This is a genomic window from Rhodococcus sp. MS13 (genome assembly GCF_013277835.1).
GTDB lineage: Bacteria > Actinomycetota > Actinomycetes > Mycobacteriales > Mycobacteriaceae > Rhodococcus_F > Rhodococcus_F erythropolis.
Genome location: NZ_VBTL01000001.1, coordinates 57,672 through 519,044, shown reverse-complemented (window position 1 = coordinate 519,044; position 461,373 = coordinate 57,672). Strand labels below are relative to the sequence as shown.

The 461,373-nt window shown below is 62.8% G+C and carries 423 protein-coding genes, 9 tRNA genes, 1 other RNA gene, 1 pseudogene and 2 riboswitches (2 of these 436 running past the window's edge); of the genes and pseudogenes, 249 read left to right on the top strand and 185 right to left on the bottom strand.

Translation table 11 applies throughout. From position 1 onward, the window contains the following. Nucleotides 1-1,034 carry the 3' portion of a dipeptidase gene (locus tag FEZ59_RS02340; RefSeq protein WP_172932172.1) on the top strand. The gene continues 316 nt to the left of window position 1, outside the view, so the window shows 1,034 of its 1,350 coding nt (coding positions 317-1,350); its start codon lies beyond the left edge, outside the window; it ends in the stop codon at nt 1,032-1,034. On the opposite strand, the gene bcp is transcribed toward FEZ59_RS02340, so the two are convergent. Beyond that, the gene (gene bcp, locus FEZ59_RS02335; protein ID WP_019749140.1) at nt 1,031-1,504 is read right to left on the bottom strand and encodes a thioredoxin-dependent thiol peroxidase; all 474 of its coding nucleotides are present in this window, start codon (nt 1,502-1,504) and stop codon (nt 1,031-1,033) included. The genes FEZ59_RS02340 and bcp overlap by 4 nt on opposite strands. A 145-nt stretch (nt 1,505-1,649) precedes the next feature. On the opposite strand from bcp, the gene FEZ59_RS02330 reads away from it, so the two are divergent. After that, complete coding sequence (locus FEZ59_RS02330) at nt 1,650-1,871, top strand: DUF3618 domain-containing protein (protein ID WP_003945299.1); 222 nt, start codon at nt 1,650-1,652, stop codon at nt 1,869-1,871. Nucleotides 1,872-1,937: 66 nt separating this feature from the next. Here the strand turns inward: FEZ59_RS02330 and FEZ59_RS02325 are convergent. The 3 genes from FEZ59_RS02325 to FEZ59_RS02315 all read right to left on the bottom strand — a co-directional run bounded on the left by FEZ59_RS02325 (nt 1,938) and on the right by FEZ59_RS02315 (nt 3,718). Further along, nucleotides 1,938-2,010, bottom strand: a tRNA-Lys gene (locus FEZ59_RS02325). A gap of 93 nt (nt 2,011-2,103) precedes the next feature. Beyond that, nucleotides 2,104-3,534, bottom strand: coding sequence for an amidase (locus tag FEZ59_RS02320; RefSeq protein ID WP_172932171.1), 1,431 nt, complete (start codon nt 3,532-3,534; stop codon nt 2,104-2,106). Between the two features lie 111 nt (nt 3,535-3,645). Next, nucleotides 3,646-3,718: transfer RNA gene (locus FEZ59_RS02315), tRNA-Lys, on the bottom strand. A gap of 329 nt (nt 3,719-4,047) precedes the next feature. Between FEZ59_RS02315 and FEZ59_RS02310 the strand changes: the two genes are divergently transcribed. Continuing rightward, nucleotides 4,048-5,256: an Ig-like domain-containing protein gene (locus FEZ59_RS02310; protein WP_080945687.1), complete on the top strand. Its 1,209-nt coding sequence runs from the start codon at nt 4,048-4,050 to the stop codon at nt 5,254-5,256. A gap of 134 nt (nt 5,257-5,390) precedes the next feature. On the opposite strand, the gene FEZ59_RS02305 is transcribed toward FEZ59_RS02310, so the two are convergent. Then, nucleotides 5,391-6,353 (bottom strand): oxidoreductase, encoded by a 963-nt coding sequence (locus FEZ59_RS02305; RefSeq protein ID WP_172932170.1) that lies wholly within the window; start codon nt 6,351-6,353, stop codon nt 5,391-5,393. Between the two features lie 55 nt (nt 6,354-6,408). Here FEZ59_RS02305 and FEZ59_RS02300 point away from each other — a divergent pair, with 55 nt between their 5' ends. Continuing rightward, the gene (locus tag FEZ59_RS02300; RefSeq protein WP_113684223.1) at nt 6,409-6,819 is read left to right on the top strand and encodes a MerR family transcriptional regulator; all 411 of its coding nucleotides are present in this window, start codon (nt 6,409-6,411) and stop codon (nt 6,817-6,819) included. Between the two features lie 221 nt (nt 6,820-7,040). On the opposite strand, the gene FEZ59_RS02295 is transcribed toward FEZ59_RS02300, so the two are convergent. Beyond that, a tRNA-His gene (locus FEZ59_RS02295) sits at nt 7,041-7,113 on the bottom strand. Between the two features lie 84 nt (nt 7,114-7,197). Then, nucleotides 7,198-7,797 (bottom strand): oligoribonuclease, encoded by a 600-nt coding sequence (gene orn / locus FEZ59_RS02290; protein ID WP_134999804.1) that lies wholly within the window; start codon nt 7,795-7,797, stop codon nt 7,198-7,200. Between the two features lie 120 nt (nt 7,798-7,917). Between orn and FEZ59_RS02285 the strand changes: the two genes are divergently transcribed. Then, nucleotides 7,918-9,657 carry a helicase HerA-like domain-containing protein gene (locus tag FEZ59_RS02285; protein WP_134999803.1) on the top strand — a complete coding sequence of 580 codons (1,740 nt, stop codon included), beginning with the start codon at nt 7,918-7,920 and terminating at the stop codon, nt 9,655-9,657. A 19-nt stretch (nt 9,658-9,676) separates the two neighbouring features. Here the strand turns inward: FEZ59_RS02285 and lysA are convergent, their stop codons facing one another. From lysA to FEZ59_RS02260, 5 genes are all read right to left on the bottom strand, one after another. Then, nucleotides 9,677-11,020 (bottom strand): diaminopimelate decarboxylase, encoded by a 1,344-nt coding sequence (gene lysA, locus FEZ59_RS02280; RefSeq protein WP_020908262.1) that lies wholly within the window; start codon nt 11,018-11,020, stop codon nt 9,677-9,679. A 135-nt stretch (nt 11,021-11,155) separates the two neighbouring features. Next, nucleotides 11,156-11,593 (bottom strand): hypothetical protein, encoded by a 438-nt coding sequence (locus FEZ59_RS02275; RefSeq protein WP_019749134.1) that lies wholly within the window; start codon nt 11,591-11,593, stop codon nt 11,156-11,158. A gap of 172 nt (nt 11,594-11,765) precedes the next feature. Beyond that, entirely contained in the window at nt 11,766-12,569 is an 804-nt protein-coding gene (cmrA, locus tag FEZ59_RS02270) for a mycolate reductase (RefSeq protein WP_019749133.1), read from the bottom strand. Between the two features lie 19 nt (nt 12,570-12,588). Then, nucleotides 12,589-14,619 carry an NADPH-dependent 2,4-dienoyl-CoA reductase gene (locus FEZ59_RS02265; protein ID WP_172932169.1) on the bottom strand — a complete coding sequence of 677 codons (2,031 nt, stop codon included), beginning with the start codon at nt 14,617-14,619 and terminating at the stop codon, nt 12,589-12,591. Then, nucleotides 14,616-15,230: a PadR family transcriptional regulator gene (locus tag FEZ59_RS02260; protein ID WP_019749131.1), complete on the bottom strand. Its 615-nt coding sequence runs from the start codon at nt 15,228-15,230 to the stop codon at nt 14,616-14,618. The genes FEZ59_RS02265 and FEZ59_RS02260 overlap by 4 nt, the downstream gene beginning before the upstream one ends. 128 nt (nt 15,231-15,358) lie before the next feature. Here FEZ59_RS02260 and FEZ59_RS02255 point away from each other — a divergent pair, with 128 nt between their 5' ends. Continuing rightward, nucleotides 15,359-16,720 carry an MFS transporter gene (locus FEZ59_RS02255; protein WP_172932168.1) on the top strand — a complete coding sequence of 454 codons (1,362 nt, stop codon included), beginning with the start codon at nt 15,359-15,361 and terminating at the stop codon, nt 16,718-16,720. Here FEZ59_RS02255 and FEZ59_RS02250 read toward each other — a convergent pair. The 3 genes from FEZ59_RS02250 to FEZ59_RS02240 form a co-directional block, all read right to left on the bottom strand. Next, the gene (locus tag FEZ59_RS02250; RefSeq protein ID WP_020908258.1) at nt 16,710-17,531 is read right to left on the bottom strand and encodes a thioesterase family protein; all 822 of its coding nucleotides are present in this window, start codon (nt 17,529-17,531) and stop codon (nt 16,710-16,712) included. The genes FEZ59_RS02255 and FEZ59_RS02250 overlap by 11 nt on opposite strands. Before the next feature lie 75 nt (nt 17,532-17,606). Next, nucleotides 17,607-18,446, bottom strand: a complete 840-nt coding sequence (locus FEZ59_RS02245; protein WP_172932167.1) for an alpha/beta hydrolase — start codon at nt 18,444-18,446, stop codon at nt 17,607-17,609. A 35-nt stretch (nt 18,447-18,481) separates the two neighbouring features. Beyond that, entirely contained in the window at nt 18,482-19,177 is a 696-nt protein-coding gene (locus FEZ59_RS02240) for a TetR family transcriptional regulator (protein WP_003945327.1), read from the bottom strand. A 168-nt stretch (nt 19,178-19,345) separates the two neighbouring features. On the opposite strand from FEZ59_RS02240, the gene FEZ59_RS02235 reads away from it, so the two are divergent. From FEZ59_RS02235 to FEZ59_RS02225, 3 genes are read left to right on the top strand one after another with little or no spacing between them, the layout of a single operon-like run. Next, a complete protein-coding gene (locus FEZ59_RS02235; protein ID WP_021344756.1) occupies nt 19,346-20,479 on the top strand; it encodes a ferredoxin reductase in 1,134 nt (377 codons plus the stop codon). 35 nt (nt 20,480-20,514) lie between these two features. Further along, nucleotides 20,515-21,687: an acyl-CoA desaturase gene (locus FEZ59_RS02230; RefSeq protein ID WP_172932166.1), complete on the top strand. Its 1,173-nt coding sequence runs from the start codon at nt 20,515-20,517 to the stop codon at nt 21,685-21,687. 13 nt (nt 21,688-21,700) lie between these two features. Continuing rightward, on the top strand, nt 21,701-21,946 hold the full coding sequence (locus tag FEZ59_RS02225; RefSeq protein ID WP_019749125.1) for a hypothetical protein: 246 nt from the start codon (nt 21,701-21,703) through the stop codon (nt 21,944-21,946). 175 nt (nt 21,947-22,121) lie between these two features. Here FEZ59_RS02225 and FEZ59_RS02220 read toward each other — a convergent pair whose 3' ends face one another. From FEZ59_RS02220 to gdhA, 4 genes are all read right to left on the bottom strand, one after another. Beyond that, nucleotides 22,122-22,289 carry a hypothetical protein gene (locus tag FEZ59_RS02220; protein WP_003945367.1) on the bottom strand — a complete coding sequence of 56 codons (168 nt, stop codon included), beginning with the start codon at nt 22,287-22,289 and terminating at the stop codon, nt 22,122-22,124. A 244-nt stretch (nt 22,290-22,533) separates the two neighbouring features. Beyond that, the gene (locus FEZ59_RS02215; protein ID WP_167333749.1) at nt 22,534-22,680 is read right to left on the bottom strand and encodes a hypothetical protein; all 147 of its coding nucleotides are present in this window, start codon (nt 22,678-22,680) and stop codon (nt 22,534-22,536) included. 363 nt (nt 22,681-23,043) lie between these two features. Continuing rightward, the gene (locus tag FEZ59_RS02210) at nt 23,044-24,303 is read right to left on the bottom strand and encodes a helix-turn-helix domain-containing protein (RefSeq protein ID WP_019749122.1); all 1,260 of its coding nucleotides are present in this window, start codon (nt 24,301-24,303) and stop codon (nt 23,044-23,046) included. Nucleotides 24,304-24,789: 486 nt separating this feature from the next. Next, nucleotides 24,790-26,133, bottom strand: a complete 1,344-nt coding sequence (gene gdhA, locus FEZ59_RS02205) for an NADP-specific glutamate dehydrogenase (RefSeq protein WP_003945368.1) — start codon at nt 26,131-26,133, stop codon at nt 24,790-24,792. Between the two features lie 270 nt (nt 26,134-26,403). Here gdhA and FEZ59_RS02200 point away from each other — a divergent pair, with 270 nt between their 5' ends. Beyond that, entirely contained in the window at nt 26,404-27,738 is a 1,335-nt protein-coding gene (locus FEZ59_RS02200; protein WP_029255687.1) for a DUF4185 domain-containing protein, read from the top strand. Nucleotides 27,739-27,820: 82 nt separating this feature from the next. On the opposite strand, the gene FEZ59_RS02195 is transcribed toward FEZ59_RS02200, so the two are convergent. Continuing rightward, nucleotides 27,821-29,998 carry a glutamine synthetase III gene (locus tag FEZ59_RS02195; protein WP_019749120.1) on the bottom strand — a complete coding sequence of 726 codons (2,178 nt, stop codon included), beginning with the start codon at nt 29,996-29,998 and terminating at the stop codon, nt 27,821-27,823. A gap of 225 nt (nt 29,999-30,223) precedes the next feature. Between FEZ59_RS02195 and FEZ59_RS02190 the strand changes: the two genes are divergently transcribed. Next, on the top strand, nt 30,224-30,493 hold the full coding sequence (locus FEZ59_RS02190; protein WP_223257903.1) for a putative quinol monooxygenase: 270 nt from the start codon (nt 30,224-30,226) through the stop codon (nt 30,491-30,493). A gap of 26 nt (nt 30,494-30,519) precedes the next feature. On the opposite strand, the gene FEZ59_RS02185 is transcribed toward FEZ59_RS02190, so the two are convergent. The 4 genes from FEZ59_RS02185 to FEZ59_RS02170 all read right to left on the bottom strand — a co-directional run bounded on the left by FEZ59_RS02185 (nt 30,520) and on the right by FEZ59_RS02170 (nt 31,983). Further along, complete coding sequence (locus FEZ59_RS02185; protein WP_021344743.1) at nt 30,520-31,251, bottom strand: DUF6226 family protein; 732 nt, start codon at nt 31,249-31,251, stop codon at nt 30,520-30,522. Nucleotides 31,252-31,280: 29 nt separating this feature from the next. Further along, nucleotides 31,281-31,604 (bottom strand): hypothetical protein, encoded by a 324-nt coding sequence (locus FEZ59_RS02180; RefSeq protein ID WP_021344742.1) that lies wholly within the window; start codon nt 31,602-31,604, stop codon nt 31,281-31,283. 26 nt (nt 31,605-31,630) lie between these two features. Beyond that, entirely contained in the window at nt 31,631-31,789 is a 159-nt protein-coding gene (locus tag FEZ59_RS02175; RefSeq protein WP_172932165.1) for a hypothetical protein, read from the bottom strand. A 118-nt stretch (nt 31,790-31,907) separates the two neighbouring features. After that, a tRNA-Arg gene (locus FEZ59_RS02170) sits at nt 31,908-31,983 on the bottom strand. Nucleotides 31,984-32,080: 97 nt separating this feature from the next. Between FEZ59_RS02170 and FEZ59_RS02165 the strand changes: the two genes are divergently transcribed. Continuing rightward, on the top strand, nt 32,081-34,216 hold the full coding sequence (locus FEZ59_RS02165) for a cytochrome c oxidase assembly protein (RefSeq protein WP_042446115.1): 2,136 nt from the start codon (nt 32,081-32,083) through the stop codon (nt 34,214-34,216). Nucleotides 34,217-34,397: 181 nt separating this feature from the next. Continuing rightward, nucleotides 34,398-34,811 carry a single-stranded DNA-binding protein gene (ssb, locus tag FEZ59_RS02160; RefSeq protein WP_007733347.1) on the top strand — a complete coding sequence of 138 codons (414 nt, stop codon included), beginning with the start codon at nt 34,398-34,400 and terminating at the stop codon, nt 34,809-34,811. A gap of 4 nt (nt 34,812-34,815) precedes the next feature. Here the strand turns inward: ssb and FEZ59_RS02155 are convergent, their stop codons facing one another. Next, on the bottom strand, nt 34,816-35,274 hold the full coding sequence (locus FEZ59_RS02155) for a MarR family transcriptional regulator (RefSeq protein ID WP_003945320.1): 459 nt from the start codon (nt 35,272-35,274) through the stop codon (nt 34,816-34,818). Nucleotides 35,275-35,380: 106 nt separating this feature from the next. On the opposite strand from FEZ59_RS02155, the gene FEZ59_RS02150 reads away from it, so the two are divergent. The 7 genes from FEZ59_RS02150 (at nt 35,381) to FEZ59_RS02120 (ending at nt 46,784) form a co-directional block, all read left to right on the top strand. After that, the gene (locus tag FEZ59_RS02150; protein ID WP_049940979.1) at nt 35,381-37,198 is read left to right on the top strand and encodes an ABC transporter ATP-binding protein; all 1,818 of its coding nucleotides are present in this window, start codon (nt 35,381-35,383) and stop codon (nt 37,196-37,198) included. A gap of 95 nt (nt 37,199-37,293) precedes the next feature. After that, nucleotides 37,294-38,472 carry an acyl-CoA dehydrogenase family protein gene (locus FEZ59_RS02145; protein WP_020908243.1) on the top strand — a complete coding sequence of 393 codons (1,179 nt, stop codon included), beginning with the start codon at nt 37,294-37,296 and terminating at the stop codon, nt 38,470-38,472. 166 nt (nt 38,473-38,638) lie between these two features. Continuing rightward, nucleotides 38,639-40,318 (top strand): energy-dependent translational throttle protein EttA, encoded by a 1,680-nt coding sequence (gene ettA / locus FEZ59_RS02140; protein ID WP_007730925.1) that lies wholly within the window; start codon nt 38,639-38,641, stop codon nt 40,316-40,318. 4 nt (nt 40,319-40,322) lie between these two features. Beyond that, the gene (locus FEZ59_RS02135) at nt 40,323-40,742 is read left to right on the top strand and encodes a thioesterase family protein (protein WP_172932164.1); all 420 of its coding nucleotides are present in this window, start codon (nt 40,323-40,325) and stop codon (nt 40,740-40,742) included. A 99-nt stretch (nt 40,743-40,841) separates the two neighbouring features. After that, nucleotides 40,842-45,689: an NAD-glutamate dehydrogenase gene (locus FEZ59_RS02130; protein WP_172932163.1), complete on the top strand. Its 4,848-nt coding sequence runs from the start codon at nt 40,842-40,844 to the stop codon at nt 45,687-45,689. Next, nucleotides 45,686-46,105: a thioesterase family protein gene (locus FEZ59_RS02125; RefSeq protein WP_003944573.1), complete on the top strand. Its 420-nt coding sequence runs from the start codon at nt 45,686-45,688 to the stop codon at nt 46,103-46,105. Before FEZ59_RS02130 ends, FEZ59_RS02125 begins: the two co-directional genes overlap by 4 nt. After that, the gene (locus tag FEZ59_RS02120; protein WP_019749097.1) at nt 46,098-46,784 is read left to right on the top strand and encodes a hypothetical protein; all 687 of its coding nucleotides are present in this window, start codon (nt 46,098-46,100) and stop codon (nt 46,782-46,784) included. Before FEZ59_RS02125 ends, FEZ59_RS02120 begins: the two co-directional genes overlap by 8 nt. A gap of 66 nt (nt 46,785-46,850) precedes the next feature. Here FEZ59_RS02120 and FEZ59_RS02115 read toward each other — a convergent pair whose 3' ends face one another. Continuing rightward, a complete protein-coding gene (locus tag FEZ59_RS02115) occupies nt 46,851-48,449 on the bottom strand; it encodes a glycoside hydrolase family 13 protein (RefSeq protein ID WP_020970005.1) in 1,599 nt (532 codons plus the stop codon). A gap of 163 nt (nt 48,450-48,612) precedes the next feature. Here FEZ59_RS02115 and FEZ59_RS02110 point away from each other — a divergent pair, with 163 nt between their 5' ends. Continuing rightward, nucleotides 48,613-49,047 (top strand): cupin domain-containing protein, encoded by a 435-nt coding sequence (locus FEZ59_RS02110; RefSeq protein WP_021344735.1) that lies wholly within the window; start codon nt 48,613-48,615, stop codon nt 49,045-49,047. Nucleotides 49,048-49,051: 4 nt separating this feature from the next. Here the strand turns inward: FEZ59_RS02110 and FEZ59_RS02105 are convergent, their stop codons facing one another. Then, on the bottom strand, nt 49,052-49,459 hold the full coding sequence (locus FEZ59_RS02105; protein WP_003944464.1) for a globin: 408 nt from the start codon (nt 49,457-49,459) through the stop codon (nt 49,052-49,054). A 335-nt stretch (nt 49,460-49,794) separates the two neighbouring features. On the opposite strand from FEZ59_RS02105, the gene FEZ59_RS02100 reads away from it, so the two are divergent. The 3 genes from FEZ59_RS02100 to FEZ59_RS02090 all read left to right on the top strand — a co-directional run bounded on the left by FEZ59_RS02100 (nt 49,795) and on the right by FEZ59_RS02090 (nt 51,188). Then, nucleotides 49,795-50,340 carry an HNH endonuclease gene (locus FEZ59_RS02100; RefSeq protein WP_019749093.1) on the top strand — a complete coding sequence of 182 codons (546 nt, stop codon included), beginning with the start codon at nt 49,795-49,797 and terminating at the stop codon, nt 50,338-50,340. 118 nt (nt 50,341-50,458) lie between these two features. After that, on the top strand, nt 50,459-50,722 hold the full coding sequence (locus FEZ59_RS02095) for a hypothetical protein (RefSeq protein ID WP_172932162.1): 264 nt from the start codon (nt 50,459-50,461) through the stop codon (nt 50,720-50,722). Further along, on the top strand, nt 50,709-51,188 hold the full coding sequence (locus FEZ59_RS02090; protein ID WP_019749092.1) for a DUF5130 domain-containing protein: 480 nt from the start codon (nt 50,709-50,711) through the stop codon (nt 51,186-51,188). Before FEZ59_RS02095 ends, FEZ59_RS02090 begins: the two co-directional genes overlap by 14 nt. A 71-nt stretch (nt 51,189-51,259) precedes the next feature. Here FEZ59_RS02090 and pepN read toward each other — a convergent pair whose 3' ends face one another. Both pepN and FEZ59_RS02080 read right to left on the bottom strand, forming a co-directional pair. Then, on the bottom strand, nt 51,260-53,839 hold the full coding sequence (gene pepN / locus FEZ59_RS02085) for an aminopeptidase N (protein ID WP_046378777.1): 2,580 nt from the start codon (nt 53,837-53,839) through the stop codon (nt 51,260-51,262). Nucleotides 53,840-53,904: 65 nt separating this feature from the next. Next, nucleotides 53,905-55,140, bottom strand: coding sequence for an FAD-dependent oxidoreductase (locus FEZ59_RS02080; protein WP_020908238.1), 1,236 nt, complete (start codon nt 55,138-55,140; stop codon nt 53,905-53,907). 166 nt (nt 55,141-55,306) lie between these two features. Between FEZ59_RS02080 and FEZ59_RS02075 the strand changes: the two genes are divergently transcribed. After that, nucleotides 55,307-55,930: a DsbA family protein gene (locus FEZ59_RS02075; protein ID WP_003944541.1), complete on the top strand. Its 624-nt coding sequence runs from the start codon at nt 55,307-55,309 to the stop codon at nt 55,928-55,930. Here the strand turns inward: FEZ59_RS02075 and FEZ59_RS02070 are convergent. Further along, on the bottom strand, nt 55,918-56,796 hold the full coding sequence (locus FEZ59_RS02070; protein WP_172932161.1) for a M48 family metallopeptidase: 879 nt from the start codon (nt 56,794-56,796) through the stop codon (nt 55,918-55,920). The two genes, FEZ59_RS02075 and FEZ59_RS02070, sit on opposite strands and share 13 nt — an antisense overlap. 100 nt (nt 56,797-56,896) lie before the next feature. On the opposite strand from FEZ59_RS02070, the gene FEZ59_RS02065 reads away from it, so the two are divergent. Both FEZ59_RS02065 and FEZ59_RS02060 read left to right on the top strand, forming a co-directional pair. Next, nucleotides 56,897-57,370, top strand: a complete 474-nt coding sequence (locus tag FEZ59_RS02065) for a ribose-5-phosphate isomerase (protein WP_003944571.1) — start codon at nt 56,897-56,899, stop codon at nt 57,368-57,370. 15 nt (nt 57,371-57,385) lie between these two features. Continuing rightward, on the top strand, nt 57,386-58,183 hold the full coding sequence (locus FEZ59_RS02060; protein WP_172932160.1) for an Fpg/Nei family DNA glycosylase: 798 nt from the start codon (nt 57,386-57,388) through the stop codon (nt 58,181-58,183). Here the strand turns inward: FEZ59_RS02060 and FEZ59_RS02055 are convergent. Both FEZ59_RS02055 and FEZ59_RS02050 read right to left on the bottom strand, forming a co-directional pair. Beyond that, nucleotides 58,180-58,974, bottom strand: coding sequence for a DUF1542 domain-containing protein (locus FEZ59_RS02055; RefSeq protein ID WP_172932187.1), 795 nt, complete (start codon nt 58,972-58,974; stop codon nt 58,180-58,182). The genes FEZ59_RS02060 and FEZ59_RS02055 overlap by 4 nt on opposite strands. 193 nt (nt 58,975-59,167) lie before the next feature. Then, nucleotides 59,168-59,241: transfer RNA gene (locus FEZ59_RS02050), tRNA-Gly, on the bottom strand. Nucleotides 59,242-59,640: 399 nt separating this feature from the next. Here FEZ59_RS02050 and FEZ59_RS02045 point away from each other — a divergent pair. The 5 genes from FEZ59_RS02045 to clpX all read left to right on the top strand — a co-directional run bounded on the left by FEZ59_RS02045 (nt 59,641) and on the right by clpX (nt 64,368). Next, nucleotides 59,641-59,714, top strand: a tRNA-Pro gene (locus tag FEZ59_RS02045). Nucleotides 59,715-59,829: 115 nt separating this feature from the next. Then, nucleotides 59,830-61,203 (top strand): trigger factor, encoded by a 1,374-nt coding sequence (gene tig, locus FEZ59_RS02040; RefSeq protein WP_019749086.1) that lies wholly within the window; start codon nt 59,830-59,832, stop codon nt 61,201-61,203. A gap of 216 nt (nt 61,204-61,419) precedes the next feature. After that, the gene (locus tag FEZ59_RS02035; protein WP_007730960.1) at nt 61,420-62,007 is read left to right on the top strand and encodes an ATP-dependent Clp protease proteolytic subunit; all 588 of its coding nucleotides are present in this window, start codon (nt 61,420-61,422) and stop codon (nt 62,005-62,007) included. 48 nt (nt 62,008-62,055) lie between these two features. Then, entirely contained in the window at nt 62,056-62,718 is a 663-nt protein-coding gene (locus FEZ59_RS02030; protein WP_003944539.1) for an ATP-dependent Clp protease proteolytic subunit, read from the top strand. A 369-nt stretch (nt 62,719-63,087) separates the two neighbouring features. Then, nucleotides 63,088-64,368 carry an ATP-dependent Clp protease ATP-binding subunit ClpX gene (gene clpX / locus FEZ59_RS02025; RefSeq protein ID WP_003944582.1) on the top strand — a complete coding sequence of 427 codons (1,281 nt, stop codon included), beginning with the start codon at nt 63,088-63,090 and terminating at the stop codon, nt 64,366-64,368. Between the two features lie 84 nt (nt 64,369-64,452). On the opposite strand, the gene FEZ59_RS02020 is transcribed toward clpX, so the two are convergent. The 3 genes from FEZ59_RS02020 to FEZ59_RS02010 all read right to left on the bottom strand — a co-directional run bounded on the left by FEZ59_RS02020 (nt 64,453) and on the right by FEZ59_RS02010 (nt 68,962). Beyond that, nucleotides 64,453-65,790: an MFS transporter gene (locus tag FEZ59_RS02020; protein WP_020970000.1), complete on the bottom strand. Its 1,338-nt coding sequence runs from the start codon at nt 65,788-65,790 to the stop codon at nt 64,453-64,455. 203 nt (nt 65,791-65,993) lie between these two features. Next, entirely contained in the window at nt 65,994-68,216 is a 2,223-nt protein-coding gene (locus tag FEZ59_RS02015) for a glycoside hydrolase family 3 C-terminal domain-containing protein (protein WP_172932159.1), read from the bottom strand. Between the two features lie 71 nt (nt 68,217-68,287). After that, nucleotides 68,288-68,962 carry a TetR family transcriptional regulator gene (locus tag FEZ59_RS02010; RefSeq protein WP_019749082.1) on the bottom strand — a complete coding sequence of 225 codons (675 nt, stop codon included), beginning with the start codon at nt 68,960-68,962 and terminating at the stop codon, nt 68,288-68,290. Nucleotides 68,963-69,089: 127 nt separating this feature from the next. Here FEZ59_RS02010 and aroQ point away from each other — a divergent pair, with 127 nt between their 5' ends. From aroQ to FEZ59_RS01995, 3 genes are read left to right on the top strand one after another with little or no spacing between them, the layout of a single operon-like run. Next, nucleotides 69,090-69,539 (top strand): type II 3-dehydroquinate dehydratase, encoded by a 450-nt coding sequence (gene aroQ, locus FEZ59_RS02005; protein ID WP_029538345.1) that lies wholly within the window; start codon nt 69,090-69,092, stop codon nt 69,537-69,539. Next, the gene (locus tag FEZ59_RS02000) at nt 69,539-70,417 is read left to right on the top strand and encodes a shikimate dehydrogenase (protein ID WP_021333420.1); all 879 of its coding nucleotides are present in this window, start codon (nt 69,539-69,541) and stop codon (nt 70,415-70,417) included. Before aroQ ends, FEZ59_RS02000 begins: the two co-directional genes overlap by 1 nt. Then, nucleotides 70,414-72,327, top strand: a complete 1,914-nt coding sequence (locus FEZ59_RS01995) for a TIM barrel protein (RefSeq protein WP_172932158.1) — start codon at nt 70,414-70,416, stop codon at nt 72,325-72,327. The genes FEZ59_RS02000 and FEZ59_RS01995 overlap by 4 nt, the downstream gene beginning before the upstream one ends. Here FEZ59_RS01995 and fdhD read toward each other — a convergent pair. Together fdhD and FEZ59_RS01985 are read right to left on the bottom strand one after the other, a co-directional pair. Continuing rightward, a complete protein-coding gene (gene fdhD / locus FEZ59_RS01990) occupies nt 72,278-73,147 on the bottom strand; it encodes a formate dehydrogenase accessory sulfurtransferase FdhD (protein ID WP_020908229.1) in 870 nt (289 codons plus the stop codon). The two genes, FEZ59_RS01995 and fdhD, sit on opposite strands and share 50 nt — an antisense overlap. A 1-nt stretch (nt 73,148) precedes the next feature. Continuing rightward, nucleotides 73,149-75,458, bottom strand: a complete 2,310-nt coding sequence (locus FEZ59_RS01985; RefSeq protein ID WP_172932157.1) for an FdhF/YdeP family oxidoreductase — start codon at nt 75,456-75,458, stop codon at nt 73,149-73,151. 120 nt (nt 75,459-75,578) lie between these two features. On the opposite strand from FEZ59_RS01985, the gene FEZ59_RS01980 reads away from it, so the two are divergent. The 3 genes from FEZ59_RS01980 (at nt 75,579) to FEZ59_RS01970 (ending at nt 79,310) form a co-directional block, all read left to right on the top strand. After that, nucleotides 75,579-76,586 carry an iron-siderophore ABC transporter substrate-binding protein gene (locus tag FEZ59_RS01980; protein ID WP_019749076.1) on the top strand — a complete coding sequence of 336 codons (1,008 nt, stop codon included), beginning with the start codon at nt 75,579-75,581 and terminating at the stop codon, nt 76,584-76,586. A 63-nt stretch (nt 76,587-76,649) separates the two neighbouring features. Then, a complete protein-coding gene (locus tag FEZ59_RS01975) occupies nt 76,650-77,264 on the top strand; it encodes a GNAT family N-acetyltransferase (protein WP_003944518.1) in 615 nt (204 codons plus the stop codon). Nucleotides 77,265-77,276: 12 nt separating this feature from the next. Beyond that, on the top strand, nt 77,277-79,310 hold the full coding sequence (locus FEZ59_RS01970) for a S9 family peptidase (protein WP_069146890.1): 2,034 nt from the start codon (nt 77,277-77,279) through the stop codon (nt 79,308-79,310). 72 nt (nt 79,311-79,382) lie between these two features. On the opposite strand, the gene FEZ59_RS01965 is transcribed toward FEZ59_RS01970, so the two are convergent. Continuing rightward, nucleotides 79,383-80,084, bottom strand: a complete 702-nt coding sequence (locus FEZ59_RS01965; RefSeq protein WP_172932156.1) for a hypothetical protein — start codon at nt 80,082-80,084, stop codon at nt 79,383-79,385. Nucleotides 80,085-80,256: 172 nt separating this feature from the next. Between FEZ59_RS01965 and FEZ59_RS01960 the strand changes: the two genes are divergently transcribed. From FEZ59_RS01960 to proB, 9 genes are all read left to right on the top strand, one after another. Then, nucleotides 80,257-82,938: a valine--tRNA ligase gene (locus FEZ59_RS01960; RefSeq protein ID WP_172932155.1), complete on the top strand. Its 2,682-nt coding sequence runs from the start codon at nt 80,257-80,259 to the stop codon at nt 82,936-82,938. Continuing rightward, nucleotides 82,935-84,374, top strand: a complete 1,440-nt coding sequence (locus FEZ59_RS01955) for a folylpolyglutamate synthase/dihydrofolate synthase family protein (protein WP_019749072.1) — start codon at nt 82,935-82,937, stop codon at nt 84,372-84,374. Before FEZ59_RS01960 ends, FEZ59_RS01955 begins: the two co-directional genes overlap by 4 nt. Continuing rightward, nucleotides 84,371-84,826, top strand: coding sequence for a DUF4233 domain-containing protein (locus FEZ59_RS01950; RefSeq protein ID WP_019749071.1), 456 nt, complete (start codon nt 84,371-84,373; stop codon nt 84,824-84,826). The genes FEZ59_RS01955 and FEZ59_RS01950 overlap by 4 nt, the downstream gene beginning before the upstream one ends. Nucleotides 84,827-84,844: 18 nt before the next feature. Further along, on the top strand, nt 84,845-85,264 hold the full coding sequence (ndk, locus tag FEZ59_RS01945) for a nucleoside-diphosphate kinase (RefSeq protein ID WP_019749070.1): 420 nt from the start codon (nt 84,845-84,847) through the stop codon (nt 85,262-85,264). 471 nt (nt 85,265-85,735) lie between these two features. Continuing rightward, nucleotides 85,736-88,984 (top strand): translation initiation factor IF-2 N-terminal domain-containing protein, encoded by a 3,249-nt coding sequence (locus tag FEZ59_RS01940; protein WP_172932154.1) that lies wholly within the window; start codon nt 85,736-85,738, stop codon nt 88,982-88,984. A 319-nt stretch (nt 88,985-89,303) separates the two neighbouring features. Then, entirely contained in the window at nt 89,304-89,615 is a 312-nt protein-coding gene (rplU, locus tag FEZ59_RS01935; protein WP_003944533.1) for a 50S ribosomal protein L21, read from the top strand. A gap of 42 nt (nt 89,616-89,657) precedes the next feature. After that, complete coding sequence (gene rpmA / locus FEZ59_RS01930; protein WP_003944532.1) at nt 89,658-89,927, top strand: 50S ribosomal protein L27; 270 nt, start codon at nt 89,658-89,660, stop codon at nt 89,925-89,927. A 212-nt stretch (nt 89,928-90,139) separates the two neighbouring features. Continuing rightward, a complete protein-coding gene (gene obgE / locus FEZ59_RS01925) occupies nt 90,140-91,591 on the top strand; it encodes a GTPase ObgE (protein WP_019749068.1) in 1,452 nt (483 codons plus the stop codon). Between the two features lie 44 nt (nt 91,592-91,635). Further along, the gene (gene proB, locus FEZ59_RS01920; RefSeq protein ID WP_019749067.1) at nt 91,636-92,739 is read left to right on the top strand and encodes a glutamate 5-kinase; all 1,104 of its coding nucleotides are present in this window, start codon (nt 91,636-91,638) and stop codon (nt 92,737-92,739) included. On the opposite strand, the gene FEZ59_RS01915 is transcribed toward proB, so the two are convergent. Beyond that, nucleotides 92,712-93,569 carry an NAD-dependent protein deacetylase gene (locus FEZ59_RS01915; RefSeq protein ID WP_070386546.1) on the bottom strand — a complete coding sequence of 286 codons (858 nt, stop codon included), beginning with the start codon at nt 93,567-93,569 and terminating at the stop codon, nt 92,712-92,714. The genes proB and FEZ59_RS01915 overlap by 28 nt on opposite strands. Before the next feature lie 50 nt (nt 93,570-93,619). Between FEZ59_RS01915 and FEZ59_RS01910 the strand changes: the two genes are divergently transcribed. After that, nucleotides 93,620-94,141, top strand: a complete 522-nt coding sequence (locus tag FEZ59_RS01910) for a VOC family protein (RefSeq protein WP_020969987.1) — start codon at nt 93,620-93,622, stop codon at nt 94,139-94,141. A 44-nt stretch (nt 94,142-94,185) separates the two neighbouring features. Here the strand turns inward: FEZ59_RS01910 and FEZ59_RS01905 are convergent, their stop codons facing one another. The 9 genes from FEZ59_RS01905 to FEZ59_RS01865 form a co-directional block, all read right to left on the bottom strand. Beyond that, nucleotides 94,186-95,118 (bottom strand): D-isomer specific 2-hydroxyacid dehydrogenase family protein, encoded by a 933-nt coding sequence (locus FEZ59_RS01905; protein ID WP_007731007.1) that lies wholly within the window; start codon nt 95,116-95,118, stop codon nt 94,186-94,188. Nucleotides 95,119-95,127: 9 nt separating this feature from the next. Beyond that, nucleotides 95,128-95,526, bottom strand: a complete 399-nt coding sequence (locus tag FEZ59_RS01900) for an ectoine synthase (RefSeq protein ID WP_003944463.1) — start codon at nt 95,524-95,526, stop codon at nt 95,128-95,130. Nucleotides 95,527-95,541: 15 nt separating this feature from the next. After that, complete coding sequence (ectB, locus tag FEZ59_RS01895; protein WP_020969986.1) at nt 95,542-96,804, bottom strand: diaminobutyrate--2-oxoglutarate transaminase; 1,263 nt, start codon at nt 96,802-96,804, stop codon at nt 95,542-95,544. Nucleotides 96,805-96,852: 48 nt separating this feature from the next. Beyond that, nucleotides 96,853-97,368, bottom strand: a complete 516-nt coding sequence (gene ectA / locus FEZ59_RS01890; protein WP_019749063.1) for a diaminobutyrate acetyltransferase — start codon at nt 97,366-97,368, stop codon at nt 96,853-96,855. Nucleotides 97,369-97,528: 160 nt separating this feature from the next. After that, nucleotides 97,529-99,628 carry a DEAD/DEAH box helicase gene (locus FEZ59_RS01885; RefSeq protein WP_046378764.1) on the bottom strand — a complete coding sequence of 700 codons (2,100 nt, stop codon included), beginning with the start codon at nt 99,626-99,628 and terminating at the stop codon, nt 97,529-97,531. Between the two features lie 39 nt (nt 99,629-99,667). After that, nucleotides 99,668-100,489, bottom strand: coding sequence for a MerR family transcriptional regulator (locus FEZ59_RS01880; protein WP_134999566.1), 822 nt, complete (start codon nt 100,487-100,489; stop codon nt 99,668-99,670). 53 nt (nt 100,490-100,542) lie between these two features. Further along, nucleotides 100,543-101,424, bottom strand: a complete 882-nt coding sequence (locus FEZ59_RS01875; RefSeq protein ID WP_172932153.1) for a ribokinase — start codon at nt 101,422-101,424, stop codon at nt 100,543-100,545. Next, entirely contained in the window at nt 101,421-102,863 is a 1,443-nt protein-coding gene (locus tag FEZ59_RS01870; protein WP_019749059.1) for an MFS transporter, read from the bottom strand. Before FEZ59_RS01870 ends, FEZ59_RS01875 begins: the two co-directional genes overlap by 4 nt. A 243-nt stretch (nt 102,864-103,106) precedes the next feature. Continuing rightward, the gene (locus FEZ59_RS01865; RefSeq protein WP_080910050.1) at nt 103,107-104,210 is read right to left on the bottom strand and encodes an NADH:flavin oxidoreductase/NADH oxidase; all 1,104 of its coding nucleotides are present in this window, start codon (nt 104,208-104,210) and stop codon (nt 103,107-103,109) included. 172 nt (nt 104,211-104,382) lie between these two features. On the opposite strand from FEZ59_RS01865, the gene FEZ59_RS01860 reads away from it, so the two are divergent. The 11 genes from FEZ59_RS01860 (at nt 104,383) to holA (ending at nt 115,954) form a co-directional block, all read left to right on the top strand. Then, entirely contained in the window at nt 104,383-105,669 is a 1,287-nt protein-coding gene (locus tag FEZ59_RS01860; RefSeq protein WP_019749057.1) for a glutamate-5-semialdehyde dehydrogenase, read from the top strand. Nucleotides 105,670-105,710: 41 nt separating this feature from the next. Next, the gene (locus FEZ59_RS01855; RefSeq protein WP_019749056.1) at nt 105,711-106,622 is read left to right on the top strand and encodes a MoxR family ATPase; all 912 of its coding nucleotides are present in this window, start codon (nt 105,711-105,713) and stop codon (nt 106,620-106,622) included. 8 nt (nt 106,623-106,630) lie between these two features. Next, entirely contained in the window at nt 106,631-108,094 is a 1,464-nt protein-coding gene (locus FEZ59_RS01850; protein WP_020908216.1) for a VWA domain-containing protein, read from the top strand. 18 nt (nt 108,095-108,112) lie between these two features. Next, entirely contained in the window at nt 108,113-108,829 is a 717-nt protein-coding gene (gene nadD, locus FEZ59_RS01845) for a nicotinate-nucleotide adenylyltransferase (RefSeq protein ID WP_080657183.1), read from the top strand. Between the two features lie 46 nt (nt 108,830-108,875). Further along, nucleotides 108,876-109,322, top strand: coding sequence for a ribosome silencing factor (gene rsfS / locus FEZ59_RS01840; RefSeq protein WP_003944502.1), 447 nt, complete (start codon nt 108,876-108,878; stop codon nt 109,320-109,322). Then, the gene (locus tag FEZ59_RS01835; RefSeq protein WP_019749053.1) at nt 109,319-109,993 is read left to right on the top strand and encodes a histidine phosphatase family protein; all 675 of its coding nucleotides are present in this window, start codon (nt 109,319-109,321) and stop codon (nt 109,991-109,993) included. The genes rsfS and FEZ59_RS01835 overlap by 4 nt, the downstream gene beginning before the upstream one ends. After that, complete coding sequence (gene octT / locus FEZ59_RS01830) at nt 109,980-110,762, top strand: diglucosylglycerate octanoyltransferase (protein WP_019749052.1); 783 nt, start codon at nt 109,980-109,982, stop codon at nt 110,760-110,762. Before FEZ59_RS01835 ends, octT begins: the two co-directional genes overlap by 14 nt. Nucleotides 110,763-110,766: 4 nt before the next feature. Next, nucleotides 110,767-111,621 (top strand): DegV family protein, encoded by an 855-nt coding sequence (locus tag FEZ59_RS01825; RefSeq protein ID WP_019749051.1) that lies wholly within the window; start codon nt 110,767-110,769, stop codon nt 111,619-111,621. Nucleotides 111,622-111,702: 81 nt separating this feature from the next. Further along, the gene (locus FEZ59_RS01820) at nt 111,703-112,623 is read left to right on the top strand and encodes a ComEA family DNA-binding protein (RefSeq protein WP_172932152.1); all 921 of its coding nucleotides are present in this window, start codon (nt 111,703-111,705) and stop codon (nt 112,621-112,623) included. Further along, nucleotides 112,620-114,980 carry a ComEC/Rec2 family competence protein gene (locus FEZ59_RS01815; RefSeq protein WP_172932151.1) on the top strand — a complete coding sequence of 787 codons (2,361 nt, stop codon included), beginning with the start codon at nt 112,620-112,622 and terminating at the stop codon, nt 114,978-114,980. The genes FEZ59_RS01820 and FEZ59_RS01815 overlap by 4 nt, the downstream gene beginning before the upstream one ends. After that, entirely contained in the window at nt 114,977-115,954 is a 978-nt protein-coding gene (gene holA, locus FEZ59_RS01810; RefSeq protein ID WP_003944476.1) for a DNA polymerase III subunit delta, read from the top strand. Before FEZ59_RS01815 ends, holA begins: the two co-directional genes overlap by 4 nt. A 666-nt stretch (nt 115,955-116,620) precedes the next feature. On the opposite strand, the gene rpsT is transcribed toward holA, so the two are convergent. Then, on the bottom strand, nt 116,621-116,881 hold the full coding sequence (rpsT, locus tag FEZ59_RS01805; protein ID WP_003944567.1) for a 30S ribosomal protein S20: 261 nt from the start codon (nt 116,879-116,881) through the stop codon (nt 116,621-116,623). A gap of 197 nt (nt 116,882-117,078) precedes the next feature. Here rpsT and FEZ59_RS01800 point away from each other — a divergent pair, with 197 nt between their 5' ends. Genes FEZ59_RS01800 through FEZ59_RS01785 form a run of 4 tightly spaced genes read left to right on the top strand, consistent with a single transcriptional unit; the run spans nt 117,079 to nt 121,398 of the window. Next, nucleotides 117,079-118,698 (top strand): circularly permuted type 2 ATP-grasp protein, encoded by a 1,620-nt coding sequence (locus FEZ59_RS01800; protein ID WP_134999562.1) that lies wholly within the window; start codon nt 117,079-117,081, stop codon nt 118,696-118,698. Between the two features lie 56 nt (nt 118,699-118,754). After that, nucleotides 118,755-119,726: an alpha-E domain-containing protein gene (locus tag FEZ59_RS01795; RefSeq protein WP_019749046.1), complete on the top strand. Its 972-nt coding sequence runs from the start codon at nt 118,755-118,757 to the stop codon at nt 119,724-119,726. A gap of 8 nt (nt 119,727-119,734) precedes the next feature. Next, on the top strand, nt 119,735-120,565 hold the full coding sequence (locus tag FEZ59_RS01790) for a transglutaminase family protein (RefSeq protein WP_007731033.1): 831 nt from the start codon (nt 119,735-119,737) through the stop codon (nt 120,563-120,565). A gap of 59 nt (nt 120,566-120,624) precedes the next feature. After that, nucleotides 120,625-121,398 carry an aquaporin gene (locus tag FEZ59_RS01785; protein WP_019749045.1) on the top strand — a complete coding sequence of 258 codons (774 nt, stop codon included), beginning with the start codon at nt 120,625-120,627 and terminating at the stop codon, nt 121,396-121,398. A gap of 30 nt (nt 121,399-121,428) precedes the next feature. Here FEZ59_RS01785 and FEZ59_RS01780 read toward each other — a convergent pair whose 3' ends face one another. After that, nucleotides 121,429-121,962 (bottom strand): type II toxin-antitoxin system PemK/MazF family toxin, encoded by a 534-nt coding sequence (locus FEZ59_RS01780; protein ID WP_020969977.1) that lies wholly within the window; start codon nt 121,960-121,962, stop codon nt 121,429-121,431. Nucleotides 121,963-122,034: 72 nt separating this feature from the next. Here FEZ59_RS01780 and lepA point away from each other — a divergent pair, with 72 nt between their 5' ends. From lepA to FEZ59_RS01765, 3 genes are all read left to right on the top strand, one after another. Continuing rightward, nucleotides 122,035-123,927, top strand: coding sequence for a translation elongation factor 4 (gene lepA / locus FEZ59_RS01775; RefSeq protein ID WP_047888431.1), 1,893 nt, complete (start codon nt 122,035-122,037; stop codon nt 123,925-123,927). A 6-nt stretch (nt 123,928-123,933) separates the two neighbouring features. Next, nucleotides 123,934-124,863, top strand: coding sequence for a nitronate monooxygenase (locus FEZ59_RS01770; RefSeq protein WP_134999561.1), 930 nt, complete (start codon nt 123,934-123,936; stop codon nt 124,861-124,863). 80 nt (nt 124,864-124,943) lie between these two features. Further along, the gene (locus FEZ59_RS01765; protein ID WP_202022385.1) at nt 124,944-125,924 is read left to right on the top strand and encodes an ABC transporter substrate-binding protein; all 981 of its coding nucleotides are present in this window, start codon (nt 124,944-124,946) and stop codon (nt 125,922-125,924) included. 57 nt (nt 125,925-125,981) lie between these two features. Here the strand turns inward: FEZ59_RS01765 and FEZ59_RS01760 are convergent, their stop codons facing one another. After that, nucleotides 125,982-127,940 (bottom strand): glycoside hydrolase family 15 protein, encoded by a 1,959-nt coding sequence (locus FEZ59_RS01760; protein WP_003944557.1) that lies wholly within the window; start codon nt 127,938-127,940, stop codon nt 125,982-125,984. Between the two features lie 82 nt (nt 127,941-128,022). Between FEZ59_RS01760 and FEZ59_RS01755 the strand changes: the two genes are divergently transcribed. From FEZ59_RS01755 to FEZ59_RS01735, 6 genes are all read left to right on the top strand, one after another. Then, entirely contained in the window at nt 128,023-128,229 is a 207-nt protein-coding gene (locus FEZ59_RS01755; protein WP_003944489.1) for a hypothetical protein, read from the top strand. Between the two features lie 123 nt (nt 128,230-128,352). After that, nucleotides 128,353-128,442, top strand: coding sequence for an Ms4533A family Cys-rich leader peptide (locus FEZ59_RS30360; RefSeq protein ID WP_309599318.1), 90 nt, complete (start codon nt 128,353-128,355; stop codon nt 128,440-128,442). 196 nt (nt 128,443-128,638) lie between these two features. Then, on the top strand, nt 128,639-129,670 hold the full coding sequence (locus FEZ59_RS01750; protein ID WP_003944569.1) for a sulfate ABC transporter substrate-binding protein: 1,032 nt from the start codon (nt 128,639-128,641) through the stop codon (nt 129,668-129,670). Between the two features lie 7 nt (nt 129,671-129,677). After that, nucleotides 129,678-130,526 (top strand): sulfate ABC transporter permease subunit CysT, encoded by an 849-nt coding sequence (gene cysT / locus FEZ59_RS01745; RefSeq protein ID WP_003944556.1) that lies wholly within the window; start codon nt 129,678-129,680, stop codon nt 130,524-130,526. Then, the gene (gene cysW, locus FEZ59_RS01740; RefSeq protein WP_003944503.1) at nt 130,523-131,329 is read left to right on the top strand and encodes a sulfate ABC transporter permease subunit CysW; all 807 of its coding nucleotides are present in this window, start codon (nt 130,523-130,525) and stop codon (nt 131,327-131,329) included. The genes cysT and cysW overlap by 4 nt, the downstream gene beginning before the upstream one ends. Further along, entirely contained in the window at nt 131,326-132,375 is a 1,050-nt protein-coding gene (locus FEZ59_RS01735; protein WP_020908203.1) for a sulfate ABC transporter ATP-binding protein, read from the top strand. The genes cysW and FEZ59_RS01735 overlap by 4 nt, the downstream gene beginning before the upstream one ends. Before the next feature lie 125 nt (nt 132,376-132,500). Here FEZ59_RS01735 and FEZ59_RS01730 read toward each other — a convergent pair whose 3' ends face one another. The 7 genes from FEZ59_RS01730 to FEZ59_RS01700 all read right to left on the bottom strand — a co-directional run bounded on the left by FEZ59_RS01730 (nt 132,501) and on the right by FEZ59_RS01700 (nt 139,742). Continuing rightward, nucleotides 132,501-133,397 carry a universal stress protein gene (locus FEZ59_RS01730; RefSeq protein ID WP_019749037.1) on the bottom strand — a complete coding sequence of 299 codons (897 nt, stop codon included), beginning with the start codon at nt 133,395-133,397 and terminating at the stop codon, nt 132,501-132,503. Nucleotides 133,398-133,452: 55 nt separating this feature from the next. Further along, nucleotides 133,453-134,229 carry a DUF998 domain-containing protein gene (locus FEZ59_RS01725; protein WP_020908202.1) on the bottom strand — a complete coding sequence of 259 codons (777 nt, stop codon included), beginning with the start codon at nt 134,227-134,229 and terminating at the stop codon, nt 133,453-133,455. A gap of 94 nt (nt 134,230-134,323) precedes the next feature. Then, complete coding sequence (locus FEZ59_RS01720; RefSeq protein ID WP_021333399.1) at nt 134,324-135,079, bottom strand: sirohydrochlorin chelatase; 756 nt, start codon at nt 135,077-135,079, stop codon at nt 134,324-134,326. Nucleotides 135,080-135,083: 4 nt separating this feature from the next. Beyond that, nucleotides 135,084-136,370 carry a GTP-binding protein gene (locus FEZ59_RS01715; protein ID WP_020969973.1) on the bottom strand — a complete coding sequence of 429 codons (1,287 nt, stop codon included), beginning with the start codon at nt 136,368-136,370 and terminating at the stop codon, nt 135,084-135,086. Continuing rightward, a complete protein-coding gene (gene cysD / locus FEZ59_RS01710) occupies nt 136,370-137,305 on the bottom strand; it encodes a sulfate adenylyltransferase subunit CysD (RefSeq protein ID WP_020908199.1) in 936 nt (311 codons plus the stop codon). The genes FEZ59_RS01715 and cysD overlap by 1 nt, the downstream gene beginning before the upstream one ends. After that, nucleotides 137,302-138,015 carry a phosphoadenylyl-sulfate reductase gene (locus FEZ59_RS01705; RefSeq protein WP_042924073.1) on the bottom strand — a complete coding sequence of 238 codons (714 nt, stop codon included), beginning with the start codon at nt 138,013-138,015 and terminating at the stop codon, nt 137,302-137,304. The genes cysD and FEZ59_RS01705 overlap by 4 nt, the downstream gene beginning before the upstream one ends. Then, nucleotides 138,012-139,742 carry a nitrite/sulfite reductase gene (locus tag FEZ59_RS01700; protein ID WP_020908197.1) on the bottom strand — a complete coding sequence of 577 codons (1,731 nt, stop codon included), beginning with the start codon at nt 139,740-139,742 and terminating at the stop codon, nt 138,012-138,014. Before FEZ59_RS01700 ends, FEZ59_RS01705 begins: the two co-directional genes overlap by 4 nt. Before the next feature lie 503 nt (nt 139,743-140,245). On the opposite strand from FEZ59_RS01700, the gene hemW reads away from it, so the two are divergent. Next, nucleotides 140,246-141,472: a radical SAM family heme chaperone HemW gene (gene hemW / locus FEZ59_RS01695; protein ID WP_060939178.1), complete on the top strand. Its 1,227-nt coding sequence runs from the start codon at nt 140,246-140,248 to the stop codon at nt 141,470-141,472. Nucleotides 141,473-141,507: 35 nt separating this feature from the next. Next, on the top strand, nt 141,508-142,128 hold the full coding sequence (locus FEZ59_RS01690) for a hypothetical protein (RefSeq protein WP_172932149.1): 621 nt from the start codon (nt 141,508-141,510) through the stop codon (nt 142,126-142,128). A gap of 26 nt (nt 142,129-142,154) precedes the next feature. Here the strand turns inward: FEZ59_RS01690 and FEZ59_RS01685 are convergent, their stop codons facing one another. Then, nucleotides 142,155-142,478 carry a type II toxin-antitoxin system VapB family antitoxin gene (locus FEZ59_RS01685; RefSeq protein ID WP_003944521.1) on the bottom strand — a complete coding sequence of 108 codons (324 nt, stop codon included), beginning with the start codon at nt 142,476-142,478 and terminating at the stop codon, nt 142,155-142,157. Nucleotides 142,479-142,635: 157 nt separating this feature from the next. Between FEZ59_RS01685 and hrcA the strand changes: the two genes are divergently transcribed. The 5 genes from hrcA (at nt 142,636) to FEZ59_RS01660 (ending at nt 147,869) form a co-directional block, all read left to right on the top strand. Continuing rightward, entirely contained in the window at nt 142,636-143,679 is a 1,044-nt protein-coding gene (gene hrcA / locus FEZ59_RS01680) for a heat-inducible transcriptional repressor HrcA (RefSeq protein WP_019749027.1), read from the top strand. 81 nt (nt 143,680-143,760) lie between these two features. Further along, entirely contained in the window at nt 143,761-144,912 is a 1,152-nt protein-coding gene (gene dnaJ, locus FEZ59_RS01675) for a molecular chaperone DnaJ (protein WP_019749026.1), read from the top strand. A gap of 2 nt (nt 144,913-144,914) precedes the next feature. Then, complete coding sequence (locus tag FEZ59_RS01670; RefSeq protein ID WP_021333396.1) at nt 144,915-145,676, top strand: 16S rRNA (uracil(1498)-N(3))-methyltransferase; 762 nt, start codon at nt 144,915-144,917, stop codon at nt 145,674-145,676. A 163-nt stretch (nt 145,677-145,839) separates the two neighbouring features. Continuing rightward, complete coding sequence (locus FEZ59_RS01665; RefSeq protein ID WP_020908192.1) at nt 145,840-147,078, top strand: Ig-like domain-containing protein; 1,239 nt, start codon at nt 145,840-145,842, stop codon at nt 147,076-147,078. A gap of 14 nt (nt 147,079-147,092) precedes the next feature. Next, complete coding sequence (locus FEZ59_RS01660) at nt 147,093-147,869, top strand: alpha/beta hydrolase (protein ID WP_042952231.1); 777 nt, start codon at nt 147,093-147,095, stop codon at nt 147,867-147,869. Here FEZ59_RS01660 and FEZ59_RS01655 read toward each other — a convergent pair. Beyond that, nucleotides 147,861-149,465 (bottom strand): MFS transporter, encoded by a 1,605-nt coding sequence (locus FEZ59_RS01655; protein ID WP_172932148.1) that lies wholly within the window; start codon nt 149,463-149,465, stop codon nt 147,861-147,863. The genes FEZ59_RS01660 and FEZ59_RS01655 overlap by 9 nt on opposite strands. 128 nt (nt 149,466-149,593) lie before the next feature. Here FEZ59_RS01655 and FEZ59_RS01650 point away from each other — a divergent pair, with 128 nt between their 5' ends. From FEZ59_RS01650 to era, 5 genes are all read left to right on the top strand, one after another. Next, nucleotides 149,594-150,289, top strand: coding sequence for a TetR/AcrR family transcriptional regulator (locus FEZ59_RS01650; protein WP_113683714.1), 696 nt, complete (start codon nt 149,594-149,596; stop codon nt 150,287-150,289). A gap of 199 nt (nt 150,290-150,488) precedes the next feature. Beyond that, complete coding sequence (locus FEZ59_RS01645) at nt 150,489-151,490, top strand: PhoH family protein (protein WP_223257794.1); 1,002 nt, start codon at nt 150,489-150,491, stop codon at nt 151,488-151,490. Nucleotides 151,491-151,538: 48 nt separating this feature from the next. Then, entirely contained in the window at nt 151,539-152,081 is a 543-nt protein-coding gene (gene ybeY, locus FEZ59_RS01640) for an rRNA maturation RNase YbeY (protein WP_003944525.1), read from the top strand. A gap of 21 nt (nt 152,082-152,102) precedes the next feature. Next, nucleotides 152,103-153,407 (top strand): hemolysin family protein, encoded by a 1,305-nt coding sequence (locus FEZ59_RS01635; RefSeq protein ID WP_019749019.1) that lies wholly within the window; start codon nt 152,103-152,105, stop codon nt 153,405-153,407. Nucleotides 153,408-153,431: 24 nt separating this feature from the next. After that, nucleotides 153,432-154,349, top strand: coding sequence for a GTPase Era (era, locus tag FEZ59_RS01630; protein WP_019749018.1), 918 nt, complete (start codon nt 153,432-153,434; stop codon nt 154,347-154,349). 49 nt (nt 154,350-154,398) lie between these two features. On the opposite strand, the gene FEZ59_RS01625 is transcribed toward era, so the two are convergent. After that, on the bottom strand, nt 154,399-154,953 hold the full coding sequence (locus FEZ59_RS01625; RefSeq protein WP_021344684.1) for a TetR/AcrR family transcriptional regulator: 555 nt from the start codon (nt 154,951-154,953) through the stop codon (nt 154,399-154,401). Between the two features lie 4 nt (nt 154,954-154,957). Beyond that, nucleotides 154,958-156,376 (bottom strand): amidase, encoded by a 1,419-nt coding sequence (locus FEZ59_RS01620; RefSeq protein WP_172932147.1) that lies wholly within the window; start codon nt 156,374-156,376, stop codon nt 154,958-154,960. Between the two features lie 329 nt (nt 156,377-156,705). Between FEZ59_RS01620 and kdpF the strand changes: the two genes are divergently transcribed. From kdpF to FEZ59_RS01590, 6 genes are read left to right on the top strand one after another with little or no spacing between them, the layout of a single operon-like run. After that, the gene (gene kdpF, locus FEZ59_RS01615; protein WP_007731078.1) at nt 156,706-156,804 is read left to right on the top strand and encodes a K(+)-transporting ATPase subunit F; all 99 of its coding nucleotides are present in this window, start codon (nt 156,706-156,708) and stop codon (nt 156,802-156,804) included. Then, on the top strand, nt 156,804-158,489 hold the full coding sequence (gene kdpA, locus FEZ59_RS01610) for a potassium-transporting ATPase subunit KdpA (protein WP_021344681.1): 1,686 nt from the start codon (nt 156,804-156,806) through the stop codon (nt 158,487-158,489). Before kdpF ends, kdpA begins: the two co-directional genes overlap by 1 nt. Continuing rightward, nucleotides 158,486-160,591, top strand: a complete 2,106-nt coding sequence (gene kdpB, locus FEZ59_RS01605) for a potassium-transporting ATPase subunit KdpB (protein ID WP_020908185.1) — start codon at nt 158,486-158,488, stop codon at nt 160,589-160,591. Before kdpA ends, kdpB begins: the two co-directional genes overlap by 4 nt. A 6-nt stretch (nt 160,592-160,597) precedes the next feature. Then, a complete protein-coding gene (locus FEZ59_RS01600) occupies nt 160,598-161,248 on the top strand; it encodes a potassium-transporting ATPase subunit C (RefSeq protein WP_019749013.1) in 651 nt (216 codons plus the stop codon). A gap of 7 nt (nt 161,249-161,255) precedes the next feature. Next, nucleotides 161,256-163,796, top strand: a complete 2,541-nt coding sequence (locus FEZ59_RS01595; RefSeq protein WP_020908184.1) for a sensor histidine kinase KdpD — start codon at nt 161,256-161,258, stop codon at nt 163,794-163,796. Continuing rightward, the gene (locus FEZ59_RS01590) at nt 163,793-164,473 is read left to right on the top strand and encodes a response regulator (protein ID WP_019749011.1); all 681 of its coding nucleotides are present in this window, start codon (nt 163,793-163,795) and stop codon (nt 164,471-164,473) included. Before FEZ59_RS01595 ends, FEZ59_RS01590 begins: the two co-directional genes overlap by 4 nt. 23 nt (nt 164,474-164,496) lie before the next feature. On the opposite strand, the gene FEZ59_RS01585 is transcribed toward FEZ59_RS01590, so the two are convergent. Both FEZ59_RS01585 and FEZ59_RS01580 read right to left on the bottom strand, forming a co-directional pair. Then, a complete protein-coding gene (locus FEZ59_RS01585) occupies nt 164,497-165,477 on the bottom strand; it encodes a zinc-binding alcohol dehydrogenase family protein (RefSeq protein ID WP_127159995.1) in 981 nt (326 codons plus the stop codon). Continuing rightward, nucleotides 165,474-165,935 (bottom strand): MarR family transcriptional regulator, encoded by a 462-nt coding sequence (locus FEZ59_RS01580; RefSeq protein ID WP_046378750.1) that lies wholly within the window; start codon nt 165,933-165,935, stop codon nt 165,474-165,476. The genes FEZ59_RS01585 and FEZ59_RS01580 overlap by 4 nt, the downstream gene beginning before the upstream one ends. 121 nt (nt 165,936-166,056) lie before the next feature. Between FEZ59_RS01580 and dinB the strand changes: the two genes are divergently transcribed. Beyond that, on the top strand, nt 166,057-167,355 hold the full coding sequence (gene dinB / locus FEZ59_RS01575; protein ID WP_080910068.1) for a DNA polymerase IV: 1,299 nt from the start codon (nt 166,057-166,059) through the stop codon (nt 167,353-167,355). Here dinB and FEZ59_RS01570 read toward each other — a convergent pair. Both FEZ59_RS01570 and FEZ59_RS01565 read right to left on the bottom strand, forming a co-directional pair. Next, entirely contained in the window at nt 167,352-168,632 is a 1,281-nt protein-coding gene (locus tag FEZ59_RS01570; RefSeq protein WP_019749007.1) for an LLM class flavin-dependent oxidoreductase, read from the bottom strand. The genes dinB and FEZ59_RS01570 overlap by 4 nt on opposite strands. After that, on the bottom strand, nt 168,632-169,396 hold the full coding sequence (locus FEZ59_RS01565) for a 3-oxoacyl-ACP reductase (RefSeq protein WP_172932186.1): 765 nt from the start codon (nt 169,394-169,396) through the stop codon (nt 168,632-168,634). Before FEZ59_RS01565 ends, FEZ59_RS01570 begins: the two co-directional genes overlap by 1 nt. A 17-nt stretch (nt 169,397-169,413) precedes the next feature. Next, a riboswitch (TPP riboswitch) is annotated at nt 169,414-169,507 on the bottom strand. A gap of 138 nt (nt 169,508-169,645) precedes the next feature. On the opposite strand from FEZ59_RS01565, the gene FEZ59_RS01560 reads away from it, so the two are divergent. Next, nucleotides 169,646-170,086, top strand: coding sequence for a DoxX family protein (locus tag FEZ59_RS01560; RefSeq protein WP_060939209.1), 441 nt, complete (start codon nt 169,646-169,648; stop codon nt 170,084-170,086). Nucleotides 170,087-170,190: 104 nt separating this feature from the next. Then, complete coding sequence (locus tag FEZ59_RS01555) at nt 170,191-171,180, top strand: diiron oxygenase (protein ID WP_019749004.1); 990 nt, start codon at nt 170,191-170,193, stop codon at nt 171,178-171,180. Here FEZ59_RS01555 and FEZ59_RS01550 read toward each other — a convergent pair. Continuing rightward, on the bottom strand, nt 171,177-171,926 hold the full coding sequence (locus FEZ59_RS01550; protein WP_019749003.1) for a TetR/AcrR family transcriptional regulator: 750 nt from the start codon (nt 171,924-171,926) through the stop codon (nt 171,177-171,179). The two genes, FEZ59_RS01555 and FEZ59_RS01550, sit on opposite strands and share 4 nt — an antisense overlap. A gap of 96 nt (nt 171,927-172,022) precedes the next feature. Here FEZ59_RS01550 and recO point away from each other — a divergent pair, with 96 nt between their 5' ends. Genes recO through FEZ59_RS01535 form a run of 3 tightly spaced genes read left to right on the top strand, consistent with a single transcriptional unit; the run spans nt 172,023 to nt 174,032 of the window. Beyond that, on the top strand, nt 172,023-172,838 hold the full coding sequence (recO, locus tag FEZ59_RS01545) for a DNA repair protein RecO (RefSeq protein WP_029255636.1): 816 nt from the start codon (nt 172,023-172,025) through the stop codon (nt 172,836-172,838). Then, nucleotides 172,804-173,613 (top strand): isoprenyl transferase, encoded by an 810-nt coding sequence (locus FEZ59_RS01540; RefSeq protein WP_029538323.1) that lies wholly within the window; start codon nt 172,804-172,806, stop codon nt 173,611-173,613. Before recO ends, FEZ59_RS01540 begins: the two co-directional genes overlap by 35 nt. Beyond that, nucleotides 173,610-174,032, top strand: coding sequence for a YbjN domain-containing protein (locus tag FEZ59_RS01535; RefSeq protein WP_003944449.1), 423 nt, complete (start codon nt 173,610-173,612; stop codon nt 174,030-174,032). The genes FEZ59_RS01540 and FEZ59_RS01535 overlap by 4 nt, the downstream gene beginning before the upstream one ends. A 5-nt stretch (nt 174,033-174,037) precedes the next feature. Here the strand turns inward: FEZ59_RS01535 and FEZ59_RS01530 are convergent, their stop codons facing one another. Both FEZ59_RS01530 and FEZ59_RS01525 read right to left on the bottom strand, forming a co-directional pair. After that, nucleotides 174,038-174,469 carry a Fur family transcriptional regulator gene (locus FEZ59_RS01530; RefSeq protein WP_020908177.1) on the bottom strand — a complete coding sequence of 144 codons (432 nt, stop codon included), beginning with the start codon at nt 174,467-174,469 and terminating at the stop codon, nt 174,038-174,040. An 11-nt stretch (nt 174,470-174,480) separates the two neighbouring features. Beyond that, nucleotides 174,481-174,768, bottom strand: a complete 288-nt coding sequence (locus FEZ59_RS01525) for a metalloregulator ArsR/SmtB family transcription factor (RefSeq protein ID WP_223257795.1) — start codon at nt 174,766-174,768, stop codon at nt 174,481-174,483. A 294-nt stretch (nt 174,769-175,062) separates the two neighbouring features. On the opposite strand from FEZ59_RS01525, the gene FEZ59_RS01520 reads away from it, so the two are divergent. Beyond that, the gene (locus tag FEZ59_RS01520) at nt 175,063-176,454 is read left to right on the top strand and encodes a glycine--tRNA ligase (RefSeq protein ID WP_003944491.1); all 1,392 of its coding nucleotides are present in this window, start codon (nt 175,063-175,065) and stop codon (nt 176,452-176,454) included. Between the two features lie 92 nt (nt 176,455-176,546). Further along, nucleotides 176,547-177,128: a dihydrofolate reductase family protein gene (locus FEZ59_RS01515; RefSeq protein WP_172932146.1), complete on the top strand. Its 582-nt coding sequence runs from the start codon at nt 176,547-176,549 to the stop codon at nt 177,126-177,128. Here the strand turns inward: FEZ59_RS01515 and FEZ59_RS01510 are convergent. Together FEZ59_RS01510 and FEZ59_RS01505 are read right to left on the bottom strand one after the other, a co-directional pair. Then, complete coding sequence (locus FEZ59_RS01510) at nt 177,103-177,564, bottom strand: MepB family protein (protein ID WP_020969952.1); 462 nt, start codon at nt 177,562-177,564, stop codon at nt 177,103-177,105. The genes FEZ59_RS01515 and FEZ59_RS01510 overlap by 26 nt on opposite strands. Before the next feature lie 48 nt (nt 177,565-177,612). Continuing rightward, nucleotides 177,613-177,978 (bottom strand): nuclear transport factor 2 family protein, encoded by a 366-nt coding sequence (locus tag FEZ59_RS01505; RefSeq protein ID WP_024487641.1) that lies wholly within the window; start codon nt 177,976-177,978, stop codon nt 177,613-177,615. Nucleotides 177,979-178,115: 137 nt separating this feature from the next. Here FEZ59_RS01505 and FEZ59_RS01500 point away from each other — a divergent pair, with 137 nt between their 5' ends. Continuing rightward, the gene (locus FEZ59_RS01500) at nt 178,116-178,922 is read left to right on the top strand and encodes a helix-turn-helix transcriptional regulator (RefSeq protein WP_019748994.1); all 807 of its coding nucleotides are present in this window, start codon (nt 178,116-178,118) and stop codon (nt 178,920-178,922) included. Here the strand turns inward: FEZ59_RS01500 and FEZ59_RS01495 are convergent. Both FEZ59_RS01495 and FEZ59_RS01490 read right to left on the bottom strand, forming a co-directional pair. Continuing rightward, nucleotides 178,897-179,634 (bottom strand): polyprenol monophosphomannose synthase, encoded by a 738-nt coding sequence (locus tag FEZ59_RS01495; protein ID WP_003944487.1) that lies wholly within the window; start codon nt 179,632-179,634, stop codon nt 178,897-178,899. The genes FEZ59_RS01500 and FEZ59_RS01495 overlap by 26 nt on opposite strands. Nucleotides 179,635-179,733: 99 nt before the next feature. Next, a complete protein-coding gene (locus FEZ59_RS01490; protein WP_172932145.1) occupies nt 179,734-181,800 on the bottom strand; it encodes a TPM domain-containing protein in 2,067 nt (688 codons plus the stop codon). A gap of 180 nt (nt 181,801-181,980) precedes the next feature. Between FEZ59_RS01490 and FEZ59_RS01485 the strand changes: the two genes are divergently transcribed. Together FEZ59_RS01485 and FEZ59_RS01480 are read left to right on the top strand one after the other, a co-directional pair. After that, nucleotides 181,981-182,559 carry a YdcF family protein gene (locus FEZ59_RS01485; protein WP_128638009.1) on the top strand — a complete coding sequence of 193 codons (579 nt, stop codon included), beginning with the start codon at nt 181,981-181,983 and terminating at the stop codon, nt 182,557-182,559. 5 nt (nt 182,560-182,564) lie between these two features. Beyond that, complete coding sequence (locus FEZ59_RS01480; protein ID WP_019748992.1) at nt 182,565-183,863, top strand: deoxyguanosinetriphosphate triphosphohydrolase; 1,299 nt, start codon at nt 182,565-182,567, stop codon at nt 183,861-183,863. A gap of 13 nt (nt 183,864-183,876) precedes the next feature. Here FEZ59_RS01480 and FEZ59_RS01475 read toward each other — a convergent pair whose 3' ends face one another. Next, a complete protein-coding gene (locus tag FEZ59_RS01475; protein WP_172932144.1) occupies nt 183,877-185,427 on the bottom strand; it encodes a serine/threonine-protein kinase in 1,551 nt (516 codons plus the stop codon). A 72-nt stretch (nt 185,428-185,499) separates the two neighbouring features. On the opposite strand from FEZ59_RS01475, the gene dnaG reads away from it, so the two are divergent. Beyond that, a complete protein-coding gene (gene dnaG / locus FEZ59_RS01470; RefSeq protein WP_003941578.1) occupies nt 185,500-187,419 on the top strand; it encodes a DNA primase in 1,920 nt (639 codons plus the stop codon). Nucleotide 187,420: 1 nt separating this feature from the next. On the opposite strand, the gene FEZ59_RS01465 is transcribed toward dnaG, so the two are convergent. Further along, nucleotides 187,421-187,672, bottom strand: coding sequence for a hypothetical protein (locus tag FEZ59_RS01465; protein ID WP_003941570.1), 252 nt, complete (start codon nt 187,670-187,672; stop codon nt 187,421-187,423). A 136-nt stretch (nt 187,673-187,808) separates the two neighbouring features. On the opposite strand from FEZ59_RS01465, the gene FEZ59_RS01460 reads away from it, so the two are divergent. Then, nucleotides 187,809-187,881, top strand: a tRNA-Asn gene (locus FEZ59_RS01460). A 56-nt stretch (nt 187,882-187,937) separates the two neighbouring features. On the opposite strand, the gene FEZ59_RS01455 is transcribed toward FEZ59_RS01460, so the two are convergent. Then, entirely contained in the window at nt 187,938-188,561 is a 624-nt protein-coding gene (locus FEZ59_RS01455) for an HAD family phosphatase (protein ID WP_223257790.1), read from the bottom strand. Between the two features lie 131 nt (nt 188,562-188,692). Then, on the bottom strand, nt 188,693-188,890 hold the full coding sequence (locus FEZ59_RS29900) for a hypothetical protein (RefSeq protein WP_003941659.1): 198 nt from the start codon (nt 188,888-188,890) through the stop codon (nt 188,693-188,695). A gap of 177 nt (nt 188,891-189,067) precedes the next feature. On the opposite strand from FEZ59_RS29900, the gene FEZ59_RS01445 reads away from it, so the two are divergent. Then, a tRNA-Ile gene (locus FEZ59_RS01445) sits at nt 189,068-189,144 on the top strand. Nucleotides 189,145-189,254: 110 nt separating this feature from the next. Here FEZ59_RS01445 and FEZ59_RS01440 read toward each other — a convergent pair. After that, the gene (locus FEZ59_RS01440) at nt 189,255-190,532 is read right to left on the bottom strand and encodes a site-specific integrase (RefSeq protein ID WP_172932143.1); all 1,278 of its coding nucleotides are present in this window, start codon (nt 190,530-190,532) and stop codon (nt 189,255-189,257) included. Nucleotides 190,533-190,920: 388 nt separating this feature from the next. Here FEZ59_RS01440 and FEZ59_RS01435 point away from each other — a divergent pair, with 388 nt between their 5' ends. From FEZ59_RS01435 to FEZ59_RS01400, 8 genes are all read left to right on the top strand, one after another. Beyond that, nucleotides 190,921-191,166 (top strand): helix-turn-helix domain-containing protein, encoded by a 246-nt coding sequence (locus FEZ59_RS01435; RefSeq protein ID WP_172932142.1) that lies wholly within the window; start codon nt 190,921-190,923, stop codon nt 191,164-191,166. 430 nt (nt 191,167-191,596) lie between these two features. Continuing rightward, on the top strand, nt 191,597-192,859 hold the full coding sequence (locus FEZ59_RS01430; protein WP_172932141.1) for an AAA family ATPase: 1,263 nt from the start codon (nt 191,597-191,599) through the stop codon (nt 192,857-192,859). Nucleotides 192,860-193,144: 285 nt separating this feature from the next. Next, nucleotides 193,145-193,381, top strand: a complete 237-nt coding sequence (locus FEZ59_RS01425; RefSeq protein WP_134999547.1) for a hypothetical protein — start codon at nt 193,145-193,147, stop codon at nt 193,379-193,381. Between the two features lie 141 nt (nt 193,382-193,522). After that, nucleotides 193,523-194,341: a hypothetical protein gene (locus tag FEZ59_RS01420; RefSeq protein ID WP_172932140.1), complete on the top strand. Its 819-nt coding sequence runs from the start codon at nt 193,523-193,525 to the stop codon at nt 194,339-194,341. After that, nucleotides 194,338-194,646 (top strand): hypothetical protein, encoded by a 309-nt coding sequence (locus FEZ59_RS01415; RefSeq protein WP_134999544.1) that lies wholly within the window; start codon nt 194,338-194,340, stop codon nt 194,644-194,646. The genes FEZ59_RS01420 and FEZ59_RS01415 overlap by 4 nt, the downstream gene beginning before the upstream one ends. Before the next feature lie 406 nt (nt 194,647-195,052). Next, nucleotides 195,053-195,514 carry a hypothetical protein gene (locus FEZ59_RS01410; protein WP_172932139.1) on the top strand — a complete coding sequence of 154 codons (462 nt, stop codon included), beginning with the start codon at nt 195,053-195,055 and terminating at the stop codon, nt 195,512-195,514. Beyond that, entirely contained in the window at nt 195,511-195,807 is a 297-nt protein-coding gene (locus tag FEZ59_RS01405) for a hypothetical protein (protein WP_141137673.1), read from the top strand. Before FEZ59_RS01410 ends, FEZ59_RS01405 begins: the two co-directional genes overlap by 4 nt. Then, a complete protein-coding gene (locus tag FEZ59_RS01400; protein WP_134999541.1) occupies nt 195,804-196,244 on the top strand; it encodes a hypothetical protein in 441 nt (146 codons plus the stop codon). Before FEZ59_RS01405 ends, FEZ59_RS01400 begins: the two co-directional genes overlap by 4 nt. A gap of 1,297 nt (nt 196,245-197,541) precedes the next feature. On the opposite strand, the gene FEZ59_RS01395 is transcribed toward FEZ59_RS01400, so the two are convergent. After that, nucleotides 197,542-198,504 carry an HTTM domain-containing protein gene (locus tag FEZ59_RS01395; RefSeq protein WP_134999540.1) on the bottom strand — a complete coding sequence of 321 codons (963 nt, stop codon included), beginning with the start codon at nt 198,502-198,504 and terminating at the stop codon, nt 197,542-197,544. Then, the gene (locus FEZ59_RS01390; protein ID WP_020969946.1) at nt 198,501-198,992 is read right to left on the bottom strand and encodes a hypothetical protein; all 492 of its coding nucleotides are present in this window, start codon (nt 198,990-198,992) and stop codon (nt 198,501-198,503) included. The genes FEZ59_RS01395 and FEZ59_RS01390 overlap by 4 nt, the downstream gene beginning before the upstream one ends. 366 nt (nt 198,993-199,358) lie before the next feature. Here FEZ59_RS01390 and FEZ59_RS01385 point away from each other — a divergent pair, with 366 nt between their 5' ends. Then, complete coding sequence (locus FEZ59_RS01385) at nt 199,359-200,075, top strand: SGNH/GDSL hydrolase family protein (RefSeq protein WP_024487644.1); 717 nt, start codon at nt 199,359-199,361, stop codon at nt 200,073-200,075. 1,165 nt (nt 200,076-201,240) lie between these two features. Here FEZ59_RS01385 and FEZ59_RS29895 read toward each other — a convergent pair. After that, a complete protein-coding gene (locus FEZ59_RS29895; protein ID WP_242459669.1) occupies nt 201,241-201,582 on the bottom strand; it encodes a hypothetical protein in 342 nt (113 codons plus the stop codon). Between the two features lie 243 nt (nt 201,583-201,825). Here FEZ59_RS29895 and FEZ59_RS01370 point away from each other — a divergent pair, with 243 nt between their 5' ends. Further along, the gene (locus tag FEZ59_RS01370; protein ID WP_172932138.1) at nt 201,826-202,344 is read left to right on the top strand and encodes a DinB family protein; all 519 of its coding nucleotides are present in this window, start codon (nt 201,826-201,828) and stop codon (nt 202,342-202,344) included. On the opposite strand, the gene FEZ59_RS01365 is transcribed toward FEZ59_RS01370, so the two are convergent. Both FEZ59_RS01365 and FEZ59_RS01360 read right to left on the bottom strand, forming a co-directional pair. Then, complete coding sequence (locus FEZ59_RS01365) at nt 202,345-203,817, bottom strand: mannitol dehydrogenase family protein (RefSeq protein ID WP_172932137.1); 1,473 nt, start codon at nt 203,815-203,817, stop codon at nt 202,345-202,347. It abuts the gene before it with no gap. 7 nt (nt 203,818-203,824) lie between these two features. Then, nucleotides 203,825-204,835, bottom strand: coding sequence for an alcohol dehydrogenase catalytic domain-containing protein (locus FEZ59_RS01360; RefSeq protein WP_172932185.1), 1,011 nt, complete (start codon nt 204,833-204,835; stop codon nt 203,825-203,827). 139 nt (nt 204,836-204,974) lie between these two features. Between FEZ59_RS01360 and FEZ59_RS01355 the strand changes: the two genes are divergently transcribed. The 13 genes from FEZ59_RS01355 to FEZ59_RS01295 all read left to right on the top strand — a co-directional run bounded on the left by FEZ59_RS01355 (nt 204,975) and on the right by FEZ59_RS01295 (nt 219,862). Beyond that, entirely contained in the window at nt 204,975-205,973 is a 999-nt protein-coding gene (locus FEZ59_RS01355) for a sugar-binding transcriptional regulator (protein WP_046378740.1), read from the top strand. 63 nt (nt 205,974-206,036) lie between these two features. Further along, nucleotides 206,037-207,389 (top strand): sugar ABC transporter substrate-binding protein, encoded by a 1,353-nt coding sequence (locus FEZ59_RS01350; protein ID WP_019748979.1) that lies wholly within the window; start codon nt 206,037-206,039, stop codon nt 207,387-207,389. Beyond that, complete coding sequence (locus FEZ59_RS01345) at nt 207,386-208,336, top strand: sugar ABC transporter permease (protein ID WP_019748978.1); 951 nt, start codon at nt 207,386-207,388, stop codon at nt 208,334-208,336. The genes FEZ59_RS01350 and FEZ59_RS01345 overlap by 4 nt, the downstream gene beginning before the upstream one ends. Continuing rightward, on the top strand, nt 208,336-209,202 hold the full coding sequence (locus tag FEZ59_RS01340) for a carbohydrate ABC transporter permease (RefSeq protein WP_007731137.1): 867 nt from the start codon (nt 208,336-208,338) through the stop codon (nt 209,200-209,202). Before FEZ59_RS01345 ends, FEZ59_RS01340 begins: the two co-directional genes overlap by 1 nt. Nucleotides 209,203-209,229: 27 nt before the next feature. Beyond that, nucleotides 209,230-210,324 (top strand): sn-glycerol-3-phosphate ABC transporter ATP-binding protein UgpC, encoded by a 1,095-nt coding sequence (ugpC, locus tag FEZ59_RS01335; RefSeq protein ID WP_019748976.1) that lies wholly within the window; start codon nt 209,230-209,232, stop codon nt 210,322-210,324. A 95-nt stretch (nt 210,325-210,419) separates the two neighbouring features. After that, nucleotides 210,420-211,337, top strand: coding sequence for a carbohydrate kinase (locus tag FEZ59_RS01330; RefSeq protein WP_172932136.1), 918 nt, complete (start codon nt 210,420-210,422; stop codon nt 211,335-211,337). 95 nt (nt 211,338-211,432) lie between these two features. Next, a complete protein-coding gene (locus tag FEZ59_RS01325; RefSeq protein ID WP_172932135.1) occupies nt 211,433-213,649 on the top strand; it encodes an MMPL family transporter in 2,217 nt (738 codons plus the stop codon). Nucleotides 213,650-213,667: 18 nt separating this feature from the next. Then, entirely contained in the window at nt 213,668-214,870 is a 1,203-nt protein-coding gene (locus FEZ59_RS01320; protein WP_172932134.1) for a sensor histidine kinase, read from the top strand. After that, on the top strand, nt 214,867-215,541 hold the full coding sequence (locus FEZ59_RS01315) for a response regulator transcription factor (protein WP_141488786.1): 675 nt from the start codon (nt 214,867-214,869) through the stop codon (nt 215,539-215,541). Before FEZ59_RS01320 ends, FEZ59_RS01315 begins: the two co-directional genes overlap by 4 nt. 64 nt (nt 215,542-215,605) lie before the next feature. Further along, nucleotides 215,606-216,910, top strand: coding sequence for an HNH endonuclease signature motif containing protein (locus FEZ59_RS01310; RefSeq protein ID WP_172932133.1), 1,305 nt, complete (start codon nt 215,606-215,608; stop codon nt 216,908-216,910). Between the two features lie 310 nt (nt 216,911-217,220). Then, nucleotides 217,221-218,348 (top strand): NDMA-dependent alcohol dehydrogenase, encoded by a 1,128-nt coding sequence (locus tag FEZ59_RS01305; RefSeq protein WP_019748970.1) that lies wholly within the window; start codon nt 217,221-217,223, stop codon nt 218,346-218,348. A gap of 36 nt (nt 218,349-218,384) precedes the next feature. Further along, nucleotides 218,385-219,224: a serine hydrolase gene (locus FEZ59_RS01300; RefSeq protein WP_172932132.1), complete on the top strand. Its 840-nt coding sequence runs from the start codon at nt 218,385-218,387 to the stop codon at nt 219,222-219,224. A gap of 128 nt (nt 219,225-219,352) precedes the next feature. Further along, on the top strand, nt 219,353-219,862 hold the full coding sequence (locus tag FEZ59_RS01295; protein ID WP_003941617.1) for a DUF3145 domain-containing protein: 510 nt from the start codon (nt 219,353-219,355) through the stop codon (nt 219,860-219,862). A 126-nt stretch (nt 219,863-219,988) separates the two neighbouring features. Here FEZ59_RS01295 and FEZ59_RS01290 read toward each other — a convergent pair whose 3' ends face one another. The 6 genes from FEZ59_RS01290 to aceE form a co-directional block, all read right to left on the bottom strand. Next, nucleotides 219,989-221,422 (bottom strand): carboxyl transferase domain-containing protein, encoded by a 1,434-nt coding sequence (locus tag FEZ59_RS01290; protein ID WP_003941597.1) that lies wholly within the window; start codon nt 221,420-221,422, stop codon nt 219,989-219,991. 108 nt (nt 221,423-221,530) lie between these two features. Beyond that, entirely contained in the window at nt 221,531-222,781 is a 1,251-nt protein-coding gene (locus FEZ59_RS01285; protein WP_003941591.1) for a KasA/KasB family beta-ketoacyl-ACP synthase, read from the bottom strand. A 7-nt stretch (nt 222,782-222,788) separates the two neighbouring features. After that, nucleotides 222,789-223,064, bottom strand: a complete 276-nt coding sequence (acpM, locus tag FEZ59_RS01280; RefSeq protein ID WP_003941649.1) for a meromycolate extension acyl carrier protein AcpM — start codon at nt 223,062-223,064, stop codon at nt 222,789-222,791. A gap of 84 nt (nt 223,065-223,148) precedes the next feature. After that, entirely contained in the window at nt 223,149-224,057 is a 909-nt protein-coding gene (locus FEZ59_RS01275; RefSeq protein WP_020908154.1) for an acyltransferase domain-containing protein, read from the bottom strand. A 127-nt stretch (nt 224,058-224,184) separates the two neighbouring features. Then, nucleotides 224,185-225,513 carry a helix-turn-helix domain-containing protein gene (locus FEZ59_RS01270; protein ID WP_172932131.1) on the bottom strand — a complete coding sequence of 443 codons (1,329 nt, stop codon included), beginning with the start codon at nt 225,511-225,513 and terminating at the stop codon, nt 224,185-224,187. Nucleotides 225,514-225,612: 99 nt separating this feature from the next. Continuing rightward, nucleotides 225,613-228,468, bottom strand: a complete 2,856-nt coding sequence (gene aceE / locus FEZ59_RS01265; protein WP_007735476.1) for a pyruvate dehydrogenase (acetyl-transferring), homodimeric type — start codon at nt 228,466-228,468, stop codon at nt 225,613-225,615. Nucleotides 228,469-228,701: 233 nt separating this feature from the next. Between aceE and FEZ59_RS29890 the strand changes: the two genes are divergently transcribed. The 6 genes from FEZ59_RS29890 to FEZ59_RS01235 all read left to right on the top strand — a co-directional run bounded on the left by FEZ59_RS29890 (nt 228,702) and on the right by FEZ59_RS01235 (nt 231,871). Next, entirely contained in the window at nt 228,702-229,262 is a 561-nt protein-coding gene (locus tag FEZ59_RS29890; protein ID WP_020969928.1) for a hypothetical protein, read from the top strand. Nucleotides 229,263-229,439: 177 nt separating this feature from the next. After that, nucleotides 229,440-229,865: a DUF3052 domain-containing protein gene (locus tag FEZ59_RS01255; protein WP_003941575.1), complete on the top strand. Its 426-nt coding sequence runs from the start codon at nt 229,440-229,442 to the stop codon at nt 229,863-229,865. A gap of 35 nt (nt 229,866-229,900) precedes the next feature. Next, on the top strand, nt 229,901-230,365 hold the full coding sequence (locus tag FEZ59_RS01250; protein ID WP_020969927.1) for a peroxiredoxin: 465 nt from the start codon (nt 229,901-229,903) through the stop codon (nt 230,363-230,365). A 32-nt stretch (nt 230,366-230,397) separates the two neighbouring features. Continuing rightward, a tRNA-Val gene (locus FEZ59_RS01245) sits at nt 230,398-230,469 on the top strand. A gap of 92 nt (nt 230,470-230,561) precedes the next feature. After that, on the top strand, nt 230,562-230,786 hold the full coding sequence (locus FEZ59_RS01240; protein ID WP_003941648.1) for a hypothetical protein: 225 nt from the start codon (nt 230,562-230,564) through the stop codon (nt 230,784-230,786). A gap of 65 nt (nt 230,787-230,851) precedes the next feature. Then, nucleotides 230,852-231,871, top strand: coding sequence for a cobalamin biosynthesis protein (locus tag FEZ59_RS01235; protein WP_134999402.1), 1,020 nt, complete (start codon nt 230,852-230,854; stop codon nt 231,869-231,871). Here FEZ59_RS01235 and FEZ59_RS01230 read toward each other — a convergent pair. The 3 genes from FEZ59_RS01230 to FEZ59_RS01220 are packed head-to-tail and all read right to left on the bottom strand — an operon-like array spanning nt 231,812 to nt 233,972. Next, on the bottom strand, nt 231,812-232,750 hold the full coding sequence (locus tag FEZ59_RS01230; protein ID WP_092763379.1) for an SURF1 family protein: 939 nt from the start codon (nt 232,748-232,750) through the stop codon (nt 231,812-231,814). The two genes, FEZ59_RS01235 and FEZ59_RS01230, sit on opposite strands and share 60 nt — an antisense overlap. A gap of 48 nt (nt 232,751-232,798) precedes the next feature. Further along, complete coding sequence (locus FEZ59_RS01225) at nt 232,799-233,290, bottom strand: low molecular weight protein-tyrosine-phosphatase (protein ID WP_042952191.1); 492 nt, start codon at nt 233,288-233,290, stop codon at nt 232,799-232,801. Continuing rightward, complete coding sequence (locus tag FEZ59_RS01220) at nt 233,277-233,972, bottom strand: HAD hydrolase-like protein (protein ID WP_021334192.1); 696 nt, start codon at nt 233,970-233,972, stop codon at nt 233,277-233,279. Before FEZ59_RS01220 ends, FEZ59_RS01225 begins: the two co-directional genes overlap by 14 nt. Before the next feature lie 56 nt (nt 233,973-234,028). Between FEZ59_RS01220 and cobC the strand changes: the two genes are divergently transcribed. The 4 genes from cobC to FEZ59_RS01200 all read left to right on the top strand — a co-directional run bounded on the left by cobC (nt 234,029) and on the right by FEZ59_RS01200 (nt 238,160). Further along, a complete protein-coding gene (cobC, locus tag FEZ59_RS01215; RefSeq protein ID WP_172932129.1) occupies nt 234,029-235,063 on the top strand; it encodes an Rv2231c family pyridoxal phosphate-dependent protein CobC in 1,035 nt (344 codons plus the stop codon). Beyond that, a complete protein-coding gene (locus FEZ59_RS01210) occupies nt 235,060-236,193 on the top strand; it encodes a Nif3-like dinuclear metal center hexameric protein (RefSeq protein ID WP_019748956.1) in 1,134 nt (377 codons plus the stop codon). Before cobC ends, FEZ59_RS01210 begins: the two co-directional genes overlap by 4 nt. A 108-nt stretch (nt 236,194-236,301) precedes the next feature. Next, entirely contained in the window at nt 236,302-237,039 is a 738-nt protein-coding gene (locus FEZ59_RS01205) for a C4-type zinc ribbon domain-containing protein (RefSeq protein ID WP_019748955.1), read from the top strand. Next, nucleotides 237,036-238,160 carry a bifunctional RNase H/acid phosphatase gene (locus tag FEZ59_RS01200; protein ID WP_172932128.1) on the top strand — a complete coding sequence of 375 codons (1,125 nt, stop codon included), beginning with the start codon at nt 237,036-237,038 and terminating at the stop codon, nt 238,158-238,160. The genes FEZ59_RS01205 and FEZ59_RS01200 overlap by 4 nt, the downstream gene beginning before the upstream one ends. Nucleotides 238,161-238,189: 29 nt before the next feature. On the opposite strand, the gene FEZ59_RS01195 is transcribed toward FEZ59_RS01200, so the two are convergent. Both FEZ59_RS01195 and FEZ59_RS01190 read right to left on the bottom strand, forming a co-directional pair. Beyond that, nucleotides 238,190-239,425, bottom strand: a complete 1,236-nt coding sequence (locus FEZ59_RS01195) for an SLC13 family permease (protein WP_172932126.1) — start codon at nt 239,423-239,425, stop codon at nt 238,190-238,192. Nucleotides 239,426-239,453: 28 nt separating this feature from the next. Beyond that, nucleotides 239,454-239,981 (bottom strand): DUF1697 domain-containing protein, encoded by a 528-nt coding sequence (locus tag FEZ59_RS01190; protein ID WP_019748952.1) that lies wholly within the window; start codon nt 239,979-239,981, stop codon nt 239,454-239,456. A gap of 54 nt (nt 239,982-240,035) precedes the next feature. On the opposite strand from FEZ59_RS01190, the gene rnpB reads away from it, so the two are divergent. The 3 genes from rnpB (at nt 240,036) to FEZ59_RS01175 (ending at nt 242,489) form a co-directional block, all read left to right on the top strand. Continuing rightward, an RNA gene (rnpB, locus tag FEZ59_RS01185) (RNase P RNA component class A) lies at nt 240,036-240,450 on the top strand. Nucleotides 240,451-240,770: 320 nt separating this feature from the next. Beyond that, nucleotides 240,771-240,956: a hypothetical protein gene (locus tag FEZ59_RS01180; RefSeq protein WP_172932124.1), complete on the top strand. Its 186-nt coding sequence runs from the start codon at nt 240,771-240,773 to the stop codon at nt 240,954-240,956. A 123-nt stretch (nt 240,957-241,079) separates the two neighbouring features. After that, on the top strand, nt 241,080-242,489 hold the full coding sequence (locus FEZ59_RS01175; RefSeq protein WP_172932184.1) for an RNB domain-containing ribonuclease: 1,410 nt from the start codon (nt 241,080-241,082) through the stop codon (nt 242,487-242,489). A 4-nt stretch (nt 242,490-242,493) separates the two neighbouring features. Here FEZ59_RS01175 and pip read toward each other — a convergent pair whose 3' ends face one another. Genes pip through panB form a run of 3 tightly spaced genes read right to left on the bottom strand, consistent with a single transcriptional unit; the run spans nt 242,494 to nt 244,820 of the window. Then, the gene (gene pip / locus FEZ59_RS01170; RefSeq protein ID WP_019748949.1) at nt 242,494-243,477 is read right to left on the bottom strand and encodes a prolyl aminopeptidase; all 984 of its coding nucleotides are present in this window, start codon (nt 243,475-243,477) and stop codon (nt 242,494-242,496) included. Then, the gene (locus FEZ59_RS01165) at nt 243,477-243,917 is read right to left on the bottom strand and encodes a hypothetical protein (protein ID WP_020969914.1); all 441 of its coding nucleotides are present in this window, start codon (nt 243,915-243,917) and stop codon (nt 243,477-243,479) included. The genes pip and FEZ59_RS01165 overlap by 1 nt, the downstream gene beginning before the upstream one ends. Before the next feature lie 51 nt (nt 243,918-243,968). Then, nucleotides 243,969-244,820 (bottom strand): 3-methyl-2-oxobutanoate hydroxymethyltransferase, encoded by an 852-nt coding sequence (panB, locus tag FEZ59_RS01160; protein WP_003941624.1) that lies wholly within the window; start codon nt 244,818-244,820, stop codon nt 243,969-243,971. A 207-nt stretch (nt 244,821-245,027) separates the two neighbouring features. On the opposite strand from panB, the gene FEZ59_RS01155 reads away from it, so the two are divergent. From FEZ59_RS01155 to FEZ59_RS01145, 3 genes are all read left to right on the top strand, one after another. Next, nucleotides 245,028-246,599: an alpha/beta hydrolase gene (locus FEZ59_RS01155; RefSeq protein WP_020908139.1), complete on the top strand. Its 1,572-nt coding sequence runs from the start codon at nt 245,028-245,030 to the stop codon at nt 246,597-246,599. A gap of 107 nt (nt 246,600-246,706) precedes the next feature. After that, nucleotides 246,707-248,047, top strand: coding sequence for a glutamine synthetase family protein (locus FEZ59_RS01150; protein ID WP_003941637.1), 1,341 nt, complete (start codon nt 246,707-246,709; stop codon nt 248,045-248,047). Continuing rightward, nucleotides 248,044-251,058, top strand: coding sequence for a bifunctional [glutamine synthetase] adenylyltransferase/[glutamine synthetase]-adenylyl-L-tyrosine phosphorylase (locus FEZ59_RS01145; RefSeq protein WP_019748946.1), 3,015 nt, complete (start codon nt 248,044-248,046; stop codon nt 251,056-251,058). The genes FEZ59_RS01150 and FEZ59_RS01145 overlap by 4 nt, the downstream gene beginning before the upstream one ends. 9 nt (nt 251,059-251,067) lie before the next feature. On the opposite strand, the gene FEZ59_RS01140 is transcribed toward FEZ59_RS01145, so the two are convergent. Further along, nucleotides 251,068-251,919: a fused MFS/spermidine synthase gene (locus FEZ59_RS01140; RefSeq protein ID WP_172932122.1), complete on the bottom strand. Its 852-nt coding sequence runs from the start codon at nt 251,917-251,919 to the stop codon at nt 251,068-251,070. Nucleotides 251,920-252,094: 175 nt separating this feature from the next. Between FEZ59_RS01140 and FEZ59_RS01135 the strand changes: the two genes are divergently transcribed. From FEZ59_RS01135 to FEZ59_RS01120, 4 genes are all read left to right on the top strand, one after another. Further along, on the top strand, nt 252,095-253,222 hold the full coding sequence (locus FEZ59_RS01135) for an NDMA-dependent alcohol dehydrogenase (protein ID WP_020908136.1): 1,128 nt from the start codon (nt 252,095-252,097) through the stop codon (nt 253,220-253,222). A 189-nt stretch (nt 253,223-253,411) separates the two neighbouring features. After that, the gene (locus FEZ59_RS01130) at nt 253,412-254,233 is read left to right on the top strand and encodes an alpha/beta hydrolase (RefSeq protein ID WP_070386519.1); all 822 of its coding nucleotides are present in this window, start codon (nt 253,412-253,414) and stop codon (nt 254,231-254,233) included. Nucleotides 254,234-254,276: 43 nt separating this feature from the next. Next, nucleotides 254,277-255,308, top strand: coding sequence for a cupin domain-containing protein (locus FEZ59_RS01125; RefSeq protein ID WP_172932120.1), 1,032 nt, complete (start codon nt 254,277-254,279; stop codon nt 255,306-255,308). An 18-nt stretch (nt 255,309-255,326) separates the two neighbouring features. Next, a complete protein-coding gene (locus FEZ59_RS01120; protein WP_029255607.1) occupies nt 255,327-255,848 on the top strand; it encodes a hypothetical protein in 522 nt (173 codons plus the stop codon). 48 nt (nt 255,849-255,896) lie between these two features. On the opposite strand, the gene FEZ59_RS01115 is transcribed toward FEZ59_RS01120, so the two are convergent. Then, on the bottom strand, nt 255,897-256,583 hold the full coding sequence (locus FEZ59_RS01115; RefSeq protein WP_029255606.1) for a GntR family transcriptional regulator: 687 nt from the start codon (nt 256,581-256,583) through the stop codon (nt 255,897-255,899). 128 nt (nt 256,584-256,711) lie between these two features. On the opposite strand from FEZ59_RS01115, the gene FEZ59_RS01110 reads away from it, so the two are divergent. The 3 genes from FEZ59_RS01110 to FEZ59_RS01100 are packed head-to-tail and all read left to right on the top strand — an operon-like array spanning nt 256,712 to nt 259,630. Further along, nucleotides 256,712-257,632, top strand: a complete 921-nt coding sequence (locus FEZ59_RS01110) for a rhodanese-like domain-containing protein (RefSeq protein ID WP_172932118.1) — start codon at nt 256,712-256,714, stop codon at nt 257,630-257,632. A 43-nt stretch (nt 257,633-257,675) separates the two neighbouring features. Further along, nucleotides 257,676-258,521 carry a hydroxyethylthiazole kinase gene (gene thiM, locus FEZ59_RS01105; RefSeq protein WP_003941658.1) on the top strand — a complete coding sequence of 282 codons (846 nt, stop codon included), beginning with the start codon at nt 257,676-257,678 and terminating at the stop codon, nt 258,519-258,521. Further along, on the top strand, nt 258,521-259,630 hold the full coding sequence (locus FEZ59_RS01100; protein WP_172932116.1) for an LLM class flavin-dependent oxidoreductase: 1,110 nt from the start codon (nt 258,521-258,523) through the stop codon (nt 259,628-259,630). Before thiM ends, FEZ59_RS01100 begins: the two co-directional genes overlap by 1 nt. On the opposite strand, the gene FEZ59_RS01095 is transcribed toward FEZ59_RS01100, so the two are convergent. Together FEZ59_RS01095 and FEZ59_RS01090 are read right to left on the bottom strand one after the other, a co-directional pair. Then, entirely contained in the window at nt 259,623-259,973 is a 351-nt protein-coding gene (locus FEZ59_RS01095) for an inorganic pyrophosphatase (RefSeq protein WP_172932114.1), read from the bottom strand. The genes FEZ59_RS01100 and FEZ59_RS01095 overlap by 8 nt on opposite strands. Nucleotides 259,974-259,975: 2 nt before the next feature. After that, nucleotides 259,976-260,755: a helix-turn-helix domain-containing protein gene (locus tag FEZ59_RS01090; RefSeq protein ID WP_202022306.1), complete on the bottom strand. Its 780-nt coding sequence runs from the start codon at nt 260,753-260,755 to the stop codon at nt 259,976-259,978. Nucleotides 260,756-260,811: 56 nt separating this feature from the next. On the opposite strand from FEZ59_RS01090, the gene FEZ59_RS01085 reads away from it, so the two are divergent. Continuing rightward, nucleotides 260,812-261,204 (top strand): VOC family protein, encoded by a 393-nt coding sequence (locus FEZ59_RS01085; protein WP_172932112.1) that lies wholly within the window; start codon nt 260,812-260,814, stop codon nt 261,202-261,204. 72 nt (nt 261,205-261,276) lie between these two features. Here FEZ59_RS01085 and FEZ59_RS01080 read toward each other — a convergent pair whose 3' ends face one another. The 5 genes from FEZ59_RS01080 to FEZ59_RS01060 form a co-directional block, all read right to left on the bottom strand. Further along, nucleotides 261,277-262,320, bottom strand: a complete 1,044-nt coding sequence (locus tag FEZ59_RS01080) for an alpha/beta hydrolase family protein (protein WP_019748933.1) — start codon at nt 262,318-262,320, stop codon at nt 261,277-261,279. 150 nt (nt 262,321-262,470) lie between these two features. Beyond that, nucleotides 262,471-262,809, bottom strand: a complete 339-nt coding sequence (locus FEZ59_RS01075) for a DUF3349 domain-containing protein (protein WP_070797519.1) — start codon at nt 262,807-262,809, stop codon at nt 262,471-262,473. Between the two features lie 11 nt (nt 262,810-262,820). After that, a complete protein-coding gene (locus tag FEZ59_RS01070) occupies nt 262,821-263,147 on the bottom strand; it encodes a DUF3349 domain-containing protein (RefSeq protein ID WP_020908123.1) in 327 nt (108 codons plus the stop codon). Nucleotides 263,148-263,181: 34 nt separating this feature from the next. Next, a complete protein-coding gene (locus tag FEZ59_RS01065; protein ID WP_021344617.1) occupies nt 263,182-263,463 on the bottom strand; it encodes a hypothetical protein in 282 nt (93 codons plus the stop codon). Nucleotides 263,464-263,477: 14 nt separating this feature from the next. After that, complete coding sequence (locus tag FEZ59_RS01060; protein WP_003941590.1) at nt 263,478-264,665, bottom strand: inorganic phosphate transporter; 1,188 nt, start codon at nt 264,663-264,665, stop codon at nt 263,478-263,480. Nucleotides 264,666-264,848: 183 nt separating this feature from the next. Between FEZ59_RS01060 and FEZ59_RS01055 the strand changes: the two genes are divergently transcribed. From FEZ59_RS01055 to FEZ59_RS29880, 4 genes are all read left to right on the top strand, one after another. Continuing rightward, the gene (locus FEZ59_RS01055) at nt 264,849-265,157 is read left to right on the top strand and encodes a pyridoxamine 5'-phosphate oxidase family protein (protein WP_172932111.1); all 309 of its coding nucleotides are present in this window, start codon (nt 264,849-264,851) and stop codon (nt 265,155-265,157) included. A gap of 96 nt (nt 265,158-265,253) precedes the next feature. Next, nucleotides 265,254-265,712 (top strand): DUF5994 family protein, encoded by a 459-nt coding sequence (locus FEZ59_RS01050; RefSeq protein WP_172932109.1) that lies wholly within the window; start codon nt 265,254-265,256, stop codon nt 265,710-265,712. A 500-nt stretch (nt 265,713-266,212) separates the two neighbouring features. Continuing rightward, complete coding sequence (locus FEZ59_RS30355; RefSeq protein ID WP_346343211.1) at nt 266,213-266,353, top strand: MspA family porin; 141 nt, start codon at nt 266,213-266,215, stop codon at nt 266,351-266,353. A 7-nt stretch (nt 266,354-266,360) separates the two neighbouring features. After that, complete coding sequence (locus FEZ59_RS29880) at nt 266,361-266,459, top strand: MspA family porin (RefSeq protein ID WP_242459668.1); 99 nt, start codon at nt 266,361-266,363, stop codon at nt 266,457-266,459. Between the two features lie 571 nt (nt 266,460-267,030). On the opposite strand, the gene FEZ59_RS01040 is transcribed toward FEZ59_RS29880, so the two are convergent. Beyond that, entirely contained in the window at nt 267,031-267,171 is a 141-nt protein-coding gene (locus FEZ59_RS01040) for a hypothetical protein (protein ID WP_172932108.1), read from the bottom strand. A 158-nt stretch (nt 267,172-267,329) separates the two neighbouring features. Here FEZ59_RS01040 and FEZ59_RS01035 point away from each other — a divergent pair, with 158 nt between their 5' ends. Then, nucleotides 267,330-268,403 (top strand): beta-ketoacyl-ACP synthase III, encoded by a 1,074-nt coding sequence (locus tag FEZ59_RS01035; protein ID WP_172932106.1) that lies wholly within the window; start codon nt 267,330-267,332, stop codon nt 268,401-268,403. A 513-nt stretch (nt 268,404-268,916) separates the two neighbouring features. Here FEZ59_RS01035 and FEZ59_RS01030 read toward each other — a convergent pair. Then, nucleotides 268,917-269,147, bottom strand: a complete 231-nt coding sequence (locus FEZ59_RS01030; protein WP_172932104.1) for a hypothetical protein — start codon at nt 269,145-269,147, stop codon at nt 268,917-268,919. A gap of 459 nt (nt 269,148-269,606) precedes the next feature. Between FEZ59_RS01030 and FEZ59_RS01025 the strand changes: the two genes are divergently transcribed. Beyond that, on the top strand, nt 269,607-269,888 hold the full coding sequence (locus tag FEZ59_RS01025; RefSeq protein WP_172932103.1) for a hypothetical protein: 282 nt from the start codon (nt 269,607-269,609) through the stop codon (nt 269,886-269,888). Nucleotides 269,889-270,166: 278 nt separating this feature from the next. Here FEZ59_RS01025 and arr read toward each other — a convergent pair. The 7 genes and pseudogenes from arr to FEZ59_RS00990 form a co-directional block, all read right to left on the bottom strand. Then, nucleotides 270,167-270,588 (bottom strand): annotated as a pseudogene (gene arr / locus FEZ59_RS01020) (NAD(+)--rifampin ADP-ribosyltransferase). 431 nt (nt 270,589-271,019) lie between these two features. Beyond that, nucleotides 271,020-271,922: an ATP-binding cassette domain-containing protein gene (locus tag FEZ59_RS01015; protein ID WP_172932102.1), complete on the bottom strand. Its 903-nt coding sequence runs from the start codon at nt 271,920-271,922 to the stop codon at nt 271,020-271,022. Then, nucleotides 271,919-272,719 carry an ABC transporter ATP-binding protein gene (locus FEZ59_RS01010; protein ID WP_172932100.1) on the bottom strand — a complete coding sequence of 267 codons (801 nt, stop codon included), beginning with the start codon at nt 272,717-272,719 and terminating at the stop codon, nt 271,919-271,921. The genes FEZ59_RS01015 and FEZ59_RS01010 overlap by 4 nt, the downstream gene beginning before the upstream one ends. Nucleotides 272,720-272,723: 4 nt before the next feature. Next, entirely contained in the window at nt 272,724-273,581 is an 858-nt protein-coding gene (locus FEZ59_RS01005) for an ABC transporter permease (RefSeq protein WP_172932099.1), read from the bottom strand. Beyond that, a complete protein-coding gene (locus FEZ59_RS01000; protein WP_172932098.1) occupies nt 273,578-274,528 on the bottom strand; it encodes an ABC transporter permease in 951 nt (316 codons plus the stop codon). Before FEZ59_RS01000 ends, FEZ59_RS01005 begins: the two co-directional genes overlap by 4 nt. Next, on the bottom strand, nt 274,528-276,171 hold the full coding sequence (locus tag FEZ59_RS00995) for an ABC transporter substrate-binding protein (RefSeq protein ID WP_172932096.1): 1,644 nt from the start codon (nt 276,169-276,171) through the stop codon (nt 274,528-274,530). Before FEZ59_RS00995 ends, FEZ59_RS01000 begins: the two co-directional genes overlap by 1 nt. After that, nucleotides 276,168-277,361, bottom strand: coding sequence for a C45 family peptidase (locus tag FEZ59_RS00990; RefSeq protein ID WP_172932094.1), 1,194 nt, complete (start codon nt 277,359-277,361; stop codon nt 276,168-276,170). The genes FEZ59_RS00995 and FEZ59_RS00990 overlap by 4 nt, the downstream gene beginning before the upstream one ends. A 159-nt stretch (nt 277,362-277,520) precedes the next feature. Here FEZ59_RS00990 and FEZ59_RS00985 point away from each other — a divergent pair, with 159 nt between their 5' ends. Continuing rightward, nucleotides 277,521-278,369: a MurR/RpiR family transcriptional regulator gene (locus tag FEZ59_RS00985; RefSeq protein WP_202022305.1), complete on the top strand. Its 849-nt coding sequence runs from the start codon at nt 277,521-277,523 to the stop codon at nt 278,367-278,369. Nucleotides 278,370-278,954: 585 nt separating this feature from the next. On the opposite strand, the gene FEZ59_RS00980 is transcribed toward FEZ59_RS00985, so the two are convergent. The 6 genes from FEZ59_RS00980 to FEZ59_RS00955 all read right to left on the bottom strand — a co-directional run bounded on the left by FEZ59_RS00980 (nt 278,955) and on the right by FEZ59_RS00955 (nt 288,554). Beyond that, on the bottom strand, nt 278,955-279,878 hold the full coding sequence (locus FEZ59_RS00980; protein ID WP_172932091.1) for an IS3 family transposase: 924 nt from the start codon (nt 279,876-279,878) through the stop codon (nt 278,955-278,957). Further along, entirely contained in the window at nt 279,812-280,123 is a 312-nt protein-coding gene (locus FEZ59_RS00975; RefSeq protein ID WP_172932090.1) for a transposase, read from the bottom strand. Before FEZ59_RS00975 ends, FEZ59_RS00980 begins: the two co-directional genes overlap by 67 nt. A 534-nt stretch (nt 280,124-280,657) precedes the next feature. After that, nucleotides 280,658-283,861, bottom strand: coding sequence for a type I restriction endonuclease subunit R (locus FEZ59_RS00970; protein WP_172932089.1), 3,204 nt, complete (start codon nt 283,859-283,861; stop codon nt 280,658-280,660). A gap of 93 nt (nt 283,862-283,954) precedes the next feature. Beyond that, entirely contained in the window at nt 283,955-285,046 is a 1,092-nt protein-coding gene (locus tag FEZ59_RS00965) for a restriction endonuclease subunit S (protein WP_172932088.1), read from the bottom strand. Beyond that, nucleotides 285,039-286,664 (bottom strand): class I SAM-dependent DNA methyltransferase, encoded by a 1,626-nt coding sequence (locus FEZ59_RS00960; protein ID WP_172932087.1) that lies wholly within the window; start codon nt 286,662-286,664, stop codon nt 285,039-285,041. Before FEZ59_RS00960 ends, FEZ59_RS00965 begins: the two co-directional genes overlap by 8 nt. Nucleotides 286,665-286,676: 12 nt before the next feature. Then, nucleotides 286,677-288,554, bottom strand: a complete 1,878-nt coding sequence (locus FEZ59_RS00955; RefSeq protein ID WP_172932086.1) for a hypothetical protein — start codon at nt 288,552-288,554, stop codon at nt 286,677-286,679. A gap of 185 nt (nt 288,555-288,739) precedes the next feature. On the opposite strand from FEZ59_RS00955, the gene FEZ59_RS00950 reads away from it, so the two are divergent. Next, nucleotides 288,740-290,164 (top strand): Fis family transcriptional regulator, encoded by a 1,425-nt coding sequence (locus tag FEZ59_RS00950; protein WP_172932085.1) that lies wholly within the window; start codon nt 288,740-288,742, stop codon nt 290,162-290,164. Nucleotides 290,165-291,044: 880 nt separating this feature from the next. On the opposite strand, the gene glnA is transcribed toward FEZ59_RS00950, so the two are convergent. Further along, nucleotides 291,045-292,481: a type I glutamate--ammonia ligase gene (gene glnA, locus FEZ59_RS00945; RefSeq protein ID WP_003941609.1), complete on the bottom strand. Its 1,437-nt coding sequence runs from the start codon at nt 292,479-292,481 to the stop codon at nt 291,045-291,047. Between the two features lie 213 nt (nt 292,482-292,694). Between glnA and FEZ59_RS00940 the strand changes: the two genes are divergently transcribed. Next, a complete protein-coding gene (locus FEZ59_RS00940; RefSeq protein ID WP_172932084.1) occupies nt 292,695-293,168 on the top strand; it encodes an RDD family protein in 474 nt (157 codons plus the stop codon). A 72-nt stretch (nt 293,169-293,240) separates the two neighbouring features. On the opposite strand, the gene FEZ59_RS00935 is transcribed toward FEZ59_RS00940, so the two are convergent. From FEZ59_RS00935 to sucB, 5 genes are all read right to left on the bottom strand, one after another. Then, the gene (locus tag FEZ59_RS00935) at nt 293,241-293,996 is read right to left on the bottom strand and encodes a DUF4191 domain-containing protein (protein WP_003941625.1); all 756 of its coding nucleotides are present in this window, start codon (nt 293,994-293,996) and stop codon (nt 293,241-293,243) included. Between the two features lie 76 nt (nt 293,997-294,072). Next, entirely contained in the window at nt 294,073-295,083 is a 1,011-nt protein-coding gene (gene lipA, locus FEZ59_RS00930; protein WP_003941610.1) for a lipoyl synthase, read from the bottom strand. Between the two features lie 51 nt (nt 295,084-295,134). Further along, nucleotides 295,135-295,896 (bottom strand): lipoyl(octanoyl) transferase LipB, encoded by a 762-nt coding sequence (lipB, locus tag FEZ59_RS00925; protein WP_029538295.1) that lies wholly within the window; start codon nt 295,894-295,896, stop codon nt 295,135-295,137. Between the two features lie 29 nt (nt 295,897-295,925). Next, nucleotides 295,926-296,813, bottom strand: coding sequence for a TIGR01777 family oxidoreductase (locus tag FEZ59_RS00920; protein ID WP_019748921.1), 888 nt, complete (start codon nt 296,811-296,813; stop codon nt 295,926-295,928). Between the two features lie 120 nt (nt 296,814-296,933). Next, on the bottom strand, nt 296,934-298,667 hold the full coding sequence (gene sucB / locus FEZ59_RS00915) for a 2-oxoglutarate dehydrogenase, E2 component, dihydrolipoamide succinyltransferase (RefSeq protein ID WP_172932083.1): 1,734 nt from the start codon (nt 298,665-298,667) through the stop codon (nt 296,934-296,936). 364 nt (nt 298,668-299,031) lie between these two features. Between sucB and FEZ59_RS00910 the strand changes: the two genes are divergently transcribed. Next, nucleotides 299,032-299,382: a hypothetical protein gene (locus tag FEZ59_RS00910; RefSeq protein ID WP_003941713.1), complete on the top strand. Its 351-nt coding sequence runs from the start codon at nt 299,032-299,034 to the stop codon at nt 299,380-299,382. 55 nt (nt 299,383-299,437) lie between these two features. Here the strand turns inward: FEZ59_RS00910 and FEZ59_RS00905 are convergent, their stop codons facing one another. Then, nucleotides 299,438-300,955, bottom strand: coding sequence for a leucyl aminopeptidase (locus tag FEZ59_RS00905; RefSeq protein ID WP_020908114.1), 1,518 nt, complete (start codon nt 300,953-300,955; stop codon nt 299,438-299,440). 159 nt (nt 300,956-301,114) lie between these two features. On the opposite strand from FEZ59_RS00905, the gene gcvT reads away from it, so the two are divergent. Then, nucleotides 301,115-302,215: a glycine cleavage system aminomethyltransferase GcvT gene (gene gcvT / locus FEZ59_RS00900; RefSeq protein WP_003941726.1), complete on the top strand. Its 1,101-nt coding sequence runs from the start codon at nt 301,115-301,117 to the stop codon at nt 302,213-302,215. A 32-nt stretch (nt 302,216-302,247) separates the two neighbouring features. Next, nucleotides 302,248-303,351 (top strand): branched-chain amino acid aminotransferase, encoded by a 1,104-nt coding sequence (locus tag FEZ59_RS00895; protein WP_003941766.1) that lies wholly within the window; start codon nt 302,248-302,250, stop codon nt 303,349-303,351. On the opposite strand, the gene FEZ59_RS00890 is transcribed toward FEZ59_RS00895, so the two are convergent. The 6 genes from FEZ59_RS00890 to FEZ59_RS00865 all read right to left on the bottom strand — a co-directional run bounded on the left by FEZ59_RS00890 (nt 303,345) and on the right by FEZ59_RS00865 (nt 308,461). Beyond that, complete coding sequence (locus FEZ59_RS00890; RefSeq protein ID WP_030244849.1) at nt 303,345-304,166, bottom strand: dienelactone hydrolase family protein; 822 nt, start codon at nt 304,164-304,166, stop codon at nt 303,345-303,347. The two genes, FEZ59_RS00895 and FEZ59_RS00890, sit on opposite strands and share 7 nt — an antisense overlap. A 125-nt stretch (nt 304,167-304,291) precedes the next feature. Beyond that, nucleotides 304,292-305,266: a helix-turn-helix domain-containing protein gene (locus FEZ59_RS00885; RefSeq protein WP_172932081.1), complete on the bottom strand. Its 975-nt coding sequence runs from the start codon at nt 305,264-305,266 to the stop codon at nt 304,292-304,294. A gap of 9 nt (nt 305,267-305,275) precedes the next feature. Then, complete coding sequence (locus tag FEZ59_RS00880) at nt 305,276-306,043, bottom strand: adenosylcobinamide-GDP ribazoletransferase (RefSeq protein WP_153210976.1); 768 nt, start codon at nt 306,041-306,043, stop codon at nt 305,276-305,278. A 2-nt stretch (nt 306,044-306,045) separates the two neighbouring features. Beyond that, complete coding sequence (gene cobT, locus FEZ59_RS00875; protein ID WP_050793993.1) at nt 306,046-307,191, bottom strand: nicotinate-nucleotide--dimethylbenzimidazole phosphoribosyltransferase; 1,146 nt, start codon at nt 307,189-307,191, stop codon at nt 306,046-306,048. Nucleotides 307,192-307,214: 23 nt separating this feature from the next. Beyond that, nucleotides 307,215-307,802: a bifunctional adenosylcobinamide kinase/adenosylcobinamide-phosphate guanylyltransferase gene (cobU, locus tag FEZ59_RS00870; protein WP_060938899.1), complete on the bottom strand. Its 588-nt coding sequence runs from the start codon at nt 307,800-307,802 to the stop codon at nt 307,215-307,217. A gap of 2 nt (nt 307,803-307,804) precedes the next feature. Beyond that, nucleotides 307,805-308,461: a DUF3043 domain-containing protein gene (locus FEZ59_RS00865; protein ID WP_007730051.1), complete on the bottom strand. Its 657-nt coding sequence runs from the start codon at nt 308,459-308,461 to the stop codon at nt 307,805-307,807. Between the two features lie 134 nt (nt 308,462-308,595). Here FEZ59_RS00865 and FEZ59_RS00860 point away from each other — a divergent pair, with 134 nt between their 5' ends. The 3 genes from FEZ59_RS00860 to FEZ59_RS00850 all read left to right on the top strand — a co-directional run bounded on the left by FEZ59_RS00860 (nt 308,596) and on the right by FEZ59_RS00850 (nt 311,337). After that, entirely contained in the window at nt 308,596-309,663 is a 1,068-nt protein-coding gene (locus tag FEZ59_RS00860) for a glycerate kinase (RefSeq protein WP_172932079.1), read from the top strand. A 149-nt stretch (nt 309,664-309,812) separates the two neighbouring features. Next, nucleotides 309,813-310,163, top strand: a complete 351-nt coding sequence (locus FEZ59_RS00855) for an iron-sulfur cluster assembly accessory protein (protein ID WP_007730053.1) — start codon at nt 309,813-309,815, stop codon at nt 310,161-310,163. Between the two features lie 196 nt (nt 310,164-310,359). Next, nucleotides 310,360-311,337, top strand: coding sequence for a carbohydrate kinase family protein (locus FEZ59_RS00850; protein ID WP_003941700.1), 978 nt, complete (start codon nt 310,360-310,362; stop codon nt 311,335-311,337). 63 nt (nt 311,338-311,400) lie between these two features. Here FEZ59_RS00850 and asnB read toward each other — a convergent pair whose 3' ends face one another. Next, a complete protein-coding gene (gene asnB, locus FEZ59_RS00845) occupies nt 311,401-313,326 on the bottom strand; it encodes an asparagine synthase (glutamine-hydrolyzing) (protein WP_019748911.1) in 1,926 nt (641 codons plus the stop codon). A 319-nt stretch (nt 313,327-313,645) separates the two neighbouring features. Between asnB and FEZ59_RS00840 the strand changes: the two genes are divergently transcribed. Together FEZ59_RS00840 and FEZ59_RS00835 are read left to right on the top strand one after the other, a co-directional pair. After that, nucleotides 313,646-314,710 carry a cytochrome c oxidase subunit II gene (locus FEZ59_RS00840; protein WP_019748910.1) on the top strand — a complete coding sequence of 355 codons (1,065 nt, stop codon included), beginning with the start codon at nt 313,646-313,648 and terminating at the stop codon, nt 314,708-314,710. Nucleotides 314,711-314,749: 39 nt separating this feature from the next. Beyond that, on the top strand, nt 314,750-315,166 hold the full coding sequence (locus FEZ59_RS00835; RefSeq protein ID WP_003941723.1) for a cytochrome c oxidase subunit 4: 417 nt from the start codon (nt 314,750-314,752) through the stop codon (nt 315,164-315,166). 107 nt (nt 315,167-315,273) lie between these two features. Here FEZ59_RS00835 and FEZ59_RS00830 read toward each other — a convergent pair whose 3' ends face one another. Next, nucleotides 315,274-315,663, bottom strand: a complete 390-nt coding sequence (locus tag FEZ59_RS00830; protein ID WP_020908106.1) for a DUF3224 domain-containing protein — start codon at nt 315,661-315,663, stop codon at nt 315,274-315,276. 66 nt (nt 315,664-315,729) lie between these two features. Between FEZ59_RS00830 and FEZ59_RS00825 the strand changes: the two genes are divergently transcribed. Next, the gene (locus FEZ59_RS00825; RefSeq protein ID WP_172932078.1) at nt 315,730-316,026 is read left to right on the top strand and encodes an antibiotic biosynthesis monooxygenase; all 297 of its coding nucleotides are present in this window, start codon (nt 315,730-315,732) and stop codon (nt 316,024-316,026) included. 148 nt (nt 316,027-316,174) lie between these two features. On the opposite strand, the gene FEZ59_RS00820 is transcribed toward FEZ59_RS00825, so the two are convergent. The 4 genes from FEZ59_RS00820 to FEZ59_RS00805 form a co-directional block, all read right to left on the bottom strand. After that, nucleotides 316,175-317,779, bottom strand: coding sequence for a cytochrome bc complex cytochrome b subunit (locus FEZ59_RS00820; protein WP_044480654.1), 1,605 nt, complete (start codon nt 317,777-317,779; stop codon nt 316,175-316,177). Nucleotides 317,780-317,838: 59 nt separating this feature from the next. Beyond that, nucleotides 317,839-318,981, bottom strand: a complete 1,143-nt coding sequence (locus FEZ59_RS00815; RefSeq protein ID WP_020908103.1) for a ubiquinol-cytochrome c reductase iron-sulfur subunit — start codon at nt 318,979-318,981, stop codon at nt 317,839-317,841. After that, a complete protein-coding gene (locus FEZ59_RS00810; RefSeq protein WP_020908102.1) occupies nt 318,978-319,829 on the bottom strand; it encodes a cytochrome c in 852 nt (283 codons plus the stop codon). The genes FEZ59_RS00815 and FEZ59_RS00810 overlap by 4 nt, the downstream gene beginning before the upstream one ends. A 64-nt stretch (nt 319,830-319,893) precedes the next feature. Continuing rightward, nucleotides 319,894-320,505 carry a heme-copper oxidase subunit III gene (locus FEZ59_RS00805; RefSeq protein ID WP_020908101.1) on the bottom strand — a complete coding sequence of 204 codons (612 nt, stop codon included), beginning with the start codon at nt 320,503-320,505 and terminating at the stop codon, nt 319,894-319,896. 127 nt (nt 320,506-320,632) lie between these two features. On the opposite strand from FEZ59_RS00805, the gene FEZ59_RS00800 reads away from it, so the two are divergent. Together FEZ59_RS00800 and trpD are read left to right on the top strand one after the other, a co-directional pair. Beyond that, nucleotides 320,633-321,121, top strand: coding sequence for a hypothetical protein (locus FEZ59_RS00800; RefSeq protein WP_172932077.1), 489 nt, complete (start codon nt 320,633-320,635; stop codon nt 321,119-321,121). A gap of 140 nt (nt 321,122-321,261) precedes the next feature. Next, entirely contained in the window at nt 321,262-322,353 is a 1,092-nt protein-coding gene (gene trpD / locus FEZ59_RS00795) for an anthranilate phosphoribosyltransferase (protein WP_172932075.1), read from the top strand. 8 nt (nt 322,354-322,361) lie between these two features. Here the strand turns inward: trpD and FEZ59_RS00790 are convergent, their stop codons facing one another. Next, a complete protein-coding gene (locus tag FEZ59_RS00790; protein WP_003941677.1) occupies nt 322,362-322,637 on the bottom strand; it encodes an Lrp/AsnC ligand binding domain-containing protein in 276 nt (91 codons plus the stop codon). Between the two features lie 78 nt (nt 322,638-322,715). Then, a complete protein-coding gene (locus FEZ59_RS00785; RefSeq protein WP_172932074.1) occupies nt 322,716-324,476 on the bottom strand; it encodes a DEDD exonuclease domain-containing protein in 1,761 nt (586 codons plus the stop codon). Nucleotides 324,477-324,997: 521 nt separating this feature from the next. After that, nucleotides 324,998-325,176: riboswitch (cyclic di-AMP (ydaO/yuaA leader) on the top strand. Between the two features lie 14 nt (nt 325,177-325,190). Here FEZ59_RS00785 and FEZ59_RS00780 point away from each other — a divergent pair. From FEZ59_RS00780 to FEZ59_RS00765, 4 genes are all read left to right on the top strand, one after another. Continuing rightward, nucleotides 325,191-325,748 (top strand): C40 family peptidase, encoded by a 558-nt coding sequence (locus tag FEZ59_RS00780; RefSeq protein WP_019748904.1) that lies wholly within the window; start codon nt 325,191-325,193, stop codon nt 325,746-325,748. Between the two features lie 324 nt (nt 325,749-326,072). Next, on the top strand, nt 326,073-327,125 hold the full coding sequence (locus tag FEZ59_RS00775) for a C40 family peptidase (protein WP_020969878.1): 1,053 nt from the start codon (nt 326,073-326,075) through the stop codon (nt 327,123-327,125). Between the two features lie 74 nt (nt 327,126-327,199). Next, a complete protein-coding gene (locus FEZ59_RS00770; RefSeq protein ID WP_346343210.1) occupies nt 327,200-328,558 on the top strand; it encodes a hypothetical protein in 1,359 nt (452 codons plus the stop codon). A 106-nt stretch (nt 328,559-328,664) separates the two neighbouring features. Beyond that, nucleotides 328,665-329,792 carry a glycosyltransferase family 4 protein gene (locus FEZ59_RS00765; protein ID WP_031333520.1) on the top strand — a complete coding sequence of 376 codons (1,128 nt, stop codon included), beginning with the start codon at nt 328,665-328,667 and terminating at the stop codon, nt 329,790-329,792. A gap of 82 nt (nt 329,793-329,874) precedes the next feature. On the opposite strand, the gene FEZ59_RS00760 is transcribed toward FEZ59_RS00765, so the two are convergent. Next, the gene (locus FEZ59_RS00760) at nt 329,875-331,686 is read right to left on the bottom strand and encodes a long-chain fatty acid--CoA ligase (RefSeq protein ID WP_019748900.1); all 1,812 of its coding nucleotides are present in this window, start codon (nt 331,684-331,686) and stop codon (nt 329,875-329,877) included. A 159-nt stretch (nt 331,687-331,845) separates the two neighbouring features. Between FEZ59_RS00760 and FEZ59_RS00755 the strand changes: the two genes are divergently transcribed. From FEZ59_RS00755 to FEZ59_RS00720, 8 genes are all read left to right on the top strand, one after another. Further along, nucleotides 331,846-332,232, top strand: coding sequence for a hypothetical protein (locus FEZ59_RS00755; RefSeq protein ID WP_021344585.1), 387 nt, complete (start codon nt 331,846-331,848; stop codon nt 332,230-332,232). 63 nt (nt 332,233-332,295) lie between these two features. Then, a complete protein-coding gene (locus FEZ59_RS00750) occupies nt 332,296-332,733 on the top strand; it encodes an SRPBCC family protein (RefSeq protein ID WP_019748898.1) in 438 nt (145 codons plus the stop codon). Continuing rightward, the gene (locus FEZ59_RS00745; RefSeq protein ID WP_021344584.1) at nt 332,734-334,002 is read left to right on the top strand and encodes an ArsA-related P-loop ATPase; all 1,269 of its coding nucleotides are present in this window, start codon (nt 332,734-332,736) and stop codon (nt 334,000-334,002) included. Next, on the top strand, nt 333,999-334,394 hold the full coding sequence (locus tag FEZ59_RS00740; RefSeq protein ID WP_021344583.1) for a hypothetical protein: 396 nt from the start codon (nt 333,999-334,001) through the stop codon (nt 334,392-334,394). The genes FEZ59_RS00745 and FEZ59_RS00740 overlap by 4 nt, the downstream gene beginning before the upstream one ends. A 124-nt stretch (nt 334,395-334,518) precedes the next feature. Then, the gene (locus FEZ59_RS00735; protein WP_020969875.1) at nt 334,519-335,559 is read left to right on the top strand and encodes an ROK family protein; all 1,041 of its coding nucleotides are present in this window, start codon (nt 334,519-334,521) and stop codon (nt 335,557-335,559) included. A 94-nt stretch (nt 335,560-335,653) separates the two neighbouring features. Further along, nucleotides 335,654-336,460, top strand: coding sequence for a lysophospholipid acyltransferase family protein (locus tag FEZ59_RS00730; RefSeq protein ID WP_020969874.1), 807 nt, complete (start codon nt 335,654-335,656; stop codon nt 336,458-336,460). Between the two features lie 66 nt (nt 336,461-336,526). Continuing rightward, on the top strand, nt 336,527-337,018 hold the full coding sequence (locus FEZ59_RS00725; RefSeq protein WP_003941683.1) for a polyadenylate-specific 3'-exoribonuclease AS: 492 nt from the start codon (nt 336,527-336,529) through the stop codon (nt 337,016-337,018). Nucleotides 337,019-337,108: 90 nt separating this feature from the next. Further along, on the top strand, nt 337,109-338,494 hold the full coding sequence (locus FEZ59_RS00720; RefSeq protein WP_007730070.1) for a 3-deoxy-7-phosphoheptulonate synthase class II: 1,386 nt from the start codon (nt 337,109-337,111) through the stop codon (nt 338,492-338,494). An 83-nt stretch (nt 338,495-338,577) separates the two neighbouring features. Here the strand turns inward: FEZ59_RS00720 and FEZ59_RS00715 are convergent, their stop codons facing one another. Continuing rightward, a complete protein-coding gene (locus FEZ59_RS00715) occupies nt 338,578-339,006 on the bottom strand; it encodes a protein phosphatase (RefSeq protein ID WP_021344580.1) in 429 nt (142 codons plus the stop codon). Nucleotides 339,007-339,033: 27 nt separating this feature from the next. Next, complete coding sequence (gene pknB, locus FEZ59_RS00710) at nt 339,034-341,097, bottom strand: Stk1 family PASTA domain-containing Ser/Thr kinase (protein ID WP_021344579.1); 2,064 nt, start codon at nt 341,095-341,097, stop codon at nt 339,034-339,036. A gap of 333 nt (nt 341,098-341,430) precedes the next feature. On the opposite strand from pknB, the gene FEZ59_RS00705 reads away from it, so the two are divergent. Further along, entirely contained in the window at nt 341,431-341,799 is a 369-nt protein-coding gene (locus tag FEZ59_RS00705; RefSeq protein ID WP_003941747.1) for an Rv2175c family DNA-binding protein, read from the top strand. Nucleotides 341,800-341,819: 20 nt separating this feature from the next. Here FEZ59_RS00705 and FEZ59_RS00700 read toward each other — a convergent pair whose 3' ends face one another. The 4 genes from FEZ59_RS00700 to FEZ59_RS00685 form a co-directional block, all read right to left on the bottom strand. Continuing rightward, a complete protein-coding gene (locus FEZ59_RS00700) occupies nt 341,820-342,764 on the bottom strand; it encodes a phytoene/squalene synthase family protein (RefSeq protein WP_021344576.1) in 945 nt (314 codons plus the stop codon). A 10-nt stretch (nt 342,765-342,774) separates the two neighbouring features. Beyond that, nucleotides 342,775-344,352 carry an alpha-(1->6)-mannopyranosyltransferase A gene (locus FEZ59_RS00695; RefSeq protein ID WP_021344575.1) on the bottom strand — a complete coding sequence of 526 codons (1,578 nt, stop codon included), beginning with the start codon at nt 344,350-344,352 and terminating at the stop codon, nt 342,775-342,777. Nucleotides 344,353-344,450: 98 nt separating this feature from the next. Then, nucleotides 344,451-346,043, bottom strand: coding sequence for a phytoene desaturase family protein (crtI, locus tag FEZ59_RS00690; protein ID WP_172932073.1), 1,593 nt, complete (start codon nt 346,041-346,043; stop codon nt 344,451-344,453). Nucleotides 346,044-346,045: 2 nt separating this feature from the next. Further along, nucleotides 346,046-347,185: a polyprenyl synthetase family protein gene (locus FEZ59_RS00685; protein WP_021344573.1), complete on the bottom strand. Its 1,140-nt coding sequence runs from the start codon at nt 347,183-347,185 to the stop codon at nt 346,046-346,048. A gap of 170 nt (nt 347,186-347,355) precedes the next feature. Between FEZ59_RS00685 and FEZ59_RS00680 the strand changes: the two genes are divergently transcribed. Further along, the gene (locus FEZ59_RS00680) at nt 347,356-348,345 is read left to right on the top strand and encodes a methylenetetrahydrofolate reductase (protein ID WP_003941803.1); all 990 of its coding nucleotides are present in this window, start codon (nt 347,356-347,358) and stop codon (nt 348,343-348,345) included. Between the two features lie 47 nt (nt 348,346-348,392). Here FEZ59_RS00680 and FEZ59_RS00675 read toward each other — a convergent pair whose 3' ends face one another. The 3 genes from FEZ59_RS00675 to FEZ59_RS00665 form a co-directional block, all read right to left on the bottom strand. Beyond that, a complete protein-coding gene (locus FEZ59_RS00675; protein WP_202022304.1) occupies nt 348,393-349,187 on the bottom strand; it encodes a DUF3153 domain-containing protein in 795 nt (264 codons plus the stop codon). Nucleotides 349,188-349,257: 70 nt separating this feature from the next. Next, entirely contained in the window at nt 349,258-350,856 is a 1,599-nt protein-coding gene (locus tag FEZ59_RS00670) for an NAD(P)/FAD-dependent oxidoreductase (protein ID WP_021344572.1), read from the bottom strand. Continuing rightward, nucleotides 350,853-351,458, bottom strand: coding sequence for a GNAT family N-acetyltransferase (locus tag FEZ59_RS00665; protein WP_019748882.1), 606 nt, complete (start codon nt 351,456-351,458; stop codon nt 350,853-350,855). The genes FEZ59_RS00670 and FEZ59_RS00665 overlap by 4 nt, the downstream gene beginning before the upstream one ends. 147 nt (nt 351,459-351,605) lie before the next feature. Here FEZ59_RS00665 and FEZ59_RS00660 point away from each other — a divergent pair, with 147 nt between their 5' ends. From FEZ59_RS00660 to FEZ59_RS00540, 25 genes are all read left to right on the top strand, one after another. Beyond that, nucleotides 351,606-352,157, top strand: a complete 552-nt coding sequence (locus FEZ59_RS00660; RefSeq protein WP_242459667.1) for an SAV_6107 family HEPN domain-containing protein — start codon at nt 351,606-351,608, stop codon at nt 352,155-352,157. A gap of 237 nt (nt 352,158-352,394) precedes the next feature. Next, complete coding sequence (locus FEZ59_RS00655) at nt 352,395-352,841, top strand: DUF3040 domain-containing protein (protein ID WP_019748880.1); 447 nt, start codon at nt 352,395-352,397, stop codon at nt 352,839-352,841. 596 nt (nt 352,842-353,437) lie between these two features. Continuing rightward, nucleotides 353,438-353,869, top strand: a complete 432-nt coding sequence (gene mraZ / locus FEZ59_RS00650; protein ID WP_003941779.1) for a division/cell wall cluster transcriptional repressor MraZ — start codon at nt 353,438-353,440, stop codon at nt 353,867-353,869. Between the two features lie 190 nt (nt 353,870-354,059). Beyond that, nucleotides 354,060-355,073 (top strand): 16S rRNA (cytosine(1402)-N(4))-methyltransferase RsmH, encoded by a 1,014-nt coding sequence (rsmH, locus tag FEZ59_RS00645; RefSeq protein WP_029255554.1) that lies wholly within the window; start codon nt 354,060-354,062, stop codon nt 355,071-355,073. Then, nucleotides 355,070-355,714, top strand: coding sequence for a hypothetical protein (locus FEZ59_RS00640; RefSeq protein WP_021344565.1), 645 nt, complete (start codon nt 355,070-355,072; stop codon nt 355,712-355,714). Before rsmH ends, FEZ59_RS00640 begins: the two co-directional genes overlap by 4 nt. Next, a complete protein-coding gene (locus FEZ59_RS00635; RefSeq protein WP_020908076.1) occupies nt 355,711-357,585 on the top strand; it encodes a penicillin-binding protein 2 in 1,875 nt (624 codons plus the stop codon). The genes FEZ59_RS00640 and FEZ59_RS00635 overlap by 4 nt, the downstream gene beginning before the upstream one ends. 151 nt (nt 357,586-357,736) lie before the next feature. Continuing rightward, nucleotides 357,737-359,371, top strand: a complete 1,635-nt coding sequence (locus FEZ59_RS00630) for a UDP-N-acetylmuramoyl-L-alanyl-D-glutamate--2,6-diaminopimelate ligase (RefSeq protein ID WP_172932182.1) — start codon at nt 357,737-357,739, stop codon at nt 359,369-359,371. Continuing rightward, nucleotides 359,368-360,927 (top strand): UDP-N-acetylmuramoyl-tripeptide--D-alanyl-D-alanine ligase, encoded by a 1,560-nt coding sequence (gene murF / locus FEZ59_RS00625; RefSeq protein WP_021344562.1) that lies wholly within the window; start codon nt 359,368-359,370, stop codon nt 360,925-360,927. Before FEZ59_RS00630 ends, murF begins: the two co-directional genes overlap by 4 nt. Then, nucleotides 360,924-362,006: a phospho-N-acetylmuramoyl-pentapeptide-transferase gene (mraY, locus tag FEZ59_RS00620; RefSeq protein ID WP_003941699.1), complete on the top strand. Its 1,083-nt coding sequence runs from the start codon at nt 360,924-360,926 to the stop codon at nt 362,004-362,006. The genes murF and mraY overlap by 4 nt, the downstream gene beginning before the upstream one ends. A 5-nt stretch (nt 362,007-362,011) precedes the next feature. Further along, nucleotides 362,012-363,535: a UDP-N-acetylmuramoyl-L-alanine--D-glutamate ligase gene (gene murD, locus FEZ59_RS00615; RefSeq protein ID WP_021344561.1), complete on the top strand. Its 1,524-nt coding sequence runs from the start codon at nt 362,012-362,014 to the stop codon at nt 363,533-363,535. Beyond that, nucleotides 363,532-365,010 carry a putative lipid II flippase FtsW gene (gene ftsW, locus FEZ59_RS00610; protein ID WP_020908072.1) on the top strand — a complete coding sequence of 493 codons (1,479 nt, stop codon included), beginning with the start codon at nt 363,532-363,534 and terminating at the stop codon, nt 365,008-365,010. The genes murD and ftsW overlap by 4 nt, the downstream gene beginning before the upstream one ends. Then, the gene (murG, locus tag FEZ59_RS00605; protein ID WP_021334090.1) at nt 365,007-366,176 is read left to right on the top strand and encodes an undecaprenyldiphospho-muramoylpentapeptide beta-N-acetylglucosaminyltransferase; all 1,170 of its coding nucleotides are present in this window, start codon (nt 365,007-365,009) and stop codon (nt 366,174-366,176) included. Before ftsW ends, murG begins: the two co-directional genes overlap by 4 nt. Continuing rightward, nucleotides 366,173-367,681, top strand: coding sequence for a UDP-N-acetylmuramate--L-alanine ligase (murC, locus tag FEZ59_RS00600; RefSeq protein WP_019748871.1), 1,509 nt, complete (start codon nt 366,173-366,175; stop codon nt 367,679-367,681). Before murG ends, murC begins: the two co-directional genes overlap by 4 nt. Beyond that, nucleotides 367,678-368,484 carry an FtsQ-type POTRA domain-containing protein gene (locus FEZ59_RS00595; protein ID WP_019748870.1) on the top strand — a complete coding sequence of 269 codons (807 nt, stop codon included), beginning with the start codon at nt 367,678-367,680 and terminating at the stop codon, nt 368,482-368,484. Before murC ends, FEZ59_RS00595 begins: the two co-directional genes overlap by 4 nt. A 258-nt stretch (nt 368,485-368,742) precedes the next feature. Then, nucleotides 368,743-369,930 (top strand): cell division protein FtsZ, encoded by a 1,188-nt coding sequence (ftsZ, locus tag FEZ59_RS00590; RefSeq protein WP_003941788.1) that lies wholly within the window; start codon nt 368,743-368,745, stop codon nt 369,928-369,930. Nucleotides 369,931-370,038: 108 nt separating this feature from the next. Beyond that, nucleotides 370,039-370,806, top strand: a complete 768-nt coding sequence (pgeF, locus tag FEZ59_RS00585; protein WP_134999719.1) for a peptidoglycan editing factor PgeF — start codon at nt 370,039-370,041, stop codon at nt 370,804-370,806. A gap of 6 nt (nt 370,807-370,812) precedes the next feature. Next, nucleotides 370,813-371,562, top strand: a complete 750-nt coding sequence (locus FEZ59_RS00580) for a YggS family pyridoxal phosphate-dependent enzyme (protein ID WP_019748868.1) — start codon at nt 370,813-370,815, stop codon at nt 371,560-371,562. An 85-nt stretch (nt 371,563-371,647) separates the two neighbouring features. Next, nucleotides 371,648-372,298, top strand: a complete 651-nt coding sequence (locus tag FEZ59_RS00575; protein ID WP_172932072.1) for a cell division protein SepF — start codon at nt 371,648-371,650, stop codon at nt 372,296-372,298. 189 nt (nt 372,299-372,487) lie between these two features. Next, entirely contained in the window at nt 372,488-372,766 is a 279-nt protein-coding gene (locus FEZ59_RS00570) for a YggT family protein (RefSeq protein WP_003941780.1), read from the top strand. 126 nt (nt 372,767-372,892) lie between these two features. Beyond that, on the top strand, nt 372,893-373,720 hold the full coding sequence (locus tag FEZ59_RS00565) for a DivIVA domain-containing protein (RefSeq protein WP_003941722.1): 828 nt from the start codon (nt 372,893-372,895) through the stop codon (nt 373,718-373,720). A gap of 49 nt (nt 373,721-373,769) precedes the next feature. After that, nucleotides 373,770-374,084: a hypothetical protein gene (locus FEZ59_RS00560; protein ID WP_021334087.1), complete on the top strand. Its 315-nt coding sequence runs from the start codon at nt 373,770-373,772 to the stop codon at nt 374,082-374,084. 291 nt (nt 374,085-374,375) lie between these two features. Next, nucleotides 374,376-377,489, top strand: a complete 3,114-nt coding sequence (gene ileS / locus FEZ59_RS00555; protein ID WP_172932071.1) for an isoleucine--tRNA ligase — start codon at nt 374,376-374,378, stop codon at nt 377,487-377,489. A gap of 68 nt (nt 377,490-377,557) precedes the next feature. Next, nucleotides 377,558-377,896 (top strand): TfoX/Sxy family protein, encoded by a 339-nt coding sequence (locus FEZ59_RS00550; protein ID WP_019748864.1) that lies wholly within the window; start codon nt 377,558-377,560, stop codon nt 377,894-377,896. A gap of 36 nt (nt 377,897-377,932) precedes the next feature. Then, on the top strand, nt 377,933-379,297 hold the full coding sequence (locus FEZ59_RS00545) for a DNA polymerase IV (protein WP_019748863.1): 1,365 nt from the start codon (nt 377,933-377,935) through the stop codon (nt 379,295-379,297). 131 nt (nt 379,298-379,428) lie between these two features. After that, the gene (locus tag FEZ59_RS00540) at nt 379,429-379,920 is read left to right on the top strand and encodes a hypothetical protein (RefSeq protein WP_228117853.1); all 492 of its coding nucleotides are present in this window, start codon (nt 379,429-379,431) and stop codon (nt 379,918-379,920) included. Between the two features lie 83 nt (nt 379,921-380,003). Here FEZ59_RS00540 and FEZ59_RS00535 read toward each other — a convergent pair whose 3' ends face one another. From FEZ59_RS00535 to FEZ59_RS00525, 3 genes are all read right to left on the bottom strand, one after another. Continuing rightward, complete coding sequence (locus tag FEZ59_RS00535) at nt 380,004-381,395, bottom strand: glutamate decarboxylase (RefSeq protein WP_060938912.1); 1,392 nt, start codon at nt 381,393-381,395, stop codon at nt 380,004-380,006. Nucleotides 381,396-381,537: 142 nt separating this feature from the next. Further along, entirely contained in the window at nt 381,538-382,302 is a 765-nt protein-coding gene (locus FEZ59_RS00530) for a sensor domain-containing protein (protein ID WP_346343209.1), read from the bottom strand. Beyond that, nucleotides 382,299-383,225 (bottom strand): hypothetical protein, encoded by a 927-nt coding sequence (locus FEZ59_RS00525; protein ID WP_019748859.1) that lies wholly within the window; start codon nt 383,223-383,225, stop codon nt 382,299-382,301. The genes FEZ59_RS00530 and FEZ59_RS00525 overlap by 4 nt, the downstream gene beginning before the upstream one ends. A gap of 167 nt (nt 383,226-383,392) precedes the next feature. Here FEZ59_RS00525 and lspA point away from each other — a divergent pair, with 167 nt between their 5' ends. From lspA to dnaE, 5 genes are all read left to right on the top strand, one after another. Then, entirely contained in the window at nt 383,393-383,980 is a 588-nt protein-coding gene (lspA, locus tag FEZ59_RS00520) for a signal peptidase II (RefSeq protein WP_230091214.1), read from the top strand. After that, nucleotides 383,977-384,903: an RluA family pseudouridine synthase gene (locus tag FEZ59_RS00515; RefSeq protein ID WP_007733161.1), complete on the top strand. Its 927-nt coding sequence runs from the start codon at nt 383,977-383,979 to the stop codon at nt 384,901-384,903. Before lspA ends, FEZ59_RS00515 begins: the two co-directional genes overlap by 4 nt. Next, nucleotides 384,900-385,583: a hypothetical protein gene (locus FEZ59_RS00510; protein WP_172932069.1), complete on the top strand. Its 684-nt coding sequence runs from the start codon at nt 384,900-384,902 to the stop codon at nt 385,581-385,583. Before FEZ59_RS00515 ends, FEZ59_RS00510 begins: the two co-directional genes overlap by 4 nt. A 26-nt stretch (nt 385,584-385,609) precedes the next feature. After that, on the top strand, nt 385,610-386,548 hold the full coding sequence (rarD, locus tag FEZ59_RS00505; protein WP_047890087.1) for an EamA family transporter RarD: 939 nt from the start codon (nt 385,610-385,612) through the stop codon (nt 386,546-386,548). Nucleotides 386,549-386,647: 99 nt separating this feature from the next. Then, the gene (dnaE, locus tag FEZ59_RS00500) at nt 386,648-390,184 is read left to right on the top strand and encodes a DNA polymerase III subunit alpha (protein ID WP_007733155.1); all 3,537 of its coding nucleotides are present in this window, start codon (nt 386,648-386,650) and stop codon (nt 390,182-390,184) included. 94 nt (nt 390,185-390,278) lie between these two features. On the opposite strand, the gene FEZ59_RS00495 is transcribed toward dnaE, so the two are convergent. After that, nucleotides 390,279-390,512, bottom strand: coding sequence for a hypothetical protein (locus FEZ59_RS00495; RefSeq protein ID WP_020908060.1), 234 nt, complete (start codon nt 390,510-390,512; stop codon nt 390,279-390,281). Between the two features lie 220 nt (nt 390,513-390,732). Here FEZ59_RS00495 and FEZ59_RS00490 point away from each other — a divergent pair, with 220 nt between their 5' ends. From FEZ59_RS00490 to ilvA, 3 genes are all read left to right on the top strand, one after another. After that, nucleotides 390,733-391,167, top strand: coding sequence for a nitroreductase family deazaflavin-dependent oxidoreductase (locus tag FEZ59_RS00490; RefSeq protein ID WP_172932068.1), 435 nt, complete (start codon nt 390,733-390,735; stop codon nt 391,165-391,167). A 116-nt stretch (nt 391,168-391,283) separates the two neighbouring features. Continuing rightward, nucleotides 391,284-393,059 carry a pyruvate dehydrogenase gene (locus tag FEZ59_RS00485; protein ID WP_020969844.1) on the top strand — a complete coding sequence of 592 codons (1,776 nt, stop codon included), beginning with the start codon at nt 391,284-391,286 and terminating at the stop codon, nt 393,057-393,059. 79 nt (nt 393,060-393,138) lie between these two features. Further along, nucleotides 393,139-394,494: a threonine ammonia-lyase IlvA gene (gene ilvA / locus FEZ59_RS00480; RefSeq protein WP_019748851.1), complete on the top strand. Its 1,356-nt coding sequence runs from the start codon at nt 393,139-393,141 to the stop codon at nt 394,492-394,494. A 13-nt stretch (nt 394,495-394,507) separates the two neighbouring features. Here ilvA and FEZ59_RS00475 read toward each other — a convergent pair whose 3' ends face one another. Beyond that, nucleotides 394,508-395,029 carry a TetR/AcrR family transcriptional regulator gene (locus FEZ59_RS00475; RefSeq protein ID WP_019748850.1) on the bottom strand — a complete coding sequence of 174 codons (522 nt, stop codon included), beginning with the start codon at nt 395,027-395,029 and terminating at the stop codon, nt 394,508-394,510. 128 nt (nt 395,030-395,157) lie between these two features. Here FEZ59_RS00475 and FEZ59_RS00470 point away from each other — a divergent pair, with 128 nt between their 5' ends. Continuing rightward, nucleotides 395,158-396,702 (top strand): MFS transporter, encoded by a 1,545-nt coding sequence (locus FEZ59_RS00470; protein ID WP_172932067.1) that lies wholly within the window; start codon nt 395,158-395,160, stop codon nt 396,700-396,702. Between the two features lie 50 nt (nt 396,703-396,752). Here the strand turns inward: FEZ59_RS00470 and treZ are convergent, their stop codons facing one another. Together treZ and FEZ59_RS00460 are read right to left on the bottom strand one after the other, a co-directional pair. Continuing rightward, a complete protein-coding gene (gene treZ, locus FEZ59_RS00465; RefSeq protein WP_172932066.1) occupies nt 396,753-398,474 on the bottom strand; it encodes a malto-oligosyltrehalose trehalohydrolase in 1,722 nt (573 codons plus the stop codon). 69 nt (nt 398,475-398,543) lie between these two features. After that, the gene (locus FEZ59_RS00460) at nt 398,544-399,905 is read right to left on the bottom strand and encodes an NAD(P)-binding domain-containing protein (RefSeq protein ID WP_021344542.1); all 1,362 of its coding nucleotides are present in this window, start codon (nt 399,903-399,905) and stop codon (nt 398,544-398,546) included. Nucleotides 399,906-400,000: 95 nt separating this feature from the next. Here FEZ59_RS00460 and FEZ59_RS00455 point away from each other — a divergent pair, with 95 nt between their 5' ends. The 4 genes from FEZ59_RS00455 (at nt 400,001) to FEZ59_RS00440 (ending at nt 402,846) form a co-directional block, all read left to right on the top strand. Next, the gene (locus tag FEZ59_RS00455; protein WP_069146869.1) at nt 400,001-400,885 is read left to right on the top strand and encodes a metalloregulator ArsR/SmtB family transcription factor; all 885 of its coding nucleotides are present in this window, start codon (nt 400,001-400,003) and stop codon (nt 400,883-400,885) included. A 64-nt stretch (nt 400,886-400,949) separates the two neighbouring features. Then, a complete protein-coding gene (locus FEZ59_RS00450) occupies nt 400,950-401,336 on the top strand; it encodes a metalloregulator ArsR/SmtB family transcription factor (protein ID WP_042952095.1) in 387 nt (128 codons plus the stop codon). Beyond that, nucleotides 401,333-402,436 (top strand): ACR3 family arsenite efflux transporter, encoded by a 1,104-nt coding sequence (gene arsB / locus FEZ59_RS00445; RefSeq protein WP_069146870.1) that lies wholly within the window; start codon nt 401,333-401,335, stop codon nt 402,434-402,436. The genes FEZ59_RS00450 and arsB overlap by 4 nt, the downstream gene beginning before the upstream one ends. Continuing rightward, entirely contained in the window at nt 402,433-402,846 is a 414-nt protein-coding gene (locus tag FEZ59_RS00440; protein ID WP_021333708.1) for an arsenate reductase ArsC, read from the top strand. Before arsB ends, FEZ59_RS00440 begins: the two co-directional genes overlap by 4 nt. Before the next feature lie 21 nt (nt 402,847-402,867). On the opposite strand, the gene FEZ59_RS30225 is transcribed toward FEZ59_RS00440, so the two are convergent. Genes FEZ59_RS30225 through FEZ59_RS00430 form a run of 3 tightly spaced genes read right to left on the bottom strand, consistent with a single transcriptional unit; the run spans nt 402,868 to nt 405,639 of the window. Further along, on the bottom strand, nt 402,868-402,999 hold the full coding sequence (locus FEZ59_RS30225; RefSeq protein WP_256922339.1) for a hypothetical protein: 132 nt from the start codon (nt 402,997-402,999) through the stop codon (nt 402,868-402,870). Continuing rightward, complete coding sequence (locus FEZ59_RS00435) at nt 402,996-403,586, bottom strand: TetR/AcrR family transcriptional regulator (protein WP_134999732.1); 591 nt, start codon at nt 403,584-403,586, stop codon at nt 402,996-402,998. Before FEZ59_RS00435 ends, FEZ59_RS30225 begins: the two co-directional genes overlap by 4 nt. Nucleotides 403,587-403,626: 40 nt before the next feature. After that, on the bottom strand, nt 403,627-405,639 hold the full coding sequence (locus tag FEZ59_RS00430; RefSeq protein WP_172932065.1) for an MFS transporter: 2,013 nt from the start codon (nt 405,637-405,639) through the stop codon (nt 403,627-403,629). A gap of 178 nt (nt 405,640-405,817) precedes the next feature. Between FEZ59_RS00430 and FEZ59_RS00425 the strand changes: the two genes are divergently transcribed. Genes FEZ59_RS00425 through FEZ59_RS00415 form a run of 3 tightly spaced genes read left to right on the top strand, consistent with a single transcriptional unit; the run spans nt 405,818 to nt 407,107 of the window. Continuing rightward, nucleotides 405,818-406,012: a DUF1918 domain-containing protein gene (locus tag FEZ59_RS00425; RefSeq protein WP_003941743.1), complete on the top strand. Its 195-nt coding sequence runs from the start codon at nt 405,818-405,820 to the stop codon at nt 406,010-406,012. 57 nt (nt 406,013-406,069) lie between these two features. Beyond that, the gene (locus FEZ59_RS00420) at nt 406,070-406,693 is read left to right on the top strand and encodes a TetR/AcrR family transcriptional regulator (protein WP_019748839.1); all 624 of its coding nucleotides are present in this window, start codon (nt 406,070-406,072) and stop codon (nt 406,691-406,693) included. A 57-nt stretch (nt 406,694-406,750) separates the two neighbouring features. Next, nucleotides 406,751-407,107, top strand: coding sequence for a PLD nuclease N-terminal domain-containing protein (locus FEZ59_RS00415; RefSeq protein ID WP_070386481.1), 357 nt, complete (start codon nt 406,751-406,753; stop codon nt 407,105-407,107). A 1-nt stretch (nt 407,108) separates the two neighbouring features. On the opposite strand, the gene FEZ59_RS00410 is transcribed toward FEZ59_RS00415, so the two are convergent. Continuing rightward, complete coding sequence (locus FEZ59_RS00410; protein ID WP_070386480.1) at nt 407,109-407,999, bottom strand: LysR family transcriptional regulator; 891 nt, start codon at nt 407,997-407,999, stop codon at nt 407,109-407,111. Nucleotides 408,000-408,082: 83 nt separating this feature from the next. On the opposite strand from FEZ59_RS00410, the gene FEZ59_RS00405 reads away from it, so the two are divergent. Beyond that, nucleotides 408,083-408,979, top strand: a complete 897-nt coding sequence (locus FEZ59_RS00405) for an EamA family transporter (RefSeq protein ID WP_070386479.1) — start codon at nt 408,083-408,085, stop codon at nt 408,977-408,979. Between the two features lie 34 nt (nt 408,980-409,013). On the opposite strand, the gene FEZ59_RS00400 is transcribed toward FEZ59_RS00405, so the two are convergent. Then, the gene (locus FEZ59_RS00400) at nt 409,014-409,607 is read right to left on the bottom strand and encodes a TetR/AcrR family transcriptional regulator (RefSeq protein ID WP_019748835.1); all 594 of its coding nucleotides are present in this window, start codon (nt 409,605-409,607) and stop codon (nt 409,014-409,016) included. Between the two features lie 55 nt (nt 409,608-409,662). Here FEZ59_RS00400 and FEZ59_RS00395 point away from each other — a divergent pair, with 55 nt between their 5' ends. Further along, nucleotides 409,663-410,082: a PaaI family thioesterase gene (locus FEZ59_RS00395; protein ID WP_020908051.1), complete on the top strand. Its 420-nt coding sequence runs from the start codon at nt 409,663-409,665 to the stop codon at nt 410,080-410,082. A 6-nt stretch (nt 410,083-410,088) separates the two neighbouring features. Here the strand turns inward: FEZ59_RS00395 and FEZ59_RS00390 are convergent, their stop codons facing one another. From FEZ59_RS00390 to FEZ59_RS00370, 5 genes are all read right to left on the bottom strand, one after another. Next, a complete protein-coding gene (locus tag FEZ59_RS00390) occupies nt 410,089-411,018 on the bottom strand; it encodes an NADP-dependent oxidoreductase (protein WP_047890062.1) in 930 nt (309 codons plus the stop codon). A gap of 66 nt (nt 411,019-411,084) precedes the next feature. Next, nucleotides 411,085-411,897, bottom strand: a complete 813-nt coding sequence (locus tag FEZ59_RS00385) for a mycofactocin-coupled SDR family oxidoreductase (protein ID WP_019748832.1) — start codon at nt 411,895-411,897, stop codon at nt 411,085-411,087. A gap of 94 nt (nt 411,898-411,991) precedes the next feature. Then, the gene (gene treY, locus FEZ59_RS00380; protein ID WP_172932064.1) at nt 411,992-414,349 is read right to left on the bottom strand and encodes a malto-oligosyltrehalose synthase; all 2,358 of its coding nucleotides are present in this window, start codon (nt 414,347-414,349) and stop codon (nt 411,992-411,994) included. A gap of 13 nt (nt 414,350-414,362) precedes the next feature. Then, nucleotides 414,363-416,702: a glycogen debranching protein GlgX gene (gene glgX / locus FEZ59_RS00375; protein WP_021344539.1), complete on the bottom strand. Its 2,340-nt coding sequence runs from the start codon at nt 416,700-416,702 to the stop codon at nt 414,363-414,365. A 57-nt stretch (nt 416,703-416,759) separates the two neighbouring features. Continuing rightward, entirely contained in the window at nt 416,760-418,052 is a 1,293-nt protein-coding gene (locus FEZ59_RS00370) for an adenosylmethionine--8-amino-7-oxononanoate transaminase (protein WP_020908047.1), read from the bottom strand. 38 nt (nt 418,053-418,090) lie between these two features. Between FEZ59_RS00370 and FEZ59_RS00365 the strand changes: the two genes are divergently transcribed. From FEZ59_RS00365 to FEZ59_RS00355, 3 genes are all read left to right on the top strand, one after another. Beyond that, on the top strand, nt 418,091-419,236 hold the full coding sequence (locus FEZ59_RS00365; protein WP_019748828.1) for an 8-amino-7-oxononanoate synthase: 1,146 nt from the start codon (nt 418,091-418,093) through the stop codon (nt 419,234-419,236). Further along, the gene (gene bioD / locus FEZ59_RS00360; RefSeq protein ID WP_021344538.1) at nt 419,233-419,916 is read left to right on the top strand and encodes a dethiobiotin synthase; all 684 of its coding nucleotides are present in this window, start codon (nt 419,233-419,235) and stop codon (nt 419,914-419,916) included. Before FEZ59_RS00365 ends, bioD begins: the two co-directional genes overlap by 4 nt. A gap of 80 nt (nt 419,917-419,996) precedes the next feature. After that, nucleotides 419,997-421,409, top strand: coding sequence for a diguanylate cyclase (locus FEZ59_RS00355; RefSeq protein WP_346343208.1), 1,413 nt, complete (start codon nt 419,997-419,999; stop codon nt 421,407-421,409). Between the two features lie 59 nt (nt 421,410-421,468). On the opposite strand, the gene FEZ59_RS00350 is transcribed toward FEZ59_RS00355, so the two are convergent. The 7 genes from FEZ59_RS00350 to FEZ59_RS30220 form a co-directional block, all read right to left on the bottom strand. After that, nucleotides 421,469-422,851, bottom strand: coding sequence for a tripartite tricarboxylate transporter permease (locus tag FEZ59_RS00350; RefSeq protein ID WP_003941745.1), 1,383 nt, complete (start codon nt 422,849-422,851; stop codon nt 421,469-421,471). Beyond that, nucleotides 422,848-423,354 (bottom strand): hypothetical protein, encoded by a 507-nt coding sequence (locus tag FEZ59_RS00345; RefSeq protein WP_019748825.1) that lies wholly within the window; start codon nt 423,352-423,354, stop codon nt 422,848-422,850. Before FEZ59_RS00345 ends, FEZ59_RS00350 begins: the two co-directional genes overlap by 4 nt. 61 nt (nt 423,355-423,415) lie before the next feature. After that, nucleotides 423,416-424,384, bottom strand: coding sequence for a hydroxymethylglutaryl-CoA lyase (locus FEZ59_RS00340; RefSeq protein WP_081671559.1), 969 nt, complete (start codon nt 424,382-424,384; stop codon nt 423,416-423,418). A gap of 5 nt (nt 424,385-424,389) precedes the next feature. Next, nucleotides 424,390-425,679, bottom strand: coding sequence for a hydroxymethylglutaryl-CoA reductase, degradative (locus FEZ59_RS00335; RefSeq protein ID WP_020908041.1), 1,290 nt, complete (start codon nt 425,677-425,679; stop codon nt 424,390-424,392). A 106-nt stretch (nt 425,680-425,785) separates the two neighbouring features. Then, on the bottom strand, nt 425,786-427,759 hold the full coding sequence (locus tag FEZ59_RS00330; RefSeq protein WP_172932063.1) for a helix-turn-helix domain-containing protein: 1,974 nt from the start codon (nt 427,757-427,759) through the stop codon (nt 425,786-425,788). A gap of 10 nt (nt 427,760-427,769) precedes the next feature. Beyond that, nucleotides 427,770-428,285 (bottom strand): tail fiber domain-containing protein, encoded by a 516-nt coding sequence (locus FEZ59_RS00325; RefSeq protein WP_108912743.1) that lies wholly within the window; start codon nt 428,283-428,285, stop codon nt 427,770-427,772. Further along, complete coding sequence (locus tag FEZ59_RS30220; RefSeq protein ID WP_021333694.1) at nt 428,269-428,397, bottom strand: hypothetical protein; 129 nt, start codon at nt 428,395-428,397, stop codon at nt 428,269-428,271. Before FEZ59_RS30220 ends, FEZ59_RS00325 begins: the two co-directional genes overlap by 17 nt. A 288-nt stretch (nt 428,398-428,685) precedes the next feature. Between FEZ59_RS30220 and FEZ59_RS00320 the strand changes: the two genes are divergently transcribed. Next, nucleotides 428,686-428,850: a hypothetical protein gene (locus FEZ59_RS00320; protein WP_019748819.1), complete on the top strand. Its 165-nt coding sequence runs from the start codon at nt 428,686-428,688 to the stop codon at nt 428,848-428,850. A gap of 5 nt (nt 428,851-428,855) precedes the next feature. Here FEZ59_RS00320 and FEZ59_RS00315 read toward each other — a convergent pair whose 3' ends face one another. From FEZ59_RS00315 to FEZ59_RS00305, 3 genes are all read right to left on the bottom strand, one after another. Beyond that, on the bottom strand, nt 428,856-429,230 hold the full coding sequence (locus FEZ59_RS00315) for a VOC family protein (RefSeq protein ID WP_172932062.1): 375 nt from the start codon (nt 429,228-429,230) through the stop codon (nt 428,856-428,858). 29 nt (nt 429,231-429,259) lie between these two features. Next, entirely contained in the window at nt 429,260-429,673 is a 414-nt protein-coding gene (locus tag FEZ59_RS00310; RefSeq protein ID WP_172932061.1) for a VOC family protein, read from the bottom strand. 101 nt (nt 429,674-429,774) lie between these two features. Then, nucleotides 429,775-430,347: an XRE family transcriptional regulator gene (locus FEZ59_RS00305; RefSeq protein WP_021344529.1), complete on the bottom strand. Its 573-nt coding sequence runs from the start codon at nt 430,345-430,347 to the stop codon at nt 429,775-429,777. A gap of 64 nt (nt 430,348-430,411) precedes the next feature. Here FEZ59_RS00305 and FEZ59_RS00300 point away from each other — a divergent pair, with 64 nt between their 5' ends. Both FEZ59_RS00300 and FEZ59_RS00295 read left to right on the top strand, forming a co-directional pair. Further along, entirely contained in the window at nt 430,412-431,107 is a 696-nt protein-coding gene (locus tag FEZ59_RS00300; protein ID WP_037249420.1) for an AzlC family ABC transporter permease, read from the top strand. Next, the gene (locus FEZ59_RS00295) at nt 431,104-431,412 is read left to right on the top strand and encodes an AzlD domain-containing protein (RefSeq protein WP_021344527.1); all 309 of its coding nucleotides are present in this window, start codon (nt 431,104-431,106) and stop codon (nt 431,410-431,412) included. The genes FEZ59_RS00300 and FEZ59_RS00295 overlap by 4 nt, the downstream gene beginning before the upstream one ends. On the opposite strand, the gene FEZ59_RS00290 is transcribed toward FEZ59_RS00295, so the two are convergent. Then, nucleotides 431,401-432,066: a TetR/AcrR family transcriptional regulator C-terminal domain-containing protein gene (locus FEZ59_RS00290; RefSeq protein ID WP_021344526.1), complete on the bottom strand. Its 666-nt coding sequence runs from the start codon at nt 432,064-432,066 to the stop codon at nt 431,401-431,403. The genes FEZ59_RS00295 and FEZ59_RS00290 overlap by 12 nt on opposite strands. A 164-nt stretch (nt 432,067-432,230) precedes the next feature. Here FEZ59_RS00290 and bioB point away from each other — a divergent pair, with 164 nt between their 5' ends. The 3 genes from bioB to FEZ59_RS00275 are packed head-to-tail and all read left to right on the top strand — an operon-like array spanning nt 432,231 to nt 434,067. Beyond that, nucleotides 432,231-433,244 (top strand): biotin synthase BioB, encoded by a 1,014-nt coding sequence (bioB, locus tag FEZ59_RS00285; RefSeq protein ID WP_024487821.1) that lies wholly within the window; start codon nt 432,231-432,233, stop codon nt 433,242-433,244. Then, a complete protein-coding gene (locus FEZ59_RS00280) occupies nt 433,241-433,465 on the top strand; it encodes a hypothetical protein (RefSeq protein ID WP_019748812.1) in 225 nt (74 codons plus the stop codon). Before bioB ends, FEZ59_RS00280 begins: the two co-directional genes overlap by 4 nt. An 11-nt stretch (nt 433,466-433,476) precedes the next feature. Then, nucleotides 433,477-434,067 carry a DUF2567 domain-containing protein gene (locus tag FEZ59_RS00275; RefSeq protein WP_172932059.1) on the top strand — a complete coding sequence of 197 codons (591 nt, stop codon included), beginning with the start codon at nt 433,477-433,479 and terminating at the stop codon, nt 434,065-434,067. 45 nt (nt 434,068-434,112) lie between these two features. On the opposite strand, the gene FEZ59_RS00270 is transcribed toward FEZ59_RS00275, so the two are convergent. Beyond that, nucleotides 434,113-434,943, bottom strand: a complete 831-nt coding sequence (locus FEZ59_RS00270) for an SDR family oxidoreductase (protein WP_020908030.1) — start codon at nt 434,941-434,943, stop codon at nt 434,113-434,115. Nucleotides 434,944-435,026: 83 nt separating this feature from the next. Between FEZ59_RS00270 and FEZ59_RS00265 the strand changes: the two genes are divergently transcribed. After that, nucleotides 435,027-435,629, top strand: a complete 603-nt coding sequence (locus FEZ59_RS00265) for a TetR/AcrR family transcriptional regulator (protein ID WP_019748809.1) — start codon at nt 435,027-435,029, stop codon at nt 435,627-435,629. Nucleotides 435,630-435,742: 113 nt separating this feature from the next. Further along, a complete protein-coding gene (locus FEZ59_RS00260; protein ID WP_029255524.1) occupies nt 435,743-436,075 on the top strand; it encodes an SDR family NAD(P)-dependent oxidoreductase in 333 nt (110 codons plus the stop codon). A 14-nt stretch (nt 436,076-436,089) separates the two neighbouring features. On the opposite strand, the gene FEZ59_RS00255 is transcribed toward FEZ59_RS00260, so the two are convergent. Beyond that, nucleotides 436,090-436,818, bottom strand: a complete 729-nt coding sequence (locus tag FEZ59_RS00255; protein WP_007733069.1) for an NUDIX domain-containing protein — start codon at nt 436,816-436,818, stop codon at nt 436,090-436,092. A 102-nt stretch (nt 436,819-436,920) separates the two neighbouring features. Here FEZ59_RS00255 and nadA point away from each other — a divergent pair, with 102 nt between their 5' ends. From nadA to nadC, 3 genes are read left to right on the top strand one after another with little or no spacing between them, the layout of a single operon-like run. Continuing rightward, nucleotides 436,921-437,958 carry a quinolinate synthase NadA gene (nadA, locus tag FEZ59_RS00250; RefSeq protein WP_020908027.1) on the top strand — a complete coding sequence of 346 codons (1,038 nt, stop codon included), beginning with the start codon at nt 436,921-436,923 and terminating at the stop codon, nt 437,956-437,958. Further along, nucleotides 437,955-439,526 (top strand): L-aspartate oxidase, encoded by a 1,572-nt coding sequence (locus FEZ59_RS00245; protein ID WP_021344518.1) that lies wholly within the window; start codon nt 437,955-437,957, stop codon nt 439,524-439,526. The genes nadA and FEZ59_RS00245 overlap by 4 nt, the downstream gene beginning before the upstream one ends. Next, the gene (gene nadC, locus FEZ59_RS00240) at nt 439,526-440,398 is read left to right on the top strand and encodes a carboxylating nicotinate-nucleotide diphosphorylase (RefSeq protein WP_003941805.1); all 873 of its coding nucleotides are present in this window, start codon (nt 439,526-439,528) and stop codon (nt 440,396-440,398) included. The genes FEZ59_RS00245 and nadC overlap by 1 nt, the downstream gene beginning before the upstream one ends. A gap of 6 nt (nt 440,399-440,404) precedes the next feature. Here the strand turns inward: nadC and FEZ59_RS00235 are convergent, their stop codons facing one another. Further along, nucleotides 440,405-441,313: a LysR family transcriptional regulator gene (locus tag FEZ59_RS00235; RefSeq protein WP_172932058.1), complete on the bottom strand. Its 909-nt coding sequence runs from the start codon at nt 441,311-441,313 to the stop codon at nt 440,405-440,407. A gap of 71 nt (nt 441,314-441,384) precedes the next feature. Between FEZ59_RS00235 and dapA the strand changes: the two genes are divergently transcribed. The 6 genes from dapA to FEZ59_RS00205 all read left to right on the top strand — a co-directional run bounded on the left by dapA (nt 441,385) and on the right by FEZ59_RS00205 (nt 448,751). After that, complete coding sequence (gene dapA / locus FEZ59_RS00230) at nt 441,385-442,278, top strand: 4-hydroxy-tetrahydrodipicolinate synthase (protein ID WP_134999915.1); 894 nt, start codon at nt 441,385-441,387, stop codon at nt 442,276-442,278. Between the two features lie 48 nt (nt 442,279-442,326). Beyond that, the gene (locus tag FEZ59_RS00225) at nt 442,327-443,631 is read left to right on the top strand and encodes an HNH endonuclease signature motif containing protein (RefSeq protein WP_172932057.1); all 1,305 of its coding nucleotides are present in this window, start codon (nt 442,327-442,329) and stop codon (nt 443,629-443,631) included. A gap of 123 nt (nt 443,632-443,754) precedes the next feature. Further along, nucleotides 443,755-444,267: a GNAT family N-acetyltransferase gene (locus FEZ59_RS00220; protein ID WP_172932056.1), complete on the top strand. Its 513-nt coding sequence runs from the start codon at nt 443,755-443,757 to the stop codon at nt 444,265-444,267. 93 nt (nt 444,268-444,360) lie between these two features. Next, entirely contained in the window at nt 444,361-446,385 is a 2,025-nt protein-coding gene (locus FEZ59_RS00215; RefSeq protein WP_172932055.1) for a glycosyltransferase family 39 protein, read from the top strand. A 34-nt stretch (nt 446,386-446,419) separates the two neighbouring features. After that, a complete protein-coding gene (locus FEZ59_RS00210; protein WP_172932054.1) occupies nt 446,420-447,673 on the top strand; it encodes a hypothetical protein in 1,254 nt (417 codons plus the stop codon). Nucleotides 447,674-448,247: 574 nt separating this feature from the next. Further along, the gene (locus FEZ59_RS00205) at nt 448,248-448,751 is read left to right on the top strand and encodes a MarR family transcriptional regulator (RefSeq protein WP_020908019.1); all 504 of its coding nucleotides are present in this window, start codon (nt 448,248-448,250) and stop codon (nt 448,749-448,751) included. A gap of 36 nt (nt 448,752-448,787) precedes the next feature. Here the strand turns inward: FEZ59_RS00205 and FEZ59_RS00200 are convergent, their stop codons facing one another. Together FEZ59_RS00200 and FEZ59_RS00195 are read right to left on the bottom strand one after the other, a co-directional pair. Beyond that, on the bottom strand, nt 448,788-449,819 hold the full coding sequence (locus FEZ59_RS00200) for an iron-siderophore ABC transporter substrate-binding protein (RefSeq protein ID WP_172932053.1): 1,032 nt from the start codon (nt 449,817-449,819) through the stop codon (nt 448,788-448,790). Between the two features lie 182 nt (nt 449,820-450,001). Continuing rightward, a complete protein-coding gene (locus tag FEZ59_RS00195) occupies nt 450,002-451,861 on the bottom strand; it encodes a DUF4012 domain-containing protein (RefSeq protein WP_172932052.1) in 1,860 nt (619 codons plus the stop codon). A 192-nt stretch (nt 451,862-452,053) separates the two neighbouring features. On the opposite strand from FEZ59_RS00195, the gene FEZ59_RS00190 reads away from it, so the two are divergent. Beyond that, on the top strand, nt 452,054-461,373 hold the 5' portion of the coding sequence (locus FEZ59_RS00190; protein ID WP_172932051.1) for a non-ribosomal peptide synthetase. 6,874 nt of this gene lie beyond the right edge of the window; only the first 9,320 of its 16,194 coding nucleotides appear in the window; the start codon lies at nt 452,054-452,056; its stop codon lies off the right edge, out of view.

Below are 461,373 nucleotides of genomic sequence, written 5' to 3'. Positions count from 1 at the left end.
TCACACTCACCGAGCGGGGTGGACGGTGGTACGGACGCGGCGCTTCCGACTGCAAGGGCAACGTCGTCATGCATCTGACAGCTCTGCGAGCGCTCGCCGCTGCCGGTGTGGATCCGAGCGCCCATCTGACGATCGTCGCCGAAGGATCCGAGGAGATGGGCACTGGCGGTCTCGAGGATCTGGTGCGAGAGCGGCCCGAACTTTTTGCGGCCGACATGATCCTGATCGCCGATACCGGCAACACCGAGGTCGGGGAGCCGACGATCACGACATCACTGCGCGGGATCGCCAACGTGGTGGTCCACGTGTCGACGCTCGAGGGTGAGATTCACTCCGGTGTCTTCGGTGGACCGGCACCCGATGCGATCACCGCGCTGGTGCACATTCTCTCGACGCTGCACGACGGCGCCGCAAACACCACTGTCGAAGGCTTGACCAACGACCAGGAGTGGGAGGGAGTCAGTTACGACGGCGATCAGTTCCGCTCCGACGCCGGGGTACTCGAAGGGGTACAGCTGACTGGTTCCGGTTCGGTCGCCGAGCAGGTGTGGGCTCGTCCGGCGCTGACCATCCTGGGTATCGACTGCCCGCCGGTCGTGGGTTCTGCGGCGGCAATCACGCCCCGTGCATCCGCACGCCTGAATCTTCGTGTCCCGCCTGGCACGGATCCGGCGCAGGCACAGAAGTTGTTGACTGACCACCTCCGCGCAGCGGCGCCGTGGGGCGTCCACATCGAGGTCGTACCGGAATCGACGGGATCACCGTTCTCGTCCTCGACGGAAGGAACGGGATTCGCGCAGCTGAAGTCTGCGCTGACCGATGCCTACGGCCGCGAAGTGGGGTTTGCCGGCCAAGGGGGATCGATTCCGCTGTGCAGTGCGTTGGCCGAGCAGTTCCCCGACGCGGAGATCGCGTTGATCGGCGTCGAGGAACCGCAGTGCCGCATTCATGCACCTGACGAAAGCGTCGACCCGTCGGAGATCGAGAATCTCGCTTTCGCGGAGGCGCTGTTCTTGAGCAGGTACGGGAGTTAGACCGACAGATCGCGTCGTAGCTTGGCGACGTGGCCGGTGGCCCGGACGTTGTACTGGGCCACCTCGATCTTGCCTTCCTCGTCAACGAGGAACGTCGAGCGGATGACGCCCTGGACCGTCTTGCCGTACATCTTCTTCTCTCCGAATGCGCCCCAGGCTTCGAGCGTCGCCTTCTCGGGGTCGGAGAGCAGCGGGAAGGTCAGCTCTTCGGTATCGCGGAACTTCGCGAGTTTTGCTGGCTTGTCCGGCGAGATTCCGACGACCTCCAGCCCGGCGCCGTTCAATTCGGCGAGGCTGTCGCGGAAGTCGCAGGCCTGCTTGGTGCACCCCGGGGTGCTGGCCGCGGGGTAGAAGTACACGATGACCTTGCGGCCGCGGTAATCGTGAAGCGAAACCTCGTTGCCGTCGGCGTCTGGGAGCGTGAAATCCGGCGCTACGTCGCCGGCGGACAATCTACTGTTCTCGGTCACGGGAATCGAGGTTAGTCGAGAAATTGCGCGGCAGGTGGGCGCGAGGGCATTCTGCTCCTCTACGGTAGAGCGAAGTGTCGGCGCGCTGCGTCCGCACAGCAGACCCGCACACAGAGCAGCAGAACACAGACAAGTTGGAGGACACGTGCCCAGGGACACCGAGAGCATCGAACGCGAGATCGAGAAGGCGCGTAACCAGCTCGCGAGCACACTCGACGAACTGACGGTCCGCACCAACCCGAAGCGGCTGGTCGAGAACACCAAGAAGACGGTGCTCGCCAAGCTCAACGAGCCGGCAGTGAAGTACGCGCTTATCGCAGTTGGTTCAGTGGTGGGACTACTCGTGGTCCGGAAGATCATTCGCTGACCCGAGTTTTCGAAGGCAGAACATGAAGAAGGCCCCCACCTGGTGAGGTGGGGGCCTTCTTGCAAGTGCGCCCACAGGGACTCGAACCCCGGACCCAGTGATTAAGAGTCACTTGCTCTACCAACTGAGCTATAGGCGCTCGCTCTTGCGAGACAGAACATTAGCCGACAGGCTCAGGAGTTTGCAAAACGCGTGTTCATCGTGGTGACGATGGTTACATCGCTTCCGAAATTCACGAGTGTGACGGGCGTGAATCCGGCCAGCGGACGGTGCTTTCCAACTGCTGTGCGACGGCGAGAATCGCCGATTCGCCACCGCTGCGCGCAACCAGTTGGACGCTCAGGGGGAGTCCGTGTTCGGAGAAGCCGGCGGGTACCGCGGCCGCCGGGTTGCCGCAGACATTCCAGATAGAACAGTAGGCGGCGATCGGCAACGCCTTGCGGACTGCGGACAGAAGGCCGGTTCCTTCGAGTTGTCCGATCGGGCGTGGCAGCGCGGGCGTCGTCGGCATCAGGACAAGGTCGAAGGTGTCGAAGACCTGGTTGACCGTCGCTGCAATTCGCTCACCTTTGCGGTAGGCGAATTTACCGACGCGCGCGGGTGCAGCTATCCGGCCGATCGAGGCGAGCGTTCGCGTGCGCTTCTCGAGAAGCGCTGGATGATCGACACGAAGCGCTTCGTCGCGGACACCGCCGAGCACCTGCGGGAGAAAAGCGGCAGTGGCATCCGGGTACTCGGGATCGTGTTCTTCGACGTGATGTCCCAACACGCTCAACATCTCTGCGATCGAGAGCACCGCGGCAACGATCTCCGCTGACGGACGGACGCCCCGGACCGGACTCCGGGTGGACACCGCGATGCGAAGCGGCCCGGGTGCCGACACGGCCGCGTCGGCAAAGCTGGTTCGGAGCGTTTCGGCCGTGTAGTCGTCGATCTCGGTGGTACCGGTGATTGCGTCGTATACGAGCGCGCTGTCCTCGACCGAACGAGTGAGAGGCCCGAGTGTGCCGAGTCCGCGCCAGAGGTTTCGGTTCGGCGCGGTGCTCACCCGACCGCGTTGCGGCTTGAGTCCGAACAACCCGCAGAACGCCGAAGGCAATCGTATGGAACCGCCGCCGTCGCCGCCTATTGCCGCCGCGACCATTCCCGACGCGACGGCCGACGCAGATCCTCCGCTCGATCCGCCGGTGGATATGCCGGTGTCCCAAGGGTTTCTCGTGTATCCGTTCGCGGCAGTCTCGGTGAAGGGCCAGATGCCGAACTCGGGCATGGTCGTCTTGCCGACGATCACCGCACCCGCTTCGCGCAACCGACGGACAACCTCTGAATCGGCCGATGCGATGCGCGTTGCTGCCGCACCGCCGTACGTCGTCGGCGTTCCGGCGACGTCGTTCTCGTCCTTGATTGCAATCGGGACTCCGTGCAGTGGGCCCAGGGTTTTGCCGTCGGCCTGACGTTGATCGAGCCGTGTCGCCTCGTCGAGTGCTTCGTCCGCGAGAACTCGTACAAATGCGTTGAGCGTCGAATCGAGGCGCTCGATACGGCGAAGTGTGGTCTCGGTGAGTTCGCGGGCGGACAAAGCTCCGGACCGGATCAGAGCTGCCTGACCTGCCACCCCGGCAAATGCCAGTTCGCCGCCGGGCGTGAATTCGCGCTCAGTCATCAGACCTCCAGGCCGTGGTTCCGGTAACTGTGAAGTCTATTCACCACGACCTGTCCACCAAGCCACAAAGAAAAATCCCCACCTTCCGAAGAAGGTGGGGACCTTTGCAAGTGCGCCCACAGGGACTCGAACCCCGGACCCAGTGATTAAGAGTCACTTGCTCTACCAACTGAGCTATAGGCGCTCGCTCTTGCGAGACAGAACATTAGCCGAATCGCCGGTTCGGGAGCAAATCGCCAGGTGGCGGCCTCGCTGCCGTAGTCCAATCGGAGGAAATCCGCTGAAAGCGGTAACAAAACGGACGGTTCGGAGCGATTGATACTTGAACGTTACTGACGGCGTGGCCCTTCATGACCGTTGGTAACGAGCGCGCCTGGCATCATTGGTGCAGCGCAGTCATACCGCAAGTCCCACTTGCCTTCCGGTAAGTGGGATTCGCATGTGATGCGGAAGTTAGTCGGAGAAATTGTGAAGCGGAGTCGAACGATGAGTCGTCAAAGGTGGGGTCTGTCCGTGCGCGGGGGGAACGGTCGAGTGTCGAAGAGTGCGGCGATGATCGCGGTGTCTCTCGGTGCGCTCGTTCTGGTCACCGCGTGCACGTCGGGTGGCAAGGACGTCAGCACCGAGGGATCGGCGCCGATCGATTCCAATCCGCTCACCGAACTCATCAAGCCGAAGCTCACCTCGACCGCCGCCGACGGCGCTGTCGGCTTCTCGCCGGGCGACCCGGTCAAGATCAACGTCGCTGACGGCGCCCTGTCCGACGTGACGATGGTCAATCAGGACGGCAAGGCGGTTGCCGGCGCGATTGCTGCCGACGGTGCGTCGTGGACGACCACCGAACCGCTCGGCTACAACCGCAAGTACAAAATCGAGGCCCGCGCATTCGGATTGGGCGGCGCCAGTACGACGGTCACGTCCTTCACCACCAGCGCGCCCGGCAACGTCACGAAGCCGTATGTCTTGCCGAACGAGGGCGACGTGGTCGGCATCGGTCAGCCCATCGCGGTGCAGTTCGACGAGAACATCCCCGATCGCAAGGCTGCCGAAGCTGCGATCACCGTCACTACGACTCCGGCCGTCGAAGGTGCGTTCTACTGGGTCAACAATCGTGAGGTCCGTTGGCGTCCGGAGAACTACTGGGCACCGGGCACCAAGGTCGACGTGAGCGTCAACGTGTACGGGCGCAATCTCGGCAAGGGAGTCTTCGGGCAGGAAGACGCGAAGAGTTCCTTCACCATCGGTGATGCCGTCATCGCCACGGCGGACGACAACACCAAGCAGGTCACTTTCCAGGTCAACGGTGAGACCGTCATGACCATGCCCACCTCCATGGGCAAGGACAGCACTCCCACCGACAACGGGGTCTACATCATCGGTGACCGCTTCGCGAACATGATCATGGACTCGTCCACGTACGGCGTCCCGGTCACCTCGGCGCAGGGTTACAAGACCCCCGTCGACTGGGCGACCCGAATGTCCTACAGCGGCATCTTCTTCCACTCGGCGCCGTGGTCGGTCGGGCAGCAGGGCTACTCCAACACCAGTCACGGCTGCCTCAACCTGAGCCCGTCCAACGCCAAGTGGGTCTACGACAACACCAAGCGTGGGGACATCGTCGTCGTCAAGAACACCGTCGGCGGAACGCTCTCCGGCACCGACGGCCTCGGTGACTGGAACATTCCCTGGAGCGTCTGGAAGACCGGCAACGCGGACGTCTGAGTGCGTCCCTGAAGCACTGAACGTCAGAATGCCCCCGACCGTCCGGTTGGGGGCATTTCTGCATCTGTATTCCTTTTGTGAGCGAAAGTGCCTCTCGGTCTATCTGAGGCGACGGGAGGTACGTTCGCTCGGTGTCAGCGTCGACCGAAGGCGTCCACTCCGGTCATTTCAGCGGACAGTGCCCACAATCTGCGTGCGTCGTCGCGATCGGTAGCCCAAGGCTTCACGCCGCCGACGCTCATGTCATCAGTCTGTGCGACGTCCGCGATGTTGCAGTCCTGGAGGTACGCGCCGGAGTGATCGGCGAGTATCGGTGCCGTCGCTGCCCACACCGTTGTAGCGGCGCCCTGGGAGGGAGTCTTGAATCCCGGCACGGCGTCGCCATTCGACGTCGTCCATCCGAGATCGTGTTTCTCCGATGCAGAGAAGTGACGTTGAAGGGGAGTGAGGATGCTCCCGGGATGGACGGAGAACGCAGTGATGCCGCGTGAAGCACCGGAGCTCGCCAGCTGTACAGCGAATAGAGCATTTGCAGTCTTGGCTTGACCGTACGAAAGCCAGCGGTCGTAACCGTTGCGGAAATGTATGTCATCCCAACGCACTCCCGACAGAAAATGTCCCGCCGACGAGACAGCGACTACGCGAGAACCGTTTGCGGGCATGGCTGGCACAAGCAGGTTCACCAGTACAAAGTGCCCGAGGTGATTGATCGCGAATTGCGATTCCCAGCCCGAGCCGACACGGAGTTCCGGGCAGGCCATGACCCCCGCATTGCAGATGATGATGTCCGGGGTGATCCGGGATTCGAGAATTTCTCGCGCACACGATCTGACACTGCTCGGGTCCGACAGGTCGCACGCTCGCACTTCGATGCCCGGAAGGTCGGCCACCGCGCTCCGTGCCTGTTCTGGTCGGCGGGCAAGAACTACAACTCGCGCGCCGACCGAAGAAAGTGACCGCGAAATCTCGTATCCGAGTCCGGAGTACCCGCCAGTGACCAATGCAGTTGTGCCGGTTAAATCTTGTCCGGCAAGTACGTCGTCGGCAGTGGAGATTCGGGAGAATTCGGTGTTGATTTTGCGCTGAATGGAATTCATGGCCGCGACCGTAAAATCTGGAGTGCACTCCAGGTCAAGGAAAGGTAGACGGGCAATGCGTGAACTATCAATCGGTGACGTAGCTGTCGAGACCGGAATCAGCATCGATTCCCTTCGATACTTCGAACGTGAGGAATTGCTCGTTCACGAGGTTGCGCGCTCGGCAGGTGGGCGTCGGGTCTACGCCGAAAACGATGTCGCTTGGTTGAAGCTGTGCAATCGATTCCGAGACTCGGGTATGCCGATCGCAACGATCCGCGAATTCGCCGCACTCGTCAGGTCAGGGCCGGGAAACGAGAAGGAACGGCTTTCACTTCTACAAAAGCATGAGGTGTTGATTCGATCCAGGATCTCTGCGCTGCAGGACAACCTGACCGTCATCCACGACAAGGTTTCGGCATACGAGCGACACGTTCGCGAGGGGACCGTCGCAGGTGTCTGGGAGCCGCAACTGTCGCCCGAGTGATCGACGGCTGGGCCATGTGCGGCGATTTCCAGCTACCCCCATGTGAGCGAAAGTGGCTTTCGGTCTATCTGAGGCGACGAGAGGTACGTTCGCTCGGCCCGGGCACAGGTTGCTCGGGAGCGCGCGATTTGTCGCGGTCGCCATCCCACCCACTTCGGGCTGGCGCACAAACCAAAAGAACCCCCGAAAATGTCTTTCGACATCTTCGGGGGTTCCGCTTGGGTGAGCGACGGGACTCGAACCCGCGACAGCCAGGATCACAACCTGGTGCTCTACCAACTGAACTACGCCCACCATTGCCTCGGCCACCGGTTTGACCCGGCTGCTTTGACGAAAGAGATACTAGCGCGAAAGTCGGTCAGGAAGCCAATCGGCAGGTCAGGCGGGACCCAAGCCCTCTACGACGGCTGCGATCTCCGCGCTCGACGGTCCGGGTGCCGCGACGAATGCAGTGCCGCGGTAGTACTTGAGTTCGCGGATGGATTCCTTGATGTCGGCGAGTGCCCGGTGGGCGAGACCTTTTTCGGGCTGGCCGAAGTAGATTCGCGGGTACCAGCGGCGGGAGAGTTCCTTGATGGAGCTGACATCGATCATCCGGTAGTGCAGGTATGTGTCCAGCGCCGTCATGTCACGCGAGATGAATCCGCGGTCGGTGGCGATGGAATTACCTGCCAGGGGAGCCGTACCGGCGACGGGAACGTGCTTGCGGATGTACGCGAGCACCTCTTTCTCCGCCTCGGCGAGGGTGACCGTCGACTTACGAACCTCTTCGGTCAGTCCCGACTTCGCATGCATCTTCTTCACGACGTCGGGCATTGCAGCCAATGCGTCGTCGTCGGCGTGGATGACGATGTCCACACCTTCGCCCAAGACGTTCAAGTCGCTGTCGGTCACCAGAGCCGCAATCTCGATGAGTTTGTCCGACTCGAGTCGCAGCCCGGTCATTTCACAATCGATCCATACCAATTTGTCCTGCACCAGGAACACAGTAGTGCGCGCGGGCGCGGGATAAGGTCTGCGGTGGAAACTCGACGTGTGTAAGACGGCGTTCGGGTGATGACAAGAACTTCGCCGCATTGCAACGAGGAGGGCTTTTCGATGACCGTGGATCCGAAGGACGGAGCCGCGCCGCTGACGCCGGCGGAGAAGGCGAAAGCTGCCAAGGCTGCCGCTGCCGAAGCCGCTCGGATTGCAGCTGAAGCCGCTGCGGCAGCTGAGGAAGCCGAGAAGGAAGCGGCTGCCGCTGAAGCCGAAGCATCGGCCGGAGCCACCCCCGCTGCTCAGGCGCCGTCGGGTGCTGCAGCTGAAATCGCGGCGGGCTATTCATCCGAGGGGCGGGCACTCGAGCTCGGCTCGGTGGTGATCGACGGAGTGGCAGATCCCACCGCGCGGGTGCGGATTCCGTTGGCGACGATCAACCGTCACGGTCTGATTGCCGGTGCGACGGGTACCGGCAAGACCAAGACGTTGCAGGGCATCGCCGAGCAGCTGTCCGCCGCGGGTGTGCCGGTAGTGATGGCCGACGTCAAGGGCGATCTCTCGGGTCTGTCGAAGGCGGGGGATCCGAGCGAGAAGATGAAGGCTCGCGCAGTCGAGACGGGCGACGATTCGTGGACTCCCGCTGGGATGCCAGTCGAGTTCTTGTCGTTGGGTACTGACGGAATCGGTATCCCGGTGCGCGCGACCATCACCAGTTTCGGGCCGATCCTGCTCAGCAAAGTGTTGGGCCTCAACGAGACCCAGGAATCGACTCTCGGACTGATCTTCCATTGGGCCGACACTCAGGGCCTGGCCCTGCTGGACCTCAAGGATCTGCGTTCGGTCATCGCCCACCTGACTAGCGCTGAGGGCAAAGCGGATCTGAAGGGTATCGGCGGAGTTTCCTCCGCGACGGCGGGAGTGATTCTGCGCGCGTTGGTCAACCTCGAAGCCGACGGCGGTGACACCTTCTTCGGCGAACCGGAACTCGAAACCGAGGACCTGCTGCGTGTCGTCGGCGGTGCCGGTGTGATCACGCTGTTCGAACTCGGTGCCCAGGCCGCGCGTCCGGCAATGTTCTCCACCTTCCTGATGTGGGTGCTCGCGGACCTGTTCCAGACGCTGCCCGAAGAGGGAGATCTTGACAAGCCGAAGCTGGTGTTCATCCTCGACGAGGCGCACCTTCTGTTCGCGGACGCGTCGAAGGCTTTCCTGCAGCAGGTCGAACAGACGGTCAAGCTGATTCGCTCCAAGGGCGTCGGCGTGTTCTTCTGCACGCAGCTTCCGACCGACATTCCCAATTCGGTGCTGTCACAGTTGGGCGCGCGCGTCCAGCACGCCCTACGCGCATTCACGCCCGACGATCAGAAGGCGCTCAACAAGACCGTCCGCACGTACCCGAAGACCGAGCACTACGACCTGGAAAAGGCACTGACTTCACTCGGCATCGGTGAAGCCATCGTGACTGTGCTCTCGGAAAAGGGTGCGCCGACGCCGGTGGCCTGGACCAAGATTCGTCCTCCGAGGTCGCTGATGGACACCATCGGCAACGACGCGATCAAGGCGGCAGCGTCGTCGAGTCCGCTGAATCAGAAGTACGGCCAGACCATCGACCGCGAGTCGGCGTACGAAAAGTTGACGGCGAAGGTGGCCGGTGCTCCGACGGCGGATCAGTCCCTGGATCTTCCGTCGCTGCCCGATCTGCCGCCACCGCCGCCGGCCGAACCTGAGGGCCCCAACATCGCCGAGCAGATCCTGGGTAACTCGGCTGTGAAGAGCTTCCTGCGTTCGGCGGCTTCGGCTGCGGGACGCGAGATTTCGCGAAATATCTTCGGTACCGGTAGCCGTCGCAAGCGCTGAGGCTTAGGCGCCCGCGAGGTCAGATGCCGACCTCGCGGGCCAGCAGGTCGTTGATCGATTCGCGCCTGATCAACGGCCGCGCAATCCCGCCCAGCACAGCGACGACCGGTGGCCGGCCGACGCTGTTGTAAGTGGAGGCCATGCTGTGGTGGTATGCGCCCGTACAGGGCACTGCCAACAGGTCACCTTCATGTAGGTCGGCGGGAAGCCTTGCTCCGACGGCGATTTCGTCGCCCGATTCGCAGTGCCGCCCGGCGACGGTGACTTCCTGGAGCGGTGCGCTCGAATGCCGGTTCACCAATTCGACGTCGTAGTGGCTGTCGTACAACGACACCCGAGGGTTGTCGCTCATCCCACCGTCGACGGAAACGAAGGTTCGACCGCCGCTGATCGACTTGATGTTCTGTACGCGATATAGCGTGACTCCGGCGCGCGCGGCGATCGCTCGGCCAGGCTCGAGCACGATTTCGGGGCGAGGGAAGCGGTTTCGGGTGCACGCGTCGTCGAGAGTTTCGTCGATGACGTGAGCGAGGCGGGTCAGATCCAGTTGGGCGTCTCCCGGCATGTATGCGATCCCATGGCCACCGCCGAGATCGAGTTCGGTGAGGATGATTCGATGCGTGCGTCGTATGTCGTCCATCTGTGCGATCATCGTCTCGATCGCGGGGCGGAAGAGTTCGGGATCGGTGATCTGGGAGCCGAGATGGCAATGCAGGCCGATGAGTTGCAGGTGCGCCGCGTTGGCGACGACGGATACCGTACGTTCCAGTTCTTCGGAAAACGCTGGTAGGCCGAACTTTTGGTCCAAGATGCCTGTGGACACTGCCTTGTGTCCGTGTATGTCGATGCCGGGTGTGACTCTGATCAACACCTTCTGTCGGTGGGTACACACCGACGCGAGCCGTACCGCTTCGCTGGGGGAGTCGAGGACGATCCGGCCCACACCCGCGTTGACCGCCGCCCTCAGTTCGGAAACCGATTTGGCATTGCCGTGCAGGATGATTCGGTGGGGGTCCACGCCCGCGGCGAGCGCGACGGCGAGTTCACCGGCGGAACAGACATCCACCCCGAGTCCCTCGTCGGAGACCCAGGTAGCCATCGCTCGAATCATCAGTGCCTTGCCGGCGTACACGATCTCCGAGTCGGGGAAGATCTCTCGATACGTGCGGCAGCGGTGCCGCACGTCCGCCTCGTCGACGACGTACGTCGGTGTGCCGTACTGGTCCGCGATCTCTTCGAGGGAGACGTCGCCGATGCAGACACGCCCGCTGTGGTCGTGGCGAGTACTGATGGGCCACAACGCAGGATCCATACGCGGTGTCATTGCGCCGCGTAGGGAGGGGAAGATTTCGAGTAGCGTCACGTCGATCTCCTGAAGGTGACCCGCCGTGTTGCGGGCTACCTTCAGATCTACTCCCGAAGATCACCGGTGGGGCGGATCTTGACGCTTACTTGACGCGCCGCCGAACGAGGTTGACGCGGCCCTGACGGGCTTGACTCACTGTGCTCGCCGGCGCTTCCATCCGAACCAACCGAGCACCGCGAGCAATGCCACCGCGGCGCCTCCGCCGATGACCGTCGATCTGTCGGCGGACACGCCAACGGACGGAGTTCCGCCGGCACTCGGGGCGTAACCGGCGCCGTACACGGACTCGACCGCCGCTTGGATGTCGAACCCGGTTTCGGTAGCCGGCCCGCAGCTGTGCCCCTCGTGCTCGGCGTCGACGTCGTACGGCGCAGAAACGAACATCAGCTGCTCGGTGCCGAGCACGTAGCTTGTGCCACAACCGTTCCCGTTCGCGAGTGTCCCCACCGACGTCACCGATGCCAGATCGCCTTTGTAGACCCGGCTGACGTCGAACAGGTAGGTGTCCTCGAACCCGTCCGAAGTTTTCTCCGTCGGAGTCCCGAGGAAAACGGTGCTGGAGACGCTCACGGCTTCTTCCGGGGTAGCCGATGATGCGCACGAACATGCATTCGCTGCCGTGGGCAGCAGTAAGGGCAACCCTCCGGTCAAAAGAAGGATTGCCCCGACTGCCAGTGTTCTTCGCATCGCCATTAACCGACTATATGGTCTGCTATGGCCTGCTCTGAGAAGTTTGCGTGAATCAGCCGCCGAGCTTCTTGTAGAACGTGCCCACGATGGGCGCAACGACGGCACGCGGGCTGTAACCGCCCGCGACGGACATCGCCTTGCTCAAGATGCCCGGTACGACGCGCATCTTGTTCTCGGCCAGGCCGTCGAGCGAGACCTTGGCGGTGTACTCGCTCGAGATCCAGAAGAAGTCCGGGACGAGCTTGTCGACGATCGACGCTTCGGCCGGGTCCGGGGTTTCGGTGCGTACTGGGCCTGGGGCGAGCAGGGTGACGTTCACTCCGGTGCCCTTGAGTTCACCTCGCAACGATTCCGCGAAGGTGTTCACGAACGCCTTCGTGGCGGCGTACGTCGCGTTGTTGGGGATCGGCATGTTTCCGGCCGCGGACCCGACCATCAGGATGGCTCCGGACTTGCGTGCGAGCATGCCGGGCAGCACGGCCAGCGTGAGATCGTGCACTGCAACGGCGTTGAGCTCGACCTGGTCGCGCTCGTATGCCGGGTCCAGCTCGGCGATCGGCCCGAAGGTGGCGATACCGGCGTTGTTGCACAGGATGCTGATGTCGCGGCCACCGAGTTCCTCGACCAGAACGGCACGCGCCGCGCTGTCGGAGAGGTCCGATGCACGGACCTCCACCTCGACGCCGTGCGCGGCGCGAAGCTTCTCGGCGAGGACCTCCATGACCTCGCCACGACGGGCAACGAGGATCAGGGAATGTCCGCGTGATGCCAGATCAGCGGCCAGTGCCTCTCCGATGCCGGAGGAGGCGCCGGTCACTACGGCGCGGGCTGTGGTTGTGGGTGTCGGCAGGCTCACGATCAGTCAGCGTAGCCGGTCAGATCTTCGCGGCCAGTCGTGTGCCCTGTTCGATGGCACGCTTGGCGTCGAGTTCTCCTGCCACGTCGGCGCCGCCGATGATGTGGGTCACCACGCCCGCGACGGTCAGTTCGTCCACGAGATCGCGAACCGACTCCTGCCCGGCGCAGATGACGATGGTGTCGACCTCGAGAAGTCGGGGCTTCTCGTGCTTCTCACCGAAGGTGATGTGCAGACCGGCGTCGTCGATGCGCTCGTAGTTGACGCCCGAGAGCTCGTGGACGCCCTTGTTCTTGAGGGCCGCCCGATGGACCCAGCCGGTGGTCTTCGCGAGGCCGGCGCCGATGCGTCCTGGCTTGCGTTGGAGGAGGTAGACCTCCCGCTCGGAGAGCTCCGGTACCGGAGTGGTGAGAGCGCCCGGGGCCATTTCGGGTTCGGTGACGCCCCATTCCTGCTTCCACTCCTTGAGATGAAGAGTGGGGGAAGTGGGGTGCGTGAGGAATTCGCTCACGTCGACGCCGATGCCGCCGGCGCCGATGACGGCGACGGACTTGCCGACGGGCTTGCCCTCTCGGACGACCTCGGCGTAGGTCAGCACCTTCGAGTTCTCGATGCCGGGGATCTTGGGAACGCGCGGCGTCACGCCGGTGGCAACCACCACTTCGTCGAAGGATCCGATGAGATCTGCCGGTGCGACGCGGGTTTCGAGCTTGACCGTCACTCCGGCCACGTCCAGCATGCGGGTGTAGTAGCGAATGGTTTCGGCGAACTCTTCCTTACCCGGAATGAGCTGTGCGATCCCGAACTGTCCGCCGATCTTGTCCGAAGCCTCGAACAACGTGACCGAATGACCACGCTGAGCAAGATTGAGTGCTGCGGAAAGTCCGGCAGGACCGGCACCGACGACGGCGAGGTTCTTGGTCCGCCGAGTGGGGGAGAGGATCAGTGTGGTTTCGCGGCCCGCGCGCGGGTTGAGCAGGCAGGAGACCTGCTTGTGAACGAAGGCGTGGTCGAGGCAGGCCTGGTTGCAGGCAATGCACGTGTTGATCTCGTCGGACGCTCCGCGCTCGGCCTTGTTCACCCAGTCGGGATCGGCGAGCATCGGCCTGGCCATCGAAATCAATTGTGCGTCACCGTGGTTGAGGATCTCTTCGGCAGTCTCGGGCATGTTGATCCGATTCGAGGCGGCTACCGGAATGTCGACGTGCTTCTCGAGTTTGCCTGTTATGTCGACGAAGGCTGCTCGGGGAACCGAGGTGACGATGGTAGGCACCCGTGACTCGTGCCACCCGATGTCGGTGTTGATGATCGTGGCGCCGGCGGCTTCGACTTCCTTTGCCAGTGAGACGATTTCATCCCAGGTCTGACCGCCCTCGACCAGGTCTGCCATCGACAGCCGGAACACGATGATGAAGTTCGGGCCGACAGCCTTGCGTGTGCGTCGCACGATTTCGACTGCCATGCGTCGACGGTTCTCGGAACTGCCGCCCCACTGGTCGGTGCGCTTGTTCGTGCGCTCGCAGAGGAACTGGTTGATGAAGTAGCCCTCACCGCCCATGATTTCGACGCCGTCGTAACCCGCGGACTTGGCCAGGCGCGCGCAGCGAACGTAGTTGCGGATCTGCCAACGCACCCCACGGCCGGTCAGCTTGCGCGGACGGAACGGGTTGATGGGCGCCTTGATCGACGACGCGGAGACACTGAAAGGCTGGTAGCTGTAGCGGCCGGCGTGCAGGATCTGCATGGCGATCTTTCCGCCCGCGTCGTGAACCGCCTTGGTGATCCGGCGGTGACGGCGCGCTTCGATGCGGTTGGTCAGCTTGGCACCGAAGGGCAAGAGCCAACCGGTGCGGTTGGGCGCGTAGCCGCCGGTGATGATCAAGCCGACACCGCCACGAGCACGTTCGGCGAAGTACTCGGCCAAGCGGTCGGTGTCCTTCGCGCGATCTTCGAGGCCGGTGTGGATCGATCCCATGACGACGCGGTTCTTCAGCGTCGTGAATCCGAGGTCGAGCGGTTCGAGCAGGCGGGGGAACTGTGTATCCGTCATGACTGAAGATGTCCTTCCGTGGCGTACTCGCCGGTGTCTTCGATGGCGTACTCGCCAGTGTCTTCGATGGCGTACTCGCCAGTGGGCAATGCGTCCAGAACTTCCTGGCACCAGTCGGTGAATCCTTCCTCGACGCGGATACCGCCGCGAAGTACCAGGTACTGGTGCAGTGAAGAGCCGGAAAGTGCTGCTGGATTGGGGAAGTCACGCTTTTCGATGAGTCGGTAGACGTCGAGGCGGGCGGCGTGGCCGTCGCGGTGGCGAGCGACTTCGCGTCGTAGAGCGGGGAGATCGGCGTGCGCTGCGGCCCTGATCTTGATGGCCAACTCGTTGCGCAGGTGGTTCGGTTCGGACGGCTCGGCGATCCATCGGGTCAGTTCGGCGCGGCCGGCATCGCTGACGCGGTACATCTTCTTGTCCGGGCGGCCGTCCTGCGCGATGGCCTCCACCTCCACCCAGCCTGCCTCGTCCATTCGCTTGAGGACTCGGTAGATCTGCTGGTGCGTCGCGCTGTGGAAGAAGCCGATCGACTTGTCGAACCGGCGTGTGAGGTCGTATCCCGACGCATCCTGTTCGGACAGGGAGACGAGCAACGCATGTTCGAGTGCCATGGAAAAAGTATCTATGCACTCAGGTGCGTATGCAACTAAGTGCGTACTAACTTGGGTGCATAGGACGTCTTGTATGTCGACTTCGGAGAGAGGCGCCGAGTCGCCCGCGCGCAGTTAGGCTTCGCCGTATGAGCGCCGAGTCCACGAGCATGCAGGCCGAGCCACCCGCAGGCATCGGTGGTGCGGCCACGAAGAGTCAAGTGTTCGCGTGGGGGCTGTGGGATTGGGGATCGGCAGCATTCAACGCCGTGATCCTCACGTTCGTCTTCTCGGTCTATCTCACCGACGCGGTCGGCGACGACCTGCCCGGCACGATTTCGGCAACTACGTGGCTCAGTTGGGCTCTCGGAATCGCCGGCTTCTTCATCGCGATACTCGCCCCGATCACCGGACAGCGTTTCGATGCGTCGGGTAAACGCAAACTCTCACTCGCGATACTCACCGGCATCACCGTGCTCTCGATGGCGGGTCTCTATTTCGTCGAGGACAACTACCGCTACCTGTGGCTCGGATTGGTTCTGCTCGCAATCGGTTCGGTGATTTTCGAACTGGCCGGCGTGCCGTACAACGCCATGATGCGGCAGGTGTCGACACCGGAGAATCTGGGACGAGTCTCCGGCTTCGGCTGGGCCATGGGATATTTCGGCGGAATCGTGCTGCTGTTGCTGTGTTACTTCGGGTTCATCGTCGGCGACGGCGACACTCGGGGATTCCTGGGATTGACCACCGACGGCGGCATGAACATCCGGATGGTGGCACTGCTGGCTGCAGTGTGGTTCGCGGTCTTCGCGATTCCGGTGTTCTTCAAGGTTCCCGAGTTGCCCAGCCCCGCGGTCGATTCGGGAGCGTCCAAGGCCGGGTTCCTCGACTCCTATCGGGTGTTGTGGCGCGATCTGCGCGAACTCTGGAACGTCGACAGGCGCACGATCTGGTACCTGATCGCGAGCGCACTCTTTCGTGACGGTCTGGCGGGTGTGTTCACCTTCGGAGCCGTGTTGGCTGTCAACGTCTACGGAATCAGTGCGGCCGACGTCCTGCTGTTCGGTGTTGCCGCCAACGTGATTTCCGCAATCGGTGCATTGGTGGCCGGACGCTTCGACGATCGGATCGGACCCAAACAGGTCATCACCGTCTCGCTGGCGTCGATGATCGTGGTCGGCGCGATATTGATCGCGGTGTCCGGGCCGGTGATGTTCTGGATCTTCGGTCTCGCGCTCTGCCTGTTCGTCGGGCCCGCTCAGTCTTCGGCACGAACCTTCTTGGCACGCATCACCCCGCCTGGGCGTGAAGGTCAGATGTTCGGCCTGTATGCGACCACAGGCCGAGCAGTGTCGTTCTTGGCGCCGACACTGTTCGGCCTGTTCGCTTGGCTCTTCGGTGCAGACCGTGCCGGCATCATCGGACTGCTGGTGGTTCTCGGCGTCGGCCTTGCCGCATTGTCGATGGTGAAGGCGCCGGAAGGGGACAGTGCGATCCCCGTCAATCCTTGAAGTAGACCAACTGGTGTGTCGTAGCGAGCAATGCGCCGTCACTGCCCCAAATTTCGGCCGACTGATCGAAGTATCCGTTTCCGAACCGTTGGGTCCGCGCCGTTCCCAGCACGGAATTGTCTGCCTGTGCGGTCAGCGTCTGAGCGTCGGCGTGGAAGTAGATGGTCATCGAGACCGTTCCGGCCGGAGCCATCTTGCCTCGGCGTAAGAAGACTCGTGGGAAGAAGACATCACACAGTGCGGTCAGCGACGTGAAGTCGAGAGCGCGTGCCGGCTGATCGCGCACCCAGAGCGTCGTGGTCGAGTCGGGATGCTCGCCCGACTCCAGATCGGGGATCGCACCTTCGACAAAGCGCATCTCGTAGTTCTGTGCCCAGGCGATGAACTCGGGGAACGGCAGCAGCGCAACGTTTTCGGCCGACGGAACTTCCGGCATCGTGATCTCGGTAGACGACCAGGTTTCACGCCTGGTACCGAACACTGCCGTCGCGGTAGTGGCGACGGTTCCGTCCTGAGACAGTTCGATGGACCAGTGCTGCGTCGAGCGGTTGGTACGCACCGGCCGGGCGGAGATCTCGAAGGCGCCCTCGGTGATCGGACCGGCAAAGTTGACGGTCAACGACAGCGGATCGCCGAGGCGTTCGGGGTGCTTCAGTACAGATTCGAGCAACGTGGCAGCGGTGACGCCGCCGAACGGCCCGACCATGTTGTTGTATGCCGGATTGGTTTCGCCGGTCGACAAGCCGGCGGTGAGTGGCGTCAATCCGACAGCGGTGTCGAACGGATGGGGTGGTGCAACGGTCTCGGTCATCGCAGAACTCCTGGTGGTGGAATCAATTCGGCTCTATGTATGACAACATACATAGAGCCGAATTCGTCGCGACGATCAGGATCCTGCACGTGCGAGGATTGCTTCGGCCAACTCTTCGGCTCGCTCTTCCGGAATCCAGTGACTTCCGCCGTCGAGCACGACGAACTCGTAGGGAGCGTCCACGAATTCACCACAGCGTTCTGCGCCTGCGCGGCCGAGCGCTGTGTCGCCGGTGCTCCAGACATACGTGGTCGGCACGGTGGTGCGATCGATGTCGCCGAAGTCGCGAGTCATCGCGCGGTACCAGTTCAAGGCGCCGGTGAGCGCGCCCTCCCCGCTCAGGACACGAATGTGCTCGTCGACGAATTCAGGATCGATCTGGCCGTCGAACATGGCGCGCAGCCGGCGGAAGTTGTCCTCCGACAACACTTCCTCGGCTTTGCCCTCCTGTCGGAGAAGTCCGATGTACGACGAGCGTTGCTTCTGGTCCTCGTCCTCGCGGAGTGCCCAACCGAAGGCGGTGGGGTGGGGGACCGAGATCGCCGTCAGGCTGCGGATCCGGTTCGGATGGCGACCGGCGACCTGCCAGGCGACCGCCGAACCCCAGTCGTGGCCGACCAGATGCGCGTCGGACAGGCCGAGTGCGTCGAGCAATCCGACGACGTCGGCTACCAGATGCTCGATCTTGTAGGCATCCACCCCTTCGGGGCGCGCGCCGGCGGAGTATCCGCGCTGATTCGGTGCGATCACACGGTATCCCGCCGCGGTGAGCAGTGGTGTGACCTTGCCCCAGGATGCGGCGCTCTCCGGGAAGCCGTGCAGCGCTACCAGCGGAATGCCGTCGTCCGGGCCCGAGATCAGTACGTCGAAGGTGAGGTCGCCAACGGGGATTTCGTATGTACTCGTGGAAGACATGACTCTCACCGTACGTCGAAAAGGTGAACCCGAGGTCAGTTTCGAGGTGGATTCCAGGTGGCCATTCCGAGCATGATGACTCGCAGTTGCTTCTCGGCTCGTGTGATGACGGCGGCTTCGTCGCGATACCCGGCCGTCCCGGCGTCCAGCAGTTCGACGACAGCGCTGAACATCGTCGAGACGATCAGGTCGGCAGCCATTTCCAGATCGTCCGACGACCAGCTTTCCAGTCCGGCAATTCTGGAGAGGTCGATGGTCAGTTCGCTGACGAACAACCGCATTTCAGTGGCTATCGCACGTCGTACCTCACTGACGCCGCTGTAGCGTTCGCGGCAGAGGAACCGAAACTGTCGCTCGTGTGTATGCACTTGTCGCACAAGGATGCCCAGTGACGTAGCGGCGTCCTTGGTGCTGGGATTACGCCTTGCGTCGCGCAGCATCTGGCGCAACATGCGCATGCTCTCTTCGACGAGGACGACACCGACGTCCTCCAGTGAAGCGAAGTGGCGGTAGAACGCCGTCGGAACGATCCCGGCTTCCCTGGCTACCTCTCGCAAGCTGATTCCGGCGAAGCCGCGATCGGCCGAGAGGTCCATGGCAGTGTCCAGGAGCGCTTGGCGTGTGCGTTCCTTCTTTGCGGCACGACTTTCCGGCTCCCTGTTGTCGGGTTCCCTGCGCTCTGGGTTCACCGGTCCGGCCTTCGTCACGACGTCGAGTGTAGGTACAGGCATTCCGGCTCCTTTCGGCAACTCGTGTAACTCGGATCACATTCTTGTTGACATGTACTTGTGTGCACCTGTCACACTATCTTCGGTGAACATTTGTACACTGAATTCACGCAGTCGGGGGAAGCTAGCCCAGCAATCGGTACACCCGGCAACCGAAGTACGAGGAGGGTCATGACAATCGCATCTGCTCCTGAGAACACGACACCGAAGTCCACACCTCGGCGCGGACTGTCCTTGGTGGGACTGATCGAAGCCATGGCTGCTCCACATCAGATCGATCGGTACCTCGAGTTGGTCAACCCGATGGCGACCGTTCGTGACATCCGCGCGCAGGTTGTCGCCGTCGACCATCCGACCGCTGACTCCGTCACTCTGACGCTGCGCCCGACTCGCCAGTGGCGCGGTTTTCAGGCGGGCCAGTTCGTGCAGTTGGGCGTGGTGATCGACGGTGTTCGTCACACTCGCTGCTACTCGCCGGCCGGCGGCGCGTCTACGCGCAACGGGCTGATCGAGCTCACCGTGAAAGCGCATCCCGGTGGCCTGGTGTCGCAGTATCTGTACGCCAACGCGGCGCCCGGACTCGTTGTCAGCCTCTCGCAGGCAGACGGTGTGTTCTCCCTTCCCGTCGACCGCCCGCGTCGGGTGTTGTTGATCAGTGGCGGCAGTGGAATCACCCCGGTCATGTCGATGCTTCGGACGCTGGTGGAGGAGGAGCACTCGGGCGAGATCGTGTTCGTGCACTACGCGAACACCGATGCCGACGTGGCATACACGCGCGCGCTGAAGACAATCGCCGAGCAGAACCCGAACGTGAAACTGGTACTCGTGTACACCGAAAGCGGTGGAGGTGACCTCGAAGGTTTCTTCGATCGCGGGCACCTCGACGCCGTGGCTCCGTGGATCGCCGATCCGGACACGATCGACGCCCAGGCTTATCTCTGCGGGCCTCCCGGTCTGATGCGGGGAGTGCGTGAGGTGTTCCGTGAGGTCGACGTCGAGCACTTGCTCAATACCGAGGAGTTCGCGCCGGCGGTGGCCGAGCCGGGTGAGGCCGGCGGCGAGGTGTCATTCACCAAAAGTGGGGTGGCGGCCGAGAACTCCGGCGAAACACTTCTCGAACAAGCAGAAGCTGCGGGCCTCAATCCCGAATACGGATGCAGGATGGGAATCTGCTTCTCCTGCACCTCCGTCAAGAAGGCGGGTCGTACCCGAAACGTGCGCACCGGTGAGACAGACGACGAGCCGGACAAGAAGATCCAGCTGTGCGTCAGCGCTCCCGTCGGCGACGTCACCGTCGACATCTGAAGTCCCATTTTTCACACGACTGTCTGGAGACCGACATGTTTGGACTTTCACTTCCCACCCTCCCGTTCCTCGGCAACGGTTCCGATGCGAAGGACGACGCTCCCGTCGTCCTGACGTACGAGCAGGTCGAGGAGATCGGCCGCGAGTTGGACGCATTGCGTGATCGCACCGTCGCTTCGCTTGGGGCCGAAGACCGGGAGTACATCTACAAGATCATCAAGGCTCAGCGCGGGTTCGAGGTCGCAGGTCGCGGCTTGATGTACCTCGGATTCCTACCGCCGGTGTGGCTCGCGGCAGTCGGTGCGCTGAGTGTGTCGAAGATTCTCGACAACATGGAGATCGGCCACAACGTCATGCACGGTCAATATGACTGGATGCGGGAACCCGGGCTCAATTCCGAAGTCTTCGAATGGGATACGGTGTGCCCGGCCGACCAGTGGCGACACTCGCACAACTACATGCATCACACGTACACCAATATTCTCGGCAAAGACCGTGACATCGGATACGGCATCCTGCGTATCGACGACGCGCAGAAGTGGAACCCCTATTACCTCGGTAATCCGGTCTGGGCCTTTGCCTTGATGATGCTCTTCGAGTGGGGTGTGATGATGCACGATCTCGAGATCGAGAACGTCATCCAGGGCAAACGCAGGTGGCACGACGTCAAGCCGCTTCTGAAGGGCTGGTGGAACAAGGCGGGCAAGCAGGTCCTCAAGGACTACGTCATCTTCCCGGTTCTGACGGGGCCGCTGTTCGTGACCACTCTCGCGGGGAACGTCACCGCCAACCTGGTCCGAAACGTGTGGACGTACTCGATCATCTTCTGTGGCCATTTCCCCACCGGCGTACAGAGCTTCACCGAGGACGAGACGGCCGACGAGACTCGTGGTCAGTGGTACGTGCGTCAGATGCTCGGCAGCGCCAACATCGAGGGAAGCCCGCTCTTCCACATCATGTCCGGCAACCTCTCGCACCAGATCGAGCACCATCTGTTCCCGGACCTGCCTGCGCATCGTTATCCGGAACTCGCTCCCCAGGTGAAAGAATTGTGTGGGAAGTACGGTTTGCCGTACAACACCGGTGGGTTCTTCAAGCAGATCGGTTCGGTATGGGGCAAGATCTTCAAGCTCGCTCTTCCGCCCGGTTTGGTCAAGTCGAAGACCCCTCCCGGTGTTATCGTCGAGCGCCAGCGAACTGCAGCCTGAGAGGCACACACTGATGGTCGGGAAATTCGAACGCCGCAAGGACACGGTCCAGGAACTGACCGAAAGTGCAGCCAACCACGTGGGCTCCATCGCGATGATCATCGCCGGGGCTGTTCGAGACGTGACGCGCGAGATCGGTGACTGGGTGTCCGACGGAATCGAGATGCGTGAAGCAGCGAAAAAGGCTGCGGCTGACGATCGTTCGGAGTCCGTGACCATCGAGCACGACGAGACCGATCCACCGGAAGATTGGCGTTGATTCCAACTCTTCGATCGCCGAGACAGTAAGGCCGACGGCCGGATCGCCCAACCGCGAGCCGTTTCGCCTGAACGACCACGTTGCCCTCCGTCACAGATGACGGAGGGCAACGTGGGTTTCGTGGACTGTTTCGGCGGCCGAAGACGCGGATCGAACACCGATCACGAGTGAGGTCCTAAGCAGCGCTTCCGAGGCTCGCCGAGTCGAAGCTGCCGAGCCCGGTGCTACCGAGACCGCTGCTACCGACCCCGCCCAATGCGAGCGCATTGCTGCTACCCGCGCTCAGTAGCTGGACGATGATGTTGATGACGATGGGGTCGCCGGTGAGCGGAATTGTAGGCACAGGGGGACCTGCTTTCTGTTTCGAGATGTGGTGAGCAAGGTGAGCGGCGACGGGATCGTCGACGTGGTCAGGCGGGCTGTTTCAGCCACTTCCGGTGCTGCCGAGCGACACGATAGAGCCGTTGCCGAAGCCGAGTGCTCGGGAGAGTGAGCCGAAGTCGATGACCAGGCTGCCCAGGGTGTGCTGGTTTATCACGGTGGTTCCTGTCTGTGCCGCGACTTTGTGATGCGAGCGGGTAAGTCGATCAGGGAGCAGGCGTCGTGGGAGTTTCGCCGCCGCCGCCGCCAATCGGAGAGTTGTTGGTGTAGAGGAAACTGCTGCCGGCGTTGAACATCTGTAGGACGGTGTTCATGACGACGGCCAAAGCGCCTGTGGTTGGTGCGGCGATCATGTGCTTGCTCCTGGTTTCAGCGGTGGCGACGTGGTGGTCACCGTGGTCACCGCCATCACAGTGTCAGGCGGCTTGGAGCGGGCCCTGCGCGAGAGATTCTCTCGCACAGGGCCCGAGATTCGTCCTAGGAGACGCCGCCGCCATCCGTCGAGCCCGTGCCGGTGCTGCCCGCGTTGAAGAGCTGCAGGATGGTGTCGAAGAAGGCACCGAGGAGAGCGTTATCCTGGCCGTTGATCATGTGTTTCCCCTTAATTGTTACTGGTTTGCGCGGTGATTCGCACCACACTTTTATAGCCCGGTTCGGAGCGGAAAAGTGGGGTCCAGGCGCCACACGTGGACAGCTAATAGCGAGGATGTGAGTGTTCACATTTTCGCTGGACGATTGTCCACATCAGTGCTTGCGAAAGTCAGAGAGATCATGGCAGCGCGCAGTTTGAGCAGTTCAGAGGGCAGGGCCGGATCCAATCCGGTCAGGGTTGCGATGCGCTTGATTCGATTGTCGACGGTGTTGGTGTGCAGGCCGAGCGCCGACGCGGTGCGCTGACGATGCTGGCCGTTGGCGAGATGTATGGACAATGTCTGCAGCAGTTCCGGATTGCCGTCGAGTGGCCTTAGAAGATTGATCAAGCTGTCGCGGCCTGCGCCACCCCGAGTGAGTTGATACTCGAGCGCGAGGTCTTCCATTCGGTACGACCGCGCCGGCAGTCGCAGGCGCCGCACGAGTTGCGCCAATTCGTGAGTGGTTGCTTGAGCGGCGGCGATATCTCGTACCGCGGCGTTCTCGGCGATTGCTGTGATCTCCACCCCGACCGTTGCGCGTGCACGTTGGATGACCTCGCACACTGTTCCCCAGTCGGGTGTGCCCTCGATCAGGACCAGGCCACGTTGCGGTGCAGGAGCTTCGAGCAGCGCCGACCCGAAGTGGGCCGCGATTTTCGATTGAGCGACGGAGAGGTCACGGTAGGCCTGTATGCGCTGGTGGTTGCCGTTGCGTGCTCCCGGGCGGATGGGCGGCAGGTTCACCAGGAGCCGCAGGACGAGATAGCGGGGTGCGAGTTCAACGCCCATCTGCAACGCAAGCTGGGTGGGATCGTCGCCGTCCAGCATGGCTTTCACGAGAGCGCCGGCGGAGTATTCCCCGAGTTGGGAACCGGCTGGAAGAGCCGAGAGATAGCTGATCGAGATGAACGAGTGAAGCCGCTGCGCGAGTGCGAACAAGAACTCGTTGAGATCCCCGAGATTGGCGGAGTCCTCGGCGTCGGCCCGGCTGAGGATGAGGGTGCGAAAAGTGCTGATGCCCTCGTTGGTCAAGTTGAGGATCGCGCTGAGTGGCACGCCTTTCAATGCTTGTTGGACGGTCATCGTGTGAATGCCGTCCAACTCTTGGTCGGTGGGAAGTTTGCGGTGATCCAGCAGCTGGATCCCCACTTGGAGCCCCTGCACGATCACCGCAATCAGTTCCCGACGAACTGCCTCCGTTTGGAGGGAAGTCAACGTCGGGTTGGCACGGGACAGGTGATCTACGAGATCGCTTGCCAGTGGGATGACGTCGTTGACCGCTGTGGAGGCGGGCTTGCCTCCCAACATGAGCGGTCCCGGGTTGTTCAGCAGCGCTGGGGACATGGGTGGCCTCCTCTAGACAGGTGCGTCGCCTGGCACAGGCACCCGGAGGCTCGGCGCGTTACGAAGCGGGGTACACGCTGAGGCCTTGTTCGGGGACATACTCGCCGCTGAAATTTGCGGATCGAATTGCGCCAGGCGTTGTGATTTCTACCACATGAACGATCGTCCAACTGTGAAATGGACAAATGTGAAGATAAGTCCATATGCCCCACGCGCTGCGGACCTAAACAATCGTCCACTTACGGTGTTTTTCGACGTCAGAGCGGAAAACGGATTCGGAGGACACCACGAGTTCCGTCTGGGATCATTGCCGGCGCCCACGGTGCTCGTCGCGGGCGATTTGCTCAGATCAAGCTCGAGGGCCCTGGGTCCTCGCGGACCCAGGGCCCTCGAGGCCTAGGTATTGATTCGACCAGTCCGATGTACGGGAACCGGTTCAGGGTGAAATCACCCCTTTTTGTACTGCTGTCTGTATTGCGGAAATCTCTAGATGACGCCCAGCGAAATCATGGCGTCGGCCACCTTCACGAAGCCGGCAATGTTCGCGCCGTGCACGTAGTCGCCCGGCTTTCCGTACTCGGCAGCGGTGTTGATGGTGCGCTTGTGAATGCCGCGCATGATTCCGGCGAGACGCTCGTCGGTGTACTCGAAGCTCCAGGAATCACGCGAAGCATTCTGCTGCATTTCGAGGGCGGAGGTTGCGACGCCACCGGCGTTGGCCGCCTTGCCGGGCGCGAAGGCTACGTTCGCGTCACGGAAGAGCTGGATGCCGCCGGGGGTGGTGGGCATGTTCGCGCCTTCGGCAACGGCCTGAACGCCGTTGGCGATCAAGGTCTTTGCGGCATCTTCGTCGAGCTCGTTCTGAGTCGCGCAGGGGAGTGCGACGTCGCACGGCACGTCCCAGATGGAACCATCGGCGATGAACTCGGCATGCGGAACTGCGTCGGCGTACTCGCTGATGCGGCCGCGGCGAACTTCCTTGATCTCCTTGAGGAGGTCGAGATCGATGCCCTTCTTGTCCACGATGTATCCCGAGGAATCCGAGCAGGCGATCGCGACGCCGCCGAGCTGGTGGATCTTCTGGATTGCGTAGATGGCGACATTGCCGGATCCGGAGATCACGACGTTCTTGCCTTCGAGGCCTTCACCCTTTGCCTTGAGCATTTCGGCGACGAAGTACGCGACGCCGTAGCCGGTGGCCTCGGTGCGAACCTGCGATCCGCCCCAGGTGATGCCCTTGCCGGTGAGGACGCCCGACTCGTACGTGTTGGTCAGCCGCTTGTACTGACCGAACAGGTAGCCGATCTCGCGACCGCCGACGCCGATGTCGCCGGCCGGAACGTCGGTGTATTCACCGATGTGACGCTGCAGTTCGGTCATGAAGGACTGACAGAAGCGCATGACCTCTGCGTCGGAGCGGCCCTTGGGATCGAAGTCCGAGCCACCCTTGCCGCCGCCGATGGGCAGGCCGGTGAGTGAGTTCTTGAAGATCTGCTCGAAGCCGAGGAACTTCACGATGCCCAGGTTGACGCTGGGGTGGAAGCGCAGGCCGCCCTTGTAGGGGCCGAGTGCACTGTTGTACTGCACGCGGAAGCCACGGTTGACGTGAACGTTGCCCTGGTCGTCGGTCCACGGCACGCGGAAGATGATCTGGCGTTCCGGCTCGCAAAGCCGCTCGATGAGTCCGGCGTCGGCGTAGCGGGGGTGGCGTTCGAGCACTACGTGAAGAGACTCGAAGACCTCTGCGGCGGCCTGATGGAACTCGGGCTCTCCTGCATTGCGAACCAAAACCTGATCGTAAATCTGCGCTACGCGGTCACGTACGGACACCGCTCACCTACCTCGTTGTGAGAACTCTTTTACATTTCCGTTACATACTAGGCGCCTTTATTGCTGTATCGGACAACTGTCCTGTGAAGGTGAAATCGGACACAGCTGTCACTTGTGTCAGTTGAACGGGCGATTTATAACAATTTGCTCAGCTTTCACTCTCTTAACACAGTCCAAATGGTTTGCTTCTGCGGTCGGGGATCACTGTGCCTGTGGTCCGAACGGGAGTCGAAATGATCAGAGGGGCTGCACGTGCGTAATAAACACTCCATGTCGGCGATGTTGTCGATAGGCGTCGTCACGATTGCCGCGACGATTGCCGCAGCACCGTCTGCGTCGGCGATCGGCGGACCGTGTGGGTCGGGAGGAAGTGGTTCCGCCGGATCGATGACGGGTTCGCTCGGTTCGCTGACCGGATCACTTGGCAGTGGTTCCGCCGGTACCGGCTCCCTCGCCAACGCGTTGCCCTGGATCACCGGCGCGCCCAACGGTGCTCTGCCGGTGCTGACCGGCCGCACCAAAGCGATCGAAATGGTCACTGGCCCAGGCAGTCCCAACAACACGATCGAGCGGTTCAACGTGTCGGGAACCGACCTCGGAATCATGTGGGACAACGGTCTTTCGGGGCCGGATCACGACGTTCTGATGGCATTCGGCGATACGGTTGGCGACTGCGACACCCCGGGTGACGACTGGCGCAGCAACGTGTTGTTCCGCAGCAACGACACCGCCATCGCCGACGGCATGAAGATCGACAGTTCTCCTTTGGACGGCCCCAATCATTCCAAGGAGATCATTCCGGGATTCGGCATTCCGGGCGAGTTCACCACCATCCCGACCGCTGGAATCTCTTACGGTGGTGTGCAGTACATCAGATTCATGTCCGTTCGGTCGTGGGACGAACCCGGAGCCTGGACCACCAACTACTCGGCTCTGGCTTTCTCCACGGACAACGGCGAGAACTGGGAGCTCGATCCGGCGACGGTTCGCGCGAACACAGAAGGACTCGGTATCCCGGGGATTCCGGCGGTATCACCGATCAATTCCAACTTCCAGCAGAGCGCCTTCCTCGACGGACGCGATGGTTACCTGTACGAATACGGAACTCCCTCAGGTCGTTTCGGTAAGGCGGTCCTGGCGCGAGTGGCCGGCGCCGACATCAGAAACCTCGGCGCCTACGAATACTGGGACGGCTCCGGTTGGAGTCCGCGAGATACCGATGCCGTTCAGGTCATCAAGGCACCGGTCAGTGAACTTGCCGTGCAGTGGAACGACTACCTGAACAAGTACGTTGCCATGTACACCAGTGCCGAGGGCAACCTGGTGATCCGTCAGGCCGACCAACCGCAAGGCCCGTGGAGTGGTACGCAGACCCTGTTGAGTGGAATCACGTTGCCCGCGTTGTACGGCGGATTCATGCACCCGTGGGCGAGCGGACAGTTCCTCGAATTCGTCGCCACCACGTGGGACCGTTACAACGTCATCTACATGCGGACCGATTTGAACGGACTCCAGATGGCGTCATCGGATTCGCGCGATCGTCCTGACCCCGCGACCACCGGTGAGGCTCGCGTCCTCGAAGTCACGATGCCGGAAGACCGCTAGCCCGAGCAAGATTCGACAACTGTGGCCTGCAACTCGATCGAGTTGCAGGCCACAGTTTTGTGAGCGTTGATTTCGGTGATGCTCAGAGAATGAAGAGCATTTCCTGATACGTCGGGAGTGGCCAGTGATCGTCGGCGACGATGGTTTCGAGGAAGTCGGCCGCTGCACGTACCTCTGCCATGGCGGGCAGGAGTGCGTCCTGTGCGTGCTTGGCCTGATCGAATGGCGACTCGCCGGCGTCGGTGTCGATTGCTGCGCGCAGGGCCGCGAGCGCTGTGCGCAGAGCCGCAACGGGCGCCGACACTTCTTCGAGCGGAGCTGAATCCGGTTCGAGGCCGGCGGACTTCAGTGCGACGAAGTTCTGCGCAACTTCCGTCTGGTGGCGCACTGCAGCCGGAAGGATCAGCGTCGTACCGATTTCGGCGGCCAGGCGTGCCTCGACGCCGATGCTCAGTGCGTACTGTTCGAGTCCGACCTCGTAGCGACTGTGCATCTCTCGGTGGTTGAAGACCTTGTACTTCTCGAAGAGTTCCATCGAGGACTCGGTGATCAGTTCAGGAAGGGCGTCCAACGTCGTGCGAAGGTTCGGCAGGCCGCGAGACTCGGCCTCGATCTGCCAGTTCTCCGAGTAGCCGTCGCCGTTGAAGACAACCGCACCGTGGTTGGTGATGATCTCGGTGAGCAGATTCTGGACGGCGGTGTCGAAATCGGCGCCGTCGGCGACCGCGGCCTCCAGTTCGGTGGCCATGTAGTCCAAGGCCTCGGCCATGATCGTGTTGATGGTGACCATCGGGCCGTTGACTGTTTGCAGCGATCCTGGTGCGCGGAACTCGAAACGGTTGCCGGTGAAGGCAAATGGGCTCGTGCGGTTGCGGTCGCCCGGATCGGTCGGCAGGACGGGAAGGGTGTCGGCTCCGATCATCATGGTGCCCTTGTCCTTCGACGATGTTGCCGCGCCCTTGGCGATCTGCTCGAAGACGTCGGCCAGTTGATCGCCGAGGAAGATCGAGATGATTGCCGGGGGAGCCTCGTTGGCACCGAGACGGTGATCGTTGGTTGCCGATGCGACCGACGCGCGCAGGAGGCCGGCGTATTTGTGGACGGCCCGGATGACTGCGGCGCAGAATACGAGGAACTGGGCGTTGTCATGCGGATTGTCGCCGGGGACAAGCAAACTGCCGAGTTCGGAGTTGCCCAGCGAGAAGTTGACGTGCTTGCCGGAGCCGTTGACACCGTCGAACGGCTTCTCGTGGAACAGACATTCCATGCCGTGCTTCTTGGCGATGGTTTTGAAGGTGGTCATCAGCAACTGCTGGTGGTCAGCGGCGATGTTGCCTCGCTCGAACATCGGGGCGATTTCGAACTGGCCGGGCGCAACCTCGTTGTGCCGTGTCTTGGCGGGGATGCCGAGTTTGAACAGTTCCCGCTCGGTGTCCATCATGAATCCGAGCACACGTTCCGGGATCGCCCCGAAGTAGTGGTCGTCGAACTCCTGGCCCTTGGGCGGCTTTGCGCCGAAGAGTGTTCGGCCGGCGTTGAGGAGGTCGGGGCGGGCGAGGAAGAAGTGTCGATCGATCAGGAAGTACTCCTGCTCGGGACCGCAGAACGACACGATGTGCTCGGGGTCGTCGTGGCCGAACAACTTCAGGATTCTTTCGGCGTGGAAACCCATTGCCTGTTGTGAACGCAGCAGGGGAGTCTTGTGGTCGAGCGCTTCGCCGGTCATCGAAACGAACACGGTCGGGATACACAGTGTGTTGCCGTTGGGGTTTTCGAGAACGTAGGCCGGGCTCGTGACATCCCAGCCGGTGTATCCGCGAGCCTCGAATGTGTTGCGCAGCCCGCCGTTCGGGAAACTCGAAGCGTCGGGTTCACCTTGGATCAAGGTCTTGCCGGCGAACTCCGCCAGTGCACTGCCGTCGCCGACCGGCTCGAGGAAGCTGTCGTGCTTCTCGGCCGTCAACCCGGTCAGTGGATAGAAGACGTGGGCGTAGTGGGTTGCGCCTTTCTCCAACGCCCAGTCCTTCATCGCCGACGCGACCGCATCGGCGACCATGGGATCAAGCGGTTTGCCTTGCTCGATCGTCGCCATCACCGACTTGTAGACGAGCTTGGGCAGTCGCTTCTGCATGACCACCTTGTTGAAGACGTTGGCACCGAACACCTCGCCGGGTGTCTCGTCGGTGGTGAAACTGACCACCGGAGGTGTGTAGGCCTCGACGTCCTTGATCGCTTGCAAGCGAACTGCATTTCCACTCATGTGCTTACCCCTCGCCCGGGCCCAGGGCTGCGCTGCTGATTGCGAGCCCGACTTCGGCAAACCCTACGAACCTCCGGTATCGGGGGTGTTTCGTAGATATTGCGCCTGTCCGCAAACTTCGAGTCACAACGGAAATGTCGATCTGTCGGAGGTCTACGGCAGACTTCGAGCCGACGGGCTATTGCAGGACAGTCGAATCGGAGAGTCTTTGTGATCAGGGTGTTGGTGCCAACAACGGTGGAGCAGGGCGATCTCGCGGAAGTGCTTCGGTTGTATGACGAACTTGTCACCGAGACCCGAAAAGAGGTCGGCTGCATCAATTACGAGTTACTGCAGCGCACCGACAATCCCTGCGAGCTCGTGTTGGCGGAGGAATGGGAATCGCAGGAGCACCTCGACGCCCACACTCATACCGAGCACTTCGTCAGGTTGGTTGAGGCGCTGGACAAGCTCGAGACGGCAGCGCCGGCGCAGATCTTCACGAAGGTTCTGTAGCGGCGGGATCAGGGCTCAGCGCCTGCTCATCTTGTAGACGCGAACGAGCGTGCCGTCCAATTCGGGGGCCACGGTGCCGCAGTGAAAGCTGTGGGTTCGTCGAGGTACTGGACCCCGTGCCTTCCGCCGTGAAAAGAAGTTTGAATCGAATAACAGGCGGCTGTGACGTCGACTTCGAGGGAACCGTCGACCACTGACAACACCCAGGTGTCGAATTCTTCGAGCAGTACAGCGGCCCCCCTGTCGCATCCGTCGCAGGCACAGTCAGGAATGGACGCCATCGCCACAGCCGGGTTGCCCGCGGCGATCGTGACATTGAACGGGTGGGCGCTGTCGACCGGAGTGTGCGTGGTCAGCACGAGCGGAACCGCACCGTCACTCGAAGGCTCCAAAACGGTGTCAGCCCCGCCGGACTCCAAGGGACGGAGCGCCCATCGCACAGGCGGTACTTCTCGTGCCCAGCCGCGATCGACGAGGACCTTTGTCCACGCTCGAGCTCTTGCCACCACGATCAGGAACTTCTCCGGATCGGTACAACGCTCGTACGAGTCCTTGCGGGGTTGGACGTCGCCGCTGTATGGGCTCAGCCACCCTGGTGTCTGCGCGCCCGTGATGGCGAACGCGGCAGCGACGTCATCGAGTAGGTCGCATAGTTCGCGAGAGAGCCTGGAATCGTCTTCGCTCCAGCCATTTTCGCGGGCGGAGAGGACGTTGTTGTTGTAAGTCTCCCACCACGGCCTCGTCGGGTCCGTAATCATGACGGCAACGCTACTGGCAACTCTGACGGTCAGTCTCCGATATATCCGGTCTCCGGGTTGACCTTGCTGAGGAAGTCGCGGATCGACGCACGGTGTTCATCGATAGTTTCGGGCTGAATTTCGTTCGATGGACTGTTCGCTCGGTCGAGGACACTGTAGTAGGAAACACGGTGAAAACTGGAAAACCCGTACCCCTCGTTCGGCCCCGATTTCCAGTCGTAGTCGGACGCGCCCGGCTCCCCGGGGCGGACCGTCACCGTGAAGATTTCTCCATCGACTTCCAGCGTGAATGGCCCATCATCTGCGATCGGACGGCTTTCACATGTCGACTCGTCCTGTTCCTCGAACGTCATGTGTCGACCCTGTCACAAGGGAAGGGCTACAACGATTGGTCGGGTCCGGTCAACGAGGCGGGACCGGTAGTCGGTTGGTGTGCGCCGGTGAACCGCTCGACGACGGATACAACGACGATCGCGAGTGCCAGGATTCCAACGGTCTGGGCGAGTGACTTCAGGGTCTTCGGAAGTGCCTTCTTCATGCGAGGCAGATTACTGCGGACGGCACGTAATTTGTGGGCTAGGTTTCGGTCCGTATCGGACTGCTCTGCCCAGCGGCCGCTCGTCCACGCAGTGTGACTATCCGTGAATCAAATCTTGTGGTGCCCCCGGCAGGATTCGAACCTGCGACCAAGAGATTAGAAGGCTCTTGCTCTATCCCCTGAGCTACGGAGGCGCGTGGAACATCATACTCGAGGGTTCGGGATGTGACGCGCGCCGCCCAACTCCGACGCGTTGTCGTAGTCGGTTCGCGAAGGTCCTACCCTTGAGGTATGGCTACACCCGACCTCGCGCCGACAGATTCCCCACCGGAGTCCACACAGCACAGCGGTGCACCCGCTTCTTCGACCGCGATATTCGTGGTCAGTGGACTCATCGCAGGGCTCACCGCAGCCATCGTGGTGGGATTCTCCGCGTCGCAGGCACTGACTCTTCTGGGTATCCCGGATCCAGGTCCGATCACCACATACGGCCTCCCCGCGATGCGCGCACTGGGGGAGATCGCCGCGGTCATCGCGATCGGGTCACTGCTGCTGGCCGCGTTCTTCGTACCGCCGCAGAAGTCGGGCGTCCTCGACGTCGACGGCTATCGAGCAGTCCGAACTGCATCGCACGCCGCGATCGTGTGGGCGATCTGTTCGTTCATGATGGTGCCCCTGACGCTCTCCGACACGTCGGGTCAGCCGTTCGCCGAAGCGATCAAACCGGCAAACCTCTGGTCGGGACTCGATCAGGTCGAGATCGCCGGCGCCTGGCGCTGGACGGCGATCATCGCGGTTGTTCTGGCGATCCTGGCCCGACTGACACTGCGCTGGTGGTGGACTCCGCTCCTGCTGCTGGTCGGTCTTCTCGGACTGATGCCGCTCGCTCTCACCGGTCACTCGTCTTCGGGCGGCTCGCATGACATCGCTACCAACAGCCTGATCCTGCACCTCGTGGCGGCTTCGCTCTGGGCCGGCGGCTTGTTCGCGCTACTGGCACACGCGCGGCGCGGCGGCGATTACACCGACGTAGCGGCTCGACGCTTTTCGACGGTCGCATCCATCTGCTTCGTCGTCATGGGATTCAGCGGCGTCATCAATGCGATTGTCCGTCTGCCTCTCGACGACGTGTTCACCACGACGTACGGACGATTGATCGTCGCCAAAACAGTTGCACTGATCATCCTCGGGTTCTTCGGTTGGGCTCAGCGGAGTCGGGCGCTGCCGGCACTGGCGGAGAACCCGAAGAGTCGCTCTGCTCTGATTCGATTTGCCGGCGCCGAGGGCATCGTGATGGCGGCGACCATCGGTCTCGCGATCGGCCTCGGTCGTACCCCGCCGCCTCCGCCGCTGTCGATTCCCTCGATCCCCGAGGTCGAACTCGGTTACAACCTTCCGGACCCGCCGTCGTTCATGGCGTTCGTGACGGACTGGCGATTCGACCTCATGTTCGGCACCGCCGCAATTGCTGCGGCGATTCTGTACGGCATCGGCCTGCGCAAGCTGGCCAAGCGTGGAGACTCCTGGCCCGTCGGCCGAACCATCGCCTGGATGAGCGGTTGCGCGGTGCTCCTGATCGCCACGTCGTCCGGTGTCGGCAAGTACGCGCCGGCAGTCTTCAGCGTTCACATGGGCGCACATATGGCGCTGTCGATGTTGGGCCCAGTCCTGCTGGTTCTGGGTGCGCCGATCACTTTGGCTCTGCGGGCGCTCGATCCGGCGGGCAAGGACGGCGTGCCAGGCATTCGCGAGTGGATTCTGACCGCGCTGCACAGCCCGTTCTCACGATTCATCACCCACCCGATCGTGGCGGCAGTTCTCTTCGTCGGCGGTTTCTACGCGCTGTATCTCGGCGGAATCTACGGCGCGACCGTCGACTCGCACAGCGCTCACCTGCTGATGAACCTGCACTTCATCCTCAGCGGCTATCTCTTCTACTGGGTGGCGATCGGAATAGACCCGTCACCACGCCAATTGCAGCCGGTGACCAAGCTGGCGATGGTCTTCGGCTCACTTCCGTTCCACGCGTTTTTCGGCGTGGCATTGATGAGCACTACCGCCGTCATGGGCGGCGCGTACTTCCGCTCGCTCGGACTCGGTTGGAACAACGACCTGATCGGCGATCAGCAGCTGGGCGGCAGCATCGCGTGGGCGACCGGCGAGATCCCACTCATGGTGGTCATGCTCGCGCTGCTGGTTCAGTGGTCGCGCAGTGACGGAAGGACCGCGCGCCGAACGGACCGTGCGGCCGAGCGTGACCACGACGCCGACCTCGCTGCTCACAACGCCATGTTCGCCGAATTGGCCAGGCGGGACCGCGAGGGGTGGAAACCGCGTGAGGCTGCTGACGCGGAGACTGCAAGCGAGGACTCTGCGGACGAGACACCCAGCGAGAAGAAATCCGACGAATCCTCCACTAGCACTTAGCTCCGACACTGCCCGGGCCGTTTGGCTCGGGCAGTGCTGTTTCTCCACAGCTGTCCCGCCGATGCACAGGTGGAAATCGAAATCCCGAGCGAGGCGTTTGCCGTTCCACAATCGAAACTGCCGACGCAGTGATCGGCCCCGCGGCAGTTGGCGGGTTCTGGAGTTCGAAGGGGGATCGGACATGTACGAAACGCATGCAACGGTTGTCGGAACCGTCATCACCAATCCGGTGAAGCGGCAGACAACCAATGGCGAAGAGGTGCTGAGCTTTCGGATGGCGAGCAACACGCGTCGCAAAGACGCGGTGACCGGAGAGTGGACGGACGGAGCGACCCTCTATCTCACGGTCAGCTGCTGGCGGCGGTTGGTCACCGGCGTCGGCGCATCCATCATGAAGGGTGATCCGGTCATGGTGGCGGGGGAGTTGCGCACCAACGAGTACACGACCAAAGAGGGTGTGCCTCGTTCCGATCTCGAGCTACGGGCGACTGCGGTAGGCGCGGACCTTGCTCGTTGCATCTCGAAGATCGAGCGTCAGAGCAAGCCGACGTCGGCGGAGAATGTCGAGGACGCAGTCGACACCGTCGCTGCGTGAGGACTCACACCGAAGGTTTCGGGCAGTCGCGGGGCCGAGAGTCGTGCCCCGCGTCCACTCGCTCGAGAAGTTCGGTGAGAGTTGCTCGCTCCGACTCGTCGAGGTCGTCGAACACATCCGAGGATTCGCGTCGTTGAGCTTTCGCGACGTCGGCAGCGAGGGTAGCGCCGGCGTCGGTGAGCTCGAGTAATACAGCTCGCCGATCGTTCGGATCGGGAGTGCGGCGCACCCATCCGGCCTCTTCGAGGGAATCCACGACGTCGGTCGCCGACCGCGGAACGATGCGCAATCGCTCGGCAAGAAACCCGAGTCGAACCGGCTCGCCCACTCGGGTCAGTACTCGCAGCGCTCGGCTTTGCGACGGCGAGAGACCGAATGGTTCCAGCGCTGCCACTTGGCGTCGGCGGATGAGCCGTGCCACGGACATCACTACGTCGGTGAGTTCGCGCTCTCGGGAATGCATGGCGTCAGTCTAGCGTTGTTGGTGTCAGCCTCATAGTGAGGTAACCTCATCAATATGAAACTAGGGTGAGAAAGCCTCCAGGAGGTAGAACGTGAAACCAGATCACATGCGAAACATCGAACGATCCGCTGTCGAGATCACTCCGGCGGACTCCGTACCGGCAAAGCGCGTACTCGGACTGTTCGCGCCGTATCGAACTCAGATCGCCATCGTCACCGCGGTCATCACACTCAGCGCGATCGTGGCGTTGGGCAGTCCGCTGCTCCTACGCGAAATGCTCGACAAGGCGATCCCGGACAAGAACCTCGGACTCGTCAGCGTTCTGGCCATCGGCATGATCGCCATTGCCGTGATCACGAGCTGTCTCGGCGTGGCGCAGACTTGGATGTCCAACAGCATCGGCCAGAAACTGATGCACCAACTGCGTGTGCGGGTCTACTCGCATCTGCAGAATCAGTCGCTCGGATTCTTCGCTCGAACCCGAACCGGAGAAGTTCAGTCGCGCATTGCCAACGACATCGGCGGTATGCAGTCGGTGGTCACCAACACGGCAACGTCCATCGCGCAGAATGCAACGACCGTGGCAGCCACCATTGTTGCTCTGTTCCTTCTGGATTGGCGACTCGCCATCTTCTCGCTGGCGATCTTGCCGGTGTTCATCCGTATCGCACGCAAGATCGGTGACGAGCGCCGCAAGATCTCGGGTAAGCGGCAGAAGCTACTCAGTGATCTGTCGGTCCAGGTGGAGGAATCTCTCTCCGTCAGTGGCATTCTCCTCGGCAAGACGACCGGCGCGAAGTCGGCTCTGACGGATCGATTCACCGAGCGCTCAGCGGAAGTCGCGGACGTCGAACTCCGGGCCATGATGGCCGGCAAGTGGCGCATGGCGACCATGTCGATCACCTTCGCAGCCATGCCCGCACTGGTCTACTGGTTCGCCGGTTTCACTCTCGATCACGGCAACACCATCACCGTCGGCACCCTCGTCGCATTCACCACACTGCAGACCCAATTGTTCCGCCCCACCATGATGCTGCTCAACACGGGCGTCGAGGTGCAGAGTTCGATGGCACTGTTCAGTCGCGTGTTCGAGTACCTGGATCTGCCGATCGACATTGCGGATCCGGAAGAGTCGAAGAGCTTCGACCGCACCAAGATGTCCGGCGAACTTCGGTTCGACCACGTCGACTTCTCGTATCCAGGAACCGACAGCAAGACTCTCGACAACATCGACCTCACGGTCCCGGCCGGCGGAACCTTGGCGTTGGTCGGCTCCACAGGTTCGGGCAAGACCACCCTCGGATACTTGGCGGCACGTCTGTACGACCCGACTGCGGGATCGGTGAGAATCGACGACATCGATCTGCGGGACCTCGATCTGGCGACGGTCTCCGATCTGGTGGGCGTGGTGTCGCAGGAGACGTACCTCTTCCATACGACGATTCGTGAGAACCTTCGGTTCGCGAAACCCGATGCCACCGACGCCGAGATCGAGCAAGCAGCGCGCATCGCGCAAATCCACGAGTTCATCTCCGGTCTCGACGACGGGTACGACACGATGGTCGGCGAGCGCGGCTACCGATTCTCCGGTGGTGAGAAACAGCGCATCGCGATCGCGCGCACAGTTCTGCGGAATCCGCCGATCCTGGTCCTCGACGAGGCGACGAGCGCCTTGGACAATCGCACTGAACGTGCGCTGCAGGACGCGCTCGACGAGCTGATGGTCGGACGCACCACTCTTGTTGTAGCGCACCGACTCTCCACGGTTCGAGATGCGGATCTCATCGCGGTCCTCGACCAGGGCGTGGTTGTGGAAAAGGGCACCCACGACGAACTTGTGCAACAAGGTGGGCGATACGCACAGTTGCTTGCGGCCTCGGGTAGCGACGCCGTCGAACTCCCGTCGGAACTGCAGACCGTGTGAGTGTAAGAAATGTCGGCCATTTCACTTCCGCAAGTTTCTAGAACGTGTTCTACTTTAGTGGTCGTTGATCGACTATCAGTGGAGGCGGAAAGATCATGGGTCAGGTTCTGGACAACATCTCACAGTTCGCCGACGAGATCCGCGCCGACGGAGTCGAGGGCGACAAGCTGATGCGCTTGACGGACGGCAGCGCGAAGCGTTTGCGCGACGCCGGCGTCATCCGGATGTTGCAGCCGAAGGAATTCGGAGGCCTCGAGGCGCATCCGCGTGAATTCGCCGAGACGGCAATGGCTATCGGCGCGATGGATGGTGCCACGGGCTGGGTCAGCGGCATCGTCGGTGTTCATCCGTGGGAGCTTGCGTTCTTCGACCGCAAGGCTCAGGAAGAGGTGTGGGGAACCGATCCCGATACGTGGATGGCGTCGCCGTATGCGCCGATGGGCGTGGCGAGGCCGGTCGAGGGTGGGTACATCCTCAACGGTCGCTGGTCGTTCTCCTCCGGTACCGATCACTGTGACTGGATCATGATCGGCGCGATGGTCGGTGACGAGTCCGGTAAGCCGTTGATGCCGCCGAAGATTCTGCACGTGTTGTTGCCGCGCTCCGATTACGACATCGACCAGGACAGCTGGAATGTCGTGGGCCTGCGCGGTACGGGGTCGAAGGATCTGATCGTCAAGGATGCGTTCCTGCCGACGTATCGGACTCTTGATGCGGGAAAGGTTTTCGACGGGACGGCGTGGAAGGAAGCGGGCCGTACGGAGACGTTGTACAAGTTCCCGTTCTCCTGCATTTTCCCGTTGGGGATCACTTCGTCGTTGATCGGTATCGCGGAGGGTGCGTTGGCGTGCAACATGGCGGCGCAGCGTGAGCGTGTGACGGTCAGTGGTGTTCCGATCAAGGAAGATCCGTACGTGTTGTTCGCGATCGGTGAGGCGGCGGCCGAGATTGCTGCTTCTCGGGCTGCGATCTTGGAGACGGTGGATCGTTTCTGGGACATGACCGAGAAGGGGCAGGAAGTTTCGTTCGAGCTTCGTGCGATCGGTCGGCGTACGCAGACTGCGGCGGCGTGGCGGGCGGTGCGGGCGGTGGACGAGATCTTTGCTCGTTCCGGTGGTGGCGCGTTGCAGTTGAACACGCCGATGCAGCGGTTCTGGCGTGATGCTCATGCCGGTCTCGCGCACGCGATCCATGTGCCTGGTTCCATTTTCCATTCGTCGACGCTCTCGCAGCTCGGTGGCGAGCCGAAGGGCATCCACCGGGCAATGATCTGAGCCGTCCTGGGGACACCTGGAGGTGTCCCCATCGCGGTTTTCGTGGGGGTCGATGAGCGTGTCGGCGAATCTGGTCGGTGACCTCGGACTGTCCGCAGAACCCGCATCGGTGTGAGCGTCAACGCGCAATGTGGGTTATAGGACAAACACCGATAGGCTGGCGGTCATGGCTGAGTTCATTTACACGATGAAGAAGGTGCGCAAGGCGCACGGTGACAAGGTCATCCTCGATGACGTCACGATGAGCTTTTACCCCGGCGCGAAGATCGGTGTCGTCGGACCGAACGGCGCTGGTAAATCCAGCATCCTCAAGATCATGGCCGGACTGGACCAGCCGGGCAACGGCGAGGCATTCCTGGCTCCGGGCGCGACCGTCGGCATCCTCATGCAGGAGCCGGAGCTCGACGAGACCAAGACGGTTCGCGAGAACGTCGAGGACGGTCTCGGAGAGACGATGGTCCAGCTCAAGCGGTACAACGAGATCGCCGAGCTGATGGCCACGGATTACTCCGACGAGCTCATGGAAGAGATGGGCGAACTGCAGGAGAAGCTCGATCACGCAGACGCGTGGGAGATCGACTCGCAGCTCGAGCAGGCTATGGACGCCCTGCGCTGCCCCCCGCCGGAAGAGATGGTCACCCACCTCTCCGGTGGTGAGAAGCGACGCGTTGCGCTCTGCAAGCTGCTGCTGAGCAAGCCCGACCTCCTGCTCCTCGATGAGCCCACCAACCACCTCGACGCCGAATCTGTCCTGTGGCTCGAGCAGCACCTCGCTGCTTACCCCGGCGCAATCCTCGCCGTGACCCACGATCGTTACTTCCTCGATCACGTCGCGCAGTGGATCTGTGAAGTCGACCGCGGACGCCTGTACCCGTACGAGGGCAACTACTCCACCTACCTGGAGCAGAAGGCTGCACGCCTCGAAGTTGCCGGCAAGAAGGATCAGAAGCTGCAGAAGCGCCTCAAGGACGAGCTCGCATGGGTTCGTTCCGGCGCCAAGGCCCGCCAGGCCAAGAACAAGGCTCGTCTCGATCGCTACGAGGAAATGGCGAACGAAGCCGAGAAGACCCGCAAACTCGACTTCGACGAGATCCAGATCCCGGCACCGCCGCGCCTGGGTGACGTGGTCGTGGAGGTCTCGAACCTCGACAAGGGATTCGACGGCCGCGTGCTGATCAAGGATCTTTCGTTCACGTTGCCGCGCAACGGAATTGTCGGCGTCATCGGCCCCAATGGCGTCGGTAAGACGACGCTGTTCAAGACCATCGTCGGTCTCGAGGAGCCTGACGCCGGTGAGGTCAAGATCGGTCAGACGGTCAAGCTGAGCTACGTCGACCAGAACCGTTCCGGAATCGACCCCAAGAAGACGGTCTGGGAGACCGTGTCCGACGGACTCGATTTCATCGTCGTCGGCCAGACCGAGTTCCCCTCGCGCGCGTACATCAGCTCGTTCGGTTTCAAGGGCCACGATCAGCAGAAGCCGGCCGGCGTCCTCTCCGGTGGTGAGCGCAACCGCCTGAACCTGGCGATGACGCTCAAGCAGGGCGGCAACCTGATCCTGCTCGATGAGCCCACCAACGACCTCGACGTCGAAACCCTCGGCTCGCTGGAGAACGCTCTCGAAGAGTTCCCCGGCTGCGCCGTCGTGATCTCGCACGATCGCTGGTTCCTGGACCGGACCTGTACCCACATCCTCGCGTGGGAAGGTGGCTTCGGCGACAACGAGGCAGCTTGGTACTGGTACGAGGGCAACTTCGAGGGCTACGAGGCGAACAAGGTCGAGCGACTCGGCCCCGACGCCGCACGCCCGCACCGCGTGACTCACCGCAAGCTCACCAGGGACTGATCCGGTGTCCGACGTATACACAGCGCAGATCCAGGTCCGGTGGGGCGATTCCGACCGGTTGGGTCACGTCAACAACACGCGTTACGTCGAGTACATGCAGGAAGCTCGCATCCAGTTCCTGGAAGCGAAACTGGCGCCGCTCGGCGGCCGGCCGGGATACCTCGTGGTTCGAAAGATGACCATCGAGTTCCTCAAGCCGGTCACCGATCGGTCCGGTCCGTTGAACGTGGAGATCTTCACGACTCACGTCGGGACTTCCTCGTTCACGGTTCGGCACGTCATCCGTGACAACGCGGGTGCCGAATGCGCCTTCGGCGACGCGTTGATGGTCGGATTCGACACCGTGTCCGAAAAGTCCAGACCGCTGGCGGACAGCGAACGTGCGGTGCTCGAAGCATCGCTTGTTCAGATGACGACATCGTAGATTTCGTTTCTCAGTTCACCCTAGGTACTGGTTGCCGCGGCTAGTCTCGAGTCAGAGATTGGTCGCGGCGATCAGAACCCACAAGGATGTGAGCCAGGAATGACAGACCGTGTACGGCAGCAGGGCACAGGCCTCGACGAAGCGACGTTGTTGACGCGTCTTCGCGAGGCCTTTTTCACGCACATCGACGAGGGTGACAGCGACGATGTCATCAACGGTCGATCGGATCGAGTCCTGCTCGCGCATCTCGCGCTCGGGAGGCAGCGGACGCCAGGCACGGCCGTATGGCGTGTGTACCGCCCGTCAGGATCCGAGGGTCTCGGCGCTGCCGTCCAGATCGTCACCGACGACATGTCGTTGCTCGTCGAGTCCGTTACCGCGATGCTCAACCGACAAGGCGTGGGAATCAGTCAATTCGCCCATCCGATCCTGACGGTTGAACGCGACAACGCGGGCAATCTGATTTCCTTGGGCGACAGCGGTATCCAAGAATCCTGGATGCACGTCCAGTTGGACTCCGAAGTCGAGGATTCCGATCTCGACGCGATCGAAGCCCACCTCGGCAAAGTGCTCGCGGACGTCCGCCAGGTGGTTGGTGACACCCCGGACATGAAGGCACTGCAACTGCGCGTTGCCGACGAGTTGGAGAGTGCTGCAGAAACTGCCTCCGGGAGGATCACCCCCGAAGAATTCTCCGATACCGCTCGGCTGCTCCGGTGGATGGCGGACGGAAACTACGCCGTACTCGGATACCGGCGATTCGAGGGCACGAAGGACGGCTCGCGCACGGTCGCCGGCAGCGGGCTCGGCGTGCTGCGCTCCGACGCGGTCACCGAAGGCCCGATGAGTTTGCCTCCCGTCGCAGATCTCCCGGATCGACCGCTTCTGGTGCTGACACAGGGATCGTTCCCCGCCACGGTGCACCGCGCTGTCTACCCGTACTTCGTGGGTGTCTCGATCCTCGACGACAGCGGAAACATCGTGGGGGAGCACAGATTCCTGGGTGTGTTCACCGTGGTCGCACTCCACGAGAACGTTCTCGCGATTCCCCTGATCGAGCGCCGCGTCCGCGAAGTCATCGCGCGTGCCGGTGTCGACCTGCATTCGTACTCCGGGCAGGCGATGCTCGAGGTCATCCAGTCCTTCCCGCGCACCGAGTTGTTCTCGAGCGATGCCGAGACCTTGTTCGAGACCGTCCACGCCGTGCACAGCATCGGGCTGCGTCGACAGGTGCGACTCTTCGTCCGCGAGGACACGTTCGGACGGTTCGTATCCTGCTTGGTGTATCTGCCTCGCGACCGGTATACGACGCGGGTGCGACTGGCGATGCAAAACCTGTTGTGGCGCGAATTCGGACCAGGCACAGTCGATTACACCGCCCGGGTTACCGAGAACGATCTTGCGCTGTTGCACGTGACGATCCGGCGCGATCCGGACAGTGAGCCGGTTCATCTGGATGTCTCCGAGGCCAACCGCGAGCGAGTTCAGGCCCTGCTGACCGAAGTCAGTCGTAGCTGGGACGACCGCATCAACGACCTTGTTCGCGACATTCCGGGTGTGGATCCGGAACTGGTGCAACGGTATTCGCGGTTACTTCCCGATGGATACAAGGAGGACTTCGAGCCGTCACGCGCGCTGGCCGACATCGCCAGGCTCGAGGCGTTGGCGCCAGGCGCGATCGACGTACTGCTCTATCGCGCTGTGGACTCCGCGCCCGGTGCCTGGCGCTTCACGCTCTTCGTCGGCGGCGACGGTATCTCGCTGAGTCAGGTGCTACCGGTGCTGCAGTCACTCGGCGTCGAAGTTCTCGACGAGCGGCCGCACGTCGTGCAGCGACTCGACGGCGTTCAGTGCTGGATCTACGATTTCGGATTGTCGGTACCGGCGGATCTTCGGGCGTCGGTCGAGATCGACCTCGATGCGCAGGTGCCACTCGAGACCAGCACCGCCCCGCTGACCGAGGTCCAGAAGCGATTCACGGCTGCATTCGGTGCAGTCTGGTTCGGCCGGGCAGAAGCTGACCGATTCAACGAGTTGGTGCTGCGGGCCGGAATGTCCTGGCGGCAAGCCGTGGTGCTGCGTGCTTACGCAAAGTATCTGCGCCAGGCCACATTTCCGTACAGTCAGTTCCACATCGAAGGAATCGCGCTTACGCACCCGCAGACCGCGTTTGCATTGGTGCAGTTGTTCGAGGCGATGTTCGACCCCGAGAAGCAGGACGACATCCGCGTCGCCGAATTGGACGAGCAGTTGCGTGCGTCCATCGACGAGGTACTCAGCTTGGATGCCGATCGCATTCTGCGTGGAATGTTCTCCTTGGTGAAGGCGACCTTGCGTACCAATTTCTACGTCGTCGACGCCGATGGCCGCTCTCGCGACTACCTGTCGGTCAAGCTCGATCCCTCGCGGATCAGCGAGTTGCCCAAGCCGCGGCCGGCTTTCGAGATCTACGTGTACTCACCCGAGGTCGAAGGCGTCCACCTGCGATTCGGCGCAGTAGCGCGCGGCGGACTCCGCTGGTCCGACCGGCGCGAGGATTTCCGCACCGAGGTGCTCGGCTTGGTGAAGGCTCAGGCCGTCAAGAACGCGGTGATCGTGCCGGTCGGCGCCAAGGGCGGCTTCGTCGTGAAGAATCCGCCTCTGCCGACGGGTGATCCGGCGGCTGATCGAACGGCGACGCTGGAAACGGGCAAGGCCTGCTACACCACGTTCATCTCCGGATTGCTCGACATCACGGACAACGTGCACGCGGCTACCGGCGAAGTTGTGACGCCGGATCGAGTGGTGCGCAAGGACGATCAGGATCGCTACCTGGTGGTCGCCGCGGACAAGGGCACGGCGACGTTCTCGGATCTCGCGAATTCGGTTGCCGCCAAGTACGACTTCTGGCTCGGCGATGCGTTTGCCTCCGGTGGCTCCGTGGGATACGACCACAAGGGCATGGGAATCACCGCTCGCGGCGCCTGGGAAAGCGTCAAGCGGCACTTCCGCGAACTCGGAGTCGACACGCAGACGCAGGATTTCACGACGGTAGGCGTCGGCGACATGAGCGGAGACGTGTTCGGCAACGGAATGCTCCTCAGTCGGCACATCCGTCTGGTGGGCGCGTTCGACCATCGACACATCTTCCTCGATCCGAACCCGGATGCAGCGAGCTCGTTCGTCGAACGTCAACGACTTTTCGAGTTGCCACGGTCGTCGTGGGCCGACTACGACAAGAGCCTGATCAGTGAAGGTGGCGGCGTCTGGGACCGCACGGTCAAGTCGGTTCCGATCGCCGAAAGCGTCAGAATCGCACTGGGTCTGGCCGAGGGGGTCACGAAGCTGTCGCCGCCGGAATTGATGCAGGCGATTCTGTCGGCACCGGTGGATCTGCTGTGGAACGGCGGAATCGGTACATACGTCAAGGCTTCGACCGAGACGAACGCGCAGGTCGGAGACAAGAGCAACGACGCGGTGCGAGTCGACGGTCAAGACCTACGAGTCAAGGTGATCGGTGAGGGCGGCAACCTCGGCGTGACTGCTCTGGGACGAATCGAGTTCAGCGCCAACGGCGGTCACATCAACACCGACGCCATCGACAACTCGGCCGGCGTCGACTGCTCCGATCACGAAGTGAACATCAAGATCCTTCTCGATTCGCTCGTGCGTTCGCAGTTACTGCCGACTCAGGAACGGAATCCGTTGCTGGCGTCGATGACCGACGACGTGGCGGCGCTGGTGTTGGCGGACAACATCGCCCAGAACGCGCTGCTCGGAATCTCCCGCGTGACCGCGCCGCAGATGCTCGGTGTTCACCGCCGTCAGTTGACGGATCTGACCAAGGCACGTGGCCTTGACCGCAAGCTCGAGGCGTTGCCGACCGACAAGGAGATCGAGCGTCGACTCGAGGCCGGTGTGGGTCTGACGTCGCCGGAATTGGCGACGCTGACGGCGCACGTGAAGCTTTCACTCAAGGACGATCTGCTCGCAACCGAGTTGCCGGACAACGATTTCTTCGCCCAGCAGATCCCGCAGTACTTCCCGACCGCTGTTCGCGATCGGTTCGAAACGGAGATCAAGGCACACCCGTTGCGGCGGCAGATCGTCGCGACGATGCTCGTGAACGAAGTGATCGACAACGGCGGAATCACGTACGCCTACCGCTTGGCCGAGGAGACCGGAGCGAGCAGTACCGACTCGATCCGTGCCTACGCCGCTGTGCGAGAGGTCTTTGCGCTCGACGAGGTGTGGTCGCGAATCCGCTCGGCCGGCGTCAGTGCAGAGATCGAAAACGAGCTGATCGTGGAGTCATGCCGCTTGCTCGACCGCGCGTCGCGGTGGTTCCTGGCCAATCGGCCCCAGCCGATCGCGGTCGGCGCCGAAGTTGCGCGCTACTCGGCAGCGTATCGGGCGACGGCGCCGCTGGTTCCGGGGCTGCTCGCCGGCCACCAGCTCGACGATCTGCTCGTGCGCGCTCAATCCGTGATCGATCGCGGGGCTCCGGAAGCGTTGGCGCTGGACGTGTTCCGACTGCTCGACGTCTACTGCCTGCTCGACATCGCGGATATCGCCGACATCGCCGATCACGACATCACCGAAGTCGCGGAGCTGTACTACGCCTTGGACGCGCATCTGGGAATCGACTGGCTGCTGAGCGCGGTCTCGGGACTCGAGCGCGGCGATCGCTGGCACTCGCTTGCTCGGCTCGCGTTGCGAGACGACCTCTACAGTTCGCTGCGGCAGCTGACGATGGAGGTTCTGGCCGGCGGCGAGCCGGGGGAGTCGCCGCAGGAGAAGATCGACGAATGGGAATCGACCAACGCCTCGCGGCTGAGTCGGGCGAGGGCAGCTCTCGTCGAGATCTTCGAGTCTGGGACGCTTGACCTCGCGACGCTCTCGGTGGCGGCGCGTCAGGTTCGTAGCATGGTGCGCAGCATGGGCACCCGATCGGAGGTAGGACGTTGAGCGAAGGATTCCACGCCGAAGTTGTGGTTCGGTGGTCCGACATGGATGCCTTCCAGCACATCAACCACGCACGGATGGTGACGTTGCTCGAAGAGGCGAGGATTCCTTGGTTGTTCGAAGACTCGCGCCCGACGGTCACCCTGCGTGACGGGGCTGTGATTGCCGATCTCCATGTGCGGTACCGCGGGCAACTGCGGCACGACGATTCACCGCTCGATGTCTTCATGTGGGTGGAAAAGGTTCGCGCGGTGGACTTCACCATCGCGTACGAGGTTCGCCCCCGCGGCGCCGATCTCAGCGTTCCGCCGTCCATCGTGGCATCGACTCAGATCGCGGCTTTCGATATCGACACTCAACGTCTGCGCCGCCTCAGCGGGCCCGAGCGGGAGTACTTGGAGAGCTGGCAACGTGCATGAACGTGTCCTGACCGTGCCCGAGGAGGCCGAGCGAAAGAACTTGGCCGGCTTCATCGGTCACGCCTTGCGTTTGGACGAGTCCGCGGTCATCCGAATGCGTCGACGCGGCGATGCGCACCTGAGCGTCTGGGCGTCAACGGGTTTCGACGCTCTGGCGACGCGAACCGTGGCGGGCACCATCAACCCTGACGACACGTCGGCTGCCGGCGATCAGTTGCTCTCGGCGGTGGAGCAGGCAACAGGTGAGCTGATCGATCCGGGGTTCGCCATGGATTCGGCGTGGCGTGGGGCGTTGCCGCCGATGGACGGCTTCGAGCACCTGGACGACGTACCCGCCCGGGTGTTGATCGAACTGGCGCAACGGGGCAACGCCTTGGCGCTCGAGCATGGAAGTAGTCACGGGCCGCCGGCGTCGTTGCTCGATCAGGACGTGCTCGAGGTCAGTGGTCCGTCAGGCACGGTCGGGATCTCGATGCGAGTTATTTTTGCCTTGACCGCAATGGGATTCGTTCCGCACGCCGGATCCGAAGCGATGACTGCGGACATCGATCTCGAACAGATCGACGCGTCGGAACTGGTTCGGGTGCGGGCGAGTCGATCGTGGGTGCGCCTCGATGCACGGTTTGGTTCGATCTACCGTCACCGCGGTGGTTCGATACCGCTGATGGTTGCGCGGTAGGAGTTCAGGCGACGGCCACCACCAGCGCGATGGGGCCGCCGCCTGACGACGTGCGAGAGTGTTCGGTCAGATCAGCCACGCCGCAGCGTTGACGGGCAACTGACCGTCGACGAGTGGTGCGCTGCTCAACAGCAGCTGCCCGCTCGGCAGTGCGATCGGCACCTCCGTGGTGTTGAGAGCACAGATCAGACCGCCGCGTCGACGGAAAGCGAGGCAGCCGGGGGGACTGCCGTACCAATCGATGTCGGTGCCGGAAAACTCCGGCCTGGCGCTACGAAGTTCGAGGGCGGCGCGATACAGCGAGAGCATCGAGTCGACGTCCTCGATCTGAGCCTCCACGGTGAGCGTCGACCACTCGGCCGGCATCGGCAGCCAGGTACTCGCACCGGTGGTGAATCCGAAAGGCGGCTCGGTTCCTTCCCAGGGAAGGGGCACTCGACAGCCGTCGCGTCCTCGCTCGGCATGTCCGGATCGTTCCCAGACCGGGTCCTGTAGTGCATCGTCGGGCAGGTCGACGTTCGGCAGGCCGAGTTCGGCTCCGTTGTAGATGAAGCTCGCGCCCGGAAGCGCCAACTCGACGAGGATCATCGCCCGTGCGCGTTGCGTTCCGATCTCGCCCCCGCCGTAGCGCGTGACTTCACGTTCGACGTCGTGATTCGACAGTGTCCACGTGGGCACACCCCCGACCTCGGCGACGGCCGCGAGGGAGTTCTCCACGGCCTCTCGGACGGACTCGGCGGAGAATTCGGTTTCTGCAAGCCGGAAGTTGAATCCGAGATGCAGTTCGTCTGGCCGGATGTATTCGCCGAACTTCTGGTTGTCCTTCACCCAGATCTCGCCGACGGTCATCGCCTCCGGGAACTCGTCCATGACCTTGCGGATGCCGCGGTGGATTTCGTGAACTGCCGGATTGTTGAACCGCGGGTCGTCGTCGGAATTGCGCATGAGCTCGTTGAGCTCCCAGTCGTGGTCCGGCAAACCGTCGGGCTTGGCCATTCCGTGGGCCACGTCGATGCGGAATCCGTCGATTCCGCGCTCGAGCCAGAAGCGCAGAGTCTTGGCGAGGTCGTCGAAGACCTCGGGGTTGTCCCAGTTCAGGTCCGGCTGTTCCTTGGCGAAGATGTGCAGGTACCACTGGCCGGGTGTTCCGTCGGCTTCGGTGACGCGGGTCCATGCCGGGCCGCCGAAGATGCTCGGCCAGTTGTTCGGCGGTTCGTTGCCTTTTTCACCTTTGCCGTCTCGGAAGATGTAGCGGGATCGCTCCGCAGAACCGGGCGCCGACGCCAGGGCTGCCTTGAACCACTCGTGCTGATCACTCGTGTGGTTCGGGACCAAGTCCATGGTGACCTTGATTCCGCGCTCGTGGGCCGACGTGATCAGCGAATCCATCGTCGCCAGATCACCGAACAGGGGATCGATGTCGCGAGGATCCGAGACGTCGTAGCCGTGGTCTGCCATCGGTGACTTCATCACCGGGCTCAACCAGATCGCGTCGATGCCGAGCAGCTCGAGGTAGCCGAGTTTCTCCTCGACTCCGCCGAGGTCGCCGATACCGTCACTGCCCGAATCGGCAAAGGAACGCGGATAGATCTGATAGAAGACCGCCTCGTTCCACCACGGGGCTTCGGGCCGGCTTACAGAGGACGAATCCGCGGGGGTGCTCACAGCAGTTCATAGTGCCAAACGTCTGGCACTCTCACGACTTGGACACGGCAAAAGCGTGACTCTTTACCTAGCCTTGGTGTACTTTGCATTCACGCGGTGACTCCATGTGGCAACTTTGGTGTTACTGCCGGGGGAGAAGTATCGAGAATTCAACCAAGGGGGCTTGGCCTTGACTTTGTCGGCAATCGAAGCGGTCAGTTTGGATCACGTACTGCTCGACGATGATCCGATCAACCGTGACTGGATAATCTTCGGCACACCGGTTGCACGGTCGGCGCAATGGTCGGCGAGTAAAGACGGGACCACGACTACGCACGTCTGGGATTGCACGAAGGGGCGCTTCCGCTGGTACTTCCATGCGGACGAAATCGTGCACATCATCGAAGGGTCGGTCACCGTTCAGGGCGACGGAATCGCGAAACGAACCCTGGGCGTCGGCGATGCCGCACTCTTCCGGGCGGGCAGCTGGTCGGAGTGGGAGGTCGAAGAGTACGTGCGCAAGCACGCAATCTTGAGTTCTCCGCTACATCCCACGGTGTCGTTCGGGGTACGAGCGGCCCGCCGGATCGCGCGTGTGTTCAGGCCGAAGGCGAAGTAAACGGTCAGATGGCGGAGTTCACCATGGACGCAGCAGCCATCTCCATGTAGTCGATCAACTGCTTGCGGTGCACCGGGCTTAGGGTCTTCTCGTCGATGGACGCGATGGCGACGTGCATGCACCGAAGCCACGCATCACGCTCGATCGGGCCGATCACGAAAGGATTGTGGCGCATCCGCAGACGCGGATGCCCACGCTCCTCCGAGTACGTGTGCGGCCCGCCCCAGTACTGCTCGAGGAACATCCGCATCCGCCGCTCTGCCGGGCCGAGATCGGCCTCGGGGTAGAGCGGGCGCACAACCTCGTCCTTCGCGACTTCTTCGTAGAATCGCGCGGTGAGCTTGTGAAACGTCTCGGCTCCGCCGACGGCGTCGTAGAAGGTCTGCTGCACGTCGTGCTGTACGTCATTCATGGCAAGTTCCATTGTGCCTGACGGCCGTAGTGGTCGGTTTCCGGGTCGACGACGGTTGCATCGGGTCGGAATGCGTACCCATTCACCGGAAATTCACCGGCCGTCCTGGCAATTTTGTTCGAAATGGGAGTGCGTAACGCGATCATCCGTGGTCAACTTGGGGGCAGTCTCCCGGAGGTCGTATGAAGAACCGACATGCTGCACGCAATCACCGACAACTCCAGCCCACTAGCGCGCGGAACGACCACGCGTTAGGGGCTGTTCTGGAAGTTGTTCCTGACGGGTTCGCGCACACTGCTGACCCACTCTTTTCCGAAGAGCATTCTCACCTCGAGATGTTCCCTCCCGATCGCGTTGTGCCCGAGTGGGTAAAACGTCGGGTGCTACTGCTCAACGTCACGTACGAACCGCTGACCGCCCTTCCTGCCAGGCGCGCGGTCGTACTGATGGCCTGCGGCAAGGCCGATACCGTCCACGAGGACGAACAGGGCCCGGTAGTCCATTCTGCGGACTGGTCGGTGCAGGTTCCCTCGGTCATTCGATTGCGCACCTACGTGCGCGTTCCGTATCGCGCCCGCATCCCCATGACTCGTGCCGCACTGATGCATCGTGACCACTTCCGATGTGCGTACTGCGGAGCCAAAGCCGAAACCATCGACCACGTCGTTCCTCGCAGCCGAGGGGGCGGGCATTCGTGGGAGAACTGCGTCGCGTGCTGTGCCCCCTGCAATCACCGCAAGGCCGACAAGATGCTCAGCGAACTCGGATGGACTCTCCGTGCGGAATTGGTTCCCCCGTCCGGTCCGCATTGGCGTCTGCTCGCGGCGACCAAGGAATTGCATCCGGCGTGGATGCCGTATCTCGGCGTGGGCGCAGCCTGAGCTATGTGTCGGCGTGGGCGCAGCCTGAGCGGCGTTCTGTCGTCACCGAAACGAAATTGCCCGAGAATTTGTGGCCCTGACGCTTTCCTTCCTGGCGTTCTGGGCTACGTTATCTGGTGTGAGCATTCTCGAGGTAGTACTGATATACGTTGGGATTCCGGCCTTGATCACCGCGTTCTTCGCGGCTGCGTCCTTCCTCGGGAAGAAGACGCCGGGACCGGTTCCGCCGGCGTTCCATCTCGGTGAGTCGTGGGATCACGCTCCCGTGCTGTGGAGTGCTGTCGACGAAGTCACCGTTCGCGGTGGCCATCACGGCAGTGCACACGCAATCGAAGTCGGTTCGGCTGATCTGATCGGAGGGTCCGCAAGTGGCAAGTGGTGATCATTCGACCGCGCTCGCAGTAGCGCCCGAGGACCTGCCCGTCGGCAGCGTCGTCACGTCCAGCGGACGCGTTTCCGGTGTGCACCGCATCGGCGAGCCGTTCACCGACGATCTTCCGTTCGAGACCATGGATCTGGTCGCGCTCGACGTCGCGATGACCGAAGCGACGCGGGCCACCAAGGTGCGATTCAACGCCTACATCGGTGATCTCGGTTCTGATCCGGCAGCGGGCGCCGACGCACTGTTCCCGACCACGCCGGAAGCCGAGCGTTCCGTGCTGATCGCCGTCTCGCCCAACCAGCGCACCGTCGAGGTACGCAGCGGGCGGGCAATCGCCGATCGGGTCACTGATCGCGTTACCCAGCTCGGAGCAACGGCAGCTGTTGCATCCTTCAGTGAAGGCAACCTGATCGACGGACTGATCAGTGCCATCCGCGTTATGGCAGCCGCAATTTCAGCGCCGTAACTGTTTGTCAGACACAGGCCGGTGCCCGCGTCGATTCGTGAGAATCGACGCGGGCACCGGCCTTTCGCATGTCAGCTCGCGTCGAACTTTCGTGCTGCGAGTGAACGAACCACACCGGCCTGGCCTTCGACGACCAGACGACGTAACGCGGGAGGGATGTCGCCTTCGAGGAATCGGTCTGCCGCCGCGACGGATTCTGCGGAGATCGACCACGCCGGGTACAGCCCGATGACGACGGTCTGTGCCACTTCGCTCGAGCGTCGTTCCCACACCGCCGCGATGTCGGCGAAGTAACGGGAGACGAAGGGTTCGAGCAATTCGTCCTGGCCTTCGCGAGCGAACCCGCCGATGATCGATCGTGCGGTGATGTTGGGCACCGAGTCGTCGCCGACGACCTTCGCCCAGACCTCTTCCTTGACAGCGGCCTGCGGACGTCCGGCCGCGGCCGCCGCGGCCTGACGAGCGCCCGCAGCGGTCGGGTCACGCTGGGCTTCGGCGTCGATGAACGGAGTTGCGGTTCCTTCGGCGTCGATCTCACCGGCAGCTGCCAGTGCCCCGACGATGCGCCAGCGCAGGTCCGTGTCGACGATCAGGCCGTCGAGCCCAACGGTGGAGGGATCGGCGTCGAGCAATTCGCGCAGTACCTCGGTGTGCCACGGGGAGAGTGCTGCACCGGTGAGTGCGTTGACGAATGCCAGCTGGTGGTCGGACCCGGCCTCTGCCTCACGTGCGAGTTCGAGCAACCGATTGGCGAAGCTCGCCGCACCTTCGGCCTCGGCCCAGGCCGGATCTGCGTAGGAGCCGATGGCGGTTTGGGCTTGGAGCAAGAGACGTTGCACCACACCGACTTCGGTCTCCGAACTGATGCCGCGCTCGACCAGTGCGACGAAGTCGCGTGCCTTCAGTTCGGCCTGACGGGTCATTTCCCACGCCGCCGACCAGACCAGGGTGCGGGGGAGTGAGTCGGTGATGTCGCCGACCCGCTCGATCGCCGTCGCCAACGATTCGGGATCGAGTCGCACGGAGCCGTAGGTGAGATCGTCGTCGTTGACCAACACGAGTGCACCGCGGGCGACGCCGACAAGTTCGGGGACATCAGTGCTTTCCACAGCATCGAGGTCGAGTTCGACGCGATGGCTTCGCACCAACTTGCCGTCGACGTCGTCGTAGATGCCGATGGCGATCCGGTGGATTCGCCGCTCGCCGGCGCCTGGTGCCGCACCGTCCTGCAGAACGGCGAAGCGGGTGAACTTTCCGTCTGCGTCGACATCGAAGTCGGGGCGCAGGATGTTCAAACCGGTGGTCTTGAGCCACTGCCGACCCCAGTCGGAAAGGTCACGGCCCGAGGACTTTTCGAGTGAGCCCAGCAGATCGTCGAATGTTGCGTTTCCGAATGCGTGCTCACGGAAGTACTCACGCAGTCCGGCGAGGAACGGCTCGAGTCCGACGTATGCGACCAACTGCTTGAGGACGCTGGCGCCCTTCGCGTAGGTGATGCCGTCGAAGTTGACCTCGACGGCAGCCAAGTCCGGAATGTCCGCGGCAATCGGGTGCGTCGACGGCAACTGATCCTGGCGGTATGCCCACGACTTCTCGACGTTGGCGAACGTCGTCCAGGCGTTCGTGTACTCCGTGGCCTCGGTCTGGCACAGGACCGAAGCGAAGGTCGCGAACGACTCGTTGAGCCACAGGTCGTCCCACCACGCCATCGTGACGAGGTCGCCGAACCACATGTGCGCCATTTCGTGCAGCACCGTCTCGGCACGACGCTCGTACGAGTAGCGGGTCACCTTGGAGCGGAAGACGTAGTCCTCGAGGAAGGTCACGGCGCCGGCATTCTCCATCGCGCCCGCATTGAATTCGGGGACGAAGAGCTGGTCGTACTTGCCGAAGGCATAAGGAACACCGAAGTTGCGGTGGTAGAAGTCGAATCCCTGCTTGGTCTCGGTGAAAAGCCGCTCCTCGTCCATGAACTCGGCCAGCGAAGCGCGGCAGAAGATTCCGAGCGGGATGTCGCCGTGCTCGTCGGAGTAGTTGTCGGTCCACTGCGCGTAGGGACCGGCGATGAGCGCCACCAGGTACGTGCTCATCTTCGGGGTGGTCCGGAAAACGTGCTTGCCGGGATCGGCGGCGAGGGTCTCGACGACCGCGGAGTTGGAGATGACCTTCCACGACGTGGGAGCGGTGACGCGGACGTCGAACGTGGCCTTCAGATCGGGCTGATCGAAGCACGCGAACATGCGCTTGGCGTCAGCCGTCTCGAACTGTGAGTAGAGGTAGACGGCGTCATCGGTCGGGTCGACGAATCGGTGCAGTCCCTCGCCGGTGTGGGAGTAGATGCAATCGGCCTCGATGACCAACTCGTTGTCGGCAGCGAGGTCGGGAAGGCTGATGCCCGTCGACTCGTCGTAGTCGGAGACGTCGAGTGCGGTGCCGTTGAGGACCGCGGAATGGACTCGGGCCGCGACGATGTCGATGAAGCTGCTTGCTCCGGCCGTAGCCGTGAACGTGACGGTGGTCTTCGAAGAGAACGTCTCCTCGCCGGGTGCGTCGTTGCCGTCCGTGAGATCGAGTTCGATCAGGTAGTTCTCGACGGTCAGGATTGCTGACCGTTTCGCTGCGGTTTCGCGTGTCAGGTTCGGTGCGACCACAAAGATCTCCTCGTAGATGGTGCGGATCTATTACGTCCATCCCATCACGAAGAGAACGGCTCTACTCAAGCGGACACTTCTGCCAGCGGAATCTCCGGATCGGCCAGCCGTTCCGGATCGACGGGACGCGAAGAGGCGACCAATTCCTTGATGGCGTCACCGGCATCCCAGATGTTCACGTTCATGCCGGCGAGCACCTTGTTCGCGGAATCGAGCCAGAAGGCCAGGAACTCGCGCTTGTCGACATCGCCGCGAGTGACGACACGGGAGTAGCCGCCGTGCGGCGCGTGACCCACGTATTCCATTCCGAGGTCGTACTGATCGGTGAAGAAATACGGCATGCGCACGTACTCGGCGGGCCGACCCAACATGGTGTCTGCGGCCGTCTCGGGTTGGTTGAGTGCGTTTGCCCAGTGCTCCACCCGAATTCGTGCATTCAGAATCGGATGCTGTGCGGCCGCGATGTCGCCTACTGCAACGACGTCGGGGTCGCTGCTCTGCAGACCGGCGTCGACGAGAACTCCGTTGTCGACGTCGATACCCGCCTCCGACGCCAACTCGGTGTTCGGCAACGCGCCGACAGCAATCAACACGGCGTCGGCCGGAATCACGGTGCCGTCGCTCAAAGTGACGCCGGCGGCGTGATCGCCGTCGACAGAGATTGCGCTGACGTCCGTGCCAGTGCGCAAGTCGACGCCGTTCTGGCGGTGCAGAGCGGCGAAGACCTCACCCATTTCCGGGCCCAGGGTCGATTCGAGCGGAAGGCCGGCATGCTCGAGCACGGTGACATCGACGTCGAAACCGCGAGCCGACGCGGCAATTTCGAGACCGATCCAGCCGGCACCGATCACGACGAGCTTCTTGTCGGCGGCCAGGGTGCGCAGTAGCGCAGCGGCTTGATCGACTGTTCGCACGTAGTGAACGCCCTCGGCGTCGGACCCCGGGATGTCGAGGCGCCGCGAACGTGAGCCGGTGGCCAAGGCGAGCTTGTCGTAGCTGATCGTGGAACCGTCCGGAAGTGACACGGTGTGCGCAGCGGGGTCGATGGCCGTTGCCGTCGTTCCCGGACGAAGATCGATGTGATGGTCGCGGAACCACTCGCCGTCGTGGACGGTGAATTCGGGGAGTGTCTTCTTGCCTGCGAAGAACTCTTTCGACAGCGGCGGCCGCTCGTACGGAAGGTGGTCTTCTTCGCTCAATACGGTGATCTCACCGTCGAAATCTCTGTCACGCAGGGCTTCTGCGATCTTTGCGCCCGCGAGCCCGCCGCCGACGATCACGAATCTCCGGTTGGTGCTCATTACTGAACCACTCCTTCGTACTCGTTTCTTTTCGACACTACTGCGAACGGAAGGTGGTTCGGGGGAAAGCGCGGGAAGGATTACGGGTTCATGATTGTTGGCAGAACGGGAGTATGTCCCCGAACTGACAGAACCTGACCGACAAGAACTGATAGGGAGTTTCTTCGTGAGCGCAACCTCGAGTAAGACCACGGACACTGCTGACTTCTGGTTCGACCCGCTCTGCCCGTGGTGCTGGATCACCTCGCGCTGGATTCTCGAGGCCCAGCAGGTACGCGACATCGAGGCCAAGTTCCACGTGATGAGCCTTGCGGTTCTCAACGAGGGCCGCGACCTCCCCGACGAGTACCGCGAGATGATGACCAAGGCCTGGGGCCCGGTCCGCGTCGCTATCGCTGCAGCGCAGCTGAAGGGTGACGAGATCCTGCTGCCGCTGTACACGGCCATGGGTACGAAGATTCACAACGAGGGCAACAAGGACTTCGCCGACGTCATCAAGTCGTCGCTCGCCGAGGTCGGACTGCCGCCCGAGCTGGCCGAGGCTGCCGACACCGACAAGTACGACGAGGCACTGCGTGAGAGCCACCACAAGGGCATGGACGCCGTCGGACCCGACGTCGGAACCCCGACGATCCATGTCAACGGCGTGGCGTTCTTCGGTCCCGTGCTGTCACGTATCCCGCGCGGCGAGGATGCAGGCAAGGTGTGGGACGGCGCCGTCGCGCTGGCCGGCTACCCGCACTTCTTCGAGCTCAAGCGGACCCGCAACGAGGATCCTCAGTTCGACTGAGCGGTAGTGGGCGCCTGATTTCGGTAGAGCTGACCGGGCCGGAAGAACAGATGCCCTGAGTGCGTGCGGTTGCGAAGCGCGGCCGCACGCCAGGTCAGCACCGGATGCGACGACAAGATGTTGACGAACCACGGGAAGAAACCGGATTCGAGTGTCGCGCGATCGGCGAGTTCGTCGAACCCGACCAGACCCACGAGATACTTTCCGGCGCCGAGGACACCCATGGCGCCCGGTGCGCCCTGTGGGCGCATGTGAAAACCGAAGTTGTCTGCCGTGTACTCCATGGAACGCGACAGCGAAGATCCGATCACCGGAATGTAGTTCGACGCGAACTGTCCCCACTGGCGCCAGTACGACGCATGCCCAGCAGCGATGTGGCCGACCTCGTGACCGATGATGAATGCGAGCGCATCGGGCTCGCGGGCCTGCCCACCGACCTCGAACAGGTCGCTGTAGACGACGACGAAACGCCGAAATCCGTGCCCTGACGCAAATGCATTGATCCGTCCGTTCCCCAGCACGACGTAGGCATCCGGCGGAGTTTTCATGCCGAATCGTGCCGCAGCCTCGGCGACCAGCCGATACCCCTCGGGAAATTGCGAAGGCGTCATCTTGATTCCGTTGACCTGCTGCGATCCGTACAGCTGACCTCGCGCGAGGAACAGCAGGATCGGAGCCGCGAGCACCACGAGGATCCACGTCGACAGATCACCCGCAGCGATCAGAACGATCGCCACCACATAGGTGACGACTGTCGTCAGAACGGCGAGCACGAGTAGCGGGATTTCCCACGGGTGGCGAACTGCGTCACTGCCTGGTGACACACGAACGGCGGGTGCAGCGGCCTGGCCGTTGACGGGGTACATGGGCACCACGATAGGTGCGCTCGCGCGGCGATGCGTGTTCCTGAAAGTGTGACGTCGACCCGGGTGCGCCCGGCTGGTCGGGCCTGAGAGAATTGTCGCCATGCGCGTATACCTGGGTGCCGACCATGCCGGATTCGAACGTAAGAACGAGATCATCGAACACCTCAAAGCGAACGGCCACGAGGCCATCGACTGTGGTGCTCACGAGTACGACGCCGTGGACGACTACCCGGCATTCTGCATCGAAGCCGCAAAGCGCGTCGTTGCCGACGAGGGCAGCCTGGGAATCGTCCTGGGTGGCAGTGGCAACGGTGAGCAGATCGCCGCGAACAAGGTTCCCGGCGCACGGTGCGCTCTCGCTTGGAGCGTCGAAACGGCGAAGCTGGCCCGCGAGCACAACAACGCTCAGCTGATCGGCATCGGTGGACGTATGCATTCCCTCGAGGAATCACTCGCCATCGTCGACGCTTTCCTCGCCACCGCATGGTCGGGTGAAGAGCGTCATCAGCGTCGTATCGACATCTTGTCCGAGTACGAGAAGACCGGCGTCGCACCGGCTCTGCCGCAAGCCTGATCCGAAAGTTGTTCCGTGCCTGAAGGTCATACCCTGCATCGACTGGCACGGTTGCATGCCCGCAAGTTCGTCGGTTCACCGGTCCGCGTCCTCAGCCCGCAAGGCAGATTCGCCGAGGACGCGCGTCTGGTGGACGGACACGTACTCACGTCCTCGGATGCCTGGGGGAAGCACCTCTGGCACACCTATGACAACGGATTGACAGTTCACGTACACCTCGGGCTGTACGGAAAGTTCACCGACTCCGCCCTGCCGATGGAAGAACCGGTAGGCCAGGTCCGGATGCGAATGGTCGGTGCCGATTTCGGCACCGACCTTCGTGGTCCCACCGCCTGCGAAGTCCTACTGCCGCCTCAGGTCGCCGCGATCGAGGCCAGACTCGGGCCGGACCCACTGCGCCGCGGCGCGGATCCACACCAGGCATGGGTGCGAATCTCCAAGTCCAAGAAGGCGATCGGCGCGCTGCTCATGGATCAAGCGGTCCTGGCGGGTGTCGGCAACGTCTATCGCGCCGAACTTCTCTTTCGTCACGGAATCAGCCCTGAACGACCGGGGAATCTCATCTCTCACGACGAATGGACTGCCATGTGGGCAGATCTTGTCGAATTGATGAAGGTTGGTGTCAGGCGCGGGAAGATGCACGTCGTTCGCGCCGAGCACGACAACGGTGATCCGGCGTACGCGAAGGATCGTCCGCGGACTTACGTTTACCGAAGAGCAGGATCGCCGTGCCGCGTGTGCGGCACACCGATCCTGCATTCCGTCATGGAGGCGCGAAACCTGTTCTGGTGCCAGGTGTGCCAGTCGGTTTAGAAGTCGAAGCCGCCGAAGTCTCCGCCGCCGAAATCGCCGCCTCCGAAGTCCCCGTAGTCGCTGCCTCCACCGTCTGCGGTGAAATCGGTGTTGTCGACACTTCCTTGTTCCGCGCCGGAGTCACCGGCGTCCATACCCTGATCTCCCGAGTCGCCCTGATCTCCCGATTCACCCTGGTCTCCCGAGTCGCCGGCTCCCGTATCGCCACCCTGCGCGAAAGCTTCTGCGCCGTAAGGAACCCCGGCCATGCCGGAGAACATGGTCGAGAACAGCATCATCGAACCCAGACCCCAGGCGCCGGCGACGAGGGCAGGCTTCCACCAGGGTTCGGAGTACCAGCCGGCCGGGACCGGGCGTCCGGCGACTCGGCCACCGGGGTAGTAGTTGGGTGTGTGCGACGACGGATTGGGTGATGCCGCGACCTTGCGGCCCTCGAATTCGACCTCACGGTCTTCGGTGACCGAACCCGCAGCCTTCTGTCCGTCGATGGAAGGAACTTCCGGTCCCGGATCCATGCCCATTGCCACCCGCGCCGCGCGGATGTAGTAAAGCCCTTCCAGCGCAGTCTGTTTCGCGAGACGTGCCTGCACCGGCGTTGCGGCCTGATCGATCTGCGAGCCTGCGGCGTTGTACCGTTCGGCCGCGTCGGCGAGGGCTTGGCGCGACGCGTCGTCACTGCCGGTCAGGTTGTAGACCTGACCGCCGAGGCGTTCGATCGCCTGCCTGGCATCGGCTTTCGCGTCGTCGAGTTGTGTTGCGCTGTGGCCGGAACCGCGTTGCTGGCTTTTCATGACCAGAAATACGACTACGGCCAGAACGACGAGTATGAGAAGAATCGTGGTCACGAGTGGCCTCCCGAGCAGAATCGATCCGGACAACTCCAGGATACGGACCACAGGGGAGTGGCCTGAGTGCACAAAGTCTGAACACAAAAAATCCGCACCGGCCAGGCCGATGCGGATTTTTGTGGAGTTTCCCTCCTCATGGAGGGGATGACGGGAATCGAACCCGCGTGATCAGTTTGGAAGACTGAGGCTCTACCATTGAGCTACATCCCCGTGCATACGACAACTCGGGATCGCCGTGTTCGTCGTCTGCGATACGAAACTGTACCCAATGCCCCACCGGATTTCATAATCGGGGGGTTGGAGAAGTTCGATACCGTCGTTCACCTGGGGAATTGCCGAAATGCCCGGCGAGTCGGGGTGTCTTGCCTTGCGGCCCGGCTTCTGATTCCGGCTGTCATCACGTTTCGTTCAGCCAAGGCTGTATGTGGCGGCGGTCGGATGACATACTGACGGGGTCGGACAGGCGGGCCGTGTACAAACGACGGTCGGGTTCGTGAGAGAGTAGTGAGCGCGATAGGGTTGTGCGCGGTCACCGATGGTGGCTGCCTTTGTGGCCCGCTGTCTTTGTGGCCTCGGATGGCCGTATCGTGTGTTTCATGTGATCGGAAACGGGATGTAGCGCAGCTTGGTAGCGCATCCGCTTTGGGAGCGGAGGGTCGCAGGTTCAAATCCTGTCATCCCGACAAGTACGTACATGGCACTTCACCTCCAGTAAGTCCGGGAGTGAAGTGCCGCGCCAGACAGCAGTACCGATTCAACACAAGTTGTGAGCAAGACCAGACGAAGGAGCGAAGTTTCGTGAAGAGCACCGTCGAGCAGCTCAGCCCGACGCGAGTCCGTATCAACGTTGAGGTGCCCTTCGCGGAACTCAAGTCTGATTTCGACAAGGCCTACAAGGCCCTCGCGCAGCAGATTCGTCTCCCCGGCTTCCGTCCCGGCAAGGCTCCGGCTCGCCTCCTCGAAGCACGTGTCGGTCGCGGCGCTGTGCTCGAGCAGGTCGTCAACGACGCTCTGCCGTCGCGTTACTCCGAGGCTGTCACCAGCGCCGGCGTGAAGGCCATCGGCCAGCCCGAGATCGAGGTCACCAAGATCGAAGACGGCGAGCTCCTCGAGTTCACCGCCGAGGTCGACGTGCGCCCCGAGATCGAGCTCCCTGACTTCAGCTCCATCAACGTCGAGGTCGATCCGATCGAGATCACCGACGAAGCCATCGAAGAGCAGTTGCTTTCGCTGCGTCAGCGTTTCGGCACCCTCACCGGCGTCGACCGCGCAGTCGAGGACGGCGACTTCGTCTCCATCGACCTGTCGGCCACCGTCGACGGCGAGAACGTTGCCGAGGCAACCGCTAGCGGACTGTCGCACGAGGTCGGATCGGGCCAGCTCATCGAGGGCCTCGACGAAGCCATCATCGGCCTCAAGGCGGGGGAGTCCAAGGACTTCACGTCGACGCTGGTCGCCGGCGAGTACGCGGGCAAGGAAGCTGTTGTCACCGTGACCGTGCAGACGGTCAAGGAGCGCGAGCTTCCGGCTGAGGACGACGAGTTCGCTCAGCTCGCCAGCGAGTTCGACACCCTGGAAGAACTGAAGGCTGACCTCCGCGAGCGCGTCGCACGCGTCCGCAAGGTCGAGCAGGCCGGTCAGATCCGCGACAAGGTTCTCGAGCAGCTGCTCGAGACGGTCGAGGTTCCGTTGCCGGAAGCCGTCGTCAAGGCTGAGGTCGATGCTGCACTGCATGACGCCGTTCACGGTCTCGATCACGACGAAGAGGCACTGAACAAGCTCCTCGAAGAGCAGGGCAGCAGCCGCGAAGAGTTCGACAAGGATGCCCAGGAAGCCGCTGAGCGCTCCGTCAAGACGCAGCTCTTGCTCGACTCGATCGCCGATGCGGGCAACGTCACCGTCGGTCAGGACGAGCTCACCGAGCGCATCCTGTTCCAGGCGCAGCGTTACGGCATGGCTCCTGAGCAGTTCATCCAGCAGATCCAGCAGGCCAACCAGCTCGGCGCCGTCTTCGCAGACGTCCGTCGTGGCAAGGCTCTCGCGTCCGTCGTCGAGTCGGCCGGTGTCAAGGACACCTCCGGCGCCGTTGTCGACACCGCTGAACTGTTCGGCAGCAGCGAGGACGAAACCGAAGCGGATGCGTCTGATTCCGCCGAGAGCGAAGACAAGTAAAAACGCAGGCGGACGGGTGTTTTCACCACGATCGACTGCACTGAGTTTTCCGCTTTGAGCGAAGTAGGGCGGCACCGGGACTCCGGTGCCGCCCTACTTCGTTACTGTCTGTGTCAGTAGAAGTGTTTCGCATAGACGATCCACCGCACAAGTAGATCCACATAGAAGGCAGGTACCGTGACTTCCAATCACCTGGAGACTTTGCAGAGTCCCGCCATGACTTCAGCGACCGCTGGGTTGAACCTCAGCGACTCGGTGTACGAGCGCTTGCTGCGAGAGCGCATCATTTTCCTCGGTACCCAGGTCGACGACGACATCGCCAACAAGCTGTGCGCGCAGATCCTGCTGCTCTCGGCCGAGGACCCGACGCGAGACATCTCGCTCTACATCAACTCGCCCGGTGGATCTGTCACCGCAGGTATGGCGATCTTCGACACGATGCAGTTCGCCGAGTGCGACATCGCCACCTTCGGTATGGGCCTTGCGGCGTCGATGGGTCAGTTCCTGCTCTCGGCAGGCACCAAGGGCAAGCGTTACGCACTGCCTCACGCCCGCATCATGATGCACCAGCCGTCCGCCGGTATCGGTGGTTCCGCCAGTGACATCGCGATCATGGCCGAGCAGTTCAAGCACACCAAGCGCGAAATGGCCGAGCTGATCGCTCAGCACACCGGCCAGACGGTCGAGCAGATCACCGCGGACTCCGACCGTGACCGTTGGTTCACGGCGAAGGAAGCACTCGAGTACGGCTTCGTCGACCACGTCGTCTCCCGTGCGAATCAGGCCGGCGGCACCGGCAACTGAGCCGGTTCGTCCATCCTTTCGCTGCCCAATTCATACTTTGGAGAACTGATGACCAATCTTTTCGGAGCTAACTCGCTGGGCGGCCAGGCGCCGTCGGGCCCCCAATCGCGTTACATCCTGCCCCAGTTCACGGAGCAGACCAGCTACGGCGTCAAGACGTCCGACCCGTACAACAAGCTGTTCGAGGAGCGCATCATCTTCCTCGGCTCGCAGGTCGACGACGTCTCCGCCAACGACCTCATGGCACAGTTGCTGGTTCTCGAATCGCAGGATCCGGACCGCGACATCACCATGTACATCAACTCGCCCGGTGGTTCGTTCACCGCGCTGATGGCGATCTACGACACGATGCAGTACGTCCGTGCCGACATCTCCACCGTCTGCCTCGGTCAGGCTGCTTCGGCAGCTGCTGTCCTTCTCGCCGGTGGTACGCCGGGCAAGCGCTTCGCGCTCCCCAACTCGCGCATTCTGATTCACCAGCCGGCCACGGGCGGCATCCAGGGTCAGGTTTCCGATCTGGAGATCCAGGCTGCGGAAATCGAGCGTATGCGTCGACTCATGGAGAGCACGCTGTCGCTGCACACGGGCAAGGATCCGGAGACCATCCGCGTCGACACCGATCGCGACAAGATCCTCACGGCCGAGCAGGCCAAGGAGTACGGCATCATCGACGACGTGCTGGCTTACCGGAAGCTCAGCGCACAGAAGTAGTCGATTTCCGCCTCGTGTCGAGGATCTGTATTCCGATTCCCGACACGAGGCGGACACGTCGAGAAGTGCCTGGTGGAGTGCTCGCCAGGCTGAAATCTCGACTCTTTTCTTTTTTATCCGCAGGCGAAACGCCGAGAACAGGTCGACCCCGTTCGGGATCTGCGGGTACCGTCACTTCACGGGCTGGTTCTCGACCGGCGTTCTGCGATTGTTCGACCAGATTTGTTCGATCAGTTTGTTGATCAGTTTGTCTGATCCGACAACTTCTGATCTGACAACTTCTGATCTGATACCGAGTACTGCGGAGCGTCTCGACCGATCGAGTGGCGGCGAGTGCACGTACATGATGGAAAGTAGGGACCTCACGAGATGGCACGCATCGGCGACGGCGGGGATCTGCTCAAGTGCTCTTTCTGCGGCAAGAGTCAGAAGCAGGTCAAAAAGCTCATTGCAGGACCCGGGGTGTACATCTGCGACGAGTGCATCGACCTCTGCAACGAGATCATCGAAGAGGAATTGGCCGAATCGAGCGAGGTCAAGCTCGACGAGCTTCCCAAGCCTGCGGAGATCCGAGAATTCCTCGAGAACTACGTCATCGGTCAGGATTCCGCCAAGCGGACGCTGGCCGTGGCCGTCTACAACCACTACAAGCGCATTCAGGCCGGAGACAAGGGCCGTGATGCGCGGGGTGAGACGGTTGAGCTCGCAAAATCCAACATCTTGATGCTCGGCCCCACCGGCTGTGGCAAGACGTACCTCGCTCAGACTCTCGCGAAGATGCTCAACGTCCCGTTCGCCATCGCCGATGCGACGGCGTTGACCGAGGCCGGCTACGTCGGTGAGGACGTCGAGAACATTCTGCTCAAGCTGATTCAGGCTGCCGACTACGATGTCAAGCGCGCCGAGACCGGAATCATCTACATCGACGAGGTCGACAAGATCGCTCGCAAGAGCGAGAACCCGTCGATCACGCGTGACGTCTCCGGCGAAGGTGTTCAGCAGGCGTTGCTGAAGATCCTCGAAGGTACGCAGGCGAGCGTCCCGCCGCAGGGTGGTCGCAAGCATCCGCACCAGGAATTCATTCAGATCGACACCACGAACGTGCTGTTCATCGTCGCGGGCGCTTTCGCTGGTCTCGAGCGGATCGTCTCCGATCGTGTCGGCAAGCGCGGTATCGGTTTCGGCGCCGAGGTTCGGTCGAAGGCCGAACTGGATACGGTCGATCGTTTCGCCGAGGTCATGCCGGAGGATTTGATCAAGTTCGGTCTGATTCCCGAGTTCATCGGCCGTTTGCCGATGATCGCGTCGGTGACCAACCTCGACAAGGAATCGCTCGTTCAGATCTTGTCGGAGCCCAAGAACGCTCTCGTCAAGCAGTACCGTCGTCTCTTCGACATGGACGGCGTCGAACTCGAGTTCACCGAAGAAGCGCTCGACGCTATTGCCGATCAGGCGATCTTGCGTGGAACCGGCGCTCGTGGCCTGCGCGCCATCATGGAAGAGGTTCTTCTTCCGGTGATGTACGACATCCCCAGCCGTGACGACGTCGAAAAGGTGGTCGTCACCGCGGAGACCGTCAACGACAACGTACTTCCGACCATCGTTCCGCGTAAGCCGGAGCGTGGCGAGCGTCGCGACAAGACGGCGTAGAAACTTCAAAACGACTGTGGCCCGGTATCTCTCGCGAGATGCCGGGCCACAGTCGTTCGTGCAGGGTGTCTGGGGGGTGTTCGGCTAGATCGGGTTGCCGAGTTCCTTGAGGGGAGTGCGGAACGTCTCCTTGGCGGTGAACGCGGAGATCGCGCAGATGACGCAGGCCACCGATGTCAGAATGGCAACGGGCATCCAGTGTGTCTTGTCCCCGCCCATGAGGGCGTTGCCGATGGCGGGCGCAAAGCCTGCGAGGGCGAAGCCGACCTGGGTGCCGATCGCGATGCCGGAGTAGCGGACCTTGGTGTTGAACATTTCGGAGTAGAACGACGGCCAGATGGCATTCGGGGCAGCGTAGAAGACGGACATCAATCCGATTGCGGCCAGGAAGATCAGCGGGACGTTGCCGCTGGCGATTGCGCCGAAGTACACGTAGATGAACACCGCGCTACCGAGGGCGCCACCGATGAACAGCGGCCTGCGACCGATCCGGTCGGAGAGAATCGCCCAGGCGGGCTGGCTGAGCAAGGCCACGGCGTTGGCTGCGATAGCCACCCAGAGCATGGTCGACTTCGGAATCCCCACTTCCTCGGTGGTCGCGAAGGCGAGTCCGAAGACGGAGAAGATGGTCGAGACGACGGCGATGAAAGCGCAGCAGATCACGCGAATCAGATTTGCGCTGTGGGTGCGAAGGAGATCGGCAACAGGCAATTTGGCGACGGCCTTCGACTCCTGCTGCTCGGTGAACTCTTCCGGCTCTTCGAGCTTGAGACGCATGATGTATGCAGCCACGAGAACGATCAGGCTGCCCCAGAACGGGATTCGCCAGCCCCACGTGTAGAGGATGTCGTCGGGGAGTGCGGCGATGGGCAGGAAGACGAGGCTGGCGAGGATGAAGCCGGCCTGGGTGCCGTTGAGGGTCCAGCTGCAGAAGAATGCCCGTCGACCTTCGGGAGCATGTTCGAGAGTCAGTGAGCTGGCGCCACTCTGTTCGCCAGCGGCGGAGATGCCCTGAGCGATTCTCATCAGGACCAGCAGTATCGGTGCAAGAACTCCGATCGAATCCGCGCTGGGAATACATCCGATGAGGAATGTTGCTGCGCCCATCATGATGAGCGTGAGCAGCATGATCTTCTTGCGGCCGACGCGGTCACCGAAATGGCCGAGGACTACAGCGCCGAGGGGACGCGCGACGTACGCGACACCGAAGGTGGCCAGCGAAAGCAGTGCCGCATGTCCGCTGTCCGGGAAGAACACGGTGGGGAAGATGAGTGCAGCGGCGGATGCGTAGATGTAGAAGTCGTAGTACTCGAGCATGCTGCCGAGAAACGACGACGTTGCGGCGCGCTTGACCTTGGTCGTGTCCGGCCTGGCCAAGGATCCCGCCTCGGGGCCGGACGGTGTAACCGTGCTAGCTGACATGCTCATCTCCTGGGTGGAAGCGTCGTGGAGGCTCTACATCCGCCGATGGTGTTCGTCGATGGTGTTCGTATCGAGAACGTCTGTGCGGAGAGCGATACAAGGAATGTAACCGACGCCACAGCGACTACACAAGATTATTAACCAAATAGTTCATAAAAATCTACCGGCGGACTCTTCGCACGTCGAAACCGCAGTTCAGGCGGTCAGGAGCCTGGCTGCGCGGCGGCCGCCACCAACTGCGCCACCTGTTCCTCGGTGATGCCGAGGCCGAAGGTGGCGAGTTTTCCGAGCGGCATCGAGCCTGCGAGTGCCATCATCTCGGGGCTGACCGCCTGTGCACCGTCGCCCGCTGCGGCAGCCATGGCGGCGCCGAGAACTGCGCTGCCGACGGGATGGGCGAGCCATTCGCCGATGGTCGACATGGCGTCGAGCGTGCCGACGCCGACGTTCCCGGCCAGGGTGATCGTGTCGGTGGTTGCGATGTCCCGAGACGAGAAGCCGACGCGGATCTCGTAGTCGCCAGGTTCGATCGCCCAGTCCTGCGCCGCGACGGACCAATAGGCGAATGCCCTGGTGTCGAGCGTGATGGTCACAGTCGCGGATTCGTCGGGGTCGAGGTGGACCTTGGCAAAGCCCTTCAATTCCTGCGCGGGTCGATCGATGCTTGCCGAGGCGTTGTGGACGTAGACCTGAACGACGGTGCTGCCCGATCGGTCGCCGCTGTTGCGCACGGTGACGGTCACTTCGGCGGAGTTCTCACCGGCTTCGACGGAGGTATCGGTGATGTCGAAGGTGGTGTAGCTCAGCCCGAACCCGAACGGGTACGCCACTTCGCGCAGCGCGGAGTCGTAGTAGCGGTATCCCACGTACAGGCCTTCGCCGTAGCGGACGTGCTGCTGTGACCCCGGGAAATGCAGATACGACGGATTGTCTTGGAGGCGAAGCGGAATGGTCTCCGTCAGGCGGCCGGACGGATTCGTGATGCCGAACAGAAGATCGGCAATCGCCGAGCCGCCCGCCTGGCCGAGTAGCCAGCCCTCGAGGATTGCGGCGGCATGATCCTTCCAAGGCTCGATCGAAACCACACCGCCGTTGGCGAGCACGACGACCGTGTTCGGGTTCGCGCCGTGGACCGCTTCCAGCAGGGCGATCTGGTCAGCCGGCAGTTCGATGTCGGTTCGGTCGAATCCTTCGGATTCTGTGGCGGACGGTAGTCCGAGGAACAGCACCGCGACGTCAGCGCGGCGTGCGGCGTCGACTGCCTCGGTGACCATGTGGTCGTCCGGAGTGCCGTCGAAGGTGAAGCCCGGTGCGAAAGTGACGCGGTCGGAGCCTTCGAGGTCGAGGATCGCGTCCAAGGCATTGTCGAGCTTGGTTGGAACCACCTGTGAACTGCCGGCCCCCTGGTACCGCGGGCTGCACGCGAATTCGCCGATCACCGCGACAGTTTGCCCGCCGGGGGTCAGCGGCAGTAGTTCTCCGTCGTTGGCCAGCAAGACAGCGGACTCCGCTGCAGCGGTCCGTGCCAGTTCGTGGTGACGCTCGACGTCGTACGTGTGGCCTTCGGTGCGCGCGGCGGCGGTGCGTTTCACGAGCGTCGACAGTCGTTCGGCTGCAGTGGTGAGCACGGATTCGTCCAGGTCGCCACCGCGCACGGCGTCGACGATCTGGGTATCGGTTCCGGTCGGCGGCATTTCCAGGTCGAGGCCCGCGGCGAGTGCCGCCACGCGGTCGTTGACCGCTCCCCAGTCCGAAACGACGAGGCCGTCGAAGCCCCACTGTTCGCGGAGTACCTCGGTGAGCAGCCAATGGTTCTGGCTCGAGTACACACCGTTGATCTTGTTGTACGAGCACATGACCGTCGTCGGGGCCGCGGTCTTGACGGCGTATTCGAAGCCGGCCAGATAGATCTCGCGCAGCGTCCGTTCGTCGACGTCGGCACTGACTCTCATCCGGTCGTGTTCTTGGTTGTTGGCAGCGAAGTGCTTGAGCGAGGTTCCGACGCCGCGAGACTGGATACCGGTGATCAGCGCTGCCGCGACGCGGCCGGAGAGGAATGGGTCCTCGGAGACGTATTCGAAATTCCTGCCACACAAGGGTGATCGTTTGATGTTGATGCCTGGGCCGAGGAGGACCGAGACCTGTTCGGCTTTGGCTTCGTCGCCCAGAGCCTCACCGACCTGGCGGATGAGGTCGAGGTTCCACGACGAGCCCAACCCGACCGCCGGTGGGAAACACGTCGCTGGAATGCTGTGGCCGAGTCCGAGTGCGTCGCCGCCCTCGGGTTGTTTCCGGACTCCGTGCGGACCGTCGGTCAGGAGTATCGATTCGATTCCGGCAACGGACTGGCTGTGCCAGAAATCCGAGCCGGACGTCAACGACGCCTTCTCCTCGAGTGAAAGCCCGTCTACGTAATTCTCGGTCACGTCATTCCTCCCGGTGGCAGCTGTGAGTTCCACTCACCACCGTAGGGGGATTTTTCGGACTTCGGGGTAGGTCAGGACGGCGCCTTCGAGGTCAGGAACGCAACAACCATGTCGCCGAGCATTGTTCGAAGATGCTCACGATGCGTCGAGTCGGTCAGATCGCGGTCGAAGAGCGCTTTGAAGGTGTACCGATTGGCGATACGAAAGACGCAGTAACTGCTGATCAACATGTGAATATCGAGAGCATCGACGTCGGAGCGGAATGCCCCAGACTGCTGCCCGTCGTGCAGGATCTGCGAGACCAGGTCGGCGGCAGGGGCGCCGAGGCCGCTGAGTAACTCGGATTTCTCGATGTGCTCGCCGCGGAGCATGTTCTCGTTGGCCACGAGGCGAATGAAATTCGGGTGCTGTTCGTGGTGGTCGAAGGTGAGTTCGGCCAAAGCGCGGACTGCTGCCGTGGGGTTCAATCCCTCGAGGTCGAGTTCACGTTCCTGCGCACGAATGACGCTGTACGCATGCTCGAGTACCGACTTGTACAGCCCTTCCTTGTCGGTGAAGTAGTAGTAGATCATGCGCTTGGTGGTATGCGTCTTGGTTGCGATCTCGTCGACCCGGGCGCCGGCGAAGCCTTTGTCGGCAAACTCCTCGGTCGCGACGGCGATGATGTTCACCCTGGTCAGATCGCTGTTTCGGCGTCGTTTCTCCGGCTTCGACACCACAGAGTTCACTGACTGCTCGGAAACCATGTGCTCACTCTATCTGCCAGCAGTTTGTCGACTTTGCTTGTCGAGTTCACGTCGGGGGAGTAACGTCCAGTGAACTAACTCACTAGTTCGTACATTAGTTTCGAGCGTCAACCCCGAGGTGCCCCTGATGACTCCATCTCTACCGGTTCTGGTCCTCAACGGACCCAACTTGAATTTGTTGGGCCAGCGCCAACCGGAGTTCTACGGGAGAGACACCCTGGACGACGTCGTTTCCCGCTGTGAAGCGGCGGCCGAGAAGTTCGGAGTGGTGGTCGAGGCAAAGCAGTCGAACCACGAGGGCCAACTGATCGATTGGGTCCACGAGGCCAGGGGAAATGTCGCGGGCATCGTCATCAATCCCGGTGGGTACTCGCACACCTCCGTTGCGTTGCGCGACGCTCTGGTCACACTCGATGCCCCCGTCGTGGAGGTGCACATCAGCAACATCCACAGTCGCGAAGAATTCCGTCACCACTCGTATGTCTCCGGCATCGCCGACGCCGTCATCTGTGGATTGGGAATCGACGGATACAGCGCCGCAGTCGAATTCGTCTGCATCCGAGAAGGGAAGAACTGATGAGTGATTCGATCCTCTGCGGTCTGATCGGCACCGGAATCGGAGCCTCCTTGACTCCGATCATGCACGAGGAAGAAGGGCGCAGACAGGGCCTGCCTTACGTCTACCGCATCCTCGATCTCGACGTGATGGGAATGGCGCCGTCGGACATCGGTGAACTTCTCACCTATGCAAGACGTTTCGGCTTCCGCGGCCTCAACATCACTCACCCGTGCAAGCAGTTGGTGATCGAACACCTCGACGAGCTCTCGCCGGATGCGAGCCGGCTCGGAGCGGTGAACACGGTCCTCTTCGACTCCGGCAAGGCGATCGGACACAACACTGATTGGTCGGGCTTCGGCCGCAACTTCGACGACGGACTTCCCGGAGCACAGCTCGATCGCGTCGTGCAGCTCGGTGCCGGCGGAGCCGGTGCGGCGGTTGCCTATGCAGCGCTCACCCGCGGTGTCGGGACACTGACGTTGGTCGATTCGAGCCTGCCTCGCGCGGAGGAACTTGCACAAACCTTCGCGCAGCAGTTTCCGGCGCAGGTTGTCGAGGCGCGGCACACGAGCGACCTCGCCGAAGTGCTCGGCAACGCAAACGGATTGATCCACGCGACTCCGATGGGAATGGCGGCTCATCCCGGAATGGCATTCTCGCCAGATCTGCTCCGTCCAGATCTGTGGGTAGCGGAAATCGTCTACCGCCCGCTCGAGACCGAGCTGCTACGTCAGGCGAGGTTGATCGGAGCCCCGACGCTCAGCGGAGGCGGAATGACTGTCTTTCAGGCCGTCGACGCGTTCCGGATCTTCACGGGCATCGAGCCCGACAGTAAGCGGATGCTCGCGCACATGACGGAACTCGTGCACGGCGAACAGACTGCGGCAGCGCTGTGAGTGCCCCGGTCCGGACGTCGATCGCGACGGTATCGCTCAGTGGCACTCTCGAGGAGAAGCTCGACGCCATCGCTGCTGCCGGCTTCGACGGCTTCGAGGTGTTCGAGCCGGATTTTGTCGCTTCGCCGTGGTCCCCGAAGGAATTACGAACGCGGGCTGCGGATCTGGGCTTGACCCTCGATCTGTATCAGCCGTTCCGTGACTTCGACACGGTGGACGAGGCCCAATTTGCTCGGAATCTTGTTCGAGTGCAACGCAAATTCGAGCTCATGGATCAACTGGGGTGCGAGACGCTCCTGGTGTGCTCCTCGCCCCTGCCGACCGCAAGTCACGATGACGGTCAGTTGACAGAGCAATTCGGAGCTCTCGCCGAACTGGCGTCCGAGCACGGCAAGAAGGTTGCCTACGAGGCGCTCGCATGGGGTGCCCACGTCAACACGTACGGTCATGCTTGGAGGATCGTCGAGGGAGTCGATCACGCGGCGCTCGGAACCTGTTTGGACAGCTTTCACATCCTCTCGCGCGGTGACGATCCCGCCGGAATTCGCGAGATTCCCGGCGAGAAGATCTTCTTCCTCCAGTTGGCGGACGCTCCGTTCTTGGCGATGGACATCCTCCAGTGGAGCCGGCATCACCGAAACTTCCCGGGGCAGGGCAGCTTCGATCTCAGTGCGTTCGCTCAGCATGTCTACGCCACCGGTTACGACGGACCGTGGTCGCTCGAGATCTTCAACGACGTATTCCGACGCGCGGACACCCAGCGGACGGCAATCGACGCTCATCGCTCGCTCCTCCATCTGGAAGAACAGGTCGCCGCCGCGAACCCTTCCGCCGGTGGACCCACGCTGTTCACCGCCCCGGAGCGCACCCCGCTCGAAGGGATCGTGTCTCTGCGAATCGCTGCGGGTCCGGCTAAACAGGACCAGGTGCACTCGATGCTCTCCCGCGTCGGTTTTCATCTGGTCGGACGGCACCACGATCACGACTTGCAGTTGTGGCGGCACGGACCGCTCACCGTTGCCGTCGACGCGACAGCGGGCACGGTGTGGACGGCGCCCGGGCTGCCCGCGGATCTGCCGGTTCTCACTCAGATCGGCATCAGGGCAACCGAACCCGAAGTGTGGGGAGAGCGCGCTCTGGCTCTCGAAGTACCGGCGACGCGCGTGCAGTTGCCCGGTTCGAGCGACGAGAACTCCGAGGTACCGGACGTCGTACGCTTGAAGGTCACCGATGCGACATCGATCGACCTTCGTGGCCCCGGCAGCGCTGCAGCGTGGGAATCGGCATTCGAGATCTACCCGCTGCCCGCCGAGCGCAATCGTGAACAGGGCGCAGTGTTCACCGGGATCGACCACGTGGCACTGGCAGTTCCGGCGGAGAGTTGGGACGGCATCATGCTGCTCCTGCGGTCCGTGTTCGAGATGCAACCGCACGAGGGGCAGGATGTCACCGATTCGGTCGGACTCATGCGGAGCCAGGCACTCACGCTCGTTCATGACGGTGACGGACGTACCCTGCGGATCTCACTGAACATGGTGGAGGGCAGTCGAAGCGGGCTGCCGACGGTCCGTCGCGGCGGCGTCAGCCACGTCGCTTTCGCGTGTGAGAACATCTTCGGTGCCGCTGCGTCCATGCAGGACTGCGGCTTTGCTCCGCTACCCATTTCCCCGAACTACTACGACGATCTGGACGCACGTTTCGGTCTGAATTCAGAACTGCTCGACCGGATGCGCAGCGCCGGAATCCTTTACGACGCTGACGCCCGCGGTGAGTTCTTCCACCTGTTCACCCCGACGGTCGGGGGAGACCTGTTCTTCGAGGTCGTGCAGCGAGTGGGTGGATACGAGGGCTACGGGGAGGTCAACTCCGCTGTGCGACTGTCGGCTCAGTTGCGCGCGAATCAGACGTGACCTCGACTCGGTGCGGGTGCGAGTAGATATTCATCGAATCGCCGCGGATGAAACCGGCGAGGGTCAACCCCGATTCCTGTGCCAGCTCCACGGCCAATGACGACGGCGCGGAGACTGCGCCCAGAATCGGAATGCCCGCCATGACGGCCTTCTGGACGAGTTCGAACGACGCCCGCCCACTGACGATCAGGATCGTGTCGTAGAGCGGCACTCGGCCGTCGGTGATTGCCCACCCGATCACCTTGTCGACTGCGTTGTGCCGGCCGACGTCCTCGCGCAGCGCCAGGAGTTCGCCGGTGGCGGTGAACAATCCGGCTGCGTGCAGGCCTCCGGTGCGCTCGAAGATCCGTTGGCTCTCCCGAAGCGTGACCGGCATGGCAGACAGGACGGTGGAGGTGACGGAAGTCGTGTCACCGACCAGGGGATGCCGCGTGGTGGTTCGGACGGCATCGAGTGACGTCTTGCCGCACACGCCGCACGCGGAACTGACGACGGTGTTGCGATCGGTGGTGTGATCGGGCAACGGCACTCCGGGAGCGAGCGCGATGTCGAGGACGTTGTAGGTGTTCGCGCCGGTTTCGTCGACGCCGTCGCAGTACCGGACGACGCTCACGTCGTCGCGGGTACCGATGACGCCTTCGCTGAGAAGGAATCCGTGGACGAGGTCGACGTCGTTGCCTGGTGTTCGCATCGTCACGGCCAGCACCTGACCGCCAACCCTCATTTCGAGTGGTTCTTCGACGGCCAGCGTGTCGGGGCGCGTGACGACCCGATCACCCGAGATTCGAACGACCGGTGTTCGTGCGGTGACCCGTCCCATCTCAGGCGCCTGATGCTTCGAGTCGAACAGTGACGGCCTTCGAGACCGGCGTGTTCGACTTGGCTGCAACGTGTTCGAGGGGAACGAGCGGATTTGTCTCGGGGTAGTACGCCGCCGCATTGCCGCGGGGGGTGTCGTAGGAGACGATGCGGAATTCCGTGACCCGACGCTCTTCGAGTGTTCCGTCTGGTGTTGTCCACTCGGACACGATGTCGACGAGATCGCCGTCGCGGAATCCGAGTGCAGTGATGTCTTCGGCATTGACGAGGATGACCTTGCGTCCGCCCTTGATACCGCGGTATCTGTCGTCGAGGCCGTAGATCGTGGTGTTGTACTGGTCGTGGCTGCGCATGGTCTGCAGAATCAGGCGCCCGCTCGGAGTGGGTATCCAGTGCAGTTCGTTCACGCCGAAGTTGGCTTTGCCGGTGTGCGTGCGGAACTCACGCGAGTCACGCGGTGGGTGTGGGAGCTGGAATCCATCCGGCTGGCGAACCCGGGTGTTGTAGTTTTCGCATCCGGGCACCACTCGTGAGATGGAGTCGCGAATCAGGTCGTAGTTGCCCTCGAAGGCCGACCAGCGGACGGAGTGATCGCTGCCGAGTAGTTCGCGGGCGAGTTGGCAGATGATGGCGACTTCGCTACGTAGGTAGGGGCTGACCGGCGTGAGGCGTCCGCGCGACAGGTGCACCATGGACATCGAATCTTCCACGGAGACAAGCTGCTTTCCGCCGGCCTGGACGTCGAGGTCGGTGCGTCCGAGGGTGGGGAGGATGATTGCGGTCTGCCCGTGAACGACGTGGCTTCGGTTCAGTTTGGTGGAAACCTGAACGGTGAGTTCGCATTGGCGCAGCGCGGTTTCGGTGGCTGCGGTGTCCGGGCTGGCCTGGATGAAGTTGCCGCCCATCGCCATGAAGAAGCTTGCCTTGCCGGCATTCATCGCGCGGATCGCGTCCACGGTGTCCCACCCGTGCTTGCGAGGGCTCGAGATCGAGAACTCGGTGTCGAGCGCGGACAGGAACTCTTCCGGCATCTTCTCCCAGATGCCCATCGTGCGGTCACCCTGGACATTGGAGTGTCCTCGCACCGGACAGACCCCGGCACCGGGTTTGCCCATCATTCCACGCATGAGCAGCAGGTTGACCGCTTCTTCGATGGTGGCGACTCCGTGTGTGTGCTGAGTGATGCCCATGGCCCAGCAGGTGACGGTTCGCTCGGATCGGGCAAGCGCGGCAGCCGTTTCCTCGAGCTGCGCCATCGACAGGCCCGTCGCCTCGAGTACCGTGTCGAGATCGACCGCGCGGATGTGCTTCTCGTATTCGTCCCAACTGGCGCAGTAGCGGTCGACGAATGCGCGATCGACCACCGTGCCGGGAGCGCGATCTTCCTGCTCGAGCAGCAGCTTCCCCAAGCCTTGGAACAGCGCCATGTCGCCGCCCAGCCGGATCTGCAGGAACTCGTCCGCGATGTCGACTCCGTGCCCGATCACGCCGGAGACTTTCTGCGGATCCTTGAACCGCCGCAATCCCGCCTCGGGGAGGGGATTGATGGCAATGATCTTGGCGCCGTTGCCCTTTGCCTTCTCGAGTGTCGAGAGCATTCGTGGGTGGTTGGTGCCGGGATTCTGTCCGGCGATGAGGATGAGATCGGCGTTCTCGAGGTCGGGAACCGTCACCGAGCCTTTGCCGATGCCGATGGATTCGGTCAGTGCGCTTCCGGACGACTCGTGACACATGTTGGAACAGTCGGGCATGTTGTTGGTGCCGTAGCTACGAATCATCAACTGGTAGAGAAACGCTGCTTCGTTGGACGTGCGACCGGAGGTGTAGAACACTGCTTCGTCCGGCGACGCGAGGCCGTTCAGATGTTCGGCGATCAGTGCGTACGCGCCATCCCAGTCGATCGGCTGGTAATGGGTTGCTCCCGGGGTCAGGACCATCGGGTGCGTCAGTCGGCCCTGTTGGCCGAGCCAGTAATCGGTCTTGCCTTCGAGGTCGGCGATCGAGTGCTCCGCGAAGAATTCAGGCGTGACCGTGCGAAGCGTTGCTTCCTCGGCAACGGCCTTCGCTCCGTTCTCGCAGAACTCGGCGGGCTTGCGATGTCCGGGAGTCTCCGGCCACGCACACCCCGGGCAGTCGAAGCCGTGACGCTGGTTGAGCCTGGTGAGCGTTCGGGCGGTCCGCAAGGCTCCCATCTGCTCGATTCCTCGTTGCAGCGACACCAGAACGGCCGGCACTCCGGCGGCGTAGTCCTTGGGGTGCGTGACTTCGAGATCCGATTCGTCGATGTCTTTCGAGGGGCCCTGGCGCGTCATGTCTCCATACTGGCCCGAACGGCGCGGTACTGCCATCGAATGGGACGGTCGAACTCACCGGAATGCGACATTCATCGGCTAGCCTTACCTACCGAACGGGCGGACTTAAGGGGTAAGAGCATGGATCGAACGGACGCAGGTCGGCTGACCCGGCGCGGATTTCTGATCGGCACGTCGGGAGCGTTGCTGGCATTCGCCGCAGCCTGCTCCAGTTCGAACGACGAGGACACGCCCCCCAGCGGTGACTCTGCGGGATCGATCACCCACAAATTTGGGGCTACCGAGCTGCCCGAGGATCCGCAGCGGATCGTCAGTGTCGGATACAACGATCAAGATGCGATCCTCGCCCTCGGTGGGACTTTGGTCGGAACCTTCGACTGGTACGGCGATTACCCCTACGGTGTGTGGCCATGGGCGCAGCCGCTGCTGAACGGGGCGACTCCCGAGATCATCGGAACCGCGGGCACCACCATTCAGATGGAGAAGGTCGCTGCCACGACACCCGACCTGATTGTCGGCACCTACTCCGGGCTCACTCAGGCGCAGTACGACAAACTCAGTGCCATTGCGCCGACGGTGGCGCAGCCGAAGGAGTTCGCGGATTACGGAATCCCCTGGCAGAACCAGACGACCATCATCGGCGAAGCGCTGGGGCAGCAAGGAAAGGCCACCGAGCTGATCGCCGGCGTCGACAAGAAGTTCGCCGACGTGAAGACGGCCAATCCGGCGTTTGCCGGCAAGACCGTTCTGGTCGGCGCGTTGAAGGGGCCGGGGCAATTCGGGGTCTACGGACCGGAAGACCCCAAGGTGAGGTTCTTCACTGAACTCGGATTCGTGAATCCGCCTGTCACCGATCAGATCACGGGTAACTTCGCCGAGATCAGCACCGAGCAACTCTCGCTTGCGGACGTCGACGTACTCGTCTGGTACGCCGGTGGTGGCTACGGCGACAAGCTTCGGGCGGAATTGGACAAGACCCCGATCTACCAGGAACTCGACGTCGTGAAGGACGGCCGCGCGATCATTCTGGAAGACGCTGCTGCCGAAGCCATGACGTGGAGCACCGTACTGAGCTTGCCGTATGCGCTCGAACAGATTCCGCCGCGGATTGCGGGCTTGCTCGTCTGATCGGTTCAAGGACAGCGCTGTTCAAAGTCCAGGGATTCGGACAGTCGGCGGTACTCTCGCCTCATGGGTGTACACGTGCGGCCGGCTGTCCGATCCGATATTCCGGCGCTGTCGGCGGTGTTGGCCGAGGCGTTCGAAGATGATCCCTTGATGGCCTGGATGTTGCCGGACGAGGACTCCAGGGCTGAGCGCCTGACGAAACTGTTTGCCGCAGAAGCTCGTTACCACCACTTCGCCGGTGGCGGTGTCGAGGTGGCCACCGATGACAACGGCGTGATCGGCGGGGCAACTCTGTGGGATCCGCCGGGGCGGTGGAAGCAGTCGTGGATTTCCGGGCTCGTGAGCCTGCCCGCAATGGTGCGTGTCTTCGGCAGGGGGCTACGACACGCGGCCGAGGTCAGCTCCGTTCTCGAAGGAGCACATCCGAATTCGCCGCACTGGTATCTCGCGACGGTCGGGACCGGCAGCGCGGCGCGCGGTGGGGGATACGGCAAAGCCCTACTGAACTCCCGGTTGGAGCGTTGCGATCGTGAACACGTCGACGCTTACCTCGAGAGCAGCAAGGAATCGAACATCCCGTACTACAACCGCTTCGGTTTCGAAGTGACCCGTGACATCGTCATGCCAGGCGGCGGGCCGACGATCTACGCAATGATGCGTCAACCGCGGGGCGCGTGATACCAACTAGTGGTGACCCAGATTCCCGAGCTCCACGCAGGCACACCGTTCGACGAACTCGACGACTACATCGCCTTGGCCAGGTTGTCCGGCCTGGTGTTGTCACCCGACGGCTCGCTGCTGATCTGCGCGCGCGCCGTTCTCGACGACAAGAGCGCCGAATACGTGTCCTCGTTGTGGGAGATCGACCCGGAAGGTCGGCGTCCGGCGCGTCGGTTGACCTGGGGCTCGACCAGCGAGTCGGGTGCTGCCTTCGCGTTCGACGGCGACGTGCTCTTCACCGCCACGCGAGCCGTGCCGGGCGAGAGTGATCCGCAACCCGCACTCTGGCGCTTGCCCGCGGCGGGCGGAGAAGCTCAGCTGTTGATCTCACGTCCCGGTGGTGTCTCGTCGGTATCAGCGGCCAAGGCGGCGCCGACGTTCGTGGCCCAGACGTCGGTCATGGCTTCGGCGATCAGCCTCGACCAGGACGATCAGGTGCGATCGGCGCGCAAGGACAAGAAGGTCACGGCGATGCTGCACACCGGATATCCGGTGCGCCACTGGGACCACGACCTGGGCCCCGATCATCCGCATCTGGTTGTCGCCGAGACGGATTCGAAGGAATCCGTCGAGTTGCGGGACATCACACCAACTGCAGGCGCGGCGCTGCGAGAGACGTCGACCACGATTTCCGACGACGGTCTCTTCGTCGTGACCACGTGGACTGTCGGCGATGCGAGTGCCGCCCGCCGATCGACGTTGGTTCGGATCGACACGGTGACCGGCGACCGAACCACCCTTGTCGACGAGGCCGACGCGGACGTCTACAACCCGGTGCTCTCGCCGGACGGAACCAAGCTCGCGTTCATCCGGGAGACTCTCACCACGCCGGAGTCCGCACCGCGAATGACTCTGCAGCTCTACGACTTCGGATCCGGTGCCGTGACCGGCGTGGCTGACGGCTGGGATCGCTGGCCTACCTCACTTGCCTGGCTACCCGACGGATCCGGGCTGGTGGTCACCGCTGACGACGGCGGCCGAGGGCCGATCTTCACCATCGACCTGTGGGGTCAGCCGGTGCGCCTGACAGCCGACGACGCGGCGTACACCGATGTTCGAGTGGCGCCGGACGGCGAGTCGATCTACGCGTTGCGAGCCTCGTACGAAGCGCCCCCGCACGTGGTGCGGGTGGATCTGGGATCCGGTGAGATCACCGCACTTCGTGGACCCGACGCATTGCCGGAGCTGCCGGGAACACTGACCGAGATCACCGCTCGCGCCGAGGACGGTTCGACAGTCCGGAGTTGGTTGGCACTGCCGACCGGCGCCGCACCGCACGCACCGGTGCCATTGCTCCTCTGGGTCCACGGCGGCCCACTCGGTTCGTGGAACACCTGGTCCTGGCGGTGGAACCCGTGGCTGCTCGTCGCCAAGGGCTATGCCGTACTGCTGCCCGATCCCGCACTCTCGACCGGATACGGGCAGGATTTCGTCCAGCGCGGGTGGGGTCAGTGGGGCAAGGCGCCCTTCACCGACCTGATGGCGATCACCGATGCTGCCGTCGCGCAGCCCGAGATCGACCCCAAGCGAACCGGCGCGATGGGTGGTTCGTTCGGCGGTTACATGGCCAACTGGATCGCCGGCCATACCAACCGTTTCGACGCGATCGTCACCCACGCAAGCCTCTGGGCACTCGATCAATTCGGCCCGACGACGGACGCGGCCTGGTACTGGCAACGCGAGATGTCGCCGGAGATGGCCGTCGAGAACTCGCCACACCTGTACGTCGCGGACATCACGACTCCGATGCTGGTCATCCATGGCGACAAGGACTACCGGGTTCCGATCGGTGAGGGCTTGCGACTCTGGTACGAACTGCTCGCCGAGTCAGGTCTGCCCGCCGACGACGACGGGAAAACGGACCATCGCTTCCTGTACTTCCCCGACGAGAATCACTGGGTGCTCAAGCCACAGCACACCAAGATCTGGTACGAGGTGGTCACCGCGTTCCTCTCCGAGCACGTTCTCGGCGAAGATGTCGCGCTGCCCGAGATTCTGGGCTGAACGCGCGCGTGCCTCGTTCGGCTGAAACAGCCGAACGAGGCACGATCGTCTTCGCGTGGATCCGGACCGGACTCAGGCGCCGGGGCAGCGAACCGTGTACGCCCACTCGGTGTGGTCAGGGCCCGTGACGCGAACCAGAACGGACGACGCCCCACCGGCGGGCACGTTGACGACAGCTGAACCAGTTCCCTCGTTGATGTTGTCGCCGATGTATCCGGTGCTGTGGATCAACCGACCTTCGTAGTACACCTCGATCAGGTCCGGGACGTTTTCGGTCTCGTAGCCGAGCACGAACGAGGTCGGGCCACCGCGGCCGAGTTCGTGCTTGGTGCTGGTGATTCCTGCGCCGCCCGAGACGGTCGAGGCGTCGCAGCGCTGCATGGGTGCAAACGATCCGCCGCCGCCGCTGCCGCTGGCCAGGCCACTGAGAATGTCCCTGACGTTGCCACTGGCCAGGCCGTTGACGATGTCCGTCGCGCTGGTCGAGCCGGCGTTCAGGCCGCCGAGAACGTCGTTGAGGTTCCCAGTGGCGATCCCGCCGACGATGTCGCCCACGCTGCCGCTGGCGATGCCGTTTGCGATGTCGTTCCCGATATCGCCGACGCTTCCGTTGATCGTGGCGCTGCCACTGTCGATGCTTCCTTGCACGCTTTCTTCTATGCCGGGGGCAGCGGACGCAGTCGCCGGAAGCACGAGGGCAACCGCCGCTCCGATCGTCGCGGCCGCCGCCAAGGTTCGAACGCCGGGACGGCGAGAACTCCAGTTGTTCAACATATTTGCTCCACAGGTAGTTGGTCGGTCGTCCTTCAGAGCGATCCTGTCAGCGGAGCGGATCGGTGAATATCGTTTGTTCGGCTGACCCCGGACTGCGGGGCAGTCGTTCGTGTGCGCCGCGGCGGCCGACGGGCGAATTCGTTCACGACGGGGGAGTCATTAGGATCAAGTGGTGACCAGTGCAGCTCCAGAGAACCCCCAGACCCCCGCCGACGCCCTACCCAAGAGCTGGGACCCCAGCGCTGTAGAGGCCGATCTGTATCAAGGCTGGGTAGACGCCGGGTACTTCCAGGCCGACGCGACCAGCGACAAGCCCGGCTACTCCATCGTGCTGCCGCCCCCGAACGTCACGGGCAGCTTGCACATGGGCCATGCCCTGGATCACACCCTCATGGACGTGCTCAGCCGTCGCAAGCGGATGCAGGGCTACGAGGTGCTGTGGCTACCTGGCATGGACCACGCCGGTATCGCCACGCAGTCCGTCGTCGAGAAGCAGCTCGCTGCCGACGGCAAGACAAAGGAAGATTTCGGCCGCGAGCTCTTCATCGACAAGGTCTGGGACTGGAAGCGCGAATCCGGTGGAACTATCGGGGGCCAGATGCGGCGCATCGGTGACGGTGTCGACTGGAGTCGCGATCGTTTCACCATGGACGAAGGCCTCTCGCGCGCCGTCCAGACCGTCTTCAAGCGCATGTTCGACGAGGGTCTGATCTACCGCGCCGAGCGTCTCGTGAACTGGTCGCCGGTGCTGCAGACCGCGATCTCCGACATCGAGGTGAAGTTCGAGGACGTCGAGGGTGAGCTGGTTTCCCTGCGCTACGGCTCGCTCGACGACAACGAGCCGCACGTCATCGTCGCGACCACTCGCGTCGAGACGATGCTCGGTGATACCGCAGTGGCGGTCCATCCCGAAGACGAGCGCTACAAGCACCTCATCGGAACCACTCTCGATCATCCGTTCACCGGGCGTCAGATTCCGATCATCGCGGACGACTACGTCGACCCCGAGTTCGGAACCGGCGCAGTGAAGATCACGCCGGCTCACGACCCCAACGACTTCGAGATGGGCCTGCGGCACAACCTGCCGATGCCCACCATCATGGACAAGACCGGCAAGATTGCCGACACGGGAACCGAATTCGACGGTATGGACCGCTTCGAGGCTCGCGTCAAGGTTCGCGAAGCTCTCGCCGAGCAGGGCCGCGTCGTCGCCGAGAAGCGCCCGTACCTGCACAGCGTCGGGCACTCCGAGCGCAGTGGCGAGGCCATCGAGCCTCGTCTCTCGTTGCAGTGGTGGGTCAAGGTCGAGACGCTCGCCAAGGCTGCGGGTGACGCGGTTCGCAACGGGGACACCGTCATTCACCCGGCGAGCCAGGAACCGCGATGGTTCGACTGGGTCGACAACATGCATGACTGGTGCATTTCCCGCCAGCTCTGGTGGGGCCACCGCATTCCGGTCTGGTACGGCCCCGAGGGTGAAGTTGCGTGCTTCGGTCCCGACGAAACGGCACCGGAAGGCTGGGTCCAGGATCCCGACGTCCTCGACACCTGGTTCTCCTCGGGACTGTGGCCCTTCTCGACGATGGGCTGGCCCGACAACACGCCCGAACTCGAAAAATTCTATCCCACCAGCGTTCTCGTCACCGGCTACGACATCCTGTTCTTCTGGGTCGCCCGCATGATGATGTTCGGCACCTACGTGTCCGAGGACGAGTCGATCACCGCCGGTCCGGGTAAGTCCGGCGCGCAGATGCCGTTCAAGGACGTGTTCCTGCACGGACTGGTCCGCGATCAGTACGGCAAGAAGATGTCGAAGTCTCGCGGCAACGGTATCGACCCACTCGACTGGGTCGATCGTTTCGGCGCCGACGCCCTGCGATTCACACTCGCACGCGGCGCCAACCCGGGCAGTGACCTGTCCGTCGGTGAGGATTCCGCGCAGTCCTCGCGCAACTTCGCGACCAAGTTGTTCAACGCGACCAAGTTCGCTCTGATGAACGGCGCTGCTCCCGCGCCGCTGCCCGCTCGAAGCGAACTGACCGACGCCGATCGTTGGATCCTCGACCGTCTCGACACGGTCCAGGCCGAGGCGGACGCCGCATTCGATCGCTACGAGTTCAGCAAGGCGTGCGAAGGCTTGTTCCACTTCGCGTGGGACGAGGTCTGTGACTGGTACCTCGAACTCGCCAAGGTGCAGTTCGCCGCCGACGAGGCTGTCGCCGCGAACACCCGCGCCGTGCTCGGCAACGTTCTCGATGCACTGCTCCGCCTCCTGCACCCGGTCATTCCGTTCGTGACCGAAACCCTGTGGAAGGTGCTCACCGGCGGCGAATCCGTCGTCGTCGCCGACTGGCCGACGTTGTCCGGTGTGGCGGTCGACGCCCAGGCCACCACCAGGATCGAAGACACGCAGAAGCTGATCACCGAGGTGCGACGTTTCCGAAACGATCAGGGGCTCAAGCCTTCCCAGAAGGTTCCGGCTCGTGCGTCCGGGCTCTCGGAGGCAGGCATGGACGGCCAGTTCGCCTACGTGGCGGCGCTTGCCAAGCTGACCGAACCCGAAGAGGGATTCACCGCGTCGATCTCCGTCGAGGTGCGTCTGAGCCAGGGCACCGTCACGGTCGACATCGACACCTCGGGCACCATCGACCTCGGCGCGGAGAAGAAGCGGCTCGAAAAGGACCTCGCGGCAGCTCAGAAGGAGCTCGTCACCGCTGACAACAAGCTGGCGAACGAGGCCTTCCTGGCGAAGGCGCCCGACGCCGTCGTCGACAAGATCAAGACACGTCGCCAGATCGCCGTCGAAGAGATCGAGCGCATCACAGGACGTCTGAAGGAGTTGGCCGACAAGTGAGTTCGTACGAGCCGTCCCAATTCGACGCTCAGAGTTCGGTTCCGACTCCGGTCGACATCGCCGAACTGGCGCTGGTGGAAGCAGAACTCGACAAGCGTTGGCCTGAGACCAAGATCGAGCCGTCACTGACTCGTATCGAGGCGCTCATGGATGTCCTGGGCTCACCGCAGCACAACTATCCGTCGGTGCACGTCACGGGAACCAACGGCAAGACGTCGGTGACGCGCATGATCGACTCCTTGATGAGCGCTCTGCATCGTCGTACCGGCCGAACCACCAGCCCTCATCTGCAGATCGCGACCGAGCGGATCAGCATCGACGGTCATCCGATCTCCCCGCGGCTCTACGTGGACACGTTCCGCGAGATCGAGCCGTACGTGCAGATGATCGACGCACAGTCGCAGGAAGCCGGGGGACCGGCGATGAGCAAGTTCGAAGTGCTCACTGCGATGGCCTATGCGGCATTCGCGGAGGCTCCGGTGGACGTCGCCGTGGTCGAGGTCGGCCTCGGCGGACGCTGGGACGCCACGAACGTAATCGACGGACAGGTCGCGGTGATCACGCCGATCAGCCTCGATCACGCCGAGTACCTGGGCACCGACCTGGCCGGAATCGCGGAGGAGAAGGCCGGGATCATCAAGAAGGGCCGCGAGGACCTGGTTCCGGTGGACACCGTCGCGATCATCGCCGAGCAGACTCCAGAAGTGATGGAGGTATTGCTGCGCCGTGCTGTCGAGGTCGAGGCCGCGGTCGCGCGTGAAGGCTCGGAGTTCAAGGTGCTTGCTCGCCAGATCGCGGTAGGCGGACAGCAGCTCGAACTTCAAGGCTTGAGTGGCGTGTACACCGACATCTTCCTCCCCCTTCACGGTGAGCATCAGGCGCGCAACGCCGCGCTCGCGCTCGCTGCCGTCGAAGCGTTCTTCGGCGCCGGTCCGGATCGACAACTGGATCAGGACGCAATCCGCAACGGGTTCGCCTCGATCGTCAATCCCGGTCGCCTCGAACGTGTTCGGAGTGCGCCGACGGTCTTTCTCGACGCCGCACACAATCCCGACGGTGCGCGTGCTCTCGCCGCCGCACTGGCCGCGGAGTTCGACTTCCGCAAGCTCGTGGGAGTTGTCAGCGTCATGGCGGACAAGGACGTCGACGCCATCTTGACTGCATTCGAATCCGTCTTCGACGAGATCGTCGTCACCCACAACGGGTCACCCCGGGCGATGGATGTCGAGGAGCTGGCGAACATTGCCGTCGCGAAGTTCGGCGACGAGCGCGTCGTCGTGGCGCCGGTGCTTGCCGACGCGTTGGAAGTCGCGATCGAAATCGCCGAGCAGGTCGCCGAACCCGGCGAAGCCGTATCAGGGGCAGGTGTGGTGGTGACGGGATCCGTCGTGACCGCAGGCGCCGCCCGCACGCTGTTCGGAAAGGACCCCGCGTGAGTACCCCGTCAGATGCCAATCCCGAGTCCGGAGGCCACGAGCCCGGAGACCCCGAGTCCGGAGACACTGCCGGCGAGTTCGGGCCTCCGACCAAGGACCCCTGGAAAAGTTTCCGCGGAGTGATGGCCGGAACCCTGATCCTCGAGGCGATCGTCGTGCTGCTGGCTTTGCCGGTTGTCGCGGTCGTCGGCGGTGGCCTCACCGCGGCCTCCGCGGGATTCATCATCGGGTTGGCGGTACTGATGATTCTGGGAGCCGGCGTCCAGGGCAAGCCGTGGGCGATGGGGTTCAACGTCGCACTGCAGGTGATTCTTCTATTCGGTTTCTTCGTCCACCCGTCGATTGCCGGTGTGGCGATCACCTTCGGGATCGTCTGGGGATACCTCGTCTACCTGCAGAGAGACATCAAGCGCCGGATGGACAAGGGCCTGCTTCCCGGCCAGCGGGACTGACCATTTAGGCTGTCCGCTGTGACTGAGCGCACCCTCGTACTGATCAAGCCCGACGCCGTTGCCCGTGGATACGTAGGAGAAATCCTCAGCCGTATCGAGCGCAAAGGCCTGACAATTGCAGCACTCGAACTCCGTGTAGCTTCCGAAGAGGTGGCTGGTAGCCACTACGCAGAACACGCCGAGCGCCCGTTCTACCCGAGCTTGTTGGAGTTCATCACCTCCGGTCCGCTGGTGGCCGCAGTGCTCGAAGGCCCCCGCGCCATCGCTGCTTTCCGTCAGTTGGCCGGCGGAACCGACCCGGTCGACAAAGCTCTTCCGGGCACCATCCGTGGCGACTTCGGACTCGAAGCGCAGCAGAACCTCGTTCACGGCAGTGACTCCGTGGAGTCGGCAGAGCGCGAAATCGCTCTGTGGTTCCCCGCGCTGTCGTCCATCTGAATCTTCGATCGGGGCCTCTGGCCCACATGTAACGGGCCTCTGGCCCACATGAACGGGCCTTCGGCCCACATCTCCACAGCGAATTCTCGGCACGTATCCCACATCGGTGCGCCCTTTGCAGTTGCAGGCGCGTTGGTGTGGGATACTGCTTTCAGTTGAACCGCAATTTGTTTTACGCACGTTCAACCGGATGGCACCTAGGTTCGATGCCCTTTCATCGCTGCTCCAGGTCAACAGGAAATCCCTGGACCTCTGCACGCTGGATGATCAGGCGCTCGCGCACAGGACAACGGCCATCCAGCCAGGCACTTCATGTGCTCGCAGTGAATAACGGGCATTGCGGACCATGCGGAGCGAGACCTTACAATCTCGCACTCACTTCTGAGTGCGAGTACACACAGCACGCTCCCGCGTGGCCGCGTGACAACTCGACATCTGGGTTGGACGCGCCCGGGGGCTGAGGAGACTTACGTGGCCGATCAATCCCCAACCGAATCAGATTCCAGCACCACCCCGGAATTTCCCGACAAGATGCGCGTACACGCGCTGGCGAAGCTGCTCGGTGTCACCAGCAAGCAGGTCCTTGCCGAAGCCGCAGCGCTCGGTACCGAATTGCGCAGTGCGCAGTCGAGTCTCCAACGTGACGTTGCCCAGCGGATTCACGCCTCGCTGACTTCCGCGGCCGAGGCCATCGAGCCGGTCGTCGCCGAGCTCGATAGCCTCATAGACCCGGTTGTCGAGGCCCCGGTTGTCGAGGCCCCTGTTGCGGAAGAGCCTGCTGCAGAGGCTCCGGCCGAGAAGCCTGTCAGGGCTCGTCGCACCCGCAAAAAGGTCGTTGTCGAAGAACCGGCCGCCGAAGAACCTGCCGCCGACGAAACAGTGGATCCGGCTGTCGCCGAGATCAGCGCTGGACTCGACGCCGCTGCTGCGCTGCAGAGCAAGGAAGCCGAGCAGTCCGATCTGTTCACTTCCTTCGAGGCGCCGCAGACCCATCAGCCCGAGGTGGCTCCCGCCGCGCCGCAGGTCCCGCTGTTCCTGCAGCCGGATCTCGAAGCCGCCGAGGTAGCTCCGCGTCGCCGTCGCGCACGCCGCGAGCCCGCTGCACCGGCGGTCGTCGAAGAGAAGCAGACAACTGCGGAAGCCGAAACCGTCGTTCCCGAGGCAGCACCGGTTGCAGTTCCTGCCGTCGAAGAGCCGGCTGTGACCGCACCGCAAACCGAGGGCGAGAGCGCCGAGTCCGAGGACGAGGACGACGATCAGCCGCGTCGCCGTCGTCGTGGACGCCGTGGACGTGGACGTGGTCGCGGTGAACAGGGTGGCGAGCAGGGCTCGGACGAAGAGTCGGATACCGCTACCGAATCGGAGCAGGAATCTGCCCCTGCGGCAGTCGAGAAGCAAACCGACGACGCTGCCGGCGAAGAATCCGGTGATAAGTCCGAGTCCACCGCTGATGCGGATTCCGAGAATGCCGACGATTCCGATCTCGATGCCGACGGATCGAGCCGCCGTCGCCGCCGTCGTCGTCGTCGCAAGACCGGCACCGACGGCGCCACCGACGCGACTGCGACGTCCGAGGACGATCCGCCGAACACCGTCGTTCACGAGCGCGAACCTCGCAACAAGACCCGCGTCAAGGACGAGGTCCAGGGCATCAGTGGTTCGACACGTCTGGAAGCGAAGCGTCAGCGTCGCCGCGACGGTCGTGACGCCGGCCGTCGTCGCCCGCCGATTCTGACCGAGTCGGAGTTCCTCGCGCGTCGTGAGGCCGTCGATCGCGTCATGGTTGTGCGTGATCGAGCAGACAGCGGTCAGCCGCATGCGACTACACAGGTAGCAGTCCTCGAAGACGGAGTGTTGGTCGAGCACTTCGTCACCAACTCGGCGTCCGCGTCGATGGTCGGCAACGTGTACCTCGGACGTGTCCAGAACGTGCTCCCCAGCATGGAAGCGGCGTTCATCGACATCGGACGTGGCCGCAACGGCGTTCTCTACGCCGGTGAGGTCAACTGGGAGGCTGCCGGTCTCGGTGGCAACTCGCGCAAGATCGAGCAGGCCCTCAAGCCGGGCGATCAGGTGCTCGTTCAGGTCAGCAAGGATCCGGTCGGCCACAAAGGTGCTCGACTGACCACACAGATTTCGCTTGCCGGTCGTTTCCTCGTCTACGTGCCCGGTGGTACGTCCACGGGTATCAGCCGCAAGCTTCCGGACACCGAGCGCAAGCGTCTCAAGGAAATCTTGCGCGACATCGTTCCCGCCGACGCCGGCGTGATCATTCGCACGGCGTCCGAGGGCGTCAGCGAAGAAGAGTTGGCGCGCGACGTGACTCGTCTGCAGGCTCAGTGGGCCGGCATCGAGGAGCAGGCCGCGGCTGCGGACACCGGTAAGTCCGGCAACCCGCAGGCGCTGTACGAAGAGCCTGACATGCTGGTCAAGGTCATTCGCGATCTGTTCAACGAGGACTTCTCCAAGCTGGTCATCGAGGGCGAGAAGGCGCATACGACGGTCGAGAACTACATCAACTCCGTTGCGCCCGACCTGCTTCCGCGACTCGAGAAGTACACGCCGAACAACGGTATCGACGTCTTCGCTGCTCGCCGTATCGACGAGCAGTTGGCCAAGGCACTCGATCGCAAGGTGTGGCTGCCGTCCGGCGGCACCTTGGTGATCGATCGCACCGAGGCCATGACCGTCGTCGACGTCAACACCGGAAAGTTCACCGGAGCCGGCGGAAACCTCGAAGAGACCGTTACCCGCAACAACCTCGAAGCAGCCGAGGAGATCGTTCGCCAGATGCGCCTGCGGGACATCGGCGGAATGATCGTCGTCGACTTCATCGACATGGTCCTCGAATCGAACCGGGACCTGGTCCTGCGTCGGCTCACCGAATGCCTGGGTCGCGATCGCACGCGCCATCAGGTGTCGGAGGTCACGTCACTCGGGCTCGTGCAGATGACGCGCAAGAAGTTGGGCACCGGATTGGTCGAGGCCTTCTCGACCACCTGTGAGCACTGCCACGGCCGCGGCATCATCGTCCACTCCGAGCCGGTCGAGGTGAAGTCCTCGGACGACGGCGGATCGCGTTCGGGCTCGCAGCGAAGCGAATCCAGCACCTCGCGCAAGAACAAGCGAGGCCGCGGAGACAAGTCGCCTTCTACCGAGTCCAACGGACAGGAAGCTCCGGCGCCGGAGGTTCCGGCTGTCGACGCGACCGTCAAGCGGGCTCATCCGGTGGCATTGGCGATGGCCTCGCACCACCACGACGACGACGAGACCGTCGCGGCCGACTCGATCGAGTCTGATTCCACCGGTACGTCTTCGGGGGATGATGCATCCAAAAGTGCCGATCGGCAACAGGATCGGCCGATCGATACTCCTGCTGCTACTGAGCGCCATGACGTTCCTGTTGTGGACTCTGCTGCGGAAGAAGTATCCGCAGTGGACAACGAGTCGGCGGCAGCTTCGACCGAAGCAGCTCCGCGCGGTCGTCGGCGTAGTCGCCGGGCGTCGCGGGCAGCGTCGGCACCGGTTGCCGAGGCAGCTCCCGAGGTGGGTACGGTCTTCGTGATTCCGACTCCGGAACCCGTGGCAGAAGCGGTCGTGGAAAACGTTCCGGCTCCGGCCACCGAAGTTCCGGCTGAGGAAGAAGTTGTCGTCGTCAAGCGACCCCGTCGCAGGCGTGCAGCAGCACGTCCCGCAGGTCCTCCGGTAGACGGAGAGTAAGAACTACTGGCTTTCGGTCGGTTGGATGACTTCGCGATGAGCGAGGACATCCAACCGTTATCCGAAGTTTCAGCTGGTAGAAGCAGTACAGAGTAGTGAGCACCACCCCTCGGCGGGGCGGTTTGACCCTGACGGTTGCTTTCCCGTAACCTTGGAGGGTCGCCACCCGGCGGTAGAGATTCCGTGTGCCTAGAGTGCGCGTGAATGTCCCGGTACGTCAGTGCCGAGCCGAGGTGACATAAACCAGACCAGTCGCGATGCATTTGAAGCCTCAGGCAGCAGCGCGAGCAAGTTCGAAGAAGCAAGGGGTAGCCCTCCGATGGCAACGTACGCGATCGTCAAGACCGGCGGAAAGCAGTACAAGGTCGCTGTTGGTGACCTCGTCAAGGTCGAGAAGATCGAGGGTGAGCCCGGCACTGCTGTCTCGCTTGCTCCCGTTCTCGTGGTCGACGGATCTGACCTGACCACCGACGCGGCCAAGCTGGCCAAGGTCGCAGTCACCAGTGAGATCGTCGAGCACACCAAGGGCCCGAAGATCCGCATCCACAAGTTCAAGAACAAGACCGGTTACCACAAGCGTCAGGGCCACAGGCAGCCGATCACGGTGCTCAAGGTCACGGGCATCAAGTAACCAGTTCTTTCTAGCTAATTTCACCCGAGGAGGGTCAATAGCATGGCACATAAGAAGGGTGCATCCAGCTCCCGTAACGGTCGCGATTCAAACGCCCAGCGCCTCGGCGTGAAGCGCTTCGGCGGCCAGTCGGTCAGCGCAGGCGAAATCCTGGTTCGCCAGCGCGGCACGCACTTCCACCCCGGCGTCAACGTCGGCCGTGGCGGCGACGACACCCTGTTCGCTCTCGCTGCCGGTGCAGTCGAGTTCGGCCAGAAGCGTGGACGCAAGACCGTGAACATCGTTCCGGCCGTCGTTGCGGCTGAGGTCTAGTCTTTCTCGCTAGTTGTGCGTCACCGGTTCTACTTTCGGTAAGAGAGTGACGCGTTCCAAGCTCCCGATAGGGGCGGACCAGGGTTGAAATAACCCGGTCCGCCCCTATCGTTTGTTTAAGCAGTGCCAGTTTTACCCCGAGCAACCCTGCTCACCAGAAGTTCAGCTCATCGCGTGAGACCCGCAATTGACTGAGGAAGGATCCGGCAGTCATGTCCCGATTCATTGACCGTGTTGTGCTGCACGTCAGCGCTGGAAAAGGCGGCAATGGTTGCGCCTCCGTACACCGCGAGAAGTTCAAACCGCTCGGCGGTCCGGACGGTGCCAACGGAGGTCGCGGTGGCGACGTCATCCTCGTGGTCGACGAGAACATCCACACCCTCCTCGACTTTCACTTCCATCCCAACGCGAAGGCGACCAACGGCAAGCAGGGCGCCGGCAGTAACCGCGAGGGTGCAAACGGTGAAGACCTCATCCTCAAGGTCCCGGATGGAACTGTGGTTCTCGATACCGACGGCAACGTGCTTGCCGACCTCGTCGGTGTCGGCTCGCGCTACGACGCCGCTCAGGGCGGCCGCGGCGGACTCGGCAACGCAGCACTGGCCTCGAAGGCTCGCAAGGCCCCAGGTTTCGCACTCCTCGGTGAAGACGGTGTCGAGCGTGACCTGGTTCTCGAACTCAAGTCGGTAGCCGACGTCGGTCTGCTCGGATTTCCCTCTGCCGGTAAGTCTTCGCTGGTGTCCGTTCTCTCGGCGGCCAAGCCGAAGATCGCCGACTACCCCTTCACCACTCTGGTCCCCAACCTCGGCGTCGTCTCGAGCGGTGACACCACCTTCACCGTCGCCGACGTGCCCGGGCTGATCCCCGGTGCCAGCGAAGGCCGCGGTTTGGGCCTGGACTTCCTGCGCCACATCGAACGCTGCGCCGTATTGGCGCACGTGATCGACTGCGCCACCCTCGATCCGGGGCGTGACCCGATATCCGACATCGACGCCCTGGAAGCAGAGCTGGCCGCGTACACGCCCGCGCTCTCCGGCGACTCGGGACTCGGTGACCTCGACAAGCGCCCGCGCGTCGTCATCCTGAACAAGACCGACGTTCCGGAGGCAGCCGAGCTGGCCGAAATGGTCACACCCGAGATCGAAGCTCGCGGATGGCCGGTCTTCACCATCTCGGCGGTGAGCCGAGAAGGTCTGCGACCGTTGACATTCGCGCTGGCGAAGATGGTCCGCGACTACCGCGAAGCTCATCCGAAGCCCGAGCCGAAGCGCCAGGTCATTCGCCCGGTCAAGGTCAAGGATTCCAGCTTCACCATCGAGAAGGATCCCGATATCCCTGGTGGGTTCGTCGTCCGAGGCACCCGCCCGGAGCGGTGGATTCGTCAGACCGCCTTCGACAACGACGAAGCCGTTGGTTACCTCGCCGACCGTCTTGCACGCTTGGGTGTCGAGGACGCATTGGTCAAGAAGGGCGCTCAGCCAGGGGCTTCCGTCACCATCGGCGACGTCAGCTTCGAGTGGGAGCCGATGACGCCGGCCGGTATCGATCTGACCCGTACGGGCCGCGGAACCGACCCGCGTCTCGATCAGGTGGAGCGTATCGGCGCCGACGAGCGCAAGCATGCTCGTCGCGTCCGCCGCGGGCTGCTCGACGAAGACGCCTGACTCACGCGATTTCAGGACGAAAACCGAAGAGAGGGAACGGGACTGTGCTCGGGTCCACCAGGGAGTCGATAGCGTCGGCTCACAGTATCGTCGTGAAGATCGGGTCGTCTGCGCTCACCAGTCTGGTGGCGGGACTCGACACTCACCGACTTGATCTGTTGGCCGATGCCATCGAGGCCCGCATGCGCGCGGGCTCCGATGTAGTCGTCGTCTCGTCCGGTGCCGTCGGCGCCGGACTGGCGCCGCTGGGACTGACCAAGCGACCGCGGGATCTCGCGACCAAGCAGGCTGCGGCCAGCGTCGGTCAGTTGGCGCTGGCTCACGCCTGGGGTACGTCGTTCGCCCGTTACGGGCGTACCGTCGGGCAGGTTCTACTCACGGCGGACGACATCGCTCGACGGACGCAGCACCGCAACGCCCAACGGACACTCGATCGTCTACGGGCATTGCACGCGGTGGCGATCGTGAACGAGAACGACACCGTTGCCACCACCGAACTTCGATTCGGTGACAACGATCGGCTGGCTGCTCTGGTTGCTCATCTCGTCGGCGCCGACGCGTTGATCCTGTTGTCGGATGTGGACGGCCTGTACGACGGGGATCCCCGAAAGGGCGATGCCACACTGATTCCCGAGGTCAACAGTCCCGAGGATCTCGACGGTGTGGTTGCCGGTTCGGGTGGCGCTCTCGGTACCGGAGGCATGGCGTCAAAGCTCTCAGCAGCACGCCTGGCCGCTGATTCCGGAGTGCCGGTGCTGCTCGCGGCAGCATCGGACGCTGCGCAGGCACTCAGTGGTGCCGATGTCGGAACGGCATTTGCGCCCCGGCCGACGCGATTGTCGGCTCGCCGATTCTGGGTACGTCACGCCGCTGACACATCGGGTGACCTTCACCTCGACGAAGGCGCCGTTCGCGCGGTGGTGTCCAAGCGTCGAAGCCTGCTGTCCGCCGGCATCGTCGGTGTGTCCGGCGATTTTCACGCCGGCGATGTCGTGTCGCTGATGGGACCGGGGGAGAAGCCCGTCGCTCGGGGTGTCGTTGCGTTCGACGCTACGGAGATCGAGGAGATCCTGGGGCGCTCCACCGCCGATCTACCGGCCGACATGCAGCGTCCCGTGGTTCACGCGGACGACTTGGTGGCGCTGTAGCTGTCGTACTCGACCAGGGCGGAAAGTGCTTCAGCACAACCGACTTCGAGCTTGAGGTCGGCGTATTCGTCACCTCGGGTCGTTCCGCGATTGACGATGGCGATCGGCTTCCCGGTCTTGGCGGCATGCCGCACGAAACGCAGACCGGACATCACCGTCAACGACGACCCGGCTACCAAAAGTGCATCGGCTTGGTCGACGAGGCTGTACGCCCGGGCCACACGTTCCTTGGGGACGGATTCACCGAAGTAGACGATGTCCGGCTTGAGTAGCCCACCGCACACGGCGCAATCCACGACGCGAAAGTGTGCGGTGGATTCGATCACGGCATCCGCATCGGGCGCGATCTCGACTCCCGTTGCAGCAGCCACAGTTTCGGCAAATCCGGGGTTGGCTTCCTCCAGTCTCTCGGCGAGAGTGGTGCGGGAGATCAGCCGCTGGCAGCTCAAGCATCGAACCTGCGCGTAGGTGCCGTGGAGGTCGATGACGTTTCGCGCGCCGGCCTTGGTGTGCAGCAGGTCGACGTTCTGGGTGATCACACCGACGGCTCGCCCTGTTCGCTCGAGTGCCGCGACGGCCCGGTGGCCCTGGTTGGGCCGCGAGCTGTCCATGTAACGCCAGCCGATGTGGTTACGCGCCCAGTAGTGACGTCGAAACGCCGGATCCCCGATGAACTGCTGGAACGTCATCGGATTGCGCGGGGGTGAATCGGGGCCACGGTAGTCCGGGATTCCGGAGTCGGTGGAGATGCCTGCACCCGTCAGAACTGCCAGGCGACGGCCGGTCAGGAGCTCGGGAAGGGCGTCGAGGCGGCTGTTGTCGGTAGGCACCGTTCCAGGATAGGCGCGTGTGCGAGACGGCGGCGCGGAGGAAGTCCGAAATGTTCAATAGAACACGTGTACGACTGTCGATACTCGTAGACATGAACACAGTGAACCCAATTCCCGCTGGTTACCGCACGATCACTCCCTACCTTGCGGTGCCGGACGGGCATGCCGCACTCGACTACTACAAACGAGCACTCGGAGCTGAGATCGTCGATGCGATGAATGCACCTGACGGCACTCTCATGCATGCCGAGATTCGGATCGGTGATTCGATGCTGCAGCTTTCGCAGGAGATGCCGGACTTCGGTCTCAGGTCGCCGCAGGACGGCTGGGTGCATTCGTCCATCGTCGTTTACACCGAGGACACGGACGAGTTCGTCGCTCGGGCCGTCGCCGAGGGAGCCACGCTGGTCACGGCGGTCGCCGATACGTTCTCGGGTGACCGGCACGGAGTGTTTCTCGACCCATTCGGCCATCGGTGGGCCGTATGCACGAAGGTCGAGGACGTACCTGCGGAGGAGGTGGCTCGCCGGGCGCGGGCGCTCTTCTTCCCGGATACGGATTCGCCACAGTAACTTTCGGCAGCTTTCGCCGGATCATTCAGGCTTCGGCGGCGTGCTCAGTATCCGGCGACCGGGTCGACGAGGGCAGCCAGTGCCTCGCCCTTCGCGAAGCGGGTCACGTTCTTGGAGACGTGATCCGCAAACGCGGCGGGGCGAACTCCCGGCGGATTGGAATCGTGGGGTGTGATGATCGCATTCGTCAGATCCCACAGCGGGTGACCGTCCGGGAGGGGCTCGGGGTCGGTGACGTCGAGACCGGCGCCGCCGATCTGCTCCGACTCGATTGCCTCGACCAGCGCGTCGGTATCGACCAGTGATCCGCGCGCGACATTGATCACCCAGGAATGGGGTTGCATCGCCGCCAACTGCGCGCGGCCAACGAGGTGACGGGTGGCCGGGGTGGCGGGCGCAGCGATCACGAAGTGATCTGCGCGAGAATAGATTTCATCCATCCTGGATGCGGGGTACGTCGAGATGGCCCCGGGAACCGGGCTACCGGAACGATTGACTGCGATGCTGTCCGCCCCCTGCGCGGCCAGCATCGGAATCAGCGCGCGGCCGATACCGCCTGCGCCGATGATCGCAACCGTCGAGCCACGAAGGGTGCCGATCTTGGGAAAGAACTCGAACTGACGCCACGTTCGAGCTTCGATGTGTGCGGGCAGGTGACGAACTCCGGCCAACAGCAGCATGAGCGCGTGCTCGGCCACCGAGGCCGAAAACGCGCCGGCCGCCGAGGTCCACGTGATTTCGGTGTCCTTCGGAATCACACCGGAGTCGAACCAATCCTCGATTCCCGCCGACGGCAGCTGCACCCACCTGACCGACGCCGGTAACTCCGACGGAAAAGTTTCGGGTGAGCCCGCCCAGATCAGGGCGTCGGCAGTGTCGATCGGACTGATCAGACCTCCGCCCCGAAGCACCGCGCTGTCGAGCAGTGCATCGGGGACGGGGCCGATCGCTACGCGTGGAGAGGTGTCAGTCGCCATGACTAGACGCTACGCGGGGACCTCCACCAGTGGGTAGACACCGTTCTCGTCGTGTACCTCACGCCCGGTGACCGGCGGATTGAAAACGCAGAGCATGCGCATCTGCGTATCGGGCTCGACGCGGTGACGCTCGTGACCGTTGAGCAGGTACATCGACCCCGGTGCGAGATCGTATTCCTTGTTGTTGTCCAGGTCGATCAGCTTGCCGGTGCCCTCGACGAGCCAGACCGCTTCGACGTGGTTGGCGTAGTGGAACTCGTTGACCGAACCTGCCTTGATGGTGGTTTCGTGGAACGAGAACCCGACGCGGTCGCCGCCGAGGACGATGCGCTTACTGCGCCAGTTGCCGTCCTCGCTCGTGATGTCGCGGTCGGTGTCGGTGATCTCGGTGGTGGTGCGAACGATCATGGGAGAGTCCTTCCTCTAGCTGCAGACCTTGAGTGTCGCCTCGGCCAGAATGGAGAGGCCGTGCTCGAGCTCGTCATCGGTAATCGTCAGTGCCGGAAGCAGTTTCACAACCTGGTCGGAGGGTCCGGAGGTCTCCGCGAGCAATCCCTCGTCGAATGCCAGCTGGCAGACCTTGCCGGCGCGCTCGGGTTGATCGAAAACGAGGCCCTGAACCAGGCCGCGTCCGCGGTGCGAGACCTCGCCGGGGAACTGATCGGAGAGATTGGCGAAGCATTCGCTGATGCGTGCGCCCTTCTTCAAGGTTGTCTTCGTCAGTGCGTCGTCGGACCAGTAGTGGTCGAGTGCAACCTTGGAGGTGACGAACGCCGGGTTGTTGCCACGGAAGGTGCCGTTGTGTTCGCCCGGTCCCCAGACGTCGAGTTCACGCTTGAACAGCGTGAGCGCCATCGGCATTCCGTAACCGCTGATCGACTTGGACAGCGTGACGATGTCGGGAACGATTCCGGCCTCTTCGAAGGAGAAGAACGGCCCGGTGCGGCCGCAGCCCATCTGGACGTCGTCGACGATCAGCAGGATGCCACGATCCGAGCACAGTGTTGCCAGCGCCCGAAGCCATTCGGGGCGAGCGACATTGACGCCGCCTTCACCCTGAACGGTCTCGACGATCACTGCCGCGGGACGGTTGATGCCGCTACCGGAATCATCGAGAACGCGGGAGAACCACTGGAAGTCCTCGGTGACGCCGTCGAAGTAGTTGTCGAAGGGCATCGGTGTCGTGTGCACGAGCGGAACACCGGCGCCCGCGCGCTTCATCGAGTTGCCGGTCACGGAGAGTGCACCAAGTGTCATTCCGTGAAATGCGTTGGTGAAGTTGATGACTGCCGAACGTCCGGTCACCTTGCGGGCCAGCTTCAGTGCAGCCTCGACGGTGTTCGATCCGGTCGGGCCGGGGAACTGGACCTTGTAGTCCAGGCCGCGCGGCTCGAGGATGTTGCGCTGAAAGGTCTCGAGGAACTCGCGCTTGGCGACTGTCGACATGTCGAGGCCGTGCGTGATGCCGTCGCTCATGATGTAGTCGACCAGCGCCGATTTGAGCACCGGGTTGTTGTGGCCGTAGTTGAGGGCGCCGGCACCGGCGAAGAAATCGAGATATTCGCGTCCGTTTTCGTCACGAATCCAGGATCCGGATGCGCTGGTGAACACTGCAGGCCAGTCACGGCAGTAGCTGCGGACCTCGGACTCGAGGGTTTCGAAAATGCTTGCTTCGTTGATATTCATATCTTCTTTGTTCCTCCGGGGCATGCTGTATGCCGAGCGCGAAATGCGCTAGGCGCCGATCGTGTAAAGATCTTCGGCTTCGTGTCCATCGGGAAAATCTTTGGGCGAGAACAAGTTCTGCCTGGTTATCGGTACTTCGCGTCGACGTGCGAGCGCAGTGAAGAGTGCGATCGAAGCCTCGTTGTCGGGGCTGATCGTCGTCTCCAGATGTGTAACACCCAGTGGGGCAGTGCGATCCATCAAGTCGGACAGCATGCGAGCAGCAATTGCCTTGCCGCGCTGGTCCTCGTCGACCGCGACTTGCCACACGAACAGGGTTTCCTGCGCGCTGGGACGGGTATAACCGGAAACGAATCCGACTACGCGGCCGTCTACCTCTGCGACGATAGACGTCGCGCTGAAATCCCTGCACCACAACAGGTATGCATAACTCGAATTGAGGTCGAGCACCTTCGAATCACGTGCGATCTCCCAGAGCCGGACTCCGTCATCGATCTGTGGGCTTCTGAACAACACCGCGTCCGGCGCGGTGGTCGGGATAGCTCTCGTATCAACAGGCTTCATCGGTCATCTGAACGTAACAATCATTGCTGTCGAAGTCATGCAGATGTCCGTTTCGGGCCGTGCGGAACCCGTTGCGCCCCAGGTGAGGACATGAATGTGATCGTGCTCACATTATGTAACTTTTGGTGTTGTCCGAGCGACTATTTCGGGCCAAAACTCGCTATTTGGGGCTCGCGAGCGCCAATGGGAGGACCGAATGCGCACCCGCCTGCCGAAGTGCGCGTGCGGCCATCGTGAAAGTCCAACCGGTGTCGGCGATTGCGTCGACAAGAAGTATCGGTCCCTGATGGATACTCATGTCCGGAACTTCCCAAACATCGACCAGTCCGGACACGCGATAGGCGGAGTTCGCTGCCGACACCGGAGGGTGGTCGGGTCGCAAGCGAAGGGTGCCCAGGTCGGTCAATCGCCCGACCTCGGCCAGCTTGGCAGCCAGGCTCGACACCAGCAACGGATGCGTCGTGGATTCGAGGGCCATGACACCGGTGGGGCGCTCGGCCCAATTCCAGGCGGCCAGAACGCTGATACACGCGCTGACCACCGCATCGGGTACCTCGGCGTCGGGACCGTCGAAAAGCGCGCGGAGACGTTGGCCCCAGCCCAGGTCCGACATCCGTCCGAGAATGCGCCCGGTTTCCGGTCCCTCGGTGATCTTCCCGGACAGCTTGACGCCCAGCTTGCTCAGGCCGGTCGGCCACATCTTGCGCGGCTCCAGGTCGAATCCGGGGCGCTGCAAGCGCGCCCGAGTCTCGTCGAGGGCGGTGGTGTCGACAGTGGTGTCGTAGCGATTGCCGGTGCAGTTGTCACAGCGTCCACACTGTGAGTTCTCCGATGTCAGACCAGGATCGTCGAGTTGTTCACGCAGGAAGGTCATTCGGCACGTGGTGATGCTCTGGTACTCGACCATTGCAGCTTGCTCGGCCTGGCGAGCGTCGTCGAGTCGACCGTAACGCTCGGCGTCGTACACCCAAGGTTCTCCGGTGCTGATCCAACCGCCCTTGACTCGTTTGACCGCGCCGTCGACGTCGAGAACTTTGAGGACCATTTCGAGACGGGTGCGATTGAGCTCCACCAGCGGTTCGAGTGCCGGTGTCGACGTGGCCTTTTCGGTGTCGAGGTGCTCGATGACGCTGCGGACCAGATGCTCGCGGGGGAAGGCGACCGAGGCGAAGTAGCTCCAGATCTGCTTGTCCTCGGCGCCCGGCAGCAGGATCACGTCTGCCCTGTCGGTGGAACGCCCGGCGCGGCCCACCTGCTGGTAGTACGAGATAGGCGACGACGGTGCGCCGAGGTGGACGACGAACCCGAGATCAGGCTTGTCGAAGCCCATCCCGAGGGCCGAGGTGGCCACCAGAGCCTTGACGCGATTGCCCAACAGGTCCTGCTCGAGGGATTCACGTTCGGTGGGATCGGTCTGGCCCGTGTAGGCGGCGACGGTATGACCGCGCTCGGAGAGCAGGCTTGCGAGGTCGCGAGCGGCCGAAACCGTCAGCGTGTAGATGATGCCCGATCCCGGCAGCGTCTCGAGCATGTCGGCGAGCCAGGCAGCGCGCGCCGTCGCCTCGGGAATGTGAACCACGGAAAGGTGAAGTGACTCGCGCTCGAGCCCGCCACGAAGTACGAGCGTTTCCTCGCCGCCGACGCCGAGTTGGGCGGACACGTCCTCGACGACGCGGTTGTTGGCCGTAGCCGTGGTCGCGAGGACGGGAATGCCCTCGCCGAGTTCGGCGATCAACGTCCTGATGCGCCGGTAGTCGGGACGGAAGTCGTGTCCCCAGTCGGAAACGCAATGAGCCTCGTCGACCACGACCAGGCCGGCGTCAGCTGCCAGGGACGGGAGCACCTGATCGCGGAAGTCGGGGTTGTTCAGGCGCTCTGGGCTGACCAGAAGTACGTCGAGATCATTGGCTGCAACGCGGGCGTGGATGTCGTCCCACTCCGTGACATTGCCCGAGTTGATGGTCGCGGCTCGCACCCCGGCACGCTCGGCAGAACTGACCTGGTTTCTCATCAGGGCCAACAACGGAGAGACGATGACCGTGGGGCCATGACCTGTTGCCCGGAGCAGCTTCGCCGAGATGAAGTAGACCGCAGACTTGCCCCAGCCGGTCCGCTGGACGACGAGGGCACGCTTGCGTTGCACCACCAGCGCCTCGATGGCCGTCCACTGGTCCTCGCGTAGGCGGGCATCCGGCCCCGCGAGTTCACGGAGCAGTCGCTCGGCTTCGTCGCGCATGGCTGGGGCAGTGGCGGTGGTCATGGACCCCATGGTGCACGACCCTGCCGACACGTGCGGGCTTCAGGCCTTGGCAACAGGTTCCTGCAGCTCGGTGACCCAGCCGTCGACGTCCTCCGGGCACGCCAGCGTGACCTCCCGGCTGGGGCCGGCATTGCGGTATCCCGCTGCGTCGATCCACTGAGCCAAGGCTTGATAGGCGGGTAGGCAGTTGTCCATCGACCCTTTGTGCAGCAGCGAGGCCACCTGAGCTTCGGCCTGCAGTTCGACGACCGCGAACTCGTAGTCGCCCTCGGGATCCGCATCGACCGGTAGCGCGGCATGCACGACGACGTTCTCGTCGTCACCGGCATCCTCGTAGTACGCGAGCGCAGGTCCGATCGTGGCGATACCGGCACGATCCAAACCGGTGCACAGGCGCTCGTACAGCCCGCGAACCACCGGACCGATCGACGACGGATCCATCGTCTTGGCGATACCGGTCAACTCTGCGACCCGCAGCGCCGGAACGGACTTGATCACAACCTCGTATGCGGACATCTGTCCCTCACTTTCGATGATGCGTAGGCGCGCCTGTACATGCGCCAGTCGCGCGGTGTCTTCCTGGATTCGGGTTTCGAGTTCTGCTCGGCGAAGCGTGAGCATCCCGCGGATTTCGTCGACGGTGACCGCCGACTCCACCACCTGCTGGACCTGGGCCAGGGTCAGGCCCAACTCCTTGAGTGCGACGATGCGGTTGAGCAGCGCCAACTGGCCCGCGGTGTACGAGCGGTACCCGGTGGATGCGTCGACCCTCGCGGGCGCGAGCAGGCCGATGGCGTCGTAGTGGCGGAGCATGCGCACGGACACACGACCTGCTCTCGCGAAGTCTCCGATGCTCAACATTGTTGCTCGCCCCGTTTCTCTCTCACAAACCCGATACCTACAGGTTTAGAACCTCACACGGTGCCAGAGTCAAGCTGTCGGTTCAGGACTTTTTCGATCGCAGCGCGAGTGGGTGACGACACCGAAGCGCCGCGGGCCGTCGTCGCCAGACTTCCCGCCGTGGCAGCGAACTGCAGGGCGCGGTCCTGGTCCTGCACCCACTCCACGGCGAAGGCGCCGGTGAAAGCATCGCCTGCGCCAGTTGTATCCACGGGTGTCACGGCCGGGGAGTCGGCGTGGATTGTCTCCTCGCCCGACCGGAGATCCGCGCCGCCGGCCCCGAGCGTCGTGACGAGGTATCGGACGCGACCGGTGACCGCGGCCAACTGCTCCGACTCGGTCTGGTTGACGATCAAGATGTCGACTGCATCGATCAGTGAATCCGGAAGTTCTTGCACAGGAGACGGATTGAGGATGACCGTCGTCCCGTTAGCATGTGCGTGCTCGGCTGCTGCTGTAACTGTCTCGACCGGGATCTCGAGTTGGCACAGGAGGATGTCGGCGCGGGAGATCGCGTCGAGGTCTGCTTCGGTCAACGAAGTGATCGAGGAATTGGCGCCCGGGACGACGATGATGTTGTTCTCCGCGTCTTCGCTCACGGTGATGGCCGCGACGCCACTCGGGCCGTCGACACTACGTAGCAGTGCGGTGTCGACCCCGGCGTCTTGTAGGGTCTCGCGCAACTGGGTGCCGAAACCGTCGTCGCCGACCGCGCCGACGAAGGACACGTCCCCACCGGCCTTCGCGGCGGCGATGGCCTGGTTACTGCCCTTACCTCCGGCCGCGGTGGCAAAGGCAGTGCCGAGCAGCGTTTCTCCCGGAGCGGGGAATCTGGACACTGACGTGGTCAGATCCATGTTGATACTGCCGACGACGACGATTCGAGGCGTGCTCATACCTCGAGGTTATCGGCCTTCATTCTCTTGCGGCGAACCTTGCGGATGATCCGGCGTGCTTCCTCGTCGGTGGCCACGGCGGGCGGAGAACCGTCCAGTGGCTTCCGTGCGGTCTCGGGGATCATCAGGACTGCGATACCACCGATCACCGCGGCGATCATCATGTACATCGGTGCGACCAGATTGCTGCCCGTTGCACTTTCGAGAGCTGTCAGCACCAGGGGAGTGGTTCCACCGAAGATCGACACCGCGAGGTTGTATCCGATTGCCAAGCCGCCGTACCTGATTCCGGTCGGAAAGAGTGCGGGAAGCACAGACGGGAACACCCCGACGAACAGCAGGAGCAAGCCGCCGAGAATGGCGAGTCCCAGGAAGACCGTCACGTAGTTGCCGATGCCGATCAACAGGTAGGCAGGCAGGGACAGGACGAAGAATCCGATGAAACCGCTGAGCAGCAAGGGTTTACGCCCGACGCGGTCCGAGAACTTTCCGACGTAGCTGATTCCCATCATCATCACGATCATGACGATGATCATCAGAACGAGTCCGTGGGATTCGTCGTAACCCAACGTGTTGGTCAGATACGTCGGCATGTAGCTGAGCAGGCCGTAGTGAGCGATGTTGTACGTGGCCACCAGGACGATGCACAGAACAAGCGGACGCCAGTTGTCGACGAGAGTTTCGCGTAGTTTCTTGCCTGTGGATTCATCTGCGAGGGAGCGCTCTTCGGCCTGCTCCATCATCTGGAATGCGGGAGTTTCCTCCAAACGCAGACGGAGGTACAGGCCGATGAGACCCAGAGGTCCGGCAATGAGGAAGGGGATGCGCCAGCCCCACTGGAGGAGGTCCTCGGCGCTGACGACGGTCTGGATGATCGTCACGATGCCCGCTGCCGCCACATATCCTGCCAGAGTCCCGAATTCGAGGAAGCTGGCGAAGAAGCCGCGGCGCTTGTCCGGTGCGTATTCGGCGACGAACGTACTGGCCCCGCCGTATTCGCCGCCCGTGGAAAAGCCCTGCAACAGGCGTAGGAGTACCAGCAGGATCGGGGCGGCGATACCGATGGACTCGTAGCTCGGGATGAGGCCGATGGCGAAGGTGCTGCCGGCCATCAGAATGATGGTGGTGGCAAGGACTTTCTTGCGTCCGATGCGGTCACCGAGTGGACCGAAGAACAATCCGCCGAGAGGGCGGACGATGAAGGCTGCTGCAAAAATTGCAAACGTCGAGAGGAGTTGAGCGCTGCCGCTCGCGTCCGGGAAGAACACTTTTCCGATAGTGGTAGCTAGATATGCGTAAACGCCGAAATCGAACCACTCCATGGCATTTCCGAGCATCGTTGCCTTGACAGCGCGCTTGACGGACGCATTGTCGGTGACGCAGACATCGGGTGATTCGGCCACTTCGAGAGCGCTGATCGAGTTCTCTGGTGTAGTCATGACATGCGCTCCCCAGCGCAATCATCGAACCGAGCGGGGCACGTACCTGATGCACGCATCTTTTCGTTGCCCACTCGCCGATGAGCCGGTCGGGAAATCGAGCGTCCGCGTGCCCTGTGGCTCGTTGCGACCCCCGTCGCACGGCTCTGGCCCGCGGCAGTGTCCGGAGCCCACAGGGCTCCGGACTACCGGCAAGTAAGACGCTTACGCTATCAAAGTTGGGCGCGGGAGCCGATTTTCGGGCTAGAAGGCGCGGGCGTACTGCGACGGGATATGTGGTCCGACCTCGGCGTTCAGTTCCCGCGCCGCCCGGCGCGCCCAGTACGGATCACGCAACAGTTCGCGGCCGAGGAGCACCGCCACTGCGCTTCCGTCCTCGACGATCTTCTCGGCCTGTTCGGGTTCGGTGATGAGGCCGACGGCGGCGGCCGGTAACAGGCTCTCGTTCTGCAGGCGACGGGCGAACGGAACCTGGTATCCCGGTTCCACCGGAATCTGTGCCGCCGGTGAATTACCGCCAGTGGAGACGTCGACGAGATCGACCCCGTAATCGGAGAGGATGTTGGCCAGGGCAACGGTCTGATCCGCGGTCCAGCTGTCGACCTCGAGCCCACGCTCTTCCGTCAGCCAATCGGTCGCCGAGACCCGGACGAAGAGCGGTAGCTCGGCCGGCCACACCTCGCGGACTGCTGTCAGGATTTCGAGGAGCAATCGAATGCGGTTCTCGAAGCTGCCTCCGTAGCGGTCCGTTCGCTTGTTGCTCTCGGGGGAGAGGAACTGATGGATCAGGTATCCGTGGGCCGCGTGAATTTCCACGACCTTGAATTCGGCCTTCAATGCGCGGGTAGCCGCCGCTGCGAAGTCCGCGACGACCTTCTCGATGCCCTCCGTGGTGAGCTCGATCGGATCGGCAAGGTGACCGAACGGAACCGCGCTCGGGGCAACCGTCTGCCACGAGAGTCGGTCGTCGGCGGGCAGACTCTTGCCGCCGCGCCACGGAACCTGCGTCGACGCTTTGCGTCCGGCGTGGGCCAGCTGAATTCCGGGCACTGCGCCGAAGTACGCGAGTTGCGCGTTGATCTCGGCGAAGGCTTGCGCCTGCGTGTCGTTCCAGATCCCCAGATCAGCTGCCGATATCCGGCCTTCGGGACTGACGGCCGTCGCCTCGGTGAGAATCAGGCCGGTGCCGCCGATTGCACGGCTCACCAGATGCGTGCGATGCCACTCGTTGGGCACTCCGACCTGGTCGCCGATGACGTCGGCCGAGTACTGGCACATCGGTGCCATCCAGACGCGGTTCGGGATGGTGACGCCACGCAGGGTCAAAGGCTCGAACAACACACTCACGGATGGCTCCTGACTCGAAGAAGAAGGTCGGTGGGTGCAACAGCGCCGCGCGTCGGAATTGTTCCCCGGCGGTCCGCCGAAATGTTCGCAGGCGGTCCGCCGGAATGGTCCCGGGTGGTCACAGCCTCGTTCCGCCGAGCAGGCCGCGGAGGTGGGTGGTTAATGTGTATTCATGACCGCTGTGACTTCCAACGCAGAAACCGTCGACTCGAACGCGTCCGACACCAAGTCCGTCGTGCACGACGCCGCACGCCGAGCCCGTAAGGCTTCGCGCGTCCTGGCTCTGCTGACCACGGCGCAGAAGGATGCTGCTCTCCACGCCGCAGCCGACGCAGTTCTCGCGGCAAGTGATCGGATTCTCGCGGCCAACGCTCTCGATATCGACACCGCGAAGGCGGGTGGCACCGAGGAATCGCTGCTCGACCGTCTTCGTCTGACCGCTGACCGCATCGAGGGCATCGCGTCAGGTCTGCGCCAGGTTGCCGGACTACCTGATCCGATCGGCGAAGTTCTTCGCGGCTCCACTCTGCCGAACGGTTTGGAACTACGGCAGCAGCGCGTTCCGCTCGGTGTCGTCGGCATGGTGTACGAGGCTCGTCCCAACGTGACCGTCGATGCCTTCGGGCTCACCCTCAAATCGGGAAATGCTGCGCTGCTTCGTGGTTCGTCCTCGGCGGTCAAGTCCAACGAAGCGTTGGTAGCGGCCCTGCGTGCGTCGCTGGTTGCTCAGGGACTGCCCGAGGACTCCGTCCAACTTCTGCCGAGTGCGGATCGCTCCACGGTCACTCATTTGATTCAGGCCCGTGGCCTCGTCGACGTCGTCATCCCACGAGGCGGCGCCGGCCTGATCAGCGCCGTAGTTCGCGATGCCACCGTTCCCACCATCGAGACCGGTGTCGGTAACTGCCACGTCTACGTTCACTCGGCCGCCGATCTGCTCATGGCCGAGAAGATTCTTCTCAACTCCAAGACCCGTCGGCCCAGCGTGTGCAACACCGCGGAGACTGTGTTGGTCGACGCCGCCATCGCCGAGACGGCCGTGCCGAAGTTGCTTCAAGCGCTTCAGATGCACGACGTCGTCGTGCACGGCGATCTGCCTGGACTCGTCCCGGCCACCGAGGACGACTGGTCGAAGGAGTACCTCACGCTCGACGTCGCGCTCAAGGTCGTCGAGAACCTGGACGCTGCAGTCGAGCACATCGACCAGTACGGGACCGGCCACACCGAAGCCATCGTGACTTCCGATCTCTCGGCTGCCCGTGAGTTCACCGCTCGCGTCGACGCCGCGGCAGTGATGGTCAATGCGTCGACTGCCTTCACCGACGGTGAGCAGTTCGGATTCGGCGCCGAGATCGGCATCTCCACCCAGAAACTGCACGCGCGTGGCCCCATGGGGCTACCGGAACTGACGTCCACCAAGTGGATCGTCTGGGGCGACGGGCACACCCGACCCGCCTGAAAAGTTCACCAGACTTGCCCCACCCTTTTTAGGAGTTAACCGTGGACCGAGCTCTTCCCGATACAACACCGTTCTTCTCGAGCGTCGACGACGTGATCGAGCGTTTGGCCGAGACGGGTTACCTGTCCGACAAGGGCACTGCAACGGCAGTGTTCCTGGCCGACCGACTGGGCAAGCCCCTGCTCATCGAGGGCCCGGCCGGTGTCGGTAAGACGGAACTCGCCCGCGCAGTCGCCCAGACCACGGGCGCAGAACTGGTGCGTCTGCAGTGCTACGAGGGCGTCGACGAGGCTCGTGCACTCTACGAGTGGAACCACGCGAAGCAGATTCTTCGGATTCAGTCGGGCGGGGCGAGCGGAGCGAGGGGTGATGTCGCGGTCGACCACAGCTGGGACTCGACGAAGGCGGATGTCTTCTCGGAGGAGTTCCTGCTCGCACGTCCACTGCTCAAGGCCATTCGCCGCGAGGACCCGACGGTGCTGTTGATCGACGAGACGGACAAGGCAGACGTCGAGATCGAAGGTCTGCTCCTCGAAGTGCTCAGCGACTTCGCGGTCACGATCCCCGAGCTCGGAACGATCACCGCCACCCGCAAGCCGTTCACGGTGCTGACGTCCAACGCCACGCGCGAACTCTCGGAGGCTCTTAAGCGTCGTTGCCTCTTCCTGCATCTCGATTTCCCGGACGCCGACCTCGAGCGTCGCATCCTCGCAAGCCGGGTGCCGGAGCTTCCTGAAGCGATTGCCGAGCAGCTGGTCAACACCATTCGTGTTCTTCGCGGAATGCAGCTCAAGAAGGTTCCGTCGGTGTCCGAAACCATCGACTGGGGACGCACCCTTCTCGCTCTGGGCATGGACACGCTCGACGACGACGCCGTACGCGCCACGCTCGGTGTCATCCTCAAGCACCAGTCCGATCAGGTGCGCGCCGCCGCTGAACTTCGGCTGAACTGAGGTCTGTCATGGCTCCCGCAGGATCGACGTCGCCGCTCTCACCCGGCGGCCTGGCAGCGCCGCACGGGATTCCCGGTCACCTCGTCGATTTTGTCGAGGCTCTGCGACGACGCGGAATCATGGTCGGCCCGTCCGAGACCGTCGACGCCGGTCAGGTCATGTCGGTTCTCGACCTGCTCGATCGTGAAGCGCTTCGTGAAGGGCTGGCATGCTCGCTCCTGCGTCGACCTACCCACCGGGCGACGTTCGACGCCGTCTTCGACCTGTGGTTCCCCAAGGCGATCGGTGACCGTGCGGTCGGCGACGTCGACGTCACACTGCCGCGCAAGCCAGACGGCTCGATCGACCTACAGGCATTGCGTGAGCTGATCGCCGAACTGCTGACAGACGGCAGCGACGAGGCGATGGAGATGACCGAACTCCTGACCGCCGCGATGGTCGAGGAACTCGGGCAGTACCAGTCGAGTAACGGCCCGTCGTTCTCCGCCTATCAGGCGCTGCGTGACGTCGCCCCGGAGACGTTGCTCAACAAGATCCTGCAAGGTCTACTCGGCAACCAGGAAGGCGCCGGGTCCGAGGGCAAGGACAATTCCGACTATCAGTCCGAGGTCGCCAAGCGCACGGCAGCGCAGCGCATCGCGGACTTCCGCAAGATGGTCGAGAAGGAAACGCGTCGACGCACCGCCGAGAATCTGGGTAAGGAACGCGTCGCCACGTACGGCGTTCCGAAACTCGCCGAGGAAGTCGACTTCCTGCGGGCCTCCGACGCCGAACTCACCACACTGAAGAAGAACGTCGCACCACTCGCGCGTCTGTTGGCCAGCCGTCTCGCGGTGCGTCGTAGCCGCTCTCGCTCGGGTTCGATCGACCTGCGTCGCACGTTGCGCAAGTCCATGTCGACGGGCGGAGTGCCGATCGATCTGGTGCAGCGCAAGCCGAAGCGAGCGCGGCCGGAACTTGTGGTGATGTGTGACGTGTCGGGTTCGGTAGCGGGGTTCAGCCATTTCACCCTGCTCCTCGTCAACGCGTTGCGCGAGCAGTTCTCACGAGTGAGGGTGTTCGCGTTCATCGACACGACCGACGAGGTCACGCGGTTCTTCGACTCGAACGCAGACCTCGGGTCCGCGATGTCACGGATGGTGCGTGAAGCCGAACTGATCACCTACGACGGCCACTCCGACTACGGGCACGCCTTCGGGGTCTTCCAGGAGAAGTTCGCGCAGTCGATCACCAGTCGCACGTCGCTGCTGGTACTCGGCGACGGTCGCAACAACTACCGCGATCCCAACCTCCAGTCGCTGTCGCAGATGGTTGCGGTTGCCAAGCACGCACACTGGCTCAACCCTGAGCCGAAGGGGCAATGGGGAACGGGTGACTCCGCGGCGAAGGTGTACAACGAGGTCATCAGCATGCACGAGTGCCGCTCGGCCCAGCAGCTTGCCGACGTCGTGTCCCGTCTGCTGCCGGTCTGACCCGTAAGCTCGACACTCGTGCAGAAGGGACTATCGGTGGAACGTGCTCGACGCCTCGGAGTGATGGGTGGCACCTTCGACCCCATTCACCATGGCCACCTCGTTGCGGCCAGTGAGGTCGCCGACCGGTTCGGACTCGACGAAGTGATCTTCGTCCCCACCGGGCGGCCCTGGCAGAAGCAGGGGAGGGGCGTCAGTCCTGCCGAGGACCGGTACCTCATGACGGTCATCGCCACCGCCTCCAACCCGCGGTTTTCCGTCTCTCGGGTCGACGTCGACCGTGAAAAAGTGACGTACACCGTGGACACACTGCGAGACCTCCGGGCCTACCATCCCGACGCCGAACTCTTCTTCATCACCGGTGCCGATGCGCTGGCCAGCATCCTTTCCTGGCAAGATTGGGAAGAGTTGTTCGCATTGGCGAAGTTCGTCGGGGTATCGCGACCGGGTTTCGATCTCAATGCAGAGCATCTGGCCGGTCACCTCGACACCATGCCCGCCGACGCGGTCACGTTGATAGAGATTCCGGCACTTGCCATTTCGTCGACCGAATGTCGGCGTCGTGCAAGTGAAGACCGCCCCGTCTGGTACCTGGTGCCGGACGGAGTGGTGCAGTACATCTCGAAGCGGAACCTGTATCGACCTGTCGACGCGGAGCGCCGCGACGGAGCTACAACGATGTCGGAGCCCGCACCGGGGAAGTCGGAAGCCGTCCCGGGCGCCGAATCGAGCTAGCCGAGAACAACAAGTACTTTCTGAAGACGAAACTGGAGAACATCGAGTGAGTGCAAACACCGAAGCCATCGACATGGCACGCATCGCGGCCTTGGCAGCCGACGAGAAGCTGGCCACCGAAGTGGTGGTGCTCGATGTGTCCGAACAGTTGGTCATCACGGACTGCTTCGTGATCGCATCTGCGACCAACGAGCGTCAGGTCAACTCGATTGTCGAGAACATCGAAGACCGCCTCCGCGAAGCGGGACACAAGCCGGTCCGCCGTGAAGGCACCCGCGAGGGCCGCTGGGCACTGCTCGACTACGCCGACATCGTCGTCCACGTCCAGCATGACGAGGAGCGCAACTTCTACGCTCTCGATCGTCTGTGGAAGGACTGCCCGACGGTCGAGGTCGAAGGCCTCGGACAGAACCGTCCCGGCCCCGCCGATGCCAACACGGTGTTCGAGACCGACACGGTTTCCGAGCCGGACGCGCAGGACCCCTCGCTGTGACTTCGTCGGCGCCCAGTGCGGCGTCGAACCCTGTCCGCCGGCTCATCCTGCTGCGTCACGGACAGACCGAATACAACGCCGACTCTCGGATGCAGGGGCAACTCGACACCGACCTGTCGGAGCTGGGACGCACGCAGGCCAAGAGTGCAGGTCCGGTGATCGCCGATCGCAGACCGTTGACGATCGTGTCCTCGGATCTGCGGCGCGCGTATTTCACGGCAGTCGCTGTCGGTGACGCCGCCGGACTTCCGGTCCTCACCGACACGCGTCTGCGTGAGACACACCTGGGTGAATGGCAAGGCCTGACTCATCATGACGTCGACGAGCGCACTCCCGGTGTGCGATCTGCCTGGCGAGCGGATGCCACGTTGGCGCCGCCCGGCGGCGAAAGCCGAATCGACGTCGCGAATCGTAGCCTCCCCGTAGTTCACGAATTGCTCGACACGCACCCGGACTGGGCCGAGCGGCCCGTAGTTCTGGTGGCGCACGGAGGCTTGATCGCGGCACTGACAGCGGCATTGCTCGACCTACCCGTCGATCGCTGGGCCGTCCTCGGCGGATTGGGAAACACCAGTTGGGTGCAACTCAGCGGACACGGCGACGTCAAGTCGATCGAGTGGCGACTCGACGTATGGAATGCTTCTGCGAGTGTCGCAAATGACGTCCTCTGAAAGTGCCGACGGGCAGCGCCCCGTCCTCCTCGTGCTCGCGGATTCGCTGTCGTATTTCGGCCCCAAGGGCGGCCTCGCGGCAGATCATCCACGCATCTGGCCCAACATCGTGGCCGACGAACTCGGCTGGGACGTCGAGTTGGTCGCCCGTATCGGCTGGACGTGCCGCGACGCGTGGTGGGCACTGACTCAGGATCCTCGTGTGTGGGCGGCGGTGCCGCGGGCCGGCGCCGTCGTGTTCGCGGTCGGCGGTATGGACTCGCTACCGTCCCCATTGCCTACCGCGCTCCGCGAGACCATCCGCTACGTTCGTCCTCCGGCGCTTCGACGCGTGGTGCGCGAGGGTTATCAGTGGCTGCAGCCGCGGCTTGCACCTCTGGGCCGCCCGGTCGCACTTCCGCCCAAGCTGAGCGTCGAGTATTTGGAAAGCTCGCGAAATGCGTTGGAGTACATGCGGCCGGAACTGCCGATGATCGCGACCCTGCCGTCGGTGCACCGCAGCGATGCCTACGCGAGCGTGCACGCCGGACGACCTGCCGCGGTGTCCGCGATCACCGAGTGGGCTACGGAGAAAGACGTTCCCGTAGTCGATCTCGCGGATGCAGTGCGTGACAACGTCTTTTCCGAGAACGGCAACCCCGACGGTATTCACTGGGGTTGGGACGGTCATGTCGGTGTAGCCCGCGCGATGATCGCTGCGATTCGCGGGGTGGAGTCGAAGAAAGTGGTTTCGCCGCAACTGGTATCACCGCCGAGCGAAGTCGGGTAGCAGAATGCCGGTCGTCGTCGTCACGGATTCCTCCGCCTGCATCCCGCAGGAGTCGGCCGACGCATGTGGGATTCAGGTGGTTCCGCTCCATGTGCTCCGTGACGGCTGCGACTTGCGTGAGGGTGTCGACGCAATGCCGAGCGACCTGTCAGGAGTGACAACGGCCGGAGCGTCGCCCGCCGAGTTGTCCGAAGCGTATGCACGCGCCCTGGACATGAGCGACGGTGACGGCGTTCTCGCCGTGCACATTTCACGGCAACTCTCGGGAACGTGGGAAGCCGGACGAGTCGCAGCCCAGGAGTTCGGAGGAGCCGTCCGGATCGTCGATTCGCAGTCGGCCGGAATGGGTTTGGGCTATCCCGCTCTCGAAGCTGCGCGCTTGGCCGAGAAGGGCGCGTCACTCGAAGAGGCGTACGGCCGGGCGGTCGACGTCGCGAGTCGTGGGCGCTGCTACATCGTCGTCGACAAACTTGATCAATTGCGTCGGGGCGGACGAATCGGAACCGCAGCCGCGTTGTTGGGTACTGCATTGGCGATGAAGCCGATCCTGCATCTGGTGGATGGCAAGCTCGTGCTCGGTGAAAAAACACGTACGACCACCAAAGCGCTTGCACGCTTGGTGGATTCGGCAGTCGAGCGCGCCGGTCTCGGCCGCGTGGCGATAGCCGTGCATCACATGCGAGCGCGAGAGCGTGCCGACGCGATAGCGGAACAGTTGGCCGAGCGCATTCCCGATGTGGCGGAATCCGTGGTCACCGACTTCAGTGCGGTTATCGGAGCGCACGTCGGTGTCGGCGCGATCGGTGTTGTCGTGTGTCCGCTGCCGGAGATCGACAGCGCGGTGGACGCGAACACCTGATCGTTTCTCCACAATCCGCGAGTTCTCCACAGATTGAAATTGCTCGTCTTCGGCGGCATGGTCTCTCGTTAGCGTCCAGTCATGAGGATCAGCGAGGAGCGCGAGCGGGCGCGTGATCGCCTCGCGGCGATGGACGGGAACTACCGGCAGCGACAGGCCGTCGACGACTTCGAGGATTCAGCGTCTTTCGAGAGGTCCCCGCAGCCATTCGAGAGGTCCCCCGAGTGGCTTCAGGACTTCGACGAAGACGAATACGAGGCTCAACCCGACTCGTCACGGTTCGATCGGCTGCCCGAGCGCTGGCGCGGTACACGTTGGCGCCCGAGCCGATCGGCGACCTGGGTGTTGGCGATCGTTGCAGTTCTGGCCACGGCAATCGGCTTGTTCACGGTGTGGTGGGATTCTCCGAGTTTGCAGGCGGTCCCACCGTTGCCCTCGCCCCAGAATGTCACGGAGCAGAATGTCACGGCGCAGAATGTCACTGCCGACGATGGTGAATCAGCCAGTCCCGTACCGACCGGCGTCGTAGCGGAGCAGCCGCCTGAGGCTTTGGTGGTCAGTGTCGTCGGACTCGTGCGCACGCCTGGGCTCGTCAACCTACATTCGGGCTCGCGCATCGCCGACGCGCTCGCTGCGGCAGGTGGAGTGCTCGAGGGCGCAGAGACGGTGGGCCTGAATCTGGCACAGAAGCTTGCCGATGGTGATCAGATCGTGGTGGGGGCCGCCGATCAGTCCGGTGGTGTTTCAGCGAGTTCGAGTACCACTGCGGGAGGGACCGGCCCCGCCGCCGCGGGGGAATCCGGCGGGGCTGGTCTGGTGAACCTCAACACCGCTACCGAGGCCGAACTGGATGACCTTCCCGGGGTAGGGCCGGTAACGGCTGCGGCGATCATCTCCTGGCGAACTTCCAACGGAAAATTCACGGACATAGAACAATTGGGGGAAGTCGACGGGATCGGCCCGGCAAGGGTGGCCAAACTGCGAGTGCTGGTATCGGTGTGAACGAACCGGAAGTCTCGCCGGTCCTCGACGCTCGACTGCTACCGTCGGCCGTCGCAGTGTGGGGGAGCAGTGCGGTGGGGATCCTGTTCGGCGCGGTCGCCGCGTGGGTACTGGCGGTGGCATGCGCTATTCCAGCGGCAATCCTCACTTACGCGGTTGTGCGCCGGACATCAGCGGTGTGGGTACGAATCATGTTGGTTGCATTGCTGTTCGGTGCCGGATGCAGTGTCGTCAGCGGGTGGCGGGCGTCCGAGGTCGAGGGGCACCCACTGACCCGGGCTGCCTTCGAAGGAGCGTGGGTGAGTGTCGAAGTGGAACCCGCGGAGGATCCGCACGCAGTCTCTGGCGCGGCGGGTCAAGGTCAGATTTTCTTCAGGGCAACCGTCAATTCGGTGACTACCCAGAATCACAGGTACTCCGGAGGCGGCCTGGTCACCATCCGGGCACCCAGTTCGTCGTGGCTCGAAGTTGTTCCAGGGCAGAGCCTCACGGTTCGCGGCCGGGCGAGTCAGCCATGGCGTAGCGATTCCACACTCGCGGTGATCACGTCCGAAGGGCCTCCCGTCGCGGTGGGAGAAGTGCCCTGGTATCAGCGATGGGCGAGTGTAGTGCGTACTCGTTTCGCCGCTGCGTGCTCGGCTGCGCTCCCGCCGGATCAGGCAGGTCTGCTGCCTGGCCTCGTCGTCGGAGACACATCGGCGTTGTCGCCGGTGGTGAAGGACAACTTCACCGTTGCCGGGCTTTCCCATCTGACCGCGGTGTCCGGCGCCAATATCAGCATTCTGCTCGGGGCGGTTCTGCTGCTGGTCAGAGCCGCGGCGCTCAGTCCGCGCGTCGGTGCTGCTTTGGCGCTGGTAGCCCTCGTTGCGTTTGTTGTCGTCGCGAGGCCGTCGCCGAGTGTTCTGCGCGCCTCGGTGATGGGCCTGATCGGCCTGCTCAGTCTGGTGACCGGTCGACGCAAACAGGCACTGCCTGCTCTTGCCGCAGCCGTCATCGTTCTGGTTGTCGTGATGCCCGAACTTGCCGTCGACTGGGGGTTTGCGCTGTCGACCACGGCCACGGGCGCGTTGGTAATCATTGCTCCGGTGTGGGTGGAGGTGCTTCGTCGACGAGGTTGGCCCCGTTGGTTTTCGGAGATGACAGCCGTCTCGAGTGCTGCGTTTGTCGTGTCTGCGCCACTGGTGGGCGCCATGGCGGGAACCTTCAGTGTGGTTACGATTGCCGCGAACATGGCCGTGGCGCCTGTGATCGGAATCATCACGGTGTTCGGTGCGGTGATTGCCTTGTGTGCGCTGATCTGTCCACCGATCGCGGTGTTCATCACGCCGCTGGTCCGGCCGCCGATGGGGTGGCTGCTGTACGTGTCCGAGCGGGCGGCGGCGCTTCCCGGAGCGTCGGTGGTGGTGCCGTCAGGGCTCATCGGTGCTCTGATCGTCGTGGGCGTCTTACTGGCCGCGGCCCTGACGCTGTGGAATCGGATCTCGAGATGGGTCGTCGGCGTCCTCGTTCTGGGAGTTGTTCTAGCCCTCGTCTTTCAGCACGTGTTCGGCGGTGGTCGTATTGCTCCGGGGTGGGTACTGGTGATGTGCGACGTCGGTCAAGGGGACGGTCTTGTGCTCTCGACTGGAGACGGCAGGGTGATCGTCATCGATGTCGGTCCTGATCCCACGTCGATGGATCGTTGCCTGAACATGTTGGACGTCAACGACATCGCGTTGCTGATGATCAGTCATTTTCACGCCGATCACATCGGTGGATTGGAAGCAGTCCTGAGTGGGCGTTCGGTCGCTGCGGTCGGAGTCGGGTCGATGTTGTTGCCGGAGTCAGGTTTTCGGGCGGTGAAGGATGCGGCCGAATCGCACGGCGTTCCGGTTGTCTCGTTGCGTGCAGGTATGGAGTTGACGTTGGGATCGGTGAACATGGAGGTTCTCGGACCGTTGCTTCCGGCTCCCCGCGATACGGGGGACGGCGCGGACGCCGCCAACGATCAGTCGCTGGTGGTGATGGCACACACGGACGCGGGTCGAATTCTGTTGACGGGCGACGCCGAAGTTGCGGGGGAGAAGGCCATCCTCCGATCGGGTACGGACGTGAAGGCCGATGTGTTGAAGCTGCCCCATCACGGTTCTCGGACCACATCGTCGGCTTTTCTGGAAGCGGTGCGTCCGAGGTTGACGATGATCAGCGTCGGCGACGGCAACAGTTTCGGGCACCCGAATGAGGAGGTTCTCGACGAACTGGTTTCGTTGGGCGGGGCGGTGGTTCGGACCGACGCCGACGGCACCGTCGCTGTGTACGGTGGGGGCGGCGGGTCTGTGTCGATCGTGTCGGTTCCTCGTGGGACCATCTTCGGGTGAGTAATCCGTCTGGAGTCGATCCGCTGCATCTTGTTCTCGGGGACGACGAGTTCCTGATCGACCGCACGGTATCGCAGCTCATCAGAGCCGTCCGCGGTGACCGCGGCCAGGGTATTTCGGATCTCCCGGTGACCAAGATGCGTGCCGGAGACACCAATGCTCCCGAGTTGGCTGAGCTGCTCAGCCCCTCTCTTTTTGCCGAAGACCGTGTGATCGTCCTGGAATCGGCCGCAGAAGCAGGCAAAGATGCCGTAGCTCTTGTTCTCGAGGCGGCGCGTGAGCCGGCAGAAGGCGTCGTTCTGATCGTCGTGCACTCGGGCGGCGGTCGCGCGAAGGCGTTGGCGCCGGCCCTCGAGAAGCTCGGCGCGACGGTTCACAACTGCGGAAAACTGAACAAGAGTCAGCTTGTCGACTTCGTCCGGGGTGAGTTTCGGACCGCAGACGTGAGGGTTGCTCCCGATGCGATCGCCGCGATGATCGAAAGCGTCGGCTCCAACCTTCGCGAACTTGCGTCGGCCTGCTCGCAATTGGCGGCAGATACCGGCGGCAAGATCGACGTGGATGCAGTCCACAAGTACTACTCGGGCAAGGCCGAGGTTTCCGGATTCGATGTGGCCGACAAAGTTATCGTCGGCGATACCCGGGGTGCGCTCGAGGCTCTGCGATGGGCTGACCAGATCGGAACGGCGCACGTACTGCTCGCTGACGCCCTCGCCGATGCAGTCCACACCATCGCGAAGGTCGGCCCGTTTGCACGGGGCGGTGACCCGTTCCGGTTGGCGTCGGATCTCGGGATGCCGCCGTGGAAGGTCAAGAAGGCGATCAAGGAAGTCGGCGGTTGGGATCCCACGTCGATCGGCGCTGCGATGCAGATCGTCGCCGCTCTCAATGCCGACGTGAAGGGCGCCGCAGTCGACTCGTCCTTCGCTCTGGAGATGGCAGTGCGGAAAGTGTGCGCGTTGCGGAAGAACTGAGGACAACATGGCCGATCGCGCGGCCGGCCAGAAGTAGTCCGACGACAGTGGCGGCCGTGGCCTCGGCCACCCGGTAGTCGAGGCGTTTCACGCAGGCTTGCTCCAACTGGGTGTGCGGAATGGCCTGAGGCCGTGTCGTTGGTTCACCAGTCCTGATGTCGGTCACTCGTAGGGAGTCGTTCGGCGCCGGATTCATCACACTGCCGCAGACAATTGTTTCTTGGCCGATGCTGTCTACCGGCACCTTCACGGTGGTGAGAAGCGCTCGTCCAGTGGCGAGAAACGCCAGAATCGCAACGAGTGAACACATCACGCCGAAGAAGATCCAGAATTCGCTCCGTTGCCTGCGCCTCCACCATCCGTAGCTTGCTGCGACTCCGACGACTGCAACCGTCAATGATTCCCACCAACGAGGGATCCCCAGGGCTGCCAATACGCCGAAAGCGACGACCGCCCAGAAGACAGTCGTGAACAACCAGCTACGAGGGCGTTTCCCGTTGACCGCCATCATCAGATGGTCGCAGCCCGATCCACATATTCCGTGCAAGACATGGATGGCGGGTTTTTGCTCTGATCCGATTGAGTACGCAAAATAGCCGCCTGGTCTTTCGACCTGGCGGCTATCGAGACGAACCAGTATGACGGCGAACCGTCACAGTGGAAACGTCAGAGCTTGTTGGCAGCCTGCGAGAGTGCAGACTTCTTGTTGGCAGCCTGGTTGGCGTGAATGACGCCCTTGCTGGCTGCCTTGTCGAGCTTGCGGCTGGTGGAGACGAGGAGCTCGTTGGCCTTGTCCTTGTCACCGGCTGCCGCAGCCTCGCGGAATGAACGGATCGCGGTACGCAGCGAGGACTTCACCGACTGGTTACGGAGTCGGGCCGCCTCGTTGGTACGGATTCGCTTCACCTGGGACTTGATGTTGGCCACGCGTAAAATCCTTGTCGTCTTTAGCTGGTTACGGTCGAGAAAGCTGTGGGCGCACTGATGCACCGACTGGCAAGATTACCAGCCGAGGGCCCAAGAACCCAAACCGTCGCACGTTGCGTCTGTCGAGAAGGGTACACCGAGCGCCCGATTTCTCGCCGCGCTGCCGAATAGCCCCACTTGTAGCAGCATGTTGCCCTATGACGCCGCCGCCTTCGAAAAGTTCGAGTAAAACAGGTTCGACCACCACCCGAGCGCGTCCAGCCGCAGTGTTCGACGGATATTCAGACATCGGTCGCTACGAGTTGGCTTTCGACGAGATGTTCGAGCCCGACGGCTCGGTGCGTGCCCCGTACAAGGGTGTGTACAAAGCGCTGGCGCCGACGAGCAGCGCCGACCTTGCCGCGCGTGCCGACGCACTCGGACGCGCATTCATCGACCAGGGCGTGACGTTCTCGCTGTCCGGGCAGGAGCGACCGTTTCCGTTGGATCTGGTGCCGCGCGTCATCGCCGCGCAGGAGTGGTCGCGGCTGGAAAAGGGCATCAAGCAGCGGGTGAAGGCGCTCGAGCTGTTCCTTGCGGACATTTACGGCGAGCAACGAATCCTGCGCGATCACGTATTGCCGCGCCGCCTGGTGACCTCGTGCGAGCACTTCCACCGTGAAGCAGCCGGCATCGTGCCGCCCAACGGTGTGCGAATCCATGTCGCGGGTATCGACCTGGTCCGAGACGAGGCGGGAGAGTTCCGAGTTCTCGAGGACAATCTGCGATCTCCGTCCGGTGTCTCCTATGTGATGGAAAACCGTCGCACCATGACTCGGGTGTTCCCGGATCTGTTCATGTCCCACAAGGTGCGGGCGGTCGGTGATTACGCAACACACCTACTGAGGGCGCTGCGTGCGGGTGCTGCACTCAACGAAGCGGACCCGACAGTGGTTGTTCTCACACCGGGTATCGCCAATTCCGCCTATTTCGAGCATTCATTGCTCGCTCGTCAGATGGGTGTGGAACTCGTCGAAGGTCGCGACCTGTTCTGCCGCGACAACATGGTGTATATGCGCACGACGGAAGGCGAGCGTCAGGTCGACGTCATCTATCGCCGCATCGACGACGAGTATCTCGACCCGATGCACTTCCGTCCGGATTCGATTCTCGGCGTCGCAGGCCTACTGAATGCTGCGCGAGCAGGCAACGTGGTGATCTCGAGTGCCGTCGGCAACGGAGTCGGTGACGACAAACTCGTCTATACCTATGTTCCGCAGATCATCGACTACTACCTCGGTGAGAAGCCGCTCTTGCAGAACGTCGACACGTTCCGCTGTTGGTTGGACGAGGAGTGCGAGCAAGTCCTCGACCGCGTCGCCGAACTCGTCATCAAGCCGGTGGAAGGGTCCGGCGGCTACGGAATCGTCTTCGGACCGGACGCGAGTCCCAAGGAACTGGCCGCGATCACCCGCAAGATCAAGGCAGACCCGCGCGGGTGGATCGCGCAGCCTCTCGTGCAGCTGTCCACGGTGCCGACCAAGATCGACGACGTTCTCTCGCCGCGCCACGTGGACTTGCGACCCTTTGCCGTCAACGACGGTGAGGACGTGTGGGTGTTGCCCGGCGGCCTGACCAGGGTGGCACTTCCGGAAGGTTCGCTGGTGGTCAACTCGAGCCAGGGCGGCGGAAGCAAGGACACATGGGTGCTCGCCAGCCGCAGCTCGGACGAGGACCCAGAGCTGTCCGGTGAGGAACTGGTGTCCGAGCCCCCGGAATCCGCGGAGCCGGTGCAGGGACCCGAACTGAGCACCTCTCAGCAGCAGCAACAACAGTGAACACCTCAGAAGTGCCCAGCTACCAAGAACTATCAGCGAACGGAGCGTGGTGACCGATGCTTGCTCGCAACGCAGAGTCCCTCTACTGGATCGGCCGCTACGTCGAGCGCGCCGACGACACCGCTCGGATCCTCGACGTCGCCGTCCACCAACTGCTCGACGACGCAACCGTCGACCCGGACCGCACGTCGCGTCTGCTCCTGCGTGTCCTCGGCATCGAAGCGCCGGAGGAGAAGCTCGACGTACGCTCGCTCACCGACCTGGTTGCGTTCAGCCGCAATCAGGTTGGATCGATCGTGGACTCGCTGGCAAGTGCCCGTGAGAATGCTCGCGGAGCACGTGAGGTCACGTCGAGTGAGATGTGGGAGTGCCTGAACACCACGTACAACGGACTGGCGGAGCGTGAACGCGCGTCACGCAGGCTGGGGCCACACGAGTTCTTCCGTTATGTGGAGGAACGCGCAGCGATGTTCGCGGGGCTGGCGGATTCCACGCTCAGCCGCGACGACGGTTACCGGTTCCTTCTGCTGGGCAGGTCGATCGAACGTGTCGACATGATTGTGCGGATGCTCCTGGCGCGCGCCGGTGACCGCCCGTCGTCGCCGGCGTGGGTCAGTGTTCTTCGCTCGGCAGGCGCACATGACACGTATCTGCGTACGTATCGCGGAGCGCTCGACGCCAACCGCGTCGTCGAGTTCATCTTGTTGGACAGACTCTTTCCGCGCTCGGTGTTCCACTCGATCAGGCAGGCCGAGAAGTGCCTGCAGGAACTCGACCCGCAGCCGGGCAGTCGCGTCGGAATCCGGGCGGAGGCGCCGCGGCTTCTCGGCCGCGCACGCAGCGAACTGGAGTTTCTGCCGCAGGGCGTGTTGCTCGAAGATCTGCAAGGACGGTTGCTCGGTTGGCAGGAGACCTGTCGCGAACTGGGTGAGGCGATTGCATTGCAGTACTTCCACGCTGCGCCGTGGGTCGCGTGGACGGATGCCGGCGCCGCGTATGCGGAGTCGACGGTGGAGGGAGAGCTGTGAGCTGGCGAATGAGGGTCGTGCACACCACGGGATATGCGTACGACGCCCCGGTGACGTCGTCGTACAACGAAGCGCGATTGACACCCCGCGGCGACACCAGGCAGACGGTGATCCTCACGCGCGTCGAAACCCAGCCGGCAACGCGTTCCTATCGGTACACCGATTACTGGGGCACCGCGGTGACCGCCTTCGACTTGCACGCCCCGCATACGGAGCTGGAAGTGACCGGACTGTCGGTGGTGGAGACGGAACCGTTTGTTCAACCCGAGGAAACCGTCGACTGGGATGAATTGTCGGGAAACGCGATTAAAGATCGATTCAACGAACAACTGAGTTTCACGAGATATGTTCCGCGTGATCGTAAGCTGGCGACAATTGCCAAGGAATTGCGCAAAGATAAATCACCTGAAGATGCAGTAGTGGCTGCGTCGCAATGGGTTTACGGTGAAATGTCATATGTTCCGGGTACGACCGGAGTGCATACGTCGGCGGTCGAGGCCTGGTCGGCCAGGAAAGGCGTCTGCCAGGATTATGCGCATCTGACCTTGGTGTTGCTTCGAACGATGGGCATTCCCTGTCGGTACGTTTCCGGCTATCTCCACCCCAAACGTGATGCGGCAGTCGGGGACACGGTGGTCGGGGAATCGCACGCGTGGATCGAAGCGTGGACCGGCGCGTGGTGGGGATATGACCCGACCAATGCGATAGCTGTGAATGAACAGCATGTCTCGGTCGGAATAGGAAGGGACTATTCGGATGTGCCGCCTTTGAAGGGAATCTTTTCCGGTGGACGCTCCACAGATCTCGAAGTTGTTGTGGAGATCACCAGGCTTGCGTAAAGTCCGGCAAATCTAGGCGCGTGAGCATTACTACCGTTCGATGAGAAGAAGGTGGGAATATGTCTCCAACTGCACAGGAATTGACTGAGATCGAACCGATCTCGGATGTGAAGAAGTATGCGGCCGAAGCGGTGGGGACATTTGTGCTCGTGTTCTCCGCGGTCGGAACTGCCGTCTTCGCAGGTGCGAAAGTCGGCAATCTCGGAGTTGCCTTCGCATTCGGCTTGACCCTGCTGTTCCTCGTATATGCGATCGGACCGATTTCCGGTTGCCACGTCAACCCAGCCGTGACTCTCGGCCAATTCGTGATCGGGCGCATCTCGGCCGTCAATGCGGCGATTTACGTTGTCGCGCAAGTGATCGGCGGCTTGGTCGCCGGCGTCGTGATCTACACGGTGGCCAACAGTCTCCCGGCGTACAACCGGGCCGCAGACGGCCTCGGCGCAAACGGTTGGGGCGCACACAGTCCGTCGGCCGAGAAGAATCTTCTCGGACAGGTGGTTTCCGACGGTTACGGCATCGGTGCCGCGATGATCATCGAGATTCTCCTGACCGCTCTGCTCGTGTTCGTGGTTCTCGCGTCGACCGACCAGATCTCCGACGTGCCGCTCGCCGGGGTGTCCATCGGCTTCACCCTGGCCGTCATTCACCTGATCTCGATCCCGATCGACAACACCTCCGTCAACCCCGCTCGAAGCCTCGCTGTCGCGCCGTTCCAGGACGGTGCACTCGGTCAGGTGTGGTTGTTCATCGTGTTCCCGCTGATCGGCGGTGCACTCGGTGCACTCATCTATCGAGCACTCTTCGGACGGTTCAACCGTCTGGACAGCTGATCGATACTGTTTCCATCGTTCGGGTCGGCTTCAGCTCCAGCTGAAGTCGGCCCGAAGTTTTGCCGCGACCGCGTCGAACTTCTTGTGATCCATGACGGCGCCCTCGCGCCGAATCCCGCTCTCGGGAACGTCGAGCACCCGGTCGAGCCGGACCCAGCTGGGCCTTCCCTCGCCGTCCCACGGGCCCGAACCGATTGCGAGCCAATCACGCTCGCCTTCGCGTTTGCTCTGCGAGGACAGCATCAAACCGAGCAGCGTGTTGCCGTCACGGCCGACAACCAGCACCGGGCGGTCTTTGCCCTGGGTCGGATCCTCCTCGTAGGCAACCCAGGTCCAGACGATCTCGCCCGGATCGGCCTTGCCGTCGAGGTCGGGGGAGTACTCGACCTTGCGGGCGCGATGTGCGGTCGGAGACGTCCGCGCGGCGATCGGCCGGCCGGACGGACCCGGCTTCGAGGCAGACGACTGAGACGTGGACGACTGCAACTGGCGCAGCAACGCAGGGCCCTTCTCCACCGCGAGGGCGCCGAGGGTTCTGCCGATCTGCTTCCACATGCTTGCCATAGCGTTCGAGCATAATCACCCACCCGTGGGAACCCCTGGTACGGCGGCGCCGAGACTTGGATATCCTGAGGGTTGACAGTGGCCCGGATCCGGGCCGGTGCCGGTCCGACTAAGGGGTCTCCCATCAGCAGCTTCGCCGACAAGACGTTCACGGATCCTGCGCAGATCCGGAACTTCTGCATCATCGCGCACATCGACCACGGTAAGTCGACGCTGGCAGATCGCATGCTTCAGCTCACCGGCGTGGTCGAAGAGCGGGCGATGCGTGCGCAGTACCTGGACCGCATGGACATCGAGCGTGAACGCGGCATCACCATCAAGGCCCAGAACGTTCGTCTGCCCTGGATCGTCGACGGCGAAGAGTTCGTCCTCCACCTCATCGACACACCCGGCCACGTCGACTTCACGTACGAGGTCTCCCGCGCGCTCGAAGCATGTGAGGGCGCAATTCTGCTGGTCGACGCAGCTCAGGGCATCGAAGCTCAGACGCTGGCCAATCTGTACCTGGCGATGGAGAAAGATCTCAAGATCATTCCCGTCCTCAACAAGATCGACCTCCCGGCCGCGGATCCCGACCGCTATGCCGAAGAGATTGCGCACATCACCGGCTGCGAGCCAGGCGATGTCCTGCGCGTCTCGGGCAAGACCGGCATGGGCGTCAAGGAACTGCTCGACGAGGTGATCAAGCAGGTACCTGCACCCGTCGGCGATGCAGACGGCCCCGCCCGCGCGATGATCTTCGACTCCGTTTACGACGCGTACCGCGGCGTGGTCACCTACGTGCGTGTGGTCGACGGTCGGATCCGTCCCCGCGAGAAGATCACGATGATGTCCACGGGCACCACACACGAACTGCTCGAGGTCGGCATCATCTCGCCCGAGCCGAAGGCCAGTATCGGTCTGGGCGTCGGCGAGGTGGGCTACCTCATCACGGGTGTGAAGGACGTCCGCCAGTCGCGCGTCGGTGACACCGTCACCACAACCCGCAACGGCGCGACCGAACCGCTGGTCGGCTATCGCGATCCGAAGCCGATGGTCTATTCCGGTCTCTACCCGATGGACGGCTCGGACTACCCGGTGCTGCGCGACGCTCTCGACAAGCTCCGTCTCAACGACGCCGCCCTGGCGTACGAACCGGAGACGTCGGTTGCCCTCGGATTCGGCTTCCGCTGCGGCTTCCTCGGCCTGCTGCACATGGAGATCACCCGCGACCGTCTCGAACGTGAGTTCGGCCTCGAACTGATTTCCACTGCGCCCAACGTCGTCTACCGCGTCGTGATGGAGGACGGGGCCGAGGTCATCGTCACCAACCCGTCGTACTGGCCGGAAGGCAAGGTTCGCGAGGTCTACGAGCCGGTCGCCAAGTGCACCGTCATCGCCCCGAGCGAGTACGTCGGCGCCATCATGGAGTTGTGCCAGTCCCGACGCGGTGAGCTCGGCGGCATGGACTACCTCTCCGAGACTCGCGTCGAACTGCGCTACGAACTGCCCATGGGCGAGATCATGTTCGACTTCTTCGACGCCCTCAAGTCCCGCACCAAGGGATACGCCAGCCTCGATTACGAGGAGGCCGGCGAGCAGCAGGCCGACCTGGTGAAGGTCGACATCCTTCTGCAGGGTGAGGCCGTCGACGCGTTCTCGTCAATCGTGCACCGCTCCAACGCCGGGGCTTACGGCGGACGCATGACGTCGAAGCTTCGTGAGCTGATTCCTCGCCAGCAGTTCGAGGTTCCGATTCAGGCCGCGATCGGCGCGAAGATCATCTCGCGCGAGAACATTCGCGCAATCCGCAAGGACGTTCTTGCCAAGTGCTACGGCGGCGACATCAGCCGTAAGCGCAAGCTGCTCGAGAAGCAGAAGGAAGGCAAGAAGCGCATGAAGACCATCGGTCGCGTCGAGGTGCCGCAGGAAGCATTCGTGGCGGCCCTGACGTCGGAATCGGTCGGCGAGAAGCCCAAGAAGTAGGAGCGCATGGTCACCACCTGGTTGTCCCGAGAGTTCGGAGTCGAAATCCCGGTTCTCGGGGCGCCCATGGGTGGTCGCGCGGGCGGCGCGCTCGCCGGAGCTGTATCGGCGGCCGGTGGGTTGGGTCTGCTTGGCGCGGCCCGGTACAACACACCGGAGTGGATCGAGGCCGAAGCCGAAGTGGCCCGCTCGATCGGCGGAAAATTCGGCGTCGGCCTGATGACGTGGTCGCTGCCCGAGAACGAGTTGATGCTCGACGCTGCGATTGCCGTCGAGCCGACCATGATCACCTTGTCGTTCGGTGATCCCGCCGCGTATGTCGGACGAATCCACGATGCGGGCATTCCCGTTGTGTCACAGATCAATACGCTCGAGGACCTTCGTATTGTCGAGGCCGCAGGTGTCGACGCTGTGATCGCGCAAGGCGGTGAGGCAGGCGGCCATACGGGCCGAATCGGAACCTTGCCGCTGCTGCAGGAGATCCTCGAAGCGACGTCACTTCCGGTGCTGGCAGCCGGCGGAATCGGAACCGGACGCGGTTTGGCCGCCGTCCTGGCAGCCGGTGGCGAAGGCGTGATGATCGGAACGGCGCTGCTCGCCAGCCCGGAGACGGTCGGGCCGGACTATGCCCGCGACCGCGTCGTCGAAGCCGGAAGTGCGGACACGATTTACACCTCGGTATTCGACCGAGCGCGCAGTCAACCGTGGCCGCAGCGGTGGGGTGGCCGCGCGGTGGCCAACGAGTTCACTGCCGCGTGGCACGGAGTCGACGCCGACGAGAAAACGCTGGCACAGGCGTACGACCCGTCGGATCCGCACAGCGGAGTCGTCTATGCCGGAGAAGCTGTCGGACTCGTGCACGGAACCCATCCGGCCGGCGATGTGGTTCGACGCATCGGCGCGGATGCGGAGCGTCTGCTCTCTCGTTTCGCCTGAAAGCAAGGTCGGACACAGCCGGGTCCCATATGAGAAGGTAAGCCTCTACTAACTAGTGGAGGAGTATTTTCGTGCGTGCGATGAAGTTCTCGGCGGTGGCTCTCTTGGGAGCACTGGTCGTAGGTATCAGTGGATGTTCGTCCTCGGACGCCGACGAGATCGCGGACGGTCGGGTCACCACGATCGACCACAAGTTCGGCGCCACCACGATCAACGGGACGCCGACGCGTATCGTCGCGGCCGACACCCAGTGGCTCGACGCTCTGCTCGAACTCGGAATCCAGCCGGTGGGGTACCTGGCTGCCGGCCCGATGGGCGACGAGCGTGGCCTGTTCCCGTGGGAGAGCGGCGTGGACGCGTCGGCGAAGGAACTTGATCGCTCGGCGATCCAGCAGTTCGGTGTCCCGCTCAAAGCTGAAGAAATTGCAGCATTGGATCCCGATCTGATTCTCGGCGGGTTCTCCGTCGCCGATCAAGACGATTTCGACCAGTTGAGCAAGATCGCTCCGACAATTGCCGGTCTGTCCGACGTCCAGGTCGATCCGTGGCAGGACCAGGTCGAGATTCTCGGTCGAGTTCTCGACAAGGAGTCGCGCGCCGACGAGATCGTCGAGGCGACAAGCGGGCAGATCGATGCGCTCGCGCAGCGGCTGCCAGGCCTGAAGGGCAAGACGGCGCTTCTGTCGCAGTACGTCTTCCCGACGTCGCAGTTGGTGATCGTCGCCGATCCCAAGGACGGCGCATCGGGATTGTTCACTAGCCTGGGAATGTCGTTGCCGCCCAAGCTCGTCGAAGAGGCGGGCGTTACCGGTGGCCGGCTGATGCTCAGCCCTGAACGGGTCGACGCTCTGAGCGCCGACGTCGTGGTGTTACTGCCGAACGGCGGAACGCTGGAAGACATGATGAAGCTGCCGGGGTTCGCCGACCTACCCGCAGTCAAGAGTGGCGGTCTGGCGATCGTCGACTATCCGACAGTTGCCGGGTTGAACACTCCGTCGTCGCTGTCGCTGAAGTACTCGCTCGAATCGATCACGCCGCAGCTCGAAGCGGTGGCCGGCTAGCATTGCTGTGCGCCTTTATTAACCGCGGGCGGTTAATAAAGGCGCACAGCAGGGGGTCTAGGTCGCGTTGTGCGCGGGCTGGAAAGCTCCGGCTTCGGCAGCTTCCTCGGCGCGGATCACGTGGACCACCGCGTTGATCAGCGCCAGGTGTGTGAACGCCTGCGGGAAGTTGCCCAGATGGCGACCGGTGTGGGCGTCGATCTCTTCGGCGTACAGCTTGAGCGGGCTCGCGAACCCGAGCAGACGCTCGCAGAGATGCTTTGCCCGATCCAGTTCGCCGATCTCGACGAGGGCGGAGACGAGCCAGAAGGAACAGATGGTGAACGTGCCCTCCTCTCCGCTCAATCCGTCGTCGGTGGTGTCGACGCGATAGCGCAGGACCAACCCCTCCTCGGTGAGCTCGTCGGCGATCGCCAGTACCGTTGCCCGGATGCGCGGATCGTCGGCCGGCAGGAAGCGCAGCAGCGGTGCCAACAAGAGCGACGCGTCGAGTGAATCGTGGCCGTACCGCTGCGTCAGAACTCCACGCGAGTCGACTCCGTGCGCGAGGATGTCGGCCTTGATCTCGTCCGCGATGGCCGTCCATTGCTGCGCAAAGCTCTTCTCGCCCTGCATCTCCGCCAGCTTGGCGCCGCGATCGAGTGCGACCCAGCACATGATCTTCGACGACGTGAAGTGCTGTGGTTCACCGCGCACCTCCCAGATCCCACGGTCGGGTTGGCGCCAGTGCTTGATCGCTTCTTCGACCTGCTTCTTGAGTAGCGGCCACAGCGCTTCGGGGACACGCTCGCGGGTGCGGATGTGGAGATACACCGAGTCGAGCATGGTGCCCCAGATGTCGTGCTGCTGTTGATCGAATGCGCCGTTGCCGATGCGCACCGGACGGGCACCGTCGTATCCGGAGAGATGGTTGAGTTCGGATTCCTCGAGTGTGCGCTCGCCGCCGATGCCGTACATCACCTGCAAGGGATGCGGCTGACCGTTGTCCGAACTCGACACGTCGTAGATGAAGTTGAAGAAGTCGTTGGCCTCACGGTCCAACCCGAGCGTGTAGAGGCCCCACAGTGCAAAAGTAGAGTCGCGAACCCATGCGTAGCGGTAGTCCCAGTTACGTTCTCCGCCTGGTGTTTCCGGTAGCGATGTTGTCGAAGCCGCGAGCAAGGCTCCGGTCGGTGCGTAGGTGAGCCCCTTGAGTGTGAGCGCACTGCGCTGCAGGTATCCGCGCCACGGGTGATCGGGGAACTTGCCGATCGTCACCCACTCGCGCCACGACTTGGACGTCTGCCACATCTTGTCGGCGGCCTCGTCGAACGTCTGCGGCGCGGGAAGATCCGACCACGAGAGCGCGACGTACACGTTGTCGCCTTCGACCAGTCGCGTCCGGGCCCGTGCCTCACGACCTTCCAGGCCCAGTCGTAGGTCGGTGGTCAAGCGCAGAGTTGGGTGGTCTCCGGGCTTGGCGGAGCGACACGTTGCCGTTGCTTCCTCGTAGACCTTTCCGGTGTACTCCCAATTCGCCGTGCCGCGGTGATAGTCGAACGCGGGCTCGCAGCTCATCTCGAGTTCAACGGTGCCGCTGACGCATTTGACCGTACGGAGAAGGGTGTGTTCGGCATCCCAGTCTGTGGGTGTGCGCTTGTGGGTGTTCGATCGCTTGTCGACGTTGTGCCAAGGACCGAGGACCAAGGCGTCGCGTACGACGAGCCAGCCGGTCTCGGTCTGCCAGGTGGTCTCGAGAATGAGTCCACCCGGCAGATAGCGTCGGGCGGCCGGGACGTTCTGGCCGTACGGGCCGATGCGGAAATGGCCTGCGCTGCGGTCGAGGATGGCACCGAACACGCTGGGGGAGTCCGGGCGGGGAACGCACATCCACTCGACAGATCCGTTACGGGCAATCAGGCACGAGGTTTCGCAATCGGAAAGAAACGCGTAGTCGTCGATAGGGGGAAAGTTGCTTCGATGGTGACCCGTGGAGGCGGGAGGAATCGTCTGCACCACTTCGTCGTCAGCACTCATTCGGCCATCATCCGGCCAGAATCGACACACGTCCAATCCACACGCTGTCGGGACCGTATCGTCCGAAGGATAGGGTGTTGGCGTGGATCGGATAGCGGATTGGTGGGACAGCTTCGAGCTGTGGATGGCGGGGCTCCCGTTCATCCCGCAGGTCGCGTTGGTCCTGATCGTCGTCGTTCCGCTGTGCCGCCTGGTGGCCATCGGTCTAGATCGCGCGTTGGCCGCCGTTCTCGCTCTGCCGCTCTTCGGCTGGTTGCGTAGGAATTCTCGAGAAGTAGAGGAAAGCTGATGCCCCGCTCACGGGTCACTCTCGCCCTGATAGCCCTGATTCTCCTCGTGATCGTCGCGTGGCTTCTCACCCGTTAGTTCTCCCGATTAGAGCGGGCGCCGGTGCTCTGCTAAAGTCCACCGCGTGTCCGAAGCAACAGCTCCCGTAATCCGCCACCAGTTGGCGTTGATTGCTGTCGGCATGCTCGACGTCGCTGACGTCGCCTGTTGTTGATTTCCTGAGTTCGACCTCTCCGGTGGTGCTGCGCACCCCACTCGAACTTCTCTGCGCGTAACTCGCGCCCCCGATTCAGGGCTCATTGCCCGTCGGCTCTCCATGTCTGAACATCCCGATGGAATCAGCCCCAGAGGTCTCGGACTTGTCGTTTGACCAACCCTCGTTTGTCAGTCCTTTCAGGAAGGTATCTGCAATGAAACGCCGTTCCCGCACACTTCTCACTGCTATCGCGACCATGGGGGCCGTGGTACTCACAGCGTGCAGTGGTGGCTCGAGCGACACCGTGGGTGGTGACAGCGCCGCCAGCGACGGTAGCGCCGGCACGATCAACCTGTTCGCCTACGCCGTGCCGAAGCCCGGCTTCGACAAGCTCACCGCAGCCTTCCAGGCGACAGACGAGGGCAAGAACGTCAACTTCAATCCTTCGTACGGCGCCTCGGGCGACCAGTCGCGCAAGGTGAAGGACGGCGCCGAGGCAGACTTCGTCAACTTCTCCGTCGAGCCCGACATCACCCGCCTGGTCGATGCCGGTCTGGTAGATCAGAACTGGAACCAGGACGCCTACAACGGAATTCCGTTCGGATCGGTAGTCACCATCGTGACGCGTCCGGGGAACCCGAAGGGCATCAAGGACTGGGACGACCTGCTTCAGCCCGGCCTCGAGGTCGTCACGCCGAACCCGTTCAGCTCCGGCTCGGCCAAGTGGAACCTCTTGGCGCCGTACGCCGCCAAGAGCGACGGTGGCAAGAACCCGCAGGCGGGTCTCGACTACGTCACCGCCTTGGTCAACGATCACGTCAAGATCCAGCCCAAGTCGGGACGCGAGGCTTCGGAAGCCTTCCTGCAGGGCAGCGGTGACGTTCTGATCAGCTACGAGAACGAGGCACTGTTCATCGAAGGCAACGGCGACCCGGTCGAGCACGTCACCCCGCCCACGACCTTCAAGATCGAGAACCCGGTTGCCGTGATCTCGAACAGCAAGGTCCTCGACAAGGCGACCGCGTTCAAGGACTACCTGTACACGACCGAGGGTCAGACGCTCTGGGCCGAAGCAGGATTCCGTCCCGTTGATCCCGCCGTCGCTGCCAAGTTCACCGACAAGTTCCCCGAGCCGACCAAGCTGTGGACCATCGCAGACCTCGGCGGCTGGAAGGCCGTGGACAGCGCTCTGTTCACCAAGGACACCGGTTCGATCGCAGTGATCTACGACAACGCGACCAAGTAAGACTGACGTGACTGACACTATTGACCCCACCCCCGTGGCTCGTCGGCGAAAACTCGCGCGGGTCACGGGGAGTGTGGGGCCGCTCGGAATCGGAGTGGCCACCCTGTGGCTCTCCGTGATCGTTCTGCTTCCGCTCGCCGCGTTGACCGCCACCGCGTTCGACGAGGGGATCTCCGGATTCTGGGACGCCATCACCGCACCCGTCGCCTTGGCGTCGTTGCGCGTGACGTTGTTGGTCTCGGTGATCGTGGCATTGATCAACGTCGTGATGGGCACGATCATCGCGTGGGTGCTGGTCCGGGACGACTTCCCGGGCAAGCGCATCGTCAACTCGATGATCGATCTGCCGTTCGCGCTACCCACCATCGTGGCGTCGATCGTGCTGCTGTCTCTCTACGGCCCGCAGTCACCGATCGACATCCACCTCAATGCAACCCAGCCCGGACTGATCGTGGCATTGGCCTTCGTGACCTTGCCGTTCGTGGTTCGCTCGGTGCAGCCGGTGCTGATGGAGGTCGACCGCGAAGTCGAGGAAGCCGCTGCATCGTTGGGGGCTTCCAACTGGACGATCTTTCGTTCCGTCGTTCTTCCGACGCTGGCGCCTGCCGTCATCTCCGGCGCGGGGCTCGCATTCGCCCGAGCGATCGGTGAATACGGCTCGGTCGTTCTGATCGGCGGCAATATCCCACGCGTGACACAGATGACGTCGCAGTACATTCAGCAGCAGATCGAGATCGATCGTCCGACCAACGCCGCTGCCGTCTCGGTAGCGTTGCTGGCCATCGCATTCGTGACGCTGTTCGTCCTGCGAATCTTCGCCTCGCGGGGACAGCGACGTGAGGAGAGTTCCCGATGAACGTGTCCAGAGGATCGAAGATCGGTCTGCGGACCATCGCTCTCGTCTACCTGTTCGTGTTGTTGGTCGTGCCGATCGGTGTGATCCTGACGCGAACGTTCGAGAACGGAATCGGCCCGTTCCTCGAATCGATCACGACACCGGCAGCGATCTCCGCGCTGAATCTTTCGCTGATCATCGTGGCGATCGTGGTCCCGATCAACGTCGTGTTCGGTGTTGTCACGGCTCTGGCACTCGTGCGTGGGCGTTTCCCGGGGCGGGGCGTACTGCAGTCGGTGGTCGACCTGCCCTTCGCAGTCTCGCCCGTCGTCGTCGGCGTGTCGTTGATTCTTCTGTGGGGTGCCAACGGTTGGTTCGGCGGCATCGAATCGTTGGGGTTCAAGGTCATCTTCGGGTTGCCAGGCATGGTGATCGCGACGATTTTCGTGACGCTGCCCTTCGTCGTCCGGGAAGTCGAACCCGTACTTCACGAGATCGGCGACGAGCAGGAACAAGCGGCCGCGACGCTCGGTGCCTCGGGTTGGCAGACGTTCTGGCGGATCACCTTGCCCGCGATCCGTTGGGGCTTGACGTACGGAATCGTGTTGACGGTGGCGCGTTCGCTCGGTGAATTCGGCGCAGTCATCATGGTCTCTTCCGGTTTCCCTGGGGTATCCCAGACACTGACATTGCTGGTGCATTCGCGATACATCGACGACCACAACACTTTTGGTGCGTATTCGGCGGCAACGCTGCTGATGGGCATCGCCATCATTGTCCTGTTGCTGATGACGCTGCTGGACCGTAAGAGGAGCACCACATGATCACAGTGACCGGGGCCCGCAAGAACTACGGTGACTTCGCGGCGCTCGACGACGTGACGGTCAACATTCCCTCGGGTTCGTTGACGGCATTGCTCGGGCCAAGTGGCTCGGGAAAGTCGACGTTGCTGCGTTCGATCGCAGGGCTCGAAGAGCTCGATTCGGGAACCATCACCATCGCAGGCAAGGACGTCACCGGCGTCTCGCCGCAGAAGCGTGACATCGGTTTCGTGTTCCAGCACTACGCAGCGTTCAAGCACATGACGGTGCGAGACAACGTGGCGTTCGGGCTCAAGATCCGCAAGCGCCCGAAGCCGGAGATCGAGAAGAAGGTCAACGAACTTCTCGAGATCGTCGGCCTCGACGGCTTTCAGCATCGGTACCCCGCGCAGCTGTCCGGCGGTCAACGTCAGCGCATGGCGTTGGCGCGCGCTCTGGCGGTGGATCCGCAGGTGCTCCTGCTCGACGAGCCCTTCGGCGCCCTCGACGCGAAGGTCCGTGCCGACCTGCGCACGTGGTTGCGCCGCCTGCATGACGAGGTGCACGTCACCACCGTCCTGGTCACACACGACCAGGAAGAGGCTCTCGACGTCGCCGACCGCATCGCGGTGCTGAACAAGGGGCGGATCGAGCAGATCGGTGAACCTGCCGACCTGTACGACCGCCCGTCCAACGACTTCGTGATGTCCTTCCTCGGATCCGTCGCGAAGCTCAACGGGCAGTTGGTCCGTCCGCATGACATCCGTCTCGGCCGCGATCCGAGCATGGCTCTCGCTCAGGAGTCCGGAACGGCCGAGTCCCTCGGCGTCACACGCGCAACCGTCGAGCGCGTCGTGTATCTCGGCTTCGAGGTTCGAGTCGACCTGCGCAACGAGGCAACCGGTGAGTTGTTCTCGGCTCAGGTCACCCGCGGTGACAGTGCAGCTCTGCACCTCGAGGCGGGGGAGACGGTCTACGCCCGGGCTACCCGGGTGCCGGATCTGCCGGAGACTCCGGTGGTGACGCCGGAGCAGGAGCCGGTGACGGTGAGCGTCGTCGGCCAGGTATGACCCGCTAGCCCTGTTTGACCTGTTTCACCCCCACTCCTGTTTGAGCGAACGGCACTTTCGGCCTCCTGATAGCGCCGAAAGTGCCGTTCGCTCAGAGGTGGGGGTCGGGCAACAGCGAGACGAGTTCAGCCCTCTCGGCAGACGAGGACCGGGCATTGGGCGTGGTGGATGAGGCTCTGACTGGTCGATCCGACTATCGACGCCATGAACGGGCTGCGGCCGTGGCTACCGACGACTACGAGTTGCGCTTCCGCCGAGTGCTCGAGCAGTGCCTTCATCGGTCCGCTGCGCTGGACACTCCGGGTGACTTCGACATCGGGGTACTTCTCCGTCCAGCCGGCGAGGCACTCGGACAGCAGAGCGTGCTCATGCTGTTCGTACGGTCCCCAGTCGACGAAGCGCCTGGCTTCGGAGTACCCGCCGAGCGAGGCGTGCTCGTTCCAGGTGTGAACCGCAACCAAGGGCGCGCCGAGGAACGCGGCAAACTCGAAAGCATGCGCGACGGCGAGTTCGCTGAGCTTGCTTCCGTCGACGCCGACGACGATGGGCCTGGTGTCGGCTACCGCGTGCTCGCCGGTACCGCGGAACACCGCCACGGGACAGTGCGCCCGGTTGACCACCCGAATGGTGTCGGAACCGAGAAACACCGATTGCATTTCGCTGGTACCGGCCTGACCGAGTGCAACGATGCGAGCGGATTTCGAAAGTTCGACGAGTGTGGTTGCGGGAGTGCCGGTCACGAGGCCGCGTTCGACGGTGACGTCGGTGTGATCGTCGCGAATGGCGTCCTCGGCCTCGTCGAGTAACTTTGCACCCTCGACGCGAAGGTGATGGTCGAACATCTCTTCGTCAGTGACGTTGGTACCGCCACCTGACTCGGGTTGTCCCGGCAGAACGTGGGTCAGTCGCAATGGTTCGTCGAATCTCTTTGCAGCCGATGCTGCCCACCTCGCGGCGTTGACCGCGCTTGCCGAGCCGTCGATGCCGGCCACGATTCCGTGTCGAACAGATGCACTGGTCATGGAAGTCTCCTCGCGTCGCCTCCCTACCAGTGTGTCCCTGGTCACCCCGGGTTCGCTACAAACTCGTCAGCTCCCGCGGTGCGAGAACGTCGGTAGGCACTGCTGCGCGAGTTCGACGCGGGCGCAACGACAACAGAGCGGTGATGAATCCGTTACCGGGCAGTGTCAATTCCACGTTCTTCAACACGGTTCGGCGCATCAACGCGAGCAGGGCTGCGACGCCGGTGACTGCCATCCACATCGGCAGCGGGTACAGCGTCAAGCGTTCACCCAAGCCGAAAGTGAGGGTTCGTCCGAGAAGCAGTACGGCGCCGACGATTCCGGTGGCCGCGCACAGTCCCGACCATACTGCGATCCATTTGCTGTGCTTCCAGAATTGAATTGCCATGAGTACGAGAACGGCATGACGGGCGACGAAGCCGGGAAGTACTGCGGTCCAGTGAACGAAGGTCCCGTCGTTGGCCGGGAAGAGGCCGGTAGCCGCGGTGCTCAGTGCAACGACGACGGCAAGGCCGAGAATCCACTTTTTCGCACGACCGTCCGGAATGTACTTGTGCAGCAAGGCTGCACCGAGGATGGTGAGCGCACCGAGGATCATGAAAGCCGCGTTCATGACGTCGTGCATCGGCGAACACGAATCCACGCTGCATGTCGTCACGCCCAGCGAACTGATGGAGTCGCGCGCGAAGCTGTACGGCGTCTTCCAGGCTCCGGCCGTGAAGATCTCGACAAGCAGGTAGAGCACCGACAGGACCCAGGCGGTGCCGGCTGTGCCGAGGCGAAGATTGTGAGTGATGGTGTTCCCTCTCGCGGCGCTCTGAGGGGATTGCACCCAAAGATCTGTTTCGCAGGCGAAGGATGAACCTTCGCTGGCTGGACAGATCCAACACTACGGTAACAATCTGATAACGGCCTGTGAAACCGGATCAGGCGGAGCGGACCAGACGGTCGGGTAGTGCATCAGCGACTTGTCGGTAACGGTCGATCATCGTTTCGATCAGTAGAGAGTGCCCACCGATCGTTTCGGCGAAACGCGCGCGCGGACATACCGTTGCTGCTGCAGCGCTGAGTCGGTCGGTCAGTAGGCCGGGAGCCAAGAACCAGGGTGCGACGACAACGCGTTCAGCGCCGTTCTGCTCGAGAGCGGAGATCGCCTGGGCAACTGTTGGTTCCGCGGATGTCGCGAAACAGATTCGAACGCCCGACCAGTTGGTTCCGCTCAGGAGAGTGGACGCCAGTTCTGCGGTCGCGGCGTTGGCACGCGCGTCGGACGAGCCGACTGCCGCAAGAGCGACACCGACCGACGGATCGTCCGGCCGGGCGCCCGCTTCGAGGATTCGCTCGCGCACTGCCTCGATAAGCCGAGCATCGAGACCTAGTACGTCTGCTTGGAACACGGTCAGTTGGGGGTGGCGTGTCGCGGCAGCGGCCAAGAGCCCGGGCAGATCTACGCGAGCGTGGAAGGCGTTGCCCAGCAGCATCGGAACAACAACGGCGTGAGTGTGGCCGTCGTGTGCAACTCCGTCCAGGACCTGATCGATGGACGGTGCATTGAGATCGAGAAACGCCAGCCGGACATCGAGGTCTGGCCGGGCCTCACGAAGAGCCGCCACGGCAGCCGCGATCACCCGAGCAGAACGGGGATCACGGCTGCCGTGCGCAACAGCAATGAGCGGAACCATCGACTTAAACGCGCTCGCCCAATTCGACAGCGGAAATGACGTCGCCGACCAGGCCGGCTGCGAGAGTGTTTCCACCAGCGGGATCGATCAACAGGAAGCTGCCGGTGTGGCGGTTCACTGCGTAGTCGTCGGCCACGATCGGCTCGGCCACGCGGATCGAGATCTTGCCGATCTCGTTGAGCTCGAGAGTGTCCGGGCCCTGATCCGTGGTGAGATCCTGCTCGTTGAAGCGCTCCACCAAGCTGCCGACGATGGCCTGCGTCGTGCGCGTGCCGTGCTTGAGCAGCAGACGTGCGCCGGGGCGCAGCGACTTCTCGGCCAACCAGCAGACAGTGGCGTCGAATTCGCCGATCGGCTCGGGTGCGTCAGACGGCGAGGCGATGGTGTCGCCGCGAGAGACGTCGACGTCGTCGGCCAGGATCAGCGTGACGCTGCGCCCCGCGTGGGCGACGTCGAGTTCACCGTCGGCCGTGTCGATACGAGTGACGGTGGTGCGCGTACCCGAGGGCAGGATCACCACTTCGTCGCCGGGTACGACGGAACCGGCGGCAACCTGGCCGGCGTATCCGCGGTAGTCGAGGAACTCGGCGGTGCGCGGACGGATCACGTACTGCACCGGGAAACGCAGGCCGACGCGATGCGGCTCGGCGTCGACCGGAATCGACTCGAGGTGCTCGATCAGCGTGGGGCCGGTGTAGTACGGGGTCTTGTCGGAGCGGATGGCGACGTTGTCACCGTGCAGTGCCGATACCGGGATCTCGACGACGTCTTCGCTTGCCCAGCCCAGTGAGCTGGTGAGTTCGTTGAACTCGGCGGAGATCGAGGTGAAGACCTCTTCGGGGTTCTCGACGAGGTCGATCTTGTTCACGGCGAGAACGAGCTTCGGGACACCGAGCAACGCGAGAACCGCTGCGTGCCTACGAGTCTGCGCGATGACGCCCTTGCGAGCATCGACCAGCAGGATCACGAGCTGAGCCGTCGACGCTCCGGAGACCGTGTTGCGGGTGTACTGCACGTGGCCCGGTGTATCGGCAAGCACGAAGGTGCGCTTGGGGGTCGCGAAGTAGCGGTACGCCACGTCGATGGTGATGCCCTGCTCACGCTCGGCGCGCAGTCCGTCCACCAGGAGCGACAGGTCAGGGGTGTCGAGACCGCGGTCCACCGACGCACGGGTAACGGCGTCGATCTGGTCGGCGAGAACGGATTTCGTGTCGTACAACAGACGGCCCACGAGGGTGGACTTTCCGTCGTCGACGCTGCCGGCAGTTGCCAGTCTGAGCAGATCGCTCATCAGAAGTAGCCCTCTCGCTTGCGGTCTTCCATGGCCGCTTCGGAAACTCGGTCGTCGCCACGGGTCGCGCCGCGCTCGGTCAAACGTGATGCCGCAACCTCGGCGAGAATCGCTTCGTTGTCAGCCGCATCGGAGAGAACAGCACCGGTGGTCGAACCGTCGCCGACGGTGCGGTAACGCACCGAAAGGGTCTGCAGCTCTTCGCCGTCAGCCGGACCACCCCAGACTCCGGGGGTCATCCACATGCCGTCGCGCTGGTACACCGGACGCTGGTGGGCGTAGTAGATGCTGGCGAGTTCGACGTTGTCGCGGGCGATGTAACGCCAGATGTCCAGCTCGGTGAAGTTGCTGAGCGGGAAGACGCGCACCTGCTCGCCGGGGGAGTGGCGACCGTTGTAGAGGTTCCACAGTTCCGGGCGCTGCTTCTTGGGATCCCACTGGCCGAAAGCGTTGCGCAGCGAGAAGATCCGCTCCTTGGCGCGGGCGCGCTCCTCGTCGCGGCGAGCGCCACCGAAGACGGCGTCGAAGCGGTTCTCGGAGATCGCGTCCAGCAACGGAACGGTCTGCAGCGGGTTGCGGATACCGTCGGGGCGCTCGGTGAGGCGACCGTCCGCGATGTACTCCTCGACGCTGGCCACGTGCAGGCGCAGGTTGTACTTGGCGACGACGTGATCGCGGAAGTCGAGAACTTCCTGCAGGTTGTGGCCGGTGTCGACGTGCAGCAGGGTGAACGGCAGCGGCGCAGGCCAGAAGGCCTTGATCGCCAGATGCAGCAGCACGGTGGAGTCCTTACCTCCCGAGAAGAGAATGACCGGGCGTTCGAACTCGCCGGCTACCTCTCGGAAGATGTGGATCGCTTCGGACTCGAGGGCGTCGAGAGTATCGAACTGTGTGCCGTCGAGCTGAGGACGTGAAAGTGTCAAGTCAACTGTCATGATGCGTGCAACCCGCATTCTGTCTTGGAGGCACCGGCCCAACGACCGCTACGCGGATCGCTGCCGGGGGCTGGCTTGCTGGTGCAGGGTGCGCAGCCGATGGACGGATAGCCCTCGTCGACAAGAGGATTGACGAGGATGGAATTGGTGTCGATGTAGTTCTGCATCTCCTCGTCCGACCACGGAGCGATCGGGTTGATCTTCACGAGGCCGAAGGCCTCGTCGAAGGAGATCAGGGGGGCGTTGGCGCGGGTGGGCGCTTCGACGCGGCGGATGCCGGTCACCCACGCGCTGTAGCCGGACAGTGTCTGCTTGAGGGGTGCGACCTTGCGCAATGCGCAGCAGCGGTTGGGATCACGGGCGAACAGATCCTTGCCCTCGGCGACATCCTGCTCGGCGACGCTTGCCAGCGCGCGTGCATTGATGACGTTGACGCCGTAGACCTGCTCGACCGCGTCACGCGTGCCGATGGTCTCGGGGAAGTGGTAGCCGGTGTCGAGGAAGAGTACGTCGACGCCCGGATGAACTTGTGCGGCAAGGTGAACCAGCACTCCATCCTGCATGTTCGACGCAACAATGTAAGAGTCACCGAACGTGTCCTCGGTCCACTGCAACAGTTCCTGTGCGCTGGCTCCGTCGAGTTCTACGGCACCGCGCTCGGCGATGGACCGAAGCTCGTCGGCGGTTGCTCGCGAAATGTCCACTGTCATCGCAAATCTCCTTCGTCTGCGCGCACTGCCCATTCGGCGAACCGTTCACCTTCGTTGCGGTTCTTGACGAACTGACGTACGACGCGGTCGATGTAGTCACCCATCTCGACGCTGGTGACCTTGTGCTGGCGCAGCTTGCGTCCGAAGGCGCTGTCGAATCCGAGGCTGCCTCCCAGGTGAACCTGGAAACCCTCGACTTGATTCCCCTCACCGTCGTCGACGAGCTGGCCCTTGAAGCCGATGTCGGCGATCTGCGAGCGAGCGCAGGAGTTGGGGCAACCGTTGATGTTGATGGTGATCGGCACGTCGAGCTGGCTGTTGATGTCGGCGAGACGCTGTTCGAGTTCGGGCACGAGCACCTGCGAACGCTTGCGTGTCTCGGCGAACGAGAGCTTGCAGAACTCGATGCCGGAGCAGGCCATCAGGTTCTTGCGCCAGTGCGACGGTCGGGCGGGAAGGCCCAGCGCGTCGAGATCGGCGATGAGCGGCTCGAGGGTCTCGTCGGCGACGTCGAGGATGATCAGCTTCTGGTACGGCGTGAAGCGGATCCGGTCGCTGCCGGCTTTCTCCGCGGCGTCGGCGACCTGAGCCAGGATGTCTCCCGAGACGCGGCCGGCGATCGGAGCGAAGCCGACTGCGTTGTGGCCGTTGCGGGTCTTCTGGATGCCGACGTGGTCGATCGGGCGCTTGGGCTTCTCCGGCGCGGGGCCGTCGATGAGCGGGCGCTCGAGGTACTCCGTCTCGAGAACCTCGCGGAACTTTTCGATGCCCCAGTCCTTGATGAGGAACTTGAGCCTTGCCTTCGCGCGCAGACGGCGGTAGCCGTAGTCACGGAAGATCGAGACGACACCCTCCCAGACATCGGGGACCTCGTCGAGCGGAATCCAGGCGCCGACGCGCTGCGCCAGCATCGGGTTGGTGGACAGTCCGCCGCCGACCCAGAGGTCGAGGCCCGGGCCGTGTTCGGGGTGGTTCACGCCGATGAAGGCGATGTCGTTGATCTCGTGAACGACGTCCTGCTGACCGGAGATGGCGGTCTTGAACTTGCGCGGCAGGTTGGAGTACTTGGGGTCGCCGATGTAGCGGCGCACGATCTCGTCGATCGCCGGGGTGGGATCGAGGACCTCGTCGAGCGATTCGCCGGCCAGGGGAGAACCGAGGACGACGCGGGGGCAGTCACCGCACGCTTCGGTGGTCTTGAGTCCGACGGCTTCGAGCCGCTTCCAGATCTCCGGAACGTTCTCGACCTCGATCCAGTGGAACTGGACGTTTTCGCGGTCGGACAGGTCGGCGGTGTTCCGGCCGAATTCCTTCGAGATGCCGGCGATGGTGCGCAGCTGCTCGACGTTGAGAGCGCCGGCGTCGCAACGCACGCGCATCATGAAGTATTTGGCCTCGAGCAGGTCGATGTTCTCGTCGCCGGTGAAGGTGCCGTCGTAGCCTTCTTCGCGCTGGGTGTAGAGACCCCACCAGCGGAAGCGGCCGCGAAGGTCGCCCTTGTCGATGCTGTCGAAGCCCTGCTTGGAGTAGATGTTCTCGATGCGGGCCCGAACGTTGAGCGGGTTGTCGTCCTTCTTGGCCTGCTCGTTGGCGTTGAGCGGCTCGCGGTAACCGAGGGCCCACTGACCTTCGGCGCGACGCTTGGCGGGACGTGCAGCGCGTGCGGGCCGGGCTTCGGCAGGTGCTGCCGAATCGGCGGGTGTGGCGGCGTCGGTGGTCGACGTCATCGATGAACTCCTGGATCTGGGCGGTTGATCGGCACGCGGCACGCACTATCGACGAACTGTGGCGGTGTCTGATCGGGACGCACCGGTCCGTGTCGGAAATCGAGGGGGCTGTCCTCGGTCTCGGAAAGCTCGCGGCCGGCAGGTGTGCTCACGAAAACGAACAGCTGGAGAAGCTGTATCTCTGAAACGACGTGTCTCTGCAGAGAGTTGTTTCGGTGAAGCAGATGGAGATGAGCGGGAAAGGCTGGAAGATCAGTGAAAGATCAACAGCTACACAGGTGCAGACACGACGAGCTGCACACACGCTTGAAGTCGACATGGCGACGCGCCACAAGTCGCACTCCGAGTCCGGTCATGCGGACCATTGTGCCACGTCAACTCGATAATTCCGACTCGGGCGCATATTTCCACGAAAAACGGGGGAAATATCGAGTTCAGGCCACGCGCCGACCTGCATCGCAGGCTGAATAGGTGTGCGTTCCGGATGCTGGGACACTGGAGGCGTGAATGCCACCAGCACGACTCCCACTCGACAGAGCGAGGCGACGCCCTTCGCCTTGCCCGCGCGATCGCTCGAGGGTGTCGGGAAACGGCCGTTCGGGATCTACATCCACGTCCCGTTCTGTGCCACCAGGTGTGGGTACTGCGATTTCAACACCTACACGGCCGGTGAGCTCGGAACCTCGGCGTCGCCGCAGTCGTGGCTGGAGGGTTTGCGACGCGAACTCGATCTCGCGGCCGAGATGACGGGCGCCCCGGCGGCAGAGACGGTGTTCGTGGGCGGTGGAACGCCGTCGCTGCTCGGTGGCGACGGGCTGTCCGACGTGTTGTCGGCGGTTCGCAGCAGCTTCGGCTTGGCGTCCGGCGCCGAAGTGACCACGGAATCGAACCCCGAATCGACGTCGCCGGAATTCTTCGACGCTCTCCGCAGTGCGGGATTCACCCGCATTTCCCTCGGCATGCAGTCCGCGGCTCAGCACGTCCTGAAGATCCTCGACCGCACCCACACTCCCGGCCGCGCCGTCGCTGCCGCGAAAGAGGCTCGCGCAGCTGGTTTTTCGCACGTGAACTTGGATTTGATCTATGGAACGCCAGGGGAGCGAGACCAAGATCTGGACGCCTCACTCGATGCGGTTCTCTCCGCCGATGTCGACCACGTCTCGGCCTACGCGTTGATCGTCGAGGACGGCACCGCCATGGCTCGCAAGGTCAGGCGCGGCGAGCTGCCCGCGCCGGACGACGACGTGCTGGCCTCACGATACGAACGAATCGATTCACGCCTGTCCGAGGCCGGCTTGCACTGGTACGAGGTCTCCAACTGGGCAAAGGCGGAAACCGCGGACTCCGGTGACACCCGCTGCCGTCACAACCTCGGCTACTGGGACGGCGGTGACTGGTGGGGCGCCGGACCGGGCGCGCACAGTCACGTCGGCGGAGTGCGGTGGTGGAACGTCAAGCACCCGGCACGGTACGCGGAACAGTTGGCCCTCGGTGAACTTCCCGTCGGCGGCAGCGAAGAACTGACCGCCGAGGACGAACACATGGAGCGCGTCATGTTGACCGCGCGGTTGCGTACGGGACTTCCGTTGTCGGAACTGTCTGCATCCGAACGCCTTTCGGCCGAACGGGTGGTAGTCGACGGGTTGGCCGTGATCGAGAACGATCACGTGGTTCTCACCGACCGTGGTCGCCTGCTCGCTGATGCGGTGATTCGCACGATCCTGACCTGACGCGGCACCATCCTTCGCCGCGTAATGTGGCCGTGGTGGCCATCATTCATCGTGCGCAGCTGAATCCGTCCAAGAACGACCTGCTCCGAGCGTGGGTGCCCAAGCAGCCATGGATCGGGTCGGTCGACTGTTCGACGCTCGAACGCGTCGACGCCTATCGTTTCGACGACCCGGACGGCGAGGTCGGAGTCGAGACGCATCTGCTCCGCTCTGCCGACGGTCGAATTCTTCAGGTCCCGCTCACTTATCGTGGTGCTCCGCTGGACGGGGCGGAGACTGCGCTGATCGCAACCATGGATCATTCGGTACTGGGCGAGCGGTGGGTGTACGACGCTTGCTGCGATCCGGTCTACGTGAGCGTGGTGGCGACCGCGATTCTGACCGGTGGGGCCGGAGTCGATCTGGTTTTCGCGGACTCCGCCGATCACATCCCGGTGACGGCTCACGTAGTAGGCAGCGGTACGGCCGGCGCTTCCGTACCGGAAGTCGAATCGGTGACCTGCTCGACAGTCGGCACCGACACGATCATCAGCGCGGGAGAACTGGAATTGACCGTGGTGAGAGTGATCGACGCAGATCGAGTGTCAGGCTCGGCGACGCTCACCGGAACCTGGCCGGGGCAGCCGAATCCCGCACTGCTCGCGTTCGTCGGTTGAGTCTCGGCGCCTGAGTCGCGTGAGCGTCAGCGGACGCCCTCGATGACACCGGGCATCGCGTCGAAGTCGAAGACACGCGCGTGCAGCACGACGCGGTTTCGCAGGGCCGAACGAACCGCTCGGTGCAGGCCGTCCTCGAGGTAGAGAGTGCCGCGCCACTGCACTGCGTGAGGGAACAGATCGCCGTAGAAGGTCGAGTCCTCCGACAGCAGGCGATCGAGTTCGAGGACCTTCGTGGTGGTCACGATCTCGTCGAGTCGAACCTGACGTGGAGGGAACTTCGACCAGTCGCGTAGAGACAGTCCGTGATCGGGATACGGTTTGCCGTCCATCACGCCTTTGAAGATCATGTGCCGCCTTGTCCATGGTTGTGCGATCGACCCTTCGCCGATCTCACTCCACAGTAAGGGCAACAGCCGTCTCTGGCGCTCGGGCGATTAGACTGCCAGTGGGAACCGATGTGTAAATGTCGGTGTTCGTTCTGTTCAGGAAACGGAGGTGGCAACGATGTCGAGTACCGACGACAGGCGTTTCGAGGTCTTACGTGCAATCGTGGCCGATTACGTCTCCACCCAGGACCCGGTGGGATCCAAGGCCCTGGTCGAGCGTCACAACCTCGGAGTGTCGAGCGCCACTGTGCGCAACGACATGGCATTCCTCGAGGCCGAGGGCTACATCGCCCAACCGCACACCAGTTCCGGCCGCGTCCCCACCGACAAGGGATACCGCGAATTCGTCGATCGCATCGCCGACGTCAAGCCCATGTCCGGGCCCGAGCGACGAGCGATCCTGGAGTTCTTGGAGTCGGGTGTCGACCTCGACGACGTTCTGCGTCGTGGGGTGCGACTGCTCGCGCAACTGACCCGTCAGGTCGCGGTTGTCCAATATCCGTCGCTGTCCGCATCGTCGGTTCGCCACCTCGAGGTGGTCGCATTGACGCCGGCGCGCCTGCTCCTCGTTCTCATCACCGATTCCGGCCGCGTCGATCAGCGAATCGTCGAACTCGGGGACGTCCTCGAAGACGAAGACCTTTCCCGGTTGCGCGCGCTTCTCGGCGGGGCCCTGGAAGGCAAGCGCCTGGCCGCCGCGTCGATTGCCGTGGCGGAACTGGCCGACGAGTCTCCGGCCGACCTGCGCGACGCCGTGATCCGGTCGGCAACGGTTCTGGTCGAGACCCTGGTCGAACATCCGGAAGATCGCCTCGTCCTGGGCGGAACCTCCAACCTCACGCGCAACGCCGCCGATTTCTCCGGTCTGGCCGGCTTCCCCGGTTCGCTGCGCGCAGTGCTCGAAGCACTGGAAGAGCAGGTAGTGGTCCTCAAACTGCTCGCTGCGACGCAGAATTCCGGCACGGTCACCGTCCAGATCGGTGAAGAGACGCAGGTCGAACAGATGCGCGGAACCTCCGTGATTTCGACTGGCTACGGCGCGGCCGGTACCGTTTTCGGTGGTGTCGGTGTGCTCGGACCCACTCGGATGGACTATCCGGGAACAATTGCATCGGTTGCCGCCGTTGCCAGATACATCGGCGAAGTTCTCTCCGAGCGATGACGGACGTCGACATTTGGTCGGCACACCTCCTCGCGAGGACTGAGGAAAACCTAGAAGTAAGAGAAGGACGAGAGACTCAACGTGGCACGGGATTACTACGGATTGCTCGGCGTCGGCAAGAACGCGACAGACCAGGAGCTCAAGCGCGCTTACCGCAAGCTGGCACGCGAACTGCACCCGGACGTCAACCCTGACGAGGCGGCGCAGGCCAAGTTCAAGGAGATCTCGACGGCCTACGAGGTCCTGACCGACCCGGAGAAGCGTCGCATCGTCGATCTCGGCGGAGACCCGCTCGAGTCCGGTGGCGGCGGAGGTGGTGGCTTCGGCGGCGGATTCGGTGGCGGTGGCCTCGGCGACGTCTTCGAAGCCTTCTTCGGCGGCGGTGGCGGCGCAGGTCGTGGGCCGCGCGGTCGCGTTCAGCCCGGAGCCGACTCGTTGCTTCGCACCAAGCTGACCCTCGCAGAATGTGCGACGGGCGTCAGCAAGCACGTGACCGTCGAGACGGCCATTCTGTGCGACAGCTGCACCGGAGCCGGAACCAACGGCGACTCCAAGCCTGTCCGCTGTGAGACCTGCAACGGTGCCGGCGAAGTTCAGTCCATCCAGCGCTCGTTCCTCGGTCAGGTCATGACCTCGCGTCCCTGCCCGACGTGCCGCGGTGCCGGTGAGACCATCCCGGATCCCTGCCACAAGTGTGGCGGCGACGGCCGAGTGCGGGCCAAGCGCGACATCACGGTGAAGGTTCCGGCGGGCGTTGCCGGTGGCATGCGCATCCGTTTGACTGCGCAGGGTGAAGTCGGCCCAGGCGGCGGACACCCCGGCGACCTCTACGTCGAGATCGTCGAGCAGCAGCACGACGTCTTCGTTCGGGACGGTGAAGACCTGCACTGCACCATCCGTGTTCCCATGGTCGACGCAGCACTGGGTACCAGCGTCACCGTCGACACCATCATCGACGGCCCCAAGGAAATCACCATCGAGCCAGGCACCCAGCCCGGGCACGTTGCTGTTCTTCGCGGTCACGGTATGCCGAAACTGCGGTCGGGAGTGCGCGGCGACGTCCACGCTCACCTCGAGGTGGTCATCCCGAGCCGCCTCGATCACAAGCAGTCCAAGCTGCTCAAGGAATTCAAGCTGCTCCGCGATCGTGACGAGGCCGAGGTCGTTTCGACGACGTCGCAGAACAGCGGTGGTCTGTTCTCGCGTCTTCGCGAAGCATTCAGCGGCCGCTGACGGTGGCCGCAACGGTCTTCTTTCTCGACCCGGTTCCCGGCGTCGGTGAAATCGCAGTTCTGGACGGGCAGGAGGGTCGCCACGCGGCCACTGTCCGCCGGATCGGTGTCGGCGAGCGTTTGGTGTTGGCCGACGGCCGTGGCCGGGTAGCCGACGCCGAGGTGACGAGCGTCGGCAAGGATCGCCTCGAACTGTTGGTCAGCGACGTTCAGGTTCTCGAGCAGCCCAAGCCGTTGGTGACCCTGATTCAGGCACTGCCCAAGGCCGAGCGCTCCGAGTTGGCCGTCGAACTGGCCACCGAGGCTGGTATCGACGCCGTGATTCCGTGGCAGTCCCTGCGTTGTGTCGCCAAATGGGAAGGCCCGAAGCTCGCCAAGGGCGTCGCACGCTGGCGAAGTGCCGCAGTGTCTGCGGCGAAGCAGTCCAGACGCGCGTTCGTCCCGGAGATTTCGGATCTGCACAAGACGGCGGCGGTGATCGCGTTGGTTCGCGACGCCGTTGCCCGCGGCGCTGTGGTTGCGGTGCTTCACGAATCGGCGACGACGCCGTTGGCCGGCTTGCCGTTGGCGAGCGCGGACGAGGTATTTCTCGTTGTCGGTCCCGAAGGTGGGCTCGACGATTCGGAGATCAGTGCGTTGTCGGAGGCAGGGGCCACTCCGGTGCTTCTCGGGCCGACGGTCCTGCGCACGTCGACCGCCGGGGCTGTTGCTCTGGGCGCCATCGGAGTGCTGACCGATCGCTGGGGACCACGGCCACTGCACTGATCTTGTTGTGACTGCACTGATCTTGTTGTGACTGCACTGACGTTGGTGTGATCCCGAGCTGAATCGGATCCGGCGCTCAGCGAAGTGTCAGATTTGCGCACTATCGTAAGGACGTCGGGGGTCGCCTTCGGCGTGAGTTGGTTCGGGGATTTCAGGAGGCCAGATGTTGTCACGTGCGCATATGCGAATTGCCGGAGCGGTGTGTGCCGCGGCGGCGATGATGCTGGTTGCGGGGTGCACCGTCTCCACCGGAGACAACCCGGGCTCTTCCGGTAATGCCGTCACCACCACACCGACCAGCGAGGCGCTCGTCACCGTCACTCCCGCCGACGGCGGAACCCCCGTGAGCCCCCTCGATCCCATCGAGGTCCAGGTCGCGAAGGGAACACTGACGACCGTCGCGCTGACCAATCCCGAAGGTAAGGAAGTCGCCGGTATCACGACGCCTGACAAGACGTCCTGGAAGCCGAGCGAACCACTCGGATACGGCAAGACCTACAAGCTTGTCGTCGATGCCGTCGACGCGAATGGTGTTGCCACGACCAAGAACACAACGCTGACCACCGTCGCGCCGAGTAATCAGACTCGCGCGTACATCAACACCACCGGTGGCGCCTCGATTTCGGACGGTGGCACGTACGGCGTCGGCACGGTCGTCGCCGTTCATTTCGACGAGTTGATCGGTGACAAAGCCGCGGCCGAGAAGTCTCTGGTGGTCACCACCAATCCGCCCGTACAAGGATCGTGGTACTGGGTCGACGGTCAGAACGTTCACTGGCGTCCGCAGAATTACTACGCACCAGGCACGACGGTCTCGGTGAACGCGAACATCTACGGCAAGCAGTTGGGCAACGGACTGTACGGCCAACAGGACGACACCGTGTCCTTCAAGATCGGCGACTCCCACGTCTCGGTCGCCGACGACAACACCAAGATGGTGACCGTCTACGAAAACGGTCAGGTGATCAAGGAAATGCCGACCTCGATGGGAATGGGCGGCACCGAAACGATCGGCGGCACGACGCTCTCGTTCTGGACCCAGCCCGGCACGTACACCGTGATGGACAAGGCCAATCCCGTCATCATGGATTCGTCGACCTACGGTCTGCCGATCAACTCGCGCCTGGGCTACAAGGAATCCATCAACTGGGCCACCCGCATCAGCACGGACGGTATCTATCTTCACGAGTTGGAGAGCACCGTCTGGGCGCAGGGAAACACCGACACCTCGCACGGTTGCCTCAATCTCAGTGCGGCCAATGCCAAATGGTTCTTCGATTTCTCGCAGCCAGGAGATGTCGTCGAGATCAAGAACACCGGCGGGGCTCCGCTGGAGGTGTGGCAGAACGGCGACTGGACCCTCTCGTGGGCAGACTGGGCCGCAGGCAGCGCCCTCGCCTGAGATAGATTTCCTCGGTGCCTCGATTCAAGATTCCGTACGGCCGACACGAGCAACAGTTCGGGCATCTCTACGTTCCCGACGAGGCGGTTGACGGCCCGATCCCGATCGTCATGCAGATCCACGGCGGCTTCTGGAGCGGGCAGTACGGATTGAATCTGGGCACCGCATTTGCCGTCGAACTCGCGCGGCACGGCGTCGCAGTGTGGAACATCGAATACCGCCGCCTCGGGGCGGGCGGTGGTTGGCCGGAAATGTCCGCCGACGTGAAAACGGCGTACGACGAAATCCCCGCACTGGTTGCCGCGAAGTCCTCGGCCGAATTCGATCTGAATCAGATTCGCCTGCTCGGGCATTCGGCCGGCGGACATCTTGCAGTGTGGCTGGCGGGAGAGAAGGACACGTTCACCCGGCCTGAACGGGTCATCGCGCAGGCCGCCGCACTCGATCTGGCGTCGGCAGGCGAGCGCGGACGACGGATCAGTTTCATCGAGGATCTGTTCGGCGTTCCGTTCGAAGCGGACCCGGATCTGTATCGCAATGCGTCGCCACAGCATCGACTGCCGATCGGCGTTCCCGTTGTGTGCGTCACGGGTGCGGAGGATCTGCAGGTGCCGGCCAAGGTGAGCTCCTGGTATGCGAAGGCTGCCGAAGCGGCTGGTGATCCCGTGGCACTGCGTGTGATCGAGGGCGAAGGGCACGACGCATTTCTCTCACCCTCGACCGAGTCCTGGCGGGTCTCCCGCGAGTTGGTTCTCGCCGAAGACCCGCTGGCTCCGAGCACGTCAGACTGACACGGGGTCTTCTTGCACAGGGGCCTTCTTGCCCGGCAGGATGAACGCCACGACAACTGCCCCCACGAACAGTGCAAGACCGCCCGCCCAACTGGCCGCCGAAATCGCGTCGGCGTAGGCACTGCCGGCGGCGTCGAGCAACGGCCCTGCCTGAGCTGCAGCCAAGGGGTTGCCTGCCATCTCTTCGGCGACCAACGAAGCGCCGCCGACGGATTCTCCCGACACCTCCATTGCGTACGCGGCCTGTTGCGCCAGCTCACCCGTCAACTGCGGAACCTGCATACCGCTGATGAATCCTGCGATCGAATCCTTGTAGCTCGCAGCGAGGATCGAGCCCAGGATCGCGATTCCCAGAGAGCCGCCGAGTTCGATGGCGGTGTCGTTGAGGCCACCAGCAGCGCCGAGATCGTCCTCGGAGAAGTTGTCCATGATGGCGTCGGTGGCCGGCGGTTCACTCAAGCCGATGCCCAAGCCGAGCAGGATCAGTGGGACAGCGAACATCCAGTAGCCCGAATCGCCGTCTACCTGCGTGAGAATCAGAACACCGACTGCGGCGACGACCATGCCGCCGACGATGGATGCCCGGACGCCGATCAGCGGAGTGATCCGGCCACTGACCACGGCGCCGATCGAAACGGCAATTGCCAAGGGCAGCAGACGAACACCGGTTTCGAGTGCGCCGTAGCCGAGGATGAACTGGAACTGCTGTGAGATGAAGTAGATGGCACCGAAGGCGGCCAGGAAGAGCAGAAGTACGGCGAGTGTCGCGCCGCCGACCATGCGCTGGCCGAGTTTGCGGACGTCGAGCAGTGGCTGCGGGTGACCCAGTTCCCAGACGACGAACGAGACGAGGCCGATCGCAGCGAGCACGGCGGCGCCGATGGGTCCGCCGGTCCACCCGAAGTGGAATCCGTTGATGATCGAGTACACGAGCGAGCCGATGGTGACCACCGAGAGTGCTCCGCCGATCCAGTCGATCCGGCCCAGGTGCTCGGCCTTGCTCGGCGGCACCAGGATTACGGCGGCGACGGCAGCGACTGCGGCGATCGGGACGTTGATCAGGAAAGTGACGCTCCAGGAATGGCTGTCGAGAATCCATCCGGCCAACAGCGGGCCGAGGGCAATCGCCAGACCCGACGTCGCCGCCCACGCCGCGATGGCGCGTGATCGCTCCGCCTTGGGAAAGGTCGCGACCAGAAGCGAAAGCGTCGCGGGCATGATGATCGCGGCGCCGACGCCCATGATCATTCGTGCCGCGATGACGGCGTTGGTGGTGTCCGCGATACTGCCGAAGACGGCGCCGCCGGCGAACACGGCGAGTCCGGCCAGAAGCGCTCCGCGGCGACTGTACTTGTCACCGATCACGCCGAACAGCAACATCAGCGCGGCGTAGGGGACTGTGTAGCCGTCGATGACCCATTGCAGTTGCGTGCTGGTGAGCCCGAGGTCTCTGGTCATGTCCGGCGCCGCGACGATCAGCGCGGTATTCGCCATCACGACGATCAGCAGACTCAGGCACAACACCCCGAGCGCGGCCCATCGCCGTGAGTACGGCTGGTCCATCTCCGAGACAGGTTTGCTCATGAGTGTCGTCATGACGCGACTCCGTTCCTGATGATCGAAGAGACTCCTCGATCTATTTGCACACTGATGTGTAAGTTAATAACTTGCACACCGATGTGCAACTATGATTGACCTAGATCACAGTTGGGCAGTCGAAAGAGGTGGAACGCGCGTTGACGCATTCGGGCACAGTCGTTTCGGGAACTGCCGAATCGGGCGGAAGGCAGCGTCGTAGTCAGGCCGCGGCGAATCGCAATCGCATCATCGAGGCGGCGATCACGGCGTTCGCTGCTGATCCGGATGCGAGCATGGACGACGTCGCAAAGGCTGCCGGTGTGGTCAGACGAACCGTGTACGCGCATTTCGACAGCCGTGAGGCGCTGATCAACGGCATCGTGGACGAGGCGTCGACCGATCTCGTTGCTGCGCTGAGCCAAGCCGGTGAGCCGCCCGAGCGCCCGGATCTGGCGACTGCCGTACTGGCATTGCTGTCATGGCCGGTCGGAGATCGATTCCGGATGTTGCTCAGTTTTGCCCGCAAAGAGTTGGGGGAGCAGCGGATTCTCGATTTGATGGAGCCCGCGCGCGCCGTGAGTGTCAGCGTCGTCGAGCGAGGTCAGCGTGACGGCACCTTCTCGACATACCTGCCGGCTGAGACTCTGGTAGCGATGACCGAGGCGATCACGATCACGTTGTTCGATCAGGCCAACAGTGGGCTCATCACCGACTCTGGCGAATCCTTTGCCGCCGTATGCCTGGTCATCGCGGGTATCAGTCCGGACAGAAGCGCCGAGATCGTCGCCGAAGCGTCGGAATGGATCCGAGAATCGCTGCCGTCCGGTCGCCGCGAGGATTAGGCCGGGACGATTAACAAGTGGGCCGTGTCCGACTCTGGCGCTAGACTTCGAAGTATCGAGGCTCACGAGTCGAGTGGGCTGATCGGACCAGAAAGCAGGCCATATTCACCACGTGAGTGAACACAGTGAACTCGACGGCAACCGTGTAACCACCATCACCGATCGCGCTCTGCCCGCAGAGCGCACCGTCCGTTCGAGTATGGATCTGGCGCCGGAGACCGTGCGCCAAATCCTGGGGGCGACGGACGAGAATCTCACCGCGATCGAACGTGAGCTTCGTGCCGACATTCACGTACGTGGCGGAACTGTCTCATTGTCGGGGACGGCTGCAGACGTTGCGCTGGCAGAACGTGTGTTCAGTGAATTGGCGTCGCTGGCCGGTCGGGGGCAACCCATCGCACCGGATGCTGTTCGACGAACCATCGGCATGCTCACCAACGAGGTCGGCGAGTCTCCGGCCGAGGTGCTCTCCCTCGACATTCTTTCGCGTCGGGGCAAGACGATTCGGCCCAAGACCCTCAACCAGAAACGCTACGTCGACGCCATCGACGAGAACACCATCGTGTTCGGAGTCGGCCCGGCCGGCACCGGCAAGACCTACCTCGCCATGGCCAAGGCCGTTCAGGCGTTGCAGGCCAAGCAGGTCTCTCGGATCATCTTGACCAGGCCGGCAGTCGAGGCAGGCGAGCGACTGGGCTTTCTGCCCGGCACGCTGCACGAGAAGATCGATCCGTATCTGCGCCCGCTGCACGACGCATTGCACGACATGATGGATCCCGAGGCGATTCCGAAGTTGATGCAGGCCGGAGTCATCGAGGTCGCTCCGCTCGCTTACATGCGCGGCCGGACGCTCAACGACGCCTTCATCATCTTGGACGAAGCGCAGAACACCACGGCCGAGCAGATGAAGATGTTCCTGACCCGTCTCGGGTTCGGTTCCAAGATCGTGGTCACCGGAGACGTGACCCAGGTCGATCTACCTGGTGGGGCCCGTTCGGGTCTGCGTGCGGCATCCGAAATCCTCACCGGGATCGACGATATTCATTTCGCCACCCTCGACAGCAGTGACGTCGTACGTCATCGGCTGGTCTCCCACATCGTCGACGCTTACGAGCGTCACGAATCGGATCGGTCCGGCGAGTTGGCCGTCGGAAACCGGGCGCAGCGCCGCGCTGCACATGCTCATTCACCGCGACGGTAGGCTGATCGACGCATCAACCCCTACTTTTCCCAGGAAAGAGCGTCGCACATGAGCATCGAGGTCTCGAACGAATCGGGCATGGACATCTCCGAACCGGAGTTGATCAGCGTTGCCCGTTTCGTGATCGCTCGGATGGATGTCCATCCGGCGGCCGAGCTGTCGATGGTTCTCGTCGACTCCGCGACGATGGCGGATCTGCACGTTCGCTGGATGGACCTGCCGGGCCCGACCGACGTCATGTCGTTCCCGATGGACGAACTCGAGCCGGGTGGCCGTCCTGATTCCCCGGAGCCTGGACCGTCGATGCTCGGCGACATCGTGTTGTGTCCGTCTTTTGCCGCGGATCAGGCTGACAAGGCCGGGCATTCACTGGCCCACGAACTTGCCCTCCTGACCGTCCACGGTGTGTTGCACCTCCTCGGCTACGACCATGCGGAGCCGGAAGAGGAGAAGGAGATGTTCGGCTTGCAGAACAGCCTCCTCGAAGAGTGGTACGAAGACCTTCGCCGTATCGACCGCGAAGCAGCACTGGCCGAACGCGATCAGAAGCTGCTCGGCAAGACCGGTTTCGTCGACGGAGTGGACCGATAACAGTTATCCGGGGGTTCTGTAGTGAGTAGCGCCATAGCGCTCTTTGTTCTGGCGATTGCTCTTGTCCCGGTCGGTGGTGTCTTCGCGGCCGTCGACTCGGCGCTCAATACCATTTCGTCGGCGCGCATCGACGAGATGGCAAAGGAAGAGCGAGCCGGCGCCGCGCGCGTGCAGCGCATTCTGACCGATCGTCCGCGATACGTGAATCTGATGGTCCTGCTTCGCATTTTGTGCGAGATCACGGCCACCGTCGTACTAGTTGGCGGTCTGATCGACATCCTCTCGTTGGGCTGGGCGCTGACCGTCACCGCGGTGATCATGGTTCTCGTCTCGTACGTGGTCATCGGCGTCGGACCGAGAACGCTTGGGCGCCAACATGCGTACTCCATCGCGATGGCCGCGTCGTTGCCACTGCTGTGGATCGGTGTTCTGCTCGGGCCGATCAGTCGCGTCCTGATCCTCGTGGGTAACGCCTTGACTCCGGGTAAGGGCTTCCGCAACGGTCCGTTCGCTTCGGAAATCGAGTTGCGTGAACTCGTGGACATGGCGCAGGAACGCGGTGTCGTCGCCGACGAAGAACGCCGAATGATCCAGTCCGTCTTCGAACTCGGAGACACGTCGGCACGCGAGGTGATGGTGCCTCGCACCGACATGGTGTGGATCGAAAATGACAAGAATGCCGGACAGGCAACGTCGTTGGCCGTGCGCAGTGGTCACTCGCGCTTGCCGGTCATCGGGGAGAACGTCGACGACGTGCTCGGTGTCGTCTACCTCAAGGATCTGGTCAAGCAGACCTACCACCTGCCCGACGGCGGCCGGAACGTCAACGTCTGCGACGTCATGCGGCCGGCGGTCTTCGTTCCCGACTCGAAGCCACTCGACAGCTTGCTGGCCGAGATGCAGCGCGACCGCAATCACATGGCGATCCTTGTCGACGAGTACGGCGGAATCGCCGGGCTGGTCACGATCGAGGACGTCATCGAAGAGATCGTCGGTGAGATCGCTGACGAGTACGACGAGGACGAGACGCCGCCCATCGAGGATCTCGGCGATGGAATGTTCCGCGTATCCGCGAGGCTTCCCATCGAAGACCTCGGCGAATTGTTCGATCTCGAACTCGAACTCGACGAGGTGGAGACCGTCGGCGGGCTGATCGGATACGTGCTCGGCCGAGTTCCGCTTCCCGGTTCCGAAGTGGAGTACGACGGTTTGATCCTGCGCGGTGAGGGAACCAACACGGGCCGAGGTCGGGTACGCATCAGCACGGTGTTCGTGCAGCGTATCCCGCGGTCCGAAGACGAAGAGACAGAAGACACCGATGACTGAGCGAGTGTTCAGCGAGGAGCAGTTATGAGCAAGAACGAATTCCGGTCAGGCTTCGTGTGTTTCGTGGGTCGACCCAATACGGGTAAGTCCACGCTGACCAATGCGTTGGTCGGCAGCAAGATCGCGATCACGTCCTCGCGCCCGCAGACGACGCGCCATACGATTCGTGGCATCGTTCACCGCGAGCATGCGCAGCTGATCCTGGTGGACACCCCTGGACTGCACAAGCCGCGCACATTGCTCGGGCAGCGCCTCAACGATCTGGTTCGTGACACGTACTCCGAGGTCGACGTCATCTGCCTGTGCATCCCGGCCGACGAGGCCATCGGGCCCGGAGACCGCTGGATCGTGCAGCAGATCCGTCAGATGGCGCCCAAGACCAAGCTGGTCGGCATCGTCACCAAGATCGACAAGGTCAGCCGCGACGCCGTCGGAAAGCAGTTGCTCGCGCTGTCCACCTTGCTCGGTCCCGAATCCGAGGTCGTTCCGGTGTCCGCGAAGTCGGGCGAACAGGTCGAGATCCTGGTCGACGTCCTCGCCGGTCTGATGGACGAGGGCCCGGCCTTCTACCCGGACGGTGAATTGACGGACGAGCCCGAAGAGGTGCTCATGGCCGAACTCATCCGTGAGGCTGCGCTCGAGGGTCTCGGTGAGGAATTGCCGCACTCCCTGGCCGTGGTGATCGAGGAGGTCATCCCGCGCGAAGGACGCACGGAGAAGCAGGGCGAGATGCTGGACGTCCACGCGTTGCTCTACGTCGAGCGGCCCAGCCAGAAGGGCATCGTCATCGGTAAGGGCGGAGCGCGTCTGCGGGAAGTCGGTACCAGTGCGCGCCTGCAGATCGAGAAGCTGCTCGGTGTGCGGATCTTCCTGGAGTTGCACGTCAAGGTCGCCAAGGACTGGCAGCGCGACCCGAAGCAGCTCGGCCGGTTGGGCTTCTAGGGCCTCCGGCCCCGTGAGCGGTTAAGGAGTCCAGGGACTGCCTAACCACTCACAGGGGCCGGAGGACCCTGAGGATCGCCGCGCCGATGTCCTGCTCGTCGACGCCGGTGGCCAGGCGTCGGAGTTGGAGTCCAGTGATGACGGCGACGAGCGTCGATGCAATCGATTCGGGATCCGGTACGCCGAGTGCCGTCAGAATCGTGACGGTCAAATCGTCGTAGGCGGCAAAGCATTCGACCGCCACTTCATGGAGTTCGTGGTCGCGGCCGGCGGCGATGTACATCTCGAACGGCGCGATCCGCTCGGCCGAGAACGAAAGATCTCGCGTCACCTTCTCAGCTATTGCCGCGGCATCCTCGACGCTGAGACCTTTGTGGCGGTACTCCTCGGCCAAGGCGCGCAGGCGCGTCGTCTCGTCTGTCACGAAACGAGACAGAGCAGCGCGGAGCATGTCCGACTGGCTCGCGAAGTGATACGTGATCGATCCGAGTGAGACGCCGGCCTGCGCGGCGATGCGCCGGTTGCTCACACCCGGGATGCCGTCGGTACCGACGACGTGCAGAACGGCGTCGAGTATTCGCTCGCGAACGTCCCGGTTACTCATCGGGTCACCACCACGGCTCGGGGCGGATCTGATCCCAACGCAGGACCGATTCCAATTGTGAAGCGAGGGAGACCAACAGAGGTTCGGTGTTCTCGTTGCCCATCAACTGCGCACCGATGGGCAGGCCGGCCTTGCTGAATCCGGCCGGCACGTTGACCGAGGGCCAGCCGAGGACGTTCCACGGCCACGCGTACGGGCAGGCGCCGGTCATGACCTTGTCGGTGTCCCAGCCACCGATGCCGTCGATCGCCGTCGCCATGATCGGTGGAGTTGCCGTCGTGGGTGCCAGGACGACGTCGTAGGTGTCGAAGATCGCTCCGATCCGCTTTCGCATCCGCGGTTCGGCCGCGCGGGCCGCGCGCAGTGGCGCACCACGAAGTAGCTTGCCGTTCTGTGCATTTCCGCGTGTTCGGGCATCGACCAGTGTCGGGTCGGGAACGCGTCCGAGCCAGTCGTGGACCCCGACGAGTGAGCGGGGCAGAAAGTTCAGGCCGAAGATCAGGCCGTATGCGGGATCGTCGACGACGACGTGGTGTCCGAGTTCCCGCAGCGTGTCGGCGATCGAATGAACCGCCAGGCGCACTTCCGGGTCCAGCTTCACAGGAGTGGCGGTGAACGGATTACGAAGGGAAAGAGCGATTTTCAGTTTTCCGGGGTCGCGTCCCACCGCGTCGCTGACGGTGACCGGTGTCGGCTTGTGGAGATCGCCGTCATGGTTGCCGGCAGCGACGTCGAGCAACAGTGCCGCGTCGGCGACGGTGCGAGCGAGCGGGCCGTTGACCGTCAGGCCGTAGAAGGCTTCGGCGTCGGGCCAGGTGGAGATGCGCCCGCGCTGCGGCTTGATTCCGACGAGGTTGGTCCAGGCCGCGGGGATTCGGATGGAACCGGCTCCATCGGAACCGATTCCGGCGCTGACCAATCCGGCAGCGACGGCCGCCGCGGTGCCGCCCGACGATCCGCCTGGAGTGTGGTGACGCGACCACGGATTGCGCGTGTAACCGAAGGCTGAACCGCTCGTGAGCGGCCACTGGCCCAGTTCCGGGCTGTTGGTCTTGCCCACGATCACTGCGCCGGCGTCGCGGAGGCGTCGAACCATCTCCGAGTCCTCGGTCTTGGCCGGGAAATCGCCAGGGCAACCGAAGGCGGTGGGTTCGCCGGTGATGTCGACGTCGTCCTTCACTGCGATCGGCACGCCGAGAAGAGGTAGGCGCTCGCCGAGTGCGAGACGCCTGTCGGCCTCGGCAGCTTCTTCGAGTGCCTTCTCGCGCCGCACGATCTTGAACGCATTGAGGTGAGGCTGAGCGGCCTCGATCCGGCTCAGCGTTGCCTCCGTGGCCGCGACGGACGAGGTAGCACCCGAAGCCAGACTCGCAACCTGGTCGACAAGGCCGGGGGCGAGATCGTGGTCGGTTCGAGAAGTCATCAGGTTCCCTTCGCAAAACTGTTCGTTCGAACGAACAGTAACTTGTTTCAGTATTAGCGAACTTGGGTTCCGCGTCAAGATCGCGTCAAGACGCCAGGTCAGTGCGTAAGTGGATCGTCAGAGACACGGAATCGGCCTCTCTGGAGGTCGAAGCTGAGAGAGCGCATCCGGTCGAGGGCGACCGAGCGTCATGGCTGCGATGCACAGCAGCACGGCAAAAGATTTCGAAGAGGGAAGCTCATGGCCGATCTGGCCTACGTTGCTCTGATTCTCGGTGGTTTTCTCGTGTGCGCGCTGGTGCTGCGCGCCCTACAGGCGAGCGCTCCCAAATGACGGTTGCCGGTGTGGTCAGCGTGGTTCTGATCGCCGTCGCCGCGGCATTGGTCATTTATCTGCTCGTTGCACTCGTAGATCCTGAGAGGTTCTGATGTCGCCCGCTCTTGCAGCCGGCCTGCAGATCGCTTTTGTCCTCGCCGTTCTGGCAATTGCCTACGTTCCGGTGGGCGACTACATGGCACGCGTTTACACGTCGACGCGAGATCTGCGGGTCGAGAGTGTGATCTACCGCGTCGGCCGGATCGACTCGCGGGCCGAGCAGACGTGGTACGGCTACGCCGCAAGCGTTCTCGGATTCTCGTTGGCGAGCGCATTGTTCTTGTACTTTCTCCAACGGATTCAGGGTGTACTACCGCTGAGTGACGGACTGTCCGGCGTCAGCCCTGCCGTTGCCTTCAACACCGCGATTTCCTTTGTGGCGAACACGAACTGGCAGTCGTACACACCGGAAACGACGATGAGCAACTTCGTTCAGCCCGTCGGCCTGGCGGTGCAGAACTTCGTCTCTGCCGCAGTCGGGATGGCGGTGGCCATCGCATTGGTTCGTGGCTTCATTCGGGTTGCCCGGGGCGGCGAGATCGGCAACTTCTGGGTCGATCTGACGCGTGGTTCTCTGCGCATCCTCCTCCCGTTCTCCTTCGTGATCGCCCTGATCCTGTTGAGCCAGGGAGTGATTCAGTCGTTCCACAACGGTTTCGCCTCCACCGGCCTCGACGGCAATGCGGTGACCAATGCACTAGCTCCCGTCGCGTCCCAGGAAGCGATCAAGGAACTCGGCACGAACGGCGGCGGGATCTTGGCTGCCAACTCGGCGCACCCGTTCGAGAACCCCACCCCGCTGAGCAATATCGTCGAGATTCTGGCGATCCTGTTGATTCCGGTCTGCCTCACACGAACATTCGGAACTCTCGTCGGTGATCGTAGGCAAGGCCTCACCCTGCTCGCAGTGATGGGAATCCTGTGGAGCGGACTGCTCGCGGTGACGCTCGCTGCCGAATCCGGCGCACGCGGTGTTGCCGCCACAGCAGCTGGTTCGATGATGGAGGGCAAGGAAGTTCGCTTCGGAATCCCCGGATCGGCATTGTTCGCGGTGGCGACCACGGGAACGTCGACGGGTGCGGTGAACTCGGCCCACGACAGCATGTCGCCCCTCGGCGGCGGCGCGGTCCTGCTCAACATGTTGCTCGGCGAAATCGCGCCGGGCGGAGTCGGAACCGGCCTCTACGGGATTCTTGTGCTGGCGCTGATCGCAGTGTTCGTCGGCGGACTGTTGGTCGGTCGCACGCCCGAATACCTCGGCAAGAAGCTGGGTCGACGCGAGATAACCCTTGCGGCGCTGTCGATCCTGGTCATGCCCGCACTGGTCCTGATCGGTACCGCCATCACCGTGATCCTCGGTTCGACCACCGGTTATCAAGGCAACGGGGGAGATCCGGGCACGCCGGGATCGATCCACGGGTTCAGCGAGGTGCTCTATGCCTTCGCTTCCGCCTCGAACAACAACGGCAGCGCGTTCGGCGGTCTGACCGTCACCAGCGACTGGTTCCAGTCGTCCCTCGGAACCTGCATGCTCCTAGGCCGATTCCTGCCGATCATCTTCGTTCTCGCTCTGGCCGGTGCGCTGGCCTCTCAGAAGAAGGTGGCGCCGACGGCCGGCACCCTCCCCACATCCGGTCCGATGTTCACCGGCCTGTTGACCGGAACCGTCGTTCTTGTTGCTGCACTTACATTCTTCCCGGCCCTCGCGCTGGGCCCGCTAGCGGAGGCTCTTCAATGACCGTGCGTATCAGTGAGAAACCCGTGGTAGCGCAAGACGCTGCCGACAAGGTTGATCCAGGGCAGTCCCGTCAAGTACACGCAGGCGTATTCAACCCGCGGCAGATGATCACCGCGTTGCCGGGGGCCGTACGCAAACTCGACCCACGCCACTTGGCGCGTAACCCGGTCATGTTCGTGGTGTTCGTCGGCTCCGTCATCACCACCGTCATGGCGATCGCCGATCCCTCGGTGTTCTCCTGGGTGATCACCCTGTGGCTCTGGTTCACGGTGATCTTCGCGAACCTCGCCGAATCCGTGGCCGAAGGGCGAGGCAAGGCTCAGGCGGCCAGCCTGCGCAAGGTCAAGCAGGACACCACAGCGCATCGGATCACGATGAGCGGTGCGATCGAATCGGTTTCCGGCACCGAACTGGTGGTCGGCGACCGGGTGATCGTGGTTGCCGGCGAGGTCATCCCCGGCGACGGCGACGTGGTCGAAGGTATTGCCTCCGTGGACGAATCGGCGATCACCGGTGAATCCGCCCCGGTAGTCCGTGAATCCGGTGGCGACCGCTGCGCCGTCACCGGTGGTACGACGGTTCTCTCCGACCGGATCGTCGTGGAAATCACCGCAGCACCGGGCAGTTCGTTCGTGGACCGGATGATCGCGCTCGTCGAAGGCGCCTCGCGTCAGAAGACACCCAACGAGATTGCGCTCAACATCCTGCTCGCGTCGTTGACGGTCATCTTCCTCCTCGCCGTCGTAGCCATCGGCCCGATGGGCTTGTACGCGGGGCACGAGCAGGATCCGATCAAGCTGATCGCACTCCTCGTCTGCCTGATCCCGACGACCATCGGAGCGCTGCTCTCGGCAATCGGTATCGCGGGCATGGACCGCCTCGTCCAGCGCAACGTTCTCGCGATGTCGGGGCGTGCCGTGGAAGCTGCGGGCGACATCGACACCCTGTTGATGGACAAGACCGGAACCATCACCTTCGGCAACCGCCGGGCGACCGCGCTCCACCCGGCACCCGGCGTATCCGCCGACGATCTTGCTGCGGCAGCGCGCTTGTCGAGCCTGGCTGACGGAACTCCCGAGGGACGGAGCATCGTCGAGTTGTGCGCAGCAGAGTTCTCTCTCGCGGCCGAACCGACGCTCGACGAGGAACGCGCCGAGTTCGTTCCCTTCACGGCACAAACGCGGATGAGCGGACTCGACCACTCCGGACGCCAAATCCGAAAGGGTGCAGCAGACGCGGTGATGCACTGGGTCGTCAGTGGCGGTGGACATGCAGAGACCGCGGTGACTGATACCGTGAACGACATCGCCCAAGCCGGCGGAACACCACTGGTAGTTGCCGTCAAGCACGGTGAGAGCACCTCGATCCTCGGCGTGATCGCGTTGTCCGACGTCGTCAAGCCGGGAATGGCTGACAGGTTCGCCGAACTCCGGGCGATGGGTATTCGCACGATCATGATCACCGGCGACAATCCGTTGACCGCGAAGGCGATTGCCGATGAGGCGGGCGTCGACGACTTCATGGCGGAGGCCACCCCGGAAGACAAACTGGCCCTGATCCGGAAGGAGCAGGAAGGCGGACGTCTCGTCGCGATGACCGGTGACGGGACCAATGATGCGCCCGCCCTTGCCCAGGCGGATGTCGGGGTCGCGATGAACACGGGAACCTCGGCAGCCAAAGAGGCCGGGAACATGGTCGATCTCGATTCCGATCCCACCAAGCTGATCGAGGTAGTGGAAATCGGCAAGCAATTGCTGATCACCCGCGGCGCCTTGACCACATTCTCGTTGGCGAACGACCTGGCGAAGTACTTCGCAATCCTGCCGGCATTGTTCAGCGGCATCTACCCGCAGCTGGACGCGTTGAACATCATGCGGCTCGCCACCCCCGAATCGGCGATCGTCTCAGCCGTGATCTTCAACGCCTTGGTGATCATCGGGTTGATTCCGTTGGCGCTCAAGGGTGTTCGATACCGCCCGTCGACAGCATCGCAGTTGCTCGGACGTAACCTGCTCGTCTACGGTCTCGGCGGTGTGATCACACCGTTCGTCGGTATTTGGTTGATCGATCTCGTCGTGCGTTTGATTCCTGGAATTGGGTGACCTGACATGCGTTTCACTATCGGTTTTGCCAAACAGGTGTGGGCGGGTTTGCTCGTATTACTTGCACTCACGGTCGTTCTCGGTGTGATCTATCCCGCCGCGGTGTGGGGGGTCAGCCGGATCAGCTCCGGATCTGCCGAAGGCTCACCGGTCACTGATGCCGCCGGTTGCGTGGTCGGCAGTGCCTGGGTGGGTGTTGATCCGCAGGTTGCCGAAGGGCAGCAGGACCCGTTCTTCCACAACCGCGTTGTCGGATCCGTTTCGGACGAGGATCCTTTTGCCACCGGTGATCCCGCTGCGGCACTGCCGTCCAACCAGGGGCCGAGCAGCGAGATTCTGGCCGGATTCATCATCGAGCGCCGGGCGGCCATCGCGGCACGTGAGGGCGTCGACCCGGCATCGGTTCCCGTCGACGCAGTCACCGGTTCGGGCTCGGGTATCGATCCCCACATCAGTCCGGCGTACGCCGAACTGCAGGTCGCGAGGGTGGCGGCGAACAACGGCATCTCGGAAGACCAGGTGCGGGACTTGGTGGCTGAGCACACCGACGGTCGGCAACTCGGATTTCTCGGAGCCGAGCGAGTCAACGTCCTGGAATTGAACCTGGCACTCGGATTGACGGCACCTACGTGTGCTGCGCCGACGACTGGTGGATGATTGTCACGTGAGTTCTTCGGAGAAGGTCGGTCAATCTTTCGGTAGGGCACGCAAACGTGGTGAATTGCGTATCTACCTCGGCGCTGCCCCCGGCGTCGGAAAGACCTTCGCGATGCTCGGTGAGGCTCATCGACGTCGAGATCGTGGCTGTGACGTGGTCGCGGCCGTTGTGGAGACACACGGCCGCGCCCGCACGGCGGCGCAGATCGGTGACCTCGAGATCATTCCGCCGAAGCTGGTGGACTATCGCGGAACACGGATGCCGGAACTGGACGTCGAGGCCGTGTTGGCTCGGCGGCCGGCCCTTGTCCTCGTGGACGAGTTGGCACACACCAACACTCCGGGGAGTAAGAATCACAAGCGCTGGCAGGACGTGCAGGAACTGCTCGAAGCCGGGATCGACGTCCTGTCCACGGTCAACGTGCAACACCTCGAAAGCCTCAACGACGTTGTCGCGCACATCACCGGCGTGGTTCAGCAGGAGACGGTTCCGGACGCGATAGTGCGTAGTGCGGCGCAGGTCGAGCTGGTCGACATCACTCCGGAGGCGCTGCGCCGCAGACTTTCTCACGGCAACGTGTATTCGCCGGAGCGTGTCGATGCGGCATTGGGTAACTACTTCAGACGCGGAAACCTCACGGCGCTACGCGAACTGGCTCTGCTGTGGGTGGCCGATCAGGTGGACGCCGCCCTGGCGAAGTACCGGGCCGAGAACAAGATCACCGATACCTGGGAGGCGCGCGAGCGTGTCGTCGTTGCCGTGACCGGGGGACCGGAGTCGGAAACGCTGGTACGACGCGCATCCCGTATCGCGTCGAAATCGAGTGCCGAGCTGATGGTGGTCCACGTCGTGCGCGGTGACGGACTCACCGGCGTCTCGGCTCCGGAGATGGGCAAGGTGCGCGCGTTGGCCGTCGGGGTCGGCGCCACGCTTCACACCGTTGTCGGTGACGACGTACCGTCGACGCTTCTCGAATTCGCCCGCGAGGAGAACGCCACACAGTTGGTTCTGGGAACGTCTCGACGTTCTCGGCTGGCGCGCATCCTCGACGAGGGGATCGGCGCCGCGGTGGTTCAGCAGTCCGGCGGCATCGACGTTCACATGGTCACCCATGAGGAAACGACCGTCCGTCGGCGGATCTCGTTGTTCGGCCGATCCGAGTACCGCTTGCTGTCGTGGATTGCGGCAGTGGTGGTTCCGACGGCCGCAGCCGGACTCATGGGTCTGATCGACCGGATCTCCGGCGTGCAGGGCGAAAATGCGTTGTTCTTCGTGGTGGTGGTTCTGGTCGCGCTGCTCGGTGGTGTCGGGCCGGCAATGCTGTCTGCTCTGTTATCGGGACTGCTGCTCAATTACTTCTTCACCGACCCGAGGTACAGCTTCACGATCGCCGAACCCGACAACTTCATCACGACGGTGGTGCTGCTGATAGTGGCTGTGGCAGTGGCCGTTCTGGTGGACGCTGCCGCCAAAAAAGCTCGGGAAGCGAAGCGCGCTTCGGAGGAAGCGGAACTTCTGACACTGTTTGCGGGGTCGGTTCTCCGCGGTGCTGACCTGTCCACGCTGCTCGAGAAAGCTCGTGAAATCTACCGTCAACGTGGGGTTTCGGTGGTGCATCATGAGGATGGCGTAGTCGCGGCCGTGGGTGCAGAACCGCCGGCACGTGAAGCTGACGCGGATTCCGTATGCGAGGTAAACGACGGCGAATACGCACTGATGCTGTCGGGGCCGGAGTTGAGTGCGCGTGATCGTCGGGTGTTGACCGTTGTCGCGCACCAGGCGGTCGGCATGATCCGTCAGGACAAGCTCACGGTCGAAGCGAGCAAGGCGGCTGCATTGACCGAGGCTGATCAACTGCGCCGAGCATTGCTTTCGGCTGTGAGCCATGACCTTCGGACACCGCTTGCCGGCGTGAAGGCTGCTGTGTCGAGCTTGCGCAGCGACGACATCGAGTTCTCACCTGAGGACACGGCAGAACTACTGGCCACCATCGAGGAGTCTGCGGATCAGTTGACCGCGCTGGTCGGCAACCTTCTTGATTCGTCCAGACTGGCTGCGGGAGTGGTCAAGCCGACGTTGCGGGCGGTGTACCTCGACGAAGTTGTTCACCGGGCGTTGCTTGGATTAGGCATCGGCGGCCGGTCGGACTCCCGGTCCCACAGTGTGATCGTCGACGTGGGTACTGTTGCCGTGCAGGCCGATCAGGGTTTGCTCGAGAGAGTGATCGCCAACCTCGTCGACAACGCATTGCGGTACGGCGGCACAACACCGGTGCGAGTGGGAGCAGCACGCGTCGGAGACCGCACCGTCATCACCGTCGCAGATACCGGCCCCGGTGTACCCCGTGGTGAAGCCGAATCGATGTTCGAGCCGTTTCAGCGAATGGGGGATCGCGACAACACGGGCGGAGTGGGCCTCGGGCTGTCCGTGGTGCGCGGATTTGTCGACGCGATGGGCGGAACGGTCAGTGCCACCGACACTCCGGGCGGTGGGTTGACGATGATGGTCGAACTGGCCGGTGCAGGAACGAATGGAAGCGAGTCATGAGCCGGATACTGGTTGTCGACGACGAACCGCAGATCTTGCGGGCACTACGCATCAACCTCACTGTGCGTGGATATGACGTGGTGACGGCGTCCACCGGAGCAGGGGCCTTGCGCGCTGCAGCGGAACGGCCGCCGGACGTGGTGATTCTCGATCTCGGACTGCCGGACATGGACGGCACCGAAGTACTTGCAGGCCTGCGTGGCTGGTGCACGGCGCCGGTCATCGTGCTGTCGGCGCGCACGGACTCCGCGGACAAGGTCGAGGCCCTCGATGCCGGTGCCGACGATTACGTCACCAAGCCCTTCGGGATGGACGAGTTTCTGGCCCGCGTGCGCGCAGCGGCGAGGCGTGGAACCTCGGCGGCCGACACCTCGGAACCGTCGGTCGAGACCGCGTCGTTCACGGTGGACTTGGCTGCCAAAACGGTGAGTCGGCGCGGTGAACAGGTGCACCTGACTCCGACCGAGTGGGGCATGCTCGAGATGCTTGTGCGCAACCGCGGAAAGCTGGTCGGGCAGAAGGAATTGCTTCGGGAGGTGTGGGGACCGGCTTACGACACCGAGACTCACTATCTGCGTGTCTACCTGGCTCAACTTCGTCGCAAGCTCGAGGACGACCCGGCCAACCCCAAGCATCTGATCACCGAGGCGGGGATGGGTTATCGATTCGTGGTGTGAGAAACCAGGTGTGAGAAACCAGGTCAGATCATCACCACCAATTTGCCACGAGCCGTACCGGCTTCCATCTTGGCATGCGCTTGCGCGATGTCCTCGAATGCGAACACCTCGTCGATCGGTACCACCGCCTCGCCTGACGCCACAGCGGAGAGGAAGTCTTGCAGTACGTCGGCAGGCAGGTCGGACGCGTCCCCGCCGTACGAGGTCAATCGCACTCCGCGTGGAATGTAGTCGATCGGATAGAAGTCCTTGACTGTCCACTCGTTGGACAACATGCCCGTGAAACACACGGTCCCGTGAACGCGAGTGGCGCGCAACGTGTCGGGAAGTGTTGGTGTTCCGACTAATTCGAGAGCCAGATCAACACCGTCCGGGAAAATGTCTCGCACCTGGCCTGCCACGGCACCGTCGTCGAGGACAACGTGGTCGACCCCTATCGCGGTCAACGATGACGTCTTGCTCGCATCGCGGGTGGTCGCAAGGACCGTGAGCCCCCACTGCTTCGCCAGGACTGCGGTTGCCATGCCGACCGAGGAGGTTCCGCCTCGAATCAGTAGGGATTGACCGGATTTCGCATCCAGTCCCACCGTCAGCGAGCCGTACGACGTCTGCAGCATCTCGGGAACAGCTCCCACTGTCGACCAGTCCAGTTTGCTGGAGAAGGGAACGACCTGGCTGACGGGAACGCACGTGTACTCGGCATATCCGCCGTCGAAGACCCGACCCATCCCGCCCATCATGGCGGCGACCTGCTGCCCTTCGGTCAACTCCCCGCCGGGGCAGTTCACCACTTCGCCGACGGCCTCGATGCCCAGCACCCGCGGGAACGTCACGCCTTCGGCGAGGCCGAGGCGGGTGTGAAGTTCGGATCGATTGAGGCCGAAGGCCTTCACGCGGACCAGTACCCAGCCGGTGGTAGGCGCCGGTATGGGAATCTCCTTGATCGTCAATGCTTCTGGCGGGCCGGGGGCGTCGAGCACGATTGCGCGCATTGTGTCGGTCATGCTTTCTCCTTGGTGATGAGTGTCAGTCGACGGTTGGCTTCGCGCAGCGTGGCCAGTGTGGCGCCGAACCGATCGAGAGCCTCGGGCGTCAGCACGGAACCGAGACGGCGTGCCAGTTCGTCGTCGAACGTGGACTTCGCCCGCTGCAAGAGGCCAATGCCGTCGGGGGTCAACGCGATGAGTGAGGATCGTTTGTCGGCGGGATTGGATTGTCGACGGCAGTGCCCCGAGGACTCGATCCGATCTACCAATTTGCTCGTGCCACCGACGGTGATCGCGAGGGCTTCGGCAATGTCGAAGACCCGACAGGAACCTAGCCTGTCGATGATCTGCATCGGCTCGAATCGACTCAGTGGCAGGTCGTGCTCGATTCGTAGTCGCTGGTCGACGGCCGTCCACAGTTCGGTTTCGAAGCGGACGAGGTTGTCGAAGTGACCGCTCAGGTCCGACCCCGTCATGAGCAGACCCCGAACCGATATGCATTCCGTGGAATCATTCTTTCACCGTACGCCCGATTCGTGATCAATTCCATGGAATCTATTTGCGGCCTTTCGTTGTGTCGGTGGCGCATGGGAACATATGTTCGTGTCGCATGAACCGCTGGATCGAGAAACGCCAGGTAATCACCCTGGCGGTGCTCGTTCTGGCGGTAATCATTCTGGGGGTAGTCGACCTACGGGTGACGCAACGATCCTCCATGCAGACCTCGATTCGTTCTACGCATCGGTCGAGCAACGTGACGACCCGACTCTGGCGGGCAGGCCGGTCATCGTCGGTGGTGGCGTGGTCCTGGCGGCAAGCTACGAGGCCAAGGCGTTCGGGGTTCGAACTGCGATGAGTGGTGGTCAGGCTCGATCACTGTGTCCCCAGGCGATCGTCGTTCCCCCGCGAATGTCGGCGTACTCGCAGGCGAGCAAAGACGTGTTCGACGTCTTTCACGACACGTCGCCGCTGGTCGAAGGAATCTCCATAGACGAGGCCTTTCTCGAGGTCGGCGGGCTCGCCAAAATCGTGGGAAACCCGCTGCAGATCGGGGCCAACCTCAGGCGCGACGTGGCCGAGCAGGTCGGACTCCCGATCACGGTCGGGATCGCACGCACCAAGTTCCTGGCCAAGGTCGCGAGTGCATTCGCGAAACCCGACGGATTGCTGCGAGTGCCGCCGGAGGGCGAGACCGAATTCCTGCATCCGTTGCCGGTCGAGAAGCTGTGGGGCGTCGGCAAGATCACGGCCCAGAAGTTGCGAAACTTCGACATCGTGACGGTGGGTGACATCGCTCGGCACGACGAATCCTCGATCGTCTCGATTCTCGGGGGCGGCGCCGGTCGCCATCTCTACGCGCTCTCGCACAATCGAGATCCGCGCCCCGTCCGCGCCTATCGTGGCCGCAGTTCGATGGGTGCTCAGCATGCGCTTGGTCGCGGATCCCATTCCCGCGCAGAACTCGATGCGTCGTTGATGTCCCTTGTCGATCGTGTCAGTCGACGCATGCGTTCGGCGCAGCGGACGGGGCGCACGGTCACGCTCCGGCTTCGCTTCGCGGATTTCACGCGGGCAACTCGATCTCACACGCTGCGCCGGTCCACCGCCGACACAGCGGAATTGCTGAACGCCTCGATGGTGCTGCTGGACGAAGCGATACCGATGATCGCGGACAAGGGCATCACGTTGATCGGTGTCGCTGTCTCCAACCTGGATCGGGACGGCGCCGAACAACTCGAATTGCCCTTCGACGGTCCAGGATTCGCGGGTCCGGACACTGCCGCCCTCGACTCGGCGATGGACAGCGTCCGGAAGAAGTTCGGCTCGGCGGCTCTCACGAGGGGAGTGCTCCTGGGACGCGATCCGGACCTGTCGGTGCCGCTACTGCCGGACTAGGTGAGGTTTTCTCTCAGAGTCGCTCCCTCGTATTCGCGTCGGAACAACCCACGCGCCTGCAACACTGGAATCACGTGATCGACAAAATCTTCCAGGCCCTGCGGATAGGTCGGCGGCATCAGATTGAAACCGTCGGCACCGCGGCCGTTCAACCAGGATTCCATCTCGTCGGCAATCGACTCCGGTGTGCCGATCATCGTTGCGTGGCCACCACCCGCAGCGAGCGTCCCGAGGAGTTCCCGCACAGTCGGTGCGTCCTTCTCGACGATCCGCAGAATAGTTGCGTAGCGTCCTTGCGGCCCGCTGAATGCTTCGAGTGGAGGCAACGGGGGTACGGGCCCGTCGAGATCCCAGTCCTCGCAATCCTGTCCGGTGAACAACGAGAGTTGGCGTATCGACTGTTCGGTGGGCAGCAGGCGATCAAGTTCGGCCTTCTTGGCCCGTGCCTCGGCGACAGTACTTCCGACGTAGGTGACCAGCCCCGGCATGACGGCGACCGAGTTCGAATCCCGGCCGGCGCGCTCGATTCTCGACTTCACGTCCGCGTAGTAGCTCTGCGCGCTGGGTAGGTCGTAGGCAACCGAATAGATCGCCTCGGCGCGCTGCGCAGCCAGATCGCGACCCTGCTCGGACGCCCCGGCCTGAAACAAAACCGGTCTGCCCTGCGGGGATCGAGGAACCGTCAACGGGCCGTCGACACGAAAATGCTTGCCGTCGTGATCGATGCGAGAAATCTTGCCTGCGTCGGCAAAACGTCCCGCCCGGTCAAGGATCAGCGCGTCTTCCGACCACGAATCCCACAATGCGAGGGCCACTTCGACAAATTCGTCGGCTCGTTCATATCGGGATGCGTGATCGGGCATCGCCTCGAGTCCGTGGTTGCGCGCTTCCTGGTCGAACATCGAGGTCACGACGTTCCATCCGGCTCGTCCGCCGCTGATGTGGTCGAGCGATGCCAAAAGTCGTGCCGCGTGGAATGGCGTGTAAAAGGTCGTGGAGATGGTGGTGACCAGGCCGACGTTCGCCGTCGCTCGTGCCATGGCTGTCAACGCGGTGATCGGTTCGAGAAACCACGACGCACCAGACTCGGGTTCTCGAACACTGTGACCGTCAGCGAAGAAAACGGCGTCCAGCTTGCCGCGTTCGGCGATCTGGGCGAGCGACTCGTAATACGTGATGTCACCGAGACTTTCGACCGGTGAGTCGCGGTGTCGCCACGCCGCACTGTGATGCCCGCAACCGAGCAGGAACGCACCTATCCGTAGCTGTGCGCCCATCAGTTCTTGACGAGTCCGCCGTCGACAACCAGGTTCTGGCCGGTCACGGCCCGCGACCATGGGGAGGCGAAAAAGAGTGCAGCGTCGGCAAATTCGTCCGGCGTCGTGACTCGGCGCAGGGGAGTGCTTGCCGCGATCATGTCGAACACGGCTTCCGGTGTCGCGGCACTCGCATCGGTGGTGCGGAGCAAGCCGCCGGAGACCATGTTGACTGTGATCCCGTCCGGACCGAGGTCGGCGGACAGCGTCCGTGTCAGTGCCAACAGTGCGGCCTTGGCAGCGGTGTAGTCGTGGTAAGGAACTACCGGATTCTGGACCAGATTGGTTCCGACAGTGATGATTCGGCCGAAGTCGAGTTCGCGCATGCCTGGTAGCGCTGCCTGGGTGGTATTGAGTGTTCCGGCAACAGCTCCGCGTAGTTGAGAGTCGAAGTCGGCCCAGGTGATCGTGTCCGCGTTCGGCCGGGCATCGCCGTTGAACGAGAAGTCGACCAGTGCATTGTCGACCACGGTCGAGATCGGTGTGTCGAATCTCTCGCGTGCAGCGGAGAACAACTGGTCGACGGAACTGCTGTCCGTCACGTCCGCCTGGACTGCGAAGGTGCGATCCTCACCCAGTTCGGCGACCAGGGCCTCGGCGGCATCGCGGCTCTTGTTGTAGTTCACGATTACGCGGGCGCCCGAGTGGGAGAATGCTCGGCTCAGTGCGGCGCCGAGCCCGCGGGCGCCACCGGTGATCAGAACGATCTGCTCGTCGAGGTTCAATGCGCGCTGAAATTGCTGTTCGGTCACGTCGACATCCCTCCGCCAGTGCTAACTGGTCAGGTTCATCGGGTCTGATCTCAGCCGACTTTTTCGGCACCCCGTGTCACCGTCCATCAGACCACGTGAGGTGAATCGTCCTGAACGCCGGGTGCGTAGTAACGGCCGGCGCGATGAGTTTTCGATCGCTCGGGAGTCGTAATTGCAAGCGAAGTGGCAACCGGCCGCTCGCCTTCGCCCCAGGAGATTCCGATGACCACCCAGCCCGTCCACAACGAAACTGTTTCCGGTAACGCCACGACGACGACACCTTCGGCCACGGCTCGCAAGGTCGGATTTGTCCTGAGTGGGCTGTTCGTCGTTTTCATGCTCTTCGACGGCATCATCCACATTCTCAACCTTCAGACCGTCAAGGATGCCTCCGCCGAACTTGGGTTGCCGGACTCGCTGGCATTGACGGCTGGGGTGGTGCAACTGATCTGCCTTGCGCTGTACGTGATTCCGCGAACGTCGATACTCGGCGCGATTCTGCTCACCGGTTACCTGGGCGGAGCCGTGTTGACCAACCTTCGAGCGGAACAGCCTCTGCTGAGCACGACACTGTTTGCCGTCTATACCGGAATCGTCATGTGGGCGGGTCTGTATCTCCGAGACGAGAAGGTTCGCGAGATCATCCCGGTGCGGCGGGCCTGAAATCAGGCCCCAGAAGGGGTTGCGTGGGACGCGGTGTCCCATTATGTTTGACCTCATTCAAGTCCGTCGACTCCAATCGACGGACTGGCCGTGAGGAGACACCGATGGCTCGGTCAGCGTCGATCGAAGTGGAAAAGCCGTACCGCCAGGTACTGCAGACTTTGTCCGAGGGCTCAGTTGCCCGCAGTTTCGATCCCTATCTCGACATCGACTGGGATTCACCAGAGTTCGCGATCGATCCGCATGATCCGAGGTGGGTGCTCTCATCCGTGTCGGATCCGCTCGGAGCGACGCAGTGGTACCAGGACCAGTCGTTGGAGCGTCGAATCGCCATGGGAATGTGGCGTCAGGCGAATGTGACCAAGGTGGGTTCGGCATTCGAGAGCATCTTGATCCGGGGAATGCTGCAATACATCATGGCGCTACCCAACCAGTCGCCTGAGTTCCGGTACTGCCTGCATGAGATGACCGAAGAGTGCAATCACATCCAGATGTTCCAAGAACTCGTCAATCGTATGGACATCGACGTACCGGGTATGCGTCCGATGTTCCGGCGGCTGTCGCCGATCATCGGAGTGCTGGGAGCAAAGTTCCCGGTCATCTTCTTCATCGGCATTCTGGCTGGTGAAGAACCGATCGACCACTTCCAGAAGGATCTCATCCGCGAGGGTAAGGACACGCCGCCGGCGATGCTCCGCACCATGGAGATTCACATCGCCGAAGAAGCGAGACACATCTCGTTTGCTCACGAGTTCCTGCGCAATCACGTCCCCAGACTCAGTCGTACGAGTCGCGCCATCACATCGGTCGCCTTCCCCGGCACGATGCGTTGGCTTGCGGGCGAAATAATGTCACCGCCAAAGGAATTCGCCGAAGAATTCGGAATCCCGGACGAGGTGATGAAGAGCGCCTTCTGGGGGAGCCCACATTCACGCCGCATCCTGGGTAACTACTTCGGTGAAATGCGAGCCCTGGCAGACGAACTCGGATTGATGAATCCGGTGTCGAAGCGTGCGTGGCGAAAGCTGCGCATCGACGGCGACTACGCCCGCTACCGCGGCGAGCCGAAGCGTTCCGACAAGACCCGGATCTAGTCCGGCCGCGAAGTTCCTCCGTCGGAGGACACCAGCTCGGCTATGAGCGTGGACAATTCGACATGGGGATCGATCTGTAGCCCGCTCGAGCGGGCTACGCCGTCGAACATGTACCAGGTGTATTTCGCGAGGTCGGCGACGATCTCTTCGCGGCTCGGTTTCGGATCGGTGCTTCGGACCCAGTGGGTGAGCGTGCCCTCGACCATTGTCACCACTGCGAACGGTAGTGAATCGAAGGGTGAGGAGTCGATCCCCACGGATCGACCGACTTCGGTGATAGTGGTGAGGGCCGAGTCGGCGATTGTCGCCTTCAGGCTGCTGATCGCGTCGATGCTCTCGTCGTCGTAGTCGGTGGGGCCGGTACCCATGAACTCGTGAATCCGTGGATGCTCGGTGATCCACTCGGCGACGGCGCTGATGGTTCGGGTCAGGATCTGGTCGAGAGTGCCTACCGAAATGCTCATCGACGCATCCAGGGCCGCCGCAAATTGGCCGAGCACAAACGCTCGGACTCGTCGATCGAGGTCGTCTCGGCCGCTGAATTGTCGGTACACCACCGACTTGGCGAGGCCTGCACGGTCGGCGATCTGCTGGACGGACACCTCGGCACCTGCCGCGCGCTCTTCGATCAGTTCGACAGCCGAGGTGAGTATCCGTTTCTGACGCTCGGAGTTGTGTCGCTCCCACCGCGCTTCGCGACCGGTCAACTCTGCAGTGACAGGTTGCGCAATTGCGTCGCTCGGCATCGGGCCAGTCTATCCGGACGGACCCGCCGTATTTCCGACTTGTCATCGGGCGCGGCATCGGGATCGGTCGTCGGTACAACGTGGGACACTGGTCGAGTGAGGTTGTATCGAGACACGGCGGTGGTGCTGCGCCTGCACAAACTGGGCGAAGCCGACCACATCGTCACGTTGCTCACCCGTCAGTTCGGGTTGGTACGTGCCGTGGCCAAAGGTGTCCGCCGGACCACCTCCAAATTCGGTGCCAGACTCGAACCGTTTGCTCACATCGACGTGCAACTACTTCCGGGCAAGAATCTCGACATCATCACTCAGGTGCAGACGGTCGATGCCTTCGCCACTGACATCGTCGACGACTACAGCCGGTACACCACGGCCTGCGCCGTACTCGAAACTGCCGAGCGGTTGGCCGGCGAGGAACGCGCGCCGGCCCCGCAGCTCCAGCGATTGACGGTGGGAGCACTGCGTGCGATCGCCGAGCAGGCGCGGCCGGTCGAGTTCGTGCTCGACGCGTTCTTGTTGCGAGCCATGGGGTACGCGGGTTGGGCGCCTGCCCTCGAAGAGTGCGCCCGCTGCAGCGCTCCGGGACCGCACCGTGCATTTCATGTCGCCGCAGGCGGAGCCGTCTGTACCTACTGCCGCCCGGCGGGTGCTGCGACGCCGTCGCCCGGAGTGCTCGACTTGATGGAAGCCCTGCTCCGAGGGGAGTGGGAGGGCACCGATTCGGCGCCCGCGACGCTGCGGACGCAAGCCAGCGGACTGGTCGCGGCACACCTGCAGTGGCATCTCGAGCGTCAATTGCGGACGTTGCCGCTGATCGAGCGTTCGAGGCCGCATGCAGCCGTCGAGGTCGACTTGCCCGTGAGGCAGGATGGAACCCGTGATTCGACGACGCGAACCGCGAACTCCGCTTGATCCTGCTGCTGAACGGGTGATCCGGCCACCGGACCCACATCCGTCCGGGGCGACCCCGCCGATCCTGCAAACCGAACTCATCCCGCGCCACGTCGCGTTGGTGATGGACGGCAACGGACGGTGGGCGCAGGAGCGCGGTCTGCCGCGAACCGCCGGGCACGAACGCGGTGAAGCTGTCCTGATGGATACCGTCTGCGGTTGCATCGAGATGGGTGTCGAGTGGCTCTCCGCCTACGCCTTCTCCACCGAGAACTGGAAGCGCAGTCCCGACGAGGTTCGATTCCTGATGGGCTTCAACCGTGACGTCATCCGCCGCCGACGCGACGAGATGAACGAAATGGGTGTGCGTGTTCGCTGGGCCGGTCGTAAGCCGCGCCTGTGGGCCAGTGTGATCAAGGAACTCGAGATCGCCGAAGAACTGACCAAGAACAACACAGTCATGAACTTGACCATGTGTGTGAATTACGGCGGGCGGGCCGAAATTGCCGATGCGGTAAAGGAAATCGCGAAGCGTGTCGCGGCCGGTGAGATCAATCCGGACAAGATCACCGAGGCGACGGTTGCCAAGTACCTCGACGAACCCGACATGCCCGACGTCGATCTCTTCCTGCGTCCGTCGGGGGAACAGCGGACGTCCAATTTCTTGATCTGGCAATCCGCCTACGCCGAAATGGTGTACCAGGAGAAGCTGTTTCCCGATTTCGACCGCCGCGATCTCTGGGCCGCCTGCGTCGAATACGCCTCACGCGACCGTAGATTCGGTGGCGTCAAATGACAGGGGAGAACATGACCGACACCACCGACGAAGCATCCCGCCTACAAGAACGCGCGGCCGCCTCGCTGGCGCATTTCGTGACGGTCGATGTGGCTGCGGACGGCTCGCTTGGTTTCCAGTACTCCGGCGCGCTGTGCTCGATCCAGGCGATGAATTTGTCCGAGGGTCTGGACGTGCTGTCCATGACGTGTGTCCTCGCGTGGGACCGACCGGTCAGCGCGGCACTGCATCGCAAGGTGGCCGAGCGGAACCGGACCATTCAATTCGGTTCGATCGCGGTATTCGGCCACGGCAGTCTGGCGGACGTGATCCTGCGATACACGTTCCCGGCGGCCGGACTGGACGACGAAGCACTGACCACGATGTTGCTACTCGCGCTGACCGGCGCCGATACCGCGCGTCAGGGTTTGATTCCCTGACGCTGTCAGCTGGCGGCGCAGTCGCGGCAGGTGCCGAAGATCTCGACGGTGTGACTCACTTCGGTGAAACCGTTGTCCTCGGCGATGGTCTGTGACCACTGCTCGACCGTCGGGCCCTCGACCTCGACGGTGAATCCGCAGTTGCGGCACACCAGGTGATGGTGGTGTCCGGAGGAGCAGCGTCGGTAGACGGACTCACCTGTGTCGGTGCGCAGGACGTCGATGGTTCCGGCGTCGGACAGTGCCTGCAGCGTGCGGTAGACGGTGGTCAGGCCGATCCCTTCACCGCGCTTGCGCAGTTCGTCGTGCAGTTCCTGTGCCGACTTGAATTCGTCGATGTCGTCGAGCAGGGCGGAGATGGCGCTGCGCTGTTTCGTGGAACGAACGCCGACGGTGGCCGGTCCACGTTTCGAGGTCGTACTGCCCGGGGTGTTCATGCGGTGGAATCTCATCCTTCTTCGGCGTGGGCGACAGCGTCGACGACGATGTGTGCGAGGTGATCGTCGACGAGTCGATAGAGAACTTCTCGTCCGTTGCGTTCGCCGCGGACGACGCCCGCTGCTTTGAGAACGCGCAAATGCTGGCTGATGAGTGGCTGAGTGACGCCGAGAGCGCCGACGAGTTCGTGAACGCAACGCTCCGACTCGTGGAGCTGAAGCACGATCGCGATGCGAACGGGTGCAGCCAGCGCCCGCAGAATTTCGCCGGCGGCCGCCAAAGTTTCCTTGGGCGGCACGGGCGCGGGGGGTGCGGCTTCGAACGGGTCGTGCGTGTGTCCGAGGTCGGAATGATCATGGCTTTTGTGGAGATCGCCGGTATCCGCAATGCTCACAGCGAGGCTCCTTCGAGGGGTAGATCATGATGTCCGGGCATAGCCATCTCACCACATTATTGCAAATCACTTTCATTTTGATATGCACAAGTATGCATGTCAACCTTGGACGGAAGTGCGTGGCAGCCGCCAGATAGGCTGATGGTGCGAAAAGCGCACGAAAATCATGCATCTATTACCCAGATGGAGAGCAATCGAGTGGCACCCAAGTCCAAGATCGAAGCCGTTGTCAATCTCGCCAAGCGGCGAGGCCTGGTCTACCCGTGCGGTGAGATCTACGGCGGTACCAAGTCCGCATGGGACTACGGCCCATTGGGTGTCGAGCTCAAGGAGAACATCAAGCGTCAGTGGTGGCGCAACATGGTCACCAGCCGCGAGGACGTCGTCGGCCTCGACTCCTCGGTGATCCTGCCCCGCGAGGTGTGGGTCGCATCCGGTCACGTCGGTGTCTTCAACGACCCGCTCGTCGAGTGCCTCAACTGTCACAAGCGTCACCGTCAGGATCACCTGCAGGAGGCGTACGCGGAGAAGAAGAAGCTCGACAACCCGGACGACGTCTCGATGGATGTCATCGGTTGCCCCGATTGCGGCACCGTCGGCCAGTGGACCGAGCCGCGCGACTTCAACATGATGCTCAAGACGTACCTCGGCCCTGTCGAGAGCGAAGAGGGCATGCACTACCTGCGCCCCGAGACCGCACAGGGCATCTTCGTGAACTTCGCCAACGTGCTGACCACCTCGCGTAAGAAGCCGCCGTTCGGCATCGGTCAGATCGGCAAGAGCTTCCGTAACGAGATCACCCCGGGCAACTTCATCTTCCGCACCCGCGAGTTCGAGCAGATGGAGATGGAATTCTTCGTCAAGCCGGGCGAGGACGAGCAGTGGCATCAGTACTGGATCGACTACCGCCTGGACTGGTACACCGGCCTCGGCATCAACAAGGACAACCTGCGGCTGTACGAGCATGCGCCGGAAAAGCTTTCGCACTACTCGAAGGGCACGACCGACATCGAGTACCGCTTCCACTTCCAGGGCAGCGAATGGGGCGAGCTCGAAGGTATCGCGAACCGTACCGACTTCGATCTCTCGACGCACTCCAAGCACTCGGGCACCGAGCTGAACTACTACGACCAGACGACGGGTGAGCGGTACACCCCGTACGTCATCGAGCCGGCGGCAGGTCTCACGCGTTCGCTGATGGCCTTCCTGGTCGACGCGTACACCGAGGACGAGGCACCCAACTCCAAGGGCGGCGTCGACAAGCGCACGGTGCTGCGACTGGATCGTCGACTCGCTCCCGTCAAGGCCGCAGTGCTGCCGCTCTCGCGCAATGCGGATCTGACGCCGAAGGCAAAAGATCTTGCGGCGCAGTTGCGTCAGAACTGGAACGTCGAGTTCGACGACGCCGGTGCCATCGGTCGTCGTTACCGTCGCCAGGACGAGATCGGCACACCGTTCTGCATCACGGTCGACTTCGACACTCTCGAAGATCAGGCTGTGACGGTGCGTGAGCGTGACTCCATGGCGCAGGAACGCGTCGCCCTCGATCAGGTGGAAAGCTACCTGGCTGCGCGGCTGATCGGTTCCTGATTCGTTCGAAGCTGACGGGCGGTTCTTCTCATTCGAGAAGGACCGCCCGTTTTCTCTTTCCATGGTGGATCTTCAGGCGCAGGATCGAAGTTATGAGAAAACTCAGCGTGACCAACAGCGTGACTCTCGACGGTGTCATGCAGGCACCTGGCGGGCCGGACGAAGATCGTCGTGGCGGATTCGAGCACGGTGGATGGGCGGCACCCTTCAACGATTCCGTCATGGCACAGAAAATGGGGGAGGGGATTGCGAAGAAATCAGAGTTGCTCTTCGGACGCCGAACCTATGAGAACTTCGCCTCGTACTGGCCGTTTCAGACGGACAATCCGTTTACCGAGGTGCTCGACAACACGCAGAAGTACGTAGCGTCAAGGACTTTGGGTGAACCGCCGCCGTGGAAGAACTCGACTGTGTTGAAAGGCGATGCCGCCGACGCGGTCGCCGCGCTGAAGGAAAGCGATGGCCCGGATCTGGTGATTCTGGGCAGTGGCGACCTGATCACGTCATTGGCCGAACGGCGTCTCGTCGACACCTACACTCTGCTGATTCATCCGCTGGTTCTCGGAACCGGGCGCAGATTGTTCCCCGACGGTGCTGCGCTCGCTCAGTTCACCCTCACCGAAAGTGTTGCTACGACAACAGGCGTCATCATCGCGACGTATCAGGTGAGTTGAATACATCAGGGAACTCGCCGAAATGCTGCTTCTGCCAGCGCTGGGTTCTGACGGCTTGCACACTGGTCGGCGTGACCCAGGGCGGATAGACCCGGATAGCGCGCTTGCCGCCCGAGAAGTTCGTCGACACGATGTCGTGTTCGACGAGGGTTTCGGTGGGAAAGACGAAGTGACCCAGATGTTCTTCGTCGTAGACCTTCACCACAAACAGCGCGACGCCGTCGCTGGTGTCGAATGGGCGGATGGGCCCGGCCTCGGAACGGCGCCACAGCGTGACGAACTGACCGAGCTTGGTCGGCGTCGTCTTGGCGGATCGATAGACGGAGGGAAGGCCGTTGACGGTCAGCGTGTGAGCGCCGTACTCAGCACCCTCGGACTCGGGAATCGGTGTGGACCAGGTAAATCCGTCGGCGTTCATCGGCAACGATGATGCCACGGACCACCGACAGCCTTCGTGGCGAAGGCTGTCGGTGGTAGACGCACTTCAGGCCGTAGGTACCTTGTCGAGAAACCCGAGGACAAGCGTCACCCGGCCGTCGTCGTCGCGTTCGAGTACGTCGAACCCGTCGATCAGTGACTCGGCCCCCGCCGGGCCGAGAGCCCAACCGAATCGAGCCTGTCGGTGGTGCGCGTCCACGGGTCCGATGAGGGTGAAGTGCATGCCCGGAAACTGTTGCTGCACAGCGTTGATCATCGCGTCGATCTGATCGTGTCCGGTGACGTCCGCGAGCGGATCGGTGTAGCGGCCGCCGGGTGCGAACAATTGCTCGATCCGTGCTCTACGGGCGGTGGTATCTGTTTCGTTCCACATGTCGATATAGGCGTCGGCGATTGCGTCGAAGTCGCTCATGGTCGCTCCCTTGATCAGTTCCGGTGGTGAACATCCGGCGGTCTCGCCGGCTGAGACCACTGTTCCTCCGAAACTGCTTCGGGTCGATTACCTCCGAGGTCATGGTCTCGGCTACCTCGGGTCGCTAACTTGAAAGAATGACCTTCGAGACGATGGACGTTGGCACCGAACTCAAGCGGTGGCGGGAGCGGCGAAGGCTCACTCAGTTGGGTCTCTCGGCAGCGGCAGGAGTGTCGACCAGGCACCTGAGCTTCATCGAAACCGGCCGCTCCAAACCCAGCCGGGACATGATCCTTCACCTGTCCGAATGCCTGGATGTTCCTCTACGACAACAGAACACGCTTCTGCTGGCAAGTGGCCACTCGCCGGAGTACTCGCAAAAATCGTTGGCGGAAGCGCCGATGTCAGCGGTGAGCGAGGCCATCGATCGCATCATCGACGCGCATGACCCTTATCCGGCCGTGGTGGTCGATCAGCAATGGGAGATGATCGCCGGGAACCAGGCCGTGAGAATTCTGACCGAGGGCGCCGCTGAATTCCTCCTGGAACCACCGGTGAACGTATTGCGTTTGAGCTTGCATCCCGAGGGCATGGCGCCGCGGATCGTGAACCTCGCGCAGTGGCGGACCCACCTGCTCGCCAGGTTGGCGCGGGAAGTGGAGGTCAGTGCGGATGCGCAGTTGGCGTCCTTGCTCGACGAGTTGCGCACTTATCCGAGCGGCGGAGACTGGCACGACGACCGCGCGAATTCCCTGCTGGTTCCGTTGCGCGTACGCGCGGGCGATACCGAATTGGCGATGTTCAGCACCACCACCGTGTTCGGTACGCCGCGCGACGTCACGCTTGCAGAGATCGCGATTGAGTCGTTCTACCCGTCGGACACGCAGACCGCCGATTATTTTCGATCAGCCGCGCAGGTCAGAGAGACTTCTTGCCGAACTTGAGCTTCCACGGCACCAGAGCGGACTCCAACTGAACCGAGAGGCTCATCTTGGAGACACCTTCGGTGCGTTCCTCGAAGCGGATTGGCGTTTCGGCGATCTTCATGCCGCGCTGAACAACTCGGTAGTTCATCTCGACCTGGAACGCGTAGCCGTTGCTCTGCACCGATTCGACGTCGATGTCGCGCAAGGTCTTTGCATGCCACGCCTTGAAGCCTGCAGTTGCATCCTTGACGTGCAGTCGCAGAATGGCGTTGACGTAAAAGTTCGCCCAGGCGGACAAAGCCTTGCGATGCCACGGCCAGTCGCCGGCAACTGCGCCACCTTCGACGTAACGGGAGCCGAGAACGACTGCCGCATCGGTAGTGGTGAGGATCTCGATCATGGCGGGGATCGCTTCGGACGGATGGGAGAGATCCGCGTCCATCTGAATGACGATGTCGGCGTTCTCCGCCAGAGCCCGGCTCATACCCGCGACGTAAGCACGGCCGAGTCCGTCCTTGACCGTGCGGTGAAGTACTCCGACCGGGATGGGTCCATCGATACCCAACTTGTCCGCAACCTCGCCCGTGCCGTCGGGGGAGTTGTCATCCACCACGAGGACGTGCAGGTTCGGGATCTTCAACGCGGCGAGGCGATCGACGAGCTTTGGCAGGTTCTCACGCTCGTTGTATGTAGGTACAACGACGGTTATCTGCGGGGCGACGCTTTCCATAACACCTTCGTATGATCTGTGATCCCGACTTGCCGGATGAAGCGTACGACGAGTGCGGTCGTGAACAAAGTAGGGATTTTACTACCTCGACGGGATCCGTCAGAACCGGCCGCCGCCGCCTCGACTGGTTCGGCCGCCGCCGCCACCGCCGAAACCACCGCCGCCGCCACCGCGACCTGAGCGTCCGCTGCTGCTCGGTCCGCCGTACGAGCGGGGCCCGCCGCCACCTCGCAGAATGCTGTTGATCAGGATGCCGCCGAGGATCGCTCCCGTCGCATCGCCGCCGCCACCGCGGGGTCGTTGGTTTGCTTCCCAGGTGTTGACGTCGTTCTGCGCGGCGCGAAGTGAGTGCGTCGCCAAGATTGTCGCGGCCTGGGCGTGTTGCAGTGCCTTCGACGGATCCGAAGCCTGCAATTGCTGGGCCGCCTGCAGGTGCCGCTGAGCCTCCGCGTAGCGAGTGCGCGCCTCCGCCCCGATCGCGCCGCGCCTGGTTCCGAGGAAGTCGCCTGCAGCGGTCACCTGAGCCTGTGCGGCCAGAATGTCCTGGGCGAGGCGCTGCTGTGCACGTTCGAGCTGCTGCTTCTGCTCCTGAGCGTCGGCAAGCAGTGCGTCGAGTTGGGCGTCGGCCGCGACGATCTGGTTGAAGGCTGTCAGCGGATCGCTGTCCTTCGACGTCTGAGCATTCGCCAACGCTGCCTGGGCTGCGGCCTTCGCGTCCGCCAACTTCTGCCCGCCCTGCGCCAGGTAAGCGTCCGCAGCAGTGATGCCCTGCTGGACGTCGTCCATCGCGGACGGAAGAGTCGCGATGGCGTTTCGGATGTCGTCGGCGGCGTGATCGACGCCGTCGAGCAGTTTGCGTGCCTGATCGAGAGCCGCTTCGGCAGTGCGAATCGCGGTGACGGCAGCGCCTTGCTTACCGGCCGGCAGCGCGGTGGCATCGCGGCCTTCCTCGATCGACTTCTCGGCGAGCGTCAGGCGTTCGCTGGCCATCGTGACGTTGTTCACGACAGATGCCAGCGTCGGCGCGGGGAACTGATCCTTCAATTTGGTCAGAATCGCCTCGGATTCGGGCAAGCGCACGCTGAGAGAAACAACACTCTGCGTCAACGCATCGAGACGTGCGGGGGCGTTGATGAGAAGGTCGCGAAGCCCGTCGAACTCCTCGACGCGAGCTTCGAGTTCTTGGTCGGCTCGACCGCACGAGGAAATGATGTCGATCAGCATCTGGCGGCGTTGATCGGGAGTTTCCGGGATGGCGTCGTCGAGTCGCTGCCTGATCGCGAAGGCTTCGGCGAGGGTGGCCTTGGCCTTGTCGAATGCTGCCGAGAAGGGTGCGACGGCGGAATCTCCGAACTCGCTGCGGGCCAGATCGAGCTCCTCCTGGCTGCCGGCGATCGCGTTGTCCGTCTCGACGAGGATCTCCTTCGCGCGTTCGTCGAGCGTCGGCAGCGGGAGTGCGTTGAGGCTGGCGATGTCGTCGGGGGAGATGTTCTTCGCGGCTTCGACGCTTGCCTTGTTCTTGTCGTTCTTGCGCTTACGTGAGTACAGGACCACACCGCCCGTCCCGACCACCACAGCGCCGCCCGCGATGAGGAGTGTTCCGACTCCCATTCCGCCGCTCGTGTTGTTCGCGTCGCCGAGTGCTCCAGCCGCGGCAATTGCCGCGCCGGTCCAATCATCCTCGGCGAGAGCTGGTTCCACCGCGTCGGAATTGATCGATTCGATGTCGGAATCGGTGATGTTGCTCAGCTCAGCGGGGACGTCGAGGTAGTAAGCACGCTCCGCCGTGGCAACTGCAAGCAGGACGGACTTGGTACTCAGCGTCGACTTCGTGGCTGTCTGCTGTGCCCACGCCTGGCCACCCAGGTTGTTGAAATCGGGGACGAACGCGACCCACAGATCGATCTGGTGGTCCTCGCTGAGTTGATCGATCGCGGCTTGTATGTCGCTGCGTTGCCCGGCGTCGAGAACCCCGGAGGTGTCGGTGATGTGATTCGGCAACACCATCGGGGCGTCTGCCGAGGCGAGCGCAGGACTGAAGACGAGCGCCAGCAAAGCGAAAATCGCAGCGACGGCGGCGGCGCTTCCCCGACGGCGAACGGGTCGGGTGATTGTCCGACTCTGCTCTACCGAGGACAACTGCGAGAAGTGTGGTGCGAGGGCCATGACGCAAATCTATCCGTTGTGGCGCGTCGGCATCGGAGGTGATCGCCGCGAACTGGCAGAATTGCGGGAGTGAAACCTGCTTTCGGTAACCGCCCCCACGACCCATCACCCTCACGGGCGGGCGGCTTCGGGGCAGGATTGGCTCGCTGGACGCGCCGACTGATCGCCGGTGCCGTGTTGATGGCCGTGGTTCTGGTCGGGGGTACTGCGTTCCGGGTGTGGCAGGTGGCGCGCATCGACGACACGCGGCCGGCCGACGCGATAGTCGTTCTGGGCGCGGCTCAGTATTCCGGCACTCCGTCGTCCGTCTTCGAGGCCCGACTCGAGCAGGCGTACAAGCTGTACAAGCGCGGAGTGGCGCCGCAGATCATCACCGTCGGCGGTAAACAAGAAGGTGACGAGTACACCGAAGCGGCGTCGGGAAAGATGTATCTGACCGATCGCGGAATTCCGTCGAGTGCGATCACTGCTGTGGAGACCGGTTCGGACACACTTCTCAGTATCGACGCGGTGAGCGCCGAGATGTCCTCGCAGGGAATCAATTCCGCTGTCCTGGTCAGTGACCCGTGGCACTCCTTGCGAACGCGGACGATGGCCCGCGACACAGGACTCCAGGCGTGGACCGCACCTACTCGTCAGGGCCCGGCTGTCTTCACCCGCGAATCCCAGTTGCACGGAATCGCTCGCGAAACCGGCGCGCTGCTCTGGTATCAGCTCACGCACTTCTCGGCAGACTTCCCCTACACGGCAGGGCAATAGAGACCATGACAGCTCACACCACCTACGGAGGCGGCACCTACTCCGAACACGACCTCGAACGTCGTGTCGTCGAGGCGCCGAAGCGTGCGGGGTTGCCGGGTTCGCAGATCGCAGCGGCGCAGCATCGTTCGGACTTCTCGCGAGATCGGGCGCGTGTCCAACACTCCGCGGCTTTGCGGCGCTTGGCCGACAAGACCCAGGTTGTCGGCCCGCGCGACGGTGACACACCTCGCACGCGGTTGACGCACTCGATGGAGGTCGCACAGATCGGGCGAGGGATCGCCGACGGACTCGGTTGCGATCCGGACCTGGTGGACCTCGCCGGTCTCGCGCACGACATCGGGCACCCGCCGTACGGTCACAACGGCGAGAAGGCCCTGGACGAAGTCGCCAAGGACTGCGGAGGTTTCGAGGGCAACGCGCAGAATCTGCGGATATTGACCAGCCTCGAACCCAAGATCCTGCGCCCCGACGGTCTGAGTGCCGGCCTCAATCTCACCAGGGCATCACTCGACGCAGCCATCAAGTACCCCTGGACCCGGCCGCAGCCCGGCGCGAAGTTCGGGGCATACGACGACGACGCAGAGGTGCTCGCCTGGGTTCGAGAGGGGGCGCCCGAGCGTCGGCAATGCCTGGAAGCTCAGGTCATGGACTGGGCCGACGACATCGCGTATTCCGTGCACGACGTGGAGGACGGGGTGATCGCAGGCCGTATCGACCTTCGCTCGCTTGCCGATCCGTCCGAGCAGCGCGCACTGGCAGAACTGGGGGCCTCCGAGTTTCGGGGATTGGTAGTCGACGATCTGATCGACGCCGCTCAACGGTTGTCCGAACTCCCCGTCGTACGCGGGGTCGGAAGTTTCGACGGCACACTCGGAAGTTCCGTCGCGTTGAAGAATCTCACGAGTGAATTGGTGGGTCGCTTCGCCACCGCGGCGATCGCCAGCACCCGGCTGACACACGGTGACCGACCCCTCTCGCGGTATCAAGCCGACCTCGACATACCCGAGGCCGTCGCATCCGAGGTGGCGTTGCTCAAGACCGTGGCGTTGTACTACGTGATGTCCGACGCCGGACACAAGGCGCGTCAGGATCGGCAGCGTGATCGTGTTCATCGCGTCGCGGAATGGCTGCTGGCGACTGCGCCGGCCGGGCTCGATCCGATCCTGCTGCCCGCGTGGGAACGCGCCGCGGACGACGGTGCTCGGGTCCGGGTAGTGGTGGATCAGATCGCGTCGTACACGGAGAGTCGGCTGGAACGGGTGGACAAAGCGAGCCTGGGCGCGCAGGCCAGCTGGGGCTGAGCCGCTTACGCCTTCAGCAGGTCATCCGCGTCGACGGGTCGGTAGTGGTATCGAGCCACTTGCCGTAAGCGTCGCCGCCTGATGCGCGAACGTCCTTGCAGATCTTCGACTCGGTGTTCCCGGATTCGCGATACACCGTGTAGATCGCCGTCCCCGAATCGGAGACTTGACGCAGTGACGGGCAGGACTGGTCTGTGCGTAGGTATTTCGAGCCGGGGAACGCGTCGAGGTAGTTCTGGATCTCGCTGGCGTACGTTGCCGGATCGGTGGCATTGGCCAACACCACGATTCCGGTTCCTTTGCACGAGGGGACGGTGATCGGCTTGCTGACCCCGAGGTCGCCATTTCTCGCGGACGGGTTCGACGCCCGGGTGGTCGTGGTCGCCTGCAGTCCGGCGGTGGGTAGCGGCTCGAGCTTCGGCGTTCTGGCCGGCTCCTGAGTGGGTGCCGGTGCCGACATGGCGATGGAAGCTGCTGCAGTGGTGGGTGATTCGGGTCCCGAGTCCCCCCGCATCACCCAGGCCGCCGTGCCTCCTGCGGCCAGAACGAGTGCAACTCCAGCCGCACCGATCGCGATCGGGGCTCGGTTTCGCTTGGTCTTTGTCGCGATGTGCGTGTAGTTCCCGTGAGCGGGATTCGCCGTGGTGTAGATGGGCGGCGCGACGATCGTGGGGTGCAATTTGCCGGCGGCACCGGGGGTGTCGGTCGTCGAGAGGGCCTGCCGCGCTTGGAGTGCGAGCGCTCCCGTAGTCGGATAGCGGTGTGCGGGATCCTTTGCCATGCCGCGAGCCACGATGGCGTCAAAACCTTGCGGGAGCGATGGAACCGTCAGCGTGGGGCGTGGCGGCGGAGCGTTCAGGTGCGAATTGACCAGATGCTCGATGCTTGTGGTGTTGAAAGGTATTGTTCCGGTGAGTGATTGGTAGAGGACACAAGCCAGGGAATAGACATCCGCTGCGGCCGTCGGCGTTTCGATTCCGAACCGCTCCGGCGCCATGTACGCATAGGAACCGACTGCGCTTCCCTCGGTGGTGATCTTCGTGTCCGTCTGTGAGTATGCGATTCCGAAGTCGACGAGGTAGGCGAAGCCGTTGTTCGTGAGAATGATGTTGTCTGGTTTGACGTCGCGATGGATGAGCCCGCGGGCATGTGCGGCGTCCAATGCCGAGGCGATTTGCGAGACGATGTCGACGGCTCGTATAGGCGTGAGTCGGCCGAATTCGGCCAACTCGGCGCGCAACGTATGACCTTCGACCAAACGCATGTCGATGAAGAGGACTCCGTCGATCTCGCCCCAGTCGTGTACCGGGATCACGTGCGGTTCGTTCAATGCGGCGGTGGTGCGAGATTCTCGGCGGAAACGAGCTTGGAATGACGGGTCGGCCGCAAGTTCGCGATGGAGCAACTTGAGTGCGACCAGGCGATCCTTCGAGGTGTCGTACGCCTCGTACACTTCACCCATTCCGCCTCGGCCGAGGAGGCGACGCAACTCGTACACGCCGAATCGGGTTCCTGGTCGCCCTTCGTGCGAGCTCGAGGCGTTTTCAGTCATCGTCGGTCCCATCGCTGCGGTGCAGAGTCGGCCATCAACATATCGTTGTCAGGAGGTGCCGGGGGACCGCCTAGACTGATGTACGTGGCGGGCCGAATTTCTGACAGAGACATCGCGGCCATTCGCGAACGCACTCGCATCGAGGACATCGTCGGTGAATACGTTTCACTCAAGCGTGCCGGTGGCGATTCGATCAAAGGTCTGTGTCCCTTTCACGACGAGAAGTCGCCGTCGTTCCACGTGCGACCCAACCACGGCCTCTACCACTGCTTTGGCTGCGGTGAGGGCGGGGACGTGTACTCGTTCCTGCAGAAGATGGATCACATCAGCTTTGTCGAGGCTGTCGAGCAGTTGGCGGATCGGCTCAGCTACACGATTTCGTACGAGGGTGGTGGGCCTTCCGTTCAGCGCGATCGCGGCACTCGTGCACGCTTGATCGCAGCAAACGCGGCGGCTCAGGAGTTCTACGCCGCTCGTCTGCGCGAACCCGATGCCCAGGCGGCTCGCGACTACCTCACCGAGAGAAACTTCGACGGTGCAGCGGCCTTGCAGTTCGGGTGTGGATACGCGCCCGAAGGTTGGGACACTCTCACAAAACACTTGATGTCCAAGGGCTTCGAGTTCAAGGAACTCGAAGCAGCCGGGCTGTCCAAAGAAGGCCGACGAGGTCCGATCGACCGGTTCCATCGCCGTCTACTGTGGCCGATCCGCAGCGTCGCCGGTGACGTCATCGGCTTCGGTGCCCGCAAGCTCTTCGACGACGACACCATGCCAGGCAAGTACGTCAACACGCCGGAAACGATCCTCTACAAGAAGTCTCAGGTCCTGTTCGGCTTGGACCTCGCCAAGCGCGACATCGCCAAGGGGCACCAGGCGGTAGTCGTCGAGGGCTACACCGACGTCATGGCGATGCACTTGGCCGGCGTCAAGACCGCCGTCGCTTCGTGTGGAACCGCCTTCGGTGAGGAGCACCTTGCGATGCTCCGCCGACTCCTGATGGACGACAGCTACTTTCGCGGTGAGATCATCTACACCTTCGACGGTGATGCCGCGGGGCAGGCCGCTGCGATGAAGGCGTTCGAGGGTGATCAGAAGATGGCCGGGCAGACGTTCGTCGCCGTCGCGCCCGACGGAATGGACCCGTGCGATCTGCGTCTGAAGTCTGGTGACGCCGCCGTTCGCGACCTCGTGGCACGGCGCACTCCGATGTTCGAGTTCGTGGTGAAGTCCATCCTCACCGAACACGATCTGGAGACCGCTGAAGGTCGCGTCGAGGCACTGCGTCGTACCGTCCCCGTCGTTGCGCAGATCAAGGAATCAACTCTGCGCGACAGCTACGCGAATCTGTTGTGCGGATGGGTCGGTTGGGACGATCTTCCGTCGGTTCGACGACGCGTGCGTGACGAAGCTCGCAAACGGGCGTCGACGCGCGGATCTTCGCCGGCGCCCAAGCGTCGTCAGGTTGTCGAGGCACCTGCTGCCGATGCGCTCGCGCTGCCGATCGGAATTTCCAGGCCCCGGCCCAACGATCCGGCGCTCTCGACGCAGCGAGCTGTCCTCAAGGCCGCATTGCAGCACCCTGGCATCGCCGGCAGTGTCTTCGACTCGTTGCCTCCCGAGACATTCACCCACCCCGCCTACGTTGTCATCAGACAGGCAATGGCTGACGCCGGTGGAACGAGCAAGGGGCTCGGTGGCGCCGAGTGGATCGAAGTCGTCACCAAGGGCGTCGAGGACATGACGGTGGCCTCGGTTGTATCTGAGCTGGCCGTCGAACCGATGCCGTGCGACGAAGACACGGTTCCGCGCTACATCAACGGAGTGCTCGCACGACTGCAGGAAGCGTGGGTGGGCGAGCAGGTTGCCGACCTCAAATCCAAGCTTCAGCGCGTTTCACCTGCTGCGGCCCCCGAGGAGTACAACTCACTGTTCGGAGACCTCGTGGCCCTGGAGCAGTATCGCCGACAGCTGCGTGAGCAGGCTGTCGGCGACCAAAGCGTCTGACCTAGCGGTTTTTCTTCAACTGGTCGTGGGGGACCAGAATCGTGGTCTCCTCGTTGATCGGCTTCATCGGCTCGAGCTTGGGCTGAGTACTCAGTGAGTCGGCCAGCTTCTGCCGTGACGCGTCCAACACCTTCTTGGTGGCCGGACTAGTGGCCACCGCCTTCGCGGCCCGGCTGATCTGCTCGTATCGTGCGCGGCCCGCTTTGGTTCCCAGGACGTACCCAGCTGCAACACCGATCAACAAACGCATCATTCCTGCTTCCCTCCAGCACCGATCGTCCTGACTCCATCCTGCCTGATGACTCGCTGGGCAGGCGATTTGGTACTTCGGTGGAGGATTCGCTACAGTTTCTCAGGCAACGCCGGAACGGGCGAAGCGAGCAAGACAATCCCCTGTAGCTCAATTGGCAGAGCTTCCGACTGTTAATCGGACGGTTGCTGGTTCGAGTCCAGCCGGGGGAGCAGCAAAGCCCCTCACCTGAGCAATCAGGTGAGGGGCTTTCTTGTATTCGTCTGACCTAGTGCGCTCGCAGCAGGTCCACCGATCGAAGTGCCGATTCGACGTCTGCCGCCTTGTTTGCTTGTTCTGCGCGAATTCCCAGCCGTCGAGCGCTGAGGACGTTCACCGGGTTGTCGTCGACGAAGAAGGTCTGCTGTGGACGCGCATCGAGAAACTCCAGCGCAGCCAGGAAGGCCGCAGGGTCGGGTTTGGTAGCTCCGAGCATGCAGGAGAAAACATGCTCGTCGATTGCCACTGGAGTTACAACACTTTCGATGGCGGCCAACAGGACAGGTCCATTGTCGGAGAGTGTGGCGACCGCGACGCCCTCGCTTCGAAGCGCGATTGCGAGATCGATGACTGCGCGGTCCGGGATGAAGGCCTTGGCCCAGGCTCGGCGAAGGTCGTCGCGGTCACCGGGAAACCCGAGCCGTCGAAAGCGTTCCAGGATCGCGGTTTCGGAGTGAAGGCCGAGGTCGCATTCCTGGTCGAACCCGGACGCGAACACGAGGGCGTGAATCTCTTCTTCAGTGACGCCGATGGCCGCTGCCAGTTCTGCGGCGCGAAGTTCAGGCTCGAATCGACACAGCACGCCGCCCAGGTCGAACAACACGAGTTCAGGTGGTCCGCTGTCGTTCGCCATGTCGCAGAGGATAGGCGTCATCAGCACCCGTGAACGCGACGCGTAGATATTGGCGACAGATACACCAAAGCCCGACGCAAGTGTCTGCGTCGGGCTTTCGGTGGAACCGTCGAACTGTTTGACGGGTGCGCTTACTTCGCTGCGCGATCCGACGGCTCGAACAGCCGGATGATGTGGCTGGGGTTGATGTAATAGACACCATTCGGAGAATTGAGGACGAGAGTGTCTTCGGTGAAATCGGTGACGGTGCCGTTCAGCTTCGCGCCGTCGGACATGATGATCCGGATCGTGGCCTTCGAGTTCTTGAATTCGGTCAGTGCAAGCTTCATGTGGTGATCCTGTTCCGTGGGGTGTGCACTCCCACGGTATCGGCTCATCGCTCCTGCGCCGACCAACCTTGGAAGACTCGACTCGAAAGAGTGCAACGCGTCACCGCCTGCCCGATTGTGATCCGCGTCGGATGTGCCGGTAACATTCGGATTCGCCGCGATGCATCGCATCCGGATGGGGCGGTAGCTCAGTCGGTTAGAGCCGTGGACTCATAATCCATTGGTCGCGGGTTCGAGCCCCGCCCGCCCCACCATTGTTATCGCAGGTCAGAGGGTTTCTCTCGCAAGTGGGCCGGTTAGCGAAGTGGTCAGGGATAGCACTCGGATAGCACTATCCCCGCTCGTCTCTTGTTTCCCCTGGTCGCTAAGCGTCGTCGAGCGCGTCGGCCACTGCGTCGAGTCCATCCTCGAAAAGCCCCGCGTACACGTCGAGTGTCATCGCTGCCGAGCTGTGTCCTAGCTGCCGTTGCACGTCTTTGACCTGCGCGCCAGCTCGGATTGCCAGGCTTGCGTACGTATCTCGTAGGTCGTGAGGGGTGAGCGGCGCCAACTGTGCAAGTTGGACAGCGGGTTTGAACACGCGCTTGGACCACGCGGGGTTGCGGATCGGCTCACCGGAGCGGGACGGGAACACGAGCGAGTCCGGGGACTTCCCGTCGAGCTGTGCGCGCAACGGCTTGACGAGCGATTTTGGGAAGGCGACCGAGCGGGCTGTGTGGTTTTTGGTGTCAGACCATTCGAGTTTGCCGCCGACCTCACTCACGGACGCGGAGATTCGGAGCCGTCGCTTGTCGAGATCCACGCACTCGACGCGCAAGCCCGCCAACTCGCCCCATCGAATGCCAGTCATGGCCAGCGTTCGCATCATCAGGCCATCAACTGATGGTTCCGCAGCGGGAATTACGTTCCGGCCGTCGTCGTCTTGTTTGATCTCGACCGAATCGACGCGCTTACCCGCCCGCTGTGCCCGGTCCCGTTCGGTTGCCAGGTGATTGGCAGCGGAGACGAGTCGAGCGATCTCGTCTCTTGCGAGAAACCGCTGTGTAGCTCGACGAGCGCGCGGGAGTTGGACGCCATCACAGAGATTGCGCGGCATCCGGCCGTCTCGCACGGCCAAGTCGAGAATCATCCGTGTGACGACGTGACAGTGCCTCACAGTGGAGGGCGCTAGTTTCTTCTCAGAGGTCAGGCCCGCTATCCACGTCACGATCTGCGAGTGCTCGATGTCGGAGAGTCGCGTATCCCGCCAGCGGGGGAGGACGTGAGTGTCGAGAACGCTCTCGTACGATCGCCGCGTGCTCGCTGTCCGGGAAGTCAGGCCCGCTTTCCAGGTGTCGGCCAGCGTGCCGAACGTCATTGCCGCGCGGTCTGGTGCGACATGATCACCCCTGACGACGGACGCCATCTGCTCGGAAAGCCAATCCTCCGCAGCCCCCTTGGTATCGAACCCTTTCGAGATCGGAGCGCCGCCGAACGTCGAGACGTAGCGCGCTGTGTACCGCTTGCCGACCCCATGCCGGGTAGAAGCCTGGAATTTATTCGACCGGCACTTGCACGCTGGGCCGCTGGCCGGCAGTGGCTTTCGAGTGTGCCAACGGTCGAAAATATTTGAACGGGGCTTGCGCGCAGAGGATTTCGTCACGACCTCACTATAGCGCCGGAAAGTGTCCATTGGTCGTAGGTAAGGGAGATGATCAAAAGAAAACGGGGAAGGACTGCGGGAGTGGCTCGGATCACTGAGTTGCTGTGACCTCGAGCACTGAATTGGTGCCGAACTGGCGATTCGGAGGCGACGAGGCTGCGCAGGGTAGCTGACGGAAAGCGCTTTCCGTCGAAACGCCGCGACCTGCTATCGGCTCGCTCGGAACGTCGTTGGGAGTGCGGTCGCGGTGGTTTCTCGACGGGCGAGTGTAGACCATGTGCGCAGTGCTGCAACGGATTTCGAATCGGTTGACGCGATGAAAAAGTCGAGGCTACGGTCGCTTCAACAACAAAGACAGGCACCGACCAAACAACACAAGGGATCGAAAATGAATGCACTAACGGACAACCCCGATACGGCCGAACGCACAGGCGTCGAGTCCACGTGCCGAATGGGTATCAAAGCCGCTTCGCAATACCTGCAGGGAGTTTCGACGCAAACCCTGTATCGATACCGCCATCAGAACATCGGGCCGCGTAGCTACACCATCGGCACCCGAGTGTTTTACGACGTCGAGGACTTGGACGCGTGGGTTGCCGAGCAGAAGGCGACGTCTTCTCGCGGCGGTGCCTGACACCGACTTCTCGATCTGCCACCGACGGGACGCCACCAGACAAGTTCGCCAAACCGGCGCTTCGACAGAAGGAAAATTGAATATGGCTGCCAACGCAATTGCGCTATGCGAACACGAAAAACCCCCGCACCGGGAGGTAACGGGGGCTTTCGCAGTCGGTGCCAACAGTCCGACGACACACCATCCACCAGAAGGAATGCCCAACCGTAACATGCGGGGGCCTGGAATCCTAGAGAGGCGCACAGAGTTTGAGTCTGACACCCGTAGCCCTGTAACGGTTTACGAGATTGTCCGTTCGGTCCTCGTCATTTCGGCTACCTCCGAGTCTGACATAGATCACGCCGTGCGTGATGAGGATTGGAATACAGCGACTGAGCGCGGTCGGCACTTCGCAGACGATGACTGCGAGTCATGCGTCATCATCGTGCCATTGGCCGCTGCGACAGTTGACTACCTCTCTCCCGAATTCGGAGAGGCTCACCCCCGCGTTGTGGTGACAGTGGTTGCCGGGGAGCTCGGAAACAACCCGTGGGAGTGCTTTCGCGCAGCGGGCTTAGACATCGATTGCTATTCCCCGCTTTCCGCATGGGTGGATGACGCCGACACCTGCGCCGAATTCACCGAAGACCACGCGGACGAGTTGTCCGAGGTGCCTGACTTCTCGACTGACAGCGCATCACCGACGGACGCGGCAATCGACACGGATTCGACTGCCGAGGATGGCGATGCCTTCGCGAGCGACCTGTCTGTGCTCGATTGGCGTAAGCGCAGCGAACCACGGCCGGAGCGGGAGTGGTTGGAAGATCGATTGATCGCGGTCGGTCAGGTCACCAAGATCACCGCGGCAAGTGGTGTTGGAAAGACGTTGCTACTGGCGCACTTGGCTCTGAACTGGTCGCTAGGCCGCTCTGGTCTCGACGTGGAGGACGGCAAGCCGAGGTTGCTGGCTCGACCGCTTCGCACGCTCTACATCGACGGGGAAGTCGGGGAGGACTGGTGGTTCGAGTACCTCGACAAGATGGCCGCGCCGCTGGAGTTGCCGAATCTGTTGGTGAAGTCGTTCCCGGATTGGGCTCCGCTGACAGGCGCTTTGGGGGCCGCGCAGTTCTGGGAATTGGTCGAACATCTCGAACCGGATGTCGTGGTGCTCGATACCCTCTCGAGTTTCATCGACGGGGACGAGAACGACAGCACCACGTGGATCAAATTCGACAATCGAATCACGCTGCCACTCAAAGCTCGAGGCGTGTCGGTGATCTTTGCCGACCACACCGGCAAGAACGCCGAACTAGGTGCACGTGGCAGCTCTGCGAAGAAATCGAAAATCGATGTGGAGTGGTCAGCGGAATCCAGCCCCAAGGGTTCCAACGGTCTGCTACTTCGCAACTTGAAAGCGCGTACGGGTCGACTGCCTGAGACAGTTCGGTTACTTCGCAAGGATGGCCCGCTGACTCATGTGAGGTCGGGCTCCGACGCGGTTGCGAGGGGGCCGCTTCGACTCGCAACCGAGGACGGTACGCCGGCAGACGAAAAGGTGCTTGAGATCGTTCGGGTGCTCGACGAGCTGAACATCGACCCGAAGTCAGGTCGGCCGACAATTGCGAAGCGACTGCGCTCGGAGGGGCTGACGGCGTCCGATGAAGCAATCCGCGTGGCCATCGAGCACCGACGCAGCCGCGCGGGTGAAAGCTGACAACTCGCTCGCAAAACCTGTGCGTGGACCTGTGCGGAATCGAGTTGACGCGCGCAGCTTTCCGCACAGCTTTCCGCACAGGTCGCACAGGTCGCGCACAGGTCTAGAGACCGAACGAAACACGCAGGTCAGACCCTACAAATCTGTGCGCCGCACAGGTGCGCACACCTGTACCTCTCGTGCGCCTCCGCACAGTTCCCCAAACCGTAGGTAGGGGAACTGGGCACACCCCCGACGCACAGGACCAAAAACAAGATATCCATCAACTAGGAAAGTGAGATTCAAATGTCCGACATCGAACCGAAGAGCGTCGAGCCCGTCGTCGGAATCGCTCCGGCGAATATTCGAGGGGTTCTCCTCTCCGACGGATGGCACCCGGTCGAACCCGGAACGTTCCGCGCGGGACGACTCGACGGAGTGGACGCCGGTCAGGTTTCACCGATCTGGTTTTCGTTCAAGTGCGACAGCGCGGAGCGGATTGCAGGTCCGGTGTCTTCCATCGTCGCCGTGCGTGAGTTCTGACTCGCGTCGCGCTCACACCGCGCAGGCGAATTGGTCCCTAGCCGCGTCTGCCCAATCTGCCTCTGCAATCCGTCGGAGCAGATCCACAAACCCCGCGTGCAATCCGCATGCGGTCGAAACACACAACAGAGAGTAGGAAACATGAGCACCACCACCACGACACAGACAGGAACGATGTCGGGCCAGGGCCTCGACACGCTGGGCGGCGCAAACGGGTTGCGGCCCAGAGTGGTCCTGACGCCGGCATTGGCGGGACGGGCCGGGACGGCGTTCGAGACTGTCGTCGACTTCGACGCCATCGCGGGAAAGTACCGCAGTGTGCTCGACGCACTAACCGCTCAGAGCGCGCAGCGTCGTCGTGTTACCGAGGTCGGTCTGTTCGCATCGGCTCTGGACGCGGTGTCCAACGGCGAACAGGTCCCCGACGACCTACTTTCCAGCCTTGTAGACGCGCGAAGCCTCGAGTATGACGAGGCCGTCGCGTCGGCACGGTTCACGTTCGAGCGCGATGCAGCGGCGGAGTACACCGCGCGAGTGCAGGAATTGCAAGGAACACTCGAACAAGTCCTCCTCGATGAATTGCTAGCAATACTCGACGCCGCTGCAACCTCGATCGGGGTGTTGGCCGAACACGGCGTCACCGACGCGGACCGCGCAATAGAGACGGGGCTTACCGAGCAGTGGACGACGAGCAAAGCATTGGGCGAGAGGTGGCTCGACGCGCAGCGAACGCGGTTGTGGCTCTCGGTTGCGCTGGAATCGGGTTTCTCGACGCTGCCGTCCTCGTCACCGAAGCTCGAGAGGTCGCGCCGCGCGAATGCCGGGAATGATTGCTGGTCGGAGCAGTTCGAGGACGTTCTCGACGTAGCCCCCGGAGACCAGCCCGCTGAAGTGCTGGCACGTTGGGTTGCATTGCCCGCCGAGCAGCGCCCCGCGCCGATGGTGGAGGTTATCGGATGACGATGACACCGGAGCAGCGCGCTAGTCGTGCTGGGCAGGCCGCTTTGACCGCATCGATCAGAGAGGCCCCAGGTTTCGCGAGATACCTCTCGACGGTAGCCGCGGGTCGCGAGGTCGAACGGACACCGGCACCGACGTGTGTATCGGCGCACGGCGCCGAGCTGACCAGAAAGGCAAGGGACCGCGACGGTATCCGGGCCGCTGAACAGGCCAGGCGAGACGAGCGGGCAGCGAAGCGCGCTGTAGAGCCGGAGCGGGATCGCGGATTCGGTCGCTACCTCCGAGGTCGCGAGAACGGCAGCTAGTCCGTGAGCGTCGAACACAGTCGCGGTTTTCGAACCGGGGAGGACTGTGTTCGGCGCTGGTGGACTGGAAGATCGTTCGTTCGCGAGGTCGCACGTTCGAACCACCGGCAATCTGGACGCTGAGATCGATCCTGAGTGTTCCGGGATGGACGAACCTCTATCAGGCGAGTTTGCGCCGTAGAGGCGAATTGGCGGCTTTCTAGCCCTGATAACGCTCCAGAGCTGTCCGGAGGGCATCCGTTTCGCACCGTGCTCGCTGGAATTCGCAGCACGTGGTGGCCCCTGTCGCAGACCCCGGAGGGGAGCTCCCCCCACCCCCCATCGATACGGGCTGCACCATCCGCGCTTGACCAGGGGATGCATCCCGAACTTTGACAGCGCGCCGCAGAGGGTTTGTCATTAAGTCATGACAACTGAATATCGTATCGACCACGCTGATATCCCTGAAGGCCTCGCGGCGGCGCCAATGGCCGCTGCCACTTGCCGAGCGATCTACCTCGACAAGGCACGGGAGGCGGGCCTTGTGCTCGACCCTGACGACCTCGCGGTGCTCGACCTCACAGCCGCGACCGCTGCGAATATCGCGGACCTGGACGCCTCGATTGGCGCGTTGGGGGTGGTAGTCGGTACCGAGGCGAACCCCAAGACGAATCCCGCGCTGACCGAGGTAAGGCAGCAGCGTCTCGCGCTCGCGCGCCTAATGGCCGTGATGGATCAGAGGATCAGCGCCGCAAGCGGAGCGAACACGGCAGCAGCAGGCGGGCAGCACGGCGTGCGAGGTGTTTACACCGGCAACGGCGAACAGAATCAGCAGCGCGGTAGGCAGCGGGCGCAGCGTCGAGTCCGTGGACAAGGAGCTGGTGCGTGATGGCACGCGTAGCGACACCGACCGAGTTGGCAGCCAGCGGAGAGCGACCCCTCGAATTGTCTGATGTACCCGCGCAGTTTCTCCCGTCGAATTGGCGGCACTGGCTCGACGGCGTGCATGCGACAGGCCACGACACCGACGGGCTGAAGGGCAGGCGACGACTATTCGAAGCTCAGCGAGCGCGGTCCGAGAATTACCGTCGTTGGCTTGCGGCCCGCGGGCTCGTCAACGACATCGGGCAACCCGTCGAGGGCTGGACTAGTGGCGACCTCGCTGCCTGGGAGGGCAAGTGACACACGAGACCAGGCAGACCCTGACAGTGCCGGCCGTGTGCGAGAACGGGCACGGCCTCGTCGCCCGAACAACGCACGTCCTCTCCAACGCGGGAGACCCCTCCGGGTGGCGCTGTGTCCGGTGTACTCGTATCGCGGTGTACCGCGCGCACTATGGGGCTGACGCGCAGATCCCGTCGGAGCTTCTCGCTGAGACCAATTACGACAGACAAGCCCGCATCGGCAGCAACGCTGGGCAGCGGTTCGCCACGCGCGTGCACTTCGAGTCCGGGTGGGGCTTCCAGGAGGACGATCCGACACCGGAGTTACGTCACGAGCTCCGCGAGCAGGACCGGCTCGACAGGGAACGACTAGCGGCCGAACGGCAGCGGTCGGCCAAGCGTGCGAGCAACGCCGAAGCGCTCGAGGTTCTATCGCGGTTGCGCGGTGCCGCGTGAGTTGGTCGGTTCGATTGTTCGGCCGCGAAGTGTTCGCCATCGAGTGGGGCGATCGATCGGAGGACTCTGGCGACCGAATGGACGACTTGGCCAGTTCACCCGACCGAGAGGTCGTTCACAGCGTGCAGTCGGACATTGCGGAGGACCGTCGAGACCCCGACGCCGAGGTCTATCTCCGCTCGAGGCGAGTCCGACCGCGAGTGGTAGCAGTCGGCTCACGACATCAGTCCGGACAGCGTGCGGGGTTCGGCTTTTTGGTGAACCCCGCAAGGAGCGGTCTGGATAGCACTGGGATAGCAATAACTGAGGCAAGCGAAGGCAAGCCGAGAGGCGCAACGCCGAAAATTCGATAGTATTCGCTGGTAGATGGCAAAACTATGCAAAATCGATACAACGGATGACGACCTGAGATTAACGCGAACGGATAACTCATAATCCATTGGTCGCGGGTTCGAGCCCCGCCCGCCCCACGTTCAGGTGCCGTGAGCCCGCGGGTCAGCCCCAATGACTTTTGTCGAAGATCATGCTGCAGACGATCGCCAAGGCGACTAGTGCGCAAAGTGCAATCACCAGGACAGTTGCCCACACGTTGTTGGGATTGAATCGCCTGGCAATGCGCCTGCGGTTGCGTCTGAGTCGAGCGTTCGTGGTCACACAACGAATCGTCGCATCATGATCGTCGATCGCAGATGAGGTGAAAGTCTCGGATCCAGATGACCAATTTCCCGACAGTGTCGGATGTGCAACGCTTCTGGACGTGACCGAGATGGCGACCACTCGGAAGACGAAGGAAAAGTAGGTACCTATCCAGGTATTTCAGCGTATGTGCTCAACCAGCCGAAGTGTCACGCTCTAGATGTACCTACGCACGGCGATCGGAGGTGATTTCGACGATCGAACTCAGGGGTCACTGAACAATTGTCTGTACCTGCCGGCGCGAGCCCGGCCCACAGGTGACGACGATGCGTTCCAGTGACCCCCTGAGCGTCGACGCACGCTGGTTTAGCAGATAGCTGGCAAGAAACCATCTTCGCCTGGTGTAAGTGCAGGCAGTCGAGCCGACCCCCCGCGGCTCGACTGCCCCCAACACGCGATGTGGGGTCCGAATGGCGGTGCCGAATTGGCGATTGGGGCGCCCGTCTGCGAACCGAATGTCAGTGAATGTAGAAGTTCTCGGAATTTCATTGGGAGACAGTAGGTTTGTTTGATCCCCAGGTTGAGGGAGTCTGGGGATCGCCTACCTGTGATTGGGGCACTCACGAACTGTGACGGAAAGGTCCGCTCCCGGATATTAGATTTACGGTGCGTCCGAACTGGCCGGAGATACTTGACGTGGAGTTTCCGGCGCCGACGTTCTACCGATATCGGGCCTTCTGCCCAGGACTCGCTTGGTGACCCATACAGCAGGCGCCGACAGGAACGGCAGATACACGAAGATATAGCTGTCGAACTCGATGCCCAACGCGAGATAAACCCCAAGGTGAAACCCGAGTAAGACGACGATCCCGATTCTGAACAAGACAGGGAAGAGCACGGCAACGATCAACCAGCCTTCAGCGAAGACAGTGGCGTAGTCGAGTGCCTTCCATAGCCACTCCGAATGGATGTCGAATAGTTCGTGGGTCAGCGGACCGAGCTTGGTGGGGTCAGCGACGTCTCGTGCAACGTAGCCCCGGGTTGCCTGCAATTCGGGGTTCAGCCAGCCGGACGCAGCTTTGGGTAGTGCCGCTGTAAACAGGGCGTAGGCGACCGTCACTGCCCAGATGAGCATGGGCAGTCCGCGGGTTTGAAGTGCTTTGCGTTGTGTGCGTGAACGTCGTGCGTCGAGGGACCATGCGGCGCCCCATCCAGCGGCTGCCATGGCCACCGGCAAGATTTCGAAAAGAATGAAGTGGTCGACCTTGCCGAAGGAATTGACCAACCCGCTGCCGGTCATGAGCGTGAGGGTCATTGCGATGGACGCGGCCGTCGTTCGATATCCGACCAAGATGGCGATCGCCAGGATGAATCGGGCGACTTCGAGTCCGACGAGGAAGTTCTCGGAGGGTGGTGACGACAGCAGGAAGAACGGACCGGATTGCGGATGAAACAGAATCGAGGGAACCTCGCCCGCCCACGTGTAGTCGATGGGAAACGCGATCACATATAGCGCGAAGAGAATTCGAATGACAGCGAGGAACCTCGCATCCCCGCGGTACGCCTCGCACAACTGATCGATGTGGTCGCGCAGGAACAACAGAGTTCCCGCACGGGCACTCATAGATCAACCCTTGTCGTTTCGCACGGGTCAGTTGACGCATCGGTTCCGTCGGTGATGTCGATAATTGTTTTGCGCCAGCAGAACTCGATACTGTCCGGGATGGCACCACTTCCGACTTCGACGCTGCGGTTTCGGAGCCATTCGACCAATTCAGGGTCCGCGGTTCGGGTGTTTCGGTCGCCTGCCCCGCTGGGGCGGAACGCATAATCGAGTGATGCTCTCGCGGATGAGTAGCGAATATCGCCGGCGAGATCCACTGGGTTGGGACTGATCGTGGATCCGTCGGTGTAATGGAGAGTGATATCCAAGCCACTTCCACTGAACTCGCCGTCTGCATTGGGCACGCCACCGAAGCTGGGCATGCGAATTGTCGGGTACGGCTCAGGGCGGACACCGAACGAGTAGGCGCCTTGCACGAGGAGTACGACTGCGAGTGCTGCGATCGCGATCAGTCGCCGATTGCTGCGCTTTGCTTCTGTTTCCGGCATGTCGACGTTCTTCCTGGCACCTGGTGCCGGTTTCTTCGAATGAGAAAAATAGAGGGGATTGCCGAGCGAGGGGACTGGGTGTTGTCGCGCGTCCGTGCAGATGTGCCGAAAGTAGTTGAAGTGTCGACGAAATATAGCTGCGCGATTGCCGCTTGTCGCAGTGTTGATTTGAAAATGGACTTTGGTCCGTCGAATGGGGGACAGTGTGCCCTGAATGCTTTGCCGCGCCTTAACTTCCAGCAAGCTTGGCCCCAGTCTGCTGTGAGAGCGGGATTTCACTCCTTCGTCGATGGCCGATTCAAGCGGAACGACAGATGCTTGACACTCGCTCAGAGGCAACATGATTCGACCCCGTATGTTTACGGGGTGACCAAACCCAACAAGCGAACTGTCGCCGTCATCGGTGCCATGGTTTTCACCGTCGTAGCGGTGATCGTAGGATTTGCGTACGAGCAATCCCGAGACAGTCGGGCAACTGCCTCTGTATCGCAGCCTGACAGTTCGGCGCCGGCGCTGAATGCCCCTACCGACGACTTCGACACGGTCGCAATTTTGGGGGACTCGTACTCGATTCCGAACACGACGGGAGATCATTGGCCGGCGCTGCTCGCCTTCGATCGTCGCTGGTACCTGGCAGATTTTGCGAGCGGTGGCACCGGCTACGTCCAGGGAAACGAGGAAAAAGGCAAGCTACCGTTCGGTGCGAAAATTGATCAGGTCGTTGCGGTGAATCCCGAGGTCGTCATCATCGCCGGCGGTCGGAACGATGTTTCGTACCCGCTCGAGGTGCGAGATGCGACTCGGGAGTTGTATGCACAGCTACGAGATCGGCTTCCTCACGCCAAGGTTGTCGTCATCGGCCCCATCATGGACAACCGGCCTCCATCCGAGACCGCTGTCAATGTCAACGATCGAATCCGTTCCGCCGCTGAGCAGTACAAGCTGCCTTTCATTGATGCGCTCGCCGAGAACTGGCTGTCGGACCCGACGTTACTCAAGGAAGACGGCATGCATCCCACGCCGGCAGGTCAAAGGCTCATGTTCGAGAAGATCAGCGAGCACCTTCACTCGCTCGGTCTCTAGCTCTGAAGGAAAGCGAAGAGGACCCCGCAGGCGCGGGGTCCTCTTTTTCGTGAAAAGTATTGTCGGACTTAGGTCATCAGTAGCGAGGACTTTGGGTGCAGTCTTGGCTGGCCGGCTGCCTCACACGATGATGGAAAAGTTCGGGTAAGAAAGCTCTCGCGGGCTGTGTCGCCGCCCCTATCCGCGTTGCGGCTTGTGTGCATCGCAGTTCACCGCAGGTGATGCACGCGCGGCGATATCTACGCTGGGAGCTCGTCGGCGGAATGTCGTTCTTGTGCCTTGCCGGTGGCTCGACCATCACTGCAGCCTGAACGGAGATGGCAGGGATGGCGTAGATCATGTCGACAAGTTGGCCACCCTTGATGTTCTGCGCCACCCGTGATCAAACCGGGCAATCGGAACAAAGTGCTTGTCGAAGAGTTACAGTTGATGTTAATATGTAACGATAAGTCGCAAATGAACAGCGGCTTCGAAGTCGCGCTACCGGAAGCCGATGGGCGCCGGGGGAGATTGGTCTGCTGTCGATGCGCGACGCCGTTGGGTGGCACAGATCAAGGCTCTGCGAGTTGCTCCCGGTCGCACCCCTGATCAACCTGACAGACCAACGTAACGGAGAACGTACTGTGACAATCAAGAACTCGATCGCGCCTGGTGTCATAGCCGATCATGGAAACAGGCTGTTCGGCAACACTATTCGATCAGCTGAAGGTGAGGAACTCGTCCAGCGGTTGAATGCCATGTTCGAGCGAGCGAACAGCACAGGTCAGGTGGTGAATCAACGAGAACTCTCGACCGTGCTTTCTGTGCGGAGATCCGAGGGTTCCCCGGGCGACCGGTCGATTCCGGCGCCTGACAGGCTGATGCGTGCGACCGAGGGACTCTCGTACGAATCCCTCTCCTTGTTGATTTGTGCGGCCAAGCATTTGCTGCGTTCGGAAGGCGTACATGTCGACTGGGCGCCCTTCACCTGAGGGACGACGAGACTCGTCGAAGCCTCGGCCACGAACGCGTCACAGAATCTTCGAAAAACGAATCGAAAACCCTGGAAAATCGAAGTGGCCGGTCCTTCGCTGACGAACGAATATTTGTCACGAACGGAATGACGTTCATACGTCGTTGTTTGTAATTCCGTTGTGCGATAGGCGAATCGGACGCCCCGCGTTGCTCAACCGCAAGATCCCGATTCCGCAGCTTCGAAGGCTTCCTGGATGCGCTGACGCCCCTCATCGTCGAATCCCCTCCAGTCGCGGTATGGTCCGCTCATGTATTCGCGGACTCGATCGATCGGTGACGCGGAATCGCTAGGAGTACGTCCCAATTCTTCGGCCAATCCGAGTATCGACTGGCAGATCTTTTCGACGGAGTCTGGTACTTCGAGCCTTCGGACCCACGTTCCGCCCGTTTCGGTTGTTGTCGTTGCGGTGTCGGGTTGCTGCACTGTCTGCGACCCGCAGCCCGCAATCAACAAGCCGGCAGCGAGAGTGGACAAGGCGAGCGAAGAGCGCATGTTACGAATCAAACCAGATGCCGCAAACGATGATGGAAATACGGATCAACATTCGCCCCGGGCACTCGAATGAAGTGAATTGACGACCACCGCCTGCTCTTGCTGTTGCGCGGCTCGGGTGCGCCCACTTCCGCGCCACACGCGGAGAGCGTCAGCACGAAGGTAACCGAAATACCGAGCACGATTCGCTTCATCGGCCGATCGAAGCAGACTGACCCCGCCCTGGCGGACTATTCTCGATCCATGCCGATCACCCCGGATACAAAGAACTGGACCTGGGTCCTCGAACGCCGATGCGGCGAGTGCGGGTTTGATTCGTCCGCTGTTGCGTTCGCGGATGTTCCAGATCTTGTGCGTAGCAATGCCGTCTCGTGGGCCGAGGTACTGGAGCGCGAGAATGTGACGGAGCGACCGGACAGCGAAACATGGTCAGCGCTGGAGTATTCCGCCCACGTACGCGACGTGTTCAGGATCTTCAAGGTGAGGTTGGAACAGATGCTCGAATTCGACGATCCGCAATTCGAGAACTGGGATCAAGACGCAACAGCTGAGGCCGAGCGGTACAACGACCAAGATCCGGCAACGGTGGCATCGGAATTGTCCGACGCCGCGGCGGAAGTCGCGAACGCCTTCGAAACCGTGCCAGAGGGTAGCCGCCAACGACGGGGTCTCCGCAGTGACGGATCGGCGTTCACCGTCGAATCGTTGGCGGCCTACTTCATTCACGATCCGATCCATCACCTGCACGACGTCTCGGCGTAGTCAGAGCCCGCGCACCTCTTCGAGGGTTCTTCTGGCTCCGACGGAGTGCAACGAGTCGAGGGTCTTTCGGAAGCTTGCGACAAATCGGCGATCGTCCACGAGATCGCCGAACACTTGGCGGTACCCGATGAAGGCCAACGGGTCGCTCGATTGTTTCTGGGCGAGCGGCACCAGAGTGTCCGACAGCTGATCGACGACGGTGATGGGATCTCCGTTCTCGTCTGTGCCCTCGGCGTAGCGGGCCCAGCTGGCGACAATTGCGGTGGACAGGTTGATCGACCCACCGGTGTCGAGTTGGGTTCGGATGACGGGCAACAGCCACTTGGGAATTCGATCGGACGACTCGGCGCACAGACGTGCAATCGTGTCGCGGACCTGGGGGTTCGAGAATCGTTCGATGAGGGTCTTCTTGTACTGATCGAGGTCGACGCCGGGTACCGGATCAAGGGTCGGCGTCGCTTCCAGATTCATGTAGTCGAGCAGGAACCCTGACAAGAGTTCGTCCTGGCATGCCTCGTGGACCAGGCGGTATCCGGCAAGGTAGCCGAAGTACGCGATGCCTTGATGGCTGGCATTGAGAAGGCGCAGTTTCATCAGTTCGTACGGGCGAACATCCGGCACGAGATTGACGCCGGCATTCTCCAGAGGTGGCCTGCCTGAGGTGAACTCGTCCTCGAGGAACCACGCGGTGAACGGCTCAGCTGCGACCGGCCACTGATCGTCCACGCCAAACGTCTCGGCGATCTCGGTGGTCACCTCGGCTGTCGTGACGGGTGTGATCCGGTCGACCATGGAGTTGGGGAAGGCGCCGTTCGCGTCGATCCACTCCGCAAATTCGGGATCCTTCAGAGCGGCGAACGCTCCGACAGCCGTCCTGGCGACCGATCCGTTGCCTTCGATGTTGTCGCAACTCATGATCGTGAACGGGGTGAGGCCCCGGTCGCGACGGAGTGCGAGTGCCGCACAAATCAGACCGAAGGTGGTGCGGGGGAGTGTTCCCGGCTCGAGATCGTGCATCACATCGGGATGGGACGCGTCGAACTCGCCCGTGGTGTGCGAGATGTTGTATCCGCCCTCGGTGATGGTGAGAGATACGATTTTCGTCGATTCGGATGCCATCTTTTCGATCACCGCCTCCGGATCGTCGGGCGCGAACAAGTACTCGACGATCGACCCGATGACCCGGCCCTGGAGGGTTCCGTCAGCATGCTTGAGCGCCAGCGTGTAGAGGCCGTCCTGCGCGCGGAGTGCGTCTTTCATTCGCTTGTCCGACGGCATCACTCCCACTCCGCAGATTCCCCAGTCGAAGGCTTCACCTCGTCGCAGGAGGGTATCGATGTACATGGCCTGGTGTGCACGGTGAAAGCCTCCGACACCGAAATGCACTATGCCGGTAGTGACTTTGCTCCGGTCGTAGTTCGGCACTTCGAGTTCAGCATCGAAGTCGAGCAAGGTCTTCGTATTGAGTTCCATGAAAGTTCTAGTCTCCTTCGGCGACGATGACTACGGCTTTGATGCTGCCAGGGATGCGATCGGCCACGAGGGCATCTTGCGATTGTTCGAGTGAAAAGCGTGCTGTGACCATCGAATCCAGGTCGACGCGCCCGGCAGCGACCAGTGCGGCGGCGATCGGCCACGTGTTGGCGTACCGGAACACTCCGGTGAGCATCAGTTCGCGATTCTGAATGATCGGGACCGGCAACGGTATCTCGTCGGCACCCATTCCGACCAGAACGACGGTTCCAGCGGGCCGAACTGCGTGAATCCCGTCGATCACTGCGGCCGTGGCGCCCGAGGCGTCGATGAACGCATCGACGGCCAGCGAGCGTACGTCGCTTTCACGGGGATCAACGACGGTTGTTGCGCCGAATTTCAGTGCCACATCACGCCGGGCCGCATTGATGTCCGAGACGATGACTTCCGTCGCGCCGAATGCCTTGGCCACCTGCGTCGTCACGATTCCTACCGGGCCGGCGCCGGCGATCAACACACGAGAGCCGGCAGTGATTCCCGCTTTCTGGGCGGAGGCGATCCCTACGGAGAGTGGCTCGAACAGCGCAGCTGCCTCGTAGGACACGGAATCTGCGATGGGATGGGCGAAGTCGGCACCGATCGTGACGTAGTCGGTCAGCGCGCCGTCGATCGGCGGCGTCGCGAAGAACTCCATATGAGGGCAGAGGTTGTATCTGCCTGCCTTGGATTCGGGACTTGTCGGATCGGGCTTTTGAGGCTCGATGGAGACACGTTGCCCGATACGTCCGGGGTCGACGCCGTCACCGACTGCGGCGATGCGTCCCGATGCTTCGTGTCCGAGAACGAGCGGTGAGTTGACTACGTAAGGGCCGATGCGACCTTCGTGAAAGTAGTGCGCGTCCGACCCGCACACGCCCACGGCATGGATGCGAACGAGGACTTCACCCGCCTTCGGGGACGGTCGTGGTCTCTCGACCATCTGCATCTTTCCGGTCTCAACGAGGACATTTGCCCGAATTGTCGCAGGTAGATCGACGGATTCTCCGGAAACTGTTGTGTGGGTCACAACGTAGATGTTAGCTTAATGAGCATAAGAACATCTAGTGAGCATTTGCTCACGATCGAGAGACTTTGAACCTGATGCACAAGGAGACCGTGTGAACCAGTCGGCTCAGCCCGCAGGACTCAAGTCGTCGAAGTTGCCGGCTTCCGAGGATGTGCGGCTCGCCTTGCGGGCAGCGACCATGTATCACCTCGAAGGCGCTACTCAGGCGGAGATTGCAGCGAAGTTGGGCGTCTCGCGGCCTACGGCCGGGCGGCTGTTGGCCAGGGCGCGGACGCAAGGTTTGGTCAGGGTCGAGATTATGGTGCCGCCGGAGCTCGAAGGTTCGGTGAACACGGAGTTGGAATCGAAACTGGAGAAGCACTTCGGGTTGGCCGAAGTTTTGATTGTGCCCGAAGCAAATTCGGACTCGGACGATCCGGACTTCGACGCGCTCGGCCGACGAGCAGCGGAAGTTCTGGTTCGTCGTCTGCAGCCGTTGAGCGTTCTCGGCTTCACCTGGGGTCCGGAAACCGTTGCGGTAGCAGGATCTTTGCCAGACAAGGCGGCGAAGTGCTCGGCTGTGGTACAACTTGACGGCTCCATGACGGTGACCGACTACCAAACCGGTGTCGACTTCACCATCGGCCGATGTGCACAACAGTTGCAGGCCAATCCTATTCGCCTCAATGCTCCGCTATATGCCGACCCGGCGACTGTGGAGTCGATGCGAAACGACTCGGTCATCTCGAAGGCGCTGCAAGCCGGAACTGATTCCGACATAATGGTTTTCGGAGTCGGTGCCGTCTCGACTGCCACGACCTTGTTTGCCGGTAGCTTCGTCGACTCGACCATGCTGGACGAGTTGGAAAGTCGAGGCGCTGTCGGTGAAATCGGCGGCCGTTTCTACACGATCGACGGCAATCCAGTGGAGGGGCCACTGCCTGAGCGAACGGTCTCCGTATCGCTCGATGCAGTGAAATCCTGCGATCAGACGATTCTGATTTCGGGGGGAACACACAAACGCCAGGCCGTTCTGGGCGCATTGCGCGGAGGTTTGGCAAACGTACTCGTCACCGACGTCGAGTGCGCCCAGTGGCTGCTCGAAGGCTAGCGATCTCACGAGTTTCGCTGTCCGAGCGCGCGACTGACACGCAAGTGTGAAGGAAGGTAATCCGTGAAAACAGGAAGACGAGTGTGGGGCGCTGCCGCGGCGGCGCTCTGCCTCCTGGTGTCGGGATGTGCGGGCGCTGGCGCGCTCGGTGGTTCCGGCGAACGAACAGTCACCATCGCGATGGTGTCGAACTCGCAGATGCAGGACGCCATCAAACTGGCGCCGGCTTTCGAAGCCGAGAACCCTGGCATCGACCTCAAATTCGTCAGCCTTTCCGAGAATCAGGCGCGCGCCAAGATCACAGCGTCGACGGCAACCGGCGGCGGTGAGTTCGACGTCGTGATGATCAGCAACTACGAGACACCTCAGTGGGCCGCCAACGGTTGGCTCACGAACCTGTCCGAGTATGCAGACAAGACGCCCGGTTATGACGAGGACGACTTCATACCGTCGATCAAGACTTCTCTGTCATACGAGGACAGTATGTACGCGGTCCCGTTCTACGGGGAGTCGTCGTTCCTGATGTACCGCAAGGATCTGTTCGATCAGGCGGGGATAACAGTTCCCGAAGACCCGACGTGGCAAGAAGTTGCAGGTTGGGCAGCGCAGTTCGACAACCCGGATGCCAAGATGGCGGGAATCTGCTTGCGCGGGAAGCCTGGCTGGGGTGAGGTACTCGCACCGCTGAACACAGTGATCAACACCTTCGGTGGACGCTGGTACGACGAGAATTGGAATGCGCAGTTGACCAGTCCGCAGGTCGAGGATGCGGTTCAGTTCTACGTGGACACGGTCAAGGAGCACGGTCAGCCGGGTCCTGCCACAAGCGGATTCGGTGAATGTGCAACACAATTCGCGCAAGGCAACACGGCGATGTGGTACGACGCGACGTCGGCTGTGTCAGTTCTCGAGGACCCTGCGTCGTCGAAGGTAGTCGGCAACATCGGATATGCGAAGGCCCCGAAGGTCGAGAAGTCCGATCCTGGTTGGCTCTACACCTGGGCGCTCGGAATCCCGGAGTCGGCAAAGAACAAAGATGACGCCTGGAAGTTCATTTCCTGGATGACGAACAAGGACTACATCCAGAAGGTCGGAACCGAACTCGGCTGGTCGAGAGTTCCTCCGGGAAGTCGCCTTTCGACCTACGAGATTCCGGAATATCAAGAGGCCGCACAGGCATTCGGTCCGATCACCCTCGAATCGATCAACAATGCAGATCCGAAAAACCCGACAGTGCAACCGGTTCCGTACACCGGCGTCCAGTTCCTCACCATCCCTGAGTTTCAGGACCTGGGCACTCGCGTCAGCCAGCAGATCAGTGCGGCCATCGCGGGTCAGAAGAGCGTGAAAGAAGCACTCGAACAATCCCAGCAGTATGCCGAGGTGGTCGGCAAGACCTATCAGGAGAACCGATGACTACGGTTGCCGAGCCCAGAACTACGGTGGACGACGCGCCACCGGTCCGTGTCGAAAAGAAGATCTCCCGCGCCGAGGGTTGGCGTCGTAGAGGTCCCCTGTTGCCGGCGTTGATCTTCTCGATCGTCGTCACCCAGATTCCGTTTCTGTTCACCCTCTACTACTCGACGCAGTCGTGGAACCTTGTCCGGCCGGGATCGCGGCACTTCAACGGGTTCGACAACTACATCGAGGTTTTCAAGGACAGTCAGTTTCGGGAAGTCGCGGTCAACACGGTCATCATGATCGTGGGTACGGTCATCGTTTCGGTGATCCTCGGACTCGCGTTGGCACTCCTACTCGACAGAGCCTTCCTCGGTCGCGGGATCGTGCGGACACTGCTGATCACGCCATTTCTCATCACCCCCGTCGCTGGCGCATTGCTCTGGAAGACAACAATGTTCGACCCGGTATTCGGTATCGTGAACTTTGTCCTCCAGCCTTTCGGTGTCGGCCAGGTCGACTGGGTCAGCAAGTTTCCGCTCGCCGCCGTCATGATCAATCTGATCTGGCAATGGACGCCTTTCATGATGCTGCTCATTCTGGCCGGCTTGCAGTCCATGCCCCGAGACATCCTCGAAGCCGCACGGGTGGACGGAGCCAAGCCGTTTGCGATGTTCCGCGAACTGACACTGCCGCACCTGCGCCGCTTCATCGAACTCGGTGCAGTTCTGGGTGCGATCTACCTCGTGAACACCTTTGACGCGGTGTACATGATGACGTCGGGCGGGCCCGGCGTGGCCAGTTCGAATCTGCCGTTCTACATCTACCAGCGCGCGTTCCTCGGCTTCGACGTAGGTCAAGCTGCGGCGATGGGTGTCGTGACAGTGATCGCGACCATCATCGTGTCGACACTTGCGCTCCGATTGATCTTCAAGAGCTTCACCGGCAACGAGGAGGCGGCGTGATGACTGCCGTAGAGACGACAAGCGTGACGACCGACAAACCCGTCGTCAAGAAAAAGAAGAGCAGTAAGTTCAGTCCGTGGTCGGTCGTGGCGTGGATCGCCGCTCTCGGGTTCTTCTTCCCGGTCTTCTGGATGGTCCTGACGGCGTTCAAGACCGAGGCAGACGCCTACACAGACCCGCCGAAGTTGTTCTTCACCCCGACACTCGAGCAGTTTCGTGCCGTTCTCGATTCCGGTCTGGGTACCACGCTGGCGAACTCGGCATTTGCCACAGGAATGTCCACCATTCTTGTTCTGCTACTGGGTGTTCCGGCGGCATTTGCGCTCTCGCTTCGCCCGGTGAAGAAGACGCAGGATGTGCTGTTCTTCTTCATCAGTACCAAGATGCTCCCAGTCGTCGCTGCAATCGTGCCGCTGTACGTGATCGTCAACGACATCGGATTGCTCGACAACATCTGGGCGCTGGTCATCTTGTACACATCGATGAATCTGCCGATCGCAGTGTGGATGATGCGTTCGTTCTTTCTCGAAGTCCCCGGCGAGCTTCTCGAAGCCGCCAGCATGGACGGCGCGAGTTTGTGGACCTCGGTTCGAGAGGTGATCCTCCCGCTGATCTCGCCCGGAATTGCTGCGACTGCGCTGATCTGCGTGATCTTCTCGTGGAACGAATTCTTCTTCGCAGTCAACCTGACAGCTGTTCAAGCGCAGACGATTCCGGTCTTCCTGGTCGGGTTCATCACCGGCGAGGGCCTGTACTGGGCTCGGCTCTCCGCGGCAGCGACCATGGCGGCATTGCCCGTCATCCTGGCCGGTTGGTTCGCCCAGAACAAACTGGTGCGCGGCCTGTCCTTCGGTGCAATCAAATAATTCTCCTCACCCTCTCAGGAGTTCGTCATGGCTGAAATCTCGTACCAGAAAGCGTCTTGCATCTACGAAGGTGCCGGGACCCTCGCTGTAGATTCACTCGATCTTGACATCAAGGACGGGGAGTTCATCGTGCTCGTCGGTCCGTCAGGTTCCGGAAAGTCCACGGCCCTGCGCATGTTGGCTGGGCTCGAGGACATCGATTCCGGTGCGATCACCATCAACGGCAAGGACATGACCGATGTCCCGTCGAAGGATCGCGACATCGCAATGGTCTTCCAGAATTACGCGCTGTACCCCAATAAAACCGTCGGCGAAAACATGGGGTTCGCGTTGAAGATGCGCGGTGTGCCCGTCGAGGAGCGTAAGAAGAAAGTTGCCGAAGCGGCCAAACTGCTTGACCTGACGGAATACCTCGACCGCAAACCGGCCAAGCTTTCCGGTGGTCAACGGCAGCGAGTTGCCATGGGCCGAGCAATCGTTCGTGAACCGCAAGTGTTCTGCATGGACGAGCCGCTCTCCAACCTCGACGCAAAGCTACGCGTCCAGACCCGCACGCAGATCGCGGCGTTGCAGCGTCGTCTCGGAACCACCACCGTCTACGTCACGCACGATCAGGTGGAAGCGATGACGATGGGTGATCGCGTGGCAGTGCTCAAGGGCGGCAAGTTGCAACAATTCGCTTCTCCGACCGAACTTTACGATCGGCCGGCCAATGCGTTTGTTGCCGGCTTCATCGGATCTCCAGGTATGAACTTGGTAACGGCGCCGGTCAGTTCGGGTGGGGTGCGTTTCGGCGACGTCGAGGTTCCGCTGGACCGCGAGCAGATGGCGGCAATCGCCGCGGCCGGTCTGGCTTCGGTCACAGTAGGAATTCGGCCCGAGCAATTCCAGGTGGTTGCTGCCGGAGACGGAATCGCAGCTCAGATCGACCTGGTAGAGGAACTGGGCAACGAGTCGTACATCTACGCACACGTGCCTGGTACCGAAGCCGACCCGATCTCGCTCGTTGCACGCACCGGCGGGCGATCGAAGCTGCAGTATGGCCAGACGCTGGGCTTCGAGCGGGTGGACGGTCCTGTTCACCTCTTCGACCCGACTACGGGTGAGCGCGTGGGTAGCTGAATCCCCCCACAATCGTGACCTGCTCGGCACCCGAACTCGTTCGTGCCGAGCAGGTCACATCCATCTTCGACTGGTGAGAAGGTTAGGGTCTACCGATGAGTGATACACGCGAACGATCCGTCGTGGTGTGTGGTGAGGGACTGGTTGATCTGGTTCCGGTGGGGGAGAACTTTTCACCCAAGTTGGGCGGTGGACCCTTCAATGTTGCGATCGCATTGGGTCGACTCGGATCCGACGTAGGATTCGTCTCTCGCTTGTCCACCGACGCCTTCGGAGATCGGATGATCGACTCGCTGGCCGCGTCGAATGTCGACACGACCGGAGTCGAACGTGGGCCCGAGCGGACAACTCTGGCCGTCGTGAACCTTGCAGCGGACGGAGGTGCGCGGTATTCCTTCTACCTCGAGGGAACGGCGGATCGACAGTTCGCGCTGCCGAAGCTTCCCTCTGCCCGGGCATTCTCGTTCGGAACGCTGTCGCTGGTGCTCGAGCCCGGGGCCTCCGCTTACGAAGCCATGCTGCACGAAGCACACGCCCGCGGTCGACTCACCATGGTAGACCCCAACATTCGGCCGGCGGTGATCTCGGACCCGGAAGCATATCGACGACGATTTCGTTCGTGGTTGCCCGCCATCGATATTCTCAAAGTGAGCGACGACGATGCCAAGTGGTTGGGTTCGGTCGACGGCGCCGAGTGGCTCGACGAAGGCGTCGGCGCCGTACTGCTCACCCGTGGTGGTGACGGGTTGCGGTTGATCACCAAGGAACTCGATGTTTCGGTGCCCGCGCCCGCAGTCGACGTCGCGGACACGATCGGTGCGGGCGATACCGTTCACGGAGCCCTGCTGGCCTACCTTGATCGTCACGATGCACTCGACGTCGCCGTTGTGCGCGGGTTCTCCGAGGCAGACTGGTCGGCCGCGTTGACCTTTGCCGCACGCGCGGCAGCCGTCACCGTGTCACGACCAGGGGCGGATCCGCCGTGGTCAAGGGAGTTGGGCCTGCCCGTCTAGCACTGGGGACCACCGCCCTACTGCGAGCGCAGTACGTCGAACTGCCTACCTGTGCACGATGTGCGACGGGGTCGTGTATCGGCACAGTGATACGCATGTCGATATTCCTGTACAAACTCTCACGACTCGCGTTTCGCCGCCGCTGGGCAATGGTGGGCTTCTGGGTCGTCCTGCTGGTGGCGGGCGGAGTAGGCGCAGCAACGCTGTCCGGTCCGACCGTCAATACATTGTCGATCCCGGGCACAGAATCGCAAGCGGCACAGGACCTTCTGGCTGAACGGTTCCCGGAATCGTCCACCGGCGGAGCCAGTGCTCGCATAGTCTTCGAATCTCCGGCGGGCACGACGCTCGCCGATCCGGCCATTCGACAATCCGTCAGTGAATTGGTCTCTGCGCTCGGGAAGGACCCCGAGGTTGCAGCGGTATCGGATCCGTATGCCTCCGGCGGAGTGTCTCCGACTGGGACGATCGGATACATGCAGGTCTCCTATACCGCCGACTCGATGGACTTGCCGGACAGTTCGAAAGAACTGCTCGAGTCCGCCGTCCACGACGCCGCGGATTCAGGGCTCGCAGTCGATGTTGCCGGCAACGTGCTGATGGAAAGCAGCGCCGAATCGATGGGAGAGGTGATCGGAGTCGCGATCGCCGCGGTGGTGCTGACCGTCACCTTCGGTTCCTTGGTGGCGGCGGGGCTTCCTTTGATCAGCGCGTTGATCGGCATCGGCATTGCGATCTGCACGATCACCATCGCAACTGGTTTCATCGAACTGGGTTCGAGCACAACCGTCCTGGCAATGATGCTGGGGCTCGCCGTGGCGATCGACTATTCGCTGTTCATCGTCTCGCGCTACCGCTCCGAACTACGTGACGGACATGATCCGGAAATTGCTGCGGGCCGCGCAGCGGGGACTGCGGGTTCGGCCGTAGTGTTCGCGGGGTTGACCGTCCTCATCGCACTGGCCGGACTGTTCGTCGTGAACATCCCGTTCCTGACAAGCATGGGTCTGGCTGCAGCATTCGCAGTTGCTGTTGCAGTGGTGATTTCACTGACGCTGCTGCCCGCCACACTCGGATTTGCAGGGTCGCGCGTCCTGAGTCGGTCTGATCGTCGACTGCTGGCGTCCGGCGGTGAACTGACACACCGGAAACAGTCGGAGGGGGCGGGCTCGCGATGGGCCAAGTTCGTGATCCGGCGTCGAGTTCCGGTTTTGCTCGCGTCAGTCCTCGGGCTGGGATTGCTGGCGATCCCCACCTTCGGAATCAACCTGAGTTTGGCGAGCCCACCAGTGCCCGACACAACTGCCGCCAGGGCTACCGACCGACTATCCGAGGGGTTCGGTGCCGGGTTCAGCGGTCCGCTCATGGTGGTTGTCGACGTTGCCGACGCCACCGATCCGGCAGTGGCATTGAGCGGCGCCCAGGAAAAGCTCGGTGCTCTGCCTGACATAGCGGCAGTGACGCCGCCAGCACTCAATCAGGCCGGCGATACAGCAGTCATCACGGTGGTTCCCTCGAGTGGCCCGGAAACCGAGGCAACAAAGGCGCTCGTCGCAGATATACGTGAGGTCGCCGGATCACTGACCGACGAGACCGGGGCCACGATGTCGGTCACCGGTCAGACAGCGTTGACGATCGACGTCTCGGATCGCCTGGCTGATGCCCTCGTTCCCTACCTCGCATTGGTCGTCGGCCTCGCCTTCATTCTTTTGATGCTGGTGTTCCGCTCGATCTTGGTACCGCTCAAGGCAACTCTCGGATTTCTGCTCTCGATCGGTGCGACGTTCGGTGTGCTGGTCGCGATCTTCCAGTGGGGTTGGTTCGCCGGCATTCTCGGAATCGAAGGCCAAACCGGATCAGTTGTGGCGATGTTGCCCATCTTCATGATCGGCATCGTCTTCGGGTTGGCGATGGACTACCAGGTGTTCCTCGTGACCAGAATGCGTGAAGCGTTCGTCCACGGTGACGGACCGGACGAAGCAGTCGTGAAGGGCTTCGACCAGGGCGCCCGAGTCGTCACGGCCGCGGCGCTGATCATGATCGCCGTTTTCGCGGGCTTCATCTTCGGCGGCGACGCCTTCATCATGCAGATCGGACTCGGACTCTCGTTCGCGGTTCTGTTCGACGCCTTCGTGATTCGTATGACCGTCGTACCGGCCGTCATGTCCCTGTTGGGCTCGAAGGCATGGTGGTTCCCCTCATGGCTGGACCGGTTGGTCCCGAACGTCGATGTCGAGGGGGAGCAGTTGACTGCGCTGCTCGCAGATTCGAAGGAATCCAGTGAACCCACGAGCGACAAGTTGTCGGTATGACCCGGATACGGTAGATCGATGACTTCGACATCGACGTGGGGTCGATGGTGTGCGGAACACCCGCGCACCATCGACCTGGCACTGACGATCCTCGTGCTCCTTGCCACGTGGACGGCGCACCGCATCGCGCTCGATGGCAATGACACCCGCGAAGTAACAGTTGTGGGAGTCCTTGTAACAGCGATCGCAGCGGCAACCATCGTATTCCGGAGGCGCTACCCGTTCTCGGCGCTGGCGGTGGCAGTACTTCTCGGCGTATTGATGATTGCACTGTCAGCGCCGCCGAATGCCGGCACAGGTTCCGCGGCGATGGTGTGCCTCTACTACGTTGCCAGCACGAGTGACCGCCGGAGGACCTTCTTCGCAGCGGCGAGCACAGTCAGCTCGCTGATGCTCGTCACAATCTTCCTGGGAGTGGGGAACAATCTCCTGCAGGAGGCACTGGGGTTGTTGGCCTGGTTGCTGATGGCAAGTTTCGCCGGCGCCGAGGTCCGTTCTCGCCGAGCCTATCTGGAGTCCGTCGAGGCGCGCGCGGTGCAAGCGGAAAGAATGCGCGAGGACGAGGCCCGACACCGCGTCGTCGAAGAAAGGATGCGGATTGCGCGAGACCTGCACGACGTTGTCGCGCACCACATTGCCTTGGTCAACCTGCAAGTCGGGGTCGCGTCGCACTTGATCGGGAAAGACCCCGAGAAGGCGACGACTGCACTACGCGGAGTGGAGGAAACGTCCAAGGCGGCACTCGATGAAATTCGGGCCACGGTCGGAGTTCTCCGTGACGCTCAGGACGGTGATCGCTCGATGAAACCGGCTCCGGGGCTTTCGGATCTACCGGCACTGGTGGATCAATTCGTCAGTGCGGGAATGGAAATCGAAGTGCGCGCAGTGGGTTCGCTGCACCCTCTCGGGCCAGCAGTAGACCTCACGGCGTACCGAATTATCCAGGAAGCACTCGTGAATGCGAGCAAGCATGCGTTGCCAGGGGCCGTCACCGTGTCGTTGTCGTACGAAGCCGAGGTTCTGGTGCTGTCGGTCGAAAACTCCGGAACGGCAGTGCCTTCGACGTCACCGCCCGGGTACGGACTGCTGGGAATGAAGGAGAGGGCACAGGCAATGGGAGGCGAGGTCTCAGCAGGATTCCGCGCGGACGGGGGATTTCGTGTGGACGCCCAACTGCCGCTGGTCTCGGTCTCCAGCGGTTCGGAGCGTGAGGAGTCGTGAGTATTCGGGTGGTAGTGGCAGACGATCAGGCGCTCTTCCGTCAAACGCTTGCGCTGCTGATCGGTTCGGAAGACGACATGGAGGTGGTCGCCGAGGCGGCAGACGGAGAGCAGGCATTCCAGGCGGCGCTCGAGCACCGACCCGACGTTGTACTGATGGACATTCGCATGCCGGGCACCAGCGGAGTCGAAGCGACCGCCATGATCGCCGATCATCCGGATTTGTCCGACGTACACGTACTGATCCTGACGACCTTCGAAGTGGATGAACATGTGGCACAGGCGATCCGGGCGGGAGCGAGCGGCTTCATCGGCAAAGGAATCCGAGCGGAGGATCTACTTGATGCTGTTCGGACGGTCGCAGGTGGGAACTCTTTGTTGTCGCCGATTGCGACCAGCGCGTTGATTTCTCGATTCCTTTCCACTCCTACGCGGGCCGACTCGACTTCCGGGATTTTCGGTCAATTGACACCACGCGAACTCGAAGTGGTCACCCTCGTTGCCCTCGGGATGTCCAACGACGAAATCGCCGCGGAATTGGTGATCAGCGCGGTCACGGCAAAAACCCATGTGAACCGGGCGATGACGAAACTGGATGTCCGCGACCGCGCGCAACTGGTGGTTCTCGCCTATCAATGCGGTGTGGTGATTCCGGGACGCTCGGTGGATTGACTCGAGAAACTCTTGACTCGAACGGGTGTTCGAGTATTGTTTGGGGAGGGGATCGGGGGATTCAATGAGTGTTCTGTTGTCGGATGTGGTGTCTGGTTCTGCGGTGGGGTTGCGCGGACGACTGTGGCGGTTGTCTGCTGCGGAGTTACGTACCGCTGCTATCGAGGCGAGTGCGGAGATTCTTCGTCTCGAGGCTGTTCGTGTGGCGGTGGTGGACGAGTTGTCGTTGCGGCCGGATGATCAGGTGATCGCCAGCCGCGGGGTGGGGTGCTGGTTGGCGGCAAACACGATGCTGCAGGTCCGGGACGGGAAGAAGATCGCCGCGTTGGGTGCTGCGCTGCGACCGTTTCCCGCGGTGGCGGCCCGGTTCGATGGCGGGGATTGCTCGTTCGAGCACGCTGTGTTGATCGTGGCGTTCTGCGAGTCACCACCGAAGGGGATGCCGGAGGAGGCGCTCCCTCGCTGTATCGACTTGTTGCTGGCTGCCGCTTCCGGTGTCGAGGCCACGACCACGAAGGTCCGGAACGTCATCGCAACCTTGGAGCGAGTGTTCGAGTCCGATGAGATTCCGCCCGCCGAAGACATCGACCGCAACGAGCTCCGGATCGCGTCGACGTTGAATGGTCGGGTGGTGGTGCGCGGGGATTTCGATGCTCTCACCGGGGAAATGTTGCTGTCGGCGTTGTCGAATCTGACGATGCCGACCCCGGCACCGGATGGAACTCCGGATTCTCGGTCGGCGGCGAAGCGGACGGCGGACGGGTTCACCGAACTGATCCGCCGGTATCTGGACTGCGCGAAAACCGGTGTCGATGGTGGTCAACGTCCGCACGTGAACGTGCACATCAACGCCCGCGATCTTGCGGAGCATCGGGACTGCGCCGCCGCACCCTCGCCCGATGGTGGTGGAGTGGCTGTGTCGGATCTTGATGTCGGGCACATGCCCTGGCTCGGACCACTGTCGGTCTCGCAGACCAGGCTTCTCGGCTGTGACTGTTTCCTGTCGACCGTGCTGCTCGACGATCACGGCGCGCCGCTCGATGCGAAACCCGGAAAGCGATTAGTGTCCGCGGAGCAGCGAGTGGCGTTGATCGCCCGAGACAAAGGTTGCGCGTTCCCCGGCTGCACGTGCGTGCCCGCGTGGACGGATGCGCACCATATCCGGCACTGGGCCAACGGCGGCCCGACGGTGATGAACAACCTTGTCCTGCTGTGCCGTTCACATCACCGGTTGATGCACCGGAAATCCGGGTTCGTCGGGAAGTGGGTGATCCGGATCGGGGTCGACAACAAACCGTGGTTCATCCCGCCACCCTCGATCGACCCGCAGCAGCACCCGCGGCCGGCGAACACCACCTTCAAAACCTGAGGGGTCAAACCTCACACGCACCAGAACATGGCCAGGCCTGTTTCAGACCCGCTGCTCTGTTCCCGACCGATTGGTGGGAGGTGGAGTCGAATGGGTGCGTGCCTTCGGGGCGGCTCTACTTTCGGGTGCCCGTGTGGCCTGTCCCACTCAGTGGGTCATTCCTTCGTCGTCGCCAAGCCGGTTGTGCCAGGTCATTTGGACGTCTGACCTGCAGTGCAAAATCTTTCGTTAGAACACGTTCCAATTTCGCGGATTTGTGGCTATGGTCACAGAGATAGATGCGGGTGTGCGAATGAAAGGGTGAAGTGACGTGAAGACCAAGGGTGCAATCCTGTGGGGCCTCAATGAGAAGTGGTCCGTCGAGGAGATCGAGATCGGCGAGCCGGTGGCCGGCGAAGTTCAAATTCGCATGGAAGCGGCCGGAATGTGCCACTCCGATCACCACATCGTCACCGGCGCGACCCCGATGCCGTCGTTCCCGGTCATGGGCGGGCACGAGGGTTCGGGCGTCATCACCAAGCTCGGCCCGGAGGTCAAGGGACTGGAGGTCGGCGACCACGTCGTTCTGTCCTTCATTCCGGCTTGTGGAACCTGTCCGGCGTGTTCGGCCGGACATCAGAATCTTTGTGACCTCGGGATGGGTCTCCTCAGCGGCCAAGCCATCAGCGACGGCACGTACCGGATCCAGGCTCGCGGCGAAAACGTGATCCCGATGTGCCTGCTAGGGACGTTCTCGCCCTACATGGTCGTGAACCAGTCGTCAGTGGTGAAGATCGACAAGGACATTCCGTTCGAGGTTGCCGCACTCGTCGGTTGCGGCGTCCCGACCGGTTGGGGATCGGCAACCCACATCGCCGATGTGAAGCCCGGCGAAGACGTTGTGATCATGGGCGTCGGCGGCGTCGGTATCAGTGCGCTACAGGGTGCGGTTGCATCGGGCGCTCGGTACATCTTTGCCATCGACCCCGTGCCGTGGAAGCGTGAGCAGGCTCTGAAGTTCGGCGCAACGCACGCTTTCGAAAGCGCTGCCGCTGCCATTCAGCCGATCATCGACGCCACGTACGGACGCATGGCGCAGAAGACGATCATCACCGTCGGCGAAATGAAGGGTGAGTACGTCGAAGAAGCCATGATTCTGACGGCAAAGGCTGGTCGTTGTGTTGTCACTGCAATGGGGCACCTGACGGACATGGATGTGAAGCTGAACCTGTTCCTGATGTCGATGCTTCAGAAGGACCTTCAGGGCAATATTTTCGGCGGTGGCAACGCTCGCCAGGACGTGCCTAACCTCCTCGCGATGTACAAGGCAGGCAAGCTGAACCTTGACGACATGGTCACTCGGACCTACACGCTCGAAGGCGTGAACGACGGGTACCAGGACATGTTGGATGGCAAGAACATCCGCGGCGTCATCCGCTACACCGAAGCTGACTGGTGATCGAAAGCGCAACTCTTGTGCCAGTAGTCTGATCGGGTGCCCAGTACTCACAGTCTCGACGTAATCCAGCAGTGGCCGGTCGACAATGCGGCAGCGGTCGTCCTCTCCGGGAATAATCCGGGTGAGGGCGACCGCATTCGTGGTTTCAGCGGCGACCAGTCGCATGTTTTCCCCCTGGCTTCGGTGACAAAACTGTTGTGCGCCTACGCGATTCTGGTGGCGGTGGAGGAAGGGGCGGTCGAGTTGGATGGGCCGGCCGGGCCTGAGGGGTCGACCGTTCGTCATCTCCTCGCACATGCTTCCGGGTTGGCATTCGCCGAACGTGTTGTTCAGGCGCCGGTGGCGTCGAAGCGGATCTACTCGAGTGCGGGATTCGAGGTGCTTGCCGAGTTGGTTTCCAGGGAGACCGAGATCGAGTTTGCCGACTATCTTGCCGAGGCGGTGTTCGCGCCGTTGGAGATGACCAGCGCGGCTCTTGTCGGTCCTGCCGGTCACGGTGCACAGGCATCGGCAGACGACTTGGCCAAGTTCGCGGCTGAACTGCTCTCGCCGACCCTGATCTCGACGCAGACGTTTGCAGAGGCGACAACCGTGCAGTTCCCGGGGCTCAACGGAATTCTTCCGGGTTACGGCTCTCAGCGCCCCAACGACTGGGGACTCGGATTCGAAATTCGCGGCGACAAGCGTCCGCATTGGACAGGTCTCGAGAACTCGGCCGCAACCTTCGGTCATTTCGGCCAGTCCGGGACGTTCCTGTGGGTCGATCCCACGATCGATACTGCGTGCGTCGTGCTTACCGATCGCGACTTCGGTGATTGGGCCAAGCCTTTGTGGACTGAATTGTCAGATGGCGTGGTCGGTGAAGTTTCGCGATAGAGCACAAATTTCTCTCCTTCCACTGGCGCAACACGGGTACCACAAGGCACACTGTTCAATCGAGCGTGCTGCACGAACTCGACAGAGGTCGTTGGGGAAGACGTCCCTCGTCGAAGCAGGAGGCTCGAGTGCGCGAAATGAATCAATTCGCGGACGTGACGACTGGTGTGGTTTACATCCACTCGTCGCCCGCGGCGCTGTGCCCGCACGTGGATTGGGCTTTGTCCGCCACGTTGGACAGCCCTGCCAAGCTCAGATGGACCTCACAGCCTGCCTACGACGGGCTTCTGCGTGCGACGACGGACTGGACAGGTCCCGTCGGAACCTGTGCCCGCCTGGTCGATTCGTTACGGGCGTGGCCGATGTTGCGGTTCGAGGTCACCGAGGACCCGAGCCACGGCGTCGACGGCGAACGGTACAGCCATGTGCCCGGTCTGGGCTTGTGGCGCGGATCCACCAGTGCGAACGGTGATGTCGTCGTTGGGGAGATGAAACTGCGGTCCATCATGAATTCCGGTGGAGACATCGCCGCGGAGATCGATCGGGCGATAGGCGCACCGTGGGACGAGGAACTCGAACCCTTCCGGAGTTCAGGCGAAGGTGCCGAAGTGACATGGCTGCGAAGGCGTGTCAGCTGATTCGGGTCCATTCTGAAACTCGGGGCGACCCTTTAACTTGAATGACTCAGACTTGAACGACAAAGACTTGAATGACAAAGGTGGGCCCCGCCGTATCGGCGAGGCCCACCTTGCTGTCCGGGGTTGTCAGAGCGGAATGTTCTTGTGGCGCGCACGGACAGATGGCGCAGACGCGAGCGCAGCGGTGACGATGCTGCGAGTCTTCGCCGGGTCGATTTCCTCGTCGACGACGCCGATTTCGACAGCGCGGTCGACGCCGCCTGCGATCGCCTCGTGTTCGGCAGCGAGACGGTCGTGCAATGCTTCACGCTCGTCGTCCGGTGCCGCAGCGAGAGCCCGCTTGTGCAGGATGCCGACAGCAGCCTTCGCCCCCATCACGGCGACTTCGGAGTTGGGCCAGGCGAAAACGGCCGTGGCTCCGAGTGCTCGCGAGTTCATTGCAATGTATGCGCCGCCGTAGATCTTTCGAGTGACGACGGTGACGCGGGGGACAGTCGCCTCGGCGAAGGCGTGAAGTAACTTCGCGCCGCGCCGGACAACGCCCTCCCACTCCATCGACACCCCAGGCAGATACCCGGGAACATCGACGACGACTACGAGCGGCACGCCGAATGCGTTGCACAGTCGCACGAATCGAGCGGCCTTCTCTGCACTTTCGGAGTTCAGGCACCCCCCGAGTCGCAGTGGGTTGTTCGCGATGACGCCAACCGTGCGTCCGGCCATCCGGCCGAAACCGGTGACGATGCTCCGCGCGTAATTGCCTTGCAGTTCTTCGAAGCTCGACTCGCCTTCGACGTTGTCGAGCATTTCGTGAACGATGGGACGAACGTCGTATGCACGTTTTGCGGACGCAGGCATCATGGCGCGCAGATCGCTGTCGCCGAGTTCCGCTGCCCGCTGATCGAATTCGCCCTGCTCGCACATCATCGAGACCAGGCGGCGTGCGCGGTGCAATGCGTCGGCCTCGTCGTGTGCGGCGATGTGCGCGACACCCGACTTCTTGGTGTGTGTGTCCGGACCGCCGAGTGACACCATGTCGACCTGTTCACCGGTGACACTGCGAACTACGTCTGGGCCGGTGACGAACACTCGGCCTTCCGGCGCCATGATCACGACATCGGTGAGGGCTGGACCGTACGCGGCTCCACCAGCGGCAAAGCCGAGCACGACGGAAATTTGAGGTATGAGACCCGACGCACGGACCATGGCCTCGAAGACCAGTCCGACTGCGTGGAGTGCTTCGACGCCTTCAGCCAGACGCGCGCCACCGGAGTGCCAGAGACCCACGATGGGGGACTCTTCCTCGATGGCGGTATCGATGGCTTTGACGAGGTGTTTGCAACCGTCGACGCCCATTGCGCCGCCCATGACGGTGGCATCGGAGCAGTATGCGATGGTGCGGACGCCGTCGATGTTTCCGGACGCAGCGAGCACGCCGGACTTGTCACGGGCGTGGAGCGGCACTGTTGTGCCGGGGTCGAACAGATTTTCCAGGCGCGCAAGAGGATCGCGCGGGTCTGTCGATGATTCGGACTTTGTCACGGGGGCCAGGATGGTCATCGCGTCCTCCTTCAGTACGAGCCTTGGGTGGAACGAAAGGTCGGTGTTGTCCGCGGGTGACGTTGTGTTGCAACGACACCCGCGGACAGGTGCAAACCGCGGTTCGGGCTAGGCCCGACCGAAGGCGAGCGCGACATTGTGCCCACCGAAACCGAACGAGTTGTTCAGTGCGAAATCGAAAGAGCCGGTTCGGGGTTCACCCTTGACGACATCGAGATCGATTTCTGGATCCTGGCTGTCAACATTGAGCGTGGGCGGGATGATCCCGTCACGCACTGCCAGAACCGTGAGGACTGATTCGAGGGCGCCGACAGCGCCGATCGAGTGTCCCAGCGCGGATTTCGGGCCGTACACCGCAGCGTGATTGCCGACCGCTGCGTTGATTGCCTTTGCCTCTGCGATGTCACCGATCGGCGTCGCAGTGGCGTGGGCGTTGATGTGCTTGATGTCGGACTTCGTCAGTCCGGCCATCTCGATTGCTCGGGTCATGGCTCGCGCCGCGCCCAGGCCTTCCGGATGCGGTGCCACGATGTGGTACCCGTCCGAAGTGATTCCGGAACCGAGCAGGCGGGCATGAATGGTGGCCCCGCGTGCCTTTGCGTGTTCCTCGGTTTCGAGGATCATCAGTGCGCCGGCTTCGCCGAAGACGAATCCGTCGCGGTCCTTGTCGAAAGGACGTGAAGCTGCGGCCGGATTGTCGTTGTTGGTGCTCATTGCACGCATCATGGCGAAGCTCGCGATCGGAACCGCGTCGATGAAGCTCTCGACTCCACCAGCCACAACCATGTCCGCGTCACCCATGACAAGCATGCGGTGGGCGTGAGCAATTGCCTCGGAACCTGACGAACATGCCGACACCGGGGTGATGACGCCGCCGCGGGCCCCGAGTTCGAGCCCGACCGTTGCGGCCGGTCCGTTGGGCATGACCATCTGCACCGAGAACGGGGACACCTTGCGGTATCCGCCGCCACGGAGTTTGTCGACGGCGTCGATGAGCGTGTCGCCGCCGCCGAGTCCGGTGCCGATGACAACCGCGAGGCGGTCCTGATCGACTTCGGGGCTGCCGGCGTTGCTCCAGACCGTGCGACTCAACGTGAGGGCAAGGCGTTCCACCCAGCTCATCCGTCGAATTTCGACGCGGGACAAGCCCTCGTCTGGTGAAACCTTCAGGTGCCCGCCGATGCGAATGGGAAGGTCGAACTCGTCGATGAACGGGTCATCGAGGATTCCGATGCCGCTTTCGCCGGCGAGTAGCGCCTTCCACGTGCCATCCACATCACCAGCCACCGAGGTCGACGTCGCGAGGCTCGTGACGACGATGTCGGGGAATTTCCCTTTGCGGGTAGAAGCGGAAGTCACGGTCGGCTCACTCTGCGTTCTTGGCTTCGGCGCCTTCGGCTTCGAGCTTCTGGATGTACGCGACGATGTCGCCGACGGTGCGCAGGCCTGCGAGATCCTCGTCGGGGACCTTCACGCCGTACTTGTCTTCGGTCTGAACAGCGATCTCGACCATGGACAGGGAGTCGATATCGAGGTCGTCCACGAAGGACTTGTCAACGGTGACCTCGGAAGGCTCGATACCGGTGACCTCCTCCACGATCTGGCCGAGTTCCGCGATGATTTCTTCCTGAGTGTGGGCCACTGGTGTGGCTCCCTTCTTGATCGATTGAGGTGGGGTGAAACGTCCGGCCGCCGTTCGGGCTGATCGGCCGGGTGGGCGTCCGAGCTAGGTCAGCTCGGACAGTGCGGAGATATCCTCCGGGTTCTTGAGGGCCACCGTCGGTGTGCCACGCATTTCGCGCTTGGCAATTCCGACGAGGGTTCCGGCCGGCGGGAGTTCCACGATCGCGCTGACTTCTGCTGTCCGCAACGACGCGGAGCAGAGGTCCCAACGAACGGGGCGGGTTACCTGCGCGGCAAGTTTGGTGAGGGCGTCGGCGCCCGAGGAGACTGGGGCGCCATCCGAGTTGGAAAGCAGCGTGCGCGTCGGATCGGACGGGGTGATCTTGGCGGCAGCAGCTGCGACGGCATCCTGTGCAGGTGCCATGAATCGGGTGTGGAAAGCGCCGGCGACGGGCAGTGCGCGGACTCGGGCCTTTTCGGGTGCGTTTGCTGCGAGTTCTTCGAGCGCGGTGAGCAGTCCGGCAGCCACGATCTGGCCGGCCGCATTGCGGTTGGCCGCTTCCAACCCGAGTTCTTCGAGTCGTGCGAGCACTTCGGCTTCGTCGCCACCGAGAACGGCTGACATGCCGGTGGGCTCGAGCGCACAAGCCTTGGCCATCTCGGCGCCGCGGAGGGCGGCAAGCGCGACCGCGTCGTCAGCGGAAATAACACCGGCGACCGCAGCAGCGGCAAGTTCACCCACTGAATGGCCGGCAGCGATGACGTCGGCGCCGAGGAGCCCACGTGATTCGATTTCCTCGTACGCCAGCAGAGCAGCGGCAACGACGAGGGGCTGGGTTACCGAGGTGTCGGTGATTTCTTCTGCAGTCGCGGTCGTGCCGAGTCGGACGAGGTCAAGGCCGGCTGCCTTCGACCACACTTCGAGGCGGTCTTGCGCTCCGGGCAGCGCCAGCCATGGGCTGAGCATGCCGGGTGTCTGAGAGCCCTGTCCCGGGGCGAGCAACGAAATCACTTATTAAGAGAACACCGCCGCGAGTGACCTGCGAGATGTCGGTCGCGATGAACTCTGGCGAAGTGTTTTGTAGGGTTCCCACAAAATCCCACGTCGCGCTCGGCCATCGAAATTGGACGCTCGGGGGTTACAGGTTTGTTTGTCCGGATGTTAAAGATGTGACTGAAGTAACCGAATTGTTCGATTTGAGATCGATTTGTGTCAATCGGCCCACGGTAGCGGCGATCCGTAGTACGTATGCGTCGCGTGGATTCGTAGGATCCCGGCCGGTAACATCCGCGATTCGCTTCAAGCGGTACCGAACGGTATTTGGATGAACAAACAGAAGACGTGCACAAGTCTCAACCGCACCTCCACAGTCGAGATAACTGTCTAAAGTATCGGTCAAGACTGTGCCGGATTCCGCTAAAGGTGCGACCAGGAAATCGCGAAGAGCCTTTACGGCAGCGTCGTCTCCCAGTAGTGCCCGTTCCGGGAGCAGTTCAGTCGCGAAAACGGGACGAGGTGCGCCGCGCCACCCGGCGACGGCCTTGATTCCCGCGAGAGCTTCGGACGCACTGAAGTGTGCTGCGCTCAACGAGGGCGTTGTCGGGCCGATCACCACCGGCTCGTCGGCGAAACTCATGAGCAGGTCTTGAAGGAATTGGCTGCCTTCCGTCTTACTGCTCAGCTCGCCGCTGACGATCATCACCAGTCGCGGACCCTGTACCACGGCGAGAACAGCGCGCCCGTGCGCGGCGGCAGTGGCGTGGACGGTGCCGGCAACCGAGACCCGCTCGTCCGGCGGGGGAGACCCGACGATGACAGTGGCCGGAGCGGTGGCGTCCCAGTTCAAGGTGGCTGCGCGGGAGAGCATGTCCGAGCCGGTGTCTCCCTGCACGACGGCGTCGACGACGAGCGCTTCCAGTCGCGTGTCCAGGGCACCCCGCGACTCGGCGGCGCTTGCGTACACCGTCGCTGCTGCGAAACCGAGTTCACGCCCGTAGCGCAGGACGGCTTCTGTCAGCGCGATCAGCTGCTGATCGTTGCGGGCGAGAGCGGGCAGCCATTTCTCGAAGAACTCCATCGCCACCCGGACCATGTCGACGGTCTGGCGCAGCGTGAGCTGTCGAGCAAGATCCTGAGGGATGACCGGAAACGACTCGTATCCGAAGCTGATCTCCGAGTCGAGTTGCCGCAGCCATTCCAGGAAATTCACCACCGACGTCTGCACCAAGAGTTGAACGTCGGCACGTTGCGACGCGTCGAGACTGTCGAAGAACGGAAGCTGCTCCTCCATCACGGTCACGGCCTCGGTGGAGAGCCGACCGGAGAACTGTTTGACGCGGCGGAGCAAGGCTTCTGGAAGTGGATCGCGAACCTGACGACGGCGGGCGAGTACAGCCTGCAACCCGGACGACTGTGGTCGAGTGCGGCGTACGCCCTCTTCGGGTTTCTCGGGATCAGGTTCGGGCATGAGAAAAACCTACGCCCATCGCCGCAGCGGATGTCGAGATGACACCCGCGGCGGTGGGCGTAGGTCTGTTTTCGATCGCTGGGACTGTTGCCCTACGACTTAGGCGCTACCGGTGTCCCCGGTCTGCTCGGGAGCAGCATTCACGTCGTCGATGCGGTATCGGCTCGCTGCTTCGACGGCCTTCGACCGCTCGATCGATCCTTCCTTCGCCAAACCGATCAGCACGGCAACGACGATGGACTCGGCATCGACGTTGAAGTAGCGACGCGCTGCAGTGCGTGTGTCGGAGAACCCGAACCCGTCCGTGCCGAGCGTGGTGTAGTCGCCGGGAACCCACTGACGGATCTGATCCGAGACCGCCCGCATCCAGTCCGAAGCCGCGACGACAGGGCCTTGGGCCGAGGACAACGCCGTGGTGACGAAAGGAACCGGAGCATCCTCGGACGGATTGAGCAGCGCCTGACGTTCGCATTCGACGCCTTCGCGGCGCAGCTCACCCCAGGACGTGACCGACCAGACGTCGGCCGAGACGCCCCACTCGTCGGCGAGCAGCTTCTGCGCACGCAGACCCTCGGGCATCGCGACACCGGATACGAGGATCTGTGCCTTCGGGCCGGCTGCTTCGGACGTCTTGTAGAGGTAGATGCCCTTGAGCAAGCCCTCGACGTCGAGACCTTCGGGCTCGGCCGGCTGAACGTACGGCTCGTTGTAGATGGTCAGGTAGTAGAAGATGTTCTCGCCACCGAAACCGTCGACGCCCTCGGTGCCGCCGTACATGCGGCGCAAGCCGTCCTTGACGATGTGCGCCAACTCGTACGAGAACGCGGCGTCGTAGGTGACAGCGGCGGGGTTGGTGGATGCCAGGAGCAGCGAGTGTCCGTCGGCGTGCTGGAGACCTTCACCGGTCAGAGTGGTACGACCGGCGGTGGCGCCGAGAACAAATCCCCGAGCCATCTGGTCGGCAGCCGCCCACAGGCCGTCGCCGGTGCGCTGGAAACCGAACATCGAGTAGAAGATGTACAGCGGAATCATCGGTTCACCGTGGGTGGCGTAGGACGTGCCGACTGCGGTGAACGATGCCGTCGAACCGGCCTCGTTGATGCCCTCGTGCAGGATCTGGCCGATCGGGCTCTCCTTGTAGGCGAGCATGAGTTCGGCGTCGACGGAGGTGTAGAGCTGTCCGTTGCGGTTGTAGATCTTCAGCGACGGGAACCACGAGTCCATACCGAACGTACGGGCCTCGTCCGGAATGATCGGCACGATCCGCTTGCCGATCTCCTTGTCGCGCAACAGTTCCTTGAGGATGCGCACGATCGCCATGGTGGTGGCGACTTCCTGCTTGCCCGAGCCCTTGCGGATGACGTCGTACGTCTTGTCCTCGGGGAGCTTGAGCGGAGCAGCGTCGGTGTTGCGGGAAGGCAGGAACCCGCCGAGTGCTTTACGACGGTCGAGCATGTACTTGATCTCGGGAGCGTCCGCGCCCGGGTGGTAGTACGGAGGCAGGTACGGATCCTTCTCGAGCTCGGCATCCGAGATCGGGATGTGCTGCATGTCGCGGAACGCCTTGAGATCGTCCAGCGTCAGCTTCTTCATCTGGTGTGTGGCGTTGCGGCCCTCGAAGTGCTTACCGAGGGTGTAGCCCTTGATGGTGTGCGCCAGGATGACCGTCGGCTGGCCCTTGTGTGCCATGGCCGCTGCGTAGGCGGCGTGGACCTTGCGGTAGTCGTGGCCACCGCGCTTGAGGTTCCAGATTTCCTGGTCTGTGAGGTCCTTGACCAGTTCCTTGGTGCGGGGGTCACGTCCGAAGAAGTGATCGCGTACGAACGCGCCGTCGTTGGCCTTGTACGTCTGGTAGTCACCGTCCGGCGTCACGTTCATCAGGTTGACGAGTGCGCCGTCGCGATCGGCGTGCAGCAGCGCATCCCACTCGCGACCCCAGACGACCTTGATGACGTTCCAGCCGGCACCGCGGAAGAACGATTCCAGTTCCTGGATGATCTTTCCGTTGCCGCGGACCGGGCCGTCGAGGCGTTGGAGGTTGCAGTTCACGACGAACGTGAGGTTGTCGAGGCCTTCGGTTGCCGCGACGTGAGCGAGGCCGCGTGATTCGGGCTCGTCCATTTCGCCGTCGCCGAGGAATGCCCACACGTGCTGATCGGTGGTGTCCTTGATGCCGCGGTCGTTGAGGTAGTGGTTGAACCGGGCCTGGTAGATGGCGTTCATCGGGCCGAGGCCCATCGAGACCGTCGGGAACTCCCAGAAGTCGGGAAGCAGCCGCGGGTGCGGGTAGGACGGCAGTGCTCCGCCGAAGTCGGCGTGGGACTTCTCCTGGCGGAATCCGTCGAGCTGTTCCGCGGGGATGCGGCCCTCGAGGAAGGCGCGTGCGTAGATGCCGGGGGAGGCGTGACCCTGGATGAAGATGTGGTCGCCACCGCCCGGGTGGTCCTTGCCGCGGAAGAAGTGGTTGAAGCCGACTTCGTACAACGCTGCCGAGGATGCGTAGGTGGAGATGTGACCGCCGACGCCGACGCCCGGTCGCTGCGCGCGGTGGACCATGATCGCGGCGTTCCAACGGATCCAGGCGCGATAGCGGCGCTCGACCTCTTCGTCGCCGGGGAACCACGGCTCGTTTTCGGTCGGAATCGTGTTGACGTAGTCGGTCGAGGTGAGCGCGGGGAGTGCGACGTGCTTCTCACCGGCGCGTTCGAGCATGCGGAGCATGAGGTAGCGGGCACGCGTGGGTCCGGATCGATCCAGAAGTCCGTCGAATGATTCGAGCCATTCGGTGGTCTCGTCCGGATCGATGTCCGGCAGGTACGACGCAACACCTTCGCGAATGACGCGAACGCGACCGTCGGTTCCCCCCGGCGTGTTCGACGCGGGCGAACCCGACTCGCCGGCGGCGCCGGAATCGGCGTTCTGCCCGGACGCGGGACCCTGGATCAGGTCAGACAACGTGTGCTCCTCATTGGTTTGGGGACGCGTGGTGGGGCGTCCTTACATAGGTGATCGAGGCCTTGTTAGGTCCGACGCACTTCCATCGTGAATATGGCGCGTACCTCATCTTTCACCATCCCGGTCGGTCCGGCACACCTCGCCTCTGGTTACTCTCGGGTAGCGTTTTTCGGCGTGGCGCAGGGGTGTGATGGTTCCCCGTAGTCACAGGCTTGGGGGATCGATCGGAACGTATGAAGGGGTGGGAAAAAATAAACAAAGAAATCAATTACGGCAGGGTCGGGGCGTGGGTCTCGGTCGGATCGATCGCAGTGGGACTGTCGGTGATCGTGGGATGTTCGGCGGCGGTGACCGGATCGGCAGTACCCAATGAAGCGCACGTGGCTGCATACCAATCCGAGGTGAGTATTTCGATGGCCGCCGCGTCCTCGTCGAAAGCGGCGGCAGATGCGGCAGAGGCAGCTTTCGCGATCTGTGAGGAAGCGGTCTCTCGATCGAAAAACGACGTGGTCGCGTTCAATGCCTACGTCGACGCCGGAAATCATGGTGAGACCGACCTGAGAGCCGAAGCAAGCGCTGCTGCTTCGTCGGCCAGGGACACCGCCTCGTGGTTCGACTCGGTCGCGAGTGAACTTCCGGCGCAACTTTCCGGACTGTTCGACGAATTGGCCGCGAACCTACGTTCATCTGCAGTCGTGATCGAGAGTGATCATTCGGCGGATGAAATCAATTCGATCAGCGATACGAGCAATTCGATTCGCAAGTCGATCTTCGATGAATGTGGATCCCTGTGACCTGCGGTAATCCGCAGGCGTAAGGTTCGCCGTGTGTCAGAAGACGATCTTTGGTGAAAGTTTTCGGCGTGGTCGGCTTGCGCTAACGCCTCAGACCATGTTCGCTTTCCCTAATTGATCGTCAAACGGTAGGTGTGCGGGGTCGCCACACACCATCAACAAAAGGAGGACCCCACCGTGGTCGCCGCGGCGGATGCCCAGAACTACGCTCAGAAACTCGGGATTACCACTGACATGGTGGTGCAGGAACTGGGCTGGGATGAGGATACCGACGACGGCATTCGTGCCGCGGTTGAGGAAACCATCGGCGGGGAAATGCTCGACGAGGATTCCGACGAGGTCATCGACGTTGTGCTGCTGTGGTGGCGCGACGAGGACGGTGACCTGGTGGATGCCTTGATGGATGCCATCGGGCCCCTCGCCGACGAAGGCTTCGTGTGGGTTCTCACTCCCAAGACCGGTCTCGACGGACATGTCGAGCCCAGCGAGATCGCCGAATCGGCGCCGACTGCCGGCTTGACGCAGACATCGGCAGCCAACCTCGGTGACTGGTCGGGAAGTCGACTGGTTCAGCCGAAGGCTCGTCCGGCCAACAAGCGCTGACCCGGCCCTTTCCGCACTTTCCCAAGGAATTGCACATGCCTCTCGAAGTTGGTGCCCAGGCACCGGATTTCACCTTGAAGGACCAGAACAACCAGGAAGTCTCGCTCGCAGATTTCCGCGGTAAGAAGAACGTTCTGCTGGTCTTCTATCCGTTGGCCTTCACCGGGACTTGTCAGGGGGAACTCTGCAAGGTCCGTGACGAGCTTCCGAAGTTCGAGAACGACGACACTGCCATTCTCGCGATTTCTGTCGGGGCTTCGCCGACTCACAAGATCTGGTCAGCTGAGCAGGGATACACATTTCCCTTGCTGTCGGACTTCTGGCCGCACGGTGAAGTCGCTCAGAAGTACGAGGTGTTCAACGACAAGTTGGGCTTCGCGAATCGTGGCACCTTTGTCATCGACAAAGACGGAGAAATTCGTTTTGCCGAGATGAACGGCCCCGGAGAAGCCCGTGACCACGGACTTTGGGCAAACGCGCTTGCCGCGCTAGAGTCTTAGAGCACTCCCGGTGAGGGTCTCACCGGGAGTTCGGGCGTGTAGCTCAGTGGTAGAGCTCTGGTTTTACACACCAGCGGTCGGGGGTTCGAAACCCTCCGCGCCCACCGAAGAATTCAAACCCCGATCTGCATGTCGACGCAGATCGGGGTTTTTCATTTTCGGCAACGAAATGTCCGCAATACGCCATTCTGGACGTATGTCCAGTTCTGTGATCGAAGTAGCCGTCGACCCGACGCGCGTGCATCCCACCCGTCCGCACATACACATCGCCGAGATGCCCAGTCTGAGTGTTGCGTTGTTCCCGGGGCAGACGATCCGGGTTCGTTCCCAAAGCGACGCACTGGCGACCGGGATTGCCCGAGTCTGGGAAATCAACCGAATGCACCGCTTGATCTACCTGACGATCGACTGGGACGGGTAGAGATCGGCTCGGGCAGACACGTGACGGTTGGCCAGAGAACGAGCGTCGCTGCTACAACTACGCTCGTGCAGATTTCGGTTCGTTCGTCCCAATCTCGATTCAATGCGCGAGCTGCCGGGCTTCTCCTCGGCTTCGTTGCGGATCGGGCTTTCGCCGATCCGGGGCGGTTCCATCCGGTTGCCGGCTTCGGAACCGCGGCTATCGCGCTGCAGAAGATGTCCTACCGGGACTCGCGCGCGGCCGGAACACTTCATGTTGCCGTGCTCTTGGCCGGCACCGCAGGACTTGGCCTCACAGCCGAAGCAGCGTCGCGCCGGGCCGGTTGGGCGGCCGTGACGGGTACGACGGCGATAGCTACCTGGGCCGTGCTCGGCGGGACGTCGCTTGCACGCACCGGCATCGACATGGCCGCTCGATTGGAGGCGTCACAGGTCGACGGCGACCTGACGAAAGCGCGTGAGCTACTTCCTTCACTGTGCGGACGCGATCCCTCGGTGCTGGGCGAGGAGGGCCTCACGCGTGCAGCGCTGGAGTCGGTTGCCGAGAACACCTCGGATGCAACCGTCGGCGCAGTGTTCTGGGGTGCAATTGGGGGCGTGCCAGGTCTGTTCGTCTACCGCGCTGCCAACACACTCGACGCGATGATCGGGTACCGCTCCGAGAAGTACCTCAGATTCGGGTGGGCTGCGGCGAGGTTCGACGACTTGGTCAACATCGTCCCGGCTCGGCTGACAGGTGCGCTGACGGCTGCGTGTGCACCGGTGGTGGGCGGCTCGGTTCAGGAATCACTGGCAGCGTGGAAACGCGACGCAGCGGCTCATCCAAGCCCCAATGCGGGCGTCGCGGAAGCGTCGGCGGCAGGGGCGTTGGGCATTTCGTTGGGTGGTCGGACCGAGTACGCGCACGGGGTGGAGATGCGTCCCGTCCTCGGCCGCGGGCCTGTGCCGACGCCGAACGATCTGCGCCGCGCGGCGAGGCTTTCGTCGGCGGTGCAGATCAGTGCAGCTGTGGTGTCAGCGGGTATTTCAGCGGGTATTGCCGTATCGATCGGCAAGTTTGGCTTCCTGCGCCGTGAGCGGCACTGATTCCGGCTCGGGCTTCTTGCGACGGCTGAAGGTACGAGCCGGTTCGCCGGGGGGTGCGGCAGGCGCGGACACTGCCGCTTCCGGGGTCGTCTCGGCAGCGGCGTCGTCGGCTGCGAAACCGTCCACAGCTGCTTGAGCTGCCTTTTCCTTGCGACGTTCGCGCCACTCGGCGCGAATGAAGTAAGCCAGTCCGAGCGGCGCCATGATGCCGAACGCCAGCCATTGGAACCCGTAAGAGAGGTAGGGGCCCGCGTCGAGTTGGGGGAGCGGGATCGTGCCGAGACCGCCGGGCTGGTCGGGTTCGAGTTGGATGTACGCGTCGATCAGGTCCGTTCCGATGAACTCGCCGATCGGCTGTGCGTCGATGGAGTAGACCTGCTTCGCACCGTCCTCGAACATCGGTACTCGGCCGGGTGCAGTGCCTTCCGACAGGCGCACACGGCCGTTGAGAGTGACCGGATCGGTCGGCGGCGCAGCGATGGGCGGTGCCTCGGCGCCGTTGATCGGCCGAACGTATCCGCGATTGACGAGGATCGTGCGGCCGTCGTCCAGGCGGAAAGGCGTCAGGATCTCATACGACGGCGCGCCCTCGATGGACTGCAGGCGGACGAGGATATCGGCGTCGGGCAGATAGGTACCTGCCGCGGTGATGTTTCGCCATTCGTCGTCCGGTGCGATCGTCGAATCGGCGATGACATCACCGATCGGCACGGTCTCCGCGTTGATCGAGTTCGAGATCAGATCATTGCGGTGCTCGGTCTTCGTGTTCTTGCCGAGCTGCCACGGAGCGAGCACGGTGAAGCACAGGTAGGCGAAGAGCCCGACCACAGCTGCCAGTACCAACCAACCGGGCCGCAACAGGAATTTCAGTCTTCGCACACGTCCACGGTATCCGTTGCCCGAACGGGAGTGAATTTTGCTCCGGGTTCAGGCTCGCTCGCGGATCCAGTCGAGTATGTCGGGAATGGCCGCTTCGATCTGGTCTCGAACCAGTTCGAAGTCCTCCTGATCCCCGTAGTACGGGTCCGGAACCGATTCTCCGTCCGCCTCGGGGTCGAACGATCGCAGTAGGCGCCGACGCTCGGTGGGCACGCCGAGATGAGCAAGCTCACGTTCGTGCCCGGTGTCGAGGGCGACGACAAGATCGGCGGCGAGATGATCTGCATTGACCTGCGCGGCGCTGTGGCCCGTCGGATATCCGGCCGCTCGGAGCACGACGTTGGTCCGCTCGTCGGCCTCGCTACCGGTGTGAAACCCCTCGGTACCGGCGCTGCTGACACGCACCCGGTCGGCGAGGCCTTCACGGCCCAGATGCGCGAGCAAGATCTTTTCGGCCATTGGTGACCGGCAGATATTGCCGGTGCACACAAACGTCACGTGGAGTGGTTCAGTCACACGGAGTGGTTCAGAGGCGGCCATCGAGAAGTCCTCCCAGTTCGGATGCCGACGATACGGAGCGAAACGCTTGCCGCGCTTCCTCGGCGGAACCGTAGCCCCATTCGACGACGACGGTGGGGATGCCGTACTTCGCGGCGCCGAGCACGTCGTGATCACGATCGCCGATCATGAGTACGTCGGGGGTTCCGCCGTCGGCGGCGAGGACGGGAGTGATCCCGAGTGAAGTCAGCGAGTGCGCGATCACATCGGGTTTCGCCCGACGAGTTCCGTCGTCACTTGCGCCGCCGATGAACTCGAAGTGCTCGGCCAGGCCGAAATGCTCGAGGATGCGAATGGCGAATCGCTCCGACTTCGAGGTGGCGACGGCCAGTCGGGTGCCGCTCGCGCGAGCCTTACCAAGGACGACGTCCATACCCTCGTACACCGAGTTCTCCTGCCACCCGGTCGCGTCGTAACGCTCGATGTACGCGGCGATCGCCCGATCCACGTCCGCCGGGGCCATACCGAGTGACCTGAAGGTATCGACCATCGGCGGGCCGATCACCGATGCCAACATCGCTTCCGTCGGCTCCGGATGGCCGACAGTTGCCAACGCATGTCGGAAGCCGCCGTGAATGCCGGGAGCGGAATCGGTGATGGTTCCGTCCAGATCGAACAGAACTACAGGAAAACGGTCGAGGGGTGGTGTCGTCACGGCATTCATTGTCCCGGACGGCAGGGGTGATGTCCGCGCACGGTGCTCGACCGTAGGCTGACCGGGTGAGTACCGGAACGGTTGACCTGGAGAGCTTGCGACATCACGGAGATGTCGAAGCGGAGCCCGGGTTACTCGATTTTGCCGTCAACGTTCAAGGCTCCGGCCCACCGGAGTGGTTGCGGGATCGGCTGGCCGCAGGGCTGTCGACGCTCGGTTCGTACCCGTCCGCTGCATCGGAACTGAAAGCCCGCGAAACCGTCGCGCAGCGGCACGGGCGCCGGCCCGAAGAGGTGTTGTTGCTCTCGGGCGGTGCCGAGGGATTCGCGATGCTGCCGCGCCTGGGACCTCGTTCGGCCGCGCTGATCCATCCGTCGTTCACCGAGCCGGAACTGGCGCTGCGAGAGGCCGGTGTACCGGTGACGCAGGTGATTCTGGAGCCGCCTTTCGAGCTTCGGGCCGCGAAGGTACCAGAATCCGCGGACCTCGTCGTTCTGGGCAATCCGACCAATCCGACGTCCGTGCTTCACCCCAAGGCCGATGTGTTGGAGTTGCGTCGGCCGGGCCGGATCCTGGTGGTGGACGAGGCATTCGGCGACGCGATCCCCGGCGAAGCGGAGAGCATCGCAGGTGTCGAGTCGGCGGATGTACTGGTGCTTCGGAGCCTGACCAAGACGTGGGCACTCGCCGGATTGCGGTGTGGGTACGCGATCGGCTCTCCGGATCTTCTCGCTCGACTGGTTCAGGGCCGAGCCCACTGGCCATTGGGCAGTCTGCAGATCGAGGCCATCACGGCGTGCTGCGAACCGTTCGCGGTCGAGCAGTCGAGGATCAAAGCCGAAGCGATTGCCGCAGACCGCCAAGACATGTCCCGGCGACTGACCGAGATCGGGATTGCCGTGCACGAACCCGCTGCGGGGCCGTTCGTGCTCATCGACGTCCGCGACGGCGCCTCGATGCGAGAGCACCTGCGTGCCTGCGGTATCGCCGTGCGCCGGTGCGACACCTTTCCCGGACTCGGGCCCGATCAGTTGCGCGTTGCCGTCCGTCCAGCCGAGCAGGTCTCGGTACTGATCGAAGCGATGAAGGAGATCTTGTGAGCGGCCCAATTCTTGCGGACGTCATAGCCGTGCTGGAATCTGCTTATCCGCCCGCCCTGGCGGAATCGTGGGATTCGGTCGGTCTGGTCTGCGGCGATCCTGCGGACGCGGTGACGAGAGTGGTTTTCGCGGTGGATCCGACCGAGGCAGTGGTCGACGACGCCATCGCCTCCGGTGCCGACCTTCTGGTCGTTCACCATCCACTTCTGCTGCGTGGGGTGGACACCGTCGGTGCTCACACACCCAAAGGTGCGTTGGTCCACAAGCTCATCAAGGCGGGGTGCGCACTGTTCTCGGCGCACACCAATGCGGACTCCGCCGACCCTGGAGTGTCCGACGCGTTGGCGCAGGCTCTGGGCCTGACCGTGCTGCGCCCGATCGAACCCAAGCCGACGCAGCCGCTCGACAAGTGGGTCGTCATGGTTCCGGTGGAGAATGCATCGGCCGTGCAGGATGCACTTTTCGAGGCCGGGGCTGGGCGGATCGGCGACTACAGCCAGTGCAGTTGGACGGTCACCGGTACGGGTCAGTTCTTGCCAGCCGACGGTGCGAATCCGACGATCGGGACTGTCGGCGCTGTGGAGCAGGTTCGCGAGGATCGTGTGGAAGTGATTGCCCCACGCGGAAAGCGAAGTGCGGTGCTGGGCGCATTGCGTGCCGCCCACCCGTACGAGGAACCAGCCTTCGATGTCTTCGAACTCGCAGCGTTCCCCAGTTCGCTCGGTCTGGGGCGGGTGGGTGAGCTCGAGCACCCCGAAACATTGCGAGAGTTCACGGCGCGAGTGGCACGCTCACTGCCCTCGACCGAGTGGGGTGTTCGCGCTGCCGGAGATCCGGACGCGACCGTTCGTACCGTGGCGGTGTGCGGCGGTTCCGGCGACTCGTATCTGGACGTGGTGGCGGCGCTGGGCGCCGACGTCTACGTCACTGCGGACCTGCGGCATCATCCCGCGGACGAGCATCTTCGTGCCGGTGGCCCGGCACTGGTCGACGTCGCCCATTGGGCTAGTGAATACCCGTGGTGTGCGCAGGCGAAATCGGTGCTCGACGCCGCGTTTGCCGACAATCCGGGGTGGGAAAGCCGGGTTTCGACAATTCGCACCGATCCGTGGTGTTTGAGTGCGCATTAGTGCAGCGCTCTGCAAGGTACGGTTGCACGAACAATTCAAGAGCAGTTCTTCGAGAGCCGTCCTTCGCGAGCACTGCCGACATCGGACTTACAGCAGGAGTTATACAGCGTGAACGTCGAACCACAGGTGCAATCCAAGCTTCTCGACCTCGCCGGGGTGGATGCTGAGCTCACTCGGATCACCCACCGACGCGGAGCGCTTCCCGAGCAGCAGGAAGTCGAACGTCTCGAGGCCGAGCGAATCAGCCGTAAAGATGCGTCCGTAGCCGTCGAAATCCAGATCGACGACATTGATCGCGACATTCGCAAGCTCGAAGGCGAGGTCGACGCGGTTCGTCAGCGCGAGGATCGTGACCGCACTCTGTTGCAGAGTGGGTCGGTCGGGGCGAAGCAGCTCACCGAACTCGAACACGAACTCGGCAGCCTGGTCAGGCGTCAGGGGCTCCTCGAGGACGAGTTGCTCGAAGTGATGGAGCAGCGTGAGGCGTTGCAGGCCGATCACGATCATGCCGGTGCCCAGCTGTCCCAGGCCGAAGAAGAGCTGATCGACGCCAAGCGTCGCCGCGACGACGCCGTCGCCGATCTGGACAAGGCGCAAGAGCGTTGCGCCGCCGATCGTGAACGACTTGTCGGTGAATTCCCCGCCGATTTCCTTGCTGTCTACGAGAAGCAGCGCACCCTGGGCGGACCGGGCGCGGCGCTTCTGCAGGCACGCCGATGTGGCGCTTGCCGGATCGAGATCGACCGCGGCGAGATCTCCCGAATCGCCGCGACACCGGCCGACGTCGTCGTTCGTTGCCCAGAGTGCAATGCAATCATGGTGCGTACCAAGGAGTCCGGTCTGTGACTCCCACGCAGGTCATCGTCGAGGCAGACGGTGGATCACGCGGCAACCCCGGCCCGGCCGGCTACGGCGCCGTGGTCTTCGACTCCACCCGCTCGGTGTTGGCCGAACGCAAGGAAAGCATCGGAATAGCGACCAACAACGTCGCCGAGTACCGCGGGCTGATCGCAGGGTTGGCCGCTGCCGGTGAACTCGGAGCGTCGACGGTCGACGTCCGTATGGACTCCAAGCTGGTCGTCGAGCAGATGTCCGGGCGCTGGAAGGTCAAGCACCCGGACATGATTCCGCTGCAGCGACGCGCAGCCGAATTGGCGACGCAGTTCTCGCGAGTGACCTACACGTGGATTCCGCGCGGCGAGAATTCTCATGCCGATCGTCTTGCCAACGAGGCGATGGACGCTGCTGCCGGCATCGAAACCGCGGCCCCCGCACCAGCTGCACCCGCCGCGCCGTCAGAAGAGACGTCGGAACCGCAGATCGCCGGCTCTCCGGGATGGATCGCCACCACCGGCAAGCCGACACGAATGTTGTTGCTACGTCACGGACAGACAGCGATGTCGGTCGATCGCCGCTACTCCGGACGCGGCAATCCTGAGCTCACGGAATTGGGCCGCGCGCAGGCCGGCGGCGCGGCTGCACGCTTCGGGAACCGCGGCGGTATCGACGCCATCGTCTGCTCACCCCTCGGCAGAACCCGTGAGACGGCAGAAGCATCGGCCCGCGTGCTCGGTCTTCCCGTCGTCGAGCACAAAGGTTTGATCGAAACCGATTTCGGCGACTGGGACGGACTCACGTTCCGCGAGGCAGCCGAGCGCGATCCGGACCTGCATCGCGAATGGCTCTCGGACACTTCGGTGCGCCCACCCGGCGGCGAGAGTTTCGACGAGGTACGAGAACGAGTCGTCGCCGCGCGTGACGACCTGATCTCGACCTACGGCGGCGCGACGCTGTTGGTCGTTTCTCACGTCACCCCGATCAAGACGTTGGTGCAGCTGGCCCTCGATGCCGGGCCGTCCTTGCTGTACCGGTTGCATCTGGATCTGGCGTCGCTGAGTATCACCGAGTTCTATCCAGACGGGGGAGCCTCGGTCCGGTTGGTCAACGACACGTCACATCTTCGCTGAAAATGCCCCGACTGCTGATCAGCCGTTGATCAGATCACCAACCACAGGGCACTCACGGCGGCGAGCAGCGTCAGTGGCGTCGTGATGACCCCGAGCAGAGTGAACGTCGCCAGCGTGGGCGGTGCACCCGCGCTGGTGGCAACTCGTCGCCAGAGCATTGTCGCGAGAGAGCCCACGTAGGTGAGGTTGGGCCCGAGGTTGACGCCGATCAACATCGCGAGCACCAGGCCTGGAGGTGCTCCCGTCCCGAGCGCCGCGATCATCAGCAAGGTTGCCGGCAGGTTATTGACGAGGTTGGACGCGAGCGCAGCGACCACGGCGACGAATAGCAGTGATCCGTAGCTGGTGTCGCCTGGCAGGATCTGCGCAATCCATTCTCCCACCGGCCCGTTCGCGACTCCGGCGACGATGATCCCGAGAACCAGGACGAACGCGCAGAACCAGAGGTCGGCAGCGTAGAGCATCTTGGCGGCGGTCGTACGGTGCCGAGCCAGAGCGATCGCTCCCAGAACACTTGCACCCACCACAGCGATCCAGGCGGGTTCGATCCCGAAGAAACCCGAAACCGCGAAACCGACCAGGGTCAGTCCGATCACCGCCAGCGGCAGACTCGGCGCAGGCGAGGAAGTTTGACTTGCCGGTGGCTCTGTGTTTTCCGAGCGGACGAGTTCGGATCGGAAGAACAGTCGGAAGATCAGATATTCGACAGCGATCGTCACGACCCACGGCAGCGCCATCAACGCGGTGAAGTGCAAGAACGTCAAACCCGTTGCAGCAAAAGCGATGAGGTTGGTCAGGTTCGACACAGGCAGGAGCGTCGACGCCGAGTTCGACAGGTGCGCACTGGCATACGAATGGGGCCGCGGACTTGCTCCGATGGATCGTGCGGCGGCGATCACTGCGGGTGTCAGAAGTACGACGGTGGCGTCGAGGCTCAGGACCGCCGTGGTCAGGGCAGCCGCGCCGAATACGTAAATCAGCAACCGGTGCGGATCGGCGAGGGATTTTTGCTGCAGGATCTGGCTGACCCAGCGAAAGACGCCGAGAGCGTCCGCGGCATGAGCGAGAACCAGCACGGCAACCAGGAAGACGACGGTGGGTGCCATGCTCGTCAGTTCTTCGCGGGCTTCGTCGAGAGTGACGACACCGGTCAGGAGAACGACGACAGCTGCCGGCCCGGCGATGACGATCTCGGGAAGCCCACGTGGACGCACTATCGCGAAGACGAGGACGACGGCGACGAGCAGGATCGGTAGAAGAGTCACGCGCTGGTGCTCCGTGTCGGGGCAAGCGTCATTTGAGCAGTTTGTAGAGCGTGTTCAGGTTTCGGGTTGTGGTGAACGCCTTGAACTTCGGTTTTCCGGTGTTCCTGCCGAACGCGCTCTTGACGGTCTGCCCCTTCTCGACCTCCCAGTACAGGACTCCGTCGCCGGCCACCACGCGTTCGACCGAGGCATCGAGTTGCGCTGCCGCAGCACTCAATTCCTCGAGGATTTCCGGCTCGGAGGCAACCATCGCGTAAGCATGCCAACCCTCGCGTTCTCGGTCGAACGGGTAGTTGTCCACGATCGCTTGCAGTGTCGGAATGTCGAGGACGAATACCCAAGCCTCGTAGCCGAACTCGCGGGCGAGGGCGGATTCGATCTGTTTCTTCAGCGACGAGATGTCGGTGCTCGGACTGTCGAACAGAACGTTGCCCGAGGCCAGGACGGTTTTCACGCCTTGGAATCCGAGGTCGCCGAAGACTCTCGCGAGGTCCGCCATCTTGATGTTGATGCCGCCCACGTTGATACCGCGTAGCAGGGCCACGTACCGAGTCATAAGGTGACCATAGTGCCGGCCACCGACAGGCGCCCGGTAGCATACGGGGGCGGACGAGTTGGCCGGGCGGCCGCGGCTTCTGGAACCAGCGTGTACCACGCACAGGCCTGGGGCCGAGGAAAGTCCGGACTCCACAGAGCAGGGCGGTTGTTAACGGCAACCCGAGGCAACTCGCGGGACAGTGCCACAGAAAACAGACCGCCTGCCTTTCGAGGCAGGTAAGGGTGAAACGGTGCGGTAAGAGCGCACCAGCACCTCGGGTGACCGGGGTGGCTAGGTAAACCCCGCCCGGAGCAAGGTTGAAGGTCGCATCGCTCGCGGTGCGGCTGCGCAGGTGTTCGAGGGCTGCTCGCCCGAGCCTGCGGGTGAACCGCTCGAGGCACCCGGCGACGGTGTGCCCAGATGGATGGTCGCCACTCGGCACTTCGGTGCCGCAGGACAGGATCCGGCTTACACGCCGACTCGTCCGCCCGTGATCTGCACAGTGAGAAAAAGAAGACCCCCACCGGATCGGTGGGGGTCTTCTTTTGTTCGAAAAGCTGTCAGACAGGCTTGATGACCAGCAGCGTAGCCCAGTACGTTGCCGCGTCATGGCCCATGAGCGGGAGGAGGTAATCGTAAAGAATTGCGGACATGCGCACTCCATTTTCTGTTCGTAGCTTGTGTTGGGCATTCAAGCAGAACTCACCGTTCGAATGTCCGGTTCTCACCTGCCAGGCCAAGTAGAAAGAATATCAGTCTCACAGCGATCTACAAGCTTCTATCTCACTCTGATGTCACACTGTGGATATGACTGATGAAGATCGACTCTGGTACTTCGACGTGTCCGACGGTTCCGTCACGCAGGGAAAGGGCGCGTCCTCGTTGACGAGGATGGGGCCGTACACTGATCGGGACTCTGCCGAGCATGCATTGAAGATCGCTGCCGAACGCAACAAAGCCGCCGATCGGGCAGACGAAGACTGGAACAACTGAGACTTGAAATAACTGAGCCTTGAAACAACTGGGACTCGAACAACTGGGACTCGAACAACTGGGACCGGTACAGCTGCTATACCGGCCCGAACCGATCATGGAGGATGCGTGCCCGCAAGTCGAATGATGGTGCAGGGAATCGACTTCGGAGTGGTTCGGGCGGAGTTCGACTTGCCGGGAGCATTCTCGGCCGCGGCGCAGGCCGAGGCCGAGAATGCCGTGGATCGTTTCGGTGCCGGGCGCGTCGACGAAACGGGTATCGCCTTCGTGACCATCGACCCTCCCGGATCGATGGACCTCGACCAGGCAGTGCACATCGAGAAGACCTCGACCGGGTTTGTCGTGCACTACGCGATCGCCGACGTCGCGGCGGTGGTGACGCCGGGCGGTGCGCTCGACGTCGAAACCCGCAAGCGTGGCCAAACCTTCTATCTCCCGGACGGTTCCGTTCCGCTGCATCCTCGGGCGTTGTCGGAGGGATCGGCGAGTCTGCTGCCGGACGTGGTTCGCCCCGCCGCACTGTGGCGTATCGAGTTGGACGCCCAGGCCGAGCCCACGTCATGGCAGGTGAGACGCGCTCTGGTGAAATCGGTGGCGCGTCTGGATTATTCGACCGTGCAACGTGACGCCGACGCGGGCACCTTGCATCCGTCGATCGCCGCACTACCGGAATTCGGGCGATTGCGCAGTGCCTCGGCGGTTGCCAGGGGCGCCATCGAGCTGAAACTGCCCGAGCAGTCAGTGGTTCGGGATCAGCCAGAGGACGAGTCCTCGGCTCGCTGGCGGATCGAGCTCGAGCCACGCACCGAAGCGGACGACTGGAACGCAGAAGTGTCGCTGCTGACCGGGATGTGTGCCGGCCGCATGATGATCGACGCAGGTATCGGGCTGCTTCGCACGCTGCCGCCGGCCGAGGAGTCCGCGGTTCGCACCCTGCGGAGAACTGCAGTGGCGCTGGGTATCACGTGGCCGGAGGGTCGAAGCGTCGGGCAGATTCTTGCCGGACTCGATTCCAACGAGCCGTCGACGATGGCGCTGATGTCAGTTGCGCCGTCGTTGCTGCGCGGCGCAGACTACGCGGCCTTCGACGGCCAGCTACCGGAGTTGACGGTGCATTCGGGGATCGGAGCGCCCTACGCTCATGTGACGGCTCCACTGCGCCGGCTGTCCGATCGCTTCAGCACCGAGGTGTGTCTGGCGATCACAGCTGGTACGCCGGTACCGGAATGGGTGCGCACCGCCCTTCCCGAGTTGCCCGACATCATGAGTGGGTCCGACTCACTGGCGAACAAGGTCGACCGCGCGTGCATCGATCTCACCGAGTCCACGCTGCTCGACGGTCGGGTCGGCGAGGTCTTCGACGCGGTGGTGATGCGCGCCAAGGACGGAAAGCGCTCGGCGGAAGTGTTTGTCCCGTCGGTCGCAGTGATTGCGAAATGTGTCGGAACGCCCGATGACGGTGAGCGCGCAAAGGTGCGACTCACCGCCGTCGACACGGTCAAACGGACGGTGGAATTCACGTTCCCGGCGTAGGGCGCTACCGGTACGAATCGGTGGCTTCCACCAAGTGATGTGCGATGCCGGGCTCCATCGCGGAGTGTCCCGCGTCGTCGACGATCACGAGCTTGGATTCGGGCCACGCCTTGTGCAGCGCCCAGGCGCTGGTGGCGGGGCAGACGACGTCGTAGCGGCCCTGGACGATCGTCCCCGGAATGCCGTGCAGGGCGGAGCTTTTGCGTAGGAGCTGGCCCTCGTCGAAGAATCCGCCGTTGACGAAGTAGTGGTTCTCGATACGAGCGAAGGCCAAGGCGAACCTGGTCTCGGAGTTCTGTTCGATCTTGTCCGCCTGTGGGTACAGGTAGCTCGTCGATCCTTCCCAGGCCGACCAGGCGATCGCTGCCCGGGCCGCGACGTCGGGGTCTTCGGAATGGAGCAGTTGGTGATAGACCGCGACGAGGTCTTCGCCGCGCTGCGCCTCGGGTACCGGTTCGAGGAATTTGTCCCAGCGCTCCGGGAAGATGTTTCCCGCGCCGCCGTTGTAGTACCAGTCGATCTCGCTACGACGCAGGAGAAAGATCCCGCGCAGAACCAGTTCCGTGACGCGCGTGGGAAACGTTTCGGCGTAGGCGATGGAAAGCGTGGAACCCCAGGACCCCCCGAATACCATCCACTTGTCGATCGAGAGATGTTCGCGCAGGGCTTCGATGTCGGCCAGCAGCTTGTCCGTGGTGTTCACCGACAGGTCGGCGCCGTCGGCAACGTGCGGGGTGGATCGCCCGCAGCCGCGCTGGTCGAGTAGAACGATGCGATATGCGGCGGGATCGAAGAACTGGCGTACCGCCGGTTGTGCACCGCCACCGGGGCCACCGTGCAGGAACACCACCGGCTTGCCGTCCGGATTTCCGCTGACTTCCCAGTACATGCTCTGGCCGTCACCGACGTCGAGGAAGCCGGTGACAAAGGGTTCGATCGGGGGATAGAGACTCCGCAGAGCCGACGGCGGTGCTGACGTTTCGCTCATCAGAAGCCCACCAGCCCGGAGGCGAGATCGGGGATCTCGAGTGCGGAAATCGCACCGCCCCGGACGTCCGGGCACGCGGCCGAGGTTGCCGCGTCGATGCTTTCGCGGTTCTGGGCGAGATCGAGCAGGTTGATGCCGTTCTGCGTCGCCCACGTGATGACGATCGTGTTCAGTCCGCCCTTGCCGAGCGTCGGGGTGACGGTCCGCCAGTTCTGCAGCTGCCCTTCCATATCCGAACACAACTGCTGGACCTGAGCGTCGGTGAACGTAGAACCGGACGCGGAGGTTGTTGCCGGCGCCGTCTTGGTGGAACTCGCGGGCGTAGTGCTGCTGGGCGCGGGAGAGTTGGTGGACCCTCCCGCGCATCCGCTCAGCACCGTGACGAGAGCTGCCGCGCCGACTACAGCTGCGGCAGTAGAACTTCGACGGTTACCGATCATTGAACGCACCCCTGGCTGGTTGAGAGACAGGCGGCGTTCGCCGGTCTCGGATCAGAAACTGTGTTCTGCGGCCGGGAAAGCGCCAGTGCGAACTTCTGATGCATAGGCGGCGGCTGCGGAACGCAGTTCGTCACCGACGTTACCGAAACGCTTGACGAACTTGGCTGTCTTACCGCTCGTGTAACCCGCCATGTCCTGCCAGACGAGTACCTGAGCGTCGCATTCGGAACCGGCCCCGATGCCGACGGTGGGGATGGTGAGTTTGCGGCTGACCTGGCCCGCAATCTCGGCCGGAACCATTTCCATGACGACGGAGAACGCCCCGGCTTCCTGGACTGCAATGGCGTCCGCCACAAGCTGCTCGGCCGCGTCGCCGCGACCCTGGACGCGGAATCCGCCGAGTGAGTTCACGCTCTGCGGGGTGAATCCGACGTGAGCCATGACGGGGATGCCGGCCGAGGTGATAGCCGCGATCTGCTTGCTCATCCGCTCGCCGCCCTCGAGTTTGACGGCGTGCGCGAGGCCTTCCTTCATGAACCGTGTCGCAGTCGCAAGGGCCTGCTCGGCGGAACCCTCGTAGGTGCCGAAGGGGAGGTCGGCGACGACGAGTGCGTGCGGGGCGCCGCGAACCACGCCACGCACGAGCGGGAGCAGTTCGTCGACGGTGATCGGCACGGTGGTGTCGTAGCCGTAGACGACGTTGGCGGCAGAGTCGCCGACGAGCAGCACCGGGATGCCTGCGTCTTCGAAGATGCGTGCCGTGGAGTAGTCGTAAGCGGTGAGCATCGACCAGCGTTCGCCGTTCTGCTTCATCTCGGCGAGGTGGTGAATGCGCGTCTTACGCTTCGGTGCATCGGTAGAGCTTGCAGTGGGTACAGAACCATAGAGAGGTGTTTCGGACATCGTTGTCCCTTTCTGGCCTCGAGGCCCTGAGCGTTGATCGCCTTCGGGTCCCCGGGTGTGGGTGATGACGTGTTCAGTCTGCCACCGGACATCGCCGACACGAATAGTTGACGGGGTGCAATGGGTCACATCACCGCGTGCCTGTCAGTTAGGCGCCGAACCGAGGCGAACCGCTGGCTACCGAGGTTTCCTGGCACCATCAATGGCATGTCGAAGTTCGTTCGCCTCTCCGGTGCCCTCGCCGGAAGCGCAGCAGTGCTCGTGTTGGTTGTCGGTTGCACCAGTTCGCAAGGCACGCCCGAATCAGTGGAACCTGCTGGTTCTGCCGCGTCCGCGGTGCCGTCCGGCCTCGAGAAATTCTACGAGCAGTCGCTCGACTGGGGTTCGTGCGACCAATTTGTCGAAGAAGGAACTGCGCCGCTGGGGCGTGGGGTCGACTGCGCCGAGGTGAGCGTTCCCGTCGACTACGCGAATCCGAACGGCGACACCGCGAAGGTGGTGATCTCGCGTTCGAAGGCAACCGGCGACCGCATCGGCTCACTGTTGCTGAACCCCGGCGGGCCGGGTGGGTCCGGGCTGTCGATGGCGACATCGGGTTCGGGCACCGAACTGCAGGAACGTTTCGACATGATCGGCTTCGATCCGCGGGGGATCGGGGCATCGACCCCGCAGGTTCGGTGTTTGACGCCGGAGGAGACCGACGCGGAGCGTGCGGAGGTCAACGTCGACATGACGCCGGAGGGCATCGCTCTCGCCGAGGCGGACAGCAAGGACTACGCCGCCAAGTGCGCTGAGCGGACCGGTACGGAGTTCCTCGCTCATGTCGGTACCTACGAGGTGGTGCGAGATATGGACGTCATTCGGGGCGTTCTCGGCGATCCGAAGATGAACTACCTCGGGTTCTCGTACGGGACCCGGCTCGGATCCACGTACGCGGAAACCTTTCCGCAGAACGTCCGAGCGATGGTCCTCGACGGCGCGCTCGACCCCGAGCAGGATCCGGTCGACGAAGTGGTCTTGCAGGGGCAGGGCTTCCAAGGCGCGTTCGACGCCTTTGTCGCCGACTGTGTCTCGCGAACGGATTGCCCGCTGGGTGATGATCCGGCGCAGGCGCAGGCACGCTTTCAGGCACTCGTCGATCCGTTGATCGAGAAGCCGGCACAGACCACCGATCCGCGCGGGCTGAGTTATTCCGACGCGATCACGGGCGTGCAGCAGGCTCTGTATTCGCCACAGTTGTGGACGCCGCTGCGTGGGGGTCTGTCGAGTCTGGCCGACGGACGCGGCGACTCGCTGCTCAATCTCGCCGACATGTACGAAGGCCGTGAGGATGACGGCAGCTACTCCAACATCAACGACGCGTTCAACGCCATTCGCTGCGTGGACGATCCGGCAACCACCGACCGCGCCGAGGCCGGCGAATCCGACACTCGGTACCGCGAGGCGGCGCCGTTCCTCGACGACGGCCGCGGGACGGGTCAAGCGCCGCTCGACCTGTGCGCGTTCTGGCCCGTTCCGGCTACCGGCAGCCCTCACGCGCTCGACCCCCAGGCGCTCGCCGATGCCGGCCTGCCTCAGTTGGTCGTCGTTTCCACGACGCAGGATCCGGCAACGCCGTATCAGGCCGGAGTGGATCTCGCCAAGCAGTTGGGCGCTGCCCTGATCACGTTCGACGGAACCCAACACACGGTGGTTCTGGACGGAAACTCCTGCGTCGACGATGCCGTCGTCGACTACTTCGTTTACTTGAAGGCGCCGGAAGAGGGTCTGACATGTTAACCGGCGCGACGCCGTACGCTGCGCCTATTCGATGGTGACCAATCACTCTGTTAACCGGGACCACTGATGTAACACAGATTTAACGTGGCTTGCTTAGTCTCGCGTGCATGGATCGCCAAAAAGAATTCGTGCTTCGTACCCTGGAAGAGCGCGACATTCGGTTTGTCCGCTTGTGGTTCACCGATGTTCTCGGGTACCTCAAATCGGTGGCGATCGCCCCCGCCGAACTCGAAGGCGCCTTCGAGGAGGGAATCGGATTCGACGGTTCCGCCATCGAGGGATTCTCACGAGTCTCCGAAGCCGACACCGTCGCTCGGCCCGACGCCTCGACATTCCAGATCCTGCCGTGGGCCCACAAGGACGGTGCGCAACATTCCGCGCGCATGTTCTGCGACATCACGATGCCCGACGGTTCGCCGTCGTGGGCCGATCCGCGCCACGTACTGCGTCGCCAGTTGAGCAAGGCCAGCGACTTGGGCTTCAGCTGCTACGTCCACCCGGAAATCGAGTTCTTCCTTCTGGAGAACGGCCCGATCGACGGCACTCCGCCGATCCCGGCCGACTCGGGCGGATACTTCGACCAGGCCGTGCACGATTCGGCTCCGAATTTCCGCCGCCACGCCATCGACGCACTCGAGTCGATGGGCATCTCGGTCGAGTTCAGCCACCACGAGGCCGCGCCGGGTCAGCAGGAGATCGATCTGCGCTACGCCGACGCACTCTCGATGGCCGACAACGTCATGACGTTCCGATACGTCGTGAAGGAGGTCGCGATCGGTGAAGGCGTCCGGGCGAGCTTCATGCCCAAGCCGTTCAGTGATCAGGCCGGCTCCGCGATGCACACCCACATGAGCCTGTTCGAGGGCGACACGAACGCCTTCCACAATCCTGACGATCCGATGCAGCTCTCCGAGACAGGCAAGGCGTTCATCGCCGGCATCCTCGAGCACGCCAACGAGATCAGTGCGGTCACGAACCAGTGGGTCAACTCGTACAAGCGACTCGTCCACGGGGGAGAGGCACCCACTGCTGCGTCGTGGGGCCCGTCCAACCGATCGGCTCTCATTCGCGTCCCGATGTACACGCCCAACAAGGCGTCCTCGCGCCGCGTCGAGATCCGAAGCCCAGACTCGGCCTGCAACCCGTACCTGACTTTCGCGGTCCTGCTTGCTGCCGGTCTTCGCGGCATCGAGAAGGGCTACACCTTGCCGCCCGAGGCAGAAGACGACGTGTGGTCGTTGACCTCCGCCGAGCGCCGCGCCATGGGTTACAAGGAACTGCCGAGCAACTTGGACAGCGCTCTGCGCGAGATGGAGAAGTCGGAACTGGTGGCCGAAGCACTCGGCGAACACGTCTTCGATTTCTTCCTGCGCAACAAGCGTCGTGAGTGGGAGGAATACCGCAGCCACGTGACGCCGTTCGAGCTCAAGACCTACCTCGGTCTGTGACGGTGAAACCGCCCGCTGCGAGATCAGCAGTTCCAGGACCGGGTCGACTCGGGCTGGTCGAGCCCACCGCTGCCGACGAGTTGCGTCAGCTCGGTTGGGTCGACGCCGAGAGCATCGAACTCTTGTGGTCGCTTTCGCGTGCCGCGAATGCCGACCTCGCTCTGCGCACCCTTGTGCGGATCAAGGACGGGCTCGACGACGGGTGGCGCGAACTCGATCAGGCATTGCGCAAGGACAAAAGCCTGCGAGGCCGCTTGTTCGCACTCGTGGGTGCGTCGTCGGCCTTCGGCGATCACCTGGCCGCGGATCCGATCGGCTGGAAACTGCTCGACGGAACCGCTCTGCCGACCAAGGACGAGGCCACCGCAGCGTTGCTCGAGGCCGTGGGCGCCACCCTCGACGAGGGCGCTACCGAAGGCTCACTGACCTACCGCGCAACCCTGACCGGCCCGGAAGCTGTTGTTGCTCTGCGCAAGAGCTACAAGGACCAGCTGATGCTGCTGGCTGCGGCTGATCTTGCGGCGACCGTCGAGAACGAACCAGTAGTGCCCTATCAGACTGTGGGTCACCAGCTTTCCGATCTCGCGGACGCTGCCCTGACCGCCGCACTGGCGGTGGCTATCGCAACGGTGTGCCCCGAGGGCAGTTGTCCGATCCGGCTCGCCGTGATCGCCATGGGCAAATGTGGTGCGCGCGAGCTGAACTACGTCTCCGACGTGGACGTCGTGTTCGTCGCCGAACCGGCCGATGCGACGGCCAGCCGCGTTGCCGGCGAGATGATGCGTATCGGTACTTCCGCATTCTTCGAGGTCGATGCTGCGCTGCGCCCCGAAGGCAAGCGCGGAGAACTGGTTCGCTCCCTCGAATCCCACATCACGTACTACAAGCGCTGGGCCAAGACCTGGGAGTTCCAGGCACTGCTCAAGGCTCGTCCGATGACCGGCGACATGGAGCTCGGTCGCCAGTACTCCGAGGCGATGAGCCCGATGGTGTGGATCGCCTCCGAGCGCGAGGACTTCGTCCCCGAAGTCCAGGCCATGCGTCGACGCGTCGAGGAAATGGTTCCCCCCGAACTGCGTGAGCGTGAACTCAAACTCGGCCGCGGAAGTTTGCGCGACGTCGAATTTGCCGTCCAACTCCTGCAATTGGTGCACGGGCGCGCCGACAGTTCGTTGCATGTCCAGAGCACGGTCGATGCACTGACCGCATTGGCGGCGGGTGGATACGTCGGCCGCGACGACGCCGCCAACCTGACTGCGTCGTACGAATTCCTGCGCCTGCTCGAGCACCGTCTGCAGTTGCAGAAGCTCAAGCGCACACACACCCTGCCGCCGCCGGACGACGAGGAAGCGCTGCGTTGGCTGGCCCGCGCCGCGCACATGCGGCCAGACGGTCGGCTGGATTCCCTGGGAGTCCTGCGCGCCGAGATCAAGCGGAATTCGCATCGGATTCGCCGCCTGCACGCCAAGTTGTTCTACCGCCCGCTTCTCGAATCGGTGGCGCGGATGGACAAGGAAGCGCTGGTCCTGGGACCAGAAGCCGCGGTTCGGCAGTTGGCCGCTCTGGGTTACACGGCACCCGAGCATGCTCTCGGGCATCTGACTGCACTGACGAGTGGCGCTTCACGCAAGGGTCGCATTCAAGCGCTCCTGTTGCCGACTCTGCTCGAATCACTCGCGGACACACCGGATCCCGATGCAGGTCTGCTCGCTTACCGCAGGCTCTCGGACGCGCTCGTCGACCAGACGTGGTTCCTGCGCCTGCTCCGCGACGAGGCTGCGGTGGCCGAGCGTCTGATGACCGTGCTGGGCTCGTCGGCGTACCTACCCGACCTGCTCATCAAGGCTCCCGACGTGATTCGCTTGTTCGCGGATTCGCCGAGTGGACCGCGCCTTGTCGAGCCGAAGCCCGAGGACGTCGCTCGCGGAATCCTCACCGCCTCCGGCCGACACAGTGATCCCAATCGTGCTGTTGCCGCGGCCCGCTCGCTGCGGCGACACGAACTTGCGCGCATCGCTTCGGCCGACATCCTCGGCATGCTCGATGTTCCCGCCGTCTGCAAGGCGCTGTCCTCGGTGTGGGCCGCGGTGCTCAATGCATCGCTCTCCGCGGTGATCAAGGCCAGCGTCACTGAACTCGGGACCGAGGCGCCGGCCAGTTTCTCCGTCATCGGCATGGGCCGACTCGGCGGCGGCGAACTCGGCTATGGATCCGATGCGGACGTGCTGTTCGTGTGCGAACCCCGCGAGGGCGTCGACGAGACCGTTGCGGTCAAGTGGGCCAACAGCATTGCCGACAAGGTGCGCAAGCTTCTCGGGGCACCGAGCACGGATCCTCCGCTCGAAGTCGACACCGGATTGCGTCCGGAAGGCCGCAACGGACCGATGGTTCGCACGCTCGAGTCGTACGACGCGTACTACGCGAAGTGGGCTCAGGCGTGGGAGATTCAAGCGCTGCTTCGTGCGCACCCGGTTGCCGGTGATCCTGAACTGGGACTGCGGTTCCTGCACATGATCGACAAGACGCGCTACCCCGAAGGCGGCGTCAGTGACGCGGCGGTGCGCGAGATCCGGCGCATCAAGGCGCGCGTCGATTCCGAAAGGCTTCCTCGCGGAGCCGATCCGGCGACGCACACCAAACTGGGTCGCGGTGGCTTGGCCGACATCGAGTGGACTGTGCAATTGCTGCAGCTGCGCCACGCGGACAAGATCGAGTCGCTGCACAACACATCGACGCTCGAGACTCTCGACGCCATCGGCGCCGCGGAACTGCTCAGCGAAGGTGACGTCGAACTGCTGCGTGACGCCTGGATCACCGCGACGAAGGCACGCAACTGCCTCGTTTTGGTGCGAGGCAAGCCGACCGATCAGCTTCCCGGCCCGGGCCGTGTTCTCGCGGCGGTGGCGCAGGTCGCTGGATACGGCGACGACGCAGGGGAGTTCCTCGACAACTACCTGCGCATCACACGACGGGCAAAAGCTGTGGTGGAGAGGGTCTTCGGCGGGGAGTAGCGTTTTCGCTCAGTCCTGCCGAACCGGCGCGTTCGCGGCGAACTTGCGGACTTCGGCGTCCTGCCACACGTGGGCGGGCACGCCGCCGCCGAGTAGCTCGCGCGCGAGCGCGGGTTGCCCGCCGATCGGTACGTCGCTGCCCGCGATGATCATGTTGCCGTAGCGACGGCCCTTGAGCATCGCGGGATCGGCGATGATCGCCATGTGTTCGAACTGCGCACCGATCGTTGCGGCTTCACTGCGCGCGCCCTGAAGATCCGGGGTGTCGCCGCAGTTGACGATGTAGATACCGCCCGGTGCCAGCACGCGTCGTACGTGGGTGGTGAATTGCGTTGTTGTCAGCGGAGTCGGAGTTGTGTTGCCGGCAAAGACATCTCGAATCACGACGTCTCGGGTGGACTCGGTGAGAGTTTCGGTGACGGCGCGGGCTTCACCGACACGAATGCGCAGCAGCGGTGCGCGCGGTAGGTCGAACCAATCGCGCACCAGTTCGGCCAGGGCGCCGTCGATTTCGACAACCACCTGACGCGCGTCGGGGTAAGTGGCGGCGAAGTACCTGGCCATGGAGCAGGCTCCGCCGCCGAGATGCAGAACCCGCAGACGCTCGGTCTTGTCACGTTCGGAATCGACCAGATGCGCGATCCACCGCATGTACTCGAAATCGAGCACCGTCGGATCTGCGACGTTCACGTGGGAACTGGGCACTCCGTTGATCTGGATGATCCAGCTGTCGTCGGAGTACTGGTCGCGGACAAGTTCGCACGTCCCGGTATCGATCGGAAAAGTACCGGCGACGGGACCGGACTCGCCTCGCTCGGGAGTACCGCTGCGAGTTCTTGTCTTGCGAGTTCCCTTGGCCACTGTGTTGATACTAGCCGTGCGCGTTTCCGGTAACGCCGAGTACCAAAAAGGCTCACGGACCGGCGGTATTCTCGAGTAGTTTCAGGCACACTCGTAGGTGGAGTGTGATCGGCGACACAAATGCCGGCGCGTTCTTACGTCGTCCGTGCATCACGAAGAATTTCGAGGAGTGCAGGTGAAGGTCAAGGCAGCGGTAGTCAAGGCGCCAGGTCAGGCATGGGAGATCGAAGAGGTCGAGCTGGGGGACCCGGTCTCGGGTGAGGTACAGGTCCGACTCGCCGCATCGGGGCTGTGCCATTCGGACGAACATTTGCGTACGGGCGCCAGCCCGCTGCCCTTCTACCCGGCCTTGGGCGGGCACGAAGGCGCCGGAGTGGTGACGAAGGTCGGCCCGGGTGTCGCGAGCGTCGAAGAAGGCGACCACGTGGTTCTCGCCTTCATCCCGGCGTGCGGACGTTGTCCGTCTTGCGCGAAGGGTCTGCAGAACATCTGCGACGAGGGAGCCGGCCTGTTGACCGGGCAGGCGATCTCCGACAAGACGTACCGCGTCACCCTCAACGACGAGCCGGTCATCCAGATGTGCCTGCTCGGAACATTTTCGCCGTACGTGACCGTCAACGAGGCGTCGGTGATCAAGATCGAGAAGGACATCCCGCTCGACAAGGCGGCCTTGCTCGGCTGCGGTGTTGCCACCGGTTGGGGATCGGCCACCGCGATCGGTGGAGCCAAGGTCGGTGACACGGTGGTGGTCGTCGGCGTCGGCGGCGTCGGAATCAACTCGGTGCAGGGTGCGGCGTCAGCCGGAGCACGATTTGTGATCGCGATCGATCCCGTCGAGTTCAAGCGCGACAAGGCAAAGGAATTCGGCGCCACACACACGTTTGCCTCCCTCGAGGAAGCGCTACCGGTGATCGGCGAGATCACCTGGGGCAAGATGGCCGACGTCACCGTGATCACCGTGGGCGAGATTCACGGCGACATCATTCAGCCCGCGCTCAGCGCGACGGGCAAGGGCGGGCAGGTCGTGGTCGTCGGAATGGGGCACTACGCGGATTCGCAGGTGACGCTCAGCCTCTTCGAGCTGACCCTTCTACAGAAACGTTTGCAGGGAGCCATCTTCGGCGGGGTAGGACCACGGTCCCAGATTCCCAAGTTGCTCGATCACTACCGAAGCGGCGCACTCAAACTCGACGAGTTGGTGACCAAGACCTACAAGCTCGAGGAGATCAACGAGGGTTACGCCGACATGCTCGAGGGAAAGAACCTGCGCGGAATGATCGTCTACACGGAGGACGATTACTGATCGTTCCCCCTCTGACTGAAGGGTCCGGCCCGACACCACACTTCGTGGTGTCGGGCCGGAGTCTTCTGCCCCCATGCAGATTTCTGTCGATCGATGAGTCGACTGCCCCCGTAGTGGGCACTCGCAGAGTGAGGAAACCGGGCGCCGCGTCCAGACCTCAGTCCACGACTCGACAGAGAAGAGCAGAACATGCCCTACATCACCACTTCCGACGGAACCGAGATCTACTACACCGAGCACGGCGTCGGCCGGCCGATCGTCCTCAGCCACGGGTGGCCGCTGAGTTCTGACGCGTGGCAGGTCGAGATGAAGCTGTTCGCCGACGCCGGATACCGGACCATCGCGCACGATCGTCGAGGGCACGGTCGCTCGTCGAAGACGTACACCGGCAACGACATGGATACATATGCCAAGGACCTGGCTGAGCTGATCGACACGCTCGACCTGAAAGACCTGATCGTGGTGGGCCATTCGACCGGCGGCGGGGAAGTGGTCCGCTACGCGGCGCAGCACGGCAAGGGGCGCGTGGACAAGGTGATCACCGCCGGCGCCGTTCCGCCGATCATGGTCAAGTCGGACGGCAACCCCGAAGGCACACCGATCGAGGTGTTCGACGGCATTCGTGAGGGAGTTCTGCGAGATCGATCGCAGTTCTACAAGGATCTCAGCGAGAGCTTCTACGGCGCGAACCGCGAAGGGGCCGACGTATCGCAAGGGGCGAAGGACGACTTCTGGCGACAGGGGATGTTGGTCAACCTCGCCGCGGCCTACGACTGCGTCAAGGCATTCTCGGAGACGGATCAGACCTCCGATCTCGAAGCCATCGACGTTCCGTTCCTCATCGCTCAGGGCGACGACGATCAGATCGTGCCGATCGGCGCAGCGGCGGAGAAGGCGATCAAGCTGGTGAAGAAGGGCACGCTGAAGGTGTATCCGGGCGCACCGCACGGAATTTACGGCTCGTATCAGGAGACCCTGGACCGGGACATTCTTGCCTTCATCGAGGACTGACGTCAGCGATTCGGAAGGATAAGAGTCGAACGGATCAAAGGCCATGTCCACACACGTTGCCTCGCTACGCGATGGTCCCAGTGTCTTCGAGAACGAACTCGGATCGATCTCGCAACTCGACACGAGTTCGTTGCCGATCCTGTCCGGTCTGTCGATCAAACGAATTGTTCTCGGCCCCGGTGCGATCCGCGAACCACAATGGAACGTCAACGCGAACCAGATCGCCTACGTCGCCAGCGGAACCGTGCTCGTCTCGATGTTGGGCAATGCCGACGAGTTCGCCAGTTTCGTGGTGCGAACGGGGCAGATGTATCACGTCGAATCCGGCGCGATTTATCACATCGAGAATGTCGGAGAGGAGGAGGCGGAGATCATCGCTGCCCTGCGTACTTCAATCCCGCAGCACTTTTCGTTGCAGAGTAGCGTCAGCGCAATGTCGAACGCGGTGCTCGGCAATACCTACGACCTCGCCGCGTCAGCCTTCGACGTCTTCGGTAGGGCCGATGCGTCCCAGATAGTTCGGCGGGACGGCGCCGCCGTCGTTCCCGATACCGCCGGCTTTCCCAACGCGCATCTCTTCGATCTCGACGGCCAGATCGCGCCTCTCGCATACCCGTACGGACAGGCGAAAGTGGCACGCAAGCAGTATTGGGCGGCGCTGGAGGATCTTTCGATGTACTCGTTGACTATTCGCGAGAGTGGAATGCGTGAGCCACACTGGCATCCCGTCACTGCCGAAATGGGATACGTGCATCGTGGTCACGGGCGGATGACGGTCCTCGATCCGGACGGTTCGCTCGACACCTACCTACTGGAGCCCGGTCAGGTGTATTTCGTTCCGCGTGCCTACCCCCATCACATCGAGGTTCTAGGTGACGAGGACATCAACTTCCTCATCTTCTTCGACCAGCCGACGCCGGGCGACATAGGCTACCGTGCAACGGCTTCCGCGTTCTCGCGCGGCGTTCTCTCGGCCTCGTTCGGTGTTCCGGAACGCGATCTGCGGCAATTTCCTTTCACGCCGGTCGATCCGCTCATCGTCTCGCGTAACAATCCGATCGACCGCCAGCACTGACCGGCAAGGACGCCCATCATGACCGACTCGCTGATCGTGACCGATCACGGTACGACGCTCGACTTCACGTACGACGATGCTCTGCGCTATCACGGGCCGCAGGCGCCGGGAGGGGTGGCGCATGCCTACAAAGTCCTCGAGCGCGCACTCGGTGTGCTCGGCGGGGAAGGCTCTGTCGAGCGTCGCGAGTTGGTCGTCACCACTGCACACGGCGGACCAGGAGTGCGCGACGCGTTCGAGTTGGTCACGCGCGCAGTGACCGAAGGGCGGTACACCGTCGACAGTTCCCTGGCCCGGCCTGAACGAGGAAATACGCTCGCACTGTATGTCTTTCGGGTCGGCTATCGCGGCGCGAGCGCCACGCTGACTGTTCGGGAGGGATTTGTCGTCGACGAGTTGATCACTCTCTCCCGCAAGACTGACCGGACAGCCGAAGACGAGTCACGGCTGACAGTGCTCAAACAGGAGATGGCGGACCGAGTGATGTCGAGCCCGGCCGAGAGCGTGTACGACGTCGAGATCGGCACGCTCCCCGCCTGACTGACGGCGGCGTAGGCGTCAGTGTGCAGAACTCGGGGCTGTCTGAAGTCAGCGGCTGGCGAACATCCTTATCCGCTGGTCGCGACTGCGCTCGAGATGGTTGCGCATGTGGCCACGCGCGGACGATTCGTCCCTGGCGCGGATGGCGTTCAGGATCTCTTGATGTTCCGAATTGAGCAGGTCCGGTTCGCCGTAGTTCGACGGCGGGCCGCTGTCGTAGATTCGCAATTGGGTGGTGAGGCGGATCAGCAGTGCCGTGATCGTGGAATTGTGGGCGGCCTGCCAGAGGGCCTCGTGAAACTTGAAGTTCCCGGAACGCACCTCGGTGCCTTCGGTTGCAGTGCAGCAGAACTCGTGTAATCCGTCCAGGCGAGCAAGGTCGAGATCGCTGTGGCGTAGTGCCGCGGCGCCTGCCGCTTCCGATTCGAGGGCTACCCGCGCCGCGTAGATCTCGATGACGTCCTCGGGTGTGCCGGAACGGACACGAAAACCGCGAGCGGCTCGTTCGAGTAGTCCGTCGTGTGCGAGCCAGTTGAGTGCTTCCCGGATCGGGGTGCGGGATGCGCCGTACGATTCGCATAATTGAGTCTCGTGCAGCGGAGCGCCCTGGGGGAACTTGCCGGCCAGGATGTCGGCTCGCAGGCGCAGGTACTGCCGCGAGGTCTGATCGGACCGGCCGAGCGCAGCCTCCGGCACCAGCAGATCGGTGGTGCTCGTATCGGCGTCGAGATCCATGTGTCCCCATTCCTGTGCATGCAAGTAGAGCGCGTTCGATTATGCCATCGACGACGAGTGAGTACTTGCGTATACGCTAGTACTCATTTAGGTTCGTGCTTGTTCGTTTCCGAGGGAGAGGGTCCGAAGTGGCTGGAGAGACCGCGTCGCCGCTGGTGAGTGCCGCTGAACTCGACGCGATGCTGCGTGAGGGAGGCGTCGCCGTGCTCGACGCGACGGTTCATTTTCCTCCCGCGCGATTTGACGGCGACTACCGCCCGGAATCCGGGTACGGCGGCTGGGTCTCCTCGCACATCCCGGGTTCGCGACATGTCGACCTCATGGACGTCTTCTCCGAAAGGGAAGCGGCGCTGCATTTCACACGCCCGCCAACGGAGCAGTTGGTTTCCGATCTCCAATCCAGTGGTATCGAGCCGGGCGCGACAATCGTGATCTACGACCAGGGATCGACCACCTGGGCATCACGGCTCTGGTGGGTGTTTCGCAACGCCGGCATCGAAGCAAGAGTTCTCGACGGTGGCCTAGCCGAATGGACTCGACGCGGCTTCGCGCTCGCGAGCGGCGACGACGAAACCCACACGTCGGCGTCGACGCGTTGGAGCGTGACGGATCTGGGTCTGTGGGTCGATTTACCTCGCGTTGCGTCGCTGTCCAGCGGAGGCGAAGCCGGAACGCTGGTGTGCGCTCTCGCGCCTGAGCAGTACGAGGGAACCGAGAAGACGCGATACTCGCGACGCGGACACATTCCGTCAAGCGTGAATCTGTCCGCGAAGAGTCTTCTCGACTCCGACTCCCGGATGCTTCCGGTCGAGAAAGTCTTGTCGAAATCGGCCGACGTTCTACCAACCGCCACCGGCCCTGTTGTGATCTATTGCGGTGGAGGAGTTTCGGCGTGTTTGACCGCACTTGCGCTGATCCGCAGCGGCCACGCGGAGGTCAAAGTCTACGACGGTTCGTTAGAGGAATGGACTGCAGATCCGGTTTTGCCGATGGTTGTCGGCAGTGAGCCCGGTGGCGCGAATCCGGATGTGCGATGTCCGCGGTCCTGAATCGCCGCAGTCCCCAAATACCTCCCGTCCTGAAGGAATTCTCATGTCTGACACTGTCTCTGTCGAAACCGTCGCGTCGGCGATCGACGCACTCCGCGATCAGGTACCGCTCGTCCAGTCGCTGACCAACATCGTTTCGGCGAACTTCTTGACCAATGTTCTGCTCGCTGCCGGCGCAAGCAACGCTCACATCGACAACGTTCATGAAGCGGGTGGGTTCGCTGCCATCGCCGGGGGAGTGCTCGTCAACCTCGGAACGCCGGACGACGGGACAGCCGAAGCCTTCCTGATTGCCGCAGAAGCGGCCCGAACTGCCGGTACGCCATGGGTTTTGGATCCAGTCGGTGTCGGCGGACTACCCTGGCGGAGCGGTATCGCTGTGGATCTGCTGCGCTTTCACCCCAGCGCCATCCGCGGGAACGCATCGGAGATCATCGCTCTGGCCGGACTCGGCGGTGACACCCGCGGCGTCGACAGTGCCTCCGACTCCGCCGACGCAGTGCCCGCCGCTCTGTCACTTCTGAAGCATGCGGATGCCGTGTCGGCATCAGGCCCGGTCGACTACATCGTCGGCCGCGATGGTGGCGGCGACGTTCGGGGCATCCGAGTCTCCGGTGGCAGCGCTCTGTTGCCGCGCGTGACCAGTACCGGTTGCTCTCTGGGAGGCCTGGTCGCTGCCTACCTCGCCGTTACGCCGACCGCGCTGGACGGATTGGTTGCCGCGCATACGCACGTTGCCGTGGCATCGGAGATCGCCGAGGAAAATGCCTCAGGTCCTGGTTCTTTCGCGGTCGCGTACCTCGACGCGCTCTACACCGTGAATGCGGACACCATCCGCTCACGTGCCCGAATCGAATCGTTCGACCTGCCGGCTGGAGTGCAGAACTGATGGGCGTCAAGACATTCTGGTATCTCACCCAGGCCGACGGGGACTACCCGTGGAGCCCCGGTGGGCTGTTCCCCGTGGACGGGGCCAGGCAGATCGAGCTCGCGAAGACCATCGACGACGGCGGATTCGAAGGTGCGCTTGTTGCCACCTGGCCGAACGATCCGTTCATTTCGGCGACGTGGGCGGCAGCGCACACCACGCGCATGAAGTTCCTTGTCGCCGTCTACGCGAACATGACGCCGGCGCGACTGCTGGCGGAGAAGGCATTGACTTTCGACGCCTTCAGCGGTGGCCGACTGTTGATCAACTCGGTCAACGGACGCGAAAACATCCTGACCAAGTACGACATGAACGTGCCCCACGACGAGCGTTACGAGTTGGGGGAGCAGTACTGGGCGGACTTCCGCCGCATCTACGCCGAAGGCACGGAGTCGAACTTTCCCAACACACCACTGCGTATCGATGCGCCCGCTGGGCATCAGGTTCCGCTGTGGGGTACCGGTGATTCGCCTGCAGGCCTGGCGAATTCAGGCAAGGTGCTCGACACCTATCTGGCGATGTTGCGCGAGACTTCGTTCATCGAAGACAAATTCTCTGCCGCACGGGCGGCGGCGGAGGCAGCCGGGCGCGAGTTCACCGACTTCGGTGCGCTGACCGGTGTGATCGTTCGCCCCACCAAGGCGCAGGCGCACGACCGGTTCCGTTCGTTGTTCGAGAAGACGGGCGTCGAGCAGATCGCTCATGTCTTGGACAACGCAGTGCGTCGTCGTACTCAGGGGAAGCAAGACCTCAAGACTTTCACCGCTCGCGACGCACAGCGGCAGGGCTGGGCGGACAAGATTGCTTCCGGCCGACTTCCGGAACCGGAGGAGTTGTACGTCGGTGACGGGCTGTACGCGGGTATCACAGCGTGGTCGCCTCTCGACATCTTCGGCACCGGGTCATCGGCGGTGTACTACGTCGGCGATCCGGATTCGATCACGGACTCGGTACGCACGCTTCGCGTCCGAACCGGTTTGACTGCACTGATCCTGGCAGGTTGGCCGCTGATCGAGGAAGCGAAGTGGGTTGCGGAGCATCTTGTTCCGCGATTCGACGAACTCAGCTGACTTCGCGTCGCCAGACAGTGGTACCGAGACCCAAAGTGTCGCGGAGAAATGCTGCGGCAGTGCCGATTTCATCGGCAGTGCAGTCGAGAAGGATCTTGACTTCCACGTCCTTCTTGTCGATGTCGGCAATAACGGCCATGGCAACAACGCCGTTGCCGACGGCAGAGCCTCGGAACAGATCGATCCCGTCGCCGTCCGCGCTGACGGTCCCGTCGAGATAGCCGTAATCGAGCGGATAAATCGCAGCGGGGTAACGCGGGTGTGCCGACCCTCGGGGGCGATCGATCACGACAGTTGACGTGGCAGCCAGGTGATCGAGGGCGGAGAACAGGTCTTCGCTCATCGTTATCGGTGCTCGCGCAGTAGCTGAGTCGGTGTCAGGCCTGTCAGCGCTCGCGTATCGCGCGCGAGGTGGGCTTGGTCGGCGTAGCCGGCGCGACCGGCCAGCGACGACAGCGTGAGATTTGCATCGCGGCTGAGAGTCAACACGTCCTGGATACGTTGCACTTTCTGAATCATTTTGGGGGACAGCCCGATCGACGACGTGATCGAGCGTCGAAAATGACGTTCGGAAACACCGAGGTCTGCGGCGATCTCTCGTATCGGAGTCGAAGGGGAGGAGATGAGCGCGGAGTAACCACGCTCGATTCCGTGGTCGGGTTCCAGTCCGCGCCACAACTGGCCCAGTAGGTGAGCGTCGACTGCCTCGTGGCTAAGGGCGTCGGCAAGTACCCGCGCTTGTCTGGAAGTGAGGATGTCGTCGAAGGCGATCTTCGAATCCTGCACCGCGTCGGCCGCTGTGCCGAGCAGGCTCCGCAGAGCCGGCGGATTGATCCGGATGCCCCACATGGTTGTACCGGCGGCGACCGAAACCAGATCGGCACCGGTTGCGGGTCCGACGAGCCACGACTTTCCGGTGCTGTCGACGATGAAGTCTGCGCAGAGATCGGGAAGAATCCGCTTTGCTTCTGTGGGCGCATGGGGGTCAGTAGTGCTTTTCCACGCGCAACTGAAGAGGCCGGCCGAACCGGTGATCCGAGTCTCGACATAGGTGTGGCCGTTTTGTTCAAGACTCGAAGCTACCGTCCGACTACCGTCAAGAGCGAGGGTGTCAGTGCCGGTCATCAGATCATCGTCACACACTCGCCGATCACTTCTCGACCCGAAACAGGAGAAATACCGTGTCCGTCTCTCCGAGACTCGATCTCGTCGGAATCGTCACCAACGATCTCGCGCGTTCCCTCGCGTTCTACCGAACCCTCGGGCTCGACATTCCGGAAACACTCGCTGACGCTCCACACGTGGAGTTCACTTTCGACAGTGGGCTTCGGCTGGCCTGGGACGCGCTGTCCACCATCGCGAGCTTCGATCCTGACTTCGTTGTCGGGGAAGGTCGACACCCCGTCGCTTTGGCCTTCGATTTCGGGACACCCGCTGCAGTCGACGAGGCGTATCAGCGCATCACAGCCGACTTCCCCGGACACAAAGAGCCATTTGATGCCGTGTGGGGCCAGCGCTACGCCGTTCTTCTCGATCCCGATGGCAATACCGTGGATCTCTTTGCCGCGCTCTGATTTCGAACGACGCAGGCCCCGACCGAAATTCGGTCGGGGCCTGCGATTGTCGGTGATCGAGTCGTTGTCAGTTCACCAAGCGTTGAGGGTGTCGAGGATCTGGCCTCGGGCCTTCCACAGTTCCGCGCCCCAGTACGGCCACGAGTGAGTGCCGTTGGCCGGGAAGCTGTACGTTGCCGGAATTCCCAGGGAGTTCATGCGCAGCTGGAATGCCCGTGAGTTCATCAGGGCAAGGGCTTCGAGGCCGATGGCGCTACCGGTATTCACGAAGTCGACGGGACGACGCGGTTGATCGAACTGCCCGGGTAGGCCGCTCGCGGCGGAGATGTACAGAGAGAGCCCAGCCAGCTCGGGTGCAAACACGAAGGGGTCGTTGCGGAGCCAAGCGGGGTTCCATGGCGGTCCCCACATGGCATCGACATTGAAGGACCCTGCGCTGACCATGGCCACGCGGATTGCTTCACGCATGCCGGGAGCTGAGATGTTGAGGTATCCCGAGAGCGATCCGGCGAACTTGAACTGATCGCGGTGATAGGCGGCGAGCGTCAGTGCCGCGCTGCCACCCATGGACAATCCGAGCACACCGTTGTTGGTTCGGGAGACGCCGCGCGATTCCAGATAGGCGGGAAGTTCCTGGGTGAGGAAGGTTTCCCATTTGTACGTGACCGGCTGGCGATTCAAATTGCTGTTCGCATACCAGTCCGAGTAAAAGCTGGACTGCCCGCCGACCGGCATGACCAGGGTGACGTTGTCGCCGCGATACTGCTCGAGAGCGTTGGTCTCGAAACTCCATGCGTTTCGGTCGTCGCGTGCTCGTAGACCGTCGAGAAGATAGAGCGCCGCGTTGCCGCCGCGCGAAGCCCACTGGATCTGAACCTTGATCGGCCCCATCGAGGAGTCGACGAACACTTCCTCGTATCCACCGGCCGGGGCGGTGCGCGCGGGCGCTGCGGTCGCTACTGATCCGCTGATCAGGCCTGCGGTCAGGGGGAGTGCGAGTGCTGTCGCGGCGAGGCCGAGGATCCGACGCTTGATTCGTTTCGAAATGCGGTTTCTCGAAATATCCGGGTTCGAAATATCTGGGTTCTTCGCCAAATCTGTGTGAGCCTCGTGCATGTATTACTCCCGCCCCAAAGGTGCTTGCACACCGAAATCCGACCGAGCCCCCCGAGGCACGGAATTCCTGATGACACTAAGTGGTCTGTATTGACGTCGTCGGCTCCGTTACCGTTTCGTTATCAAACTGGTCTGATTTAGGTAGTGCCGTCATGCGTCGTCGACCGGAGGTTGCGCGTCGATTTGCCACCCTCCACGAATTAGGTGTTCACGTACCCGGGCGACGTCCGATTCGTGCGGAATATCGTCGGTGACCTTGGTGATGAGGACGCCGATGTCGATCGGATCGACCGGAACCGGAAAGTCGATCGGATCGACCGGAACCGGAAAGTCGGCGACGAGATCGTCGGCAAGAACGGCGATCTCGTCGTCGGACAGCTGTCGCCGGAGCAGGGCCATCAAAGGGACGTAGTCCTGCTCCGGCACGCCGTTCGGATACCCGGCACGGAGCCAGCCGAGTATCGAAGCCAGAAGTGGTGGAAGACTCAACGAATCGAGCTTCAGTCGTTGTCGAGATCAGCGAGGGGCCACCCGGCGGCGGCCAGGACGGAGGCAACGCGCGCGATGTCCTCGTCCGAGGGAGTCTGGCTCGTGAGATCGGCGATCTGAGCGCTGATCTCGTCGCTCGAGATCACCTGGTCGCTGTTGACGTCGCTCAGTTCTGCGAGTGCAGCGCCGATGGCAATGTCTCGAATTTGCGCGTCCGAGAGCTTGCGTCGTAGCAATGCGACCAGCGGAATGCGGTCCTTGGGCGGTATGCCTTCGGGGTAGCCGGCGCGAAGCCATTCCAGAATGGACTGAGGAAGGGATGGAGTCGGTGCAGTCACGGTGATGTCTTTCCGCTCGTGAGGGCGCAAGGGATCAGAAGATCTCGATGCCGAATGTGTGGCTGAGGAAGCCCTGCATGATGAAGAGGATTCCGGTGACGATTGCGATGAGCACTACCGCGAAGCACACCACTGCGCCTGCCACGGCCAACGGACTGCGAGCCGCGACGGCAGTGCTCCCGCCGCCACTGCCACGTTGCCCGGCGTCGAGGGACTTCAGGCCGATTGCGAAGATCGCCGGAAGTCCGGCGCCAAGCAGGAGGCCGACAAGCACGACCTGCCAGAGCGAGTCGACGGTGTTTTCCAAGATATCCATGTCGATTCCCTCTTTCAGGCTTTGACGTCGGTGGTGACGCGGGCGTCCGGACCGGGGACCTCTGCAGGCACCAGGCCGCCGTCCCACTCGGCGTTGACGTTGCTCGGATCGATGGGCTCCTTGCGGGAGCGCAGGTACATCCAACCGGCCAGGGCGATGAGCACAGCGAAGACGACCAGGACACCGGGCAGGCCGCCGACGATGTTGGCCAGTCCCCAGCACAGAGCGCCGACGATCGCAGCGGACGGGAGAGTGATCAACCAGGCGACCGCCATACGTCCGGCGACGCCCCAACGAACCTCGGCGCCCTTGCGTCCCAGACCGGTTCCCATGATGGAACCCGTCGCCACATGGGTGGTCGAGAGTGGAAGACCGAGGTGGCTGGAGGTGAGAATGATGGCAGCAGAAGATGCTTCGGCCGCCATGCCCTGCGGCGCTGCGATCTCGACCAGGCCCTTGCCGAGCGTGCGGATGACTCGCCACCCGCCGAGGTAGGTTCCGGCAGCGATCGCGAGTGCGCAGGTGAGCTTGACCCAGAACGGCATGTCCGCGTCGGCGGAGATGGTTCCATGGGCGACCAAGGCGAGGAAGATGACGCCCATTGTCTTCTGAGCGTCGTTGGTGCCGTGGGCGAGGGAAACGAGTGAAGCCGAACCGATCTGGCCGAGTCGGAAACCCTTGTCCTTAGTTTCCTCACCGACGTTGGAGGTGATGCGGTAGATGAGCCAGGTTCCGGCCGCTGCAACCAAGCCGGCTACGACGGGAGCGAGAACTGCGGGGATGACAACCTTGCTGAGGACGCCGCTCCAGGCGACACCGCTCATTCCGAGGGACGCGATGGCGGCGCCGATCAGGCCGCCGAACAGTGCGTGTGAGGAACTCGAGGGGATGCCGAGCAACCACGTTGCCAGGTTCCAGATGATGCCGCCGACAAGGCCGGCGAAGACGATGGTGAGCAGCGCTTGGCCACCCACATTTCCGAGGTTCACCACGCCCTTGGCCACGGTAGCAGCAACCTCTACCGAGAGGAAAGCTCCGACCAGGTTCAAGGAAGCAGACAGAGCGACTGCCACCTTGGGCTTGAGGGCGCCGGTTGCAATCGACGTGGCCATAGCGTTGCCAGTGTCATGAAAACCGTTGGTGAAGTCGAACCCCAGAGCGGTTACGACGACGACGAGGAGAACGATGAGTTCCGCATTCACGAGAAGTCATGTTCCAACACCTGCGGGCCACAAATCGACCTGAGACGTGGTCGTTCCGCGACATTTCCATCACTCGGCACCTGTTGTTCATCTTCGTCCGGATAATTGTCCGTTTCGAAACGCGCGAGGCAGAGAAAATTCATTCGTGTGCATGGTCGTGGAGTTTGTGGAGGCATACGCCAATTGCCGGACGGACGTATCGGGTTCTGGACTTCCTCGAAATCGGGTAAGGCCAGGCGGCTGCGGAACAACCCACGCGTCACCGTCGTGCCGTGCAACAACAGCGGAAAGGTTGCCGACGGCTCTTTGCTGGTTGCCGGGACCGCTCGCTTGGTGAGCGGCGGACCTGAATTCGACGAGATCCGCAGCAAAGTGAACGCGAAATACGGTGTGATGGTGCCTATTTCGAAATTCTTCAACACCCTCGGTCACATCGGTAATGGTCCGTTCCCGTACGGCGACACCGGCGTGGTCATTTCCGTCGATGCGTAGTCGGGATTGCGCAGCGGAGTAGCCTGAAAGTATGGAACCCACGACCGGGCGCCTCTGCCTGACGGTTCCACGAATCCTCCGTTAAGGAGCCTCGTCATGGCGCACATCAGCACTCTCGACTATGCAATGGAAGCGCCGCAGCGCCATGTCGGGCAACCTTTCCCGTCGCCGACGCGGACTCCGCGGTTCCTGCTTCGTGGTCAAGGCGCCGTCAAGGCATCGGTAGACGGCGCGTGGTTCCCATGGACCACCAACGTCACGGCGGAGCTTCACGATCTGATATCCGCACTTTCGCTGAGGTTGGGGCCGATCGCGCGGGTTGCGTTCGACTGGAACACGATCAGCAGCGCGCAGCGTCGTATCGACGAGGTCGACGGACTGGAAGTGCGGGGTCCATACCCTGGCCAGCCTCACGATTTGATGTATCTCGACGACATGTACGGCCGTCAACTCGTTCTGATGATGATTCCGCCGTACACGGATCCGGACCGTGCGTACGAGATCATGCGCCGGTTGGTGGATCCTGGCCGCAGCGAAACCTATCGGGTGCAGTGAGATCTTTCTGGCGGGCGGGGTCAAATCTTTCGATTCCTGAACATACGTCCAGTTTGTCTGGTTTGATGGTTCTCGTAACCACAATCTCAGGCGCATTCCTTCAGGTCAGCGCTTGGGCGCGGCAGCTTGACTCCCTGCTGTGTCGTCGGTCGGGCATGCCCACCACCCTCCCACTGTGCGTGAGCGCCGGATCGAAGGAAGCCCTACCCTCCCCACGGGGGTGGGGCTTCTACCTTGTTCGGGCTGACCGGAGTTCGCATCGCCGAGTCCGCCGGCTTGTCCGGCAGTTCGGGACGCCCTGGTCCGTAGCATCGCCACTGTGAACATCTCCCTACTCGGTGCGGCGGGGCTTCAGGACTGCGTCGACAGTGGAATGGACTGTATGGACGGATTCGGGGCGTTCGTTCTTCTGTCCGGCGGCGGATTCATTCTCGCCTTGATATGGATTTCCCTGTGCCTTGTCGGAACGGTCGATGTAGTCGGGTGTCCCGTCGGCGAACGTGGGTGTGAATGCGTCGGTGAATCCGAGTATTCAGTCGACGATTGCGCCGGGCACGATCACGACGATTCCGTTGGGGAAGAAGGATCTCGAGTCGTCGAAGGCGTCGATCACGGGCAGAGAACGTGCACGTGAAGGTTGATGCGTGCATGGGGCCGGTGACGATCCGCTCGTACGCGCAACTCTCGGTGTCGACGTCGACGTCGGACAACACGTTGTTCGTGTACTCCGATCCCACCTGGATTTAGCCTTTGCAGTCAAAAGCCGCCCTGCTGGCGAGTCTGATAACTTTGTCCGACAGAATAATTGAGTGTTTGGAGTTTCAATCCTGCCCGTCCGTAGTGCCGAACAGCTCCCACCCGGACCCGCATTGCAACCCGCTTCTGCCGGTGACCGTCGCCACGATGGAGGCGTCAATGACGACTGGGGTCCGAACAGTGAACTGAGCGAAACATCGAAGGAACGCAGGAATCCTGATCAACGCCGCGTTCGGAGACGGCTGGACGGTCGACTTGCCGGACGACTCGATCGGGAACACCGGAGGTTGGTCCCCGGTCACCGGTGATCAGGTTCGTCGACGAAGCAGTGTCGCATCCCAGTGGTCGTGTCGGGCTCTATCTCGTCGACCCCGCGATCAATCAGGGGAAACATCTTCTATGGTGTGAGTGCCTGGTAGAGACTTCCGAGCCAGGTCCGCCACAGTGACACCGGACCAGTGTCTCGCGACCGGGGGGTTACTCATCGTGGCCATCGCGGCAGCATTACGGTTCGCGGTCCTCGTGATCGACGATCCCGACGATCGCCGGCTGGTCGTGGGTGTCATCCACGACTTATCGCCCCCTGATCGTCGACGAGCACGAATCGTTCAACGGTGGTGGTAGCCGGCAGCTCACCCTGGCCCACGCCGGTGACGCCCGTTGAAATGTTCCACATCCATGTCGTCGAGCTGTTCTCGATCATGCGCGGATTTCCTTGACGGGCAATTCGAATAATATAGCGGCGCTTCATGTCCCGGCGCCGACACACTAGGTCGGATCGCCTATCAGCGCGATGTTGTGCCCCAGGGAAGGGGGCATTGGCGGAGCGTGCGTTTGTGTGGGCTGTGTCGTTCATGTTAGATGCAGGGGGCGTGGACTGACAGGTCCCCCGGAGAGGATTCCGTGCTCATATCCACAGCACAGCCCGTTACGCACACGGCCCTCCTCGGGTTGGGCGTGTACCGGCCCCGACGTAGTGTCCCCAATTCCGAAATCGTCGATCGTATCGATTCTTCCGATGAATGGATCCGCACCCGTTCGGGCATTACGTCCAGAGGTTGGGCGGAACCGGACGAAACCATCGTGGCGATGAGCGTCAGTGCCGCTCGCAGTGCACTCGCCGCGGCCGGTATCGCAGCCGAACAGATCGATGCAGTCGTACTCGCGACATCGTCGCAAATGGTGCTGGGCCCTTCCGCGGGCGCGGTCGTGGCGACAGAACTAGGATTGCACGACACCGCAGCTTTCGACGTCTCAGCTGGGTGCGCGGGTTTTTGCTACGCGCTCGGCAACGCCGCAGCCCTCGTCCGCGCGGGTCAAGCACGTCATGTGCTGGTAATCGGAGTGGAACGGCTTTCCGATCTACTCGATCCAACCGACCGTACCTGCGCTTTCATTTTCGCGGACGCGGCTGGAGCAGTCGTTGTAGGTCCGTCCGAGTCCGAAGGTATCGGTCCGGTCGCATGGGGTTCGGATGGAAGCCAGACGTCTGCAATCAAGCAGGACAAGGACTTCACTCAGTACTTCGCCGAGGTCGCTGCGGCCGAGGATTCCGGCGAACGCAGTGAACGGCCGTACATCCGAATGAACGGACAGGCCGTATTTCGTTGGGCGATAACCTTTTTGGAGAAGGCTTGCCGTGATGCTCTGGACAGAGCTGGAATCACGGCCAACGATCTCGATGCGTTCGTTCCGCACCAAGCCAACAGTCGCATCACCGACGCGCTCGTGCGAACGCTGGGCCTACCCGACACCGTCGCGGTGGCCCGCGACATCGCCGAGAGCGGTAATACCAGCGCGGCGTCGATTCCGATGGCCATGGAACAACTTCTCCGTTCCGGCGAGGCCCGACATGGAGACATGGCGCTGCTGCTGGGATTCGGTGCCGGCCTGGCTTATGCGGGACAAGTCGTCCGTCTCCCACCTTTGGCATAATCCACCCGTTCGATGACAGGCGAGACCCGCGTGGCGCACGCGCCGTTGTGACGTTGCTTCTGACTTACTTCAATGGGGCCTCGAGTATCACTTACTCGAGATGGGGAGACAGCGATGTCCGTTCGGACGTACGAGCAGGCTGCGTCCGACGAGATCGTTGAGAGGGCCGAAAAGTACACCGAGACGTTGCGTGAGAATCTCCGATCGAATGACAGCGAAGGCCTGCGAACCTTCGCATACGATTCGACATGCTGCGAGCGTGCCGATCTCGCTGGCGGGTGAGCTTGCGGTCGGTGAGGTAGCGCAAGCGCGAGCCGCTGACGCTGGCTGAATGGCCGTGATCCTCGAGTACGCATGTCAGAGTAGGGCTTCGGGTGGAGCGGGGAGTTGCCCGGTTTCCAGGAAGATGATGCGGCGTCCGATTTCGACGGTGTGATCGCAGAACCGTTCGTAGAACTGGCCGAGCAGGGTGACGTCGACAGCAGCTTGTATTCCGTACGGTCACTGCGGGACTTAGGTGACGGTGAACAGGCGCCGGTGCATTTCGTCCATGACCGTGTCGGCGGCGACAAGCTCTTCCGCGCGTTCAGCGTCGACGTGCCGAAGTGCCAACTGCGTTTCGGTGGCACGGACCGGTGCGGTTCTTCCCATGTCCTCTATGACTGGCCGCGCTTCGGGTGGGACTGCCGGTGTGGGGTGACGCAGGCGGGCGATCTTGGCTACATGGGTAGCCAGTCCGCCCATACGCTGCAGACTTGCGGCGATGTAAAGCCCGCCTACGCTGAATCGCAGGTCATGCGCGACGGGGGCCGAATCCGGTGGCCTCAACGCGGGCAGTGCCGATTTCGAAACCTTCGAAGGGACTGGATAATTCCGGGGAAGTGCTCCATGCGGTAGCCGAAGGGTGTCCTGTTGGATTCGACGTGTTGGTAGATGGATTGCAGTGGAACGGTATTCGGCTCACACGCTCAGGTGGAGCCGAATACCGATCCGGCGGTTACGGCCGGCGGTTAGGGTCTGATCCATGGGTGGGGGCACGGGCGGTGTGGCGACCATGGGCGGCACCGGCTTGTCAGAACTCGGGGACTCGTCTCGAATGAGACAAACAGAGAGGGGTTCGCTGGATTTTCGCCGCAGTCGAAGCTTGGAGAGTTCGGTCCCGATGAAGGAGCAGGTACCGCGCCGACCTAAACTGGGGCCACGATGCCCACACCGCCGCCGTTCCCCTTCCGCCGAACCGGCAGAGTCATCTACAGCTCGCGAGGCCTCTACGGCTGGGGAATAGTAATCCTGCTCGTCGTCACGCTGATCGGAGCAGTGGTCTGCGCCTACGCGGGGAACAACACCCTCACGGCCGTCGTCGTAGCGTGCAGCTTCCTCGGTGTGCTGCTGGTTATGGCTGGGTGGTGCATGTACTGCGGACGGCGCGTGCAACTGTGGGAACGCGAATACGAGCGAATCATGGGTCACCGCTTCGGCGCATAATCCGGAGTTTGCGCTGTATCTGTCTATGCGTGGGCGATGGCGTCGGAGGTGAGCCCAAGCCGCAGCTCGAGGCCCGTTTTGACGTCGCCGGTCATCGCGTGAATTTTTTGCGCACTTGGGCTTGTGCGTTCGGCCTTGTGTATCCGGTCATCGATCATGGCAAGTGTTGGGTGTGTCCGTGGAGGGCTACAGGACGGTGCAAGATGCTCCTATGCACTCTTCGTTTCAGGGAGCGTCGCTCATGGGACGATGCGCCTGCTGACAGTCCTGTACGCATCTCAGTTGAGGATTTCGCCGCGTTCGGCCGAGAGGAGTGCCGTCAGTCGTTCTCGCCAAGTCTGGAGCTGTTGGGGTGTCAGTCGTGTCCATTCGGTGATTTCGCTGGCGATGCGTAGGGGGCGCTGCTGCGGTACGACCGGGTGGGGTTGCCGGGGAACTTTTTGTCGGTCACGTTCGGGTCGTTCTCGAATGCCCCGGTTGGGGTTACTGCAAATACCCGCGGAATCGCGTCGCTCTTTGAGAGTTCTGCGGCGATTTCGGCAGCGACGCCGGCTCCGTCGACAAGGCTGGTGAAGTAGATGTGGTTCATCACTGTCTCCGGGCGATAGTTCGATGGGCGACCTGCGGTGAGGATCTCACCTACGCGAAGGTCGGCGATCGTGCCATGGAAGAACGGTCCCTCATCGAGTAGTTCAGACATCTGTATTCCTCTCGTCCATCTGGTGGGGAGGAGCAAGTCTGACGGACCACCCGTGCACACTGCTTGGCCCGCGGATGGTGTTCGCCGCAGCATTTCCTGGTGGTTCGAGAACAAACGCGATCGTCGTCTCCCGAGGTGTCCAAGTCTGCACTGCCGCAAGATTATTCGAGTCACTGCTAACCTCAATTCGCCAGCAGTTTGACATGCGCCTCATCTACCGCGCGATGGGCTTCCCGCCGCGGCAGTGGTGGTGAGTTGGATGTGCGTCCCACCGCGAAAGGAATATGGGAATGCGACGGACGGAAGCTTCCCCGGACGTGTGCGGTGGAGTATGGAGGAGCCCACACTGGACAGGATGGATGTCGGCCAGAGAGACGACTGTGGTTGCGCGGCGGTTGTTACTCGTGCGGACTACTTTCCGTGGGGGGATGTCAGGTGAGGGTGACTGCGCGCGTTGAGGGTTCACTCGAGCCGGTGGTGGCGTTGTGTCGTTCGGCGTTGAAGCGGCGGCGCTGTTCGACGACGGCGGCAGGGTCCCAGCCCTCACCGGGGGTCGAGGACACCAGCAGTCGGGTGTACGGATGCTGGGGGGCTTGCAGCACTTCCGCTGTCGCCCCTTCCTCGACGATTGCGCCCTTGTAGAGAACGAGGACGCGTTGGGTGACTTCGGCGACCACGGCGAGGTCGTGGCTGACGAACAGTAGCCCGACTCCGGACTGCTGCCGGATCTCGTCGAGCAGGGCGAGGATCTGGTCCTGGACGGAGACGTCGAGGGCGGAGACGGCTTCGTCGAGGATGACCACGCTCGGCAGGACTGCCAGTGCCCGCGCAATAGCCACGCGTTGGCGTTGCCCGCCACTGAGCTGATGGGGCTTCGATGCAGCGTGTGTGCCGGCGAGCCGCACCTGGTCGAGTAGTTCCGCTACGCGGGAGCGCTTTTCGGTACCGGAGATACTGCCGCTGTGCAGTGTTATTGCGTGTTCGAGGCATTGCTGCACAGTCAATCGGCGGTCGAGGGAGCCGTAGGGGTCTTGGAAGACCATTTGTACTTCCCGTGCCCTGCGCAACCGGCGGGTCTTGCCGGGGGCTGTGGACAGGCGGTCGTGACCGTCGACGGACAGGGTGCCCGAGTCCGGGCGCTCGAGTCCGGCGACGATGCGGGCGATGGTGGACTTGCCCGAACCGGACTCGCCGACCAACCCCAGGGATTCCCCGTGGCCGATGGTGAAGGAGACGTCGTCCACGGCGGTGATCGCCGGCTGGCGCCTGCCGATGTGGAAGGACTTGCGGAGGTTGGTAGCGATCAGGGTGGAGGCGGTGGGCGGATTGCTCATCGTGTCGGTTCCTTCGGTCGCGGAAGGGTGGGCGCAGCGTCGAGAAGTGTTCGGGTGTAGTCGTGTTCAGCTCCGGCGAACAGGTCTTCCCCTCGCCGCTCCTCGAGCACCCGGCCGCGGTACATGACGTACACGCGGTCGCAGAACGCCGCGGCGAGATGCAGATCGTGGGTGATGAACAGCAGTCCGAGGCGGCGCTCCTCCTGGACTGCGCGCAGGATGGCGAGCACTTCCGCCTGGGTGGTGACATCGAGTGCGCTGGTGGCTTCGTCGGCGATGAGTAGCCGCGGTCGGGCGCTGAGGGCAGCGGCGATCACCACCCGCTGGAGCATGCCGCCCGACAGCTCGTGTGGGAATTGCTTGATGCGCTGTTCGGGTCGGTCGATGCCGACGGCGTCGAGCAGTTCCAATCCGGTGCTGCGGGCCTGTTGCCTGCTCACGCCGTGGACGTGGACGAGACGTTCGGTCAGCGAGTCGCCGATGCGGCGGACCGGGTTGAGGGAGGCACGGGGGTCTTGGTGGATGAGTCCGACTTGGTGTGAGCGGGCTGCGCGCAGTGTTTTCGTGTCAGTGGCGGTGATGTCGGTGCCTTCGATGCGAACGGTTCCCGTGACGTGAGCATTGGCGTCGAGCAGGCGCAGTGCGGCGCGGGCGGTGCTGGACTTGCCAGAGCCGGATTCGCCGACCAGACCCACGGTTTCGCCCTGATCCACGTGCAAGCTGACCTCGGAGAGGATCCGTGTCGGGCCGGTGGGGGTTTCGTAGTCCAGACTCAGATTGTCGATATCGAGCAGCATCGTCTTACCTCCGGGAGTCGAGTCGGTCGGCGATGCGGACGCCGATGATGTTGACGGCGACGACGACAGCCGCGATCGCGAGGCCGGGTACGGCGGTGGGCCACAGGAAGCCGAGCAAAATGCCGTCCTGACCTTCTTGGACCATAAGGCCCCATTCGGAGCTCGGCGGTTGAGAGCCGAAGCCGAGGTAGCTGAGTGTGGCCAGTCCCATCAGCCCCTCACCGAAGAGCACCACCAGATATCCGAGGAGTGCCGGCGCGAGGTTGGGGATGACGTAGCGCATGCACACGGCGACCGCTCCGACGCCCTGGACGCGGTAGGCGTCGATGTAGGGGCGGGACAATTCCGAGAGGGCGATGCTACGGGTGAACTTGGCGATCACCGGAGCGAAAGCCAGGCCGAGCGCAATGACAGCCGTGAGGGGGCCCTTGCCGAAGACTGCGATCATCAACACGACGAACAGCAGTCCGGGGAACGCGAACATCACGTCCGTGATGCGGGCGAGCAGAGTGTCGACCCAGCCGCCCTTCCACGCCGCGACGGTGCCGATCGCCACACCCATCGCGGTGGCGATGATCAACAGTACGAGCGGGCCGAGCAGACTTGCTCGAGCTCCGAAGATAGTACGCGAGAGCAGATCTCGTCCGAGTTGGTCGGTGCCGAGCAGGTGCGCGGCGCTGGGGCCCTCCCAGATGGCATCGAAATCGATACTGTTCGGGGGGTAGGGCGCGATCCAGGGTGCCGCGAGGGCGACGAGTACCACCAGCGCCAGGAAAGTGATCGCAGCCCAGTAGCCGAGGTGCAGCTTACGGGCGGGTTTGGTGCCCGATGTGACGACTGCCGGGGCGAGTGTGGTGCTCATGACGAACTCACCTTGCTGTTGATTCGTGGGTCGAGGAGGGGAAGAAGGAAGTCGACGAGGGTGGTGACGAGCATGTAGCCGATCGCCATGTACAGCAGCACCGCCTGCACGACTGCGAAGTCGTGGGCATTGATCGCGTCGACGAGGAGCGCACCGACGCCGCTGATCCCGAAGACGCTTTCGATGACGACGGTGCCGGCGAGGAGGCTGGCAACCACCAGCGCGACCATCGTGATGATCGGCCCCCATGAGTTGCGAAGCACGTGTCGGGTGACGATTTTGCGTTCGGCCAGACCGAAGCTGCGTGCCGCGCTCACATGGTCGGCGTCCAGTTGTTCGACCATGGTTTGCCGGGTCACCCGGCTGACGATCGCGAGGGCGCCGATCGCCAGCGCCAGTGCTGGCAGGCTCAGATGGTGGATTTTGTCCAGCACGCCTTCTCCTGCTCCCATGACTGGGAACCAGCCCAGGCGTACCGAGAACTGGGAGATCAGAAAGATCCCGATGACGAAGGTGGGTACCGAGGCGGCGAGGGTAGTTGCCGCAACGACGATCGAGTCGGCGGCCCGGCCGCGGCGCAGAGCCGCGAGCACACCGAGCCCGATACCGAACACCGCGAACAGCACCGTGGCATAGGCGACCAGCGCCAGCGAGTTGGGGATGCGGCTGGCCATCAGGTCTGCCACCGGCTGACGGTACTGTGCCGATTCTCCGAGGTTGCCGGTGAGAGCGTTGGTAGCCCAGTGCCAGTACTGGGTGAGCATCGAGTCGTCGAGGTGGTACTGAGCGCGCACCGCGGCGACCCGTTCGGGGGTCATGTTCTCCGGGTTGCCGATCAACACGGTGACCGGATCACCGGGAGCGGCGTACATCGCGGCGAAGATGACGAACGAGCTCACGACGAGGGTGACGAGCATGCCGGCGGTCCGGCGCAATGGAGTAAGCATCAGTTTTTCTCCGAGCTTCCGAGGGCGGCGGCCCACGGGTAATACAGGTACGCCCCGGATACCGGTGCGCCGGTCATGTGGGTGGACAAGGCGAGTGTGGATGGGGCCTGAACGGCGGGAATCCACACCGCGGACGCCGCCCATAACTGCTGCAGGGTGTTCACCAGGGTCGCGCGCTCGGCCTCGTCGAGGGTGCGTTGGGCGGACTTGACGGTGATGTCGTAGTCCGGGTTCGTGTATCCCGCAAAGTTCACCCGGGCGGTGGAGGCGCCGTTCTTGTAGAAGCCGATCGGATCGTTCTTGGAGATGTAGTACTCGTCGATCCAAAAGTCGGCCTGGTTGCGCAATGCCTCGTCGGTGTAGAAGTCGCCGTACTGCTGGTTCGGGACGGTGACGATCTTGGCGTCGAGCCCGATCTTGTGTGCGGCGTCGACGAGGGCGCTGGCAATCACTCCTCGGGTGGACTGCCCGTCGCTGGCCACAACGATCGGAGATTTCGAAGTACCAGCCTCGGCAACCAGTGTTTTCGCGGCGGACAGGTCGGCGTCGGAGGGTGAAGCGGATGCGCCGGGCAGCTGGTCGTAGGCTGCTTCGAACGCTTCTCGCTGGTAACCCCACGCGCCGGGGCCGACCGGGGTCTTCGACGCCTTCGCCAGCCCACCGAAGGCGGCTTTCGAGACGCCGGTGCGGTTCAGGGCAAGGGACAGTGCTTTGCGGATCCGCTCGTCGGTGGCGCCGCCGCGCTTCGTGGGAAGTAATGACCAGGCATTCGTGGTGGGGCCCTGGGTGAGGGCAACGTTGTCGGCTCCGCGTAACGCCACTGCGGCCGCCGGGCCGTCCAGGTAGGCGCCGTCGATCTCGGAGCTGGTCAGCGAGTTCACCATCGCTGACTGGTCTGCCCAGGTAAAGCGCACTTTCTCAGCGAGCACTGGGCGGTTCCTGTCCCAGTACGTCGGAGATTTGGTGATGGTGACACTGCTCCCTGGCGACCAGTCGGTGAGTTGGTAGGGGCCCGAGCAGGCGTCGGGGCTGGACGGTGTGCCGAAGTTCTCGCCCTGGGCCTGCACGACGCGTGGATTCCAGATCACTCCGCCGTTTCCGGCCATCGCTTGGATGAACGTCGCATCCGGCTGCTTCATCGTCGCGGTGATCTCGGCGGGACCCGTCTTGGCGATCGATTCCACGTTCACGTACTCGTCGGATTCGTCCGCGTCCTTGCGTGCGTGCCGCTGCATGCTCCACAGCACGTCGTCGGCGGTGACCGGGCTGCCGTCGTGGAAGAACGCGTCGGTACGCAGGGCGAACACGACATGGGTGTCGTCTACCCAGCGAGCGGTCTCGGCGAGGCGGGGAGTGGTGGTCAGATCGGGCTGGACCTCCATCAGCCGCTCACACACGTTCGCCAAGATCGTATTCTCTGAGGCGCCGCTGTCGATGTCTGAGTCGAAGGTGGCCGGCTCGTCCGGCAGCATCCACGACACGGTCGACGTAGGCCCGGCCGCCGCCGCCGTGTTGGCAGCGAACGGTAATGCGGCTGCCGTGGTGCTCGACGGTGTGGCGGTGCATCCGCTGAGCAGAAGTGCCGCGACCGGAAATGTCAGAAAATGTCCAATTCTGTTGTGGGACAAACCGTGTCGAGTCATTGGATGGCCGTCACAGGTGAAAGGTGGGGGTGACGCGAAGCGGGACCGTCGAATGCGTTCCACGGCAGCTGCTGGTACTCGTGATTACAGGGGGTTCCATTGGTCACGAAGTAGTCGCCGGTGGTGAGATCGACGCAGCTCGAAAGCACTGTCGCCCACTGGCGTACCTTCGGGCGCCGCTCGTCGGGGTGCGTGCACACCGATTCGGGGTAGCCGAGATGATCCGACATGGCGGCCCGCACCAGCGCGAGCGCTTTTGGGCGGTCTTCGGCGTGCCGCACGGCGGCCAGGCCTTTGGTTGCCTGTGGTACGCGGAACAAGGAATCCACCGAGACCGGCCGGTATCGACCTGCCAGTTGAGGCGGGATCCGCCCTTGGAAATGGTTGCCGTGTACCAGAAGTCCGTCATCGGGGTAGATCCAGTCGATGCCGTGGGGGGTGATCTCGAGGTCCACGGAAAAGCCTGAACTGTGTGAGAGGACGGCGTTGCCGGCAATGTGTGGGGTGGTGCGGGCGAGCACGTTGAGCGCGTCGGGAAGTTCGCTCTGATTGAGCACCATGCGACGGATGAAGGTCTGAGGCAGTCCGATCGTGGAATCGAACCGTCCTCCTAGACCGTTTGCGTTGAGGGCGATTCCGGCCGAGTTGACTCCGTGTCGGCCGATCTGCCCGGCCTCGACCTGCATGATGACGGTGGGTAGCGGGTCCTGGACGACGCGGAGGGCGACAAGGGTCTTCTGGGTTGCGGCGCGCCAGTCCCAGTTCTGGCCGACGTACATGTGGCCGTCGCCGGACGCGCCATCGGTGAGGACGAACGACGTGCATCCGTCCGCGCTCTCTCGCTCGTCCTCCTCGGTCGCGGGGTAGGGGGATGCCAGCCTGCTGCCGGCGTCGTAGATGATCTCACCTCGGGCGTTGAGGGCCATCAGTTCAAGCACGTCACGGGAGGCGCCGTCGGCCACTCCGCGCAGTTCTGTGACCAGGTCCGGGGCGCGCTGTTCGCACAACCGCAGCCAACTCGCGGCCTGATCTTTGACCTCGTTCCAGCTCATCCCGGTTTGGACGTGGAAGGCGTCCTGGTAATAGGCGATGGCGTCGCCGATCAGATCACCGGTCGCGGAGCCGTAGGCGTGTCCCCGTTCGTAGGCGTTTCCGGTGACTTCGACGGTTCGGATGGATACATCGTTCATTGTTTGTCGGATTCCTTCGATCGCGGATCGTCCCGTTCAGGCGGTGGCACTGAAGTTCGGGCGTCCGGGTTGGTTCGATCTGTGATGCACACTACAATCGCTGAAATGGACGATACACATAACAGGTCAGCCGTAACAAGTGTTACCGATAATCCGGGAGTGACCGAGTTACGGGCTCGGGTGCGAGGCCAGTGGGATGCCATGTCCCGCGCGGAGCGGGCAGTCTCGGACTTCCTGGCGAACTGCAGTGCGGAGCGGTTGCTGTACGCCAGCGCCGCCGACCTCGGCGCCGATAGCCGCACCAGCAACGCGACCGTCGTCCGCACGGTGCAAAAGCTGGGATACACCGGCCTGTCCGAGCTCAAACAGCAGGTGGCAGCTCCGTTCAGCTCCACGGTGGCCCCCGAGGTGCGGCTGCAGCAACGCATCGCGCACCTCGGATCCGGATATGAGGGGGTCAGTCGAAGTGTGTGGGCGGAAGCGCGAGAACGCATCGAGCTCGCTGAGGACGTCCTCAGTGCCGACGCCGTGTCCGAGGCCGTCGAGCTGATCCTGCATGCCGGGCGGACCCACACGTACGGGGTGGGGGCCTCGGGTATCGCGGCCGCCCACCTTGCCCTTCGGCTCAACCGTGTGGGGTGCCCGACCCGGCGCATCGACAGTGACGGTTTCGCCCTCGCCGACGAGTTGCTCCTCATCCGGCACTCGGACGTCGTCGTCGTCTTCGCCCCCGGCCGCGTCATCACCGAGGTCGACGTCATCTTGAGCCGAGCTCGGGATGTCGGTGCCAACGTGATACTCGTCAGTGACGAACTGACCGAATCCCTGTCCGATCGGGTGGCCGTCGCGCTCATGGCGCCGCATACGCCGACCGGTCTCAGCGCGGAGGCGCTTACGTCCATCCTCGTCGGCGACGTTCTGGTGCAATCGATCGCGGCGATCCATCCGGACCTTGCCGTGGAGACCTCGCATTCGCTGACTTCTTTGCGCGCCAAACTCGGCTACTGAGCAGGGCGTCGTCGTAGAAGGTGTTTTCGGACCGGCTCAGTCACAGAGGCAGTTGAGCAGCAGGAGTGATCTTGGTCGGTCTTCTGCTCGCGGTGCGAGCAATTGGACATCTCGCGGTTTCCGCTGCAGGCGCTCTGTCCGCGCATCGGTCCTGAAAAGGTGCATGCGAATAAAGTTGCGGCTCAAAAGGGTACGGTCGATGTTGGTTACTTCACTGATTCTCGTGATACCCCGATTGTTTAGTTCGTAATTGCTTCCGCAGTCACGGATCGCCTCCAGGTAACTTCACTAGCACCTCGGACGGCCGAAATAGCCCCGGGCAAGGGATACGCCTGCTCGTCGAGGCATCTGCGGGCGCGATATCGGATGCTGTGTACCCGGAGATGCGAGTGCCGCGAAAATCCTTCCCCCTGGGGGAGCGGTCCGCGCACGATGGCGCCAGACCCGAGCCAGAGTGTTCACCGAGGTGTCGTCCGATTGCCACTATGTCGAGAGGGTTATGTCACCGTCCGCGTGCACAGTTGTTCCATGAACGGTAGATTCTCTCTCCCCGAGATGATCCGTGCCCCCAATAGTGCACCAGCGTTATGAGAGCTGAGGATACGGTTGGATGTCTGCCCAGAGCTTCTCATACTCCATCGGGCTGAGGTTGCCGAGATAGCTGTGGCGCCGTTCGGCATTATGAAAATTGTCGATATGATCGGCCATGGCTGCCGTCAACTCCAGCGTGGTCGACCACTTCTTCGTGTTCAGCAATTCCGTCTGCAAACGTCCCCAGAATGCCTCCATGACAGCATTATCGAAGCAATCACCGACCGTCCCGAAAGACTCGAGCAACCCCCACCTCCGCAGATTCTCACCGAACCCCCACGACCTGAACTGGGGACCATGATCGGCATGCAAGATCGTTGCCTCCCAACGGATCCGTTCCTGCGCGGCCATGTTCACCGCATTGTTGACCAGTGCCGTATCAGCAGTCGTGGAGAAAGAACGACCTACGATCATCTTGCTGAAACAGTCCAAAATCGCACAGCAGTAAACCTTTCCGTCACGAGCGGGATGCTCCGTAATATCCGTGAACCACAATTCGTTCGGCCGGCTTGCCGTGAAACCGCGATTGACCCGGTCAGAGAGGGTTTCGACGCCCAGCAGGTTCGGTTTCCGCTTGCCCGGACGAGGCAACCCAGCGATACCGAGTTCGGTCATGATCGCCGACACCAGCTTGTGATTGACATTCATTTCGTATGTATCGAGCAGTTCGGCTCGGATACGTCGCTTCCCGTAGGTTCCGCGTGATCGTTGGTAGATTTTTTCGATCGTGTCGGCCGCGATGATGCGCCGTACTCGCTGATTGGAGACCGGTCGGCGATGGTGCGCATGAAATGTTGATCTGCTCAAAACCGTTATGCGACATGCCGATCTACCGGAATGTCCTCGTGTGATCAGTCCTTCGACGATCGCGATCTTCCTTTTGGGGGCACCACCGACTGATCGTCGAACAAGGCGCACGCATCGCGAGTCAATGCGAGTTCAGCTTCGAGTGCAGCGATGCGGGCGCGGGCCGATGCGAGCTCGTCGGACTCGATACTCGGTACTCCGTCCCGCACCCCCGCATCGATCAGGGCTTGGTCTTTCCACCGGAACAACGTCGCCGGCGATATGCCGGTTTCCGTAGCGATATCGGCGACTGTGTCACCACTTCGCAGACGGTGCGAGATCTGTCGCCGGACTGAGTTTGTATACGACTTGGGCACTGTGACCTCCTATGGATCACTCTGCCTCATCTCTCATATAGATGGTTTACTTTGAGGGGCACGGATCAAGTGGCTCACCAAATGGGGTCCTACCAAATCCTTTTGGGGCCGGGCGGTTCTCCCCGAACAGCGTCGCAGCGGTGCGGAGGATTTCGACCTCGGCTTCGAGTTGCCGGATGCGCTTGTTCGCCTTCGACAACTGCGCCGATTCTGTTGTCGTGAGACCGGGCCGTTCGCCCCGGTCGACTTGATCTTGGCGCACTCACTGATGGAGCGCGGCGGCGCTGATGCCGAGCTCGATAGCGGCGGTGGTGATCGGTTTGCCGGTACGGACGAGGCTACGGCCCGGAATCGGAACTCCGGCGGATACGGTCGTGGCATGGAACGAAGCCTTTCAGCGTGGCTCGATCTTCACACCGAAGTGGGTAAGAAATCCTGGGGCAGGTCAGGATGTCAACTAAACCGGGTGCAGTCCCTCTCACTGGCTACGGTTAGCGCGTTTTAGGCTCTTAGGCCGGTCGGTTGTCTGAGTTGTCATGGCTCCCTTCTTTGCGCCTGTCCAGCCAGTGCGTAGCGAGGTGCCATCATCTCCATCTGTTCCATGACTGTCTTGATCGCGCCGAGCTGCTTATCTGGCGGATACTTGTACTTCACCAGGAGGCGCTTGATCGATGATCGGAGCTTGGCCCGCACATCGTCACGAACAGTCCAGTCGTACTTGGTGTCTCGTTGCATCACAGCGACCAACTCGCGTGCGATCTGAGCGAGGACGTCCTCGCCCTGCAGGTCGACCGCAGACTCGTTCTCGGCAACAGCGTCGTAGAAGGCAAGCTCGTCCTCCGACAGCGGCGGACTGAACGCGTCGCCACGGTTCTGCTCGGCGGCAACATCTTTGGCCATATCGATCAACTCGGCGATCACCTCGGCCGAGGTGATCTGCTGGTTGGTGTACTTGCGCATCAGCTCGATGATTCGCTCAGAGAACGCGCGCTGCCGGACCACATTGTTGCGCGTTGCCCTGTTCGACTCCTCGGTCAGCGTTGCACGCAACGCCTCGATCGCGAGGTGCGGGTTGGTGGCACTACGCGCGGCGGTCTCAAAACTCGGACCCAAGTCCGACAGCGACGGCCGCGGTAACCCCGCTGCGGCGTAGATGTCTACGACCTCGTTTGACGCTGCCGCATCAGCAACCGCCGAGGCCAGCATTCGCTTGATCTCATCGGGAACCGGTCGGCCGTCGGCCTGACGCTCCTGCGCGTCGAACTTGGCCATCCACACGCGGACCTCTTCATAGAACTTCACCACCGGCCGGATCCCTTCGAGTGATCCACTGCCACCGGCCAATGCCCATGCGCGCGACAGCTGCCCGGCCAGCGTTCGGAACCGTTCGCCGATCGGGGTGTCGTCCCCGGTCACCTGGTTGCCTGCGGTCTCGGGCGAGCGCAAGTGGTCCGTCAGCCCGATCGCGGCCTTCAGCCAGCTCTTCTCCTTCTTCTGCGCTGCGACGGAACGCCAGGCGTAGCCGGCACAGACAGCGTTGAGCTGCTCGACGAGTTGCGCAGTGAGTGCGACGGCTTCCTTGATGTCGCGGCCGACGGGTTTGTTCTCCTGATCGGTCTCGGTGTACTCCTCTAACGCCTGACTCAGGTTCTCCGCGAGCGGCGCATAGGCCACCAACAGGCCGTCTGGCTTTCCCCGGAAGGTGCGGTTGACTCGGGCGAGGGTCTGCATCAGTAGGGCGCCCTTGAGCGGCCGATCGAGGTACAGGGTGTGCAACGGCGGAGCATCGAAGCCGGTGAGAAGCATGTCCTTGACGATGACGATCTGCAGTTCGTCATCAGGGTCGCGCAACCGTTGTTGGATCACCTTGTTCTGAGCGTCGCGGCGAACATGCTTCGCGATGAGGCCCTGGTCCTTGGCGGAGCCGGAAAACACCACCTTGATGACGCCCTTGTCGACGGCGTCGTCATGCCAATCCGGATGCAACGCAACGATATCCTCGTACAGACGCGCACAGATCTCCCGGGTGCCCGCAACGATGAAGGCCTTGCCCGGGCAGGAGATGAAGGGACGCATCGCCTCTGAGCGAATCGTCCAGTGCTTGCTGATGTCGGCGGCCAAGACGCGGAGACGCTCGGGTGCGCCATAGACGGCGTTGATCACCGCCACCGACTTCTCCACCTGCGCGCGTTCGACGTCGTCGAGCCCGAGTGTGGCTTCGTCAGCGGTACGGTCCAGGTCGTCCTCGGTAACCTCCTTGGCCAGGGCTACCTTTACCAGCCGCGGCTCGAAGTACACTGGGACGGTCGCCCCGTCCTCGACAGCGCGGGTGAGGTCGTAGATGTCGATGTAGTCGCCGAAGACATCACGAGTGTTGCGTTCGGCGAGCGAGATCGGCGTACCGGTGAACGCGATCAGCGTTGCATTCGGCACCGCATCGGCGAGGTGCCGGGCGTACCCATCGAGATCGTCGTAGTGACTGCGGTGCGCTTCGTCGACGACGACGATCACATTGCGTCGGGCGGTCAGCTCCGGATGATCGGCACCGGACTCCCGCTCGTCGGCCGTGCGGCTGAACTTCTGCAGGGTGGTGAAGTAGATGCCACCGGTTGTGCGGTTCGCCAGCTCGTCGCGCAGTTGTCCACGCGAAGTCACCTTGACCGGCGTCTCATCGAGCAACTGCGAGCGAGCGAAGGTGTCGAACAGCTGGCCATCTAGGTCACGCCGGTCGGTGACTACCACGATGGTCGGGTTTTTCAGCTTGGGCTGCTGTGCAACGAGGTGCGCATACAGCTCCATCTCCATCGACTTGCCCGATCCCTGGGTGTGCCACACCACGCCGGCCTTGCCCGTGCTGTCGGCGGCGACCACGGTGCTGCCCACCGCCGAGGTCACAGCAAAGTACTGGTGAGGTTTGGCAATTCGCTTGACCAGACCATCCGCACCGGCGTCGAAGGCCACGAAGTTGCGCTGCAGCTGCAGGAACCGCTCGGCGTTGAAGACTCCCGCGATAAGGAACTCGAGCGCAGTGCCGAGATGGTTTTCGTCCGTCGCGTTGCCGAAGGTCACCGGCTTGCCGTCGTCGTCGACGTTCCACGGCGCAAAGTGCTCAAGTGAGGTGAACGGCGTTCCATAGCGAGCGGTGATGCCGTCGCTGATGACGTTCACGACCGCGAATCGAAACGCCATCGGGAACTCACGGATGTAGGTCTTCAGCTGCGCGTGCGCGGACGCAAGATCGGCTGCGGCAGAACCGGCTTGCTTCAGTTCGAAGAATGCGACAGGCATACCGTTCAGGAAGAGAACCACATCAAATCGACGGGTGTGCTCGGCGGTGCGGACAGTCACCTGATTGACCGCAATCAGCTCGTTGTCCTCAGGACGCAAGCCGATCAGGCGAATGGTAGGAGTCTGCTCGATGCCGTCGGTATCGGTGTAGGTGATCCCGCGATAGCCCTTCACCAGAATTTGATGCACTCGGAAGTTCTCCGCGATCGCGTCCTGCGATTGCGGGGCCGAGATCGCGGCGCGCGCCTGGTCCAGATATACCACCGGGACAGCAGGATTCAACTTCTTCAGTGCGGCGAGCATCCGATCAGGCAACACCACGTCGTCCCATGTAGCGCGGCCGCCATCGCGGCCAGGCGCAATCTCGGCCCCCGGCACGTACCGCCACTCATACTCGGCGAGATTCTCGAGCGCGAGATGCTCCCACTCGTCTTCACTAAACCCGCTCATGCCGACTCCCTTGTATTTCGGTTGGCTATGCGTTCGTTTTGCCATCGGCGAACTCGTCGCGCACTGCTTACACGAGGCGTACAGGCAATTTCTTTACACGACATCCGACACCTCGCGCTCCGCGGACGCAACGCTCATCCGCCCCGACATCAGCAGTGGCAACAGCTGGTTGCGCGTGCGAGCGAGCACTACAGACTGATGAACCACGCCCGCAAGGCTGGCGCCAATCGCCGTCAGCGTGGCCTCTAGCTCGAGCTGGGTCTCCGGATCGACTGTTGGAATTTTCACGCGCTCCAACTGGCTGCGATTAATCGCACCAAAGACTGTCCCCTCGGAGTTAAACTCAACCCAGCTGGCGGTAGCTGAACGTACTTGCTGGAACAACGTGCTCGGGGTACCCACTCTCGAACGCAACGCCGCGAGACCGCGTCCGACGCAAAGAACCGACGGCGCCAAGTTAACCGTTCCAACCGGGGCGCGAACGCTGAGGAGCGTGTCCCCGGTTTCTGCCAGCCGCACGGGAGACGTTGTCCACACACGCGGTGTCGGTGATCGCAATCCAAAGTCGCGGACCCCCTGGTAGAACGGCGTTCCATTCCCAACCTCGTTGTATGAGGTACCCGGCGGCGACGAACCCATAACTACTTGCGCAACACTCGCGAGCTCGCAGCCCGGCTCGCTTGCGGATTGTGTAAAAATCGCGGTCGAGAATTCATCGGCTAGGCGGGCGACCCGCTCGTTAGCGGCAATCTTGTCGTCGAGGGCACCGAGAACTTCCGCAATGCCGTCTTGGGTCGCGGATTCCCTCGGCCATAGAACCCCCAGGGGATGCACGTGGTTACGGTTGAGAGTCGGGCTCGCTGAACCTACATTCATATCGCCGGGGGTGAGGAGCTTAAGTGCATAGTAAGTGAACTTCGGATTATTTCCCTTGAAGTCTTTGACCCAAAGGGTTGTGTCATGGGGCCAAAAAGGGCCATCGACAAAGTGGACGCGTCCTAGAGTTCCCTTTCGGCCGATGATCACGCCAGGTCCGGCGCTCATGGCTTCGCTGTGGTACGAGCTGATGCCCCCAGAAGAAACCACCGGAACCTCACCGTCCAGGAACTGCTCACTCTTGGTTATGTCGTAGCCACGCTGAAGTGTAAGGACATCCCCCCACGTCTTCTCGATCCATTCATCCATTGACCCGCTCCAATTGCTGACGGACGATCTGCTCCAGCCGAGCCGACTCGTCGAAGGCAGCGAACAGCTCGCCTTTGAGTCGCGAGATCTTCTCTTCGAGCGGTTCACCGTCATCGACCACATCAGGAGTTCCCACATAGCGTCCAGGCGTCAGCGCGTAGCCGACCGACTTGATTTCAGCAAGCGTGGCCGACTTACAAAAGCCCGGGACATTGTCGTAAGCAACGCCTTTGGCTTCAGCAGACTCCGAACCTCGCCAGGCGTGGTAGACGTCGCCGATGCGGACGACATCCTCGATACTCAGCGCACGCTCAGCGCGGTCGACCATGTAGCCCATCTCGCGAGCGTCGATGAACAGCACCTCACCCGAGCGATCCACCGATCCCTGCACGCCTGCGGTCTTGTCTTTGGCAAAGATCCACAGGCACACGGGAATTCCGGTACTGCGAAACAGCTGCGTCGGCAGCGCGATCATGCATGAGACCAGATCTGCCTCGACAATCTGCGCTCGGATGTCGCCCTCACCGCCGGTATTCGACGACATCGATCCGTTCGCCATCACCACACCCGCCTTCCCTCCGGGCGCGAGCTTGGACAGGATGTGCTGGATCCAGGCGTAGTTGGCATTGCGTGCTGGCGGCACGCCGAAGCGCCAGCGTGGGTCGTCCTCACGCCGAGTCCAGTCCTTGATGTTGAACGGCGGGTTGGCGAGGACGAAGTCCATCTGGATGCCGGCGTGCTGATCGCGCGCGAACGTATCACCCCAGCGGGCACCGAGCCCGTTGTTGTCGATGCCGTGAATCGCGAGATTCATTTTGGCCATCCGCCAGGTCTCCTCGATGGACTCTTGTCCATAGACTGAAACATCTTTCGGGTCACCGTTGTGCTCGTAGATGAACTTCTCGGTCTGCACGAACATGCCGCCCGAACCGCAGCACGGGTCGTACACCCGTCCGCGGGTGGGTTCGAGAACTTCCACCAGCACCCGCACTACGCTTGGCGGCGTGAAGAACTCGCCGCCCCGCTTACCCTCGGCACGAGCGAAGTTGCCGAGGAAGTATTCGTATACTTCACCCATCAGGTCGCGGGCGCGATACTCGCCCTGCCTGCTGAATCGCGCACTATTGAATAGGTCCACCAGCTCACCGAGCCGGCGCTGATCGACACTGTCGCGGTTGTAGATTCGCGGTAGAGTGCCCTGCAGTGACTTGTTAGCGTTCATGACCGCGTCCATCGCATCATCGATGAGTTGCCCGATGGTCTGCTCCTGCGCTCCGCTGAGCGCAGAGGTGCCCTTGGCGTTCTCGGCGAGGTAGGTCCACCGGGCAACCGGCGGAACGAGGAACACGCCGTACCCCTGGTACTCCTCGGGATCATCGATCAGGTCGGCGATCTGATCGTCATCGAGACCGTCGGCCGCTAGCTCCTCCCGAATCGCAGCACGGCGTTCGTCGTACGCGTCGGACACGTACTTGAGGAAAACCAGACCGAGGATGACGTCCTTGTACTGGTTCGCCGAGAGCGATCCGCGCAGCTTGTCCGCGGCCTTCCACAGGGTGTCGCGGAGTTCTTTCATCGTTGACGGGGCGAGCGGCGCCGTCGTCTTTTTTGTAACCATGTCGTTCCTCTTCTATTCGGTAGTGGGAGTGATCGGCATCGCGGCCGTGGGATCGAGAACGAGTGCGCCGGCGGCAACGCCGGTAATGAGCGCGGTGGCGAGGTCGCGTGATGCGTTAAGTCGAGCTTCAGTCTGTTGCTGATACGCCGCGATCTCGATGAGCATCTGTTCGAGGTGAACCGCATCGGCGTCGGCGACCACGGGTACGGGCCACGACTTCCATTCGGTACCCGGCGGCGCCATCGTGGTGATGATTGCAGCCAGCAGGTGTGAGCCCACTGGTGACGTGGAGCGGAGACGGATGATCTTCGCCGGCGAAGCGACCAACGATCCTCCAGCGTCATCGACCCAGGCCTGCGGTCGTGGATGTTCGACGAAAATGACGTCGCCGGGCTCGGTGCGCGACCGTGGGTAGAGCCGCTCGGCATCGACTGGATCGAAGTACATCGACTTATCGGGAAGCACGGCAACTGTCCCATCGGGCAAGGCATGCTCGGCTCGAATACGCTTGCCCGCCTTAATCGCGATCCGTTTATTGCTCTGCAACTCGGCGAGCGATCGCGTCTGCACTGAGAACCTGCCCGGCGCGGGTGCCACCTCAATGTCGAGGGAGGGCATCGGCGCCGCGGTCCTCATAGCCGCACTCTGCACGCGCTCGACGTGCCCCATCGCGTCGTCTGAACGCAACACCGACGCGCGAGTACCTGGGGCAACGACCGCTCCGCCCGCGAGAATCGGGGGCAGCGTGACCGACCGTGCGTACCGTAACGCCCTGCCGGTCGTCGCATCACCGACGACCGCAGCAACGTCGGCCGCGAGATCGTCGAGGTCGATCGACTCACCGACATCCAGGTCGCCGACCTGGATGTCCGAGGCTTTAGCGCCCCCGCAGCAGATCCACATCGCGAGATTCTGCCGCACCGCCTCGCGCCACATCCCGCGCGGAAGACGAAGCGCAGCAACGGTATTCCCCACGCGGAGCGCCTCAGCGCGAAGCGTCTGGAGTGGACCCTTCTGATGGTCGCTGAGCGTGGCGGCCGACCCGAGGATAACCGCGACATCGCCGTCCTCCAGACTCACCGTCAGGTCATCGACCGCGTTCAGCGCTTCGTCCACATCGAGACCGACCACCGAGGCGACGGTGATGGGACGCCCTCGTCGGGTGTTGTCGACGACAACGCCGCGCAACAACGCCCGCCGACGCGCTGCCCGCACAGTGGCATCGGTTCCGGAGAGATGAATACGGTCGCCTTCATCGCACGCCGCCAACGCGAGTGACGGATCACCATGGTGGGCGAGCACCACATCGTCGACGCCGAGATGGACGGATGCGCCACGGACGCACGATCGAACCAGTGCGATCGCATCGGGCGTGAGACCCCGAACGGGATGGTCGCGGCGTAGCCGACTGTTCTCCAAACGATCCAATGCGTCGGTCGACCCGAACGAAGCACCGACCACGTCGTCGATGAACTGCAGCGCACTGTCGTCGACCTCGAGCTCGTCGATTTCTCGCGCCAGGAACTCGTCACGCGGGTCGACGCCATGAGCGAACTCGCGCCGTTCCGATATGGACGTCGAGCTCAAGTCTTCTGAGGTTGCCGCGCACCAGCAGAGCAAGGTGACCGCGTCGTCGATGAGCAGTCCCGCGGGGACCGTGAGCCCCGGGGCGTCGAGACGGTGTCCGTCGACATTGTTCCCGCGGCCGGTGCGGTCGAGCCACTCCACGATGTCGGCCCTACTGAAACGCTCGATGCCGTCGACGGAGGTGACTGCGGTAGGGAACGGCATCGACTCGCCGCGCACGATGGGACGCTTGCGCCACATACTCACCACCGGACGCTTTACGCGAGCCAAGGTCGCGATGTCAGTCATCGTCAGGGTGTCCATTCGCTTGCCTCCTCTCGCATGCCGGTGGTGTGCCATCAACTTACGGTGTCAGCCTGTAGTCGCCAACAGTCATTGCCGATAATCGGGCTTATCAGTGTCCAACATCGCCAACACGGCACAGATGATCAATTCTGGGATCGACACCGGAAGGCGGTGCCACCACTCGACAAGCACAGGAGATTTCCATGACCAGCAACCCCATCTCGGCACATTTCACCGACGATCTAAACGGCGTCGTGATCACCGATCTGACAGTGATCGACCACGACGTGGTTCGCGAGGCCCAGCGTTGGACCTCCGGCGAACGCGGCTCGCTCATCGACGATGAGGATGCTTTGACCAGCGCAGACCTGACTCAGTTCGCTATGAAGGCGATCATCATCGGGGCGCACGCGCTCTCGGCCACTGGACAGGTACAGGATGCTCAGGCCATCGAGCGCATGATCACCGACCTGGGCAACAAGACGACCTCGTCGACGGCCGAGGCCGCCAAGCTCACCGGCGAGACCGTGCAGGCTGCAGCCAAGACGGTCGCCGAGGCGACCGAACAAGCTCAGCGCGCGCTTCGTGAGGCCGACGCCGCCACCCGCAAGGCTCTGACCGAGTCGGTTTCCACCGCGAAGAAGGAGATCGATGCTGAACTCAAACGGGTCTTCAGCGGGACCGATCCCGAAGTGGTGAGCCGGCTCGCACCGTTGCTGACCAAGTTCGCGGCCGACATCGACACGAAGGTCTCGGCCAGTGCCACCCAGTTGCTGGCCACGGCCGCCAAACAGTTCGACCCGAGCGACCCGTCATCACCGATGGCGAAGCACGCCGCCGAGTTGGCCAAGAGCCAGGACAAGCTGACCGAGCAAATGACCACGCAGCACACCGAGGTCGGGCGTCGGCTCGACGAGATCGCCACCGCGGTCAAGGTGCAGGAGGCGAAAGCGACCATCGCCAAGGTGAGCCCGATCAAGGGCGACACCTACGCCAACCAGATGCACACGCTGTTGGAATCGATCGCCGCCGGACTCGGCGACGAGTACGTCGACACCGGTGCCGTGACGGGAGAGGTTCCGCGCAGCAAGAAGGGTGACGGGGTCTTCATCGTCAACGGTGGTGCCGCACGCCTCGTCGTGGAGATGACCGACTCATCGGCCAAGCGCGAGTGGACCTCGTATCTCGATGAGGCAGAACGCAACCGGTGTGCACATGCCTCACTCGGCTTTGTGCGCTCCATCGATGACAACGGCGGCCAGTCGGTTCGGATGCTGGACCGTCGCCGGATCGTTCTGGCCTTCGATCCCGATACTGACGACAAGGACCTGCTGCGCACCGTTGTGATGCTGTTGCGTGCCAGCGCATTGACGGTGGCGACGCGGTCGGGTGCGCAGGAGATCGCCACGGCTGAGGAGAAGATCAGCCAGGCCGTGGTCCAGCTCGAGGCGATCGACGCCGTGAAGAAGACCGCGGGGACGATCCAGAAGTCTGCCGTGAAGATCGAGAGCAGCTGCACGTCGATCACCACCTCGATCACGCGGCTGCTCGATGATGCGCTCGCGGCTCTCGGTGGTGTGGAGTCTGAATCATCGACCTCTACCGATTCTGCGTCGGACGCCGCGTGAAAGCCCGGATGCAGGCCCGAGACGCGTCGCCCGGTTCCGAAACTATGGAAGCAAGGAATTCGAAATCATCCGATCTGCTGATTGACAAAACGCCCGACTCGCGTTGTTCTTCGGCGGACGCCGAGGACCTCATATGGGTAGCGGGTGGAATGTCAGAGTGGTCACCGAGATCATGCGAAGGAGCAACGACTGCGTTGAACTTGACCACATCGCGGCCATTACCTTCAATATTCGGTCCACCAAACCCGTTCTCGACTGGGCCAACTCGGTGTTCGGCACGCTGGTACAGCCTGCACACCACGTCCAGCCCGCGTATACCCCGCTGGGTCCTGCACCAGGTCGTCCCGTCTGGACAGACTCGCCGCGGGGCCGCATCCGTACTCGACTCAAGAGGTTCACGACTTGGTGGTTGCAAGTAGCCCCGAGTTGATCGTGGTTTCGTACGTCCATCTTACTTGCACTGTGCAGGATCCCGCGTATGTAACGGATTGTCGTTTCGGATTAGATCGCCGGATCGTCCGTCGCACTGGCAAACTCGGTGGCGCTCGGAGACTCCCAGCCCGAGACAGCTGAAGCGAGGAGAACCAGGGGCCGGTGTTACGTGGCGCGAAGCAAATTGCTCCCCGGATGTGAGGCTGGGACGCTTTGGGCAACCGTTGATATGGACCACGTGAAGCTTGGAGCTGCGATGATCAGCCGCACTCTCTGCCCTCACCGCTGATCGCGACTGGCAATTGTGGCCGGATGCAGACGAGTCCACCCGCTTGGCGATCGATGCTGTGATCACGAAGCGGATGGACTCGGTCAAAACTACTGCGTACTGACTGCGTACCGAAGGGACGTTTTCTAGCTTCCGGTGCTGGTCAGCGGGTCAAGCGGATCACACATCGTAGTAGAGCTCGAACTCGTACGGGTGCGGACGCAGGTTGACCGGAGCGATTTCCTGCTCACGCTTGAGCGAGATCCAGGTCTCGATCAGGTCGGTGGTGAAGACGCCACCCTCGGTCAGATACTCGTGATCGGCTTCGAGGCGGTTGATGACCGTCTCGAGGCTGGTCGGAGCCTGCGGGATGTTGCGCGCCTCCTCCGGGGGAAGCTCGTAGAGGTCCTTGTCGACCGGAGCCATCGGCTCGATCTTGTTCTTGATGCCGTCCAGGCCGGCCATCATCTGTGCAGCGAAGTTGAGGTACGGGTTACCCGAGGAGTCGGGTGCGCGGAACTCGAGACGCTTTGCCTTCGGGTTGTTGCCCGTGATCGGGATACGGACAGCTGCCGAGCGGTTGCGCTGGCTGTACACGAGGTTGATGGGAGCTTCGTAGCCCGGCACCAGACGGTGGTACGAGTTGATCGTCGGGTTGGTGAAGGCCAACAGCGACGGAGCGTGGTGCAGGATGCCGCCGATGTAGTGGCGTGCCATGTCCGAGAGGCCTGCGTAGCCGGACTCGTCGTGGAAGAGGGGCTTGCCGTCCTTCCACAGGGACTGGTGTACGTGCATGCCCGAGCCGTTGTCACCGAAGAGCGGCTTCGGCATGAAGGTGGCGGACTTGCCGTGCTGCCAGCAGGTGTTCTTGACGATGTACTTGAAAAGCTGCAGGTCGTCGGCCGCTGCGAGCAGCGTGTTGAACTTGTAGTTGATCTCCTGCTGTCCGCCGGTGCCGACCTCATGGTGGCCGCGCTCGAGCTCGAAGCCCGCGTTGGTCAGGTTGGTGGAGATCTCGTCGCGCAGGTCCACGTAGTGGTCGTACGGAGCGACGGGGAAATAGCCGCCCTTGGCACGAACCTTGTAGCCGAGGTTCGGGGAACCGTCGGCGTTGGTCTCTGCGCCGGTGTTCCAGGAACCGGAGATGGAATCCAGCTCGTAGAAAGCGGAGTTCATGCCGGAGTCGTAGCGAACCGAGTCGAAGATGTAGAACTCGGCCTCGGCGCCGAAGAATGCGGTGTCCGCGATGCCGGTGCTGACCAAGTACTCCTCGGCCTTGCGGGCAACGTTGCGCGGGTCGCGGCTGTAGGACTCACGGGTGAACGGGTCGTGCACGAAGAAGTTGATGTTGAGGGTCTTCGCCTTGCGGAAGGGATCGATCTGCGCCGTGGTGACGTCGGGAAGCAACATCATGTCGGACTCGTGGATCGACTGGAATCCGCGGACCGAAGATCCGTCGAACGCGAGGCCGTCCTCGAACACATCCTGGTTGAAAGCAGACGCCGGGATCGAGAAGTGCTGCTGGACGCCGGGCAGGTCGCTGAACCGAATGTCGACGTACTCGATGTTCTCGTCCGCGATGTACTTGATGACCTCTTCGGCCGTGGTGAACGCCACGCTTGTGCTCCTTAAGTCGCTTCAGCCAAGTGATGTCGGTTGAATCCGTCGAGGCAGACGGTAGGGAGCTGGTGTTGCCCGCTCGTCAACCCTTTGTTTCGGCAGTGTTACGCGTCGCAGCATCCTGGGGATTTCCGAAGTCCATGTGACCGGCCACACAGCTAAAACGCGGCAAATCTGGACTACGGTGCTGCGACGCCTATCCTGGACAGCATGGCACGAATCACCGGAACTTGGCTCTCTGGGCCTGAAGCAGCTTTGCCGAAGAATGCGGACGGTCGTGAGCAGTCTTATCGCGGCGAGTTTCTCGGCTTCCCCCAGGAGGGCCCCGGATCGCTGGTCGGTTCGGGTCGTCGTATCGCCGCACTGTTGGTGGATTGGGTAATGGCCGTGGGAGTGGCCTCGCTCATCACCGGTGACTTCTTCGACGGTATGACCTCCACGATCACGCTGATGGTGTGGTTCGCTGTCGGCGTCGTCACCGTGGCGCTGTTCAACTTCACACCGGGGCAATTCGTTCTCGGACTTCAGGTCGCGCGAATCGAAGGCCCGATTCGAGTGGGCTTCGTGCGCGCGCTCGGGCGTCAGGCACTTCTCGTGTTCGTGATTCCCGCGACGATCACCGACATCGACGGTCGCGGTATGCAGGACCGCGCGACCGGCACTTTGCTCGTGAAGTCGCGCTAACACGAACTTCTCGAACGAAGAAAGACCCGGGTCCGTATGGGCCCGGGTCTTTCGTTTTGCTGTGGGGGAGTGTCAGCGACGACGAATGGTCCGCTGCATTCCCTTCATCTTCGCGCCTCCGGGCATCGGTCCCTTGGGAAGCGCTGCTCCGCCGCCGCGTGCGCTGAGCGCAGCGAGTCGGCCTTCGATGTTGTCCATGCGCTTGGTGTCGATGTTGCGCGGTAGCTTGTTCAGGTAGCGCTGGAGCTGCGAGAGCGGAACCTGACCCTCGTCGTTTCCGATGATGATGTCGTAGATCGGGGTGTCGCCGATGAGGCGCGCAGTCTTCTTCTTCTCCTGAGCGAGGAGGCCCTTGACGCGTTGCGGCGAACCTTCTGCGACGAGGATGACACCCGGCCGTCCGACAACGCGGTGAACGGCGTCGAGCTGGGTGGTGCCGGCGACGGCGTTCGTGACGCGCCACGCGCCCTGCATGTTGTCGAGTGCCCACGCGGCGGCGCCGGCCTGGCCCTCAGCCTTCTTGTACACCGATTTCTGGACGCGGCGACCGAAGATGATGAAGGCGCCGAGGAGGCCGAGAACGATGCCGATCGGAAGCAAGAACCACTGAAGGCCCCAGATGAGACCGACCAGGAAGAAGACCAGAGCCGCACCCACCAGGGTGCCGATCATCAGCGGCAGAAGGAGCTTGTCGTCCTTGCGCTGCATCTGGAACGCCTGCCAGAGCTGAGTTCTGCGTTCCTTGGAAGCCTGCTTGCGGGCAGCCTTCGCTGCAGCCTTTGCCTCTTTGGTGGGTTTGCCCTTACCGGATTTGCTGCCGTTCGCCATGTACCCAGGATACGTCCATTGCTGTGCGCCTTTACTAACCGCCCGCGGTTAATAAAGGCGCACAGCAAAAAGTGGATCAGCGATTCAGGCGCGCCATGAGTGAGCTGGCTTCCTGGGAAGCGTCTCCGCCCTCGGTCAGATGACGCTGCGCCTCGGGAAGTTCACGGCCGTGATGTGCCATGGCCTGCGCATACAGGCGGCCGGCGCGGTACGACGAGCGAACCAACGGACCGGCCATGACGCCGGCGAAGCCCATCTCTTCTGCAGCCTTGGAGTGTGCGACGAACTCCTCGGGCTTGACCCACCGCTCGACGGGGTGGTGCCGGGGCGAGGGTCGCAGGTACTGGGTGATGGTGAGGATGTCGCAACCGGCGGCGTGGAGATCTGCCATCGCCTCGGTGACCTCTTCAGGGGTTTCGCCCATACCGAGGATCAGGTTGGACTTGGTGACCAGTCCGTAGTCGCGTGCTGCGGTGATGACGTCGAGGCTTCGCTGGTACCGGAATGCCGGACGGATCCGCTTGAAGATGCGGGGGACGGTCTCGAGGTTGTGTGCGAGTACCTCGGGGCGTGAGGCGAAGACCTCGTCGAGCAGTTCCGGCTTGCCGTTGAAGTCCGGCACCAGGTTCTCGACGCCGGTGCCCGGGTTGAGTTCGTGGATCTTGCGGACGGTCTCGGCGTAGAGCCAGGCGCCTCCGTCGGGGAGGTCGTCGCGGGCGACGCCGGTGATCGTGGAGTACCGAAGCCCCATGGCCTGAACGCTTTCCGCGACGCGACGGGGCTCGTCGCGGTCGAGGGCTTCGGGCTTGCCGGTGTCGATCTGGCAGAAGTCGCAGCGGCGTGTGCACTGCTCGCCGCCGATCAGGAACGTGGCTTCGCGGTCTTCCCAGCACTCGTAGATGTTGGGGCAGCCTGCTTCCTCGCAGACGGTGTGCAAACCTTCACGCTTGACCAGGCCCTTGAGCTCCGTGTACTCGGGGCCCATCTTTGCGCGGGTCTTGATCCAGTTGGGTTTGCGTTCGATGGGCGTCTCCGCGTTTCGGATCTCGAGACGGAGCAGCTTACGTCCTTCTGGGGCGATAGTCACGACAGTGATCCTACGCCCGGTGATTACTGCAACGGGGTTCGGGCGAGCCCGTCAGCTGTACTGAACGGTAGTAAAAGTCGGAGTAGGCGAGGCGCTTTCGAAGGTGACGCGCTCGACGTTCCGTTCGGTGACGGGCATGGTTCCGTCGAGAGCAGCGATCACTGCCTCGGTCACAGCGGGAGTGACTTCGTCCACGGTGACGTCGCGACCGAGTTCATGCGACAGCGTCGTCACCCCGGCGTCACGGATGCCGCAGGGAATGATGTTGTCGAATCCGGTCAGGACCGAATTGCAGTTCAGGGAGAAGCCGTGCAGTGCCACGCCCCGTTGGACGCGCACGCCGATGGCAGAAACCTTGCGCTCGGGCTTCCATTGCCCGTTTGCGAGTTCGGCGGGCAGCCAGACGCCGGAGCGGCCGTCGATGCGCCCGCAGTTCAGGCCGAGGTCCGTGCACACCGTGATCAGTGCTTCCTCGATGCGTCGGACATATCGCACCACGTCGATGGGCTCGGCCAGTTTCACGATCGGATATCCGACCAGCTGGCCGGGGCCGTGCCAGGTGATCTTCCCGCCGCGGTCGACGTCGATGACAGGTGTGCCGTCGACGGGACGGTCTTCGGGTTCCGTGCGTCGTCCTGCCGTGTACACCGGCGGGTGTTCGAGGAGCAGTAGCGTGTCCGGTCCGATGTCGTCTGCCCGCGCTGCCGCGAGCTCACGCTGGCGGTCCCACGCGGCGTTGTAGTCGATCAAACCGAGTTGCTCGACGGCGATCGGCAGTTTCGAGAACCGGGCGGAAACGTCAGCGCTGCTCATGGACGTAGAGATTACGCCCGACTTCGGAATCATCCGAGTGCGGCCGCCAGCGCTTCCCCGATCGTGTTGTGGCGGAAGGAGAATCCCGCCTTTTCCAAGGCCGCGGGAATGGCGCGCTGGCCACCGAGGATGCCACTCTTGGCGAATTCTCCGATCAACGCTTCAAGTGCGAACCCGGGAACGATCCAGGGAGCCGGTCGGTGGACCGCACGGGACATGGCGTCGTTGAACTGGGCGTTGGTGACAGGTGCCGGACCGGTCAGGTTGACGGGACCGGAGATTTCGGAATTCGTGAGCGCGAACTTGATCGCGTCGCACTCGTCCTCGAGTGAGATCCACGGAAAGTACTGGCGACCGTTGCCCAGTCGCCCACCGAGACCGAACGAATATAGGCGCCGAAGCCGACCGAGCATGCCGCCGTGGGGTGAAATCACGACGCCCGAGCGCAGATTGACCACGCGGGCTCCCGCCTTGCGTGCGGGCTCGGTGGCAATTTCCCAATCGCGACACGTCGTGGCGAGAAAGTCGGTGCCTGCCGGCGAATCCTCGTCGACGATCTTGTCGCCGGTGTCGCCGTAGTAGCCGACGGCGCTCGCGTTGGCGAGTACGGGAACCTTCTGACTTGCGACAGCTTCGGCCAGGACATCGGTCGCGACGATGCGGCTGTCACGGATCGCCTGCTTGTAGGAACCCGACCACCGTTTGTCGCCGATGCCGACGCCGCAGAGGTTCACGACGGCGTCAGCGCCCTGTAGGACGGAGAGGTCCAGACGGTCCTGGTCCGGGTCCCAACGCGATTCGTCGGGTCCAGCGGTCGAGCGTCGCACGAGACGTACGACGTCGTGGTTGTCGGAACGCAACGATGACACCAAGGCCGTTCCGATCAAACCGGACGAGCCGGCGATGACTACTCGCATTCGGAAAGCCTCCTTCGATTCAGCCTGCTTCGATATCCGACCGTGTATATCCGACCGTACTGAAAAAGCCGGGGCGCCACCTCCTGATGGAGATGACGCCCCGGCCGGCCGAGCAGTTGCTTACAGGCCCAGATCAGCTTCGAACGAGGCTTCTTCCAACCGCTGCTTCACAGTGGTGAGGAATCGGCCGGCGTCGGCGCCGTCGACCAGACGGTGATCGTAGGTCAGCGGCAAGTAGATCATCGAGCGAACGCCGATGGACTCGTTGCCGTTCTCGTCGGTGACCACCATCGGGCGCTTGACGATCGCGCCGGTTCCGAGCATGGCCGCCTGCGGCGGTACCAGGATCGGGGTGTCGAACAGCGCGCCCTGGCTGCCGATGTTGGTGATGGTGAAGGTTCCACCCGAGAGCTCGTCCGGCTTCAGGCCACCCGAGCGTGCACGCTTCGCGATGTCGGCGATGGCGCGAGCCAAACCGGCAAGGCCGAGATCGCCGGCGTTGTGGATGACGGGGGAGAGCAAGCCCTGATCGGTGTCCACTGCGATGCCGAGGTGCTCAGCGTCGTAGTAGGTGATCTGCTTGGCAGCCTCGTCGTAGCTGGCGTTGATGTTCGGGTGCGACTTCAGCGCCTCGACGACTGCCTTGGCGAAGAACGGAAGGAACGTCAGGTTGACGCCTTCGCGCTCGATGAAGCCGGCCTTGGCGCGGGTCCGCAGGGCGACGATCTTGGTGACGTCCACCTCGAAGGTCTGCGTGAGCTGAGCGGTGTTCTGCAGCGACTCACGCGTCTTGGTGGCCGTGATCTGCCGAATACGGTTGGCCTTCTGCGTGGTTCCGCGCAGGTGTGCCAGTTCCGGTCGGACGCCTGCGGCTGCGGTGGCGGCCGGTGCGGCCGCGGGTGCTGCAGCAGGAGCAGCGGCGGCGGGAGCCTTCTTGGCCTCCGCAGCGGCGAGCACATCCTGCTTGCGGATGCGGCCGCCGACGCCGGTGCCGGTGACGGTCGCGAGGTCGACGCCGTTGTCCGTGGCGAGCTTGCGCACGAGCGGGGTGACGTACGGGCTGCTGTCGCCGGAAGCTGCGGGTGCGGCCGCCGGTGCGGGAGCTGCAGCAGGCTTCGGAGCGGGTGCGGCCGGTGCGGCAGCAGGCTTGGGTGCCTCAGCCTTCGGTGCTTCAGCCTTGGGTGCCGGCGGAGCGGCCGGTGCTGCGGGAGCGGCCTTGGGTGCCGGAGCCGCGGCGGGTGCGCCGGATCCGACGACGGCCAGCTGGCCACCGATCTCGACGGTGTCGTCTTCCTGCGCATTGATCTCGAGCAGGATTCCGGCGACGGGGGACGGGATTTCGGTGTCGACCTTGTCGGTCGAGACTTCGAGCAGCGCCTCGTCGACGGCAACCTCGTCGCCGACGGCCTTGAGCCAGCGGGTGACGGTGCCTTCGGTGACGGACTCGCCGAGGGCGGGCATCGTCACGGCGGTGCCTTCAGCGGAACCGCCGGAAGCAGCGGGTGCCTCGGCGGCGGGAGCTTCTTCGGCGGGAGCTTCGGCAGCCGGGGCTTCCTCGGCGGGAGCTTCCTCTGCGGCGGGGGCGGGTGCCTCTGCCTCGGGTGCTGCGGCTTCGCCGGCTTCACCGATCTGGGCGAGCTCGCCACCGATTTCCACGGTGTCGTCTTCCTGCGCGACGATCTTGGTCAGGACGCCGGCGACGGGAGACGGAATCTCGGTGTCGACCTTGTCCGTGGAGACTTCGAGCAAGGGTTCGTCGACTTCGACCGTGTCTCCTTCCTGCTTGAGCCACCGTGTGACAGTTCCCTCGGTGACGCTCTCACCTAGGGCTGGCATCTGGACGGAGAAGGCCATGTCTTTTGACTCCTCGACAGTTGTGTTCGGGTTGTTGAATTTTGTCGACTTGTGGTCGTAATGCATTGTGCTCGAGTGGCGCGCGACGTGCGGCTACTTGTAGCTATTTTGCCGATGTCGACGCGCGGGCGCGGCGTCACCGTCGTTCATCTTTCCATTGATACGCCGGGCGTGTCCGATGAGGGGGATGCCGTCCGTTTCGGGTGTGTCGGCTACTGGCGAGTAGGTATGCGTTGGGGGTGCGGCTGTAACGTCGTAAGCGGACCAAACGGTATGTCGTGCGCAGGCACAACGGACATCGCCTGGCAAACTTGACATATCGCCGGGGTGCATCCGCGGCGTCGGTACCGAGGAGGGTACGACCGTGGGACTGTTCGATCGTTTCAAGCGTCCGCCGAGTGCGGCTCAGGCCGCAGCGCAGAGTGATGCGGATCATCTGGCGAATTGGGCGCACTCGCACGAAGGCGTCGAGGCATATGTGGAACCGCAGACGACGGTGACCGAGGTGACCGTTGTCCTCGTCGCGAAGGACGGGGAGTGGACTCGTCGTCGTGTCGGCGGCGAACGTGGTGCCCGCAAATTGGGACAAGACCTGAAGATCCCCGTCTATGACGTCCGAAAAACGGGATATCCGCAGCGTATGCGCGATCACGACGAGCGTAAGCGAATCGAACGCAAGCGGGCCCGAGAGCAGGAATTGCGCGACGGCGCCTGAACTGCTGTGCGCCTTTATTAACCGCGGGGGGTTAATAAAGGCGCACAGCAAGTGGTCAGCCGTTGACCGCGATGTCCTCCAGGACCGAGATCATCGTGCGAACCGGAACGCCGGTGCCGCCCTTGCCGGTGTAACCCCACGGCCCTGACGTGTTGTACGCGGGACCTGCGACGTCGATGTGCGCCCACTGGACACCCTCGGGAACGAATTCCTTGAGGTAGTGAGCGGCGACCAGCATGCCGCCCCAGCGGTGCGGGGTGACATTGGCCATGTCGGCGACCTTGGAGTCGAGATCTCCGCGCAGTTCCTCGGGCAGCGGCATGGCCCAACCGTTCTCGCCGACGCTCTGCGAGATGGAGGCGACGCGGTCACGGAACTCGTCCGTGCCCATGACGCCGGGGGTGCGGTTGCCGAGCGCCACCATCTGCGCACCGGTGAGGGTTGCGGTGTCGATCATGTAGTCGGGGTTGTCCTCACCCGCGCGAACCATCGCGTCGGCCAGGATCAAACGGCCCTCGGCGTCGGTGTTGACGACCTCGATGGTGATTCCGCCGTACTGGGTCAGCACGTCGCCGGGACGCTGCGCGGTTGCGGACGGCATGTTCTCGGCCATCGGGACGTATGCGACGACGTTGACGGGCAGACCGAGCTTGGCGGCGAGCACGACGGTGGAGATGACGGCTGCGGCGCCGCCCATGTCCGAGGTCATGTTCTCCATCCCGGCGGCAGGCTTGATGGAGATTCCGCCGGTGTCGAAGGTGATGCCCTTGCCCACCAGTGCGACCTTGCGGGCTCCACGCTTCTTCGACGCGTATTCGAGGCGGACGAGACGCGGCTGGCGTGACGAGCCCTTGCCGACGCCGATGATTCCGCCGTAGCCACCCTTCTCGAGTGCCTTCTCGTCGAGCACCTGGACGGTGAGCCCGGCCTCGACGCCCAGTGCCTTGGCGCGCGCGGCGAACTCGGCGGGGTAGAGGTGGCTCGGGGGAGTGTTGACGAACTCGCGTGCGGTGGCGACAGCCTCGGCGATCGCTGCCGACCGTGCCAGCGTTGCCTTGGTCTCCTTGGTGCGCGGCGAGGGCACCAGAAGTTCGACGCGGGCCAGTGGCTGCGAATCAGGACCGGGAGCCGTCATGGACGACTTGAATTCGGTGAAGCTGTACGCGCCCAACGCAAATCCCTCGGCGGCTGCGCCGAGATCGAGGATCGAGAGCGTGGTTGCGACGGTGTCGATGCCGGACAGCGAGCGGGCTGCAGCGCCCGCGGACTTGCGGATCTGCTCACTGTCGAGCTTGTCGGCGGAGCCGAGTCCGACGGCGAGGACGCTGGTGACCGACAGCGCGCTCGGTGCCGGGACGCGGGTGAGCTGCTCGGGCTTGCCGGTGGCGCCGACGGCGATGAGGCTGTCGAGGATCTCGGCGAGCACGTCTTCGGCGACGATGCCTTCGCTGAGTGCGATCTCGGGGCCGTCCGGACCCGACGTCAGACCGACGACCAATATCTCTGCGCGCTTGGCGACTGTGCCGGCGAGAACGAGGTCGGGTCCCAACGATCGGGCTGTGCGAGTGCTCAAGGTGTCTCCTGTGAGGTGAGTGTGCGATGCGTCCGGTTCTGGCGGATGCCTGAGTCGATGTTAGGCCCTTTGCCGTTTGCGGACGGGGCGATCGTCGCGGCCGGGTGAGCTCTCGCTGCGGACATGTTTCGATCGGCGAAGTCCGATAGGTTGTGGGCCATGACCGACGAACAACTGTTGCAGGGCCCGATCCACCCCGTCCACGTCGAACTCGGCGCGACGTTCGCGCCGTTCGGGGGATGGCAGATGCCGGTTTCGTACGCCGGCGTCGTGGCCGAACACACCTCTGTGCGTGAGAATGTCGGACTCTTCGACGTCAGTCACCTCGGCAAGGCCGTCGTGCGTGGCGCGGGCGCCGCAGAATTCGTGAACTCCGCACTGACCAACGATCTGAACAAGATCGGGCCGGGTAAGGCTCAGTACACGTTGTGCTGCAACGAGTCCGGTGGTGTCATCGACGACCTCATCGCGTACTACGTCAGCGACGACGAGATCTTCCTCGTCCCGAACGCGGCCAATACCGCGGACGTCGTTGCGGCTCTGGTCGCCCTCGCACCGGACGGAATCACCGTCGAGGATCAGCATCGTGCCTACGGTGTGCTGGCTGTGCAGGGTCCGAAATCGGTGGCGGTTCTGACGGCGCTGGGACTTCCCACCGAGATCGAGTACATGGCGTACGAAGATGCGGAATGGAACGGCGTGCCTGTTCGTGTGTGCCGCAGCGGTTACACCGGTGAGGTCGGCTACGAACTCCTGCCGCGGTGGGAGGACAGCGAGCCGTTGTTCCGTGCGCTTCTCGAGGCAGTGCGCGCCGAGGGTGGGCAGGCCGCCGGACTCGGCGCTCGTGACACTCTTCGTACCGAGATGGGTTATCCGCTGCACGGGCATGAGCTTTCGCTCGAGATTTCTCCGCTCGAAGCGCGCTGCGGATGGGCGATCGGTTGGAAGAAGCCGACATTCTGGGGCAAAGAGACCTTGACCGACGAGAAGGCTGCCGGCCCGGCTCGCAAACTCTGGGGGATCAAGGCTCTCGATCGCGGCGTGCTTCGTGCCGGCCTCGGTGTTCTGCGTGACGGCGAGGCAATCGGCGAGACCACCTCGGGGACGTTTTCGCCTTCGCTCAAAGTGGGAATTGCGTTGGCGCTCCTCGATTCCGGTGCCAATGTCTCGGCCGGCGACGAGATCGAAGTCGACGTCCGTGGTCGTGCTCTTCGGTGCGTCGTGGTGTCTCCTCCGTTCGTGGAGACCAACACCAAGTAGAGAGCTTTTTCACGTTCGATAGGATTGCGCCCATGACAGGTGCCGCCGATTTCGTTCGTGTTCAGAGCTCGTCCCCGAAGTCCGACGCCGAGCGCCGTGACATTTTGGCGGCGCCCGGCTTCGGGCGGCACTTCACCGACCACATGGTCTCGATCGACTACACCGCGGGCAAGGGCTGGCACGACGCCCAGGTGTTGCCGTACGGAAACATCGAGCTCGATCCGGCCGCAATGGTTTTGCACTACGGACAGGCCATATTCGAGGGCCTCAAGGCATACCGTCAGCCGGGTGGCGAGATCAGCTCGTTCCGCGTCGAGGCCAACGCCGAGCGTTTCGCAGCATCTGCGCGCCGTCTGGCCATGCCGGAGCTCCCGTCGCAGATGTTCATCGATTCCATCACCGAACTGATCGACGTCGATCTCGACTGGGTTCCCGCAGCCGGTGGCGAGGACGCGCTCTACCTCCGTCCGTTCATGTTCTCCACCGAAGCCGGACTCGGTGTCCGTCCCGCCGACGAGTACCGCTACCTGCTGATCGCCTCGCCCGCCGGTGCGTACTTCCCGCGCGGCGTCAAGCCGGTCAGTGTGTGGCTGTCCACCGAATACGTTCGCGCGGCCCCCGGCGGTACCGGCGCGGCCAAGTTCGCCGGCAACTACGCCGCTTCGCTCCTCGCCCAGGCGCAAGCCGCCGACGAGGGTTGCGACCAGGTGGTCTGGCTCGACGCCATCGAGCGCACGTACGTCGAGGAAATGGGTGGAATGAACCTGTTCTTCGTCTTCGGCTCCGGCCCCGACGCTCGCCTCGTGACGCCGTCGCTGTCCGGTTCGTTGCTGCCAGGCATCACGCGCAACTCGCTGCTCGCCCTTGCCGCCGATTCCGGTTTCGCTGTCGAGGAGCGCAAGATCAGCACCGACGAATGGCGCACCAAGTGCAAGAGCGGTGAAATCACCGAGGTCTTCGCTTGCGGCACAGCAGCAGTCATCACCCCCGTCGGACGCGTCAAGTCCGCCGAGGGCGAGTTCACCATCGCCGACGGCGAGCCGGGTGAAGTGACGATGGCACTGCGCGACACCCTCACGGGCATTCAGCGCGGCACCTTCGCCGACACCCACGGCTGGATGACCAAGCTTCACTGATCGCTGGTTCGTTCCGCGAGCAACCGCTCGCGGAAGAACTGCAGAATCTCGTCTCGAGCGACGGTGGTGGGCGATCCCGCCTCGTCGACGAGATGAGCCGTCACCACGCTGTGTGGATTGGCAATGACGTGTTCGAAGAACGGTGACGTTGTCGCGTTGGCCGCTTCGTCGGGCAGTACCTTTCCGACGAAGCGCTCGCCCATGGCCTTCGAGTAGGCCGCGAATCGCTGTGCGCGGCAGAACGGGTCACCTTGAAACCGGTATGCGAGCACCGTGAGGTCTTCGGCCTCGAGTCTCGAGCGCACGGCTTCGAGTTCTTCGGGCCCGCTGTCGGTTTCGTCCGGTCGGTCGAGCGGTAACGACGGTTGGGCGAGAACCGGCGCGATGACCGAGGGTTCGAGCATCATCGACAACGCGAAGTTTCCGGTGAAGCACATCCCGATCACGCCAACGCCAGGACCGCCGCACTCCTCGTGTGCCGAAGCGGCGAGTGCGCGCAGCCAACGGACCGCCGGACTCGGTTCGTCGACAGCGAGGGCGCGGAACTCCGCACTGACGCAGGCTCTCTTGAACACCGTCAGCCCCTCGTCCACTGTGGGGACCGCTCCGGCGCGCCCGAACAGTGACGGAACGAAGACAGTGAAACCGGCGTCGCGCACCCAGCGGGCAAATCGCGCTACATGCGGGCTGATGCCCGGCATCTCCGGCATGACGATAACTGCGGGACCGGCGCCGGCCACGTACACGGACTTCGCCACTGCGTCGATGGTGATCGTTCGACGGTCGAAGTCTTCGAGCGGATCGTCTTCGGTCATGCTCCGGTTCGGCACGGTGAGCCCTCTCAGTAGTCGAAACAATTCCTCTGCACAGTCTTTCGGCGGCGGGATCAACTACAGAAGAGGGCGGTTCGCCACGTTTTCGGGCTGGCTCGCCACACGCCTTATCCGGTGCCGCCGTTGCGGAATCGCTTTCGGTAGTCGGCCGGGCTGATGCCGACGCGGTCGGTGAACAGGCGACGGAAGGTTCCAGGATCCTGATAGCCGATGTGCCCCAGGATCTTTCCGAGAGACCAGTCGGTCGATTCCAACAACCGTTTCGCTTTTCGGATCCGTGCACGCTGCAGATAACTGCGCGGCGATTCCCCGGTCTCGTCCTTGAACTTCCGAAGCATGGTTCGGGTGCTGAGGTGAAATGCATCCGACAGCAGATCCAAGTCGTAAGCCTCCGCCATCCGTTCGACCAACCAACTTCCGACGTCGTCGGCGAACTGTGTGTGTTTGACGGGCAGTATCGAGTCGACGATGTACGGAGATTGACTGGTTCGGTTTTCCGGCGCCAGAGTAATTCTCGCAGTCGTTCGCGCAATCTTGTCGCCGAGATGCTCGCGCACGAGTGCTGTTGCGAGGTCGAGTGCGGCAGTGAACGCCGCAGTGGTGGTGACGCCGTCGTCCTGGACGATCAATGAGTCGGTTCGAACCATCGCACCGGGGTAACGACTTGCGAGGTCCGCACCGTACAGCCACGACGTCGTACATCGGCGTCCGTCGAGCAGTCCCGCCTCGCCCAGCAGATACGCGCCGACGCAGACCGACGACACCCGAACGCCGCGCGCCTCGCACGCACGGATGAACTCGATTTCTCTGTCCCACAGCGACAAACGCGTCGCAGGGTCTTCGGACGGCACGAGGTCGAACCCCGGCACAACCAGGTGATCGATGTCGTGATGCCCCTCCTGCACGCCGAGCGAAAATCCACCTGCCGCAACGACGGGCGTGCCGGACGCTGCGATGACCGATACCTCGAAGGGGTCAGCGGACGCTCCATCAGCGACCCGATTCGCGATCAGGAGAAGGTCGGTGAAAACGAAGATCTCGGCCGCGAGGCAACCTTCGTACGCAAGGACACCTACTCGCACGACGTCGGATCACAGTCCGAGAGTGAGGCCGACGGCCGTCAGCGTCACAGTGAGTTCGAGCGCGAATCCGAGAACGTCTCCGTTGAGTCCGCCGAATCTACGGACGCAGTGACGCACGCACAGCACACTGATCACCAGCGCCGACGCGGTCACGAGAGGGCCAAGCCACCACCGGTCGGTGGCAAAGGCGGAAGTGGCGATCAGCGGAACCGACCATACGATTGCGGCCCAGAGCGGTTGTGAATCGGCGACGAGCGCACCGAATCCGCTCGGGCCAGACGCGAGAATACCTCGGCGGCAGGCAAAAACGACGGCCACACGACCCGCAGCGACAGATACGAGAACGGCGATCCACTGCGTGGGGGAGTCGGCAACCGCGAGGACGCCGAGGGAGACCGATTGCAGCCCAAGGAAGATCAACAGTGCCGCGACCCCGAACGGTCCGGCACCGCCGCTGTGCATGACCTCGCGGGCGCGCTCCGGTGGACCGTAACAACCCAGTCCGTCGACGGAGTCTGCCAGTCCGTCCACGTGCATCCCGCGTGTCCCGAGAGCGAGCGCACCGACCGTCAGCAAGCCTGCGAGATAGGGATTCAGGCCGATACTGGTTGTCCCCCAAAGCAGAAACGTCGCGGCAATGCCGAGTGCGATCCCGGTGAGCGGAGCTGCCGCGATGGCGCGACGACCGGCAGTTCGGTCGATGTCGGAGGGACCACGAACCGGAAGGACCGTCAGCCACGAGAAGGCCAGAGGCACTCCGGACAGCGGGCCCGCCATGCTCACTCCGCCGTATCGGTCTTGGTCAGGTCGATCGACTCGGGTTCGTCGGCAGGTGCGCTGCCCTGAGTGCTGACACCGGCTTCGGAGAATGTCGCCATCTTGCCCAGGATTGCCACTGCGCCCTGAAGAATCGGGAGCGCTGTGACTGCACCTGAACCTTCACCGAGACGCATGTCGAACTCGACGATCGGGTCGAGACCCATGCGTGTCAACGCGATGGTGTGCGCGGGTTCGGTGGAGCGGTGTCCGGCGACCCACCATTCACGTGCGCCGAAAGCCAGTTCGTCGGCAACCATGGCGGCTGCGGTGACCACTACGCCGTCGAGGATCACCGGCGTACGACGCGAAGCTGCCTGGGCCAGAAAGCCGGCCATCGCGGCGAGGTCGGCACCCGAAGACGTGCGCAGCAGCGCGACTGTGTCGCGAACGTGCGGACGGGCGCGACGGAGAGCGTCGCGAATCGCTGCGGTCTTGCGGATCCACCCGGCGTCGTCGATACCGGTACCTCGACCCACGACTGCGACGGGTTCACTGTCCGTCAGTGCTGCGATGAGTACGGTTGCGGGCGTCGTGTTGCCGATGCCCATGTCGCCGGCGATGAGAAGATCTGCGCCCCCGTCGATTTCCTCGTCCGCGATCGCTCGGCCGGCGGCGATGGCCTGAAGGGTTTCCTCGTTCGACATGGCGTCTTCGCGGTCGATGGACCCGGAAGACCTGCGCACCTTGTGGTTCGAGACGGACGGATCGGTATCGCCGTCCACTGCGATGTCGACGACGCGTACCGTGGCGCCGGCAACTTCGGCGAGGACGTTGACTGCCGCGCCGCCCCCGAGGAAGTTGGCGACCATCTGTGCGGTCACTTCCGGCGGATAGGCGGAGACGCCGTTGCGGGCGATTCCGTGATCACCCGCGAAGACGACGACGCGAGGCCGAGCGAAAGCGTGTGGGGGACAAACTCCTTGGCAAGCTGATGCCCAACCGGCGAGAGCCTCCAGTCGGCCCAGCGAACCTGCCGGCTTGGTCAGATCGCGCTGACGCGCGTCGGCCTGCGCACGCACCTCGCGGTCGGGCGGCGTGACGGGTTCGAAGTCGGCGCTACTGACTGGCGCGACGTCAGGGTTGGCATCTGGATTCGCCCCTGAAATGGCCCCTGGATTGGCCTCGGTACTCACATCGTGCCTTCCGGTTGTGCAGCAGTATCTTTCAAGATGAGCGGTAACCCTGCAACCACTAGTACGACACGATCGCACACCGCGGCGATACGAGCGTTGAGAGTGCCGATCTCGTCGCGGAACAATCGTCCCGACCGTGTCTCGGGGATGACGGCCAAACCCACTTCGGGGCTGACCAGCACCAGGTGTCCGCGATAGTTCTCGACACTGGCGACCAGGCTGTCCGCAGCGGGAGTGACGGTGCCGCGCGGAGCGTCCCAGGCGCCTTGCCGATCGAGTTCAGTGGTCAGCCACGTTCCCAGATCGTCGACCAACGTCGCTGTGTGTGAATCGCTTTCGAGCTGCGCCGCGAGGTCCCCCGCAGCTGCGGTTTCGACAGTCGACCAATGAGAAGGCCGTCTGTTGCGGTGCTGGTCGATCCGGCTTTCCCAGTCTGCGTCGGTGACATCACGTCTGGCTGTCGCCAGGTACCGGATCGGTGCCGAACTTTCGGGTAAGTGGCCTGCACAAACCAAATCCTCGGCGTGCGCGGACTTACCAGACCGCGCGCCGCCGAGGACCAAAGTTCTATACGTGTTCGTCACGCTCAGATTGCGTCGCCCGGCCCCACACGAGGCTTCGGTGCGCGCAGCTTACGGATCTGCGACGCGCGAACGAACGCGTACCAGCCGAGCTTGAATCCGCCGTCGGTGCTGTCGGGGAAGCGCTCGGCGACGCGGTTGTTGATCATGCGACCGAGCCAGATGCCTTCACCGACCATGAAGAGCATCATCACGAGCATTGCCAGCGTGACGATCTGCTGGAGCGCGGGCGTGACGAACATCGTCATGATGAGGATCAATGCGAGCGGCATGAACAGCCCGACGAGGTTGCGGCGGGCGTCGATGAAATCACGGACGTAGGCGCGAACCGGTCCCTTGTCGCGGGGGAGCAGGTACTTGTCCTCGCCGGCGAGCATGCGGGCGCGGCGGTCTGCCGACGATGCGCGACGCTCGGCGGCTTCGGCCTTGCGGTCCTCCTTGGAGCCGCGGGTCGCCTTACGGCGGGCGCGGGCTTCCTTCGCGGTCAGCGGGGCAGGGGCAACGGGGCCACGCCTCTTCGCCTCGGCGTCACGACGCTTGGGTGTGGGGCGGCCCTTGCCCACCTGCTCGATGGGCGCCTCTTCGGAGGCCGAGGATGCCTCAGTGCCCTCGACGTCACGTTTGTCGGAGTTGTCTGAGTCACCGCGGCGTAGCAATTTCACACCTCCAGGCTATTGGATAAGTGCACGGTCTGGGAAACCGACCTCGGTCTTTCTGAAAAACCCGATCGCCCGAGGCACTGAAACGCGCGAGATCGTGAAACATCGGGGTCATTCGGGACTCTTAGACTTCCGCTATGCGGGTAATAGTTGCTCCAGATTCGTTTGGTGAGACGTTGACTGCCGTCGAGGCGGCTGAGTCCATTTCTGCCGGTTGGCGACGTGGCCGACCCGAAGACGACGTCGTCACCGCGCCACAATCCGACGGTGGGCCGGGTTTCGTCGACGTCTTGGCCACGGCTGGGGGCGACCTCCGGACCGCACGGGTTCCTGGGCCACTGACCGCGGGCGTCGACGCCGCGTGGCTGTTGGATTCGGACACGGCGTACCTCGAGTCCGCCGAGGCTGTCGGGCTCGGTCTGCTCGGAGGTCCGCCGACACGGGACGGCGCACTCGCCGCGCACAGTCGCGGTGTCGGAGAACTGATCGCTGTCGCGCTCGAGGCAGGCGTGAAGACGATTGTCGTCGGACTCGGTGGGAGTTGCTGCACCGACGGGGGACGTGGGCTGGTGGAGGCGCTGGGCGGCTTGGAGGCTGCAAGGGCGGCTACGGCGGGCATTGCGTTGGTCGCGGCCACCGACGTCGAACACGTACTTCTCGGCGAGCACGGTGCGGCCGCGGTGTTCGGCCCGCAAAAGGGCGCCGACGCCGATGCCGTCGCTGTCCTCGAAGCGAGAAACGCGAGATGGGCCGAACAGTTGGAGTCCGCCACCGGAAAACGAGTGTCGGATTTTCCGGGTGCCGGCGCCGCGGGTGGTATCGGTGCTGCGCTGTTCGCCCTCGGTGCACAGCGGAGATCCGGGGCCGACGTCGTTGCCGATCGCACCGGCCAGGCGGCGCTATTGGTTTCCGCTGACCTGGTGATCACGGGTGAAGGCAAGTTCGACCACCAATCTCTGCGCGGCAAACTCGTCACGACGCTTGCTTCGGCCGGGGCGGCGCACGGAGTTCCGACGCTCGTCTTTGCCGGTCAGGTCACGCTCGACGCGGCGGACTTTGCGTCGACCTCGATAGTCGCGACGAAATCGGTGACGGAGTTCGCCGGGTCGGTGGAACGTGCGATGGAGGAAGCGTCGGCGTGTCTCGAGGGACTCGCCGAACACACGGCACGGGAGTGGAACATCTGGCGCGGCGCCCGGAGCTGAGGATCCACAAGCGTCGACGCGCCGTTGCCGTGTCGGGAAGACCGGATAGGATGAAGACGAATCGCACCCGGTAAGGACTGGCGGGAATAAGTCGGCAGCGGCGTACCGTTGAAGCGTTCACGGGTTGGTACGAACATTAGGGAGAGCCCATGACTGTGCAGAACGAGACCGCCACCCACGGCGTCAAGATGACCGAGGCCGCATCCGCCAAGGCGAAGGCACTCTTCGATCAGGAGGGTCGCGACGACCTCGCGCTGCGTATCGCAGTGCAGCCCGGCGGCTGTGCCGGACTGAAGTACCAGCTGTTCTTCGACGACCGCACGCTCGACGGTGACCTCACTGTCGACTTCAACGGCGTCAACCTGGTTGTCGACCGGATGAGCGCGCCGTACGTCGAAGGTGCGTCCATCGACTTCCTCGACACCATCGAGCAGCAGGGCTTCTCGATCGACAACCCCAATGCAACAGGCTCCTGCGCCTGCGGTGACTCGTTCAACTGAGTCTGTCGATCACAACTCAATTCACAAACAACTGACGCGGAACCGACATTCGGTTTCGCGTCAGTTGTTTGTGGTGACTCGCCTGCAGACGGTTCCGATCTCACGGCTCGGGCGCCGATACCGGCGCTACGGGCGGTAACGTGAACTTTTGCTCCACTTTCATTCTTGTACTCACTTCGCTGAAAGGCCACGATCCGTGACTATTGCGGTAACCGGTTCCATCGCCACCGACCACTTGATGCGCTTCCCCGGCCGCTTCGCCGATCAGCTCCTCGCCGATCAGCTCGCCCACGTTTCGCTGAGTTTCCTGGTGGACGATCTCGTGATTCGCCGCGGTGGTGTCGGCGGCAACATCGCTTACGCCATGGGCGTGCTCGGTGGGTCCCCGCTACTCGTCGGCGCAGTCGGTGCCGACTTCGCCGAGTACCGCACGTGGCTCGAGGACAACGGCGTCGACTGCAGCGCGGTCCGTATCTCGGACAAGGCACATACGGCGCGTTTCGTGTGCACCACCGACGAGGACATGGCGCAGATCGCGTCGTTCTACCCCGGTGCGATGAGCGAGGCCCGCGAGATCGAACTCGCGGCAGTGGCCAAGACTGCGGGCGCAGTCGAGCTGGTGCTGATCGGCGCCAACGACCCCGAGGCCATGGTTCGCCATACCGACGAATGCCGTCTGCTCGGAATCCCGTTCGCAGCGGATCCGTCGCAGCAGCTTGCTCGCCTGTCCGGTGACGAGGCCAAGGCGCTCATCCACGGTGCGAAGTACTTGTTCACCAACGAGTACGAGTGGGGTCTGCTTCAGCAGAAGACTGGTCTGAGCGAGGAAGAGATCCGCGCGCAGGTCGGCATCCGTGTCACCACCCTCGGCTCAAAGGGTGTGGAAATTGTTGACGCCGAAGGTAATTGGGTGCGCGTCGACGTAGTGCCCGAGACCGGCAAGGTGGATCCGACGGGCGTTGGCGACGGCTTCCGTGCCGGGTTCCTGCTCGCACACGGCGCTGGCCTGAGCTTCGAGCGCGCCGCACAGCTGGGATCTTTGGTCGCTGTGCTGATCCTCGAGACCGTGGGAACGCAGGAGTGGGTGTTCAATCGCGACGAGGCCCTCAAGCGCCTTACCGACGCATACGGCAGTGCGGCTGCGGACGAGATCGCGACGATCCTGCCGAAGTAGGGCTCCGCCCCGTGAGTGGTTGAGGAGTCCGGAGACTCCCTGACCACTCACGGGGCCGAAGGCCTAGATGTTGACCGGGTACACCGGTTCCTGGATCTGCGGCACGATGCGCTTCTCCACGAAGATCCCGTGCCAGACCATGAACGTCAGCACGGTCCACAGGCGTCGGCTGTGGTCGGACACGCCCTCGCGGTGATCGTTGAGCATCTTCACGACGGCCTGCTTGTCGAAGATGTGGTCGGTACCCGACTCCTCGATCTGCAGATGTGCCCAGTCGAAGAGTTCGGTGCCGCGCAGCCAATGGCGCAGGGGAACCGGGAATCCGAGCTTCGCACGGTGCAGAACATGGTGCGGCACAATGCCTTCCAGGGCCTGACGCAGTGCATACTTGGTTGTGTCTTTCGTGATCTTCTGATCGAGCGGCACGCGTGACGCTACGTCGAAGACCTCGGGATCGAGGAACGGCACACGCAGTTCCAGCGAGTTGGCCATCGTCATCTTGTCGGCCTTGACGAGGATGTCGCCGCGCAGCCAGGTGAACAGGTCGAGATGCTGCATCCGGGCAACCGGATCCCAGTCCCGTGACTGCGCGTAGATCGGCGCGGTGACGTCCTGGTGAGTCCACTCGGGGCGGAAATCGCGCAGGACGGCGCGGAGTTGAGCGTCGTTGAAGCTACGAGCATTGCCGTAGTAGCGCTCCTCGAGGGTCAACGAACCGCGATTGAGCAGACTCTTGCCGCGAGTACCGTCCGGGATGCGTTCGGACAACTTGCCCGCAGCCCGACGCAATCCCTTGGGGAGGTACTCGAAAGGCTTGAGCGACAACGGCTCACGGTAAATCGTGTAACCGCCGAACAGCTCGTCGGCACCCTCGCCGGACAGCACGACCTTGACGTGCTTGCGGGCTTCCTTGGCGATGAACCACAGCGGAATCAATGCCGGATCGGCTACCGGGTCGTCGAGGTACCAGACGATCTCGGGAATGGCAGCGGCGAACTCGGCGGGGGAGACCACCTTGACGACGTGCTTCGCGCCGATCGCCGCGGCAGATTCTGCAGCGACGTCGACCTCGGAATAGCCCTCACGTTCGAAACCGGTCGTGAAGGTGATCAGGTTGGGGTTGTGGCGCATCGCCAGTGCCGCGATCGCCGTGGAGTCGATACCGCCGGACAGGAACGAACCGACGGTGACGTCGGCGCGCATGTGTTTGGCGACCGAATCCTCGAGTGCCTCGGCGATTTCCTGGTAGCGCGCCTTCTCGGTGCCAGGTGCAAAAGGCTTGGCCGGGAACTTCGGCGTGAAGTACCGCGTGAACGTGGGTTCCTCGCCCGGACGGACCCGAGCGAAACTGCCAGACTCCAGGCGTCGGATCTCCTTGTGCAGTGTTTCCGGCTCCGGGACGTACTGCAGAACGGTGTAGTGCTCGATGGCGCGCGGATCCAGCTCGGTACCGATGCCGATCAGATCGGTGAGTTCGAGCAGGCTCTTCTTCTCACTGCCGAACGCGGTGCCGCCGGCGCCGGTAGCAATGAACAGCGGCTTGATCCCGAACGGATCGCGTGCGATGAACAGCTCGCGTGTGTCGGTGTCCCAGATCGCGAACGCGAACATTCCGCGTAGGCGCCGGACCGCATCCTCACCCCAGTAGTGGAATGCAGCGACGATGGCCTCGGAGTCGCCCTCGGTGAAGAACTTGGCGTCGTGGTCCTTGACCAGTTCGGCGCGGATCTCCAGGTAGTTGTAGATCTCGCCGTTGAACGTGAGCGCATAACGCTCCGGGTTCTCCGGCGGGCCCCAACGCAGCGGCTGGTGGGAATGAGCGATGTCGATGATCGCCAGGCGGTTGAACCCGAAGACGAGGTGGTCGTCGTTCCACGTCCCGTGTTCGTCCGGCCCGCGGTGACGAAGGCAATGCATCGCCTGGTCGACCCGCGAGACGGCGTCCTCGCTGGTTCCGCCAGATGTCAGTAGCCCGAGCAGTCCACACACAGCGTCCGGTTCCTCGATTCAGAATTTTTGTAGAGAAGGCTCCCGGACACGAGTGTCGGGGAGAGGTCAACGAACTCTTGTCGAAAGTATGCCGCAGATCGACGTCCCTGCCGATCGCGGCGGAACGAATCGACGTGATGTGCGTCGCCGAAACGACCTGAGCCGTTCCTGAGCAGCACCTGAGAGAGCTGTGTGACGTCCGCCGCGACACGGGCGAGGACCCGAGGATGGATAGCGCCCGGCTTTGGTCTACGCTGCGTAGTAATTGGGCCTTCCCTCCGGGCATGCCCTAGTTGAATTTTGTGGCGATCAGGAAGGCGTGAACGTGGCGCAAGGTCGGATCCTTCGGCGAGCGGGGCTGGCAGTATCTCTGGGCATTGCTGCCTTGCTGCTGTCGGGTTGCTCCATCGACAACGAAGTGCTTCGTTTCGGGTGGCCTTCGGGCATCACCCCGGAGGCGACGCGCATGCGTGAGCTGTGGACGTGGTCGGTTGTAGCCGCCCTCGTCATGGGTGTGCTGGTGTGGGGGCTGGTCTTCTGGGCCGTCATCTTCCACCGCAAGAAGAAGGACTCGCCGGAATTCCCGCGTCAGACGGCATACAACGTGCCTCTCGAACTCGGTTACACGGCAGTTCCCTTCGTCATCATCGCGGTTCTCTTCTACTTCACCGTCATCGTCCAGAACCATGTTCTGGACAAGACGGACAACCCTGACGTCGTCGTAGACGTCACGGCATTCCAGTGGAACTGGAAGTTCGGCTACCGCTCCATCGAGTTCGGCGACGGCAGTGCCAAGTACAACGGCATCGACGTCGAAGCCGAAGAGGCTGCCAAGGCCGAGGGCTCCACTGTCAACGATCACGGCGAAGAAGTTCCCGGCCCGATCCACGGCAACAGCACCGAGGACCTGAGCTACCTGCACTACGACAAGATCGAGACTGTCGGCTCCAGCCAGGAGATCCCGATCCTCGTTCTGCCCACCGGCAAGCGGATCCAGTTCGAACTCGCTTCCTCGGACGTCATCCACGCTTTCTGGGTGCCTGAGTTCCTGTTCAAGCGCGACGTTCTCCCGAACCCCAAGGAGAACCACTCGGACAACATCTTCCAGATCAGTGAGATCGAGAAGGAAGGCGCGTTCGTCGGGCGTTGTGCAGAAATGTGTGGCACGTTCCACGCGATGATGAACTTCGAGGTTCGTGCGGTTTCGCCCGAGGACTTCGCCAAGTACATCGAACTGCGCAAGGGTGACGCGGAGGGCAAGGGTGGTCTGACGACCGCCGAGGCCCTGCAGGCAATCGGTCAGTCGCCGGTGGCTACGTCGACCACGCCGTTCAACACCGACCGCGAGTACCGTCAGGCAACCGTCGCCACTGCAGGCAACTGAGCCGGCCAGCCTCTTCACTGAACAAGGACAAGTGCTGATATGAAGATCGAAGCCAAGCTCTTCGAGATCCTGACGATGTTCTTCATTCTCGTCGCGATCATCTACGGAGTGTTCACCGCTCTGTCACGCACAGGTATCGAGTGGGCCGGACTGACGGCCATCGTCCTGTCTGCAGGTCTGACGCTCATCGTGGGTACCTACTTCCGCTTCGTTGCCCGTCGTCTGGACACCCGTCCCGAGGACTACGACGACGCAGAAATCTCGGATGGTGCAGGAGAACTGGGCTTCTTCAGCCCCGGTAGCTTCTGGCCGATCCTGCTTGCCGCCGCAGCTGCACTCGCGGCAGTGTCGCTGGCGTACTTCCAGCCGTGGCTCATCGCAGTCGCAGTTGTCTGTGTGCTCGCCGCAGCTGCAGGCTTGGTGTTCGAGTACTACACCGGACCCGAGAAGCACTAGTTTCACCCGCACTCCAACAGAGGCGCCGCACCCACCCGGGTACGGCGCCTCTGTTGTCGTATCTACGAGTTGCGGTACGAGGGTGCCGATTACCCAACCGCTCTTTGTCAATCGTGGAGCGAGTATTCGAGGTCGTAGCGGTGCAGACCGTCGACGATCTCTAGCTCGAGAGTGCCTGAGATGCCCTTCAGCTCGCCGGTTCCGGACCCCGGCACGATCTCGTACAGAAGCTTCTGCGTTCCGTTGATCATCTGACCGAACTGCTGCAGTGCGAACGATCCCACAGCTTCGTCGACCTGCCCGGTGACAAACTCCAAAGCGACGTAGCCCGCTTCACCGGTTGTCGGATCGCCGGCAGACAGCATGAGTCCGGTCGATGTTCCTTCGACGCCGCCGATGAACGTCTTGTCGAACTCGAAGCGCCCGACGCGTCCGGAGAGCTCAGGATCGGCGGGGCGGAGATCGATCTCGAAGGTGCCGCGTGCATGGGATGTCATGGTCCGAGTATCTCACCAGGCGGCCACGCCTCGAGGGGACTACCGAGAACGTGCAACACTCCGTAGATGATCCTCGAACATGCCGTCCTGCAGGTCGATCCGTCGCAGTCAGCGCGATTCGAGGTCGCGTTCGATGTGGCCCGAACCATCATCTCCGAGGTCCCCGGATTCATCAGGCTGCGACTCTCGCACTGCCTGGAATCGCCGGAGCGATATCTCCTGCTCGTCGAGTGGGAAGACGTGGAGTCACACACCATCGGGTTCCGTCAGTCCACGGGATACGAGAAGTGGCGAGAACTTCTCCACCACTTCTACGAGCCGTTCCCGACGGTGGAGCACTATTCAACTGTGCTCGAGGTCTAGCCAGGCGTCGTGCCCGCTGTTGTCGGCGCTCAGACGTCGAACCGGGGGAGTGGTGACCCACTGGAGGTTGTCATGCTGAATCGCTCAGAGAACGAGTGAGGCCCCGAACCGGAATCCGGTTCGGGGCCTCACTCGTCAACTGTCGTCCTTAGTGGAGTTCTCCACTCGAACCATCGGACTTGCCGTTGGTTCGGTTCTGGTAGTCCAGAAGGATCTGAAGCTGCTCGTGCTCAGCTTCGTGATGAGCGGCTTCGAGAGCCTCGCTCTCCTCGACTGGGTCAGCGGTGATGAGGCTACCGCTACCGGGCTTGCCGGCGAGGCCGAGCTTGTTCATCTTCTTCGGGACAGCAGCACCCTGGTACTCGAGCGGGATCGGGTGTCCGTGCTCGTCGACGGGGCCGAGCGGCTGGTGGATCTCGATGTACTGGCCGTTCGGCATCCGCTTGATGATGCCGGTCTCGATGCCGTGTTCGAGGACTGCACGGTCACTGCGCTGCAGGCCGATGCAGAACCGGTACGTCACGAAGTACGCGATGGGCGGAAGGATGACCATGCCGATACGGCCGATCCACGTCATTGCGTTCAGCGAGATGTGCAGGTGGTACGCGATGATGTCGTTGATGCAGGAGATCGTGAGCACCAGGTAGAACGCGATGGACATCGCACCGATAGCGGTACGGACCGGCACGTCGCGCGGGCGCTGCAGGATGTTGTGGTGAGCGTCGTCTCCGGTGAGACGCTTCTCGATCCACGGGTACGCGATCAACAGTGCGAAGACGAGGCCCATGATCAGGGCGACGGCGAACACAGCGGGGATCGTGTAGCGGCCGAACAGGTAGATCTCCCACGCCGGCCACAGTCGAGCAAGGCCGTCCGTCCACATCATGTAGATATCGGGCTGGGAACCTGCCGAGACCTGTGACGGGTTGTACGGACCGATGTTCCACACGGGGTTGATCTGGAACAGACCACCGAGCAGTGCGAGCACGCCGAAGGTCATGGCGAAGAACGCGCCACCCTTCATTGCGAAGACCGGGAGGATGCGGACGCCGACTACGTTCTGTTCCGTACGGCCGGGGCCGGGGAACTGCGTGTGCTTCTGGTACCAGACCAACGCGAGGTGGCCGGCGATCAGAGCCAGGATGATGCCCGGGAACAGCAGCACGTGAGCGACGTAGAGACGCGGGATGATGAGGTCGCCGGGGAAGTCGCCGTCGAAGATCAGCCAGTGCATCCAGGTACCGACGATCGGGATACTCATCGTGATACCACCGAAGGCGGCGCGGAGGCCGGTGCCCGAGAGCAGGTCGTCGGGGATGGTGTAACCGAAGAAGCCTTCGAACATCGCCAGGATGAGCAGCAGGCAGCCGATGACCCAGTTCGCTTCACGCGGACGACGGAATGCGCCGGTGAAGAAGATGCGAGCGAGGTGAACGATGATCGACGCCGCGAACATCAGTGCAGCCCAGTGGTGAATCTGGCGAACGAAGAGACCGCCGCGCACCTCGAAGGAGATGTTCAGGGTCGTCTCGTAGGCGCGAGACATCGTGACACCGCGAAGCGGCTGGTACGCGCCCTGGTAGACGACGTGTGCCATCGACGGATCGAAGAACAGTGTCAGGAACACACCGGAGATCAGCAGGATCACGAAGCTGTAGAGCGCGATCTCGCCGAGCATGAAGGACCAGTGCGTCGGGAAGACCTTGTTGATCTGCCGGCGCATGCCTGCGGCTAGGTGGTAGCGGGAGTCCATAGCCTCCGCTTGTCCAGCCGCTGCCGCACTGATCTTGGACGGTTTGGTTGTTGTTGTGGTCACGGTCGACGCTCCCAAAATGCCGGGCCGAGTGCTTCGATGAAGTCACCGTCGGCGACCAGGAAGCCCTCTTCGTTCACTGTAATAGGCAACTGCGGAAGTGCGCGAGCAGCGGGACCGAAGATCGGCTTGCCGTAGGTCAGTGCGTCGAACTGCGACTGGTGGCAGGGGCACAGAATACGGTTGCTCTGCTGTTCGTAGAGCGAGGTGGGGCAACCCAGGTGGGTGCAGATCTTCGAGTACGCGAAGTAATCGCCGTAGTTGAAGCTCTCCTGGCCCTTGCGCTTGGTGACACGCGCGGTGTCTTCCGTGCGGAGGCGGATGAGCATCACCGAGTTACGAATGCCGCGCAGTGCTGCGAGCAGAGCGTGCTCGTCGCCACGGTCGGACTCGCGGAACGGGAAGACCGTTTCCATCGAACCGGCATCGAGATCTTCCGGGCGAACGAGGACGATGTCCTCGGGACGGCCGGTGTCACGACGCAGGTAGATGGTCTCGCCCGGGTAGTTCGGGGTCCAGCCGGACACCCACAGGGGTGAGTCGTCGCCCTTGGCCCACGGGTTCTTGATGAGTCCGCCGAGAGGCATGACCATCATGACGCCGAGTGCGCCACCGCCGAACATCAAGCTGCGCTTGATGGCCTTGCGGCGGGGGAGGGTGGACGTATCGAGGGTGTCGCCGAGCTCGGCGACGATCGTGCGACGATCGACCTCGGTGGATCCACCGTCGTGGCGGTCCTGGATCGAGACCTCTTCGGGGATGAACTTCTTGGTGAACTGAACGGCACCGATGCCGACGCCGAGGATCGCCAGACCCATGGTCAAGCCGATCAGCGGGGTGTACAGGCTGTACTTGCCGTAGTTCTCGTCACCGGCACCTGCATACTCCCAGGGCCAGAACAGGTAGATCGCGATGAATGCGATCGCCGAAACGCCGGCGAGGCCGAACCAGAAGGCGACGTTGCGCTCGGCGCGCTTTTCCGCCCTGGTGCCCTTTACCGACCAACGATCACGGCGGTAGACGACATCGACGCCATCGAGATTGGTACCCAGCTTGACCAGGTCGTCGCGTGACATCGCGTCGAGCTCTTCATCTGTGTACTTCTTAGGCGTATCGCCGCCATGCTGGCCAGCGTCGCTCATGACCTTGCTCCGATCCACAATGCTGCACCGACGACAGCGATGATTCCGACGGCCCACATGGCGAGACCCTCAGAGGCCGGACCGAGCCCACCGAGCCCGTACCCACCGGGGTCCTTCGACTCGCCCGACGACTTGACGTAGGCGATGATGTCCTTCTTCTCCTCGATCGTCAGCTGACGATCCGAGAACTTCGGCATGTTCTGGGGGCCGGTAACCATGGCAGCGTAGATCTGCTGCTCGCTGGCCGGATCCAGGACCGGGGCGTACTTGCCCGAGGACAGTGCGCCACCGCGGCCGGTGAAGTTGTGGCACGACGCGCAGTTGAGCCGGAAGAGCTCACTGCCGCGTCCGATGTCGCCACCGCGCAGCGAGGACTGGGCGATTTCGCCGTTCTCGTCGCGGATGAGCGTCGGGCCGCCGCCGTTGGCCTGGATGAAAGCGCCGAGGGCGTCGGTCTGCGCAGCATCGAACTTGGGGTCCTTGCGTGCAGCCTGGGCCTCGTTGCGAGCTGCGGGCATACGACCAGAGGAGACCTGGAAGTACACGGCTGCTTCGCCGACGCCGATGAGGCTGGGACCGCGGTCCTGCACGCCCTGCAAGTTCGCGCCGTGGCACGTGATGCATGACGTGTCGTAGAGCTGCTTGCCTTCACGAATCAGGGCTGCTGAATCGTCGCTGGCGGTCGCAACCTGCGGAGCTGGTGTCAACGCCGAAGCGAGGAAACCTGCGCTGATCAATCCCATCATCAATACGAGCGCGCCGGTAACGCGCCGGCGGATTTTCCGCTGGCGACGCGACTTCGCGGCATTCGCTGAGTTATCGGATGCGGGAGGGGGGGATGAACTCATCTGTATCCCTTTGGTATGTCGGGACGGAACTGGACGTCAGGGGCTGCCTGGGGCGTACAGCTGATTAACGGATGAAATAAATCGTGGCAAACAGCGCGATCCACACGATGTCGACAAAGTGCCAGTAGTACGAAACAACGATCGCGGCGGTGGCCTGGGCGGGCGTGAACTTGCTGACCCGGGTACGTGCGATCAAGAAGACGAAGGCGATGAGACCGCCGATGACGTGCAGACCGTGGAAGCCGGTGGTCATGTAGAACACCGAGCCGTACACGCTGCTCGAAATCGTGGTGCCCTCGTGCACAAGGTGGTAGTACTCGTAACCCTGGCCGGAGACGAAGAACGCCCCCATGATCAAGGTGATGGTGTACCAGCGACGAAGTCCGAAGACGTCGCCACGCTCAGCCGCGAAGACACCCATCTGGCAGGTGAACGAAGATGCGATAAGCACCAAGGTCACCGGCACGGCCAGATACAGGTTCAATTCGGTTGGCTCCGGCGGCCAATTTCCGTTCGCCTGAGCTCGTGCCACGAAGTACATGGCAAAGAGCCCTGCGAAGAACATGAGCTCACTTGACAACCACACGATGGTGCCAACGCTGACCATATTCGGCCGGTTCAGCGAGTGCACGCGTTGGGTGATTGCCGATCCTGAAGTCCCTACTGCGCTCGTCACAGACAGAAGTATGACGCTTCGTCGTAAGAGACGACCACTCGGGTCCACCATCGGCGCGTCGCTCGGCTCGAGTTCGCGGGATCGGGCGGCGAACGCGCTGGTGGCGTGGTCGGAATATGCTGGCGCGATGGCAGCTACACACAAGAGTAGACCGTGGTTCCTGAGAATTTTCGGCACGAAGATTCCGACGCCGCTCGACGCGGGGCGGTCGGATCTGGTCGTCGTTGCCGAGGGCTTCGACGACGCCGAGGCGAGTTCGACCGCTCTCGAACGTGCCGGCTCCACCGAGCCGGAGTTTCGGGCGGAGTCCGAAGTGGTTCTGCGGCACCATCTCGACCTGCCGGAGGACTCGGTTGCCGATGCCGAGAACATCGTCGCTCAGGACGGATATGTGCGAGGCGCGAGTCGGCCCGAGGAGGTGACTCAGGCGGTCGAGAATTCGGTTCGCGTCGTCTTCGAGCGTGTCCAAATCCTTGACGCCCTGCATTGCTCCCAGGAGCGATCACGAATGGCCGGTCTGGCGCAGCGACTCGGTGGTTCCGTCGCCGGGTGGAACGCGCTCCAGCCCCCGATTCTTGCGGAGGCGACGCCCAAACGCGGTCGCCGAAAGACCTGAGCGGCCCTATTCGGTTTCCTTGCTACCTCACTGACTAGGCTGCGAGGGTCATCGGCAGCACAAAATGGCAGCACGAAACGACAGCACGAAACGACAGCTTGAAATCCAGCCCACATGAACGACAAGGGGACCAAGGCACTATGGCCGGCACCGACGCATCCAACGCCGTGAACGTCGATTCGAGTGCAGTGGTGCGGTCGTGGCCGATGATTCTCGGTCTGCTCACGGACGGCAGTGACCTGTCGGAAGCCGACAGTCGGTGGGCGATGGGCGAGATCATGTCGGACAATGCCACTTCCGCTCAGATCGCCGCTTTCGGCGTCGGGCTGAAGATGAAGGGCGAAACCCCCGCGGAGTTGGAAGGGCTCGCCGGCGCGATGCTCGAACACTCCCGGCGCGTGCCGGTCGATTCCGACGTCGTCGACATCGTCGGCACGGGTGGTGACCGCTCCAACACGGTCAACATCTCGACGATGGCCTCGATCGTGGTTGCCGCGTCCGGTGTGCGAGTTGTCAAGCACGGCAACCGCGCTGCTTCGTCCAAGAGTGGTGGCGCCGATGTACTCGAGGCGCTCGGCGTTCGCATCAACCTCGGCCCGGAGCAGGTTGCGAGGTGCGTCGAAGAGGTCGGCATCGGCTTTTGTTTCGCGCCGGTCTTCCATCCCGCACTGCGCTTTGCGGCGGTGCCTCGCAAGGAAATCGGCATCCCGACGGCGTTCAACGTGCTCGGTCCACTGACCAATCCGGCTCGTCCGCGTGCCGGGCTGATCGGGTGCGCATTTCCGAAGCTGATCTCGGTCGTCGCGGGAGTCCTTGCACAGCGCGGTAATTCGGCGTTGGTGGTGCGTGGAGACGACGGACTCGACGAACTGACCACATCGACGACTTCGACGGTTCACATCGTCGGCGGTGGAAGTGTGCGAACTGTCACGCTGGATCCGCGCGACCTCGGAATCGACCGCGTTCCTCTCGAAGAGTTGCGCGGAGGAGACGCCGAATTCAACGCCACCGTCGCCCGAACGCTGCTTTCCGGGCAGAAGGGGCCGGTCCGGGACGCGGTCTTGCTGAACGCGGGAGCGGCCATCGCGGCGTTCAACGGTGTCGGTGACGATCTCGAGGATGCGATCTCCGCCGGGATGACTGCGGCCGCTGCCGCGATCGACGGCGGCGCCGGCGCTGAACTGCTTCACAAGTGGGCGGCACTGACCGCCGAACTGGCCGACCAAGCCTGATCGACGAGCTACTCGCCCAGCGAGAAACCGGCCTCGACGTCTGCGCTGGAGAAGGACTGGAAGGCGATGTGTGTGGCGGTTCGGAGAACGCCGGGCACCTTGTTGATTCCTCCGGTGACCACGTCGGCGATCTGGGCGTGGTCACGTACCTTCACGATGGCGATCAAGTCGACGTCACCTGCGCACGAGTAGACCTCCGTCACTCCGGACAGGTCGGCGACGGCCTGCGCGGTTTCCGGGATCCGAGCGGACTCGGCGTGAATCATGACGATGGCGTTGATCATTTCTCTCCTCGATTTCCCGGTGGGTTGTGATGACCCGGTGGTTTCGATCGAGCTTAGGGGTGCCGCCCCGTCGTTACGTCATCGATGTTCGGATTCGGTACCGGCCCGCGCGAGTCGGCACCAGGCTTCCCACTTGCCGGCGCCGCCCGCAGGTTCGACGTAGCCGGATGTCGCCGACACGATTCGGACACCGTCCGATGCGAGCCACCGTGCGATCAGGCCCAGTTCTTCGGGTGACGCGCCGCGAAACGGTGCGTCGTCCGGTAGGACGGTTTCGGCTGCCGCGGTGATGGCGTCGACGACGGGCATCGGGTGAGTTCCACGTCTGGCGAGCCCGGCGGACGCGAGACGTCCGGAACGGATCACCGACAGCTCCCAGCCGCCGTCCCCGGTGGGACGGGCGAGAATCAGTTGTTCGATCGCCGCGACTGCTGCAAGTCGCTGAGTGCGCCGCACTGCGGTAGAGACTGCGACCGTTCGGTCACGCAGACGAGCAGCATTCTCGAACAACGCGTGTTCGGACAGCTCGTCTATTCGCGCCTGCATTTGTTGGAGGGGAGCGTCGTTGGTTCCCCGGAAGAATCCACGCACAGTCTCAGGGGCGGCCGCGTAGTCCTGCGCAGTGAGTTCCGGTGCCCAGGAGGCGGGACACGCCCCCAGTTCGCGAGCGGGGCAGTCAGGGCCGTGAACGGCGCCGCGCCCGAGACGTTTGGTGCACGTGCGTAGGCGGCTGAACTCTGCGACGGTGTCGGCGACTTCGACTGCGTCGCCGCGAGAGGTGAACGGGCCGATCGAATCGGCCGTAGGCGTGCGAACCACGGACAGTCTGGGAAACGCCTCGTCGGTGAGAGTGATCCACCATCCTCTTTTGGGGAATTTGGAGCGACGGTTGTACGGGGGTGCATGCGCGCTCAGTAGTCGTAGTTCACGCACTCCTGCCTCGAGCGCATGGGCGCACTCGACGTGGTCCACACGGGTGGCGAGCGCGACCATTTCCTTCATCCGGCCGCGGGTCTCCGAACCGGTGAAGTAGTTGCGGACGCGGCGTCGAAGGTCGGTAGCAGTTCCTATATAGAGGGCTTCGTCCGAAGGGCCTCGGAAAAGGTAGACACCCGGGCTTCGCGGCAGGTTTGCGGCGAAGGACCGTTTTGCGCGCTGATGTGAGGAAATGTTGGGCAGGTAGTCGACGAGTTCGCTGTAACTGTGGACGCCTTGGTTCCCGACTCTGTCGATCAACCCGTGTAGGACGTCGACGGTCGCACGCGCGTCGTCGAGCGCGCGGTGCGTCGGTTGGGTGGTCACCTGGAAGAGATGGGCGAGTGCGGAGAGTTTGACCGAAGGCGCCTCGTCGCGGGTGAGCACGCGTCTGGCGAGCTTCACAGTGCACAGCACACGGAACGACGGCCACGGGCGTGCGCTGCGTGACGCCGCTGCTTTCAGGAAGCCGATGTCGAAGGGCGCGTTGTGTGCCACCAGCACCGCACCCTCGGCGAATTCGAGAAAAGCCGGTAGGACACGTTCGATGGGAGGTGCGCCGATCAGCATGGCGGTGGTGATTCCGGTCAGTTCGACGATGTACGGCGGAATCGATCGGCCGGGATCGACGAGTGTTGCCATTTCACCGAGCACTTCGCCACCGCGGATCTTGACGGCGCCGATCTCGGTGATGGAGTCCTGGTCGGCGCTTCCACCTGTGGTCTCGAGGTCGACGACGACAAACGTCGTTTCGCCCAGCGGTGTGTCCAGCTCGTCGAAGCTCAGTTGCCGCCCGACGTCGAACTTCTCCCCGTCGGAGAACGGGGACGGAGACGGAAATTCTCGGGCCGAGGCGGGACTCACACCGCAGACAGTAGAAGGACCCCCCGACACGAATTCGAGAGTGCATACGCGGAACCTGGCTCACTCCGACTTCCATTGGGAAAGCAACGGATTGACCCCCGTCAAAAGTACGAGAGACGAGGATCACACTTGCGGTGGGAACTCGCGAATGCGGACTCCTACCTACTTACCGGTAGGGCGATTCGTGAGGGTGTTGCTACGGCGATCAGTCGCCGAAACCGCCTGATTGATCGAAACGGGTTCTAGTTTCAAGTAATCGGCGTTGAACTGCATGGGAGATCGGATTGTCGGGTTTGGTGACCCTTGCCAGTGGGTAGCAAGCGCAGGTTTGCGGGCCAGGTGAGCCTCGCCGAACAGACCTGTTGTTATCTCTTCGTGACCCGTCCGGCGTATCGCGGGCGCGGCAGCATGATTTCCGGCGAATCGGGCGCGATTGTCACGAAGCGGTCGACATCGTCGCGATCATTTCGTAACCTTCCTGAGACCTAACGAAGTCTTGCCGGACCAAACAGGACCGGCATCGTCAGGAACCGCCTAATCGGGATCTCCGCGAGGAACCCGAACCGGGAACCCAAGTTTCCACTGGGGTGAATCCCGCCTGGGGTGCAGCACGCATGATCGCTGCGGACCACGCGGGTAGGGCTGATCTTCCCAGCCCGAACCCGTCAGCTAACTCGGTCGGCGGATGAATGGAAGAAATGGAGCACCCCTTAAGTGGCGTCACAGAGTTTCAAGCGTTCAGCGCAGTTGGCAGTAGCCGGCGCGCTCGCAGTCGGAGCATTTGCTGCAACCGCTGCACCTGCCTCGGCAGACCCCATCACCATCCCCGGCGTCGGCACCTTCGAGGTTCCGGGCGTTTCTATTCCTCAGTTGCCGGTCATCCCGGGCATCACCGACATCGCACCGGCCGCTCCGGCCGCTCCCATCTCCAGTGTTGGTGAGCAGGCAGTTCGCGCCGCAGAGAGCAAGCTGGGCTCCCCGTACGTGTACGGCGCATCGGGCCCGGACGCATTCGACTGCTCCGGTCTGGTCCAGTGGGCATACAAGCAGGCTGGTCTGAACCTGCCTCGCACGAGCTACGACCAGGCCGCAGCCGGCGTTGCCGTTTCACAGTCCGATCTTCAGGTCGGCGACGTGATCTCCTTCTACGGCGGATCGCACTCGGGCATCTACGCCGGCAACGGCAACGTCATCCACGCGTCGACCGCTGGTCAGCCCGTGAAGCTCGCACCGGTGTCCTCGATGCCGTACGACGGTGCTCGCCGTTACTGATTTCTGAACACGCTCGACGGCTGTCTCCGGTAGACGGTCGGAACGATCCGCCGCTGCAAGGCGGCGGAGCTCGGGGGAGCTCCGGATCTTCGAATGTGGGCCTCGAATCTTTGATTCGAGGCCCACATTTTCGTTTCGCGACAATTCGCCCGGTACTTCACCCCGACACGCCTACCGGCGAGTAGACACAAACGTATGCCGTTCCGTAACCTTATCGAGACATTGCGCGGCCGAGACAGGTACTGTGGATAGTTGACAGCCAGCTAACAGATCGTCGACCGGTCCCGGTCGACGTCGCTTCACCGAGACGGAGAGTTGCATTCCGTGGTTTCATCGAAAAACAACAGTCGAGTACGCGCCGCATTGACAGTGGGAGTGCTGGCGTTCGGACTCGTCGCAGGGCCTTCGATGCAGGCCGGTGCCGACCCCGTCATCACCAACCCCACCGAGGCGCTCGACAAGCTCGGTGAACTCTCCCGGGTATCCGAGCAGACCAACGAAGCGCTGCACAACGCACAGATCGACCTCGACGCGAAGCTGGCGGTCGCGAATGATGCGGACGCGCGTTCGGCAGCCGATCAGGGTCTTCTCGACGCGGCTTCGGCACGTGTCGCCGAGTTCGCTCCGGCGGTAAACCGTATTGCCACAGCGAATTACCAGGGTGCGCGGACCAATCGCCTCTTTGCGTTGATGGTGAGCGACTCGCCGCAGCAGTTGCTCGATCAGATGTCCGCGCTGGACGTGATTTCCAACGACGCGGCAGTGCAGGTCTCACAGTTCAACCAAGCCACTGCCGAAGCGCGTGCCGCCTCGGAAGCATCGAAGCGGTCGGCCGAAGAAGCGCGGACCGCCGCCGATCAAGCCCGCGCACTCAGTGACGATTTGCAGCGCAAGCAGAGTGAACTGCAGACGCAGATCGCCGACGTGACCAAAGCTTTCCAGAGCCTCACCGACGACGAGCGTAACCAACTGAGCGGTACGCCATTCCCGCCGGATGTCGATCTCAGCAAAATTCTAGCTAACTTGACGCCTGGTTCGGGTGCTGCTGCTCTGCAGGCAGGCCTCACGCGGATCGGTGACCCGTATGTCTGGGGCGCGACCGGCCCGAACGAGTTCGACTGCTCAGGTCTGGTCGTATGGGCCTACAAGCAAATCGGGAAGACTCTGCCGCGTTCGAGCCAAGCGCAGGCGCAGGGCGGTGTACCGGTGTCGAGGGACCAGTTGCAGCCCGGTGACGTCGTGACTTTCTACAGCGACAACTCGCATGTCGGCATCTACGCCGGCGACGGAAACATTCTGCATGCGTCGACGTTCGGCGTACCGGTGAAGGTTCAGTCGATGGCAGGCATGGAGTTCTCCACTGCGCGTCGTTACTGACGGCTTGCTGCGCCCGAGCGGCGTGTGGCCAGCCGCCGTGAAGCGTCGAGTCGAGTTCTCCTACACTCGGCACCGTGCCGACTGAACCGATGACGACGCCCGACGTCGGCGCAGATCGAACACGCCGTTGGGAGTATCCAGCCCTCGTGGCGCTCGGCGTTGCAGTGGTGCTCGTTCTAGGTTTGACGATCTTCCTGACGAACAGGTCCGATTCCGACGAAAATGCGGCCAGTGAGCAGGACGCCGAACGCACCGCGCAGGTACAAGCATTTCTCGATGCATGGGCTACGGCGCAGATGTCCGACGATCCGTCGGGGCTGGCGAAGTTCGTCGACAGTGCTGCGGCACCCGGTGTGCTCGAAGCGGAAGTTCGACGAGCCACCGCTGCGGGAGCGCTCGACTTTGCCGACTGGGGATACGAGATTCCCAGCGGCGGCCTGACACCGGCGCCGCGAACCGGTGCACCGGACGGAGACGTCGAGGTCTGGAATGCGCAGGTTCTGTTGCGATACGCCCTCGACGGCGTTGACGCATTGCCCACTCGCAAGGCAGTGTCCATGACGCTCGCGAAACGCGGCGATCAGTGGTCGGTTCTTGCGGACGGGTCGATCGTCGGACTGGACGGAGCCCGAACGGCGGGCGAATCCTGGAACGGCCCTTGGGACTTCGGCCCGCTGGCCGTCGCCGAAAATACCGCGGGCAATGCACTCGTGATCGGTCACCCGGGTCAGCAGGTGTTCGTCGACGCTTTGGCGGCCGATGTGGACTCAGCCATCGAAAACACGACGCAGTTGTGGGGGCCGTGGTGGTCCGAGCGCGCGGTGCTCATGGTGGCGGGGTCCGCGGAGGAGTTCACCGCACTGGTCGGCTCCCATCACGACGGCGCTTCGATTGCCGCAGTGTCGGTCGCGGATGCAACGGCGGACGGGTCTTCCGACGTGAGCGGCCAGCGGGTGGTCTTCTCACCTGCCGCGGCTTCGAGGCTGACCGACATCACCAGGCGAACGGTGTTGCGCCACGAGCTCATGCACATAGCCGCCCGATCGAAAACCCGCGACGGGTCGCCGATGTGGGTGTTGGAAGGGTTCGCCGAGTACGCGGGAAATCGTGGATCCTCGCGGGCCTGGGGTGAGATAGCGCCGACTCTGGCAGCAGCGGTCCGCGCCGGCGATACTCCGACCGAGTTTCCGGACGACACACAGTTCGGCGGTGTCCCGGTCGTGAGTTCACTGGCGTACGAATCGGCGTGGTCTATCAACGCGTATATCGCTGATCGATTCGGCGAGGCGAAGCTGACCGACCTCTTTCGAGCCCTCGCCTCCGGAAAGATGACGGCCGAAGACCTCGACTCGCGGATCCGAGCGGTCCTCGGCGTTGGAACCGAGGAACTGCGAGTCGGCTGGGTCGACTGGACCAACAGCCATCTGGGCTGAGCGGTTTGCGGCTGGACGTTCGACTCGGCGAGGTGAGCTTCGCAAGTCTCGAAGCACTGCGTGCCCTTGTCACGACTCCAAGCACAGCGTGCCCTACGGTGGACGGATGCGCCGGACCCTCTTGGTGACCAACGATTTTCCTCCTCGCCCCGGAGGTATCCAGTCTTATCTCCACACGTTTGCCGGGCACCTGCCGGCGGACAAGTTGGTGGTGTACGCACCGCGGTGGCGGGGCGACTCGCACAAGAAGTTCGATGCGGCACAGCCTTTCGAGGTCGTTCGGCACCCGACGACACTGATGCTGCCGTCGCCCTTTGTCGCTCGTCGGGCCGCGAAGCTGGTCAAGAAGCACGACTGTGAGTCGGTGTGGTTCGGTGCGGCAGCGCCCTTGGCGCTGTTGGCGCCGGTTGTTCGACGCGCCGGAGCGAGCCGAGTGATCGCGAGTACTCACGGCCACGAGGTCGGGTGGTCGATGATTCCCGGTGCGCGGCAGTCGTTGCGTGTGATCGGCGATCACACGGATGCGGTGACGTTTGTCAGCAAATACACCCGTGGACGGTTCTCGGCGGCTTTCGGCCCGCAAGCGGCGCTCGAGCACCTTCCGTCCGGAGTGGACACGTCGGTGTTCCACCCGGACTCGGTCGCCCGCGCAGAACTGCGCAAGCGATACGGGCTGGGAGAGCGGCCCACGGTCCTGTGCCTGTCGCGGCTCGTGCCACGCAAGGGGCAGGACATGCTCATCAAGGCGCTGCCGACCATTCGCAAGAGCGTCGACGGGGCGGTACTGGTGATAGTCGGCGGTGGACCGTACGAGGACCACCTCCGTCAATTGGCGCGTAAGACCGGGATGGACGATCACGTCGTCTTCACCGGCACGGTGCCCGCCGCAGAGTTGGCGGCTCACCACACGATTGCCGACGTGTTTGCCATGCCGTGTCGCACGCGAGGCGCGGGATTGGATGTCGAAGGACTGGGAATCGTCTACCTCGAGGCCTCGGCGACCGGTGTTCCGGTCATCGCCGGGCGCAGTGGTGGCGCTCCGGAAACGGTGCAGCAGAACAAGACCGGGCTCGTGGTCGACGGCACCTCTGTTCGTGACGTCGCCGAATCCGTGATCGAGGTGCTGTCCGATCGTGATCGAGCGGCCGCGATGGGAGCAGCCGGCCGGGCGTGGGTTGCCGAAGACTGGAAGTGGGACACGCTCGCTTCGAAGCTGCGTAATCTGCTCGGCTGAGCCACCGGGACTCGAACGCAAACGGCCCGCACCGAATTCGGTGCGGGCCGTTCGTTGCTGCGAGAAGCTGCTTGCCGAAAACCTACTTGGCGTAGATCTTTTCGATGTCGGCGGCAAAGCTCTCGTGCACGACGTTGCGCTTGAGCTTCATCGTGGGCGTGAGTTCGCCTGTGTCCTCGGAGAAGTCGACCGGGAGAATGCGGAACTTCTTGATCGCCTCGGCGTGTGAGACGAGCTTGTTGGCCTCGTCGATGGCGTCCTGGATTTCACCGACCAGTTCGCCGTCCGAAACCAGGTCGGCAGCTGTGGTTCCCGCGGCCTTGTTGTTGCGCTCGTTCCAGGCGGGAAGTGCCTCGGCGTCGATGGTGATGAGAGCGCCGATGAAAGGCTTCTGGTCGCCGACCACGATGGCCTGGCTGATCAGGGGGTGTGCGCGAAGGGAATCTTCGAGCTGAGCGGGGGAGACGTTCTTGCCGCCTGCCGTGACGATGATTTCCTTCTTGCGACCGGTGATCGTGATGTAGCCGTCCTTGTCGACGGTGCCCAGGTCTCCGGTGTGGAACCAGCCGTTCTCGATCGACTCGGCGGTCGCCTTCTCGTTGCGCCAGTAGCCGGTGAAGACCACCGGTCCCGAGAGGAGGATTTCGCCGTCTTCGGCAATGCGAACGGAGTTGCCGGCCAACGGCTTTCCGACAGAGCCGACCTTCTGTGCGCCGATGGTGTTGACGGCGAACGCTGCGGTTGTCTCGGTCAGTCCGTAGCCCTCGTAGATCGTGACGCCGATACCGCGGAAGAAGTGGCCGAGTCGAGCGCCCAGGGGTGCACCACCGGAAATGGCCAGCTGGCACTGTCCACCGAGTGCAGCGCGCAGCTTCGAGTACACGAGCTTGTCGAAGAGGGCGTGCTTGGCCTTGAGAACGATGCCCGCGCCGCCCTTGTCCTGAGCCTCGCTCCACGCGACCGCGGTGTCTGCGGCCGCGTCGAAGATCTTGCCCTTGCCGTCACCGTGCGCCTTGGCGCGTGCGCTGTTGTAGACCTTCTCGAATACGCGCGGCACCGAGAGGATGAAGTCGGGCTTGAACTCGCCGAACGTCGGAACGAGGTTCGGGATGTCGCTCGTGTGTCCAAGCGCTGCACCGGCATCGAACGACGCGATGCTGACTGCGCGAGCGAGAACGTGCGCGAGCGGCAAGAACATCAGGGTGCGAACGCCGGGAGTCTTGAGCAGCGTCCCGAGGTTGGAGTCGAGGATGCCCTTCGACTCCGCAATGAGGTTGGAGTGCGTCAGCTGGCAGCCCTTGGGTCGGCCAGTGGTGCCCGAGGTGTAGATCAGGGTCGCGGGATCGGAGGCCTTCAGTGCAGCGACGCGGGCGTGGACGTCCTCGTCGGAGATGTCGGCGCCCAGTGCGGTCAATTCCTCGACGACACCCTTACCGGCTGCCGCGGCATCGATCTGGTAGACCGTGCGCAGCGCGGGTGCGGCTGCAGCGACGTCCTTCACGGTCGCGGCGTGAGTGTCGTTCTCGACGATGAGGTCGATTGCTTCTGAGTCCTCGAGAATCCAACGAACCTGCTCGGCTGCGGAGGTTTCGTAGATCGGAACCGTCACGCCACCGGCTGCCCAGATGGCGTAGTCGACGAGCGGCCATTCGAAACGCGTCGCCGACATGAGGCCGACGCGGTCGCCCTGCTTGACGCCGATCGCGATGAGGCCCTTGGCGACTGCAGTCACCTGGGCGGCGAAATCGCCTGCAGTGACATCGACCCATGCATTTCCGACTTTGCGCTTGTAGACAACCGCCGCCGGCTTCGTCTTCGCGAAGGCGAAGACCGAGTCGACCGCGGAGGCATCCTCGGGAATGGTGAACGTCTGGGGTGCGCTGAACTCAGGCACGAAATACCTCCGACACTGCGAAATACTGACGAGTAGGGTTTTCGTCTCCTACTGTAGTCGCATGTCCGACGCAGTTGTGGCCAGGCTTACAGTCTGTCCGGTATGTAGTGGTGCGACACCCCCCGACGCTTCGCCGACGCGATATGTGAAGCTACTTCGGTGAGCAGCATTCAGGTCGCAGACCAGACTTTCATCGCCGCCCCGCCCGAGCGGGTCGCCGAACTGTTGTCCTCGCGCGCGCGGTGGCGTCGCTGGTTCAGTGATCTTGCGCTCGAAGTCCGGGAAGATCGCGGTCCCGCAGGATTCCGTTGGGGAGTGTCCGGTCAGCTGGTCGGCACCATGGAGGTGTGGCTCGAACCGGTCATGGACGGGACGATCGCGCACTACTTCCTGCACTGTGAACCGGTCGGCGTATCACCGTCGGATCTGGCGAACCTCGACCTCTCCGGGATGAACCGAGAGCGTCGGGTCGACGGCAAGGTCATGTCCTTCCAGCTCAAGCGCGAACTCGAAGCAGGACGTGCCGCCGGGGTAGCACCGGACTGATAATCGAAGTAGTGCTCGTTGTGCAGGTTCTGGACTTTTGACGAAGGAAGGTAGCGCAGTCGTATGGCCGAGAAGACCAAGGGGTTGATCAGCATCGACGCCCCTGCCGACGCCGTGATGGACGTCATCGCCGATTTCGCGCAGTACCCCGAATGGGTGGCCGCGGCGAAGTCCGTCGAGGTGACGGCGCCGGGGCAGGGCGGCCGCGCGGACCGAGTGCGTTTTGTCCTCGACGCGGGGATGGTGAAGGACACCTACGAACTGCAGTATTCGTGGGCGCCGGACGGTATGGCGGTGAGCTGGGAGCTGATCTCGGGTGAGATCCAGAAGTCCCAATTCGGTTCGTACACACTCGAGCCCGGCCCGAACGGCACCACCTCTGTCACCTACGAGTTGACGGTCGACCTGACGATCCCGATGATCGGTCTCTTCAAGCGCAAGGCCGAGAAGATCATTACCGACACAGCTCTGAAAGAACTGAAGAAGCGAGTCGAGGGCTGAGTGCCGGAGCAACGATCTCGCGTCCAACTGTTCGTCGGTAAAGGCGGAGCAGGCACGACGACGCTTGCCTCGGCGACGGCTGTGTCGGCTGCGTCCGACGGGGCACGAGTGCTTTTGGTGTCGATCGATCAGGCAGGTTCTCTCGCGGATGTCGTGGGCGTGCCGGCGCTGCGAACGACTACACCTCTCACCGAGCGCCTCGACGTCCGGCAACTCGACACTTCAGAGCTCCTCGAGGAAAAGTTCCGAGGACTGTCGGGATTGATCGATGCTGCAGGAAATTTCGGAGCGGGAGATCACGAACACGGTTCGTCGTTCGAAGGGTTGGAACCGGAAGAGTTGACGGGATCCCTGGGGATCCAAGACATACTCGGACTCTCCGAGATCGTCGATATCTCGAGCAGCGGTGACTACGACCTCGTGATCGTGGACTGTCCGGCCGCAGCCGAAGCGCTGCGGATCCTCGGGTCGCCGTCGATGGTGTCGGAGTATCTCGAGCGATTGTGGCCGCGGCACAGGCGGATGGTCGCCGTGACGGGCTCGGACATGCGAGTGTTGCTACTCGTGTCCGTCATCGAACGCGTGCTCGCGTCGGTGGATCGGATCGCCGTTCACCTCTCGGATCGGGAGAACACCAGCGTGCGCGTTGTGACGTCGGCCGATGGCGTGTCGGCCGCGGCGACTCGCCGGACGCTGTCCGGTCTGGCTCTGGCCGGATTGCGAGTCGACGGGATTATGGTCAACAACATTGTCCCGCAGTTCAACTCGTCGGCCGGGAAGGGTGTCGACGATTCGCCGGCGGCGCAGTGGCTCGCTTCGATCAGGGCGTCACAGGCACTCGTCGTCGACGAATTGCGTGGATCGACTGATGGAATGTCCGTCACAACGGTCGAGCGCGCCTGCGCCGAACCGGTAGGGTTGGCGGCTCTGGGCGAGATCGCGGCCACGTTCGAGGGTGGAACGGGCACGGATTCGGACACCGTCGACACAATCGACGCTGTCGACACCGCGGACAACATCGTGGTGTCGTTGGAGTCGGGGGCCGGGGTCGATTCGGTGTACGTGATGCGGATGTACCTTCCGCTCGTGGATCCGTCGTCGTTGTCGTTGGGCCGGGTGGAGGACGATGTGCTGGTGGGAGCAGACGGCGTACGACGCAGAGTTCGTTTGGCGTCGGTGCTGCGTCGTTGTGTCGTGAACGGGGCGGAGTTGGACGGCAGTTACCTGATCATCCGGTTCAGCCCGGATCCCGCGGTGTGGCCAGTATGAGCGAAGAGCATGAGCGCCTCGTCGCGGAATTTCGCGCGCTGGCGGATACCGTTCTGACGCGCCTGGAACCGGTCTTGCAAAAGGCTGCAGCAGCGACGGCCGACGTTGCGGGTGACTCGGCGTCAGCGGACACGCAGCCGGTGTTCGCTGGCTGCAGTTGGTGCCCGGTGTGCGCTCTCGCTGCACTGGTTCGCGGTGAGCACCACGAACTACTGGCGTTTCTCGCGGGTCACGCAGCGGCGTTCCTCGCATTGCTTCGCGAGATTCTCGACGAGTTTCTCGGGGGGCCGTCCGGCCCGGATCGCGGACCGGACAGCGGAGCGACGACGCCAGGTGCCGAGCGAACTCGAACGGCGGCATTTGTCCCGATCAACGTGACGGTCAAGGACTGACTTAGTACCCCGGGTAGAGCTGACGGCCCGAGATGAGCACAATCGACACAATGGTCACCGACGCACGAGGCACCGATACAGGGTGCGCACTCCAGCGGGCGCCGCTCGCGCGGGAATTGGCGCGATGAGCGCGCGCCGCTTGAAAGCGGTCTCCGACTCCACCATGGACGACATCTTGACGGTCGGCATCGACGTCGGCGGAACGAGCATCAGGGCCTCCGTCGTGGACGTCGACGGACAAGTGCTCGAGATGATTCAAGCCCCGACCCCGCAGTCCGCACGCGCTCTCGAAGACGGCCTCGATCGCGTCGTACGCGAACTGGTCACCCGGCACGAGGTATCTGCCGTGGGGTTGGCGGTCGCCGGCTTCATCACCTCCGATCGAAGCTCGGTTCGGTTCGCGCCGCACTTGCCCTGGGTGGACGCGCCGGTGGGAAGTGACTTGAGCAAGCGGCTCGGATTGCCCGTCGTTCTCGAGCACGACGCTAATGCAGCGGCGTTCGCGGAGCACCGATTCGGCGCGGCCGCAGGTGGCCGCAATGTCGTGATGGTGGCAATCGGGACCGGAATCGGCGGCGCGCTGCTGATCAACGGTGAGCTGTACCGGGGCAGTCACGGCGTCGCCCCCGAACTCGGCCACATCCAGGTCGTGCCAGGCGGGCGTCAGTGTGCGTGTGGCAAGCGTGGGTGTTGGGAGCGCTATTGCAGCGGAACGGCGCTCGTGGACACGGCAATCGAACTGCTGGCCGCCGACCCGGCTGCGTCGACGGTTCTGGCGCGCGAAGTAGCGGTGGATCCGGGTTCCCTCACCGGTCGCCGGATCGCCAACGCCGCGCAGGACGGTGACCCACTCGCTCTGGCAACCATTGCCGAGTTCACCCGTTGGCTGGCCGTCGGATTGGCGATGGTCGGGGACGTCTACGATCCCGATCTGGTCGTGATCGCAGGCGGCGTCGCGAGTTCTGCCCCACTGTTTCTCGACGACGCCCGTGAGCAGTACGCGACATTGTTGACCGGCGCGAAGCACCGCCCGCTGGCACGAATCCGTTCGGCTCAACTCGGCGAAGCTGCGGGCATGGTGGGCGCCGCCGCATTGGCGCGTTCGGTAGTGCCTCAGGATCTCGGTGGGGTCGACGGCGCTGGAACCACGTCTGCCGGACTGTGATCGGGTCGATCCTCCAGGGGCGTGTGTAGCGGGGGTTACCGGTCGGCAGTAAGGTCGTACTCAGCGAAATTCAGCTGTGAATGGGAGGGACGCCGTGTGGTATTGGCTCTTCAAGTATGTGTTGCTGGGGCCGATTCTCTGGCTGCTCGGGCGTCCGACGGTCAAAGGTCACGAGAATATTCCGACTGACGGAGCGGCCATTCTGGCCAGCAATCACCAGGCGGTTCTGGACTCGTTCTACCTTCCGCTTCGCGTCAACCGCCGCATCACCTTCCTTGCCAAGAGCGAGTACTTCACCGGTTCCGGCCTGAAGGGCGCTTTCCAGAAGTGGTTCTTCACCGCGGTCGGACAGGTCCCCATCGACCGAACCGGCGCGGACGCGGCGCAGGATGCGCTCAACGCCGGTCTCAAGGTTCTCGGTTCGGGCAGTCTGCTGGGTATCTACCCCGAAGGAACGCGTTCGCCTGACGGTCGTCTCTACAAGGGCAAGACCGGAATGGCGCGCCTCGCGCTCGAATCGGGCGTCAAGGTGATCCCGGTTGCGATGGTCGGTACCGACAAGATGAATCCGATCGGCTCACGGATGTGGCGCCCCGCGAAGGTCACCGTGATCGTCGGTGAACCCATCGATTTCTCCCGCTTCGAAGGCATGGGCGGAAACCGCTTCGTCGAGCGGGCTGTGACCGACGAAGTGATGTACAAGCTGATGAAACTCTCCGGTCAGGAGTACGTGGACATCTACGCGGCGAGCCTCAAGAACCAGGCGCCCACGAAACCCGAAGCTGCCGTCGATGTTCCGGCGGAAGGCGGCGAGTCGGTTGTTGATCTCGTGGTCTCGGCCGAGTCGAAGGAGTCCGCGAAGACCGACAAGGATTCGCTCCCGGACGCACAGGCCAGCTAGAGATTTCCCACACCTGCCGCACGCTCATTGGCTCCAGAGCCTGCGCGTGCGGCATAGTTTTCGGACGTGCGCTACTTCTACGACTGTGAATTCATCGAAGACGGTCGAACCATCGATCTCGTGTCCATCGGCGTTGTCTGCGAGGACGGCCGAGAGTATTACGCGGTCTCGACGGAGTTCGATCCCGCCCGTGCCGGTAGTTGGGTGCGCAAGAACGTGCTGCCGAAGTTGCCGCAGCCTTCGTCGCCGCTGTGGAAATCACGCGAGAAGATCCGCGACGATCTTCTGAAATTCTTCGTTCCGCGGCCGATGGTCGTTCCGGAGCTCTGGGCGTGGGTAGCCGCATACGACCACGTCGCGCTGTGCCAGTTGTGGGGCGATATGACCGAACTACCGCAGTCGATGCCGCGGTACACCCGCGAACTCCGACAGTTCTGGGAAGACAACGGCAGTCCTGCCCTCCCGTCAGCGCCCGCCGACGCACACGACGCACTTGCCGACGCCAGGCACAACCTCGTGAAGTTCGATGCGATTTCGGCAGCACGTTCACTTCGCTGACTCAGGTTTCGGTGCGCGAGAAGTGTCCCGATTGGGCTGCGATCGAGAGCCTGTGTGACGCGCCGACGGGCGAGCGAATATCCTGTAGAGGTGAACTGGACTGTCGACGTGCCGATCGACCGCTTGCCCGAACTCCCGCCGCTGCCTGCCGGACTGCGTAAGCAGCTCGACGAGGCACTCGCGAAGCCCGCTGCTCAGCAGCCCTCGTGGCCCGCTGACCAGGCGGCCGCCATGCGGACTGTGCTCGAGAGCGTGCCTCCCATCACGGTGGCCAGCGAGGTCGAGGCGCTGCAAGAGCGTCTCGCGCAGGTCGCGCGTGGTGAAGCATTCCTGCTCCAGGGCGGTGACTGCGCCGAGACATTTGCGGACAACACCGAGCCGCACATCAAGGGAAACATCCGCACGTTGCTGCAGATGGCCGTCGTGCTCACCTACGGTTCCTCGATGCCTGTCGTCAAGGTTGCTCGCATCGCCGGCCAGTACGCCAAGCCGCGTTCTGCCGACATCGACTCGCTGGGGCTCAAGTCGTACCGCGGCGACATGATCAATTCGCTCGTCGCCGACGAGGCAGTCCGTGCGCACGATCCTTCGCGTCTGGTGCGCGCATACGCCAACGCCAGCGCCGCGATGAACCTGGTTCGCGCGCTCACCGGCGCCGGTATGGCCGATTTGCACAAGGTGCACGACTGGAACCGCGAGTTCGTCGCAGCTTCGCCCGCGGGCGCACGCTACGAGCAACTCGCCGCCGAGATCGACCGCGGCCTGCAGTTCATGAACGCGTGTGGCGTCACCGATCCGAGCCTGCACCAGGCACAGATCTTTGCCAGCCACGAGGCCCTGGTTCTGGACTACGAGCGCGCGATGCTGCGTCTCGACAACGACAGCGACCACCCCAAGCTCTACGACCTCTCGGCCCACTTCCTCTGGATCGGTGACCGCACCCGTCAGCTCGACGGCGCGCACATCGCCTTCGCCGAGTTGGTCTCCAACCCGATCGGCCTCAAGATCGGTCCGAGCACCACGCCGGAAATGGCGGTGGAATACGTCGAGCGTCTCGACCCCACCAACAAGCCGGGTCGACTGACTCTGATCTCGCGCATGGGCAACGGCAAGGTCCGCGACCTGCTGCCGGCGATCATCGAGAAGGTCCAGGCCACCGGCCACCAGGTCATCTGGCAGTGCGATCCGATGCACGGCAACACCCACGAAGCCTCCACCGGGTACAAGACGCGCCACTTCGATCGCATCGTCGACGAGGTTCAGGGCTTCTTCGAGGTCCACAACGGCCTCGGCACGCATCCGGGTGGTATCCATGTCGAGCTGACCGGTGAGAACGTCACCGAGTGCCTCGGCGGCGCACAGGACATCTCCGACCTCGATCTCGGTGGTCGCTACGAGACGGCCTGCGACCCCCGATTGAACACCCAACAGTCGTTGGAGCTCGCGTTCCTCGTGGCCGAGATGCTGCGAGGCTGAAACCCTGCTTCGCCGAAGCTGATTCGCACTGGCACTGATTTTCGGCAAACGCCCTCACCCGCGCGTGCAGGTGGGGGCGTTCGCTATGTCGTGAATCGTGTGACGAATCGGCGCTGCCAGGGCATTTCGACGGCGCGAGGTGAGTAGCGTGCGCGAACGTACGCGGTGGCGTCCTCACTCGGCACTCCGTCCATAATGGCAAGAGCGGCCAAAGCTGTTCCGGTGCGGCCGAATCCGCCACCGCACGCGATCTCGACTCTTTCGGTTTCCGAACGCACCCACACTTCGTGCAAGGCGCTGCGCAGCACGTCGGGATCGCTCGGCAACCAGAAATCTCGCCAGCGGACCCACACCGAATCCCACTCGGTGGCGGGAGGTTCTTTACCGGTCAGGTAGACACCGAAGGTGGGGAGAGGTCCGGAAGGAAGTGGATTGCGGAGTCCTCGACCCCGAATCGATCTCCCCGACGGCAAGTCGAGTATCCCTATGCTCTCGGGTTCCCACGTGGCCATGAATTCAGACTAGGCCGAAGCGGACTGTCAGGGAATTGCGACGACGCTGATGTCGGTGCCCTTGGCAACGAGGTCGTTCTTGACGCTCTGGCTGATGATGACCGAGCTGTCGTTCTGGGTGAGCTGACGCACGGTGATCTCGAGGCCGAGGCGGCCGAGTTCTTCGCGTGCTGAGGAGACGGAGCGGCCGATCAGCGAGGGAACCTTGACGGAGTCGGAGATGAGGAGAACAACGGAGGTGCCGGCGTTGACGGAGGACCCGACTGCGGGATCTGTGCCGATCACGCTACCGCCCTCGACGGCGTCGTCGAACGTTGTTCTGGTGGTGCTGACGGAGATACCTACCTTGTCGAGGGCGGCGCGCGCAGCGTTCTCGGACATGCCCTTCACGTCGGGAATGTCAACGGGCGGTGACCCTTTGGACGTGATGACCTTGACCGAGGAGCCCACGGCAACCTCGGTTCCCGGCGCCGGGTCGAGCGCCGCCACGCCGCCGATCGGGATCTTGGAGCTGAATGTGTCCCCGCCGTCGACCGCGACGAGAGTACGGTCGGCGAGTTGTGCGCCCAGGGCCGAGACGTCGCCGCCGGCCGGAATGGGCGGGACAGTCGGACGCCCGAGCGAAGTCAGCAGCGCGACGGTCGAGCCTTTGGTAACCCTGGAGCCGGAGGCCGGGTCTGTCCCGATCACCGTGTCGATGGGTTGGGCGTCGGAGTACTGACCCTGGACGTCGGGGGAGAGCCCGGCGTCCTGCAGAGCGGTGACCGCAGTGTCCTTGGTCAGCCCGTCGATCGAGGGAACAGCTGTATAGCGGCCCGAGCCCATCCACCATCCGCCGAAGCCCAACGCAAGCGCGAGGACCGCGATGACGAGCAGCCAGATCAGGGTGGCTCGTCGAGACTTGCGTCGTGCTTCGACAAAATGAGCGTGCGGATCGTCAGGTCCCAGTTGGTCGTCGCCGAAATCGGAACCGTCGTCGAAATCCGAGTCGCCGTCGACCGTCGCCGGACGGGCAGTTTGTGCGGTGACCGCGCGAGTGTGCTGAACGCCGCCGGGGGGAGGAGAGCCCGTGCCGAGCGCCGTGGTGGCTGCCGCAGCCGGGGCCACGCCGGACGCCAATACCGTCGTGGCACCAGGGTTCGGGCGCGCAGCAGAGTTCGGGTGTACATCCGTCGGGGGCGCAGGCGCCGGTTGTGGCCGAGCCGGGGCAACCTGCGCGCTCTGGTGCTGGGCGCTTCGACGCGGAGCCGGAACGCGGTATGACGGAAGTTCCAGTTGTTCGCTCACACTGCGAAGTGCAGCTGCCATCTCACCAGCGTCGGCGAAACGATGTGCCGGCTCGCGGTGAGTGGCTTCGGCAACCAGGCGATCGAACTGCGCCGGTACACCGGGGATGCGTGAACCGGGGCGCGGGACATCGTCGTGGATGCGTTGGTAGGCGATGGAGAGTGACGTATCACCGGTGAACGGTGTGGTACCGGTGAGAAGTTCGAACATCAACACGCCGGTCGAATAGACGTCGCTTCGAGTGTCGGCAATTCCTGACGTCACCTGTTCCGGCGACAGATAGGCTGCGGTGCCGAGGATCACGCTGTTGGAGGTGGTGGTTGCTGCCGCGGCTGCACGCACCAATCCGAAGTCGGCGATCTTCACTTCGCCGGTGTCCGAGATCAAGATGTTCTCGGGTTTGACGTCACGGTGAACCAGTCCCGCTCGATGCGCCACCGCCAACGCGTCCAGGACAGGTGCCACGACTGCAGCGACGGCGTGAGGCGGCATCGGTCCGCGCTCACGAAGGAGTTCGCGCAAAGTTCCACCGTCGACGAGTTCCATCACGAGGAACACGTGATTGCGATCGCTGCCCTGGTCGTAGACGGCCACAAGGGACGGATGCTTGAGTCTGGCCACGGCCCGGGCCTCGAACTCGAAACGAGTCAGGAACGCTGGATCGCCGGCAAATTGCGGGTCCATCACCTTGATAGCGACAGGTCGATCCAACCGTGTATCGAGGCCTCGATACACGGTCGACATACCGCCGCGCGCGATCGGTGCGTCCACTCGATAGCGGCGCTCGAGCATTTCGCCGATCAACCCTCGACCTCCGTAATGACTATTCCTCCGTGCTTGCGATCTGTGTGGTTGTGCTCTGTGTGGTTGTGCTCTGGGCGGTAGCTGTCAGCATGTAAGTAGTGGCCCCCGCCGTACGGGCGCCGATTCGCGGTCACCACGAAATCCCGGTTCACGAAATCCCGGTTCGCGAAATCTCGGTTACGGATACGCCGCATCCCGTCCATCGTAGCCAGCGATACCGACGCGGAAGTCTCGAGAACGTCACAGAGCGCTGTGACCCAAGCGGAGCGGCGGTTTCGAGCACTGCACCGGGCGGTACACAGCGGGCTCGCCGGACCGGATAAACTTCTCGCGGTGAGCGCGATTCCTTATTGTGATGATGTCCTGGATTCTTCGGTTTCCCTGTTCCAGCTGGTGGATGTGGCGAAGAACGTCGGGTTGCCGGTGAGCAAGGTTCACCAGTTGCTTCGCGATCACAAGATCATCGCAGTCAAGCGGCATGGCGTTCTCGGTGTCCCCGAAGTGTTCTTCGGCGAGGACGGCCAGATCGTCAAGTGGTTGCCCGGTCTGCTGGCGGTGCTGCACGACGGCGGCTACACCGATGTCGAAATCCTCCGCTGGTTGTTCCTGGCTGACGATTCCCTGCCGGGGCGCCCGGTGGACGCACTGCATGGTGATCTCGCGCGTGAGGTCATCCGCCGCGCACAGGCCATGGCTTTCTGAGATGCCGGCCTTCTGACAACTCACCTCATGCGGTTTTTCGCCGCGTAGGTTGCCGACCGGACCAGACCCGGCGCAGCGACTCGAAGTCGCGTGCGTCCGGGAACGGACACTCGTCGATGCAGTATCCGGAAGTCGGCGCGCTCGACCTGGTCGAGAATTGCTCCGTACAACACGAAAGCCGTGTGGATCGACGGCTGGACCCGCCGATCGAGCATCGGGATGCCGGATTCGGCAGACCGATACCGCCCCCGCGTCACGGCAATGAAGTGTGCCAGCGCGCGCTTGACCCGAACGTCCACCGTTCCGGTTCTGCGCCCGTGCTCGAGCATCTCGATGTCGACCCCGAATGCGGCGAACTCGCCCGCCGGGAGATACAGACGTCCCCGGTCGAGGTCTTCACCGACGTCGCGGATGAAGTTGGTCAGCTGAAACGCCTCACCGAGATTCGACGCGGGCACTACAGCTTCCTGCTGCGGAACGCTCACTCCGAGAATCGGGAGCATCTGCAAACCGATGACGACGGCGGAGCCGTACATGTACTCGCTGAGTTCGTCCATCGTGTTGTAGACGGGTCGAAACTTCGCCGTGTCGGGGGCGTCCATCCGCATGGACTCGAAGAAGGCGTCGAAGTATGCACGCGGAATGTCGAACGTCTTCACAGCATCGGCGAAGGCAGGGAGTACGCGTGTCAGGTCGAGGGGAACCGTCGACGGGAAGCCACCTGTCGCAGTGGGGTTGTCGAGTGCGGTGACGGCTGCACGTTCGACGTCGGCAAGCACCGTGCCTCGTTCATGCGGACCCGAGGGTTCGTCCACGACGTCGTCGACGACGCGAGCAAATGCGTAGAGAGCGTGAACTGCGCGGCGTCGAGGCTCGGGCAGCAACCGAGTGGCCAGAAAGTACGTTCGGCCGTGTTCCCTCGTCACGTCCTCGCAGAATTCATAGGACGCAGACAATGCGTTCATGACACGCGGATCACGCAGATTCTGACGTCGAGGGCGCCGAGGCGGCTGACGTCATTTCGATCGGTTTCTCGTGTTTGCGTCCACGAAGTCTGAGTGGATCTTCCGTCTGCAAGGACATAGCCGCGATCACGGCAGCGACGATGGCCAGAGCCACATGCGGGAAGGTGTAGAGGCCGATCGATCCGTCGGGCTGGAACACCAGCATCAGCCAGGTGGACAGCCCGGTCAGTAAGGCGAGAGTCGTCGGCGACATTGCGAAACCGGCCGCTACTGCCAGCGGCCAGGAGTAGTACCAGGGGAGTGCTGCGGGGGACAGAACGACGATGGCGACCATCACGATCACGATGCCCATGACGGCGTCGCGCTCGGTCTTGCGGTAGCGCCACCACACGACGGCGATGATCGCGATCAACACAACCGCCGAGATGGTCCGGGAGACTTCGAGGATGTCGTTGAAATGGTCACCGGCGAACCAGGAGGTGGCCATGGTTCCGATGTGCGCCACGATCGTGGGCAGCGAGAGCCAGTTGATGATCTTTGCCGAACCCGAGAGTGCGGTCGTCCAGCCGAGGCCGACTCCGGCGATCAGTGAGGTGGATCCGAGTACCGCCACGAATACCGCAAAACCAGCACCGGCCGTTTTGACGAACGATCGGATCGGTGACGCCGGTTCTCGCCCGGCCGCGGCCGCGTCCTCCCGTTCGTGGATCATCCAGATCCAGACGATGAAGGGAAGTGCGACGCCCGCGGTTGCCTTGATCGCGACGGCGAGTGCGATCAGCCCGATTCCGAACAGGTGCTTGCGTTCGAGAGCGAGCGCAATGCCCGCGGCCATGAGGCCGACCATGAGCATCTCGTTGTGAACGCCGCCGATCAGGTGGATCAGGACGAGGGGATTGAGTACTGCGAGCCACAGGGCGATCGAGGTGTTTCCGCCGAGCTTCGTCGCGAGATGGGGAACGGCCCACATCATCAGGGCGAGTCCGGGCAGCATCGTGATCCGCAACAGCATCGTGCCGGCGATGACGTTCTCGCCGGTCAGCCGAACGATGGCGTCGGCAAGGAGAAGGTGAACCGGGCCGTACGGGGTAGTTGTCGTCGTCCACACGTTGGAGACGTTGTCGAGCAGGATTCCCGGATTGACGACGGGGCCGACGGCATACGGGTCGAAGCCGTTGCGTAACAAGGCGCCCTGTGCCAGATAGGAGTAGGCGTCACGGCTGAACATGGGCACCGCGAACAGCAGCGGAAACGTCCAGACCGGGACGACGTAGCGCAGGCCGCGCAACGAGACGTCACCGCGCAGAGTCGAGCGGCCCAGTCGAACCCAGGCAGCGATCATGCACAGGACACCGATCCAGACGATGGCCGCCGACAGAATCGATCCGTGTCCGAAACGGAGCCAGGACAGATGCATCGACTCGAGCAGCGGATCTTGGCGCCGGACGCTACCGGCACCGAATCCGCCGAACGTGATCATGACTGCGCCGAAGAAACCGAGCAGTGCACTGTGACCTTCGGGAGTCCGAAGGAAATTGGCGGCCCTTAGGTGCCACGGTCTTTCAGTGGCTGCGGCAGAGGACGTCATCGGTGCAGGTTCCTCCCCCGAGGAGATCGGTGTCGATCGGCGCATGCAGCGCCCGAGTCGGTGAATCGTGGATGAATGGTCGGTTACGAGGGGCTAGTTTAGTTGCTCGCACGAGTGCCCACCGCGCTGGCTCGCTCGCGTGTACCGGTAATACGTTCGGCGGCGAGCCGGCCGGACAGCAGAACGGTCGGTACTCCCACCCCCGGAACGGTTCCCGATCCGGCGAGAACGACGTTGTCGAAGCCGCGGGCGAGGTTCTTGCGTCGGAACGGCCCCGTCTGGGTGAAGGTGTGTGCCGCCGCGAACGGGCTACCCGCGGCCATGCCCTTCTCGAGCCAGGTCTGCGGGGTGTCGACGTGATCGATATCGAACCCCTCGACCAGTCCCGTATAGCCACGTTCTTGCAGCGTGAGGATGATTTCACGCACGTAGGCCGGGCCGAGAACTGCCCAGTCGAGCGGCGCACTGTCCAGATTCGGGCACGGCGCGAGGACTGACAGCGGTTCACGGATCCGGCCGTCTCGCGAGAAGGCCAGGCTCGGGTCGGTCTGCGCCGGTCGGGTGACGAGCAGTGACGGATCACTCATCAATTGCCCGCGGCCGCGGCGTGCCGTGATCTCGGCGAAGGTGCGCTTCCACGCCTCGCCGAAGTCGATCATGTGGTGTCGCTGCGCGGGCCATCCGTCGGCGACGGCTGAAGAAACAGTGCCGTGAATCACGACCGCGGACGGCGATGTACGCACCGGTCGCGGGCGCAATCGCGTATGCGGGCGCAAGAGGGAGTCCGTGACGGCCATGTCGGGGGTGAGGACTGCGACATCACAGTCGTAGCTCTCACCGTCGCGTGTGTGTACGGCACGCACGCGACGGTCGCTCACCTCGAGTCGTTCGACCGTGCGGCCGAGATGCAGAATTCCGCCGGCCTCGGTGAAAGCGTCGGCCATCGACTCGGCGATCGTGCGCATCCCGCCCTCGGGAAAGTAGACGCCCAGTGAGGTGTCCATGTGAGCGATCGCCCCGTACACCGCGAGGGCTCGAGACGGAGCAACTCCCGCATACAGCGCTTGGAAAGTGAAGATCCGCCGGAGGCGAGGGTCGCGGATCTTGCGATCCACCTGCCCGCCCAGTTTCCCGAATCCTCCCAGTGCGACGAGTCGGCTCAGATCCTTGACTGCTTCACGCGAATTGACCAGTCCGAGGGGAGAATCGAAGTCGGCGTCCATGAAGCGGTCGAATTCCGCGTCGAAGATGCGGTTCAGCCATCGCCGCAACGCACGGTATCGCTGCGCTTCTTCCGGCCCGCAGACACGAGAGACTTCGGCAGCCATGTCTTCGGGGTCGGCGTGAACATCGAGAGAGGTGCCGTCTGCGAATCGCGCGTGGTACGTCGGATCGAGCTTGTGCACAACGAATTTGGGGTTTGTCGAGTCGGGGTCGGCGCCGACGGCCGCAAGAGCGTCTTCGACGAGTTCGGGCATCGTGAGCACCGTTGCGCCGTTGTCGATGCTGTAGTCACTGCCCTGGTAGACACCGACTCGCCCGCCGACCGAGCCGTTGCTCTCGAGGATCGTGACGTCGCGGCCGGCGCCACGCAGATACAACCCCGCAGACAGTCCGGCAAGTCCCGCGCCGACGATCACGACTCGATCGGTCGGCGAGCTGACGGTTCGAGTGCGGTGCACGTCTGCCACGGTCAGTAGCTTCGCTTCGTGGCCGCGATCGCCATATCGGTCAGGCGAGCCTTGGACTCTGCCGTTGCCGTGCTCGAGTCGAGGGCGTTCGCAGCTGCCTCGACGAGGGTGTCGATCTGCGTTTCGACGTCGGTGACGGCGCCAAGATCGGTGATCACCTGACGCAGAGTGTCGACTTCGTTGTCGGTCAACTGGGTGCCGATTCCGTTGCGGAGCAGTTCTGCTGCCGCCGGATCTGCGGCGTCGGCGCGGGCAAGCGCCATCGCGAACAGGACAGTCCGCTTACCGGCGATGAGATCGTCGCCCGACGGTTTGCCCGTGACGGACGGATCTCCGAAGACACCGAGCAGGTCGTCGCGAAGTTGGAAGGCAATCCCGATGTCGGTGCCGAACGTCCGGTAGGCATCGATCAACTCGGCGTCTGCACCGAACAATGCGGCGCCGAGGTGCAGTGGGCGTTCGATCGTGTACGCGGCGGTTTTGTAACGGTTGACCCGCATGGCTGCCTCGACGGTCTCGTCTCCGCGGGCTTCGTTGCTGATGTCGAGGAATTGGCCACCGAGCACCTCGGTGCGCATTGCCGACCAGACCGGGCTCACTCGTGCGGCCGCGTCGGGGCTGATCCCGGATTCTCGGATCATGTCGTCAGCCCAGGCCAAGGCCAGGTCGCCGAGAAGAATGGCGACGGCCTCGCCGAAGTGCGCGGAGTCGCCGCTCCACTCCTCGCCTCGGTGCTGGTCCTCGAATTCGACGTGAACGGTCGGGAAGCCGCGCCTGGTCGTTGATGCGTCGATGATGTCGTCGTGGACGAGCGCGCAGGCCTGCACCAGTTCGAGGGCCGCGCATGCACGAATCACCGCCTCCGCGTCGCTCCCGTTCGGGTCGCCTCCGGCGCCGAGCCATCCCGTCCAGGCGAACGAGGGCCGGACGCGCTTTCCTCCGCGCAGGACGAAGGCTTCGAGGGTGCTGACGGCTTTCTCGTATCCACCGCCGATGTTCGAGACGAGTTCGCGGCGTGAATCGAAGAAGTCGCGGAGCGCTCCTTCGAACATGCCTGGCAATTCGAGTGAGGTCGGATGCGGTGCGGTGTTGGTCGAACTCTGTCCAACGCGCGCGGTTCCTGCGGACAGGGTGGCCTCCAAGATCGGTATGTTCTCGCGCCGGAGGGTTACACGGAAGCGAGCTTGAGGCCCAGCTTAGTGGGGGTTGGAATCAACGGGGGTTCGGGCCGTGAACTGCGTGATCCTGACATTCGGGATACGCGGTCCTGGGCGATGAGCTTGTTTGCAGCTGGAAAACATATGCTTGACCGGTGACATTCGATCCAGTCAGGGGCCGCTCCAGCGAGGGGTGGGCCACCCGAACACCGTCGATCGTCGATCGGATCGCTTCCTCGACAGGTAGCCGTATTCCGTTCTCGGTCGAGTTTTCGCCGCCGCGCGACGCTGACGCCGAAGCGCGCCTGTGGCGTGCGGTGCGTACCTTCGAGCGGCTCGGACCGGCGTTCGTCTCGATGACTTACGGCGCAGGTGGCTCGACGCGCGATCGTACGGTGCGCGTCACCGGCGAACTGGCCGAGGAGACGACCCTGCTGCCGGTTGCTCACCTGACTGCCGTCTCGCACAGCACCGAAGAACTTCGCGCCATGGTCGGTGCGTACGCCGATCGTGGGATCAGCAACATCCTCGTGTTGCGCGGCGATCCGCCCGGCGATCCTCTCGGCGAGTGGAAGAAGCATCCCGAAGGCGTCGAGTACGCCGAGGAACTCGTGCGGATGGTCCGTGACCTGGGCGACTTCCACGTCGGCGTCGCGTCGTTCCCCGAGGGGCATTACCGCGCTCCGGACTTGGCGTACGACACGAAGTACCTGGTGTCGAAGTTGCGTGCCGGCGCCGAGTACTCGATCACGCAGATGTTTTTCGACGTGGAGGACTACCTGCGTCTCCGTGACCGGGTGAGTGCATACGACGCAGAACAGGGCGCCAAGCCGATCATCCCGGAGATCATGCCGGTGACGTCGCTGCGCTCGGTGAGGCGCATGCTCGAGCTCTCGGGCTCGTCGTTGCCTCCCGCCCTCGAACGCCGATTCGACGCCGCGGCCGGAAGCGGTCCGGACGAGAACCGTGCAGCGGTCCGCGAACTCGGCATCGATCTGGCCACCGAGATGGGAGAGCGGTTGATCGCCGAAGGCGCTCCGTGCCTGCACTTCATCACGTTGAACTTCGCGCGCGCCACCAGTGAGGTCCTCGAGCGACTCGGTCTCACCCCCGACACCTCTGTCGGGACAGCACAAGCCGTCTGATCCCGGTTGCCCCGCTCGACACCAATCGAGGGGGCAACCGCCAGGCGCTACTTCGTGGTGTTTTTCGGATTCCTGTTGTCAGCTTGCTTGCTGACAGGTGATTTCGTGACAGGCGTCTTCATGGCCGGTGCTTTCGCGGCGGGCGCGCGCTTGATCGGTGCTCGATTGCGCGCCATCCAGGCCATTGCACCGACGATAATCGCGACACCGAGCGCCAGTCCGGCCATGATTCCTGCCCACCCGGCGAAGCTTCGGGTGCTGGGGTCCGCGTAGTTGACCTCGGCGCGCATTGTCGACACCTCGCCGGCGGGCAAAGTCCACGACACCCGGGAATCGCCGTCTCGTGTTCCGTTGGTCGTGCCGACCCGTGCCGGGAAGGCGATGCTGACCTGGACGTCGGCGCCCTGAGTCGGAACCGTCTTCAGGTCTGCCTTGCCGTCGAGCGTGACGGTGTCCCCGGATCGCTTGAGGGTGATCTGGAACGACCCGGATCCCTCGGCATACATCGAGCCCAATTGGGCGACGTCACCGAAGGACAAGTCGCTGAAGAACGCCTGGCTGCCGACGTATCCGTCCTTCTTGTATTCCTGAACCCGTATCTTGTCCTCCAGCGAGGAAGGCGGGGTCAGCTGCGGACCCTTGTCCGCCTCGTTCGCCGGAATAGCGGCAGCTACCACCTGTCCGGTCACACGATCGTTCGCGGACACTCCCATCGACACCTGCACGCGGATGCACCCGGCAAGCAAGGGAACAAGCATGAGGGCGAGCGCGGCAACCGTCAGGAAGCGTTTCCGACTGGTCGGCTTGGCGGCGGGATCGGTGGACTGTTGCACAGTGGTCATCGTGCCAGCCGTGGCGTAGCCAGTCATCGAGGCGGGGGCGTGTCGGCGGGTGAAGTTCGGCGGGTGACCTTCACGACCTGCTCGAACGACGCAGCCACTGACTCGCTTTACCCCGGCGGCTGTCGGACAGTGCGATTCGAGCGGCACTGCGACCACTGGCTCCGGACACACCACCACCGGGATGCGTCGATGCTCCGGTCAGATACAACCCGTCTGCTCCCGGAACGCGATGGCCGGACAGTTCCGGAAGCGGTCGCCACAACATCATCTGATCGAGTGACATCTCGACGTGCATGACATTTCCGCCGATCATCCCCAATTCCGACTCGATGTCGCGGGGAGTCTGAATGAAGCGGTCGAGGACGGAATCGGCGAATCCGGGTGCAAAAGCCTCCATCTCGCCGACGATCCGGTCGGCCTCGGCCTCGGCGACCGACGCCCAATCGCGATGTCCGCTGAGACGATACGGCTGCCACTGCGACCACAGTGTCACCTGATGCCGCCCGGCCGGGGCGATCGTGGGATCGATTCCGCTGAAACTCATTCCGAGAACCGCAGGGCGAGGAGGCAGTTCCCCTGCCAGTGCTGCGCCGTGTGCAGTGCGCAAGTGGGCGCGATCGGAAACGAGTAATTGCAATCCCGAGGTACTTTCCCGTGTCGTGGCGTCGCCGCGGTAGGAAGGGAGCGCAGATGTCGCCAGTCGCAATACAGCGCCGATGCCGGGGCCGACCCTGATCTTCCGCCGCCAGTGATCGAGCGTGGTTCGGTCGAAGCCTCCGTTGCCCAGGAGATCGAGTGTCGTGAGGATGTGGCAACCCGCGATTACCTTGCGAGCGTGAACTTCTCGACCGCTCTCGGTTGTGACGGTCCAGTGATTCGAGTTCCGGCGGGTCGACGTCACGCCGTCACCGAGCGCGACGGTGGCGCCGTCGACAGCCATCCGGGATGCCAACGCAGCACTCAGTGCGCCGCTCCCTCCGACTGCTCGCCCGGGCGGCAGGACGTGCATGAGGGCCGCGAAGCCGACCATCGGAGCGGTTCCCGGTTCCGACATCGGAGGCCCGGACTGGGCGCCGAACCACGCCAACGCTGCCTTGAGTGCCTCACTGTCGAAATACTCGTCCAGCAGTGCGTCGCCCGGCGCGAGGAACTGCCGCGACAGTTCGCTGTTGCCGCGCGCTGTGGCCAGTCCTCCGAACGCACCGATCAGGTTCGATCCGGTAGGCGGTGTGGAAAATGCCTTCATCACGTGTCGGCTGCGCTCCGACCAGACCGCGACGAACCGCCGGTACGCGTCGGCGTCCTTTGTCCCGCAAGCTCGTTCGATGGACTGGCAGGTTGCATCGAGGTCGCGATGAAACACGATGCCCGGCCCGTCGGTGACAGGGGCGGGCGGAGCGAACGCCCACGGGTCACAGTCGATGTAGCGAAGGCCGTGCGCGCCGAGTCCGAGTTCCTCGATGATGCCACTGTGTCGGATCATGAGGTGCGCAGACGACCCCCGGTCCACCTTGTATCCGGGAAATCGCTCGACTGTCGAGACGGCACCGCCGAGAACCGTGTCCTTCTCGAGAACCTCGACCGACCAACCCTCACGTGCGAGATACGCGGCCGAAACGAGCGCGTTGTGTCCGGAACCGACGACGACGGCGTCGAGAAATGCGCTCACAGCGGCAGTCCACGGCCGAGGACCGCAAATGGCCGGTTGTCGCCGGCAAAACGAAATCTGCGGAGCACGTCGCAAAAGCCGAGGCGGCGGTACAGCCGCCAGGCTCGGTTGTCCTCGTCGAACACCTCAGGTGTCGACAACAGAACGCTGCGTTCGGTTCGATCGACGAGGAGGTGGCGCAAGAGCGATTCGCCCAATCGGTGACCTTGACCGTTCGGATGCACGTGGAGTTCGGTGAGTTCGAAGTAGTCGCTCAGAATCGCGTCGATCTCGCTCTGAGGGCGACCCGAGCGCCGAAGCCCGTGCAGTACCTGTTGATGCCACCACTGGTCCGGGCTCCCGCGATACCCGTAAGCGATCCCCACCAGCGGCAGATTTTCGTGTGACGGTTGCTGGGGAACCGCCAATGCGCCGACGGCTTTCCAGCCAGGCCGGTTCGCGTGCTCCTGCCACATCGGTGCGCGATGGAACTCGGTTCCTCGCGGATAGTCCATCGCAGTGACGTACACGGCCAGTGCCTCGTGGAGTCGACTCGCGAATTCTTCACGATCGAGGTCGACCGTATGTGGTGTCCAGGCGATCTGCGGGTCGACCGGTCTCACCTCTTCTCTTGACGGCGTGTCGGTGGGTGCAGTTATATTGAATAGGTCGAACAGATGTTCGATGTGGGTGATCCGGAGATGCCCGAAGGGAAGCGGGCATCTCCGGCCCACCTGGCCTTGGATCCTTACGGTGCAGGAGGTGCCCCGATGTCCGAGCATGTAAAGCCTGATCGTGTGAAGTGCCAACGAACTCTTCCGGCCGAGTTGTCGAGCCCGTCGGATGTCGCAATCTCGCGATTGCCGATATCGGCGAGGCGGTCCTTCGGTGCGACGGACGCCAGCCACCGCACTGCGCAAGTGGGAAAGTCCGGTGTGGCGTGGGGGCTCCTCCGGAAGGCGGATGCGCTTCTCGAGGAAGCGATTGGGGCGGGCGATCCTGCCGACCGGTTCCGGTGTGCCTATCTGGCAGCACTACGTGGTGCCGGGGCAGTGTTGGCCGCAGCTCCTGCCGGTGCCGGATCGAAGCGCAAGCGAAGCGGAAACGCGTGGGTTCTGATGGACGCCGCAGCGCCCGCGTTCGGAGCGTGGTCGAAGTTCTTCGCGGGGTGGTCCGCTGCGCGTGCGGCCGTGGAAACCGGTGTGTCGATCGTGATCACGGACTCCGATTCCGATGCATTCTTCGCCGAGGTCGGTCGTTTTCTCACGGCGGTCGAAGATTTCATCGGTCAGGACGCGTCCGAGCATTTGCGAGCGTCGTGAACAAATGGTCCGTGTTGGCAGTTGTTTCCGGGGAATTTCCTGGTCCGCACAGGCAAATGGAGCCGAATCGGGGCCCTTCGGCACGAATACGTACGCTTGTGGCGGAACTCGTACCCGGAGTTGGTGGTCCGAGACCTAAACTGCTCGTATTATGAAAACAGGTAATCGTCCAACTTGATTACCCGCCGCCCCACACCGTGGGGTGGTTGCCAAACTTCCAGTGCCGGGGGAGGTACCGTGCCACTCTCCGAGCACGAGCAGCGCATGCTCGACCAGATCGAGAGCGCTCTCTATGCCGAAGACCCCAAGTTCGCCTCCAATGTGAGGGGCGGCCGTATGCGGGCGCCGTCGAGTAGACGGCGGTTCCAAGCAGCGGCTCTATTCGTGCTGGGTCTGGTCCTGCTGATCGCGGGGGTTGCCCTCCCGCTCAAGCCGGGCGGTTTTCCGATCATCAGCCTGTTCGGTTTCTTGTTCATGTTCGGCGCAGGGGTCTTGTTCCTCTGGGGTGGTGGACGCAAGTCCGCAGCAGCAGCCGAACCCGCTTCCGAAGGTGGCAATCATCCCTCCGGTCCGCCGGGTAGGGGTAGTGCCGGTGGATCCGGGCGGGGACGCGGCCGCAAGTCCGGCGGCGGATTCTCGTCGCGGATGGAAGATCGATTCAAACGCAGGTTCGAGCAGGACTAGCTCTCCCGCCCTTCTTCGGGCGTACTTCGAGAGTGGTGCAGTTCGGACATGACGCCCTCTGTAGGGCACGGACGACCACACGTGTGGCGGTCGGCAACCAAGGTTGCCGACCGCCACACGTCGTTGGTGTGGGTGTTGTACATGTGTGCCGGCAATCCATCGAAGTGAATCAGTGACGCGCGAGCGAATCACTCGCCACCCACGGTCGCCCCCAGGCAAGCCCGCGGGCTTCCTCCACTTCGCTCCACTCGGCCCTCCACTTTCCTCCACCCTGGTCGAACTGCAACGCACGACCAGACCTCGTCCCGCTCACGTCTATTCGAAAACCGCGCTTGTACTGCGATTTTGCTTGGGGGAGCGACAAATCGTGGCGTGAAGGGTCGATATGACGGCGGTGTGGGCCGGGACACGGTTGCAAATTTCCCCCACGTATCCCCACCTGCGCTGACCTGCTATTTATCAGCAAATGATGCTGAATAGGGACCATGTGCTCCTTGTTTGTGGGGGAAAGTGGGGTACTGTGGGTTCGGGCGGAGAGCTGAAGCACGATCCGCTCGATAGGGAGGGTTTCAGCGCAAGCTCGCAGGAGGTGTCGAGTGTTCCTCGGTACCTTCACGCCGAAGCTCGACGACAAAGGTCGGCTCACGTTGCCGGCAAAGTTCCGAGACGAACTGGCAGGAGGATTGATGATCACCAAGAGTCAAGATCACAGCCTCGCCATCTACCCCCGGGACGAGTTCGTCAAGCTTGCTCGAAAGGCAGCGGCAGCTCCACGCAATGATCCGGCAGCTCGGGCGTATGTACGTGCCCTGGCCGCCGGTACAGATGAACAGCACGCCGATGCCCAGGGGCGAATCACCCTCTCGGCTGATCATCGGCGTTACGCAAACCTGTCCAAGGAATGCGTAGTGACCGGCTCCGTCGATTACCTCGAGATCTGGGATCTAGCAGCCTGGGAGAGGTATCTCGGAGACAACGAAGAGGACTATTCGCAGGCAACAGGCGAATCTCTCAGCGAGATCGTCTAGGCGAAGAGCCCCCGGCGAATGCCGCGAGGCCTCTGCCCGGAAAGACCCTGACGCACTTCCCCAGCGCCAGGTTCTCCTTCGGGCAGGGACCTCGAAGCATTCGCCTTCTCGAACAGTCATCGCCTTCTCGGAAAGTCAGCACCTTTTCGAAAAGTCATCGGAAATCATGAAAGTAGGAGCCGGAGCAATCATGGTGGATCACGAGGTGAACGAACCCTCGGATGCCGATGGCTTCGCGCACGTCCCCGTACTTCTGCATCGTGCCGACGATCTTCTCGGCCCTGCCATCACCGCCGTCGGTGACGGTGGCGAAGGCGCATACATGATCGATGCGACGTTGGGGCTCGGTGGCCACTCCGAATTCTTCCTCGGCAAGTACCCGGGCCTGCACCTCATCGGTCTCGATCGCGACACCAACGCACTCCGCATCGCTTCCGAGCGTCTGGCGCCATTCGCGGGCCGAACCACGTTCGTGCACACCACGTATGACGGGATCGAAGACGCGCTCGAACAGGCAGGTCTGCCGTCGACGGAGTCGGTTCACGCGATCCTCTTCGATCTGGGTGTGTCGTCGATGCAGTTGGACGAAGCCGACCGAGGTTTTGCGTACTCGATCGACGCCCCTCTCGACATGCGGATGGATCAGACGGTCGGGCTGACCGCGGCAGAGGTCCTGAACACCTACAGTCACGGCGACCTTGCTCGCATTCTGAGCACGTACGGCGAAGAGCGGTTCGCCGGAAAGATTGCGTCCGAGATCCTTCGGCAGCGTGAGCGTGAACCATTCACCACCAGTGCAGCTCTGGTCGAGTTGCTGTACCGAACAATCCCGGCGGCCACGCGGCGTACGGGTGGACACCCGGCCAAGCGCACCTTCCAAGCGCTGCGGATCGAAGTCAATGCCGAGTTGGATTCGCTTCGTGCGGCCGTTCCTGCCGGGCTCGATGCACTGGCAGTCGGTGGGCGAGTGGTGTTCATGTCCTACCAGTCGCTCGAGGATCGAGTTGTGAAGGCGGAGTTGGTTCCCCGCTCGAAGTCCACCAGTCCCGAAGGTCTACCGGTCGAGTTGCCGGGTATGGGGCCGGAGTTCCGCATCCTCACCCGTGGCGCAGAACGTGCGTCTGAGCAGGAAATCGAAGAGAACCCACGATCAGCTCCGGTGCGTTTGCGTGCCGCAGAACGCATTTCCAGGAGGCGGGCATGAGTCGTCAGGGCAAATCCGGTGCAGCGCAACGCGCATACGACAAGCGCACCGCACGGGCGGCAGGCCGGACCGGAACTGCCGCTGCTGTCGGCCCGTCGATCTCTCCTCGGGCGATGCTCAGGGGGCGGGTACCGTTCGTGGCCTCCGTTATCGGACTTCTGTCCATCGGTCTCGCGGTGACTCTGCTGCTGACCACTCGCGCTGCCGAGGATTCGTACCAACTCAGTGATGCACGTGCATACAACCAGTCTTTGGTCGAGCAGAAAGCAGCGCTCGAACGTGACTTCCAGTCGCGTAACTCGGCTCCGGAGTTGGCAAATCAGGCAAGCGCTCTCGGCATGGTCCCCGCCAAGGACCCTGCACGTCTGGTAGTTCATCCGGATGGTTCGGTCGAGGTCGTCGGAACGCCGACTCCCGCGACTGCCGGCGCGATGCCGCCGCTCGATGCGCCCACATCGGTGCCCGCACCGACCGCGACACCGCCGCGCACCACAACGCCGGTTGTTCCTGGAGCCACGCCGAGCGTTCCGAATAACACGCGAAACCTCGCGCAGAGTGAACAATTGGTTCCTGTGATCCCCACGACGACAGCACCCGCCACCACGACGGCGGTGCCTGCTCCGCCTGAGGAACGTCGGTGAGTCAGAACTCCCGTAACAACCCCGGTCGGCGTCCGCGCCGCTCGGCCACTGCCTCATTTCCGTTTCGTCAGCGAGTCGGTCGTATCACCATGTGTGGTGCGCTCGCCGTTGCGGCATTGCAGCTCTTGTGGATTCAGGGAATCGATGCGCCGAGCCTGGCTGCGGAATCTGCGAATCAACGAACCACGACGCAGGTCGATCCGGCCGTACGCGGCTCGATAACCGATCGCAACGGAAACCCCCTCGCGTTCACCATGGAAGCCAAGGCGCTGACTTTTCAGCCGGTGCGAGTACGCAAGGAACTCGAGGAAGCGCGCGCCAAGAGCATCGAGCAGGGCGCCGAGGGTGACAAGCAGGCGCCGGAAGTCAGCGATCGCCTCGCCGAGATCGCCGCCGGAATCCACGCCAAGCTCGGCGATACCGTTCCGGAAAAAGATCTGCTTCAGAAGATGAACAGCAACGAGACTTTCACGTACCTCGCCCGCAGCGTGGATCCGGCGGTTGCTGCCGAGATCTCGGACAAGTTCCGGGAGGTCGGCCTCGAGCGACAGGACATCCGCGAGTACCCCGGTGGCTCTCTGGCGGCGAATCTCGTCGGCGCGACCGGCTGGGACGGGCACGGTTTGCTCGGCCTCGAAGATTCGATGGACTCCACGCTCGCCGGAACCGATGGATCCGAAACGTACGACCGCGGTTCCGACGGCGCTGTGATCCCTGGTAGCTGGCGTGACAAGCAACCGGCCGTCAACGGTTCGGGCGTCGAGCTGACCATCGATTCGGACCTCCAGTTCTACGTTCAGCAGCAGGTCCAGATCGCCAAGGACAAGTCGGGCGCAAAGAACGCTTCGGTTGTGGTCATGGACTCCAAGACGGGACAGGTGTTGGCCATGTCCAACGACAGCACCTTCAACCCCGCGATCGGCATCGACAAGAACGCGCCGACAGCCGAAATGGGCAATCCGTCGGTCAGTACGCCGTTCGAGCCCGGATCGGTGAACAAGATCGTCACCGCAGCAGCGGCCATCGAGGACGGTAAGACAACTCCGGACGAAGTTCTGCAAGTCCCGGGCAGCATCACGATGTCCGGTGCCACAGTCAAGGATGCGTGGGATCACGGTGTGGCCCCGTATACCTCTACCGGTGTGTTCGGAAAGTCCTCGAACGTCGGCACCTTGATGCTCGCTCAGCGAGTGGGCGAGGATCGCTACGCAGACATGCTGAACAGGTTCGGCCTCGGACAACGCACCGACGTCGGACTTCCCGGCGAGAGCGCCGGCAGCGTCCCGAGTCGCGATCAGTGGTCCGGCGGAACCTTCGCGAACTTGCCGATCGGGCAGGGTCTTTCGATGACAACCTTGCAGATGACCGGGATGTACCAGGCCATTGCCAACGACGGTGTGCGAATTCCTCCGCGAATCGTGAAGTCGACTGTCGATTCTTCCGGCACTCGGACCGAGACGCCGCAGCCCGAGGGTGTCGAGGTGGTCAGCGCCCAGACAGCGTCGACGGTTCGGGACATGTTCCGATCGGTCACTCAGGAAGACACCGGCAACCAACGAGGAACCGGTGTTGCCGCGGGCGTCGAGGGATACCAGGTCAGCGGAAAGACCGGCACCGCGCAGCAGGTGGATCCCGCGTGCAAGTGCTACTCCAACTCCAACTACTGGATCACCTTCGCGGGGATCGCGCCCGCGGACAACCCCCGATTCGTGATCGGAATCATGCTCGACGCACCGGTTCGCGGTGTGGACGGCGGCGGCGGTCAATCGGCAGCACCGTTGTTCCACAACATCGCGTCGTGGATGCTGCAGCGTGACAGCGTTCCGATGTCGCCGGACCCCGGTCGCAAGTTGGTGTTGCAGGCGGACTGATTGCGGTGTGTCGGTTTCGACAGGGTCTTCGGGTGAATCCCGGACACGGTAATCTCAAACGTCGCAGTAACCTCATTCATCGCAGTACGCCGAACTTTGCTTGCGCTGCGACCGCCAAAGAACAACGACAATTGCCAGGAGTCGAGTGACAGTGCCGAATCGTTTGCAATCGTCGAACTCGGACGACGCTCCCGGGACGCGTCCGACACAACCGGTTGCTACCGCGATCACGGCGCTCTCCGAACTGTCCGGAGCTCGCCTCGAATGGGTCGGGCAACCGGGATCACAGTCGTCGGAGGTCGTCGTCAAGGGCGTCGACCTGCGTGCGCAGGGAATCGTGGCCGATGACCTCTTCGCCGCTCTGCCCGGTGCCAGGACGCACGGCGCTCAGTTCGCCGTCGACGCTCTGGGGCGCGGTGCGACCGCGATCTTGACGGACGAGGCCGGCCTCGAATTGATCGAGGCCGCCGGCAAGGCGCCCGACCGGTCCGTCCCGGTTCTCGTTCATCCGAACCCGCGGGATGTGCTCGGTGAGATCTCGGCCGAGATCTACGGCCGGCCCTCGGAGAAGATGCAGGTCGTCGGCATTACCGGCACATCCGGCAAGACGACGACGTCGTACTTGCTCGAAGCAGCGATTGCCGGAGCCGGCCGCAAGCCCGGCCTGGTTGGCACCATCGAGACTCGGATCGACGGCCGACGGGTGCCCAGCGCTCTGACCACGCCGGAAGCTCCGCAACTCCATGCGCTGTTCGCCGTGATGGCAGAGCAGGGGATCGATACCGTCGTCATGGAGGTGTCCAGTCACGCGCTCGCTCTCGGACGCGTCGACGGCATCCGCTTCGACATCGGCGCGTTCACCAATCTTTCGCAGGACCACCTGGATTTCCATCGGGACTTCGAGGAGTACTTCCAGGCCAAGGCTCGGCTGTTCGATCCCGAGTCGACGGTGCGAGCCGAGCATGCCGTCGTCTGCGTCGACGACGTATGGGGTCGACGGATGGCTGAGCTGGCCGCGACCGACGAGAGCGATGCGGTGACCACGGTCTCGACCTCGACGGCCGAGGCCGAGTGGAAGGTCGGCGCCGTCCAGGTTGCCGAGGACGGCTCGCAGACCTTCGAGTTGGTCGGACCGGACGGACAATCGTGGCCCGTCTCGCTTCGCCTCCCCGGTCGATACAACGTGGCCAACGCAGCCTTGGCACTGACTGTCAGCTTCGCGGCCGGACTCGATCCGGACGCTGCTGTTCGAGCACTCGGAACGGTGGATGTCCCCGGACGGGTCCAGCGGATCGACCGTGGGCAGAGCTTCCTGGCAGTCGTCGACTACGCCCACAAACCGGCGGCACTCGAAGCCGTGATCGCCACCCTGCGCAATCAGGTTCCCGGCCGAGTGGCTGTGGTCGTCGGTGCGGGCGGGGACCGCGACGCCGGCAAACGCACCCTCATGGGCGAAGCTGGTGCGAGGGGCGCAGACCTGCTGATCGTCACCGACGACAACCCGCGCACCGAGGATCCCGCGAAAATTCGCGCTTCGGTTATGCAAGGCGCCATCGACGTTCCCGAATCCGAACGCGGCGAGATTCGCGAAGTGGGGGACAGGGCGCTCGCGATCGAGCAAGCAGTCCGGTGGGCGCAGCCAGGCGACGTAGTACTGGTGGCAGGCAAAGGCCACGAAGTGGGTCAAGAAATCGACGGGGTCAAACACCCATTCGACGACCGCGAGGTGTTGGGCGAAATGATCGGCCGATTCGCGATCAACACAGCACATGGAGGCAAGCAATGATCCCGATGACGCTCTCTCGGATCGCCGAGATCGTCGGAGGAACCCTGCATGACGTCGACGATCCGTCGACTCAGGTGACAGGAACCGTCGAATTCGATTCGCGCAAGGCTGGTCCAGGTGGACTGTTTCTCGCACTCCCCGGCGCACGCGTCGACGGTCACGACCATGCGGAAGCGGCGGTGGCCGCCGGTGCGGTGGCGGTGCTAGCAGCGCGGCCGGTCGGGGTTCCGGCGATAGTTGTCCCGTCGGTACCGAACGACGGTCCGAGCGCTGTGATGTTGCTCGAACATGACACAGACGGATCCGGGGCTGCCGTCTTGCATGCCCTCGGCCTCCTGGCCAGGGCCGTGGTCGACGAACTGGCAGCAGAGGGGTCGGCTTCGGGGGGCGGGCTGACGCTGGTCGGTGTCACTGGTTCGGCAGGCAAGACCTCGACCAAGGACCTGATTGCGGCGCTGCTTCGCGAGCGCGGTGAGGTGGTCGCCCCACCAGGCTCGTTCAACAACGAACTGGGTTTGCCGTGGACTGTGCTCCGCGCCGACGAGAAGACCCGCTTCCTGGTCCTCGAGATGTCGGCCCGTGGGGTCGGTCACGTCGGCGAACTGACCAAGATCGCGCCGCCGAAGATCGGCGTCGTTCTCAATGTCGGCACCGCCCATCTCGGTGAATTCGGTTCGCGTGAAGCGATCGCGGTCGCCAAAGGTGAACTGGTGGAAGCACTCCCGTCGGCAGCCGACGGTGGAGTTGCGGTCCTCAACGCCGACGACCGCATGGTCGCCGCAATGGCGAGTCGAACCAAGGCCCGGATCGTATTCGTCGGTCAGTCCGAAGACTGCGACGTTCGGGCGACCGACGTTGTTGTCGACGACCAGGCCCGGGCTTCCTTCACGCTGAACTGTTCACAGGGTTCTGCGCGTATTCGCCTGGCCGTTCACGGCGAACATCACGTGAGCAACGCTCTTGCCGCTGCGGCCGTCGCACTCGAGAACGGCCTCGCGGTTGCAGACATCGCGCGTGTCCTCGAGGGCACGAAGGCAGCGTCCGCGAGGCGGATGGAAGTCACCGAGCGCGCCGACGGCGTCACCGTCGTCAACGACAGTTACAACGCAAATCCCGATTCCATGCGCGCTGCGCTCAAAGCGTTGGTGTCCATGGCGCGATCGGATCGGCACTTCGGGCGCCGTAGCTGGGCTGTGCTCGGTGAGATGGGTGAACTCGGGCCGGAATCGGTCGTCGAGCATGACGCGATCGGTCGCCTGGCCGTCAGACTAGATGTCAGCAAGTTGATCGTCGTCGGAACGGGCCGCACCTCGCGTGCGATGCATCAAGGTGCGGTGATGGAGGGGTCGTGGGGTGACGAGTCCGTCGTCGTGCCAGACGCAGCTGCGGCAATCGCCATTCTCGAAGCGGAACTCGAACCGGGCGATCTCGTCCTGGTGAAGGCATCCAAGTCGGTTGAACTGTGGACGGTCGCCGAAGCGATTCTGGCCGCAACGTCCAGCGACAACACCGGTGACGCGAACACCGATGGCGAGAACGGCGGGGATTCGCAGTGATCCAGATTCTTCTCGCCGCAGGCATCGCGCTGGCGGTCTCCATCATGCTCACGCCGATCCTGATCAAGGCGTTCTCGAAACAAGGTTTCGGGCAGGAGATCCGAACCGAAGGTCCAGCCAGTCACCAGGCCAAGCGAGGCACTCCCACGATGGGCGGCGTCGCGATCCTGACCGGAATCTGGGCCGGCTATCTCGGCTCACACCTCATCGGTCTCGGAATGGACAACGCGGAGGGGCCATCGGCGTCCGGCCTACTCGTTCTCGGTCTGACCACCGCGCTCGGTGGAGTCGGTTTCCTCGACGACTTCATCAAGATCCGCAAGCAGCGCAATCTGGGACTGAACAAGACCGCGAAGCTGGTCGGCCAGTTCGTCGCTGCCATTGCCTTCGGAATCTTGGCCCTGCAGTTCCGCGGTGACGACGGGCTGACTCCGGGCAGTGTTCATTTGTCGTACGTCCGCGACATCGCCACCGTCTCACTCGGTTCCGTGGTCTTCATCGCCTTTTGCTACCTACTGGTCAGCGCCTGGTCCAATGCCGTCAACCTGACGGACGGCCTCGATGGACTGGCCGCCGGAGCGATGAGTTTCGTTCTCGGCGCCTACGTCATCATCACGTTCTGGCAGTTCCGCTACTCGTGCGAGACGAATCCCGGTAAGGGTTGCTACGACGTCCGAGACCCGCTCGATCTCGCGGTGCTCTGCGCGGCCGGCGCCGGCGCGTGCATCGGTTTCCTCTGGTGGAATGCCGCACCCGCCAAGATCTTCATGGGCGACACCGGTTCTCTTGCCCTCGGCGGCATGCTCGCCGGATTGTCGATCACCACAAGCACGGAACTGTTGATGGTGGTCATCGGTGCACTGTTCGTCGCGGAGGCCGCGTCGGTGGTGATCCAGGTAGCGGTGTTCCGGTCCAGCCGACGGCGGGTCTTCCGAATGGCGCCGTTCCATCACCACTTCGAACTCGCCGGGTGGGCTGAAACCACGGTCATCATCAGATTCTGGTTGCTGGCGGCTATTGCGTCGGCTATCGGATTGGCACTCTTCTACAGCGAATACCTCGCAGCGCTCGGAGGCTGAAAACCATGACCAGCTCAGCGGATTCCGAGAACGACCTGTCCTGGCTCCGCGGTACGCGAGTGCTGGTCGCCGGAGGGCGGGTGTCCGGTCAAGCGACCATCGAACCTCTCGTCGCTCTTGGTGCTGTCGTGACGGTCGCCGATTCGACCTTGGACTTCGCGGAGCGCTGCGCCGAGCTCGGCGCGGACATGGTGACCACCACCTCGATCGAGGATGCTCCGGATTCGATCACCGAGTACGGGCTCGTCGTCACCAGTCCGGGCTTTCGGCCCGATGCACCGATCCTTGCAGCGGCCGCCGGTCACGGGATTCCCATCTGGGGAGACGTCGAGTTCTCGTGGCGCGTCGACCACAGCGGGCACTTCGGCGGTCCCCGTAAGTGGCTCGTCGTGACGGGGACGAACGGCAAGACCACGACGACGTCGATGCTGGCGTCGATTCTCGACGCCGCCGGAGTTGTCGGCCGAGCCTGCGGGAACATCGGGCTTCCGATACTCGACGCACTCGCCGAGACGTCGCCGCGCGTGGAGTACCTCGCTGTCGAACTGTCGTCTTTCCAATTGCACTGGGCGCCTTCGGTGCGTCCGGATGCCGGCGTCGTCCTCAATGTCGCCGAGGATCACCTCGACTGGCACGGCGGAATGAGCGCGTACGCCGAGGCAAAGTCGCGGGCGCTGAGTGGAAAGGTCGCGGTGGTCGGCCTCGATGACGCAATCGCTTCCGAACTGGGAACTCGCGCAACTGCAGACATTGTCACCGGGTTCAGATTGGGTGAACCGGGCGAAGGAGAACTGGGTGTCGAAGCGGGACACCTCGTGGACAACGCTTTCGGCGATCACGTCCGCCTGGCCGAAGCAGCTTCCATAGATCCGGCCGGCCCGGCAGGCGTCATGGACGCGCTGGCCGCTGCCGCTTTGGCGCGGGCACTCGGATTCGAGGCCGACGTCGTCGAACGCGGTCTGGCCGCACACAAGGTCGGCCCACACCGAGGGGCCCTGGTCGGTCGTGTCGGGTCCGTTGTGTACATCGACGATTCCAAGGCCACCAATCCGCACGCAGCCAGGCCGTCGATACTCGCGCACGACCGCGTCGTCTGGGTTGCAGGCGGTCTGCTCAAGGGCGCAAGCGTCGAGCAGTTGGTGAGCGAAGTGGGACCGAGACTGTCCGGCGCCGTTCTTCTCGGCCGTGACGCCGGTGTGATCGAGGACGCGCTGGCGCGACACGCGCCCGATGTTCCCGTGGTGCACGTGCTGTCGGGGGACGATGAAGCGGTGAGCGAAAACAGCAGCAACTCGACTCTCACCATCCGGCTGCCGTCGGGTGCCGACGCGGATGCCGTCATGGCCGCAGTGGTCGTCGAAGCTGCCGAGTTGGCGTCCCCCGGTGATGCAGTTGTACTTGCCCCGGCCGCCGCGTCCTTGGACATGTTCGCCAGCTACGGACATCGTGGTGACAGTTTCGCCGCCGCCGTAGCCGCATTACCCGATCCGTTCACGGATTCGCCTGGCCAAGCCGGGAACTTGCGATGACCAAGGGTCCCAAGACCCGAATCGGTGCCTGGTTGGCGCGGCCGTTGGCGTCGTTCCACCTGGTGGTGACGATTGCCACGATGTTGACTGTCTTGGGGCTCGTGATGGTTCTGTCGGCGTCGAGCGTCGAGCAGTACGTGTCCGGTGGCTCGGCATATTCGTTGTTCACCCAGCAGTTGATCTTCGCGATTCTCGGGGCGGTGCTCTTCTACGTCGCGCTGCGGATCCCGGCGAGAGTGCTCCGGCAGTATTCGTTTCCGCTGTTCGTCGTCGTGCTGATCATGCTGGTACTCGTCCTGATTCCGGGAATCGGCACCGAAGCGCAGGGTGCGCGTCGCTGGTTCAACGTCGGTGGATTCTCGGTGCAACCATCGGAAATCATGAAGGTCGCCTTGGCGATCTGGGGCGCGCATCTGTTGGCCTCGAGGCGTCCGGACGACCGATCCGTGAAGTCGATCCTGATTCCGCTCGTGCCCGCTGCGATGCTGGTCTTCGCCTTGGTCGTCGCGCAGCCGAACCTCAGTACGACCATCGCACTGGGAATCATCGTCGGGGCCTTGCTGTGGTTCGGTGGGCTTCCACTGAAACTCTTCGGCTCGATAGCGCTGACAGGCGTTGTCGGCGCCGCTGTCCTGGCCATGACGGCCGGGTATCGATCCGACCGAGTCCAGGCCTTCTTCAACAAGAGCGATGACCTGCAGGGCAACAACTATCAGGCCAAGCAGGCCTTGTATTCGCTCGCAGACGGCGGCTTTTTCGGTCGCGGACTCGGGCAGAGCGTCGCCAAATGGAACTACCTACCGAACGCGCACAACGACTTCATCTTCGCGATCATCGGCGAAGAGCTGGGATTTGTCGGCTGCGCTGTGGTGATCGGTTTGTTCGCTGTATTCGTGTACACGGGATTGCGGATCGCAGCCCGCAGCATCGATCCGTTCTGGCGGCTCCTGTCGGCCACCGCAACTACCTGGATCGTCGGCCAGGCGATGATCAACATCGGTTACGTCATCGGACTGCTACCGGTGACCGGACTCCAGTTGCCCTTGGTCTCCGCCGGTGGTTCGTCCTTGGCGATCACGCTGTTCATGTTCGGGGTCATCGCCAATGCAGCGCGCCACGAGCCAGAAGCAGTTGCCGCTCTGAACTCCGGGCAGGACGGCAAGATCTCGAAGTTGCTCAGACTGCCCAAGCCGGTGCTGTACCACCCGCCGTCAGGGGGCCGGCCTATCCGTCGACCGAAGCCCGCACGACAGATCGAACCGGCACGCGGACGCGACGGCCGGCGCGCGATCGAGACGGGCGATCGACGCAAGCGGGCAGATCAAGGCGCTCGCCCTTCCTCGGATTCCAACCGAGGTGCGGCCGCTGGGTCACGGAAGCGCACCGCGGGAGGGCAGAATGGTCAGCGTCGGCAGGCGCCGACACGTAGGGCACAAGATCCACGAGAAGTTCGAGAGCGAGGAATTCGTAGGTGAGCGGCAACAAATCGGCTCTGTCGGTAGTGGTGGCAGGGGGAGGCACGGCTGGTCACATCGAACCCGCACTTGCGGTCGCGGACGCGGTCAAGGCCGCTCAGCCCGACACCAGGATCACCGCACTCGGGACAGCACGTGGTCTCGAAACCACCTTGGTGCCTGCCCGCGGGTACATACTCGAGCTCATTCCGCCGGTTCCGCTTCCTCGTAAGCCCACGATGGATCTCGTCAAACTGCCGACACGCATCCTCGCCTCGGTGCGCAAGACCCGTGAGGTACTCGATTCCGTCGACGCCGACGTGATCGTCGGTTTCGGTGGTTACGTCGCGCTTCCGGCGTATCTTGCCGCACGTGGCGGTGTTCTTCGGCGCCGCCGCAAGATTCCGATCGTCATCCACGAGGCGAACGCCAGTGCCGGCATCGCGAACAAGATCGGTGCTCGCCTGGCGACGCGGGTGCTTGCTGCTGTTCCGGGTTCCGGAGTGAAGAACCGCGGCGATCAGGACGCCGAGATCGTCGGCATCCCGGTTCGCGCGTCGATCGCCAATTTCGATCGAGCGGGACTCCGCTCGCAAGCTCGCGAGTACTTCGGACTGCCTCAGGACGGTCCCGTTCTGCTCGTCTTCGGCGGATCGCAAGGCGCGAAGTCGCTCAACGACGCGGTGTCCGGAGCAGCGGAAGAACTGGCGAAGGCCGGGATCTCGGTCCTTCACGCACACGGACCCAAGAACTCCCTCGAGGTCACGCAGTACTCGGAGACGGCACCGTATGTGGCTGTACCTTATCTTTCGCGGATGGATCTCGCGTATGCCGCAGCCGACGCGACGATCTGTCGTTCGGGCGCGATGACGGTCGCCGAGGTCTCGGCGGTCGGACTACCGGCCGTTTACGTTCCGCTGCCGCACGGCAACGGTGAACAGGAACTCAACGCGAAACCCGTTGTCGCAGCTGGCGGCGCGATCATCGTCTCCGACAACGAGCTCACGCCGACGTTCGTCGCCGGCACCGTCGTCCCGATGCTGAGCGACAGCGCGCGTCTCGACAAGATGAGCAGTGGCGCTGCCAATGTCGGGCACCGCACGGCGGCAACAGAGATCGCACGGATCGTGCTCGACATCGCGGCAAAGGAAAACGCCGTCCAGGAAAATGCAAGGGGAAACCGATGACCGCGCTGCCCGCCCACCTCGAGCGAGTACACATGGTCGGAATCGGCGGTGCCGGTATGTCCGGCATCGCTCGAATTCTGCTTTCCCGCGGGGGCCTTGTCTCGGGTTCGGACGCCAAGGAGAGCCGAGGAGTCCTGGCGCTTCGTGCACGCGGGGCACAGGTCCGGATCGGCCACGACGCCGATGCTCTCGACCTGCTGCCAGGTGGACCGACCGTCGTCGTCACGACGCACGCAGCTATCCCGAAGGACAACCCGGAACTCGTCGAGGCCGCTCGCCGCGGAATCCCGGTGATTCTTCGGCCGGCTGTCCTTGCATCACTCATGCAGGGCAATCGCACGTTCCTGGTTTCGGGTACACACGGCAAGACGTCGACGACGTCGATGCTCGTGGTCGCCCTGCAGCACTGCGGTTTCGACCCCTCGTTTGCCGTTGGCGGCGAACTCAACGAGGCGGGCACGAATGCCCATCACGGCAGCGGTGACGTCTTTGTCGCCGAGGCCGACGAGAGCGACGGGTCGCTGCTTCAGTACGACCCCAACGTGATCGTCGTGACCAACATCGAGGCCGATCACCTCGACTACTTCGGCAGCGTCGAAGCGTATGTGAAGGTGTTCGACGATTTTGTCGACAAGCTACGTCCGGGTGGACTTCTGATTGCTTGCCTCGACGATCCGGGATCTGCGGATCTCGCGAAGCGAATCGTGGCCTCGGGTCGTTCGGACATCCGTGTGCTCGGTTACGGATCAGCGGATGCGCAGGAAGTAGAAGCGGGCACTGCCTTCGAACCTGTCGACGGCGTCGAGGTCGGAGTCCGACTACTGGGCTTCCATGCACACGACGTCGGGGGAGTCCTGCAGTTCCAACTGGCCGGCGAGAGCGCCGCGCGAACCGTGCGGATGGCAGTGCCGGGTCGGCACATGGCGCTCAACGCACTTGCCGCCCTGCTGGCCGCCCGTGATGCGGGCGCCGAGACCGAGGAGATCGTCGAGGGGCTCGCCGGATTCGGTGGCGTCCACCGCCGCTTCCAGTTCACCGGCCGCGAGCGCGGTGTCCGGGTGTTCGACGACTACGCCCACCATCCGACCGAAGTTCGCGCGGTTCTCGGCGCGGCCGCGGATCTGGTTCGACCGGAAGATGATTCGTCGTCGACCAATTCGGCAGCCGGACGTGTGATCGTGGTCTTCCAACCTCACCTCTATTCGCGCACAGCGGCATTTGCCGTGGAGTTCGCGCAGGCACTGGACTTGGCCGACGAGGTAGTGGTTCTCGATGTCTACGGTGCTCGCGAAGAGCCGATGCCGGGAGTCAGCGGTGCGCTTGTCGCTCAATCGGTCACCAAACCTGTTCACTATCAACCCGATCTGTCGCAGGCACCGAAGCAGGTGGCGGCGTTGGCTCACCCCGGCGACATCGTCATCACGATGGGCGCCGGTGACGTGACCATGCTCGGCAAACAGATCCTCGATGCTTTGCGTTCGGCGCCGCATCCCGCGCCGCGATGACACCCGACGCACGAAGTCGTCGCGGGCGTCGAGATCCTCAGGCCAGGCGAGCCACCAGTACGCGTCGGCGCAGTACTCGCACCGAATCGCGATACTCGACGCGGTCGACGGAGCCGGCTCCCGAACCCACGCCGACTCGTAAGTGGTTCAAGCGACCGCTGATCGTGGCACCGCTGGCAATCGTGCTGGTGGTGGGAATTGCGCTGACGGCCTGGTTGTCTCCGGTGCTCTCGGTCCGGGGCACCGAAGTTCTCGGTGCGACGACGGTCAGTGAGGAACAGATCCTTTCGCTCCTGGCAGTACCGACCGGTCAGCCGTTGATGCGGGTCGACACCGGTGCGGCAGCCGCACGTGTAGCGACGATTCCGAAGGTGGCCTCCGCCCGAGTGCAGCGGATGTATCCGTCGACCATTCGCGTCACCGTGACCGAACGGGTACCGGTTGTCTTCGTCGACTCACCCGAGGGGGCACACCTGCTGGACGAGAAGGGTGTCGACTTCGAGATGGGCGTCCCGCCGCCGGGGGTTCCGCGTCTGGTGACACCGACGCCGGGATGGAACGACGAGCCGACGCTTGCCGCGCTCGAGGTGTTGTCGGTGTTGCCGCCGGATCTGAGATTTCAGGTGGGAGAGGTTGCCGCTCGGTCGATTTCGAGTGTCACGCTGACTCTGCTCGACGGTCGCGTCGTAAACTGGGGCGGTGTCGAGCACTCGGATCGTAAGGCTGCCGTGACGCTTCCTCTGTTGACTCAACCGGGGCAGACGTACGACGTGTCCAGTCCTGATCTTCCGACGGTCCGATAGCGCACGGTGCACCCGTGCGCCGGTGCGTGGCAAATACTTCGGTGTGTCTCGGCGCGCCTAATGGCGGAACGCGACGACGGTGCATAGCGTTTCGTTTCAGATCGAATACTTGACATAACTCTAACCCTGTGGTTGAGGTTTAGAGTTTATCTCGAACACCAGCAGTAACAAATACACCAGCAGTTACAAATACAGCAGCAGTAAAAAGACAGCAGCACTGACAAACAGCGTGAAACACGACACGGAAGGCGAGAGCCGATGACGCCCCCGCACAACTACCTCGCCGTAATCAAGGTCGTCGGCATCGGCGGCGGCGGCGTGAACGCAGTCAACCGCATGATCGAACAGGGACTCAAGGGAGTCGAGTTCATCGCGGTCAACACGGACGCGCAAGCCCTTCTGATGAGTGACGCCGACGTCAAGCTCGACGTCGGTCGTGAATTGACCCGTGGCCTCGGCGCCGGTGCTGACCCTGAAGTGGGTCGCAAGGCAGCCGAAGATCACAAGGACGAGATCGAAGAGGTCATCAAGGGCGCCGACATGGTGTTCGTGACCGCAGGCGAGGGTGGTGGCACCGGAACCGGTGGTGCCCCTGTCGTGGCAAGCATCGCCCGGAAGCTGGGCGCACTCACCGTCGGCGTCGTGACTCGGCCGTTCTCCTTCGAGGGCAAGCGTCGTGGGGGACAGGCGGATACCGGAATCCAGGCGCTCCGCGAGTCCTGCGACACGCTGATCGTCATTCCCAACGATCGCCTGCTCCAGCTGGGTGACGCGGCCGTCAGCCTCATGGACGCCTTCCGCAGCGCCGACGAGGTTCTCCTCAACGGTGTCCAGGGCATCACCGACCTCATCACCACTCCGGGTCTGATCAACGTCGACTTCGCGGACGTCAAGGGTGTCATGTCCGGTGCAGGCAGTGCGTTGATGGGCATCGGATCCTCACGTGGTGAGGGACGCGCGATCAAGGCGGCGGAATCTGCGATCAATTCGCCTCTCCTCGAAGCGTCGATGGAAGGCGCCCGCGGCGTGCTCCTGTCGATTGCCGGCGGTAGCGATCTGGGTCTGTTCGAGATCAACGAGGCGGCTTCGCTGGTGCAGGAAGCCGCGCACATCGACGCCAACATCATCTTCGGAACGGTCATCGACGATTCACTCGGTGACGAGGTTCGTGTGACGGTCATCGCTGCGGGATTCGACGGAGGAGCTCCGGCTCGTCGTCCCGTGGAGTCGACCGCACAGGGACGTGGAGCTATCGGCGCCGGGCGCGCGGGTGAGGTCGGCCGGTCACCGGTGGCCGCCGAACCTGCTGGCGAGCAGCCGATTTCCGCAGCGCGCGAGACGACGGGTTCGGGTAGCTTGCCTCCGATCGGTGGCCCACGCCATGCGCCGGTCCAGGAAGACGAGGGCGACGACGACGTCGATGTGCCTGTCTTCATGCGTCGCTGACGCAGGGCTACAAACAGTTTCGAGAACAGGGTGCCCGGAATTTCTGGGTACCCTGTTCTTGACTGGATGTCCGGTCACGTCTGAGCCGGACGACAACTTTCGACGTTTGTGAGCACACTTATCTTGAGTACCGAGAAGTCGACCACCCGCACCCGCATTCGCCGCGTCGTGACCAGCCGAGCCGGTGGTGTTTCCGCGTCGCCGTACGAGTCGTTCAATCTCGGCGATCACGTCGGAGACGATCCGGCAGCCGTCGAGGTGAATCGCCGTCGTCTGGCACGCGAAATAGGCGTCGAGCCTGACCATCTCGTGTGGATGGAACAGATCCACTCGCGCAACGTCACTGTCGTGACGGAACCGACCGACGAAGTGATTCCCGTGACGGACGCTCTGGTCACCACCGTTCCCGGCCTGGCGCTCGCCACCCTCAGCGCAGACTGTGTTCCCGTTCTGCTCTCCGACGAGGAGGCCGGTGTGATCGCGGCAGTTCATGCGGGACGGATCGGTGCCCGCATCGGTATCGTCCCGCGTGTCCTCGCGGAGATGGTGCGACAGGGCGCGGACGTCTCACGTATCGGTGCCTTCCTCGGCCCGGCAGCGAGCGGACGCCAGTACGAGGTTCCCGCCGCGATGCGTGCGGACGTGGAAAAGCACTTGCCGGGCAGCGCAACTCGCACCGAGAAGGGCACGCCGGGACTCGATCTGCGTGCGGGACTGCGTAAGCAGCTGCTCGCCGCGGGTGTGTCCGGTGTTGCCGAGGACCCGCGGTGCACGATCGAGGATCGCGCGTTGTTCAGTCATCGCCGAGAATCTCTGACCGGGCGTCAAGCTGCAGTGATCTGGATGGAAGCGCCCGCAGCGCAGGAAACCGTCTAGGCAGAAATGCGCCAGACGGATATGCGGCTGACAGAAATATCGACGGCACTCGACTCGGTGCGTGCGCGGCTGGCGGCCGCCTGCCTTGCCGCCGGTCGTGAAGTTTCCGACGTAGCACTGCTGCCAGTTACCAAATTCTTTCCGGCGTCCGACGCCCGAATCCTGTACGAACTGGGTTGCCGTGAATTCGGTGAGTCTCGTGAGCAGGAAGCAGTGGAGAAGGTCGCGGACTTCGACGGCGCTGCTCAGAGCGGCGCGATCGACGATCCGGTTCGTTGGCACATGATCGGGCAGTTGCAGCGCAACAAAGCGCGTTCGGTAGCGAAGTGGGCCTACGCAATTCACTCGGTGGACAGTGCACGACTGGCCGATGCACTCGATCGGGCGGCGCTCGGAGCTTTGTCCGACGGGGAGCGTAAAGCGCCGCTGCGGGTGCTCATCCAGGTAAGTCTCGACGGAGACCCTGCGCGTGGCGGAGTTCCCACGGGAGAGCTAACTCCTCTCGCCGAGCGGATCGAATCAGCCGAAGGTCTCGAATTTGCGGGACTGATGGCCGTCCCGCCACTTGGATCAGATCCGGACGAGCAGTTCGAAATCCTCCGCAGGGCACATCTTTTGATTCTCGAATCGCATCCTCGGGCAACCGAACTCTCGGCTGGCATGACCGGTGATCTGGAGGCCGCAGTGCGCCACGGATCAACGTGCGTGCGTGTCGGAACCGCACTGCTCGGCTCACGACCAGTAATCTCGAGGTGATCGCTCAGGTGATCGCCCAACCCGTCCACACCGCTGCGACCGGTCGCAGTCGGATTGATTCCGCCGCGCCAAGGAAGGTCGATCAATGAGCAACCTGCATAAGTTCAAGGCTTACTTCGGCATGGTTCCCCTCGATGACTACGAGGACGAATACGTGGAGGAGCCCGATCAGGCTCGCCGCGCACCCCGTCGTAGTCACGACGGCTATGCCGAGCGCGACGACCGCGAGTTCGTCGAACCTGCCTTCTCGAAGGCGAGCTACGCGCCCAGTCGTCGTGACGAAGAGGACGCGGAGTTCGATCGCTACGATTCCCGGCCCCGCGTCGACACCGTTCCCAGCCGCAGTAGCCGCCCGGCGATGGCGCCGCGTCCGACAAGCCGTGGAAACCTCGCGGTCGACGCCCGTGCAGAGCGTCCCGAAGCGCGACGTGCGCCTGTTGTCGATGACGGCGGCCCGCTCGCCAAGATCACGACACTGCGTCCGCAGAGCTACGCAGAGGCCCGCACCATCGGTGAGCGGTTCCGCGACGGCACTCCCGTCATCATGGATCTGGTCGACATGAGCAACGCCGACGCGAAGCGTCTGGTCGATTTCGCGGCCGGCCTGGCGTTCGCATTGCGTGGTTCTTTCGACAAGGTAGCCACCAAAGTGTTTCTTCTCTCACCGGCTGACATCGACGTTTCCGCCGAGGAACGCCGTCGTATCGCGGAGACGGGTTTCTACAGCCAGAAATGATGGTCTCGACCGCAGTCCGGCCCCTGAGCAGGGGTGACGTGAGCACATTCGAACGGCGGCCCGTCTCGGCGGACGCCGCATTCGGACCCATCGCCGGCCGTTACAAGACGGACTCGATGCGGGCCGGTTCCGGAATTGCTGCGGTGTGTCTGTTTTGGACACACCGCAGAAGTCAGGCAGAGTGAGGGTGTGGACGCGCTTCTCTCTGTGATCTATCTGGTGCTGGTTGTCTTCTGGCTGTTGCTGATCGGCAGAGTGATCGTCGAGTTCGTTCGTTCGTTTGCCAGAGATTGGCGACCGACCGGATTGGTCGCAGTCATTCTCGAAACCATTTTTACGATCACCGATCCTCCGGTGAAACTGCTCCGCAGGTTGATCCCCCCGATCAACCTCGGTGGAGTTCGCTTGGATCTATCCATCATGGTCTTGCTTTTCATCGTCATCATCCTGATGTCGGTTGTTCGCTGAGCGCAGTCCGAGTGAGTGGTATGCCAGAATGGAAGCCATAACTCATCCGGTGGTTCGCCACTACGTAGACTGTGTTGCAACTGAATGCTTGCTAGACCGCCAAATGACGCGTGAAGGGATCCTTCCATGCCGCAACTGACTCCAGCTGACGTGCACAACGTTGCGTTCAGCAAGCCGCCTATCGGCAAGCGTGGCTACAACGAGGACGAGGTCGACGCATTCCTCGACCTCGTCGAGCAGGCGCTGTCGCAGCTCATCGAAGAGAATGCGGACCTGCGCCAGCGCGTAGGTGAGCTGGATCAGGAGCTCGCGGCTGCCAAGAAGTCGCCGGCACCTGCTCAGCAGGCAGCACCCGTCGCAGCGCAGCCCAAGCCGGAGCCCGCTCGGGTTGTCGAACCGCCCAAGCCTGCACCCGTTGCAGCTCCGGTTCCCGCCGCCGCTGCCGTTGCAGCGCCGCAGAGTGGCGACACCCACATGCAGGCCGCGAAGGTCCTCGGACTGGCTCAGGAGATGGCGGATCGCCTCACCAACGATGCCAAGACCGAATCCGAGCAGCTGCTCGGCAGTGCTCGCACCAACTCCGAGCAGCTCATGAGCGAGGCTCGCAGCAAGGCCGACGGCATGATCGCGGATGCGCGCAACAAGTCGGAGGCAATGCTGACCGACGCTCAGACTCGCTCCGAGACCCAGCTTCGCCAGGCTCAGGAGAAGGCAGACGCTCTCAAGGCAGACGCCGAGAAGAAGCACACCGAAATCATGGCGACCATCAACCAGCAGCGTTCGGTCCTCGAGGGCCGTATCGAGCAGCTCAAGACGTTCGAACGTGAGTACCGGGTGCGCCTGAAGTCCTACCTGGAATCGCAGCTCGAAGAGCTCGAACAGCGTGGCTCGGCCGTTCCGGTCGACGGTGGACAGGATTCCTACAGCCCGTCCTTCGCCAAGGGAAACAGCTGACCGAGAGCGCCTCGTCGGCTCAGCTATCGGACCGGACAAAGGTTGATACGTGCTGGTCGTGACGTTGGTTCTCGCGGGAGTTGGCTTCGCTCTCCTGATCGTTGCCCTGACCACAGGGTCGCTGATCTGGGCGTGGGCATGTATCGCGATTTGTGTAGCAGGTGCCGTCCTCCTGCTGGTCAGTGCGCTGACCAGCAGGAAGGCGGTTCCTTCGTTGGATGACCCGATGTCGGGCAGCGGCGTGTCGTCGCCTTACGGTCGAGTCGAGAGTTCCTCGGATTCCTCGACCGATGATGCAGCTACTGCCAACGACGACAATCAGGGAAACCACGGCGGGTCGCCGGGTGCCCCCGACAAGACCTAGGGCGAGTTCCGACAAGGTCCAGGACGAGTATTAGACTGTCCAACACGAATACCAGGCTGTGATCCGGCAATCACCGGGGAGCTTTCGGAAGAACGGTTGTCGACGCTTTCGTACGTGTCGAGGACCCAGTAGAACCGAACGGGTGAGCCCGTCACAGCTCGATCGAGTGGCAGCTCGAGATCCGGTGTGAAAGCACGGATCTGCGGGGTGCAAACGGGGTGGTACCGCGGTGTCGGCGCACAAGCGTCACGTCGTCCCCGTGCCGAGTCCGACTGGCACGAGGAGATCGCCATGGCGAGTAACGGGTATCCCAAAGTCGACTACGGTGTCCCCGCCGACACCGGAGTCAAGTTCCCCGAACTGGAACAGAAAGTCCTGAAACAGTGGGACGACGACGACACCTTCCGTGCGTCGGTTTCCAATCGGGACGGTAACGAAGAGTTCGTTTTCTACGACGGACCGCCATTCGCAAACGGTTTGCCGCACTACGGCCACTTGCTGACGGGGTACGTCAAGGACCTGGTGCCGCGCTTCCAGACAATGCGTGGACGCAAGGTCGAACGACGCTTCGGCTGGGATTGCCACGGCCTTCCGGCAGAGCTCGAAGCGGAGAAGCAGCTCGGCATCAAGGACAAGGCCGAGATCGAAGTCATGGGTCTGGCCAAGTTCAACGAGTACTGCAAGGCCTCGGTGCTCAAGTACACCGACGAGTGGCGTGACTACGTCACCCGCCAGGCGCGCTGGGTCGATTTCGACAACGACTACAAGACCCTGGACGTCGACTTTATGGAGTCCGTCATGTGGGCCTTCAAGGAGCTGCACGACAAGGGCCTGATCTATCAGGGCTTCCGTGTGCTGCCCTACAGCTGGTACGAGCAGACTCCACTGTCCAATCAGGAGACTCGCCTCGACGATGCGTACAAGATGCGTCAGGATCCTGCAGTCACGGTCGACATGCCGCTGGTCGCTCCGGGTTCACCCCTCGACGGCGCAAACGCGATCATCTGGACCACGACTCCGTGGACACTGCCGTCCAACTTGGCCACTGCGGTTCATCCCGAGGTCGACTACGTCCAGGTGCTCGGCGAGGACGGAAAGCGGTACGTGCTCGCAGAAGCACGGGTAGCTCATTACGCACGTGAGCTGGGGGAGGACCCCGAGGTCGTTTCCCGTCACAAGGGCGCCGAGCTGGTCGGACTGTCGTACACTCCGCCGTTCGACTTCTTCCTCGGACATCCGAATGCGCACGTCGTGCTCTCGGCGGACTACGTGACAACCGACTCCGGAACCGGAATCGTCCACCTCGCACCGGCTTTCGGTGAAGAGGATATGGACGTGGCCACGGCCAACGGTATCGAGGTCGTACAGCCGCTCGATCCGGGTGGAAAGTTCACCTCGATGGTTCCGCCGTACGAGGGTCTGATGGTGTTCGACGCCAACCCTGTCATCATCAAGGACCTCAAGGCTGCCGGAAAGCTGCTGCGGCACGAGACGATCGAGCACTCGTACCCACACAGTTGGCGCAGTGGGCAGCCGCTGATCTACATGGCGGTTCCCTCGTGGTTCGTCGCGGTCACCAAGTTCCGAGATCGCATGGTCGAGCTGAACAAGGACATCACGTGGGTGCCCGAGCACATCCGTGACGGTCAGTTCGGCAAGTGGCTCGAAGGTGCACGAGACTGGAACATCAGCCGAAACCGTTACTGGGGCAGCCCGATCCCGGTGTGGGTGTCGGACGATCCGCAGTACCCGCGTACGGACGTGTACGGATCGCTCGATCAGTTGGAGGCAGACTTCGGCGTGCGGCCGACCGATCTGCATCGCCCGATGATCGACGACCTGGTCCGCCCGAACCCCGACGACCCGACCGGGAAGTCGATGATGCGCCGCGTTCCCGAGGTGCTCGACTGCTGGTTCGAATCCGGTTCGATGCCGTACGCGCAGGTGCACTACCCATTCGAGAACCGTGAATGGTTCGAGGGCCATTTCCCGGGCGATTTCATCGTCGAGTACAACGGGCAGACTCGCGGCTGGTTCTACACGCTGCACGTGCTGGCAACCGCACTCTTCGATCGTCCGGCGTTCAAAACCGTTGCTGCGCACGGCATCGTGCTCGGTGACGACGGACTGAAGATGAGCAAGTCCAAGGGCAACTACCCGGACGTGAAGGAGGTGTTCAACCGCGACGGCAGCGATGCCATGCGCTGGTTCCTGATGTCTTCGCCGATCTTGCGCGGCGGAAACCTCATCGTGACCGAGCAGGGCATCCGCGAAGGCGTACGTCAGGCGTTGCTCCCGCTGTGGAACGCCTGGAGCTTCCTGCAGTTGTACGCGCCGGAATCCGGTGTGTGGCGTACCGATTCGGAGAACATCCTCGATCAGTACATCCTGGCCAAGCTCGCTACCACCCGCGACGTGATCACCGAGGCCCTCGAGGTCAACGACATCGCCGGCGCGTGCGACGAGCTTCGGTTGTTCTGTGATGCGCTCACCAACTGGTATGTGCGACGGTCTCGTTCGCGGTTCTGGGACGAGGATCGCGACGCGATCGACACCCTGCACACAGTGCTCGAGGTCGTGACGCGTCTCGCTGCGCCGCTGTTGCCGCTGGTGTCCGAGGTGATCTGGCGCGGGTTGACCGGGGAGCGCTCGGTTCACCTGGCTGATTGGCCGGAGGCGTCGGAGCTCCCCGCGAACCCCGAGCTGGTAGCGGCGATGGACGACGTCCGGACCGTGTGCTCCACGGTGCTGAGCCTGCGCAAGGCGCAGAATCTGCGAGTTCGTCTTCCGCTGCCCGAGGTCACGGTTGCGGCGCCGGATGCCGAGCGTCTGCGTCCGTTCCTCGGACTGATTGCCGACGAGGTCAACGTCAAGAAGGTCGATCTGACCGATGACGTCGACGTGCACGGGCGCTTCGAGATCGCGGTCAACGCGCGTGCTGCAGGACCGCGTCTGGGCAAGTCCGTTCAGGCTGTCATCAAGGCGGTCAAGGCGGGCGACTGGACCGAGAACGCGGACGGCGTCGTAGTTGCGGCGGGCATCGAACTGCTGCCCGAGGAGTACACGCAGAAACTGGTTGCAGCCGAGCCTGATTCGACGGCGGCATTGCCAGACGGTGCGGGACTCGTCGTACTCGATTCCGTCGTGACGGAGGAACTCGAAGCCGAGGGCTGGGCGAAGGACCGTATCCGTCAGTTGCAGGATGCGCGTCGTGCCGCCGGTTTGGACGTCTCGGACCGGATCAACGTCGTACTCGAGGTTCCGCAGGACTGCAAGGAGTGGGCGGAGCGTCATCGCGAATTGATCGCCGGTGAGGTTCTGGCCACCTCGTTCTCGGTGGGTGAAGCGGGAGACGACGCCGTCGATCTCGGTGACGGTATCCGCGCCGCGATCACGAAGGTTTAATACCGCCGTAACTACTCCGGCTCCCCGATGAATGTCTGTATGTCGGGGTGCCGGAGTAGTTTGCTCTCATGAGTACGAGCAAGGAAACCGTGGCGCGCATTCTCGAGCAGTTGGAACCGCTCGACGTGCGGGCAAGGGCGATGTTCGGCGAGTACGGATTGTATTGCGACGAGAAGGTCGTGGGCTTGATCTGCGGAGACGTTCTGTTCGTCAAACCCACCGAGGTCAGTGCGGAGTTCGGATCAGAGGCGGATCTGGCGCCGCCGTACCCGGGAGCGAAGGATTACTACCGGGTGACGGAGGACCGGTTGCAGGACCTCGATCACCTGCACGCCTTCATTCAACGGACTGCCGACGTACTACCCCTGCCGAAGAAGAAGTCGCCCAAGAAGAAGGCGCGGACGTAAATTCTGCACCTACTTTTGAGAGAACCGTAACGCCCGATGAATCAAGGTGATCCCACACGAAGTCGCAGGTGGGTGCTGCATCTCGACATGGATGCGTTTTTCGCTTCCGCCGAGCAGTTGACTCGTCCCACGCTGCGAGGTCGGCCGGTGCTGGTCGGCGGCTTGGGCGGGCGCGGAGTGGTGGCCGGGGCAAGTTACGAAGCGAGAGTTTTCGGTGCGCGTTCGGCGATGCCGATGCACCAAGCACGCCGGATGGTCGGTGGCGGAGCGGTGGTATTGCCACCGCGGATGTCGTTGTATTCGGTTCTGAGTAAACGCACCTTCGACGCGTTGCGCCTTCGTATGCCGATCCTCGAGCAATTGTCGGTGGACGAGGCCTTCGGCGAACCAGTGGAATTGGCCGGAGTCGGCGCCGACGAGGTCCGCGCGTTTTGCGAGGACCTGCGGGCGTTGATCAAAGCCGAGACCGGGTTGGTCGCCTCGATCGGTGCCGGCGCAGGTAAGCAGGTCGCCAAGATCGCGTCGGGACTGGCAAAGCCCGACGGCGTCGCAGTGATTCCTCCCGGGATGCAGCACGAGTTGCTCGATCCTCTTCCGGTGCGAAAGCTGTGGGGGATCGGTCCTGTTGCCGAGGAAAAGCTCAAGCGTCTCGGAATCGAAACCATCGGAGGGTTTGCCCGCACTCCCATAGCGGAGGTGGCGTCGATACTCGGAACCACTGTCGGACCGGGGTTGCATCGGCTCGCGCAGGGGATCGACGATCGGCCGGTCGCCGAGCGTGCCGAATCCAAGCAGATCAGCGCGGAATCCACGTTCGCCGCAGACATCGTCACGATGGCACAATTGCGCGCGGCCGTCGAAAGTAGTGGTCGCGCAGCATTTTCCAGGCTGGAGAAGGACGGAAGAGCAGCTCGCACCGTCGTACTGAAGCTCAAGAAGTCCGATATGAGCATTCTGACGCGATCCGTGACGTTGCCGTTTGCCACCATCGACCGCCAAATCCTTGTCGCGACTGCGCAGAAACAGGTCATCGACCCGCAGGAATTGGGGCCGATTCGCCTCGTCGGTGTGGGATTCGCCGGTTTGTCCACCGTTCGGCAAGGATCACTTTTTCCCGAGTTGGATCAGGATGTTCCCGGCTATCCGGTCGAGACTCTCACGGGCGCCCTCGATGAGGCCGAACTCGACGTTCCGGTGGCCGCACGCGTCCCTCAGCGCTACTGGCACCCTGGTTTGGACGTGAAGCATCCAGAATACGGACACGGTTGGGTGCAAGGCGCCGGGCACGGAGTGGTGACAGTTCGCTTCGAAACCCGTTCCAGCGGAACGGGAATAGCCAAAACCTTCGCCGAATCGGATGAGGTGCTCGAGGTAGCAGATGCGGTCGACAGCCTTCTCTGAGGATGTCCTTAGACTTTTTCCGCTTACCGTTGGGTAATGTTGTCGACGATCCTCGAGCAAGCACGATGTTCGACTGACGCTCGAATGTGAACACCCGAATGGATAGGACTGAGAAGTTGAAGCTTCAGAAGATGACCGTTGCAGCCGTGGCGATCGCAGCAGCCCTGACGATGACCGCTTGTGGCTCGGATGACAAGACCGACTCACCCACCACGACGTCCAAGAGTGCGACGGCCACCACCAGCACCACGGACGTTGCAGCTCCCGAGCTCCCGACGTCTGCTGAGCTCAACGGCAAGGTCGCCCAGGCACTCGACGAGACCGTTCCGGCCGCAGACAAGGTCAACCTCGTCCAGGGCGCCGAGCAGGATCCCGAGCTGATCAACCAGGTCGCCGCTGCCGCCAAGGCTGCCGGCGCGCAGGTCGAGATCCTCGACCCGGTCACCGACACGGGTAGCGAGACGGCCGCAGCTTCGCTGAACATCGTCGTCAACGGCCAGCCGCTGCAGCAGGGTCTGCAGGCTTCGTTCGTCTACGAGGACGGCGTCTGGAAGCTCTCGAAGACCACCGCTTGCCAGATCGTCGGCGTTGCAGGTCTCACCTCGCCTGCTTGCGCTGCTTGATCTCTGCGCAACACCTGAAACACCAGAGTGGCCGTCGACCCCCGAAAGGGAGTCGGCGGCCGCTCTTCATGCAGTGATCGTCGTCAGTGATGGAATCCCTCGGTGACGCGTGGCCGCGGCATCGGGCTGTCGAGTTCGTCGAGGAACGCGGTTTCCTCTTCGATGATGCGCAGCAGATTGGCTGCCAGGTCCATGCTCAGTCCGTTACGAACCACGATGCGCTGCACTGTCAGATCCGAGAGATCGTCCGGCATGGGATAGGCCGGCACCAACCAGCCCTTGCCCCGCAGCCGGTCGGACAGGTCGTACAGCGTCCAGTTGGACGTGTGGCCCTCGGCGAGGCGCCACGCGAAGACCGGGATGTCGGAACCGTCGTTCCACAATTCGAAGGCGTCGAGCTTCCCGATTCCTTCGGCGAGGAATTTCGCCACGTCCTGTGAGGACTGCTGGATCGCGCGATAGCCGTCGTGGCCGAGACGCAGGAACAAGTAGAACTGCAAGATCACCTGAGCACCGGGCCGCGAGAAGTTCAGCGCGAAGGTCGGCATACTGCCGCCGAGGTAGCTCACCTTGAACACGAGGTCGTCGGGAAGTAGATCCTGCGACCGCCAGACCACCCAGCCGAGGCCGGGATAGACGAGTCCGTACTTGTGCGCCGAGGTGTTGATGGAGTGCACGCGCGGGAGCCGGAAATCCCATTCGAGTTCCGGCTGTAGGAACGGGGCGATCATTGCGCCGGAAGCGCCGTCGACGTGGATGGGAACGTCGAGTCCCGTCTTTTCCTGGATCGCGTCGAGTGCCTTCGAGATTTCCAGGACCGGCTCGTACATCCCGGTGTACGTGACACCCATGATCGCGATTACGCCGATGGTGTTCTCGTCGACGTACTCGTCCAGATCGTGACCGTCGAGGGTCCGGTGTTCCTCGCTGATCGGCACGTAGCGCGCCTCGACGTCCCAGTAGTTGCAGAATTTCTCCCAGCACACCTGGACGGCGGAACTCATGATGAGATTTGGTTTTTCGGTGGACTTCCCCGCGGCTTTTCGTGCGTGCTGCCAGCGTCGTTTCATCGCCAGGCCACCGAGCATGCACGCCTCGGACGAACCGATCGTCGAGGTACCGATTGCGTCCTTGGGGGAGGGCGAGTGCCAGAGGTCGGCAAGGATGCGCCAGCAATAGGTTTCGATCGCGGCGGTCTGTGGATACTCGTCCTTGTCGATCATGTTCTTGTCGAACGACTCGGCATACAGTTTGGTGGCGTGATCGTCCATCCACGTGCTGACGAACGTCGCGAGATTGAGCCGCGCATTGCCGTCGAGCATCGTTTCGTCGTGGACGATCTGATACGCGGTCTCGGGAAGCATGCCGTCGGGTTCGAGTGTGTACTTCGATGCAACCGAATCCTCGCCAGGCCTCGAGAAGATCGGATTGACGGCTACGTAATCGGTGTGATCTGACCTTCTGGGTTCCGGCATGAACTCTGGCTCCTCACATCAGTGTGTCGCGTTGGTCTGTTTCGTACCTACTCTCACCGTTCAGTGTGGACGGGCAGTTGTCAAAGGGTCTGTGGTCCCGAATCATTCGCGTAAGGCCGAGACGGGACTAATCCGCTCGTTGTCAGGGCGTTTGTGCGCGCAGGCGATCGGCGGCGGCCGATGCCATCGAGTGCAGCACGTCGGGGGCGATCGGACTCGGCGCAGTTGCGGACACCTGGGTCAACGTGGTCCCGACTGCGGCCACGATCGCATCGGCGACCAAGGTGAAACCGCCACTCTCCGTGATGATTCGGAAAGCGAAAGACGCGTCGCCGACGTTCGGTTGCGACGCTCCGCCGACGCGATAGGTGATTGTCGTTCCGTCGGCATCGGTTCCTGAATACTCCGCACACCCGGCCAGCGTGGTCTGAAGTTTCTCGAAAGCTGCTGCTGCCGCGGTGCCGTCGGCGTACGAAGCAGAGTCCTGATCGATGCTCGTGAAATCGGGGCCGGTGAACATGTCGGAGAGGTCGGCGACCGATCCGGGAGCCTGGGTGGCTATCGGCGCCAGAACCTGGGCGCAGACGGCGGGGTCGGTGCTCGACTTGTCCGCCTCCGAACTCTCCGGCGCCGGTGCGAGGCCGAGGTCGTCGACCGGGTCGGGAACTATGTCGAAGTCCGCAGGTAGTTCGGAGAGGGTGAGCGCGGCTCGTTGCAGCGCATCACGGTCGAGAGGTGCCCCGCTCAGCGATGCGGCCGGAGCAGCTGTGAACGGCGTCAAGCCGACCTGTGGGGCGGAAACCTGCGTAGTTGTGTCAGCACTAGGAGAGTCGTCCGAGCCGCAACCGGTGACGACGAACAGTGCCGCCGTTGCTGTCAGGCCCAGTGCGAGCGATCGGCGTGTCACGATTCCCACCGAATGCTGTTGGAGATGGTCTGCCGGATCACCGAGGAACTGTCCGGATCTCCGTACGCCTGGTCGCCGCCGACGGTCATCTGTCCGTCGATCGGCAAGGGGAGTGAGAGGTCGACGGTGAGGTTTCCGGAGCCGGCCATGACGTACTGATCGATGTTCAGCGTTCCGGCGTCACCGGCCAGGTTCCAGACCGGGCTCTGCGGGGTCTGCGATACGTCCACCGCGAGCGAAAGCCGATTGCCCTCCCGCGCGGTGAGCGTGACGGTGGTTGTCTGATCGAGCAGGATTTCACTGCTGACTTGTTGTCGAACCACCCAACGTGCGCCGACACCGACCGGAGCGTCGGGGAGTGCAACGGTCCGGTAGACCGCTTGGCCGAGCGCCTGTTCGATTGCAGCGCGGGCAGCATTGGCCGAGTTGGCGGACGGCTTCAACCGTAGGGCGGTGATGGCGCCCGAATCCGTGACCGACAATCCGGCCGCAGATCCGTCGGCCCCGCTCAGCGCTGCCTGCAGCGTTGCATCCGGCGAGGTCATCGACGACAGCGTCAGGTCTACGACAGCGGTGGGATCGTCAGCGGTCACGTTTGCCGAGAGCGGGATCGTGATCTCCGGCGAAGAGAAATCTTGTGCCGGCTGTTGATCGATCTGCTGACTCACGACCGCCTGGGTGACGAGCGTCGCCGTCTGCGTGGTGCCGACAGGCAAGTTCATGCGCAACACCTCGCGCGGTTCGCTTCCCGCATCGAGTACCTCGACGGTGGCGGCGGTCACCGGAACAGTGACTTCGCTCGGCGACGAGGTAGGTGTGGTGGGAGGTTGATCCGAGTCGCCGCAAGCGGTGAGAACGGTGGTGAGAGCGAGGGCAGCGAGGGCGAACGGAACTCGTCGGCCGGTCGTGGACAGCAGTGGCACGCGCTCCAGGCTAGCCGCAGTTGCAGAGTGCGTGACCCGGTGCGGTGAACATGAGGGATGATGGTTGCGTGAGTACAGACCACCCAGACCGAGATGTCAACGCGGAGGATCAGCCGATTACCGAAATCTCGAAGGCCGACGAGCCCGAAACCGTGAAACCGGAAGCCGTGAAATCGGAAGACGGTGACCTGGCGGTTGCGCCGGTCGCAAAGCCCCGCCGGCTGACCATGCTCATTGCCATCGCCGCTGTCATCCTGCTCTCGGACATTCTCACGAAGGTGTGGGCCGTCGCCGCGGTCAAGCCGGGGCAGCCGATCGAAATCATCGGTGACGTGGTCACATTCACGATGGTGCGCAATCCCGGTGCAGCGTTCTCGATGGCGACGTCGATGACGTGGATCCTCACCCTCGTCGCCATCGGTGTCGTCATCGGTGTGATCAAGATCGGTCGCACGCTCCGATCACCGTGGTGGGCGCTGGGTCTCGGCCTCGTGCTCGGCGGCGCGCTGGGTAACCTCGTCGACCGATTCTTCCGCTCTCCCGGAATCATGCGCGGACATGTGGTGGACTTCGTCTCCGTCGGTTGGTGGCCCGTGTTCAACATCGCGGATTCCGCGATCGTCTGTGGCGCGATCCTGCTTGTCGTACTGACTCTTTTCGGCTTCGAACCCAACGGTGAACGCCTGCGTGATCACAAGGCGGACGACAAGAAGCTCACCGAATCGAAGGCCGCAGCCGAGGGAGAAACCAAGTGAGGGAATCCCGTTCGATGCCCGTGCCCGACGGCCTCGACGCCATGCGGGTCGATGCCGGCCTCGCGCGCCTTCTCGGACTCTCGCGCACCGTGGTCGCGACACTCGCGGAAGAAGGCTCGGTACTCGTCGACGGTGTGGCGGTCGGCAAGTCCGATCGTCTGACCGCAGGGTCGTGGCTCGAGGTTGTCCTGCCCGAACCGCCGCGGCCCCTGACCATCGAGGCGACACCGGTCGAGGGGATGGAGATCCTCTACGCCGACGACGACGTCGTGGCAGTCGACAAGCCCGTCGGAGTTGCCGCGCACGCCAGCGTCGGGTGGACGGGACCGACCGTCATCGGCGGACTTGCCGCGGCCGGTTTCCGTATCTCGACGTCCGGTGCCCACGAGCGTCAGGGCATCGTTCACCGTCTGGACGTCGGAACGTCGGGTGTCATGGTGGTTGCCACCTCCGAGCGCGCATACACCTTGCTCAAGCGCGCTTTCAAGCAGCGGACCATCGACAAGCGCTACCACGCACTCGTGCAGGGACACCCCGACCCGAGCAGCGGAACCATCGACGCCCCGATCGGACGCCACCACGGGAACGACTGGCGGTTCACGGTCACGGCCGACGGCAAGCCCAGCGTCACGCACTACGACACCATCGAGGCGTTCCAGGCAGCGAGTCTGCTGGACGTGCACCTCGAAACCGGTCGCACACACCAGATCCGTGTCCACTTCTCGGCGTTGCGCCATCCGTGCTGCGGCGACCTGACCTACGGCGCGGACCCCCGACTTGCCGAGAGGCTCGGTCTCGAACGCCAGTGGCTGCACGCAGTCTCGCTCGGCTTCGCCCACCCGGCGGACGGTCGCTGGGTCGAGATCAAGAGCAAGTACCCGAAGGACCTCGAACACGCACTCGAAGTTCTCCGGTCCTCATGACACCGCGCGGGCTTACCCCCGCGCTGGCCGTCGTCGCGGTGGTGGTCGGTGTGGCGGCGGTGGTGGGCGTGGGGTTCGCGAATCCCGTGCTGACCCCGCCGATCACGACGGACACTCTCGGTCCGGACAGTGGGGAAGCTGTGCCGGACTACCTCGACCGAGCGCGAGATTCTGTCGCGTCGGTCGACGGGCCGGTGTGGGCGTTGGTCTCGTTCACGAAGGCACTCACCGTCGACGAGGTCATCACGTCGACCAGCAGTGTTCAGGTGCCGGGCGCTGAGGTCTCGGGCGTTCGCGTGTCCAGGGTCATGTTCCGAGTTCCGATCGAGCGCGTCCAGACGCCGCTCATGTCGGTGCCCGTGCCCGACAACGACGAAGCAGTGCGCAGAGCGCCCGGTGTTGCAGCCACGCGACTGATCTCGCTCGGCGGCGACACCGATCGTCAGCAACAGGTGGCGCTCGCGTCGGCGAAGCAATTGTCCGCCGGGTGCGCCTGCGCGGTGGGCGTGCTGGTGCGAGCTACTCCCGAAGGACTGGACGCGATTACACGTGAGTCGAATGTCCGTGCAGTGGAAGCATTGCCGTCCGACGCCTCGCCGTGGTTGGCGGCCGTCCGTCCCTTGCTGCCGGAGTACGTGGACGTCGTTGCTCCCGGCCCCGACGACGGCCCGGTCCCGTGAACTCCGGTTCCGTGAACTCCGGTTCTGTGAACAAGGACGGACGCGCTAGGTCCGGTTCGTCCTCGGGGATCCTCTACGGTGTGGCGGCGTTCCTGTTGTGGGGAACGTTCCCGGCATTCTTCGGACTACTCGACTTCGCCGATCCGGTCGAGATCCTTGCGCACCGAGTGGTGTGGACCCTTCTGTTGATGCTGATCGTGTTGGCCTTTGCCGGCCGCCTCGGATCGCTTCGCGGAATCAGCGCACGCACCTGGCTGCTGGTGACCGCGGCATCAGCGGCGATCGCGGTGAACTGGGGGACGTACATCTATGCCGTGGTGTCAGGTCGCGTCGTGGAGGCGGCCCTCGGGTACTTCATCAACCCGCTGGTCACTGTTCTGCTCGGCGTCGTGATCTTCCGCGAACGATTGCGCCGCGCTCAGATCGCCGCCCTCGTCCTCGCCGCCACGGCAGTTGTCGTGATCACGGTCGACTTCGGTAAACCGCCGATCGTCGCATTGGTGCTCGCCGGTTCGTTTGCCACCTACGGGCTGGTCAAGAAGGTGGTTCCGCTCGATCCCCGAACCAGTTTGACTGCCGAGGGAGTCGTCGCCGCACCCTTCGCGGTCGGCTACCTCGTGTTTCTCGGCCTGACCGGGGCCGGTGCCTTCATCAGCAGCGGCGCCGGACACAGCCTGTTGCTGCTTGCCGCCGGCCCGGTCACCGCACTGCCACTGCTCCTGTTCGGCGTTGCCGCTCAGCGAGTTCCCTTGGCGACGATGGGCATGCTGCAGTACCTCACCCCGGCGCTGCAGATGGCGTGGGGTGTGGCCGTCATGCACGAGGACATGCCGGCCTCACGCTGGATCGGCTTCGTTCTGATCTGGGCTGCGCTGGTGATCTTCACGACAGATACCTTCGTCGCCAGTCGACGTTCGCGGCGTTCGATGAGGTCGAGCGCCGAACCTGAGGTTCCGGTCACGTGATCGGAGGTGGCACACTGCGACTCCACGATGGCTGTCGCCGAACGTGTCGGCAACGCGGCATACACTCGATCTCGCTCCCAGACCTTCAGAGAGGCGCACGTGGCTGACTCGTTCGTACATCTTCACAATCACACCGAGTACTCGATGCTCGACGGTGCGGCCAAGGTCGGCGCCATGTTCGAGGAGGCCGCTCGTCTCGAAATGACCGCTGTCGGCATGACCGACCACGGAAACATGTACGGCGCCAGCCAGTTCTACAACGAGGCCAAGAGTGCCGGCATCAAGCCGATCATCGGCATCGAGGCGTACATCGCACCCGAATCCCGCTTCAACACCAAACGAGTTCTCTGGGGAGATCGCAGCCAGAAGTCCGACGACGTCTCCGGTAGCGGTGCGTACACGCACATGACGATGGTGGCCGAGAACGCCACGGGGCTCCGAAACCTCTTCAAGCTGTCTTCTCTCGCGTCAATCGAGGGACAGCTCGGCAAGTGGCCTCGCATGGACGAGGAACTCATCGCGGCGCACGCCGAGGGCATCATCGCCACCACCGGTTGCCCTTCGGGTGAGATTCAGACGCGTCTTCGTCTCGGTCACGATCGCGAGGCTCTCGAAGCTGCCGCGAAGTGGCAGGAGATCTGGGGACCGGACAACTTCTTCCTCGAACTGATGGATCACGGTCTCTCGATCGAGCGCCGGGTGCGCGAGGGTCTGCTCGACATCGGCAAGCAACTCGGTATCCCGCCACTTGCCACCAACGACTGCCACTACGTCACCAAGGACGCCGCCGAGAACCACGAGGCGCTGCTCTGTATCCAGACCGGCAAGACGCTGTCCGACCCCACTCGCTTCAAGTTCGACGGCGACGGCTACTACCTCAAGTCCGCTGCCGAGATGCGCGCCATCTGGGACAACGAAGTACCGGGGGCGTGCGACAACACCGTGGCCATCGGCGAGCGTGTGCAGTCGTACGAGGACGTGTGGGCGTTCCACGACCGCATGCCGATCTTCCCGGTCCCGGAGGGTCACACGCAGCAGACCTTCCTGCGCGCCGAGGTGATGCGCGGACTCGATCGCCGCTTCCCGAGCGGACCTCCGCAGGAGTACCTCGCCCGCGCCGACTACGAGATCGGCGTCATCAACGAAATGGGCTTCCCGGCCTACTTCCTGGTGGTCGGCGACCTGATCAACCACGCCAAGGACGTCGGAATCCGCGTCGGGCCCGGCCGTGGATCGGCTGCCGGTTCGTTGGTGGCCTACGCGATGGGTATCACCAACATCGACCCCATCCCGTACGGGTTGCTGTTCGAGCGATTCCTCAACCCCGAGCGTGTGTCCATGCCAGATATCGATATCGACTTCGATGATCGCCGTCGCGGCGAGATGGTTCGCTACGCGACGGACAAGTGGGGCAACGACAAGGTCGCCCAGGTCATCACCTTCGGCACCATTAAGACCAAGGCTGCCATCAAGGACTCGGCTCGCGTCCAGTTCGGCAAGCCGGGCTTTGCCATCGCCGATCAGATCACCAAGGCGCTCCCGCCGCCCATCATGGCCAAGGACATCTCGGTTTCCGGTATCACCGATCCGAAGCACGAGCGGTACAAGGAGGCAGTCGAGGTTCGAGCGCTCATCGACTCCAGCCCGGACGTCGCGAAGATCTACAAGACCGCGGTGGGTCTGGAAGGGCTGATCCGCAACGCCGGTGTGCACGCCTGCGCGGTCATCATGTCGTCCGAACCGCTCACCGACGCAATCCCGGTCTGGAAGCGCGCCCAGGACGGCGCCATCATCACCGGGTGGGACTACCCCTCGTGTGAAGCCATCGGTCTGCTCAAGATGGACTTCCTCGGTCTGCGAAACCTCACGGTTATCGGCGACACGCTCGAGAACATCAAAGCCAACCGCGGCATCGACCTCGACCTCGACACTTTGCCGATGGACGATGCGGCAACATACGAACTGCTCGCCCGCGGCGACACTCTCGGTGTGTTCCAGCTCGACGGCGGCGGTATGCGCGAGTTGCTGAAACTGATGCAGCCCACCGGATTCGGCGACATCGTCGCCGCATTGGCGCTGTATCGACCGGGGCCGATGGGTGTGGACGCCCACATCTCGTACGCCAAGCGCAAGAACGCCTTGGAAGACGTCAAGCCAATTCACCCCGAGTTGGAGGAGCCGCTCGCGGAGATCCTCTCGGAAACGTACGGCCTGATCATCTACCAGGAGCAGATCATGCAACTGGCGCAGAAGGTGGCCGGTTACACCCTGGGTCAGGCCGACTTGCTGCGTCGCGCCATGGGTAAGAAGAAGCTGTCCGAGCTGGAAAAGGCCTACGCCGGCTTCCGGCAGGGCATGTTGGACAACAACTTCAGCGAAGCGGCCATCAAGGCGCTGTGGGACACGGTCCTTCCCTTCGCCGGGTACGCGTTCAACAAGTCGCACTCCGCCGGCTACGGACTCGTGTCGTACTGGACTGCGTACCTCAAGGCGAACTACCCGGCCGAGTACATGGCAGGTCTGCTGACCTCCGTCGGTGACGACAAGGACAAGTCCGCGATCTATCTCGCCGACTGCCGCAAGTTGGGCATCACCGTTCTCCCGCCGGACGTCAACGAGTCACGCGTCGACTTCGCGACCGTCGGCGACGACATCCGTTTCGGTATGGGGTCGGTGCGCAACGTCGGCGCCAACGTCGTTGCCTCGATCATCAAGGCGCGCACGGAGAAATCGAAGTTCACCGATTTCTCCGACTATCTCGGCAAGATCGACGCGATGGCTTGCAACAAGAAGGTCACCGAATCTCTCATCAAGGCCGGTGCTTTCGACTCGTTGGGTCACCCGCGCAAGGGCCTGATGTTGGTCCATGCCGACGCCATCGATTCCGTGATGAGCACCAAGAAGGCAGAGGCGATCGGACAGTTCGACCTCTTCGGCGGTGCCGAGGCGGACGAGTCGATCACCTCGGTGTTCGACGTCAAGATTCCAGAGGAGGAGTGGGACTCCAAGCATCGCCTGGCACTCGAACGAGAGATGCTGGGGCTGTATGTTTCCGGTCACCCGCTCAACGGCGTCGAGCACATTCTTCGCCAGCAGTCCGACACGTCCATCGCCGCGATACTCGAAGGCGGCGTTCAGGACGGTGCCCAGGTAACTCTCGGCGGCATCATCGCCTCGGTGGACCGCCGGGTCAACAAGAACGGTCTGACCTGGTGCATCGTGCAGCTCGAAGATCTCGTGGGTGGAATCGAGGTGCTGTTCTTCCCGCAGGCGTACGCGGTGTACGGAATGGACATCGCCGAGGATGCCATCGTGTTGGTCAAGGCTCGCGTCTCGATCCGAGACGATCGGATGTCGCTGATCGGCAACGACCTTGCGGTGCCTGATATTTCGGCGATCGGGGTCGCACGCCCCCTGTCGGTCTCACTGCCCCTTCGGCAATGCACCAAGGACAAGCTCAGTGCTCTCAAGCAGGTGCTGACGAGGCACCCCGGAACGTCCGACGTCCATGTCCGGCTGATCGGCGGAACCGAGATCAGCTTGTGGAAGGTCGACGACGTCCTTCGGGTCGAACCGTCCTCGGCGCTGATGGGCGACCTGAAGGCATTGCTCGGGCCGAGCTGTCTGACGGTCTGACCGCCGATCGAGCGCACCTGAACAGAACGAAGGGACCTGCTGCATCAGCAGCAAGGTCCCTTCGTGGTTCGCGGGAGATCGGAGAGTGGAGTGATCAGGTGGTGCGTGAGTAGTACACGCGACGCGCCCACCAGGTGATCACAGCGGCTGTTGCGGCAGTCAGTACGGCTACCTGCATCGACTGGGTGACAGCTCCGGCGACCACGAACAGCACAAAACCGACCGCGAGAGCTTCGATCTTGTACAGCGGCCACTGAGTCCCGGCCAGATCGACGAAATGGTCGGACGAGGGGCGTGATTCGCGAGTGGAGATATCTGCGGTAGTCATCTCGTCCCTTTCTCGGTGCAGTCTGTTCTCGATGCGGCTTGGCTAGCGATACGGCTGTTCGAAGCTGTGGTTTCAGAGTAGCCAGAGATGAGAGTTCGGGCAAGCGAACTTTATTGATCGGCAGCTCACTTAATCGATCAACCAGGGGAGTGTGCCGACGACGGTCCTGGTCGGTGTGGTTCGGTGGCCAAGGTGCTCGAGTGGGTGTTCACTGGTACACATGCCAATCACAGGTGAGTACGAACCCAGTCCAGCGTCGTGGGCCGCCGATCAGGTCGCACGCATCGAGAACTCCGGTGGCACCGAGGGAAACGACATGAACGGCATGCCCGTCGTCGTTCTCACGACCGTCGGGGCAAAGACCGGCAAGGTCAGGAAGACGCCGCTGATGCGCGTCGAGCACGACGGCTCGTATGCCGTTGTGGCTTCGCTTGGTGGCGCTCCGAAGAATCCGGTTTGGTACTACAACGTCAAGGCCGATCCGCACGTCACGCTGCGTGACGCGACGCAGGTCTTCGACCTGGTTGCTCGTGAAGTCACCGGAGACGAGAAGGCGATCTGGTGGGAGCGCGCTGTCGCTGCGTACCCCGACTACGCCGATTATCAGACGAAGACCGATCGTGAGATCCCGGTGTTCGTGCTCGAACCCAAGTAACGCACTGCGGTCCTCACGAAACGGCAGTCCACAAGAAGCACTGCATAAACCACAAGCAAATCGTCACTCGCGGGGGTCGGCGATCCCGACTCCCGTGAGTGTGTCATGGAGGTCTGATGAGTCCGAAAACCGTTGCAGATCAATTGGTTCAGCAGCTCGTTGACGCGGGTGTCAGTCGGATCTACGGAATTGTCGGTGACAGTCTCAATCCCATCGTCGATGCGGTACGTCGCACCGGTGGTTCCGAAAAGGGCGGAATCGACTGGATACACGTCCGTCATGAGGAAGCAGCTGCGTTTGCGGCCGCAGCGGATGCCCAGATCACCGGGAAACTCGCAGTGTGTGCCGGATCCTGCGGTCCCGGAAACCTTCACCTGATCAACGGCCTGTACGACGCTCATCGTTCGGGTGCGCCGGTCCTCGCGATCGCCTCACACATCCCCAGCGCCCAGATCGGAATGGGCTACTTTCAGGAAACGCATCCCGAGCGGATCTTCATCGAATGTTCGAGTTACACCGAACTCGTCAGCACGGCAGTCCAATCACCTCGCGTGGTGCAGTCGGCGATTCAGCATTCGGTGGCTCGAAACGGCGTCTCGGTGATCGTGCTTCCCGGGGACATCGCCGATTGTCCGGCAGAAGGCACCCCGCCGACGCTCGTCGAAACCCGAAGGCCGACAGTCGTTCCGGATGCCGGTGACGTCAAGGCGTTGGCAGATGTGATCAACGGCTCGCGTAAGGTTGCGATCTTCGCCGGCGCAGGCGTGCGAGACGCACGCGCCGAGGTGTTGGCGCTGGCCGAAACCGTCGGGGCTCCCATCGGGCATTCGCTGCGCGGCAAGGAATGGATCCAGTACGACAACCCGTACGACGTCGGGATGACCGGATTGCTCGGTTACGGTGCGGCGCACGACGGTATCCACGGCGCCGATCTCCTGCTCCTGATCGGTACGGACTTTCCTTACGACCAGTTCTTGCCCGATGACGTTCGTACCGCTCAGATCGACATCGCGGCCGAGCGGTTGGGGCGTCGAACCAGCCTGGACCTGGCGGTGCACGGTGACGTCGCGAGCACCTTGAGCGCACTGATTCCGCAACTCGATCGAAAGACCGACCGCGGGTTCCTGGAGGATACGCTCGCAAAGCACAACACTCTGATGACCAAAGTGGTTGGTGCGTACACGGATCCGGTCAAGCAGCGCACACCCATTCATCCCGAGTATGCGGCCTCGATCCTCGACGATCTGGCGGCCGACGACGCGATCTTCACCGCCGACACCGGGATGTGCAACGTGTGGACGGCGCGCTATCTCAATCCGAACGGATCGAGACGCTTCATCTCCTCGGCGCTGCACGGATCCATGTCCAATGCGCTCCCACATGCGATGGGTGCGGCATGGTCGAGTCCGGGGCGTCAGGTCATCTCGGTGTCGGGCGACGGTGGATTGTCGATGCTGCTCGGTGAGTTGGTCACCGTCGCGATGTACAAGTTGCCGGTCAAGATCGTGGTGTTCAACAACTCGACGCTCGGAATGGTCAAGCTCGAGATGCTGGTCGACGGCCTTCCGGATTTCGGGGTCGACGTGCCCGCGGTCGACTACGCGGCGGTTGCTGCTGCGCTCGGTATCTTCTCGCGCCGAATCGAGAATCCCGCGGACATCGAAGCGGGCCTACGCGCCGCGCTCGATCACGACGGTCCGGCCTTGGTTGATCTGGTGACCGATCCGCTGGCATTGTCGTTGCCGCCCACCATCACCGGTGGTCAGATGAAGGGCTTCGCTTTGGCGATGTCGAAGATGGTGATGAACGGCGGCGTCGGCGAGGCTGTGCAGATGGCCAAGTCGAATCTGCGGAACGTGCCACGTCCCTCACAGTTGGATCCTCGCGGCTGACCTACCCGCCGCCCTGCCTCGCAGACCATGTGGGGCGGGGTGGTGGGAAGGTTGATCCCCGACGTGCGAAAATGGCGGAGTGTCTAACTCGCCCGATGTCGTAGTAACGAAGTCCACCGTCCCCGCGCTCGACGCGCAGGAGATCGACGCGGCCATCGAGCGAATTCAGCACGTCATTGCGGCGACACCCCTGCAGTACAGCGACCGTCTTTCGGCGTTGACCGGCGCGCACGTGTACCTCAAGCGCGAGGACCTCCAGGGCGTTCGTTCGTACAAGATTCGTGGCGCGTACAACCTGATCGCTCAGCTCAACGAGGCCGAGCGCGCGGCCGGCGTGGTGACTGCCAGTGCCGGTAACCATGCGCAGGGTGTTGCCTTCGCGTGCCGAACGATGCAGATCAAGGGTCGGATCTACGTTCCGGCAAATACCCCCAAGCAGAAGCGTGATCGCATCCGCGCCCACGGTGGAGCGTTTGTCGAACTGTTCATGATCGGTGAGACCTATGACGCCGCCGCTGCTGCGGCCGCGGAGGACGTAGCCGAAACCGGCGCAACCATGGTTCCCCCGTTCGACGACGTGCGCACCGCTGCGGGGCAAGGAACCATCGCAGCGGAGATTCTCACGCAACTGGACGCACCTCTCGACACGATCGTCGTGCCGGTCGGCGGCGGCGGTTGCATCGCGGGCATAGCCACCTATCTGCACGAGCGATCGCCCAAGACGTCGATCGTCGGGATCGAGCCGTCCGGCGCGGCGTCCATGACGGCCGCTCTCGTTGCCGGGGGCCCGGTGACTCTTCCCGACGTCGATCCATTTGTCGACGGGGCAGCGGTCAAGAGGATCGGCGATGTTCCCTACGAGGTCGTCTCACGTCTGGGTGCCGCCGTGGTGTCGCACGCGTCGTTGCCGCTCGTGGCTCGTCAACTTCAGACACGGTCCGGTTCGGGATCGTTTGTCGTCAATCAGATCGACGAGGGCGCTATCTGCACGGCGATGCTCGAGCTGTATCAGAGCGAGGGCATCATCGCCGAACCCGCGGGAGCGCTTTCCGTTGCGGCACTTCAGAATTTGACGTTCGAGCCGGGTTCGACCGTCGTGTGCCTGATTTCCGGTGGCAACAACGACGTATCCCGTTACGGCGAAATCCTCGAGCGTTCGCTCGTTCACCTTGGGCTCAAGCACTACTTCCTGGTGGACTTTCCGCAGGAACCGGGAGCGCTCCGTCGCTTCCTCTCGGACGTGCTCGGGCCGGACGACGACATCGCGCTGTTCGAGTACGTCAAGCGAAACAATCGCGAGACGGGTGCCGCGTTGGTGGGTATCGAACTCGGTTCCGCCGACGGGTTGGCGGCGTTGCTCGAGCGGATGGAGCGCGCGCCGATGCAGTCCGAGAGGCTCGAGCCGGGAAGCCCGGCGTACCGCTATCTGACGTAAGGGACGCCCCCGGTCAGGGCCGCAGTCGCTCGACCACCTGTCGATGCAATTCGGGATCTGGCTGGGGGAGCCCGAGCATGGCCGCCAAGTACAGACCGTCGCCGACGAGTCGGATGATCTCGGCTTGTATGGGATCGGCGATCTCGGTCTGAAGGCCCTTGTCCCAGCTGCGCATCACGTGGGTAACGGCTTTCTGGATCTCGTCGTGTTGTCCGTCGACTGTTCTCAGTGCCGCGATGATCGACCGGAAGAGTGAGAGTTCTTCGCTTTCGTTCGCATCGGGGATCTGCAGATAGAACTCGGTGACCGTCGTACCGCCTGCTACGGCGTCTTCGAGTTGCTGATCCGAGCGTTCTCCGAGTCTGCGGACCATCGCCGCGAGCAGTGCTTCCTTGCTGGGGAAGTGATAGAGAAGTCCGCCCTTGGAAACCCCGGCTTCGGCAGCAACGCCTTCGAGCGTGACTTGGGCAACGCCGCTGACCAGCAGCAGCTTCTCCAGTGCGTCGAGAATTCGATCGCGAGTGTCGGCAGCCATGTGATGTGACCCTACCCGGAAATAACTTTACCGCTTGGACGGTTCACTGTTACCGTAGACCTACTGTACCGGCTGGACGGTTCAGTGAAATCTTTTCGAAAGAACTCAGAGAAAGTCGCAGGGGAGCAATGTCAGTGTCGGCAGATCAGACGTCTGCAATCAATCCCGACGAGGTTCGGGCGACAAAGCGTGACTGGGCGGGCTTGATAGTCCTTGCCTTTGCTGTGTTGCTCATCGCAGTCGACGGCACGGTGCTCGATCTTGCGCTTCCGTTCATCAGCGCCGATCTCGAGCCGAGCAGCACGCAGTTGCTGTGGATCATCGACGTCTATTCGTTCGTGCTCGCCGGTCTGCTCATCACCATGGGTACGCTCGGTGACCGGATCGGTAGGAGAAAACTGCTCCTGATCGGCGCAGTCGGCTTCGGTCTCGCCTCGATCATCGCCGCTCTTGCTGTCAGTCCCGAGATGCTCATTGCCGCACGCGTGCTGCAGGGTATTTCCGGTGCAACGCTGATGCCGGCCACCCTCGGTCTGATCCGCACGATCTTCGTCAACCCGCGTCAGCGCACCGAGGCAATCGGTGTCTGGGGCGCGATGGCCGGTGGCGGTACAGCGGCAGGCCCTTTGGTCGGTGGTTGGTTGCTCGAGCACTTCTGGTGGGGTTCGGTCTTCTTGATCAACATCCCGGTCATGATCGCGCTGGTAGTACTCGGCCCGATCCTGATCCCGGAGTCGAAAGACCCCAACCCGGGTCGATTCGACCTCATCAGCGCTGGTCTGTCGATGGCGACCATGTTGCCGTTGGTGTACGCGGTCAAGGAATCCGTGGTGCACGGCGTCAGCATCACGTTGCTGGTGATCGGCCTTGTGGGTCTCGCCGCCGGCTACGTGTTCGTGCGTCGTCAGCGGATGCTGAAGGATCCGATGTTGGATCTGAAACTGTTTGCCAATGCGTCGTTTTCCACCGCCGTCATCACCAACCTGCTCTCGATCTTCGCACTCGCCGGTGTCCTGTTCTTCGGCTCGCAGTACCTGCAGTTGGTGCTGGGTAACTCGGCGCTCGACGCCGGCCTGCTGATGCTCCCGGGTATGTTGCTCAGCGCATTCACCGCGGTTGCGGCGGCCTGGTTGATTCGCCGGTGGTCGGTGTCTCACGTGCTCAGCGCAGGCCTCGCGGTTGCCGGAATCGGTGCTGCGATGCTGCTCGCCCTCGGGGTGGACAGCGGCCCGTTGATGTTCGTGATCGGCTTCGGTCTGGCCGGTGCAGGTGTCGGTGTCGCACTGACCCTGACGTCGGATCTTGTGGTCAGTTCGGTGGAACCCGAGCGTGCCGGCGCTGCGTCCGCGGTGTCGGAGACTGCGTACGAACTCGGTATCGCGCTCGGTGTGGCGATCCTGGGCAGCGTGGTGATGGCGATCTTCCGCAAGGGAATCGACACGTCCATGCTCGAAGCAGATCAGGCGCACGCTGCGCAGGGCACCCTCGGCGGTGCGCTGCAGGAAGCGACGTACCTACCTGGTGAACTCGGTTCGGTGCTTGCCGATTCCGCGAAGGCGGCGTTTGTCGACGGTATGCACGTTGCCGCCGGCGCAACCGCTTTGGTTCTGTTCGTCAGTGCCGCATTGGCATTGCGGATGCTGCGGAGTACACCAGAGAACGCGAAGCGTTGATGCGTGGAACGGTAGAACGCGAAGCGCTAGCTCCTGCAGAATCCGGGTAGTCAGCTTTCGAGTACGACGAACGAGTGCCCAGGCACGACTGTTGCGGACGCGGTCTCGTCCTGTGTCGGCGGATCCCACCAGAGGATGGGGGTTCCGCCGGCTGGGACCGAGGCCGCGTCCGTTCCCAGATTGCACACGATCTGTAATGCGCCGCGGCGCAGGGTGATCCACTGGTCGTCCTCGTCGTAGTCGACGTGCAGGTGCCCCAGCCAGGGGTCGGTGATCTCGATTCGCTTCTTGCGCAGGGCAAGGAGATCGCGATAGCACGCCAGGACGCGAGCATGTGTCTCGTCGGTTCGCTCGTCCCAGTCCAGTTTCGATCGCAGAAATGTCTGTGGATCTTGCGGATCCGGAATGTCGTCGCTGTTCCAGCCGTGTGCCGCGAACTCCGCCTTACGGCCCTTGGCGGTGGCCTCGCCGAGTTCCCGTTCCGGATGCGAGGTGAAGAACTGGAACGGAGTGGAGGCTCCCCATTCTTCTCCCATGAACAGCATCGGCGTGTACGGCGAGAGCAGGACCAGTGCTGCCTTGATCGCCAATTGTCCTGGCGTCAGATAGGCGCTCGGGCGGTCGCCGATCGCTCGGTTGCCGATCTGATCGTGAGTGCACGTGTATGCAAGCAGAGCACTGGCGGGCTGATGCGTGATGTCGATCGGCCGGCCGTGAACCCGCCCACGGAACGAGGAATACGTTCCGGCGTGGAAGAACCCGCGCCGCAATGTACTTGCAAGGGATTCCAAGGATCCGAAGTCGGCGTAATAACCCTGACGTTCGCCGGAGACGGCTGTGTGAATGGTGTGGTGGATGTCGTCGTCCCACTGCGCGTCCAAGCCGAACCCGCCCGCCGCTCGTGGCGTGATCAGAGTGGCGTCGTTGAGATCACTTTCGGCAATCAACGTGAGCGGTCGGCCCAGATGGGCCGACAATGTTTCCGTTCGGACGGCGAGTTCCTCGAGGATGTGCGTTCCGGTGTGATCGACCAACGCGTGGACGGCGTCGAGGCGTAGGCCGTCGATGTGGAAATCACGCATCCATCGCAGGGCATTTCCGATGATGTATTCGCGAACCTCGCCCGACTGCGGGCCTCCGATGTTGATCGTTCGGCCCCAGGTGTTCGCGCCATCGGCAATGTAGGGGCCGAACTTTTCGAGGTAGTTGCCCGACGGGCCCAGGTGGTTGTAGACCACGTCCAGAATCACGCCGAGTCCACGTTCGTGGGCTGCATTCACCAAGCGCTGTAACCCGTCCGGGCCACCGTAGATCTCGTGGACCGTGTACCAGAGCACACCGTCGTAGCCCCAGTTGTGAGTTCCGTTGAAACCGTTGACCGGCATGATCTCGACGAACCCGACACCGAGGTCGACGAGGTGATCGAGACGCTCGATCGCGGCGTCGAAAGTTCCTTCGGGGGTGAACGTTCCGATGTGCAGTTCGTAGACCGACGATCCTGGGAGTTGCCGTCCGGTCCACTGAGAGTCGGTCCAGGACGCCTCGTCGAGTAGGTGCAGTTGGGAGCGGAGATGCACGCCTTCGGGCTGTCGCGGTGATCGTGGATCCGGAAGTGTTTCACCGTCGACGACAAAGCCGTAGCGAGCCTGGTTGTCGCAGTCGACCTCGCCTCGCCACCACCCGTCGTCGGTCCGCTCCATGTCGTGCGTGATGCCATCGACTTCGACCCGGACCGATTCCGGCGTTGGCGCCCAGACCTCGAAAGTATGCACACGATCAGCATGCCTTGTTCGGTCGGATGTGGCAGCCCGGCGGGGTGGATCCGTCGTCATGGACTGTTTCTAGCCGCGGGTGTTGCCAGACGGAGCGGACAACGTGATCAGTTCCGGAGTGGGTGCGCCGCAGCATCCGCCCTCGGCTTCCCCGCCTTCGGCTTCCGCTGCGTCAGCTTCGTCGAAAACACCTGCACCGCCGCAGACTCCGGTCTCCGGAAGGATCAGCTCGACGCGGGCTGCCGCTTCGTGATCGCCGGCGAGTTCGGCGGCGATGCTGCGAACCTGCTCGTAGCCGGTCATCGCCAGGAAGGTGGGTGCCCGGCCGTAGCTTTTCATTCCTGCCAAGTACACGCCTGGCTCCGGATGGCGAAGCTCCTTCGCGCCATGCGGGTACACCGTGCCGCACGAGTGGACGTTCGGGTCGATCAGTGGAGCCAACTCGACCGGTGCTTGTAAGACCGGGTCGAGGCCGAGTCGAATTTCCGAAAGCCAGGAAAGATCGGGGCGGAATCCGGTCAGCGTTATGACGTTGTCCACGTTCTCGATGCGATCACCGGCATCGGAGGCAAGTACGAGTTGTCCCGAAGGGGTTGTTGTCACCTCTGCGGTGCGGAAGCCGGTGACCACTCTCAGTAGTCCGTCCTCGACGGCCTTCTTTGCGCGCAGTCCCAGGGCGCCGCGCGCGGGCAGTTCGTCAGCTTCGCCGCCACCGAACGCTGAGCCGACGTTTCCTCGGCGGACCGCCCAGATGATGCGGGTGCTCGGAGCCTGCTCCGCCAACCCCGACAGCGCAACGATCGCCGTCAGCGCAGAGTGGCCGCTCCCCGCGATGACCGTGTGTTTTCCGGCAAACTGTGCACGCACCGCCGGATCGTCGAGATCAGGAACCCGGTACCTGATCGCAGTGCCCACAGCGCCCTCGCCGAGGGCGGGAAGACCTTCACCGCCGAGCGGGTTGGGAGTACCCCAGGTGCCGGATGCGTCGACAACCGCCTGGGCGAACACGCGGTCCTCGGTTCCGTCACGGCGGCGCAGATGAATCGAGAGGGGTTCGGTATCGCGGCCGGCGTCGACGACCAGGTCACGTCCGCGTCGGGCTACGCCGATCACTTCGGTGTCGAACTGGATGGCGTCGCCGAGTGTTGAGGCGAGTGGCCCGAGGTAGAGGTCGCGCCATTGCCGGCCGGTCGGGTACGTCTCAGCGGCGGGAGAGCGCCATCCATTCTGCTCGAGGAGTCGCTGCGCGGCGGGGGAGACGAGTTCGGACCACCGGGAGAACAGTCGAACGTGATTCCACTCGGAGATCGCAGCACCGGCTGTGCTTCCGCGCTCGAAGACAAGGGGTGTGAGTCCGCGTTCGCGCAGTTCTGCTGCGGCTGCCAGGCCGATCGGGCCGGCCCCGATCACGACAACGGGTAGGGGGTTCATCTCGTACCTTTCATCGACGATTATCGATCTTAGTGGAACTGTATCGACAATCATCAATGTAGGCAACCATCGACAGCTGTCGATATAGTGGAGAGATGACATCGCTGCAGACTCCGACGGTGCGCGTCGGTGATTCGGACCCGGATCAAATTGGTTCTTCCGTCCTCGCGCAGGGCGATGCCGATACCTACGCGCAGTGGTTCGCCTGCCTTGCCGAGCCGATGCGCGTCCGATTGCTTCACCGGGTGGCGAGCGCGGTCGGTGGTATTACCGTCGGAGCGCTCGCCGAAGCGTTGGGGATCGGACAACCGACGGTGTCGCACCACCTGCGCAAGCTCGCCGATGTGGGTTTTGTGACCATGCGTAAGGAGGGGACGAGCACGGTCGTCGCGGTGAATCCGACGTGTTGCGTTGCCTTGCCGCAGGCGGCGGACGTGGTGATGGGAGTCCTTGCTCCGCGTCCTTGCTGCCCGAGTGATCTGCCCGACGATGTCTCTGTCCGGGCCATGATCGACGACGACTGGGATGCGGTTCGCCGTATTTACGGCGAGGGAATCGACACCCGAAATGCCACCTTTGCTACTGAGGTCCCCTCGCGTGAGCATCTCCACGAACGGTGGCTGTCGAAGCATCGGTGGGTCGCGACTATCGAGGGTGTTGTTGTCGGTTGGGCTGCGTTGAGTCCAGTTTCCGAGCGTGACTGCTACCGCGGGGTGGCGGAAAACTCCGTGTACGTCGCGGGCGGAATGCGTGGTCGGGGTGTCGGAAAGGCGTTGTTGCGCAAGCAAGTCATGGCCGCTGATGTCGACGACCTCTGGACACTGCAGACGTCGATATTTCCCGAGAATCGCGCCTCCATCTCGCTGCATCATTCGGCCGGGTTCAGAACTATCGGTCTCCGCGAGAAGATTGCCCAGCTCGACGGTGTGTGGCGTGACACTGTTCTGCTCGAACGACGTGCGGTGACCGCCGAGGGGTGAGTCCGGGATCCGGCCGACCGGGCACTCGATTGCGCGTTGATTCGATATCTGTCAATATCGAAGAATGTCGAATCAAGAGCCACCGGAGTCCGAGGCTTGCTGCACCCCGCTCGTCCGTGAACCGCTGACCGAGGATTGGGCCGGCGACCTGTCGCGGATGTTCAAAGCTCTCGGCGATCCGGTTCGCCTCCGCTTGCTCAGCTTGGTGGCAAGTCACGAGGGTGGTGAAGCCTGCGTCTGCGACATCTCCGACTCGTTCGATCTGTCTCAGCCGACTATCTCGCATCATCTCAAGGTGTTGCGTCAGGCCGGGCTGCTTGACTGTGAACGTCGCGGGACCTGGGTGTACTACTGGGTGATTCCTACTGCACTGCAACAGCTTTCCGCCGTTCTACTGGTTGAAGGTACGAGCGTGAGTGTCGCGGACGCATGCGCAGAGGTCAGCGCATGAGCAACACCGCTGTCACCACCGAACACCCCGCAGTCGTCGGAAAACTCTCCACCCTCGACCGCTATCTGGCGGTCTGGATCGGCGTGGCCATGGTCGTCGGCCTGCTGGTTGGACGCTGGATCCCCGGTGTGAACACTGCCCTGGACAAGGTGCAGATCGACGGCATCTCGTTACCGATCGCCCTCGGCCTGCTGATCATGATGTACCCGGTGTTGGCGAAAGTTCGCTACGACCGCCTCGACACAGTCACCGGGGACAAGAAACTCCTCGCAGGCTCCCTGTTCCTGAACTGGGTTCTCGGCCCGGCGCTGATGTTCGCCCTCGCCTGGCTGTTTCTGCCTGACCTGCCGGAATACCGAACCGGTTTGATCATCGTCGGTCTCGCTCGCTGTATCGCGATGGTGATCATCTGGAACGACCTGGCCTGCGGAGACCGCGAAGCCGCCGCGGTGCTGGTCGCCATCAACTCGGTGTTTCAGGTGATCATGTTCGCCGTGCTCGGTTGGTTCTACCTCTCGGTCCTGCCCGGGTGGCTCGGCCTCGAACAGACCACCATCGACACCTCGCCCTGGCAGATCGCGAAATCGGTCCTGATCTTCCTCGGTATCCCGCTGCTGGCAGGTTTTCTGTCCCGCTTCTTCGGTGAACGCGCCAAAGGCCGCGACTGGTACGACAACAAGTTCATCCCCAAGATCAGCCCCTGGGCGCTCTACGGTCTGCTGTTCACCATCGTCGTGCTCTTCTCGATGCAGGGCGAACAGATCACCTCCCAGCCTTGGGATGTCGTCCGGATCGCGCTGCCCTTGCTCGCGTACTTCGCGCTCATGTGGGGCGGAGGCTACATCCTCGGCGCCGCAATCGGATTGGGCTATGAACGCACGACGACCCTGGCGTTCACCGCAGCGGGCAACAACTTCGAACTCGCGATCGCCGTAGCCATCGCCACCTACGGCGCCACCTCGGGGCAAGCTCTTGCCGGTGTTGTCGGCCCGCTGATCGAGGTACCGGTGCTCGTCGGGCTGGTCTATGTCTCCCTTGCTCTACGCAAACGCTTTGCAGTCAAAGAGGTTTCATCCAGTCGAGAAAGAGCGAGGTCATGAGCAAACCATCGGTGTTGTTCGTCTGCGTCCACAATGCCGGCCGATCTCAGATGGCCGCGGGATTCCTGAGCCATCTCGCAGGCGACGCCATCGAGGTCCGTTCCGCCGGATCCGCACCCGCCGAGACCGTCAATTCGGCAGCGGTCGAGGCGATGGCAGAGCACGGTATCGATATCTCAGCTCAGTCTCCGAAGATCCTCACCGTTGACGCCGTCCAGGATTCGGATGTCGTCATCACCATGGGCTGCGGCGACACGTGCCCGATCTTCCCCGGCAAGAGCTACCGAGACTGGGTTCTCGACGATCCGGCCGGACAGGGCCTCGAAGCGGTTCGCCCGATCCGTGACGAAATCGAGCGTCGCGTTCAAGCCTTGATCGCTGAACTCACCACTGCCGCGAAGTCTCCCTGACCGATCGGGGAATCGACAGGATCATTCGTCGGCGGGCTCGATGTGTTCGGCACCGAGGACCGAGAGTCGGTATTCCTGTGCGTCCTGCTCGGTTTCGAAATCTTTCTCTTCGAGGAGGTTTCGATCGGCGTCGAGGTATCGGTAGGTAGTCATTCCTCCACCGTGCCACTGATGTCCGGTTCGTGCTCGGATACCGGTTCGATTTCGTCGACGACTGTTTGAATCAGACTTCCGTAGCGCCAGATCAGGTCCTTCGACGACAACGAATCCTCACCGAGGAGTTCGAGCGTTCGCATGCCGGTGGCAAGTCCGAGCAACAGTGAGACGACGACCTGGCTGCGAACCAAACCGGGCTCGGTGTCGCCGATGCGCCGCGCGATCCCGTGAACGTATCGTTCTTTGATCTCTGCCCGGGCGGCGTCCGGATCTGGCGCCTCGTGAACGTGTACTGCGAGCATTGCCCACGGATCGGTTTCGTCGGATTCTCTACGAGCGACAAGTTTCTCGACCAGTTGACAGCCGATGTTTCCGGTGGCGTCGGCATTCGGATCCTCGTCCATCGGAGGTGCGGACGGGATCGCAGCCGAATACAACCGAGCTTTGCTGCCGTAGATCTTCATGACCAGGGCAGGGGAGTAACCGGCTGCGACCGCGATGTCCTTGATGGTCGTCGATGCGTAACCTCGTTCCGCGAACAAGGTTTTTGCTGCTGTGAGGATGCTGGCTTCACCGCTGCTCATGCCGCTCGCCTCGATATCCGATCGCCATGCGTTTGGTTGCTCATACTGTCGTCAACGGCTCGGCATCGACGGGTACGTCGAAGTCGACGACGGTGGACTGCGCGATGACCGCTATCTGACGAGCCAATGTGCCGTGTCCACTCTCGGTCAGCGCGGTCAGGATGTACCGGCCGGATGTCGGGAGTGCGATTCCGTAGTGCCCGGTTCCGTCGGTGACGGTGGATGCGACGAATTCGCCGGTCGGTTTCGTGAGTGTGACGACGGTTCCCGAGGTTGTTCGGCCGTCGACTCCGACCGTGCCGGAGATGGTGAGGCGGTCGCCGAGTTCGACGGTGTGCGTCGATTGCGCGCTGTCGAAAGCGATCACCTGCGACCGAGGGGACCAGCCGTCGGCACTCGTCACTACCAAGTACCGTCCGGGCCGGGGTAGTGCGAGGCAGAAGTTGCCCTCGTTGTCGGCGCGACTCCAGTCGATAGGTCGCCCCTCCATATCCATCACGGTGACAACAGCCTGCCGGATCGGTCGGCTGTCGGCTCGGACCACACGACCGGCAACCACAATTTCCGTTTCGGACACGGCGGCGTCGGGAAGCTCGAACCCTTCCGGGGTCACCGGGCGAAGCGCCGTTTCCGGTTTTGCGCCGCGGCGAGGAATGAACGCAGCGGCAGCGGCAGCAGCCACGGCGGCGAGGGCGGCCAGCCAGAAGATGTTCTTGAAGGCGTCGATCGACGGAAGGCCCTCGCCCGGCCCGGACGGGATGACCATCGAGGTGAGCATGGCGGCAACCACTGCACTGGATGTGGACGTACCGACTGAGCGGAGCAGCGAATTGAGGCCGTTTGCCGACGCGGTTTCGGTGATCGGAACCGATCGCATGATCAGCATCGGCATCGCGGAGTAGGCGATTGCAGTTCCGATGCTGACCACCGCCGCGCTGATGATGATCAGTGCTATCGAGCCGGTCAGGAACACGCGCGCGATGTAGGCGAGCGCGAGCACAGTGCCGCCGACGATCAGGGTGATCTTGGCTCCGAATCGTTTCGTGATGTTCGCGGAGACGGGAGCGAAGAAGACCATCGCGAGGCCTGCCGGAATCATGCACAGTCCGGCCGCCATCACTCCCAGTTCGAAGCCGTAGCCGGAGATCTTCGGCATCTGGAGTTGTTGAGTGGTGGAGAGGTTGTTCGCATACATCGAGAAGCCGACGAGGATCGAGGCGACGTTGGTCAGGAGAACGGGCCGCTTGGCCGACGTTCGCAAGTCGACCATCGGCTGGGTGACGCGAAGTTCGTACGGGAACCACAGTGCGAGCGTCACGATTCCGATGACGAACATGAGCAATGTCAGTTCGCTCGTCCATCCCCAACGGGCGCCCTTGGAGATGGCGAGGAGGATCGCCGTGAGTGCTGTCGAGAGCATGACCGCGCCGAGGAAGTCGAATTTGCCGCGGGTGCGAACACTCGATTCCGGGACGACGGCGGCTACCGCGATGATCAACAGGACGCCCACGATTGCCGAGAGCCAGAAGATGGCGGGCCAGCCTAGATGCTCGAAGATCAACCCGGACAGGGGGAGCCCGAGTGCGCTGCCGATTCCGAGAGTGGCACTCATCAAGGCTGTTGCCGACGCCACCTTCTCCTTGGGCAGTTCGTCGCGCATGATGCTGATTCCGACGGGGATCATCGAGATCGCGAAACCCTGGAGACCACGTCCGATCAGCAGGGCGACAAAGTTGCCGCCGATCGCCGCGACCAGTGATCCGACCACGATCATCGTCATCGAGATCAGCATCATGCGTCGTTTTCCGAACATGTCCGCCAGGCGGGAGACGATCGGAGTGGCGACGGCGCTCGTGAGGAGTGTGACGGTGACGAGCCAGGAGGCGTCGTCAGCGCTGACGCCGAGGATTTTCGGGAAATCTGGCAACAACGGAATGACCATCGTTTGCTGCAGCGCGACCACGGTGCCGGAAAGACAGAGAATTGCGGTGATGAGCCGACTTGAACGGCGAGTGGTCGGAGACGAGTGCAATGCCAAGAGACGGTCCTTCACGCGGCGGTGGTGAACGGTAATTCACCCATGAGTGAACCACTGTTCACCCCTCGTTGTCACCTTCGGTGAATATGCGATTCCTCACGACGGCAACCCGCCCAGGGTTTCCAAGTCGGTATCGCGGGAACAACGTCAGTGGTTGGTCTGCGCCCGCGCGAGCGGGCAGCGAGGAGGAGTGATGCATGCCGAAGTGGGTGACCGTCTCCATGTCCAGGGGCGCGTGGTTGGGCAGGCGGAGGTAACTGCCGAGGTCCTCGAAGTCCACGGGGAGGACGGAGGGCCGCCCTATCTGGTCAGGTACGACAACGGGCACGAGGCGTTGGTGTTTCCCGGTAGCGACGGCTGGATAGATCACCCCGGAAAAGGCTCCTGAACTGCACGATTCTTTCCATGCATGGCCGTTGCATCGAATGCGGCTAAAGTGTGCGCAATGGAGGGCAGACGCCAGTACCACTCCCGCGTGCGTGAAGCTTCCGCACAGCGAACGCGTGAACTCATTCGTGATGCGGCGACGACCTTGTTTGTCCGAGACGGATACGTCAGTGCCACCGTCAAACAGATTGCCGACTCGGCCGGCGTCGCCAATCGGACGGTGTTCACAGCCTTCCCGGGCGGGAAGCTCGAGATCTTCGAAGCGGCCCTCGCCGCGGCGCTCGATGCCGACGAGGTTCCACTCGGCGCGCCGAACCTGGCCTCGGACCCCGATGACGTTCGCCGGATCGTCTCCCAGATCGTGGCACAGGGCATCGGACTGCTCGAACGTGCCGGCGCTCTGATGATGGTCGCGGTCGAATCGTCAGGTGCGGATGCCGACATGCGGCGACTGTCCGAGGAATCGTCGGATCAGTCGGCCGTCAATGCGATGTCGATAGCCGAGGGTCTGTCCGAGCATGGATTGTTGAGGCCCGAGATTTCGCTCGAGAAAGCCGCGGGCATACTTGCCGCTTTCGTCTCGCCTCAGCTTCATCAGCAATTGCGTCGGGTCAGTGGATGGGATGTCGATGCATACCGAGGATGGCTCGAGTTCAACATTCGGCAGAATCTAATGTACTAATCGGTCTGTTTTCGTTAGCATGGCGAGGGTTTTTTATTCTCGGGAGGAATCGCCAGCGTGCCCTATGCCTTGTTCGGCCTCATCACGATGTTGCTGTGGATTTTCTGCATCGTCGACGCCATCACGAGAGATGACGCCTACATCCAGTACCTACCCAAGGTCGTCTGGATTCTGATCATCATCTTCCTTCCCACCTTGGGGTCCGTTCTGTGGCTGGTGGTCGGGCGCGGACAGAACGCGCCCCGCGGTTACGTCGGCCCAACCGGTTACGGCGAATACGAGCGTCCGGGACGCGCCGTTGCGCAGGATCCGGCGGCGGACGAAGCATTCTTGCGTCAGTGCCGCGAGCGGGCGGAAGAGCAGCGTCGAATTGCCAAGCAGCAGCGCCACGACGGCGACGCTGATCGGATTTGAGTTATCGGTAGGCCGTGAGGCGGTCCAGCACGAGCCGAAGCGGCGGCCACGACGATCGGCCGCGACGCGTCACCGCATAGGCGGTGAGGATGACAGGCGGATCGGTCAGCGGCACGACGCGTACGCCTTCGCGGGTCTTGCGTTCGAGTGGCATCAGCCCCACGCCGTAACCACTGAGGATCAAGAGTTCGACCAAGTCGAGACTGTCGATCTGGTGAGTGATCCGAGGGGTGAATCCAGCCAGTGACGCGAGGGTTCGCACGGCCCGCTCGTCGGCTGTATTTCGCGAGTTCACTATCCATGGTGTGTCTGCGAAGGCACGCAGATCGATCCCGGATTTCGTGGACTCGTCGGGTGTGTGGGCGTTGTCGGGAACGCATAATCCCCACGGCGTCGACCAGAGCGGTAGTGCTTCGAGTAACGAGCTCGGGGATGCGGGGGCGAGGTTGTAGTCGTACGTCAGCGCGAGGTCCAGGTCGTCTCGTTCGAGTAGGGCAAAAGCCTCGGCCGGTTCGTACTCGCAGATCACCACGTCTACCTGTGGATGGCTGTGTTGCAGGCTCAGGGCGACGGGGAGCATCGCGGTTCTGACGGCAGTAGCGAATCCGCCGACTCTCAGTGTCCCCTCCGGTTCGGCGGTCGGATCGAGGTCCAGGCGTGCTGCATCGACGGCTGCCAGGATGGTGACCGCATGATCGGCGAGTCGTTGACCGGCAGGTGTGAGGCGAACGCGTCGGCCTTCCGGTTCGATCAATGCAGTACCGGTTTCCGCGGTCAAAGCCGCGAGCTGTTGGGACACTGTCGATGTCGTGAGGTTGTGAGCTTCGGCGACCGCGCGCATGGAACCCAAGCGGGAGAGTTCGAGGAGGAGATGGAGTCGACGGGTTTCCATCGTTCGATCATTCACTAATCGTGAACATAATGTAGGTCAAAATCGCGTGGACACGAACGGTTGGCGTCCCGTTCAATTCAGCTATGGATACGAAAGCGCGGGCCGGAGTGGGCCTGGCTGTTCTGGCGATGTTGTGCGTGCAGCTCGGGCTCGCCGTGTCGGTGGGTCTGATCGATCAGCTCGGAGCAGACGGAGCAGCGTGGATACGTCTCGCCTGGGCGGGCATCATTCTTCTGATCATCGTCAGGCCCCGTCCCTCCGCGTTCACTCGCAAAGCGTTTCTGGCCTGCGTGGTCCTGGGTGTGGTCACCGCCGGAATGACGCTGTTGTTCATGGCGGCCGTCGAGCGTCTTCCTCTGGGAACGGCAAGCGCGCTGGAGTTCTTGGGTCCGCTGACGGTTGCTTTGCTCCGGGGGCGTGGCCGCGTTCTGTGGCCGGTTCTGGCAGGCGTGGGCGTAGTCCTTCTCACCGAACCGTGGGCAGGGACAGTCGATCTGGTCGGTGTGGCGTACGCACTTGGCGCGGCGCTCTGCTGGGCGATGTACATACTGCTCACCCAGCGGGTCGGCGACGAGGTTGCCGGTATCAACGGGCTGGCGGTGTCGATGGCGGTTGCCGGGTTGGCCGCGACAATTGCCGTGGGCCACTCGGCCATTGGGCGGCTGACCCCGCACCTGGTTCTCGTGGGCCTCGGACTTGCGATCTTGCTGCCCGTCGTGCCGTTCGTTCTGGAGATGGTCTCACTGCGGCGGCTGTCGACGGCAGCATTCGGCACGCTGATGAGTCTCGAACCCGCTTTCGCGCAGCTCATCGGTCTTGTTGTGCTGCAACAGGTTCCGAGTTTGCTGGCGGTGGCAGGTATCGCATGCGTCGTCGTCGCGGGGATCGGCGCGGCCCGCGGTGGTGCTCGGGGTGGTGGCGGGAAGCCGGCAGGCCCACCGTCCGATTCCGAGCGAACGTACCTTTCGGCGCCTTCATGAGACCGAGAGTGCCGTTCGCTCAGGGCATGTCAGCTCAGTGCACGGCTGCCGCAGCGATTGCTCCGGCGAACACGTCGGCGACCTCGCCGAGGGAATCGAGGATCGGTTGACCTGATCGTTCGACGCGAGCCCGCACCAGCGAACCCTCGAGTGCGGACACTGCCAGGACGGCAAGCCGTTCCGCTCGAGTGCGTGCGACACCGGACTCGATCAGTGAGTCGCGCAGTAGCGAAGTCCACTGTCGGTAGACCGCCTGTCCTGCGGCTGTCACGCTCTCCGAATCGGGGGCAAGTTCCAACAACACCGTCGTGATCGGCGAGCCTTCGTGGAAGTCCGAATCGCTCACCCATCCAGCGAGCAACCGCGCATACTCGCGCAGCAGTGCTCCGGCGTCCGGGTGGTTGTCGGCGAGTTCGGTCAGAGTGTCGGTGACCAACTGCCCGCCGACGCGGACGACCTCTTCGCCGATCTGCTCTTTGCCGCCGGGAAAGTAGTGGTAGAGCGAACCTTTCGGGGCGCCACTCGACTTGAGGATCTCGTTGAGCCCCGTAGCCGCATACCCCTGGCGGCGAAACAGATCGGCTGCAGCTCGTACCAGTGCTTCGCGGTGTTTCGGGGGAGTCGCCACGAGTTGGAGCTTAAACACCCCAGCGATCCACCACAATCTATGTAGACTGGTCTACATGGAAAATTCGGAAATGCTGGAACAGTTGCGCGCAGTCAACGCCTCGGCGGCCTTCAACCGGTGGGCCGGATTCGAAGTGACGGAGGCCGAACCAGGACGTGTCTGCCTGCGGCTCGAATGGCGTGAGGATCTCGGCCAGTACTCGGGACACTTGCACGCTGCGCTTGTGGCGGGACTTATCGACACTGCGTGCGGATTTGCTGCCTTTACACAGGTTGGTGTCGTGGCGGCGTCCAACTGCGCGGTCAATTTCGTGAGCCCGGGAGTAGGAACGGCATTCGTCGCCACGGCACGCTCGGTCAAGGCTGGGCGCAAGCAGGTGTTCGTCACTGCCGAGGTACATGCCGAACGCGAAGGCGAATCCGTGCTCGTCGCGTTCGGCACTACCCTCTTGGTTCCACTCGCCGTTCAGGCTTAGGGAACCTCAGGGAATGAGGATGAACTTCCCGGCGGGATGAGAACTCTGCAACTCGGTGTGAGCGAGGGTGACGTCTGCGAGCGGGAAGGTCTTGGCGATCTTCACGGTGAGGTGTCCCGACCCGGCTTGTTCGACCAGTTCGGAGCGAGCCTTCAAACGTGCTTCGGCACTTGCCGGATTGCCTCCGCCGACAGACGCGAAGCCGTCGGTCTGGGCGCGTCCGAACGCGACGATGGTGACGACACGGCTCTTGTCGGCGACCAATGCCAGAGATGTATCGACGGCTTCGTCAGTTCCGGCGGTGTCGAAAGCAGCGTCGACACCGTTCGGTGCGAGTTCACGAACGCGGGCTTCGAGGCCCTCGCCGTAGAGCACCGGCGTGGCGCCGAGCGAGCGCACGTAGTCCTGATTCGATGCTCCCGCAGTGCCGATCACGGTGGCACCGCGTGCTGCGGCGAGCTGAACCGCAATAGCGCCGACGCCACCGGACGCGCCGTGGATGAGGACGGTGTCCCCGGAGCCGACGCGAATGGTGTCGAGGGCATCGACTGCAGTTCCGCCGACGAGAAGGAGTCCGGCCGCCTGTTCCCAGCTGATGCCGGCGGGCTTCGCGGTGATCGAGGAGACCGGAACGACTACCTGTTCGGCGTAAAGACCGTTGCCGGGGCTGACGATCACTTCGTCGCCGACTGCAACACCGGTAACGCCGTCGCCGACCGCCGAGACGACGCCCGCTGCCTCGCCGCCGAGGCGGATCGGAAGCTTCTCGGGATCAGTGCCGAAAGCACCGCTGTAGAGCTTGAAGTCGAAGGGATTGACGCCGATCGCCTTCACGTCGACCAGGACTTCGCCTGATTTCGGTGCCGGTAAATCGATGTCCACCAGCTCCAGGACCTCGGGCGTGCCGTACGTCTGCGCTACAACAGTTTTGGTCATGTCTCGCGCAACCGTCCTCGGGGAAGCGATATTCCCCGAGGACGGGAAAAACTCGAGAAGATTCGATCAGCGGATCAGGGTGCCCAGATCGAGCGGCATCGCGATGCCGGTGATGTGATGGGCCTCGTCGGAACCGAGGAACGCGACGGCTGCGGCGATGTCCTCCGGCTGGCTGACCGGGTCTGGCAAGGTCTGCATGAAGATCGGACCGAGGGTGTGAGCGTTGGCGTCGATGAGCGGCCGCATGTCCGTCATCTGCATTCCGGTTTCCACGCCGTGCGGGTGGATGGTGTTGACCCGAATGTTGTACTGCCCCAATTCCGAGGCCATCGTCTTGGCCAGACCGGTGATGCCGTGTTTGCTCGCGACGTAGTGGCCGAGGAAGGGGAGCCCACGCAGGCCGGCGACGGAGCTGGTGAAGATGATCGAGCCACCGGTGCCTTGCTTGATCAGGTGCGGGATCGCTGCCTTGGCGGTGTGAAAGACGCCGGTCAGGTTGACGTCGAGCGTTTCCTGCCACTGCTCGGGCGTGATTTCCCAGGACATGTTGGCAGAACAGATTCCGGCGTTCGCGACGACGACGTCGAGGCGCCCCAGTTCGTCGATGCCGGCATCGAGCGCCGCGGACAGCGCAGAGAAGTCGCGGACGTCGGTCTTGGTAGCGACAATTCGTCGGTCCAGAGCCTTGACCAGTTCGACTGTCTCGGCCAGGTCGTCTTCGGTGGCGCCGGCGTAAGACGTGGATTCGAATTGAACACACGCGTCGACGGCGATGATGTCTGCGCCCTCTTCTGCCAGCCGGACAGCTTCCGCCCGCCCCTGACCGCGGGCTGCTCCGGTGATGAAGGCAACTTTTCCGGTGTATCGATTGGCAGTCATGCTCAAACCTCCGAATAGTGGTGACGATCTGCTCTTCGGAAGTTAGCGCGACGAAGTTCTTTTCGGGGGTGAATGTCCAGTCAGCGGAAACCGCTCAGCACACCCTGGTCAACAGGGCACATGGTCCGTCGGCGAAGACATCGCGCGCATCTGCGGACGTGACGGGTTGTCCGCTCAGTGCGTCGAGCCATTCGCCTTCGGGAAGGTCGATTCGTGTGTCTCGCCAGCCGTGCGACGAGAGTCCGAGCGAATGTCGCGTCGCCAGAGCAACGACCATGGGCGGATCACCTGCCGGGCCGCGCGAGAAGCCGACCAGATGACCGGATCCGGAACCTGAAGCGAAGACCGGCCGGTACTCACCGTGATCGAACCACGAGGGGTTCTCCCGCCGCAGTGTCAGTGCCGTGCGAACGAGGTGCAACTTTGCGGTTCCTGTTGCGTCGATCGGCGCGGCGCCGGATTCGAGCAGTGATCGCCTCGTTCCGTAGTCGACAACGCGCCGGTTGTCCGGGTCGACCAGCGAGTCCTCCCACAGCTCCGTGCCCTGGTAGACGTCGGGAACTCCGGGCCCGAGGAGTTGGAGCAGCTTTTGGCCCAGAGAGTCCGTCCAGCCGTGACGCGCGATCCGGCCGACGAATTCGCTGACCGAATCAGCGACAGGTCCGTCGAACACCTCGTCGATCCAGCGGTGCACTGCCGACTCGAAGCCGACGTCCGGATCGTTCCAGGAAGTCCTGGCGCCGGACTCGCGGACGGCTTTCTCCGCATAGGCGTGTAAACGCTCGCGCAGCTCTGGAACCGAGGACGCGGGGCGACCGTCCGCCGGCCACACGCCGATGATGTTCTGCCACAAGAACAATCCGGTAAGCGGATCAGGGCTGGGGCAGACGTTTTCCCAGTCGCGAATCAGCCGGGACCACAGGGTCGGCACCTGAGACACAACACCGATCCGTGCCCGCACGTCCTCGCCGCGTTTGGTGTCGTGAGTGGACAGACTCGTCATCGCCCGCGGCCACCGCTTCGCTCGGTCCGCGTTGTGGAGATGGAATTCGGCGACGGAGACGGCAAGTGATGCCGGGTTGCCGCCGACTTCCTGACGTGAGACCAGTCGCGCCGTCCGATAGAAGAGTCGATCTTCGACGGACTTAGCCATGACGGCGCCGCACACCTGCTGGAAGCGAACCGCCGCTTCACAGCCGTTCACCAGGGATTGCGCCAGCACGTTGAACGCCGCTTCATGCCCGGGCGCCAATTCGTGCATGTCGCCGACGATGCGAGCGGCCAAACCGGCGAGGGGACTGTAGTCGGATCGATAGACCGGCATCCGAGCGATCGCGACGACGACTGCGTCGTTCAGTTCGGTCTCGCTGCAACGACTTCCGGTTTCGCGTCGGATTGCGCGCACGAGTCTGCGAACCTCGGGTGCAAGGTCACCGCGCCCGGTGTCGCGTTTGAACTGACGTTCGGTGTGATGCAACCACGTACTGTCCCCGTCGTCGCCGGTCAGATCTGCCGAGAGTTCGGTCAATTCGAGTTCGGCGGCGGGATCGACGAAAATGCCGCCCAGTTGATTGAGTGCGTCGTATCCGGTAGTGCCGTCGATCGGGAGCAGCGGATCGAGTGGTTCCGTATGGCCGAGGATCTTTTCGATCACGAGCCACTGATCTGGTCCGATCAGTTCCCGCAGGCGACAAAGGTACTCCGCCGGATCGGCGAGTCCGTCCGGGTGATCGATGCGAACGCCGTCGATCAGTCCTTCGTCGACCCACGACTTCAATTGCCGATGGCAGAGTTCGAAGACTTTGGGGTCCTCTTGGCGCAGTGCAGCGAGTTCGTTGACGGCAAAGAACCGTCGGTAGTTGATGATTCCGGCGTTCCACGGTACGAGTCGGTACGACTGCCTGGAGTGGACCTCCTGTGGAGATCCGGGTTCGGTGCCGGAGGCGACAGGGAAGCGGTGCTCGTAGAACGCGAGAAGTGTTTCCTCACCGTCTTTCTCGACAGTCAGTGCGTCGAGATCGTCCTGGCTGCCCAGCACCGGGAGCGAGAGTTTGCCGTTGGCCCCGTTGTCGTCTGCCCAGTCGATGTCGAAGAAGTCCGCGTACTCCGACGACTGCCCGTGCGTGAGAACGTCCCACCACCAAGCATTTTCGCGAGGTTTGGCGACACCGACATGGTTGGGGACCAGATCGACGATCAGGCCCATCCCACGTGATCGAACCGCGCGCGATAACTCCACCAAAGCCTCGCGGCCACCAAGTCCTTCGGACACGGTCGTCGGATCGGTGACGTCGTAGCCGTGCGTCGACCCGGACGTCGCAGTGAGGATGGGGGAGAGATAAAGATGTGAGACCCCCAATGCCTCGAAGTAGTCCACCTGTGCGGCCGCATCACGAAGAGTGAATGCATCCGGTCGCAACTGCAGTCGGTAGGTGCTGGTTATCGGGGCCATGTGCACGTCTCCCTCAGGCGGTTCTGCGAAGTACCGTCAATGCTCGCGCTTTTACATCCAATGTTGTTCCGGCCTTGATCACGGTATCGCTCTCCCCGGTGGGGACCGAGGTGTCGAGTACGACGGTCCACTCCGACGCGTAGTCCGCGTTGGGGGTGGAGAATTCGAGATCTTCGTAGTGAGCGTTGAAACACAGGAGGAACGAATCTCCCGTGACACGCTCGCCGCGGTAGTTCGGTTCCGGGATCGCGTCGCCGTTGAGAAAGACGGCCAACGACTTACCGAAACCGCTGTCCCAGTCGGCCGGAGTCATCTCCTCGCCCGACGGCGTGAGCCAGGCGATGTCTCGGCCCTGATCGCCACTTCGAATGGGTCGGCCCTCGAAGAATCGACGACGCCGGAAGACCGGGTTCTTGGCGCGCAAGGCAATTGCGCGCTTGGTGAACTCGACGAGGTCCGCATTGGTTTCCGCGAGAGTCCAATCCATCCATGACAGTTCCGAATCCTGGCAGTAAACGTTGTTGTTACCCTGCTGAGTTCGGCCCATCTCGTCGCCGTGGGCAAGCATCGGGGTGCCCTGGCTGAGCATCAGCGTAGCCAGGATGTTTCGGCTCTGACGTCCACGCAGTTCGAGGATTTCGGGGTCGTCTGTGGGGCCTTCGACGCCGCAGTTCCAGGATCGGTTGTGCGATTCGCCATCGTTGTTGTTCTCGCCGTTGGCTTCGTTGTGCTTCTCGTTGTACGAGACGAGGTCGTGCAGGGTGAAACCGTCGTGGGCGATGACAAAATTGATGCTCGCGCCGGGGCGACGTCCGGTCGCCTCGTAGAGATCAGAGGATCCGGTGAGGCGGGAAGCGAACTCGCCCAGCGTTGCCGGCTCACCGCGCCAGTAGTCGCGGACGGTATCGCGGTACTTACCGTTCCATTCGGTCCACAGGCCTGGGAAGTTGCCGACCTGGTAACCGCCTTCGCCGACGTCCCACGGTTCGGCGATCAGTTTCACCTGACTGACGATCGGATCCTGTTGCACCAGATCGAAGAAGGCGGAAAGGCGGTCCACGTCGTGCAGTTCACGGGCGAGTGTCGAGGCCAGGTCGAAGCGGAAACCGTCGACATGCATTTCGGTGACCCAGTACCGCAGCGAGTCCATGATCAATTGCAGGGTGTGCGGATGACGGGCATTGAGGCTGTTGCCCGTTCCGGTGTAGTCCATGTAGTGCGCTTCGTCGCCGTCGACCAGTCGGTAGTAGGCGGCGTTGTCGATTCCGCGGAAGCTGATGGTCGGCCCCATGTGGTTGCCCTCGGCAGTGTGGTTGTAGACCACGTCGAGGATCACCTCGATACCCGCCTGGTGGAAACTGCGCACCATTGCCTTGAATTCCGCCACGGCCGCATCGGGTTTGGCGGCCGAGGAGTAGTCGGTATGTGGAGCAAGAAAGCCGAAGGTGTTGTAGCCCCAGTAGTTTCGCAGTCCCTGATCGAGCAGCACCTGGTCGTGCATGAACTGATGGACCGGCATCAGTTCGATCGCCGTGACACCCAGATTGGTGAGGTGCTCGATGATCACCGGATGCGCGAGTCCGGCGTAAGTGCCGCGCAATTCCTCCGGAACTCCGGGGTGCGTCGCGGTCATACCCTTGACGTGCGCTTCGTAGATGACCGTCTCGTGGTACGGACGCTTCGGCGAGCGGTCGGACGCCCAGTCGAAGAACGGATTGATGACGACGGTCGACATCGTGTGACCGAGCGAATCATGTTGGGGGAAAGGGATGGTAGCGGGTTCGTCGACGAGTGGTTCGGGATCGAAGGGTTCGGGCTCGAGGCTCTCGTCCGATTCCTGATCGCCCGTGGGTGACACGTCTTCGAGGCCCACCTCGCCCGATTCGGCTTCCGAACTCGTTTCGTCGGTGGCTTCTTCCGGCTCCACGGCAGGAGTTTCGTCGTCTCCAGCAGGTTCGGGGTCCGCCGCCGACTCGACGTCGTACGAGAACAGTGAACGGTCTCCGTCGAAGTCTCCGTCGAACGCTTTTCCGTACGGGTCCAGCAGGAGTTTGCTCGGATCGCATCGCAGACCTGCGGCCGGATCGTACGGCCCGTGCACGCGGTAGCCGTATCGCTGGCCGGGGGACACGGACGGAAGGTACGCATGCCAGACGTAACCGTCGACCTCGTCCATCCGAATGCGGGTTTCGGTGCCGTCCTTGGCGATCAGGCACAGTTCGACGGCTTCGGCGACCTCGGAGAAGAGCGAGAAATTGGTCCCCGCGCCGTCGTAGGTGGCACCGAGTGGGTACGCACTGCCAGGCCATACCGGGATGGGAGTGGCTGAGGGCGCGCTCGGCGGTTGATCCATGAATCAGACCCTATCGGGTGCAGCCGATCGAATCTTGTCGACTGTCTACGCCACTGATCACCGTTTCGCCTGGCTGCGGGCGGTTGCAAGCATTCCGGCTGTGATCTGTTCCACCTCCGCGTCCGAACACAGGTACGGAGGCATCGCGTACACGAGGTTGCGGAACGGTCGAAGCCAGACCCCGGCGTCGACGGCCGCATCGGTGGCGCTCTGCATCTCGACCGGCTGCTCGAGTTCGATCACCCCGATTCCGCCTTTGACTCGAACATCCACCACCCCGGGAATTGTGACGGCTTCGGCGAGGCCGCGAGTGAGGCCACGTTCGAGGGTTGCGACATCACGCCGCCAGTCCATTGCGAGCAGAAGTTCGGTCGACGCGACCGCGACAGCGCACGCGAGTGGATTGCCCATGAAGGTGGGGCCGTGCATCAGTCCGCCGCCCTCGCCGGCAGTGATGGTCTCTGCGATCTCCGTGGTGCACAGCGTTGCCGCCAGACTCATGTACCCGCCGGTCAGTGCCTTGCCGACGCACATGACGTCGGGACTGACGCCGGCATGATCGGCGGCGAACAGTTCACCGGTGCGTCCGAATCCGGTCGCGATCTCGTCGAAGACCAGGAGGACTTGGTATTTGTCGCAGAGGTTACGGAGGTCGATCAGGTATGCGGGGTCGTGGAAACGCATTCCGCCGGCGCCTTGGACTACCGGTTCGACGATCACCGCTGCGAGGTCCTCGTGATGCTCGGCCAGCAGCGTTTCCAACTCCTGCACGTATTCGGGGAGATAGTCCGCCGGGGGAGTCTGCGCGAAGACCTGAGGGCGAAGGACGTCGGTCCAGAGAGAGTGCATGCCGCCGTCGGGGTCGCAGACGCTCATGGGGGTGAATGTGTCGCCGTGATATCCACCGCGCCAGGTCATCAAACGATTTTTCGACGGTTTTCCGAGGCTCCGCCAGTACTGCAGGCACATCTTGACTGCTACTTCGACGGCCACCGAACCGGAGTCGGAGAGGAACACCTTGTCGAGGTGAGGTGGTGTGATGTCGACGAGCAGTCGCCCGAGGCGAGCGGCGGGTTCGTGCGTCAGTCCGCCGAACATGACATGACTCATCTTGCCCAGCTGCCGTGCAGCAGCAGTGTCGAGCACGGGATTGCGGTAGCCGTGAATGGCGGCCCACCACGAGCTCATTCCGTCGACCAATCGGCGGCCGTCGGAGAGCGTGAGGGTAGCCCCCTGGGCAGAGTCGACGATCAGCGGACGAGTCGACGCGGGAAATGATCCGTACGGATGCCAGAGGACATCGGCATCGATGGCGGAGACGTCATGGGGATCAAGTCCGGTTGTGAGCACGGATGCACCCTAACCATTGAGTTGAACGGTGTTCAAGTATGGTCGGAAAAGTGAACACCTCGCTGAATTGGCTCACTGCCGTCGAAGCGGACCGTAGGGCCGCTGGACTGCGTCGCGAACTCCGTCCTCGCACGGTCGACTCCCCGTTGATCGACCTGGCGTCGAACGATTACCTTGGACTCGTGCGGCACCCCGACGTGATCGAGGGTGCAACGGCGGCTCTGCGTCGTTGGGGCGCGGGCGCCACGGGTTCGCGTCTGGTCACCGGCACCACCACCGAACACGAACTGCTCGAAGTCGAACTGGCCGAGTTCGTCGGGGCGGACTCCGGACTGGTCTTCTCGTCCGGCTACACAGCCAATCTCGGCGCGGTGACGGCGCTCTCGGGTCCCGGATCGTTGATCGTCTCCGATGCGGGATCGCATGCCTCACTCGTGGATGCCTGCCGCCTGTCACGTGCCCGGGTTGCGGTAGCTCCGCATTCGGACGTGAGCTTTCTCGCCGACACGTTGCGCAGCAGAGTGGAAGAGCGAGCGCTGGTCGTCACGGATTCGGTCTTCAGCGCCGACGGAGACCTCGCGCCGCTGCGGGAGATGCATCAGGTGTGCCGCGAGTACGGGGCGATCCTGCTGGTCGACGAGGCGCATGGCATCGGTGTGCGCGGTGCCGGTGGACGTGGACTCGTCCACGAGTCGGGCCTGGCGGGTGAACCTGACGTCGTCGTGACGGCAACGCTGTCCAAGTCGCTCGCCAGCCAGGGCGGAGTTGTACTCGGCGACAACAAGATTCGCGCGCATCTCATCGACGCGGCAAGAACGTTCATCTTCGATACCGGTCTCGCTCCCGCCGCTGTCGGCGCGGCCAGAGCTGCACTCGCGGTACTCCAGCGCGAGCCGACGCGAGCGCTCGACGTCCTGGCCCGGGCATCCGAACTCGCCGACGTCACCGGTGCACCGTCGCCTGAATCTGCTGTCGTCTCGGTCGTTCTCGGCGATCCGCAACGGGCGTTCGATGCCGCGTCGGCGTGCCGGGATCAGGGGTTGCATGTCGGTTGCTTCCGCCCGCCGTCGGTTCCGGAAGGAACGTCACGGCTGCGTCTGACCGCACGAGCGACGCTGTCCGCATCCGAGATGGAGCAGATCGCTCTCGTACTGCGCGACGTCTTGGCCGGTGCCCGAGCATGAGCATTTTCCTGGTGACCGGAACGTCGACCGACGTCGGAAAAACAGTGGTGACAGCCGCATTGGCATCGGTGGCCTTGCAGTCGGGCAAGTCGGTTGCAGTGCTCAAACCGGCCCAGACCGGCGTCGACGTGGACGGTGCGGGTGATCTGGCCGAGATCGAGCGTCTGACCGGGGGCGGCGTGACGGTGGTCGAGTTGGCGCGGTATCCCGAACCTTTGGCGCCGGATACTGCTGCACGTCGAAGTGGTCTCCCGTTGTTGGCGCTCGACGACGTAGTCCGAGTTGCTCGCGACCTGGACACCACCCACGACTTGACCTTGATCGAAGGTGCCGGCGGCTTGCTGGTTCGGTTGGGTGTGGACGGGTTCACCGCGCGCGATCTCGCCGCAGCTCTGGCAGCACCGGCAGTGCTGGTGGTTGCGTCCGGCCTGGGCACGCTAAATCACACCGCTCTGACCGTGGAAGCGCTGGGTGCATCCGGTGTGGAATGCGCCGGGTTGGTGATCGGTTCGTGGCCGCAGGAACCGGACCTCGCCGAGAGATGCAATCGCGAGGATCTTGTCTCGGTCAGTGGTGTTCCCCTTCTCGGGTTGATGCCTGCGGGAAGTGGCAGCGAGAGTGTCCAAGAGTTTGCTCAGACCGCTTGGGGCGCGCTCGGTAAGTCTCCTTTGGCCAACTGACGCCGTAACATCCGATTTGTCTGCATCGATAGCCAAGGCACAGTGGGGCGAATTGCGAGTAGGTCAGCCGAATGTAGGTGGTGAGCACGGTCGAAAAGTCGTTGTCGTCATCGGCCGTACGTCGCGCACTGCTTGTCGGCGTAGTCGTCTTCGCCTCGTGCCTGGTCGGAATTCTGAGCCGCCTACCGGGCACGCTTGCTGTCTTCTGGCCGGCCAATGCGCTGCTTCTCGGGATTCTCTTTCGATCGCCGCGCTCGGCCACACCGCTCACCTGGATCTGCGCTGCAGCCGGCTACGTTGGAGCCGACCTCATCACGGGCGGGGCGTGGGAGTCCACGGTGTGGCTCAACGCGGCCAACATCGTCGGTGTTGCGAGTGGCTTTTACGCCTTCCGCTGGGTGGGCGGCGACGATCGTCGACTGACCAGTATTCAGTCCGTCGGCTATCTCGTGTCGATGACTGTCGTGGCCGCGTCGATGGCGGCGCTCGTGGGCGGAATCGCGAACCGCGTGCTGTTCGGCGGGCAGTGGTGGGACGGCTGGTTGCTCTGGTTCTCGAGTGAGTTCGTCAACTACATGACCATCGTCCCGTTGGTGCTGAGTTTCCCTTCGCTTCGGCGGGTGGATCGAGACCCGAAAGCTGTTGCCACACTTCTGCGTCGATCAGTTGTTCCGACAGCGCTGCTGGCCATCTGCATCATCTTGGAGTGGGTGATCGGCGGCGCCGGAGCGATCGCGTTTGCCATGCCGGCGCTGGTGACTGCCGCTTTGCTCACCAATGTCTTTGTCACGTCGGTGCTCACCGCCGCATCAACTGCCTGGACGTTGGTACTGACGGCCGACGGGCATCTCGGATTGTCCAGCGAAGGCGTCTCGCCCGTCAGTGCGTCCGTCCAGATCGGATTGTCGTTGCTGGCGGTAGCGCCGATCGCGGTGGCGTGTGTGATCCTCGAGCGCCGCCGCGCGCTCGAGGCACTCACACAGGCCGTCACCCACGACGATCTCACCGGTGCGTTGCGCCGGGACGAGTTCTTGCGGCGAGGCGGCAGCGTGACGGGTGCGCCCGATCCGCGTCGCCACTCTGGTCGTCCGGTGAGCGTCCTGATGATGGATCTGGATCACTTCAAGATGGTGAACGACAACCTCGGCCATCGCGCCGGCGATACCGCGTTGGTGAGTTTTGCCGATCAGGTGCGGCGGAACCTCGATGACAAGCATCTCTTCGCCCGGTTGGGCGGTGAGGAGTTCGTCGTACTGATGGCCGGCGTCGATCTCGAGGGTGCGACCGAAACGGCCGAGATGATTCGACGCGCACAAGCGGAGAATTCGTCGGCGGTATTGGGTGAACTCGGGCCGACGGTCAGCATCGGCGTCGCATGTTCACCCCACGGCGACGCAGACCTGACGCAATTGGTCGATTGCGCTGACGAGGCGTTGTACCGAGCGAAGAAGCTGGACCGGAATCGAACCGTGGCTCTCACGGTCGGTAGCTGAAGAAACACGTGCGGACCCACATTCTTGCGGGTCCGCACGTGTTGGTGGAATCCAGCGAATCAGAACAGATTGATCAGGGCAGGAACGCTGAACAGCGCCACGTAGTAACCCATGAACAGAACACCGCCGTGAATCTTGAACAGGCGCCCGAGAAGGCCACCGACCAGGCCGACCGTCACGGTGATCAGAAGCCCGAGGATGCCGCCCTCCCAGATGCTGATGACCACGACCAGTCCCGTGAACACCGCGATCACAGCTTCGTGACTGATGTGCTTGACCACCGCTGACGCAGCGCGGTACGCGTAGTTCATGGCAAACGGGTACGCGATGACCGTTGCCGTGACCACTGCGAGCAGTCCGTAGAGCAGGAACTCCCACTGCGTCAGGTACGTGGAGAGATTGTTGATCACTCCGGTTTCCTGATTGGTCTCGAAGACCGGCGGAGCGTTGAACAGAGGGGCCGCGGGACCTGCTGCCAGCGGGCTGAGCGGAAGGCCGAAGGCCACGAGAGGGATGAGGGTTTCCGCGATGTAGGTGGATTCCGTCGTACCGTTCTTTGCCGAGACCATGGTGGTCAGTCGGTGATATCCGTTCTTGATCCGCGCACCTACCAGCTCACCCATCAGAACTGTCATGGCGACGGGGCTGAAAACGAACGTTGCGCTCGACACCGTGGAAGCGGCTGCGGTGTAACCGATCTGCTTGCGATCGAGGACCTTCAGAGGATTGGGGAAGTATCCCTTCCATCCTTTGATGTCCGGGGCCAGTGCGACGGTCTTGGGTTCGCTGCGTTCCATGTCCTTGCGGCTCGACGGCCCCAGGGTCAGCGCGAGGTCGGCGATCAGCGGCCCGACCGCAATGGCCAGGAAGTAGCTGATGTTCAGCGACACATCGTAATTCGACGTCAACGCGCGGGCGCCGAGGATCAAGATGACAAACGGAACGAGGGCGACCACCCCGGCCCAGCGGCCTGGTGAGGCATAGGCGATGCCGATGGCGGCGACCAGGAACAGCCACGGTGCGATCGACTGAACGGTGTCGGCGAACGGCGCGAGGATGGTCGCGAACAGGACGGCAACCGGCACGGCGACGAACGCCGAGATCACTGCTCCCGAGATCGCCTTGCGGAGTGCGATGTGCGGGATGCCGAGTGAGCGCATCATCTGCGCTTCCGGCAAGAGCGGAATCGCCATCGTGTCGCCGGGAATGCCCAGCAGCATCGTCGGCACCGCATGCGTCATGTGTTTGGCGATCGCACCGGAGAGGAAGAACGTGAAGACTGCCGCCGGGGGAGCGCCGAGCAGAATCACGAGCAGAGTCAGCGGTGCGATGGTGGCGGTCTCGTCCGTGCCGGAGATCAATCCGATGAACGTGAACGCGACAGCACCGATGATGCCGAAGAGAACGGCGATGAGAATTTCGTTGGTCAGAACCGAACTCATGCGCGCCCACCGTCCTTCGGCGGGTTCGAGGGCGATGTCTTCGAGGCCTGTGCGTGCTCGGCCTCGGCAGCGGCGAAGTGGTCGTACAGACCGAGTTCGCGAAGTTCCTGTCGACTCTGCTCCGGAATGTCGGCGAGAGTGCCCAGACCCTGACGCTGCTCACTCATCGTCGTGATGACACCGTCGATCGACTCCGCGTCGGCGGCGGCCAAGGCGACTATCCGCTTCGGCTTGATGAAGATTCCGCAGACGACGCCGGCGAGCAGGCAGGCAGCGATACCGACCAGCAGGCTGTACGCCTGGGCCAACGACGGTTCGCTGACGACCCGTTCGAACAGAGACTGGGCCGCAAGCAGAGCCGAGGCGCCCACGACACTGCCGACTGCGACGGAGATCGCGAGGTGTCGACCGTTGACAGTGTCGCCCCAGACTTCGAGGTATGTCTGCTGATCGGTCGGCGCGGTTGTGGTGGTCGGCGTCGTTGCCGACTGCGGTGGTGACATCAGTCTTCTCCAGTGTCATGCATGGCAGGGGGTCGTACAGGGAGGGGCTTGCGTGCGAGTGTCAGGTACGTGCTGCGCGGAGGGCGGTGACGACTCGGGACGGACTCGAGTGTCCGATCTGTTCGGCCATCCAACTACTTGTGTCGATAAGGGAATCCAGGTCGATGCCGGTGTCGATCCCGAGGCCGTGGAGCATCCACACCAGATCCTCGGTGGCGAGATTCCCGGTCGCGCCCTTGGCGTACGGGCACCGTCCGAGACCACCTGCGGAACTGTCGAATTCGGATACTCCAGCGGTCAACGACGCATAGACGTTCGACAGCGCCTGGCCGTAGGTGTCGTGAAAGTGCATGGCGATCTGCGATGTGGGGATGCCACGTTCTCGGAGGGCGTCGAGTAAGGCGAGCACATGGCCAGGTGTGCCGACGCCGATGGTGTCGCCGAGTGAGAGTGACGTGACACCGCTGTCGACCAGGGTCTTCGCGATGTCGGCGACACGTTCGACGGGCACAGTGCCTTCCCAAGGGTCGCCGAAGCACATCGAGATGTAGCCGCGGACGGGAAGTCCCAGAGCTCTTGCCGCGGCAGTGACCTCGGTGGCCGCGGCTATAGCGCCGTCCACCGTCGAGTTGAGGTTTCGTTTAGCGAATTCCTCTGTAGCGCTGACGAACACTGCAACTTCGCGCGCTCCGGCGGCAACGGCCCGCTCGAGACCCCTACGGTTCGGGACAAGAACGACCGTACGTACCGAGTCCGGCAGGTGCAGCCGATCCATCAATTCTTCCGCGTCCGCGAGTTGCGGGATCCATCGAGGTGAGACGAAGCTCGTCAATTCGACAGTGCGGGAACCCGCCGCGACGAGGCGTTCGATGAACTGGGCTTTCGTCTCGGTCGGGATCACCGCCGTCTCTGCTTGAAGTCCGTCGCGTGGCCCGACTTCGTAGATCCGGACCGAGGTCGGTAGTCCCGGCGCCGGCACTCGATGAGGCGCCGGCTTCCACACTGGTGATCCTGCAACTGTTTCGGTCATTGTCGTCAGTTTCCGCCGCGGATCTCGGTGAGAACCTTCTCGGCATGTTCGACGCGAATGCTCTTGTCCGCGATCAGGCGTGCGACCACGGCGTCGATCTCGCTCTTCTGCGCTCCGGCGGTGGCAGCGATGTTGCGGGCGTGCAGTCCCATGTGTCCGCGTTGGACACCTTCACTGGCCAGAACGCGGACAGCGGCCAGGTTCTGCGCCAGACCGACTGCCAGGATGATGCCGGCGAGTTCCTCGGCGCTCTCGACGCCGAGCATCTTGATTGCGGCCTGCGCTACGGGGTGCACTTTGGTGGCCCCGCCGACGAGGCCGACCGGCATGGGCAGCTCGAGGGTGCCGACGATGTTTCCGTCGGCATTCTTCTCGAAATGCGAGAGCGAGGAGTAGATTCCGTCGGCGTTGACTGCATGGGAGTGGCATCCGGCTTCGACTGCGCGCGTGTCATTTCCGGTAGCCAGCACTACGGCGCTGATGCCGTTCATGATGCCCTTGTTGTGCGTCGCGGCGCGGTAGGGATCCAGCTCCGCCAAGCGCGCGGCATGGATCAGGTTGTCCACAACCTCTGCGCCGCCGATCAATTCGGCGTCGAACACGGCGCGCACGCGCGTCAGCCGCAGATCGGCCTTGTTGGTGAGAATGCGCAGGACGACGTGTCCGCCGCCGATCTCGGCGACTCGATCCGCGATTGCCTCGGCCATCGTGTTGACGGCGTTGGCGCCCATGGCATCTCGTACGTCGACATGAAGATGGAGGACCACGTAGGTGGCCTTGTCCGAAGGAACGATGCGAACCGAAATGTCCTTCACACCACCGCCGACGCTGACCAACTTCGGGTCCTGCTCGTTGGCGAGTGCAATGATTTCCTCGCGAGCCTCGAGGAGTCGGATTCGGGCGGCCGCCGGATCCACGACGTCGACGAGTTGTATCTGGGCCTGCATGATCGGCGGGGTGCTCGAGACGTGAAAGCCGCCGAGTCCGCGTGCGATGCGGGCAGCGTTACTCGCGGCTGCGACTACCGACGGCTCCTCGGTGGCGAGAGGGATCAGGTAGTCCGTGCCGTTGATCGTGAAGTTGGTGGCGACGCCGACCGGGATGCCGATGACGCCGACTACGTTCTCGACCATGCGATCGGCCTGATCGATGGTGAGACCGTCGGCAGCGTCGTAGACCGCGATGTCTGCTTCGGTCAGGTCCGTCTGGCGGACGATCTCGGCGCGCCGTGCGGCGACATCGTAGGACCGGAAATTGGCGATACGGCTATTGATAGACCGGCTGTTGATTGACACGGGGGGTGGTCCTCCTGAAGTGATTCTGTGCTCCGCTTCACAGTAGGGAGGGTGATGGCTGCCAGGCCACGTGCTCAGGGCACATCGATCGGTCGAAATTGTAGTGTCATGCACCACCGTCTTTGTCGACGGTCTCACCCCCGGCCTCTTCGGCGCCCACTTGCCGAAGCTCGTCGAGCCTCGTCGCCATGGACACCCGAAAGAAGTTCTCGTCTTCACGCCACGAGTGACCGAGGAGCGTGCGGATGCGCTCGAGACGCTGAATGACGGTGTTCGGGTGATAGTTGAGGGCGCGGGCAGCCTTGGTCGGGCTTCCTTCGTTGCGCATGAGGGCGCGCAGGGTCGCAGTGAGATCGGTGTCCTTGTCGCGGTCGTAGGCGAGTACCGGGCCGATCACGTCATCGATGAACTGATGAAGTGATTCCGGATTTTCGCCGAACAGAACGGTGTACGGCAGATACGACGCCGTCGTGACCGCGCCGTCGGTCTTGCCCAACGCCGAGAGCAGGCGAGCAGTACGCAGGGCAGAGGTGAAGCGCGCCGGGAGGTCTTCGGGACGCTCCGCCGTTGCCGGCGCAATCACCACGGCGTGAGGTCCCACCGAACCGGTGATCTGGCGGTGGACGACGGTCGCCGCGGCTGCCGGGTTCCCCGAGCGCGAGACCACCGCGATCAATCCGGCGTGCTGCGACGCCAAAGCCCCGACCGGCAAACTCTGCCCGATTGCGCGGAGCGCAGCGGTGCGGAGTTCCGGAGCAACCGACACCACGAGGACGGTATCGAGTTCGCCGAGGGAGATGCCGAGGTTGCGGGTCCGACGTTCGAGATCGCGCCTGCGCTCGGGCGCAGTGCTCAACAGATCGGCGACCAGTTCGTCACGTGCGCGCCGATCCGCTGCTGCCGCCGCCGTGTGTTGCAACACGAGGATCGCAGTAACCTGAGCGGCCCGTTCCACGGTCCTGAGTTCGACAGGTCCGATCGGCGCGTCCGAACGATTCAGCAAGATGGCCCCGAGGAATGATTCGCCGGCGGTGATGGCGCTGACGAGTTGGATCACGGTTTCACTGTCATCGGCGACGAACGTGCATCGGCCGCTTCGGCGACTCTGGTCGATGGCCTCGGACACGGCGCGAGGTAGAGACAACGGCACCGTCGTGATCTGCTCGCCCGAGGATTTGACCAGAGGGCGTAGCTCACTGTCGACCACGACGGTGCCGCGCTCGAGTGCGCTGCTGAGGGTTCGTGCAACCTGGGCGTATCCGCCGCCACGGAGAACGGCGTGGATCAGATCCTGGTGGACGATGTTCGACTTGTCGCGCGCGGACACGTGCTCCCGCAGTTCGTCGAGTGCTCGCCCGGTCTCGGCGGCGGATTCCTCGGCGCGGTCGAGCGCCCGCGCGGTTTGCAGGACCACCGAGGCATGATCCGCCAGCGCCGAGAGCAGGGCTATCTGATCGGCAGTAAATCGTCGTTCCCGGCGGTCGGCGGCAAACAGGACTCCGAGGATCTGGCCGTCCGAGAGCATCGGCACGCCGAGAATCGCCACCAGACCTTCGGCGACTATCGCGGCGTCGACCACCTCGTCGTGACGCGACTGCGTGTAGTCGCTGTAGTTCTGAACCCATTGGGCTGCTCGAGATTCGGCAATCGCACTGACCAGTCCCGCGCCGGCGGGAACCTGTAGATGCTGTAGTTCCGGCGAGACGGCGCCTGCTGTCTTTCGAACATTCAGATCTCTGGTGACCACATCGAACTCGGAGAGGTACGTGACGTCGGTGCCCATGATGTCGTGTGCTCGGTTGACGAGTCGCTGGAGCAGAGTGTCCACGTCGCGAACTTGCGCGAGTTCACGCGCACTCGAGTAGAGGACCGCCAATTCGTTCTCGCGACGGCGCAGTCGGCGGAATTCCGACCGACTGGCCCGGATGCGGGCCGCGGTCTGCGTGATCTCCGTTGCGCCGAGGCCGAATTCGGAAAGTACCTGTTCGACATGTTCGTCACCGACGGAGTCGGACGTCACGTCGAACAGCGCGGCAATCTCGTTGGGTTCTGAGTCGGAGTCTGAATCAGGGGCGGTCACACCGAACAAACTACAGACCTGCGGACCTACCGAACTCGTCGAGCGGCGGGGGTGTGTGACTGTTGTTGACCTTTAATGCATTTCGATCCGTGCCCGTGCCTCCCAGTTCTTCGTGCAGTCTGTCCATGTCCTTCTCGAGCGCGCTGACCTTTGTCTCGAGGGCGAGAACTTTGCGGTTCAATGCTTGGATGCTCGCCATGCAGACGCCGTTTGCATCGACGGCCGAGATCCGACGGGTGTTGGATCCCAGGCCGAAGACTGCGGCAAAATCCTGTGCCATCGGTCCGAGATGACGGATCGACTTGTGGTCGAAACCGTAACTCCACGTGCTGATTCGGAGAGCCGTCAACCGGTCGAGCACGTCCTGGGCGCTGGTGGGAACGGCTGCGTCTGTGTCCACGCCGCGGCGACGTGTGGCGTGCGAGAGCACCCACTGCGCGGGGTGGCGCATCGCCGCGTTGACCCGAGTGCTGACCCGAGTGTCCAAATAGTCAGTGCGCTCGCCCTCGTCAGGCGGTGAGGTCACGTCGCGCAGTTTTGACGGTCTTGTCGCTCAGCAGAATTCCCGCTCCCGCGCCCAGTAGTCCGAGGCCGATTCCGACAGCAGCGCTGCCGAGGCCCAAAGCAATTCCCAACATGATTCCTCCAAAAATTGTGCGGTGAATTGAGGGGCCAGGTGTCCGACGAAAGTGCTGCCGACCTGCTCCGCGCTCATCTTTCACATTGCTCCGCCGTGCGGGCGATGACAACCCGTCTGGACCGAATTTCTCGTGGAAAACACAGGCGTGCAACACTGGGTCAAGAACTGCTGGGTCATCGGCGCCTTGTCGGCGCCGTACGGGCGGCAGTAATCAAGTAGCCATCGACCGATCTCTAACGCAGGTTTATCTGCGCGCGGCAACGATGACCAGGCAAAAGGGTGGCATGTGAACGAATCGAGCAATGGCTTGTTTTCCGACCTCAGCGCGTCGGAGCCCGTTGTCGACGCAAAAAGCGCCGAGCAACTGGCGGCCGAGCGTGAAACTGCGGCAGCAGAACGCTCGAACACCGACACCGCTGAACAGCGGCAGTCACAGCTGTTCAGCGGTTAAGCGCGTCAGGACTCCTTGATTACCGACAGAACATTGCCGGCTGGATCGGTGAACCACGCGATGTCGGGGCCGTTGCCACGCATGATGCCTCGCGCATCCTGGGGGAATCCGTCGTATTTCAGAAACTCCACGCCACGTGCGGTCAGTTGATCGACGGTTGTGTCGATGTCGTCGACGACGAAGTTGAGAATCGTGTACGTCGCCGCTTCGTGATTCGGTTTGGGATAGACGAGGATTTCGGTTCCGCCGGCAAGATGTAGCCGAATCAGCCCCATGTCTTCATCGGTCACTTTCAGCCCGAGTATTTCGCCGTAGAACTTCTGTGCAGCATCGATGTCTGTCACCGAAAATCCGCTGAATGCTTTGGTGTCCGCAAGCATGGCTATCTCCGTTCCTAGCTGTTGTCGGACTAGGTGGGTTGGGAATCCGTCATTCCGGATTCCATGTCGGCCCTGGCCTCCTCGCTGAACTCGATGATCTGAACGTAGTTTCCGTCGGGGTCGATCGCGGTGGCGAAAAAACTGCCCCCGCGGACTTCGAGCGGAGCGTGCCAGTTTCCGCCGAGTGCGTCGATGCGCTGTGCGATCGACCGGGCGTCGTCGGTCTCGACGTTGAGGAACATGCGACCCGGCTGGGGGTTGGTCTCACCGACGTCGTCGCGTCTGTCGAGCATTACGTAGAAACCGTTGAAGTCGAGGACGTCGTAGCCAGGTTCACCGGGAGTCCGGTCGACCTTCGGGGCGAACGCCTCGGCGTACCAGTCGCGCAATCGTTCGGGGTTGGTGCTCGAGAGCAAAATGCTGCTGATGCTGGATCCGGACATGGGTCCTCCTGCTGTCGGTCGTTACTGTCGTCGGCAATCGAGGCTCTGGCCACATCACCTCCCAGATACAGACTTCCCGCAGCGGCGAAACTCATCGCGGCTCAGCTGTGTTCCGACACCATGATCGCCGTCGTCCCTGGTTCGAGCGCCCGAAAGATATGCTCCTCGTCGCCGGGATAAGCGAGATAGTCGCCCGGGCCGAGCTCGATCGGATCTGCGGTGGGCCCGACCTCCGCTCGCCCGGTGCCGATCACAACGTGTTCGGTGGTGCCGCGCGCATGCGGAGTCGAAATACGCGGCTCGCCCGGTTCGGCGACTATGCGATACAGATCGCGTCGTGCGTTCGGTGGGCTCGGCGCCAAGAGCGTCGCGATGTACGACGCGTTTGCCGAAGCAATTGCGGGACCTTCTCCGGCTCGAATCAATTGAACGGTCTGTGCCTGCGAGTCGACGAGTTGTGAGAACGGCACACCCAACGCGTTGCCGAGTGCCCACAGTGTTTCGAGGCTCGGGTTCCCGAGGCCGGATTCGAGTTGGGAGAGTGTGGATTTGGCGATGTCGGCGCGCCGCGCCACCTCCGAGAGGCTCAAGCCTGCTCGGGCACGTTCGCGTTTGAGTGCGACGGCGACCAGTTTCTGAGGAGTCTCCGCTGTATCCGTTTCATTACTGGTCATCGTTCGATTCTCCGATCGGTCGTTCTACTTGACGAACGGTGTCACTTCGTTCAACATAGAATACATGCGTTCTTTATGGCGAACAGTTGATCGAGACACGGTTCGGGTGAGCGTGCTGATCTGGCTCTCCGTGGCCATCGTCGGTGTGTCCTACGGTGTGACGGCAGGATCGGCTGGATTCTCGTTGTGGCAGCTTTCGGCGTTGGCTGTACTCGTTCTGGGAGCGTCTTCGGAGTTCTTGTTCATCGGAATCATCGCAGCCGGAGGCAGTGCCACCGCTGCTGTTGTGGCGGGCTTGTTGATCAACTCACGTAACTTCGCCTACGGGATGTCGGCAGGATCATTTCTCGGCAGGGGTCGCTACAAAGATTCAGGCTGGCGCAGTATGGTCGGCGCGCACCTGGTCAACGACGAAAGCGTCGCGGTCGCCATGGCGCAGGAATCGGTGGAGCGCAAGCGTGCGGCTTTCTGGTTCTGTGGAATCGGGATCGCGGTGTCGTGGCCGATCGGAGCGCTGCTGGGCGGGTTGCTCGGCAGCGTCGTCCGAGACCCCGGCGCGTTGGGATTGGATGCCGCGTTTCCGGCTGTCATTCTGGCCCTTGTCCTGCCTGCGCTGAAGGAAAAGGTGACGCTGCTTGCCGCCCTGATCGGTGCAGCAGTCGCGGTGGCCACGTCGCCGTTCCTGCCGCCCGGTACCGCGCCGCTCGTAGCGCTGCTGAGTATCGCGGTGACGATACCGTTCCGGGAGAAGGTTCGATGAATGCCGCGTCGGTCTGGATCGGTATTGTCGTGTTCGCTTGCGGCTCTTACGCTTTGCGGGCAAGTGGCGTTCTGCTCCGCTCTCGGGTGAAGCTTTCGAGCTTTGCCGAGAAAACCCTCGATCGTGCTGTCGTGGTGCTGCTGCTTGCAGTGGTTGCGACATCGACGATCTTCACCGGGCATGACGTTGCGGGGCCGGCGCGGATGCTTGGCGTGGTGGCTGGAGGCATCTGCGCCTGGTTCAAGGCGCCATTGGTACTAGTGGTGATTGTCGCGGCCGGCACTACTGCACTACTACGGCTGTAAGGAGTGTCGTAGAGCCGATTCTGTGCGCGTTGAATGTGTGGTCGAATTCAGGCGAGTGCGGATGCCGTCGATGAACAGGTCCAGGCCGAACTGGAAGCGCACTGTCGGATCGCCGTCGAGGAGGTCCTCGTCGGAACCGCCGCCGATCACCTCGGGGGAGTCGGGGGAAATGGGTGCTCGGGTAAGTGCCCCCATTTCTTCCATCTGCGCTCGGGACTGCTCGTCGACGGTGTGGCCGAGCACGTAGTACAGCAGGGCGTACGCCGCGAGTTGGGCATGCTCGCGTGATAGCCCGGATTCTTCGCCGGCGTGTACGAAGTGCTCGCGCACCTTGCTGCTTGTCATCCGCGAAGCGAAGGTGGCACTGACCAACTCGGCGCCGTCGCGGTGCGCCAGCAGGGCAGACCGAAGTCTGTGTGCCAGTTCGGAATACGCGTCTTGCCATGTCTCTGCGTCTACGGGAGTGTCGAGGTCTTCGAGGATCTTGTCGACGACCGCACCGAGCAAGGTCTGCTTGTTCGGGAAGTGCCAGTACAGGGCGCCGGGTTGGACACCCAGTGACGTTGCGAGCCTGCGCATCGTGAGGTCGGCAAGTCCGAACTCGTCGAGTATCGCCATGGCGCCGTCCAGCACGTCGCCGCGTCGCAACTGCACTTGTTGTTCCCCTCGTTTCGTCCCGCTGTGGACCGCTCGCGATCGGATGTCGATCGGACCCGCCTTTGACAGTATTCCACCATGTCTCTAACGTGAACACCGTTCAACTTGTACGGTGTTCAATTTTGCTGGTTTCGAAGGAGACGTCTGTGACCCCGCCCCCGATTAGCACGGCCCCTGCGACGGTCGACATCCTCGACCAGGCGCGTGAGCAAGTTCTCGAAAGAGGAGTTGGCCTGACCGAAAGCCAGGTGCTCGACGTACTCCGACTCGACGACGACAGGCTCGAAGACCTGCTGGCTCTCGCCCACGATGTGCGTATGAAATGGTGTGGACCGGAGGTCGAGGTCGAGGGCATCATCAGCCTCAAGACGGGCGGTTGCCCCGAGGACTGCCATTTCTGCTCGCAGTCCGGACTCTTCCAGTCGCCGGTTCGCGCGGCCTGGTTGGACATCCCGAGCCTGGTGGAAGCTGCCAAGCAGACTGCGAAGTCGGGCGCTACCGAGTTCTGCATCGTGGCCGCCGTCCGCGGACCTGACGCCCGGTTGCTCGCTCAGGTAGCCGCAGGTATCGAGGCGATCCGCAATGAGGTCGACATCCAGATCGCCTGCTCGCTCGGCATGCTGACCCAGGAACAGGTCGACCAACTGGCCGCCATGGGTGTGCACCGGTACAACCACAACTTGGAGACCTCGAAGTCGCATTTCCCGAACGTCGTGACCACACACTCGTGGGAAGAGCGGTGGAACACGCTTCGGATGGTTCGCGAAGCAGGCATGGAAGTGTGCTGCGGCGGAATCCTCGGTATGGGTGAATCATTGGAGCAGCGCGCAGAATTTGCCGCGAACTTGGCTGAACTCGAGCCGGACGAGGTCCCGCTCAACTTCCTCAACCCGCGTCCCGGCACCCCCTTCGGGGATCTGGATGTGCTGCCCGCCAGCGAGGCGCTCAAGTCCGTGGCGGCATTCCGTCTCGCGCTGCCCCGCACGATCCTGCGCTTCGCGGGTGGACGCGAGATCACTCTCGGCGATCTGGGTGCCAAGCAGGGCATCCTCGGCGGAATCAACGCCGTCATCGTCGGCAACTACCTGACCACCCTCGGGCGTCCCGCCGAGAAGGATCTGGATTTGTTGGTGGATCTGCAGATGCCGATCAAAGCACTGAACGACACTCTGTGAGCACTCCGGTGACCGAGGAGCGGTACAACCCGTTCACCGGGCGTCGGATCGTCGACGGTGTCGACGATCCGACGCCGACTGCGGCGTCGATGGGGCTAGAGCCGCCTCGCTTCTGCGAGCAGTGCGGGCGCCGCATGATCGTTCAGGTCAGCCCTGACGGATGGTGGGCGAAATGCTCCCGACACGGTGTCGTCGACTCGATCGACGCCGCCCGCAGGTAGCGTCACTCTGTGTGATCTCTCTTCGGCAGACTCGTCTGCGCACCGCGATCGTGATCGCCGCAACCACTGCGGGCGTGAGCGTGCTCGTCGGTGTGGTGTGGGCGTTCTTGGCTCCGGCCGAGCATCTGTTGGTGGTGTCCGAGGGGCGCGGCGTCGCGTTGACGGGTGAGAGCCTCCATCAGTTCGACGCGAGTGCTGTGTTCATCTGGCTGGCACTGATCGTCGGTGTGCTGTCGGCAGTAGCGGCGTGGTTGGCGCGTCTGAGTCGAGGCCCGTATGCCCTGGGCGGGTTGATAGTCGGCTCGGCGGCAGGTGCCGGACTGATGGCACTCGTGGGTTCGGGCGTGACAAATCTGCGTTTCCCCACCGCCGACAATCCGGCGGTCGGGGAGATCATCGCGCGTGCACCGAACATCGGCACCTTGCTCGTGCTTCTGTTTCAGCCGCTTGCGGCGTGCGTCGTGACTTTGGTTCTGGCAGTGCTCAATCCGTACGACGACCTCGGTGTGGGGGACCACCCGGAATCTGGGGATTCGGAATCCGGGGATCCGGCCACCGAGGCCGAACAGACCGACGACGAGGTCCAGCCGAAACTCCCGTAGCCGTTGCTTCTATACAGCCGTTGCTTCTATACAGCCGACGCTTCTCTATACCGCCGACGTCGACGGGCGGTTCGCTGCGGACTTCATTCGCACGTCACCCAACAGTCGACCCGAAATCAACGCTCCCAACCGGCGGGTTGCGAACCGAGTGCTGATCGAGGACACCCAATTCGGCAAACCTGATACGACTGTCGGCGGTGCGTTGCGTCGATCCAGTGCCCGGAAAGCTGTATCCACCACCTGAGTTGCCGTCTGCATGCGCCCGACCGCAGCATCTTCGGAGCCGACGACGTCGAAGAACTCGGTTCGTGTCGGGCCGGGGCACACCGCCAATACGGTCAATCCGCTGCCGCGAGCTTCTGCCCAGAGTGCTTCGGTGAAGTTGAGTACAAAAGCCTTGGACGCGCCGTAGACGGCCATGCCAGGGGTCGGCTGGAACGACGCCGTGCTCGCGATGTTGACGAGCGCTCCGCGTCCGCCCAGGAGATCGGGCAGGAAGGTGTGCGTCAGTTCGACCAGTGTGGCGATGTTGAGCTGAATTTCGGACGTGACGCGCTCGAGATCTTCGTCCACGAATGCTCCGTGTGTTCCGAAACCGGCGTTGTTGATCAGCGAGGTGACGGTGATGCCACGGTTTGTCAGCTCCTGGTGCAGTGTTGCGCCGACGCCGGGCGCCGCCAGGTCGGCAGGCAGAACTGTGACTGTGATGCCGTGGGCGACGCGGAGTTCGGTAGCGAGGGCTTCGAGGCGATCTGCCCGCCTGGCGACGAGAACCAGATTTGCACCGCGAGCGGCGAAGCGGTGAGCGAATTCCACTCCGAGCCCAGCGCTGGCTCCGGTGATGAGGACGGTGGTTCCGGCTACGTCGATGGCCATGGTGGCTCCTTCGGTTCGGGTGATCCCAAATGTAGGCACTGACACCATAGTTGTCAATGACAACATTTTGATATGGTGCCACCATGCCCGCCCACGAACAGCCGTACCACCACGGCAGCCTGCGACAGGAACTCCTGGCGTCAGCTGAAGCGACCCTCGAGCGAGATGGCGTCGACAAGTTGTCGCTGCGGCAGCTTGCGCGCGAGGCGGGCGTGAGTCACGCGGCCCCTGGCAAGCATTTTCGCGACCGTCAGGCTTTGCTCGACGCCTTGGCTGAAAGCGGATTCCATCGGATGACCGGTGCGCTCGAGCGAGCAGTTTCGGAGGCGCCGCCGACCGCGAAAGCCCGGTTCTCCTCGCTCGCCAACGCCTATGTGGATTTTGCGCTCGAGCATCCGGGCCTGTTGTCTCTGATGTACAGCAACAAGCATGCACCCGGTGCGGCCGAGACTGTCGTGAACGCGGGGCACGCGACGATGGATCTGACCGTTCGGCTCGTATCGGAAGCGCAGGCTGCGGGTGACATTGCCGCCGGCGATCCGGAAAGTATTGCGCTGGTTGCCTTTGCGACGTTCCATGGCGTCGCGACGCTGGCCGCGGGCGGAATGTTGGGCGACGTGCCGGTCGGCGATGTGGTGAACGCGGCCTCGACGGTCTTCTGGGCGGGATTGTCTCGATCTGCCTGATGTGTGGGCGCGCGCGGAATCCCCAGAGTTCTCACAGAACCAACACAAGGGAGCCACAAGATTGCGGACTTACATGGGAGTCAAGAAGTTTGATTCCGAGTGGAGGTTTCGCAATGAGCGTTTCGGAGATCGCCCCGAACAGGGGAGTTGTACTTGTCACGGACATCGGATTCGAGCACGGTGCGCGTATCGCCACCGAGTTTCTCGACGCCGGTTGGAGCGTGGCGGTCACCGCGCGGACGGTGACAGAATTGGTGCGCATCATGGCGGGAAAACCGACCCATCGCTTCTTTGCGATAGTCGCTGATCCGACGGATCGTTGGCAGGCCGATCGGATTCTCGATCGGGTGACGACGCGGTTCGGCGCAATCAATCGGGTTATCGATCCGGCCGGCGCGGTGACCTCGGCGTGGCTGCAACGCGGAAGTTTCGAAGCCGTTGCCTGAGAACCTGATCGACGTCAGCTCGGGGGACGCAGTGCAGCGAATTCGTCGGTGACTCGCAAGGTGGAGTCGGTGAAGCGGTACAGGGCGGGTGGGCGTCCGCCCGACTTGCCGGACGGTGCGGTGTTGCCGGTGGGAGTCAGTACGCCTCGGCGACCCAGTACGCGTTGCAAGTTGGTTGCGTCGACTTGGTAACCGAGTGCAGCGCAGTAGATTTCACGCAGTGTCGACATCGCGAACTCTTCGGGAGCCAGCCCGAATGCGATGTTGGTGTAGGAGAGTTTTGCAGCCAGTCGATTACGCGCGTGCCGTACGACGGTTCCGTGGTCGAACGACATCTCCGGCAACTTCGAAACAGGGTGCCAGGCCGTGTCGGGCGGAAGTTGTGGGTCGGCGCTGAGGGGAACGAGTCCGAGGAAGGTCGACGCGATGCGGCGCGGGCCCGGCACTCGTTGTGGATCACTGAAGACGGAGAGTTGCTCGAGGTGGGCGACCTTTCGTAGGTCGACCTTCTCGGCGAGGAGTCGTCGAGCGGAGGTCGTCAGGTCCTCGTCGTCGCGCAAAGTGCCCCCGGGCAGGGACCATGTGCCTTTCTGTGGGTTGAGTGCGCGCTGCCACAGCAGCACGGCCAACTCTTCGCGCCCTTGTGGGCAGTGATCGCCGTCACCTGCGGCGATGCTTGCGGGGAAGGTGCGAACTTGGAACACCGCTGCAAGCACTTCGTGGGTGGTGTTACTATTGGGCACGTTTTCGATCCTAAGTCGAAAACCTCGAATACGGAAATCCGGGCCAGCCCGTCCGGATTTGAACTGGGTGACGAGCCCGGGTTCACGGTGAAGGAGAACGCCATGACGACCACGACGTTATGGGAGGGATCGGCCTCGCAGATTCACGACGGCCCCGGCGGATACAACGGAGTCGAAGCGACCCCCGAGTGGGCCGCTGAGATCAAACGTCTGGCTCGCGAACGCGGCGCGACGATTCTTGCGCACAACTACCAGCTGCCTGCGATTCAGGACGTCGCCGATCATGTCGGCGACTCCCTGGCGCTTTCGCGAATCGCTGCCGAGGCGCCCGAGGACACGATTGTCTTCTGCGGTGTGCACTTCATGGCCGAGACCGCGAAGATCCTGTCGCCGTCCAAGACGGTGCTGATCCCGGACGAGCGTGCCGGCTGCTCTCTGGCCGACTCGATCAATGCCGAGCAGCTTCGTGAGTGGAAGGCCGACAACCCGAACGCGCTGGTGGTCTCGTACGTGAACACGACGGCAGAGGTGAAGGGTCTCACCGACATCTGCTGCACGTCGTCCAATGCCGTCGACGTGGTCAACTCGATTGATCCCGACCGGGAAGTTCTCTTCCTCCCGGACCAGTTCCTCGGAGCTCACGTCAAGCGCGTCACAGGCCGCACCAACATGCAGATCTGGGCCGGTGAATGCCACGTCCACGCGGGTATCAACGGTGACGAGTTGACGGCGAAGTCCAAGGCTCACCCCGATGCCGAGCTTTTTGTGCACCCTGAATGTGGTTGCGCTACTTCGGCTCTGTACCTCGCCGGTGAAGGCGCGGTCCCCGCGGACAAGGTCAAGATCCTCTCCACCGGCGGAATGCTCGACGCTGCCCGCGTCACCAAGAGCAAGCAGGTTCTGGTCGCCACCGAGATCGGGATGCTGCACCAGTTGCGCAAGGCAGCGCCCGACGTCGATTTCCAGGCCGTCAACGACCGCGCGTCGTGCCCGTACATGAAGATGATCACGCCTGCCGCGTTGCTTCGCTGCCTTCTCGAGGGCAAGGACGAGGTCCACGTCGATCTCGAGATGGCCAAGCGTGCACAGAAATCGGTGCAGCGCATGATCGAGATCGGTAATCCGGGCGGCGGCGAGTGACCAGCCCTGCCGGGCGTTTCGCCTGGGAGGCTCATGCCGACCTGGTCGTCGTGGGAGGCGGTGTCGCGGGCCTCACCGCTGCGCGCACCGCTTCTCTGCGGGGGCTGAAAGTACTCACGGTCAGCAAGGGTGGTCCGACGGACACCTCGACTCAGTACGCGCAGGGCGGCATCGCGGTCGTCGACGATCTGAATACGGATTCCGTCGAGTCGCACGTTGCGGATACGTGTGAGGCCGGCGTCGGCTTGTGCGACGAGGAAGCTGTCTATTCCATCGTCGAAGCTGGTCACGACGCAGTTGCGGCGCTGGCCGCGTTGGGCGCGGTCTTCGATCGCGGGCGAGACGGCGAGGTGTCGCGCACCCGCGAGGGTGGGCACAGCACGCGTCGGATCATCCATGCGGGCGGCGACGCCACGGGCGCGGAAGTGCAGCGGGCTCTCAACGCTGCCGGCCTCCCCGTTCTGTTCGGTGCAGCGGCAGTTCAGGTGGTGACCAACCGGCGCGGGGTGTGTGGACTCATCGTCTCCTCGCCGGAAGGGCTCGGAGTGATCCATGCGCCCGCGGTACTGCTCGCTACCGGTGGACTCGGTCAGCTGTATGCCTGCAGTACAAATCCGCCCGGTGCAACTGCCGACGGAATCGCGTTGGCGCTCGAAGCAGGTGCGGCAATTGCGGATCTGGAATTCGTTCAGTTCCATCCGACGGTCCTCTTCACTCCGGGTGGAGTAGGTCGCCGGCCCTTGATCAGTGAGGCGGTCCGCGGCGAAGGTGCGATTCTTGTCGACACCAACGGCGATTCGGTCACCGCAGGTGTTCATCCGCTGGGTGATCTCGCCCCGCGTGACGTGGTCTCGCGCGCAATCGCAGCACGCCTACGAGATCTCGGCACCGATCACGTCTACCTGGACGCCCGCAAGCTCGACGGCTTCGATTCGCGGTTCCCGACCATCACCGCATCCTGTCTCGAAGTGGGCATCGATCCACGCACCCAACTCATTCCCGTCGCTCCGGCCGCGCACTACTCGTGCGGTGGAGTCGCCACCGACGTCCATGGACGAACGGGAGTGCCTGGACTCTACGCAGCGGGCGAAGTGGCTCGCACGGGATTGCACGGCGCGAATCGTCTTGCGTCCAACAGCCTTCTCGAGGGTTTGGTGGTCGGGGAGCGTGCCGGAATCGCAGCTGCCGAGCGTCGCGAGGTTCATGCCGAAGTGGTCAACGTGGTGCGCAAGCCGATGCCGATCCTCCCACGAGAGACTGTGCAGTCCGTCATGACAGCACACGCGTCGGTGGTTCGCGACGGAGGCGGTCTCCAGACTGCGCGAGCCGCGCTTGCCGGCGCCGATCAGACAGTGGCGGTGGCTGCTGGGGACCTCGAAGACGCGGCGCTCACACTGACCGCGACAGCGTTGGTCGATGTAGCCGTGGCACGAACCGAGAGCCGAGGCTGTCACACCCGCACCGACTATCCTGAAACAGATCCGAATCAGCGTCGCAGCACTCGGATCAAGATGAGTGCCGATGGAGCGCTCGAAATACTAGACATGTTGTTGACAGGAGTTCATTGATGACCGAGCAGAAGATCCTGCCCGCGCCGCTCGACCGTGACGAACTGCTCACGTTGGTCAGGCTCGCTCTGGACGAGGATCTGCGCTATGGCCCTGATATCACTTCTACCGCAACGGTTCCCGCCGATGCAGTCGCGAAGGCCTCGGTCGTCTCACGCTCCTCGGGTACTGTCGCCGGCATCGACGTCGGACTGCTTGTTCTCGACGAGGTGATCGGCGCGGGTAACTACGAGGTCGTTGATCGGGTGGCCGATGGAACTCGGGTTGCGCCAGGTCAATCGGTGCTCACCGTCGTCGCGCCCACCCGCGGCCTTCTCACGGCAGAGCGGACGATGCTCAACCTCGTCTGCCATCTCTCGGGAATCGCCACGGCGACGTCGCAGTGGGTCGACGCCATCGCCGGCACTCATGCCAAAGTGCGGGACAGCCGAAAGACACTGCCCGGACTACGTTCTCTGCAGAAATATGCAGTCCACGTGGGCGGAGGCGTCAACCACCGCATGGGATTGGGTGACGCGGCGTTGATCAAGGACAACCACGTTGCCGCTGCCGGTTCGGTGGTCGCAGCACTTCGTGCGGTCCGTGAGCTCGCGCCGGACATCGAGTGCGAAGTCGAGGTCGACAACCTCACTCAGCTCGACCAGGTGCTGGCGGAGAACGTGGAACTTGTTCTGCTGGACAACTTCCCGTTGTGGCAGACGCAGATCGCGGTCCAACGCCGAGACGCTGTTGCCCCCGAAACCAAGCTCGAGTCATCCGGTGGTCTCACCATCGACGTTGCCGCAGAGTACGCCCGAACCGGCGTCGACTACCTCGCTGTAGGTGCCTTGACGCACTCGGTGACAGTGCTCGACCTCGGGCTCGACATGTAGGTGCTGCTATCGCTCGGCGTCCAGCAGTTGCGGGACGGCCGAGCGAAGCGCGCTTGTCACGGTTGCGACCGCCGGGTGAGCGTCGGAGCCGGCTCGGTGTGCGATCTTGGTCCTTCGTCGAATGGGCATCGGCGTCAGGCGCACTCCGAGTGGCGGATGGATGGCTCCGAGTTCCGGGACCAGTGAAACGCCCTGCCCTGCAGCGACGAGGGCGAGAACGGTGGCGAACTCGTCGATGTGGTGTCGCACTTTCGGGGTGAACCCGGCCGCTTGGCACGCGCGAATGGTCATTGCATGACAAGCAGTTCCGGGGATCGCAGTAATCCAGTGCTGCTCCACGCAGTCGGTCAGCGCGGTAATGGTGCTGTCGGGATCTGTAGCGGTGTCGTTCGACGCCAGATAGACCGATTCGCTGCACAGAGGCAACGCTGTCAGGCCCGGTTCGCTGGGACGAGGGACGAAGTCGTAGTCGTGAATCAACGCCAAGTCCAGATTCCCAGCTCGTAGGGCGTCGGCGACGTCCGCTGGGTCGATCTCCGAAACCATCGGTTCCAACCCGGGATGCTCGCGAGAGAGGGCGATCAATGCCGGCGGGAGGATCGCCCGTGCGGCGGTCGGGAACGTTCCGATGCGCAGCGGCCCCGCCAGTCCACGACGCGCGTCGACCAATTCACCCGACGCCTGCTCCAGGCGTTGCAGGATGACTTCGGCATGACGTGCGAGGTTCTCACCGGCCGGCGTGAGGCGGACGCGACGGCCTGTTCGTTCCAGCAGTGGCACGCCGGCTTCACGTTCGAGGACGGCCAATTGCTGCGACACCGCGGAGGGACTGAACGACAGCGCCTCGGCAACGGCAACGATGGTTCCGCGCAGCGCCAGTTCGCGCAATAGCTTCAGTCGACGAACATCGAGCATCAGCTCAGCTTACGCTCGACGATGGAAATGCGAACTAGACCTACAAGGTCTGTTCGGTGAGGCTGAGTTCTATGACTACGACTCGAGTTGACCTGGCCGGAATCCATGTACCACTGATCACGCCCTTCGAGAGCGACGGTCGTATTGCAACCGACGCACTCGAACAGCTTGCGCACCAGGCCCTCTCCGAAGGTGCGGTCGGACTCGTTGCGCTGGGGACTACAGCGGAAACCGCAACCCTCACCGAGCAAGAGAGAGTGACCGTTCTGGATATCTGTGCGAGCGTGTGCCGTGCGAGAGGTGCGACGTTGATCGTGGGCGCGGGTAGCAACGACACGGCGGGCAGTGCGCAGGCGCTCGGGAGGCTGACTCGGTGGCCTGACGTCTCGGCGGCCTTGGTGCCGGTTCCCTCCTTCACGAGGCCGTCGAAAGCCGGTGTGGTGGCGCATTTCGCGCATCTGCAGTCGTCGAGCCGCGTGCCGCTGATCGTCTATCACGTGCCGTACCGAACTGCGTGCGATCTGGACAGCGGCACTTTGCGGGAGCTGGGTGATTTGCCCGGGGTTGTTGGTGTGAAGTATGCCGCGGGCGGTATCGACGCAGCTGCCGTCGAACTCTTCGCGGATCTTCCGGACGACTTCGCCGTGCTGGCGGGGGATGATCTGTTTCTCGCGCCGCTTCTGGCCTTGGGTGCGTCAGGCGGAATCTTGGCGTCCGCTCATGTGTCGACCGCCGAGTTCGTGCGCCTGGTGAAGGCTTGGGACAGTGGAGATGTGGACAGTGTTCGCGATCTTGGGCGACGGTTGTCGACGCTGTCAGGAGCTCTCTTTTCCGAATCGAACCCGACTGTCATCAAGGGCGTGTTGCATGCATTGGGGCAGATTCCGACTCCCCATGTGCGACTGCCGTTGCTACCTGCGAGTGACGAATCGGTAGCGCGGGCGCTCGAGGTCTACCACTCTTGACTCGAACGGGTGTTCGAGTATTGTTGGGGGTGGGGATCGGGGGATTCAATGAGTGTCTATCTGTCGGATGTGGTGTCTGGTTCTGCGGTGGGGTTGCGCGGACGTCTGTGGCGGTTGTCTGCTTCTGAGTTGCGTGCAGCTGCGGTGTCGGCGAGTGCGGAGATTCTGCGTCTCGAGGCTGTTCGGGTGGCGGTGGTGGACGAGTTGTCGTTGCGGCCGGATGATCAGGTGATCGCGAGCCGCGGGGTGGGGTGCTGGTTGGCGGCGAACACGATGCTGCAGGTTCGGGACGGGAAGAAGATCGCCGCCCTCGGTGCAGCGCTGCGCCCGTTTCCGGCGGTGGCAGCTCGGTTCGATGTCGGGGACTGCTCGTTCGATCATGCCGTGTTGATCGTGGCGTTCTGCGAATCACCACCGAAGGGGATGCCGGAGGAGGCGCTCCCTCGCTGTATCGACTTGTTGTTGGCTGCCGCGTCGGGCGTGGAGGCGACGACCACGAAGATCCGGAATGTGATCGCGACCTTGGAGCGAGTGTTCGAATCGGATGAGATTCCGCCTGCCGAGGATGTGGATCGGAATGAGTTGCGGATCGCGTCGACGTTGAACGGTCGGGTGGTGGTGCGCGGTGATTTCGATGCTCTCACCGGTGAAATGTTGTTGTCGGCGTTGTCGAATCTGACGATGCCCACCCCGGCACCCGATGGAACCCCGGATTCTCGGTCGGCGGCGAAGCGGACTGCGGACGGGTTCACGGAACTGATCCGCCGGTATTTGGATTGCGCGAAGACCGGTTTCGATGGTGGCCAGCGTCCGCATGTGAACGTGCACATCAACGCGCGTGATTTGGCTGAGCACCGGGATTGCGCCGCCGCACCCTCGCCCGATGGTGGTGCTGTGGCTGTGTCGGATCTCGATGTCGGGCACATGCCCTGGCTCGGGCCGCTGTCCGTTTCGCAGACCAGGCTTCTCGGCTGTGACTGCTTCCTGTCCACGGTGCTGCTCGACGGTCACGGCGCGCCCTTGGATGCGAAACCCGGAAAGCGATTGGTGTCCGCGGAGCAGCGAGTGGCGTTGATCGCGAGGGACAAAGGCTGCGCGTTCCCCGGCTGCACATGCGTGCCCGCGTGGACCGATGCGCACCATATCCGGCACTGGGCTAACGGTGGCCCGACGGTGATGAACAACCTTGTCCTGCTGTGCCGTTCACATCATCGATTGATGCACCGCAAAACGGGGTTCGTCGGGAAATGGGTGATCCGCATCGGCGTCGACAACAAACCGTGGTTCATCCCACCGCCCTCGATCGACCCCGGCCAGCACCCCAGGCCGGCAAACACCACCTTCAAAACCTGACTGAGTGGTGACACCCGTTCAGGTACACAACTTCACGTCGATAGGCTTCAACTCGGAGATACATCCGGGTTGGGGCCTGGAGGCCGTGGTGTTGTGAACGGCTGCAGATATGGGGGAGGTCATATGGTTGTGGACGTTGTGCAAGCGGTCGAGAGCGATGGGCCGGAGATTCTGGCGCTGCGGCACGCGGCAGAAGACTGGTTGGCAGAACGCGGAATCATCCAGTGGCGCCCGCGTGAAGTGTCTGTCGAGCAGGTCGTGGAGCAGATTTCGAGAGGGGAGTTCTTTGTTGCGCGAGACCGGGCGCAGTCAAGGATTGTCGGCGCCCTGCGGTTGATCTGGTCAGACCCCGTGGTCTGGCCCGATTCGAACGAGCCTGCCGGCTACGTGCACGGATTGGTTATCGATCGAGAATTCTCGGGCAACTCGTTGGGAGAACGCTTACTCGTCTGGGCCCATCGACGGTCCGCGGAGGAGGACGCGCAGTACTTGCGGCTCGATTGTGTCGAAACGAACGTGCGGTTGCGCCGTTATTACCGAGACGCGGGTTTCGCCGAGGTAGGGCGTCGTGACTTCGGAGATGTTGTCGACAACGGTTGGTTCAGCGTCGTGCTGTTCGAGCGTTCCCTGACCTGATTCATTCACAGCAACTTTCCAGCCGGCTCCCAGTGCCGCCGGGGTTGAACGCGCGATCGTTGGCAGGACAGTAACTCGCGAAGGGACTTCCTGATGACCGCCGTTCTGCATCCGGCCCCGCCTCAGCGGCCGACACCAACTGCCCATCGAGCCGAGCCCTCGCCGTCGTGGTTCCGCACTCGCCGTACAGGATTGGCGCTGACGATCCTGTTGGCAGCAACGGCGGTCTTGTATTTGTGGAATTTGACCGCGAGTGGCTACGCCAACACCTTCTACGCTGCGGCAGCGCAGGCCGGCTCCCAGAATTGGAAAGCGTGGTTCTTCGGTTCCCTCGATACCTCGAATTTCATCACTGTCGACAAACCGCCCGCTTCATTGTGGGTCATGGGTCTGTCCGGACGAATCTTCGGATTTTCGAGTGCCAGCCTACTTGTTCCGCAGGCGTTGATGGGCGTCGGATCGGTTGCGCTCGTGTATGCGGCCGTCAAACGAGTGGCGACGCCGGCTGCGGGTCTTGTGGCGGGAGCTGTGTTGGCAGCTACGCCCGCTGCCGCCCTGATGTTCAAGTTCGACAATCCCGATGCATTGCTTGTTCTGCTCATGACTCTCGCCGGCTACTTCGTGATTCGCGCCATGAGCACGGCGGTGGGTCGACGAGCCGCAATGTGGGTGGCGCTCGCCGGAGTCGCGCTGGGCTTCGCTTTTCTCACCAAGATGTTGCAAGGGCTGATGGTGTTGCCTGCATTTGGTGCCGCGTATTTGATTGCCGGACAGGTGCGCTTGCGGACTCGCCTGTTCCACCTGGTGATCGGTGCTGCGTCCGTTGTCATATCGGCTGGGTGGTGGGTGTTGGCAGTGTGGCTGTGGCCCGCTGATTCTCGCCCGTACATCGGCGGATCGACCAACAACAGCGTCATGGACTTGGTACTGGGATACAACGGATTGGGTCGACTTTTCGGGAACACCGGTGGCGGAATGTCCGGTGGTAGTAGTGGAATGGCTGGTGGCAGTGCAGGTTCCAGCTTTGGGGGAAGTGCCGGACTCGATCGGCTGTTCGGCAGCGAGATGGGTATCCAGATTTCCTGGCTGATTCCTGCGGCACTGATCGCGTTGGTGTTCGGACTCCTCGCCCGTGGGCGTGCACCGCGCACAGATCTTCTCCGTGCGTCGTTGATCCTGTGGGGTGGTTGGTTTCTCGCTACCGGCCTGATCTTCAGCTACATGTCCGGAACGATCCACCCCTATTACACAGTTGCGCTGACGCCTGCTGTTGCGGGGATGATCGGCGTCGGTGGATACGCCCTGTGGTTGGTGCGTGCCCGCTGGATCGGACGCTGCGGCTTGGCAGCGATGATGCTGGCCGCAGGAATTTGGAGCTGGGTGTTGTTGCACCGCAATGCCGAATGGCTGCCGATGCTGAAGTGGATTCTGTTGGCGGGCACTGTCGTCGGCGCGATCCTGGTTCTGGTGGAAGCCAAGGGTCGATTTCGCAAGCTCGCTGTCGCTGGATTGATCATCGGTTCGTTGGCAGGGATAACCGGTTCGGCGTCTTACGCGATTGCCACTGCCGCTACAGCGCATGGTGGGTCCATCCCGACGGCAGGACCAACCGGCGCCGTGTCCGACTCCGGAATGGGCGGGGGAGGAGGCATGAGTGGGGGCCAAGGGCAGGGAGACGGTGGGGCTCTGCCGAACTCTGATGACGCGAGCAGTAATCCGACGGCGAGTGGGCCAGGAACAACGAGTGGGCCAGGAACAAGCAGTGGTAGCGAAAGTACTTCCGAGTTGACGGCAATGTTGGTCAATGCGGGCACCACGTGGTCGGCCGCGACCAACGGATCGCAAAGCGCAGCAACCTACGAGTTGGCCAGCGATACTGCGGTGATGGCGATCGGCGGTTGGAGTTCTGATCCCGCACCGACGCTGGACCAGTTCATCGAGTACGTGGCAGACGGCGAGATCCACTATTACATCGCCAGTGGCCAGGGCGGAAGCCCGAAAGACAGCCAAGGCGGGGACAGTACGTCGAGTGCTATTCAGGAATGGGTCGAAGCGAATTTCTCGTCGACAACGGTGGGAAATTCCACGATCTACGACCTCAGCGGGTATGTCGGATAGCGACGTAGTTGTTGTCGTAGGCAATGATCGAGAAATGTCTGGGCGCACCGAACACGAGTCGAACCGTCGCCGCGAACAATGGACCTGGCGCGACGGGCTGGTGATCGTCTCGATCGTCGCATTGGGAACTGTTGTCGCAGCGGTGACGAACGAGGGCACGGGCACGTCGATTCCCGGCTGCGAGTCGGTGGAATCGCCAGGTCCGCCGGTGCGCATCAACTACGGTTTTACCGGTGAGCCCGGTTATGACGACCCGGACTATCCATGGTTCTCGGGACCGAAGGCCACCGCCATGAGCGACGCACTACTCGAATCGTTGCCTTCCGATGTCGACGTTGCATTTGCGAGTCCATCGAAATCGCTCGAGTTCGCGCCGATCCAGAATTACCGTGGCGTTTCGTTTCCCGACGGGGTCGACCCGATCGAGTTCAGCGGTTCGACGTCGGCGAAGGGAACCTTGACTCGCGTCGGGCGGACTGCGGATATCTCGGTTCAGGTTCGTGCATGGGATCAGCCGGTGCCACCGTGCCTGGAGGGGCTGGTGGATCGGCGGGAGTATCTCGCGAACGGAACGGTACTCGACATCGCAGATTTCGAGGACCGAGCAGATTTCGAAGACAAAGACGGTTCGGAAGTCGGGGGCGAGCGCGGTGTAGTCGCGTATCTCGGTGACGGATCCAGAGTTGTTGCGAGCATCGACACGTCGACCGGCACTTCGACGGATACTGGTCCGCTTTTGACGATGGACGAACTGATCGCGGTCGCGACAGCGCCCGGGCTCGCTGTGACTGAGCCGGTCCCAGACTCGACGCCGCCACCGATGGCATCCTGCTACACCGATTCCGTGAATGCCGGTCCACCTGCGACGCGCATGGATATCGACCGACTGAATCAGTTGCTCGATGCACGTTGGAAGGATCTCGGCGCAGAAGAGGTCACTTTGGAACGCCCGCTCGGTTCGCTGGTTCCGGATGACTACGGACGGGGAGGGGCGTGCGAACGAATCGTCGTCTCGACATCGGACGGCCGCGGTGATGTCGAAATATCGATTGGTACGGCCGTCCCGGAACCAGGCGCGATCCTGACGTTGCCCAACGCCACCACGGTGACTCGCCTGGTCGATCCCGATGGCTCGGGCGATGACACGGTCCGGGTTGTTCACCCCTCCGGCGAAACAGTAGTGGTGACCCAGTTCGTGACATCGGCTGGCTCCACATCGGCGTCGCCTTTGACGATCGAAGAGCTCGAGTTCATCGCAACTACACCAGGATTGTTGATTTCGCGGTAGTAGTGGACGCGTCTCGGTTACCGTGTCGCGAATGGCAGGGGAAATTGGTCGGTGGCGTCTGTTGATTTGCGTAGTAGGCATGGCTTCCTCGATCGGACTCGTGGGATGCACAGTCGATCTGGAGCAATCGTCACCCTCGCGGGCGACACCATCCGGTGGTCTTTCTGCAGGTTCAGAGTGCCCAGGAGCCCCCATTGTGGAGGCGGCATTGGCTGACGCACTGCGCTCACGAGCATCCGAGTTACCTACTGGATTGACAGTCGGCGGCGGATCGTTTGATAGTGAATCGCGAAATGTCCGCCTCGATCTGTGCGTCGTGGATACCGACCCGCGCGACTCGGCTTCGTTGACCGCCCGGGCCATTCAGGCTTCGCCTCTTGGTGATTCGGTGAGCTCGATGGTCGTCCAAGTCCGCGAGCCGAATGGGTCGGCGACGACGGTGACGTGTGCCGACTTCACAGCGCACGACTTCTCGGGCGACCCTGCGGCGACGCGGAATGCGTGGGTGTAGGCATCAGCTGGCAGAATCGGAAGTCAATGTTCTTGTTGTCGAGTGACGTCGGAGGCTCAACGAATGGGCGATGCCAGCCCTGCTCGCGGTGACGACTTCTCCACGTGGTTCATTGACCAGTTCTCCGTGTACTGGCAGTCCGGTGGTGGAGCTCGCATCGAGGGACGCATTGCGGGCTATTTGTTGATCAGCGAGTCGCCAGGGGTCAGTGCCGAAGAGTTGGCGCAGGCACTGGGCGCCAGTCGCGGATCGGTGTCCACTTACATTCGCCGGTTGATCGACCGGGGGTTCGTCAAGCTCACGCGCAAGCCTCGGGATCGGACTCACTACTACGTCATGGATTCCGACGTGTGGGGCGGATTCCTCGAAACAGAGCACGTGTATCTCGAGAATCAACGCAAACTCGCGACTGAAGCACTGCAGTACGCAAATCCCAACGGCCCCGCCTACATTCGTGTCCTCAACATGCGCGATTACATGGGGTGGATCATCGACAATCGAATGTTGAGTAGCGAGTGGATGCGATTCAAAGCCCAACGCGACGGCAAGAAGCCCGCATCCGAATAGGACGCGGGCTTCTCGATCGCGCGATGCTGATCTACATCACTTGTTCAGCTTTGCGATTGCCTCGTCGATCATCGGCACGTAGCGCTCGAGCGACCAGGGCACGGTCAGAGGGTTGATCATCGAGGAACCGGTGACGAAGGGCTGTTCGGTCGGAGCGATGACAGTTCCCCGAGCCACAGCGGGGATGGCCTTGTAGGCGGGCTGCGCTTCGATCTCGGCCCGATTGGCCGGGTCCGAGTAGAAGGTGAAGAGCAGGTCGGACTTGTCGAGGAGGTTTGCGTTCTCGAGGCCGATGACGGCGGAGTCTGTTCCTTCAGATTCCGTCAAGGTGTAGACGACGGGATCCACCTGCAAGCCGAGTGCGCGGACCATGGCCACGCGCTGCTCTTCGGCGAAGAAGACGCCGAGGGTTCCTGGGCCCGTGTTGTAGATGAAGGAGAAGCTGACGTCGGCGTAGTTCGGATGTGCTGCAGTCGATTCCGCGAACTGCGACTTGATCTTGTCGATTTCGGCTGTCGCCTTCTCGGATTCGCCCATGGCTTTGCCGATGACGTCGATCTGGTCTTCCCACGTGATGGTCCACGGACTCTCGGCGTAGGCGACGGTCGGCGCGAACGCGTTCAGTGAGTCGAACTGCTGCTGTGTGATGCCGGACCAGGGGGCGAGGATCAGGTCGGGTTCGAGAGCGATGATCGCTTCGATGTTGAGATCGGTTCCGCCGGTGAACTGCTCTGGCAGTTCGCCACCTTGCTTAGTGACCGCTTCGTGGACCCACGGCAGATATCCGGTGTCGTCGCTGCCCCATGCGTACTTTTCGACGCCGACGGGAATTGTGCCGAGCGCGATCACGGTCTCCGCCGACCCCATGCCGAGGGTCACGATTCGCTCGGGCTTTTCGGTGATGACGGCGTTTCCGAGCGCACTTTCGATGGTGACGGTTTCGAAGTCGCTGCTGCTTGATTCGGTTGCGGTGTCGTTGTTACTGCATCCGCCGATTACCAGGGCGGCAATGACCAATCCGCTCAGGGCCACAGTTCGGCGAAGTGAGCGCACACGGGCGTATCGCATGGGGAACCTTCCGTTGTCGATGCGCCGAGGAGTGAGACTCCGACGGATCGCAGCCGACGGCCGGTTCCAGGCGCGTCAGGAAGCATAGGCTAGCCTTCATCAAAGTTTCAAATCTGTTGAAAGTTCACTAGCCCGGCAAACGACGACATGCCAGGGGCCTCGTCGACGTTTGCCGGTCAGGCTCAGCAGCTAGGAACGTCGACGGTAATCTTCGGGTCGTCGACAAGCGGCTGGACCGGTACGCGAGCTTCGCCCTCGGCTGTGGGCTCGGTCAGATCGAACTTCAGCTCAACGGTCTTCCCTCGCGGAATGACGGCCCTTGTCATGAATGCCGGGTGACCCTGTTCGGTTCCGTTGACGGCAAACGAAATCTGCCCGCCCACGGAGACGGCGTCGAGTTTGGCGCCGGCTGTCGCCAGTAGGGTGACTGCAGCCACATTGGTGCCATTGGGCAGTCGTCCGGGGTTGTCGACGATCCCGCTGACATATTCGGTCAGTTCGGTGTCAGGTGCGTCGTTGGTCAGTCGAACAGTGACGGTTGTCTTTCGGGTGTCGCCCGTGCAGGGTTTGGCCGTGTAGTCGATTTCTCGTGTGAGGTAGTAATCGAGCTTGTTGCCGGCTTGGTTGTTGATCACCACGCCGGCATACGGCGCAGCATCATCGGGAATCGCATGCCCGAGGACGGTGTCGGCAAGAACCGATTGTTCGTCGGGGTGAGAGCTCCACACTGCGATTCTGCCCTCGCTGACGCCTCTGCCCAGAGCCTCCAGTAATGCGCTCGGCGACTTGATGTTCCCGGTCATCTTCGCCACGACACGGGCCGCGATTGTCTGCAGATACTGCTTTCGTGCCTTGTTGTCGGAGGGAAAGCGTGCGTACGCGGTCGACTCGGTCAACTCAACGACGTTGTCGGCCGTCACCGACTCTCCGTCCGGCATCTCTACTGGTCCCACCGCCTCGAGGAGGTAACTCAGTGCTATCGGATCGGTCGCTATTGCACCGTCGACCATCTCACCCCCGGACTCCTGTGACCACAGGGACTGCCAGATCTGCGCTGCGTAGGGAAAGTGTGAGCTGAGGTTGCTGTTGCGAAAATCGGTGGTCGGTCGACTGTTTCCGTACAGCTGATTGAAGTCAGGACCAAGGTCTATCGGTTGATTGTCCAGTGTTAGTTCGGAGTTGGGGGAGAGCGTGTCCACCCGAGCGGCGCCGTTGTCGACTCGGACGAGGCCGTATCCACCCAATAGACCGCCGGTTCCTCGGGCTTCGGCATTGGTCTGGAAACCGATGAAGTAATTCCGCGGTCCGTCGGTGCCGAGCATCGCCGGTGCGATGCGCGCCGCGGTGGCGGTGTTCGTCAGGAGGGTAGCCAGTTCGCTTGTCTGCGACTGCAATTCTGCTCTGGCATCGTTAACTCGGCCCAGGTACTTCGATTCGCGAACTTCCTGTGCCTGCGACGACAGCAATTCCGCGGCGATAGCTGTTTCGTCCAATTTCGGTTCCGCTTCGCGTAACGGTGCGAGTGCCAAGCGTCCACCAGGCTGCACCAATTCCGTTGGTGCGAGTGAAGTTCCGACAGTGACAGCGGGACCGAGAACGTCACGCGTGAGTCCCTGAACGACCTCGGTCATCTGACGCGTCGTGTCGAAGGGCGACCCGATGACCGGAATTGCGGCGGCGATGTTCCAGGGGAGTGAATGGGTGTTGTCGTACGCTGCCGATGCGTTTCGATCGGCTTCCGCCGCGGCGGACTCTGCGACCCCGGTATCCCCGGCCAGAAGTGCACTCTTCGCCGATTGTGCATGGTCGCGAGCTGCTTCAAGGTTGTCTTTTGCCTCGTATGCCGTGTACCCGAGCCAGGCCACGAAACCGCCCACGACCAGTGCCGTTCCCGTGATTGCGAGTACAGTTCGACGGCCTCCCGGCAGGGTGACCGTCCTCTTCGGTTCGCGCTCCGGGCCCCTCGGTGGGATGGTGTTGGAGCCGCTCGGTTCAGCCCCGGAATCGTCGTCGGACTTTGGTCCCACCGTGTCGTTGTTCATCCGCTGAAGCTCCTGACGTTTGAGTGCGTGAAAGCTGCGTCGACATGTCTAGCAGTGTTGGCCCAGTGGTGAAAACTTAGACGAGACAGTAGGGTTCGGTTCGGCCGTTCGTGGTGTTCGCTCCCATGGATTCACGTGATCAGCCATCGAATGTTCGTGAAAAACAAGGCTGGTGAAATGTGAGGTGACGGGTTGAGTGCTTTTCCGTTGTCTCGGGCTCAGCTCGCGCTGTGGTTTGCGCAGCAACTGAGTCCGTCAACTCCGTTCGTGGTGGCTCAGTACGTGGAGCTACGAGGACCGGTTGACGTCGACGCTCTGATCGAGGCAACGAACACGGCATGTCATGAATTGGAGTCGCCGTTCGTTCGCCTCGTCGCCACTGATGCCGAGCCGGCGCAGATTGTCGATCACTCGATCGTCGACGATCTCGCATACCTCGACTTACGCAGCGACGACGACCCGGTTCAGCGCGCGAACGAGTGGATGACAGCGGAATACTCACGGCCACTTGACGTGATGTCTGACCGCCTGATCTCGGCGACTTTGCTTCATCTGGCAGACGATCACTATTTCTGGTACTCGCACGCCCATCATCTCGTGCTCGACGGACACGCGGCGATGACACTCACCGCGCGGGTGGCCGAGCGCTATTCGCATCTGGTTCATGGCAAGACGCTGACTCCATTCGGTGGTGTCGGGGTACGTGCACTGCACGACCTCGACGTCGACTACCGATCCTCGTCGCGGTATCGATCGGACAAGCAGTACTGGACGGAGATGTCCGAAGGCCTGCCCCGCCCGGTTCGCCTCACCGACGGCGCCGGCCTGACGTCCATGCCGCAGCACATGATGGTGCGGACACTGAATCCAACTCTTGCAAAACATCTTTCGAATGTAGCGACCGAGTGGACTACGTCCGAGGTGGCGGTCCTCGTCGGTGCATTCGCGTCCTATCTCGGTCGCATGACTGATTCCGATGACGTAGTCCTCAGCTTGCCGGTGTCCGGCCGCACCACGGCGACGTCGAAACGTTCAGGTGGGATGCTGTCCAACATCGTGCCTGTTCGTGCGCAACTCGAACGGGATCTGTCGCCACAAGAACTGGTGCGTCAGATCTCGGTTCAGATGACCGGTGCACTACGCCACCAGCGATTCCGCTACGAGGACATGGGCTTCCAGGAGGGTCAGGGCAGATCCCGTGAGGCGGCGGGCCCGGCCGTGAACGTCATGATGTTTCACGAAGCCATTCGGCTCGGCGACGTCGTCGGCGAATTTCACGTCCTCACATCCGGACCCACCGAAGATCTGTTCTTCAGCATTTATCCGTCGATCGCGGGGGAGAACGTTCGCCTGTCCTTCGAAGCCAATCCACGCCTCTACAGCGAACGTGACCTGGCGATGCATCATCGTCAGTTCGTTCGGTTTCTCGAGGGATTCCTCGACTCGGCTACCCGTGCGCTCGGTGACCTCCGCATCCTCTCGACGGACGAAGCGAAGGATCTGGTCCCCGCGCTAGGTCCGCGGACGGACGGATTCGCGACGCTCGATTCGGTCGTCAGAGGCGGCGCAGGGCAGGGGAGCGCCGTCGCGATCCGCGAGCAAGGTGTGGACGTCACTTACGACCAGCTCGGCGCTCGCGCGGATGCACTGTGCGCCTTGCTCGTGGAGAACGGCGTCGGACGAGGTGACGTCGTCGGGATCCTCACCGAGCGCTCGACCGATTCCGTAGTTGCATTTCATGCAGTAGTGCGGGCTGGTGCTGCCCTTCTTTTCGTGGATCCTCAAACACCCTCCGAGCGTGTCGCTTTCATTCTCGACGACGCCGACGTGTCCGTTGTGGTCGGTGGCGAACTCGTGAACGTGCCGGCTTGGGTCTGCGTCGTCGACCCCAGGGAAGACGAGACCGTCGAAGGGCCGGCGAATCGACGCGTTGGGGCGGGTTCATCTATCGCCGACCTGTCTCTGGACGACACCGCCTACGTGGTCTACACGTCGGGGTCGACCGGACGACCGAAGGGCGTCGCGGTCACGCATCGAGGCATTGCGCCGTTGCTGCGTTCTCACGCACGGCGACTGAACATCGATAGTTCCTCCCGCGTCGCGCTCTTGGCAACTACCTCGTTCGACGTGGCGATCCTCGAGATTCTGGTTGCTCACGGCTGCGGCGCGACCGCCGTGATCGTTCCTCCCGGATTGATCGGCGGAGTGGACCTCGAAGACTATCTGCGGCTCGAGGGTGTCACGCACCTGATCTCGACACCATCGGTTCCGCTGACGATGGATCCTCGGAAACTGCCGGATCTTCGAGTGTTGAACGTCGGCGGCGAGCGACCGCCGGTGGCGCTCGTGGATGTGTGGTCGAGTCATGTCGACATCGTTAATTCGTACGGACCCAGTGAAGCGACCGTCGCGGCATTCATGAGCGAGCCACTCGAGCCTGGCGGTGATACTCCGATCGGGCGTCCGATCGACGGCGTTGCCGCTGTGGTGTTGGATTCGTGGTTGCGTCCGACTCCGGTCGGCGCCGTGGGTGAGCTGTACGTGATGGGACCAGGACTGGCGCGCGGGTACCTTTCCCCGACGCTGACCTCGGAGCGTTTCGTAGCGGCGCCCTTTGGTGCCACTGGTGCCGGCGAGCGCATGTACCGCACCGGGGACGTCGTGCGATGGAACGATGCCGGTCAGCTCGAGTTCTTGGGCCGCTCTGATCAACAAGTCAAGATCCGTGGAGTACGCGTCGAACTGGGCGAGATCGAGGCTGTGCTCCTGTCGACTCCCGGTGTTGCGCAAGCAGCGGTGGTCGAGCGATCCGGGTCGCTTGCGGCGTACGTGACTGCGGCCGAAGGTGAGGACGGCACTGCTCATCTATTGAGTCAGAAGGCGGTCCGCGAACATCTGGCTTCACTACTTCCACGTTCCATGCTTCCGGGTTCGGTGACGATTCTGGCAGCGTTGCCCGTCACGAGCCATGGAAAGACGGACCGTTCAGCGCTTCCTGAACCGACATGGTCCGCGGTCGCCGAGCAGCACTCGACCGTGCACCGTCCGATCGAGTACGACGAGGAATTGATTGCCTCGGTGATGGCCGAGGTCCTGGGCGTCGGAGTTCTCGGACCGCACTCCGACTTGTTCGCCTGGGGCGGTAGTTCCCTCGACGCCGTGTATGTTGCAGCGCGCGTGAGTTCTGCACTCGGTAGACGAGTTGGTGTCAGGGACGTGTTCGGCGCCCCGACTCCGGCGCGTCTGGCCCAGAAGATTCGTGAGGACCGGGCGGAATGGGTGGTGGAGCCCGAGCGCATTTCGGACGAGGTCACCGTCGAAATTGCTCCGGCGCAACAACGTCTATGGCTGCTCAACCGTCGCGATCCCCAGTCGTCGGCGTACAACATCGCGTTCGAGGTCGCGTTCAGTGGCGCACTGGAGACAGAGGCGATGAGGGCGGCGGTAGCCGACCTGACCGATCGCCATCTCGTCTTGCGTACCGTGTTCTCGTTCGAACAGAATCACGACACGTGGCCGATCCAGGTTGCGACCGCGACTCCGGTGACTCTGATCAAGGTTCCGTCCGAGGATTACGAGGCTGCGTCAGCGGATTTGGTTGCGGCAGGTTTCGACCTGGAGACCGATGCGCCGCTTCGTTTGATCCTCACCTCCGGCAGCGATGCCGACCACCGCTTGACCGTAGTTGCGCATCACATAGCCTTGGACGGCCTTTCGTTCGCCACGATCGTTTCTGACCTGATCTCCGCGTACGACGCTCGCGCCGACGGACGGTCGCCGATCTGGCCTTCGCCCGCGCTCGACTACCGTGACTATTCCGCTTGGCACAGAACCGTTCTCGGTGATCCATCAGATCCACAGAGCTTGGCAGGTCGCCAGCTGGAATTCTGGTCCGACGCACTCGCCGGCGTTGATCCGACTCTTGAGCTTCCCGTGGACCGATCCCGCCGGCCGGACCAACCGTCGTCCGCTCGGGACGTGACTTTCGAATTGCCCTCGCCCGTCCACGCGGCGCTCAACGAGATCGCTCGAGCGCATCACTGCACAACCTTCATGGTGTTGCACGCCTGCCTTGCGATTGCGCTGAGCAAGATCACCGGTGCGTCCGATGTGGTCATCGGAACCCCGACGTCCGGCCGAACACACCCTTCGTTCGACGGCGCCGTCGGTATGTTCGTCGGGACCGTGGCGCTGCGAACGCTCCTTCGCGGCGGAGACACCTTCGGTGAGTTCTTGAGTCGGGTACGCGAGGCTGACGTGGCAGCTTTGTCCAATGCCGACGTCCCGTTCGACTGGGTGGTAGACCGCGCGGTCGGTGGGGCCGCAGGCGACAAGAGTTCCTTCCTCAGAGTGGTTCTCGCTGTCGATCCGGTAGCACCGGATTCCGAGCTCGCGGTGGGAACTTTGACGGCCCACGGCACTCCGCTACCTCCCGCGCACCCTCGCTTCGACCTCGAAGTGACTGTGCGCGAAGATCGTACGATTGACGGCGACGCAAGCGGTATTCGCGGCACTTTCCGATATGCCGCCGATCTGTTCGATGCGGGCACCGTGCAGAGCTGGGTCGAGCGACTGCGTCGAGTATGTGACTCGATTACCGAGAACTCGTCAATCATGCTGCGCGACATCGATGTTCTCAGCGTTGCGGAGCGCGAAGAACTGCTGGCTTGGGTGCCGGGGCCTTCGATTGTCGCGCAGTCGCTGCCCGACCTCTTCGGGGCCGTCGCAGCCCGGCATCCGAATGCAATCGCGGTGTCGAGTGGCGATACTCGCGTCACCTATGAAGAGATGCGAGTTCGTTCGGAGGGCCTTGCCGCCGTCTTGATCGATCGAGGAATTGGAGTCGGGGATCGCGTGGCGGTCGCCCTGCCTCGATCGGTCGACCTCGTCGTAGCCATCTTCGCCGTCGTTCGCGCGGGCGCTGCGTACGTACCGATCGACTTGCAGTATCCCGACGCTCGCATCCACTACGTACTTGCCGATGCAGGCCCGAAAGCGATTTTGTCGACGGACGAATCAGCTGGGCGGTTCGTTGGGTACGAGCAAGCTGTCATCCTCGTGAACGAGACGGCTGACGCGACGGGCGGTTGGCCTGTTCCGCAGTCGGAGGCCGCCGCCTACGTGATCTACACGTCCGGATCGACCGGAGCGCCCAAAGGTGTGGTGGTGACTCACGACAACGTGTTGGCTCTGCTGGCCTCGACTCGCGAGATCTTCGACTTCGGCGACGAAGACGTGTGGTCGATGTTTCATTCGCACGCATTCGACTTCTCGGTCTGGGAGATGTGGGGTGCGTTGACCACTGGCGGATCCCTGGTGATCGTAGACGGTGACGTCGCGCGCTCTCCCGAAAGATTCGCGGATCTGATTGTGCGGGAGAAAGTCACCGTTCTGAATCAGACCCCGGCCGCCTTCTGTGCGTTGGCGGAAGTTACGCCGGAAATGCTGCTTCCGCTCCGGACGATTGTTTTCGGCGGCGATCGCCTCGACGTCGGGCGCGTGCAGGGTTGGTTCGATCGGCACCCGGACGTGCGGGGTGTCAATATGTTCGGAATCACCGAAACCACGGTCCATGTAACCAATTTCGATCTCATCTCCGGTGACGAGACTGTCTCGCCGATCGGGTCCCCACTACCAGGGTTTCGCAGCTACGTGCTCGACGCGTCGTTGAAGCCCGTCCCGCCGGGATCTGTCGGCGAACTTTACGTTGCCGGTCCGCAGGTGGCCGAAGGCTACTTGGGTCAACCAGGGATGACGTCTTCCCGATTTGTGCCTGAGCCCGGATTCGAAGGGTCGCGGATGTACCGCAGCGGCGATCTGGTCCGTTGGCGTGCCGGTCGACTCGAATATGTTCGCCGCGCCGACGGTCAGATGGCCCTGCGCGGTTACCGCGTCGAACCGGGCGAGGTCGAATCCGCGCTGTTGGCTCACACGTCGGTGGAGCAGGCCACGGTGGTGGTGAGAGAACTCGACAGTGGGCCGACTTTGGTCGGTTACATCACCCCTGAGAACGGACACGACCTCGACGGTGTGTTGCGGACTGCTCGTTCGTTGTTGCCCGCACATATGGTCCCGTCGGCTTTGATGCCGCTTGCGTCATTGCCGGTCACGATCAACGGCAAGATCGACCGAGCATCACTGCCGGACCCGACGTCGCAAGTGCAGCCGTCTCGGCAGTCGCGAGACTTCTTCGCTCAGACAGTTGCAGCCATTCTGAGCGATTTGATGGAAGTTCCGCATATAGATCCGGTCCGGAATCTCTTCGATCAAGGGGCCAATTCCTTGATCGCCACCCGTCTCTCGTCGCGCCTGAACTCCGCTTTGGGCTGCAACCTCGACGTCCGCGATGTGTTCGAGCACCCATTCGTCGATCAGCTCGCCGGCATCGCTGCCGCCCGAATCGGCACGGGGCAAGCGTCTCCGTTGTCTTTGGTACCTCGTCTGTCTTTGGTACCTCGCCCAGGCACTGCGGAGGTGCAGCTGTCGGCTTCCCAACACCGAATGTGGATTCTGAATCAGTTGGATACAGAATCCTCCGGCTACAACATTCCGATCGTGTTGCGCCTGACGGGTGAATTGGACGTAGCTGCAGCCGGACTGGCAATTCACGACCTGATCGACCGTCATCGCACTCTGCGGACCGTATATCCGGTTGTCGGCGAGCGTCCGGTTCAGACGGTGCTCGACGCCGAGGACGCGATGCCGCTGTTTCAGCTCGAGGCACTCGACGGCGACGACGGCGAGAATCGTGTTGCAGAACTGGTGGGTCCGGGCTTCGATGTCACCGTGGATCCGCCCGTACGTGCGGCACTTCTCCAGCTTTCGCCTGACGAGTACATCCTGGCTGTTGTTGTCCATCACATTGCCGCTGATGCTCGATCGCTCGAATTGTTGGTACGTGACTTCACGGCGGCGTACATCGCTCGCTCGGCGCAGCAAGCTCCGACGTGGTCGCCGCTCGCGCTCGAATACTCCGATTACAGCGCATGGCAACGGGAATCGGGGATTCCCGAGACGGTATCCAGCTACTGGAAGCAGGCTCTCGAAGGCCTTCCCGAGCAGGTGACGCTACCCCTGGACCGTCCGCGTTCGACGTCCGCCCGCGCGTCGAGCTGCCGGGTAGAGATCTGGGGTTCGGTACGGACGGGCCTTCAAGCACTCGCACGATCGAACAACGGAACCATGTTCATGGTTGTCCACGCTGCACTCGCGGCGCTGCTGGCGAGGTACAACGGCAGCAATGACGTAGCTGTCGGCACTGTTGTGTCCGGACGCGTCACACCTGAACTCGACGAGCTGGTCGGCATGTTTGCCGGCACGATTGTTCTTCGGACCGAAGTCGATCCGTCGAAGTCGTTCGGCCGGTTGGTCGAGCAGGTTCGTCAGCGAGACGTAGCGGCGTTCGCGCACGCAGAGATGCCCTTCGAATCGCTGGTTGATCTGATCGACCCACCGCGATCGCGTTCGCGACATCCGTTGTTCCAGGTGGCGCTCTCGTTCCAGACAACTCATTCCGCCGCGTGGTCCATACCGGGGTTGTCCGTCACTCAGATCTCGCCCGATGTCAGGCAAGCAAATTTCGATCTGCAGCTCAACGTCACGGACGAGGGGATCGGGGGCGGTCTCGGTCTCGAATTCGTGTACAACGCTGAAATATTCGATGATCTGACGGTATCGAGCTTTGCGGGTCGGTTCGAGCACCTCCTGAATCAAGTGTCTGTCGACCCCAATGTCGCGGTAGGGCGAATCGACCTGTTGACGAGTGCGGAGCGAGCTCTTCTCGTCCCCGCACACGGCGCGGTCGACCGGCCCGATGCATCTCGGTGTTCCGGTACGACGCTTGCCTCGATGCTGCGATACGGCGTCGAATTCGCTCCGGATGCCGTGGCGGTCGAAGCTGAGGGCAACACACTCACTTACCGAGACCTCGATGCGCAGTCGGACGTCGCAGCCGACGAGTTGCGTTCCGGGGGAGTCGGAGTGGACCACGTCGTTGCCTGGACTGCCGATCGGTCCATTGCGTCGATCGTACGATTGTGGGCGATCGCGAAGGTCGGTGCAGCTCCGGCATTGGTGGACCCGGAACAGCCGCAGGCGCGAGTACGCGATGTCCTCGAAGCACTGGGCGACGGCGCGGTCTGCGGCCTCGACGCCGGTGGTGGCCAGGACGCAGACTGGGTGCGACAGCATTCCGAGAACCTCGCGGCCTACGTAGTTTTCACGTCAGGAACGACTGGAACTCCGAAGGCCGTGGTGGTGACCAACGGCGGGCTCGGCGTGATCGCCGAAGACCTGCCCCGTCGATTCTCGGCTGGTCCAGGTTCGCGCGTATTCCATCGCGGAGCGCCAGGGTTCGACATGACGTTGCTCGAGGTGCTCATCGCGAGTGCGTCCGGGGCGACGCTCGTTCTGGCGAAGGACGACCAACTGTTCGGCTCGGGACTTGCATCAGCACTGAGGCGCGAGCGAATTACTCATCTGTGCGCCACACCTACTATCGTCGCCTCGATCGGCGATCCGTCGCTGCCGGACCTTGCAACGGTGATGTTCGGGGGCGAGCGACTCGGCGGTGCGTTGGCGAAGCGCTGGCAAGCCGGACGCAGAGTGATCAACGGATACGGACCTGCCGAGTCCGCGATGTATTCGCTTGCTACCGAACCACTGTCGATCGACCATCTGTCAGCTGACACTCACGACGGATCCGTCGGGTATCCACTGGCCGGGGTCGACGCCGTCGTGCTCGATGATCGACTCGAACCCGTGCCGCCGGGAGTCGCCGGTGAACTGTATCTCTCCGGTCGAATGCTCGCGCGCGGTTACGCCGGCCAACCGGCCCGAACCGCGGAACGATTCGTGGCAACCAGTTCAGGAGCCCGGATGTACCGGACCGGCGATCTGGTGATGTGGAAGCCGGAAAGCCCCAAATCTGAAGGCAATATGTATCGCCTGCATTATCTCGGGCGAACCGACGTGCAGATGAAGGTCAACGGTGTCCGGATCGAACCGGGTGAGATCGAGGCAGTCATTCAGTCTGTCGCGAACGTCGATTTCTGCGTCGCCGGGGTTCGGTCGGCCCAGGGTGGAAGTCCTCTGTTGGTCGCCTACGTGCGAAGCTCGGATGCCGAAAGAGTTGACACGGGTCAACTTCGCGCCGCTGTCGCAGAAGTCCTTCCGACGTACATGGTTCCGCATGTCATCGTCGAAATCGAGGGCGCGCTTCCGATGCGGAACGGCAAGGTCGACTTCGCCCGTCTCCCAGCGCCGACACTGGATGCTTCCCGTGCACAGGGGCCGGCCACCGCCACAGAACGCCTTGTTGCCGAAGCTTTCACTTCGGTGCTCGGCGGGAATGAGGACGACCGCGACGCAGACTTCTTCTCGCTCGGCGGCAACTCGCTGTCGGCCGCGGAGGTTACCTCGCTCTTGAGTAGTTCCCTTGGGCTGGTTGTTCCGCTCCGGACCGTATTCGAGCATCCAACAGTTGCGGCGTTGGCGGCCCGGATCGATTCGCT

What these genes read in the sequence shown, in the direction of transcription:
- FEZ59_RS02320 (WP_172932171.1), bottom strand. Translation starts at nt 3,534, where the DNA reads ATGACTGAGCGCGAATTCACGCCCGGCGGCGAACTGGCATTTGCCGGG.
- FEZ59_RS02305 (WP_172932170.1), bottom strand. Translation starts at nt 6,353, where the DNA reads ATGAATTCCATTCAGCGCAAAATCAACACCGAATTCTCCCGAATCTCC.
- FEZ59_RS02300 (WP_113684223.1), top strand. Translation starts at nt 6,409, where the DNA reads ATGCGTGAACTATCAATCGGTGACGTAGCTGTCGAGACCGGAATCAGC.
- FEZ59_RS02285 (WP_134999803.1), top strand. Translation starts at nt 7,918, where the DNA reads ATGACCGTGGATCCGAAGGACGGAGCCGCGCCGCTGACGCCGGCGGAG.
- FEZ59_RS02265 (WP_172932169.1), bottom strand. Translation starts at nt 14,619, where the DNA reads ATGACGGATACACAGTTCCCCCGCCTGCTCGAACCGCTCGACCTCGGA.
- FEZ59_RS02260 (WP_019749131.1), bottom strand. Translation starts at nt 15,230, where the DNA reads ATGGCACTCGAACATGCGTTGCTCGTCTCCCTGTCCGAACAGGATGCG.
- FEZ59_RS02255 (WP_172932168.1), top strand. Translation starts at nt 15,359, where the DNA reads ATGAGCGCCGAGTCCACGAGCATGCAGGCCGAGCCACCCGCAGGCATC.
- FEZ59_RS02250 (WP_020908258.1), bottom strand. Translation starts at nt 17,531, where the DNA reads ATGACCGAGACCGTTGCACCACCCCATCCGTTCGACACCGCTGTCGGA.
- FEZ59_RS02245 (WP_172932167.1), bottom strand. Translation starts at nt 18,446, where the DNA reads ATGTCTTCCACGAGTACATACGAAATCCCCGTTGGCGACCTCACCTTC.
- FEZ59_RS02240 (WP_003945327.1), bottom strand. Translation starts at nt 19,177, where the DNA reads ATGCCTGTACCTACACTCGACGTCGTGACGAAGGCCGGACCGGTGAAC.
- FEZ59_RS02235 (WP_021344756.1), top strand. Translation starts at nt 19,346, where the DNA reads ATGACAATCGCATCTGCTCCTGAGAACACGACACCGAAGTCCACACCT.
- FEZ59_RS02230 (WP_172932166.1), top strand. Translation starts at nt 20,515, where the DNA reads ATGTTTGGACTTTCACTTCCCACCCTCCCGTTCCTCGGCAACGGTTCC.
- FEZ59_RS02225 (WP_019749125.1), top strand. Translation starts at nt 21,701, where the DNA reads ATGGTCGGGAAATTCGAACGCCGCAAGGACACGGTCCAGGAACTGACC.
- FEZ59_RS02215 (WP_167333749.1), bottom strand. Translation starts at nt 22,680, where the DNA reads ATGATCGCCGCACCAACCACAGGCGCTTTGGCCGTCGTCATGAACACC.
- FEZ59_RS02210 (WP_019749122.1), bottom strand. Translation starts at nt 24,303, where the DNA reads ATGTCCCCAGCGCTGCTGAACAACCCGGGACCGCTCATGTTGGGAGGC.
- FEZ59_RS02200 (WP_029255687.1), top strand. Translation starts at nt 26,404, where the DNA reads ATGTCGGCGATGTTGTCGATAGGCGTCGTCACGATTGCCGCGACGATT.
- FEZ59_RS02195 (WP_019749120.1), bottom strand. Translation starts at nt 29,998, where the DNA reads ATGAGTGGAAATGCAGTTCGCTTGCAAGCGATCAAGGACGTCGAGGCC.
- FEZ59_RS02185 (WP_021344743.1), bottom strand. Translation starts at nt 31,251, where the DNA reads ATGATTACGGACCCGACGAGGCCGTGGTGGGAGACTTACAACAACAAC.
- FEZ59_RS02180 (WP_021344742.1), bottom strand. Translation starts at nt 31,604, where the DNA reads ATGACGTTCGAGGAACAGGACGAGTCGACATGTGAAAGCCGTCCGATC.
- FEZ59_RS02175 (WP_172932165.1), bottom strand. Translation starts at nt 31,789, where the DNA reads ATGAAGAAGGCACTTCCGAAGACCCTGAAGTCACTCGCCCAGACCGTT.
- FEZ59_RS02165 (WP_042446115.1), top strand. Translation starts at nt 32,081, where the DNA reads ATGGCTACACCCGACCTCGCGCCGACAGATTCCCCACCGGAGTCCACA.
- ssb (WP_007733347.1), top strand. Translation starts at nt 34,398, where the DNA reads ATGTACGAAACGCATGCAACGGTTGTCGGAACCGTCATCACCAATCCG.
- FEZ59_RS02155 (WP_003945320.1), bottom strand. Translation starts at nt 35,274, where the DNA reads ATGCATTCCCGAGAGCGCGAACTCACCGACGTAGTGATGTCCGTGGCA.
- FEZ59_RS02150 (WP_049940979.1), top strand. Translation starts at nt 35,381, where the DNA reads ATGCGAAACATCGAACGATCCGCTGTCGAGATCACTCCGGCGGACTCC.
- FEZ59_RS02145 (WP_020908243.1), top strand. Translation starts at nt 37,294, where the DNA reads ATGGGTCAGGTTCTGGACAACATCTCACAGTTCGCCGACGAGATCCGC.
- ettA (WP_007730925.1), top strand. Translation starts at nt 38,639, where the DNA reads ATGGCTGAGTTCATTTACACGATGAAGAAGGTGCGCAAGGCGCACGGT.
- FEZ59_RS02130 (WP_172932163.1), top strand. Translation starts at nt 40,842, where the DNA reads ATGACAGACCGTGTACGGCAGCAGGGCACAGGCCTCGACGAAGCGACG.
- FEZ59_RS02105 (WP_003944464.1), bottom strand. Translation starts at nt 49,459, where the DNA reads ATGAATGACGTACAGCACGACGTGCAGCAGACCTTCTACGACGCCGTC.
- FEZ59_RS02100 (WP_019749093.1), top strand. Translation starts at nt 49,795, where the DNA reads ATGTTCCCTCCCGATCGCGTTGTGCCCGAGTGGGTAAAACGTCGGGTG.
- FEZ59_RS02080 (WP_020908238.1), bottom strand. Translation starts at nt 55,140, where the DNA reads ATGAGCACCAACCGGAGATTCGTGATCGTCGGCGGCGGGCTCGCGGGC.
- FEZ59_RS02070 (WP_172932161.1), bottom strand. Translation starts at nt 56,796, where the DNA reads ATGTACCCCGTCAACGGCCAGGCCGCTGCACCCGCCGTTCGTGTGTCA.
- FEZ59_RS02065 (WP_003944571.1), top strand. Translation starts at nt 56,897, where the DNA reads ATGCGCGTATACCTGGGTGCCGACCATGCCGGATTCGAACGTAAGAAC.
- FEZ59_RS02055 (WP_172932187.1), bottom strand. Translation starts at nt 58,974, where the DNA reads ATGAAAAGCCAGCAACGCGGTTCCGGCCACAGCGCAACACAACTCGAC.
- FEZ59_RS02035 (WP_007730960.1), top strand. Translation starts at nt 61,420, where the DNA reads ATGACTTCAGCGACCGCTGGGTTGAACCTCAGCGACTCGGTGTACGAG.
- FEZ59_RS02030 (WP_003944539.1), top strand. Translation starts at nt 62,056, where the DNA reads ATGACCAATCTTTTCGGAGCTAACTCGCTGGGCGGCCAGGCGCCGTCG.
- clpX (WP_003944582.1), top strand. Translation starts at nt 63,088, where the DNA reads ATGGCACGCATCGGCGACGGCGGGGATCTGCTCAAGTGCTCTTTCTGC.
- FEZ59_RS02020 (WP_020970000.1), bottom strand. Translation starts at nt 65,790, where the DNA reads ATGTCAGCTAGCACGGTTACACCGTCCGGCCCCGAGGCGGGATCCTTG.
- FEZ59_RS02010 (WP_019749082.1), bottom strand. Translation starts at nt 68,962, where the DNA reads ATGGTTTCCGAGCAGTCAGTGAACTCTGTGGTGTCGAAGCCGGAGAAA.
- aroQ (WP_029538345.1), top strand. Translation starts at nt 69,090, where the DNA reads ATGACTCCATCTCTACCGGTTCTGGTCCTCAACGGACCCAACTTGAAT.
- FEZ59_RS02000 (WP_021333420.1), top strand. Translation starts at nt 69,539, where the DNA reads ATGAGTGATTCGATCCTCTGCGGTCTGATCGGCACCGGAATCGGAGCC.
- fdhD (WP_020908229.1), bottom strand. Translation starts at nt 73,147, where the DNA reads ATGGGACGGGTCACCGCACGAACACCGGTCGTTCGAATCTCGGGTGAT.
- FEZ59_RS01985 (WP_172932157.1), bottom strand. Translation starts at nt 75,458, where the DNA reads ATGACGCGCCAGGGCCCCTCGAAAGACATCGACGAATCGGATCTCGAA.
- FEZ59_RS01980 (WP_019749076.1), top strand. Translation starts at nt 75,579, where the DNA reads ATGGATCGAACGGACGCAGGTCGGCTGACCCGGCGCGGATTTCTGATC.
- FEZ59_RS01975 (WP_003944518.1), top strand. Translation starts at nt 76,650, where the DNA reads ATGGGTGTACACGTGCGGCCGGCTGTCCGATCCGATATTCCGGCGCTG.
- FEZ59_RS01965 (WP_172932156.1), bottom strand. Translation starts at nt 80,084, where the DNA reads ATGTTGAACAACTGGAGTTCTCGCCGTCCCGGCGTTCGAACCTTGGCG.
- rplU (WP_003944533.1), top strand. Translation starts at nt 89,304, where the DNA reads ATGGCAACGTACGCGATCGTCAAGACCGGCGGAAAGCAGTACAAGGTC.
- rpmA (WP_003944532.1), top strand. Translation starts at nt 89,658, where the DNA reads ATGGCACATAAGAAGGGTGCATCCAGCTCCCGTAACGGTCGCGATTCA.
- obgE (WP_019749068.1), top strand. Translation starts at nt 90,140, where the DNA reads ATGTCCCGATTCATTGACCGTGTTGTGCTGCACGTCAGCGCTGGAAAA.
- FEZ59_RS01910 (WP_020969987.1), top strand. Translation starts at nt 93,620, where the DNA reads ATGTTCAATAGAACACGTGTACGACTGTCGATACTCGTAGACATGAAC.
- FEZ59_RS01905 (WP_007731007.1), bottom strand. Translation starts at nt 95,118, where the DNA reads ATGGCGACTGACACCTCTCCACGCGTAGCGATCGGCCCCGTCCCCGAT.
- FEZ59_RS01900 (WP_003944463.1), bottom strand. Translation starts at nt 95,526, where the DNA reads ATGATCGTTCGCACCACCACCGAGATCACCGACACCGACCGCGACATC.
- ectB (WP_020969986.1), bottom strand. Translation starts at nt 96,804, where the DNA reads ATGAATATCAACGAAGCAAGCATTTTCGAAACCCTCGAGTCCGAGGTC.
- ectA (WP_019749063.1), bottom strand. Translation starts at nt 97,368, where the DNA reads ATGAAGCCTGTTGATACGAGAGCTATCCCGACCACCGCGCCGGACGCG.
- FEZ59_RS01885 (WP_046378764.1), bottom strand. Translation starts at nt 99,628, where the DNA reads ATGACCACCGCCACTGCCCCAGCCATGCGCGACGAAGCCGAGCGACTG.
- FEZ59_RS01880 (WP_134999566.1), bottom strand. Translation starts at nt 100,489, where the DNA reads ATGTTGAGCATCGGAGACTTCGCGAGAGCAGGTCGTGTGTCCGTGCGC.
- FEZ59_RS01875 (WP_172932153.1), bottom strand. Translation starts at nt 101,424, where the DNA reads ATGAGCACGCCTCGAATCGTCGTCGTCGGCAGTATCAACATGGATCTG.
- FEZ59_RS01870 (WP_019749059.1), bottom strand. Translation starts at nt 102,863, where the DNA reads ATGACTACACCAGAGAACTCGATCAGCGCTCTCGAAGTGGCCGAATCA.
- FEZ59_RS01860 (WP_019749057.1), top strand. Translation starts at nt 104,383, where the DNA reads ATGACCGCTGTGACTTCCAACGCAGAAACCGTCGACTCGAACGCGTCC.
- FEZ59_RS01850 (WP_020908216.1), top strand. Translation starts at nt 106,631, where the DNA reads ATGGCTCCCGCAGGATCGACGTCGCCGCTCTCACCCGGCGGCCTGGCA.
- octT (WP_019749052.1), top strand. Translation starts at nt 109,980, where the DNA reads ATGACGTCCTCTGAAAGTGCCGACGGGCAGCGCCCCGTCCTCCTCGTG.
- FEZ59_RS01825 (WP_019749051.1), top strand. Translation starts at nt 110,767, where the DNA reads ATGCCGGTCGTCGTCGTCACGGATTCCTCCGCCTGCATCCCGCAGGAG.
- FEZ59_RS01820 (WP_172932152.1), top strand. Translation starts at nt 111,703, where the DNA reads ATGAGGATCAGCGAGGAGCGCGAGCGGGCGCGTGATCGCCTCGCGGCG.
- FEZ59_RS01800 (WP_134999562.1), top strand. Translation starts at nt 117,079, where the DNA reads ATGACGCCGCCGCCTTCGAAAAGTTCGAGTAAAACAGGTTCGACCACC.
- FEZ59_RS01795 (WP_019749046.1), top strand. Translation starts at nt 118,755, where the DNA reads ATGCTTGCTCGCAACGCAGAGTCCCTCTACTGGATCGGCCGCTACGTC.
- FEZ59_RS01790 (WP_007731033.1), top strand. Translation starts at nt 119,735, where the DNA reads ATGAGGGTCGTGCACACCACGGGATATGCGTACGACGCCCCGGTGACG.
- FEZ59_RS01785 (WP_019749045.1), top strand. Translation starts at nt 120,625, where the DNA reads ATGTCTCCAACTGCACAGGAATTGACTGAGATCGAACCGATCTCGGAT.
- FEZ59_RS01780 (WP_020969977.1), bottom strand. Translation starts at nt 121,962, where the DNA reads ATGGCAAGCATGTGGAAGCAGATCGGCAGAACCCTCGGCGCCCTCGCG.
- FEZ59_RS01770 (WP_134999561.1), top strand. Translation starts at nt 123,934, where the DNA reads ATGGTCACCACCTGGTTGTCCCGAGAGTTCGGAGTCGAAATCCCGGTT.
- FEZ59_RS01765 (WP_202022385.1), top strand. Translation starts at nt 124,944, where the DNA reads ATGAAGTTCTCGGCGGTGGCTCTCTTGGGAGCACTGGTCGTAGGTATC.
- FEZ59_RS01760 (WP_003944557.1), bottom strand. Translation starts at nt 127,940, where the DNA reads ATGAGTGCTGACGACGAAGTGGTGCAGACGATTCCTCCCGCCTCCACG.
- FEZ59_RS01750 (WP_003944569.1), top strand. Translation starts at nt 128,639, where the DNA reads ATGAAACGCCGTTCCCGCACACTTCTCACTGCTATCGCGACCATGGGG.
- cysW (WP_003944503.1), top strand. Translation starts at nt 130,523, where the DNA reads ATGAACGTGTCCAGAGGATCGAAGATCGGTCTGCGGACCATCGCTCTC.
- FEZ59_RS01735 (WP_020908203.1), top strand. Translation starts at nt 131,326, where the DNA reads ATGATCACAGTGACCGGGGCCCGCAAGAACTACGGTGACTTCGCGGCG.
- FEZ59_RS01730 (WP_019749037.1), bottom strand. Translation starts at nt 133,397, where the DNA reads ATGACCAGTGCATCTGTTCGACACGGAATCGTGGCCGGCATCGACGGC.
- FEZ59_RS01720 (WP_021333399.1), bottom strand. Translation starts at nt 135,079, where the DNA reads ATGGTTCCGCTCATTGCTGTTGCGCACGGCAGCCGTGATCCCCGTTCT.
- FEZ59_RS01715 (WP_020969973.1), bottom strand. Translation starts at nt 136,370, where the DNA reads ATGAGCGATCTGCTCAGACTGGCAACTGCCGGCAGCGTCGACGACGGA.
- cysD (WP_020908199.1), bottom strand. Translation starts at nt 137,305, where the DNA reads ATGACAGTTGACTTGACACTTTCACGTCCTCAGCTCGACGGCACACAG.
- FEZ59_RS01705 (WP_042924073.1), bottom strand. Translation starts at nt 138,015, where the DNA reads ATGACAGTGGACATTTCGCGAGCAACCGCCGACGAGCTTCGGTCCATC.
- FEZ59_RS01700 (WP_020908197.1), bottom strand. Translation starts at nt 139,742, where the DNA reads ATGACGTCGACCACCGACGCCGCCACACCCGCCGATTCGGCAGCACCT.
- FEZ59_RS01685 (WP_003944521.1), bottom strand. Translation starts at nt 142,478, where the DNA reads ATGATCTTCAAAGGCGTGATGGACGGCAAACCGTATCCCGATCACGGA.
- hrcA (WP_019749027.1), top strand. Translation starts at nt 142,636, where the DNA reads ATGTCGAGTACCGACGACAGGCGTTTCGAGGTCTTACGTGCAATCGTG.
- FEZ59_RS01665 (WP_020908192.1), top strand. Translation starts at nt 145,840, where the DNA reads ATGTTGTCACGTGCGCATATGCGAATTGCCGGAGCGGTGTGTGCCGCG.
- FEZ59_RS01655 (WP_172932148.1), bottom strand. Translation starts at nt 149,465, where the DNA reads ATGACGACACTCATGAGCAAACCTGTCTCGGAGATGGACCAGCCGTAC.
- FEZ59_RS01645 (WP_223257794.1), top strand. Translation starts at nt 150,489, where the DNA reads ATGGATCTGGCGCCGGAGACCGTGCGCCAAATCCTGGGGGCGACGGAC.
- ybeY (WP_003944525.1), top strand. Translation starts at nt 151,539, where the DNA reads ATGAGCATCGAGGTCTCGAACGAATCGGGCATGGACATCTCCGAACCG.
- era (WP_019749018.1), top strand. Translation starts at nt 153,432, where the DNA reads ATGAGCAAGAACGAATTCCGGTCAGGCTTCGTGTGTTTCGTGGGTCGA.
- FEZ59_RS01625 (WP_021344684.1), bottom strand. Translation starts at nt 154,953, where the DNA reads ATGAGTAACCGGGACGTTCGCGAGCGAATACTCGACGCCGTTCTGCAC.
- FEZ59_RS01620 (WP_172932147.1), bottom strand. Translation starts at nt 156,376, where the DNA reads ATGACTTCTCGAACCGACCACGATCTCGCCCCCGGCCTTGTCGACCAG.
- kdpF (WP_007731078.1), top strand. Translation starts at nt 156,706, where the DNA reads ATGACGGTTGCCGGTGTGGTCAGCGTGGTTCTGATCGCCGTCGCCGCG.
- kdpA (WP_021344681.1), top strand. Translation starts at nt 156,804, where the DNA reads ATGTCGCCCGCTCTTGCAGCCGGCCTGCAGATCGCTTTTGTCCTCGCC.
- kdpB (WP_020908185.1), top strand. Translation starts at nt 158,486, where the DNA reads ATGACCGTGCGTATCAGTGAGAAACCCGTGGTAGCGCAAGACGCTGCC.
- FEZ59_RS01600 (WP_019749013.1), top strand. Translation starts at nt 160,598, where the DNA reads ATGCGTTTCACTATCGGTTTTGCCAAACAGGTGTGGGCGGGTTTGCTC.
- FEZ59_RS01590 (WP_019749011.1), top strand. Translation starts at nt 163,793, where the DNA reads ATGAGCCGGATACTGGTTGTCGACGACGAACCGCAGATCTTGCGGGCA.
- FEZ59_RS01585 (WP_127159995.1), bottom strand. Translation starts at nt 165,477, where the DNA reads ATGACCGACACAATGCGCGCAATCGTGCTCGACGCCCCCGGCCCGCCA.
- FEZ59_RS01580 (WP_046378750.1), bottom strand. Translation starts at nt 165,935, where the DNA reads ATGACGGGGTCGGACCTGAGCGGTCACTTCGACAACCTCGTCCGCTTC.
- dinB (WP_080910068.1), top strand. Translation starts at nt 166,057, where the DNA reads ATGTTCGTGTCGCATGAACCGCTGGATCGAGAAACGCCAGGTAATCAC.
- FEZ59_RS01570 (WP_019749007.1), bottom strand. Translation starts at nt 168,632, where the DNA reads ATGGGCGCACAGCTACGGATAGGTGCGTTCCTGCTCGGTTGCGGGCAT.
- FEZ59_RS01560 (WP_060939209.1), top strand. Translation starts at nt 169,646, where the DNA reads ATGACCACCCAGCCCGTCCACAACGAAACTGTTTCCGGTAACGCCACG.
- FEZ59_RS01555 (WP_019749004.1), top strand. Translation starts at nt 170,191, where the DNA reads ATGGCTCGGTCAGCGTCGATCGAAGTGGAAAAGCCGTACCGCCAGGTA.
- FEZ59_RS01550 (WP_019749003.1), bottom strand. Translation starts at nt 171,926, where the DNA reads ATGCCGAGCGACGCAATTGCGCAACCTGTCACTGCAGAGTTGACCGGT.
- FEZ59_RS01535 (WP_003944449.1), top strand. Translation starts at nt 173,610, where the DNA reads ATGACAGGGGAGAACATGACCGACACCACCGACGAAGCATCCCGCCTA.
- FEZ59_RS01530 (WP_020908177.1), bottom strand. Translation starts at nt 174,469, where the DNA reads ATGAACACCCCGGGCAGTACGACCTCGAAACGTGGACCGGCCACCGTC.
- FEZ59_RS01515 (WP_172932146.1), top strand. Translation starts at nt 176,547, where the DNA reads ATGAGAAAACTCAGCGTGACCAACAGCGTGACTCTCGACGGTGTCATG.
- FEZ59_RS01505 (WP_024487641.1), bottom strand. Translation starts at nt 177,978, where the DNA reads ATGAGCGACTTCGACGCAATCGCCGACGCCTATATCGACATGTGGAAC.
- FEZ59_RS01500 (WP_019748994.1), top strand. Translation starts at nt 178,116, where the DNA reads ATGACCTTCGAGACGATGGACGTTGGCACCGAACTCAAGCGGTGGCGG.
- FEZ59_RS01495 (WP_003944487.1), bottom strand. Translation starts at nt 179,634, where the DNA reads ATGGAAAGCGTCGCCCCGCAGATAACCGTCGTTGTACCTACATACAAC.
- FEZ59_RS01490 (WP_172932145.1), bottom strand. Translation starts at nt 181,800, where the DNA reads ATGGCCCTCGCACCACACTTCTCGCAGTTGTCCTCGGTAGAGCAGAGT.
- FEZ59_RS01485 (WP_128638009.1), top strand. Translation starts at nt 181,981, where the DNA reads ATGGCCGTGGTTCTGGTCGGGGGTACTGCGTTCCGGGTGTGGCAGGTG.
- FEZ59_RS01480 (WP_019748992.1), top strand. Translation starts at nt 182,565, where the DNA reads ATGACAGCTCACACCACCTACGGAGGCGGCACCTACTCCGAACACGAC.
- FEZ59_RS01475 (WP_172932144.1), bottom strand. Translation starts at nt 185,427, where the DNA reads ATGGGACCGACGATGACTGAAAACGCCTCGAGCTCGCACGAAGGGCGA.
- FEZ59_RS01465 (WP_003941570.1), bottom strand. Translation starts at nt 187,672, where the DNA reads ATGATGCGTTTGTTGATCGGTGTTGCAGCTGGGTACGTCCTGGGAACC.
- FEZ59_RS01455 (WP_223257790.1), bottom strand. Translation starts at nt 188,561, where the DNA reads ATGGCGAACGACAGCGGACCACCTGAACTCGTGTTGTTCGACCTGGGC.
- FEZ59_RS29900 (WP_003941659.1), bottom strand. Translation starts at nt 188,890, where the DNA reads ATGAAGCTTGCACTGACCGAATTCAAGAACTCGAAGGCCACGATCCGG.
- FEZ59_RS01435 (WP_172932142.1), top strand. Translation starts at nt 190,921, where the DNA reads ATGAATGCACTAACGGACAACCCCGATACGGCCGAACGCACAGGCGTC.
- FEZ59_RS01425 (WP_134999547.1), top strand. Translation starts at nt 193,145, where the DNA reads ATGTCCGACATCGAACCGAAGAGCGTCGAGCCCGTCGTCGGAATCGCT.
- FEZ59_RS01420 (WP_172932140.1), top strand. Translation starts at nt 193,523, where the DNA reads ATGAGCACCACCACCACGACACAGACAGGAACGATGTCGGGCCAGGGC.
- FEZ59_RS01415 (WP_134999544.1), top strand. Translation starts at nt 194,338, where the DNA reads ATGACGATGACACCGGAGCAGCGCGCTAGTCGTGCTGGGCAGGCCGCT.
- FEZ59_RS01410 (WP_172932139.1), top strand. Translation starts at nt 195,053, where the DNA reads ATGACAACTGAATATCGTATCGACCACGCTGATATCCCTGAAGGCCTC.
- FEZ59_RS01395 (WP_134999540.1), bottom strand. Translation starts at nt 198,504, where the DNA reads ATGAGTGCCCGTGCGGGAACTCTGTTGTTCCTGCGCGACCACATCGAT.
- FEZ59_RS01390 (WP_020969946.1), bottom strand. Translation starts at nt 198,992, where the DNA reads ATGCCGGAAACAGAAGCAAAGCGCAGCAATCGGCGACTGATCGCGATC.
- FEZ59_RS29895 (WP_242459669.1), bottom strand. Translation starts at nt 201,582, where the DNA reads ATGCGCTCTTCGCTCGCCTTGTCCACTCTCGCTGCCGGCTTGTTGATT.
- FEZ59_RS01370 (WP_172932138.1), top strand. Translation starts at nt 201,826, where the DNA reads ATGCCGATCACCCCGGATACAAAGAACTGGACCTGGGTCCTCGAACGC.
- FEZ59_RS01365 (WP_172932137.1), bottom strand. Translation starts at nt 203,817, where the DNA reads ATGGAACTCAATACGAAGACCTTGCTCGACTTCGATGCTGAACTCGAA.
- FEZ59_RS01345 (WP_019748978.1), top strand. Translation starts at nt 207,386, where the DNA reads ATGACTACGGTTGCCGAGCCCAGAACTACGGTGGACGACGCGCCACCG.
- FEZ59_RS01340 (WP_007731137.1), top strand. Translation starts at nt 208,336, where the DNA reads ATGACTGCCGTAGAGACGACAAGCGTGACGACCGACAAACCCGTCGTC.
- ugpC (WP_019748976.1), top strand. Translation starts at nt 209,230, where the DNA reads ATGGCTGAAATCTCGTACCAGAAAGCGTCTTGCATCTACGAAGGTGCC.
- FEZ59_RS01330 (WP_172932136.1), top strand. Translation starts at nt 210,420, where the DNA reads ATGAGTGATACACGCGAACGATCCGTCGTGGTGTGTGGTGAGGGACTG.
- FEZ59_RS01325 (WP_172932135.1), top strand. Translation starts at nt 211,433, where the DNA reads ATGTCGATATTCCTGTACAAACTCTCACGACTCGCGTTTCGCCGCCGC.
- FEZ59_RS01320 (WP_172932134.1), top strand. Translation starts at nt 213,668, where the DNA reads ATGACTTCGACATCGACGTGGGGTCGATGGTGTGCGGAACACCCGCGC.
- FEZ59_RS01310 (WP_172932133.1), top strand. Translation starts at nt 215,606, where the DNA reads ATGAGTGTTCTGTTGTCGGATGTGGTGTCTGGTTCTGCGGTGGGGTTG.
- FEZ59_RS01290 (WP_003941597.1), bottom strand. Translation starts at nt 221,422, where the DNA reads ATGACCATCCTGGCCCCCGTGACAAAGTCCGAATCATCGACAGACCCG.
- FEZ59_RS01270 (WP_172932131.1), bottom strand. Translation starts at nt 225,513, where the DNA reads ATGCCCGAACCTGATCCCGAGAAACCCGAAGAGGGCGTACGCCGCACT.
- FEZ59_RS29890 (WP_020969928.1), top strand. Translation starts at nt 228,702, where the DNA reads ATGAAGGGGTGGGAAAAAATAAACAAAGAAATCAATTACGGCAGGGTC.
- FEZ59_RS01250 (WP_020969927.1), top strand. Translation starts at nt 229,901, where the DNA reads ATGCCTCTCGAAGTTGGTGCCCAGGCACCGGATTTCACCTTGAAGGAC.
- FEZ59_RS01240 (WP_003941648.1), top strand. Translation starts at nt 230,562, where the DNA reads ATGTCCAGTTCTGTGATCGAAGTAGCCGTCGACCCGACGCGCGTGCAT.
- FEZ59_RS01225 (WP_042952191.1), bottom strand. Translation starts at nt 233,290, where the DNA reads ATGGCCGCCTCTGAACCACTCCGTGTGACTGAACCACTCCACGTGACG.
- FEZ59_RS01220 (WP_021334192.1), bottom strand. Translation starts at nt 233,972, where the DNA reads ATGAATGCCGTGACGACACCACCCCTCGACCGTTTTCCTGTAGTTCTG.
- FEZ59_RS01190 (WP_019748952.1), bottom strand. Translation starts at nt 239,981, where the DNA reads ATGACTCGGTACGTGGCCCTGCTACGCGGTATCAACGTGGGCGGCATC.
- FEZ59_RS01180 (WP_172932124.1), top strand. Translation starts at nt 240,771, where the DNA reads ATGACTGATGAAGATCGACTCTGGTACTTCGACGTGTCCGACGGTTCC.
- FEZ59_RS01175 (WP_172932184.1), top strand. Translation starts at nt 241,080, where the DNA reads ATGATGGTGCAGGGAATCGACTTCGGAGTGGTTCGGGCGGAGTTCGAC.
- pip (WP_019748949.1), bottom strand. Translation starts at nt 243,477, where the DNA reads ATGAGCGAAACGTCAGCACCGCCGTCGGCTCTGCGGAGTCTCTATCCC.
- FEZ59_RS01165 (WP_020969914.1), bottom strand. Translation starts at nt 243,917, where the DNA reads ATGATCGGTAACCGTCGAAGTTCTACTGCCGCAGCTGTAGTCGGCGCG.
- panB (WP_003941624.1), bottom strand. Translation starts at nt 244,820, where the DNA reads ATGTCCGAAACACCTCTCTATGGTTCTGTACCCACTGCAAGCTCTACC.
- FEZ59_RS01155 (WP_020908139.1), top strand. Translation starts at nt 245,028, where the DNA reads ATGTCGAAGTTCGTTCGCCTCTCCGGTGCCCTCGCCGGAAGCGCAGCA.
- FEZ59_RS01150 (WP_003941637.1), top strand. Translation starts at nt 246,707, where the DNA reads ATGGATCGCCAAAAAGAATTCGTGCTTCGTACCCTGGAAGAGCGCGAC.
- FEZ59_RS01130 (WP_070386519.1), top strand. Translation starts at nt 253,412, where the DNA reads ATGCCCTACATCACCACTTCCGACGGAACCGAGATCTACTACACCGAG.
- FEZ59_RS01125 (WP_172932120.1), top strand. Translation starts at nt 254,277, where the DNA reads ATGTCCACACACGTTGCCTCGCTACGCGATGGTCCCAGTGTCTTCGAG.
- FEZ59_RS01120 (WP_029255607.1), top strand. Translation starts at nt 255,327, where the DNA reads ATGACCGACTCGCTGATCGTGACCGATCACGGTACGACGCTCGACTTC.
- FEZ59_RS01115 (WP_029255606.1), bottom strand. Translation starts at nt 256,583, where the DNA reads ATGGATCTCGACGCCGATACGAGCACCACCGATCTGCTGGTGCCGGAG.
- thiM (WP_003941658.1), top strand. Translation starts at nt 257,676, where the DNA reads ATGTCTGACACTGTCTCTGTCGAAACCGTCGCGTCGGCGATCGACGCA.
- FEZ59_RS01100 (WP_172932116.1), top strand. Translation starts at nt 258,521, where the DNA reads ATGGGCGTCAAGACATTCTGGTATCTCACCCAGGCCGACGGGGACTAC.
- FEZ59_RS01095 (WP_172932114.1), bottom strand. Translation starts at nt 259,973, where the DNA reads ATGAGCGAAGACCTGTTCTCCGCCCTCGATCACCTGGCTGCCACGTCA.
- FEZ59_RS01090 (WP_202022306.1), bottom strand. Translation starts at nt 260,755, where the DNA reads ATGACCGGCACTGACACCCTCGCTCTTGACGGTAGTCGGACGGTAGCT.
- FEZ59_RS01080 (WP_019748933.1), bottom strand. Translation starts at nt 262,320, where the DNA reads ATGCACGAGGCTCACACAGATTTGGCGAAGAACCCAGATATTTCGAAC.
- FEZ59_RS01065 (WP_021344617.1), bottom strand. Translation starts at nt 263,463, where the DNA reads ATGGATATCTTGGAAAACACCGTCGACTCGCTCTGGCAGGTCGTGCTT.
- FEZ59_RS01050 (WP_172932109.1), top strand. Translation starts at nt 265,254, where the DNA reads ATGGCGCACATCAGCACTCTCGACTATGCAATGGAAGCGCCGCAGCGC.
- FEZ59_RS29880 (WP_242459668.1), top strand. Translation starts at nt 266,361, where the DNA reads ATGGGGCCGGTGACGATCCGCTCGTACGCGCAACTCTCGGTGTCGACG.
- FEZ59_RS01040 (WP_172932108.1), bottom strand. Translation starts at nt 267,171, where the DNA reads ATGATCGAGAACAGCTCGACGACATGGATGTGGAACATTTCAACGGGC.
- FEZ59_RS01035 (WP_172932106.1), top strand. Translation starts at nt 267,330, where the DNA reads ATGCAGGGGGCGTGGACTGACAGGTCCCCCGGAGAGGATTCCGTGCTC.
- FEZ59_RS01030 (WP_172932104.1), bottom strand. Translation starts at nt 269,147, where the DNA reads ATGGGCGGACTGGCTACCCATGTAGCCAAGATCGCCCGCCTGCGTCAC.
- FEZ59_RS01025 (WP_172932103.1), top strand. Translation starts at nt 269,607, where the DNA reads ATGCCCACACCGCCGCCGTTCCCCTTCCGCCGAACCGGCAGAGTCATC.
- FEZ59_RS01015 (WP_172932102.1), bottom strand. Translation starts at nt 271,922, where the DNA reads ATGAGCAATCCGCCCACCGCCTCCACCCTGATCGCTACCAACCTCCGC.
- FEZ59_RS01010 (WP_172932100.1), bottom strand. Translation starts at nt 272,719, where the DNA reads ATGCTGCTCGATATCGACAATCTGAGTCTGGACTACGAAACCCCCACC.
- FEZ59_RS01005 (WP_172932099.1), bottom strand. Translation starts at nt 273,581, where the DNA reads ATGAGCACCACACTCGCCCCGGCAGTCGTCACATCGGGCACCAAACCC.
- FEZ59_RS01000 (WP_172932098.1), bottom strand. Translation starts at nt 274,528, where the DNA reads ATGCTTACTCCATTGCGCCGGACCGCCGGCATGCTCGTCACCCTCGTC.
- FEZ59_RS00995 (WP_172932096.1), bottom strand. Translation starts at nt 276,171, where the DNA reads ATGACTCGACACGGTTTGTCCCACAACAGAATTGGACATTTTCTGACA.
- FEZ59_RS00990 (WP_172932094.1), bottom strand. Translation starts at nt 277,361, where the DNA reads ATGAACGATGTATCCATCCGAACCGTCGAAGTCACCGGAAACGCCTAC.
- FEZ59_RS00970 (WP_172932089.1), bottom strand. Translation starts at nt 283,861, where the DNA reads ATGAGCGGGTTTAGTGAAGACGAGTGGGAGCATCTCGCGCTCGAGAAT.
- FEZ59_RS00965 (WP_172932088.1), bottom strand. Translation starts at nt 285,046, where the DNA reads ATGGATGAATGGATCGAGAAGACGTGGGGGGATGTCCTTACACTTCAG.
- FEZ59_RS00960 (WP_172932087.1), bottom strand. Translation starts at nt 286,664, where the DNA reads ATGGTTACAAAAAAGACGACGGCGCCGCTCGCCCCGTCAACGATGAAA.
- FEZ59_RS00955 (WP_172932086.1), bottom strand. Translation starts at nt 288,554, where the DNA reads ATGGACACCCTGACGATGACTGACATCGCGACCTTGGCTCGCGTAAAG.
- FEZ59_RS00950 (WP_172932085.1), top strand. Translation starts at nt 288,740, where the DNA reads ATGACCAGCAACCCCATCTCGGCACATTTCACCGACGATCTAAACGGC.
- FEZ59_RS00940 (WP_172932084.1), top strand. Translation starts at nt 292,695, where the DNA reads ATGGCACGAATCACCGGAACTTGGCTCTCTGGGCCTGAAGCAGCTTTG.
- FEZ59_RS00935 (WP_003941625.1), bottom strand. Translation starts at nt 293,996, where the DNA reads ATGGCGAACGGCAGCAAATCCGGTAAGGGCAAACCCACCAAAGAGGCA.
- lipB (WP_029538295.1), bottom strand. Translation starts at nt 295,896, where the DNA reads ATGAGCAGCGCTGACGTTTCCGCCCGGTTCTCGAAACTGCCGATCGCC.
- FEZ59_RS00920 (WP_019748921.1), bottom strand. Translation starts at nt 296,813, where the DNA reads ATGCGAGTAGTCATCGCCGGCTCGTCCGGTTTGATCGGAACGGCCTTG.
- sucB (WP_172932083.1), bottom strand. Translation starts at nt 298,667, where the DNA reads ATGGCCTTCTCCGTCCAGATGCCAGCCCTAGGTGAGAGCGTCACCGAG.
- gcvT (WP_003941726.1), top strand. Translation starts at nt 301,115, where the DNA reads ATGACCGACGAACAACTGTTGCAGGGCCCGATCCACCCCGTCCACGTC.
- FEZ59_RS00895 (WP_003941766.1), top strand. Translation starts at nt 302,248, where the DNA reads ATGACAGGTGCCGCCGATTTCGTTCGTGTTCAGAGCTCGTCCCCGAAG.
- FEZ59_RS00890 (WP_030244849.1), bottom strand. Translation starts at nt 304,166, where the DNA reads ATGACCGAAGACGATCCGCTCGAAGACTTCGACCGTCGAACGATCACC.
- FEZ59_RS00880 (WP_153210976.1), bottom strand. Translation starts at nt 306,043, where the DNA reads ATGGCGGGCCCGCTGTCCGGAGTGCCTCTGGCCTTCTCGTGGCTGACG.
- FEZ59_RS00860 (WP_172932079.1), top strand. Translation starts at nt 308,596, where the DNA reads ATGCGGGTAATAGTTGCTCCAGATTCGTTTGGTGAGACGTTGACTGCC.
- FEZ59_RS00855 (WP_007730053.1), top strand. Translation starts at nt 309,813, where the DNA reads ATGACTGTGCAGAACGAGACCGCCACCCACGGCGTCAAGATGACCGAG.
- FEZ59_RS00835 (WP_003941723.1), top strand. Translation starts at nt 314,750, where the DNA reads ATGAAGATCGAAGCCAAGCTCTTCGAGATCCTGACGATGTTCTTCATT.
- FEZ59_RS00830 (WP_020908106.1), bottom strand. Translation starts at nt 315,663, where the DNA reads ATGACATCCCATGCACGCGGCACCTTCGAGATCGATCTCCGCCCCGCC.
- FEZ59_RS00825 (WP_172932078.1), top strand. Translation starts at nt 315,730, where the DNA reads ATGATCCTCGAACATGCCGTCCTGCAGGTCGATCCGTCGCAGTCAGCG.
- FEZ59_RS00820 (WP_044480654.1), bottom strand. Translation starts at nt 317,779, where the DNA reads ATGGACTCCCGCTACCACCTAGCCGCAGGCATGCGCCGGCAGATCAAC.
- FEZ59_RS00815 (WP_020908103.1), bottom strand. Translation starts at nt 318,981, where the DNA reads ATGAGCGACGCTGGCCAGCATGGCGGCGATACGCCTAAGAAGTACACA.
- FEZ59_RS00810 (WP_020908102.1), bottom strand. Translation starts at nt 319,829, where the DNA reads ATGAGTTCATCCCCCCCTCCCGCATCCGATAACTCAGCGAATGCCGCG.
- FEZ59_RS00800 (WP_172932077.1), top strand. Translation starts at nt 320,633, where the DNA reads ATGGCAGCTACACACAAGAGTAGACCGTGGTTCCTGAGAATTTTCGGC.
- trpD (WP_172932075.1), top strand. Translation starts at nt 321,262, where the DNA reads ATGGCCGGCACCGACGCATCCAACGCCGTGAACGTCGATTCGAGTGCA.
- FEZ59_RS00790 (WP_003941677.1), bottom strand. Translation starts at nt 322,637, where the DNA reads ATGATCAACGCCATCGTCATGATTCACGCCGAGTCCGCTCGGATCCCG.
- FEZ59_RS00765 (WP_031333520.1), top strand. Translation starts at nt 328,665, where the DNA reads ATGCGCCGGACCCTCTTGGTGACCAACGATTTTCCTCCTCGCCCCGGA.
- FEZ59_RS00750 (WP_019748898.1), top strand. Translation starts at nt 332,296, where the DNA reads ATGGCCGAGAAGACCAAGGGGTTGATCAGCATCGACGCCCCTGCCGAC.
- FEZ59_RS00740 (WP_021344583.1), top strand. Translation starts at nt 333,999, where the DNA reads ATGAGCGAAGAGCATGAGCGCCTCGTCGCGGAATTTCGCGCGCTGGCG.
- FEZ59_RS00735 (WP_020969875.1), top strand. Translation starts at nt 334,519, where the DNA reads ATGAGCGCGCGCCGCTTGAAAGCGGTCTCCGACTCCACCATGGACGAC.
- FEZ59_RS00715 (WP_021344580.1), bottom strand. Translation starts at nt 339,006, where the DNA reads ATGGCCACGTGGGAACCCGAGAGCATAGGGATACTCGACTTGCCGTCG.
- FEZ59_RS00700 (WP_021344576.1), bottom strand. Translation starts at nt 342,764, where the DNA reads ATGAACGCATTGTCTGCGTCCTATGAATTCTGCGAGGACGTGACGAGG.
- FEZ59_RS00695 (WP_021344575.1), bottom strand. Translation starts at nt 344,352, where the DNA reads ATGACGTCCTCTGCCGCAGCCACTGAAAGACCGTGGCACCTAAGGGCC.
- FEZ59_RS00675 (WP_202022304.1), bottom strand. Translation starts at nt 349,187, where the DNA reads ATGACCACTGTGCAACAGTCCACCGATCCCGCCGCCAAGCCGACCAGT.
- FEZ59_RS00660 (WP_242459667.1), top strand. Translation starts at nt 351,606, where the DNA reads ATGTCCGAGCATGTAAAGCCTGATCGTGTGAAGTGCCAACGAACTCTT.
- rsmH (WP_029255554.1), top strand. Translation starts at nt 354,060, where the DNA reads ATGGTGGATCACGAGGTGAACGAACCCTCGGATGCCGATGGCTTCGCG.
- FEZ59_RS00640 (WP_021344565.1), top strand. Translation starts at nt 355,070, where the DNA reads ATGAGTCGTCAGGGCAAATCCGGTGCAGCGCAACGCGCATACGACAAG.
- murF (WP_021344562.1), top strand. Translation starts at nt 359,368, where the DNA reads ATGATCCCGATGACGCTCTCTCGGATCGCCGAGATCGTCGGAGGAACC.
- murD (WP_021344561.1), top strand. Translation starts at nt 362,012, where the DNA reads ATGACCAGCTCAGCGGATTCCGAGAACGACCTGTCCTGGCTCCGCGGT.
- ftsW (WP_020908072.1), top strand. Translation starts at nt 363,532, where the DNA reads ATGACCAAGGGTCCCAAGACCCGAATCGGTGCCTGGTTGGCGCGGCCG.
- murC (WP_019748871.1), top strand. Translation starts at nt 366,173, where the DNA reads ATGACCGCGCTGCCCGCCCACCTCGAGCGAGTACACATGGTCGGAATC.
- FEZ59_RS00595 (WP_019748870.1), top strand. Translation starts at nt 367,678, where the DNA reads ATGACACCCGACGCACGAAGTCGTCGCGGGCGTCGAGATCCTCAGGCC.
- ftsZ (WP_003941788.1), top strand. Translation starts at nt 368,743, where the DNA reads ATGACGCCCCCGCACAACTACCTCGCCGTAATCAAGGTCGTCGGCATC.
- FEZ59_RS00580 (WP_019748868.1), top strand. Translation starts at nt 370,813, where the DNA reads ATGCGCCAGACGGATATGCGGCTGACAGAAATATCGACGGCACTCGAC.
- FEZ59_RS00575 (WP_172932072.1), top strand. Translation starts at nt 371,648, where the DNA reads ATGAGCAACCTGCATAAGTTCAAGGCTTACTTCGGCATGGTTCCCCTC.
- FEZ59_RS00565 (WP_003941722.1), top strand. Translation starts at nt 372,893, where the DNA reads ATGCCGCAACTGACTCCAGCTGACGTGCACAACGTTGCGTTCAGCAAG.
- ileS (WP_172932071.1), top strand. Translation starts at nt 374,376, where the DNA reads ATGGCGAGTAACGGGTATCCCAAAGTCGACTACGGTGTCCCCGCCGAC.
- FEZ59_RS00550 (WP_019748864.1), top strand. Translation starts at nt 377,558, where the DNA reads ATGAGTACGAGCAAGGAAACCGTGGCGCGCATTCTCGAGCAGTTGGAA.
- FEZ59_RS00545 (WP_019748863.1), top strand. Translation starts at nt 377,933, where the DNA reads ATGAATCAAGGTGATCCCACACGAAGTCGCAGGTGGGTGCTGCATCTC.
- FEZ59_RS00540 (WP_228117853.1), top strand. Translation starts at nt 379,429, where the DNA reads ATGACCGTTGCAGCCGTGGCGATCGCAGCAGCCCTGACGATGACCGCT.
- FEZ59_RS00535 (WP_060938912.1), bottom strand. Translation starts at nt 381,395, where the DNA reads ATGCCGGAACCCAGAAGGTCAGATCACACCGATTACGTAGCCGTCAAT.
- FEZ59_RS00510 (WP_172932069.1), top strand. Translation starts at nt 384,900, where the DNA reads ATGACACCGCGCGGGCTTACCCCCGCGCTGGCCGTCGTCGCGGTGGTG.
- FEZ59_RS00495 (WP_020908060.1), bottom strand. Translation starts at nt 390,512, where the DNA reads ATGACTACCGCAGATATCTCCACTCGCGAATCACGCCCCTCGTCCGAC.
- FEZ59_RS00490 (WP_172932068.1), top strand. Translation starts at nt 390,733, where the DNA reads ATGCCAATCACAGGTGAGTACGAACCCAGTCCAGCGTCGTGGGCCGCC.
- FEZ59_RS00485 (WP_020969844.1), top strand. Translation starts at nt 391,284, where the DNA reads ATGAGTCCGAAAACCGTTGCAGATCAATTGGTTCAGCAGCTCGTTGAC.
- FEZ59_RS00475 (WP_019748850.1), bottom strand. Translation starts at nt 395,029, where the DNA reads ATGGCTGCCGACACTCGCGATCGAATTCTCGACGCACTGGAGAAGCTG.
- FEZ59_RS00470 (WP_172932067.1), top strand. Translation starts at nt 395,158, where the DNA reads ATGTCAGTGTCGGCAGATCAGACGTCTGCAATCAATCCCGACGAGGTT.
- FEZ59_RS00460 (WP_021344542.1), bottom strand. Translation starts at nt 399,905, where the DNA reads ATGAACCCCCTACCCGTTGTCGTGATCGGGGCCGGCCCGATCGGCCTG.
- FEZ59_RS00455 (WP_069146869.1), top strand. Translation starts at nt 400,001, where the DNA reads ATGACATCGCTGCAGACTCCGACGGTGCGCGTCGGTGATTCGGACCCG.
- FEZ59_RS00450 (WP_042952095.1), top strand. Translation starts at nt 400,950, where the DNA reads ATGTCGAATCAAGAGCCACCGGAGTCCGAGGCTTGCTGCACCCCGCTC.
- arsB (WP_069146870.1), top strand. Translation starts at nt 401,333, where the DNA reads ATGAGCAACACCGCTGTCACCACCGAACACCCCGCAGTCGTCGGAAAA.
- FEZ59_RS00440 (WP_021333708.1), top strand. Translation starts at nt 402,433, where the DNA reads ATGAGCAAACCATCGGTGTTGTTCGTCTGCGTCCACAATGCCGGCCGA.
- FEZ59_RS30225 (WP_256922339.1), bottom strand. Translation starts at nt 402,999, where the DNA reads ATGACTACCTACCGATACCTCGACGCCGATCGAAACCTCCTCGAAGAG.
- FEZ59_RS00435 (WP_134999732.1), bottom strand. Translation starts at nt 403,586, where the DNA reads ATGAGCAGCGGTGAAGCCAGCATCCTCACAGCAGCAAAAACCTTGTTC.
- FEZ59_RS00425 (WP_003941743.1), top strand. Translation starts at nt 405,818, where the DNA reads ATGCATGCCGAAGTGGGTGACCGTCTCCATGTCCAGGGGCGCGTGGTT.
- FEZ59_RS00420 (WP_019748839.1), top strand. Translation starts at nt 406,070, where the DNA reads ATGGAGGGCAGACGCCAGTACCACTCCCGCGTGCGTGAAGCTTCCGCA.
- FEZ59_RS00410 (WP_070386480.1), bottom strand. Translation starts at nt 407,999, where the DNA reads ATGGAAACCCGTCGACTCCATCTCCTCCTCGAACTCTCCCGCTTGGGT.
- FEZ59_RS00405 (WP_070386479.1), top strand. Translation starts at nt 408,083, where the DNA reads ATGGATACGAAAGCGCGGGCCGGAGTGGGCCTGGCTGTTCTGGCGATG.
- FEZ59_RS00395 (WP_020908051.1), top strand. Translation starts at nt 409,663, where the DNA reads ATGGAAAATTCGGAAATGCTGGAACAGTTGCGCGCAGTCAACGCCTCG.
- FEZ59_RS00390 (WP_047890062.1), bottom strand. Translation starts at nt 411,018, where the DNA reads ATGACCAAAACTGTTGTAGCGCAGACGTACGGCACGCCCGAGGTCCTG.
- FEZ59_RS00385 (WP_019748832.1), bottom strand. Translation starts at nt 411,897, where the DNA reads ATGACTGCCAATCGATACACCGGAAAAGTTGCCTTCATCACCGGAGCA.
- treY (WP_172932064.1), bottom strand. Translation starts at nt 414,349, where the DNA reads ATGGCCCCGATAACCAGCACCTACCGACTGCAGTTGCGACCGGATGCA.
- glgX (WP_021344539.1), bottom strand. Translation starts at nt 416,702, where the DNA reads ATGGATCAACCGCCGAGCGCGCCCTCAGCCACTCCCATCCCGGTATGG.
- FEZ59_RS00365 (WP_019748828.1), top strand. Translation starts at nt 418,091, where the DNA reads ATGGTCGGAAAAGTGAACACCTCGCTGAATTGGCTCACTGCCGTCGAA.
- bioD (WP_021344538.1), top strand. Translation starts at nt 419,233, where the DNA reads ATGAGCATTTTCCTGGTGACCGGAACGTCGACCGACGTCGGAAAAACA.
- FEZ59_RS00350 (WP_003941745.1), bottom strand. Translation starts at nt 422,851, where the DNA reads ATGAGTTCGGTTCTGACCAACGAAATTCTCATCGCCGTTCTCTTCGGC.
- FEZ59_RS00345 (WP_019748825.1), bottom strand. Translation starts at nt 423,354, where the DNA reads ATGTCACCACCGCAGTCGGCAACGACGCCGACCACCACAACCGCGCCG.
- FEZ59_RS00340 (WP_081671559.1), bottom strand. Translation starts at nt 424,384, where the DNA reads ATGACCGAAACAGTTGCAGGATCACCAGTGTGGAAGCCGGCGCCTCAT.
- FEZ59_RS30220 (WP_021333694.1), bottom strand. Translation starts at nt 428,397, where the DNA reads ATGTTGGGAATTGCTTTGGGCCTCGGCAGCGCTGCTGTCGGAATCGGC.
- FEZ59_RS00315 (WP_172932062.1), bottom strand. Translation starts at nt 429,230, where the DNA reads ATGCTTGCGGACACCAAAGCATTCAGCGGATTTTCGGTGACAGACATC.
- FEZ59_RS00310 (WP_172932061.1), bottom strand. Translation starts at nt 429,673, where the DNA reads ATGTCCGGATCCAGCATCAGCAGCATTTTGCTCTCGAGCACCAACCCC.
- FEZ59_RS00305 (WP_021344529.1), bottom strand. Translation starts at nt 430,347, where the DNA reads ATGACCAGTAATGAAACGGATACAGCGGAGACTCCTCAGAAACTGGTC.
- FEZ59_RS00300 (WP_037249420.1), top strand. Translation starts at nt 430,412, where the DNA reads ATGCGTTCTTTATGGCGAACAGTTGATCGAGACACGGTTCGGGTGAGC.
- FEZ59_RS00295 (WP_021344527.1), top strand. Translation starts at nt 431,104, where the DNA reads ATGAATGCCGCGTCGGTCTGGATCGGTATTGTCGTGTTCGCTTGCGGC.
- FEZ59_RS00270 (WP_020908030.1), bottom strand. Translation starts at nt 434,943, where the DNA reads ATGGCCATCGACGTAGCCGGAACCACCGTCCTCATCACCGGAGCCAGC.
- FEZ59_RS00265 (WP_019748809.1), top strand. Translation starts at nt 435,027, where the DNA reads ATGCCCGCCCACGAACAGCCGTACCACCACGGCAGCCTGCGACAGGAA.
- FEZ59_RS00260 (WP_029255524.1), top strand. Translation starts at nt 435,743, where the DNA reads ATGAGCGTTTCGGAGATCGCCCCGAACAGGGGAGTTGTACTTGTCACG.
- nadA (WP_020908027.1), top strand. Translation starts at nt 436,921, where the DNA reads ATGACGACCACGACGTTATGGGAGGGATCGGCCTCGCAGATTCACGAC.
- nadC (WP_003941805.1), top strand. Translation starts at nt 439,526, where the DNA reads ATGACCGAGCAGAAGATCCTGCCCGCGCCGCTCGACCGTGACGAACTG.
- FEZ59_RS00235 (WP_172932058.1), bottom strand. Translation starts at nt 441,313, where the DNA reads ATGCTCGATGTTCGTCGACTGAAGCTATTGCGCGAACTGGCGCTGCGC.
- dapA (WP_134999915.1), top strand. Translation starts at nt 441,385, where the DNA reads ATGACTACGACTCGAGTTGACCTGGCCGGAATCCATGTACCACTGATC.
- FEZ59_RS00225 (WP_172932057.1), top strand. Translation starts at nt 442,327, where the DNA reads ATGAGTGTCTATCTGTCGGATGTGGTGTCTGGTTCTGCGGTGGGGTTG.
- FEZ59_RS00220 (WP_172932056.1), top strand. Translation starts at nt 443,755, where the DNA reads ATGGTTGTGGACGTTGTGCAAGCGGTCGAGAGCGATGGGCCGGAGATT.
- FEZ59_RS00215 (WP_172932055.1), top strand. Translation starts at nt 444,361, where the DNA reads ATGACCGCCGTTCTGCATCCGGCCCCGCCTCAGCGGCCGACACCAACT.
- FEZ59_RS00210 (WP_172932054.1), top strand. Translation starts at nt 446,420, where the DNA reads ATGTCTGGGCGCACCGAACACGAGTCGAACCGTCGCCGCGAACAATGG.
- FEZ59_RS00205 (WP_020908019.1), top strand. Translation starts at nt 448,248, where the DNA reads ATGGGCGATGCCAGCCCTGCTCGCGGTGACGACTTCTCCACGTGGTTC.
- FEZ59_RS00200 (WP_172932053.1), bottom strand. Translation starts at nt 449,819, where the DNA reads ATGCGATACGCCCGTGTGCGCTCACTTCGCCGAACTGTGGCCCTGAGC.
- FEZ59_RS00195 (WP_172932052.1), bottom strand. Translation starts at nt 451,861, where the DNA reads ATGAACAACGACACGGTGGGACCAAAGTCCGACGACGATTCCGGGGCT.